Source organism: Sphingomonas sp. Marseille-Q8236 (assembly GCF_965112005.1).
Map to the genome: position 1 here is coordinate 287,501 of NZ_CBCOPO010000002.1, position 461,373 is coordinate 748,873.

General features: G+C 65.6%; 388 protein-coding genes, 3 tRNA genes, 2 rRNA genes and 11 pseudogenes (2 of these 404 only partly in view). 219 read left to right on the top strand and 185 right to left on the bottom strand.

The genetic code is table 11. From position 1 onward, the window contains the following. The 3 genes from ACWPWT_RS13745 to ACWPWT_RS13755 form a co-directional block, all read left to right on the top strand. Positions 1-1,516: ribosomal RNA gene (locus ACWPWT_RS13745) — 23S ribosomal RNA — on the top strand (it extends 1,275 nt beyond the left edge of the window). A gap of 163 nt (positions 1,517-1,679) precedes the next feature. Then, positions 1,680-1,794 (top strand): 5S ribosomal RNA (gene rrf, locus ACWPWT_RS13750). Positions 1,795-1,851: 57 nt separating this feature from the next. Further along, positions 1,852-1,928: transfer RNA gene (locus tag ACWPWT_RS13755), tRNA-Met, on the top strand. A 116-nt stretch (positions 1,929-2,044) separates the two neighbouring features. Here the strand turns inward: ACWPWT_RS13755 and ACWPWT_RS13760 are convergent. Next, positions 2,045-3,065, bottom strand: a pseudogene (locus ACWPWT_RS13760) (integrase core domain-containing protein). Positions 3,066-3,159: 94 nt separating this feature from the next. Between ACWPWT_RS13760 and ACWPWT_RS13765 the strand changes: the two are divergent. The 10 genes from ACWPWT_RS13765 to ACWPWT_RS13810 all read left to right on the top strand — a co-directional run bounded on the left by ACWPWT_RS13765 (position 3,160) and on the right by ACWPWT_RS13810 (position 15,811). Beyond that, positions 3,160-4,289, top strand: a protein-coding gene (locus ACWPWT_RS13765) for an IS3 family transposase (RefSeq protein ID WP_413243585.1) whose coding sequence is annotated in 2 segments (ribosomal slippage) — positions 3,160-3,415 and positions 3,415-4,289 — 1,131 coding nt in all. Because the reading frame shifts where the segments join, the coding sequence is not laid out codon by codon here. Between the two features lie 174 nt (positions 4,290-4,463). After that, positions 4,464-5,221 (top strand): IS5 family transposase gene (locus ACWPWT_RS13770; protein WP_454280138.1). Its coding sequence is split into 2 segments (ribosomal slippage): positions 4,464-4,797 and positions 4,797-5,221, totalling 759 coding nucleotides; the frame shifts between segments, so codons are not numbered across the junction. Between the two features lie 35 nt (positions 5,222-5,256). Further along, entirely contained in the window at positions 5,257-6,006 is a 750-nt protein-coding gene (locus ACWPWT_RS13775) for an electron transfer flavoprotein subunit beta/FixA family protein (protein ID WP_454280139.1), read from the top strand. A gap of 21 nt (positions 6,007-6,027) precedes the next feature. Then, a complete protein-coding gene (locus ACWPWT_RS13780) occupies positions 6,028-6,960 on the top strand; it encodes an electron transfer flavoprotein subunit alpha/FixB family protein (RefSeq protein ID WP_454280140.1) in 933 nt (310 codons plus the stop codon). A gap of 20 nt (positions 6,961-6,980) precedes the next feature. Then, complete coding sequence (purU, locus tag ACWPWT_RS13785) at positions 6,981-7,838, top strand: formyltetrahydrofolate deformylase (protein WP_454280141.1); 858 nt, start codon at positions 6,981-6,983, stop codon at positions 7,836-7,838. Between the two features lie 59 nt (positions 7,839-7,897). Beyond that, complete coding sequence (locus tag ACWPWT_RS13790) at positions 7,898-10,459, top strand: GcvT family protein (protein ID WP_454280142.1); 2,562 nt, start codon at positions 7,898-7,900, stop codon at positions 10,457-10,459. Between the two features lie 42 nt (positions 10,460-10,501). Continuing rightward, complete coding sequence (gene folB, locus ACWPWT_RS13795) at positions 10,502-10,987, top strand: dihydroneopterin aldolase (RefSeq protein WP_454280143.1); 486 nt, start codon at positions 10,502-10,504, stop codon at positions 10,985-10,987. A gap of 152 nt (positions 10,988-11,139) precedes the next feature. Then, positions 11,140-12,402, top strand: coding sequence for an aromatic ring-hydroxylating oxygenase subunit alpha (locus ACWPWT_RS13800; RefSeq protein ID WP_454280144.1), 1,263 nt, complete (start codon positions 11,140-11,142; stop codon positions 12,400-12,402). 22 nt (positions 12,403-12,424) lie between these two features. Next, positions 12,425-13,519 carry a 2Fe-2S iron-sulfur cluster-binding protein gene (locus ACWPWT_RS13805; RefSeq protein ID WP_454280145.1) on the top strand — a complete coding sequence of 365 codons (1,095 nt, stop codon included), beginning with the start codon at positions 12,425-12,427 and terminating at the stop codon, positions 13,517-13,519. A gap of 18 nt (positions 13,520-13,537) precedes the next feature. After that, entirely contained in the window at positions 13,538-15,811 is a 2,274-nt protein-coding gene (locus tag ACWPWT_RS13810; RefSeq protein WP_454280146.1) for an FdhF/YdeP family oxidoreductase, read from the top strand. A 122-nt stretch (positions 15,812-15,933) separates the two neighbouring features. On the opposite strand, the pseudogene ACWPWT_RS13815 reads toward ACWPWT_RS13810, so the two are convergent. Beyond that, positions 15,934-16,393 (bottom strand): annotated as a pseudogene (locus tag ACWPWT_RS13815) (DDE-type integrase/transposase/recombinase); the annotation flags it as partial. A 271-nt stretch (positions 16,394-16,664) separates the two neighbouring features. Between ACWPWT_RS13815 and ACWPWT_RS13820 the strand changes: the two are divergent. The 3 genes and pseudogenes from ACWPWT_RS13820 to ACWPWT_RS13830 all read left to right on the top strand — a co-directional run. Then, positions 16,665-16,996 (top strand): annotated as a pseudogene (locus tag ACWPWT_RS13820) (transposase); the annotation flags it as partial. 628 nt (positions 16,997-17,624) lie between these two features. Continuing rightward, a complete protein-coding gene (locus ACWPWT_RS13825; RefSeq protein ID WP_454280147.1) occupies positions 17,625-18,704 on the top strand; it encodes a purine nucleoside permease in 1,080 nt (359 codons plus the stop codon). Positions 18,705-18,779: 75 nt separating this feature from the next. Further along, positions 18,780-22,040, top strand: a complete 3,261-nt coding sequence (locus ACWPWT_RS13830; protein WP_454280148.1) for a TonB-dependent receptor — start codon at positions 18,780-18,782, stop codon at positions 22,038-22,040. A gap of 194 nt (positions 22,041-22,234) precedes the next feature. Here ACWPWT_RS13830 and ACWPWT_RS13835 read toward each other — a convergent pair whose 3' ends face one another. Continuing rightward, entirely contained in the window at positions 22,235-22,786 is a 552-nt protein-coding gene (locus tag ACWPWT_RS13835) for a phosphoribosyltransferase (RefSeq protein ID WP_261270526.1), read from the bottom strand. Between the two features lie 131 nt (positions 22,787-22,917). Next, positions 22,918-23,931, bottom strand: coding sequence for an adenosine deaminase (locus tag ACWPWT_RS13840; protein WP_454280149.1), 1,014 nt, complete (start codon positions 23,929-23,931; stop codon positions 22,918-22,920). A 235-nt stretch (positions 23,932-24,166) separates the two neighbouring features. Here ACWPWT_RS13840 and ACWPWT_RS13845 point away from each other — a divergent pair, with 235 nt between their 5' ends. Next, positions 24,167-25,588, top strand: a complete 1,422-nt coding sequence (locus ACWPWT_RS13845) for a nucleobase:cation symporter-2 family protein (protein WP_454280150.1) — start codon at positions 24,167-24,169, stop codon at positions 25,586-25,588. Here ACWPWT_RS13845 and ACWPWT_RS13850 read toward each other — a convergent pair. From ACWPWT_RS13850 to ACWPWT_RS13860, 3 genes are read right to left on the bottom strand one after another with little or no spacing between them, the layout of a single operon-like run. Beyond that, positions 25,585-26,943, bottom strand: a complete 1,359-nt coding sequence (locus tag ACWPWT_RS13850) for an 8-oxoguanine deaminase (RefSeq protein WP_454280151.1) — start codon at positions 26,941-26,943, stop codon at positions 25,585-25,587. The two genes, ACWPWT_RS13845 and ACWPWT_RS13850, sit on opposite strands and share 4 nt — an antisense overlap. Further along, entirely contained in the window at positions 26,940-28,028 is a 1,089-nt protein-coding gene (locus ACWPWT_RS13855; protein WP_454280152.1) for a purine nucleoside permease, read from the bottom strand. Before ACWPWT_RS13855 ends, ACWPWT_RS13850 begins: the two co-directional genes overlap by 4 nt. A gap of 54 nt (positions 28,029-28,082) precedes the next feature. Continuing rightward, positions 28,083-30,479, bottom strand: coding sequence for a TonB-dependent siderophore receptor (locus ACWPWT_RS13860; RefSeq protein ID WP_454280153.1), 2,397 nt, complete (start codon positions 30,477-30,479; stop codon positions 28,083-28,085). Positions 30,480-30,812: 333 nt separating this feature from the next. Between ACWPWT_RS13860 and ACWPWT_RS13865 the strand changes: the two genes are divergently transcribed. After that, the gene (locus ACWPWT_RS13865; RefSeq protein WP_454280154.1) at positions 30,813-31,733 is read left to right on the top strand and encodes a LysR family transcriptional regulator; all 921 of its coding nucleotides are present in this window, start codon (positions 30,813-30,815) and stop codon (positions 31,731-31,733) included. Here ACWPWT_RS13865 and ACWPWT_RS13870 read toward each other — a convergent pair. The 6 genes from ACWPWT_RS13870 to ACWPWT_RS13895 are packed head-to-tail and all read right to left on the bottom strand — an operon-like array spanning position 31,730 to position 40,141. Beyond that, complete coding sequence (locus tag ACWPWT_RS13870; protein WP_454280155.1) at positions 31,730-32,827, bottom strand: nucleoside hydrolase; 1,098 nt, start codon at positions 32,825-32,827, stop codon at positions 31,730-31,732. The genes ACWPWT_RS13865 and ACWPWT_RS13870 overlap by 4 nt on opposite strands. After that, positions 32,827-34,116: a guanine deaminase gene (gene guaD / locus ACWPWT_RS13875; RefSeq protein ID WP_454280156.1), complete on the bottom strand. Its 1,290-nt coding sequence runs from the start codon at positions 34,114-34,116 to the stop codon at positions 32,827-32,829. The genes ACWPWT_RS13870 and guaD overlap by 1 nt, the downstream gene beginning before the upstream one ends. After that, positions 34,113-35,066 (bottom strand): xanthine dehydrogenase accessory protein XdhC, encoded by a 954-nt coding sequence (gene xdhC / locus ACWPWT_RS13880; protein ID WP_454280157.1) that lies wholly within the window; start codon positions 35,064-35,066, stop codon positions 34,113-34,115. Before xdhC ends, guaD begins: the two co-directional genes overlap by 4 nt. Further along, positions 35,063-37,375, bottom strand: a complete 2,313-nt coding sequence (gene xdhB, locus ACWPWT_RS13885) for a xanthine dehydrogenase molybdopterin binding subunit (protein WP_454280158.1) — start codon at positions 37,373-37,375, stop codon at positions 35,063-35,065. Before xdhB ends, xdhC begins: the two co-directional genes overlap by 4 nt. Beyond that, positions 37,375-38,781 carry a xanthine dehydrogenase small subunit gene (gene xdhA, locus ACWPWT_RS13890; RefSeq protein WP_454280159.1) on the bottom strand — a complete coding sequence of 469 codons (1,407 nt, stop codon included), beginning with the start codon at positions 38,779-38,781 and terminating at the stop codon, positions 37,375-37,377. The genes xdhB and xdhA overlap by 1 nt, the downstream gene beginning before the upstream one ends. A gap of 4 nt (positions 38,782-38,785) precedes the next feature. After that, on the bottom strand, positions 38,786-40,141 hold the full coding sequence (locus tag ACWPWT_RS13895) for an NCS2 family permease (protein ID WP_454280160.1): 1,356 nt from the start codon (positions 40,139-40,141) through the stop codon (positions 38,786-38,788). 316 nt (positions 40,142-40,457) lie between these two features. Between ACWPWT_RS13895 and ACWPWT_RS13900 the strand changes: the two genes are divergently transcribed. The 13 genes from ACWPWT_RS13900 to ACWPWT_RS13960 all read left to right on the top strand — a co-directional run bounded on the left by ACWPWT_RS13900 (position 40,458) and on the right by ACWPWT_RS13960 (position 54,616). Continuing rightward, positions 40,458-41,951 (top strand): adenosine deaminase family protein, encoded by a 1,494-nt coding sequence (locus tag ACWPWT_RS13900; protein WP_454280161.1) that lies wholly within the window; start codon positions 40,458-40,460, stop codon positions 41,949-41,951. A 180-nt stretch (positions 41,952-42,131) separates the two neighbouring features. Further along, the gene (locus ACWPWT_RS13905) at positions 42,132-44,471 is read left to right on the top strand and encodes a TonB-dependent receptor (RefSeq protein ID WP_454280162.1); all 2,340 of its coding nucleotides are present in this window, start codon (positions 42,132-42,134) and stop codon (positions 44,469-44,471) included. Between the two features lie 30 nt (positions 44,472-44,501). Further along, positions 44,502-44,666: a hypothetical protein gene (locus ACWPWT_RS13910; protein WP_454280163.1), complete on the top strand. Its 165-nt coding sequence runs from the start codon at positions 44,502-44,504 to the stop codon at positions 44,664-44,666. Next, positions 44,663-46,021 (top strand): AtzE family amidohydrolase, encoded by a 1,359-nt coding sequence (locus tag ACWPWT_RS13915; RefSeq protein ID WP_454280164.1) that lies wholly within the window; start codon positions 44,663-44,665, stop codon positions 46,019-46,021. Before ACWPWT_RS13910 ends, ACWPWT_RS13915 begins: the two co-directional genes overlap by 4 nt. Further along, entirely contained in the window at positions 46,018-47,601 is a 1,584-nt protein-coding gene (locus ACWPWT_RS13920) for a gamma-glutamyltransferase family protein (RefSeq protein WP_454280165.1), read from the top strand. Before ACWPWT_RS13915 ends, ACWPWT_RS13920 begins: the two co-directional genes overlap by 4 nt. Then, the gene (locus ACWPWT_RS13925; RefSeq protein ID WP_454280166.1) at positions 47,595-48,851 is read left to right on the top strand and encodes an allantoate amidohydrolase; all 1,257 of its coding nucleotides are present in this window, start codon (positions 47,595-47,597) and stop codon (positions 48,849-48,851) included. The genes ACWPWT_RS13920 and ACWPWT_RS13925 overlap by 7 nt, the downstream gene beginning before the upstream one ends. Before the next feature lie 37 nt (positions 48,852-48,888). Then, positions 48,889-50,070: a pyridoxal-phosphate-dependent aminotransferase family protein gene (locus ACWPWT_RS13930; RefSeq protein WP_454280974.1), complete on the top strand. Its 1,182-nt coding sequence runs from the start codon at positions 48,889-48,891 to the stop codon at positions 50,068-50,070. After that, a complete protein-coding gene (gene puuE / locus ACWPWT_RS13935) occupies positions 50,067-50,969 on the top strand; it encodes an allantoinase PuuE (RefSeq protein WP_454280167.1) in 903 nt (300 codons plus the stop codon). The genes ACWPWT_RS13930 and puuE overlap by 4 nt, the downstream gene beginning before the upstream one ends. Beyond that, positions 50,966-51,352 carry an oxalurate catabolism protein HpxZ gene (gene hpxZ, locus ACWPWT_RS13940; RefSeq protein WP_454280168.1) on the top strand — a complete coding sequence of 129 codons (387 nt, stop codon included), beginning with the start codon at positions 50,966-50,968 and terminating at the stop codon, positions 51,350-51,352. Before puuE ends, hpxZ begins: the two co-directional genes overlap by 4 nt. After that, a complete protein-coding gene (gene uraD, locus ACWPWT_RS13945) occupies positions 51,342-51,833 on the top strand; it encodes a 2-oxo-4-hydroxy-4-carboxy-5-ureidoimidazoline decarboxylase (RefSeq protein ID WP_454280169.1) in 492 nt (163 codons plus the stop codon). Before hpxZ ends, uraD begins: the two co-directional genes overlap by 11 nt. Beyond that, the gene (locus tag ACWPWT_RS13950) at positions 51,830-53,251 is read left to right on the top strand and encodes an FAD/NAD(P)-binding protein (RefSeq protein ID WP_454280170.1); all 1,422 of its coding nucleotides are present in this window, start codon (positions 51,830-51,832) and stop codon (positions 53,249-53,251) included. The genes uraD and ACWPWT_RS13950 overlap by 4 nt, the downstream gene beginning before the upstream one ends. Continuing rightward, complete coding sequence (gene uraH / locus ACWPWT_RS13955; protein ID WP_454280171.1) at positions 53,248-53,589, top strand: hydroxyisourate hydrolase; 342 nt, start codon at positions 53,248-53,250, stop codon at positions 53,587-53,589. Before ACWPWT_RS13950 ends, uraH begins: the two co-directional genes overlap by 4 nt. A gap of 28 nt (positions 53,590-53,617) precedes the next feature. Then, on the top strand, positions 53,618-54,616 hold the full coding sequence (locus tag ACWPWT_RS13960) for a bile acid:sodium symporter family protein (RefSeq protein WP_454280172.1): 999 nt from the start codon (positions 53,618-53,620) through the stop codon (positions 54,614-54,616). Between the two features lie 4 nt (positions 54,617-54,620). On the opposite strand, the gene ACWPWT_RS13965 is transcribed toward ACWPWT_RS13960, so the two are convergent. Next, positions 54,621-55,529 carry a LysR family transcriptional regulator gene (locus tag ACWPWT_RS13965; RefSeq protein WP_454280173.1) on the bottom strand — a complete coding sequence of 303 codons (909 nt, stop codon included), beginning with the start codon at positions 55,527-55,529 and terminating at the stop codon, positions 54,621-54,623. Between the two features lie 58 nt (positions 55,530-55,587). Continuing rightward, a complete protein-coding gene (locus ACWPWT_RS13970; RefSeq protein WP_454280174.1) occupies positions 55,588-56,241 on the bottom strand; it encodes a nicotinamidase in 654 nt (217 codons plus the stop codon). 408 nt (positions 56,242-56,649) lie between these two features. Here ACWPWT_RS13970 and ACWPWT_RS13975 point away from each other — a divergent pair, with 408 nt between their 5' ends. The 5 genes from ACWPWT_RS13975 (at position 56,650) to ACWPWT_RS13995 (ending at position 64,926) form a co-directional block, all read left to right on the top strand. Then, positions 56,650-58,245 (top strand): flavin monoamine oxidase family protein, encoded by a 1,596-nt coding sequence (locus ACWPWT_RS13975; RefSeq protein WP_454280175.1) that lies wholly within the window; start codon positions 56,650-56,652, stop codon positions 58,243-58,245. A 551-nt stretch (positions 58,246-58,796) separates the two neighbouring features. Beyond that, entirely contained in the window at positions 58,797-61,274 is a 2,478-nt protein-coding gene (locus ACWPWT_RS13980; protein ID WP_454280176.1) for a TonB-dependent receptor plug domain-containing protein, read from the top strand. A gap of 60 nt (positions 61,275-61,334) precedes the next feature. Next, entirely contained in the window at positions 61,335-61,844 is a 510-nt protein-coding gene (locus ACWPWT_RS13985; RefSeq protein ID WP_454280177.1) for a RidA family protein, read from the top strand. A gap of 602 nt (positions 61,845-62,446) precedes the next feature. Then, positions 62,447-63,382 carry a glycoside hydrolase gene (locus tag ACWPWT_RS13990; protein ID WP_454280178.1) on the top strand — a complete coding sequence of 312 codons (936 nt, stop codon included), beginning with the start codon at positions 62,447-62,449 and terminating at the stop codon, positions 63,380-63,382. Next, entirely contained in the window at positions 63,382-64,926 is a 1,545-nt protein-coding gene (locus ACWPWT_RS13995) for a glycoside hydrolase family 27 protein (RefSeq protein ID WP_454280179.1), read from the top strand. The genes ACWPWT_RS13990 and ACWPWT_RS13995 overlap by 1 nt, the downstream gene beginning before the upstream one ends. A gap of 67 nt (positions 64,927-64,993) precedes the next feature. Here the strand turns inward: ACWPWT_RS13995 and ACWPWT_RS14000 are convergent, their stop codons facing one another. Genes ACWPWT_RS14000 through ACWPWT_RS14015 form a run of 4 tightly spaced genes read right to left on the bottom strand, consistent with a single transcriptional unit; the run spans position 64,994 to position 69,507 of the window. Further along, a complete protein-coding gene (locus tag ACWPWT_RS14000; RefSeq protein ID WP_454280180.1) occupies positions 64,994-67,438 on the bottom strand; it encodes an FtsX-like permease family protein in 2,445 nt (814 codons plus the stop codon). A 13-nt stretch (positions 67,439-67,451) separates the two neighbouring features. Further along, positions 67,452-67,574: a hypothetical protein gene (locus tag ACWPWT_RS14005; protein ID WP_454280181.1), complete on the bottom strand. Its 123-nt coding sequence runs from the start codon at positions 67,572-67,574 to the stop codon at positions 67,452-67,454. Further along, positions 67,571-68,251: an ABC transporter ATP-binding protein gene (locus tag ACWPWT_RS14010; RefSeq protein WP_261270493.1), complete on the bottom strand. Its 681-nt coding sequence runs from the start codon at positions 68,249-68,251 to the stop codon at positions 67,571-67,573. Before ACWPWT_RS14010 ends, ACWPWT_RS14005 begins: the two co-directional genes overlap by 4 nt. A gap of 8 nt (positions 68,252-68,259) precedes the next feature. Further along, positions 68,260-69,507 (bottom strand): efflux RND transporter periplasmic adaptor subunit, encoded by a 1,248-nt coding sequence (locus tag ACWPWT_RS14015; RefSeq protein ID WP_454280182.1) that lies wholly within the window; start codon positions 69,505-69,507, stop codon positions 68,260-68,262. Positions 69,508-69,675: 168 nt separating this feature from the next. Between ACWPWT_RS14015 and ACWPWT_RS14020 the strand changes: the two genes are divergently transcribed. From ACWPWT_RS14020 to ACWPWT_RS14030, 3 genes are all read left to right on the top strand, one after another. Then, entirely contained in the window at positions 69,676-70,920 is a 1,245-nt protein-coding gene (locus ACWPWT_RS14020; RefSeq protein WP_454280183.1) for a sigma-54-dependent transcriptional regulator, read from the top strand. Further along, positions 70,910-72,100 (top strand): sensor histidine kinase, encoded by a 1,191-nt coding sequence (locus ACWPWT_RS14025; protein WP_454280184.1) that lies wholly within the window; start codon positions 70,910-70,912, stop codon positions 72,098-72,100. The genes ACWPWT_RS14020 and ACWPWT_RS14025 overlap by 11 nt, the downstream gene beginning before the upstream one ends. Before the next feature lie 83 nt (positions 72,101-72,183). Beyond that, complete coding sequence (locus tag ACWPWT_RS14030) at positions 72,184-74,979, top strand: glycosyl hydrolase 115 family protein (protein WP_454280185.1); 2,796 nt, start codon at positions 72,184-72,186, stop codon at positions 74,977-74,979. Positions 74,980-74,985: 6 nt separating this feature from the next. Here ACWPWT_RS14030 and ACWPWT_RS14035 read toward each other — a convergent pair whose 3' ends face one another. From ACWPWT_RS14035 to ACWPWT_RS14185, 31 genes are all read right to left on the bottom strand, one after another. Continuing rightward, positions 74,986-76,128 carry an acyltransferase family protein gene (locus tag ACWPWT_RS14035; protein WP_454280186.1) on the bottom strand — a complete coding sequence of 381 codons (1,143 nt, stop codon included), beginning with the start codon at positions 76,126-76,128 and terminating at the stop codon, positions 74,986-74,988. Further along, positions 76,125-78,407 carry an alpha-N-acetylglucosaminidase gene (locus ACWPWT_RS14040; RefSeq protein WP_454280187.1) on the bottom strand — a complete coding sequence of 761 codons (2,283 nt, stop codon included), beginning with the start codon at positions 78,405-78,407 and terminating at the stop codon, positions 76,125-76,127. Before ACWPWT_RS14040 ends, ACWPWT_RS14035 begins: the two co-directional genes overlap by 4 nt. A gap of 79 nt (positions 78,408-78,486) precedes the next feature. Further along, on the bottom strand, positions 78,487-81,228 hold the full coding sequence (locus ACWPWT_RS14045; RefSeq protein ID WP_454280188.1) for a TonB-dependent receptor: 2,742 nt from the start codon (positions 81,226-81,228) through the stop codon (positions 78,487-78,489). Between the two features lie 474 nt (positions 81,229-81,702). After that, on the bottom strand, positions 81,703-84,486 hold the full coding sequence (locus tag ACWPWT_RS14050) for a TonB-dependent receptor (RefSeq protein ID WP_454280189.1): 2,784 nt from the start codon (positions 84,484-84,486) through the stop codon (positions 81,703-81,705). 564 nt (positions 84,487-85,050) lie between these two features. After that, positions 85,051-86,055 carry a FecR family protein gene (locus ACWPWT_RS14055; protein WP_454280190.1) on the bottom strand — a complete coding sequence of 335 codons (1,005 nt, stop codon included), beginning with the start codon at positions 86,053-86,055 and terminating at the stop codon, positions 85,051-85,053. Continuing rightward, positions 86,048-86,554: an RNA polymerase sigma factor gene (locus ACWPWT_RS14060; protein WP_454280191.1), complete on the bottom strand. Its 507-nt coding sequence runs from the start codon at positions 86,552-86,554 to the stop codon at positions 86,048-86,050. The genes ACWPWT_RS14055 and ACWPWT_RS14060 overlap by 8 nt, the downstream gene beginning before the upstream one ends. Positions 86,555-86,702: 148 nt before the next feature. Further along, positions 86,703-89,018, bottom strand: a complete 2,316-nt coding sequence (locus ACWPWT_RS14065; RefSeq protein ID WP_454280192.1) for a TonB-dependent receptor — start codon at positions 89,016-89,018, stop codon at positions 86,703-86,705. A 114-nt stretch (positions 89,019-89,132) separates the two neighbouring features. Beyond that, the gene (locus tag ACWPWT_RS14070; protein ID WP_454280193.1) at positions 89,133-89,321 is read right to left on the bottom strand and encodes a hypothetical protein; all 189 of its coding nucleotides are present in this window, start codon (positions 89,319-89,321) and stop codon (positions 89,133-89,135) included. 3 nt (positions 89,322-89,324) lie between these two features. Continuing rightward, the gene (locus tag ACWPWT_RS14075) at positions 89,325-89,708 is read right to left on the bottom strand and encodes a hypothetical protein (RefSeq protein ID WP_454280194.1); all 384 of its coding nucleotides are present in this window, start codon (positions 89,706-89,708) and stop codon (positions 89,325-89,327) included. Beyond that, on the bottom strand, positions 89,705-90,118 hold the full coding sequence (locus ACWPWT_RS14080) for a hypothetical protein (protein WP_454280195.1): 414 nt from the start codon (positions 90,116-90,118) through the stop codon (positions 89,705-89,707). The genes ACWPWT_RS14075 and ACWPWT_RS14080 overlap by 4 nt, the downstream gene beginning before the upstream one ends. Beyond that, entirely contained in the window at positions 90,115-90,696 is a 582-nt protein-coding gene (locus tag ACWPWT_RS14085) for a glycoside hydrolase family 108 protein (protein WP_454280196.1), read from the bottom strand. Before ACWPWT_RS14085 ends, ACWPWT_RS14080 begins: the two co-directional genes overlap by 4 nt. A gap of 50 nt (positions 90,697-90,746) precedes the next feature. Beyond that, positions 90,747-91,475 (bottom strand): hypothetical protein, encoded by a 729-nt coding sequence (locus tag ACWPWT_RS14090; RefSeq protein WP_454280197.1) that lies wholly within the window; start codon positions 91,473-91,475, stop codon positions 90,747-90,749. Next, entirely contained in the window at positions 91,475-91,834 is a 360-nt protein-coding gene (locus tag ACWPWT_RS14095) for a hypothetical protein (protein WP_454280198.1), read from the bottom strand. Before ACWPWT_RS14095 ends, ACWPWT_RS14090 begins: the two co-directional genes overlap by 1 nt. An 11-nt stretch (positions 91,835-91,845) precedes the next feature. Further along, positions 91,846-94,494: a hypothetical protein gene (locus ACWPWT_RS14100; protein ID WP_454280199.1), complete on the bottom strand. Its 2,649-nt coding sequence runs from the start codon at positions 94,492-94,494 to the stop codon at positions 91,846-91,848. Beyond that, positions 94,491-95,072, bottom strand: coding sequence for a hypothetical protein (locus ACWPWT_RS14105; protein ID WP_454280200.1), 582 nt, complete (start codon positions 95,070-95,072; stop codon positions 94,491-94,493). The genes ACWPWT_RS14100 and ACWPWT_RS14105 overlap by 4 nt, the downstream gene beginning before the upstream one ends. After that, the gene (locus ACWPWT_RS14110) at positions 95,072-97,192 is read right to left on the bottom strand and encodes a hypothetical protein (RefSeq protein ID WP_454280201.1); all 2,121 of its coding nucleotides are present in this window, start codon (positions 97,190-97,192) and stop codon (positions 95,072-95,074) included. The genes ACWPWT_RS14105 and ACWPWT_RS14110 overlap by 1 nt, the downstream gene beginning before the upstream one ends. After that, positions 97,189-101,304: a hypothetical protein gene (locus ACWPWT_RS14115; protein ID WP_454280202.1), complete on the bottom strand. Its 4,116-nt coding sequence runs from the start codon at positions 101,302-101,304 to the stop codon at positions 97,189-97,191. The genes ACWPWT_RS14110 and ACWPWT_RS14115 overlap by 4 nt, the downstream gene beginning before the upstream one ends. A 1-nt stretch (position 101,305) precedes the next feature. Beyond that, positions 101,306-101,512, bottom strand: a complete 207-nt coding sequence (locus ACWPWT_RS14120; RefSeq protein ID WP_454280203.1) for a DUF1799 domain-containing protein — start codon at positions 101,510-101,512, stop codon at positions 101,306-101,308. 131 nt (positions 101,513-101,643) lie between these two features. Then, positions 101,644-102,096, bottom strand: coding sequence for a histidine kinase (locus ACWPWT_RS14125; protein WP_454280204.1), 453 nt, complete (start codon positions 102,094-102,096; stop codon positions 101,644-101,646). A gap of 2 nt (positions 102,097-102,098) precedes the next feature. After that, positions 102,099-103,037, bottom strand: a complete 939-nt coding sequence (locus ACWPWT_RS14130; RefSeq protein ID WP_454280205.1) for a phage tail tube protein — start codon at positions 103,035-103,037, stop codon at positions 102,099-102,101. A 3-nt stretch (positions 103,038-103,040) separates the two neighbouring features. Then, positions 103,041-103,277: a hypothetical protein gene (locus ACWPWT_RS14135; RefSeq protein ID WP_454280206.1), complete on the bottom strand. Its 237-nt coding sequence runs from the start codon at positions 103,275-103,277 to the stop codon at positions 103,041-103,043. 95 nt (positions 103,278-103,372) lie between these two features. Further along, positions 103,373-103,780: a phage tail terminator protein gene (locus tag ACWPWT_RS14140; RefSeq protein ID WP_454280207.1), complete on the bottom strand. Its 408-nt coding sequence runs from the start codon at positions 103,778-103,780 to the stop codon at positions 103,373-103,375. Between the two features lie 6 nt (positions 103,781-103,786). Beyond that, positions 103,787-104,269, bottom strand: coding sequence for a phage virion morphogenesis protein (locus ACWPWT_RS14145; RefSeq protein ID WP_454280208.1), 483 nt, complete (start codon positions 104,267-104,269; stop codon positions 103,787-103,789). Then, positions 104,269-104,997, bottom strand: coding sequence for a gp436 family protein (locus tag ACWPWT_RS14150; protein WP_454280209.1), 729 nt, complete (start codon positions 104,995-104,997; stop codon positions 104,269-104,271). Before ACWPWT_RS14150 ends, ACWPWT_RS14145 begins: the two co-directional genes overlap by 1 nt. Continuing rightward, a complete protein-coding gene (locus ACWPWT_RS14155; RefSeq protein WP_454280210.1) occupies positions 104,994-105,632 on the bottom strand; it encodes a hypothetical protein in 639 nt (212 codons plus the stop codon). The genes ACWPWT_RS14150 and ACWPWT_RS14155 overlap by 4 nt, the downstream gene beginning before the upstream one ends. A gap of 67 nt (positions 105,633-105,699) precedes the next feature. After that, the gene (locus ACWPWT_RS14160) at positions 105,700-106,632 is read right to left on the bottom strand and encodes a capsid protein (RefSeq protein WP_454280211.1); all 933 of its coding nucleotides are present in this window, start codon (positions 106,630-106,632) and stop codon (positions 105,700-105,702) included. A gap of 45 nt (positions 106,633-106,677) precedes the next feature. Beyond that, positions 106,678-107,061 (bottom strand): hypothetical protein, encoded by a 384-nt coding sequence (locus ACWPWT_RS14165; protein ID WP_454280212.1) that lies wholly within the window; start codon positions 107,059-107,061, stop codon positions 106,678-106,680. Between the two features lie 45 nt (positions 107,062-107,106). Continuing rightward, positions 107,107-108,045 (bottom strand): hypothetical protein, encoded by a 939-nt coding sequence (locus tag ACWPWT_RS14170; protein WP_454280213.1) that lies wholly within the window; start codon positions 108,043-108,045, stop codon positions 107,107-107,109. Between the two features lie 123 nt (positions 108,046-108,168). Beyond that, on the bottom strand, positions 108,169-108,441 hold the full coding sequence (locus tag ACWPWT_RS14175) for a hypothetical protein (protein WP_454280214.1): 273 nt from the start codon (positions 108,439-108,441) through the stop codon (positions 108,169-108,171). Next, complete coding sequence (locus ACWPWT_RS14180; protein ID WP_454280215.1) at positions 108,438-108,647, bottom strand: hypothetical protein; 210 nt, start codon at positions 108,645-108,647, stop codon at positions 108,438-108,440. Before ACWPWT_RS14180 ends, ACWPWT_RS14175 begins: the two co-directional genes overlap by 4 nt. Before the next feature lie 724 nt (positions 108,648-109,371). Continuing rightward, positions 109,372-110,004 (bottom strand): XRE family transcriptional regulator, encoded by a 633-nt coding sequence (locus ACWPWT_RS14185; RefSeq protein WP_454280216.1) that lies wholly within the window; start codon positions 110,002-110,004, stop codon positions 109,372-109,374. Between the two features lie 93 nt (positions 110,005-110,097). Here ACWPWT_RS14185 and ACWPWT_RS14190 point away from each other — a divergent pair, with 93 nt between their 5' ends. The 29 genes from ACWPWT_RS14190 (at position 110,098) to ACWPWT_RS14330 (ending at position 128,594) form a co-directional block, all read left to right on the top strand. Beyond that, on the top strand, positions 110,098-110,406 hold the full coding sequence (locus tag ACWPWT_RS14190; protein WP_454280217.1) for a helix-turn-helix domain-containing protein: 309 nt from the start codon (positions 110,098-110,100) through the stop codon (positions 110,404-110,406). After that, positions 110,403-112,214 carry a DDE-type integrase/transposase/recombinase gene (locus tag ACWPWT_RS14195; RefSeq protein WP_454280218.1) on the top strand — a complete coding sequence of 604 codons (1,812 nt, stop codon included), beginning with the start codon at positions 110,403-110,405 and terminating at the stop codon, positions 112,212-112,214. Before ACWPWT_RS14190 ends, ACWPWT_RS14195 begins: the two co-directional genes overlap by 4 nt. Then, entirely contained in the window at positions 112,211-112,939 is a 729-nt protein-coding gene (locus tag ACWPWT_RS14200; RefSeq protein WP_454280219.1) for an AAA family ATPase, read from the top strand. The genes ACWPWT_RS14195 and ACWPWT_RS14200 overlap by 4 nt, the downstream gene beginning before the upstream one ends. Continuing rightward, the gene (locus ACWPWT_RS14205; protein ID WP_454280220.1) at positions 112,939-113,577 is read left to right on the top strand and encodes a hypothetical protein; all 639 of its coding nucleotides are present in this window, start codon (positions 112,939-112,941) and stop codon (positions 113,575-113,577) included. The genes ACWPWT_RS14200 and ACWPWT_RS14205 overlap by 1 nt, the downstream gene beginning before the upstream one ends. Before the next feature lie 2 nt (positions 113,578-113,579). Continuing rightward, positions 113,580-113,960 (top strand): hypothetical protein, encoded by a 381-nt coding sequence (locus ACWPWT_RS14210; protein ID WP_454280221.1) that lies wholly within the window; start codon positions 113,580-113,582, stop codon positions 113,958-113,960. Further along, entirely contained in the window at positions 113,961-114,242 is a 282-nt protein-coding gene (locus tag ACWPWT_RS14215; RefSeq protein WP_454280222.1) for a hypothetical protein, read from the top strand. Continuing rightward, on the top strand, positions 114,242-114,517 hold the full coding sequence (locus ACWPWT_RS14220) for a hypothetical protein (protein ID WP_454280223.1): 276 nt from the start codon (positions 114,242-114,244) through the stop codon (positions 114,515-114,517). Before ACWPWT_RS14215 ends, ACWPWT_RS14220 begins: the two co-directional genes overlap by 1 nt. Further along, positions 114,514-114,732 (top strand): hypothetical protein, encoded by a 219-nt coding sequence (locus ACWPWT_RS14225; RefSeq protein WP_454280224.1) that lies wholly within the window; start codon positions 114,514-114,516, stop codon positions 114,730-114,732. Before ACWPWT_RS14220 ends, ACWPWT_RS14225 begins: the two co-directional genes overlap by 4 nt. After that, positions 114,725-115,402: a hypothetical protein gene (locus ACWPWT_RS14230; RefSeq protein WP_454280225.1), complete on the top strand. Its 678-nt coding sequence runs from the start codon at positions 114,725-114,727 to the stop codon at positions 115,400-115,402. The genes ACWPWT_RS14225 and ACWPWT_RS14230 overlap by 8 nt, the downstream gene beginning before the upstream one ends. Continuing rightward, positions 115,402-115,764 (top strand): hypothetical protein, encoded by a 363-nt coding sequence (locus ACWPWT_RS14235; RefSeq protein WP_454280226.1) that lies wholly within the window; start codon positions 115,402-115,404, stop codon positions 115,762-115,764. Before ACWPWT_RS14230 ends, ACWPWT_RS14235 begins: the two co-directional genes overlap by 1 nt. Next, positions 115,761-116,144, top strand: a complete 384-nt coding sequence (locus ACWPWT_RS14240; protein ID WP_454280227.1) for a hypothetical protein — start codon at positions 115,761-115,763, stop codon at positions 116,142-116,144. The genes ACWPWT_RS14235 and ACWPWT_RS14240 overlap by 4 nt, the downstream gene beginning before the upstream one ends. Beyond that, entirely contained in the window at positions 116,137-116,409 is a 273-nt protein-coding gene (locus ACWPWT_RS14245) for a hypothetical protein (RefSeq protein WP_454280228.1), read from the top strand. Before ACWPWT_RS14240 ends, ACWPWT_RS14245 begins: the two co-directional genes overlap by 8 nt. Continuing rightward, complete coding sequence (locus ACWPWT_RS14250) at positions 116,406-116,714, top strand: helix-turn-helix domain-containing protein (protein WP_454280229.1); 309 nt, start codon at positions 116,406-116,408, stop codon at positions 116,712-116,714. The genes ACWPWT_RS14245 and ACWPWT_RS14250 overlap by 4 nt, the downstream gene beginning before the upstream one ends. Continuing rightward, positions 116,707-117,138: a hypothetical protein gene (locus ACWPWT_RS14255; protein WP_454280230.1), complete on the top strand. Its 432-nt coding sequence runs from the start codon at positions 116,707-116,709 to the stop codon at positions 117,136-117,138. The genes ACWPWT_RS14250 and ACWPWT_RS14255 overlap by 8 nt, the downstream gene beginning before the upstream one ends. Further along, positions 117,135-117,758, top strand: coding sequence for a regulatory protein GemA (locus ACWPWT_RS14260; RefSeq protein WP_454280231.1), 624 nt, complete (start codon positions 117,135-117,137; stop codon positions 117,756-117,758). Before ACWPWT_RS14255 ends, ACWPWT_RS14260 begins: the two co-directional genes overlap by 4 nt. Then, the gene (locus ACWPWT_RS14265; protein ID WP_454280232.1) at positions 117,751-118,248 is read left to right on the top strand and encodes a hypothetical protein; all 498 of its coding nucleotides are present in this window, start codon (positions 117,751-117,753) and stop codon (positions 118,246-118,248) included. The genes ACWPWT_RS14260 and ACWPWT_RS14265 overlap by 8 nt, the downstream gene beginning before the upstream one ends. Before the next feature lie 57 nt (positions 118,249-118,305). After that, complete coding sequence (locus tag ACWPWT_RS14270) at positions 118,306-118,665, top strand: hypothetical protein (RefSeq protein ID WP_454280233.1); 360 nt, start codon at positions 118,306-118,308, stop codon at positions 118,663-118,665. Continuing rightward, the gene (locus ACWPWT_RS14275; protein WP_454280234.1) at positions 118,662-118,970 is read left to right on the top strand and encodes a hypothetical protein; all 309 of its coding nucleotides are present in this window, start codon (positions 118,662-118,664) and stop codon (positions 118,968-118,970) included. Before ACWPWT_RS14270 ends, ACWPWT_RS14275 begins: the two co-directional genes overlap by 4 nt. Further along, a complete protein-coding gene (locus ACWPWT_RS14280) occupies positions 118,970-119,542 on the top strand; it encodes a phage protein Gp27 family protein (protein ID WP_454280235.1) in 573 nt (190 codons plus the stop codon). Before ACWPWT_RS14275 ends, ACWPWT_RS14280 begins: the two co-directional genes overlap by 1 nt. Beyond that, the gene (locus ACWPWT_RS14285) at positions 119,539-121,170 is read left to right on the top strand and encodes a hypothetical protein (protein ID WP_454280236.1); all 1,632 of its coding nucleotides are present in this window, start codon (positions 119,539-119,541) and stop codon (positions 121,168-121,170) included. Before ACWPWT_RS14280 ends, ACWPWT_RS14285 begins: the two co-directional genes overlap by 4 nt. Next, positions 121,170-122,738 carry a DUF935 domain-containing protein gene (locus tag ACWPWT_RS14290; protein ID WP_454280237.1) on the top strand — a complete coding sequence of 523 codons (1,569 nt, stop codon included), beginning with the start codon at positions 121,170-121,172 and terminating at the stop codon, positions 122,736-122,738. Before ACWPWT_RS14285 ends, ACWPWT_RS14290 begins: the two co-directional genes overlap by 1 nt. Further along, positions 122,738-122,911: a conjugal transfer protein TraR gene (locus ACWPWT_RS14295; RefSeq protein WP_454280238.1), complete on the top strand. Its 174-nt coding sequence runs from the start codon at positions 122,738-122,740 to the stop codon at positions 122,909-122,911. The genes ACWPWT_RS14290 and ACWPWT_RS14295 overlap by 1 nt, the downstream gene beginning before the upstream one ends. 2 nt (positions 122,912-122,913) lie before the next feature. Continuing rightward, positions 122,914-123,261, top strand: a complete 348-nt coding sequence (locus ACWPWT_RS14300) for a hypothetical protein (protein WP_454280239.1) — start codon at positions 122,914-122,916, stop codon at positions 123,259-123,261. Further along, positions 123,258-123,716 (top strand): hypothetical protein, encoded by a 459-nt coding sequence (locus tag ACWPWT_RS14305; protein WP_454280240.1) that lies wholly within the window; start codon positions 123,258-123,260, stop codon positions 123,714-123,716. The genes ACWPWT_RS14300 and ACWPWT_RS14305 overlap by 4 nt, the downstream gene beginning before the upstream one ends. After that, positions 123,713-123,889 (top strand): hypothetical protein, encoded by a 177-nt coding sequence (locus ACWPWT_RS14310; protein WP_454280241.1) that lies wholly within the window; start codon positions 123,713-123,715, stop codon positions 123,887-123,889. Before ACWPWT_RS14305 ends, ACWPWT_RS14310 begins: the two co-directional genes overlap by 4 nt. After that, positions 123,886-124,560, top strand: a complete 675-nt coding sequence (locus ACWPWT_RS14315) for a DUF2786 domain-containing protein (protein ID WP_454280242.1) — start codon at positions 123,886-123,888, stop codon at positions 124,558-124,560. Before ACWPWT_RS14310 ends, ACWPWT_RS14315 begins: the two co-directional genes overlap by 4 nt. Continuing rightward, positions 124,553-126,346: a phage head morphogenesis protein gene (locus tag ACWPWT_RS14320; protein WP_454280243.1), complete on the top strand. Its 1,794-nt coding sequence runs from the start codon at positions 124,553-124,555 to the stop codon at positions 126,344-126,346. Before ACWPWT_RS14315 ends, ACWPWT_RS14320 begins: the two co-directional genes overlap by 8 nt. A gap of 158 nt (positions 126,347-126,504) precedes the next feature. Then, positions 126,505-127,005 (top strand): hypothetical protein, encoded by a 501-nt coding sequence (locus tag ACWPWT_RS14325; RefSeq protein ID WP_454280244.1) that lies wholly within the window; start codon positions 126,505-126,507, stop codon positions 127,003-127,005. Beyond that, on the top strand, positions 127,005-128,594 hold the full coding sequence (locus ACWPWT_RS14330; protein ID WP_454280245.1) for an SGNH/GDSL hydrolase family protein: 1,590 nt from the start codon (positions 127,005-127,007) through the stop codon (positions 128,592-128,594). Before ACWPWT_RS14325 ends, ACWPWT_RS14330 begins: the two co-directional genes overlap by 1 nt. Before the next feature lie 196 nt (positions 128,595-128,790). Here the strand turns inward: ACWPWT_RS14330 and ACWPWT_RS14335 are convergent, their stop codons facing one another. Beyond that, entirely contained in the window at positions 128,791-129,243 is a 453-nt protein-coding gene (locus ACWPWT_RS14335; protein WP_454280246.1) for a TonB-dependent receptor plug domain-containing protein, read from the bottom strand. Between the two features lie 277 nt (positions 129,244-129,520). Here ACWPWT_RS14335 and ACWPWT_RS14340 point away from each other — a divergent pair, with 277 nt between their 5' ends. Further along, a complete protein-coding gene (locus ACWPWT_RS14340) occupies positions 129,521-130,219 on the top strand; it encodes an acid phosphatase (protein WP_454280247.1) in 699 nt (232 codons plus the stop codon). Here the strand turns inward: ACWPWT_RS14340 and ACWPWT_RS14345 are convergent. The 6 genes from ACWPWT_RS14345 to ACWPWT_RS14370 all read right to left on the bottom strand — a co-directional run bounded on the left by ACWPWT_RS14345 (position 130,197) and on the right by ACWPWT_RS14370 (position 140,276). Next, complete coding sequence (locus tag ACWPWT_RS14345) at positions 130,197-132,890, bottom strand: TonB-dependent receptor (protein ID WP_454280248.1); 2,694 nt, start codon at positions 132,888-132,890, stop codon at positions 130,197-130,199. The two genes, ACWPWT_RS14340 and ACWPWT_RS14345, sit on opposite strands and share 23 nt — an antisense overlap. Before the next feature lie 174 nt (positions 132,891-133,064). After that, positions 133,065-133,820, bottom strand: a complete 756-nt coding sequence (locus ACWPWT_RS14350; protein WP_261270480.1) for a FadR/GntR family transcriptional regulator — start codon at positions 133,818-133,820, stop codon at positions 133,065-133,067. Between the two features lie 195 nt (positions 133,821-134,015). Continuing rightward, positions 134,016-136,349, bottom strand: a complete 2,334-nt coding sequence (locus ACWPWT_RS14355) for a family 43 glycosylhydrolase (protein WP_454280249.1) — start codon at positions 136,347-136,349, stop codon at positions 134,016-134,018. Further along, complete coding sequence (locus tag ACWPWT_RS14360) at positions 136,346-137,677, bottom strand: family 43 glycosylhydrolase (protein ID WP_454280250.1); 1,332 nt, start codon at positions 137,675-137,677, stop codon at positions 136,346-136,348. The genes ACWPWT_RS14355 and ACWPWT_RS14360 overlap by 4 nt, the downstream gene beginning before the upstream one ends. Before the next feature lie 153 nt (positions 137,678-137,830). Next, the gene (locus ACWPWT_RS14365) at positions 137,831-138,967 is read right to left on the bottom strand and encodes a sensor histidine kinase (protein ID WP_454280251.1); all 1,137 of its coding nucleotides are present in this window, start codon (positions 138,965-138,967) and stop codon (positions 137,831-137,833) included. After that, positions 138,957-140,276, bottom strand: a complete 1,320-nt coding sequence (locus tag ACWPWT_RS14370; RefSeq protein WP_454280252.1) for a sigma-54-dependent transcriptional regulator — start codon at positions 140,274-140,276, stop codon at positions 138,957-138,959. The genes ACWPWT_RS14365 and ACWPWT_RS14370 overlap by 11 nt, the downstream gene beginning before the upstream one ends. A 45-nt stretch (positions 140,277-140,321) precedes the next feature. On the opposite strand from ACWPWT_RS14370, the gene ACWPWT_RS14375 reads away from it, so the two are divergent. The 5 genes from ACWPWT_RS14375 to ACWPWT_RS14395 are packed head-to-tail and all read left to right on the top strand — an operon-like array spanning position 140,322 to position 146,811. Continuing rightward, a complete protein-coding gene (locus ACWPWT_RS14375; RefSeq protein WP_454280253.1) occupies positions 140,322-141,623 on the top strand; it encodes an efflux RND transporter periplasmic adaptor subunit in 1,302 nt (433 codons plus the stop codon). Between the two features lie 15 nt (positions 141,624-141,638). Continuing rightward, the gene (locus tag ACWPWT_RS14380) at positions 141,639-142,316 is read left to right on the top strand and encodes an ABC transporter ATP-binding protein (protein ID WP_454280254.1); all 678 of its coding nucleotides are present in this window, start codon (positions 141,639-141,641) and stop codon (positions 142,314-142,316) included. 11 nt (positions 142,317-142,327) lie between these two features. Continuing rightward, the gene (locus ACWPWT_RS14385; RefSeq protein ID WP_454280255.1) at positions 142,328-143,086 is read left to right on the top strand and encodes a GIN domain-containing protein; all 759 of its coding nucleotides are present in this window, start codon (positions 142,328-142,330) and stop codon (positions 143,084-143,086) included. Positions 143,087-143,111: 25 nt separating this feature from the next. After that, on the top strand, positions 143,112-145,538 hold the full coding sequence (locus ACWPWT_RS14390; protein ID WP_454280256.1) for an ABC transporter permease: 2,427 nt from the start codon (positions 143,112-143,114) through the stop codon (positions 145,536-145,538). Further along, positions 145,531-146,811, top strand: coding sequence for a TolC family outer membrane protein (locus ACWPWT_RS14395; protein ID WP_454280257.1), 1,281 nt, complete (start codon positions 145,531-145,533; stop codon positions 146,809-146,811). Before ACWPWT_RS14390 ends, ACWPWT_RS14395 begins: the two co-directional genes overlap by 8 nt. Before the next feature lie 10 nt (positions 146,812-146,821). On the opposite strand, the gene ACWPWT_RS14400 is transcribed toward ACWPWT_RS14395, so the two are convergent. From ACWPWT_RS14400 to ACWPWT_RS14420, 5 genes are all read right to left on the bottom strand, one after another. Then, positions 146,822-147,208 (bottom strand): response regulator, encoded by a 387-nt coding sequence (locus ACWPWT_RS14400; RefSeq protein WP_454280258.1) that lies wholly within the window; start codon positions 147,206-147,208, stop codon positions 146,822-146,824. Then, positions 147,201-150,647: a chemotaxis protein CheB gene (locus ACWPWT_RS14405; RefSeq protein WP_454280259.1), complete on the bottom strand. Its 3,447-nt coding sequence runs from the start codon at positions 150,645-150,647 to the stop codon at positions 147,201-147,203. Before ACWPWT_RS14405 ends, ACWPWT_RS14400 begins: the two co-directional genes overlap by 8 nt. Beyond that, the gene (locus ACWPWT_RS14410) at positions 150,647-151,207 is read right to left on the bottom strand and encodes a PAS domain-containing protein (protein WP_454280260.1); all 561 of its coding nucleotides are present in this window, start codon (positions 151,205-151,207) and stop codon (positions 150,647-150,649) included. Before ACWPWT_RS14410 ends, ACWPWT_RS14405 begins: the two co-directional genes overlap by 1 nt. 144 nt (positions 151,208-151,351) lie before the next feature. Continuing rightward, positions 151,352-153,235, bottom strand: a complete 1,884-nt coding sequence (locus tag ACWPWT_RS14415) for a M61 family metallopeptidase (RefSeq protein WP_454280261.1) — start codon at positions 153,233-153,235, stop codon at positions 151,352-151,354. 186 nt (positions 153,236-153,421) lie between these two features. Continuing rightward, a tRNA-Cys gene (locus ACWPWT_RS14420) sits at positions 153,422-153,495 on the bottom strand. Between the two features lie 266 nt (positions 153,496-153,761). On the opposite strand from ACWPWT_RS14420, the gene ACWPWT_RS14425 reads away from it, so the two are divergent. From ACWPWT_RS14425 to ACWPWT_RS14450, 6 genes are all read left to right on the top strand, one after another. Continuing rightward, a complete protein-coding gene (locus ACWPWT_RS14425) occupies positions 153,762-154,043 on the top strand; it encodes a hypothetical protein (RefSeq protein WP_454280262.1) in 282 nt (93 codons plus the stop codon). A gap of 303 nt (positions 154,044-154,346) precedes the next feature. Next, complete coding sequence (locus ACWPWT_RS14430; protein WP_454280263.1) at positions 154,347-155,018, top strand: protein-L-isoaspartate O-methyltransferase family protein; 672 nt, start codon at positions 154,347-154,349, stop codon at positions 155,016-155,018. 6 nt (positions 155,019-155,024) lie between these two features. Next, positions 155,025-156,545, top strand: coding sequence for a TolC family outer membrane protein (locus ACWPWT_RS14435; protein WP_261270463.1), 1,521 nt, complete (start codon positions 155,025-155,027; stop codon positions 156,543-156,545). Between the two features lie 44 nt (positions 156,546-156,589). After that, positions 156,590-157,165 (top strand): DUF2497 domain-containing protein, encoded by a 576-nt coding sequence (locus ACWPWT_RS14440; RefSeq protein ID WP_454280264.1) that lies wholly within the window; start codon positions 156,590-156,592, stop codon positions 157,163-157,165. 107 nt (positions 157,166-157,272) lie between these two features. Continuing rightward, positions 157,273-158,901 (top strand): histidine kinase famiy protein, encoded by a 1,629-nt coding sequence (locus ACWPWT_RS14445; RefSeq protein WP_454280265.1) that lies wholly within the window; start codon positions 157,273-157,275, stop codon positions 158,899-158,901. A gap of 42 nt (positions 158,902-158,943) precedes the next feature. Beyond that, positions 158,944-161,616, top strand: coding sequence for a valine--tRNA ligase (locus ACWPWT_RS14450; RefSeq protein ID WP_454280266.1), 2,673 nt, complete (start codon positions 158,944-158,946; stop codon positions 161,614-161,616). Between the two features lie 78 nt (positions 161,617-161,694). On the opposite strand, the gene ACWPWT_RS14455 is transcribed toward ACWPWT_RS14450, so the two are convergent. Then, a complete protein-coding gene (locus tag ACWPWT_RS14455) occupies positions 161,695-163,473 on the bottom strand; it encodes a cation:proton antiporter domain-containing protein (RefSeq protein ID WP_454280267.1) in 1,779 nt (592 codons plus the stop codon). Between the two features lie 112 nt (positions 163,474-163,585). Between ACWPWT_RS14455 and ACWPWT_RS14460 the strand changes: the two genes are divergently transcribed. After that, on the top strand, positions 163,586-164,038 hold the full coding sequence (locus ACWPWT_RS14460; protein ID WP_454280268.1) for a c-type cytochrome: 453 nt from the start codon (positions 163,586-163,588) through the stop codon (positions 164,036-164,038). Positions 164,039-164,047: 9 nt separating this feature from the next. Here the strand turns inward: ACWPWT_RS14460 and ACWPWT_RS14465 are convergent, their stop codons facing one another. Both ACWPWT_RS14465 and ACWPWT_RS14470 read right to left on the bottom strand, forming a co-directional pair. Continuing rightward, positions 164,048-164,590: a TIGR02594 family protein gene (locus ACWPWT_RS14465; RefSeq protein ID WP_454280269.1), complete on the bottom strand. Its 543-nt coding sequence runs from the start codon at positions 164,588-164,590 to the stop codon at positions 164,048-164,050. Positions 164,591-164,702: 112 nt separating this feature from the next. Further along, the gene (locus tag ACWPWT_RS14470) at positions 164,703-165,923 is read right to left on the bottom strand and encodes an NADP-dependent isocitrate dehydrogenase (RefSeq protein WP_261270456.1); all 1,221 of its coding nucleotides are present in this window, start codon (positions 165,921-165,923) and stop codon (positions 164,703-164,705) included. Between the two features lie 142 nt (positions 165,924-166,065). Here ACWPWT_RS14470 and ACWPWT_RS14475 point away from each other — a divergent pair, with 142 nt between their 5' ends. Both ACWPWT_RS14475 and pssA read left to right on the top strand, forming a co-directional pair. After that, on the top strand, positions 166,066-166,788 hold the full coding sequence (locus tag ACWPWT_RS14475; protein ID WP_261270455.1) for a phosphatidylserine decarboxylase: 723 nt from the start codon (positions 166,066-166,068) through the stop codon (positions 166,786-166,788). A gap of 12 nt (positions 166,789-166,800) precedes the next feature. Continuing rightward, the gene (gene pssA / locus ACWPWT_RS14480) at positions 166,801-167,628 is read left to right on the top strand and encodes a CDP-diacylglycerol--serine O-phosphatidyltransferase (protein WP_454280270.1); all 828 of its coding nucleotides are present in this window, start codon (positions 166,801-166,803) and stop codon (positions 167,626-167,628) included. Here the strand turns inward: pssA and ACWPWT_RS14485 are convergent. Next, a complete protein-coding gene (locus ACWPWT_RS14485; RefSeq protein ID WP_454280271.1) occupies positions 167,564-168,046 on the bottom strand; it encodes a hypothetical protein in 483 nt (160 codons plus the stop codon). The genes pssA and ACWPWT_RS14485 overlap by 65 nt on opposite strands. A gap of 125 nt (positions 168,047-168,171) precedes the next feature. On the opposite strand from ACWPWT_RS14485, the gene rpsB reads away from it, so the two are divergent. From rpsB to ACWPWT_RS14555, 14 genes are all read left to right on the top strand, one after another. Next, the gene (gene rpsB, locus ACWPWT_RS14490; RefSeq protein ID WP_261270452.1) at positions 168,172-168,981 is read left to right on the top strand and encodes a 30S ribosomal protein S2; all 810 of its coding nucleotides are present in this window, start codon (positions 168,172-168,174) and stop codon (positions 168,979-168,981) included. 158 nt (positions 168,982-169,139) lie between these two features. Further along, positions 169,140-170,075, top strand: a complete 936-nt coding sequence (gene tsf / locus ACWPWT_RS14495; protein ID WP_261270451.1) for a translation elongation factor Ts — start codon at positions 169,140-169,142, stop codon at positions 170,073-170,075. 354 nt (positions 170,076-170,429) lie between these two features. Beyond that, entirely contained in the window at positions 170,430-171,155 is a 726-nt protein-coding gene (pyrH, locus tag ACWPWT_RS14500; RefSeq protein ID WP_454280272.1) for a UMP kinase, read from the top strand. A gap of 2 nt (positions 171,156-171,157) precedes the next feature. Then, positions 171,158-171,715 carry a ribosome recycling factor gene (gene frr / locus ACWPWT_RS14505; protein ID WP_454280273.1) on the top strand — a complete coding sequence of 186 codons (558 nt, stop codon included), beginning with the start codon at positions 171,158-171,160 and terminating at the stop codon, positions 171,713-171,715. Between the two features lie 89 nt (positions 171,716-171,804). Then, positions 171,805-172,473, top strand: coding sequence for a polyprenyl diphosphate synthase (uppS, locus tag ACWPWT_RS14510; RefSeq protein WP_405051381.1), 669 nt, complete (start codon positions 171,805-171,807; stop codon positions 172,471-172,473). Between the two features lie 65 nt (positions 172,474-172,538). After that, positions 172,539-173,306 carry a phosphatidate cytidylyltransferase gene (locus tag ACWPWT_RS14515; RefSeq protein ID WP_454280975.1) on the top strand — a complete coding sequence of 256 codons (768 nt, stop codon included), beginning with the start codon at positions 172,539-172,541 and terminating at the stop codon, positions 173,304-173,306. Beyond that, positions 173,306-174,463 carry a 1-deoxy-D-xylulose-5-phosphate reductoisomerase gene (gene dxr, locus ACWPWT_RS14520; RefSeq protein ID WP_454280274.1) on the top strand — a complete coding sequence of 386 codons (1,158 nt, stop codon included), beginning with the start codon at positions 173,306-173,308 and terminating at the stop codon, positions 174,461-174,463. The genes ACWPWT_RS14515 and dxr overlap by 1 nt, the downstream gene beginning before the upstream one ends. Beyond that, positions 174,460-175,596, top strand: a complete 1,137-nt coding sequence (rseP, locus tag ACWPWT_RS14525) for an RIP metalloprotease RseP (protein ID WP_261270447.1) — start codon at positions 174,460-174,462, stop codon at positions 175,594-175,596. The genes dxr and rseP overlap by 4 nt, the downstream gene beginning before the upstream one ends. 70 nt (positions 175,597-175,666) lie before the next feature. Continuing rightward, positions 175,667-178,405 carry an outer membrane protein assembly factor BamA gene (gene bamA / locus ACWPWT_RS14530; protein WP_405051380.1) on the top strand — a complete coding sequence of 913 codons (2,739 nt, stop codon included), beginning with the start codon at positions 175,667-175,669 and terminating at the stop codon, positions 178,403-178,405. Next, complete coding sequence (locus ACWPWT_RS14535) at positions 178,405-179,076, top strand: OmpH family outer membrane protein (protein WP_454280275.1); 672 nt, start codon at positions 178,405-178,407, stop codon at positions 179,074-179,076. The genes bamA and ACWPWT_RS14535 overlap by 1 nt, the downstream gene beginning before the upstream one ends. Before the next feature lie 43 nt (positions 179,077-179,119). Further along, entirely contained in the window at positions 179,120-179,572 is a 453-nt protein-coding gene (gene fabZ, locus ACWPWT_RS14540; protein ID WP_454280976.1) for a 3-hydroxyacyl-ACP dehydratase FabZ, read from the top strand. A gap of 98 nt (positions 179,573-179,670) precedes the next feature. Beyond that, positions 179,671-179,901: a 50S ribosomal protein L31 gene (gene rpmE, locus ACWPWT_RS14545; RefSeq protein ID WP_007404343.1), complete on the top strand. Its 231-nt coding sequence runs from the start codon at positions 179,671-179,673 to the stop codon at positions 179,899-179,901. 164 nt (positions 179,902-180,065) lie between these two features. Then, positions 180,066-180,188 (top strand): hypothetical protein, encoded by a 123-nt coding sequence (locus tag ACWPWT_RS14550; RefSeq protein ID WP_454280276.1) that lies wholly within the window; start codon positions 180,066-180,068, stop codon positions 180,186-180,188. Between the two features lie 108 nt (positions 180,189-180,296). Continuing rightward, positions 180,297-181,679, top strand: a complete 1,383-nt coding sequence (locus ACWPWT_RS14555) for an L-serine ammonia-lyase (protein WP_454280977.1) — start codon at positions 180,297-180,299, stop codon at positions 181,677-181,679. 22 nt (positions 181,680-181,701) lie between these two features. On the opposite strand, the gene ACWPWT_RS14560 is transcribed toward ACWPWT_RS14555, so the two are convergent. From ACWPWT_RS14560 to ACWPWT_RS14585, 6 genes are all read right to left on the bottom strand, one after another. Then, a complete protein-coding gene (locus ACWPWT_RS14560; RefSeq protein WP_454280277.1) occupies positions 181,702-182,496 on the bottom strand; it encodes a ThuA domain-containing protein in 795 nt (264 codons plus the stop codon). Positions 182,497-182,645: 149 nt separating this feature from the next. Further along, positions 182,646-184,205, bottom strand: a complete 1,560-nt coding sequence (locus ACWPWT_RS14565; RefSeq protein WP_454280278.1) for a DHA2 family efflux MFS transporter permease subunit — start codon at positions 184,203-184,205, stop codon at positions 182,646-182,648. Then, positions 184,205-185,374, bottom strand: a complete 1,170-nt coding sequence (locus ACWPWT_RS14570) for an efflux RND transporter periplasmic adaptor subunit (RefSeq protein WP_454280279.1) — start codon at positions 185,372-185,374, stop codon at positions 184,205-184,207. Before ACWPWT_RS14570 ends, ACWPWT_RS14565 begins: the two co-directional genes overlap by 1 nt. Beyond that, entirely contained in the window at positions 185,371-186,774 is a 1,404-nt protein-coding gene (locus ACWPWT_RS14575; protein ID WP_454280280.1) for an efflux transporter outer membrane subunit, read from the bottom strand. The genes ACWPWT_RS14570 and ACWPWT_RS14575 overlap by 4 nt, the downstream gene beginning before the upstream one ends. Further along, on the bottom strand, positions 186,771-187,223 hold the full coding sequence (locus tag ACWPWT_RS14580) for a MarR family winged helix-turn-helix transcriptional regulator (RefSeq protein ID WP_454280281.1): 453 nt from the start codon (positions 187,221-187,223) through the stop codon (positions 186,771-186,773). The genes ACWPWT_RS14575 and ACWPWT_RS14580 overlap by 4 nt, the downstream gene beginning before the upstream one ends. A gap of 62 nt (positions 187,224-187,285) precedes the next feature. Next, a complete protein-coding gene (locus tag ACWPWT_RS14585) occupies positions 187,286-189,055 on the bottom strand; it encodes a M14 family metallopeptidase (RefSeq protein WP_454280282.1) in 1,770 nt (589 codons plus the stop codon). A 190-nt stretch (positions 189,056-189,245) separates the two neighbouring features. Between ACWPWT_RS14585 and ACWPWT_RS14590 the strand changes: the two genes are divergently transcribed. Further along, positions 189,246-191,384, top strand: a complete 2,139-nt coding sequence (locus tag ACWPWT_RS14590; protein ID WP_454280283.1) for a TonB-dependent siderophore receptor — start codon at positions 189,246-189,248, stop codon at positions 191,382-191,384. Positions 191,385-191,426: 42 nt separating this feature from the next. Here ACWPWT_RS14590 and ACWPWT_RS14595 read toward each other — a convergent pair whose 3' ends face one another. Both ACWPWT_RS14595 and ACWPWT_RS14600 read right to left on the bottom strand, forming a co-directional pair. Next, positions 191,427-193,916, bottom strand: coding sequence for a glycoside hydrolase family 9 protein (locus ACWPWT_RS14595; protein ID WP_454280284.1), 2,490 nt, complete (start codon positions 193,914-193,916; stop codon positions 191,427-191,429). A gap of 278 nt (positions 193,917-194,194) precedes the next feature. Continuing rightward, complete coding sequence (locus tag ACWPWT_RS14600) at positions 194,195-195,556, bottom strand: cation:proton antiporter (RefSeq protein WP_454280285.1); 1,362 nt, start codon at positions 195,554-195,556, stop codon at positions 194,195-194,197. A gap of 197 nt (positions 195,557-195,753) precedes the next feature. Here ACWPWT_RS14600 and ACWPWT_RS14605 point away from each other — a divergent pair, with 197 nt between their 5' ends. Genes ACWPWT_RS14605 through ACWPWT_RS14615 form a run of 3 tightly spaced genes read left to right on the top strand, consistent with a single transcriptional unit; the run spans position 195,754 to position 198,013 of the window. Further along, positions 195,754-195,990, top strand: a complete 237-nt coding sequence (locus ACWPWT_RS14605) for a type II toxin-antitoxin system Phd/YefM family antitoxin (RefSeq protein WP_454280286.1) — start codon at positions 195,754-195,756, stop codon at positions 195,988-195,990. Further along, positions 195,990-196,466: a VapC toxin family PIN domain ribonuclease gene (locus tag ACWPWT_RS14610; RefSeq protein WP_454280287.1), complete on the top strand. Its 477-nt coding sequence runs from the start codon at positions 195,990-195,992 to the stop codon at positions 196,464-196,466. Before ACWPWT_RS14605 ends, ACWPWT_RS14610 begins: the two co-directional genes overlap by 1 nt. Positions 196,467-196,471: 5 nt before the next feature. Further along, the gene (locus tag ACWPWT_RS14615) at positions 196,472-198,013 is read left to right on the top strand and encodes a tryptophan halogenase family protein (RefSeq protein ID WP_454280978.1); all 1,542 of its coding nucleotides are present in this window, start codon (positions 196,472-196,474) and stop codon (positions 198,011-198,013) included. A 9-nt stretch (positions 198,014-198,022) separates the two neighbouring features. Here ACWPWT_RS14615 and paoC read toward each other — a convergent pair whose 3' ends face one another. The 3 genes from paoC to paoA are packed head-to-tail and all read right to left on the bottom strand — an operon-like array spanning position 198,023 to position 201,800. Next, entirely contained in the window at positions 198,023-200,242 is a 2,220-nt protein-coding gene (gene paoC / locus ACWPWT_RS14620) for an aldehyde oxidoreductase molybdenum-binding subunit PaoC (RefSeq protein ID WP_454280288.1), read from the bottom strand. Continuing rightward, entirely contained in the window at positions 200,239-201,189 is a 951-nt protein-coding gene (locus ACWPWT_RS14625) for an FAD binding domain-containing protein (protein WP_454280289.1), read from the bottom strand. The genes paoC and ACWPWT_RS14625 overlap by 4 nt, the downstream gene beginning before the upstream one ends. Further along, positions 201,186-201,800, bottom strand: coding sequence for an aldehyde dehydrogenase iron-sulfur subunit PaoA (gene paoA, locus ACWPWT_RS14630; protein WP_454280290.1), 615 nt, complete (start codon positions 201,798-201,800; stop codon positions 201,186-201,188). The genes ACWPWT_RS14625 and paoA overlap by 4 nt, the downstream gene beginning before the upstream one ends. On the opposite strand from paoA, the gene ACWPWT_RS14635 reads away from it, so the two are divergent. From ACWPWT_RS14635 to ACWPWT_RS14660, 6 genes are all read left to right on the top strand, one after another. After that, positions 201,757-201,936, top strand: a complete 180-nt coding sequence (locus tag ACWPWT_RS14635) for a hypothetical protein (RefSeq protein WP_454281010.1) — start codon at positions 201,757-201,759, stop codon at positions 201,934-201,936. The genes paoA and ACWPWT_RS14635 overlap by 44 nt on opposite strands. A 387-nt stretch (positions 201,937-202,323) precedes the next feature. Beyond that, positions 202,324-202,641 (top strand): hypothetical protein, encoded by a 318-nt coding sequence (locus ACWPWT_RS14640; RefSeq protein ID WP_454280291.1) that lies wholly within the window; start codon positions 202,324-202,326, stop codon positions 202,639-202,641. Between the two features lie 135 nt (positions 202,642-202,776). Next, positions 202,777-202,989, top strand: a complete 213-nt coding sequence (locus ACWPWT_RS14645; RefSeq protein WP_261270427.1) for a cold-shock protein — start codon at positions 202,777-202,779, stop codon at positions 202,987-202,989. Positions 202,990-203,074: 85 nt separating this feature from the next. Further along, positions 203,075-203,269, top strand: coding sequence for a hypothetical protein (locus ACWPWT_RS14650; protein ID WP_261270426.1), 195 nt, complete (start codon positions 203,075-203,077; stop codon positions 203,267-203,269). A 73-nt stretch (positions 203,270-203,342) separates the two neighbouring features. Continuing rightward, a complete protein-coding gene (locus ACWPWT_RS14655; RefSeq protein ID WP_454280292.1) occupies positions 203,343-204,335 on the top strand; it encodes a methyltransferase in 993 nt (330 codons plus the stop codon). Between the two features lie 96 nt (positions 204,336-204,431). Continuing rightward, positions 204,432-206,048 (top strand): DUF5597 domain-containing protein, encoded by a 1,617-nt coding sequence (locus ACWPWT_RS14660; protein ID WP_454280293.1) that lies wholly within the window; start codon positions 204,432-204,434, stop codon positions 206,046-206,048. On the opposite strand, the gene ACWPWT_RS14665 is transcribed toward ACWPWT_RS14660, so the two are convergent. From ACWPWT_RS14665 to ACWPWT_RS14675, 3 genes are read right to left on the bottom strand one after another with little or no spacing between them, the layout of a single operon-like run. After that, positions 206,045-207,628 (bottom strand): HAMP domain-containing sensor histidine kinase, encoded by a 1,584-nt coding sequence (locus ACWPWT_RS14665; RefSeq protein ID WP_454280294.1) that lies wholly within the window; start codon positions 207,626-207,628, stop codon positions 206,045-206,047. The genes ACWPWT_RS14660 and ACWPWT_RS14665 overlap by 4 nt on opposite strands. Continuing rightward, positions 207,625-208,332: a response regulator transcription factor gene (locus ACWPWT_RS14670; protein WP_454280295.1), complete on the bottom strand. Its 708-nt coding sequence runs from the start codon at positions 208,330-208,332 to the stop codon at positions 207,625-207,627. Before ACWPWT_RS14670 ends, ACWPWT_RS14665 begins: the two co-directional genes overlap by 4 nt. Before the next feature lie 11 nt (positions 208,333-208,343). Then, complete coding sequence (locus ACWPWT_RS14675) at positions 208,344-209,864, bottom strand: DUF4153 domain-containing protein (RefSeq protein WP_454280296.1); 1,521 nt, start codon at positions 209,862-209,864, stop codon at positions 208,344-208,346. Between the two features lie 205 nt (positions 209,865-210,069). Between ACWPWT_RS14675 and ACWPWT_RS14680 the strand changes: the two genes are divergently transcribed. The 7 genes from ACWPWT_RS14680 to ACWPWT_RS14710 all read left to right on the top strand — a co-directional run bounded on the left by ACWPWT_RS14680 (position 210,070) and on the right by ACWPWT_RS14710 (position 218,217). Beyond that, complete coding sequence (locus ACWPWT_RS14680) at positions 210,070-211,875, top strand: DUF885 domain-containing protein (RefSeq protein WP_454280297.1); 1,806 nt, start codon at positions 210,070-210,072, stop codon at positions 211,873-211,875. 53 nt (positions 211,876-211,928) lie between these two features. Then, positions 211,929-212,513, top strand: a complete 585-nt coding sequence (locus ACWPWT_RS14685) for a hypothetical protein (RefSeq protein ID WP_454280298.1) — start codon at positions 211,929-211,931, stop codon at positions 212,511-212,513. Between the two features lie 168 nt (positions 212,514-212,681). Continuing rightward, complete coding sequence (locus tag ACWPWT_RS14690; protein WP_454280299.1) at positions 212,682-212,993, top strand: hypothetical protein; 312 nt, start codon at positions 212,682-212,684, stop codon at positions 212,991-212,993. Between the two features lie 96 nt (positions 212,994-213,089). After that, the gene (locus ACWPWT_RS14695; protein WP_454280979.1) at positions 213,090-213,818 is read left to right on the top strand and encodes a hypothetical protein; all 729 of its coding nucleotides are present in this window, start codon (positions 213,090-213,092) and stop codon (positions 213,816-213,818) included. A 179-nt stretch (positions 213,819-213,997) separates the two neighbouring features. Then, positions 213,998-215,896 carry a PAS domain-containing protein gene (locus tag ACWPWT_RS14700; protein WP_454280300.1) on the top strand — a complete coding sequence of 633 codons (1,899 nt, stop codon included), beginning with the start codon at positions 213,998-214,000 and terminating at the stop codon, positions 215,894-215,896. Positions 215,897-216,121: 225 nt separating this feature from the next. After that, positions 216,122-218,047: a 1-deoxy-D-xylulose-5-phosphate synthase gene (gene dxs / locus ACWPWT_RS14705; RefSeq protein ID WP_454280301.1), complete on the top strand. Its 1,926-nt coding sequence runs from the start codon at positions 216,122-216,124 to the stop codon at positions 218,045-218,047. Next, positions 218,044-218,217 carry a hypothetical protein gene (locus ACWPWT_RS14710; protein WP_454280302.1) on the top strand — a complete coding sequence of 58 codons (174 nt, stop codon included), beginning with the start codon at positions 218,044-218,046 and terminating at the stop codon, positions 218,215-218,217. The genes dxs and ACWPWT_RS14710 overlap by 4 nt, the downstream gene beginning before the upstream one ends. A gap of 260 nt (positions 218,218-218,477) precedes the next feature. On the opposite strand, the gene ACWPWT_RS14715 is transcribed toward ACWPWT_RS14710, so the two are convergent. After that, complete coding sequence (locus ACWPWT_RS14715; RefSeq protein WP_454280303.1) at positions 218,478-219,158, bottom strand: RBBP9/YdeN family alpha/beta hydrolase; 681 nt, start codon at positions 219,156-219,158, stop codon at positions 218,478-218,480. Between the two features lie 161 nt (positions 219,159-219,319). Between ACWPWT_RS14715 and ACWPWT_RS14720 the strand changes: the two genes are divergently transcribed. From ACWPWT_RS14720 to ACWPWT_RS14740, 5 genes are all read left to right on the top strand, one after another. After that, positions 219,320-220,054 carry a TlyA family RNA methyltransferase gene (locus tag ACWPWT_RS14720; protein ID WP_454280304.1) on the top strand — a complete coding sequence of 245 codons (735 nt, stop codon included), beginning with the start codon at positions 219,320-219,322 and terminating at the stop codon, positions 220,052-220,054. Between the two features lie 123 nt (positions 220,055-220,177). Further along, on the top strand, positions 220,178-220,696 hold the full coding sequence (locus ACWPWT_RS14725) for a TspO/MBR family protein (RefSeq protein ID WP_454280305.1): 519 nt from the start codon (positions 220,178-220,180) through the stop codon (positions 220,694-220,696). Positions 220,697-220,718: 22 nt separating this feature from the next. Beyond that, the gene (locus ACWPWT_RS14730) at positions 220,719-220,991 is read left to right on the top strand and encodes an accessory factor UbiK family protein (protein ID WP_454280306.1); all 273 of its coding nucleotides are present in this window, start codon (positions 220,719-220,721) and stop codon (positions 220,989-220,991) included. 138 nt (positions 220,992-221,129) lie between these two features. Beyond that, entirely contained in the window at positions 221,130-221,633 is a 504-nt protein-coding gene (locus tag ACWPWT_RS14735) for a type III secretion system chaperone family protein (protein WP_261270409.1), read from the top strand. Positions 221,634-221,673: 40 nt separating this feature from the next. Continuing rightward, positions 221,674-222,444 (top strand): pyrroline-5-carboxylate reductase family protein, encoded by a 771-nt coding sequence (locus ACWPWT_RS14740; protein ID WP_454280980.1) that lies wholly within the window; start codon positions 221,674-221,676, stop codon positions 222,442-222,444. Positions 222,445-222,608: 164 nt separating this feature from the next. On the opposite strand, the gene ACWPWT_RS14745 is transcribed toward ACWPWT_RS14740, so the two are convergent. Then, positions 222,609-223,106 (bottom strand): MarR family transcriptional regulator, encoded by a 498-nt coding sequence (locus ACWPWT_RS14745; RefSeq protein ID WP_454280307.1) that lies wholly within the window; start codon positions 223,104-223,106, stop codon positions 222,609-222,611. Positions 223,107-223,163: 57 nt separating this feature from the next. Here ACWPWT_RS14745 and ACWPWT_RS14750 point away from each other — a divergent pair, with 57 nt between their 5' ends. The 3 genes from ACWPWT_RS14750 (at position 223,164) to ACWPWT_RS14760 (ending at position 226,602) form a co-directional block, all read left to right on the top strand. Next, positions 223,164-224,261 carry a branched-chain amino acid aminotransferase gene (locus ACWPWT_RS14750; RefSeq protein WP_454280308.1) on the top strand — a complete coding sequence of 366 codons (1,098 nt, stop codon included), beginning with the start codon at positions 223,164-223,166 and terminating at the stop codon, positions 224,259-224,261. A 63-nt stretch (positions 224,262-224,324) separates the two neighbouring features. After that, positions 224,325-224,399: transfer RNA gene (locus tag ACWPWT_RS14755), tRNA-Gln, on the top strand. A gap of 112 nt (positions 224,400-224,511) precedes the next feature. Beyond that, positions 224,512-226,602, top strand: a complete 2,091-nt coding sequence (locus tag ACWPWT_RS14760; protein ID WP_454280309.1) for an integrase — start codon at positions 224,512-224,514, stop codon at positions 226,600-226,602. On the opposite strand, the gene ACWPWT_RS14765 is transcribed toward ACWPWT_RS14760, so the two are convergent. The 3 genes from ACWPWT_RS14765 to ACWPWT_RS14775 form a co-directional block, all read right to left on the bottom strand. Next, complete coding sequence (locus ACWPWT_RS14765; protein ID WP_454280310.1) at positions 226,541-227,311, bottom strand: hypothetical protein; 771 nt, start codon at positions 227,309-227,311, stop codon at positions 226,541-226,543. The genes ACWPWT_RS14760 and ACWPWT_RS14765 overlap by 62 nt on opposite strands. A 304-nt stretch (positions 227,312-227,615) precedes the next feature. Then, the gene (locus tag ACWPWT_RS14770; RefSeq protein WP_454280311.1) at positions 227,616-231,344 is read right to left on the bottom strand and encodes a hypothetical protein; all 3,729 of its coding nucleotides are present in this window, start codon (positions 231,342-231,344) and stop codon (positions 227,616-227,618) included. Positions 231,345-231,462: 118 nt separating this feature from the next. Beyond that, on the bottom strand, positions 231,463-232,221 hold the full coding sequence (locus ACWPWT_RS14775; protein ID WP_454280312.1) for a hypothetical protein: 759 nt from the start codon (positions 232,219-232,221) through the stop codon (positions 231,463-231,465). 169 nt (positions 232,222-232,390) lie between these two features. Here ACWPWT_RS14775 and ACWPWT_RS14780 point away from each other — a divergent pair, with 169 nt between their 5' ends. The 3 genes from ACWPWT_RS14780 to ACWPWT_RS14790 all read left to right on the top strand — a co-directional run bounded on the left by ACWPWT_RS14780 (position 232,391) and on the right by ACWPWT_RS14790 (position 239,243). Beyond that, positions 232,391-235,231 carry a hypothetical protein gene (locus tag ACWPWT_RS14780; RefSeq protein WP_454280313.1) on the top strand — a complete coding sequence of 947 codons (2,841 nt, stop codon included), beginning with the start codon at positions 232,391-232,393 and terminating at the stop codon, positions 235,229-235,231. Positions 235,232-235,318: 87 nt separating this feature from the next. Then, on the top strand, positions 235,319-238,603 hold the full coding sequence (locus tag ACWPWT_RS14785) for a hypothetical protein (RefSeq protein ID WP_454280314.1): 3,285 nt from the start codon (positions 235,319-235,321) through the stop codon (positions 238,601-238,603). Between the two features lie 16 nt (positions 238,604-238,619). Beyond that, positions 238,620-239,243, top strand: a complete 624-nt coding sequence (locus ACWPWT_RS14790; protein WP_454280315.1) for a hypothetical protein — start codon at positions 238,620-238,622, stop codon at positions 239,241-239,243. Positions 239,244-239,761: 518 nt separating this feature from the next. Here the strand turns inward: ACWPWT_RS14790 and ACWPWT_RS14795 are convergent. The 8 genes from ACWPWT_RS14795 to ACWPWT_RS14830 form a co-directional block, all read right to left on the bottom strand. After that, positions 239,762-243,895, bottom strand: coding sequence for a hypothetical protein (locus ACWPWT_RS14795; RefSeq protein ID WP_454280316.1), 4,134 nt, complete (start codon positions 243,893-243,895; stop codon positions 239,762-239,764). Positions 243,896-244,183: 288 nt separating this feature from the next. Further along, positions 244,184-247,903: a hypothetical protein gene (locus tag ACWPWT_RS14800; RefSeq protein WP_454280317.1), complete on the bottom strand. Its 3,720-nt coding sequence runs from the start codon at positions 247,901-247,903 to the stop codon at positions 244,184-244,186. A gap of 544 nt (positions 247,904-248,447) precedes the next feature. Further along, a complete protein-coding gene (locus ACWPWT_RS14805) occupies positions 248,448-248,987 on the bottom strand; it encodes a hypothetical protein (RefSeq protein WP_454280318.1) in 540 nt (179 codons plus the stop codon). Positions 248,988-249,039: 52 nt separating this feature from the next. Next, on the bottom strand, positions 249,040-249,903 hold the full coding sequence (locus tag ACWPWT_RS14810; protein WP_454280319.1) for a hypothetical protein: 864 nt from the start codon (positions 249,901-249,903) through the stop codon (positions 249,040-249,042). Between the two features lie 50 nt (positions 249,904-249,953). Continuing rightward, the gene (locus ACWPWT_RS14815; protein WP_454280320.1) at positions 249,954-250,607 is read right to left on the bottom strand and encodes a hypothetical protein; all 654 of its coding nucleotides are present in this window, start codon (positions 250,605-250,607) and stop codon (positions 249,954-249,956) included. Between the two features lie 42 nt (positions 250,608-250,649). Next, a complete protein-coding gene (locus ACWPWT_RS14820; protein ID WP_454280321.1) occupies positions 250,650-251,504 on the bottom strand; it encodes a hypothetical protein in 855 nt (284 codons plus the stop codon). A gap of 537 nt (positions 251,505-252,041) precedes the next feature. Next, positions 252,042-253,205 carry an IS110 family RNA-guided transposase gene (locus ACWPWT_RS14825; protein WP_175928838.1) on the bottom strand — a complete coding sequence of 388 codons (1,164 nt, stop codon included), beginning with the start codon at positions 253,203-253,205 and terminating at the stop codon, positions 252,042-252,044. A 276-nt stretch (positions 253,206-253,481) separates the two neighbouring features. After that, on the bottom strand, positions 253,482-253,697 hold the full coding sequence (locus tag ACWPWT_RS14830) for a hypothetical protein (RefSeq protein ID WP_454280322.1): 216 nt from the start codon (positions 253,695-253,697) through the stop codon (positions 253,482-253,484). A 17-nt stretch (positions 253,698-253,714) separates the two neighbouring features. Here ACWPWT_RS14830 and ACWPWT_RS14835 point away from each other — a divergent pair, with 17 nt between their 5' ends. The 3 genes from ACWPWT_RS14835 to ACWPWT_RS14845 are packed head-to-tail and all read left to right on the top strand — an operon-like array spanning position 253,715 to position 256,941. Further along, positions 253,715-255,784 (top strand): S8 family serine peptidase, encoded by a 2,070-nt coding sequence (locus tag ACWPWT_RS14835; RefSeq protein WP_454280323.1) that lies wholly within the window; start codon positions 253,715-253,717, stop codon positions 255,782-255,784. Between the two features lie 24 nt (positions 255,785-255,808). Continuing rightward, positions 255,809-256,552 (top strand): hypothetical protein, encoded by a 744-nt coding sequence (locus tag ACWPWT_RS14840; RefSeq protein WP_454280324.1) that lies wholly within the window; start codon positions 255,809-255,811, stop codon positions 256,550-256,552. Beyond that, complete coding sequence (locus ACWPWT_RS14845; RefSeq protein ID WP_454280325.1) at positions 256,552-256,941, top strand: DUF4878 domain-containing protein; 390 nt, start codon at positions 256,552-256,554, stop codon at positions 256,939-256,941. Before ACWPWT_RS14840 ends, ACWPWT_RS14845 begins: the two co-directional genes overlap by 1 nt. Positions 256,942-257,054: 113 nt before the next feature. Here ACWPWT_RS14845 and ACWPWT_RS14850 read toward each other — a convergent pair whose 3' ends face one another. Genes ACWPWT_RS14850 through ACWPWT_RS14865 form a run of 4 tightly spaced genes read right to left on the bottom strand, consistent with a single transcriptional unit; the run spans position 257,055 to position 263,063 of the window. Then, positions 257,055-257,312 (bottom strand): hypothetical protein, encoded by a 258-nt coding sequence (locus tag ACWPWT_RS14850; protein ID WP_309703219.1) that lies wholly within the window; start codon positions 257,310-257,312, stop codon positions 257,055-257,057. A 6-nt stretch (positions 257,313-257,318) separates the two neighbouring features. Next, positions 257,319-260,594: an error-prone DNA polymerase gene (locus ACWPWT_RS14855; protein WP_454280326.1), complete on the bottom strand. Its 3,276-nt coding sequence runs from the start codon at positions 260,592-260,594 to the stop codon at positions 257,319-257,321. After that, positions 260,594-262,381: a Y-family DNA polymerase gene (locus ACWPWT_RS14860; protein ID WP_454280327.1), complete on the bottom strand. Its 1,788-nt coding sequence runs from the start codon at positions 262,379-262,381 to the stop codon at positions 260,594-260,596. The genes ACWPWT_RS14855 and ACWPWT_RS14860 overlap by 1 nt, the downstream gene beginning before the upstream one ends. Beyond that, the gene (locus tag ACWPWT_RS14865; RefSeq protein ID WP_454280328.1) at positions 262,299-263,063 is read right to left on the bottom strand and encodes an ImuA family protein; all 765 of its coding nucleotides are present in this window, start codon (positions 263,061-263,063) and stop codon (positions 262,299-262,301) included. The genes ACWPWT_RS14860 and ACWPWT_RS14865 overlap by 83 nt, the downstream gene beginning before the upstream one ends. A gap of 476 nt (positions 263,064-263,539) precedes the next feature. On the opposite strand from ACWPWT_RS14865, the gene ACWPWT_RS14870 reads away from it, so the two are divergent. Further along, positions 263,540-264,166, top strand: a complete 627-nt coding sequence (locus tag ACWPWT_RS14870) for an SOS response-associated peptidase family protein (RefSeq protein ID WP_454280329.1) — start codon at positions 263,540-263,542, stop codon at positions 264,164-264,166. A 2-nt stretch (positions 264,167-264,168) separates the two neighbouring features. After that, positions 264,169-265,149, top strand: a complete 981-nt coding sequence (locus ACWPWT_RS14875) for an MBL fold metallo-hydrolase (RefSeq protein ID WP_454280330.1) — start codon at positions 264,169-264,171, stop codon at positions 265,147-265,149. Here the strand turns inward: ACWPWT_RS14875 and ACWPWT_RS14880 are convergent. After that, complete coding sequence (locus tag ACWPWT_RS14880) at positions 265,146-265,976, bottom strand: aldo/keto reductase (RefSeq protein WP_454280331.1); 831 nt, start codon at positions 265,974-265,976, stop codon at positions 265,146-265,148. The two genes, ACWPWT_RS14875 and ACWPWT_RS14880, sit on opposite strands and share 4 nt — an antisense overlap. Positions 265,977-266,092: 116 nt before the next feature. On the opposite strand from ACWPWT_RS14880, the gene dinB reads away from it, so the two are divergent. The 6 genes and pseudogenes from dinB to ACWPWT_RS14910 all read left to right on the top strand — a co-directional run. Beyond that, positions 266,093-267,175 (top strand): DNA polymerase IV, encoded by a 1,083-nt coding sequence (gene dinB, locus ACWPWT_RS14885; protein ID WP_454280332.1) that lies wholly within the window; start codon positions 266,093-266,095, stop codon positions 267,173-267,175. After that, on the top strand, positions 267,175-267,735 hold the full coding sequence (locus ACWPWT_RS14890; protein ID WP_454280333.1) for an alpha-ketoglutarate-dependent dioxygenase AlkB: 561 nt from the start codon (positions 267,175-267,177) through the stop codon (positions 267,733-267,735). The genes dinB and ACWPWT_RS14890 overlap by 1 nt, the downstream gene beginning before the upstream one ends. Before the next feature lie 497 nt (positions 267,736-268,232). Continuing rightward, positions 268,233-268,685, top strand: coding sequence for a hypothetical protein (locus ACWPWT_RS14895; RefSeq protein ID WP_454280334.1), 453 nt, complete (start codon positions 268,233-268,235; stop codon positions 268,683-268,685). A gap of 24 nt (positions 268,686-268,709) precedes the next feature. Then, a protein-coding gene (locus ACWPWT_RS14900) for an IS5 family transposase (RefSeq protein ID WP_454280335.1) occupies positions 268,710-269,467 on the top strand; the annotation gives its coding sequence in 2 pieces (ribosomal slippage) (positions 268,710-269,043 and positions 269,043-269,467; 759 coding nt in all). Between the two features lie 28 nt (positions 269,468-269,495). After that, on the top strand, positions 269,496-269,645 hold the full coding sequence (locus ACWPWT_RS14905) for a DUF2269 family protein (protein WP_454280981.1): 150 nt from the start codon (positions 269,496-269,498) through the stop codon (positions 269,643-269,645). Positions 269,646-269,986: 341 nt separating this feature from the next. Then, positions 269,987-270,163: pseudogene (locus ACWPWT_RS14910) on the top strand (DUF4166 domain-containing protein); the annotation flags it as partial. Positions 270,164-270,232: 69 nt separating this feature from the next. On the opposite strand, the pseudogene ACWPWT_RS14915 reads toward ACWPWT_RS14910, so the two are convergent. Together ACWPWT_RS14915 and ACWPWT_RS14920 are read right to left on the bottom strand one after the other, a co-directional pair. Continuing rightward, positions 270,233-270,631 (bottom strand): annotated as a pseudogene (locus ACWPWT_RS14915) (aldo/keto reductase); the annotation flags it as partial. 81 nt (positions 270,632-270,712) lie between these two features. Then, positions 270,713-270,994, bottom strand: a complete 282-nt coding sequence (locus ACWPWT_RS14920) for a DUF427 domain-containing protein (protein WP_454280336.1) — start codon at positions 270,992-270,994, stop codon at positions 270,713-270,715. A 130-nt stretch (positions 270,995-271,124) separates the two neighbouring features. On the opposite strand from ACWPWT_RS14920, the gene ACWPWT_RS14925 reads away from it, so the two are divergent. Next, positions 271,125-271,307, top strand: coding sequence for a hypothetical protein (locus tag ACWPWT_RS14925; RefSeq protein ID WP_028966278.1), 183 nt, complete (start codon positions 271,125-271,127; stop codon positions 271,305-271,307). Between the two features lie 5 nt (positions 271,308-271,312). Further along, a complete protein-coding gene (locus ACWPWT_RS14930) occupies positions 271,313-271,963 on the top strand; it encodes a UPF0149 family protein (protein WP_454280337.1) in 651 nt (216 codons plus the stop codon). A 228-nt stretch (positions 271,964-272,191) separates the two neighbouring features. On the opposite strand, the gene ACWPWT_RS14935 is transcribed toward ACWPWT_RS14930, so the two are convergent. The 3 genes from ACWPWT_RS14935 to ACWPWT_RS14945 form a co-directional block, all read right to left on the bottom strand. Continuing rightward, on the bottom strand, positions 272,192-272,851 hold the full coding sequence (locus ACWPWT_RS14935) for a TonB-dependent receptor domain-containing protein (RefSeq protein WP_454280982.1): 660 nt from the start codon (positions 272,849-272,851) through the stop codon (positions 272,192-272,194). Next, complete coding sequence (locus ACWPWT_RS14940) at positions 272,852-273,037, bottom strand: hypothetical protein (protein WP_454280338.1); 186 nt, start codon at positions 273,035-273,037, stop codon at positions 272,852-272,854. 115 nt (positions 273,038-273,152) lie between these two features. Then, positions 273,153-274,324, bottom strand: a protein-coding gene (locus ACWPWT_RS14945; RefSeq protein WP_454280339.1) for an IS3 family transposase whose coding sequence is annotated in 2 segments (ribosomal slippage) — positions 273,153-274,060 and positions 274,060-274,324 — 1,173 coding nt in all. Because the reading frame shifts where the segments join, the coding sequence is not laid out codon by codon here. A gap of 78 nt (positions 274,325-274,402) precedes the next feature. On the opposite strand from ACWPWT_RS14945, the gene ACWPWT_RS14950 reads away from it, so the two are divergent. Continuing rightward, positions 274,403-274,915 (top strand): dioxygenase family protein, encoded by a 513-nt coding sequence (locus tag ACWPWT_RS14950; RefSeq protein ID WP_454280340.1) that lies wholly within the window; start codon positions 274,403-274,405, stop codon positions 274,913-274,915. A gap of 196 nt (positions 274,916-275,111) precedes the next feature. On the opposite strand, the gene ACWPWT_RS14955 is transcribed toward ACWPWT_RS14950, so the two are convergent. From ACWPWT_RS14955 to ACWPWT_RS14970, 4 genes are read right to left on the bottom strand one after another with little or no spacing between them, the layout of a single operon-like run. Continuing rightward, positions 275,112-276,905 carry an ABC transporter ATP-binding protein gene (locus ACWPWT_RS14955; RefSeq protein WP_454280341.1) on the bottom strand — a complete coding sequence of 598 codons (1,794 nt, stop codon included), beginning with the start codon at positions 276,903-276,905 and terminating at the stop codon, positions 275,112-275,114. Next, a complete protein-coding gene (locus ACWPWT_RS14960; protein WP_454280342.1) occupies positions 276,902-277,705 on the bottom strand; it encodes an ABC transporter permease in 804 nt (267 codons plus the stop codon). Before ACWPWT_RS14960 ends, ACWPWT_RS14955 begins: the two co-directional genes overlap by 4 nt. Further along, on the bottom strand, positions 277,702-278,664 hold the full coding sequence (locus ACWPWT_RS14965) for an ABC transporter permease (protein ID WP_454280343.1): 963 nt from the start codon (positions 278,662-278,664) through the stop codon (positions 277,702-277,704). The genes ACWPWT_RS14960 and ACWPWT_RS14965 overlap by 4 nt, the downstream gene beginning before the upstream one ends. Further along, positions 278,661-280,223, bottom strand: coding sequence for an ABC transporter substrate-binding protein (locus ACWPWT_RS14970; protein ID WP_454280344.1), 1,563 nt, complete (start codon positions 280,221-280,223; stop codon positions 278,661-278,663). The genes ACWPWT_RS14965 and ACWPWT_RS14970 overlap by 4 nt, the downstream gene beginning before the upstream one ends. Before the next feature lie 514 nt (positions 280,224-280,737). Here ACWPWT_RS14970 and ACWPWT_RS14975 point away from each other — a divergent pair. From ACWPWT_RS14975 to ACWPWT_RS15015, 9 genes are all read left to right on the top strand, one after another. Beyond that, positions 280,738-282,117, top strand: a complete 1,380-nt coding sequence (locus tag ACWPWT_RS14975; RefSeq protein WP_454280345.1) for an aminotransferase class III-fold pyridoxal phosphate-dependent enzyme — start codon at positions 280,738-280,740, stop codon at positions 282,115-282,117. Positions 282,118-282,147: 30 nt separating this feature from the next. Beyond that, positions 282,148-282,642 (top strand): Lrp/AsnC family transcriptional regulator, encoded by a 495-nt coding sequence (locus ACWPWT_RS14980; RefSeq protein ID WP_454280346.1) that lies wholly within the window; start codon positions 282,148-282,150, stop codon positions 282,640-282,642. After that, the gene (locus tag ACWPWT_RS14985) at positions 282,639-283,820 is read left to right on the top strand and encodes a M20 aminoacylase family protein (RefSeq protein ID WP_454280347.1); all 1,182 of its coding nucleotides are present in this window, start codon (positions 282,639-282,641) and stop codon (positions 283,818-283,820) included. The genes ACWPWT_RS14980 and ACWPWT_RS14985 overlap by 4 nt, the downstream gene beginning before the upstream one ends. Before the next feature lie 285 nt (positions 283,821-284,105). Then, on the top strand, positions 284,106-285,035 hold the full coding sequence (locus ACWPWT_RS14990) for a 2-hydroxyacid dehydrogenase (RefSeq protein WP_454280348.1): 930 nt from the start codon (positions 284,106-284,108) through the stop codon (positions 285,033-285,035). Between the two features lie 238 nt (positions 285,036-285,273). After that, on the top strand, positions 285,274-286,476 hold the full coding sequence (locus tag ACWPWT_RS14995) for a DUF1624 domain-containing protein (protein ID WP_454280349.1): 1,203 nt from the start codon (positions 285,274-285,276) through the stop codon (positions 286,474-286,476). A gap of 326 nt (positions 286,477-286,802) precedes the next feature. Further along, positions 286,803-287,087, top strand: a complete 285-nt coding sequence (locus ACWPWT_RS15000; RefSeq protein ID WP_454280350.1) for a hypothetical protein — start codon at positions 286,803-286,805, stop codon at positions 287,085-287,087. Between the two features lie 53 nt (positions 287,088-287,140). Beyond that, on the top strand, positions 287,141-288,400 hold the full coding sequence (locus tag ACWPWT_RS15005; protein WP_454280351.1) for a TolC family protein: 1,260 nt from the start codon (positions 287,141-287,143) through the stop codon (positions 288,398-288,400). After that, the gene (locus tag ACWPWT_RS15010; RefSeq protein ID WP_454280352.1) at positions 288,397-289,557 is read left to right on the top strand and encodes an efflux RND transporter periplasmic adaptor subunit; all 1,161 of its coding nucleotides are present in this window, start codon (positions 288,397-288,399) and stop codon (positions 289,555-289,557) included. Before ACWPWT_RS15005 ends, ACWPWT_RS15010 begins: the two co-directional genes overlap by 4 nt. Next, positions 289,554-292,763, top strand: a complete 3,210-nt coding sequence (locus ACWPWT_RS15015) for an efflux RND transporter permease subunit (RefSeq protein WP_454280353.1) — start codon at positions 289,554-289,556, stop codon at positions 292,761-292,763. Before ACWPWT_RS15010 ends, ACWPWT_RS15015 begins: the two co-directional genes overlap by 4 nt. A gap of 43 nt (positions 292,764-292,806) precedes the next feature. Here the strand turns inward: ACWPWT_RS15015 and copD are convergent, their stop codons facing one another. Continuing rightward, the gene (gene copD, locus ACWPWT_RS15020) at positions 292,807-293,727 is read right to left on the bottom strand and encodes a copper homeostasis membrane protein CopD (protein WP_454280354.1); all 921 of its coding nucleotides are present in this window, start codon (positions 293,725-293,727) and stop codon (positions 292,807-292,809) included. A gap of 1 nt (position 293,728) precedes the next feature. Continuing rightward, positions 293,729-294,097, bottom strand: coding sequence for a copper homeostasis periplasmic binding protein CopC (copC, locus tag ACWPWT_RS15025; RefSeq protein WP_454280355.1), 369 nt, complete (start codon positions 294,095-294,097; stop codon positions 293,729-293,731). Positions 294,098-294,477: 380 nt separating this feature from the next. Between copC and ACWPWT_RS15030 the strand changes: the two genes are divergently transcribed. From ACWPWT_RS15030 to ACWPWT_RS15065, 8 genes are all read left to right on the top strand, one after another. Then, the gene (locus ACWPWT_RS15030) at positions 294,478-295,905 is read left to right on the top strand and encodes an aldehyde dehydrogenase family protein (RefSeq protein ID WP_454280356.1); all 1,428 of its coding nucleotides are present in this window, start codon (positions 294,478-294,480) and stop codon (positions 295,903-295,905) included. 58 nt (positions 295,906-295,963) lie between these two features. Continuing rightward, positions 295,964-297,289, top strand: coding sequence for an NAD(P)/FAD-dependent oxidoreductase (locus ACWPWT_RS15035; protein WP_454280357.1), 1,326 nt, complete (start codon positions 295,964-295,966; stop codon positions 297,287-297,289). Between the two features lie 163 nt (positions 297,290-297,452). Continuing rightward, the gene (locus ACWPWT_RS15040; protein WP_454280358.1) at positions 297,453-298,187 is read left to right on the top strand and encodes a DUF4198 domain-containing protein; all 735 of its coding nucleotides are present in this window, start codon (positions 297,453-297,455) and stop codon (positions 298,185-298,187) included. Between the two features lie 23 nt (positions 298,188-298,210). Further along, entirely contained in the window at positions 298,211-298,585 is a 375-nt protein-coding gene (locus ACWPWT_RS15045; protein WP_454280359.1) for a hypothetical protein, read from the top strand. Further along, complete coding sequence (locus tag ACWPWT_RS15050; RefSeq protein ID WP_454280360.1) at positions 298,582-299,289, top strand: HupE/UreJ family protein; 708 nt, start codon at positions 298,582-298,584, stop codon at positions 299,287-299,289. Before ACWPWT_RS15045 ends, ACWPWT_RS15050 begins: the two co-directional genes overlap by 4 nt. Continuing rightward, entirely contained in the window at positions 299,286-299,882 is a 597-nt protein-coding gene (locus ACWPWT_RS15055; protein ID WP_454280361.1) for a hypothetical protein, read from the top strand. Before ACWPWT_RS15050 ends, ACWPWT_RS15055 begins: the two co-directional genes overlap by 4 nt. A gap of 14 nt (positions 299,883-299,896) precedes the next feature. After that, the gene (locus ACWPWT_RS15060) at positions 299,897-300,562 is read left to right on the top strand and encodes a haloacid dehalogenase type II (protein WP_454280362.1); all 666 of its coding nucleotides are present in this window, start codon (positions 299,897-299,899) and stop codon (positions 300,560-300,562) included. A gap of 8 nt (positions 300,563-300,570) precedes the next feature. Then, complete coding sequence (locus ACWPWT_RS15065) at positions 300,571-301,254, top strand: cupin domain-containing protein (RefSeq protein ID WP_454280363.1); 684 nt, start codon at positions 300,571-300,573, stop codon at positions 301,252-301,254. Positions 301,255-301,401: 147 nt separating this feature from the next. Here the strand turns inward: ACWPWT_RS15065 and ACWPWT_RS15070 are convergent, their stop codons facing one another. Further along, positions 301,402-302,682 (bottom strand): NAD(P)/FAD-dependent oxidoreductase, encoded by a 1,281-nt coding sequence (locus ACWPWT_RS15070; protein WP_454280364.1) that lies wholly within the window; start codon positions 302,680-302,682, stop codon positions 301,402-301,404. Between the two features lie 323 nt (positions 302,683-303,005). On the opposite strand from ACWPWT_RS15070, the gene ACWPWT_RS15075 reads away from it, so the two are divergent. The 4 genes from ACWPWT_RS15075 to ACWPWT_RS15090 all read left to right on the top strand — a co-directional run bounded on the left by ACWPWT_RS15075 (position 303,006) and on the right by ACWPWT_RS15090 (position 309,032). Beyond that, a complete protein-coding gene (locus ACWPWT_RS15075; protein ID WP_454280365.1) occupies positions 303,006-303,863 on the top strand; it encodes a GNAT family N-acetyltransferase in 858 nt (285 codons plus the stop codon). Continuing rightward, complete coding sequence (locus tag ACWPWT_RS15080; protein ID WP_454280366.1) at positions 303,863-305,332, top strand: NAD-dependent succinate-semialdehyde dehydrogenase; 1,470 nt, start codon at positions 303,863-303,865, stop codon at positions 305,330-305,332. The genes ACWPWT_RS15075 and ACWPWT_RS15080 overlap by 1 nt, the downstream gene beginning before the upstream one ends. Then, entirely contained in the window at positions 305,329-306,402 is a 1,074-nt protein-coding gene (locus tag ACWPWT_RS15085; RefSeq protein WP_454280367.1) for a tartrate dehydrogenase, read from the top strand. The genes ACWPWT_RS15080 and ACWPWT_RS15085 overlap by 4 nt, the downstream gene beginning before the upstream one ends. Before the next feature lie 500 nt (positions 306,403-306,902). After that, positions 306,903-309,032: a TonB-dependent siderophore receptor gene (locus ACWPWT_RS15090; protein WP_454280368.1), complete on the top strand. Its 2,130-nt coding sequence runs from the start codon at positions 306,903-306,905 to the stop codon at positions 309,030-309,032. 290 nt (positions 309,033-309,322) lie between these two features. On the opposite strand, the pseudogene ACWPWT_RS15095 reads toward ACWPWT_RS15090, so the two are convergent. Further along, positions 309,323-310,081, bottom strand: a pseudogene (locus ACWPWT_RS15095) (IS3 family transposase); the annotation flags it as partial. 107 nt (positions 310,082-310,188) lie between these two features. Between ACWPWT_RS15095 and istA the strand changes: the two are divergent. Both istA and istB read left to right on the top strand, forming a co-directional pair. Continuing rightward, entirely contained in the window at positions 310,189-311,700 is a 1,512-nt protein-coding gene (gene istA, locus ACWPWT_RS15100; protein ID WP_454278192.1) for an IS21 family transposase, read from the top strand. Then, on the top strand, positions 311,687-312,415 hold the full coding sequence (gene istB / locus ACWPWT_RS15105; protein WP_062127353.1) for an IS21-like element helper ATPase IstB: 729 nt from the start codon (positions 311,687-311,689) through the stop codon (positions 312,413-312,415). Before istA ends, istB begins: the two co-directional genes overlap by 14 nt. Positions 312,416-312,596: 181 nt before the next feature. Here the strand turns inward: istB and ACWPWT_RS15110 are convergent. Then, positions 312,597-312,976: pseudogene (locus tag ACWPWT_RS15110) on the bottom strand (transposase); the annotation flags it as partial. 47 nt (positions 312,977-313,023) lie between these two features. Further along, positions 313,024-313,368: pseudogene (locus ACWPWT_RS15115) on the bottom strand (integrase core domain-containing protein); the annotation flags it as partial. A 56-nt stretch (positions 313,369-313,424) separates the two neighbouring features. On the opposite strand from ACWPWT_RS15115, the pseudogene ACWPWT_RS15120 reads away from it, so the two are divergent. Next, a pseudogene (locus ACWPWT_RS15120) lies at positions 313,425-314,384 on the top strand (IS481 family transposase). Positions 314,385-314,467: 83 nt separating this feature from the next. Here the strand turns inward: ACWPWT_RS15120 and ACWPWT_RS15125 are convergent. From ACWPWT_RS15125 to ACWPWT_RS15145, 5 genes are all read right to left on the bottom strand, one after another. Continuing rightward, the gene (locus ACWPWT_RS15125; protein WP_454280369.1) at positions 314,468-315,580 is read right to left on the bottom strand and encodes an S-(hydroxymethyl)glutathione dehydrogenase/class III alcohol dehydrogenase; all 1,113 of its coding nucleotides are present in this window, start codon (positions 315,578-315,580) and stop codon (positions 314,468-314,470) included. Between the two features lie 74 nt (positions 315,581-315,654). Further along, positions 315,655-318,237, bottom strand: coding sequence for a TonB-dependent receptor (locus tag ACWPWT_RS15130; RefSeq protein ID WP_454280370.1), 2,583 nt, complete (start codon positions 318,235-318,237; stop codon positions 315,655-315,657). 190 nt (positions 318,238-318,427) lie between these two features. Then, positions 318,428-320,086, bottom strand: coding sequence for an AMP-binding protein (locus ACWPWT_RS15135; RefSeq protein ID WP_454280371.1), 1,659 nt, complete (start codon positions 320,084-320,086; stop codon positions 318,428-318,430). A 204-nt stretch (positions 320,087-320,290) separates the two neighbouring features. Continuing rightward, positions 320,291-321,157 (bottom strand): cupin domain-containing protein, encoded by an 867-nt coding sequence (locus ACWPWT_RS15140; protein ID WP_454280372.1) that lies wholly within the window; start codon positions 321,155-321,157, stop codon positions 320,291-320,293. Positions 321,158-321,331: 174 nt separating this feature from the next. Then, positions 321,332-321,838, bottom strand: coding sequence for an antibiotic biosynthesis monooxygenase family protein (locus tag ACWPWT_RS15145; RefSeq protein WP_261270708.1), 507 nt, complete (start codon positions 321,836-321,838; stop codon positions 321,332-321,334). 179 nt (positions 321,839-322,017) lie between these two features. Here ACWPWT_RS15145 and pdxR point away from each other — a divergent pair, with 179 nt between their 5' ends. The 6 genes from pdxR to ACWPWT_RS15175 all read left to right on the top strand — a co-directional run bounded on the left by pdxR (position 322,018) and on the right by ACWPWT_RS15175 (position 328,938). Continuing rightward, the gene (gene pdxR, locus ACWPWT_RS15150; protein ID WP_454280373.1) at positions 322,018-323,511 is read left to right on the top strand and encodes a MocR-like pyridoxine biosynthesis transcription factor PdxR; all 1,494 of its coding nucleotides are present in this window, start codon (positions 322,018-322,020) and stop codon (positions 323,509-323,511) included. A gap of 138 nt (positions 323,512-323,649) precedes the next feature. Further along, positions 323,650-325,056 (top strand): aldehyde dehydrogenase family protein, encoded by a 1,407-nt coding sequence (locus ACWPWT_RS15155; RefSeq protein WP_454280374.1) that lies wholly within the window; start codon positions 323,650-323,652, stop codon positions 325,054-325,056. Positions 325,057-325,332: 276 nt separating this feature from the next. Further along, positions 325,333-325,911 carry a pseudouridine synthase gene (locus ACWPWT_RS15160; protein ID WP_454280983.1) on the top strand — a complete coding sequence of 193 codons (579 nt, stop codon included), beginning with the start codon at positions 325,333-325,335 and terminating at the stop codon, positions 325,909-325,911. 191 nt (positions 325,912-326,102) lie between these two features. Continuing rightward, positions 326,103-326,933, top strand: a complete 831-nt coding sequence (locus ACWPWT_RS15165; RefSeq protein ID WP_454280375.1) for a 23S rRNA (adenine(2030)-N(6))-methyltransferase RlmJ — start codon at positions 326,103-326,105, stop codon at positions 326,931-326,933. A 338-nt stretch (positions 326,934-327,271) separates the two neighbouring features. Beyond that, positions 327,272-328,072, top strand: a complete 801-nt coding sequence (locus ACWPWT_RS15170) for a histidine phosphatase family protein (protein ID WP_454280376.1) — start codon at positions 327,272-327,274, stop codon at positions 328,070-328,072. Further along, the gene (locus ACWPWT_RS15175; protein ID WP_454280377.1) at positions 328,069-328,938 is read left to right on the top strand and encodes an NAD(P)H-hydrate dehydratase; all 870 of its coding nucleotides are present in this window, start codon (positions 328,069-328,071) and stop codon (positions 328,936-328,938) included. Before ACWPWT_RS15170 ends, ACWPWT_RS15175 begins: the two co-directional genes overlap by 4 nt. A 270-nt stretch (positions 328,939-329,208) precedes the next feature. Here the strand turns inward: ACWPWT_RS15175 and ACWPWT_RS15180 are convergent, their stop codons facing one another. The 8 genes and pseudogenes from ACWPWT_RS15180 to ACWPWT_RS15215 form a co-directional block, all read right to left on the bottom strand. After that, entirely contained in the window at positions 329,209-330,201 is a 993-nt protein-coding gene (locus tag ACWPWT_RS15180) for a lactonase family protein (RefSeq protein WP_454280378.1), read from the bottom strand. A 158-nt stretch (positions 330,202-330,359) separates the two neighbouring features. Then, on the bottom strand, positions 330,360-330,719 hold the full coding sequence (locus ACWPWT_RS15185; protein ID WP_454280379.1) for a response regulator: 360 nt from the start codon (positions 330,717-330,719) through the stop codon (positions 330,360-330,362). After that, positions 330,685-331,386 (bottom strand): sensor histidine kinase, encoded by a 702-nt coding sequence (locus ACWPWT_RS15190; protein ID WP_454280380.1) that lies wholly within the window; start codon positions 331,384-331,386, stop codon positions 330,685-330,687. The genes ACWPWT_RS15185 and ACWPWT_RS15190 overlap by 35 nt, the downstream gene beginning before the upstream one ends. A 15-nt stretch (positions 331,387-331,401) precedes the next feature. After that, positions 331,402-331,572: pseudogene (locus tag ACWPWT_RS15195) on the bottom strand (PAS domain-containing protein); the annotation flags it as partial. Between the two features lie 12 nt (positions 331,573-331,584). Beyond that, positions 331,585-332,616, bottom strand: a complete 1,032-nt coding sequence (locus ACWPWT_RS15200; RefSeq protein WP_454280381.1) for a PAS domain S-box protein — start codon at positions 332,614-332,616, stop codon at positions 331,585-331,587. A gap of 288 nt (positions 332,617-332,904) precedes the next feature. After that, positions 332,905-333,225: pseudogene (locus tag ACWPWT_RS15205) on the bottom strand (hypothetical protein); the annotation flags it as partial. Between the two features lie 55 nt (positions 333,226-333,280). Beyond that, the gene (locus tag ACWPWT_RS15210; RefSeq protein WP_454281011.1) at positions 333,281-333,655 is read right to left on the bottom strand and encodes a hypothetical protein; all 375 of its coding nucleotides are present in this window, start codon (positions 333,653-333,655) and stop codon (positions 333,281-333,283) included. Further along, positions 333,564-334,190, bottom strand: coding sequence for an RNA polymerase sigma factor (locus ACWPWT_RS15215; protein WP_454280382.1), 627 nt, complete (start codon positions 334,188-334,190; stop codon positions 333,564-333,566). The genes ACWPWT_RS15210 and ACWPWT_RS15215 overlap by 92 nt, the downstream gene beginning before the upstream one ends. A 71-nt stretch (positions 334,191-334,261) precedes the next feature. On the opposite strand from ACWPWT_RS15215, the gene ACWPWT_RS15220 reads away from it, so the two are divergent. The 3 genes from ACWPWT_RS15220 (at position 334,262) to ACWPWT_RS15230 (ending at position 338,375) form a co-directional block, all read left to right on the top strand. Then, entirely contained in the window at positions 334,262-334,546 is a 285-nt protein-coding gene (locus tag ACWPWT_RS15220; RefSeq protein WP_454280383.1) for a hypothetical protein, read from the top strand. 44 nt (positions 334,547-334,590) lie between these two features. After that, positions 334,591-335,781 (top strand): dipeptidase, encoded by a 1,191-nt coding sequence (locus ACWPWT_RS15225; protein WP_454280384.1) that lies wholly within the window; start codon positions 334,591-334,593, stop codon positions 335,779-335,781. A 242-nt stretch (positions 335,782-336,023) separates the two neighbouring features. After that, positions 336,024-338,375 (top strand): TonB-dependent receptor, encoded by a 2,352-nt coding sequence (locus tag ACWPWT_RS15230; protein ID WP_454280984.1) that lies wholly within the window; start codon positions 336,024-336,026, stop codon positions 338,373-338,375. Between the two features lie 62 nt (positions 338,376-338,437). On the opposite strand, the gene ACWPWT_RS15235 is transcribed toward ACWPWT_RS15230, so the two are convergent. The 3 genes from ACWPWT_RS15235 to ACWPWT_RS15245 form a co-directional block, all read right to left on the bottom strand. Further along, entirely contained in the window at positions 338,438-339,634 is a 1,197-nt protein-coding gene (locus ACWPWT_RS15235) for a pyridoxal phosphate-dependent aminotransferase (RefSeq protein ID WP_454280385.1), read from the bottom strand. Positions 339,635-340,149: 515 nt separating this feature from the next. After that, positions 340,150-340,506, bottom strand: coding sequence for a hypothetical protein (locus tag ACWPWT_RS15240; RefSeq protein ID WP_454280386.1), 357 nt, complete (start codon positions 340,504-340,506; stop codon positions 340,150-340,152). A gap of 110 nt (positions 340,507-340,616) precedes the next feature. Next, positions 340,617-341,345: a TetR/AcrR family transcriptional regulator gene (locus ACWPWT_RS15245; protein WP_454280387.1), complete on the bottom strand. Its 729-nt coding sequence runs from the start codon at positions 341,343-341,345 to the stop codon at positions 340,617-340,619. On the opposite strand from ACWPWT_RS15245, the gene ACWPWT_RS15250 reads away from it, so the two are divergent. The 4 genes from ACWPWT_RS15250 to ACWPWT_RS15265 all read left to right on the top strand — a co-directional run bounded on the left by ACWPWT_RS15250 (position 341,309) and on the right by ACWPWT_RS15265 (position 347,912). Continuing rightward, the gene (locus ACWPWT_RS15250) at positions 341,309-342,505 is read left to right on the top strand and encodes an efflux RND transporter periplasmic adaptor subunit (protein ID WP_261270725.1); all 1,197 of its coding nucleotides are present in this window, start codon (positions 341,309-341,311) and stop codon (positions 342,503-342,505) included. The two genes, ACWPWT_RS15245 and ACWPWT_RS15250, sit on opposite strands and share 37 nt — an antisense overlap. Before the next feature lie 6 nt (positions 342,506-342,511). Beyond that, positions 342,512-345,715, top strand: coding sequence for an efflux RND transporter permease subunit (locus ACWPWT_RS15255; protein ID WP_454280388.1), 3,204 nt, complete (start codon positions 342,512-342,514; stop codon positions 345,713-345,715). A gap of 3 nt (positions 345,716-345,718) precedes the next feature. After that, positions 345,719-347,215 carry an efflux transporter outer membrane subunit gene (locus ACWPWT_RS15260; protein WP_454280389.1) on the top strand — a complete coding sequence of 499 codons (1,497 nt, stop codon included), beginning with the start codon at positions 345,719-345,721 and terminating at the stop codon, positions 347,213-347,215. 103 nt (positions 347,216-347,318) lie between these two features. Continuing rightward, complete coding sequence (locus ACWPWT_RS15265) at positions 347,319-347,912, top strand: TetR/AcrR family transcriptional regulator (protein ID WP_454280390.1); 594 nt, start codon at positions 347,319-347,321, stop codon at positions 347,910-347,912. On the opposite strand, the gene ACWPWT_RS15270 is transcribed toward ACWPWT_RS15265, so the two are convergent. The 9 genes from ACWPWT_RS15270 to ACWPWT_RS15310 all read right to left on the bottom strand — a co-directional run bounded on the left by ACWPWT_RS15270 (position 347,904) and on the right by ACWPWT_RS15310 (position 362,091). Then, complete coding sequence (locus tag ACWPWT_RS15270) at positions 347,904-349,763, bottom strand: FUSC family protein (RefSeq protein ID WP_454280391.1); 1,860 nt, start codon at positions 349,761-349,763, stop codon at positions 347,904-347,906. The two genes, ACWPWT_RS15265 and ACWPWT_RS15270, sit on opposite strands and share 9 nt — an antisense overlap. A 193-nt stretch (positions 349,764-349,956) precedes the next feature. Further along, complete coding sequence (locus ACWPWT_RS15275; RefSeq protein WP_454280392.1) at positions 349,957-351,390, bottom strand: efflux transporter outer membrane subunit; 1,434 nt, start codon at positions 351,388-351,390, stop codon at positions 349,957-349,959. Beyond that, positions 351,383-352,558 (bottom strand): efflux RND transporter periplasmic adaptor subunit, encoded by a 1,176-nt coding sequence (locus tag ACWPWT_RS15280; RefSeq protein WP_454280393.1) that lies wholly within the window; start codon positions 352,556-352,558, stop codon positions 351,383-351,385. Before ACWPWT_RS15280 ends, ACWPWT_RS15275 begins: the two co-directional genes overlap by 8 nt. Further along, positions 352,551-355,772 (bottom strand): efflux RND transporter permease subunit, encoded by a 3,222-nt coding sequence (locus ACWPWT_RS15285; RefSeq protein WP_454280394.1) that lies wholly within the window; start codon positions 355,770-355,772, stop codon positions 352,551-352,553. Before ACWPWT_RS15285 ends, ACWPWT_RS15280 begins: the two co-directional genes overlap by 8 nt. 129 nt (positions 355,773-355,901) lie before the next feature. Further along, positions 355,902-357,218 (bottom strand): sensor histidine kinase, encoded by a 1,317-nt coding sequence (locus ACWPWT_RS15290; protein ID WP_454280395.1) that lies wholly within the window; start codon positions 357,216-357,218, stop codon positions 355,902-355,904. 22 nt (positions 357,219-357,240) lie between these two features. Further along, entirely contained in the window at positions 357,241-357,915 is a 675-nt protein-coding gene (locus ACWPWT_RS15295) for a response regulator transcription factor (protein WP_454280396.1), read from the bottom strand. Positions 357,916-358,389: 474 nt separating this feature from the next. Next, complete coding sequence (locus tag ACWPWT_RS15300) at positions 358,390-359,262, bottom strand: BadF/BadG/BcrA/BcrD ATPase family protein (protein ID WP_454280397.1); 873 nt, start codon at positions 359,260-359,262, stop codon at positions 358,390-358,392. Further along, a complete protein-coding gene (gene dld / locus ACWPWT_RS15305; protein ID WP_454280398.1) occupies positions 359,259-360,971 on the bottom strand; it encodes a D-lactate dehydrogenase in 1,713 nt (570 codons plus the stop codon). Before dld ends, ACWPWT_RS15300 begins: the two co-directional genes overlap by 4 nt. Before the next feature lie 16 nt (positions 360,972-360,987). Beyond that, positions 360,988-362,091, bottom strand: a complete 1,104-nt coding sequence (locus ACWPWT_RS15310; protein ID WP_454280399.1) for a beta-N-acetylglucosaminidase domain-containing protein — start codon at positions 362,089-362,091, stop codon at positions 360,988-360,990. Positions 362,092-362,206: 115 nt separating this feature from the next. Between ACWPWT_RS15310 and ACWPWT_RS15315 the strand changes: the two genes are divergently transcribed. From ACWPWT_RS15315 to ACWPWT_RS15345, 7 genes are all read left to right on the top strand, one after another. Next, on the top strand, positions 362,207-363,064 hold the full coding sequence (locus ACWPWT_RS15315; RefSeq protein ID WP_454280400.1) for a protein phosphatase 2C domain-containing protein: 858 nt from the start codon (positions 362,207-362,209) through the stop codon (positions 363,062-363,064). Continuing rightward, the gene (locus ACWPWT_RS15320) at positions 363,064-364,161 is read left to right on the top strand and encodes an anhydro-N-acetylmuramic acid kinase (protein WP_454280401.1); all 1,098 of its coding nucleotides are present in this window, start codon (positions 363,064-363,066) and stop codon (positions 364,159-364,161) included. The genes ACWPWT_RS15315 and ACWPWT_RS15320 overlap by 1 nt, the downstream gene beginning before the upstream one ends. A 171-nt stretch (positions 364,162-364,332) precedes the next feature. After that, positions 364,333-367,014, top strand: coding sequence for a TonB-dependent receptor plug domain-containing protein (locus tag ACWPWT_RS15325; RefSeq protein ID WP_454280402.1), 2,682 nt, complete (start codon positions 364,333-364,335; stop codon positions 367,012-367,014). Between the two features lie 113 nt (positions 367,015-367,127). Beyond that, positions 367,128-368,684: a sodium:solute symporter gene (locus ACWPWT_RS15330; protein WP_454280403.1), complete on the top strand. Its 1,557-nt coding sequence runs from the start codon at positions 367,128-367,130 to the stop codon at positions 368,682-368,684. 4 nt (positions 368,685-368,688) lie between these two features. After that, on the top strand, positions 368,689-369,582 hold the full coding sequence (locus tag ACWPWT_RS15335) for an N-acetylmuramic acid 6-phosphate etherase (protein WP_261270805.1): 894 nt from the start codon (positions 368,689-368,691) through the stop codon (positions 369,580-369,582). Between the two features lie 2 nt (positions 369,583-369,584). Then, positions 369,585-370,313 (top strand): GntR family transcriptional regulator, encoded by a 729-nt coding sequence (locus ACWPWT_RS15340; RefSeq protein ID WP_454280404.1) that lies wholly within the window; start codon positions 369,585-369,587, stop codon positions 370,311-370,313. A gap of 116 nt (positions 370,314-370,429) precedes the next feature. Further along, positions 370,430-370,675 (top strand): glutaredoxin domain-containing protein, encoded by a 246-nt coding sequence (locus tag ACWPWT_RS15345; protein ID WP_454280405.1) that lies wholly within the window; start codon positions 370,430-370,432, stop codon positions 370,673-370,675. A gap of 14 nt (positions 370,676-370,689) precedes the next feature. Here the strand turns inward: ACWPWT_RS15345 and ACWPWT_RS15350 are convergent, their stop codons facing one another. Beyond that, positions 370,690-373,167 (bottom strand): amino acid adenylation domain-containing protein, encoded by a 2,478-nt coding sequence (locus tag ACWPWT_RS15350; RefSeq protein WP_454280406.1) that lies wholly within the window; start codon positions 373,165-373,167, stop codon positions 370,690-370,692. Between the two features lie 123 nt (positions 373,168-373,290). Here ACWPWT_RS15350 and ACWPWT_RS15355 point away from each other — a divergent pair, with 123 nt between their 5' ends. Beyond that, entirely contained in the window at positions 373,291-374,430 is a 1,140-nt protein-coding gene (locus ACWPWT_RS15355) for a glycosyltransferase family 4 protein (RefSeq protein WP_454280407.1), read from the top strand. On the opposite strand, the gene ACWPWT_RS15360 is transcribed toward ACWPWT_RS15355, so the two are convergent. Both ACWPWT_RS15360 and ACWPWT_RS15365 read right to left on the bottom strand, forming a co-directional pair. Then, positions 374,390-375,652 (bottom strand): glycosyltransferase family 4 protein, encoded by a 1,263-nt coding sequence (locus tag ACWPWT_RS15360; RefSeq protein ID WP_454280408.1) that lies wholly within the window; start codon positions 375,650-375,652, stop codon positions 374,390-374,392. The two genes, ACWPWT_RS15355 and ACWPWT_RS15360, sit on opposite strands and share 41 nt — an antisense overlap. Next, complete coding sequence (locus ACWPWT_RS15365; protein WP_454280409.1) at positions 375,645-376,769, bottom strand: glycosyltransferase; 1,125 nt, start codon at positions 376,767-376,769, stop codon at positions 375,645-375,647. Before ACWPWT_RS15365 ends, ACWPWT_RS15360 begins: the two co-directional genes overlap by 8 nt. A gap of 106 nt (positions 376,770-376,875) precedes the next feature. On the opposite strand from ACWPWT_RS15365, the gene ACWPWT_RS15370 reads away from it, so the two are divergent. Together ACWPWT_RS15370 and ACWPWT_RS15375 are read left to right on the top strand one after the other, a co-directional pair. Further along, entirely contained in the window at positions 376,876-378,060 is a 1,185-nt protein-coding gene (locus tag ACWPWT_RS15370; RefSeq protein WP_454280410.1) for an acyltransferase family protein, read from the top strand. Positions 378,061-378,062: 2 nt separating this feature from the next. Then, positions 378,063-378,758 carry a hypothetical protein gene (locus tag ACWPWT_RS15375; RefSeq protein WP_454280411.1) on the top strand — a complete coding sequence of 232 codons (696 nt, stop codon included), beginning with the start codon at positions 378,063-378,065 and terminating at the stop codon, positions 378,756-378,758. Here the strand turns inward: ACWPWT_RS15375 and ACWPWT_RS15380 are convergent. Beyond that, the gene (locus ACWPWT_RS15380; RefSeq protein WP_454280412.1) at positions 378,745-380,187 is read right to left on the bottom strand and encodes an oligosaccharide flippase family protein; all 1,443 of its coding nucleotides are present in this window, start codon (positions 380,185-380,187) and stop codon (positions 378,745-378,747) included. The genes ACWPWT_RS15375 and ACWPWT_RS15380 overlap by 14 nt on opposite strands. 99 nt (positions 380,188-380,286) lie before the next feature. On the opposite strand from ACWPWT_RS15380, the gene ACWPWT_RS15385 reads away from it, so the two are divergent. Genes ACWPWT_RS15385 through ACWPWT_RS15400 form a run of 4 tightly spaced genes read left to right on the top strand, consistent with a single transcriptional unit; the run spans position 380,287 to position 385,156 of the window. After that, a complete protein-coding gene (locus ACWPWT_RS15385; protein WP_454280413.1) occupies positions 380,287-381,789 on the top strand; it encodes a DUF6418 domain-containing protein in 1,503 nt (500 codons plus the stop codon). Beyond that, positions 381,786-382,784, top strand: a complete 999-nt coding sequence (locus ACWPWT_RS15390; RefSeq protein ID WP_454280414.1) for a hypothetical protein — start codon at positions 381,786-381,788, stop codon at positions 382,782-382,784. Before ACWPWT_RS15385 ends, ACWPWT_RS15390 begins: the two co-directional genes overlap by 4 nt. Before the next feature lie 3 nt (positions 382,785-382,787). Further along, positions 382,788-383,972 carry a glycosyltransferase family 4 protein gene (locus ACWPWT_RS15395; RefSeq protein ID WP_454280415.1) on the top strand — a complete coding sequence of 395 codons (1,185 nt, stop codon included), beginning with the start codon at positions 382,788-382,790 and terminating at the stop codon, positions 383,970-383,972. Continuing rightward, the gene (locus ACWPWT_RS15400; RefSeq protein WP_454280416.1) at positions 383,969-385,156 is read left to right on the top strand and encodes a glycosyltransferase family 4 protein; all 1,188 of its coding nucleotides are present in this window, start codon (positions 383,969-383,971) and stop codon (positions 385,154-385,156) included. Before ACWPWT_RS15395 ends, ACWPWT_RS15400 begins: the two co-directional genes overlap by 4 nt. On the opposite strand, the gene ACWPWT_RS15405 is transcribed toward ACWPWT_RS15400, so the two are convergent. Then, positions 385,150-385,797, bottom strand: coding sequence for a sugar transferase (locus ACWPWT_RS15405; protein ID WP_454280417.1), 648 nt, complete (start codon positions 385,795-385,797; stop codon positions 385,150-385,152). The two genes, ACWPWT_RS15400 and ACWPWT_RS15405, sit on opposite strands and share 7 nt — an antisense overlap. Positions 385,798-386,175: 378 nt before the next feature. Between ACWPWT_RS15405 and ACWPWT_RS15410 the strand changes: the two genes are divergently transcribed. From ACWPWT_RS15410 to ACWPWT_RS15430, 5 genes are all read left to right on the top strand, one after another. Next, positions 386,176-386,727 carry a polysaccharide biosynthesis/export family protein gene (locus ACWPWT_RS15410; RefSeq protein ID WP_454280418.1) on the top strand — a complete coding sequence of 184 codons (552 nt, stop codon included), beginning with the start codon at positions 386,176-386,178 and terminating at the stop codon, positions 386,725-386,727. Continuing rightward, complete coding sequence (locus ACWPWT_RS15415; RefSeq protein ID WP_454280419.1) at positions 386,724-388,052, top strand: outer membrane beta-barrel protein; 1,329 nt, start codon at positions 386,724-386,726, stop codon at positions 388,050-388,052. The genes ACWPWT_RS15410 and ACWPWT_RS15415 overlap by 4 nt, the downstream gene beginning before the upstream one ends. A gap of 18 nt (positions 388,053-388,070) precedes the next feature. Continuing rightward, entirely contained in the window at positions 388,071-390,293 is a 2,223-nt protein-coding gene (locus ACWPWT_RS15420; RefSeq protein ID WP_454280420.1) for a GumC family protein, read from the top strand. Positions 390,294-390,295: 2 nt separating this feature from the next. After that, positions 390,296-390,958: a Crp/Fnr family transcriptional regulator gene (locus tag ACWPWT_RS15425; protein WP_454280421.1), complete on the top strand. Its 663-nt coding sequence runs from the start codon at positions 390,296-390,298 to the stop codon at positions 390,956-390,958. A gap of 98 nt (positions 390,959-391,056) precedes the next feature. Beyond that, positions 391,057-391,671: a 4'-phosphopantetheinyl transferase superfamily protein gene (locus ACWPWT_RS15430; RefSeq protein WP_454280422.1), complete on the top strand. Its 615-nt coding sequence runs from the start codon at positions 391,057-391,059 to the stop codon at positions 391,669-391,671. Here ACWPWT_RS15430 and ACWPWT_RS15435 read toward each other — a convergent pair. Beyond that, the gene (locus ACWPWT_RS15435; RefSeq protein ID WP_454280423.1) at positions 391,589-392,491 is read right to left on the bottom strand and encodes a ferritin-like domain-containing protein; all 903 of its coding nucleotides are present in this window, start codon (positions 392,489-392,491) and stop codon (positions 391,589-391,591) included. The genes ACWPWT_RS15430 and ACWPWT_RS15435 overlap by 83 nt on opposite strands. Positions 392,492-392,635: 144 nt before the next feature. Here ACWPWT_RS15435 and ACWPWT_RS15440 point away from each other — a divergent pair, with 144 nt between their 5' ends. Together ACWPWT_RS15440 and ACWPWT_RS15445 are read left to right on the top strand one after the other, a co-directional pair. After that, positions 392,636-393,763 (top strand): hypothetical protein, encoded by a 1,128-nt coding sequence (locus ACWPWT_RS15440; protein WP_454280424.1) that lies wholly within the window; start codon positions 392,636-392,638, stop codon positions 393,761-393,763. Positions 393,764-393,901: 138 nt separating this feature from the next. Then, positions 393,902-395,803 carry a S9 family peptidase gene (locus ACWPWT_RS15445; protein WP_454280425.1) on the top strand — a complete coding sequence of 634 codons (1,902 nt, stop codon included), beginning with the start codon at positions 393,902-393,904 and terminating at the stop codon, positions 395,801-395,803. A 49-nt stretch (positions 395,804-395,852) separates the two neighbouring features. Here the strand turns inward: ACWPWT_RS15445 and ACWPWT_RS15450 are convergent, their stop codons facing one another. The 6 genes from ACWPWT_RS15450 to ACWPWT_RS15475 form a co-directional block, all read right to left on the bottom strand. Continuing rightward, the gene (locus ACWPWT_RS15450) at positions 395,853-396,404 is read right to left on the bottom strand and encodes a hypothetical protein (protein ID WP_454280426.1); all 552 of its coding nucleotides are present in this window, start codon (positions 396,402-396,404) and stop codon (positions 395,853-395,855) included. Between the two features lie 26 nt (positions 396,405-396,430). Continuing rightward, positions 396,431-396,631 (bottom strand): hypothetical protein, encoded by a 201-nt coding sequence (locus ACWPWT_RS15455; protein ID WP_454280427.1) that lies wholly within the window; start codon positions 396,629-396,631, stop codon positions 396,431-396,433. A gap of 9 nt (positions 396,632-396,640) precedes the next feature. Next, the gene (locus ACWPWT_RS15460) at positions 396,641-396,865 is read right to left on the bottom strand and encodes a hypothetical protein (RefSeq protein ID WP_454280428.1); all 225 of its coding nucleotides are present in this window, start codon (positions 396,863-396,865) and stop codon (positions 396,641-396,643) included. Positions 396,866-396,881: 16 nt separating this feature from the next. Continuing rightward, positions 396,882-397,886 (bottom strand): SDR family oxidoreductase, encoded by a 1,005-nt coding sequence (locus ACWPWT_RS15465; RefSeq protein WP_454280429.1) that lies wholly within the window; start codon positions 397,884-397,886, stop codon positions 396,882-396,884. 108 nt (positions 397,887-397,994) lie between these two features. Then, positions 397,995-398,354: a response regulator gene (locus ACWPWT_RS15470; protein ID WP_261270766.1), complete on the bottom strand. Its 360-nt coding sequence runs from the start codon at positions 398,352-398,354 to the stop codon at positions 397,995-397,997. 140 nt (positions 398,355-398,494) lie between these two features. Next, positions 398,495-398,884, bottom strand: a complete 390-nt coding sequence (locus ACWPWT_RS15475) for a DUF4267 domain-containing protein (RefSeq protein WP_454280430.1) — start codon at positions 398,882-398,884, stop codon at positions 398,495-398,497. A gap of 82 nt (positions 398,885-398,966) precedes the next feature. Here ACWPWT_RS15475 and ACWPWT_RS15480 point away from each other — a divergent pair, with 82 nt between their 5' ends. Further along, complete coding sequence (locus tag ACWPWT_RS15480) at positions 398,967-399,803, top strand: DUF4336 domain-containing protein (RefSeq protein WP_454280431.1); 837 nt, start codon at positions 398,967-398,969, stop codon at positions 399,801-399,803. 581 nt (positions 399,804-400,384) lie between these two features. Here ACWPWT_RS15480 and ACWPWT_RS15485 read toward each other — a convergent pair. From ACWPWT_RS15485 to ACWPWT_RS15495, 3 genes are all read right to left on the bottom strand, one after another. After that, positions 400,385-401,122, bottom strand: a complete 738-nt coding sequence (locus ACWPWT_RS15485; RefSeq protein ID WP_454280432.1) for an SDR family oxidoreductase — start codon at positions 401,120-401,122, stop codon at positions 400,385-400,387. A gap of 2 nt (positions 401,123-401,124) precedes the next feature. Continuing rightward, positions 401,125-403,347 carry a hypothetical protein gene (locus tag ACWPWT_RS15490; protein WP_454280433.1) on the bottom strand — a complete coding sequence of 741 codons (2,223 nt, stop codon included), beginning with the start codon at positions 403,345-403,347 and terminating at the stop codon, positions 401,125-401,127. Between the two features lie 108 nt (positions 403,348-403,455). Then, positions 403,456-404,955, bottom strand: coding sequence for an MFS transporter (locus ACWPWT_RS15495; RefSeq protein ID WP_454280434.1), 1,500 nt, complete (start codon positions 404,953-404,955; stop codon positions 403,456-403,458). Between the two features lie 176 nt (positions 404,956-405,131). On the opposite strand from ACWPWT_RS15495, the gene ACWPWT_RS15500 reads away from it, so the two are divergent. Together ACWPWT_RS15500 and ACWPWT_RS15505 are read left to right on the top strand one after the other, a co-directional pair. Next, the gene (locus ACWPWT_RS15500; protein ID WP_454280435.1) at positions 405,132-406,148 is read left to right on the top strand and encodes a patatin-like phospholipase family protein; all 1,017 of its coding nucleotides are present in this window, start codon (positions 405,132-405,134) and stop codon (positions 406,146-406,148) included. Continuing rightward, entirely contained in the window at positions 406,145-407,197 is a 1,053-nt protein-coding gene (locus ACWPWT_RS15505) for a zinc-dependent alcohol dehydrogenase (RefSeq protein WP_454280436.1), read from the top strand. The genes ACWPWT_RS15500 and ACWPWT_RS15505 overlap by 4 nt, the downstream gene beginning before the upstream one ends. 26 nt (positions 407,198-407,223) lie before the next feature. On the opposite strand, the gene ACWPWT_RS15510 is transcribed toward ACWPWT_RS15505, so the two are convergent. After that, positions 407,224-409,845 carry a PAS domain-containing protein gene (locus ACWPWT_RS15510; RefSeq protein WP_454280437.1) on the bottom strand — a complete coding sequence of 874 codons (2,622 nt, stop codon included), beginning with the start codon at positions 409,843-409,845 and terminating at the stop codon, positions 407,224-407,226. Positions 409,846-410,004: 159 nt separating this feature from the next. Here ACWPWT_RS15510 and ACWPWT_RS15515 point away from each other — a divergent pair, with 159 nt between their 5' ends. The 5 genes from ACWPWT_RS15515 to ACWPWT_RS15535 are packed head-to-tail and all read left to right on the top strand — an operon-like array spanning position 410,005 to position 414,940. Beyond that, positions 410,005-410,451 (top strand): MarR family winged helix-turn-helix transcriptional regulator, encoded by a 447-nt coding sequence (locus ACWPWT_RS15515; RefSeq protein WP_454280438.1) that lies wholly within the window; start codon positions 410,005-410,007, stop codon positions 410,449-410,451. After that, the gene (locus ACWPWT_RS15520) at positions 410,448-412,394 is read left to right on the top strand and encodes an FUSC family protein (RefSeq protein ID WP_454280439.1); all 1,947 of its coding nucleotides are present in this window, start codon (positions 410,448-410,450) and stop codon (positions 412,392-412,394) included. The genes ACWPWT_RS15515 and ACWPWT_RS15520 overlap by 4 nt, the downstream gene beginning before the upstream one ends. Then, positions 412,391-412,618, top strand: coding sequence for a DUF1656 domain-containing protein (locus tag ACWPWT_RS15525; RefSeq protein ID WP_454280440.1), 228 nt, complete (start codon positions 412,391-412,393; stop codon positions 412,616-412,618). The genes ACWPWT_RS15520 and ACWPWT_RS15525 overlap by 4 nt, the downstream gene beginning before the upstream one ends. Before the next feature lie 7 nt (positions 412,619-412,625). Beyond that, entirely contained in the window at positions 412,626-413,516 is an 891-nt protein-coding gene (locus ACWPWT_RS15530; RefSeq protein ID WP_454280441.1) for an efflux RND transporter periplasmic adaptor subunit, read from the top strand. Then, a complete protein-coding gene (locus ACWPWT_RS15535) occupies positions 413,513-414,940 on the top strand; it encodes an efflux transporter outer membrane subunit (RefSeq protein ID WP_454280442.1) in 1,428 nt (475 codons plus the stop codon). Before ACWPWT_RS15530 ends, ACWPWT_RS15535 begins: the two co-directional genes overlap by 4 nt. Here the strand turns inward: ACWPWT_RS15535 and ACWPWT_RS15540 are convergent. From ACWPWT_RS15540 to ACWPWT_RS15550, 3 genes are all read right to left on the bottom strand, one after another. Next, positions 414,937-416,145, bottom strand: a complete 1,209-nt coding sequence (locus ACWPWT_RS15540) for a spinster family MFS transporter (protein ID WP_454280985.1) — start codon at positions 416,143-416,145, stop codon at positions 414,937-414,939. The two genes, ACWPWT_RS15535 and ACWPWT_RS15540, sit on opposite strands and share 4 nt — an antisense overlap. A gap of 148 nt (positions 416,146-416,293) precedes the next feature. Continuing rightward, complete coding sequence (locus ACWPWT_RS15545) at positions 416,294-417,445, bottom strand: sensor histidine kinase (protein WP_454280443.1); 1,152 nt, start codon at positions 417,443-417,445, stop codon at positions 416,294-416,296. Further along, positions 417,435-418,685, bottom strand: coding sequence for a sigma-54-dependent transcriptional regulator (locus tag ACWPWT_RS15550; RefSeq protein WP_454280444.1), 1,251 nt, complete (start codon positions 418,683-418,685; stop codon positions 417,435-417,437). Before ACWPWT_RS15550 ends, ACWPWT_RS15545 begins: the two co-directional genes overlap by 11 nt. 201 nt (positions 418,686-418,886) lie before the next feature. Here ACWPWT_RS15550 and ACWPWT_RS15555 point away from each other — a divergent pair, with 201 nt between their 5' ends. Further along, positions 418,887-421,307 (top strand): ABC transporter permease, encoded by a 2,421-nt coding sequence (locus tag ACWPWT_RS15555; RefSeq protein ID WP_454280445.1) that lies wholly within the window; start codon positions 418,887-418,889, stop codon positions 421,305-421,307. A 9-nt stretch (positions 421,308-421,316) separates the two neighbouring features. Here the strand turns inward: ACWPWT_RS15555 and ACWPWT_RS15560 are convergent, their stop codons facing one another. Beyond that, positions 421,317-424,868: a hydantoinase B/oxoprolinase family protein gene (locus ACWPWT_RS15560; RefSeq protein WP_454280446.1), complete on the bottom strand. Its 3,552-nt coding sequence runs from the start codon at positions 424,866-424,868 to the stop codon at positions 421,317-421,319. A 98-nt stretch (positions 424,869-424,966) separates the two neighbouring features. On the opposite strand from ACWPWT_RS15560, the gene ACWPWT_RS15565 reads away from it, so the two are divergent. From ACWPWT_RS15565 to ACWPWT_RS15580, 4 genes are read left to right on the top strand one after another with little or no spacing between them, the layout of a single operon-like run. Continuing rightward, positions 424,967-425,476, top strand: a complete 510-nt coding sequence (locus ACWPWT_RS15565; protein WP_454280447.1) for a winged helix DNA-binding protein — start codon at positions 424,967-424,969, stop codon at positions 425,474-425,476. Between the two features lie 11 nt (positions 425,477-425,487). Then, positions 425,488-426,153, top strand: a complete 666-nt coding sequence (locus ACWPWT_RS15570; RefSeq protein ID WP_454280448.1) for a DUF969 domain-containing protein — start codon at positions 425,488-425,490, stop codon at positions 426,151-426,153. Then, positions 426,150-427,100 (top strand): DUF979 domain-containing protein, encoded by a 951-nt coding sequence (locus ACWPWT_RS15575; protein WP_454280449.1) that lies wholly within the window; start codon positions 426,150-426,152, stop codon positions 427,098-427,100. Before ACWPWT_RS15570 ends, ACWPWT_RS15575 begins: the two co-directional genes overlap by 4 nt. Beyond that, entirely contained in the window at positions 427,097-428,083 is a 987-nt protein-coding gene (locus tag ACWPWT_RS15580; protein ID WP_454280450.1) for a DUF2891 domain-containing protein, read from the top strand. Before ACWPWT_RS15575 ends, ACWPWT_RS15580 begins: the two co-directional genes overlap by 4 nt. Before the next feature lie 26 nt (positions 428,084-428,109). On the opposite strand, the gene ACWPWT_RS15585 is transcribed toward ACWPWT_RS15580, so the two are convergent. Together ACWPWT_RS15585 and ACWPWT_RS15590 are read right to left on the bottom strand one after the other, a co-directional pair. Continuing rightward, on the bottom strand, positions 428,110-429,111 hold the full coding sequence (locus ACWPWT_RS15585; RefSeq protein ID WP_454280451.1) for an SDR family oxidoreductase: 1,002 nt from the start codon (positions 429,109-429,111) through the stop codon (positions 428,110-428,112). 28 nt (positions 429,112-429,139) lie between these two features. Next, on the bottom strand, positions 429,140-429,574 hold the full coding sequence (locus ACWPWT_RS15590; RefSeq protein WP_454280452.1) for a pyridoxamine 5'-phosphate oxidase family protein: 435 nt from the start codon (positions 429,572-429,574) through the stop codon (positions 429,140-429,142). A gap of 143 nt (positions 429,575-429,717) precedes the next feature. Between ACWPWT_RS15590 and ACWPWT_RS15595 the strand changes: the two genes are divergently transcribed. Beyond that, on the top strand, positions 429,718-430,311 hold the full coding sequence (locus ACWPWT_RS15595; protein WP_454280453.1) for an exopolysaccharide biosynthesis protein: 594 nt from the start codon (positions 429,718-429,720) through the stop codon (positions 430,309-430,311). 108 nt (positions 430,312-430,419) lie between these two features. Next, the gene (locus tag ACWPWT_RS15600; protein ID WP_454280454.1) at positions 430,420-432,213 is read left to right on the top strand and encodes a thiamine pyrophosphate-requiring protein; all 1,794 of its coding nucleotides are present in this window, start codon (positions 430,420-430,422) and stop codon (positions 432,211-432,213) included. Positions 432,214-432,251: 38 nt separating this feature from the next. Here the strand turns inward: ACWPWT_RS15600 and ACWPWT_RS15605 are convergent, their stop codons facing one another. Together ACWPWT_RS15605 and ACWPWT_RS15610 are read right to left on the bottom strand one after the other, a co-directional pair. Further along, positions 432,252-434,675: a S9 family peptidase gene (locus ACWPWT_RS15605; protein WP_454280455.1), complete on the bottom strand. Its 2,424-nt coding sequence runs from the start codon at positions 434,673-434,675 to the stop codon at positions 432,252-432,254. Between the two features lie 48 nt (positions 434,676-434,723). Further along, positions 434,724-434,969 (bottom strand): hypothetical protein, encoded by a 246-nt coding sequence (locus tag ACWPWT_RS15610; RefSeq protein WP_454280456.1) that lies wholly within the window; start codon positions 434,967-434,969, stop codon positions 434,724-434,726. Positions 434,970-435,179: 210 nt separating this feature from the next. Here ACWPWT_RS15610 and katG point away from each other — a divergent pair, with 210 nt between their 5' ends. Beyond that, the gene (gene katG, locus ACWPWT_RS15615; protein WP_454280457.1) at positions 435,180-437,411 is read left to right on the top strand and encodes a catalase/peroxidase HPI; all 2,232 of its coding nucleotides are present in this window, start codon (positions 435,180-435,182) and stop codon (positions 437,409-437,411) included. Positions 437,412-437,649: 238 nt separating this feature from the next. Continuing rightward, complete coding sequence (locus tag ACWPWT_RS15620; RefSeq protein ID WP_261270794.1) at positions 437,650-440,097, top strand: TonB-dependent receptor plug domain-containing protein; 2,448 nt, start codon at positions 437,650-437,652, stop codon at positions 440,095-440,097. Between the two features lie 115 nt (positions 440,098-440,212). Here ACWPWT_RS15620 and ACWPWT_RS15625 read toward each other — a convergent pair whose 3' ends face one another. Both ACWPWT_RS15625 and ACWPWT_RS15630 read right to left on the bottom strand, forming a co-directional pair. After that, complete coding sequence (locus ACWPWT_RS15625; RefSeq protein WP_454280458.1) at positions 440,213-441,247, bottom strand: DUF1206 domain-containing protein; 1,035 nt, start codon at positions 441,245-441,247, stop codon at positions 440,213-440,215. A gap of 79 nt (positions 441,248-441,326) precedes the next feature. Further along, the gene (locus tag ACWPWT_RS15630) at positions 441,327-441,875 is read right to left on the bottom strand and encodes a DUF882 domain-containing protein (RefSeq protein ID WP_454280459.1); all 549 of its coding nucleotides are present in this window, start codon (positions 441,873-441,875) and stop codon (positions 441,327-441,329) included. A 189-nt stretch (positions 441,876-442,064) separates the two neighbouring features. Between ACWPWT_RS15630 and ACWPWT_RS15635 the strand changes: the two genes are divergently transcribed. Continuing rightward, complete coding sequence (locus ACWPWT_RS15635) at positions 442,065-443,489, top strand: L,D-transpeptidase family protein (RefSeq protein WP_454280460.1); 1,425 nt, start codon at positions 442,065-442,067, stop codon at positions 443,487-443,489. A 792-nt stretch (positions 443,490-444,281) separates the two neighbouring features. Further along, positions 444,282-444,467: a hypothetical protein gene (locus ACWPWT_RS15640; RefSeq protein WP_454280461.1), complete on the top strand. Its 186-nt coding sequence runs from the start codon at positions 444,282-444,284 to the stop codon at positions 444,465-444,467. Positions 444,468-444,474: 7 nt separating this feature from the next. Here the strand turns inward: ACWPWT_RS15640 and ACWPWT_RS15645 are convergent, their stop codons facing one another. The 9 genes from ACWPWT_RS15645 to ACWPWT_RS15685 form a co-directional block, all read right to left on the bottom strand. Further along, positions 444,475-444,750, bottom strand: a complete 276-nt coding sequence (locus ACWPWT_RS15645; protein ID WP_454280462.1) for a hypothetical protein — start codon at positions 444,748-444,750, stop codon at positions 444,475-444,477. Positions 444,751-444,806: 56 nt separating this feature from the next. Continuing rightward, positions 444,807-446,651, bottom strand: a complete 1,845-nt coding sequence (locus ACWPWT_RS15650) for an SGNH/GDSL hydrolase family protein (RefSeq protein WP_454280463.1) — start codon at positions 446,649-446,651, stop codon at positions 444,807-444,809. Further along, entirely contained in the window at positions 446,651-446,926 is a 276-nt protein-coding gene (locus ACWPWT_RS15655; RefSeq protein ID WP_454280464.1) for a spike base protein, RCAP_Rcc01079 family, read from the bottom strand. The genes ACWPWT_RS15650 and ACWPWT_RS15655 overlap by 1 nt, the downstream gene beginning before the upstream one ends. A gap of 129 nt (positions 446,927-447,055) precedes the next feature. Next, a complete protein-coding gene (locus tag ACWPWT_RS15660; protein ID WP_454280465.1) occupies positions 447,056-447,493 on the bottom strand; it encodes a hypothetical protein in 438 nt (145 codons plus the stop codon). Next, positions 447,490-447,993 carry a TIGR02594 family protein gene (locus ACWPWT_RS15665; protein ID WP_454280466.1) on the bottom strand — a complete coding sequence of 168 codons (504 nt, stop codon included), beginning with the start codon at positions 447,991-447,993 and terminating at the stop codon, positions 447,490-447,492. Before ACWPWT_RS15665 ends, ACWPWT_RS15660 begins: the two co-directional genes overlap by 4 nt. Positions 447,994-448,020: 27 nt before the next feature. Then, the gene (locus ACWPWT_RS15670; protein ID WP_454280467.1) at positions 448,021-448,341 is read right to left on the bottom strand and encodes a hypothetical protein; all 321 of its coding nucleotides are present in this window, start codon (positions 448,339-448,341) and stop codon (positions 448,021-448,023) included. Next, entirely contained in the window at positions 448,338-448,826 is a 489-nt protein-coding gene (locus ACWPWT_RS15675) for a hypothetical protein (protein ID WP_454280468.1), read from the bottom strand. The genes ACWPWT_RS15670 and ACWPWT_RS15675 overlap by 4 nt, the downstream gene beginning before the upstream one ends. 55 nt (positions 448,827-448,881) lie before the next feature. Then, positions 448,882-450,852, bottom strand: a complete 1,971-nt coding sequence (locus ACWPWT_RS15680) for an SGNH/GDSL hydrolase family protein (protein ID WP_454280469.1) — start codon at positions 450,850-450,852, stop codon at positions 448,882-448,884. Between the two features lie 25 nt (positions 450,853-450,877). After that, positions 450,878-452,608, bottom strand: coding sequence for a phage tail protein (locus tag ACWPWT_RS15685; protein WP_454280470.1), 1,731 nt, complete (start codon positions 452,606-452,608; stop codon positions 450,878-450,880). 179 nt (positions 452,609-452,787) lie between these two features. Between ACWPWT_RS15685 and ACWPWT_RS15690 the strand changes: the two genes are divergently transcribed. After that, positions 452,788-453,036: a hypothetical protein gene (locus ACWPWT_RS15690; RefSeq protein ID WP_454280471.1), complete on the top strand. Its 249-nt coding sequence runs from the start codon at positions 452,788-452,790 to the stop codon at positions 453,034-453,036. Between the two features lie 137 nt (positions 453,037-453,173). Here the strand turns inward: ACWPWT_RS15690 and ACWPWT_RS15695 are convergent, their stop codons facing one another. Both ACWPWT_RS15695 and ACWPWT_RS15700 read right to left on the bottom strand, forming a co-directional pair. Next, a complete protein-coding gene (locus ACWPWT_RS15695; RefSeq protein ID WP_454280472.1) occupies positions 453,174-454,022 on the bottom strand; it encodes an antA/AntB antirepressor family protein in 849 nt (282 codons plus the stop codon). A gap of 266 nt (positions 454,023-454,288) precedes the next feature. Next, positions 454,289-454,918 (bottom strand): hypothetical protein, encoded by a 630-nt coding sequence (locus tag ACWPWT_RS15700; protein ID WP_454280473.1) that lies wholly within the window; start codon positions 454,916-454,918, stop codon positions 454,289-454,291. A 121-nt stretch (positions 454,919-455,039) separates the two neighbouring features. On the opposite strand from ACWPWT_RS15700, the gene ACWPWT_RS15705 reads away from it, so the two are divergent. Continuing rightward, a complete protein-coding gene (locus tag ACWPWT_RS15705; protein WP_454280474.1) occupies positions 455,040-455,186 on the top strand; it encodes a hypothetical protein in 147 nt (48 codons plus the stop codon). Between the two features lie 241 nt (positions 455,187-455,427). Beyond that, complete coding sequence (locus tag ACWPWT_RS15710) at positions 455,428-455,649, top strand: type II toxin-antitoxin system HicB family antitoxin (protein WP_454280475.1); 222 nt, start codon at positions 455,428-455,430, stop codon at positions 455,647-455,649. Between the two features lie 4 nt (positions 455,650-455,653). On the opposite strand, the gene ACWPWT_RS15715 is transcribed toward ACWPWT_RS15710, so the two are convergent. The 10 genes from ACWPWT_RS15715 to ACWPWT_RS15760 all read right to left on the bottom strand — a co-directional run. After that, positions 455,654-456,076, bottom strand: coding sequence for a DUF6950 family protein (locus ACWPWT_RS15715; protein WP_454280476.1), 423 nt, complete (start codon positions 456,074-456,076; stop codon positions 455,654-455,656). Continuing rightward, entirely contained in the window at positions 456,069-456,638 is a 570-nt protein-coding gene (locus ACWPWT_RS15720) for a hypothetical protein (RefSeq protein ID WP_454280477.1), read from the bottom strand. Before ACWPWT_RS15720 ends, ACWPWT_RS15715 begins: the two co-directional genes overlap by 8 nt. Next, positions 456,638-457,234, bottom strand: coding sequence for a hypothetical protein (locus tag ACWPWT_RS15725; protein WP_454280478.1), 597 nt, complete (start codon positions 457,232-457,234; stop codon positions 456,638-456,640). The genes ACWPWT_RS15720 and ACWPWT_RS15725 overlap by 1 nt, the downstream gene beginning before the upstream one ends. Continuing rightward, positions 457,234-459,339, bottom strand: coding sequence for a hypothetical protein (locus ACWPWT_RS15730; protein WP_454280479.1), 2,106 nt, complete (start codon positions 459,337-459,339; stop codon positions 457,234-457,236). The genes ACWPWT_RS15725 and ACWPWT_RS15730 overlap by 1 nt, the downstream gene beginning before the upstream one ends. Before the next feature lie 10 nt (positions 459,340-459,349). Then, positions 459,350-459,667 (bottom strand): HK97-gp10 family putative phage morphogenesis protein, encoded by a 318-nt coding sequence (locus ACWPWT_RS15735; RefSeq protein ID WP_454280480.1) that lies wholly within the window; start codon positions 459,665-459,667, stop codon positions 459,350-459,352. A 111-nt stretch (positions 459,668-459,778) separates the two neighbouring features. After that, a complete protein-coding gene (locus tag ACWPWT_RS15740; RefSeq protein WP_454280481.1) occupies positions 459,779-460,018 on the bottom strand; it encodes a hypothetical protein in 240 nt (79 codons plus the stop codon). An 80-nt stretch (positions 460,019-460,098) separates the two neighbouring features. Then, a complete protein-coding gene (locus tag ACWPWT_RS15745; RefSeq protein WP_454280482.1) occupies positions 460,099-460,425 on the bottom strand; it encodes a hypothetical protein in 327 nt (108 codons plus the stop codon). Further along, positions 460,425-460,904 (bottom strand): hypothetical protein, encoded by a 480-nt coding sequence (locus ACWPWT_RS15750; RefSeq protein WP_454280483.1) that lies wholly within the window; start codon positions 460,902-460,904, stop codon positions 460,425-460,427. The genes ACWPWT_RS15745 and ACWPWT_RS15750 overlap by 1 nt, the downstream gene beginning before the upstream one ends. An 11-nt stretch (positions 460,905-460,915) precedes the next feature. Further along, entirely contained in the window at positions 460,916-461,311 is a 396-nt protein-coding gene (gene gp17, locus ACWPWT_RS15755) for a tail completion protein gp17 (protein WP_454280484.1), read from the bottom strand. Continuing rightward, positions 461,304-461,373, bottom strand: partial view of a phage head closure protein gene (locus ACWPWT_RS15760; RefSeq protein WP_454280485.1) — the final stretch only. It continues 275 nt past the right edge of the window; 70 of the gene's 345 nt are visible here — the last part of the coding sequence; its start codon lies off the right edge, out of view; its stop codon occupies positions 461,304-461,306. Before ACWPWT_RS15760 ends, gp17 begins: the two co-directional genes overlap by 8 nt.

The window sequence follows — 461,373 nt, forward strand, 5'->3', positions numbered from 1 at the left end:
GAAGTGCGAATGCAGACATGAGTAGCGATAAAGAGGGTGAGATGCCCTCTCGCCGAAAGACCAAGGGTTCCTGCGCAAGGCTAATCCGCGCAGGGTGAGCCGGCCCCTAAGACGAGCCCGAAGGGGGTAGTCGATGGGAACCACGTTAATATTCGTGGGCCTGGTGGTGTGTGACGGATCTCGTGTGTTGTACGTCCTTATCGGATTGGACGTGCCTCGAAGAGGTCCCGGGAAATAGCCCCACCGTATAGACCGTACCCGAAACCGACACAGGTGGTCAGGTAGAGTATACCAAGGCGCTTGAGAGAAGTGTCCTGAAGGAACTCGGCAAATTGCCTCCGTACCTTCGGAAGAAGGAGGCCCCATGTAAGCGCAAGCTCTCATGGGGGGCACAGGCCAGGGGGTAGCGACTGTTTAGCAAAAACACAGGGCTCTGCTAAGTCGGCTTCAAGACGACGTATAGGGCCTGACGCCTGCCCGGTGCCTGAAGGTTAAGTGGAGGAGTGCAAGCTCTGAAATGAAGCCCAGGTAAACGGCGGCCGTAACTATAACGGTCCTAAGGTAGCGAAATTCCTTGTCGGGTAAGTTCCGACCTGCACGAATGGCGTAACGACTTCCCCACTGTCTCCAGGACATGCTCAGCGAAATTGAATTCTCCGTGAAGATGCGGAGTACCCGCGGTTAGACGGAAAGACCCCGTGCACCTTTACTGCAGCTTCAGAGTGGCATTGGACAAGAACTGTGTAGCATAGGTGGGAGGCTTTGAAGCATTGGCGCCAGCCGATGTGGAGCCATAGGTGAAATACCACCCTGTTGTTGTTTAATGTCTAACCTCGTACCGTGAAACCGGTACAGGGACCCTCTGTGGCGGGTAGTTTGACTGGGGCGGTCGCCTCCTAAAGAGTAACGGAGGCGCGCGAAGGTTGGCTCAGGCCGGTTGGAAACCGGCTGTTAGAGTGCAATGGCATAAGCCAGCCTGACTGCGAGACTGACAAGTCGAGCAGAGACGAAAGTCGGTCATAGTGATCCGGTGGTCCCTCGTGGAAGGGCCATCGCTCAACGGATAAAAGGTACGCCGGGGATAACAGGCTGATAACCCCCAAGAGCTCATATCGACGGGGTTGTTTGGCACCTCGATGTCGGCTCATCACATCCTGGGGCTGGAGCAGGTCCCAAGGGTTTGGCTGTTCGCCAATTAAAGTGGTACGTGAGCTGGGTTCAGAACGTCGCGAGACAGTTTGGTCCCTATCTGCCGTGGGCGTCGAAATTTGAGAGGAGTTGACCCTAGTACGAGAGGACCGGGTTGAACGTACCTCTGGTGTACCTGTCGTCGTGCCAACGGCGCAGCAGGGTAGCTATGTACGGACGGGATAACCGCTGAAAGCATCTAAGCGGGAAGCCTCCCTCAAGATAAGATTTCTCAGGACGGTCGAAGACCACGACCTTGATAGATCGGATGTGGAAGTGCGGTAACGCATGGAGCTAACCGATACTAATTGTCCTATTCGCGCTTGAGAGCTCCACACCCCCACCATCAGCCCTGGGCTAGATGGCAGGGTGCGGTCATTACCAAGCCAGGTGCATCGATTTTATACCCAATCCCCCGAAGCGAGGTCTCCTCCCCTCGGGGCCCCCATCAAGTACCACTTGATGGGGATTGTTATTCGCGGACTCTATTGCCTGGTGGCCATAGCGTCGGTGTCCCACCCGATCCCATCCCGAACTCGGCCGTGAAACCCGACTGCGCCAATGGTACTACTGCTCAAGCAGTGGAAGAGTAGGGCGTCGCCAGGCATTACAGCCCGCGAATACAAAAACCCATTCACTCGTCCTTGCCCCTATACCCAGTGTCGCGGGGTGGAGCAGCCCGGTAGCTCGTCAGGCTCATAACCTGAAGGCCGCAGGTTCAAATCCTGCCCCCGCAACCACCGCCATAGAACTCGATACGCCGCCCTCACGGGCGGCGTTGTCGTTTAGGGCATACGCGCTGGCGACGCCGCGCTGGCCACCACCTCCGCTGCGGGACTGACGTGACCCCGGTCTTTCATCCAGCGGCAACCAGAGACCGACCTGTGTTGTCGCGCCTGAGCGCAGGTGAAGCAACGGGCGGGGTTAATCCCGCCCGTTGCTGTTCGAGCCCGGCAGCGAAGGCTGCCGGAGTGGCGTAGCCGAGCGACTAGTGCGGTCGCTCGGTGTTGTAGTCGTCGATCCAGCGGGCAAGGATCGAGCGGGCCTGACCGATGGTGAAGAACAGCGTCTCGTTGAGCAGCTCGTCGCGCATGCGACCGTTGAAGCTCTCGACGAACCCATTCTGCGTGGGCTTGCCCGGCGCGATGTAATGCCATTCGACGCCTGCATCGCCCGACCAGGCGAGCACCGCGTTCGACGTCAGTTCGGTCCCGTTGTCGCTGACGATCATCTTCGGCTTGCCACGCTCGGTGATCAGATCGGTCAATCCGCGCACGACCCGCCGGCCCGAGATCGACGTATCGACCACCGCCCGGAGGCATTCGCGCGTGACGTTGTCGACGATGTTGAGCACGCGGAACCGTCGGCCACCGACCAGCCCGCCGCATGCAGCAGCGCGGTCACCCGACGGTAACCGTAGCGCCCGTACTGCTTTGCCACCGCGACGACGTCGTCGGTGAGCGCCTGCTCATCATCTGCCCCGCACGGCACTTTGCGCTGCGTTGACCGGTGCTGGCCAACCACGCGGCACACGCGCCGCTTGGACACGGCCAGCACCTCCCGGACCTGGTCGATGCAGCGCCGGCGCCGTGCGGGGCTTAGAAGTTTCCCTTTGCCGCCTCCTGCAGGATGAGCTCGTCCAGCATCAAATCCGAAATCGCACGCCGCAGCCGGGCGTTCTCCTTCTCCAGATCCTTCATCCGACGCGCCTGGTCCGTCTTCAGGCCACCATATTCCTTGCGCCAGTGATAGTAGGTCTGTTCGCTGACCGCGATCCGCCGGCACGCCTCGGCGGTCGTGCCGCCTTGGCCCAGCACGATCTCCACCTCACACAGCTTGCCGATAATCTCCTCGGGCTTGTGCTTCTTCGAAGGCATTCGTTGTCCCTTCCTTGACGTCCTCCCTATTTTTTCATCCAAGCTGAGTGAGAGTTTTCCGGCCCTTTGAAGCCTGCGGGCAAGGAGCTGGGACATGAAGAAGTCGAGATACACGGAAGAGCAGATTGCGTTTGCGCTGAAGCAGGCGGAGACGGGCACGCCGGTGGCGGAGGTCATCCGCCGTATGGGCGTATCGGAGCAGACCTTTTATCGCTGGAAGAAGGTGTATGGCGGGCTGGGCGTCGGCGAGCTGCGGCGGGTCAAGCAACTCGAGGACGAGAACCGCAAGCTGAAGCAGCTCGTCGCGGATCTGAGCCTGGACAAGCATATCCTGCAGGATGTCCTAGCAAAAAAGCTCTGACGCCTGGGCGACGGCGCGAGATCGTCGCGTACGTCCAGGCGTCCCACGGCGTCAGCGAGCGGCGCAGTTGCCTCGCGCTCGGCGTCGACCGCTCATCGGTGCGCTACGTGTCGCACAAGCCGGACCAGGCGCCGCTGCGGCTGCGCATCCACGATCTGGCGGCAGCACGGGTGCGCTATGGCTATTTTCGGATCTACATCCTGCTGCGCAGGGAGGGCTGGCTGGTGAATCACAAGCGGGTTTACCGGCTATATCGGGAGGATGGATTGAGCCTTCGGCTCAAGCGTCCCCGTCGCAACGTCAGCGCGGCGAACCGCGAACGCCAGCCTGCGGCCTCGGCGCCCAACGAGATGTGGTCGATGGACTTTGTCTCGGATGCCTTGTTCGATGGCCGGCGGCTGCGGGCACTGACGGTGGTCGATGCGTTCACCCGCGAGGCGCTGGCGATCGACGTCGATCAGGGCATCAAGGGCGAGCAGGTTGTCGCGGCGGTGACGCGGATCGCGTCAGTACGTGGTGCACCGAAGACCATTCGGGTGGACAATGGCCCGGAGTTCATCTCGAAGGCGCTCGACCGATGGGCGTATGAGAACGGCGTCACGCTCGATTTCTCGCGGCCGGGCAAACCGACCGACAACGCCTTCGTCGAGAGCTTCAACGGCCGGCTTCGCGACGAGTGCCTGAACAGCCACTGGTTCCTGTCGCTGGCGGACGCTCGTGCCAAGATCGAGGCCTGGCGGCGGGACTATAACGAGAGCCGTCCTCACACGGCGCTTGGCTGGCTCACGCCAGCCGAATATGCTGCATCCGTCGGGGTTAACCCCGACGGATGCAAACCGGAAACTCGCATCATGCCCGGATGAGAAACCGGGGGACCGTCATCCTTGGTCCAGACTGTCATAGTCGATGGACCACTCAGAAGGGGGCAGCTCATTCATCGTCAACCCGATCCACCAGATGCCGGGACTGAACAGCTAGGGTCAGGACCCATTGATGTCAGCGTCGCGATCTGATTCAGGCCCCGCAAGGAGACCGGAATGAGCGACCTGTTTTGGCTGACGGATGAGCAGATCGAGCGGCTGCGGCCGTTCTTTCCAAAGAGCCATGGGAAGCCACGGGTGGACGATCGGCGGGTGCTGAGCGGCATCGTGTTCGTCAACAAGAACGGGCTGCGCTGGCGTGATGCGCCGAGCGCCTACGGCCCGCACAAGACGCTATACAATCGGTGGAAGCGTTGGGGCGAGGCCGGTGTGTTCACACGCATGATGGAGGGGTTGGCGACTGCAAGCGCGCAGCCAGGAACGGTCATGATCGACGCGACCTACTTGAAGGCGCACCGCACGGCATCGAGCCTGCGGGTTAAAAAGGGGATCTTGGCCGCCTGATCGGCCGCACCAAAGGCGGCATGAACACCAAGCTCCATGCCGTCGCCGATGCGAACGGACGCCCGCTGAGCTTCTTCATGACCGCAGGCCAGGTCAGCGACTACACCGGCGCGGCAGCGCTGCTCGATGACCTGCCCAAGGCACAATGGCTGCTTGGCGACCGCGGCTATGACGCGGACTGGTTCAGGGACGCTCTCCAGGCCAAAGGCATCCAGCCCTGCATCCCGGGCCGCAATTCGCGCAACGAGCCTGTCCGGTACGACAAGCGCCGCTATCGGCGCCGCAGCCGCATCGAGATCATGTTCGGCCGTCTGAAGGACTGGCGTCGCGTCGCTACGCGCTACGACCGCTGCCCCACCGCCTTCTTCTCGGCCATCGCCCTCGCAGCCACCGTCATCTTCTGGCTGTAATCAACGAGTCCTGACCCTAGTGGGGGAGCGGCGATATGAAAATCTTGGTGCCCGTCAAACGCGTGGTCGATCACAATGTGAAGATTCGCGTCAAGAATGACGGATCGGGTGTCGATCTGGCCAATGTGAAGATGGCGATAAACCCGTTCGACGAGATCGCGGTCGAGGAAGCGGTCCGGCTGAAGGAAGCCGGTATCGCAACCGAGATCGTCGTGGTGTCGATCGGCCCGGCCCAGGCGCAGGATGTGCTGCGCAGCGCGCTGGCGATCGGTGCGGACCGTGCCATACTGATCCGTACCGAGGTGCCCACGGAGCCGCTGGCGGTGGCGAAACTGCTGAAACGGATCGCCGAGCGTGAGGGGCCGGAGTTGATCCTGCTCGGCAAGCAGGCGATCGACGACGATGCCAACCAGACCGGACAGATGCTGTCGGCGCTACTGGGTTGGTCGCAGGCGACCTTCGCATCGCATATCGCGGTTGCGGATGGCACAGCCGTGGTGACGCGTGAGGTCGATGGGGGACTTCAGGTCATCCAGGCCCGCTTGCCCGCCGTCATATCGGTCGACCTGCGCCTCAACGAACCGCGCTACGCCTCTCTGCCCAACATCATGAAGGCCAAGAAGAAGCCGCTGGAGGATCTGGCCGCGGAGAGCCTGGGCATCGACGTCGCGCCGCGTCTGACGGTGGTGGCGACCGAGGAACCGAAGGTCCGCGAAGCGGGCGTGCGGGTCGGATCGGCGGCCGAACTGGCCGGCAAGCTCAAGGAAGCGGCCGGCGTCCTTTGATCGCGAGTGGGAGCAAGAGCGATGACCATCCTTCTGTTGGCCGAACACGATAATACGCATCTTTCCGAACTGACCGCTCGCGCACTGACCGCCGCATTGGCGATGGGCAGCGAGGTGGATGTGCTGGTGGCGGGTCTGTCCGCGGACGGTGCGGCGCAGGCTGCCGCCCGACTGGCCGGGGTGCGCCGGGTATTGCTGGCCGAGGCGGTGGCACTCGAACACCGGCTGGCGGAACCGAGCGCCGCGCTGATCCTGTCGCTGGCCAGCGGCTATGACGCGATCGTCGCGCCCGCCACCAGCAACGGCAAGAGCATCCTGCCGCGTGTCGCCGCGCTGCTGGACGTCATGCAGGTATCGGAGATCGTCGCGGTCGTCGCGCCCGACACCTTCAAGCGGCCGATCTATGCGGGCAATGCGGTGCAGACCGTGCAATCGGCCGATCCGATCAAGGTGGTGACAGTCCGCACGGCTGCCTTCGCGGCAGCAGGTTCGCGGGATGACGCGGCCGAGATCGTCCCTGTCGACGTGTCCGACACGCCCGGCCTCTCGACCTTCGTCGAGAACCGCTTCGCCGAAAGCGAGCGGCCCGATCTCGCCTCCGCCCGGATCGTTGTATCGGGCGGCCGTGCCCTGGGTTCGGAGGAGAAGTTCCGCGAGACGATCCTGCCGCTGGCGGACAGGCTCGGCGCGGCGGTCGGCGCATCCCGCGCGGCGGTCGATGCGGGCTATGCGCCGAATGACTGGCAGGTCGGGCAGACCGGCAAGGTCGTCGCGCCCGATCTCTATGTCGCCTGCGGCATCTCCGGTGCGATCCAGCATCTGGCGGGGATGAAGGACGCCAAGGTGATCGTCGCGATCAACAAGGACGAGGATGCGCCGATCTTCCAGGTCGCCGATTACGGCCTGGTCGGCGATCTGTTCGAGGTCCTGCCCGAACTCGAACGCCAGCTCTGATCTCTATCGAAAGCCTTTGCATGACCGAGAAATCCTACGTCATACGGCTGGGTTGCAAGGATCAGCCCGGCATCGTCGCCGCCGTCACCACCGCGCTGGCCGGACTGGGCGCCAATATCCTGGAATCCAAGCAGTTCTGGGACCGGCAGGCCGACCATTTCTTCCTGCGGATCGCGGTGACCTTGTCGGCCGACGTGACGCGTGACGCGATCGTGGACGTGTTGCGACCGGCGGTCGAGCGGTTCGACCTGGACCTTTCGGTCGTCGACATGGCTCAGCGTCCGAAGATCATTATCATGGTTTCGAAATTCGACCATGCCATGCATCACCTGCTGTACCAGATCAAAGTGCGCTGGCTGAATGCGGAGGTGGTGGCGATCGTGTCCAATCACGATGCCGCCAGCGCCGCCGCCGCGATCGAGGGCGTTCCCTTTCATCACTGGCCGGTCTCCAAGGAGAATAAGGCCGAGCAGGAAGCGAAGCTGCTCGACCTGGTCAAGCGGACCGGCGCCGAACTGGTCGTGCTCGCTCGCTATATGCAGGTGTTGTCGAACGAACTGTCCGAGCGGCTCTATGGCCGGGTCATCAACATCCACCACTCCTTCCTGCCGAGCTTCAAGGGCGCCAAGCCCTATCACCAGGCGCACGAGCGCGGGGTGAAGCTGATCGGCGCGACCGCGCATTACGTCACGCCCGACCTGGACGAGGGGCCGATCATCGAACAGGAGACCGAACGCGTCAGCCACATGATGACCAGCGAGGATTTCGTTGCCGCCGGTCGCGACATCGAATCCCGCGTCCTGGCGCGCGCCGTCAAATATCATCTCGAAGGGCGGGTGATGCTGAACAGCCACCGCACCGTGGTCTTCGCGCCATGAGCGCTCACCCGATGACCGACACGACCCCTGCGACGACCCTTTACCGAGAGGAATAGAAAATGGCGGCCCTTCCCGAAAAAGCCCGTGTGGTGATCGTCGGCGTCGGCGGCATCGTCGGCGCATCGATCGTCCATCATCTTGTAGAGCGAGGATGGGACGATATTGTCGGCATCGACAAGTCGGGGGTTCCGACCGATATCGGCTCGACCGCGCACGCCTCCGACTTCTGCTACGCGACCAGCCACGATTACTTGTCGACATGGACGACGCTCTACTCGATGGATTTCTTCGAGAAGATGGGCCATTATTCGCGGATCGGCGGGCTGGAGGTCGCGCGGGTCGGCGACGACCAGCGGATGGACGAAATTCGCCGCAAGGTTGCTTCGGGCAAGGCGTTCGGCACCCGCGCGGAGCTGGTCGATCCGGCGACGATCAAGGCGAAATTCCCGCTGATCGAGGAAAGCCTGGTGCAGGGTGGCCTGTGGGACCCCGATGCCGGTCTGGTCGTGCCCCGGTCGCAGACGGTGGCGGGCAAGCTGGTCGACCAGGCGGTCGATGCGGGCAAGCTGTCGGTCTTCGCCAACACCTCGGCGGTATCGCTGCTCATCGAGGAGGGCCGGATCAAGGGCGTGGAGACGACGCGCGGCACGATCATGGCCGATTACGTTGTGGTCTGTACCGGCCTGTGGGGCCGCCTGATCGCCGAGATGGCTGGCGAGGATCTGCCGGTCTTCCCGGTCGACCATCCGCTGACCTTCTTCGGACCGTACAAGGAATTCGAGGGAACGGGGAAGGACATCGGCTATCCGCTGCTGCGCGACCAGGGCAACTCCGCCTATATGCGCGACACGGGCGATCCCAGGACGACCGAGGGCGGGCAGATCGAATGGGGCTATTATGAGGAACATGCGCCCCGCCTGGTCCATCCGCGCGATCTGCTGGAGAAGGAACAGGCGCGCCTGTCGCCGTCGCAACGCAATCTGGAAATGGAGCAGGTGCTCGAACCGCTGGAGCGCGCGATCGAGCTGACCCCGATCCTGGGCGAGCTGGGCTATAACGAAAGCCATTCGTTCAACGGCCTGCTCCAGACCACCACCGATGGCGGCCCGTCGATGGGTGAGAGCCAGAAGGTGCGCGGCCTGTGGTATGCGGTCGGCATTTGGGTGAAGGATGGCCCCGGCATGGGCAAGCTGATTGCCGACTGGATGACCGACGGCCGCACCGCGATCGACCATGCCAGCATCGATTATGCGCGGTTCAATCCTTTCCAGCTGGAAGCGAAGTTCATCGAGGAGCGTTGCCTCGAAACCGCCGCCAAGATCTACAATCCGCCGGTCCATCCGCGCGAGCCCTTCGCTGGCGGTCGCGGCATCCGTAGGTCGCCCTTCTGGGAGCGGGAGAAGGAGCTGGGCGGCTATTTCATGGAACTCGGCGGCTGGGAGCGTGCGCATGGCTATGCCGCGAACGAGCATTTGCTGGAGAAATATGCCGATCAGGTGCCGGTGCGCGAGAATGAGTGGGACAATCGCCACTTCTGGCGCGTGTCGAACGCGGAACAGCTCGAACTCAGCGCCGATTGCGGGCTGATCAACCTGTCGCACTTCCATATCACGGACATTGAAGGCCCCGATCATGTCGCGCTGATGGAATGGCTGTGCGCGGCCAAGGTCGGCGGCGATGCGACGATCGGGAAGGGGGTCTCCACCCATTTCCTGGACGACGAAGGCAATGTCCGCGCCGACTTCACCGTCTTCCGCCTCGCCGACCGCTGCCGCCTGGTGAATGGCGCCGATGCCGGGCCGCGCGACGTCCATTACATGCGCCGGGTGGCACAGGATCGCGGGCTGGACGTGACCGTGACCGACGTGACGGAAAAATATGTCACGGTCGGCATCTGGGGCCCTAACGCGCGAGTGAACCTGCAAAAGGTGGTCGAGGACCCCGAGGCACTGTCGCTGGAGAATTTCCCCTTCGCCGCGATCCGTCCTGTCCGTATCGCCGGCAAGGACGTCATGGCCTTCCGCATCTCCTATGTCGGTGAGCAGGGCTGGGAACTGCACATGGCCTATGAGGACGGGCTGGCGGTATGGGACGCGCTGCGCTCGACCGGGGTGATCGCGGTGGGGATCGAAACCTATGCGAATTCGCGGCGGCTGGAGAAGAGCCTGCGCCTCCAGAATGCGGACCTGTTAACGCATTACAATCTACTCGAAGCCGATCTGGCGCGGCCCAAGGCAAAGGAAGCGGACTTTCGCGGCAAGGCCAGGCATCTGGAACATCGTGCGCGCGAGCATCAACCTGCCAAGCTGTGTACGCTGGTGATGACCGACAATGTCGATGCGAAGGGCGTGAAGCGCTATCCGGTCGGCATCCTGCCCGTCCTCGACCCCGAAACAGGGGAGACGCTGGTCGATGAATTGGGGCGTCGCTCCTATACCAGCTCGATCGCCTTTGGACCATCGATCGGCAAGAACATCGCACTGGCCTATCTGCCCTGGTCGCATTGCCAGGAAGGCCGCAAGCTGGAGGTTGAGTATTTCGGTGAACGCTATCCGGTGGAGGTGGCTTCGGTCGGCTACAAGCCGCTCTATGATCCGGAAAACCGCAAACCGAAGAGCTGATCCGGCTCATGCCCTTCCGGGCGGCACGCACCGGCGCCGCCCATGACCTTCCCCGGCGACAAGCGAATGGCCATGTATGTCATCCGGCTTAAAAACTGTTGTTTCTTCGCCCATCACGGCGTGTTCGATGAAGAGGAAAGGCTTGGCCAGCGTTTCCAGGTGGATGCCGAGTTGCATGTCGATGCGCTCGCTGCCCTGGAGGCGGACGAAATCGGCGAGACGGTCGACTATGGCCTGGTATTTGCCGAGATCGAGCGCGTCCTGTCGGGGCCGCGGCGATTTCTGATCGAGGCGCTGGCGCTCGATGTCGCACGTGCGCTGTGCGATCGCTTCGCGCAGGTCGTTCATGCGCGGATCGTCCTGCGCAAGCCCAATGCTCCGGTTCGGGGCGTGCTCGACCATGTCGAGGTCGAGGTGGTCTGGCCGCCGAGTGTGCCTGGCGTGCAGGAGGGAGATAACCGGGCGTGTCGCGAAAATCGGGGTTTGGTGGCGCAATCATCCTATTGGCTGGCGAGAGCCCGGGGATAGCCTTCATCGTTTCGAAGCCCGGCGGATCGCGACGCACGGGTGGGCAAAATCATAAAGCGACAGGAGGAGCAGAGAACATTCTCGCTCCATTTCGATTTGCTTCAACATGGCAGCGGTGATTGTTCCGGCTCAGCAACGGAAAGGATGACGAGGTGGACGCACGCACTGAAATGCTGAACCTGATCCGGTCGCGCAAGGAGGGATATTCCCTGCCGCAGCCCTTTTATGTCGATCAGGAATTCTTCGATCTGGATCTGGAGTTGATCTGGTACCGGGATTGGCTGTTCGCCGGGCATGATTGCGAATTGCTCAAGGCCGGCTGCTATTTCACGCTTCAGGTCGGGTCCTATCCGGTCGTCGTCCTGCGCGATCGCGACGGACATATCCGCGCTTTTCACAATAGCTGTCGGCATCGCGGCAGCCGGGTGTGTACCTCGGTCCGGGGGACGACCGCCAAGCTGGTCTGCCCCTATCACCAATGGACCTACAATCTCGACGGCTCGCTCGCCTTTGCGCGGCAGATGGGCGAGGGGTTCGATCCCAGCCAGCATTCGTTGAAGCCCGTCGCGTGCGAAAGCGTCGCCGGCTATATCTTCATCTGCCTGGCGAACGAACCGGCCGATTTCGCGCCGTTCCGCGAACTGATGCAGCCTTATTTCGCGCCGCATAACCTGAAGGACGCCAAGATCGCCTTTGAATCGACGATCGTCGAGAAGGGCAACTGGAAGCTGGTCTGGGAAAACAACCGCGAATGCTATCATTGCGCTGGCAGCCATCCGGAATTGTGCAAGACCTATTCGGAATCGCCCAACGTCACCGGCGTAAGCGGTGGTGGCGAGGATCCGGAGATGGCGGATCACTGGGCGCGCTGCGAGGCGGCCGGGCTCCCCGCCCGGTTCCAGATCCATGACAGCGGCCAGTTCCGTGCGATCCGCGCGCCGCTGCTGCGCGAGGCGGAAAGCTATACCATGTCGGGCAAGCGCGCGGTTACGCGCCCGCTGTCGGACGCGGTGCAGGCCGAACGCATCGGCGCGTTGATGCTGTTCAACTATCCGACGACCTGGAACCATGTGCTGGTGGACCATGCCGTGACCTTCCGCGTCATGCCGATCGGCCCCAACGAGACGGCGGTCACCACGAAATGGCTGGTGCACAAGGACGCGGTCGAGGGTGTCGACTATAAACTCGACGAACTGACCCATGTCTGGACCCAGACCAATGATCAGGACCGCCGCATCGTCGAGGAAAATGCCTTCGGCATTCGCTCGCCCGCCTATGAGCCCGGCCCTTATTCGCAATTGCATGAGGGTGGGGTGATCCAGTTCGTCGACTGGTATGCGCGCTTCGTCGAGACGCGCCTGGGTGGAGCGGGGCTGGGCGGCTCGGGCCAGTCCTATGTCCGGCGCGTTGCGTGACCGGTTCGGTGCGTTGTCTGCCATGACCCTGTCTTCGCATCGGCATCTGGATGAGCTGACCCCATGGACCGATCGCCTCCATGCGCTGGAGGTGGTCAGCGTGGTGGACGAGGCGCCGGCGGTGAAGACCTTCACCTTCCGGTCTGATGGTGACTGCTGGTTCCGGTACGAGCCGGGCCAGTTCGTCACGCTCGAACTCCCGGTCGGCGACGGCGAGCCGCTGTTTCGCACCTATACTCTGTCATCCACGCCCTCGCGGCCTTATTCGGTCGCGGTGACGGTGAAGGCGCAGGAGGGGAGCATCGGCACCCGCTGGATGTTCGACCATTTGCGCCCCGGCATGCGGATCAGGGCCTATGGTCCGAACGGGCATTTCACCCATATCGTGCATCCAGCGGCGCGCTATCTGTTCCTGTCGGCGGGGTCGGGCATCACGCCGATGATGTCGATGCTCCGCTGGATGGCCGATGTCGCACCGCAAAGCGACGTCGCCTTCGTCACCTGTGCCCGCAGCCCGAGCGACATCATCTTCCGCCGCGAGCTGGAGCTGCTCGACCGGCAGATGCCGAACCTGTCGCTGAGCGTGATGGTGAAGGCCAATTCGCTGGGCGAAAGCTGGTTCGGGCATCGCGGGCGGATCAACCATTCGATGTTGGCGATGTTCGTCCCGGACCTGAGGGAGCGGGAAATCTTCTGCTGCGGGCCGGAGCCGTTCATGGCGGCGGTCCAGGATTTCCTGCGCGATGCCGGTTTCGATCTGGCGCACTACCATCAGGAAAGCTTTGGCGATGCAGTTCCCGATGCCTCCGCCGAACAGGTGGCGGTCGTCACCGATGCGGGCGATGCCGGCGATGCGACCGTGCCGGTGGTCTTCATGGACTCAGGGGTGACGGGCATCTGCCAGCCGGGCCAGACGGTGCTGGAGGCCGCGCGGGCGGCAGGTGTGCGCATCCCGGCGGCATGTGAATCCGGCATCTGCGGCACCTGCAAGACGATGAAGGTTTCCGGCGAGGTCGTGATGACCCACAATGGCGGTATTCTGGACGAGGAGGTGGAGGAGGGATACATCCTCGCTTGCTGTTCCAGGCCGCTCGGTCCCTTGGAGGTCGAAGCCTGACGAGGTGGGGGATCCAATGTGACGGACGAACGGATCGACGGGGTCAAGGATTATGGCGGCCCGGCGGGCGGCTGGGGGGCGCTGCGCGCCGTCGCGGCGGCGGTGCGCACGCAGATGGCGGACGCCCGCGCGCTGCTGTCGGTCAACCAGCCCGACGGATTTGACTGTCCGGGCTGCGCGTGGCCCGACCCGCGCGAAGGCTCGTCCTTCGAATTTTGCGAGAATGGCGCCAAGGCGGTGACCTGGGAAGCGACGGCCAAGCGTGTCGATCCCGAATTCTTTGCCCGCCATTCGGCCAGCGAACTGTGGACGTGGAGCGACTATGACCTGGAGGATGCGGGACGGCTGACCGATCCGCTGCGCTACAATCCGGCGACCGATCATTATGAAGTGATCGGCTATGATGAGGCGTTTCGGCTGGCGGGTGAGGCGCTCCACCGACTCGACCATCCTGATCAGGCGGAATTCTATGCCTCGGGCCGGACCTCGAACGAGGCGGCGTTTCTGTGGCAGCTTTATGTGCGGGCGTTCGGGACCAACAATTTCCCTGACTGCTCGAACATGTGCCATGAGGCGACCAGCACCGGGCTGCCCCAGTCGATCGGCATCGGCAAGGGCACGGTGACGCTCGAGGATTTCGAGCATGCCGACGCGATTTTCTGCATCGGACATAATCCCGGCACCAACCATCCGCGCATGCTGTCGTCCTTGCGCGATGCGGCGAAGCGCGGCGCGGCGATTATCGTCGCCAATCCGATGAAGGAACGCGGGCTGGAGCGGTTCCAGTCACCCCAGCATGTCGGCGACATGGTGCGACCCGGTGGCGTGTTGCTCGCCTCCGCCTATCATCAGGTGCGGGTCGGCGGTGATATGGCGATGCTGAAAGGCATGATGAAGGCGTTGTTCGCACTCGACGCTACCGATCTGGCGGCGGGCGGGGCGGGGGTGCTCGACCGCGCATTCATCGCCGAGCACACCACCGGCTTCGACGCGCTGGCCGCCGATATCGCCGCGACCGACTGGGCCGAGATCGAACGCCGCTCCGGCCTGCCGCGCGCCGAGATCGAGAGCATGGCGGACACCTATGCGCGGGCCGAGCGGGTGATCATCTGCTATGGCATGGGCATTACCCAGCATCGGCATGGCACGCGCAACGTGCAGCAGATCGCCAACCTTCTACTCCTGCGCGGCCAATTTGGGCGACCGGGCGCAGGCATCTGCCCTTTACGCGGGCATAGCAACGTTCAGGGCGACCGTACCGTCGGCATCACCGAACTGCCGACCGAGGCGTTCCTCGCTCGGCTGGACAAGGCCTTCGGCATCCGCAGCCCGCGCCATCACGGCCATAATGCGGTCGAGGCACTGAAGGCGATGCGCGACGGGCACTCGCGCGCGATCCTGTCGCTGGGCGGCAATCTGGCGGTGGCCATGCCCGATCCCGAGGCGTGTTTCGCGGCGTTCCGCAAGATGGACCTGTCCGTCACGATCGTCACCAAGTTCAATCGCACCTGCCTGCTCCAGGCGCGCGAAACCCTGGTCATCCCCTGTCTGGGGCGCACCGAGCAGGACATGCAGGCGAGCGGTGCGCAATTCGTGACGGTCGAGGACTCCATGTCGATGGTCCATGCCTCACGCGGGCGATTGAAGCCTGCGGCGGATGGTCTGCTGTCCGAACCCGCGATCGTCGCGGGACTGGCCAAGGCAACATTGGGAGAGTCCCCGGTCGACTGGGACGCGATGGTCGCGGATTACGATCGCATCCGCGACAAGATCGCGGCGGTGTTTCCCGACTTCGCCGGCTTCAACGTCAGGGTCCGGCAGAAGCACGGCTTCCGCCTGACCGTGGGGCCCTTGAACCGTGTCTGGAATACGTCGGATGGGAAGGCGCATTTTATCGTCCATCCCGATGCCGACGGTGCGGGCGGCAATGCCGATGCTCCTCTCGTTCTGACGACGATCCGAAGCCATGATCAGTATAACACGACCATTTATGGCCAGAATGACCGCTATCGCGGCATAACGGGGAGGCGAGACGTGATCTTCGCCAATGCCGATGACCTTGCCGAGGCCGGACTCCAGCATGGCGACTTGGTCGATGTCGTGGCCGGGCCGGATCGAATCCTCGCCAGTCAGGTCGCGGTCGCGCATAGCATCGCACGCGGATCGGTCGCGGCTTACTATCCGGAGGCCAATCACCTGATCGCGTTGGACGATCACGACCGCGAGAGCGGAACGCCAGCCTATAAGTCGGTCCCGGTCACGTTACGCCGGGCGGCATCTGCCAATCCATGATCGGCCTTGAAGGTCGAGATTGCGCTCGGCCGGCTTATAGATCAGCCACGGTGCCAGCGGCCATCCTCCTCTGTTCCGGTTCATTCGCTCGACCCAAGCTTATGCCGGGTAGGCTCTTCGGCGAACTGGATGCCATTGTCGCTGACAATCAGGAGCGGCTTGCCGCGCTCACCGAGCAGCGCCGTCCGCTCGCGTGCGACACGGGCGCCGGACAGTGACGTGTCCGCCACCAAGGCTATTCACTCCCGGCTGAAGTCATCGACCACCGCCAGGATGCGGAAGCGCCGGCCGCAGACAAAGGCATCCGACACGAAGTCGAGGCTCCAGCGCTGGTTCGGCTCCTGCGGCACCGTCATCGGTGCGCGCATGCCGAGCGCCCGCTTGCCGCCCCCCGCCGGCGGACCTTCAGGCCCTCCTCGCGACAAATCCGCAGCAGCTTCTTGTAATTGGGCACCAGCCCCTCCCGGGCAAGGTGGTAGCCCAGTCGCCGATAGCCGAACCGACGGCGCTCCCCGGCCAGTTCCCGCAAGCGCTGGCGTAGGGGGGGGCGTCGTCGGGTCGCACCGCTTCATACCGGAAGACCCGCCGCGCAACGCCGACGATGCCGCAGTGATCTACTCGTCCGAAAACCTGCTCCGCTTCCTATGTCCGTCTCCTATCGAGGCGGGCATCTACTTTGCCTGGGCGACAACTGCGATGATGTGAACGGTATCCTACCCGGCTGGGTCATTCAAAGCGAAACCCTATCGCTTCTATAAATGTTCGGGGCGCTCTTCGGGTCCAAACCCAATCAGTATCTTGAGGCGTGATGGTTTTTCTGACTCACTGGCGTGTGGATCAGGAGGAGTGAGGCATGGCGCTGTTCTGGTTGTCGCATGAAGCGCCGGCAGCGATCGAGCCGCATCTGCCGAAGAACCAGCCCGGGGCGCGGCGGGTAGACGACCGGCGGGTAATCTCCGGGATCGTGCATGTTCTGAAGGTCGGCTGTCGCTGGTGCGACTGCCCAGCCGATTACGGGACATTCACGACGATCTACAACCGGTTCAACCGCTGGTCGCGCCGTGCTTCTGGCTCAAGTTGCTCGACGCGCTGGTGGATGCCGGCGTGGTCACGGATAGTAAGGCGATCGACAGCACCTACATCAAGGCGCAACGCGCGGCGTTCGGCGGAAAAGGGGGCGCCAGATTCAGGCGATCGGCCGCCCCTAAGGTTGTCGTTGAACTTCTAAGCGATAATACGCGTGGGTTGCGGCTCGGAGCGACGTCAATCTCGATCCTGCCATCCGTCACCGCCAGGATGGTGTCTTGGACGGGTATGCGCTGGCCCCCTTTACCATGGTCTTCCGGATGATCGGAGCGGGCCAATCGCCAGGCGATTGCAATGACTTGGTGCGTTGGACGTCATGATGCGCATCTTCTTGATCCAGCTTTTCTCGCCCCCCGGTTGTCTGATCGCACCGCCAACGCGCAGGGGCATCGACAGCCTCGAACGTTGACCCCGGCGATAGGATGTGAAGCCATCAGTGATGCGGCGTTGCGTCTGCGGGCCGCCGCCTGAGCCAAACTCCCCTCAGCCTCAATGTTGCCATTTCCTTCTCACTCTCGCGAAAGGCGTTTCCGAGCCGAAGGTTGATGATGGCACCGCCGCTTCGGGGCTGCTCTGATTTATGCAACGCGGCGTCGGAATCATTGCATTTGATCGTAAGCTTTGGACTTTGTAGGGCATTAATGCCGCTGCAAATGCGGTGGCGAGCCGTGCAAGTGGTTCGACCTGACATGCGACGGGACGAGAGGATCGATCGGGGGATCATCACGTGCTTCGTCTGCTTTCCACTGCCCTGTTGTTCGCCGCCGCGCTTATGGCGACGGGCTCCGCGCGCGCTGCGGACTGTGTGCCGGGCGGCCCCTGTTCCACGCCTTTGCCCGTCCGCGTGGTCATCGTCACCATGTTCGAGATCGGCCAGGATAGCGGCGACGCCCCCGGCGAGTTCCAGTTGTGGAAGGAGCGGCGCAAGCTCGACATGCGCATCCCGTTTCCGCAGGGATTCCACGACCTCTATTACAATCCCGACAGTCGCATCCTGTCGATCGTCACCGGCGTGGGCAATATCAAGTCGGCAGCGGCGACGATGGCGGTCGGGCTCGACCCGCGGCTGGACCTGACCCATGCCTATTGGTTGGTGGCGGGTATCGCCGGGATCGATCCGCATGATGCGTCGATCGGTTCGGCGGCCTGGGCGCGTTACCTGGTGGACGGCGACCTGGCGCATGAGATTGACGCGCGCGAGATCCCGGCGGACTGGAAGACCGGTTACTTCCCCCGCCGCCGCAAAGGCCCCAATGATCCAGCGCCGCGGCCCGAGCCGTCGGGCGAGCTGTTCGAACTGAACGGGGCTTTGCGCGACTGGGCCTATGCGCTGACGAAGGACATGACCTTGCCCGACGATCCGGGCATCGCGGCCGAACGTCGGCGCTATACCGGCTTCCCCAATGCGCAGCGTCCGCCCTTCGTGCTGAAGGGGGATCAGCTTGCCGCGATGACGTTCTGGCACGGCGCGCGGCTGAATGATTGGGCCAATGGCTGGACGCGTTACTGGACCAGGGGCGAGGGCGAATATGTCACCTCCGCGATGGAGGAGACGGGTACGATGCAGGCGATCGAATATCTCGACCGCGCCGGCAAGGTCGACCGCGACCGCGTGATGGTACTGCGCGCGGGCAGCAATTACGACATGCCGCCACCGGGTGTCAGCGCTGCCGAAAATCTCCTGCGCGAGAACGAAGGCTATACCGGCATGACCGCCGCGCTGGAAAGCCTCTATGCGGTCGGGTCCCGCGTGGTCGACGAATTGCTCGTTCATTGGGACCGCTACGAACAGGCGCCACCGAAATAATTCAGGGCTGGGCCTGCCGCCATGTGCGGCACGGGCCGCGGCACAACCGAACCGATACGAACCTTGGGGGGATATATGCGTACTCTACTTTATACCGGCACCGCCGCGATCGCGATCATTGCCACGGCACTGCCCGCCGCGGCACAGGACGTCACATCGACCATCCGGGGGCAGGTGGTATCGGGCGGCGTCCCGGTGCGCGATGCGGAGATATTGGTGACGCACGTGCCGTCCGGCACGACGGCCACGACCCGCAGCAACACGGACGGGAATTTCAGCGCGGCCGGTCTGCGTGTCGGCGGTCCTTTCACCGTCCGCATCACCGCGCCGGGCTATGCGACCACGGTCATCACCGACGTCAATCTGACCGCTGGCCAACCGCTCAGCCTGCCGGTCGAGCTCGCGCCCGAGGGGGCCGAAGTCGTCGTGACCGCGCGGTCAGTGGGGGCGGTCGATACCGCAGGCGGTCCCGCGACCGTGCTCAACCGCCAGGCGATCGAGGGCGTTGCGTCGGTTCAGCGCGACATTCGCGACATCGTGCGCCGCGATCCCTTCGCCACGATCGACGCGGGCCGGACCTCGCGTGGCGTGTTGATCGCCGGGCAGAATGCGCGACTGAACAAGTTCTCGGTCGATGGCGTGCGCTTCTCGGACAATTTCGGTCTGAACGACGGCGGCTTGCCCACCGCACGCGGGCCGGTGCCGATCGACGCGATCGAGCAATTGTCGGTGAAGGTCGCCCCCTATGACATCCGCGAAGGCGATTTCCAGGGCGGCGCGATCAACGTCGTCCTGCGTTCGGGCACCAACGATCTGACCGGTTCGGCCTTCTATACCTATAGTTCGGATGGTCTGACGGGCAGCCGTACCCGCGTGGGCCCCGGCACGCCGAGCGGCCGGATCGCGCTGGACTTCGAGAGCCGCAACTATGGTGCGTTTCTGTCCGGGCCGATCATCAAGGACAAGTTGTTCTTCGCGCTGGCCTATGAATATCTCAAGGAGGATACGCCGATCCAGATCGGCACCGCCGGCTTCCCGACGGTCGTGCCCAACCTGACCGACGCACAGATCGCCGGGGTCACCAGCACCGCGAAGAGCGTCTATAATTACGATACGCTGGGCGTGCAGTCGACGCTGCTCGAAACCGACAAGAAATATACCGCCAAGCTCGACTGGAACGTCACGGATGGCCAGCGGCTGTCGGCGACCTATATCCGGAACGACAGCGCGCAGACCTCGACCGCGGGCTTTTCCAGCGCCGTCGCGGCCAGCCCGGCGCTGGGCCTGGGGTCGAACAACTATCGGCGGCCCGAAAAGGTCGATTCGATCGTCGTCCAGCTCAATTCAGACTGGAGCTCGCGCTTCCACACCGAATTGCGCGGCAATTTCCGCGCCTATGACCTGACGCCGGTGCCCTTCGGCGCCACTCCCTTTGCGCAGATGCAGGTCTGTCTCGATTCCGTGTCGGCGGGCAGCCTCGTCGCCTGTACCCAGGGTTCGACGGCGGCACCGGGTACCGCGAGGCTCTATTTCGGGCCGGACCAGTTCCGCCACTTCAACTATGTCCGCACGAAGCAATATGGCGGCGAAGCGGTCGCGCGTTTGGAGGCGGGCAACTTCACGATAAAGCTGGACGCCGGGTACCAGCATCTCGATGTCGCCAATGCCTTCACCCAGAATGCTTATGGCAATTTCTATTTCGACTCGCTGGCGGATTTCCAGAACCGGCGCGCCAGCCAGTTGACGCTGGGCGGATCGGTGACGGGCAACCTGATCGATACGCTGGCCAGCTTCGAATATGACCAATATACCTTTGGCGGACAGGCGTCTTGGGACCCGATGGCGAACCTGAACGTCACGGCGGGCGGTCGCATCGACCTGTATGGCGGGACCACGCCGCCGCCGCTGAACACGTTCTTCCTCTCGCGCTACAACTTCACCAATACCGCCACGACGAACGGTGGGTCGGTGTTCCAGCCGCGCCTGTCCTTCCGCTATGCACCGACCGACACGCTGCAGGTGCGCGGCGGCATCGGCCTGTTCGCGGGTGGTGCGCCGAACGTCTTCCTGGGCAACAGTTATTCGGTGTCGGGCGTCTTCGCCAATTCGGTGACGTTCGAACGCCTGGCGAGCGGTGGTTGCCGCGCGCCCGTCCCGGCAGACGTCTGCGCCGCGGCGCTCGACAATGTGAACGGCAGCAGTTTCAGTTCGCTGGTCACCGACTTCCTGCGGACCAACACGACCTCCCTGTCGCTCGCCAACGTCAATGCGCTCGATCGCAACTATAAGCTGGATTCGACGTGGAAGAGCAGCCTGTCGCTCGACTGGTCACCGACGTTCGAGGGCTTCCTGGGCAGCGGATGGACGCTGGGCGGCGACGTCTATTATGGCTGGGTCAACAACGCCTCGATCTATCGCGATCTCCGCCTCGCCGCGGCGGGAACGATGCCGGACGGCCGGACCCGCTATGTCTCGCTGACCGCGGGATCGAATACCGATCTGCTGCTGACCAATACAAAGCAGGGCTATAGCTTCGTCGCCGTCGCCCGGATCGACAAGGACTTCGATTCCGGCCTTTCGCTCGGCGCGGCCTATACGTGGCAGGACGTGAAGGATGTTTCCTCGATGAACGGCACGACCGCATCGGGGACCTATGGCCAGAATGCCATGGTCGATCCGAACATCGCGGCCTATGGCACCTCGATCTACCAGGTGCGCAACAGCATCAAGTTCCATATCGATTACGACCATGCCTTTTTCGGCGATTACAAGACGCGGATCAGCCTGTTCGGCGAGCATCGTTCGGGCCTTCCCTACAGCCTGACGATGAACGATCCGGCGCTTGTCAACGGCCACTCGATCTTCGGCACGGCGAGCAGTTCCAATCGCTATCTGCTCTATGTGCCCAACGTCTCCGCGATCGGGGCGGACTCGCGCGTCACCTATGACAGCCAGGCGACCTTCGACGCCTTCTCGGCCTTTGTTCGCGAGAATGGGCTGAAGCAGGGCGCGATCATGTCCAAGAACAGCCAGCGCGCGCCGACCTGGACGAAGATCGACCTTCACGCCGATCAGGAAGTGCCGCTGCCCCTGGGCGCGCGGTTCAAGATCTTCGCCGACATGGAAAACGTCCTGAACCTCATCAACCGCGATTGGGGCTCGTTGCGTCAGGTCGCCTTCCCCTATCTTGCGCCGGTCGTGAACGTCGCCTGTGCGGCCACCACCTCGGCGGGCTGCGCGCAGTATCGCTATTCGAACTTCTCAAACCCTGCGATCAACAATGTCGGCCGCGTGTCGCTGTGGAGCCTGCGGATCGGCGCGAAGGTCGAATTCTGAACGGCGCGGCGAACATCCGTTCGCCGAATGCCCTTGCCCCTCGAAGAGCCGACAGGACCCCGCGGGTTGGGATCACCCATCCGCGGGGCTATCTCTCACCCGGCGACTCTCCCGAGCGAGCTTAACTATTGGGGGAGGGGCCCGGCCGTTTCCGGATCGGCCATGTGCGCGGGAAAAACCGGGCCTAATTCGTCTCAGCGCAGGATGATGTCGGCACCATGTTTGTGCTCGCGGATTTCCGCCTCGGTCAGTCCGTCGATCTCGTGCGGGAAGATGAGCCAGTCATTGGTCTGATAGACGAAGAAATCGGGCTTCAGATCGGTCACGTTGCGTGACGGCTTGTAATAGACGGTCGCGACCTTCACCTCGTCCGGGATATTGTTCCGGCAACGATCCTTCAATTCCTTGAGCACCGCGCGGATGGATCGCCCCGAATCGAACACATCGTCGATCAGGAGCAGGCGGTCCTCCGGGTTGAGGACGTCGACCAGATAGCCGAGGCCATAGATCCGCACCTGCGGGTCCTGCTGGTCGATGCCGGTGTAGGAGGTGGTGCGGATCGCGATATGGTCGCTCTGCACCCCACGATATTCGAGCAGTTCCTGAACGGCGATCCCCACCGGCGCGCCGCCGCGCCAGATGCCGACGATATGGGTGGGGCGAAATCCCGAATCGAAGACCAGATTGGCGAGGCGGAAGGAGTCTTCGAGCAGACGGTCGGCGGACAGATAGAGTTTGGTAACCACGGAATTTCCATCATCATTGTTGTACGGATGGGCAGAGATACCCATGCTCGCGTCCCGCGATCATGTTGTACTCCTCCCGCCGGGAGAGCAATGGGCGCGTCGCATGTCGGCGCGACGACAGCCCTGGCAGGTCATGGGGCATTGTGTGCGAACGCCTCAAGCCGGGCGAGATGCGTCGCGATCGCGCCATCGTCCAGAAACGATCCCAGGAAGCTGTTGCGCGCCAGTGTCACCAGGTCCGCGCGCGACAGGTTTCGGGCCTTGGCGACGGCCCGGTAATTGTCGCCGACATAGCCGCCGAAATAGGCCGGGTCATCCGAGTTGATCGTCGCGCGCAGACCGAGCGCCAGCATCCGGTCGATGGGATGATCCGCCATATCCCCGACCACGCACAATTTATGGTTGGACAGCGGGCAGACGGTCAGTGTCATCGCTTCGCGCGCGAGGCGTGCGGTCAGAAGCGGATCTTCCAGCGCGCGATTGCCATGGTCGAGGCGGTCGATCCGCAACAGGTCGAGCGCCTCATGAACATAGGCCGGCGGACCTTCCTCCCCGGCATGGGCCACGCGCTTGAGCCCCGCATCCCCGGCGGCCGCGAAGACGCGGGCGAATTTCGAAGGAGGATGGCCGACCTCCGAGGAATCGAGGCCCACGCCATCGATCCGATCGAGCCATTTTTCCGCCTGGCCGAAGGTGGCGAAGGCGGCCTCTTCATCTAGGTGGCGCAGGAAGCACAGGATCAGCTTCGACGTCAGGCCATGCCGCTCCCGCGCGGCGGTCATCCCGGCCAGCAGTCCGTCCATCACCACGTCGAAGGGGATACCGCGATCGGTATGGGTCTGCGGATCGAAGAAGATCTCGGCGTGCACGACGCCATCCGCCGCCGCCCGATCGAAATAGGCGACCGATAGATCGTGGAAATCCTGTGCCGTCCGCAAGACGTCCGCACCCGCATAATAGATGTCGAGGAAATCCTGCAGTTTGGAAAAGGCATAGGCGGCCCGTACCTCTTCCACCGATCGGAACGGGATGTCGACCTTGTTCCGGCGCGCCAGTTCGAACATCAATTCGGGTTCGAGACTGCCTTCGATATGGAGATGCAATTCCGCTTTGGGCAAGGCGGTGATGAAGTCGTCGTCGGTCATGCGGGCAGGCTCCATCCGAAACAATCGGTAGCGTGATCGTCCCATCATGCGCAATCGATGACGCCTGCGATAGCCTCGGCGTGCGAATTCCGGCGTGGTTCGGGGGAAGGGGACACCACGGCGACAAGCGATGCCTTTTCTCGATCGCTCCGTTCCAGATTCGGCGCTGGTGGCGGCAGGGGCGATGTCGATACCATGGCGATCATCATCCAGCGGACATACGGAGACCCAAGCCATGCAATCGGCGACATCGGAGTTGCCCCTGGCAGGACAGGGTCTGGCGGAGGAGGGCGCGTCCCATCCGTCCGTCGCAACGGCAGGGGGCCGGGCCGATGACGGCGTTGATGCGATCCTGCCCGCACGACGGCTGGTGCCGCTGGCGTTCCAGCATGTGCTGGTCATGTATGCCGGGGCGGTAGCGGTGCCGCTCGTGGTCGGGCGTGCGCTCGGCCTGGCGCCCGCGCAATTGGGCATGTTGATCAGCGCCGACCTGGTTGCCTGCGGTTTCGCCACGTTGATCCAGACGCTCGGGCTGCCGTTGGTCGGTATCCGCCTGCCGATCGTGATGGGCGTGACTTTCGCCTCGATCAGCCCGATGCTGGCGATGATCGCCACTGGCCATGCCGATGGCACGCCGCCCGAGACGGTCTTGCGGGGCATATATGGCGCGGTCATCGTCGCGGGGCTGTTCGGCTTCCTGATCGCGCCGTTCGTCGGGCGGGTGTCGCGGCTTTTCCCGCCTGCCGTGACCGGGACGGTGATCCTGTCCATCGGGTTGAGCCTGATGCGGGTCGGTATCAACTGGACCGCGGGCGGACAGCCGACCGATCCGGGATATGGCGCGCCGGCCCATCTGTTGCTGGCGCTGCTGACCCTGTGCGTCGTGTTGTGCCTGATGCGGTTCGGCCATGGTCTTGTGCGCAGCGGCGCGGTGCTGATCGGCACGGTCGCGGGGACCGTCATTGCCGGGATCATGGGGCAGGTGGACCTGACGCCGGTGCACGAGGCGCCATGGTTCGCGCTGGTGCGGCCGTTCCAGTTCGGCCTGCCGACCTTCGACCTGCCCGCCTCGATCGCGATGTGCCTGGTCATGATGACGGTGATGATCGAATCGTTCGGCATGTTCATGGCGGCGGGGCAGATGGTCGGCCGGCCGGTCGACCGTGCACAGATGGTGCGTGGGCTGCGCGGCGATGCGGCCGGAACGCTGCTGGGCGGCGTATTCAATACCTTTCCCTATACTTCTTTCGCGCAGAATATCGGGTTGTTGAGCATCACCGGCGTCCGTTCGCGCTTCGTATGCGCAGGGGCGGGCGTGATCCTGCTGACGCTCGGCGTCTGTCCGAAGCTGGCGGCGCTCGTCGCGGCAGTGCCCCTCCCGGTATTGGGCGGCGCGGCCCTGGTCATGTTTGGGATGATCGCGGCGACCGGCATCCGCATCCTGGGTTCGGTCGAGCTGACCTTCGAGCGGTTGGTGACGATCGCGGTGTCGATCGCCGTCGGACTGATCCCGGTGCTGTCCGACCGGTTCTTCCAGGCGATGCCGACGGCGCTCGCCCCGTTGCTGCATTCGGGCATCGTGCTGGCGTCGGTCAGTGCGGTCGGGCTGAACGCGTTCTTCAGCGCGCGGACCAGCACCGACGACCCGATGGCCTAACCCGCGCGAAGCCGCTCGATCGAACGGCGGGCGTCGGCCAGGATGGTGGCCTGGCACGTGCTGACCAGCGCGCCGCCGCTGACGATGGCCCGCCCCTCGACGAACAGGTCGCGCACACCGGCGGGCGGGCAGAGTATCAGTCCTGCCACCGGGTCCCAGGCGCCGGTATTGGCGCTCCCGGCCACGTCCCATACCGCCAGATCGGCGCGGCGGCCGACCATCAGGGCTCCGCAATCATGCCGTCCCAGCATCTCCGCGCCGCCTCGCGTCGCCAGCCGGAGAGCAGCGCGCGGCGACAAGGCTCCCGCGCCGCCGGTGACGCGTTGCAGGAGCAAGGCCTGTCGTGCTTCGTTCAACAGGTGGCCACTGTCGTTCGACGCCGAGCCGTCCACCCCGAGCCCGAGCGGCACACCGGCCGCCAGCATCCGGACGACCGGCGCGATACCGGAGCCCAGGCGGCAGTTGGAGCAGGCGCAATGCGCGACCCCGGTGCCGGTCGCGGCGAACAGCGCGATCTCGTCGGCGTCCAGCTTGACCGCATGCGCCATCCACACGTCCGGCCCCGTCCAGCCGAGCCGTTCGGCATAGACACCGGGCCGACAGCCGAAGCGTGCGAGCGAGAAGGCGACATCGTCTTCGTCCTCGGCCAGATGCGTGTGGAGCATCACCCCCTTGTCGCGGGCGAGCAGCGCCGCGTCGCGCATCAGGCCTTCGCTGACCGAAAAGGGCGAGCAGGGAGCGACGCCGACGCGAACCATCGCGCCGGGGGCGGAATCGTGGAACCGGTCTATCACCCGGATGGTGTCGGCCAGGATCGCGGGTTCGCGCTCGACCAGTGTATCGGGGGGCAGGCCGCCCGCGCTTTCGCCCACGCTCATGCTGCCGCGCGTCGGGTGGAAGCGCAGGCCGATCTCCGCGGCGGCCGCGATCGTGTCGTCCAGTGTGACGCCGTTCGGATAGAGGTACAAATGGTCGGTGCTGAGCGTGCAGCCGGAGAGCGCCAGTTCGGCCAGGCCCAGCCGCGTGGCGGCATGGACGTCGTCGGGCCGATAGCGGGCCCAGATCGGATAAAGCCGCTTCAGCCAATTGAATAGCGAGGCATCGATCGCCCCCGGCACCGCGCGCGTCAGCGACTGGTACAGATGATGGTGGGTGTTGACCAAGCCCGGGGTGACGACGCAATCGCGCGCGTCGATGGTCCGGTCGGCCGCTCGCCGCAGTGGGGCGAGCGCATCGGTCGTGCCGATCTCGGTGATAACGCCGTCGCGCCACGCGATCGCGCCGTCGGCGATCTCCCGCTCGTCATCGTCCATCGTGACGAGCATGGCGGCCGAGTGCAGGACGGTCAGCGTCATTGGGGCGGCGTCTGGCCGTAGCGATCCCAATGGGCGAGTAGTTCCGTCACCACCCGGTCGCCGACGCGGTACAGGCTTTCGACCGACGCGGTCAGACCGGCATAGCCCTCATTCTCGCGCAGCAGATAGTCGGCCGCGCTGACGCCGGGGGGCGGCATGGTATAGTTGCTGCCCGAACGCAGGACGAGAACGCGATCCTTGTCGACGCGGCCGATCTTCGACAGATAGTCGATCGCCTGGAGCGTCCCGCTTTCTTCCATCGCGCTGGTGACGAACTGTCCCTGCCCCCGCGTGAAATAACGGGTGTGATCGTTGGCCCAGCGGTTGAGCAGTGCCCCATGCCAGAAGGTCATGGCCGAGAATTGGTCGCCGATCAGGACGAAGGGCGGCTTTTGCGCATTGGGATGATCGGTGTAGCGCGCACGTTCGCGGGCGATGCCCGGATCGTCGGACAGTGGCACGTCGCGGGTCAGGCGGTACGCCCATTCCGTCAGCCGGGGATTGAGCGTGAACACCTCGCCGCCGTCCTGGCGGGGCGGGGCGGGATCGTTCGGCCCCTTGCGGTCGAGCGGGAAATAGCCGCTCTTCCAGTCGGCGGGGATTTCGCGCGCATCGATCTCATGCGCCAGATCGCCGTCGACGACATAGCGGGCCCAGGCCGCCGAGCCGATCGAGGCATCCTCGGGATCGATCCCGGCGATGCCCGCGACCAGCCAATAGGCGCGCGACAGGTCGAGCCGGGTGTCTAGGCCGATTGCAGTGATTGCAGAGGCGGCCCGTATCGATCCGACGCCGGTGACGACCCCAAGGATCTGCGTTTCCGGGTTGTAATAAAGGTCGTGATAGCCGTGCGGGAAGGGGATGCGCTGGTAGAGGTTGCGCCGTGTCTTCCATAGCTGGAACTCGCCGGCGGTATCGCCCTCGTCCTTGCCGATCTCGAACATGGTGACGACGACCATTCGCACCGGCAACGGGCGGGCGCAGGGCGCGGCGATCGCGCAAAGGGCGGGCGGCGTGGCCGGGGCGGGGGCGGCGGTGACGGACGCGGCGGCTGCGAGCAGCAGGCCGGGGAGAAAAGCGGGCATGATCGATACTCCGGCCGGGCGGGGAGGCGGCCGTCCGCTCCCCCGCCCAGACCATTAGAATTTGTAGACGGCAGAGGCGAGGAAGCTGCGCGGACGTTCGGGCAGGACGATGGTGCTGCCGAACAATTCCGTGAAGTTCGCGCGGAAGTAGCGAGCGTTGGTCGCGTTCTTGACGACCACGCGGAACAGCCACGGGCCGGTCTGATACGAACTCGACAGATCGACCAGCGTATAGCCGGGCAGCCGCACCGCTTGCGACTGGCCCGAAAAGACCGAGTCCACCTTCACCACGCTGCCGCTGACCGACAGGCCGTTGTCGAAGCCATAGGTGGCGGTGGCGGAATAGAGATTGGCGGGGATGCCTGCGCGGCGGGCCTGGTCGCGGTTGTTGATCGGCACCAGGCCGATCGGCTGCCCGCCCAGATACAGCGTCGGGTTGGAGACGTTGACCAGATCCTCGATGCCGAAGAAGCTGAACAGCGAGCCGGCTTGCAGGCCGGTCAGGTTGACGACTTCCGTATGGGTATAGGCGCCGGTCACGAGTAGATGACGGTCGACCGCCCAGCGGACTTCGGCCTCCACCCCCTTTGTCTCGACCGCCTGGTTGACGGTGATCGACTGGATGTTGAAGTCGGTGCGATTCTGCTTGTAGACCGAAAGCGCGGCATAGAGCTTCTCGTTCAGCCAGCTTCCCTTAACGCCGCCCTCATACAGGCGGGAGGTCGACATGAAGCCGGACGCCACCGCTTCGGGCAGGACCTCGGCGCCCTGGCCGACGACGATCGTCGATTGCTGCGACGCGGTGGCATAGGGGATGAGGCCGAAGGGCAGCTTGTACGACGCGCTGGCGGTCCACGACCAGCCATCGTCGCTGCCTTTTGCAGCATTCCGGGTCGGCACCCGGTCCATCACACTTGCATCATAGCGCGACGATGCATCGACCTTGTCATAGCGGCCGCCCAGCAACAGATCGAGCCCGAAGCTGAAGTCGAGATCGACCAGCGCCGCAATGCCATAGTCCGTGGTGTGGCCGAAGACGCGATCGGTGTAACCGCAATTGCACTCGGTCGCGAGCAGCCGGTTCGACGCGGGGGTATAGCCTTGGGTCAGGTCGACCCGGTGGAAATATTCATAGTCGAAATCGTCGCCATAGTCGAAATTGACGTAGCGGAGCGACGGCGAGAGCTGTCCCGAAAATTTGCCGATGCTCGTTTCGATCGCCTTTGCGACGACGATCTTGTCCTCGATCACATAGGATTTGACGCGCTGCGAGAATCCGTAATCATTGTTGTTGATGTTCTGCGTATGATCGAAGAACAATTGGTTCTTGACGGTCAGGTCGCTGGGGCCATCGAAGGTGATGTCGTAATAGAGCGTCGTCTGTTTGTTGTGCAGCTTGTCGTTGACGCCGGTCAGCACGTCGCGGCGGCTGAGCGTGGTGGTACCGGTGTTGACGAGGTTGAGCTGCGGATAGGTCTGGGTGAAGCAGGCGTCGGTAAAACCGCTCGCGAACGGGCTGGCCGAGCTGTTGGGGCAGGCGAAATTGCCGAAGATTGAAAGGCCGCCGGGGATCGATGCGTTGACCTCGCCCTGCGAGATCTGGCCATCGCCATTGGTGTCGAGCGGCTTGGCGGTGCCGGTGATGTAGGTGCCGTTATCGACCAGCTTCTGCGTCAGGCGGTTCCAGCCACCATTCTGCTGGCCTTTGAAATTCTGGTACTGGCCGCCGAATTCGATGCGGATGCGGTCGGTCAACTGGTGGTCGAACGCGCCTTGCAGGATCGTCTGCTTCGTCGACATGTTGCGGTAATAGCTGCCCGAATCCTCGATTTCGGCATAAAGGCTGTAGCCGAGATCGGCGCCCGGCAGGTGCAGCGGCCCGCGCACTTCGGCGCGCAGGTTGTTGCGGTCCCAACTGCCCCCGGTATAGCTCACCTCGCCGGTCGGACGGCTCAGCAGCGCGCCGCCCGCGACCCGCGCCGATTTGGGAACGAAGTTCAGATAGCCGCCGGTCTTGGACGGGCCATAGATGGGCGAGGCTGGGCCGCGGACGATGTCGATGCGATCGGCCGCGGCGATGGGCGTCGGATAATTGCCCGCATTGTCGAGCCGACGGACACCGCGAAAATAGGTCTCGCCCGGCGTACCGCGAATGTCGAGTGCGCCGCCGACACCGAAGAAGGAGTTGGTGAAGGTGCCGGGCGACTGGGCGACCAGATCGTAGATGTCGGTGATACCGAAGCGCTCGATCTGCTCGTCGCTGATCGTCGAGGCGGAGCGCGGGGTTTCGACCAAGGTCTTGTCGAACCCGAAGACGGAGCCGACGTCCTTGACCGGTAGCGCGTCAAGAGAGCCGGTGACCACGATCTCCGCGCCGTCCTGCGCCGGAGCCTGATTGGAGGCGACAGGTGCCGCCGCCCCGGCCTGCTGCGCAAGCGCGGGCGTGGTCATCGCCGTCCCGCTAAGCAGTGAAATGAGAACTGCGAGGCCAGTGCGGCGCACCGGCTTCGGCTTGTGCGAAATGGTCGATCGCGAGCAAGTATGCGTCATCATTGTCAGCCCCCCGTGCGGCGCCCGATCCGTTCCCCCGGACCGGTCCGCCGCCTTGATCCCCGACCTCTCCCCCGTGACCGCGTCGGTGCATGCCCGCCGCCGTCACGCAGGCCGTTCTGCGCGGCTATCGCTGGTAGCCACGTTACAATTCCGGCTTGGCGATTGACGTACGGAGCCCGATCGTTGCATTCAAACGCAATGATGACGACGATCCGTTGCAAAAATTAGAACATGCCTGCTCTCTCGCGCTTCATTCGATATTTCATGGCGGTAGGGCGGCTCGGGTCGATCCGGCGGGCCGCCGATGAACTGGCGGTGTCGGCATCGGCGATCGACCGGCAGATCCTGAATGCCGAGGCGCGGCTGGGCGTTCAGCTCTTCGAGCGGCTGCCGACCGGGCTGCGCCTGACGGCGGCGGGCGAAGTGATGATGGCGGCGGGCGGACGCTGGCAGAAGCAGCTTGGCGACACCCTGTCCCAGATCGAGGATCTGCGCGGGCTGAAACGCGGCCATGTCGACATCGCCGTGATCGACGCGCTCGCGAAGGGCTATATGCCCGCGGCGATCCATGCGATCCAGCAAAGCCATCCCGGCATCACCATCGGCGTGCACGTGCTGGGCAACGAGCAGGTCCGGCGGGCGATCGCCGCCAACGACGTCGATTTCGGTATCCTGTTCGAACCGCAATCCTATCAGGATTTGACGGTCCGGGCCTTTGTCGACGTGGTGCTGGGCATCGTTTCGCCACCCGATCATCGGCTGTCGGGCAGGCCGGATATTCGCTTCTCCGATTGCGACGGGGAGTCGGTCATCCTTCCGGCCGCGCCGCTGGCGGTGCACCAGCAGGTCTCGGTGCTGGAGGCGACCTCGGGTGTCACGCTCAACCGGCGCGTGACGTCGGATAATATCCAGATGATCGCCTCGCTGATTCAGGAGGGGGATAGTGTCGGCATTTTGACGTCGCTCGACGTGGCGACTGAGGTTCGCGCCGGCACGCTCGCCTTCACCCGCATCTCCGACAAGGTGCTGCGGCCTATGACGCTGGCCTTGTGTACCGCGACCGCCCGCACGCCCTCCTATGCCGCGGCCATGGTGATGCGCGAAATCGAAGCGGGCTTTACCCAGTTCGCCTATATCCCGCCCCGGGCCTAGCGGCGGGCGGGGCGGGCCAGCAGGCGCAGCATCAGCGCCTCCAGTTTCGTGGGGTCGATCGTGCGGATCACCTCTGCGCTCTGTTCGCCGATCCCCGGCTGATAGCCCGGGCTCCACGACAGCATGTCGCCATAATTGGGTCCGAACTGCGTGTCGTAATCGACAAAGGCGGTAACGCGCTCGGTGACGATCGTCGGATCGAGCCACACCCCCGCGGCGATCTCGTCCCACATCGGAAAGCCGGGTTCCAGCGAGCCGATCCATGCGGCAACGGCGGGGGGCGACACCGCCCGCAGCCGCGCGATCAGTGCGGGCGTCAATTCGGTCGAGGTCGAGGGATCGGCCGGGATGACCGTGATGCGCCGCCACGGGCTGCGGGACACGATGCTCGCCGCCTCGGGATCGAACCGCGCATTGAACTCGCGGCGGGGGGAGTGGACGAATTCGCGGGCGAACTGCGCGGCCGACACGCCATCCCGCATCTGCCGGGGATTGAGGCTGCCGCCCATATAGACCAGTTCCTTGGCGAGGCCGGCGAAAGCGGGATCGAGCCGCTGCGCCAGCGCAAGGTTGGTCAGCGGCCCCATGGCGATGATCGTCACCTGTCCCGGATGTTCGTGCACCATGCGCAACAGGAAATTGGCGGCGATTTCGGGTGACGGGCGGGTGGTGGGATTGCCGCCGGGCAGATCGACGGGATCGTCCGCGCGATGATAGGGCGGGGTGCTCTGCTGGGTCGGTTCGACCCATTGCCGCATCCACGCGCCCTTCCAGATCAGCTTGCCGTACAGGGCTTCCCAGCGTTCGGTCAGCACCTCCGAATTGACCAGCGGATAGGTCGCGCCCTGGACGACGGGTACGGTCCGGCCTATCCGCTCGACGCCCTTGAGCGCCATGGCGGTGGCCCGGTTGACCCAGACATTGCCGGTCACCGTGGTGATGCCGAGCACCTCGACATCGGGAGCGTCGAGCAGCATCGCATGGCTGAGCCCGAAGCCCTCGTCGTCGATGACGACCAGCCGGCGCCTATCCTGCGCCTGCGCGGGCATCGCCGCCACCAGCAGGGCGATCAGGCCCCATAACAAAGTCCGCATCAACCTTCCCCCCGATCCCAGGCGCATTCGCCCATCACATAAGTCCGCCGCACGGTGCGGTCGTCGCCCAGCACCTGCATCGCGAACAGCCGCGCCGCCAGATCCGCCCCGGCGGTCCGCCTCGCCAGCAGCGGCGTCGCCGCTTCGTCGAGTAAGACGAAATCGGCTTCCTGTCCGGGCAGTAGCGTACCGACCCGGTCGCCGATATTGAGCAGCGCCGCGCTGCCCGCCGTCGCGAGATAGAGCGCGCGGAACGGATCGAGCCGCAACTCCCGTGCGAGCGCCGCCTGATAGGCGACCCCGGCGGTGTGCAGCATCGAGAAGGACGTGCCCGCGCCGATGTCGCTGCCCAGACCCAGCCGCAGCTTGTGGGCATCGGCCTGCCCGAAATCGAAGAAGCCCGACCCCAGGAAGAGATTGGAGGTCGGGCAGACCGCGATCCCCGCTCCGGTTTCCGCGAGCCGCGCGCAGCTTCGGTCGGTCAGATGAATGCCATGCGCGAACACCGATCGCGGACCGACCAGCCCGAACCGATCATAGACGTCGAGATAGTCGTGCGCGTGCGGGAAACGCTCGGCGACGGCGGCGCATTCGTGGCGGTTCTCGGCCAAGTGCGTATGCAGCAGCACGTCGGGGTTCGCCTCGAGCAAGGCCGCGGCCTGCACGAGCTGTTCGTCGGACGAGGTCAGCGCGAAACGCGGCGTCACCGCATAGCCCAGCCGTCCGCGCCCACGCCATCGGCGGATCAGCGTCTCGCTGTCCGCGCGGGCGCTCTCGGGCGTGTCCCGCAGGCCTTCGGGACCGAGGTCCATCAGCACCTTCCCCGACAGGATCCGCATCCGCCGGTCGAGCGCCGAGTGGAACAGCGCGTCAACCGATCCGGGGTGGACGGTCGGGAAGACCAGGGCGCTGGTCGTGCCGTGGCGGAGCAGCTCGGTCAGGAAGGCATCGGCGACGGCGGCGGCATGGGCCGGATCGGCAAAGGCTTTCTCGGCCGGGAAGATATGGCGTTCGAGCCAGTCGAGCAGCTGTTCGCCATGCGAGGCGATGCGGTCCATCTGCGGATAATGGACATGCGCATCGACGAAGCCGGGGACGACGAGGCCGGAGAGCTGTTCGATAGGCAGACCGGGAAAGCGCGGAGCGAGCTCTGCATGATCGCCCCGTGCGACGATTATGCCATCCTCGACCGCGAGCAGCCCGTCGGGTTCATGCCGGATCGCGCCGGGATCGTCGCGAGGGTCGGAGGACACCGAAAGGAGTTCGGCGCGAAAGAGTCGTAGGGTCATGGACATTCTATCTTGGCAGGGGCTTCGGCGTCGTTGCCGAGCGCGAGAAGCTGGGCGAGGACCGACAGCGCGATCACCTCCGGTTCCTTGCCGGGGATCGCCGCCAACCCGATGGGGCAGGTGAGGCGCGTGCGCGCCTCGCTCGATACGCCGTCGCGCGTCAGGCGGGCGAGGAAGCGGGCGCGTTTCGTTGCCGAGCCGATCAGCCCGACAAAGGCGAGCGGTGATCGAGTCAGCGCCGCCTGGGTAAGCCGATAGTCGAGACCATGGTCATGCGTCAGGATCAGGATCGCGGCGTCGGCTGGCGCATCGGCAAGACAGGCGGGCAGGCGATCGTCATCGACGATCGTCACCCCTTCGACGTCGGCCATCACCGGGCGGCTGTCGAACCATGCGAGCCGCAGCGGCAGTCCAGTGGTCCGGCGGGCGATCGCCTGCCCGACATGGCCGGCACCGAACAAATAGACCGGTCGTTGCCATTGACCGAGCCGTTCGGCCCATTGCGCGCCCATGCCGGGACGTTCGCCGCGCGCCGATAGCGGGACGATCTTCGCCTCCTGCGACCATTCACGCACGATGCCGGTCGGATGGAGCGTGGTGGTCAGCGTCGCGCCGGTCGTCGCCGAGCCGATCCAGCCAAGTGCGGCAGGATCGATCCGCTCGATCAGCAGGCGTACCCGGCCGCCGCAGCATTGGCCGAGCAGCGGCCCGAGCGGGTAATCCTGGATCCGCCAGGTGCCGGGCGGATGGGCCAGGATCGCACGCGCCTGTTCGATTGCCCGATGTTCCAGGGCACCGCCGCCGATCGTGTCGAAGCATGCGTCTTCGGCGACCACCATCCGCGTGCCTGGCCCACGCGGCGCCGATCCTTCGGTGGCGAGGACCGTGATCAATGCGACCGGCTCTTCGGGCCCGACGGCGCGCAACCGCTCCATCCATGCACTATTCATGCGCGATGCGCGGCGATCGCGCGCAGGATCGCCTCCGGCGTGGCGGGGGCGTCGAGCGGAGGGAAGGCGCGCCGTTCGGCATGGGTGGCGGCGATCGCCTCGCCCAGCGCCGACAGGACGCACTGGGCCAGCATGAACGGCGGCTCGCCGACCGCTTTCGAACGGTTGATGGTCGGCTCAACATTCTCGCCGTTCCACAGCGCGATCGACAGGCGCGGCGGGCGATCGGCGGCAGTCGGGATCTTGTAGGTGGCGGGCGAATGGGTCAGCAGTCGGCCGTCCTCGGCGAAGACCAGTTCCTCGGTGGTCAGCCAGCCTTGGCCTTGCAAAAACCCGCCCTCGATCTGGCCCAGGTCGATCCCTGGGTTGAGCGAGCGGCCGACGTCATGCAGGATGTCGACGGCGAGGACGCGGTGTTCGCCGGTCAGCGTGTCGATCACCACCTCGGCACACGCCGCGCCATAGGCAAAATAATAGAAGGGGCGGCCGCGATGCGCCGCGCGGTCATAGGCGATGCCGGGCGTCGCGTAGAAGCCGGTCGAGGACAGCGACACGCGCGCCAGATGCGCCTTGCGGCACAGGGTGGCGAAGGGGATGGTCTCCTCGCCGGCTACGACCCCGGTAGGCGTGAAGCGCACTGCATCCGCCGCGCACCCGCCGATCGACGCGGCCACGCCCGCCAGTCGCTCGCGGATCGCGCGCGCCGCTTCGAACGCCGCCATGCCGTTCAGGTCGGCGCCGGAGGAGGCCGCGGTGGCGGAGGTGTTGGGCACCTTGTCGGTGCGCGTCGCGGTGATGCGCACCTGCGTCACCGGTATGGCGAAGACGTCCGCCACGACCTGCGCGACCTTGATAAAGAGGCCCTGGCCCATCTCGGTGCCGCCATGGTTCACCTGGATACTGCCATCGGCATAGACGTTCACCAGCGCACCCGCCTGGTTGAGATGGGTGGTGGTGAAGCTAATCCCGAACTTCACCGGGGTCAGCGCAATGCCCTTTTTCAACACGGCGTGGCGGGCGTTGAAGTCGCGGATGGCGGCGCGCCGGGTGTCATAGTCGCTGTCGCTGCGCAACCGGGCGATCAGCGCGGGCGCGATATTGTCGGCGACCGTCATGCCATAGGGCGTCACGTCGCGCCCCGGCCCGTAGAGATTGGCGATGCGCACATCGAGCGGGTCGCGGCCGAGCGCGGCGGCGACCACGTCGATCACCCGCTCGATCGCCAGCATCCCCTGCGGCCCGCCAAAGCCGCGAAAGGCGGTGGCGGAGACGGTGTGGGTCTTCAACCGTTCGGAGACGATCTCGACGGCGGGCAGCCAATAGCAATTGTCCGCATGGAACATCGCGCGGTCGTTGATGGCGGGCGACAGGTCGACTGTCGCCCCGCACCGCGACGCCAGCTTAAGTGATAGCCCGACGATCCGACCCTCGTCGTCGAAGCCGACGTCGTAGGCGACCTCGAAATCGTGGCGCTTGCCGGTCAGCACCATGTCGTCGTCGCGATCGCAGCGGAACTTGGCAGGCCGGCCCGTCTTGGCCGCGACCAGAGCGGCGGCGGCGGCGAAGGGGGCCGCCTGCGTCTCCTTGCCGCCGAACGCGCCGCCCATGCGACGGACCTCGACCGTGACATCGGCGGATGCGATGCCCAGCAGGTCGGCGACCAGATGCTGCACCTCGCTGGGGTGCTGGGTGGAACTGGCGATATGAACCTGGCCATCCTCGCCGGGATGGGCGAGCGCGACTTGCCCCTCCAGATAGAAATGATCCTGGCCGCCCATCGCAAACCCGCCGGACCGACGATGCGGCGCGGTGTCGAGCGCGGCGGCGGCATCGCCGCGCGCCATGCGCTGGGTCGGCTCGATCAGCGAGGCGGCGGTGCGGGCGTCGGTGATCGACAGCAGCGCGGGGCGGGGGGCATAGTCGATCCGTCCCAGCCGCGCCGCCCGCCGCGCCGCGTCCCGGCTGGTCGCGGCGACGAGGAAGACCGGCTGACCGCGATACAGGACCTCGCCATCGGCGAGCAGCCGGTCGTCATGCGCGACCGGGCTGACGTCGTTATGCCCCGGAATATCGGCGGCGGTGAACACCGCCACGACCCCCGGTGCGGCGCGCACCGCCGACAGGTCGATGGCGACGATTTCGGCATGGGTCTCGCTCGCCTGACCGAAGGCGAGGTGAAGCAGGTCGGCGGTCTCGGGTTCGTCGTCGATATAGCGTGCCGCGCCGGTAACGTGCAGAAGCGCGCTGTCATGCGGCAGCGAGGGTTTCACGATCGGCTGGGCGGCGGTGGTCGCAACGGGATCTGCCATTAGACCGCCTCCCGGACTGAAACCGGTTCGCCCTGTTCGCGGTGCCACAGCCGCCACAGCAGATTGCCCGCCGCCTCGTGCCGATAGGCCGTGCTGCCGCGCACGTCGGTCAGCGGCGCGAAGTCGTCTTGCAGCGCGGCGACGGCGTGGGTGATCGTCGCTGGTGAGAATGGCGCGCCGGTTAGCGCCGCTTCGCAGGCCGGGGCACGGCGCGGCGTCGCCGCCATGCCGCCGAACGCGACCCGTGCCTTATCGATGATGCCGTCCCGCAGCGTCAGGTGGAACGCGCCGCACACGGCGGAGATGTCGCTGTCGAACCGGCGTGACAGCTTGGCGATGTGGACGATGGCGTCGGGGGCGGGGCGGGGGATATGGATGCTCTCGACGAACTCGCTTGGCGCGCGATTCTGTTTGCCATAGTCGAGGAAATAATCCTCAAGGGCCAGCGTGCGGCGGTCATCGCCGCGGCGCAGGGTCAGCGAGGCGCCCAGCGCGATCAGCGCGGGCGGCCCGTCGCCGATCGGCGATCCGTTGGCGATGTTGCCGCCGATGGTGCCCGCATTGCGAACCTGCAGCCCGCCGATACGCCGCACCAGCTCGCCCAGATCAGGGTGCAGCCGCATGAGCGCATCATGCGCCTCGGCATAGCGGACCGCTGCGCCCAGCGTGACCCCGAAGGCCTCCTCTACGATCCCGCGCAGTTCGGGAACGTCCCCGATAAAGATCGGCGTGTCGATCGCGCGAAGCCCCTTCGTCACCCACAGCCCGACATCGGTGGCCCCGGCGATCAGCCGTGCATCGGGACGTTCGAGCAGCAGCGCGGCCAGTTCGTCGGCCGATCGCGGCGCGAACCATGTTTGACGCTCGTCAGCAGCGCCGCGCGGAGTTAGGTCGCGCAGCGTAGCAGCCAGCCGCCGGTCGTCGCGCTCGATCCCCGGCACCGCCTCCGCGGCGGCGAGGATCGGGCCATAGCCGGTGCACCGGCACAGATTGCCCGCGATCACATCGGCCACCGGCAGGGCATGTCCCGCCGCCCCCACCGCGCGGCCATAGAGCGACATGACGAAGCCCGGCGTGCAGAAACCGCATTGCGAACTGCCGTTGCGCGCCATGCACGACTGGAGCGCCGTCGGCGCTTCGCCGCACGACAGGCTTTCCACGGTCAGCACCGCCTTGCCGTCGATCATCGGCAGGAACAGGATGCAGGCATTGACCGCGCGCCAGGCGATACCCTCTCCGGCGGGCTCGCCGACGAGCACGGTGCAGGCGCCGCAATCCCCCTCCGCGCAGCCTTCCTTGGTGCCGGTGCGGCGCAGGCGATAGCGGAGATGGTCGAGCAGCGTCGCCGTCGGTTCGGCATCGGCGATCTCCACGATCGCGTCGTCCAGGAGGAAGCGGATCGTCATCGCCTTACGCCGTGCCCATCCAGGCAAAGCGGGCGACGAACAGCGCTGCCAGAAGGAACAGGAACCAGTCGGCGCGGGTCGCCTGTCCGCGCATCGCCTTCAATATGGCATGGGCGGTGATGCCGAACGCCAGTCCGTTGGCGATCGAGAAGGTCAGCGGGATCATCGCCACCGTCAGGAACGCCGGGATCGCCGCCAGCGGATCGTCCCACTTCACCTCGACCAGCGGCAGCAGCATCAGCCCGCCGACGACGATCAGCGCCGGCGCGGTGGCGGCCAGCGGCACCAGTTGCGCATAGGGGGCGGCGAACATCATCAGCAGGAACAACAGGCCGGTGACGACGGCGGTCAGACCGGTGCGCCCGCCCGCCTGCACCCCCGCCGCGCTTTCGACATAGCTGGTGACGGTGCTGGTGCCTGCCACCGCCCCGACCATCGTCGCCACCGCATCGGTCAGCAGGATACGGTTCAACCGGGGAATGCGGCCCGCCGCGTCGATCAGCCCCGCGCGCTTCGTCACGGCGACCAGTGTCCCGATATTGTCGAACAGATCGACGAACAGGAAGACGAACAGGATCTCGCACAGGCCCAGCCCATGCCGCCCGCCCGCCCCGAACACGCCGGGCAGGTCGACGCGGAACGCGGTCTCGGTCAACATGGTCAGGCTATAGGGCACGGGCTTCACCGTGACCTGCCCGGTCATCCATGCGACGAGGGTGGTGGCGACGATGCCGATCAGCATCGCGCCGCGCACATTCCAGATGCTCAGCACCGCGATCAGCAACAGGCCGAGCAGCGCCAGCGCCGCGCCGGGCTGCGTCAACGGGCCGAGCGCGACCAGCGTCGCGGGGCTGGCGACGACGATCCCGGCGTTCCTCAAGCCGATGAAACCGATGAACAGGCCGATCCCGCCCGCCACCGCCGCGAACAGATGCGACGGGATGACCGAGACGATCAGTTGCCGTACGCCCGTCAGGGTCAGGATCAGGAAACAGAAGCCGGAGATCAGCACGCAGCCCAGCGCGACCGGCCAGGGAATGCCCATCTGCTGGACGACGGTGAAACTGAAATAGGCGTTCAGGCCCATGCCGGGCGCGAGCGCCAGCGGCACGTTGGCGACCATACCCATCAGGATCGAGGCGAAGGCGGCGGCGAAACAGGTGGCGGCGGCAACGGCCGCGACCGGCATCCCGGCCTGTCCCAGGATCGCCGGGTTGACCAGCACGATATAGGCCATGGTCAGGAAGGTGGTGGTGCCAGCCAGTATCTCGGTCCGCACCGACGTGCCGCGTTCGGCCAATTGGAAACGGCGCTCCAGCGCGGTCGTTGCCGGTTGTTCCTGTATTGCCGTATCTATCATTCCGCCCTCCGGACACCGCCCTGTGGCCCTCATGCCAGCGGGGAGCCGCTCGATCTACATCATTCAATCGCATTCATCGTTGCAAAAATGAGCGCACCCCTTTGCGGGGTGCGGCAGGGCGATCGGCCATATGGGCGCACTTTTTCCGGCAACGCGACGTGCCGGATATTGCGATGGGCGAGCCGCAGCATGGCCGATAGACAGGCCGGCAGGGGGCCTGCGCCATGTTTCGCGGGCATCATAAGGGGAAAAGCGGATGACGACCCGTTGCAAGAACGGTAGCAGACGCGCGCGCTCCGGCGCGGTGAAAACGACGATGTTGGTGTTCGTGGCGGCGATGCTCGGTGGCGCAACCGCCCCGCGCGGGACGATGACGCCCGAGGCGCGGACGGCGGCATATCTTGACAGCATCGCCGACAGTCCGCCGCAGCTTCGCATCTTTCTGCAAACCATGCCCAAGGGCGGTGACCTGCATAATCATGCCGGTGGCGCGATCTATGCGGAGGACATGCTGGCATGGGCGGCGGCGGACGGGCTGTGTCTGTCGACGGATACGGCGCGGTTGGCGCCACCGCCCTGCGATGCGCCCGGCCGGGTTGCGGCGGCGGATCTGGTTCGCGACTATCCTCGCTATGCCGCCTTTATCGACGGCTTCTCCACGCGGGGTTTCGAAGCCGGGATCGGCGATCCGCGCGTGTCGGGCTATGACCGTTTCTTCTCGACCTTCGATGCGTTCTGGCCGATTGCCGCGCGCCATGGGGGCAAGGTGATCGCGCTTGCCCGTCAACAGGCCGCGGCCGATGGCGTATCCTATGCCGAACTGAGTGGCGGTTCGGCGGCGACGCAGCCCTTGCTGGCGAAGGTCGGCGATGGCGACGTAGGGGACCTGGCTGCACTCTACGCCAGGGTCGCCCCCGAACTGCCCGGCGCGGTCCAGGCGACGCGGACGCAATATGACGCCTACGAAGCCGAGATGGCGCGGATCGACGGGTGCGGCACACCCAGTCCGAAGCCCGCCTGCGCGACCGAGATCCGGTATCAATATGCCGCCATTCGCACCCGGCCGCCGGCACAGGTGTTCGCCGAACTCGCTTTGGGGTTCGCGCTGGTTCAGGCCGATCCGCGCTTCGTGGCGGTCAATATCGTCGCGCCCGAACATAATCCGATCGCGCTGCGGGATTATGCCCTGCATATGAGGATGCTGCGCTTTCTGAAGGAGCGCTATCCCACGGTCCCCCTTTCCCTGCACGCGGGCGAATTGACGCTGGGGCTGGTGCCGCCGCGCGAACTGGCCTTTCATATCCACGACGCGGTGACGGTCGCGGGGGCGCGGCGGATCGGCCATGGTATCGACATTCCCTATGAAACCGATGCCCGCGCGCTGCTCGCCCGCATGGCGCGCGACCGGGTGGCGGTGGAGATCAACCTGACCAGCAACGCCGTGATCCTGGGCGTCAAGGGACGCGACCACCCCTTGTCCCTCTATCGTCAGGCGGGCGTGCCGGTGGTCCTGTCGACCGACGACGAGGGTGTCTCGCGCAGCGACATGACCAACGAATATCTGCGCGGGGTGACCGAGCAGAAGCTGCGCTACCTCGATCTCAAGCAGATGGCGCGCGATTCGCTGCACTATTCCTTCCTGCCGGGCGAGAGCCTTTGGCAGGACCGCGCTGGGGGGCCACGCGTCCCGGCCTGTCGTGTCCTTGACGCGGAGGCGTGCCGTACCTTCACCGCGAACCATGTGAAGGCGCGCATGGAGGCGCGCCTCGAACGCGATTTCGACCATTTCGAACGTCAGGCAATCCACTGATCCCCATATGCCCAAAGCGAGCGAAAAATGTGGGCGCTGAAAGCGCAATATTGTGCTTCTGCTATCCAATTCGTCGCCGCTAACACGGCTCTCGAAGGCGGGCGGCGCGGCGCGACATTATCCGGCGGACGATCGGAGGTCGGCGCCCCGGCCAAGGGAATCACTTCCGGGGGGCAATTGATGAACTGGACGAAATGGTCGCTGATGTCGTGTGCGACGCTGCTGACCCAGCCATGCTTGGCGCAGGTCGCGGCTCCCGCCTCGGCGTCGAACGCGTCGGCGGATGCGGGGCAGGAGGCTTACCTGCCCGACATCGTCGTCACCGCCGAAAAGCGCGAGGCGGGGTTGCAGCAGGTGCCGCAGGCGATCACCGCGCTGACCGGCGATGCGCTGGTCGCGAACAACATCAACAGCTTCCAGGACCTGAGCGCGCTGGCCCCCGGCCTGACCGTCGGCAATGCCGAGGGGGAGCGGACCACGCTCTCCATTCGCGGCGTCGGGCAGGAGGCGAACCAGAATGACGTCGCCGCGCCGTCCGTCTCCTATCACCAGGACGGCGTCTATATCGTGTCGCCCTTCGCGCTGGGCGGCAACTTCCTGGATGTGGGGCGGGTCGAGGTGCTGCGCGGGCCGCAGGGGACGCTGTTCGGCCAGAACTCGACCGGCGGCGCGATCAATCTGGTCACGGTCGCGCCCGCGCTCGACCGGACCGAGGGCTATGTCGATGCGGCCTATGGATCGTTCGACTATCGCAACCTGCGGTCGGCGGTGAACCTGCCCATCGGATCGACGATGGCGGTGCGGGCGACGGGGAGCTGGCTGAAGCAGGACGGCACCACGACGAACATCCGGCTGGGGCAGAAGCTGGACCAGCGCAACGACGCGGCCTGGCGGTTCCAGCTGCTGTGGAAACCCGCCGACAATTTCCAGATCGACCTGACCGCACAGCAGTTCCGCAGCGACACCAACGGACCCGCGCGCTTTGGCCTGCTCGATCCGACCCCGCGCCGCGACGCGGACGGCCACCGGCAACTGTCGCAGGACTCGCCGTCGCACCTGTTCCTGCGCTCGCAACTGTACAGCTTGGTCGCGACCTGGGACCTGCCGGGCTTCACGGTCAAATATCTGGGCAGCCACCAGCGCGAGGATGTCCGCAAATATCGCGACAACGACTTTTCCGACGTGGCGCTGGTGGGGCCGCTGGCCGTCGACCGCAGCTTTTATGAGCGGCAGGACCAGGCGCATCGCTCCTATACCTCCGAGCTGAACCTCGTGTCGCGCACGCCCCTGTTCGGCAGCGTCGACTGGGTGCTCGGCGCCTTCTGGTTCCAGCAGAAGATCGAGGCGCATTCGTTCGAGCGGGTGGATCGCAACCGCAACGGCGTGCTCGATCCGTTCAACGCGGTCGCCAATAACGGCCTGCCGCCCGCCGGGGACATCGGTTTCCAGAGCGATTTCTTTCCCGAGCGCCGCTCCTTCTCCTTTTACGGACAGGCGACATGGCATGCGACCGACCGGCTGCGGATGACGGGCGGGCTGCGCTATACCGATGACCGGGCGACCAACCGCAACTATAATTTCTTCACCCTGTCGACCGGCCGACCGACCGCGCTGATCACGTCGCAGGGGACGGCGGTGACGGGGCGTGCGGCGGTGGAGTTCGACCTGGGCCGCAATCGCATGGCCTATGCCTCCTATACGCGCGGGTTCAAGCCGGGCGGCAACAACCTGACCTATGGCATTGCCGACGTGGCCGAGGATCTGGTGTTCCGCACCTTCCGCCCGGAACGCATCGACGCCTATGAGCTGGGGTTGAAGGCGGACTTCCTCGACGGGCGGCTGCGCACCAATCTGGCCGGGTTCGGCTATGACTATGTCGACCTGCAATATATGACCAGCGACCCGCGCAACCGGTCGAGCGGCGTCGCCAATATCCCGCGCAGCCGCATCCTGGGCGCGGAGGCGGAAGTGACCTTCGCGCCCAGCCGCGACCTGCGGTTCAGCACCGGCCTGACCCTGCTCGACAGCAAGGTCAGCGGCCATGCCCGCGCGCTGGACAGCGTGAATGCGACGGCGGCGGAGCGCAACCTGGTCGTCAACCAGCGGCTCAGCATCTTCGCGCCCGCCGTGACGCTGGCCCGCGCGGCGGTCATCGGCGACCTGTACGGCAACCAACTCGCCAAGACGCCCGCGTTCAGCGCCACGGCGGGCGTGAACTGGGACCATCAGTTCGGCAACGGGCTGCGCGGCTATGCCTCCGGCTTGTTCATCCGGCGCGGGGCGATGCAGGCGCGCGTGTTCAACAATCCCGCGATCGACCGCATCCCCGGTTACAACCAGGTCAACCTGACCGCCGGCGTCCGGTTCGGCGGCGGCTGGGATGTCAGCCTGAGCGCGCAGAACCTGTTCGACACCGACGGCATCAGCACGCGCTTCACCGACGTGTTCGGCGTCAACGCCACCTTCGACCAGCTGATCCCGCCGCGCACCGTCATCGGTCGCGTGCGGTACAGCTTCTGACCGCGCGCCGAGCGATAGGGAGACGATAGCATGACGCAGCCGACGGAAGCCGAACGCAACGCCGCCATCCTTCAGGCCGAACGCCTGGGGCTGGTCCTTCCGGCAGCGGCGCTGGACGGCGTCGTCGCCAACCAGCAATTGCTGGCGCGGCATCATGCCGTCGTGCGCGAAGCTCTGGCGGAGGATGCAAAATGAGCGTGGTGCCCGAAACCGCCTGCGCCATCGCCGCCCAGGTTCGCGAGGGGCGGCTGTCGGCCCGGCAGGTCGCGATCGACACGCTCGACCGCATCGCGCGGCGCGATGGCCTGAACGCGGCCACCCGGTTGCTGCGGGAGCGGGCGCTGGCCGATGCGGTGCGGGTCGACGCGGCGGTCGCCGCCGGGCGCGATCCCGGTCCGCTCGCGGGCGTGCCCTTTGCGGTCAAGGATTTGTTCGACGTCGCCGGGGAGACGACGACGGCGGGTGCCCGGCAACGCGCTCAGGCCCCGGCGGCGGTCCGCGATGCCGAGGTCGTCGTGCGGCTCTGCGCGGCGGGGGCGGTGCTGGTCGCGACGGCCAATATGGACGAGTTCGCCTATGGCTTCTCCACCGAGAATGCCCATCATGGCACCACCCGCAACCCGCACGATCCCGATCGGCTGGCGGGGGGCTCGTCGGGCGGATCGGCGGCGCTGGTCGGGGCGGGGCTGGTGCCGCTGGCGCTGGGATCGGATCCCAACGGATCGATCCGCGTGCCCGCCAGCCTGTGCGGGATATTCGGATTGCGGCCGACCTTCGGCGCGCTGTCGGTCGAGGGCGTCTATCCCTTTGTCGAGCGGCTCGACACGGTCGGGTGCTTTGCCCGCTCGCCCGAGGATATGGCGCTGGCCCATGCGGTGATGCTCGGCGAGGCGTTGCCGCCGTTCGCGGGCGGGCGTCCTCGCGTCGCGGCTCTGGGCGGATGGTTCACCGGGCGTGCCGATGCCGCCGTCCTTGCCGGGATCGATCGGATCGCCGCGCATCTGGAGGCGGGGCCGCCGGTCGTGCTGCGCTCCGCCGCCGCCGCGAGGTCGGCCGGTTTCCTGCTGACCGGGGCCGAGGGTGGCCATCGCCATCTGTCCGCGCTGAGCCGCGACGCGATAGCGTTCGATCCGGCGACGCGCGACCGGCTGATCGCCGGGGCGCTCCAGCCGGTCGCCGCCGTCCGCGATGCCGAGGCGGTCGCGGCGCGTTTCATGGCCGAGGTCGCCGACGCGCTGGGCGGGCATGACCTGCTGCTGGCCCCCGCGACGCCGATGCCCGCGCCCCGCATCGATGCGACGACGATCGTCATCGATGGCCAGACGCTGTCGGCGCGCGCCGATCTGGGCCTGCACACCCAGCCGCTGAGCCTGGCGGGGGTGCCGATCCTCTCGGTGCCGCTGGCCCAGGCCGAGGGGGTGCTGCCGATCGGCGTGCAGCTGATCGCCGCGCCGGGGCGTGAGGCGTTGTTATTCAAGACGGCGGCGGCGCTGGTCGCGGCGGGACTGGTGGCCTGTCCGCTCGCTCCTCTTCTGGCGGAGGCGGCATGATGCGCGCGACCCCCCGTTCCCTGCGCGGCATGGTCAGCGCCCCGCACCATCTGGCGGCTCAGGCCGGACGCGACGTGCTGGCCGAGGGCGGCAGCGCGGTCGAGGCGGCGGTGGCGACCGCCGCTTGCCTGGCCGTGGTCTATCCGCACATGACCGGGATCGGCGGCGACGGCTTCTGGCTGGTGGCCGAGCCGGACGGCCGGACCTGGGCGATCGACGGCTGCGGCGCGGCGGCGCTGGCGGCGGACCGCGCGCTGTACCGCGACCATGCGACCATTCCGTGGCGCGGACCCTTGGCGGCGAACACGGTGGCGGGAACCGTCGCGGGGTGGCAGGCGGCCTTGGCGCGCAGCGGCGCGACCCTGCCGCTCGACCGATTGCTGCGCGATGCCATCCATCACGCGCGGAGCGGCGTGGTCATCACGGCGGGCGGAGCGCAGGTCGCCGCCGCCGCGTCGCCCGCACTACGCGACCTGCCCGGCGCCTATGCGTCCGTCTTCGAGCCCGAAGGCCGTCCGCTGGTCAAGGGGGACCTACTCCGCCAGCCCGCGCTGGCGGCGACGCTGGAGCGATTGGCGGGGGAGGGGCTGGACGGCTTCTATCGCGGCGCGCTGGCACAGGCGATCGCCGACGACCTTGCCCAGCTCGGCAGTCCGCTTGCGGCGGCCGACCTCGCCGCCTTCGACGCGCGGGCCGTCGCGCCGCTAAAGGTGGCGATCAGCGGGGCGCGCCTGTTCAACCTGCCGCCGCCGACGCAGGGGGTGGCGTCGCTGCTGATCCTGGCGCTGTTCGACCGGCTGCGCGCGGCCGAGGCCGATGGGTTCGACCATGTCCACCGGCTGGTCGAGGCGACGAAGCAGGCGTTCCGCTGGCGCGACGCGCATGTCGGCGACCCGGCGACGATGACGCAGGATGCGCAGGCCTTGCTGGGCGACGGCGCCGCGCTGGACCGCATGGCCGGGGCGATCGACCCCGACCACGCCGCGCCCTGGCCGCATCCCCCGGCGCTGGGCGATACCACCTGGTTCGGCGCGGCCGACGCGCGCGGGCAGGTCGTCAGCTGTATCCAGAGCACTTATTTCGAGTTCGGATCGGGCATCGTCCTGCCACGCACAGGCATCGCGTGGCAGAATCGGGGATGCTCCTTCGCGCTCGACGGTGACGGCCCCAACCGGCTGCGACCCGGAGCGCGGCCCTTCCACACGCTGAACCCGGCGCTGGCGCGGTTCGACGATGGCCGGGTCATGGCGTATGGCACGATGGGCGGCGAGGGACAGCCGCAGACCCAGGCGGCGATCTTTACCCGTCATGCGCTGTTCGGTCAGCCCCTGCAGGCGGCGGTGGACGCTCCGCGCTGGCTGCTCGGGCGGACCTGGGGCGATCAGAGCACGACGCTGAAAATCGAGGCGGGGTTCGACCCGGCGCTGTACGACCAACTGGCGGCGGCGGGCCATGCGGTCGAACGCGTGCCCGGCTGGTCGTCGATGATGGGCCATGCCGGGGCGATCCTGCGGCATCCCGGCGGGATGATCGAGGGCGCGGCCGATCCGCGCAGCGACGGGATGGTGGCGACATGGTGACGACGACCGCATCCGGCGCGCGCGCGGTGGCGCGCTGCCTCGAGCTGTCGCGGGCGCCCTATAGCGACCGGGCGGACCGGCTGTTTCGCGGCTGGCTGACGCCTGCCTATCGCGCGACGATCGAACGCGTCGGGGCGTGGATGGAGGCGGCAGGCATGACGGTCCGCCATGATGCCGCCGTCAATCTGATCGGCCGCTATGAGGGCACGCGCCCGGACGCGCCCGCGCTGGTGATCGGCAGCCATCTCGACAGTGTGCGCGACGCCGGGGCTTATGACGGGCCGCTGGGCGTGATGCTGGGCATCGAATGCGTCGCCGCGCTTCATGCCGAGGGACGTCGCATGCCCTTCGCGATCGAGGTGATCGGCTTCGGCGACGAAGAGGGATCGCGCTTTCCCGCCGCGATGCTGGGCAGCCGCGCGGTGGCGGGCGCGCTGACGCCCGGCGCGGCCGACATGGCCGATGCGGCGGGGATCAGCGTCGATGCCGCGTTGCGTGAGTTCGGCAGCCAGGCCGCCGCGCTCGCCACCGCACGTCGCGCGCCGGGCTCGATGATCGCCTATCTCGAGGCGCATATCGAACAGGGGCCGGTGCTGGAGGCGGAGGGGCTGGCACTGGGCGTCGTGACTGGCATTGCCGCGCAACTCCGCCTTGAGGTGACGGTGAACGGTGTCGCGGGCCATGCCGGGACCGTCACCATGCCGCTGCGCCGCGACGCGCTGGCCGCCGCCGCGCGCATGGTGTCGGCGGTCGAGGACATCGCGGTCGCCGCCGCGTCCGATCTGGTCGCGACGGTCGGTCGGATCGAGGTCGCGCCGGGGGCGGCGAACGTGATTGCGGGCGAGGTGCGCTTCACCGTCGACATTCGCGCAGGCGCGACTGACCGCCGCGACCGCGCCGCCGCCGCGATCGGCGCGGCCATGGAGGCCATCGCGCGCGATCGGGGCGTGACCCTCACCGTCGCGACGGTCCACGACCTGCCGCCTTGTCCGTGCGATCCTCGCCTCATGGATCTGCTCGACGCGGCGGTCGTCGCCACCGGGCAGGCTTCGCGTCGGCTGATGTCGGGCGCGGGGCATGACGCGATGGCGATGGTCGCGCTGGGGCCCGTCGCGATGCTGTTCCTGCGCTGTGCCGGGGGGATCAGCCACAACCCGGCCGAACATGTCGACCCGGCCGATGCCGATGCCGCCTTTGCCGCGATGCGCGGCTTTATCGATCGATTGGGAGAAGATTATCGTGACGCCTGACCTTTTTGGCGAGATCGATCCGCCGCAGCGGCTGCTGATGGGGCCGGGGCCGGTCAACGCCCATCCGCGCGTCCTGCGCGCGATGAGTGCGGACCTGCTCGGCCAGTTCGATCCGGAAATGACCGGCTATATGAACCAGGTCATGGCGCTGTACCGGCCGGTGTTCGGGACCGAGAACCACTGGACCTTCCTGATCGACGGCACCGCGCGCGCGGCGATCGAGGCGTCTTTGGTGTCGCTGCTCGCGCCGGGGGACCGGCTGCTGGTCGTCGATTTCGGCCGCTTCGGGCTGTTGTTGCAAGAGATTGGCGAGCGGATCGGCGCGCAGGTCGAACGGCTGTCGGTCCCCTGGGGTGAAACCGTGCCGCTCGACGCCATCGCGGACGCGATCGAGCGGACCGCGCCGATGGTGGTCGCCTGCGTCCATGGCGACACCTCGACCACCATGGCGCAGCCGCTCGACGGGGTGGGGGCGCTGTGCAAGGCGGCGGGCGCGTATCTCTATGTCGATGCGACCGCGACGATCGGCGGGATGGAGATCGCCACCGACCGCTGGGGCGCGGACATCGTCACCGGCGGCTTGCAGAAATGCCTGGGCGGTCCGTCGGGATCGGCCCCGATCACCATCTCGCCCCGCGCCGCCGAGCGCATCCTGGGGCGTCGCCATGTCGAAAAGGGCATTCGCCGCGACGATATTGTCGATGCGGGCGGGGTGCGGATCGGCACCAACTATTTCGACCTCGCCATGATCATGGACTATTGGTCGGAGAAGCGGCTGAACCACCATACCGAAGCGACGACGATGCTCTACGGCGCGCGCGAATGTGCCCGCGTGGCGCTGGGCGAGGGGCTGGAGGCACGGTTCGCGCGCCATGCGGCGGCGGGCCGGGCGGTGGTGGCCGGGGCTCGCGCGCTGGGGCTGGAGGTGTTCGGCGACGATCGGTTCCGCATGACCAACGTGACCGGCATCCTGATCCCGCCCGGCATCGACGGCGAGCGGGTGCGCGCCTGGATGCGCGAGGATTTCGAGATCGAGATCGGCACCGCCTTCGGCCCGCTCCAGGGCAAGGTCTGGCGGATCGGCGCAATGGGCTACAATGCCATGAAGCATAAGGTGCTGCTGACGCTCGCCGCGCTGGAGGCGGTGTTGCGGGCAGAGGGGATGACGCTGCCCTCCGGCGCCGGGGTCGATGCCGCGCTCGAAAGCTATGCCGCATGACCGCGCCGCGCGATCTGGTCGGCTATGGCGCGTCGCCGCCCGATCCCCGCTGGCCCGGCGGCGCGCGCGTCGCGGTGCAGTTCGTCGTCAATGTCGAGGAAGGCGCGGAGAACAGCGTCCTGAACGGCGATGCCGGGTCGGAGGCGTTCCTGTCGGAGATGGTCGGCGCGGCCAGCCATCCCGCCCGCGCCATGGCGATGGAAAGCCTGTACGAATATGGCGCGCGCGCCGGTTTCTGGCGGCTGCACCGGCTGTTCGCCGAGCGGCAGGTGCCGGTCACGGCCTTCGCGGTAGCCACCGCCATGGCCGCCAATCCGGCGGCGGTCGACGCGATGCTGGCCGCCGATTGGGAGATCGCCAGCCACGGCTATCGCTGGATCGACTATCAATATGTCCCGCCCGAGGTGGAGCGCGCGCACATTGCCGAGGCGATCGCGCTGCACACCCGCCTGACCGGCGCGCGCCCGCTGGGCTGGTATCAGGGGCGGACCTCGCCCGCGACCGCCGCGCTGGTCGCCGCCGAGGGCGGGTTCGTCTATGACGCCGACAGCTATGCCGACGACCTGCCTTATTGGGATCGTCGCCATGCCGGGGCGAATGGCGGGCGGGCGCAGCTGATCGTGCCCTATACGCTCGACGCCAATGACATGAAGTTCGTCGCCTATAACGGCTTTGCCGATGGCGAGCCCTTTTTCCGCTATCTGCGCGACACGTTCGAACAGTTGCGGGCTGAGGGCGGGCGGATGATGTCGGTGGGCTTGCACGGGCGCATCGTCGGACGGCCGGCCCGCGCGGCGGCGCTGGCCCGCTTCGTCGACCATGTGATCGCCAGCGGCGACGCGTGGATCGCGCGCCGCATCGATATCGCGCGACACTGGCAACAGGTGCACCCGGCATGACGATCGACGATCCGCAAGTGGTGGCCGAGGTAATGGCCGCCTTCACCGCTTATGAAGCCGCGCTGATGGCCGATGACGTGCCCGCGATGGACCGGCTGTTCCACGATCATCCGACCACGATCCGCTATGGCGTCGGCGAGGTGCTGTATGGCGCGGAGGCCATTCGCGCCTTTCGCAAGGGGCGGGGCGGATCGCCGCAGCGTCGGCTCGGAACGGTCGCGATCCACAGCTTCGGCCGCGACCATGCGACCGCCAACGCCGAATTCTTCCGCGAAGGCGATGCCCGGCGCGGGCGGCAGAGCCAGACCTGGGTGCGCTTTCCCGATGGTTGGAAAGTCGTCGCCGCGCATGTCTCGATCGAGGGGCGGGATCATGACCGATAGCGATTTCAATGCGATGTCGAGCGAGGCTTTCGTCGCGCGCTATGCGAGCGTGGTCGAGCATTCGCCCTGGGTGGTGGAGCGCGCGGCGGCGCGGCGGCCCTTTGCCGATCTGGCGGAGGGGATCGTGGCGGTGCTTGCCGACGCTACGCCCGAAGAGCGGCTGTCGGTGATCCGCGCCCATCCCGAACTGGCGGGGCGCGCGGCGATCGCGGGCACGCTGACCGAGGAGTCGCGCAGCGAACAGGCCTCGGCCGGACTGGACCGCATGACCCGGCAAGAGTTTGAGCGCTTCCATGCGCTCAACGCCGCCTATGGCGAGCGGTTCGGCTTTCCTTTCATCATCTGCGTCCGGCGGACCGACCGCGCGGGCATATTGCGCGCCATGGCCGAGCGGCTGTCCAACGACCGCGAGGCCGAGGTCGAAACCGCGCTGACCGAGATCGGCCATATCGTCCGCCTGCGACTGGAGACCCTGGCATGACCCAACCCATCGGCCTGGCCGCCCTGGCCCAGCAGGTCGCGACCGATCTCGAACGCCTGGCGCATGGCGGCCCTGCCTGGACGGTGCCGCAGCCCATGGCGGAGGGCCATGTCCATGACGTCATCATCGTCGGCGGCGGGCAGAGCGGTTTGGGCGCGGCGTTCGGGCTGCTGCGCGAGCGTGTGTCGAACATCCTCGTCCTCGACGAAAACCCGGCGGGCTATGAGGGGCCGTGGGACACCTATGCGCGGATGATGACGCTGCGCACGCCCAAGCACCTGACCGCGATTGATATGGGGATTCCCTCGCTGACCTTCCGCGCTTTCTGGGAGGCGCAGCATGGCGCGGAAGGATGGGAGGCGCTGGACAAGATTCCGCGCCGCGACTGGATGGCCTATTTGCGCTGGTATCGCGCCGTCCTGAACCTGCCCGTGCGCAACGAGGCGCGGGTCACGCTGATCGAGCCGCTGGGCGGGCGATTCCGCGTCCACCTCGCGGACGGTGTGCCGCTGCTCGCGCGCAAGGTCGTGCTGGCGACCGGCATCCAGGGGGGCGGCAACTGGCACGTGCCCGAACTGGTGCGCGATCGGCTGCCCGCGACCCGCTATGCCCATACGTCCGCTTCGATCGATTATGCGGGGCTGGCCGGAAAGCGCATCGCGTTGCTGGGGGCGGGGGCCTCGGCGTTCGACAATGCCCATGCCGCGCTGTCCGCCGGGGTGGCCGAGGCGCATGTTTTCGTCCGCCGCCCGGAACTGCCGCGCGTCAATCCGATCCGGCATATGGAGCGCAGCGGGATCATCGGCCGCTTCCCCGCGCTGGACGATGCCGCCAAATACCGGATGATGGTCGCCTTTTTCGACCGCAGCCAGCCGCCGACCAACGACACGTTCGACCGCGCGTCGGCGCTGCCCGGCTTTCACCTGCATCTCGGCACGCCTTGGCTGGACGTGGCCGACACCGGCGATGCGGTCGCGGTCACCACCCCGCGCGGGACCGAGACGTTCGACTTTCTCGTCCTGTCGACCGGGCTGGTCACCGACCCGGCGCTGCGCCCCGAACTGGCGCTGGTCGCCGACGGCATCGCGCGCTGGTCCGACCGCTATCGCCCGGGGGAGGCGTCGCATTCGCTGATCGATGCGCATCCCTATCTGGGGCCGCAATTCCAGCTATTGCCGCGCACGCCCGACGATGCGGCGGCGCTGCACGGGTTGTTCGCGTTCAACTATTCGGGGCTCATCAGCCTCGGCCTGTCGGCCTCCGCGCTGTCGGGACTGCGCCACGCCTTGCCCCGGCTGGTGGCGGGGGTGGCCGACCAGCTGTTCCTCGACGATCGCGATGCGATGATCGCCGCCTATCTCGACTATGACGAGCCCGAATTCATCGGGGCATGGCCGCGCACGGGGGCGGTGGCATGAGCGCGACCCTGTCCACCCATGTCCTCGACACCGCGCATGGCCGGCCGGCGGCGGGCATCGCCGTCACGCTGCTCGACGGCGACGGGGTGCGGTTGTTTGATGGCGTGACCAATGCCGATGGGCGCTGTCCCGCGCTGGCCGCCGTGCCGGTCTTGCCGGGACACCATGCATTGTCCTTTGCGGTCGCCAACTATTTCCGCGCCGCCGGGGTCGACCTGCCCGACCCGCCCTTTCTCGATCGGGTGACGATCGATTTCGGCATCGCGCCGGACGGGGGCCATTACCACGTGCCGCTGCTCGTCTCGCCCTACAGCTATTCCACCTATCGGGGCAGTTGATCCCGTTCCTTCCCGCCGGAGTGCCCCGATGATCCGTCGCCTGCTCGCCACGATCGAGCCCTATATCCTGATGCTGTTGGCGACCGTGCTGATCGCCACGCTGCTGCCGCCGCGTGGGATCGGCGCTCCGATTTTCGACATTGCCGCCGATACCGCCATCGTCGCGCTGTTCTTCGTCCATGGCGCGAAACTGTCGCGCAGCGCGCTGGTCGCAGGCGCGCGGCACTGGCGGTTGCACCTTGCGATCCTTGCGGTAAGCTTCGTGCTGTTCCCGCTGCTCGGTCTCGCCATCACCGGCAGCGGCCTGCCGGCACCGGATCTGGCGACCGGAATCCTGTTCCTGACGCTGCTGCCTTCGACGGTGCAGTCCTCGATCGCCTTCACCGCCATCGCGCGCGGGAACGTGGCGGCGGCGGTGTGCAGCGCGTCGCTGTCCAACCTGCTCGGCATCGCCATCACGCCCGCGCTGGCGGCGTTGCTGCTGCCCGGTACCGGCGGGGTCGACCTGTCGTTCGACAGCGTGCGGACGATCGTGCTGCAACTGCTCCTGCCTTTCGCGGCCGGGCATATGCTGCGCCCGTGGATCGGCGACTGGATCGCGGCGCGCAAACGGCTGGTGACCACGCTCGATCGCGGATCGATCCTGCTGGTGGTCTATACCGCCTTCGGCGCGGCGGTGAGCGAGGGGCTGTGGTCGCAGGTCGGGGCGCTGGAACTGGCCGAACTGGTCGGATGGTGCGCGGCACTGCTCACGGTGGTGCTGGTCCTGACCGGGTTCATCGCGCGGGCGATGAAGCTGGACCCTGCCGATGCGGCGGTGATGCGGTTCTGCGGGTCGAAGAAGAGCCTGGCGACGGGCGTGCCGATGGCGGGCGTGCTGTTCCCGCCTGCCCAGGTCGGCGTCGTGCTGTTGCCGGTCATGGTGTTCCATCAGTTGCAGTTGATCGCCTGCGCCTTTCTCGCCCGGCGGCTGGCGAACGAGGCGGATGCGGCGGCGGTGGTGGGACCTGCGACCGTGCCGGGTTGAACCGCTACTCCTCCAACCGTGCGAATTCTTCCTTCAGTATGTCGACGAAACTGCTGAGATAGATGGGCAATACCCGCCCGCGTTGCAGCAGCATCGACACGCTGGCCGGGCGGACGATCCCCTCGACCAGCGGAATCCAGCGGAGTTCACCCGCCGCCAGCTCACGCTCAAGCCCGATGCGCGACAGAAAGGCGATGCCGATCCCCGCGCGGACCAGATTCTTGAGGGTATCGATCCGCTCGACCGTGGCGACCCGCTTGAGCGGCACGTCGCTCATATCGAACAGGTCGTACAAGACGCTCTGTTTGAGCCAGTCGTCATGCGGCGTCACGATCGCGTGGGGAATGCAGTCGGACAACGTCACCTGGTCGAGGCCGGAGAGGGCATGGTCCGGCGGCACGATGACGCCGATCGGCATCTGGACATGTGCGACGGTCGCGGTTCGCGCGGTCCCCGTCAGGTCGAAGGCACAGATGACGTCCGCCTCCTTGGACAGCAATTCCGCCTTCACCCGGTGATTGTCCCCCGCCAGCAGCGAGAATTCGATCAGGGGAAAGCGTTCCTTGTAGCGGGCGATCGCGCGCGGAACGAGATCGTCGGCCAGGCTCTCGGCGGCGGCGATCCGGATCAGGCCGCGCTCCCCGCCGCGTAGCCGCAGCATCTCGTGACGCAAGGTGACGCTTTCGCGCTTCCAGCGGCGGATATAGGCCAGCAACGCCTCGCCCGCCGCGGTCGGGCGTATGCCGCGCGGCATGCGGACGAACAGTTGCACGTCCAGTTCTTCCTCGAGCTGCAACAATTGCCGGTTGACCGCAGAGGAAGCGATATTCAGCGTTTCCGCGGCCTTACGGATCGAACCGTGGCGGATCGCCTGATCGAAATAGATCAACCCCGTCTTGATAAGGACCATCATTGCCTCGCGATTATTCCATCCGGCCGATGCACGGTGGCTGCCATCCGTGCCTGACGGCCTATCGGAGCCGGACCCCGGCCACGCGGAATTCGGCTTCCGCCGCGTCGACCGTGGTGCCGCCACCGATCGGCATGGCGATCGCGCGCGTATAGTCCTTCAGGATTGAGGCTTCGAACCCCTCCCGCCTGGCATCGAGCGCCGACCAGGCGACACAGAAATCATAGGCCAGCCCAACGAACACGCACCGCCGCACGTGCTTGTCACGCAGATACCCCGCCAGACCGGTCTTCGTCGTCTTGTCGTTCTCGAAAAAGGCGGAATAGGAATCGACCGACGGATTAGAGCCTTTCCGGATGATGAGCTGGGCATGGCCGATGGCGCTTGCCGCATCGGGATGGAAATCGGCACCCGGTGTGTTCTGGATGCAGTGATCGGGCCACAGCACCTGCTCGCCATAAGGCATTTTCACCGTATCGAACGGGTGCCGATCCGGATGGCTGCTCGCAAAAGACAAATGTCCGGCCGGATGCCAGTCTTGGGTCACGACGACATGCCGGAAACGCGGGGCGAGCGCGTCGATCCCGGCCATGATCTCGTTTCCTCCCGCCACGGCCAGGCGGCCGCCCGGACAGAAATCCATCTGCGGGTCGATGATGATGAGGGCATCCGTCTCCGCGATCGCCTCGTCGCCCGTGAACCGTCCGTTGTCCATCGCCGTCTCCACTTCGCTGACGGACCGGATGACAGGCCGCCTTTGGCAACAATGCTTATTGTCGGATCACGGCAAATGATACCGTCTAGCGGTTCGGGATCATGCCTATGAACGGCGGGCGCCGACAAACGGGCACGGGGGATTGCGTGGCTTCGTCCGGGGCAAGCCTGGCGAATTCCAGCGGTTCGAAGACCCTGCTTTCTAATAAACAAGTTGCACTACCATGAAGAATAGTTTTCATTTCGAATCGCTCACCGATGGAGTGAGTGGCCGAAAGTTGCGCGGCAACCCTTTTTGGTTGCGCCTCGCGACCTGTGATCCTGACGCGGAAGAGGATGCCGATTGGCGTGGTGACGGCGTTTCGCCGTCATCCTGTTCGGCATTCGAGCCAAGGGGGACGGGGCGGTAATGGCTACACGGCGTGCGGTATTGGGTAAGCTGGGGATGTTGGCGGGACTCGGTCCCATGTTGGGGGCGATGCAGGCGCTTGGTGTGGCGGGTATCGCCCATGCCGAGGAATGGGCGCCGCTGCCGACAGAGGTTGGTCGTGGTCGCCATGTCGTGGTCCTGGGTGCCGGCATTGCGGGGCTGACCGCCGCCTATGAACTGGAGCAGGCGGGCTTTCTGGTCACCCTCTTGGAGGCACGCGACCGGGTCGGTGGCCGCGCCTGGACGGTGCGTGACGGCGACAAGATCGAAATGAATGGCGAGACGACGCAGACCGCTCGCTTCTCCGACGGGATTTATTTCAATGCCGGACCGGCCCGCATTCCAAGCTTCCATCAGGGGGTCCTCGGCTATGCCAAGCGGTTCGGTGTGCCCATGGAGGTCGAGGTCAATTCCAGTCGCTCGGCCTATATCATGGGCGATGACGGAACGAAGATCCGGATGCGCACCGCGATCAACGACATGCGCGGGCGCATCGCGGAACTGCTGGCCAAGGCGATCAACCAGGGCTCGCTCGATCGCGAACTGACCGCGGTCGATCGCGAGCGGCTGATGCCGTTCCTCAAGGCTTATGGCGATCTGGACGCGAGCAACAGCTTCAAGGGGACGGAGCGGTCCGGCTTCGGCACCGCGCCGGGGGCGGGCGTCACCTTCGCTTCGCCCTCGACGGCGCTGCCGCTGGAGCAATTGCTGGCCAATCAGCGGTTGCCGATGACGCTGTTCGAAGACAATCTCTATATGCAGGCGACGATGTTCGAACCGGTCGGCGGTATGGATCGCATCCATGCCGGGTTCGATCGGAACCTGCGCCGTCCCGCCCTGTTGGGGGCGGAGGTCACCCAGATCCGCCAGCTACCGGCGAGCGTGGAGGTCGTCTATCGCGACCGCCGCAGCGGCGTGGTGAGCCGGGTCGCCGCCGATTACCTGATCTGCACCATTCCCTTCCCGGTGCTCGCCAAGATCGACAGCAATTTCTCGCCTCGCCTGAAGCAGATGGTGGAGAGCGTGAAATATGATTATTCGAACAAGGTGGCGTTCGAAAGCCCGCGCTTCTGGGAGCGCGAGCAAATCTATGGCGGCCTATCCTTTGTCGGCGGCCCGACCACCCTGGTCTGGTACCCATCGGCAGGTCTGCATAGCGAGCGTGGCATGATCCTGGGCTGTTACAGTTCCGGCCCCGTGGCTGCCGAGTTCGAGAAGCGGCCGATCGAGGAGCAGATCGCCTTTTCGCGGGGTGTGATCGACCGTTTGCATCCGGGGCACGGCGGGGACTGTGTCAACGGTCTGGCGGTCAACTGGCACAAGATCCCGTTCAGCCTCGGGCCATGGCCGGATTGGAATGCGGGCAGCGCCAATGGGCGGCAGGAAGGGCATATCGATACGCCGGCGTTCCGCTTTCTGCAGGAGCCCGAAGGTCGCATCTATTTCGCTGGTGCCGCACTCAGTCAGACGCCCGGTTGGCAGGAAGGCGGTATCCAGTCGGCCCGCCGTCAGGTCACGGAACTCGGGCGGCGGGTTGCCAGCGAGGGCACGCCGCGATCACGACGGGCAGCCTGATGGCGGTCGGCACGGCCAGCGCCGGGGAATATTGGGGAGCGCCGGATCGGCGGACTGGCCCGCCGCCTGAGCCTGGAGGCTTCTCACAAGGTCTGTGACCCGCCGGGGCCGAACGGCGTGCAGGGAAAGATGCCGCCCGTTGGGTCCCGCAGGTAATAGGAACGCGATATTTAATGGTTCGAAGGCGCCCGATTTGCGCAATGGTCTTCTGCGCAAAAGTCAAAACGAATGTTGTATAAATACGACATGCAACCCGATTCATGAAATTTGTGTAAATAGGGCCTTGTCACGTCGGGCGTTTCGTAAAATCATGAATGCCTTAATATCGATGCCTGCAAAAAGAAGAGTTACGGAGAATATTACATTAAAAAATAAAATAACGCCTTTCGGGTGAGGATCCTGTTTGTTTGCATATAACAAGGGGGATTATTATGATTCGACGTGATGGCGTGTCTTACATGGCATTGACCGCGTGCTATCTTTTGTCTCTATCTAATCCCGCATATGCGCAACAGGCAGCGCCATCATTGCTGCCAGTATCGGCCACTATAGTGACAGAGCCGACTCTACCCGAACCGACTTCGGCGCCGGCGCCCCAGGAGGGCGGCGATATCATCGTCACCGGCACGCGTGCGACCGGAATGACCGCAGCGGAAAGCGCCGCTCCGATCAAGGTGCTGGTCGAGGAAACTCTAAGCCATGTGGGTCAGCCGAACCTCAACCAGGTGCTGACGCAACTCGTCCCGTCCTTCACGGCGCAGGCCTTTGGCGGCGACACCGCAAACCTGACCCTGTCCGCCCGGTTGCGCGGCCTCAGCCCGAACCATGCGCTGGTGCTGATAAACGGGAAGCGACGCCACGGCACCTCCAATCTGGCTGTCCTCGGTGGGCCTTTCCAGGGTGCGGCGACCGCCGATCTCGACCTGATCAGCCCGTCGTCGATCAAGCGGATCGAAGTGCTGGAGGACGGTGCTGCCGCGCAATATGGCTCCGACGCGATCGCCGGCGTCATCAATATCATCCTCAAGGACGATGCCGAGGGCGGCGACGGCTATGTGACGGCGGGCCGCAACTATAGCGTCGGCGGCGACACGCTGGCGGGCACGCTCCACCTGGCAACGAAGTTGGGAGAAAGCGGCTTTATCAACGTCACCGGCTTCCACCGCTTTCATGATTTCACGCGGGTCGGCGGGCTGGATCGCCGTGTGACGGACATCAACGGCAAGCTGCTGACCGCGACGTCGAGCCCCTCGCTGAATGCGATCCAACGGCAACTCTATCCGTCGATGGCCGGATTTCCCTATGTGAACTGGATCAACGGCGATGCCCAATCGTCGCTGACCAATTTGCAATATAACAGCGCCTATGACTTCGGCCATGTCGAGGTCTATAGCTTCGGCACCTATTCCAAACGTATCGCAAGCGCTTACCAGAATGTCCGCGTGCCGACGCGCGTGTCGCGGACGGTCAACGGCGTCACGACCTATTTCGATCCCGATGGCGACAACCCGCCCAACGGTTTCAACCCGCGCCAGAAGATTCGCGAGGACGATATGGCTTTCACCGGCGGCGTGCGCGGTGACGCCGGCGGTTTCCATTATGACCTGTCGACGACGTTCGGGCAGGACAAGGCCTTGGTCTACACCATCGATTCCGCCAATGCCTCGCTCTATGCCGATACCGGCTTCACCCCGACCAGCTTCTATAACGGCCTGTTCAAATCAACCGAGTTCACCGTCAACGCCGACTTCCGGCGCGAGATCGAGGCGGGGCTTGCCTCACCGATCACGCTGGCCTTCGGTGGGGAATATCGCCGCAACGTCTATGAGATCGGATCGGGCGATCCCGGCTCGATCTACAAGGAGGGTGGCCAGTCCTATCCGGGCTTCCGCCCCTCCGACGCGGGCGTACACGCGCGGACCGGCAAGTCGCTTTACGTCGATGTCGCGGCCAACCCGGTCGAGCAACTGAAGGTCGATGTCGCGGGCCGGTACGAACATTATTCCGACTTTGGCAGCCGCTTCATCTACAAGGGGACGGCGCGCTATGATTTCTCGGACGCCTTTGCGCTTCGCGGCACCCTCTCGACCGGTTTCCGCGCACCGACGCTGGCGGAATCCTATTATTCGGCGACCAACGTCTCGCCGACCGCGGCCTTCGTCCAGCTCCCCGCCAACTCGGCGGCGGCCAAGCTGATCGGCTTCCAGAATTTGAAGCCGGAAAAGTCCACCAACTATTCGCTCGGTACGGTCATCCGTCCGACGAGCGCCTTCACCATCACGCTCGATGCCTATCAGGTCCGTATCCGCGATCGCATCCTCGGCACCGGTTCGATCTTTGGCAGTGGCGGCGCGGTCAATTTCCCCGTCGTGACCCGCGCGATCGTCGCCAACGGCAATGTGCTCGACCCCACGGTCAGCCAGACCGGCATCAACATCTTCACCAACGGCGCGGATACGCGCACGCGCGGCGTGGACCTGGTGCTGACCTATGTGTCCGACTTTGGGGATTATGGCCGGGCGAACTGGACCATCTCGGGCAATTACAACGAAACCAAGCTTACCCGCCTGATCGCCGCGCCCTCTACCCTGACCAACCCCGCCACGGGCCAGGTCATACCCTTGTTCAACCTCGGCGCGCAGTCGAATATCGAGACCGCCTCGCCGCGCGTGAAGGTCATCAGCTCGGTCCTCTACACCATCGGCAAATTCTCCACGACGCTCCGCGGCACCGTCTATGGCAAGAGCTCGGCGCAGCTCAGCCCGGATGGCGGCACCTTCTATGAGCAGAAGATCGGCACGACGTTCATCGGCGATGTCGAGTTCAACTATGACATCACGCCCAATCTGGGGATCGCGCTGGGCGCCAACAACGTCTTCAACAAGCGCCCGCCGACCGTGCCGCTGGTGCCCGGCACCACCAACCAGACACTGGTCAATGGCGGCAATGTCCTGGACGCCCCGCTGACCTTCAGCCCCTATGGCATTAATGGCGGCTATTATTACGCACGTTTGAACATCAATTTCTGATAGTCATCGGCGGGCGTCCCAAAGGCGCCCGCCGGTCACGACCTCCCGAAAGGATCCGCCATGTCGCTTCGTCTGTTCGCCGCCGCCGCCGCCCTTGCATTGGCCACGGCATCCGCCGCTTCGGCGCAAACCGGGTCCGTCATCCGCCATCCCAACACGCCGCCCGGCCTGATCCTGCAGGGCGTGACGGTAAAGCCCGGCGCGACGATGCTCTATCTGTCGGGCCAACTGGCCTCACCGCTCGACCCCGCCAGCAAGAAACCGTCTGCGCAGCTGACCATCGAGGACTTCGGGGATACCAAGACCCAGACCGTCAGTGTCCTCCACAAGATCAAGACGATCCTCGCCGCGCGAGGCTTTGCGATGACCGACGTCATCAAGATGACCGTGTTCGTCGCGGGTGATCCCAAGCTGGGCGGGAAGATGGATTTCGCGGGCATGAACGATGGTTTCAAGCAGTTCTTCGGCACGGCGGACAATCCCAACACCGTCGCCCGCTCGACGGTCCAGGTCGCCGCGCTGGCCGGTCCGGCCTTTCTGGTGGAGATCGAGGTGACGGCCGCCAAATAGGCGGCATCCTGGCCTCGCTTTTCGAGCGCGGATGACGGGGTACGAACCTTGGCCGCTATCGGCAGGCGTGGGCAGCGCTAGTTGGCAAAGGGGGCGGGCGTCGACATCTCGGCGCTTGCCCGCCAAATGATCTGGTCGGCGGATCTGTCGGCGACCGGCTGGCCCCCATTTGGCCGCCGCTGCCGAAGGCGGACAGCCATACTCCCTGGGTAAGGCCCGATTGACATCCCGGCTAATCCTCCTGTCGCAAAAAAGGTCCGCAGTCCTGCCGGAGGGCTGTTCCTAGCCATGCATCGTCCCGGCGACGCGGCCTGTCGCGGCACGATCGGAAGAACCTATCCTCGCTTAGGGGATTACGGTGTTCGTCCAGATAGGCTGGCGGGTTCCGTCAGCGCCCTATTGCAAGAGTGCGAATGGCGTCGAGGCGCGGGACTTGGCGCTTGGCGCTTGGCGCGTGAGGCTTGGGCCAGTTATTATGGAACCCCGACGGTTTACTCCCTCCAAATTTTGGTATACGAAATACTTAAGCGGATTGTACCGACTTTCTCGTGCCGCGTACAATCGCCAAGCCGTTGATCGTGGCATCAAGCGGAGGGGGGATCATGTCACGTCTTTATCCGTCGATCTTGGCAGTGCAGTCTCGGGGCTTTTTCGCCACGATGCGCCGGTCCACCCGCCGCGTCGCGACCGGGGCGATGCTAATTTGCGGGACCATGGGGTGCACGCATCCCATATCCAAGCCACCGGCGACTTTGCAGCTGTCACCCTTCTATACCCAATATATCAGTGCGGCCGGCATCCCGATCACCGGCTCCGCCAAAGTATCGCCCGCCGCCTTGCGGCGCGCGCGGAGCATCGCGGTTCAGATGCTGTCCCATCGCCCGGACATTCGCGCCGCGCTGGTGACCAGCGGTGCGCGGGTCGCCATCATGGCCGAATCCGAAGGGACGATGGACCTTCCCGAACAGGCCGATTGGAAGAAGCCGGGGCCCGACAGCCCGGTTCTCACCTATTGCGAGCGCAAGCATTATGACGAGCGTATCGGGCGGCTGAGCGACCGTGCCTATTGGAATGGTCGTGCGCGGGGGATGGGCGGACTGTTGACCAGCGGGGCCGAGGAAAATCTGCTTGCGCGGCCAGGGACGCGCTACTTCGGAGAAAATATCTTCGTTCACGAATTTTCGCATGAGATCATGGCGGGGATCGGCCAGGCCGATCCGGACCTCTTCGCCCGCATCAACGCCCGCTATGCGGAAGCGAAGGCCAAGGGGATGTGGAAGGGCGAATATGCCGAGACGACCGCCGACGAATATTGGGCGGAAGGGACGCAATTCTGGTTCAATTCCAACCGTCTCGCGGTGATCGACGGGCGGCGTATCCTGTCGCACCAGGATCTCGGATCCTATGACCCGGCGCTCTATGCTTTGCTCGCCGAAGTCTATGGCGATCGGCATCATCTCGATGCGGATGGCTTTTACAATCACCCTGCGCGCGTGCCGTCCGGTCCGCTGCCGCGATCGACCGCGGAGATATGCTGATGCGAGCTACCCATAGGCGCGGAATTCTCGCCTGCCTGTTTGGCATGCTGGCGGTTTTCGCCCCGATCGCGGCCACGGCGGAGGTCCGGCCGACCGGGGCCTGGGTATTCGACCGAGTGGCGGACTATCCGGGCGTCACCATGATGCGGGTGGATCGCACCGGCCATGGGCTGAAAGGAAGACTGACCAGCCGCTGGTATGGCGACATCGCTATGCGCAACGTCGCCATCCATGGACGCACGCTCCATTTCGACACGCGCAACATCAATGATCGCGATCGCCCGACCCGGCATTGGACCGCGACCTTCGATCCGGCAGGTGGCGTGCTGCTGAAGGGCGGCATCTGGCATGGCGACATCGCCCAACATGGCCGGCGCGGCACCCCCCGCGACGTGCGGACGCTGACCTTCCGTCCCGCCGCACCGCTGCCGCCCCTCGCGACCCTGCCGCCCGATGACCTGGCGGCAACCCCGCCGATGGGCTGGTCGAGTTGGAACCGCTTCGCCGACAAGATCGACGACAGCACGATCAAGGCGATGGCCGATGCTCTGGTCGACAGCGGCCTGCGCGATGCGGGTTATCTCTATGTGAACATCGACGATGGCTGGCAGGGAGTGCGCGGGCCGGACGGCGTATTGCGGCCCAATGAGCGCTTTCCCGACATGAAGGCGCTGGCCGATTACGTCCATGCGAAGGGATTGAAGCTCGGCCTCTACACCTCGCCTGGCCCGCGCACCTGCGCCGGTTACGAAGGCAGTTACGGCCATGTCGCACAGGACGCCCGCACCTTTGCGGATTGGGGCGTCGACTATGTCAAATATGACCTTTGCTCGGGGGAATGGTTCTACGACACGGCGGAGGGGGTGAAGCAGGCCTATCTTGCCATGGGTCAGGCGCTGCGCGCGACGGGCCGGCCCATCCTCTACTCGCTTTGCGAATATGGCCGGTTCGACGTCGCCAATTGGGGGCGGTCGGTCGGCGGCCATGTCTGGCGGACGACCGGGGACATCACCGACGACTATAAGACGATGTCGGACATCGGGTTCGAGCGAAATCCACGCTTCCCCCATGCGGGGCGGGGCGGCTGGAACGATCCCGACATGCTGGAGGTCGGCAATGGCGGGATGAGCCGCGACGAATATCGCACCCATATGACGCTCTGGGCGATGCAGGCGGCGCCGCTGATCATGGGTCATGACCTCCGCCGCATGACTGACGAGACGCGCGACCTGTTGGCGATGCGTACGCTGATTGCGATCGATCAGGATCGCCTGGGCGAGCAGGGGCGACGGGTCCGTCGCGCCGATGGGGTGGAGATTTGGCGCAAGCGGCTGGCGGATGGCGCTGTCGCCGTCGCGATGTTCAACCGCAGGACGGACCCGCAGAACGCCGTGTCGATGCCGGACGATAGTGGGTTGGTCGGCCCGGTGCGGGTGCGCGACCTGTTCGCGAACCGCAATCTGGACCAAGGCGGTGGCGCCCTGACGATCGCCCCGCATGGGGTGGTCCTGTTGCGGGTCGAACCGGTCATGGCCAGCCGGTAAGCGGCGGTTCCGCGAAAAAGGGTAGGGAGGACGATCAAGATTTCATCTCCCCTACCAAATCCTCCCGTCATTCGTATCGCAGCGCGCGTGCAGGCTCGGCGCGGGCGACCCGCCAGGCCTGAGCGGAAACCGTAGCGGTCGCGATCACCACGGCCGCGACGCCGGACAGGATGAAGAAGGCGGGCGACAGCGCGATCCGGTCGGCAAAGGCGGACAGCCATTGGCGCATCGCGAAATAGGCGATCGGCCAGGCGAGCAAGGTGGCGAGCATCACTGGGCGCAGGAACCGCCCGATCAGCAGCCGCAGAACATCGCCGGTCGACGCTCCCAGGGTCTTGCGAATGCCGATCTCGCGAAACCGCCGCGCCGTGTCGAACGAGGCCAGGCCATAAAGGCCGATACAGGCGATGACGGCGGCCAGCACCGCGCCGATGGTGAACAGCCGCATCCGTTGTTCATCCTCGCGGAAAAAGGTGTCGTATCGCGCCTGTTCGACCGTCTTGGCATCGAAGGGGACGTTCGGGGCCAGCTCGTGCCATACCCGTTCCATCGCGGCGCTGGTGGCGGTCGCACTGCCGGTGAAGCGGACAAAGGCGGTGCTGTCTGCCTGGGGTTCGGGGCGGAACAGATACATCATCGCGTCATCGGTCACTTTCGGCCCGTTGAAGCGCAGATCGGCGATCACGCCGACGAGCTGGATCCGCTTGCCGCCCTGGTTGGACAGGGTCTTACCGGCCGCCTTGTCGGGGGGGCCCAGCCCGAACTTCCGTACGGCGGCCTCGTTCATGATGACATTGCCGAAATGGGTCGAGCGCGGCTGTCCCTTCACGGTCGAGTCGTCGCCGGCGAAGCGCCGGTCGAAATCACGCCCGGCGACGAAGCGCGCGCCCATCAAGGACAGGAATCCTTCATCGATCGTGCTGAAGCTCAATTGCTTTTCGGGGCCGGCCATCCCCTCGACCTTCAGCGCTCGCAGCATGTAGGTGCCACCGGCCGGGGTGAAGCCGGCATAGGACACTGCCGTCACGCCGGGCAGGCGTGAAAAGGCGTCGAGGATGCGCCGCCTGCGACCGGGATCGAGCGCATCGTCACCCAATGCGGGGACCAGCATCAGGCCCTTCTGGTCGAAGCCCAGATCCGCATTGCGCACATGCCGGGTCTGCGCGACCAGAACGGCCGTGCCGCTTCCCAAGGCGATCGCGATCGCGAACTGCAGCACGACGAGCGCTTGCCGGACCCGCGTACCCCCGCGTCCGCCCCCCGGCGACCGGGCCGAGGCGAGGACGGCGGCGGCCTGGAACCGTGACAGGACCAGCGCCGGATAGACGCCCGCGATCAGCCCCGCACCGATCACCAGCAGAAGGAAGGGCGGCAGGATCGACTGCGCGCCGCCATAATGGATGGCGAGTGAGGTCCCACCGGTCGCGTTGACCAAAGGCAATGCCAGCTCCGCCAGCGCCAGGCCCAGCAGACCGGCCAGCGCCGTCGCCGCGATCGACTCGGTCAGGAACTGGACGATCAGATTGTCCCGCGTAGCGCCCAGTACCTTGCGCATCGCCACTTCCCGCGCGCGCAGGCCCGCCCGCGCCGTCGCGAGGTTGATGTAATTGACCAGGGCGATCAGCAACGTGACCAGCCCGATCGCTCCCAGGGTGCCGACCACCGTCACCGCCGACTTCTCTGCCATGTGAAGATCGTGGAGCGGCACCAGTTTGAGAGAAATCTTGGTGTTCGGCATGACCTCGTGCAGGGGATGGCGACGGACGAAGGCTGGGAATTGTGCCTGCATCGCCTGGGCAGCAGCGGCGTTGGCGAAGCGCAGCACGAAGACGCTGTCGCCAAACGACCAGCTGTCATTGGCCTTGGGGTCCAATGGCGCGATCGGTACGAAGATTGCCGCACGGAAGTCCGTATCGGCGGGCAGATCACGCAGTACGGCCGTAACCGTATAGTTTGCCGTCTTTCCTTCGATCGTCACGGTCAGGATGCGCCCGATCGCAGTCGCGGCATCGCCGAAATAGCGACTGGCCAGCTCTTGGGTGACGACCGCTGAATGAGGCTGGGCCAGGGCTTGCCCCGGATCGCCTGCCACGGCGGGATAGCGCAGAATTCGGAAGAAATTGGGATCGGCCTGGATGACCTTGGCGGCGGCCGCTCCGACGCCTTGGCGGACGCTGGCGTCGACCGGGGAGAAGCGGGTGCCGATGACTTCGGGATAATCACCGCGCAGCATCGACAGCAGCGGGGCGGCGGTCGCGTTGTTGTGAAAGGGTTCGAAGCCGGGAATGTTGACGTCGGACTTGATCGTCCACAGCGTGTCGCTGCCCGGAACCCAGCGGCCATATTGCGTCTCGAACCGCACGAACAGGAAGAGCACCAGGAAGGTCGCGATACCCAGCGCCAGCCCGCAGATGTTGAGGATCGCGAACAGCCGTTGACGCGTCAGCGAACGATGGAAGCTGGTCGCGGCGGAGGACAAAGCCGAAGTGAGGGCGAAGGCCGAAAGAGACATGAGGCGAAATCCTTCAGGCGGCGGAACGGAATGACAAGGGGCGGGCCGCATGGCGGAGCATCAGCAGCAGGACGAGGAGCAGCAGCAACAGGACCAGTCCGTCGCCTCGCGCGCGCGATGGCGGCGCGTCCGTCATGCCGCCAACCGGGCCGAGGCCAGGATATGCCCGTCGAGCATATGGATGGTCCGCCTTGCGATGTCGGCATGGGCCGGGCTGTGCGTCACCATGACGATCGTCGCGCCCTCCGCATTGAGTTGCCGGAGGATTTCCATGACCTGCGCACCGTTCGCGGTGTCGAGATTGCCGGTCGGCTCGTCCGCCAGGATCAGGCGCGGCTCGCCAACGATGGCACGGGCGATGGCGGCACGCTGCTGCTGGCCGCCCGAGAGCTGGTTGGGGTGATGGCGCTGACGATGGGCGATGCCGACCCGGTCCATTGCCGCCGCGATCCGTTCGCGCTTTTCGCGTGCGGACATGGCGCGATAGGCGAGGCCGAGTGCGACATTCTCCGCGATGGTCAACTCGTCGATCAGGTTGAAGCTCTGGAACACGAAGCCCAGCCGATCGCGCCGCAATCGCGCCAACTCGGCTTCGGGCGCGCGGGCTATATCCCGACCCTCGAACAGATATTGCCCGCCGCTGGGGCGGTCGATCGTGCCGAGGATGTTGAGCAACGTCGACTTGCCGCAGCCCGATGGTCCCATGATCGCGACGAACTCACCCGGTTCGACATGAAGGTCGATGCCGCCGAGCGCGGTCGTCTCGACCTCGTCCGAGGCATAGGTGCGGCTGACGTGCTGAAGCTGGATCATGGCGGGTCCTATCGAACGATGAGGGTCTGGTAGGGGGCGTAGGCGGCGAGCGGCGAGGTCAGGATGCGCTCGCCGGGAGACAGTCCGGCGGTGACCTCGACTTGATCGGGGTTGCGGCGGCCGGTCTGGATGGCGCGCCGCACCGCGCGGCCCTGGCCGTCCATGACGAAGGCGGTGCTCCCGCCCGCATCCAGCCAGCCCCCGGTGGGGGCGACGGTGGCGGAGCGATCGGCCCCGAGGATCAGCCGCAGGTCCAGTGTCTGGCCGCGGTTCAGCCCGGCGGGGACCGTGCGATCGAAACCGAATTCGACCCGGAAGCGGCCTTCGCTGACCTGCGGCAGCACCTTGATGACGTGCAGCGGATAGCTGGCGCCATCGAGATCGGCGCGCGCCGCGAGCCCGTTGCGGACGCGGCCGAGATAGAATTGGTCGACATCGGCGACCAGCTTCCATTCGCCCTCGGAGTCGATCTGGCCGACCGGGTCGCCCGTCTTCAGCATCTGTCCGGGCTGGATGGTAAAGGCGGTCAGCCGACCGCCGACCGGCGCACGCACGGTTAGCGCGTCGAGGCTGGCACGGACCATGGCCAGGCTGTCGCGCAATTCGCGCGTAGTGGCGGCGATCCCGGCGGACTGGTCCGCCAGCGTCGCTTCCGCCTGCGCCTGTCCGCCCAGCAGCGCATTCAGCCGGTTCTGCTGATAGGCGACCTCCTCTTGCAACGGGTCGATCGCGGCCTTGGTGACAAACCCCTTGTCGTAAAGCGCGGCCTTTTGCCGCAGTGCCGTCTGCGCCTTGGACAGCGCGTTGCGCGCCTCGGCAATGTCGCGCGCGCTGTCCTGGCGGCTGCGCTGCACCGACAGGCGCGCACCGCTATTCGTGCTCAACTGGCCGATGATCCCCGCCGAGCGGCTGGCGACGTCGAGTTCGAGCGACGGGTTGGACAGCCGCGCCAGCGGTGCCCCGGCGGCCACGATACCGCCATCGGCCGCCAGCAATGCCGCCACCGATCCGCCCGATATGGCGGTGACGAAGACGGTGCGAAACGGGGTGACCTCGGCGCGCAGCGGTACGAAATCGCGGAAGGAAGCACGCTGGACGGTGCCGGTCCGAATGCTCTGGGCATCGACGGTCAGGCTGTTCGCGGCGGGCATGAACCACCAGATCGACAGGCCGGCGACAACGATGCCGCCCGCCGTCGCGGCGCGCGCGATGCGCTTGCGGAACCGGCGGCCGGGGCGCTCGACAGGCCGGTCCATCGCCGAGCCTTGAATGGGGAAAGAGGAGGCTTCGACCATGCGGACAGTGTAGGCCGGACAGTCGCGATCGACCTAAGTGCCGACCAAAGCATGGATTTCCGATGCCCTCTGGTCAAGGCCTCGGCATCGGCTCTAGCAAGTGTTCGAAAACGAACAGTGCAGGTCGCGATGTCAACCGAATCACCCCATATCCTCGTGATCGACGACGACGCCGATATCGGGCGTGCGGCGCAGTTGATGCTCGACCGGCACGGCATGACGGTGGCGACCGCGCTCGATCCCGATGCCGCGTGGGTCCGACTGGCCGAGCGGCCTGCCGATGTGATCCTGCTCGATCTGAATTTCGCGCGCGGGCGGACCAGCGGGGAAGAGGGGCTCGCGCTGCTCGACCGGCTGATCGCCGCCGATCGTCATGCGGTCGTGATCGTGGTGACGGGGCATAGCGGCATCCAGGTCGCGGTGCAGGCGATGCGGGGCGGTGCGGCGGATTTCGTCATCAAGCCATGGAGCAATGCCCGCCTGCTCGCCACGGTGGAACGCGGGGTCGCGCTGCGCCGCGCCAAGCTGGAGGCGATGCCCGCGCCGCAGGGGGGCGAGGTGCCGCTGCTGCTGGGCGAAAGCGCCGTCATCGCCGCCGCGCGGGACCTGATCGGGCGAATCGGGCCCACCGACGCGGCGTTGCTGCTGCGCGGCGCGGCGGGAACCGGCAAGACGCTGGCGGCGACCCTGGCGCATGGCGGGTCGGGGCGCGCCGACCGGGCCCTGGTGACGCTGGACGCGGGCGCGGCGGATGGCGCGATGCTGTCCGCGCGCCTGGCGGAAGCGGCGGAGGCGACGCTGATCGTCGACCAGATCGACCGACTCGCCCCGGCGCTTCAACCCCTGTTGGCGCGCGAAAGCGGTGGCATCCGCCTGATCGCGACCAGTCGGCTCGATCGCGGTGGACTGCGCGCGGCGTTGCACGAGGATCTGCTCTATCGGATCAACACGATCGAACTCGATCTGCCGCCGTTGACGGCACGGCCGGGGGATGCGGTATTGCTCGCGCGGCATTTCCTGGCGGTGTTCGCGGCGCGCTATGCCAGGCCGCTCCGCCTTCTGACCGCAGAAGCGGAGCGCGCCATTGCCGCCGATAGCTGGCCCGACAATGTGCGCGGCCTTCGTCAGGCGGCGGAGCGTGCGGTCTTGTTGGGGCAGGGCGAGGTGCATGACGTGGCCGACTTCGCCCTGAGCCTGCCGCCCGATGACCTGATCCCGCGCGCGATCGCCGACGATCTGAACCTGTCGCGAAGCGAGGAGGCCTTGGTGTCCGCCGCCCTGAAGCGGCACGGCTTCAACGTCAGCCGGGCCGCCGCCGAGCTGGGGCTGACCCGCGCCGCGCTCTATCGCCGGATGGCCCGCTATGGCCTCTGACCGTCTGGCGGCGGCGCTGCGGACGCTGGTCGTCGCGGGGGCGGGTGCGGCGGCGTCGTGGAGTGCGCATGACGGGCTCTATGCCAATACGGCGCTGGCGTTGCTGGTCGTAGCCTGGACCGGGGGAGTCGAATTCTTCGCCACGCGCCCCGCCATCCTGCCGCCGCCTCCGCCGCCGCCCGTCGCGGATCAGGACGAGAGACGGCGGCTGCTCGCCTATCTCGACCTGTCGCCGGCCCCCTTGATCGTCCGCGAGGGAGGGGCGCTGACCGCCGTGAACCGCGCGGCGCGGCGGCTATTCCTGACCGACGCGGTGGTCGCACAGCCGCCGCCCGCCTTGCTGGACGCCCTGACCCAGACGCCGCCGGGGCGGACGGCGACGGTGACGCTGGACGATGCAGGGAGCCCGCGCACCTTCGCGCTCGCCGCCGGAGAGTTGCTGTCGGGTGGCGGCGTGGCGCAGGTGGGGGCGCTGATCGACATCGGAGCGGAGATCAAGGCGGCGGAGGCCGCCGCGCTGCGCGAATTGGTGCAGGTGCTGAGCCATGAGATCGTCAACGCGCTGACACCCATCGCCTCGCTGGCGGAGACGGCGGCGGCGCTGCTGGAGGATGCGCCGCTTGACGTCGCCGCGGTTCGCGAGGCGGTGACGACGGTCGCACGCCGGGCGAGCGGGTTGCAGCGGTTCGGCGATGCCTATCGCAGCCTGGCGCGACTGCCCGCGCCCGATCGGCGGCGGATCGTGACGCGCGATGTGATGGACGATCTGGCGCGGCTGTTCCGGGTGCGCTGGCCGGACATTCGCTTTGTCCTGAATGATGCTTCCGCACCGCCCGTACTGATGGCGGATGCCGATCAACTGACGGCGGCGCTCTGGGCATTGTTGCAGAATGCGGCGGAGGCGAGCGAGGCACGGACGGACGCGACGGTTGCGGTGACCCTGACGGCGAATATGGACGCAATGACCGTCACGATCCACAATCGTGGGGCGATCATCGCGCCGGACCTGGTGGAGGCGATCTTCCACCCCTTCATGACCACCAAGGCTTCGGGCAGCGGCGTGGGGCTGGCCCTGGCGCGCCAGATCTTTCGCGGCCATGGCGGCGATGTGCGTCTGATGGGGTCGGACACGAACGGGACCAGCTTCGCCGCCGTCCTGCCGATGATTCATGTCTCATAAGGCCTTAGATTGGTCAGGCATATGTCCTTTACAGATTAGGGGCGCCGGTTAATCTCCAGTCCGACATCGTAAGGGGGCGGGACATGGCGGGTGGAACAGGCAAGCGGCTCGCGGCGATGCTGGCGGGATCATGCGCTGCCCTCGCGCTTGCCAGCGGCTCTGCCTATGCCGCCGAGCTGGACCTTGGCCGGGCTGGCCTGCTGGCGGTCGAGGATGGTGAGGGGACCACCCGCCTGGCGGCCGAACTCCTGTCGCGCGACCTGTCCAGCCTGGGTGGGCGACCGGCGGCCATCGTTGCCGAGGAGAAGGCGTGCGCGCAGACCTGTATCGTCATCGGGTCCGCCGCTTCGCCGCTGGTCCAGGCACTCGCCCGGCAGGGCGGGATCGATCTGTCCGCGATGAAGGGGGGCTGGGAACGCTATGTTCGCGCCGGCTTCACGCTGGCGGGGCGGCGGTATCTGCTCATTGCCGGATCGGATGCGCGTGGGACGGCATATGGCGTCACCGACCTGTCGCGGGCGCTGGGCGTTTCGCCATGGGAATGGTGGGCCGACGTGACGCCACGCCATCGCGACAGGATCGCCGTCGACGATACGGTCATCGTCTCGCGAGAGCCGTCCGTCCGTTATCGCGGCATCTTCCTGAACGACGAGGATTGGGGCCTGCAACCCTGGGCTGCCAAGACCTTTGACCCCGTGAAGGGCAATATCGGCCCCAAGACCTATGCCCGCGTGTTCGAGCTGATGTGGCGGTTGAAGGCCAATACGATCTGGCCCGCCATGCATTCGGTCTCGACGCCCTTTTTCGGCGATCCGGGCAATGCGCCGCTCGCCCGCCGTTATGCCATCGTGGTGGGCAGCTCACATGCCGAGCCGATGCTCCGCAACAATCTGCGCGAATGGGACGAGGGGAAGCGGGGCGGCTTCGACTTCACCCGGCGACCCCAGGCGATCCTCGATTACTGGCGCGAGCGGGTGGGGGAGACCAAGGGGCAGGAGGCATTCTATACGGTCGGCCTGCGCGGCCTGCATGACGGCCCGATGCAGGGCGTGACGACGACGGCGGCACGGCGCAGCATCCTGGAGGATGTGGTCGGTCGGCAACGCGGATTGCTGGCGCAGACGCTGGGGAAACCGGCGGCAGAGGTGCCGCAACTCTATGTCGCCTATCACGAGTTGCAGGAGGCCTATGACGCCGGGCTGACCCTGCCCGGCGATGTCACCGTGATGTGGACCGACGACAATTACGGTTATCTGCGGCGGCTGAGCACGCCGGAGGAGCAGAAAAGGCCGGGCGGGGCGGGGGTTTACTATCACCTGTCCTATTGGGGGCGGCCGCACGACTATCTGTGGCTGGGCACCACCCATCCCGCACTGATCCGCGAGGAGATGGGCCGCGCCTGGGCGACCGACGCGCGGCGCATCTGGGTGGTCAATGTCGGCGACATCAAGCCGATCGAATATCTGTCGCAATATTTCCTCGACCTCGCCTTCGACGCACGGCTGCTCGATCGGTCGCCGCGCGAGCATCTGCGCGGCTTCATGGCCGAGCAGTTCGGGGAGGCCGAAGCCGGTGCGATCGCCGATGTGATGATGCGCTTTTACGATCTTGCATGGCCGCGAAAGCCCGAATTCATGGGTTTTGGCGAAACCGAATGGGTCACGCCCAATCGCCCCGGCGCCTATGTCCAGTCGGATGGCGAAGAGGCGCAGGCGAGGCTTGCGGCCTATCGTCAGTTGATGACGCAGGCGGCGGCGATCGGCGCGCGGCTGCCCAAGGATCGACAGGACGCCTACTTCGAGCTGGTGCGATATCCGGTCGATGGCGCGGCCGCGCTCAACGATCGTATCCTGTCGCTCGATCTGGCCGGGCTGTACGCGCGGGATCAGCGGGCGAGCGCCAATGCCTATGTCGATCGGGCCCGCGCGGCGCAGAAGCGGATCGATGCCGAAACCGATGGCTATAACGGGTTGGCCGGGGGCAAGTGGCGGGGGATGATGGACCAGGCCCCACGTCGCCTGCCGGTCTTTGCCGAACCGATGTGGCCGAAATGGCAGTCCTCGACGCAGCAGGGCTGCGACGCCGGCCTGTGGGGCGCGTGGATCGCCGATGAGAATGTCCTGACCTTTACCCATGGGGTCGCGGCGACCCGGCCGATGACGCTCTACACCCATCAACCCGTCACGACCGCGTGGAGCGTGAAGGACGTCCCCGCCGGGCTGACCCTGTCGCAAAGCGGCGGGACGCTGGACGAAAAGGGGGGCCATGAGCAGCGGTTGACGCTGCGCTATGACGGGAAGGGGCCGGTTGGCCCCTTGACCCTGCGCTGTGGCGATGGGGTGGTGACGGTGCACGCCGCCGTCCTGACCCCGCCGACCGTCCAACCCGGCGTGATCGTCGAAGACGAACGGCGCGTGATCCTGCCTGCCCTTGCCGCGGAGAAGGGTGCGGATTGGGAGGTGGTTCCCGATCTGGGCAGTCAGCACGGTGCGCTACGAGCCCGCTTGGATCTGCCGCATCGCGGATCGGCGCGGGAGGGGACGCCGGCGACCTGGCGCTTCGCGACCATGACCGAGGCGGGGGCAGTTCTGCGTATCGTCGGTCTGCCCGGCCATCCGCGCGATCCGGCCCATGGCTTGCGGGCGGCGGTGCGAATCGACGATGGCGAATGGCAGGTGGTCGATTTCGCCACCACCGGGCGCAGCGACCAGTGGCGGCACAATGTGCTGACCAACACCGCGCTTGCTGAATGGCCGCTCAAGACCTTTGCGGCCGGGCAGCATCGGGTGGCGATCGTGCCGCTCGATCCGGGTGTGATGCTGGACCGGGTGGAACTGGTGCTGGACGGCGCGCGACCGCTTTACGCGACGCTTCCGTAAGGGGGATCAGACCTTCAGAATGATCCCCCGCCGGTCCAGCTCCCGCCCGAAGGCGCAGCAGATCAGCGTATAGGCTAGCGCGCAGAGCAGCGAGCCCATGGGGCCGGGCGCGACCGCCTGGAACAGATGTTCGCCTATCCAGCTATAGAGCCCCGTGTCCGGCTGGACGTGGATCAGCTCGAGCGCGACGACGAGCATCTCGGAGAACAGATAGATGGCCAGCGGATTGCGCCCCAGCATCTGAAGGAAGGACCGCCCGAAGCGGACGCCGCGAACCTCGACCAGCCACAATACCGCGCCGAGCAGGATCAGGTCGATCCCGACCGTCAATGCGACGAACGATCCGGTCCATAGCTTCTTGCCGATCGGCAGGACGGGCGAGAGCAACAGTGCGACCAGCACCAGGCCCGCCCCGATCGCGGCCAGCCGCCCCACGGTCGCGGTGTGTTTCCCCCACCGCTGAATGGCCAGGCCGGTCAGATAGCCCGCCATCACATTGGCGGTCGCGGGCAGCGTGCCGAGCAGTCCTTCGGGATCGAAGCCGTGATCCTTACGGTAGAGATGATCGGGGCCGATCAGCCACAGGTCGAACAGCGTCCCCGCATTCCTGTACCGTCCGAACGCTTCGCCCACCGGGCTGAGCCCCACCAATATCGCCCAATGCGCGACGCACAGCCCGATCGCCACCAGCAGCAAATGGCTCGGCCGCAGATAGCGCGCGCACAGCGCCCCCAGCAGATAGCAGAGCGCGATGCGTTGCAGCACGCCGGTCAGCCGCGTGTCGGCAAAGGGCTTGGCGACCCAGCTTCCGTCCGCCTGATGGGTGACGAAGGGAAACCAGTACATCAGCACGCCGAGCAGGAAGATCAGCGACGCCCGCTTGAAGACCCGGCGCAGAAAGACGCTTTCGGCCATCGGGCGGGTCAGCGCGAAGCTCATCGCATTGCCGACCGCGAACAGGAAACTGGGATAGATCAGGTCGGCCAGAGTGAAGCCGATCCATGGCGCGTGCTGCAACTGGGTAAAGGCACCGCCCGCCCCCGCCGTGTTGACCACGATCATCAGGAAGATGGTCGCGCCGCGGAACATGTCGAGCGAGGCGAAGCGCTCGGGCTTGGCGTTCACGTTGCTCGCGCCGATGGCAGTCATTGGGCGGTCTCCCTCATCAGCGCCTGGGCCTCGGCCACCGGATCGGCGGGCGGGCTCGCCCTATAGGCGCGGGGGTCGGCGACCCAGGCCTTTTCCCAATCGAGCAGCCTGGCAGTAAAGGCTGCATCGTCCACCGGACGCTTCGCCAGCGCCGCCGCGCGAGCCTCAGCCAGATAGCGGGTCCAGCGCGGCAGATAATAATCGGCATACATGCCTGCCCAGGCCTTGGACGCATAATCGCCCAGATGGCCCCGGCCACCCCAGATCGTCACCTGCGCCTTGGCATTTTGTTCATAGGCGGTCTTTTCGGCTGGCGTGTCGCCATAGGCCCGCGCATCCGCGATCCAACTGGCGAGGCTCTCCTGCTGCCCGCCGATCAGATGGTCGATGGCGAGCGCCAGCGCCTTGACCCGCCCGGTTTCCCGGTCCCCGGCGACGACATCGCCCTTTTGATACGCGGCGACGGCGCCCTTGACGGCGTCGTCCAGCGAGAGGCTGGCGGCATGGCGGGTCAGGTCGACCAGATCGTAGCGATAGAGCGGGCTTGCCCCGTACGCGGGCGCGAGCTTCAGCATCGCCGCGATCCCGGCGCGGAGTTTCGCGCGGTCGCCCGGCGCGGCCGGGTAGGTCGGCGCGTCGGCGGCGGGGCGCTTGAAGAACAGATACGCACCCGCCCGCTCGTTCCACCAGCGCGGCGTCCAGTAGCGAACGTCATAGGCCCCGGCGACCACGTCCTGCCACGCCGCCGTCATCGCCGGATCACTCCGCCCGTAGCGTGCGGTAGTGTAGCGGCTCAGCCACGGCGCGAGCGCCATGTCGCTACCCGGCCAGGCCACGTCATAGGCATAGTCATAGACCAGGCTGTTATTGTGCAGCCCTTCCGGAAACATGCCGAACCCGCGGACATGCCCGCGCGACGGGTCCGCGAACAGCGCCGCCACGTCGCGGCGGTAAAAGTCCGGCGCGCCATAGACGGGGTTGCTACCGCCATAATTATGGACATAGCCATAGACCCAGTTCTTGCCGTCGAAGCCGTTCGTCGTCTTCCAGATGCCGGGATAGCGATCATTGCCGATGTCGAGGATCAGCATCTTGCTGTCCGGCACGTCGCGCAGGAAAGCGGCGATGGCGTCGGGCGACCAGAATTTCTTGTCCGCGCCGAACAGCCAGCCCTGCATCACCCAGGTCGCATCGGGCCGAGCCGACGCGATCGAGGCATAGAGCCGCTGGCCATAGGCCGCCAGCCGCGCGTCGCGGACTTCGCGGGGCAGTGCGGCCGCCTTGGTCGCGGCGTCGAGCGCGGGGGTGTTGGCGGTCGCGTCGCCATAAGAGGCATGGGCGGTGTCGCTGCCATCCTCGGCGATGGGCGGCACCATCTCGTTAAAGGCATCGGCCAGATAATATTGCCCCGCCCCATATTCGGCGGTGTAGAGGTCGAGGAACCGCTTGGCGAGCGGCGCGAACAGCGGGTCGGATGGATCGAGCCAATAGGTCCCCTCGAACCCCTCCCAGGATCGCATCTTGTAGATGCGCGCCTTGGGGTGCGCCTCGGCAAAGGCCTTGGGGACGTAACCGGCAAAGGCGGGCAGGATCGGTGTCATGCCCAGATCGCGCATCCGGGCCAGGATGCGCTTTTGCAGGTCGTGCTTCTTGTCGATCCACCCCTGCGGCAGCGGCGCGCGATAGCCCTCGATATTGCCCATGCGCTGCCACGGCAGGAAGGCGGGGCCGGAGAAGTGCTGCGCCAGTTGCGCCTCGCTCAGGCCCTGTTCGCGCCACAGCTTGCGCCAGACATAATCCTGCCCTTCCATGGCCAGCGGCATGTCGACGCCGTGCACCGCCATGTCGTCAATCTCGCGTTCCCAGCGGGCCCAATTCCACCAGGGCGTGGTGTAGCCATAGGTGCAGGTGTTGAGATAGGCTCGGAAGCCGAAGGGGGAGGGGACCCAGCCGCTGTCCTGTGCCGCCAGCCGGGTCATCGGGCCGACGCGCCGCCCCTCCCAACTGACCGACAGCCGTCCCTGCGCCTGCAAGCTGGCGGCGGCACCGCGTACCGCGGCGACGGGCGAGGATGCCACGACGTTCAGGCGGTCGTGATCGACGCGGACCCGATAGCGCGATTGGGCGGACGGCTGGATCGTCACCGTCACCTGCCTCTCGGGCACGCCCAGCCGTTGAAGCGCGGCGCGCGCGGCCTGCCCCTGATCGCTCTGGGCATGGGCGACGGGCGCGGCCAGGAACAGAGTGCCGATCAGGCCGAACGCTTTGGGAGAGGTCATCACGGCATTGTCCTTGGCAAATCCCCAAAAAGGAAGGGCGAACCGACCCGCACGGCGATCTGCCCTTCGACCGGAACGATCAGAACCGGGTCGACACCGACAGGTAGAAGGAGCGACCATAGAAGCTCGTCTCCTGCCAGATCGCCGGATTGTTGTTGTAATAGGCCTGTTCGCGGCTGTTGTTCAGGTTGATGATTCCCGCCGCGAAGCTCAGCGTCTCATTGGGGGTATAGCCCGCGCTCAGATCGAATTGGGTCCGGCCGCGTACCGTATGCCCTTCGGTCGCGAAGAAGCTGTCCGCCCCGTTCTGGACATAGGAACTGCGATAATTGGCCGACAACCGCAGGCTGAAGTGGCGGTTTTCCCAATAGGGCGTGACGTTGACCGTGTTCTTCGAAAGGTTGCGCACCGTGAAACCGGTACCGATCGCCACCTGGGTCGGAATCACACGGGTATAGTTGGCCATGAAGCCGAACCCATCGACCGGCAGGATGCGGTCCAGCGACTGGTTCCAGCTGAATTCGACGCCGCGGATGCGAATGATGCGCGGGTCGTTCGACGTCTGGGTGACGTTGTAGATATTGCCCGAGGCATCGACGCAGTCGCCGCTCGACGCGCGGCTCAGCGCGGTCCCCCGGAACGACGCCGGACAGACCAGCGAGGAGAAGGTGCCGTTCTTCACCCATTTGTAGAAGCCGTTGACCGAAATCGCGCTGGCGGTGCCGTAATACCACTCGGCACCCAGATCGATCTGATCGGCGGTCAGCGGCTTCAGCCCCGCCTGGCCCAGATCGACGGTGACGGTGTTGGTCCCGGCGGGGAAGGTGTTCGCCACCGAGGAGGTCGTCTGTGCCATCGAGGTATTGGCGTCCAGGATCGGGCGGACCAGCACCTTGGCGGCGGCGAAGCGCAGTTGCAGCTTGGACGTGGGCTCCAGCACCAGGTTCAGGCTGGGCAGGACGTTCTGGTAATCCTGGCGCGCGGTGTAATCGCCGATCTTGTTGGTGACGTTGGTATAGGACCCGCTGCGCGGTGCGGTGATATTGCCCTTCACCACCTGCTTGGTGTGTTCGTAGCGAACGCCGAAATTGCCGCGCAACGGCGCGTTGAACAGCGTCGTTTCAATATTCGCCATCGCATAGACCGCCGGGATATAGCGATCGACGCTGTAGCTCGACTCCGGTGCGGGCAGGTCGGGGACGCTGATCCCGGCCGCAGCCAGGGCCTGTTTGTACGCGCCAATGTCGGGCGCGATCCAGGCGGTCGGGATGCCGCCCATGCCGTCGAGGAAGCCGCCGACCCCGTAGCCGCTGCTCGATAGCGCGGGGAAGACGGTCGCAGTCGCACCGGGCCGGTTGGCGAGCGAGGCCAGATCGTGGCGACCGACATTGCGCACGAAACTTTCATGCCGGTATTTCGCGCCCACCGCGAATTGCGAGATGGGGCCCAGCGCTACGTCCTTCGTCACATCGCCCTGACCGGAGACTTCCTTGCCGGTCGTGTTCCGCGTCGCGCCCACCGGAAACTCGTTCCGCACCAGCGTCGAGCGATTGTAGAGCGACGGATCGCTCAGATTCGCCGCGACACTATATTTGACGTTGAACGGATCGGTGATGTCGAGCGTCGCCGATGGAATGGTGACGCCCAGGATGGCGGCGTCCTCGCGCGAATAGGCATGACCCCGCGTGAAATTGCCGACGGCGCGCGCGGTCCAGCCATCCTCGCCCTTCCACTTGGCGCTCAGCGTATAGCCCTGGCTCGACAGTTTGCGGCTTTCCTCCTGGCGGTTATTTTCCAGGGTGAAGTTGGTCGCTGTGGTGACCATCGACGCGCCATTGGCGATGCTGGCGGCGGTCAACCGCGCGGTGTTGAACAAAAACACCTGTTGGTTGACGTCATAACGCGTATCGTCGCGCGCATAGATGGCGTTGGCGTCCACCTCCCACTGATCGTTGGGACGCCACTGTACCCCGCCGCTACCCATGATCTGGTCGATCGAACGGTCGATGCGGCGATAGCGGGGACGGCGCGGTACGGCGATCGTCGCACCGTTGATGCTCTGCGTCGCCCAGCGATCCTGGAACAGATAGTCGGCGCGGTCCTTCAGCTTCTGGTAGCCGACGTTCAGATAGACGCCGAGCGTCCCGCCCGCGAACTGGTCGACATAGCTGGCACCGAACTTCGGAGTGATCGTGCGCCCCGCATATTCCGAATTCTGTGCCTTGGCCGACAGCACCACTTTGCGCGTCGCATAGTCGAGTGGCTTGAGCGTGTTGATGTTGACCGTGCCGGACAGGCCGCCGCTGTCCATGTCAGCGGTCGGCGACTTGATGACCTGAACCGCATTGGCGAGTTCGGTCTGGATGATGTCGTAGCGGAAGCCGTCGGTGAAATCGGCGCTCTTGAACGTCTGGCCGTTGATCGTGGTCAGGGCATATTGCGGGCCCAGGCCCCGGATGCTGATCGTCGCGCCGCGCCCGTTGATATTCTGCATCTGCACGCCGGAGATGCGCTGGATGGATTCGGTGATGTTCTGGGCGGGAAACTTGCCGATGTCCTCGGCGGAAATGCCGTCGCTGACCCGTATATCCTTGCGCTTCGCGGCAAGGGCGGAGGCCAGGCTTTGACGGAAACCGGTGACGGTGATTTCACCCTGGCTCGCATCGGCTGCCGCGTCGGGTGCCGCCTGTGCCGCATCGGCGGCGGGTGCGGTTTGCGCCAAGGCCGGGGTGGCCCCTGCCACCGCTGCCATCCAGGCCACCGTATGAAGCAAGGCCGTGCGCGTCAGGCGTCGTTCGTCGTTTCGCTGCGAAATAGTCATGATCTTCCCCCCAATTCGCCCGGCGCCGACATAAGGCGCCGGGCGATGCCCCGGTCGAGCGACGCGCATCCGATGCAGGCCAGCGACCATCGTCGGCCGGGACGGCCAAGCCGTGCCCAAGCCCACCGAACCGGACTCTATGCTGCGTCGAACCGCGTCACTTTTCTCCGATCATCGACACGGCCAGCGCTCCTTTTCAGAGTCGTCCCGGCGCCGCCGATGGATCGAAAACGTCTTCCTGCATCGCGATTATGTTATGTTATGGTCTTATTGGTGACATGAAGTGGTCTGACCTGTCAACGGCTGCGAAGCGGCAATTGGTCAAAAATGTCGGCGGGGAATCGCACGCTGGAAAGGCCATGAAAATCATCTGGTTAGCGGACGGGTCGATACGAAAACGCCGCCTTCCGGCGGCTTTCGATAGGAAAAGGTGGGCGGATCGACACATGGCGATCCGCCCTTGCGTGGGGGAGGTCAGAAGCGTGTCGAGGCCGACAAATAGAAGGTGCGACCCGTCCGGCTCGCGAGCTGGAAGGTATCGGCGTTGGTCTGGTAGGCGTCTTCATGGGTGTTGTTCAGGTTGATGATGCCGCCCGTGAAGCTGAGATAGCTGGCCGGGGTGAAACCGAGCGCCAGATCCATCTGGGTGCGCGGGCGCACCACATGGGTCAGGCCGCCATTGACGAAGAAGCTCGACGCCGCATCCTGGACATAGGAACTGCGGTGATTGACCGACAGGCGGACGCTGAACATCTCGTTTTCCCAGTACGGCGTCAGGTTCCAGGTCAGCTTGGACAGATCGCGCAGGTTGAAGCCGGTGCCGATCGCGCTCGCATCGGTGTCGACCACCGTCACGTTGCCGACCGCGCCGAACCCCTTCACGGGCAGGATCATGTCGAAATTCTCCGAGGCGGAGAATTCCAGGCCCTTGATATGGATGACGCGGTCGTCGTTCAGCACCCGGCTGAAGCTGTAATCGGTCTTCAAATCCGCCGACTGGCAGTCGCTGACCACGCCGTTCAGCGCCACGCCGTCATAGGAGGACGGGCAGTAGAATTGCGTGAAGGTGCCGTTCTTCACCGCCTTGTAGAAGCCCGCGACGCTGATCGAGTTGCCCTTGCCGTGGTAGAATTCGAGGCTGAGGTCCAACTGGTTGGCGGTCAGCGGCTTCAACCGGCTTTCCCCTTGCGCCACCGAGACGCTGGGTCGCAGGCTGGTGGTGACGCGGGTGATGGTGTCGGCCATCTGCGTCTGGCTGTTGAGCAGCGGGCGGACCAGCACCTTGGCCGCGGCGATGCGTGCGACCAGGCGCGGCGTCAGGTCCAGCGCGAAGCTGGCGCTGGGCAGGACATTGCCATAATCCTGCACCACATGCTGTTGGCCGAGCAGCGTCGCGTCGCTGCCGGTGCCGTTGGTCAGGCTGCTGGTGACGTTCTGGTGCGTATGTTCGTATCGCACGCCGACATTGCCGCGCACCGGCAGGTCGAACAGCGTGCCGTCGATATTGGCCATCGCATAGACCGCCGGGATATAGCGATCGACCTTGTAGGTATTGGGCCAGTCGGGCGTGTCGGGCACGCTGATCCCCTTGTCGCGCAGGATCTGCTGCCACAGCGGCGCATTGACCGACAGGAAGCTGTGCGGGATCGACATCGACCCGTTCAGGAAGTTGTTCACCAGCACGCCCGTCTTCGACAGGTCCGGAATCCACGCATATTCGGGGTAGGTGACGGGATCGCTGACATCGGCGTCGCGGTCGTGGCGATACGCCTTGGTGTCGAAGCTTTCGTGATGATATTTCGCGCCGAACACCAGCGCCTTGATCCCGTGCCAGTCGAGATCCTGGGTCAGATCGGTCTGGATCGCGCGGTCGCGGGCCGACTGGATATGCGTCGCGCCGTCGACGAAGGCATACCAGGTGCGGTTCGCCATAGTGTAGATCGAGCCGTCGGTCAGGCTGGCGGTGTTCCACTTGACGTTGAACGGATCGGAAATGTCGAGCGTGCCGCCATTCGCGAAGCGCACCTCGTCGATGGTCGCCCATTCGTACAGCTTGGCATCGCCCTGGGTATAATGGCCGATCGCGCGGATATGGGTGGTGTCGGTCGGGCTCCAGTTGACCGTGCCGGTATAGGCCTGGGTCTGGAGCTTGCGCAGTTCGGGCTGGTCGTTGTTGTCGACGTTGAAATTGCTGATCGAGATGTTGTTCGCGACGCCGTTGGCCGAGCTGTTGACCTTCACCGCCGAGGCGGCCCAGCGGCCGAAGACCATCTGGCGGGTGTCGTAACGGGTATGGTCACGCGAATATTCGCCCTGGAGCAGCACCTCGAAATTGTCCTGCGGCTTCCATTGGATCGCGCCGCTGCCCATTAGCTGTTCGGTGTCGCGGTCGATCCGGCGATAGCGCAGATTGCCCGGCACCTGCACGTCTGACGCGCCCGCCACGGCGCCCGGCTGATACCAGTTCTTGATGAACAGATAGTCGCCGCGATCCTTCAGCTTCTGATAGCCGACGTCCAGCATGACGCCGATCGTGTCGTTCGCGAACCGCTTGATATAGGCGGCGTTGACCTTGGGCGTGACGTCGCCGCGAAAGTCGGAATAATAGCCCTTCACCCCCGCGACGAAGCTAGGGCCCTTATAGGCGAGCGGCTTGACCGTATCGATGTTGACCGTGCCCGCCAGTCCGCCCGTATCCATGTCGGCAGTGGGCGACTTGATGACCTGGATCGCGCTGGCCAGATCGGTTTGGATGATGTCGTAGCGGAAGCCGTCCTTGAAGTCGGCGCTGGCGAAGGTCTGGCCGTTGATCGTGGTGCGCGCATATTGCGGGCCCAGGCCACGGATGCTGATCGTCGAGCCGCGTCCGTTGATGTTCGACATCTGGACGCCCGCGATACGCTGGATCGCCTCGGTTACGTTCTGGGCGGGGAATTTGCCGATATCCTCCGACGAGATGCCGTCGGTGATGCGGATGTCGTTGCGCTTGGCGGCGAGGGCGGAGGCGATGCTCTGGCGATAGCCGGTGACGGTGATCTCGTTCTGGCTGGCATCCCCGGCGGTATCGGCTTGTGGCGTCGCCTGCCCGGTATCGACTGCGACGGCGACGCTTGCCCCTGCCGTGCCGGTGGTGGCCGTCTGTGCCCAGCCCGGTGCGGCGATCATGGCCGAAGTCATCCAGGCTGCGCTGAACGCTGTGGTCTGAAGCAGCCGCTTGCGACCCAGACGCGACACGTCCTTGCGCGGTGACATAGTCATGCTCATTCCCTCCCTCTGATCCTGGCGCGGGCTCATCGCGCCGGGCTTCCCCGAGACTGTGCCGGAAGGGGCATGGCGACCGTCAGGAGGACAGAGGGCGTCATCGGCCGGAACGAGGTGTCGTTCACGGACCGGTCTCGACCGTCCCATCTCTTGCGTCGGAGCGCAGACCCTTCCGAAGTCCATCGTCGCGCCCGCCGCCCGACCTATGAGTCATGTGCGACGGATCACCCGAAAGGACCGAAAATTTCTTCCTGCATCACGGTGTTGTAATCTTATGGTCTTATCGGTGGCATGGAATGGTCATGCCTGTCAACGGGAAGGCAATCCGTTTCGCGCGAAAACTGGTCAGGACGAAACGAATTCGAAAATAACCTCTTTGAAACAATTAGTTATCATCGTGAAATTATTGTCATGGTGGTGCGAAGGCGTTTGATGAGCTTGTTTTTATGCTTGTCTCGGGCGCACGCACTGCACTTGGGTGGTCAATGGAGCGGCTGAGTCTCGATTGGTATCACTCGGATTGGTTGGGCCAATTGACCTGTTCGACGTTGGGCAGTTGCGTCAGTGCCGAGACGACATCCCCGTCAGGTGAAGGGCTTTGCCGTCATCCTTCACTGAGAGATCGAACAACGCGCCGATCAGCGTCAGGCTCTCGACCGTTCTGTCCAGCCGGAAGCGTCCGTTGAACGTCTGATCCGCGAGTGCCGGGTCGGACAGGATGATGGGGCGCGCGCTGTACCGGCTTAGCCGGGTGACGGCATCGCCCAGCCTGATCCGGTCGCCGGTCAGCCAGCGATCCTGCCATCCCTGATAGCGGGCGGTGTCGAAAGCGTGGACGACGATCCGCCCAGCGCCCGCCTCCGCCCAGTGGCCGCCGGTCACGACGACCGCCGGCTGGCCCGCTACCGTCAGGCGGACCCGGCCCCGGAACACGCGCAATTCGCTATGCTCCGCGCCGCGATCGACGCTGAAATTGGTGCCGAGCGCGACCATCTGGCCCTCGGGCGTCGAGACCGAGAAGGGGCGGGCGGCATCATGGCGAACCTCGAACCGTGCCGCACCCTGCTCCAGCGTCAGGTCGCGTTTCCCATCCGAAAAGGCGATGGCGATGCGCGAGGATGCATCCAGCGTCATGTCCGACCCATCGGGAAGCGTCACCTGCCTCTGCTGTCCGGTGGCGGAGGCATAGATGCGCTCGACCGGGGCGTCGTCGGAAGCTGCGACATGCCAGATCAGCGGTGCGGCGATCACGGCCGCCAGCGCGGCGGCAATAGCGACGGCCCGCCGCCGGGCCCCGGGGCGCTCAAGGACGCCCCAACGCCGTGGCCGATGGCGCGGATGGACATGGGGCGGAGCAGGGGAAGGCACCGTCTGTCGAGTCCAGTGCTCGACCGTGTCGAACAGCGCCGGATCGCCCAGCAGCCGGACCATTCGCGCCAGGGCCGCGCGATGGTCTGGCGAGCGGTTCAGCCATGCGTGAAGTTCGCCTCGGGCCTCGGGCGACAGGGCATCCAGATGGTCGGCCCAGTCGGCGGCCTGCTCCAGCATCGCGTCGCGATCAGTCATGCAGACGGCCTCCGCGTATCGGCAGATCGTCGATGCAGCCGTCCAGATCGATCATCGCGCGGACCAGATGCTTCTTCACCGCCTCGATGCTGATGTTCATGTCGTCGGCGATCTGCTGGCGCGACTTGCCCTCCAGATGGCGTTCGACAAAGACCGCGCGGCGTTGCGCGGGCAGGCGCGACAGGGCGGTACGGAACCGCTCGAAACGCTGGCGATAGTCGAGCACTTCGTCCGCCAGCGGCAGGGCGCAGGCCAGTTCCGGATCGACCGGCGCATGATCCGCTGCGCCGCGTCGCCCGCGATTGTAGATTACCGAATCGGCGACGCGAAAGGCATAGGCGAGCGGCTGTTCGATCACCTGTTTCCGCTCCTGCTCGATCACGCGCATGATCGATTCCTGCACCACATCCTCCGCCTGCTCGGGCTCGCGAATGCGCCTGCGGACATAGGTCAACAGGCGGTCGCGCCCCTCCACCGCCCAGGCGAGGGGGCTGTTCATTCGGCCTTATCCAGGAAGAGCCGGTGGCGCCGCATCCGGGGACAATCCTTGTCGAAAAAGAACCGCGCCGCCCCCGTGACGGAGCGGCGCGGGTGATCGGCTGATACCCCGAACATGCCGGGTATCAAGGCCGAAGGTCATGGCATGGTCAGAAGGTCAGCCGGATGCCGCCCAGCACCGTCGCGCCCGAACGGGTGACGACATAGAGACGCTTGGTGCTGTTCGAATATTGCCGCTCACGCTGGTTGGTCAGGTTGATGCCGTTCAGCGTCAGCTGGACGTGATCGCTGACCGTATAGTGCGCCGACATATCGACATAGACGGTCCCCTCGAATCCGGTCACGTCCTGGTCGGGGCCGAGCGACGTGAGTACCGGCGAGGCGCTGAGAATCCAGCCGCTGCGGTAATTGGCGGAAATGCGCGCGTCGAACGCCTTGTCCTGATAATAAAGGGTGGCGTTGGCGTTATACTTGCTCAACCCCTCCAGCGTCGTTGCGATGCTGCCCGTATAGATTTTGGAGTAATCGAGCCGCGAGTCGACATAGGTGAAGTTCACCGCCGTCCCCAGCCGGTCGAAGGGGGCGGGCAGGAATTTGAAGTCGGTCTGCCCCGACAGTTCGATCCCGAACAAATTGGTCTTGAGCAGATTCACGGGGCGGGAATAGCTGTCGACCAAAGTCGCGCCCGTCACGCCGGGATATAGATTGTCGGGCAGGCCCGTCTGCGAATAGGGCACGTTGTTGACCGTCTGGGTCGAGATATAGCCGTCCAACGTCTTGTAGAACATGGCGGCGGCGACATAGCCGACCGAGCCGAAATAATATTCGGACGAAATGTCGAAATCGGTCGACTTGTAGGGGCGCAGATTCGGGTTGCCGATCGACACGGTGATATTGCCATTGTCGTTGCTGACCGAACCGTTGACCGCCAGCGCACCGAGCGCGGGCCGGTTGATGTTCTTCGATGCGGCGAAGCGCAGCATCAGGCCGGGATCGAGCTCGAAGATCAGGTTCGCGGCGGGAAGCACGCCCTGATATTCGCCGCGCACGGTGATCGGGCCGACACTGGCCACGCCGTCCGAAGTGACGGTCGTCCGGTAATAGCGCGCGCCGATATTGCCGCGGAACGGAATGCCGCCCAGGATATGGTTCCAGTCATATTGCGCGAACGCCGCGCCGGTGCGCTCCTCGACCGCGAACACGCCGAGCCGCTTGGTCAGATATTGCGACCGGTCGATACCCAGCGTCTGGAGCATCTTGGGGAAGTCGACGATCGTCCAGTCCTGCCCGCTATAGCCGGTATAGGTCTGCGCATAGGCAGTGGGGTTGGCATTGACCTTGCCCGAGACGAAGCCGCTGGTCAGGATATTGTCCTGTTCGGCATAATAGCCGCTATTGCCGAAACGCCGCCATTCGCCGCCGACGCTGATCGTGTCGTCGGGGGTGACCTTGTACTCGAAGCGGCCCTTCACATTGTCGAACGCCGAATCCTGGAAGGTGTTGTTCACATAGAGCCGCTTGGCGTGCCAGAAATTGGCGTCGGCCGGATTGAACTTGTACGTGTTGACCAGCGAATAGGTGCCGCCGCGATAGTCGGAGATGACATCGCCGAACCCTTCGAGCGTGAACTTGTCATTGACCGGCATATCGTAGCGCGACCGTTCGACGCCGCCCAGCCAGTGGAAGGTCAGCCCGTCGACCAGCTCCGCGTCGCCCGACAGGACCAATTGCTTGAAGACGTTCTTGGTGTTCTGGATCCGTGTTTCGGTCGATGCCTTGCCGCCCGACACGTCGAGATAGGTCACCTCGTTCCGGTCGTTCCACTGGATCGCGTTGACCCGCGAATTGGGATAGACAGTGCCCGCAAAGGTCTCGCCGCCGCCCAGCCAGGTCGAGCTGCCGCCGCCGCGCGAGGCGAGGTGGGTCTCGAACCGGTCGCCCTTGAACCGGCCGTACAGGCCGTCCAGCGTCACATGGACCTTATCGGTCGGCGCCCATTGGATCGAGGAGGTGAGGCCGATCCGCTCCTGCTTGCTGTCCCATACCGACAGGCGGTTGCCGCGTGCGAACAGGAGGTCGCCCGAGTTGATTTTGGCCTGCTCGGCGGCGGTCAGGCGGGAAATGTCGCTTCCATTGGCCTTGTTGCGGCGCCAGCGATAGGTGTCGAAGCCCTCTTCGCGCGTGTTGCGGCGGCTATAGGCGCCCGAGACCAGAATGCCGAAATTGCCCCAGTTTTTGGAGATCAGGCCGGTCAGGCGCGGCTGGAAATCGCGGGTCAGCGAATTGGTGCCGCCCTGCGCCGACAAGGCGATCTTGCTGCCCTTATAGTCGAAGGGACGCGCGGTGAAGAGGCCGACCGTGCCCGCCAGGCCGCCCTCGGTCTGCTGTGCCTGGTAGGACTTCTCGACATCGACATGGTTGAACAGTTCGGCGGCGAACAGGTTGAAGTCGATGTAGCCGAGCAAAAATTTCGAGCATTAATTAGCGAAAACGAGCATTAATTCCCCGGAGCGCCGCTTTCCGCCGCCTGTAAGCGGTCATTAAATCCGGCCATTAATTCCGTCGCGACGGCCAATAATTCACCGTGTCGCGGCCTGGACCTGATCGTGGAGCCGGTCGCTCTGGGCGATGGCCTGGCCCAATATGGCCTGCAACTCGGCCCGATCGGCGTCGCTGACAAGCACCTTGAAACCCTCGTACAACCGGATTGCAGCGGGCGTTGCCGCGCCGACGATCTCGATGGCCCTGATGATGGTGGCGAGGTCCATGGGTCAGCATCCTTCCCGTTCGAGCAGCATCGTCACGGCCTTGCGCGCCAGCGCCACGTCGTCGGCGACGGCGCTGTCCCGCCGGTCATAAGCCGACCTCGCCACCCTGACGGCGGTATAGGCGCGGTCATCGAGCTTCCCGATGCAGCGGCGTTGCTCCACGTCATACCGGTCCGTCTGCAACGCGGCCAGCGTCCCGATCGCCGCCGCCTGATAGGCGAGTTCGACCGATAGCGCGGCCTGCTCGGCCAGTCGCTGATCGCTGCGCATCGTCGTGCAGCCGGGCAGGATGAGCGCGACCGCCAGTACGATCGCGAGCAGCGCCAGCGGCACCGTCGCCAGCGCTATCGGCCTCGTCGCGAGTGCCATTCCCATCTCGGTCTTCACTTGGCCCGGACCTTTTCGATGGACTTGGCAAGGCCGTATCCGGACGCCAGCGTCCCGATCAACAGGACGATATCGGTCGGGATGCCAGCGAGGAACGCGGTCGAGGCGGCGACCATGGCGGCGGCGGCGCGGGGCGACACCATCGCGACCAGCCCGACCGACGCGGCACCGGCGGTGGGGATTGCCATCAACGCACCGACGCAAAGCGGACGGATCGAGCGGGCGAGGGCGGTCATCCAGGCGGGAGCATCGGGCCCGAGGTCGAGCGCATCGATGGACGTGGTGCCCGCCAGGCGAAGGCCTTCCGCCGTGGCCTGGTCGAACGGGATCGGCGGGGGCAGGCCCGCCGGGTCATGGGTTCCGGCCTCGATCGGTGAGGGGGAACCATTGTCACGAAGCGACGGGGTCATGCGGCCTTCCTGATAGTCGTGGGCAGGGTGAAGACGACGCGCTGGACCCAGCCCAGCATGAAGTCTTCGTTGGCGGCGCGCGCTTCCGCCAGTTCGACGTAGCGCGCGCCCTGGAGCGCGTTGAGATAGATGAGGACAGCGTTCCGCCCGACGATACCACGGCGCGCGATCAGCGCACGCAGCGCCGAAGCGGTGGCGGGTCCGGCGCTGCCGTCCACCTTCAGGTCGGCATAGTCGCGGCCCTGGCGATTCAAGGCGTTCAATACGCGCTGGAGGAAGGTGACCGCGACGCCGACGCCCATGTTGACGGCGGTATCGAACAGCTCGGCGGCGGTGTCGCGGTCCACGGCGGCGATCCAGTCGAGGCCGATCCGATCCCAGTACAGGCGGCGGTAGATCGACAGCGCGCGCGCCTTGGGCAGATCGGCCATCGCCCCGGTATAGCCATCGGCGCGGGCGACGGCCTCGGTGATGCCCCACTGGGTCTTGCCGCCCCGGTCGGACGGGTGATCGCTATAGCCGCCCTCGATGCCGAGGGTGTGCGAGGCGGCCTCTTCGAAGGGGGATAGCATGACCATGCCCCACCGATAGGCGGTTTGCCAGCGCCCGGTTGGGGGGCGCTGGCGCATCAGGCCCAGTCGCCGATCGCCATGGGCAGCTTGGAGGTGCCGTCCGACTGGCGTTCGAAGGTTTCGAGCTTGGGGAAGCGCCCCCAATGGATACGCTCATTCAAGCCGGGCGTCGCGTCCTCATCCTCGATCACCAGGAAGTCGCCGGTGATACCGAGGTCGAGCTGCATCGCATAGAGACGATCGCGCAGCGTGTCGGCCAGATCGACCATCGTCCAGGCATAGCCCCCGGCGACCGCGCCGGGCTCGCCGCCGAAGCCACCCGACCAAAGCCGATCGGACCGCCCGGTATCGACCAGCGGCCGACCGGAACCATATTCATAGGCCGAGCGCATCGCCTGGCCGACGATCGCGACACCGGCGCTGATCGGCGCGGCGGCGGCGACGCGCAACTGGACATAGCGGGTGACGACGGGGGCGGGCAGCACGCAAAGCCCGTGGCGAAGGACAGGTGCACGGCGATAGCTATGCGCGAAGGTGCCGGGCACCGCCGCCCCGTCGAGCCCCGGCACGACGGAAAAGCCGTCCGTCTCGGCGGCGGTGGTGAAGCCCAGCACGACACGATCGATCGTCTTGGCCTGCCCCAGATCGAGGACGATCGTGGCGGCGGCGGCATTGGCGGCGAAGGCTTCGCGCGGCGACGGCGTCGCCAGATTGGCAAGGCCGGTGCCCGCCGACGAACGGCCCTGGTCGAGGGTGAAGGCAAGAGGTTGAACGATCGACAGCATCAGGCCACCATGCGCTTCAGGACGGTCAACTGGGTCGTGTCGTTGTCCAGCTCCTGCGCCTCGATCACGAAAACGAGGTCGCCGGGGCGGTAGTCGAGCCGGGTGCAATCAGCAGCGATGCAACGCCCTTGCAGATCAGCCCGCGCGCCGCGCACCACCGCGACATCCTCGACCAGCGGATAGCCGAAGAACGCCGCCAGCCGATCGCCCTCGGCACGCGCCCCGGCTTCGGTGGCGAAGGGAGACGCGGACGTGATCGTGCGCCCCTTGGGAAAGCGCGCCGCCCCGGCCGTCGCGACCGGAAGCTCACGCTGGGCGGATTTGAGCTGGGCGGCATAACCCGCCTCGACGACAGCCATATATTACCCTCTCAAGTCGCGGCGCTGACAAAGGCCAGCGTCGTGCGCAGTTCGGTTTGCCCTGGCGGCAGCGCGTCGGTCCGGCGATCGAGCAGCGTCTTCACGTTCTGCGCGGTGTTGAACTGGATGCGCCCGCCGGTCGGCCGATCGATGAAAACGCCCGCATCGGCATTGCGGATGTCGTTTGACCAGACGGCGATGCCGGATCGGTATTGCAGGCGCGGGATGCGCCCGCCCAGGGTCATGGTCGAACCGCCATTGCCCGAGAAGGACACGCCCCGCCGACAGCCGACGATGGTGTTGCCGTAAATCTCCTGGTTGACGACATCATTGTCTTCGCCCGGCCCGATCCCCCAGGAATAATTGTAGAGGTCGGCGTTCTCGCAGTAATTCCAGCGGATGATCCCGCTCGCCATGACCGCGATGCAGAAATTATGCCCCCGGACCCGGTTGCCTTCGACCAGGCAGGTTTCCGACCGCACCACGATCGCGCCCTTGCCGCCCCCGGTGAAAGCCGCGACCCGGTTGCCCCGCACGATCGCATGGGCGGGGCTGGAGACGTAGAGCGCGCTGTTCCGGCCGATCTGGATACAGTCGGCCTGGACGCCCTCGGGCGGCGGAATGTCGCAGCCGATGACGGCGACCAGGCCGCCGATGCCCTCGATGTAGACGGCATCGCCCGCCGCCTTGCCGATATTGTCGTGGACGTAGCAGCGCTCGATCCACACGTCTTCGGCCACGGCGGTCGTGGGCAGCGCGATCTCGCTGAACGGCTTGTTGCGGATTTCCACCACGTCGCCGACCGACGCCGTGCCGGTCAGGGTGAAGGACACGCCACCGCCCGAGAATGCGACCCCGCCGCTGGCCGTGCCCGTGACCAGGGACCCATCGGGTCGCCGCACCCGCCACCGGGTCGCCGATCCGCTGCCGCCTGTCGTGCATTCCACGCGGAAGATGCCGGTCAGCCCCGTCTCGGTGGTCGCATAGGCCTGCACGGTGACGGATGACGGGACCGCGCCCAGCGCCGCCTCGGCCTTGCGGGTGTTGCCGCGTATCGCGATCCCGATCGAATTGTCATCGGTACGCGACCCGTTGCCCGACACCTCGCAGTCCACCAGCATGATGCCGTAGCCGCCATAGCTGTTGACGCCGCGTTGCCGAGCGCCGGTCAGGTGCAGCCCCATGACGCGGAAGTCGCTGGCGCTGTTCTCATCGAGCGCGAAGAGCTGGCCCATGCCGACCCTGGGCGCGGCTCCGGAGCCGTATGCGCGGTACGTGCAGCGGTTGCCGGGCAGGAGCGTCTCGTTCCAGGAGCCGCCGCGTTCGAGAAAGAAATGCGTACCCGGCCAGAACTGCGTGCCGTCCGCCGCCTTGGCGAGCGTCTTCCACGCGGTCGCCGGGGTCCGCCCGTCCTTGCTGTCATCGCCGGTCGGGCTGACATAACGCCGCGTCTCGGCCAGGAAGGCGTCGTTCCGGTCGGCGGTCAGCGCCTCAAGGTCATCGTCGCCGACCTCTTCGACGATCTCGATCGAGCGTACCCATCCCGACATCGGCAAGGTGCCGTCCAGCCGCGCGCCGACCGCCAGCCGGTCCAGCCCGGCGGGCGGCTCCAGGAACGGCGCATGGGCGCATAGCCCGGCTGCCGCGATCGTCTGGCCGCGCGTACTGACCCGGTGGGCCATGCGGACCTTGCCGGGCCCGTACAGCCGGGGAAGGCACGGGCGCTTATGGCTGTTCCACTGCGTGCCGGTCAGTGCATGGTCGGTGGTGCGCGCCACCGTCATGACCTCGCCGTTCGGATTGCCCAGCTGCATAAACGTGCGCTCGATATTGTTCTGCTGCTGGATCTCCGCCTCGATGACGATCGTATGCGGTCGATCGAACAGATTGCGCCCGCGCACCTCCAATATGTCGCCACCGCGCGCGACCGGCTGGCCGACCGTGACGATCGGGCTGGTGATCACCTCCATCTCGACTTGCGCCAGGATGACGCGGACCCGGCCGCCCGGCCGCACCACAAGGCGGCCCTGCCCGCCGTTGGTGGTCGCGGTGTGCACGCGTCCGATCCGCGCCCATTGCCCGCCGAAATAGTCGGCCGTCGATCCGCCGCCGCCCGTGACGGTCAGATAGCAGGCCCCGGTGATGGACTTGGCATAGACGCTCGACGCCACCCGCGCGCCCGCCCCGGCGCTGAAGAACGGAATGGCAAAGTCGGTCGTCGTGCTCGGATTGTAGAACTCGACCACCTTGCCGTTCATGACGCCGGCATCCAGCAGAGCCGAGAAGATGTACTCGCTGCCGTCCGGCGTGCGGGCAAATCGCAGGCTGTCGGTATCATCGACAAGGGCGGCCGACGCGCCGCTGGGTCGGCTGTTGAGCAGCGTCCACCCCTCGATCGACACCGGCGCGGCGTTGCGCATGAACAGCAGGTTCTTGGCCGCAGGCTCGCGCAGGAAACCGAGGCCGGGGACGATCCGGGGTTGTCCGGCCGGGGCGATATACAGTGCGCCGGACGATGCCGCCGACACCCCGCCCGGCCCCGCGATCTCGATCTCCTTCATCGCCATGGCGGACGCGAACGCGGCGTTGTTCGCCTGATAGTCGCCGGTCAGGAAGTCCGCCCGCAGGATGACGCGCGGCTTTCGGCTCTGGAGGATCATTCGTAATACCCCTTCAGATAGACTTTCAGGCCGCGCGCGCCCGAGCCCTCCGCCTCGACATCGATGCTGACCAGCGCGTCGTCGGGGATGCGCGGGGTCGCGATGACCGGTTGCGGCGTGCCGTCCGCCTTGCTCGATAGCTGGCCGGGCAGGATGCGCAGCGGTGCGGACAGGATCGAGGTGCCCGCCACCCGGACGTTCATCCTGATCCCGTAGGACTGCAATGGCGACATGTCGGCCACGTCCACGAACGCCCGGATGTCCGACAGGATCAGGACACGCGGCGCGCGAAGCCCCGACAGTCCGGTGGCGACCCGGACCATCTCGCGAGCGCCGTAGCAGTCGAACAGCCAGTCGAAGGGCTGGCCGGTCGGAACGAGCGTCGCCAGCTTGGCCGGGCACATGACCAGCGCCGTCTCGTTGCTCCGGTTCGTCAGCGGGTAACGACCGTCCCCGTTCGGCCCGCCGGTCGCGGTGCCCATCATCCATGCATTGAACTGGTCTACCGAGTTGCTCCAGCCCTGCCACACCGCGATGAAGTCCGCGACGTTCTGGGGGGTGAGTGTCTGGTCAGCCATCAGAGAAGCGGCCTTTTCTGTTCGAGGACTTCCATGGCCGACCCCATCTTGACGATCAGCGCGATGTTATCGACCTCCTGATTCACGACCTTGAACACGAAGGTGTGATCGCCCGCCGGAAGGTCGGAGATGTAGACGAACGGGGTGAGGGTCGACTCGGCCTTGCTCTGCGTGCTGTCGAACACGTTGTTGATGCGGCCAGCCGGATAGGAGGTGGTCCCGTCCACCTCGACCGTGCACGTCATCTGGATATCGTCGTCGGACTGGAACATGCCGAAGAACGTCACCTTCATGACGCTGTCCGGCTCCTGCTTGGTCATCGATACGCTCGCGACGTTGGCGCTGGCGTTGCGGGCGATCGAGATGTTGCCGCTGACCGGGGCGACGCGGGTCTGGCTGATCGAAGACGTGACCAGGTGCTTGGTGATGACGGTGTCCGCCTTGATCTCGGTCACCTCGACCTTGCGCAAGCGCCACACATCGTCTTCGTCATAGACCAGCGCGTTGATCGCGTTGCCGCCGTTCGGGTCCACGAACTGATACCTACCGGCGACAAAGCTAAGGCCGCTGATCTTGCCGCCCGCGACGCCCTGGATGCCGACGACATCCCCGTTGGCATTCGCCGCGAACATGAACCGGGCCGTGCCGGTGCTGGCATTGACCTCCTGCAATTGCGTGACGAACAGCGAGAGGCCTTCCTGGGTCACGGCGACCTGCTCGATCACCTGCCGGATGGGCTTGCCGTCCACGAACAGGATTTTGTCGGTTTCCGCACGCCAGGTGCCGTTGACGATCATCTCGGCCGCGACGTTGAGGATGGTCTGCGCAAGGTCGGCGACGACATCGGCCGCTGGCCTGCCCGTCCACTGGACGAATGCCTCGGGATGGTCGGCGGTCTTGTCCGCGCCGGGCTGGGCAGGCTGCAAGTCGGCGAGCGACTGGCCGTCGGGGAAGGTGACATCGCCCGCCAGAACGGCGGCGCTGATCTCGCTATCGCTGTGGATGCGGTGGTTCTTCTGCCAGCCGATCTTGAGGTTGGCGACCGGCGCATAGGTCGCCCGCCGCTCGACATCCTCGAACACCACCGTCTCCACCGGGTCGGCAAAGGCGATGGGGCGAAGCGCGATGCGCCGATCGGCGGTGACGGCCCAGGTCAGCGAGGCGCGCAGGGTCAACCGGTCGAGCATCTGCGCCGGGGTTTCGTTCGCCTCGTCGGCATGAAGCCCCGCCGGGTCGGGGCGGATCGCCACGATCGCGGCCAGCGCATCGACCGGCGGGCCATCGGCGGCGATCGATATCGCCGCTGCGATCCCAGGCACGGTATCGACATAACCCGCCCCCTGCTCACCGCGAAGGTCGGCGGTCAGGGTGGACGGCTGGGTCCAGAATTTTACGCACGCGATGGAGGGTGCGACGGCGCATCCCCCGTCCGGGGCCTTGGCGGATTTCAGCGCCTCCAGCGTCGCCGCGATCGAGCCCGCCCACAGGACCATGACGATGGCGACCGGTCGCCCCTTGTCCTTGACCGCGTCGAAGCCGTCGAGCGGGCGGGCCGGATCGCCGAACTCATAGATATTCCAGGCGGCGAGAAGGACGCGGCCCTCCACGTTCCAGCACCGGCCCCAGCTCCGCCGCTTGACCCGGCCCTTGGCCGCCGCATCGCCCTCGATGCCGCCGGTCCCCGCAAAGGTGCCGGTGACCAGCGGCTCGCCGAGGCGGCCCGCCATGTCGGACAGGGTGAAGGTGAAGCGCCCGGCGCTGGCCGAATATCCCGCCACCGTGCCCACCAGGCGAACGGCAAAGCCGGGGTCGGCGGCGCGATCGTCGCTGACCGATACCGTGATCGGGGCATCGTTCCAGATCAGCCCGGCGATAAGCGCGCGGGTCGAGGCCATGGCGGGCGAGAAGCCGATCGCGCTGACCTGCGCTACCGCACCCCCGGTGAAACCATCCTTGCCGAAGCCGAGCGACGCCTGGACGCGCGGCAGGCTGACGATGCCCGCGCGCCAGTCGGACAGCCCCTTGAACAGATAGTGTGACCGCCCGCCACCGGCCAGCCGGATATCGACAGCCGCCCCGTTCGCGTCGCTCGGCCGCGCCTCGACGATGATCGTCTTCATTGCGGCTCCCGTGCGGCCAGGCCGACATTGGGGGTGACGGGCGACGCGTTGGTGCGCAGGCCCTGATCCACCAGTTCCTGGAGAAGTGCTGTCTGCGCCTCGGCGGCCTTCACCATCTGCGCGGACAGGGCATTGCCCGCCTCGATCGCGCTGACCTGGGCGGCCTGGACACCGGCGGCGGAATTGACGCGGTTCGTCTCCAGATCGACGATCGCCTTCGCGGCCTCGGCGGCCGACTTGCGGTCGCTGGCATATTCGTCGCCGCCGGTGCCGAACGCCTCCTTGCTGGTGGACAACAACTGACGGTATAGTTCCGCCATCTTGTCGGCCGCGCCGTCCTTGCCCGCCTCGGCATCGGCGCGGGCGGCGGCGATATCCTTTAGCAGATTATTGCGCCGATCGACCGCCGAGCCCTCGAACAGGTCTCCGCTCGTCATGCTGGTGAGCAGGTCCTTCAGGCTGCCGACCCGCGACTTCAGCGTATCTTCGAGCAGCTTGCCGCGTTCCTCGGCATTGAGCTTTTCGACCTGGAGCAGGTCCAGCCCATAGGTCTTGGCGAGCCGCACCCGCTCGGCGGCGGTCTGGTCGAAGCTGTCGAAGATGCTCTTGAGCTGGCCGGTCAGCCCGCCCAGGCTCTTTTCGAGGTTCTGGACCTTCAATGCCTCGGCCAACGCCTTGTCGATCGAGGTCGAGGATTGCAGCGCCTTTGCAACGGCGGGGGACAGGCCCTTCACCGCGCCGTCCGCGATCGCGTCGCGGATCGCGATCTCGATCGCGACCGCCTCATCCTTGCCGTCATAGAGCAGGCCGGAGCCCGGATGCTTGGCATCCACCCGGTTGCTGCCCGATCCATCGACGCGGAAATAATCCTCGCGCTTGCCGATCGAGACGTTGAACGCGCCGGTCTGCGCGCCGAGCTGGTCGGCGATCTTCTGGATACCGTCCTGGACGGACTTGGCGGTGCCCGACAGCTTTTCGGTGACCGACGACGCCCCGCGCGTCGTCGCTGCACTATCCACCGACGTGATGGTGGCGCTGCCCGATTTGGGTTTGGAAAACAGGTTGCCCACCAGCCCGCCGATCAGGCCGAGTGCTGCACCAGCGCCGGGAATGCCGGTCAGGCCGCCGATCGCCCCGCCGATCGCCGAGCCCGTGCCGTTGGTCTTGATGCCGACGAGGCTGGCGAGCGAGGACGCGGCCTGCCCCTCGAATGCCCCCGCGAGCCCCTTGCCCGCATATTTGCCCAGGCCCTGGCCGATCCGCGACGCCGTCTCGGGATTGGTGAAAAGGCCGATGGTCTTGGTCGCGATGCCGCCGATCGCGCTGGAAAACAGGTCCTGCGGGCTACGCGTGCCACGGCGGTGCGCGGTGACGGTGAAATCACCGCTGGTCCCGGCTTCCGGCTGCGCTGGCGGCGACGCGTCCGGCTGCCCCCCTTGCGGCCCGTTCCGCACGGCACCGGCGGCACCGCTGGCGGCGCGCGCCAGGCTGTCGAGCGCGGCGCTGGCCTGCCCGGTGCGCGCGGTGACGATGTCCACCGCCTGCGCCATGCGGGTCGAGGCATCCTCGACGACGCTGGTCCCGGTGACCTGATCCTCCAGTTGCTGGAACAGATCGCCGAACAGGTCATCGACCAGCTTTTCCGACGACACGCGCGCAAAGCTCTGCATGATCCGCTCGGGCAGCTTGTCGATGCCCGACTCGCCCGAGATGGTCGCGGTCAACAGGCTGCGGATATCGGCGATGCCTGCCAGATACACGCGCTGGCGCTGGGTCATGCGCTCCAGCTGGCGTTCCTGCGCGGTCAGCGCCTGGTTGGCGGCGAGGATCGCCTCCTTCTGCTCGACGGTCAGGGGCCCGCGCTGGCGCTCCAGTTGCTGGATGGTGCGCAGCGCCTCGGCCTGGTCGCGGTGGCCGGTGAGCATCTCCTGACCCACAGCGAACGCGTCGCGCTGGCTTTCGACGAAATCGGTGATGGGGCGGTTCAACCCTTCGCGCACGACGCCCTTGGCCTCCTGCGCCTGGGCGATGAGCGCCTTGAACTCGGGCGGCTTCTTGCGCGCCAGATCGTCCATGATGTCGTCGAGCTGGCGGATGGCGGCATTGGCCTGCCGCACGGCGGGTGGCGTCCGGTCGAACTGATCGGTGATGCCCGCGATCCGCGCGGCGGCATCGCGTCCGAATTCATCGCGGGCTTCGGTGGACTTGGGCTTTTTGGGGTTCCTGGTCCTGGCGTCCCGGCGCAGTTCCTTCGCCAGGACACCATCATCCAGCGATTGGTCCGTTAGATCAGCAATACGCTCTTTAGCTTCCGAAGCTACGCGATCCCTGATCGCTTCAATGAACTGCGTCTTACTGATCTTCAGGCCGGTGAAATCAAACTTCTCTGCGGCGCGCATAACGTCTACGTTCGTCGTCTTGCCAGCTTGCAGATCGGCAACGACAGCGCTCAAATTCCGGGCATTCTGCGAACCGCGCTCGGACCCGTTGAGTGCACCTCTGATCGCGGCAAGGGGGTCGGTGGCACTGGAGAGCAAGCCCGTACCATAGCCGCGCACCCGATCCTGCACGGAGATTTCCCCCGCCTGCTCGAACGTCTTGCGCGAGCTTTCGCGCGCGGCCAGCGCCTCGGCGCGGTGATTGATCGCGGTCAGGCGCGCGTTGAGGATCAGGAGCTCGTTCTGCTTCTTCAGCTTGCCGGTGGTCAGGTCGAACATCTGGCCGAGCGCGCTTTGCGCCTCGGCGAGGCCATCAGCGCCGAGCTTGACGGCTTCCTGCGCTTCCTCGGCTTTCCACAGGTTTTCGATGAACGGCAGGATGACGGCGGCACCGACCGTCAGCGCGATGCCCCAGGGGCCGGTCAGGAATGCGCCGACCTTGCCCGCCCGGCCGGACATTTCCGACATGGCATAGCCCATCTGGCCCATCTGCTGGGTAAAGGACCGCACCACGTCGCCGGTCGTGATCGCCTGCAAACCGAAGTCGCCGAACTGCTGGCCCATGTTGCGGACGGCGAACGCATTGCGGCGCGACTCCGCCTCCGCCTCCGCCGTGCGGCGCGCCGCTTCCCGTTGCGCCTGTGCGAGCTTGATCGCGGCGATCGCGGCGGCGGCTTCCTCACGCTCGGTCTCGTTCGTGGCGTTCGCCAGCCGCGCCTCGGCCGCCGCCAGCTCGGCCGCCTCACGCGCGGCGGCACCGCGCGCCTGGCTCTGGGTGTTGGTCGCGCGGGTCGAGCCCTCGGCGGCCTCGGTCGCCTGATCGGTCGCCGTCGCCTGCTGACGGGCCGCGTCCGACGCCGTGCCGGACGCGTCGGCCAGCGCCTGGGCAGCCTGCGCGGTGGAGCCCGAGGCACTGTTGGTGGCCTCCAGCGCCTGGGCCAGCTGGCCGGTGTCGGTGGCACTGGCCTGGGACTGCGTCGTCAGCGCCGACACGGCGGCGGTGGCCGATGCGGATGCCGTCGTGCTGTCGCGCAGGGATTGAGAATAGGCATCTTCGGCGGCCTGGGCGCGCTGTCGCGCCTGGGCCAGATCGGCGGTCGCCGCTGCGATCGCCTGGGCATCGCCCGCCGCGCGCGCGCTGCCGCCGCCCGGCGACAGGGTGATGGTGGGGTTGTCCGGGGTCAGTTCGACCCGACCTTTCGCACTGGCGAGCCGCGCTTCCGCCGCCGTCACCGCGTCGCGCGCGGCATCGCGTTCCGCCTTCGCCAGATCGGACGCGGCGCGCGCCGCCTCGGCGGCTTTGGCGGTGGTGGCGGCATGGGCTCGCCCGACGCGACCGGCGGCGGCGACCAGTTCGTCAGCGCCACCCGCCGCCTTCTTCGACTGGTCGGTCAGCGACGCCATGGCGGTGGCGGCCTGTTTTGCCGAGCCCCCCGCCGTGACCGAGGCGCGCGCGGTGGACTCCAGCGCGGCGGTCGCTTCGCGGCCCGCCGTGCCGACACCGGCGGCGCGCGAGGCCTCGCCGATCGCGGCGACAAGGGCTCGGGCCTGCACCACCGCACCCCCGGCCGCCGTGCCGATGCCGGTGATGGCAGCGGCGCTTTCCCTGGCGGCCCCGACCAGGCCGGTGCCATCGGCCTTGAGACGAACGGATACGATCAGGTCACGGGTCATGTCATGCCAGCGCGACCAGGGCCGCGCGCTCCATCATTTGCAGGTCGAGGAAAAGGTCCGTCGTCACGACGATCGCCAGCATGTCGGCGGTGGGGCGGACGGCGGCGTATTCCAGGCCGAGCCGCCCGCCCATCGCGTGGAACCGCCATTGACTGGTCAGCGCCATGAACAGCGTGACCACGTCGGCGTCGTCGGGCCCGATCTCCACCGTGTCGTCGCGGCGTCCGGCCGCGCGCCGCGCCTCGATCGCGGCGATCGCGGCGGCGGCGCTGTCGGTGGCCGCATCCTCCGCCGGTTTTCCGCCGCCGCGACCCTTGGCCCACAGGCTCGCGACGGCCTTCAGTTTCCCGCGCGGGTCTTCGGCTGGCCCGCGAGGCAGGCGCGGAAGGCGTCGAAGATATGGATGAACATCGACCCTTCGTTCATCAGCGAGCGCAGGTTCGGCGCGACCAGGGCTTTACGCTTGCCGTCCTCGCCCAGGTCGGTCAGCCAGTTCTCCGGCACGTCGAAGCGCAGCGGATCGCCGTTCTCGGCATGGACGCCGCGCCAGTCGGTCGCGATCTGGGCGACCAGCTCGGTATAGAGTTGCGCCTGATCGACCCCGCCCTGGCTTTCCAGTTCCTGGACGCGAACCACCTCGGAGATGAAGGCACCGGCGGCGTCCACCTTCAACAGTCGGAAGCGCATCTCGATGACGAAGGTCTGGACGCTGCCGTCTTCCATGACGACGGGGAAGGTGACGGGCGTCCAGGCTCGCGGCTGGGCGACGATACGATAGATGGGCTGGGTCATGGTCACTTCGCCGTGATGATGAGATCGTCGGGCGTCGTGCCGACGTTCATGCGCCCGGTGATCGAGATCATGAGCACGTCGTTTTCCTCCGACAGTTCGATATCGGTGATCTGGAGATGGTCCGACTTGAACTGGATGATGTTGCCAGCGACGATACCGTGATCGAGTTGCACGGGGATTTCATCGCCCTTGCGAAGCGTGCTGAAGTAATCCTTCGCCCCGATCGCCGGGCATTCGCCCAGGACACGGCAGGTCAGGCCGTGATTGCCGCGACCGATATAGTTGATGCCGACGAGGTTGCGCGGCGTGATCTCGGCATTGGCCTCGCCGGTGAAGCTGCGCAGGTTGAGCGCATAGCCGCCAAGCAGGAAGTCGGTGTTGGTCGTGTTTACCTCGACCGGGTCCTTCCACTGGTCGAACGCCACCGCACCGGGGGCCGCATCGCCGATGGCACCGGCGGCGGGCAGCAGCGCGGTCATGTCGATCTTGATGAACGGATAGGCCCCTGCGGTGAAATCCCAGCCGAAGGTGCCCCGGCCGCCCAGGCCGATGCGCTTCTGGTTGCCGTGCCAGTGATAGGCGGTCGCCGACGACAGCGCGACGCCGAGTGCGGCGAAGCGCTGCACGGCCGAGGTGTTGGCGGTCAGCGCGGGCGCGGCCATGCCGCACGCCTCCAGATGCTCCATCCACGCGGGCGCGGTCCCAGCCGCGCCCGATCCCGCCAGTTCCAGCTCGTAGCTGTAGGTCTGGCGCTCGTTGGACGGCGCATCCTTCGAGCTACCACGCACCGGACGGTCGAGGTTGCGCTGGATGCGATCGACGACGACCGGCTTGGCGGTGAAGTTGCGAGTCAGCGCGGCATTGACGGCACCGGTCGGCGCAGCGTCGGTGGCGTATACGGCCTCTTTCTTGAAAAAGAGGACCTTGACGGCGTCTACCATGAATCAGTCCTTGTCGCTGGCGCGGGGCGTGGTGGCGGGAACGGGCGCTTCGGCCTCGGCCTCCAGCGCCGGGTCGGGCTTGCCGCCGAGCGCGGCAAGACGCGCCGGGCCCGACAGGGGAAGGCCCCAATGGTCGAGCGTGCGCCCGGTCTCATCGACCGGGCGGGGCTGGGTGGCGTCAGCCTGGGCCGTATCGGCCTGGGCGGCGTCGGCCTTGGTGGTTTTGGGGCCAGAGGCCATCGGTCAGCAGTCCTTTTGCCGGAAGTGTACCGACAGTCAGACCCGATCCCGCGCGCGCGCGCGTCCTGCGCCAGCGCACCCCACGCCAAAATATTCTACTTGCGGTAGTGATAGCGGCACGACAGCCGCACTTCCCACGTCACCGACGCGGGGCTGACATTCGCCAGTCGCCCGCCGACAAGGTCTACCTCGCCCGACGCCTGGGGGTGGGTCCAGCCGACGACGGCATCCTTGACCGCCTGGACCTGCTTCTGGAGCTCGTCCGACACCGCGCCGCGCGCCAGCCGGGTGCCCACGGTTACGAAGACGGAGAAATTGAAGGTGACACGCTGGTCGCGCCGCCCCGCCATCTGGCTGGCTTCCGCCGACTCGACGGCGGGCACGACGTGGAGCGCGGGCAAGGCATTCGGCAAGTCCGCCTGGGTCGGCGCTTCCAGCACCCCTTCGACGGACTTGAAACCGCCTTGCTGGAGATGATCGACGATGGGCTTGATGGTCAGCATCGGACGTTACCCTGCAAAGCCGAGATGGCGGGCGAGCGCGCCCAGTGCATAGTCGGCGTTCACATCCGTGAAGCCGAGATAGGGACGCGCCGGGATGACGACCTTCGACACGATCATCCCACCGAACGACAGCGCCTTTTTCTCACGCGGACGGATTTCACCGCCCGTCTGGTGGATGAGCGCATAGACGCCAGCGCCGCCCGACTGCTCGGGCCCGGCGGCGGCATAATCCTTGCCCCAATCCTCGGTGATCGAGTTGCCAAGATCACCCGACAGCGTCAGCGTCTTGCCGCCATGCTCGATGACGCGGCGCGACGGTATCCACTTCGCGCCGGTCGGGTCCGTCTCGGTCTCGAACCGCTCGCGCGTGGTGTCGGCGAGGTGCCCGGCAATATCCTTCATGGCCGGTGTCATGTCTTCGCCGTCCGCCGCCATGCGGTTCATGGCGGCGGTCACGTCCTCCCGGATGGTGATGGCGATATCGACCATCAATAGTCCTTCAGCCAGTCAGGGTACGCCCGCCTGCCCGGTGCGATGACGACCGGCGCATCGCTTTGTGTCTCGGCCGGGGTCGCGGCGGCGGGCAGGCCCAGTGTCGCGTCACCCTTCTGGATGCGGACGAGAAGCGCCATCGCCGCCTTGGCCTGGTCGGCGATCCCCTCCGGCGCGCCGCGCGGGTACAATCGGGCGCGCGCCAGATCGCCGACCGCCATTTCCAGGATGCGCGGGACGGTGGTCAGCGGCAATGCATAGCGGCTGGCGATATGCGCCTCGGCGATCGCCTGGGCATCGACAAGCGCGCCGATCAGCAGGTCCCGGTCGATCCGGCCGGAGCCGTCCGGATCGGTCATGCGCACCACTTCGTCCAGGGTGAAGCGCTTGACCAGGGCGGCGATCGACAGCCAGCCCGCGCCACCATCGGGCGTCGCCCAGGTCGACTCGATCAGGACGACTTCGGTTTCGCTCTCCAGCGTCTGGCCGCGCGCGTCGTCGGCCCGCACCGTGACCGCGTAGCGTTCGCCGTCGCTGCCACCGGATAGCGCGAGCGTGACGATACCATTGGCAAGCGTAGCGCTGGCGGCGAGCGCTGCGGCCCCCGCCACCAGGCCGCGCGCGGTGACGGTCACGTCGCGGATCGCGGCAATCGGGCCAGAAGAGGAAAATGGGACAGCCGGGCGAAGAGTCTCGCCCGGCTGCTTGATAAGTGTGGCGATCATGCCGCCGCACGCTTCGCCTCGATGGCGGCGATGATCTCCTGGACGCTCGCACCGTCCGCGATCTCGACCTGCTCGCGTGCGGCCTGGGCGATCAGCTCGGACTTCTTCATCCGACCTAGCGGCACCGGCTCGGTCGCCGGAGCAGGCGACGGGGGCGGCGTGAGCGGGACCGGGGTCAGCGGCGTCACCGGATCGGCAAGCGGGGCGACCGGATCGGTCGGCGCCGGGGGCGTGGCGATGCGAGTGTCGGGCATATCGCCGCTGAACGTCATGGTGTCCGGATCGAACGACAACACGGTCCGCGCCTCGCCGGGCTGCTCGGGCGCAGGGGCAGACGGGGTGCCGGGTGCGAGGTCGCTGATCCCGGTGACGTTGCCGCCCGCCGTATCGAAGACATAGCGCGGATCGCCGGAGCCGATGCGGGTCGCGGCATCGCTTTGCGCGGCGGCGATCTGTTCGCGCAGCAGGATGTTGTCGGCGAACACCGGATCGTCCTCGATCGCAAGTCGGGCGAGCAAGTCGCGGCGGGCCATGTCGTGATCGGCATCGCCCATATCGAACCGGATCGGCGCGCCGGGCTCATATTCCCGGCCGTTGAACAGCACGGTGCGATTGACCTTGTAGGGATAACTCATGGAAAGCTCTCATCCACCTTGAGGGAAACAGGCGGGCGGCCGGATCGCCGCCCGCCATGGGGCGGCGTCAGTTCGCCGAGAAGGCGTTCTCGAAGAAATACCCCGCCTGGGCCGCGATCACGCGTTCCTTCACGCTCTCGCCGACCAGCACCGCCGTGCCGCCGCGCAGGCCCATCTCGCCCGGCTTGAGCTCGCGCTGCGATCCGACGCGCTCGCCCCAGGTGAAGGTGCCCGCAAAGGTCGGCGTCTCGCGCGACATGACCGGAGCCTTGTAGGTCAGCGCCAGATGGTTGCCCCACAGTCGCGACATCGATGCCGCCTGACCCTTGCGCGCCTGGTTGCCGAACGCCTGGCCCACGACGACCTCGTTCACCTCGAACAGCGCGGCCACCTCTTCCTTGCTGACCAGGCCGCCGCCATTGGTGCCGCGAATGGCCTTGATGACCCCTGCATTGCGGCGGAACTTGGTCCATCCGCGCTGGCCGAACGTCATCTGGTTGGGACGCATCAGCGGCTTGTCGAGCGCGTCCGAGATCAGCGACACGGCATCGGTGTTGGGATTGTCCAGCACGTCGGTCGTCGCCAGCGTCGTGCGCAGGGCGGGATCGTAGGTGGCCGGATTGAAGATGATCGCGGCCGCCCGGATTTCCCGGCGGATTTCGATCAGCTCGGAGGTCAGCGCCGCCGCGTTGCCCAGCGGATCGTAGCGCTCATCGGCGTTATCGACATCGGCCTGGGGCACCGGCGCTTCCAGACCATGGTCCTCGGTCGCGTCGGTGATCTCGACGCCTTCCATCGTGACCTGGTTCGCCTGGCTGCGGCGGCCGATCAGGGTGTCGGGCGTATTGAAGAAGGTGTCCATGCCATACTGCATGAACGTGAAGGCCTGCTTGCCGACCTCGATGCGCGGCAGGACGATGTCGGCGATATAGCTCTGGTTCTTGTAGGCGATGGCGATCGCGGTGAGGTGCGGATCGATGGGATAAGGCGATTGTGCCATGGAAAGCGTCCTGAAAGGGTTATGAAAGGGGCTTGAGGGACGGGGTCAGCCGGTGATGAAACCGGGCGCGGGGCGGTAGGCGAGGACATCGCCCAGGACGCCGGTCGCCAGCGAAAAGCCGATGATGCGCACGCGCACCCCCGCCGCTGGCGCAGCCTCGACCGCGCGGCCCTGCGCGTCCGAGGTGATGGGCTTGCCGCGACCGATGGGGCCGCCGTAGCGAACCTCGGGCAGGCCACCGATGGCAGCGTCGAACCGCTCGCCCGCATTCGCGGCCAGCTCGACGTTCGTCGCGATCAGCTCGTCGGTGGGACCGGCAGCGGGGACCAGCGTCAGGTCGTCGGCCCCGAATTTGAGGATCAGATAGGGGGCGATCGCCACCCCGGCGCGAAAGTTCTTGGTCAGTCCGTCAGTCCGGCCACCGGCCATGGTAAAAGCTCCTGTTGTACGAGTCGGGGGATCGTCGCCGCCGGATCAGGCGTCGGGATTGTCGGTGACGTAGCGGACCGCCGCCTGCGTCGTGATCGGCTTGCCCGCTGCGCGCTGCTTGTCGGCATAGGCCTGGGCACGCCGCGCGATGTCGCCGGGCTTGGGGGCGTCGGCGGGTTTCTTGTCGCGGGGGGCGGACTCGCCCAGGGCGATCACCGGCTGCGCGCCGTCGAACAGCGACTTGAAGGCGGCGAGCGGCGTCATGCTGTTGGCATCGCCCTCGCCGAACGCGACCGGCTGGCTGGCATCGAGCAGATCGAGCAGGCCGACGACCTTGTCCTTGCCCGCCGGAGCCAGCTTCACGTCCGCAATCAGGCCCTCGGCAAAGGCGACATGCTCGGCATGGCGGGCGTCCTTCGCGCGCTTGGCCTCGTCCGCCTCGCGGGTCTTCAGCGCATTCTCACGCTCGGCAAGTGCTGCTTCGCGCTCCGCGAACGCGACCGCGTCCGGGCTGGTGGTGTCTTCGGTGCTCATGGAGTCCTCTTCGATGGAAAGCGTCACGACACCGACGACGGCATCGGAGAAGGTGACCGTCCCCAGGCCCTTGATCGCCGGAGCCGCACCCCCCAGGAAGCCGACATGCTGGAGATACCAGCTACCCGGCTTGGGGTTGTTAGGGCTCGACGGCGGATAGAGCTGGGGGGAAATCTTGCGGTAATGCCCGGCTTCCACCGCCTCGGCGAAGGCGGGCGCGACCTCGGACGGGTGCGCGACCAGGACGCCGTTCTCCATCGCCAGCGAACCGATCCAGCCGAAAGCAGGCGCATCGATCTTGGGATGGCCCACGACGATCGGCGCGGGGTCGCTTTCCCGGTCATAGGACGCGATGACCTGATCGAGGTCGGCCTGGGTGAAGGTGACCTTGGTCCCGTGAATGTCGGTGAACGTGCCGGGGCGCAGGATTTTGATCGGGGGCGGTGCCATGACCGCCGGGATACCGGGGCAGGCGGATCAAGTCGGCCTGCGCCAGTGCATCCGCCTATATGGCAATGCGGGGCCGCGCCGTGCCTGATAGGGGCAGGCACCGACGCGGCGCAAGAGGCTTGGCTATGAGCGCTGCCGGATCATGCGCATCCGCCACTGGTCGTAGCGATGGGGCGGATCGCGTTGAATGCTGGCGGCTGCGTCCAGATAGATGAACCGATCATCTGGGCACCGGCGGGCGTTCTGGCTCGACACCGCATCGCGGAGCGCTTCCTTGAAACTAGCCCGCCACGGCCAGCATTTTTCGAAAACCCTCAATCGCCAACGAGGGTGGCGATCGGTCGGCTGATTCAATGGGTCAGGCTCGACCGACTGACAGGCCAATTGCCCCATCATGCACGCCCCCATTCCAGCTCGGCGGTATCCAGCATGTCGAGCGCGTCGGGACCGGCTCCCTTGCGCGTCATGTATGCACGGACATCGTCCGGGTCGCCGCCGGTCGGGAATGCCCGGTCCCGCCTGGCCTGGAATGCAAGCAGCCCCACCCAGTCGTCTCGATTGTGCTGCGCAACCAGCCATGACCCGAATTCCTGTTTCATCATTCCGACTCCCATGAGAACGAAACAGGAACATGGCGCAATCGTCGGCGGATTGTCCAGATGCGACATGCGTCCCAGGACCGAACATGCCGTGTGCACTCTGCACACGCCCGCTGAATGGGGTCGAGGCGATTTTGCGGGGGACGATGCCAAAACGCCTAGGAAACGCGCTGTGGCGGCTTCCTGGGCGTCGCACGTCTATCGGCGCGGACTTTGTCGGATCGATGCCCCTACAGGCAGCACGCATATTTGGGCCTCGGCACCCTCCGGCGACCCCGTAGGATTGCCAAGGTATCGAGTTTCTTGAGGTGGTCGTCCTCTGCATTAGACAACAACGTATCTACGCTTTGCAACTCCCCATCTATCAATCGGAAAGCGCATATCTGAGTAATAGGAGCGCCATTCCAAACGGAGTATGTCATAGCCATTAATCGCAACTGCAACGTCCCGCTTCGAGCATATATGCCATCAGCGATGTCTTGAAGGTGCTCTACTTCCTTCATTCCAATGGCAGACGCCGACCGCCCAGCTTGCCGCTTGAATTGTGCAGCCGACAGTGACGCGGTATCGCTTTTAGTCACTGCCAATCGCCGATATCCGTCAATGTCAGACAACTGCGTACGGATATGTGTTTCACATGCCAGTATATCCGGTCCTTCAACCCGCGAACAAAGCCACCAAATCACCGCACCAACGGCGATTGCTGCCAATGTCGCAAATAGCCACTTCATAACATCTTACTCGCCCATACGGCGCGACCAACAACCTCAAAGCGATGATCAATGTCGGGCTCATTCAGGTCTATGATTACCGGATCATAAATCGGATTTCGGCTCATGAGTTTGACTTGACCGCCATCCATTTGAATACGCTTAAGCACCAACATGTCATCGAGTCTGACAACGTGCATCCCCTCCCTTAATCTCGGTCGATCGATCTCCACTGCAACCAAATCCCCATTACTTAACTCTGGTTCTTGGCTATCTCCTGACACATACACTAGTATCAGTCGGCCAATTCCGACAAAATTTGCCTCATACCATTGGCGATCAAAAGTCCACCTACCTATAGGATCGCTTAATCGATCGCTGATTTTACCTGCCCCGGCGGCAACTTGAACATCGTGGATCGGCACCGCCACTACGCCCGACTCGACGGCAGTTCCTAATAGGTCGTCAACTGTCTTCCCAAGCGCTGTCGCCAAGAGCTCTAGGCGTTCCTCGCCTGGATCGGTGCCGGCGAAATAACGATTCAACGTCGTTCTGCTGATGCCCACATAATCGCAGATACCCTGTTGATTCCCTTTCGCGCGGACGAGGGCGCGCAACCGCTCGCCCGCCGCCTCGGACCAACTACTCACAAAAATTTCCCAATGGCACATTTGTACCATTGACGGTTCGCACGGTGCATATGTACGGTACATTTGTAACTATTAATCGGAACATATGCACCAATGCGCGACATGGACCCGGAGGATATCAAAGCGGCGGTTAGGAAGCGCGGCGTAACGCTGACCGAGCTTGCGCGTCGCAATGGGCTCCAGAGTGCAGCCCTTCGTCTGGCACTGACGCTCCCGCGCGCGCAGGCCGAAAGCGTCATCGCCTCATTTCTTGACGTACATCCCATGGAAATATGGCCTTCGCGCTATTCTCGGAATGGGCAACGGCTTCGCCCTCAACCTGTCGATAACTACGCCCCCAAGAGCCGCTTCGGCAAGCCGGTACAAATGTATCATCATGAGGCAAATGGTGACCGCGCATGACTTTGCTCGGTCGCGAATACCTGTCGGCATTGGAGATCGCATCCCTCGAACTGGAGGGGCTGCCCACCAACCGAACTGCAATCGCCAATCGGGCGAGCCGTGGCGAATGGCGGTGGATCGAGCGCGCGGGCCACGGCGGCGGGCGGCTGTTCGCCGTTGCCGACCTGCCCGAGGCGGCACGGCGCGACTATGCCGATCGAACGGCAGCGACGCCGGTCGCGGCGGGACGCGGCCGTCCCAAGGGCACGGACTATTTCACCGTCAACCGCGACGCCGCCGACGCGGTGGAAGCCTGGCTCGCCGAACGCGACCTGTCAGCTGTCGGCATTCTGGAGTTGCTGGAGGTGCGGTTCCCGTCCGTGCCGTCCATCCACACGGTCCGGCGCTATATCGCCAAGCTGGAGGCCACCAAGCCCGCGCTGCTCGCCAGCTTCCGCGACCCCGACCTCTTCAAGTCCAAGTACCGGGTGGCGCTGGGCCGCGCCGACGCGGGCGTGTCCTATGCGCATCAGATCTGGGAGATCGACACCACCAAGGCGGACGTGATGACCAAGGAGGGGCGCAAGTCGATCCTCGGCATCGTCGATGTCTGGTCGCGCCGGACGTTCTATCTGGTGGTGGACAGCGAGTCGGCCCAGTCGGTGCGGCGGACGTTGGTCGCCTGTATGCTCGCCTGGGGCGTCATGCCCGAGGTGCTGCGCACCGACCAGGGCTCGGGCTACATCAACCAGACGATCCGCACCGCCTGCGAGCTGCTCGGCATCGCCCATGACCCGGTTCCGCCCGCCAGCGGCGACAAGAAACCGTTCGTGGAGCGCATGTTCGGCACCTTCACCCGCGAGCGTGCCGAGCTGCTCGACGGCTTCATCGGCCACAACGTAGCCGAAGCCCAGGTTCTGCGCGCCCGCGCCCGCAAGGAAACCACGCGGCCCGTCATCGTGCCCAAGCTCACGGCCGACGAATTGCAGGCGATCATCAACAACTGGCTCGACGGGGTCTATCACGTCCGGGAGCATTCCAGCCTGGGCGCGTCGCCGATGGCGCGGTGGACCAACTCCCCGCGTCCGGCACGCGGCGCGCCGGACGAGGGCGTGTTGAAGCTGCTGCTGTCCGCGCTGGTCGGTCCCGCGCAGGTCACCAAGCGCGGCATCACCTGGAAAAAGGGCCGCTACTGGACCGCCCCGCTCGCCGCGCATGTCGGCTGCACGGTCATCCTGCGCCGCGACGAGGACGATCTGGGCGCGCTCTTCGTGTTCGACGAGGACCAGCGCTATATCGGCACGGCGGTCAATGCCGAGCGCTCCGGCCTGTCCGACCGTGACTTCGCGGTGGAGGCGCGTCGCGCCCAGGCCAGGCTCATGGCCGAGCAGCGGGCCGAGCTGCGCGCCAAGCAACGCAAATTCTCGTTCGAGGATGCCCGCGATGCCCGGTTGCGCCGCGATGCCGAGGAAGCGGGCAAGCTGGTCACGCTGCCCGTGCGCACCACCTCGCACGAGACGGCCAGCATGGCGAGCATCGCCGACGCACCCGCCACGCTGCCCAGCGCCGCCGAGATCGAGACGGCGCAGGCCCGCTACCCGGCACCGTCCGCCAGCGCACCCCAGTCATTCCAGGATCGCATGGCCGAAACCGATCGCATCATGGCCGACCACGCGGCGGGCAAGCCCGTCGATCCGGCTGCCCTGTCCCGCGCCCGCGTCTTCTCCGGCTCCTACGAATACCGGGCCGAGAAGATGCTGACCGCCGATTTCACCGCGCGACGCAACGCGTCCGCCACACCCCCTTCGCTCAAGGAGAATTCGCTTTGACCAACATCCTCGAACCCGCACAGCTCACGAACATGCGCCTGGGTCTGGCGACCATGTTGCGCTGTGTAGAGGCCCCGCTGGGTAGCCCGCGCCTGGGCCTGCTCTTTGGTCCATCCGGCTATGGCAAGTCGGTCGCCGCCGCCACGGTCGCGGCGCGCTTCAACGCGGCTTACGTCGTCGCCCGCTCGACCTGGACGCAAAAGTCCATGATCCGCGCGATCGCCACCGACCTGGGCATTACCCGGATCAAGCGCACGGCCGACGACATCCTGGAACAGGTCATCGAGCATCTACAGGCCGCGCCCCAGCCGATCATCATCGACGAGACGGACCACGTCGTGCACCGCAAGAATGTCGAGGTCATCCGCGACATCCTCGACCATGCGGGCGTCCCCGTGATGCTGATCGGCGAGGAAGCGATGCCCGCCAAGCTCAAGGACTGGGAGCGGTTCGACAACCGCATCCTCGTCGCCACCCCGGCCCAGCCATCGAGCATCGCCGACGCCCGTCTCTTGCGCGACTATTATTGCCCGCGCGTGGCGGTCGCCGACGATCTGGTGGACGCGATCGTCAAGGCGACGCGCGGCGTGACCCGGCGTATCGTCACCAACCTGCAAGAGGTGCAGGCGCGCGCGATCGGCGACGGCGTCGAGGCGATCGACCGTGCCGCCTGGGGAACGCGACCGTTCTCGACTGGCGATATCCCCATCCGGAAGGCCGCATGATGGCTAACGCGGACCCTCAAACCGGCCGGGTCAAGGCGGTCGTTGGCGTGCCGCTCTGGCAGGCGCTGCGATCCGCCCAGGCCCCGCGTACCATCGCCGAGCTACAGGCGGTTTGCCCGGTCAGCTACGACGCGGCCCGCGATGCCTTGACCCGCTGGCAGCGGCGTGGGGCGGTGGTGCGTCATCCCGGACGGCCGCTGCGCTTCGGCCTGGCCCCCACCATCCGCACCGACACGCCCCCCGATGGGCGCAGCAAAGAGGCACGAACGAGAATGCGGCAGCGCTCTGCACGTCAGCGCATCTGGACCGCCATGCGCGTCCTCAAGACCTTCGACGCGCCTACGCTCCGGATGGCGGCGAACGCCTCCGAGAGTGGGGTGGCGACCTATCTCAACCAGTTGCAGCGCGGTGGTTACATCCGAGTCGTGGAACGTGGTTCGTCCAACACCGGACGGCTGTCGATCTACCGGCTGCATCGCAACACCGGACCCAATTGTCCCACCACGCGGCGTCCGCGCGGCGCGACGACGATCATCCTCGCCGACAACAACAACGGCAGGACCGTCGACATCTCGCCTGCGGCCACCTCGTTAAGGAAATCGTCTTCGCAAGCCTTGGCGGACGGGGGGGTAAGTTAACCATGTTTGTTAACCAACCTAACCGCGAGAAGGCCATTGCCGCCTGGGGCGCTGACGCAGCCCCATGGGTCCTGGTCCTGGCCGATGCGTGCGACACGACCAGCCAGCGCGCCGTCGCCGATCAGCTCGGCAAGTCGTCGGGCTATGTCAGCCGCCTCATCAACAAGAGTTACGCCGGGTCCTATCCCGAGGCCGAGCAACTGGTGCGCGCCACGCTCTCGGCCGAGGAAGTCGTCTGCCCGGCCTACGGCCAGATGCCGCTCAAGACCTGCATCCGCAATCGTCGGCGCGAGAAGCCGGTGAACTGGCTCCACGTCCAGTTCGCCCGCGTGTGCCCGACCTGCCCCAACAACACCGACCGCCCCCACGAACAGGAGGATTGAATGACGCTTGCAACCGATCTGCAAAATCTGATCGCGGACGTGTCCGCCGCGATCGCCGCCAACAAGCCGATGGGCCGCGCCGACCTGGAAATCATGCGCCGCAACCTGTCGGCGATCGCCGACGACGCACGTCGCCACGACACCGCCCAGACCGTCGCCGGGCTGGTCCTGCGCGACCTGTTCGACGGGATCGAGAACAAGGCTGCCGACCTTTCGCGCCTGGCTGCCCACCAGCGCCACCGCCTGACCGGCGATGTCGCCCGCATGGTGGAGGCGCACTAATGCCCGTCACCAGGCACACCATCCACCATGAGCTGGACGGGAACGTCATCGTCGCCTCGGTCGCGCGGTCGCAGAACAAGCAGACGAAAACCGGGGTGAGCGTCTCCGTTCAGGACATGCCAATCGTAGGACAGGTGATCGCAATCACTATCGTGTGCCCGGAGGGCGCGATGATGGTCGCCCTCAACGAGGATCAGGCCAACGCCTTCGCGATCGAGCTGACCGCCGCCCAGCTGCCCCATGCCCAGGCGAGCGATCGGAGCGTCGTGCAATGAGCCACCTCGACGACAGCACGTTCCGGTCAATGTTCTGGGACCGCGATCATGTCCGCGTGGACAGCTTCCGCACCCTGACCGGCAAGGCCAAGGCGACGACCGTCGTCGTGCACCTGTCGGCCAGGGACGGCTACGCGCTGTCCGACCTCCTGCGCCAGCTCCACGATCTGCGCGCCGAGCCCGCCCGCAAGTCCGGGGAGAAAACCCATGACTAATCCCTATCGCCAAGCTCTCATCTTGGCTGATCTCAAAATCAGGTCGTTCCCCGGTGCCGATCAGTCCGACGTGGAATTCATCCGCGCTGTTCTCGATGGTCCAGCGGGCGATATGCCACCCGCTACGGTGCCGGCGGGATGGAAGCTCGTCCCGATGTCGCCGACACAGGCGATGGTGGACGCATGGGCGGACGCCTGTGCACCACGCGACATCATTCGGGCCGCACCGGATGATGAAGCCAACCGGCTGATGGCTACCAGCGACTGGTCCGCCATGCTCGCGTCGGCTCCCACGCCGCCTGCCACCGCCGCCGATAGCGGCGACGCGGCGAAGGGGGCGTGGCGCTGCTATCATTGCGACGAGGTGTTCACGGACACCCGGTGCGCCAGCCTGCACTTCGGCAGGGACGAGACATTCGCCCCGGCCTGCCAGATCAAGGCAGGGGCGGAACAGGGGTTGCTCGGCGCACTACGTGACGCCGAGTACGCCGCTGCCGACGCCCTACAGGCCCTTGCCGACGAAAGCACTGACGCGGCCAAGGCCTATTACGCGCAAGCGTGGCGCCATGCCGCTGCGCTCCGCAGTGCCGAAGAAGCCGGATACGAACGGGGGCTCGCCGATGGTCGGGCCCTTGGCACCCCCGTTCACGAGGTGAGGGGAGCCGAGTGATGGGCAGTCCCATTCCATGCCTTGGCTATGACAGCCGGTCGCAGGCGGTCGCCGCTCTGCGCGCGCAGGGCCAGTCCACGCGCGAAATCGCCCGGCGCATCGGCATCGAGCCGAAAACCGTCTCGGCGCTGGAGGCGAGCCAGAACCGGAAGGATTTGTCGCGGACCCAGTCATGCGACCTGCCCAACTGGAACACGGTGGCGATCGACGCAGACACGCTGCGCGCCCTGCGCCCCCATGCCGCACGGCGCGGCATCAGCGTCGTCGCCCTCGCACGCAATCTTCTGATCGTCCTCGCCGATGACGGCCTGGTCGATGCCCTGCTCGATGACGAAGCAGCTCGCAAAGGTGACGCAGTATGACCAAGCGACACACGCAGGACGCGGTCGATCGAGCGATCACCTTCGTCCGCTTACACGCACGCCGGGACCCGCTTTACGCCAAGGGGCCGGATAAGGCGCGGATCGTCGAAGCCCGCGAGATCGCCGCCGCACTCGATGCCGCCACTCCAGCGCCAGCCGATGACACCGTCAAGCCGGACGATGTCCAGTCCAAGCTCGATCAGTATCGGACGGCTTGGGAAGCGCTGTTCGGGCCGCTGTCATGGTTGCAGTATTCGGACCAGCTCACGGCCTATGCGGGCTGGGGCCTCTCCGAAATCGCCAATGACCTGATCGACCGCGCCTATCCCGGCCTGCGCGCGGATGCCCTCGCTGCAAAGGAGGCACGGGCCCATGGATAACACCATCCGCATGGTGCCGATGCGCGGCTTCACTGCCGCCATCGCGCAGGACCGGGTCGCGGCCCATGCCGGGCAGGTCGGCGGGATCGCGGTCGGTTTCGACGGGGTCGGCGATGACGCGATCGTGTCGCTGTCGCTGCGCCATAGCGACGGGACGATGCTGGTCGCCTCGCTGTCGATGGCGGGCCTCGACCGGCTGCTGGGCATGGTCGCCGACATGATGACCAGCGGTGACGCCAGCGCAGTCCGGGGAACGGTCCAATGACCGCCGCCCTGGACCGCCAGCTCGGTGAAATCCTTGCCGCCGCCGCGATCGCCACCGGCACCACCGTCGAGGCGCTGCAACGCCCGTGTCGGGAAAAGCCGCTGGTCATCGCACGGCAGGCCGCGATCTGGGCGATGCGGGCGGCGACCGCTGCATCGCTGCCCGCGATCGGCCGCGCGATGCGGCGCGGTCACCCCGCCGTCCACACCGCCCTACGCGCCGCCGATGCACGGCGCGAACTCCACCCCGACTTCCGCGCGCTGACCGACCGGTTGCGCGCCTTTGGAGGCAAGACCGATGACTGACCCCCTGGGCCGCGTCACGCTGGCCGACTGCCCGCCGGGCCCGTTCCTCTTCGACGGGGAACTGTGTTTCAAGACCGAATATCGCGCGATGGTTCAAGCTCCCTCGAACTGTCGCACCGGTCCCGAGGTGCGCTTCATGACCAGCCGGTGGCCGGATGCGTATTGCATGGCGTCGGGCGAGACGTTCTGGGGCGGCACGACCAAGCATGGTGACCGCGCCAAGCTGCTGGTCATGCCGGTCAACCTGCCGATCGTCGCGGCGCAGTCGGCGCGCGGGCCGCTCTTCCTCTACACCGGTCCCATGACCGCCTGTCCGGGATGCGGGGCGACCGCCTGGATGGTCGGGCGGCAGTCGGCGGAATGCGGCCGGTGCGGCACCGCGCTCGATCTGGCGACGCCCCAGGCCTCGCAGGTGCACGCATGACCGCCGATCCCCGCACCGCCCGCCGCCGGGCGATCTTCGCCGCCGCCCGCGATGCAGGCCTGGACGAAGAGGACCGCCGCGCGGTGCAGCTGCGCGTCACCGGCAAGCCGTCGCTGACCGACATGTCGCTGACCGACATGGATCGGGTGCTGGCCGATATTCGCGGCAAGGGCACCGGGCGCAGCGCCCGGCCCGTGGGCTCGACCCACGCGCATGTCGGCAAGATATGGGCGCTGTGGTGGTCGCTCTACTGGCTCCGCGGCATCGATCGGCCCGATGAGGGCGCGCTCAATACATGGGTCAAGCGCCAGACGGGCGTCGATGCGGTCCGCTTCCTCGACCACAAGACGGCGGTGAACGTGATCGAGGCGCTGAAAGCCTGGATCGCGCGTGAGGGGGTGGAATGGAGCGTGCCGCCCTGTCCCCAGGCGGACCGCCGCGCCGTCCTCGACGCGATCTGGGCCAAGCTCCTGGTCGGTAACCGCGTGCAGGGCCGCACCGCCGACACGTTCCTGCGCGAGGCGTTGAACCTGCCCGCCACCCGCTGGACCGATCGCCAGACCGATGAGGGGATCAAGCTGCTGGGGCGGATGCTGCGCGAGGTGGTGGGCCATGGTTGATGACCTGCCGCGCCTGTCCGACCTGCCCATCCCGAACGATGTCCGGCCGGGGCGGGGCTGGACACCGTTCATGCTGGAGATGGCGGCGCATGTCGCTCCCAAGCATGTTCTGACGCTGGTCGATCGGTTCGGCGGGCAGGTGGTCTATGTCCCGATAGCGGTCGAGAAAAGCCCGTTCCTGGACGTGCTGCCGATGGACACCGTGGCGACCATCGCCCGCGTCTATGGCCGGGAAAAGCTCGATATCCCCACCGCCCGCGAAGCGCTGGCGCGGGCACGCCGGGCCCCGGTGATCGCCGCCGTTCGCGCCGGGCGCTTGACCAGGAATGAAGCGGCGCGGATGATCGGGTCATCGCGAAGATATGTTGCATATCTTGCCAATCAGACCAATGAAGCCGATGACGCTCCCGTCTTCGTGCCCCGGCGCGTCGTGGACAGCCGTCAGATAGAGATGTTCCCCGAGCCGCCTGCGCCAGTGCATCCCGAATAAATCCGCCGCCCGTGCCACTCCGTTCCCGCTTCAACGGGGACCCGGCACGTGCTTTGGATGGATTATGTTCGGGTCATCTGGCCCATCGCGTCGACTCTGACGCCAATATTGATCGGCCTGGCCGTTCTATGGTTGCGCAACCAGTTCGCGCTCAAGACCGAACTCGCCGCGCTGGCGACCGAGGTCGCCCGGCAGAATGCCGTCCAGGACAGGGAATTGGCGGGGCATGAAACCCGCATCACCATCCTGGAAAAGGAAAGCGCCGCGCCGCCGACGCGCGATACGCTCAATAACAAGCTGTCGCAGGTGTCCGAACGCCTGTCCTCGGTCGAACGCGGCGTGGATAGTGTCGGCAACCAGCTCGACACCCAGAACGAGTATCTGCGCGCGCTCCTGACCGAGGGAGCCAAGCGGTGAGCGCCGACGCCCTGAATTCCGTCATCCGCCGCGCCATCCTCGACTTCATGTGCGAGATCGGCGGCGAGCAGTCCGACGACACGCTGACCCTGCTGCTGAAACAGCGCGGGCATCCCGTCGCGCGCCGGACCGTTGTCGAGCAACTGCGCTGGCTGGCCGCCGCCGGGCTGGTGTCGGTCGAAGAGGTCGAGCCCTTCCTGCTCGCCCAGATCCTGCCCGATGGCGAGGACGTGGCGAACGGTCATTTCTTCTACGACGGCGTCCACCGCCACGCGGTGCGGCGCAAGGTCGGCACGGCACGCTGATGGCCGGGCGTTCCTCCTTGAAGAGCCTGCCGCCCCAGGTCCTGGACGCGGTCCACGACGCGATCGGGCGCGGCGAGACGATCGACGACATTTGCGGCCTGCTGCGCGACCTGGGCACCGAGCGATCGCGCTCGGCGGTCGGGCGGTATGCGCAAGGCTTCAACGAGCTGGCAAAGCAGCAACGCCGCATCCAGAGCATCGCGAAGGCCTTCGGCAGCGAATTCGGCACGTCCGGCGACAACCAGGTCCGGATGATGAACCAGCTCATGACCAGCGTAGTGACGCGCGCCATCATCCCGATCGCCAGCGCCGACGACGATGCGGCGGGCGAGGACGACGAGGAAGGCGGCGGCATCGACACGCTGGCGCTGTCGCGCCTCGCCAAGGCGGTCAAGGATGTGACCAGCTCGTCCAAGATCGACATCGAGCGCGAAGCCAAAATCCGCGAGGAAGAGGCGCGGAAGGCGCGGGAGCGCGCCGTCCAGGATGCAACCCAAGCGGGACGATCGGCTGGAGCCAGCGAAGAGACCCTGGCAGCGATCCGCGCCGGTATCCTGGGCATTCGCCTGTGAAGATCGAAGCGCCTTCGGTTGAGGTCGCCCGCGAAATCCCCTCAGTCTTGCTCCGCTACCAAGCGGAAGCGGTCGCGCTGTCGCATGAGCATGACCTGTTCGTCGGTGAAAAATCGCGGCGTGTCGGCTTCACTTACGGCTTTGCATCGGATGGCGTTCTGATCGCTGCCCCCGCCCAACGGGCGATGGATGTCATGTACATCGGCACCAGCTTGGACATGGCGCGCGAATTCATCACGTCATGCGGCGACTTCACCAAAGCGTTCCACCTCGCGTCGCCGGGCGGCGACGAATTCTTGTACGACGACGGGTCGGAAAAGGGCATCAAGGCCCTGCGCATCGATCTGCCGTCGGGCTATTCGGTTGTCGCGCTGTCGTCCCGCCCCCGTTCAATCCGTGGACGACAGGGCCTCATCATCATCGACGAAGCCGCGTTCCATGACGACCTGGACGAGTTGCTGAAAGCAGCCCTCGCCATGCTTATGTGGGGCGGGCGCGTTGTTGTCATCTCGACCCACAATGGCGAAGACAATCCGTTCAACACGCTCATTCAGGACATTCGGGCGGGCAAGCGCGAGGGCTATGTCTATCGCCTGACGCTCAAGGATGCGTTGGCGCAGGGGCTCTACCAGCGGATTTGCCTTGTGAACGGCAGAGACTGGTCCCCCGAGGCCGAGGCTGCTTGGGAAGCCAAGTTACGCAAGACCTATGGCGATGCGGCCGAGGAAGAGTTGGACGTGATCCCTTCCAAGGGGACCGGTGTTTACCTGCCCGCCGCCACCATCGACGCCTGTATGTCGCCCGATCATCATGTCGTGCGGCTGACCCTGGGCAGGGAATGGGACACGGCGGGCGGGATGCTGGTCGCACCCGACAGCGCAGGCACGCCGATCGGCGACAACCTGCGAGAAGAGGTCCGGGCCTGGCGCGAGGCATGGCTGGCCGACTGGATCGAGCGCGAGCTGGTTCCCGTCGTCGCGCTGTTCGATCACCACCGCCCGACCTTCTTCGGTCAGGACTTCGCGCGCAGCAACGACTTGTCGGTGATCGCGGCCGGGCAGGAAGATGCGGCTTGCGTCCTCCACAATCGGCTCGGCCTCGAGATGCGCAACGTGCCCTTCTGGGCGCAGTATAAAATCCTGTGCTGGCTCTGCGACAGCTTGCCGCTCTGGGCGGCGGGCAAGATGGACGGTCGCGGCAACGGGCAACAGCTCGCCGAGGATATGCAGGAGCGGTACGGCGCGGACCGTATCGAGTCCGTCATGGCGACCGAGGCGACCTATCTCGCCCGGATGCCGCGCATGAAGAGCCGGTTCGAGGACCGGACCATGCTCATCCCGCGTGACGAAGGCGTCAAGGACGACCTGCGGCAGGTCAAGATGGTGCGCGGCGTGCCCCGCATCGTCGATCGGGTCGCCAGCAAGGCCGATGGCGAAAAGGGCAAGCGTCACGGCGACTATTCGATCGCGCTCATGAACCTCGTCGGCGCGGCCGACGAGGATGTCCAGCCGGTCGAGACGCATACCGCCGATCAGCCGCGATCGATGGGCGGTGACTACGAACATACGGATACCGGCTTCGGCACGGTCCGGCGGCGCGATGACTTCGGCCGCGCGGGGGATTGGTGATGGCGAAGAAGAACAAGCGGAATGGCGGCAAGGCTGTCGCTCTTCCCCCCGACCTGTTGAACGAGGTCGCGTCCACCGGTGACGGCCGCGATATCACGCGGCCCTATGTCCTGGAGCTGCAACAGCCCCGCGACCCCAAGCTGTGGGGCGTGGTGGACTGGGGGGTGTACGAGCGCATCCGCAAGGACGATCAGGTCAAGTCCTGCATGGAACAGCGTATCCGCGCGGTCGTCAGCCGCGAATGGGACGTGCTGCCCGGCGACGAGGACGATCCCCGCTCGGTCGAGGCGGCCGACGCGATGACCGAGACGCTGGAGCGGATCGGCTGGGACCTGGTCACCGAGAAGATGCTGTGGGCCAGCTTCTACGGCATTTCCGCGGCCGAATTGAACTGGGGCGCGCGCGACGGGCTGCTGGACTGGGTGCCGGGTGAGAAGGTCCGGGCCATCCATGTCCGTCACGCCCGGCGCTTCCGCTTCGACAAGGACGACAGGCTGCGGCTGCTGACCCGGACCGCGCCGCAGGGCGAGATACTGCCGCCCCGCAAGTTCTGGGTCGTGCGGGCGGGCGGCACCGACGACGACAGCGTCTACGGCGAGGGGCTGGCGGAATGGCTCTACTGGCCGACGCTGTTCAAGCGGAATGGCGTCCGGTTCTGGAATATCTTCCTCGATAAATTCTCGGTGCCGACCGCCAAGGGCACCTATCCGCGCGGGTCCACCCAGAAGGATATCGACAAGCTCCTGACCGCGATCCAGGCGATCGCCAACGACTCTGGCTTTGCCATCCCGGCGGGGATGGATGTCGAGCTGCTGACGCTCGCCCAGTCGGGGGCCGATTTCGCCGCCGTGTGCCGGTATATGGACGGCTGCATCGCCAAGGTCATCCTGTCCCAGACCATGACGACCGACAATGGCTCCAGCCGCGCCCAGGGCGAGGTCCACGCCGACGTCAAGCTGGAGGTCGTGAAGGCCGACGCCGATCTGCTCGCCGACACCTTCAATTCGGGCCCGTCGCGCTGGTGGACCGACCTCAACTACGGCCCCGATGTCGCGTGCCCGATGGTGGTGCGCATCGTCGAGGCGGAAGACGACCTCAAGACGGCCGCCGAGACGGACAAGGCGCTGGCCGAACTGGGCTGGGTCCGGAGCGAAGAGAGCTTCAAGGATCGCTATGGCGACGGCTATGAGCGCAAGGCCCCCGCGACCCCCGCTGCTCCCGCCGCGACCGTGCCCGCCAACCCGGCCGCCAATGACGACGCACCCGTGATCGAGGATGCGCCCGCCGATCCGGCGATCGCGCTTGCCGAACAGGCCGCCCGTTTGGATCGCGACGATATCGACGGCGCGGTGGACGCGATGATGGCCGACGAAGGGTGGACCACATCCGCCGCCGCGATGATCGCGCCGCTGGTCGATCGCCTGCGCAACGCCGGATCGGTCGAGGACGCGATCGCCATGCTGGAGGCCGCCGCCGCCGATGATGCCGCCGAACGGCTGGCCGAGCGCATGGCGCGCGCGACCTTTGCAGCGCAGGTCCAGGCGCTGACCGGCTCGGAGGCTCATTGATGGCCGATGAGATGGACCTCGCCGTCGCGGTCGGGATGCAGGAACTCGACCGGCTGATCGCCAGGGCACGCCAGCCCGTGGCGGTCGGCGTGAAAGGCGAATGCCGGGAATGCGGGCGCGACTGGCCGCGCCTGGTCGGCGGGCGTTGCGCGCCGTGCCGGGACGGGCGCTGACCATGGCAGCCCCTCGCTGGGACCGGGACACGCTCCCCCATATTCCGCCCAAGGATCGCTGCCCGTGCGAGGCGTGCGACGCCAAGCGCCGCGCGCGCTGGGCCTCGCTGTCCCCCGCCCAGCGTCGCGCCATGCTGGCGGTACATCCGACCTCGCCGCGCCACGTCCCCGACGTGCTGCGCACCGGGGTGCGCTGGCGCAGCATTGCACCGCTGTTGCAACCGGCACGCGATCGGCCAGCGCTGATCGAGCAACTGGGGCTGAAGACGTGGTCGCTCAACGCCGAGTCGATGCCCTTCCTGCGGCTGTCCCAAGCCGGGCGCGACATGCTCGACACGGTGCGGCCGTGAAGCGTCGTGCGTCGCCACGTCGCCAGCGCCAGCCCGACGACGGCGAAATCGCCGCCGCCTGGATCAGGCGCGGCATCAACGACCTAGACGACAGCTATCCATCCGAGGTCCGGCGGCCCATCGGCTGGATCGCGCCCAGCCGTGACCGGCCGCCGAGCGACTGCCCGCGCAACCTGATCCGGTATTGGCTGATCGGCTGGGACCGTCGCGCCGCCGTCCGCCAGCGCTGGGATGACCAGGCCGCGCAGATGGAAGCCCAACTCGACAAGGCGCGGCGCTTCCTCGACCGCCATTCCGAACCGGGTAAGCTGACACGCTCCAGCGGGATCGCGCTCCATTTCTACGTGCTGGCGACGGGCGATCCCGGCCCGGATTACGCCTGGCGCTGGTTCCAGGCCCGCATGGCCGACGCGCGCGACGAGTATCGCGACGCCCATGCCGAGGGTCGCTTGTGAAGCGCAACCCCGGCTTTTGCCCGTCCGAGGCGAGGGACAAGCGCGTGATCGCCACGCTGCGCAACGGGGACCGCATCGGTCCACCCGGCTGGCCCGCCGATGGTCGCACCGGATGCCGCTGGTCGCTGACCGGCCAGCCCCACGATATCGAGTTTTACGAGGTCTTGCCGTGAACGACGCGCTTCTCCGTCGCATCCGCAAATGTCTGGCGTTGTCGGCCAGCTCGAATGAGCATGAGGCTGCCAATGCCCTGGCAATGGCGCGCGCCCTCATGGAAGAGCATGGCGTGACCGAGGCCGATATCGCGGCGTCCGAAATCGGAGAGTCGTCAGCGCGGGGATCGCGGCGGCAACGTCCCCCCATGTGGGAATGCACCCTTTCCACCGCGATCGAGGACGCGCTGGGCGTGTCGGTCATTATCAACGCCGACCTCGACTTCACTTATATCGGTCGCGGGGCGGCTCCTGACATCGCCGCCTATGCATTCGTAGCGCTGCACCGCCGCCTGAAGCAGGCGCGGGCGGCCTACATCAAGAGCAGGCTGCGCCGCTGCAAAGTCGCACGCAAGCGTGCCCGCGCGGATGCCTTTTGCGAGGGTTGGGCCAATGCCGTCCGCCGGGCTGTCGCCAAGCTGGCACCTCTTCCCACGGATGATGCAGCCATTCGGCTCTATGTCGAGAAACACTATCCGACCCTGACGACGATCGAGGGGCGCGACGCTTCGGCCGGTCGTCGCACCCTGGACGATTATCTGCGCGGGCATGTCGCCGGTCGCGACGAGCAATTGCATCACGGCGTCCCTGGCACTGCCCCTACTGCCCGGATTGGGACCGCCCATGCCTGACCCGACGCTGCGCGCCACCATCAACCTGCCCGCGACGGACACCGTCGCGGCGTTCGAAGCGCGCGACAAGCTCCGTCCGACCGTCCACTGGACCGAAATGTGGCAGGCCGATCACGCCCGCGCCTTCACCGTCGCCAAGGTCGCGAACCTCGACCTGCTGACCACCATCCGCCAGTCGCTGGATACGGTCATGCGCGACGGCGGCACGCTGGAGCAGTGGAAGGCGGGCCTCATCCCCGAGCTGAAGAAAGCCGGGTGGTGGGGCATGGTCGAGAATGAGGCGCTGACCGGCACCGCCGATCCCGTCTATGTCGGCGGGCGTCGCCTGCGCACCATCTACGACACCAATCTGCGGATCAGCCGGGCGGCCGGGCGGTGGAAGCGCATCCAGGAGATGAAGGACGTTCGACCGTACCTCATGTACGTGTCGATCGGCGACAACCGCACCCGACCGCTGCACCGTCGCTGGGGCGGCAACGACCCGGCCTTTCCGTTCCGCATCATCCTGCCCGTCGATCATCCCGCCTGGGCTGTGTTCTATCCCCCCAATGACTGGGGTTGCCGCTGCTCGGTCCGCCAGTTGTCGCAGGCCGACATGGATCGGCTGGGCTACCGCGTCACCACCGACGACGAGCTGGTCCGCATCGGGTGGATGACGGCGGACGGCCAGGTCGGCGGGCGGCTGCGCACCTTCTGGCGCAAAGGGGCCGACAAGCCGGAGGCGGTGCCGGTCGGCATCGGGCCGGGCTTCGCCTACAACCCCGGCGCGTTCGGAATGCAGGCGGTGGCCGAGAAGGCGACCCGGTCGCTGGAGGAAATGGCACCGCTCGACATCAAGGCGGCGCGCGCCACGCTGACCGATCTGGTCAAGTCGGACGCCTTCCTGGAGACGCTGGCCGAGCCGAACGGCGTCTTTCCGATCATGGTCCTGGGCGATGAGGCGCGCGCGGCGCTGGGGGCGAAAAACCATGTCGTCGTGCTATCGAGTGACAGCTACGCCAAGCAGCGCGGGCTTACGGACCGCAGCAAGGGCCATCCCGACCTGACGGTGGCCGACTACCGCGAATTGCCGGGGATCGGCGCGGCCCCCGATCACATCGTGAGCGACCGCGACCAGCATATCGTCCTGTGGAAGATCGATGACCGCTACTTGCGCGCCGTGGTGAAGGTCACCGGCTCGGGCGATGCCATGTATCTCCAGAGCTATCGCATCGGCGCGGCCAGCGACTTGGACCGCGAGATCGCGGCGGGCAAGCGCATCGGCGGGGCCGCGACCGTCACCGCGCCAGCCCCTGCGCAACCCACCGACATGGCATCCGCCGCTCTGGACCGGCTCGGCCCCGACGCCACGCGCAAGACGGGCCGCGTCGCCATCGAGGCGCTGGAGCGGGCGGCGAAGGCCGATCCCGCCGCGACCCAGGCCGCGCTCGATGCCTTCATCGCCAGCGACCGGTTCAAGGCGGTGGTCGAGCGCCTGGGCGAAGCGCCCGCGCTGGCGCTGGCCGACGATATCCGCAAGCTCATCCACGCGCGGGGCCATATCGCCCGCGTGACCAGCGAGACGCTGCCCGCCGTGATCGAGGATATCGGGCAGCTCGGGGCGTTTGCGGACCAGCCGGACCATATCCTGCGCGACGGCGATCAGGCGGTCATGATCCGCATCGTGGATGGGCGTCCGATCATGCTCCGGATGCGCCCAGGCCCGAGCCTGTTGCAGATCATCGCCCTGCGCGTGTTGCAGGCCGAGGAACTGTCTTCGCTGTTGGAAAGCCTCATCGCGTGGTGAGGGTTATGCGTCGCGCGACGAGGACTGCCAGTCCCTCGCAAGCGATCCCGGATTGCTCCGGTCCTACGGCCGCCAGATTCACCGTGTCACGCGCGACGCAATCCCAATTTAGGTGCGTCAACGCATCCCGACAAGCGGGCAATTCCATGGGACGGGTGATGCAAGGTCCCATTCTGGAGATTGGTGTGTCCTCAATGTATCGTTTCCACCGGGCCGCGCTGGGCATCGCCCTGCTCATCGCTCCCACGCTTGCCGCCGCCCAATCGACCAAGCCGGTCGCCGCACCGGGGGCATTCACCCCGCAAACAGCCATGTCGTTCGGTGCGATCGGCGAGAAGGCGACGCCGGTCACTCCCGCGACGCCGCTTCCGACCGGCGGCGTGCGTGAAGCCTATCAGCTCATCACCGCCAACACGCCCGGCGCGTCGGTCAAACTGTATGGCGGCGACTATATTCTGTCGCAGCTTTGCAGCTCCTATGGCTCGCTTCGCTTGGAGGTGCTGGGCGCGGACGGGCTGACCTGGTTGCCGCTGGTGACCAAGACCGCATCCGACAGCGGTTCGGGCACGGGTGTCGCGCTGGGCTCCTACGCCGCCGTTCGCGTGACGGTCAGTGGTACGGCGGGTTGCTATGCCAGCCTGTCGCGGGTGCCCGCATAATGGTGCGCTTCCTCGATCGCATCGGCTTGGGCGGTGGACAGGTGCCGGGGTTCGTGCCGCCGTCATGGGTGCCGACGCCCGTCACCGATGCCGCCCGCTATATGTTCTGGGCGACACGGTCGCGGTTTCCATCCGGCACCCTGGTGACGGCAGCGACGGGCACGAACTATGTCATGACCCGGATCGTGCTGGCTTCGACTGTCCACACCGTCACCAATCCGCGTTTCCACTTTTCCGGCTTCGCCTCGACCGAGGGCGGCAGCAGTCCGCAGGAAACCGTGCTGCCCGGCAACGCCACGGTGATCGACGGGGTGTGGATCAGCGTCAACGGCGCGGCCCCGGTGCCGCTGACCTTCGGCGGGCAGTCGGGCGTCTCGATCGCCAGCGGCAATATCGGGGCCTGGACCGACGAACCGACGATCACGATCCCGCCCGAGGCCAGCGTGGCGATTTATACGCTCTACCATACCGCGTCCGGCGAGAAGCAAATCCCGGTCTATCGCATCCAGACCGCGCGCGGCGAACGGGTCTGGGGCGCGGCGGATGCCGCGACGCTGACGCCGATGCTGAATGCACCCGCGACGGCATCGACCGCGTCGCTCGATACCGGCTTCGGCCAGTCCATGCCCGCCTATTACGGCCCGGACATGACGGTCGCACGCGGCTGGGACGGTCGCCCGGTGGCGCTGGGCATCGTGGACAGCATCGGCGAGGCGCGGCAGGAATATGCCGCGGAGGCCGATGCGCGGGGCAATCTGGGCTGGCTTCGCCGCTGGCTCGACAAGGACGATCAGACGTACCGGCGGGTACCCTTCATGATGATGGGTATGCCGGGGGCCGGGTCGGCGCGTGAACTGGGCACCAATGCCACGCTCCGCTGGCAGGTGCTCGACCAGGCGGCGGCCTTCAACAGCGGTTCGGCGCTGCCCTTCACCATCGCGCTCAACCAGCTCGGCCAGAACGACGCCAACTCGACCTACTCGACCATGCAGGGCAACTGGACCGGCTTTGTTGATCGGTTCAAGCAGCGCTACGCGAGCATCAAGATGGTGGCGACCGGCGTTCTGCCTCGCACCACCTCGACCAACGGGTGGACCAGCCGCGACGGACAGACCGCATCCCAGTATAACGAGTGGGCATCGACCACGAACGGCTGGGGCAACGGCTTCAAGTGGCAACTGGAAGCGTTCAAGGAAGCGGGCGGCGGTGGTCGCCTCGCTGGCTACATCGATACCAAGCCCTATTGGTATGATGCATCGGCGCAGGGGACGTGGCCCGTCGTGGCGGATACCTACACGCTGACCGCCCAGGCGGGGACGGACGGTACCGCCACCTATACGACGATCCAGACGGCGACCGCACCGCGTATCGGGGACGTACTTGTAGGGGGCGGTGCATCGCTGACGGTGCAGGCGGTCACGGGTGACGGCCCCTACACGGTGACGACATCGGCCCGCGCCACGGTCATCCCGATCGGAACCGCCATGCGCCCCCAGGCCAGTGCCGAGGGCGTCCATCCCCTGCCGTCAGCGGTGCAGGCGATCGTCGCCGCCATCCCGCAGGCACAAAAGGCGTTGCTGGCCGCCTGAAAGTGGGGTGCAGGAACTGTCACATCGAGCCGTTCATAAGGGTGGAACAGGCGTTTCAATGTCGTTTAAGGCCCTCAAACTGTCACATGTGTGACACTTCGCGTGTCACCGCCTCGAAAGCCCGGATTTCAGCCATTCTCATCCCAGTTTGGCCCAGGATGGCCCGCCCGATCCCACCATCCCAAGATGTGACAGTTCATGATCCCCTACAGTCGAAGGCGCGGTCGCGCGTCGTCTGCCCCCGGCTGTCCTGCGGCGAGTCGACATTGCCCAGCACTTCCATGCCGTTCAACTGGACGCAGGTGAAGTCGGGGCCGAGGCCGCGCAAGGAGATCCGGCGACCTTCGCCCGCCTCGCGGTTGATCGCGACGCCGGGCAGGCGCTGCAGCGCTTCGGCGAGGTTCAGGTCGGGAAAGGCGGCGATGTCGCTGGCCGCGATCGAATCCTTGATGATCGTCGCATCCCGCTTGGCATTGCGCGCCTGTGCCAGGCTGGTGCGGTAACCGGTCACGACGACCTCCCCGGCATCGCTGGTCGGGCTGCCCTGATCCGACGGCATTTCCTGTGCCGTCACCGGCTGCGCCACGAAAAATGCGCTCGACGCCAGCAGCAGCGTCCGCTTGTTAACCACCACGATGTAAACCCCCACGAGAAATCCGCTCGCCCGGCCATGCGGACGATCGCGGGGGTAGACGGGGGCGGGCTGCAAACGGGGACAAGGAATTTTGTAAAGGTTTTAAGACAATTGTGTAGTTTTTGTGACAATGGCCGAGGCCATGGCTTTTGTGGAATAGGCCCAGCTAAGGCTGTCCCCGCTCTGCGGTGGTTCAGCTCTTCGGATGTGACGGGCCAATATTGCGAGTGGGGGTAAGGAAATGGGGCGGACGACAGGGCGATCGGCCATTTTATTGGCGATGAGCGCGGCTATGCTTGTGTCGGTCACGGTGCCGGTGCAGGCTCGGGAGGTGACGGGCTATCTGGCGGCGGGGGAGGGTGTGAACCTGACAGCCGTCCTCCCGGGGCCGCCGACGCCCGGCTCGCCCCGCGCGCTGGCCGATGCGAAGGCCTTTCGCGATAGCCGTGCGCTGCGGGGCATGGCGCGGTGGCAACAGGCCACGGCCGATGTATCCAGCGACCTCGGCGTACGCTTTGCCGACGCTCTCGGTTTTAAGCCCGACTGGACCAAGCTGCCGGTGACGCAAGCCTTGCTCGCGCGTTTCGGGGCGGATCGATCGGCGGCGATCCGCGTGGCCAAGGCGCGGTGGCAGTCGCCGCGTCCGTTTATCGGCACCGATTTGTCTATCTGCGAACCGCGCACCGCGTCGCTGATCGCCAATGGCGATTATCCCTCGGGCCATACCGCCCATGGCTGGAGCTTTGCACTGCTGATGGCGGAACTGATGCCGGACCGCGCGACCGCGATCCTGGCGCGTGGGCGCGATTATGGCGACAGCCGCTGGATTTGCGGATCGCATTCGCAAAGCGCTGTCGAGGGCGGCTATCTGGCGGCGAGCGCCCTGGTGGCGCGCCAGCATGGCAATGCCGATTTCCGGCGCGACATGGCGGCGGCGGCCGAGGAACTAGCGCGCTATCGCCGGGGACTTACAGCCGCCAAGCCACGCTGAGCGCCGCCACGCGACCCTGCTGCGCGCGAACGGTGGCGACCCCGTCACCGTCACCCGCCCGGATTTCGCCGCCCAGGGCGTCGCCCTGCATGATCGCGACCTGATCGAAAAGATTGGTCACGCGCAAACCCAGGGTCAGAGCGCGCGTCGCCGTCCAGCTTGCGCCCAGTCCGACCAGGGCAAAGCCCGGCAGGGCGAGACTATTGGCATCGTCGGCAAAGCGTCGTCCCATGGCCGACACGTCGCCGTCTAGGGTGATGCCGGTCCGGGGCAGTGTGGCGCTGGCGGACAGGCTGGCCATCGCTCGCGGAACCCGCCTTGGCATACGGCCGCTCAGATCGGTGGTCACCGGCACGCCGTCGATCAGGCTGGTGACGCGATAGGACTGCAGCCGGGGGTCCTGCCATGTCACGGTGCCGCGTATCGACAGGCCGGGCAGGGGGCTGGTCCTTGCACCGATCTCCAGCCCCAGCGTGCGCGCCGAGGCGGCATGTTCGCCGACCCGGACGGCGCCTGTCACGGGGTCGAGCGACAGGTCGGGCAGGGCAATGTCGGGGAAACGACTGGCAAAGGCCGTCGCCTCCAATCCCAGGCCCGCCCGTCGCCAGATCAGCCCGAACTCGCCCTGCTCGATGGTCAGCGCGCGGGCGGGATCGCCGCTGCCGATGCGGAACACGCCCGGATCTGGTAGTCGCATCGCGCGGGTCGCACGGGTGAACAGCCCCAGTGCGGGGCTGGCGCGCCAATGCAGCGCGAGGGTCGCCGCCGTCTGCGCGAGATGCCGTTGTCGTTTATCCCATTGCCTCGATCCGATTGCGATCCGGTCGTCCGCGAGCGTCATCGGATCGCCGCCAGCGACAGTCACTGGACGTTCGACCCAGGCCGAAGGCGCGGCCCGCTCGTGCCGCAATCCCCAGTCGAGCCGCCAGCGTTCCGCCACCTGCCACTCGTCGGCGGCGTAGAGCGCGATCATCCGCTGACGGCCACGAAGCGCTTCATAGGTCGAACCGGTGCTGAGCAACCCGTCATCGGTCGCACGGCCCAGGAGGCGGCCGTCGGCATCCAACGCAACCATATCGAGCCGCCGCCCCTGTTCCCGCGCCTCCAACAGCACGCGCGTCACCGCGCGTCGAAAATCCCAGCGATAACCGACGGCATACAACCCCAGCGTCAGGTCATGATGCCCGCCCGCCTCCAGGCCATGCGTATAGGACAGGTCCACCATCGCCTCGCGCAGACGCGTGTCGGCGGCGACGGGGTTCAGCGCGATGGCCCGATCGTTTCCAGCGATCGGGGCGAAGGCGCTGCCGTCGCTGGCCTGGACGAGCGCGACCCTGGCGGTGGTCGGGAAAGCGGCAGACAGACGGGACAGGGCATCGGCCAGAAGCCGTTCGGCCGGGATAGCCGCGCCCGAAGACGACAAGGCATAGCGTTCGGTCCGCGACCAGCGATAATGGGCGCGGACGGTCAACACGCCGCCCGCCACATCGCGCATGAGTGACAGCGACGGCGTCACCAGGCGATTGCGATTGTTGCGCCCCAGCGGTCGTTCGCCCAAAGCCGCGAAGCGCAACCGGGTCAGCTCGGGTCCGAAGAAGCTGCCGCGCCGGGGATCGAAGCCGGGCAGTATCGCGAACCGCCCCGCCCGATACCGCATCGGAAAGGACGAGATGTTGAGCGTATCATCGTCCATCACATGCAGCGCCAGGGTCAGCCGTCCGCCGCCGCGCAAGTCATGATCGGCGCGTGCGCGAATTTGTCCGCCGCCCAGCGTCTCGGCGATCCGGCGTACGGTGGGATCGCGGGTGAGGGTGCCACCGACGATCGCTCGCCAGCCGGGTGCGATGGGGCCAGTGGCATAGCCTTCCCACCGAACCAGCCCGTAGTCGGTCAATGTCGTACGTACCTCTCCGCCAGGATGGTCGCCGGCGGCACGCGTGCGCAGGTTGAGCACGCCGCCGGGCGCGTTGCTGGCGAAGATTGCGGAGGGACCACCCCGCACATAATCGGCGCTCGCGATCATCAGGTCGGGGCGGACGAACTGGTCAATATCGGTCCAGGGCAGCGTGTCGTGCTGGACCGGCAAGCCATCTTCCTGCACCGCAATCGCCTGATAGCCGTCGAGTGGAATGCCGCGCACCCGGATGCTGTTGGCCGCCACCCCGGCCGAATTGTCAACCCATAGGCCGGGCTGGCCGGTCAGCAGCTCCGCCAGACTTTGCGAGCTGCGACGGCCGAGCTCGGTGCTGTCGATGTGCGAAGCGGAATAGCTGCGCTCCAACTCCCCCTGGATCACGGTTCCGCGCCGCCCGGTGACGATGACGTCCGGGCCGACCACGGGTTCGATGGGGACGGATCGCGGGCGGGGCCTGACGACGGGGCGGGGCATTGGTTCGGCTGCCCGCACGACGATACCCCCGGCGAGCAGGTGGCAGCGCAATCCCGCGGGGCGGCACCACCGGTCGAGCGCCTCGGACAGGCGCAGCCTCCCCCGCAGGTGCGGAGCGCGCCGCCCCGCCAGATCGCCGGGCCTGCCGACTAGTGCCAGACCCGCTTCTCGCGACAATCGGTCCAGTCCGGTGACGACCGATCCGGCGGGAAGATCGACCGCGAGGACGGGATCGGTCTGTGCTGCGGCCTGGGCCAGCGCCAGCGCGACGAGGACCGTCATGCGCGCCTGCCCGGCGAACCCGATTGCCTATGCCCTTCGCCCGTCATCCCATGCCCCGACACCCGCACGCCGTCGGCGGACAGGCGCCGATAGGGGAGAAATATGTAGCGCGCGTGTCAGTAGGGCAGGGAGCATATGTCGTGCGGCAGGGTCGGACCTGTCGCGAATTCCCCGTCAGATTTTCAGATGGGCAGTCCGGTCTCGTTTCGCCGCCAGGGCCTGCCGCACTTCCTCCACGGCGCGCGCCTCGCTGGCGATCAGCAGGCCTTCCAGCGCCGCGGTCAGATGGCGTTGCATTGCGGCGCGCGCGGCGAGCGAGTCCCGGGCCCGCAGCGCCTCCAATATGGCGGCGTGATGCTCGACGATCGGACGCACGTCGATAGCGCGGACCTTGGCATCCAGCAGCGCGCTTTCCGCCGATCGCTCGCGCTGTTCCCACAGCCGGTCGATCGTCTCCAGGATGGCGCTGTTCCGGGTGACGCGCGCGATCAGCGTGTGAAAGGCGCGGTCGGCGCGGAAGGCCCCGCCGACTTCCCTATTCTCTTCTTCGATCGCATCGACCAGTGCGGCCAGTTCGTCCAATTCGGCATCGGTGATCTGGGTCGCGGCCAGTGCGGCGGATTCCGGTTCGAACAACAGGCGCGCCTCGGCCACCTCCATCGCGGACACGCCGAAATCCGGGGTCTCGCCCTGGCCGGGAAGGGCGACGACATGCGCGCCCGAACCGATCCGAACCTCGATGAAGCCCTGGACTTCCAAGGCGATCAGCGCTTCCCGGATGACAGGGCGGCTGACGTCGAAGCGCGTCGCCAATTCGCGTTCGGCGGGCATCCGGGTGCCGACCGGGTAACGGCCTTCGACCAGTTCGGCGATCAGGGTGCGGGCCAGTTCCCGGTAGAGCCGGTCCTGCGTCGTGGGTGCGTTGTCCATCACGACCATTATTGGGGGCGCAAAAGCGTTTTGGTCAAGCATTTGCATCGGACCATGCCAGCACAACCTCTATACCGCGGCCCGGTGGCTGGTCAGCCGCCCGGCTGTTCTTTGCCGATGGTGGGATGGCGAGCGAGGATTGGCTGTGCCCCCTACCGGCCAACATGATCGCCACGCCGGTAGGGGCCCTCGCCATTACCGGACCGTGACCCGCATCCGTACCTCGCGATGGTCGGGGTCGACCTCTTCGTCGCTCGTCATGTCCAGTACGGGATGCCCGTCCGCCGCCCAGTGGACGCGCCGCAGCCGCGTATCGCGTCCATTGCCGCCCACTCCGTCGCCCCAGCTATGATAGACATAGAGGAGATTGCCATCCTCATCGGTGGTGAAGGCACCATGCCCGACCCCTTGCTCGTATCGGCGATAATCGGTCACCCCGGGGGGCATCGGCTCGCTGTGCTGGAGCGGTGCGGTCCATTTGTGCCAATTGTCGATGTTTGTCAGGTCGCTGCCTTCGCGGGCCCAGGCGCCGCCGACGACATAGGTCGGGCTGACGCCGGAACTGGAATAGATCAGGTGGATGCGCCCGCCATGATGCACGGCGAAGGCGCCTTCGGACAAATTCTCCTCGAACGCACGGGTTGGCGCGATGGCGGGGCGCGGCGGCCCGGCGAGGCGCGTCGGGTGCGACGGATCGACCCGCGCTATCCAGGTCAGCGGATCGCCCAACGGGCCTTTCGCGGGGAGATAGCGCTGCGACCAAGTGTAATAGGCCTGCCCGCCCGATTCGAAATAGGACATGTCCAGGCTGATATTGCGTGGAAAGTCCGACCGACCCAGCGGCGTGCCGTCGGCCTTCAGGATGGCGGCGGGTTTGGACCAGTGGGCGGGGTTGGCTGGATCGCCACCGGGCTGCAACTGCATGATGTGCGATTGGACGCGGTGCCACGCGCCGTCGCGGTTGGACTGGTCGTCGTCCGGGTTGAAGCATGGCGCGAACAGGATCGACAGCCGTCCGCCAATCTCATGAATTTCGGGTGCCCAGTAACAGCCCGCGATGACCCGTCCTTCGGCGGTGCGGTCCTTTCGCGTCCGCCGGTTGAGTAGATCGACTTCGCGTTGGCGACCGCCATGATCGTCGGCGAGCGCGGCGATGCTGTCTGCGACGCGGATCGGCAGATGGGGCGACCCGACATTGTCGTTGTTGGTGTCGTCGGTGGCGATGAACAGATAGCGTGTCCGCCCAGCCTGATGATAGCGGAAGAGCACCGGGTCGGCGCGGTTATATGCAAAGATCGCCGGATAGACGGGCTGGCGTATCCGCCCCCGCAGCCAATAGCGTCCCGGTCCCGATGCCCGGATATGGGCGAGGTCGGCCGTGTCCCAGTCGACCGCGCGGGTGGCGGACGATCCATCCGAATAGGTGAGATGCGCACGGGTCGCGGTCAGCGCGGCGATGTCGGCGCGCCGTACGGTCCGTGCCGCGACCGAGGTTCGGACATTGCGTATCCGGCCATAGCGGTTCGCCAGCGCCTGCGCCATACGGGGATCGATCGCGATTTCCTCTACCCCGTCGGCTCCGGTTACGGAGGGCAGGAGGCCCGCGGTTGGCATGGGGATGGCGCCGCTCTCCGCGACACCGACATTACCCGCCGATATGATGCGCGTGCGTGTACCGTTCCGCTCGGGGAAGAAAGCGGTCGGCACCCGTTCGGTCCGCGCCAGATCGACGACGCTGGTGCGGTGGGAAGCGCCCCCATCGTCGCGCCATGTGACCAGATAGCGTTTGGCGGCCCCGTCCCATACGGCCTTTGGCGCGACGACGCCCGTGCGGGTGCCCAGATCGATCAACCCCAGTTCGATGAAGTCGGCGGGGCTGGCGGGATCGCTCTGGAAGACGATGGCGCTGCTCGCCTGCGAGGCATCGGCTTTGCCCGCCAGATCGACCCGCGTGGCGATCACGCCCAGACTGCCATCGGCGAAGTGGAATAGCGAGGGGTGGGCCAGCCCGCGATGCTCGACCCGGTCGACCCCGACATACTCGCCGATGGGAAAGACGATGCCGTAATTGGCGTTGAGCGGCCGCGCGTCGTTGGCTTGCCCGATGGCGAGGTGGAGCGAACGCGCGATGATCGGCTGGTTGGCGTCATGCGCGTCGGTCGGCACGCGGGTATAGGCGAGCAGGCGGGGGGCGTCGCGGCCCAGCAGCGTCACCGTCCAATGCTTGGTCACCACCCGGCCCACGGCATCGGTCCATCGCCCCGTCAGCGTCACGCGAATTGGCGCGCGGCCGTCCTGAACCACGACATCGCCGCGCAATATAGGACGATCGGCGGACCAACTGACCTGCCCGCCAGTCGGCGAGGGAAGGCGCGTGCCCGACGCCAGAACCGGCGGCACCGCCCAGAAGGCTGCGGACGTGTCGCGAGCGCCCTGGGTCGCGGCGCTGGGGCCCTGGCCTGTGACCGAGGCGGACAGCGCACACCCCACCAACAACAGCGCGGCGCCGCGAATCCGAAATGCCGTCATCGGGTGCTGCTCGCGGAGATGGTCGCGATCGCCGGGGTCGCGGAGGAATTGGCCAGGCGTCCGGTGACCGTGACCGAGCCACCCTTGCGCCGAAGTCTTGCCCAATCGACCTTATCCCAGGTGACGCCGACCGCCTCCTGATGCCCATCGGCGAACCGCACGGTGACCGTCCGGGGGAGGGCGGGGGCGTTCGCAGTCATCGCGACCCGAACGGGCTCTACGGCCGTGACGAGCAGCGCCCGGTTCCACTTGGCGACCAGCGCGTCACGCTCGCTGGCGGTGATCGACAGCACCGATCCGTGGCGCGGCGAGGCGGGCAGGCGGAAGGACGCGGGGTAGGACCAGCGTATCTTGCCCTTCAGCGTGTTGGTCGCGAGCGGGATATATCCGACGCCGCCATAATTATCGACCCACAGGAAATAGCGGAAGCCGCTGACATCGCCGGGATTGGCGGCAAAGGCGCTTGGCCCTTCCACCTCCGGCGTGCCCGCCCTGCGGCCGATACAGCGATCGATCACCGTCCACGCACCCGACGCCATGCTGGCCCGCAGCGAGCGGGACTTTTGTCCCATGATGTCGGCGGAGGGGCAGCCTGATTGCTCGGTCACCTTGGTGAAGCGGTAATAGTCCTTGCCGTCTTTCAGGATGGTGGTGTCGATCATGCCCTTGTCCTTCGCCAGAAAGGGCAGGTCGGCCGCCTTGAACCAGGGCTGCGGTGTCGTGAAATGGCGAAAGTCGCGCGTGGTCGACATCAGGATTTGCGGACCATGGCCGTCGCCCTGTTTGTGCGCGGCATCCCGGAACAGGGTCGAGGTCCAATAGACGATATAGGCCTGGATGCTGGGATCATAGCTCGCCTCGGGAGCCCAGGTCATGCCCGCCATCGGCGTATTGACCTTTACATGACGCTGTTCGCCCCAATGGACCAGATCGGTGGATTCCCAGATCTCCAGATATTGGCTGCCGTCGTCTGTGGCATGGCCCCAGCCGGTCCGGCCCACCGACAGGTCGGTGGCGAGCAGGAAGAAACGATCTCCCTCTGCCGAGCGCAGGATGAACGGATCGCGCAGGCCGCGTGTGCCCATCGTCGATTCCAGGACAGGCTGAGCGTCGTTCAAATCCCGCCATTGCAGGGCGTTGTTGCCGTCCGACACGGCAAAGCGCAGCTTCTCGCCCTCTATGCTGTCGCCGGTGAAGTAGACGAACAGATAGGCGACCATGTCCGCTGCCGAAGATGCCGCCGGTTTATGAGCAGGATCAGCAGGTGCGGTGCTCGACTGGCCTCGGGTAATTGTCGGACTGTTCGACCAGGCGGCGGATGCGGTCATGGCGGAAGCCGCGCATAGGGTTGCAGCGAAAACGGATTTGGCGGACCAACGTGAGCCCAGCATTCGCAAAATCATCACCGCTTATGCCCCCCCCAATCTTTCGCAGAGCATCCTTTATCTTGTCCTACAAGTAAAGGGGTGATGGCGTGGCGGCTATGGGCCGGGTATCGTCATTTCGAAGGTCGTCACGCCGATCGCGAGCAGGTTCAGGTCGCCGCCATGCGCCCGCGCGATCCGGCGGGCGAGGGTCAGGCCGATCCCCGATCCTTCGGCTTTGGTGGTGTGGAACGGGCGGAAGATGCGCGTGCGCTCCGGCATGGCGATGCCGCTGCCGGTATCCCCCACGGTGATCCGCAAGCCCGTCTCGTCCCGGTGAAAGACCAGGGTCACGGTGGGGGTGACCGAGCCGGCCAGCGCTGCCTCCGCCGCATTCTGAAGCAGCGCCCAGATCGCCTGGGTCATCTGATCGCGGTCGCATGCCCCCATCATTTCTGCCGGCGCATCGACCGACAGCGTGACCATCCCCGCGAAACGTTCGGCAAACAGGCGGCCCAGATCGTCGGCCAGATCGGCGGGGACGAAAGGCGTGCGGACCGGCTCCGGCAGGCGTGCCAGTGTGCGATAGGCGCGGGTGAAGCGTTCCAGCCCCTCGACCCGCCGCGCCAGCGTCGCCAATATGCCCGGCAGCCGGGCATCGCTCCGCTCGGCCGCGACCAGCGCACTATCCGCCAGCGAGACGATCGGCGACAGCCCGTTGAGCAGTTCATGGCCGAGGATATCGATCATCTCGTTATCCGCATGCGCCTCTGCCGCGCGCCGCTCGGCCTCGACATCGATCAGGATGAGCATCGATCGGTCGCTTGCCGCAATGCGCTCGATCCGCCAGCTTCGCCCTTCGTGCCGCAACTGGCTCTGCTGCGGGTCGAGCAGTGCGGCCGGGGTCGGCGTCAGGCGATCGTCGGTGGCGAACAGGCTGCGGCTCGCCCGGTTGATGGCCCGCGCCCGTCCCCGATCGATGCGCAGCAACGGCAGCGGTATCTGGTCGAACAAGGCTTCCAGCGGCGGCCCATCGGCGGCGGGGCGCGGAGCCACCGAGGGAGACGGTGCGGACCGCCGCGCCACCGCCCAGCACACCGTCAGGATCAGCCAGCCCGCACTGAGCGCCAGTCCCAGAATCGAGGCGAACATGCCGTTCTGCCAGGCCAGCACCAGCAATCCCCCGCTGCCGGTCAGCGCCAATGCGCTCCCACCGATCGCGACGATGCGGGCATAGGGCCATTCAAAGCCCATGACGCGCCATCCGCCGATACAGCGCACCCCGGCTCAGCCCCAGCGCCTGCGCTGCCTGGGTGACATTGTGATGATGCTCGATCAACGCGGCCTCGATCATGCTGCGTTCGGTTTCGTCGAGGTCGAAGCTGGGGCGGGCCGGACTGGCGACCATGGTGGGCGCGGCGGGGGCGAGCAATGCCGCCTCGATCACGCCGTCATCGCCAAGCAGCAGTGCGCGTTCGACCGCGCCCGCCAGCCCGCGCGCTTCGTCGGGCCAGTTGGCGGTCGCGAACAGCGCTTCGGCGGCGGGGGTGAAGCGGGGCTGGGGGCGGCCATGCCGTTCCGCCGCGATCCGCGCGAAGTGGCGGGCCAGGACGGGTATGTCCGCGCGCCGTTCGGCCAGCGAGGGGGCGGCGATCTCGACCGTGGCGATCCGTCGGGCCAGCGCAGGCGTGATGGCGCGGGCATCGTCGGCAATGGCGATGTAGCGATCTTGCGCCGCGAGACGGTCGAGCAGCCGCGCCTGTCCGATCGCGTCGAGTTGGTCGGGATGACGCAGCAGCCATGTCATGCCGCTGCCGCCCTCGCTCAGTCGGTCCCACGTCAGCGGATCACGCAGATCGATCCGCTGCATGGGCCGGTCCGCGCCCGCCGATGCCGCATGGATCGCGGCGGCGATCAGGCTCCGTCCTGCGCCCGACGGGCCGGTCACGACCACCCCGGCCATGGTGGGGCCGATCCGGCGAACCATATTGCGGACATGGTCGATCGCGGGGCTGTCGCCCAATAGCCCGACGGGTTCGGCGGCATGCGATGCGGCGTCGTCGGCGGCTGACGCGGCGCGGTCCGCCAAGGTCGGTCGCCGCTGGACCGCGACCTCGATCTTGGCGAGTAGATCGGCATTGCGCCATGGCTTCATCACGAAGTCGCGTGCGCCCGCCTGCATCGCGGTGACGGCCAGCCGGATGCCGCTATGCGCGGTGATGACGATGATGCAGGCACCGGGATCGTCCGCCAGCAACCGGGCCAGCATGGTCAGCCCTTCGCCGCCATCGGTCCGTCCGGCGGCATAATTCAGGTCGAGCAGGATCGCGTCGTAACGCTGCGCCGCCAGCCTGGAAAATCCTTCCTCCGGCCCGTTCGCCACGTCCAGCCGGTGCCCCGCCAGTTCGATCGCGATGGCGAGCGATTCGGCGATGCGCGGATTGTCGTCGATGACCAGGATCGAAAGCGGGCTTGACCCCTCTTGCGACCGTCCATTTGTGGACGGTGCGTTCGGTCCCGAACGGTCGGAATTGGCAGAGCGTAAGGAAAGTGGAGGTTTCATAGGGCTTTAGGTTTTTTGGCCGTCCTGGGTGACATTGACGCCATGATGACCGAACATAGCACAGGCGCAAACACTTCCGCTGTCGGCAATGGCGGGGCGGCTCCGGGGGCGGCGATGGACCGGCGTATTGCGCGAAAGGCCACACCGTGGTGGCGTCGCCGACCGGTGGTGATCGCGATCCTGGTGGTCGCGGCGGCGATCCTGATTTGGCGCTTCCTGCCCGCCGCGGGTTCGACCGACATCGCATCGGCCAATATCGAAACGGGTGAGGTCAGCCGTGCCGCGTTCGACGATTACCTGCCGGTCCGCGCCACCGTGACGCCGCGTGTCACGACCCTGGTCGGCGTGTTGTCGGGCGGGCAGGTCGAGAAGCTGCTGGCCCAGGACGGCCAGATGGTGACCGAGGGACAGCCGCTTGCCACCCTGGCCAATCCGCAACTCAAGCTGGATGTGCTGACCCGCGAGGCGCAGATCGCCAGCCAGCTCGGCGGCGTAGCGAGCGAAGGGCTTGGCATCGAGCGGAACAAGCTCGATCGCGCGGGCCAGGTGGCACAGGCCGAATATGACCTCATCAAGGCGCGTCGCGATCTGGGCATCCGCCGCCAGCTCCACGATCAGGGCTTTCTGTCGGACGCGGGCGTCAAGAGCTTCGAGGAAGAGGCGGCCTATCAGGAGAAGCGGCTCGCCCAGTTGAAGTCGGGCCGCGCGACCGAGGCGCGGATCACCGCGACCCAGTCGGCGCGCCTGTCCGACACGCAGAGCCGGCTGTCGGGCAATATGGCGGCGGTGCGTGCGGGGCTGGAGAGGCTGACCATCCGGGCCCCATCGGGCGGGCGGCTGACCAATTTCATCATCCAGCCCGGCCAGACGCTGAAGCCCGGCGACCCGGCGGGTCAGGTCGACAGTGAAGGTTCGTGGAAGCTGGTCGCGCAGGTCGACGAATTTTATCTCGGCCGCGTCGCGGTGGGGCAGAAGGCGACGACCTCGGACGGGGCCGCGCTGACGGTATCGAAGGTGCTGCCCGCCGTGAAGGACGGGCGCTTCCAGGTCGAGCTGACCTTCGACAAGGCACCCGCCGGGCTCAATCGCGGACAGACAATCGACATCCGCATCACGCTGGGCGCGGCGAGCCGCGCGGTGGTGGCCCCGGTGGGCGGCTGGCTGGAGGCGGGGGGCAGTTCGGCCTTCGTCCTCGACCCCGATGGCGCCCATGCCCGCCGCCGGACGATCCGCGTCGGTCGCCGCAATCCCGAACAGGTCGAAATCCTGTCCGGCCTCAATCCCGGCGAACGCATCGTCATCAGCAACACCTCGTCCGTAAAGGGCGACATACTGAACATCCGATAAAAGGGGACTGACATCATGATCCGACTGGAAAATATTCAGCGTCGCTACGTCTCCGACGAGGTAGAGACCACCGCGCTCCACGACATCGACCTGCACGTCGCGCAAGGCGAGTTCCTGGCCATCATGGGCCCGTCGGGCTGTGGCAAGTCGACGCTGCTCAACACGCTGGGCACGGTCGATCGGCCGACGGGCGGGCGTTACATGTTTGGCGACCGCGATCTGGCGGCGATGGACGAAAAGGAACTGGCCAAGTTCCGCGCGGAGACGCTCGGCTTCGTGTTCCAGAGCTTCAACCTGATCGACGAGCTGACCATTGAGGAGAATGTCGCGCTGAGCCTGGCCTATCGCAACGACGTCGGTGACCGGCGCGGCCGGGTGGCGGCGGCGATGGACAAGGTCGGCATCGCCCACCGCGCGCGTCATTTCCCGCACCAATTGTCGGGCGGTCAGCAGCAGCGCGCCGCCATCGCCCGCGCGATCGTGGGCGACCCGAAGCTGATCCTGGCGGACGAACCGACCGGCAATCTCGACACCGCCAATGGCGAGCAGGTGATGAACATCCTGACCGGCCTGAACGAAGCGGGCGCGACCATCGTGATGGTCACCCACTCGCCCAGCCATGCCGACATCGCCAAGCGCCGCATCGACATGCTCGACGGCCGCATCGTCGCCAGCGCCGCGCGCGCGATCTGAAAGGATTTGTGATGAAAACCATGATCTCCGCCATCGCCCTGTTGTCGCTCGCCGCCGTCGCCGCTCCGGCGCAGGAAAACGCTCAGACTTCGCGCAGCTTCGATATGCGCGGGTTCGACCGGATCGAACTGAGCGGGTGCGATATCGTCACCGTGGCGCTGGGATCGGCCTATGCCGTGACGGCGCGGGGGCGCGGGGCGAATATCGACAATCTGCGCATCGATACCAACGGATCGACCCTACGTATCCGTCGCCGGAACGACAGTTGCAACGGCCATGACCGGCGCGTCGCGATCGCCGTCACCCTGCCGGTGCTGAAAGCCGTCGATGTCAGCGGCGCGGCGGAAATGAACCTACCCGCGCTCGACACCCCCGCCTTCGCGGTCGAGACCAGCGGCGCTGCCGTGCTTCGCCTGCCGGCCCTGCGTAGCGGGACGGCGAAGTTCGACCTGTCGGGGGCGAGCCAGGTTACGGTTCAGAATTTGCGTGCCGAGCGTGCAAGCCTCGACACGTCGGGGGCCAGCGTTCTGCGGGCGGAGGGCCAAGTGCACCAACTGGCCATCGACGGCAGCGGGGCCAGCAACGTGAATGCGCGTGCCCTGTCTGCGCCCAGCGTCACGATCGGGGCCAGTGGCACGGCCAATGTCCGCGTCGGGGCGGCGGAACAGGCGACGGTGGGCGCCAGCGGCATGGCGAACGTCACGGTCGCGGGTCGACCGAGCTGCGCCGTCTCCAAGAGCGGGCTTGCCCGCATCGCCTGCGGCCAATGACCGCGTCGTCCGGGGGAATGCAACCATGAACCGCTTCGCGCTTCTGTCGCTCTATCGCTCGCTTGTGCGTCACAAGCTTTACGCCGCGCTCAACATCGGCGGGCTGGCGGTCGGCATCGCCGTCTTCCTGGTGTTGGGCCTCTATGTCCGGTTCGAGACCAGCTATGAGAAGTGGCTGCCGGATCATGACAAAATCTATGTCGCCCAGTCGGTCTGGACCATCCCGGAAAGCCCTTTCAACGGGGCGAGCAATTGGACGATGGGCGGGCTGCTGGAGCAGTTGCGCGAGGATTTTCCGGATACGGTCGGCACGCGTATCCGCGGGTCGGGTGCCAGCGTTATTCAGGGGCGGGTCGCGACCAGTGAGGAGCTCGTTCAGGTCGATCCCAGCTTCTTTCAGCTTTTCGACCTGCCCATGGTCAGCGGCAGTGGCGATGCGCTGCGAACGCCGACGAACGTCCTGATCAACGAAACGGTCGCCCGCAAATATTTCGGTTCAGCCAACCCAGTCGGGCGGCCGATCAAATTGGCGATCGACGACATCCGGAATTACCGCGTCGCGGGGGTCTTCAAGGACCTGCCGGAAAACAGCGAATTGAACTTTTCGATGGTGCTGCCACTAACCAAGACGCTGCCGGAAAATAGCAAGCAATGGTGGTATCATTGGGGCAGTTCGTCGCTTCAGACCTTCCTGAAGTTCGACACGCCCCAGGCGGCGCGCGCCTTTACCAACAAGATGCCTTCCTTCGTCGATCGCCGTGCCCTGACGGACATGGGCAAGGACGCCTCCAAGTCCCTCAACATCACCGTGATGCCGATCACCAAGATGCATCTGGAGCCGCAGGGCAAGGCAAGCGCCAGTCGCAAGCTGACCATGGTGACGCTGGGCCTGGTCGGGATCCTGACGCTGATCATCGCCATTGTGAACTACGTCAATCTGGCGACCGCCCGGTCGGGCTTGCGGGCGCGCGAAGTGGCGATGCGCAAGGTGCTGGGGGCCAGCCGATCGGCCTTGATCTCACAATTTCTGGGCGAGGCTATCCTGACCGTCGCGATCGCGGCGCTGGGTGGCTTGATCCTGGCGGAGATCGGCCTGCCGCTGGTCAATGCGGCGGGCGGACTGAGCCTGTCCATTCCCTATGCCGTGGTGGTTCCCGCGCTCGCCTTGCTGACTGTGGTCGTCGGGATGCTGGCGGGTGCCTATCCGGCGATCCTCCTGTCGCGGTTTCCGGCGGCAAGCGTGCTGGCATCCTCGCGCGCTCCGGGTGGCGGGCGTGCCGGCACCCGCATCCGTGAGGCATTGGTCGTGTTTCAGTTCGGTCTTGCCATCGCGTTCATGATCGGGACGCTGATCCTGGTCGCGCAGACGCGGCACCTTCGAGCGACCGATCTGGGCTTTCGCCGCGACGGGTTGCTGACCAGTTCGTCGATCAGCGACACCCTCATCGATGCACCACGGCGCCGCGCCGTAGTGGAGGCCATCCGACGGCTTCCCAATGTGTCGGCGGTCGCCATCGCCGATAGCGCAGTGGGCGGCGGCGGCAGTAACAATGCCGACAATGTCCCGCTGCCCGGCGTGCCGGGGGATGGCCCATCGCTTCGCCGGATCGAGGTCGGGCCTGACTTCTTCAAGGTCTATGGTACGCGATTGTTGGCGGGGCGCTTCTTCGACGATGCACATCGCGGCGATGACTCCCAGTCGGTCGAAAAGGGGCAGCCAAGGATGATCATCCTGAACCGGCGCGCTCTGTCCACACTGCGTTTCGCCACGCCGCAGGATGCCATCGGCAAGACGGTGGGCGGGGACCGGCCGCGCACGATCATCGGGGTGATCGAGGACATGCGCTTCTTCTCGCCGCGGCTGCCCAATGATGCGACCTACTATGTGTACGATGCCAAGCCAGAAAATGTGATCGGCGGCGCGGTGGCTTCGGTCCGTTTCCAGGGCGACCCGCGTACCATGACGGCGGCGGTGCGCAACCTGTGGCAGCAGATGGTGCCCAACGTGCCCTTCAACGCCAAGAGCGCCGACGCCAAGCTGGAGGAGTTCTACGAAGCCGACGATCGGGCGACCCGCTTGTTCGGCATCGGTGCCGGGCTTGCCGTCCTGATTGGTTGCGTTGGGCTATGGGGCCTCGCCTCGTTCAATACGCAGCGGCGGGTGAAGGAGATCGGCATCCGCAAGACGCTGGGGGCCTCCGCCACCGACATCGTCAAGTTGCTGGTCGGGCAGTTCCTGCGGCCGGTCGTCCTCGCCAATCTCGTCGCCTGGCCGCTGGCCTTCGTCGCGATGCGGACCTGGCTGGCGGGGTTCGAGGATCGGATCAGCCTGTCGCCGCTCTTCTTCCTCGCGGCGACGGCGCTGGCGCTGAGCATCGCGGTGCTGACCGTGCTGGGCCAGTCGCTGCGCGCCAGCCGTGCGGCTCCGGCCTGGGCGCTCCGTCATGACTAAGCGGGCGGCGTGGCTGGTGATGGGGGCGGCGTTGATCGCGGCTGCTCCCGCCTCGGGCGAGACGTTGAAGGAGGCGATCGCGGCGGCGTGGGAGGGCAATCCCGAACTCGCCGCCGCCCGGGCACGGCAGGATGCGCTGGCCGAAACCCCCAATCAGGCGCGTGCCGCCGGTCGACTGACCGCGGGAGCGACGGGCAGCGGGGGCTATGACCGGTTGGGTTATGACTCGGCGGGGGTGCGGACCGGTGCGACCTCGGCGCTGGGCAGTGTCACGGCGACCCTGCCCATTTGGACGGGGGGCCGCGTCTCCTCGGCGGTGCGCGCCGCCAATGGCGATGTCGCGGCGGGTGGCGAGGCGCTGCGCGATGTCGAGGCCGATGTGCTGGAGCGCGTCGTCGGGGCCTATGCCGACCTGCTCTATACGCAGCAGGCGGTCGAGGTGGCGCGGGTCGGGATCGAACGTCTCGACAGCCAGGTGGCCGAAGCCCGGTCGCGCTATGGGCTGGGGCAGGCGACCAAGACCGACGTCGCACAGCTTGAGGCGCAGCGGGCGAGCGTCGTATCCAATCTGGTGGATGCCGAGGGGGCGGTGGCCGCGGCGGAGGCGGCGTATCGCGCGATCGTCGGCCGCGATGCCGGGACGTTGGACGCCACCATCGCGCCACCCTCCGCCCTGCCGCGCACGCTGACGGACGCGCGCGAGGCGGCGGAAACCGGCAATCCGCTGTTGCTGGCCCAGCAGCGGCGGGTCGATGCCGCCGCCGCGCGCATCGATCAGGCACGGGCGGAGCGGGCACCCGCGCTCGATCTGTCGGGCGGCTATGGCCGGGGCGTGCAATGGTCGGGCGGACAGGCGACCGGGTTCGACAGCGCCGCCAATGCGGGCCTGGGGCTGCGCATACCCCTGCTGACCGGTGGCCTCGTCGCTTCGCGCGTGCGGCAGGCGGAAGCGGCGCGCCGGGCCGAGCGGTTCGATGCCGATGCCGCATCACGCGCGGTGGTGCGGGCCGCCGATACCGCCTGGGCCTCGCTGACCGCTGCCGAGGGACGGCTCAAGGCCAGTGCCGAGGGGTTGAAGGCCGCCGACCTCGCCTTGAAGGGCGTGCGGGCGGAATATGGTTTCGGGCTACGCTCGACCATCGACATTCTGGTCGCGGACCAGAGCTATCGCTCGGCCCAACTGGCGGTGGCGCGGGCGCAGGTCGATGTGCTGACCGCACAGGCGGCATTGCTTCGGGCGACGGGCCGAATGGGGCGGGGCGCGTTCGACTAAGGCTTCGCGATCAACCGGCTTCGCGATCACTTTCGCTTGGGCCGGACACCGCCATCGACAGGGTGCGGCGGAGCAGGGAGGGGGAACAGGGCTTTCCGCACACCGCCGCACCCGGATAGCGTGATTGCAGCGTCTGTTCGTCAGCATGACCCGAATGGAAGATCAACGGCACGCCCGCCTGGCTCAATCGCTCGGCCGCAGGAAATACTTCTCCATCGCGCAGCCGCACGTCGAGAATGGCGCAGGCCAGTTCCGGACGATCCCCGTCCAGATGCGCCAGCACGTCCTCGACGCTGACATAAGGTCCATCGACCTCATAGCCGCCATCCTCGATGATCGACTGAAGATCCAGCGCGACGAAGAATTCGTCTTCGACCAGCAAAACCGTCTTAGTCATGTGCGAGTATCGTCTCCGGCAGGATGAGGGTCAGCAGGAAACGACCATCGGAGCTATTACGCTCCAACTGCGCGCCCAGTTGCCGCGAGGATGTCTGGACGAGCAGCGTGCCGAAGCCCTTGGAGCCGATATCGAACGCGCCTTTGCCGCCCGTCTCGGTCCAGGTCAGCGTCAACTTGCCGTCCGCCAGCGTCCAGCCGATCGCCAGTTCGCCCTCGCGATGCGCCAGGGCCCCGTATTTGACCGAGTTGGTCGCCCATTCGTGCAGGATCAGCGCCAATGGCGAGAGGCAGCGTCGGTCAATCAGCAGGCGGGGGCCGTCGATCATGATCTTCGACTGACCTTGGTAGGGGGCGATCGTCGCCTCCACCAGCGAACCCAGGTCGATGGCCTGCTGCTCCCCGGCCGGAGACGCCAGCGAATGGGCGCGGCCCAGAGTCGCGATCCGCTCGCGCACATCCTCGGCCATCTCGGTCACATCGCCGTGCGAGCGCGCGGCGGCGGAAACGATGCCCGAGATGATGGCGAAGAGGTTCTTCACCCGATGGTTCATCTCGCGCAGCATCAGTTCGCGCGTCTCGGCGAATACATATTCGGCGGTCACATCGATCGAGACGCCGACCATGCGGTGCGGCGCGCTGGCGGTAACGACCCGGCCAAAGCCCTTGATCCACCGATCCTTGCCCGCCGCATCCAGCCGGAAGGTCATTTCGAAATCGCCGCGGTTCGCCATCGCCTCGGCCAGCGCAAGCTGGACCGCCGGGCGATCCTCCGCCACGATGCGTTCGAGTACATGATCGACGCGCTCGGCGGACTCGTTTTCGCCAAAGCCGAACAGGCTGCGCCCGGTGCCGTCGAGGAAGATCTCGCCGGTCCCGTCCCGATATTCCCAGACGCCGATACCGCCCGCCTTCACGGCCAGATCGAGCCGTTCGCGCTCCGCCGCCAGCTCGCGCTCCATGCTGAGCGCGTCGGTAATGTCCGTCAGCACCAGCGTAGCGCCATCGACGCCGTCTCCCTGCGTGCGATAGGGCAGGATGCGCAACGACAGGGTCCGCTCGCCGCCGCGCGTCGTCACCCGCCGCTGCGACGGAGCGCCGCCCGCCGCCACCGCCGCCGCCCCGTCGAGATAGCCGGTATCCGACAGCCGCGTCGACACATCGGCCAGCAGCCGGCCCCGATCCCCCGGTTGGAGCGGAAAGATCGAGCGGGCGGCCTCGGTATAGCTGCGGACCCGCAAATGCCGGTCGAGCACCACCACCGCCAGATCGGTCGATTCGAAGAAATTGCGCAGGTCGGAATTCGCGACGGTCAGCTGATCGACCTTGGTCTTCAACTCGTCATTGACGGTCGACAGTTCCTCATTGGTCGATTGAAGCTCCTCGTTCATCGACATCATTTCTTCGTTGGAGCTTTTCAGCTCCTCATTCGCCGTTTCCAACTCCTCGACGGTCGAGCGCAGCCGGTGGCGGGTCAGGCGCAGTTCGTCTTCCAGCGCCTCGATATGATCGTTGCCGGGCTCCAGATCGGCCAGGTCGCTGACCTCGACCGGGCTGAACGGCTCGGTATCGCGGAACAGGAAGAGCAGGGATCCATCGGTCAGCGGATCGCAGATCACCTCGATCTTCTGGATGCCATATTCGGTCGTGACCGACACGTCGCGCGCGGCGATGCGCTTGCGGGCGTCGCGGGCCTGGCGCAGCATCGGGCCCATCACCTCGCGCAGACCCGGCCGCGCCAGCGTGGTCGCGCTCGATCCGCCCGCCCGGGTGACGGGGAAGGTGAAATAGCGGCTGAGCTTGCCAAACGCGGCCAGGATGCCGCCATCCTGATCGACCACCATGCTCGGCGGTGCATAACGATCCACGATGCGGCGAAGCGCGACGCCTTCGTCGCTGGTGACGCTGCCTCCCTCGCGCTCACCCCGTTCGCCGCGCCGCCGTGGGCTTCGGCTCATGCCGCCGGGCAGGTCGATGGGGTAGGAGGGGGAGGCGGCGGATCGTTCGAACAGCCGGGCATGGCTGTCGATCGCCGGGAAGAGATGATCGAACCGCCCTACGCTCTCCGATGGCCCCAGGAACAGGTAGCCGCCCGGACGCAGCGCGTAATGGAGCAGCGGCAGCACCGATTGCTGCAGGCGATCGTCGAAATAGATCAGCAGGTTGCGGCACGATACCAAGTCGATCCGCGAAAAGGGCGGGTCCTTGACCAAGCTGTGGTTCGAAAAGCGGATCATGTCGCGGATCGACCCGGCGATGCTGAACCGCTCGGCATGGGGCAGGGTGTAGCGCTCGCGCAGGGGCGCCGGAATGTCCGCCAGCGCCGCGGCCGGGTAGCTGCCCTCGCGCGCAATCTGGAGCATCTGTTCGTCAATGTCGGTCGCGAATATCTGGACCGCCAATGGCTGCCCCGCCTCGCGCGCGGCCTCGGCGAACATCATGGCGATGCTATAGGCTTCCTCGCCACTGGAGCAGCCGGGGATCCAGACGCGAATGTCCTCGTCCGGATCGCGTGCACGGAGCAGCGGCAGGATCGCCTTGGTCCGGAGTGTCTCGAACAATTCCGTATCGCGGAAGAACCGCGTGACGTTGATCAGCAGATCGCGGAACAGCGCCTCGCACTCGTCCGCATCGCTCTTGACGCGCGCCAGATAGGCCGAGCCCGTTCCGATGCCCAGGACATGCATCCGCCGTTCCACCCGGCGGACCAGCGTCGTGCGCTTATAGCCCGAAAAATCATGGCCGATGGCGTTGCGCAATACCCGGCACAGATCGTCGACATGGTCGGCGACGACCTCCGCCTCATGCTCCTTGGGATCGCCGGAGCGCCGCGCGAAGAAGGCCTGCAGACACTCGACGATCTCGCCCGCCGGCTTGACGAAATCGACCAGGCCGGTGCCCACCGCCGATAGCGGCATGCCGTCATAACGGGCGCTTTCGGGTTTCTGGACGACGCCGACGCCGCCATTCTCCTTGATCGCGCGCAGGCCCGTCGTCCCGTCGGCCCCTGTCCCGGACAGGATGACGCAGGCGGCATTGGCCTGTTGATCGCTCGCCAGCGACAGGAAGAAATCGTCGATCGGACGGCGCAGCCCCTGCGGCTGGACGAAATCGGTCAGTTCCAGCACGCCGCCGCGAATGGCCAGTCCCCGTCCGGGCGGGATGATATAGACATGGTCGGCCTCGATCCGTTCCGATCCCTCGCACTGGCGCACCGCCAAATTGGTGTGCCGGTCGAGCAGTTGCGCCAACATGCTTTCGTGATTGGGATCCAGATGCTGGACCACCACGAACGCCATGCCGGTCGGGGCATGGGCGGGCGTCAGCATCTCGCGCAGCGCCTCCAGTCCGCCGGCGGAAGCGCCGATGCCCACCACCGGCACGGTCGCGCCGCCCCGTTCGGCCGACAATGTGTCCCCGCTGCGGGGCGTGTCGCTCATCACGGAAAGGCTGCTCGATCGAGGTCCGACAGGGTCAGCTTGGCCTGGGCGATGGTGGCGGCGGTGTTGGCGATCGCGGTCAGCGATCCCTCCAGCACGATACCGCTTTCGGCGAGGATCGGGCTCAGGCGACCCAGCGTCTTGCCCAGTTCGGCGTCATAGGCGGCCAGACGATCGGGATGCGATCGGCTGACATCGAATTGCGAGGCGAAGATATAGGGCATCTTGCCGCCCAGTTGTCGCAGCTTGGACATGTATAGCAGGTTGATGAAGGGCGAGCCGTCCTTGCGGAAATTGACCAGCATGGTGCGGACGTTCAGTTGCCGATCATTGGCCAGGAATTCGCGGATCCGTTCCCGCGCTTCGACATTGTCGGCGTCGCGTTGAAGCATGCGGCAATTTTGGCCGATCACATCCTCGCTGGTATAGCCGGTCAATTCCCGGAAACCGTGATTGATGAAGATCAGCGGATTGTCGTCGAGCGCATCGGCCAGAGCCAAGGCGATCGGCGACTGGTCCAAATAGCTGGCCAGATGGGCCGGAATATCAATTTCTTGCACGAACCTGGCTCCCTGACGCGCATTCGCATGGCGTCTATCCCTCCGCAAGGGCCCAGACGGACGATAGCCCCCGAAAAATTCACTTGGGTAAACCCGGGCCGGGCCGCTGTCGTTCCCGAAACCACGCCGGTGTGGGCACCCTGGTCAGGGCGCGGCCGTCACCGGACCGATGCTTCCGACCAAGGGGCGTGGCCCTAGCCAGGCTTGGCGAAACCGCATCTGTCGGGGCGTCGGGCTTTGGCCCAGGCTCTCGTCAAGCAGGATTTCCTGGTTCGGATCGGCGACGAGGATCATCGTCGCCCGCCGCTCGCCGCCCCGCTGGCGATAGACGATGGACAGGCGGTCGCCCGGCTTGTGCGCGGCCAGCAAGGCGGTCCAGGCGGCGGCGTCCGCCACCGGGCGACCGTCGATGCTGACGATCACATCGCCCTTGTCCAGCCCGGCGTCATAGAGCGGCGTGCCCGGCGCGGTCGGGGCGACGATCGTCATGCCGTCATCCCCCTTGGCCGGGGTTCCGCCCGCCCAGGCGGCATCGGGGTGAACGGGGCGCAATGTCAGCCCGGCCTGCGCCAGCAGCGGCGCGAAATCGGGTAGAGCGCTGCCGATTACATATTGGGTGAAGAAGCGGTCGGCAAAGCCCTGATCCCCGGTAAGCTGCGCCAGGGCGATGCGCAGATCATCGGGGCGATAGCTGCGCTCGGTCTTGCCATGGTTGCGCCAGAGCTGGCGCATATAATCGTCGAGCGTCAGCTTCGGAAAGGCCTGCCGCAGTTGCAGATCGAGCGCCAGGGCAAGGACCGCGCCATAGGGATAATAGGATTTGAAGATGTTGGGATTGGTCGGATCGATCGACTGGGCGGCATCGACGAAGGGCGCGCGCAGGCTCATTTCCTGCGGTCCGCCGTAACGACGCGCCGGGGTGATCAGCAGCGCGTTCAGCGTCGCCGACAGTTGCGCGATATAGTCGGCCAGCGGCATCTGCTCGGCGCGGACGACCGCCAGGGGCCCGTAATATTGAGTGAAGCCCTCGGCCAGCCAAAGCGAGGGCGTCGCATTGGCGCGGGTAAAGTCGAACGGTTCCAACTCGGCAGGACGGATGCGCTCGACATTCCAGGCATGGAAGAATTCGTGGCTCAGCGTCTGGATCTGCGCGAACTTCGCGGCCGCCAGCGACTGCGGCATGCTGATCACCGTCGAGTTGCGATGCTCCATCCCGTCGCCGCTGATCTGCGGCATATAGTCGGCGAGGAAGGTATAGGTGCCATAGTCATAGGGCGGTGCCTCGCCGAAGACCGCGATCTGCTGCGCCACGACCTTTTGCGCCATGGCGGCGAACCGGTCGAGATCGGCGGGGCTGCCGTCATGATGGGCCGTCAGGCGGATAGTGTAGCGCTGGGCGCCATCACCCACCGTCCAGCTCCTTATGTCCCAGGCGGACATCTCGACGGGGCTGTCCATGAAATATTGCAGGTCGCGCGCGGTGAAGACGGCGGGATCGTCAGTGGGCGCTAGCTGGGTCGCGATCTTCCATCCGGCGGCGGGGTGGAAACGGACGCGGATCGGCCGGTCGTCCTGCCCGGCGGCCCACATGAAGGTGGCGGGGATGTTCAGACGTGCATGGGTCGGGTCGATCTGCGCATAGGTGCCGTCGCCCCGATCGCCGAACAGCGTGTAGCGGACGGTGACGGTGCCGTCATGGGCGGGCACCGTCCAGCCATAGGGATCGGTGCGCGAGATGGTCAGCGGACGTCCGGCCCCGTCGATGGCGGACACCGAATAGACGTTCTTGGCGAACTCGTGCAGCGCGTAGCGACCCGGCGAGGAGCGCGCCATCTGGAAGCGGATGGGGGTGCGGCCCAACCCGCGATAGGTGACGCTGATCTGCGCCTCATGATGTTCCGGGCGGGGAAAGGCGATGTCATATTCGACCGCCGTCTTGGCGGACGCCTTGGGGGCCGGTTCCCGCGCCATCACCGGGGATAGCGCTGTGCTCGCCAGCGCTCCCGCCAGCAGCCATGCCGCCGTCATCGCCCCTATGCGCATCCGCGAACCCTTCCTTGTCGATTGGAACGGGGACTTAAGCGAGGAGCGGCGACGCGGTCCACCGCTTTGTGACGTGCGGCGAGCCCATGGCGACACATCGGCGAATCACCGGGGCCGTTGCGCCGATGAGCGGCGTACGGACTATCAGGTGATTGATATGCCAAGAAAATCTGGAGGCGCGACCGGGAATCGAACCCGGGTGCAAGGATTTGCAGTCCTCTGCGTCACCACTCCGCCATCGCGCCTCGATGCGTGGGAGGCGGGCATGTGTGCGGTTTTTTGTGCCGCGTCAACAGGCAGTGCGCAGTCGTTTTAAAAAAGTACGCATTGTTCCCGTTTTGCCCTGCTGGCGTCGACCTGCCAAACAGGGGGGCTTTGCCGATCAGAACGGACGAATTTCAATTTGCCGTTCAATCAGATATCAAGCGATAGCTGTCAGACAGCAGGTGCTGTTTCCGCGTGTTGGACTGCAGGCTTTGGGGCAATGCCATTGCCTCGGTATCGGGAGATTATGATGGAAGCCATGGTAACCAGCCTCACGCGTCACGCTCCCGTCATACTATACTTGGTGAGCGCTCTATTGCTGATTGGCAATGTCGCCGGATCAGTCATCGTGGCAAATTTGACGGCTAACCAAGCCCATGGTGTCATGGCGCCTGGCATGGTTTCGGCATTTGCGGGCGTTGCAAAAAGCCAAATCGTTACTGGCATCATCGGTTCCTTTCAAAGCGCGGCTTGGCCATTTGCCGCCGCGGCCCTGATCCAGAGCATTCGGGAAAAATCCTCAATCTAAGGAATGGTGATCCTGCACTGAGGCCCTCTGTCGTCAGATCGGTGTGAGGAATTCAATTTGCGGGAGGGGGGGGCGGAGAGCGAGGCGGACCGGGATCGTGTCACACCGGCACTCACCGCTCTCGATCATGGCTTGGCAAAGGACCGCCTCGATGCTCCCCGCCGCCTTGCGCGCCTCAATCTCGCCAAAAGCCTGTGCTGGGGTTACCAGTCCGCTTGGCGGGGGCGGAGCTGCGCGATAGAAGCGGCGGGAACCAATTTAGTGTATTGCACAACTAAAACGGCTGTGCGACAGGGATGGGCCATGATCATGACGACCAGCAATGACTCCTCGAATTTCGACGCGATGCGCCATTCCATGGTGGTGAGCCAGCTGCGCACCACCGCGGTCAGCGACCAGCGGGTCGTCGCCGCGATGGCGCGGGTGCCGCGTGAACTCTTCACGCCCGAGGCGCTGCGCCCCGTGGCATATCGCGACGGCACGCTGGACCTCGGCAATGGCCGCGCGATCAACCTGCCAATGGCGACGGGTCGTCTGCTGACCGAGGCTTATCTGGAGGCAGGCGACCGCGTTCTGCTGATCGGGGCGGCTACCGGCTATACCGCGACGCTGCTGGCGGACATCGTGGCCGAGGTCGGCGCGGTCGAGGAGCAGGCCGAACTCGCTGCCACCGCCCGTGCCGTTCTAGGGGGTGCGGGCAAGGTGACGCTGGTCGAGGGGCCGCTCAACGCCGGTCATGCCGCCGGCGCGCCCTATGACGTGCTCATCATCGACGGCGCGGTCGAGGACCTGCCCGCTGCCCTGGTCGAGCAGGTCAAGGTCGGTGGCCGTATCGTCACCGGTCTGGTCGAACATGGTGTCACCCGGCTGGCGAGTGGTCGCCGGACCGAGGGCGGCCACGGCGTCCGTGCCTTTGCCGATGCCGAATGCACCGTCTTGCCGGGCTTTGCCCGTCCTCGCGCCTTCCAATTCTGAGGGACCATGCGCCTGCACCCGACTTCCTGCCTCACCTCCGGTATTCTGATCGGCTCGGCCCTGTTGCTTGCCGGTTCGGCTTCTGCGGAGACGTTGCGCGAGGCGATGGTGCGGGCGTACCAGACCAACCCAACGATCACCGGTCAGCGCGCCGCCCAGCGCGCGACCGATGAGAATGTGCCGATCGCGCGGGCCAGCGGGCTGCCGTCGCTCCAGTCGACCGGACAGTTCACCGACAATATCGTCGTCGCCAACAACAACTTCCTGAACCCCGAACGGACGGCGACGGGCGCGCTGCAATTGTCGGTGCCGCTCTATCAGGGCGGGGCGGTCAAGAATGCCGTGCGCGCCGCCGAGACGCGGGTCGATGCGGGGCGCGCTCAGCTTCGCGGTGTGGAGGCGAACCTCTTCACCAATGTCGTCGCCGCCTATATGAACGTCATCCGTGACGAGGCGATCGTCAATCTCAACACCCGCAACGTCAATGTGCTGGAGACGAACCTCCGCGCCTCGCGCGATCGGTTCCAGGTGGGTGACCTGACCCGTACCGATGTGGCGCAGTCGGAGGCGCGGCTGGCACAGGCGCGGGCGCAGCTTCAATCGGCGCAGGCCAATCTGATCTCCAGCCGCGAGAATTACGTCAACATCGTCGGCGTGGCCCCGGTGGGACTGGAGCAGCCGCCCGCTCTGCCCAGCTTGCCCGCCTCGCCCAACGCGGCGGTCGGCGTCGCGCTGGATCAGAATCCGCAGTTGATCGCCGCCCGCCGCGCGGCGGACGCCACCCGCTATGACATCAACGTCGCCCGCGCCAACCGGCTGCCGCGCGTGTCGGCGGTGTCGAGCGGCAACTACTTCAACTATCTGGGGTCGTTGAACGTCGCCGGTGTCCCCGCCTCCGGCGTCAATGCGACGGTCGGCGCCCAGTTGACCATGCCGCTGTTCCAGGGCGGTCGCCCGGCGGCGCAGGTCCGTCAGGCCGAGGCCTTGCGCGGACAGGCGCTGGAGAATGCCACCGCAACCGAGCGGCAGGTGGTGGCGCAGGTCCGCTCCGCCTATGCCGTCTGGCAATCCTCTCAGGAGGTGATCCAATCGGCCGAATCGGCGGTGCGCGCCAACTCGCTGTCGCTGGAGGGCGTGCGGGCCGAAAACAGCGTCGGCACGCGTACCGTGCTCGATATTCTGAATGCCGAGCAGGAATTGCTGAACAGCCAGGTGACGCTGGTGACGGCGCGGCGCGACGCCTATGTCGCGGGCTTCGCGCTGATCGCCGCCATGGGCAATGCCGAGGCGCGCGACCTGGGGCTGGACGGCGGTTCGCTCTATGATCCGGTCGCCAACTACAACCGCGTTCGCAACAAGATCAACGATTGGGGTGGCGATGGCGAACCCGCGCCGGTCGCCAGCAGCACCGCCGCGACCCCGGCCCAGACGGCGGCGATCACGCGTCCGCTCGACGCCGACGTCAACGCCCCTGTTGACAGAAGCCCTGCATTAACCACAGGTGCGTCGTCACCGAACCGGCAATGATGCCGGGCAGGGGGCCTTGGGGGGCTTCAATGGGGATTGCGGTCATGGGTGAAGTCAGCGCCGAGCCGTCGATGGAGGAAATCCTGTCCTCGATCAAAAGGATCATTGCCGAAGAGGGAGAGGTGCCCGCGCGTCAGCGTCGCCAGCCGCGCCCCGTGCCTTCGCCGGTCGATGAAGATGATTCGCCCGAGGTTCTGGAGCTTAGCGACCCGATGCCGCTGCGCATGAAGGTCGAGGCCGCGGCCGCCCGCGCCGCCGAATCGGCGCTGCGTCCGGCGGTCGAGGCGGCGATGGCTCCTGCGCCCGAACCGGTCGCGCAGGCACCGGCTCCGGTGCCCGCCCCGGCGGCTCCGCCGGCGCCGCGGGGCGAGGCGCCGTCCGTCGACGAAAGCGAAGAGGCGATCGTTTCGCCTCGTGCGGCTCAGGCCAGCCGTGGTTCCCTGGAGGCGCTCAGCCGCATGATGGTCAAGCCTGAACCGAGCAGCGACGGCACCCTGGAAGGGCTGGTCCGCGACATGCTGCGTCCGATGCTGCGCGATTGGCTGGATGCGAACCTGCCCGAGATGGTCGAGGCGATGGTCGCCAAGGAAATCGCCCGGATCACCCGCGAGGGGCGCTGAGTCTTTTTCGGGGGATGCGCCTCGACGCGTCCCCTGCAATGCGCGGAATTTGGTAACGTGATCGACATGTTGGCGGAACCGCGTGCGCTCCGCTTGGTTCGGTGGTCATGACCGCCACGCCAGAGACGCCCGATGCCGACAAGTCGACGCGCTCTTACGTGTCGTCCCCGCCAATCTCCGATTCGCGCCAGCCGCATTCGGGACAGTCGGACATCTTCTTCGCGGCGGTGAAGACCACGCGGATGCCGATGATCGTCACCGATCCGCGTCAGCCTGACAATCCGATCGTCTTCTGCAACGAAGCCTTCAGCTTCATGACCGGCTATTCCGAGGATGAAATCCTCGGCACCAACTGCCGGTTTCTGCAAGGACCAGAGACCGACCGCGACGTGGTGGCACAAGTCCGTGCCGCGATCGAGCGGCGGGATGAGATCGCGGTCGAACTGCTCAACTATCGCAAGAACGGGTCGACCTTCTGGAACGCGTTGTTTGTGTCGCCCGTCTATGACGATGCGGGGCAGCTCGTGTATTTCTTCAGCAGCCAGCTCGACATTTCGCGCCGCCGTGAGGCGGAAGATGCGCTGCACGAAGCACAGAAGATGGAGGCGGTCGGCAAGCTGACCGGCGGCATCGCGCATGATTTCAACAATCTGTTGCAAGTCATCATCGGCTATTCGGACATATTGGAGGCGCGGGTCGACCAGGGCGACCGGAGTGGGCGTCGCGCGGTCGAGGCGATCGCCGCGGCTGCCGCGCGTGGCGCGACGCTGACCCAGCAATTGCTCGCCTTCGCCCGTAAGCAGGAGTTGCGCGACCGGCTGCTCAACTTCAACCAGTTGATCGAGGATTTCCGCCCGATCCTGAAGCGGACGGCGGGTGACGGCGTCACGGTAAACCACCGACTGGAAGAGAATCTCTGGAACTGCCGGATCGACCCGGTCCAGGCCGAAATGGCGTTGCTCAACATCCTGACCAACGCGCGCGAGGCGATCCAGCGTGGCGGCGGACAGGGGCGGATCGATATATCCACCCGCAACGTCATCCGCACCGACGACGAAACCGATGGCCCCGTCAATCTCGATCCCGGCGAATATGTGCAGGTGCGCATCGCCGACGATGGTCCGGGAATCGATCCGGCGATCGTCGACAAGATCTTCGACCCCTTCTTCACTACGAAGGAGATGGGGAAGGGAGCGGGGCTGGGACTTGCCATGGTCTATGGCTTCATGCGCCAATCGGGTGGCCTGGCGACGGCCGAGCCGATCGGGGGAGGTCAGGGGAGCGCGGTATCGCTTTACTTCCCTCGCGCCGCCGGGGTGACCGAACGACGGGCTTTGCCGGTCGGACCGGCGCGTAGCGGCGGTGCCGAACGCGTCCTGATGGTCGAGGATCAGGAGGATGTCGGCGATCTGGGCAAGGCGATGCTGGAGCAGCTCGGCTATGATGTCGTCCTGACCCGCAGCGCGCGCGAGGCATTGGATCATCTGGCGAAGGACGGCGACTTTTCGCTGTTGTTCACCGACATATTGATGCCCGGCGGCATGAACGGCGTTGCTCTGGCGCAGACGGTTCGGCGCGACTATCCGCGGCTGAGCGTCCTGCTGACCACGGGCTACGCCGACGAAGCGATCGATGAGGGCGCGCGATCGTATGAATTGATCCGCAAACCCTATCGCCGGGCGGAATTGAACGAGCGGATACGCGCGGTGCTCGACCGGCCGGGTGCGCGTACCTGATAGCATCTGGCGCAAGCGGGCGCGGCTGATTAAGGCAGCGGCATGACTGAGCTGCCCAAGACGTTCGACCCCGCCGCAATCGAAGCCCGCTGGTATGGCCATTGGGAGGAAAAGGGCCTGTTCCGCCCCGACCGCCCGAATGCCGAGCCCTGGACGATCGTCAACCCGCCGCCTAACGTCACCGGCAACCTCCATATCGGCCATGCGCTCGACAACACGCTGCAGGATATCCTCGTCCGCCATGCCCGGTTGAAGGGCAAGGATGCGCTGTGGGTGGTCGGCACCGACCATGCGGGCATCGCGACCCAGATGGTGGTCGAGCGCCAGATGAACGCGAAGGGGCAGAAGCGCACCGACTTCACCCGCGAACAGTTCCTCGAAAAGGTCTGGACGTGGAAGGCGGAAAGCGGCGGCCAGATCACCGGCCAGCTTCGTCGCCTGGGCTGCTCGATGGACTGGGCCAATGAGCGGTTCACCATGGACGAGGGCTTCAGCAAGGCGGTGCTAAAGGTCTTCGTCGACCTGTACGCCCAAGGTCTGCTCTACCGCGACAAGCGGCTGGTCAACTGGGACGCCGGTCTCGGCACCGCGATCAGCGATCTGGAGGTTGAGACGCGCGAAGTGAAGGGCAGCTTCTGGCGCCTGCGCTATCCGCTCGCCGATGGATCGGGCTTTATCGAGGTCGCGACGACGCGGCCGGAGACGATGCTCGCCGACATGGCGGTCGCGGTGCACCCGGACGATGCGCGCTACACCGCGCTGATCGGCAAGCAGGTCCGCCTGCCGATCACCGGCCGCCTGATCCCGATCGTCGCCGACGAACATGCCGACCCCGAACTGGGATCGGGCGCGGTCAAGATCACGCCCGGCCATGACTTCAACGATTTCGAGGTCGGCCGCCGCGCCGGTATCGAAGCGCGCGACATGCTCAACATGCTCGATGCCAAGGCGTGCATTGTCCAAACGGCGGACGGCCTGATCCCCGACGCGTTCCTCGGGCTGTCGACCGCCGAAGCGCGCAAGGCCGTGGTCGCGCAGCTGAAGGACGAGGGCGTCCTGATCCCGCATATCGACAAGGACGGCGAGGAGCATGACGCCGAGCCGCGCACGATCCAGACCCCGTTCGGCGACCGCTCCGGCGTGGTGATCGAGCCGTGGCTGACCGACCAATGGTATGTCGATGCCAAGACGCTGGCCCAGCCCGCGATCCAGGCGGTGCGCGGCGGCGATATCAAGATCGTGCCGCAGGCATGGGAGAAGACCTTCTTCAACTGGATGGAAAACATCCAGCCTTGGTGCGTCAGCCGCCAGCTCTGGTGGGGCCACCAGATCCCGGCCTGGTTCGCCGAGGACGGCCGCGTATTCGTCGCCGAGAGCGAGGAAGAGGCGCAGGCGGAAGCGGGTGAGGGCGTGACCCTGACCCGCGATCCGGACGTGCTCGACACCTGGTTCTCCTCCGCGCTTTGGCCCTTCGCGACGCTCGGCTGGCCGGACAATGGCGACAAGACGCTGGCGGGGCGCTACCCGAACGACGTCCTGATCTCCGGCTTCGACATCCTGTTCTTCTGGGACGCGCGGATGATGATGCAGGGCATGCACTTCATGGAAGATGTGCCCTTCAAGACCCTGTATCTGCACGGTCTTGTTCGCGCCGCCGACGGCTCGAAAATGTCGAAGTCGAAGGGTAATACGGTCGATCCGCTGGGCCTGATCGACCAGTACGGTGCCGACGCGCTGCGCTTCTTCATGGCGGCGATGGAGAGCCAGGGCCGCGACATCAAGATGGATGAACGCCGCGTCGAGGGCTATCGCAACTTCGCGACCAAGCTGTGGAATGCGGCGCGTTTTGCCCAGGCCAACGGCATCGGCGCGTCGGCGACGCTGGAGGCCCCGAACGCCACGCTGGCGGTCAACAAGTGGATCATCGCTGAGACGGTGAAGACCGTGCAGGCCGTCGACCTCGCACTGGCCGATTACCGTTTCGACGGGGCGGCCAATGCGATCTATCAGTTCGTTTGGAGCCGTTTCTGCGACTGGTATCTCGAACTCATCAAGCCGGTGCTTCAGGGCGGTGAAGCAGGTGGCGAGGAAACGCGTGCGGTCGCGGGCTGGGTGCTCGACCAGATATTGGTGATGCTCCACCCGTTCATGCCCTTCATCACCGAGGAATTGTGGCATGCCATGGGTGCGCGCGATCACGACCTGATCGTGGCGCATTGGCCGATGGCGGACGCCCGCGCACTCGACCCAGAGGCGGAGCGCGAGATCGACTGGCTGATCCGTCTGGTCAGCGAAATCCGTGCGGCGCGCACCGAACTCAACGTACCGCCGGGCGCGCGTCTGCCGATGCATGTCCGCGACGCCCATGCCGATACCAAGGAGCGACTGGTGCGACAGGCGGGGGCGCTGGCGCGTCTCGCCCGCGTCGAGGCGGCCGAGGGCGAAGCGACCGGTGGCGCGGCGCAGGTGGTGGTGGACGAGGCGACCTTCGTCCTGCCGCTGGAAGGCGTGATCGATCTCGACGCGGAACGCCAGCGTCTGAGCAAGGCGATTGCGGCGGTCGAGAAGGAACGCGATGCGCTGGGCGGGCGGCTAAGCAATGCCAGCTTTGTCGAGCGCGCCAAGCCCGAAGCGGTGGAAAAGGCGCGTGCGGATCACGCCGACAAGATGGCCGAGGCTGCGCGCCTGCACGCCGCGCTGGGCCGGTTGGGCTGACCCTCTGACCCTCCCTGTGCGAAGCGCGGGGAGGGGATGGTGATCTCTCTCCCCAGGTGTGGCCTGGGGGGAGCGTCCTTACGCCTGCTCCCCCAAGCGCCGTAGCCGCCGGATACGCGGCTCGCGCTGGAGTTGCGCCTCGCGCCGGATGACCTGGCGGAGTTCGTCACGCTTTTCGTGGATCGACGCGATCACCGGCCCCATTGCAACGCCCAGATCGACCAGCACCGCCTCCGACAATTGCAGTGAGCTTTCCAGCGTTTCGGGCACGGCCTCGCTGACCCCAGCGCGATAAAGTTCGGTGGCATGCGCCATGTCGCGCGCACGGGCGATGATCGGCAGGTCGGGCGCCGCCTCGCGGATGCGACGCGCCAGCCGTACGGTCAGCACCGGATCGTCCATCGTCAGGATCAGCGCGCGGGCGGCGGGCAGGTTCAGCCGATCGACCAACTCGGCCCGCGCGACGTCGCCGAACAGCACCGGATAGCCTGCACGCCGGGCATCGCCGACCGAGTCGATGTCGGCCTCGACCGCGACATAGGATTGGCCATGGACCGTCAGCATGTCGGCGATCATCTTGCCGACGCGGCCAAAGCCGATGATGACGGTCCGCCCGGCATCATCCTCCAACTCGGGCGTGCCAGGCCCATCGGCGCTGCGCGCCTCGATCCGGCGGGAGATGACGCGGCCCGCCTTGGCGAGCAAAGGCGTGATGGTCAGGCCGATTGCGGTGACGGTCTGCCAGAAAGCCGCGGTCGAGGGCAGGATCAACTGTGCCTGCGCGGCAGTGCCCAGGACGATCAGCGTGGTCTCCGAGGGGCTGCCCATCAGCAGTCCCGTCTCCGCTGCCACCCCGCGCCGGGCATGGGCGACACGCAGCAGCAGATAGGTGACGATCGCCTTCACCGCGACCACGCCGACCACAGCAAGCAGCAGCATGTCCCAATTCTTCGCGATCAGCCGCAGGTCCAGGCTCATGCCCACGGTGATCAGGAATACGCCCAGGGCCAGCCCCTTGAACGGGGCGGTCATCACTTCGACCTCGGAATGATATTCGGTTTCGGCGATCAACAGCCCGGCGAGCAGCGCGCCGACGATTGGCGACAGGCCCGCCGCCGTGGTCGCGACGCTGGCGACGATCACCACCAGCAACGAGGCCGCAAGGAACAGTTCCGGGCTCTTGGTTCGTGCCGCCTGGGCGAACAGGCGGGGCAGGACGAATTTGCCGCCCAGATACATCGCCACCACGGTCAAGCCGCCGCGCAGGGCGACGCCGGCAATGCCGACCCAGCCTTCGTCGGTCGCGGTCGGAGCCATCGCGCCCAGCGCGAAGATGATCGGGACGAGCGCAAGATCCTCGAACAACAGCATCGCGAACGCGCCGCGTCCCACCGGACTGGTCGTTCCGACCAGCGGCAGCACCAGCGCCGTCGATGACAGGGTCAGCGCCAGCCCCAGCCCGATCGCACCCGCCCAGCCTTGCCCCATCAGGTGGAGCGCGGAGCCGATCAGCACGGCCGAGCCCAGCAGTTCCGCCGCGCCGGTTCCGAACACCAGCCTCCGCATCGCCCATAGTCGTCGAAAAGACAGCTCCAAGCCGATGGAAAACAGCAATAATATGATGCCGAATTCGGCAAAGGGCTCGATCGACTCCGGGTTGGAGATGGTCAGATAATAGAGCCAGGGCGCATGGGGCACGAGCGAACCGAGCCCCGCAGGGCCGACAAGCAACCCCACCAGAATGAACCCGATGACCGGACTGACCCGAAACCGGGCGAAGGCCGGGATGACGATGCCCGCCGAACCGAGGATGACGAGCGCGTCGGAGAAACCCTGATTGTCGAGCCGTAATGCCATGAGGACAGACTAACCCGGCTTTGACGCGCTTGTCAGGTCGATAATCGGGCGAAGGGGCGATGGGACGATCGGTCCACTGACGGCGTGGGCTCGGCGTCGGTAAGGGGCGGCGATGATGGATCGTCGTTTTTCCGTTGCATGGCCCTTGTTGTCCTTATTGGCGCTGGCGGGGTGCGGCGATGATGGTCGGGCGGAGCGGTTGAAGAAGGCCGGGCCAAACCCGTCTCTGAGCGCGCTGATGCGGGTCGCGGATGCGGACGCGGGGGCGCGGACCTTTGGCCAGTGCCTGGCCTGTCATACGATCGGCAAGGGCGAACTCGATCGCGCCGGGCCCAATCTCCATGGCATCATGGGGAAGCCGGTGGCGGGCGGCAGCGAACGCTTCGGCTATACCGCCGCGCTGATGCGGGTCGGCGGCCATTGGGACCGGGCGACGATGGACCGATGGCTCGCCTCGCCGCAACGTTTCGCACCGGGAACAAGGATGACCTTCGCGGGCCTGCCCGATCCCCTCGCCCGGGCGGACGTGATCGCCTATCTGGAGCGCGAGGGCGGCTCCAGATAGGCGTGACGGTCAGCCCTTGGGGAACTCGCCGCCTATCAGATTTCCGTACTTGTCCAATTTTACCGGGATCGCCACCGCAGGGGCGGTCATATAGGGAGGTTTGCGGGCTTCCCGGAATTGCTCGATGGGATAACGGCTGATGCGTACCGCGTCGCTCTGATTGCCTCCAAGCACATGATAATAATCTTCGTCTTCGCCGACATAGAGTCCGACATGGCCGCCACCCTTGCGAACGAAGACGACGATATCCCCCAGATCAGGCTGGCCACTGGGCTGGCCAAAGTTGCGCCAATTCAGTGCCCATAACGGTTTCGAGGGCGGCGTCTTGCCTGCCCGGCGTGCCACGAGCGCCATGGTAAGGCCGCACCAATGGGTGGAATCGGCCTTGTAGAATTTGCCGACATCGCCTCCGACTTCCTGGGCCCATTTAAGAATTTCGGGATTGTTTTCGTCGCCCGGTGCTTCCTTCGTGCCATAGATTTTCAGCGTCTCCGACACCATGCGTGGCAGCGTTCCGATGGTTGTCAGCCAGCCATATTTCCCCAGATCCATTCGATGTCTCCCGATCGAGCGATACGCAAAAAGACCCGGGAGGCATGCCCCCCGGGTCCAGATTGCGCGCGCTGCGGTCGGTCGCCTATCGGTGACCGGACCGAAACGGACCTTACTGCCAGTTGCCCATTTCGGTTTCGAGGTTGACGCGGATCGCCTCGAAGAACTGTTCGGTGGTCATCCAGGGCTGGTCCGGACCGATCAGGATGGCGAGATCCTTGGTCATCTGACCGTTCTCGACGGTCTTGACGCAGACCTTTTCCAGCGTCTCGGCGAAGCGCACGACATCGGGGGTGTTGTCGAACTTGCCGCGATACTTCAGGCCGCCGGTCCAGGCGAAAATAGAGGCGATCGGGTTGGTCGAGGTCGCCTTGCCCTGCTGGTGCTGGCGATAGTGACGGGTCACGGTGCCGTGCGCGGCTTCCGCTTCGATCGTCTTGCCGTCCGGGGTCATCAGGACGGAGGTCATCAGGCCCAGCGAGCCGAAGCCCTGTGCGACGGTGTCCGACTGCACGTCGCCGTCATAGTTCTTGCAGGCCCAGACGAACTCACCATGCCACTTCAGCGCCGAGGCGACCATGTCGTCGATCAGGCGGTGCTGATATTCGATCCCCGCCGCCTTGAACTGCTCGGCGAACTCGGTGTCGAACACCTCCTGGAAGATGTCCTTGAAGCGGCCGTCATAGGCCTTCAGGATCGTGTTCTTGGTCGACAGATAGACCGGCCAGCCGCGACCCAGGCCATAGTTCATCGAGGCGCGGGCGAAATCGCGGATCGAATCGTCGAGATTGTACATGCCCATGGCGACGCCAGCGCTGGGGAAGTTGAACACCTCCTCCTCGATCGTCTCGCCATTCTCGCCTTCCCACTTCATGGTCAGCTTGCCCTTGCCGGGCACCTTGAAGTCGGTGGCCTTATACTGGTCGCCGAATGCGTGACGGCCGACGACGATCGGGTGGGTCCAGCCGGGAACCAGGCGCGGGACGTTCTTGATGACGATCGGCTCGCGGAACACCACGCCGCCCAGGATGTTGCGGATCGTGCCGTTGGGCGACTTCCACATCTTCTTCAGGCCGAATTCCTCGACGCGCTGTTCGTCGGGGGTGATGGTCGCGCACTTGATGGCGACGCCGTACTTCTGGGTCGCATGGGCGCTGTCGATCGTCACCTGGTCGCTGGTGGCGTCGCGATTCTGAACCGACAGGTCGAAATAAGCGAGATCGATGTCGAGATACGGCTTGATCAGGCGTTCGCGAATCCATTCCCAGATGATCCGGGTCATTTCGTCGCCATCGATCTCCACGATGGGCGTGTTCACCTTGATCTTCGCCATATGCGCATCCTTCAGATTGGGCAGGTTTGAGATGCGTCTAGGGGAGGGGGCGCGGCGGATCAACCACCCCTGGCAAGAGACGAAAGGGCCGAGGCGAACCGAAAAGATTGTGCGATGGCCGGTGGACAGGTAGACAGGCCTAATGCCTTCGCTTGAAAAGCCTCCCATCGCGACCACCACCGTCAAGTGGCGCTTTCCCGCCGTCCATCCCGAAGGGCGCAAATATGTGCTGATCGGGGCGGGCCTGACCATCATCGCCACGCTGATCACGAAGGTGCTGTTCTGGCCGTTCGTCGGCCTGTGCATCTGGATCGCGGCCTTTTTCCGCGACCCTATCCGGACGACGCCGCAGGGCGACGACCTGATCGTCGCGCCCGCCGATGGTCTGGTGACGATGATCCAGCGCGTTCCGATCCCGCGCGAACTGGTCGGCGAACTGGGCGAGGCGCCGCTGGTCCGCGTATCGATCTTCATGTCGGTGTTCGACGTGCACATCAATCGTACGCCGGTCGCAGGGGTCATCCGCCAGGTCGTCTATATCTCGGGCAAGTTCCTGAACGCCGATCTGGACAAGGCGTCGGACGAGAATGAACGCCAACATTTCGTGGTCGAGGGGCGCGATGGCCGCAAGATCGGTTTTACCCAGATTGCAGGTCTTGTCGCGCGTCGTATCGTCGGTTTCGTGAAACCGGGGGACATGGTTGCCGCAGGACAGCGTGTGGGTCTGATCCGCTTCGGCAGTCGTGTCGATGTCTATCTGCCCGATGATGTTACCCCGCAAGTGTGCCTGGGCCAACGTTCGGTCGCGGGGGAAACCGTACTGGGCCGCGTTGGCGGCAAGCCGATGAGCGGCATCGCGCAGTAAGTCGACAAGGATATGGCCATTTCCCCCCGCTTTGCGCGTCGTGCTTCGGCCGGCGGCCTGCCGCCCCGTGGCCTTCCGCTGCGTGCCATCATCCCCAATGCGGTGACCGCGCTCGCGCTGGTATCGGGGTTGACCGGCGTGAAGTTCGCCATTGCCGGATCATGGGAAGCGGCGGTGACAATGATCATGGTCGCTGCGCTGCTCGATGGGCTGGATGGCCGGATCGCGCGCCTGTTACGGGGCGAAAGCCGGTTCGGAGCCGAACTCGATTCGCTCTCCGACGCGATCTCTTTCGGAGTCGCACCCGCGTTGATCCTGTACCTCTGGTCGCTGGAGCATCTGCCGCGAATCGGTTGGATCTGCGCGGTGCTTCAGGCGGTGTTCTGCGCCCTGCGACTGGCCCGGTTCAATTCGCAACTCGACGTCATCGATCAACCGCGAAAGACGGCGGGCTTCTTTACCGGCGTTCCTGCACCCGCCGGGGCCGGGTTGGCGATGCTGCCTCTTTATCTCTGGTTCTGGACGGGGGAGCCTGTCTTCGCCTCACCCTATTTGGTCGCGCCGTGGGTCGCCTTCGTGGCGTTGCTCATGGTCTCGAGCCTGGCCACACTATCTTGGACTTCGTTCCGCCTGCGCCGTCACGTCCGGTTCGAGGCGTTGGCGATCATCGTGCTGGTCGGCGTCGCGCTGATCTCGGCGCCTTGGCATGCTCTGACGGCACTATGCCTAGCTTACTTGATCAGCATACCCTTTACGATGCTCGCTTATGCCCGCCTCAAGCGGCAACGCGGCGTCGCGCCAGCGGCGAAGGCACCGGCGAACTCGCCGCCCAGCGCCTGACGGCGATCCGGCGCTCGGCCACCACTAGCGTGGCCAGCGGTGTGAAGGCCGGTTCGACATGGCCGGTCGCCAGATGAAGGATGCGCCGCCATTGCGGCGCGATCATCATGGCGATGGTAGCGACAGCGGCGACCAGCGCGCCCATGAAAACCAGAACACTCACCACGATCATCATGATGCCCGCCTCCTGCCGTTCGCTGCGGTTCGGCCAATTAACCAAACCGTAACCATTGAAAAATTTGATCAGTTCCGTCGCTGCCCTCGTGACAGCAGGTTGAGCCGTGCCAAATCCAGGACGTTTCGCACGTGATTCGTCTCGATCAAGCCGTGTTCTGCCTTGCGAACCCTTTATGTTCCGCTGTTGTTCCGTTGTCAATCGGCTTTGGAACAGATGTGAACGGCATGTGCCGCTTGCCACGGGGATTCGCATAGGCTAAGGGCGCGCGCCTCAACACCGCATGGGAAGCATCATATTTCGGTGCGCATGGGCTTTGCCCGCCGCGTCATCCGCTTCCCAGAGGACTAACCGGAAGGAATTATCTTATGGCGGCACCTGTCGTCACCATGCAGCAGCTGGTCGAGACCGGCGCGCACTTCGGCCACCAGACCCATCGCTGGAACCCGAAGATGAAGCCTTACATCTTTGGCGACCGCAACGGCGTCCACATCCTCGACTTGTCGCAGACCGTGCCGCTTTTCGCGCGCGCTCTGGAGTTCATCAGCTCGACCGTCGCTGGTGGTGGCAAGGTTCTGTTCGTCGGCACCAAGCGCCAGGCGCAGGAGCCGGTCGCCGAGGCCGCTCGCCGCGCTGGCCAGCACTTCGTCAACCATCGCTGGCTGGGCGGCATGCTCACCAACTGGAAGACGATCTCGAACTCGATCAAGCGCCTCAAGACGCTCGAAGAGCAGCTTTCGGGCGACACGCACGGCCTGACCAAGAAGGAAGTGCTGAACCTGACCCGCGAGCGCGACAAGCTCGAGCTGTCGCTGGGCGGCATCCGCGACATGGGCGGCGTTCCCGACGTGATGTTCGTGATCGACGCCAACAAGGAAGAGCTGGCGATCAAGGAAGCCAACACGCTGGGTATCCCTGTCGTTGCGATCCTTGATTCGAACGTCTCGCCCGACGGCATCGCGTTCCCGGTTCCGGCGAATGACGACGCCAGCCGTGCGATCCGTCTGTATTGCGAAGCCGTTGCCATCGCCGCCACCCGTGGCGGTCACGAGCAGCAGCGCCGCAGCGGCACCGACTTCGGTGCGATGGCCGAGCCGCCCGTCGAGGAAGCGCTGACCGTCGCCCCGACCGAGACGGCCGAGCAGGCTGTCGAGGCCGAGCGCCAGATCGACGCGTAATATTCGCGTCCGTCCCGCCATGCGGGCGGGATGATCGTCGACCGGATGGGCGAACTCTCCGGTCGATGACATCGGCTTGACACGCAAGCCGTGCTAAGGGCCGCCTCCGATGGGGCGGCCCTACCCGCATCCCCCTTTTCAGACAGAGGATTGAGACAATGGCCGATATCACCGCAGCGATGGTCAAGGACCTGCGCGAAAAGAGCGGCGCGGGCATGATGGACTGTAAGAAGGCGCTGGCCGAGGCGAATGGCGATATGGACGCCGCGCTGGACTGGCTGCGCACCAAGGGCCTAGCGGCCGCGCAGAAGAAGTCGAGCCGTACTGCGGCCGAGGGCCTCGTCGGCGTCGCCACCAACGGCACCGTCGGCGCCGCCGTCGAAGTGAACTCGGAAACCGATTTCGTCGCGAAGAACGACCAGTTCCAGGCTTTTGTCCGCGACGTGACCGCGATCGCGCTGAAGTCGGGCGACGACATCGAAGCGCTGAAGACCGAAGCGATGCCGCAGGGCGGCACCGTCGCCGAAGTGCTGACCAACAACGTCGCGACCATTGGTGAGAACCAGTCGCTGCGTCGCGCCAAGCGCCTCGAAGTGTCGAAGGGCGCGGTCGTGTCCTACGTCCACAACCAGCAGGCGCCCGGCATGGGCAAGATCGGCGTGCTGGTCGCGCTGGAGTCGGAAGCCGCCGACGAGACGCTGCAGGCGCTCGGCCGTCAGCTCGCGATGCACATCGCCGCTGCCTTCCCCAAGGCGCTGAACGAGGAAGACCTGGACGAGAGCGAGATCGAGCGTGAGCGCGCGATTGCGACCGAAAAGGCCGCCGAATCGGGTAAGCCTGCCGACATCATCGCCAAGATGGTCGAAGGCTCGATCGCGAAGTATCGTAAGGAGCACGCGCTGGTCAGCCAGCTGTTCGTGATCGACGGCAAGACCAAGATCAGCGACGTCGTCGCCAAGGCTGGCAAGGATGCCGGTGCCGAGATCAAGCTGGTGGACTATGTCCGCTTCCAGCTGGGCGAAGGCATCGAAAAGGAAGCGTCGGACTTTGCGGCCGAAGTGGCTGCGGCTTCGGGCGTTCCGCAGAAGGCGTAAATCCTGCGTCGTCCCGTGATGGGACGATGAGGCTAGGGGAGCGGCTGCCGCGAGGTGGCCGCTCTCTTTGCATGTGGGGTCGGCTGCGATCTTCCCCTGCTGGGTTCGAGCGGAGCGCGCGCTCCCATCCTCCGTTCGCCCTGAGCGAAGTCGAAGGGCATGGGATGAGCGGAGTCCCATGGGCTTCGACTCCGCTCAGCCTGAACGGGGGGCAGGGGAGTTTGAAATGCCAAGTCGCTTTTGTGAGACACTGCGCCCCCACGAAATTCCCCGCAACCCGCCGCTCTACGGTTGCCCGCCGCCCGGACGCCGCCTAAGGTCCGCGCCACTTTCATGACCAAGATCCGAGAAACGATGACCACCCCGCCCTTCAAACGTATCCTCCTCAAATTGTCGGGCGAGGTCCTGATGGGCGAGGGGGGCTTGGCCATTTCGCCGGAGATCACCGCGCGCGTCGCGCAGGAGATCGCGGACGTCCGGGCGAAGGGCTATGAGCTGTGCGTCGTCGTCGGTGGCGGCAACATCTTCCGTGGTCTGTCGGCGGCGGCCAAGGGCATCGAGCGGGCGACCGCCGATTATATGGGCATGCTGGCGACGGTGATGAATGCGCTGGCCGTCCAGAACGCGCTGGAGCAGATCGGCGTCGACACCCGCGTCCAGTCGGCCATCCCGATGTCCAGCGTGTGCGAGCCCTTTATCCGTCGTCGCGCTGAGCGGCATCTGGAAAAGGGGCGGGTGGTGATCTTCGCGGCGGGCGTGGGCTCGCCCTTCTTCACCACCGATAGCGGCGCGGCCCTGCGCGCGGCGGAGATGAAGTGCGACGCGCTGTTCAAGGGCACCAGCGTCGACGGCGTCTATGACGCCGATCCGAAGAAGGTGCCGACCGCGACCCGGTACGAAACCGTCACCTTTTCCAAGGTTCTGTCCGACGACCTGAAGGTCATGGACGCCTCGGCCATCGCGCTGTGCCGCGACAACAATATCCCGATCGTCGTCTTCAACATCCGCGAACATGGCAATTTCGGTGCCGTGCTGGCGGGGCAGGGTGTGTCGACGATCGTTCAGAATCAAGGAGCTTAATCATGGCAGCGTATGACAAGTCCGATCTCGAGCGCCGTATGCAGGGCGCCGTCGAATCGCTGAAGCACGATCTGAACGGCTTGCGCACCGGCCGTGCCTCGACCGCCTTGCTCGATCCGGTAACCGTCGAAGTCTATGGCAGCCATATGCCGCTGAACCAGGTCGCGACGGTCTCCGCGCCCGAGCCACGCATGTTGTCGGTGCAGGTGTGGGACAAGTCCAACGTCTCGCCGGTCGAAAAGGCGATCCGCTCGGCGGGCCTCGGCCTTAACCCGATCAACGACGGCCAGACGCTGCGCCTGCCGATCCCCGACCTGACCGAGGAACGCCGCAAGGAACTGGCCAAGCTGGCCAACAAATATGCCGAGAGCGCGCGCATCGCGGTACGTAACGTGCGTCGCGACGGCATGGACAGCCTGAAGACCGACGAGAAGAAGGGACTGTTCGGCGAGGATGAGCGCAAGCGCCACGAGACCGGGGTGCAGAAGCTGACCGATGCGACGATTGCCGATCTGGACGCGGCGGCAGCGGCCAAGGAAAAGGAAATCCTGGGCAAGTGAGTCCTCCGGCCGCCTCGGCCCAGACGGCTCTGGGGTCGCTGGTGGCCGTGCCCGATACGGGTGCGGTCCCGCGTCACGTCGCGATCATCATGGACGGCAATGGTCGCTGGGCCAAACGTCGTCTGCTGCCCCGATTCGCCGGCCACAAGGCCGGGGTCGAGGCGGTGCGCCGCATCTCGCGCGCGGCCCGCTCGCTGGGTATCGAGGCGCTGACGCTCTATGCCTTCTCCTCCGAGAATTGGCGGCGACCCGAGGCCGAGATCAGCGACCTGATGGGGCTGCTGCGCATTTTTCTGCGCAAGGATCTGGCGGAGCTGGTGTCGGACAATGTCCGTTTGCGGGTGATCGGTGACTATCGCCGCTTCGCCCCCGATCTGGTCGCGATGATCGACGATGCGATCGAGCGGACATCGGCCAATACCGGCCCGATCCTGGCGATCGCGCTCAATTACGGGGCGCAGGCCGAACTGGTCGAGGCGACCAAGCGACTGGCGGCCAAGGTCGCAGCGGGCGAAATGACCGCTGACGCGATCACGCCCCAGGCGATCGAGGGTGAGTTGCAGACGAACGGCCTGCCGCCGCTTGATCTGGTCATCCGCACCTCGGGAGAGCAGCGTCTGTCCAACTTCCTGTTGTGGCAGGCGGCCTATGCCGAATTGCTGTTCGTCGAAACGCTATGGCCCGATTTCGACGAAGCGGCGCTGGCCGATGCGGTGGCGGAGTTCGGCCGACGACACAGGCGTTTCGGCGGCCTGTGACCGATCCTGAAATCCCATCGGTCGGAGCGCCCGATGCGGCCCCGGCCACCCCGCCCGTCGGAGCCATGTCCAACCTGACCAAAAGGGTGCTCGCCAGTATCGTCATGATCGCGGTGGCGAGCGTCTGTCTGGCGCTGGGCGGACTGGCCTTCTGGTTGCTGGCGGTCGTCGTCGCGCTGTTCATGATGGCTGAGTGGTCCGATCTTCTGAAGATCGAGCGCCCGCGCAAGCGGCTGGCGCAGTTCGCCTTGTCGGTGCCGCTGGCGATCATGGCACCGGGGCTGGCGGCTGGGCCGGGCTTCTTCGCACTGGGGCTGATCGCCGGGGTCTTCTTCTTCCTGACCATCATTTCGCGTCGGCCGGATTATGGCGCGGGCGCGCTCTATGTCGGGTTGCCGGTCTTTTCGCTGCTGGCGATCCGGCTGCATGACGATGGTCTGGCCCTGTCGCTCTGGGCGATGGCGCTGGTCTGGGCCTGCGACAGCGGCGCATTCTTCGTGGGGCGGCAATTTGGCGGGCCGAAGCTTGCTCCGGCGATCAGCCCGGCCAAGACCTGGTCGGGCCTGATCGGCGGCATCGCGGCGGCCACGTTGCTGGCGGTGGTGATGCATGTCTATCATGGCCTGCCCATGTTTCTCGTCATCGCCACGCCGCTGCTCGCGGTGCTGGCGCAGATGGGCGACCTGTTCGAAAGCTGGCTCAAGCGGCGCGCCGGTGTGAAGGACAGCGGCAACGTCCTGCCCGGCCATGGCGGCGTGATGGACCGGCTGGACGGCATCGTGCCGGTCGCGCCGGTGGCGGCTTTCCTGATCTTCCTGCCGGACCTGTTCTGATGCGTAGCGTTACGATTCTGGGCGCGACCGGTTCGGTCGGTACCTCGACCCTGGATTTGATCGAGCGTGAGCCTGACCGCTATCGGGTTCGCGCGCTGACCGCCAATTGCGATGTCGCCAAGCTCGCGGCGGCGGCGAAGCGGACTGGCGCCGAACTGGCGGTGGTTGCGGACGAGCGCTGCCTGCCCGATCTGCGCGATGCGCTGGCGGGCACAGAGACGCGTGTTGCGGGCGGCCGTGCGGCGGTGATCGAGGCGGCGGCGAGCGGCGCGGACTGGACCATGGGCGCGATCGTCGGCTGCGCCGGGCTGGAGCCCGCCATGGCGGCGATCGCCCATGGCGGGACGGTGGTGCTCGCCAACAAGGAGCCGCTGGTTTCCGCAGGCGAGGTGGTGTTGGCGGCGGCGGCCAGGGCAGGGGCGACGCTCCTGCCGGCGGACAGCGAGCATAACGCCATCTATCAATGCTTCGACTTCGCCCGACCCGAGCGGGTGCGGCGGATCGTGCTGACCGCCAGCGGCGGACCGTTCCGCGAATCGAGCACCGAGGAAATGCGCCGTGTCACCCCCGAACAGGCGGTGGCACATCCCAACTGGTCGATGGGCGCCAAAATCTCGGTCGACTCGGCGACGATGATGAACAAGGGGCTGGAACTGATCGAGGCGGCCCGGCTGTTCCCCGTCCCGGCCGACCGGATCGAGATCGTGCTTCATCCGCAATCGATCATCCATTCGGCGGTCGATTATGTCGATGGCTCGATGTTGGCGCAGCTCGGCCCCTCCGACATGCGGGTGCCGATCGCCCATTGCCTGGCCTGGCCCGACCGGATGCCGACTCCGATGGCGCCACTCGATCTGGTGGCGCTGGGGAGGATGGACTTTGCCGCGCCCGACCCGCTTCGTTTTCCCGCGCTGCGGCTGGCGCGTGCGGCGCTGGAGGCGGGGGGCGCTGCCCCAGCCATCTTGAATGCGGCGAATGAGGTCGCGGTCGCAGCTTTTCTCGCGCGGCGTATCGGCTTCCTCGAAATTGCCGCAATCGTCGAACATGTTCTCCACTGCTACGACCCGGCCCCGCCGGAAACGCTCGATGCGGTGATCGCGATCGATGCGGAGACGCGGGTGTTGGCGGCCGAGCGCGTTGAGGATTGCGTCGTTTGATCGAAACCCCCGGCCTGTTGCTGACCGTTCTGGCCTTCATTCTCGCTCTCGGTCCGCTCGTGTTCGTGCACGAGATGGGTCATTACCTTGCCGGCCGCTGGTTCGGGGTGAAGGCGGAGACATTCTCGATCGGCTTCGGTCGGGAGATTTTCGGCTTTACCGACAAACGCGATACGCGGTGGAAGATCGGCTGGCTGCCGCTGGGCGGTTACGTCAAGTTCGCGGGCGACATGAACCCCGCCGGCCAGCCCGATGCGGCCTGGCTCTCTTTGCCCCCTGAAGAGCGCGCCCGGACCTTTCAGGCCAAGCCGGTCTGGCAGCGCGCGATCATCGTCGCGGCGGGCCCGGCGATCAACTTCGTCGCCGCCATCCTGATCCTGGCTGGTTTCGCCTATGCTTATGGCGAGGTGGTGATCCCGCCGGTGGTCGGTCAGGTGATGCCGGGCAGCGCGGCGGCCTCGACGACGCTTCGCGCCGGCGACCGGGTGACCGCGATCGGGGATCGCACCGTCACCGACTTCGCCGACATCGCCCGCTATGTGCAGATTCGCGCGGGCGAGCGGGTGACCATCACCGCCGAGCGGGACGGGCGCAGCTTCACGACCGAGACGACGGTCGGCACCGAGCAGCAGCGCGACCGATTCGGCAACAGCTATCGCATCGGTCGCCTGGGGCTTCGCGGCTCTGGCCAGGTTGATCTCCGCCCGGTCGGGCTGCTCCGCGCGCCCGTCGTCGCGGTCCAACGGACCGGTGAGATCGTCCGCATGATGGTCGAAACGCTCGGGCAGGTGATCTCCGGCCGTCGCTCGGTGAAAGAACTCGGCGGGCCGGTGTCGATCGCCAAGGTGTCGGGCGAACAGATGTCGCTGGGCCTGGACGCCTTTGTTTTCTTCGTGGCGCTGGTGTCCATCAATCTGGGGTTCATCAACCTGTTGCCAGTGCCGATGCTGGATGGCGGTCATCTTCTTTTCTACGCGATCGAAGCGGTGCGGCGGCGTCCCCTGGAGCCGGCAGCCCAGGAATGGGCATTTCGCGGCGGTTTGATCGCAATTCTGGCCCTGATGCTGTTCGTTACGTTCAACGATCTGGGCAATTTGGGCCTATGGCGGAATATCGCCGGCTTGATCGGTTGACGACGATGGGGCAGGGCGCGGTTACGACAGGGGTCGGTTCGACTTTTCTGGGGTGGGTTTGGTGACAGCAATGACGGGTATGAAGACTGTGCGCGCGGGCGCCATATTGCTGGCGGGCACGATGCTGTCCGGCGTTCCCGTCTGGGCGCAGACCGCACCGACCGCCCCCGGCGGTGCCGCCGCCCCGACATCGGTCGTCGCGCCCGCGCCGGTGCGGACGATCAAGACCCTCCGCGTCGAGGGTGCACAGCGTATCGAACCTGAGACGGTGCTGTCCTATACCAAGCTGCGGGTCGGCATTCCCTATACGCCCGAAACGCTCGACCAGGCGCTGAAGGATCTTCAGGCGTCGGAGCTGTTCGCCGACTTCTCCATCTCGGGCGTCGAGTCCGGTGACATCGTGCTGCGCGTGCGGGAGAATCCGATCATCAACCGGGTCATTCTGGAGGGCAACAAGCGCCTGAAGGAAGACAAGATCAAGAAGGAGATCAAGCTGTCTCCTCGCCAGATCTTCACCCGTACCGCCGTGCGACAGGACGTGGCGCGCATCGTCGAACTCTATCGCCGCCAGGGTCGTTTCGGCGCAGTGGTCGAGCCGAAGATGGTCAATCTGGACCAGAACCGCGTCGACGTGGTGTTCGAGATCAGCGAGGGGCCCAAGTCCAAGGTCCGCCAGATCAACATCATCGGTAACGAGAAATTCTCCGACGACGAACTGCGTGGTGCGATGTACACCAAGCAGTCGCGCTGGTTCCGTTTCCTGTCCTCGGCCACCAGCTACGATCAGGATCGCCTGGCGGCCGACCAGCAGAAGCTGCGCGCCTTCTATCTGTCCAACGGCTATGCCGACTTCCGCGTGACCAGCGCGGTGGCCGAGCTGACCCCGGACAAGAAGGACTTCATCATCACTTATGTGGTGGAGGAAGGTCCGCGCTACAAGTTCGGCGACGTCAAGGTCGACAGCCAGATCCGCGACTTCGACAATGACAAGCTCGCCCAGTCGCTGCCGATGAAGAAGGGCGACTGGTACAACGCCAAGCTGATCGAGGATTCGATCGACAGCCTCAGCCAGACGGCGGGCCTGTTCGGCTATGCCTTCACCGACGTGGAACCGAATTTCCAGCGCGACAAGGAAGCGCTGACCATGTCGATCACCTTCAACATCGCCGAAGCCAAGCGGACCTATGTCGAGCGGATCGACATCAACGGCAACACCCAGACGCAGGATAAGGTCGTCCGCCGCGAAATCCGCGTGGCCGAGGGGGATGCCTTCAACAGCTTCCAGGTCCGCCGCAGCCAGGACCGCATCAACTCGCTTGGCTATTTCCAGGAAAAGCTGGAGATCAAGCAGAACCCCGGCTCGACGCCGGACCGGATCGTTCTGGAAACCAATGTCGAGGAACAGTCGACCGGCTCGTTGCAGCTGTCAGCCGGTTATTCGTCGCTGGAACGCTTCATCATCCAGGCGAACATCACCCAGCGCAATTTCCGCGGCAAGGGCCAGGAATTGCGCGCGGGCGTCAACTACTCGGCCTATTCCAAGTCGATCGAGCTGGGCTTCACCGAGCCTTATGTGTTCGACAAGAATATTGCGCTCGGCGTCGATGTGTTCCGCCGCGACTTCAACTCGTTCAACTATCTGGGCACCACGCGCCAGACGACCTACAGCCAGGTCTCGACCGGCTTCCAGGTCCGTGCGGGCGTGCCGCTGACCGAATATTGGTCGCTGTCGGGTCGCTATGGCCTGACCTATGACCAGGTTGGCCTGGACTCGTCGTTCTTCAATGCGGACGGCAGCTGTAACTTCCAGCAGGCGGGCCGCTATCTCTGCGACTCGATCGGCAATCGCTGGACCTCGTCCATCGGCTATTCGTTGATCTATGACAGCCTGAACAGCCGCCTGCGTCCGACGGCGGGTCATCGCTTCTCGTTCAGCCAAGACTTTGCCGGTCTTGGCGGCGACGTGAAGTATATCCGCACCCGCGCGGAAGGCGCCAAGTTCAAGGGGCTGGGCAAAGGCTTCGTCTTCTCGATCTTGGGCGAGGGCGGTTATATCCACTCGCTCGAAGGCAGCCGTGGTCCCGGTATCGATCCGGTCCGCATCGTCGACCGCTTCTATTTGGGTGAGCCGCAGTTCCGCGGCTTCGACATTCGTGGCGTCGGCCCGCGCGTGCTGCGCGTGCCCTATGTCATCGGCAACGACGGCAGCCAGTCGCTCAGCAAGGACCGGCAGCAGTTCGTCGACGACGCACTGGGCGGCCGCGCTTACTATCTGGCGCGTGCGGAGCTGGAAATCCCATTGGGTTCGGGCGCGCGTGAGATGGGTCTGCGCCCCAGCGTCTATGTCCAGGCGGGCAGCCTGTGGGGCGTCACCCGCCCGCTGGCCTCGCTCAACTTCCCGCAGGCGAAGGACGCCAACGGCAATCCCTTGTTCAATAAGGACGGCTCGCCGACGCTGGCGCCGGTCGCCCAGACGGACACACAGGGACGCCCGCTTTTTCAGGTGCCTACCAACGACAGCACCACGGCGGACAAGACGGCGGGCCTCACCACCACCTGCCAGACCGGCTACTCTGCGACGCTGGGTGGCGCTTGCTCCGGTTCGACGGCCAATATCGCGCTTCAGAACACCAACTATGCCCAGGAGCAATTCTACCTCGGCACCTGGAAGCCGCGCGTGTCGATCGGCATCGGTGTGAACTGGAATTCACCATTTGGACCGCTGCGCATCGATCTGGCCAAGGCATTGGTCACGCAGCCGGGCGACGACCCCAAGCTTATCACTTTCAACGTAGGGACGCAGTTCTGATGAAGACGATTTCCAAGCTCCTTCTCGCGGCGGCTCTCGTCGCGCCGGCCGCCACGGTGGCCACGAGCGCCAGCGCCCAGGTCAACGGCGTCGCCGTTGCCGATCCGCAGGGCGCGATTGCCGGTTCGCGTGCCTGGACGACCGCGCGGCAGCAGATCGAGACGACCTACAAGACGCAGCTCGACCAGGCCGAAGCCCGTCGTGCCGCGATCGGCCGCGAGCTGGAGCCGCTGGTCCAGGCGTTCCAGACCGCCCGTTCGGCCCCCAACGCCAACGAAGCCGCGCTGCGCACCCAGGCTCAGTCGATCCAGGCGAAGCAGCAGGCCGGTGAGCAGGAACTCGCCCGCCTGACCCAGCCCGCCGCCCGTGCACAGGGCTATGCGGTCGAGCAGATCCAGGCGCGTCTGGGCGAAGCGGTGCAGAACGCCGTGCGCGCCAAGAATGTCAGCCTGCTGGTCAGCCCGCAGGCGGTGCTGTTCATGCAGCCGACCGCCGACATCACCTCGGCGGTGACGGCCGAGCTCGACAAGCTGGTCCCGACCGTCAGCATCACCCCGCCCGCCAACTGGCAGCCGGGTCAGCAGGGTCAGCAGCAGGGTGCTGCGCCCGCTGCCGCTCCGGCCGCGACCCCCGCTACGGCGCCCGCGCGTCGTCAGAACAGCGGCCGGTAATTCGTCCGTGAGCGACGTCGTGAATGACGCGGTGAAGACCGTCATGGGCCCGCTGGACGTTACCCGGGTCATGGCGGCGATCCCCCACCGATATCCGATGCTGCTGGTCGATCGTGTCGAGGAACTGGTCCTCGACACGTCGATCCGCGCGGTGAAGGCGGTGACGATCAACGAGGGCTTTTTCCAGGGCCATTATCCCGGCCGTCCGATCATGCCGGGCGTGCTGATCGTGGAGGCGCTGGCGCAAGCCGCCGGTGTCCTGGGTGTGGAGAGCCTGGGCCTCGCCAATTCGGGCAAGCTCGTCTACTTCATGTCGATCGATGGCGTGAAGTTCCGCAAGCCTGTCGAACCCGGCGTGCTTCTGCATCTGGAGGTCGAGTTCGTGTCGAAGCGGACTCGGGTCTGTAAGTTTGCGGGTGTCGCCAAGATCGACGGCGCCGTCGTGGCGGAGGCCAATTTCACCGCGATGATCGCCGACCCGCCCGCCGAGGCGTGACGGCACCACGTCGCTTTTGACTATCGGGGCGCAGTCCGCTATGGGCCGCGCCTTGAGCTTTTAGGCTGGTCGGAACCAGCCATTTCCGGAGCAATATCATGAAGACCGATACCCATCCCGACTATCACATGATCAAGGTGCAGATGACCGACGGCACCGTGTTCGAAACCCGCTCCACCTGGGGCAAGGAAGGCGACACGATGCAGCTCGACATCGATCCGCTGGCGCACCCGGCCTGGACCGGTGGCCGTGGCCAGATGCTGGACACCGGCGGTCAGGTCGCGCGCTTCAACAAGCGCTTCGGTGGCGGTCTCACGCTCCGCAAGTAACCACTTCGCTCGTTCGAGCGGATGTCGACCGGGCCCGGTACTTCCTAGGGGAGTGCCGGGCTTTGTTGCGTAAGGGGCGTGATGGATGGGACTTGCCATGAGTCGGTTCGCGCCTCGTCGAGCGGAATGCATGGTCTCTGCGCGATATGGGTCTGCAGCGGCATATGATCGACGCCGCCAAAGGTGATGGCATCAGGATCAGGGTGCGGATCGTCCGATCGATGAACGTCATCGCCGACTGCCATGTCGACCAAGTCATGCCGGTCGAGACGGGAGAGGCGCCGTAGCGAGACTTGGGAAAGGCCGTTTTCGCGGCTGGCCCGTGACGGGCGATTGGGCTAGTCATCGGCAAACCGGTAACAACTGGAACGATCGTGACCCTTCCTGCCAGCCCAATGACCACCTTGCCACGCAGTGAAGACAGCATCGCCGCCGTCAGCGTCACGGAATTGTTCACGATCGGGATCGGTCCATCGAGTTCGCACACCGTCGGCCCGATGCGCGCGGCCAAGGCGTTCGCGGCGGAAATGCTCGACACCGGCTTGGTCCCGGAACGGGTGCAGGCCGAGCTGTTTGGATCGTTATCGCTGACCGGCCGTGGCCATCATAGCGATCGTGCGGTCCTGCTAGGGCTGGCCGGGGAAACGCCCGAGACGGTCGATCCCGACGCGATCGAGGGGCTGCTCGCGAATATCGCCCGAACGGGTGAGATCCGCCTCGACGGACGGCATGATCTGCCCTTCGACTATGAGGCCGACTTGCTGTTCCGACCGGGCTTTCTGCCCGCGCATCCCAATGGCATGGTCTTCACCGCCTTTTTGGCGGACGGCAGCGCGGTGGTGCGGCGCTTCTATTCGATCGGTGGTGGCGCGATCCGCATGGAGGGGGCCGAGCCGATGCGGACCAACCGTCGCTTGGCACATCCCTTTGCCTCGGGCGCGGAACTGCTGGAACGGGCGGCCGAGACCGGTCTGTCGATCGCGCAGATCGTGCGAGCCAATGAAGCGGCATGGCGCGAGGATGGCGAGACCGACGCGTTTCTGGACCGGGTTCGCGATGCGATGTGCGGTGCGATCGAACGGGGCTGTGCCGCATCAGGCATCCTGCCGGGGGGATTGAAGGTCCAGCGTCGCGCACAGGCGATCCGGCAGAAGCTGCTCGATCGCGGGCCGCGCACCGATCCGAGCCTGGTGTTCGAATGGGTCAGCCTGTGGGCGCTGGCGGTCAACGAGGAAAATGCGGCCGGGGGCAGGGTCGTCACCGCCCCCACGAACGGCGCGGCGGGCGTCATCCCGGCGGTGCTGCGCTATTATGAGACCTTCGTCCACGGTGCGACGCGTGACGGAATGCGGACCCTGTTGCTGACGGCGGCGGCGGTGGGGATGCTCTACAAGAAGCGCGCCTCGATTTCGGCGGCGGAGATGGGCTGTCAGGGCGAGGTCGGCGTCGCCTGTTCGATGGCGGCGGCGGGGCTGGCGGCGGCGCTGGGCGGCAGCCCTTCGCAGGTGGAGAATGCCGCCGAGATCGGCATGGAGCATAATCTGGGCCTGACGTGCGATCCGATCGGCGGCCTTGTCCAGATCCCCTGTATCGAGCGCAATACCATGGGGGCGATCAAGGCGATCAACGCCGCCTATCTCGCGCTCCATGGCGATGGGCGGCATATCGTCAGCCTGGATCAGGTCATCGAGACGATGCGCCAGACCGGCGAAGATATGAAGTCGCAGTATAAGGAAACCAGCCTGGGGGGCCTGGCCGTGAATGTGGTCGAGTGCTGACGCGCGGCTGCGCAATGACGGGCTAAGACCGCGCGGCCCAGCGGATTGCGTTGGTCAGGATGCGGCGATAGGCGGGGTCGTCGTAAAGCTGCGGCTCATGGCCCAGCGCCGAGTAGAAGACCCGGCCCATGGTGCGGGGATTGATCCACATGACCGGATGGGTACCCATGCGCAGCTTCTCGCCCGGACGATAGCTCGCCTCGTCCACCCGAGCGAGGACGGTCATGCCACGCGCGGCGGGATTGCCGTCGAAGCTGTACCATTCGTCGCGCGCGACCCAGGGCATGCGGACCCCGGCCAGGATGGGATGACGCGGCTGGGCGGCGATGGCGCGGGCGGACTGGATATGATCCTCGCCATTGGGGTGCCCGATAAAGGTCGTGCCGATGATCGTATTGGCATACCAGGGCTCCTTATGGCTGTCGTCGCCCGCCGCGTGGAGCGCGACCACGCCGCCACCTCTTGCCACGAACCGGGCGAAGGCCGCCTGCTGCTCGGGCGTCAGGAAATCGCCGCTCGCACTGTTCAGTACGACGACCGAGAAATGGGATAGCTGCTCGTCATTAAAGACGGCGGCATTTTCGGTCGTGAAGCTGGGGCGATCGAGCCGCTTGGCGATATCGGCGAGAACGATGTTGGAATGGGGGATGTGCTCGATATGTCGCCAGCCATTGGTCTTGGAGACGATCAGCACGCCGCGATCGATTCCGACGGGTAGGACAGGGGCCACGCTGTCGATAATACGCCCCGGCAGATGCGGATCGGACGGGGCCTGCGCCACTGCGAGCAGTGCCATGATCGTAAGTGTTTTCAGCATCATCCGTCTCCCTTTTTGGGGAGCGTAGCAGATCCTCCCATGGACGGGGAGGGGGTGGCCAGGCGCAATGAGGAGTGTCACCGCTGGTGGTGATACTCCTCATTCGGTTCTTCGCGCTGCCGGCTCCCCTGCCAAGGCAGGGATTAGCGTCAATCCGCCGCGATCGGTCCGTCATGCGGCTTGGGTCGCCGGGTGAACCAGGTCAGCGCCGCCAGCACGATGCACAGCCAGGCCGAGACATAGAAGATGTCGGTCGATGCCAGCAGATAGGCTTGCCCCACCATCTGCCGCGTGACGGCGGCGGCGGCCTGCGTATCGGTCAGGCCCAGATGGTTGAGCCCGGTCCGTGTCATCTGCCACACCGGGTTCTGGCCGATCGCCTCCGACAGATGCGCCTGGTGCATCGCCTCGCGCCGGTCCCACATGGTGGTGGTCAGCGACGCGGCGAAGCTGCCCGCGGTGATGCGCGCGAAGTTGGAAATGCCGGTGGCCGAGGGAATACGCGCTTGCGGCACCCCGTCCAGTGCAATGGTCAGCATGGCGAGGAAGAAGGTGCTCATCGCGATGCCCTGCACCATCAGGGGCAGCACGAAGTCGCTGAAGCTCGCCTGGGTGTTGAGCCCCGATCGCATCCAATAGGACAGGCCGAAGGCGGCAAAGGCGATGGTGGCCATGATCCGCGCATCGACCTTGCCCGAAAGACGCGCGACAAACGGGGTCAGGACCACCGCCACCGCCCCGCTGGGCGCGGCGACGAGACCGGCCCAGGTCGCGGTATAGCCGAGTTGCGTCTGGAGCCAGAGCGGCAGCAGCAGCGTATTGGCGAAGAACACCGCATAGCCCAGGCAGAAGGCCAGCGTCCCGAGGCTGAAATTCCGCCCCTTGAACAGCGACAGGTCGACCGCCGGATTGGCGTCGGTCAGTTCCCAGATCAGCCAGGCGACGAAGCCGACGACCGCGATCACCGTCATCACGACGATCCGGGTCGAATGGAACCAGTCGTCATTCTTGCCCAGGTCGAGCATCATCTGAAGCGCGCCGACCCAGACGACCAGCATGATCAGTCCGACCTTGTCGATCGGCAGGTTGCGGGTCGGGGTTTCGCGGCTCGACAGCCCGCGCCAGCACACGCCCGCGCAGAACAGGCCGACCGGCACGTTGATGAGGAAGATCCAACTCCAGTGATAATTGTCGGAGATATATCCGCCCAGGATCGGCCCCATGATCGGCGCGACCAATGTGGTCATCGACCATATGCCGAGCGCGGTCGACCGCTTCTGCGGCGGGAAGATCGAAATGAGCAGCGCCTGACTGCCCGGGATCATCGGCCCCGATACCGCTCCCTGGAGTACGCGAAAGCCGATCAGCGAGGACAGGTCCCATGCGATGCCGCACAGGAAGGACGCGATGGTAAACAGCAGCACCGACACGCAGAAGGTGCGTACCACGCCGAACTTTCCCATCAGCCAGCCGGTCAGCGGCACCGCCACGCCATTGGCGACGGCGAAGGCGGTGACGACCCAGGTCGAATTGTCCGAACTGACGCCCAAATTGCCCGCGATGGTGGGCAGCGAGACGTTGGCGATGGTCGAATCGAGCACCTGCATGAAGGTGCCCAGCGCCAGCGCGAAGGCGACCAGCGCCAGCGCCGGACCTTTCAGCGGCGCGGGACCTTCCCCCGCGCCGCCCTGTGCGGGGGCGCCGGCCATCAGCGATTGGCCGCGATGATCTGCGCGATCCGCGCTTCCACCGCCGGGTCGTTCGCATCGGTGGCGCGGGTCTGATAGGCTTGGGCGGCGGCGGTGCCGATCCGCGGGCCATTCTGGTCGGCCGTATCCACCGTGACCGTCGCGGACAGGCCGACGCGCAGCGGGTTCTGGCGCAATTCGTTGGCGTTCAGCCCGATGCGGACCGGCACGCGCTGCACGATCTTGATCCAGTTGCCGCTGGCATTCTGCGGCGGCAGCAGCGCGAAGGCATTGCCGCTGCCCGCGCCCAGGCCGATGACCTTGCCATGATAGACGATCTTGCCGCCATACATGTCGGCGACGATCGTCGCGGGCTGGCCGATGCGGACGTCCTTCAACTGGGTCTCGCGGAAATTGGCATCGACCCATAGCCGGTCGAGCGGAACCACCGCCATCAACGGCGTCCCCGCTGCGACCTGCTGCCCGACCTGAACGGTGCGCTGGGCGACGACACCGTCGATCGGCGCGACGATATGCATATGGTTGCGGGTGATCGCGGCGCGGCGATAGGCGGCGATGGCGGCCATCACGGCGGGGTTGGTCCCCACATTGGTGCCCTGCACGGCGGTCCGTGCCTGGGCCGCCTGCGCGCGGGCGAGGTTGAGATTCGCCGTCGCGACCTTCACCGCGTCGGCCGCGTGGGACAGTTCCTCGCCCGACACCGCGCCCTCGGCGGCGGCGCCGCGACGGCGGGCATAGTCGTCGCGCGCGCGGGCCAGTTCGGCCTGCGCCTGGACGATCCCGGCGCCGCTCTGGTTGACCTTGGTGAAGTCGGCGCGGGTCGCGCGAACCGCACGCGCCAGTTCTGCGGCGGCGGAGGCCAACCCGACATCGGCCGTCGCCGGATCGAGGTCGAGCAGCGGCGCACCCGCCTTCACCGTCTGCGTATTGTCGGCATGGATGGCGAGCACCGTGCCCGGATCGCGCGCGGTGATCGACACCACGTCGCCCGCCACATAAGCGTCGTCGGTCTCTTCCTCCGGCTTGGCGAGCAGGAAGTGGAACACCGCCCATATGACCGCCGCGACCACCACGACGACGAGAAGGATGGTCAGCCCGGTCCTGCGTGCCCTGGGCTTGCCGGACGGGGCGGTTGCCGGGGAGGGGGCGGCGGCTTCGGTGTCGCTCATTGCGTGATACCTTGCGAAGAAGAGGAGAAACCACCGCCCAGGGCGACGGCCAGCGCAATGCGCGCCTGGACCGCATCGGCGGCGAGATTGGCGTCGGCCTGGTCGGCCTCCAGCTGGCGAATGTCGGGGTCGATCAGGCCAAGCTGCGATTGCAGCCCGCTCGACACCCGGATGGCGTTGAGGCGGCGGGTCTCGGACAGGCCGCGCACCACCTCGGTCTGGCGGGCGCGCTCGGTTGCGAGCGTCCTGCTTCGAGTCACCGCGTCGGCGGCCTCGCGGACCGCGCCGACGACGCGGTTGTTATAGTCGGCAGTGGCAAGGTCGAGCGCGGCGGTCGCCCCCGCCAGCCCGGCGCGCAGCCGCCCGCTGTCGAAGATCGGCAGATGGATGGCGGGGCCCGCGCCGGCCGTGCCCGCATCGGCCGTGAACAGATTGCCGAGCCCGACCGCCTGGAACCCGGCCAGCGCCATCAGATTGACGTTGGGCAGAAACGCCTTGCGCGCCACCTCCTGCCCGGCGGACGCCGCATCGATCCGGGCGAGCGACGCCGCGATGTCGGGGCGTCGCGCCAGAAGGTCGGCGGGCACCATCGCGGGGATGGGTAGCGCGGCGTCGAAGGCGATCCGGGTCGGTGTGATCGTCGCGGAATAATCCAGGCCGCGTCCGGCCAGTGCGGCCAGGGCGTTGCGTGACAGGGCAGCCTGTGCCTCTGCCCGTGCCAGTGCCACCTGCGCCTGGGCCAGCAGCGTCTGCGCGCTGGAGGCGTCGAGCTGACTGGCAAGCTGATGGCGGATGCGCGACTGGACCAGCGAGAGCGAACGGGTGCGCGTTGCAATGGTCTGGCGGGCGATGGCTGCCTGCCGCTCGGCCCGCGCCAGTTCGACATAGGTCTGCGCGACCGATCCGGCGAGCGCCAGTCGGGCGGCCGTCACATCGAGCGCCGCCGCACGGGTGGAGGCGCGCGCCGCCTCGATCGCGGCGGCCTGTCGCCCGAACAGGTCGATCGTCCAGTTCAGATTGGCCTGCGCCTGTCCCAGCCACTGGGTCGTGCCCGCATAGGGCGGCGGGATCGTGTAGCGGCCGGAAATCCGGCTATATTGCTCCTGCGCGTCGAGCGAGACGGCGGGACCGTCATCGGCACGGCGGCTGGCCAGCACCGACTCCGCCTGCCGCAACCGCGCCAGCGCCACGGTAAGGGACGGGTTGCCGGTCAGCGCATCGTCGACGATCCGGTCGAGCTGCGGATCGCCCAGCCCGCGCCACCAGTCGGTCGCGACGAGCGGGGCCTGCGCATCGCCCAGCCCCAGCGTCTCGGGCGCGGTCGGGGTGACGGCGGGATGCGCCTGGGGAACGGAACAACCCGCAAGAAGCAGGGCGATGAGGGGGATAGTCCGCTTCATGCTTCATTCTCCAGGCGATCGCGGAGGCGCTGCAGATAGCCGATCAGGCGATCGATATCCTCATCCGCCCAGTCGGACAGCCAGCCGCTCCACATCGCCGTGGCCTTGTCCTTGCACCGCATCGCGATCTCGCGCCCCTGCTCGGTCAGGCTCAGGCGCACGACCCGGCGATCCTCGGTGCAGCGGCAGCGTTGGATCAGGCCCCGCTCTTCCAGCGTGTCGACGATGCGGGTGGTCGCGCCGGTGTCGTGGCACAGATGGCGCGACAGCTCGGCGGCGGTGCCGCCCACGCCATATTGGACCGCCATCAGGGCGCTCCATTGAACGTGCGTCACCTCTTCGTCGGCGAAGATCGGCTCCATGCCGATCCTACCAAGCTGGAAGACCCGCTTGGTCAGGTAACCGACCGAACGTTCAGGATCAAAGGGTTGGGACTCGGAGCATGTCATATCGCTGCCATGGCAATGATTGCCATGGCAGTCAATTTGCCCGGTCGCTCATGACATATTTGTCATCGGGGCTCACGCAGGATCGGATAGGAGCGGACGAAACGATCGCGATAGGGCGAATGGTCGAACAGCCAGTTCAATCGCGCCTCGCCATCGGCGGCAAAACCCGGATCTGCGTCCAGCTTGGCCTGGAATGCGGCCTTCAGCCGGGCGTCCTGTTCGAGCATCCGGTCAGCCATGGGCGCGAAGACAAAAGCCTCGGTGCGGACGGGCGCGGTCAGCATCTGTGGATAAAAGCCCCAGGCCATCAGCGAATCCTGGCTTTCCGGCTCCAGCAGTGCGGCGGCAAGCAGGCCTAGCGGTTGATCGGCCGAAACGCGGACACTGCCGGTCGGAAGGGTTCGCTCTGCCGTTTCGTGCCGCACGCGCGCGTCGACGGGATAGCGACCGTCGGACGGTGGCAGCGGTCTTGCCTCGGTCACGGTGATCTGATCCAGCGGCAGCGTGCGCGGCGCGTCGATCGTGTCGAAGGCGATGCCGTGCCATTTCAGCCGCTCGATCGTCTCGACCTGTTCGGGCGGAATCCACCAGGCCTTGGGCAGGGTGACGATTTCGGTCGGGCTTTGGCCGATGATCGGTATGCGAAGGGTGCGTGGCTGCCCGTTCCAGCGTTGCTCCTGTCGTCCCGAGGCGGGGGAGAGATAGAGGTCATGGCCGATGCCCTTGAAGTCGATCCATCCGATCGGCTGGGCGGCTTGTGTCCACCGGGTCAGCAATGTTGCGGGGCGCGAGGCACGGTCGGCGGCCTTGGCGGCGGCGATCCGGTCCGCATCCTGCCCCGCCAGGCGCAATGCGGCCTCAAGGAGCACATAGGTGCCGAGAACCCGCTGACGAAACGGCTTGAGCATATGGTTTTCGACCAGCACGGTCGGGATGCCGATAAAATCGCCGTAGCCAGTCGAGTAACGCGGCCCTTCAGGGCTGTATCGGATGCCCTTGGACGGATCGCGGACGTCGATGGGGCTGGGATAGATGACCGAGATATGCCCCGCTTGCGTCAGCGCGGTCATGGCCCGATCGGTGAAGCGCTGCTCCAGCCAGTCGGCGGTCGCGCGGTGACGGGCATAGCGACCCCAGCCCGCATAGGTGAAGCTGATGTCATATTGCTGGTCGAACCCGTCGCTGTCGTGCAGGTCGACGTACAGAATGGGATCGAATTGGCGCAGCAGCGCGACGACGGCTCGCGTTTCGGGCGCATCCAGCTTGGCATAGTCACGGTTCAGGTTGATATTGCGGGCATTGGCCCGCTCGCCCTTTTCGGCCGGACCGCGCTGGTGCGGACGGTTGAAGGCGGTCATCCGCTCATGCCCGTCGACGTTCAGGACGGGCACGAAGACCAGATCGACCTTGTCGAGAATATCCGCCTTGCCGCGAAACGCGATGTCGCGGAGCAGCATCAACCCGGCATCCTTGCCGTCGATCTCGCCCGAATGGATGCCGGCCTGCACCATGACGACGGGCTTGGGCGCGCCGCCCTTGCTGGCGCGGACATAGAGAAGCTCGCGACCCTCGGTCGTATGCCCGAACCCATGGACGCTTATCAACGGCGAGGCCGCGGCGAGCCGGTCGAGATATTGCCGGACCTCGGCAAAGGCTGGGCTCGTGGTGAAACCGGATGCCTCGGCGGGCGTGATCCATCGGTCGTCACGCCCGACGATCAGCTTTTCGCTGGCCCCGGACCATGCGGGTGCCGGGGGCAGAAGGGGAGAGACCGGCTGTTGGCCTAAGGCGGCGGAGGGTGATGCGAAACAGGCCAGGACGTAGCAGGCCATGGCGGTGCAGGTCAGGGCGATCGGGCGGCGACGCGGGATAATGACGAACCTCCTTTCAAAATTCAGCGTGCCGATATGATATTACATTGCGCTAAGCCATTCAAATATTATGCGATTGATTATCATTATTGTTCGCACTAGGGCCGTCTCCAATAGGCTCGATGGGGCATATTGTGTTAGCGGAGGAAGTATGAAGCGCAGCCTGATGGCGGCCATGTCGGTCGGTGTCGCGTCACTGGTTTGGGGCGGGCCGGCCTTTGCCGCCGAGACAGCGGCTTCTGCCGATCCCCAGCGATCGGACGACATCATCGTCAATGGCGCGCGCGTCGCGCAGGCGGGGGATCAGGAAAGCGCGTCCCCGACCGGCCTGGCGCTGTCGCTGCGCGAGACGCCGCAGTCGGTGACGGTGATCGACCGGCAGCGGATCGACGACTTCGCATTGACCAACGTCCAGGACCTGCTGACCCAGACGGTCGGCATCAATGTCGAGCGGACCGAGACCGACCGTACCGAATTCAATTCGCGCGGGTTCGATATCACCAATTTCCAGTTCGACGGCATCGGCCTGCCGATGTTCTACAACATCCAGACCGGCGATCTCGACACCATCCTGTTCGACCGGGTCGAGGCGGTGCGCGGCGCGAACGCGATCATGACCGGCGTCGGCAATCCGTCCGCAACGATCAACTTCCTGCGCAAGCGCCCGACCAAGAGCTTCCAGGCCAATGGCTCGGCCTATCTGGGCTCGTTCGATATGTGGCGGTTGGAAGGCGACATGTCCGGCCCGCTGACCGGGGACGGGTCCCTGCGGATGCGGGCGATCGGCGCGCATGAGGAGCGGGACAGCTATCTCGACTATAATCATGTCAACCGCGACGTGGTGGCGGGGCTGCTTGCCTGGGACGTGACGCCTGCGCTGACCGCGACCTTGGGCTATTCGCGGCAGGACAATCGCTCGCGCGGCGTGCTGTGGGGGGCGTTGCCGCTGACCTATAGCGACGGCACACGGATCGATTATGCCCGCTCGGCCTCGACCTCGGCGGACTGGACCTATTGGAATGTCCTCGACCAGACCGCGTTCGGTGAACTGGCCTGGCGGCCGTTCGGCGACTGGGCGGTGCGCGGTGTCGTCACCTATCGGCGGTTCGAGGAGAGCGCGCGGCTGCTCTACGCCTATAACCTGCCGAACCGGGCAACGGGGCTGGGCGTTGCCGGACTGACCGGGCGCTACGACTCGAATTACGACCAGCTCCTGTTCGACGGCTATGCCTCGGGCAGCGTGTCGCTGTTCGGGCGCGACCATCAACTGGCCTTTGGTGTCTCGACCGGCCGGTCGAATGGCGAGCAATATGAGGGTCAGGCGCTCGGGGCCATCGACTATGGCGATATTCGCAATCTCGCCAACTTCCGCGCCCCGCAGGTCGGCTATGCGCCGATGGTGCTGCAGGCGGATACGCAGGATCGCCTGACCCGCGCTTATGGCGCGATGCACCTGAACCTGACCGATCGGCTAAAGGGCGTGGTGGGCGCGACGGCGATCTGGCTGCGGAGCTCGGGCGAATCCTACGACGTCGACCAGACCCGCCGGAACAGCCGCGTCACCCCCTATCTGGGCGCGCTGTACGACCTGACCAGTCATGTCACCGCCTATGCCAGCTATACCGGCATCTTCAATCCGCAGAGCGAGGTGGACATCACCAACACCCGCCTCGCGCCCGCACGCGGCTCCAGCATCGAGGCGGGGTTGAAGGGCGAATGGCTGGATGGCCGCCTCTATGGCTCGGCGGCGGTCTTTCGTGCCGAGCAGAAGGGGCTGGCGCTCTATGCGGGTTCCTTCAACGGCGCCAATGGCCCGGTCGGCGTGAACTATTATACCGGGCAGGACACCGTCTCGAAGGGGTTCGAGATCGAGCTGGCGGGGCGCATGACCGACCGCTGGCTGCTGTCGGGGGGCTTTACCCATCTTCAGGTCGAGGATGGCGACGGCACCCGGTCGCGTCCCTTCATCCCGCGCGACACGTTCAAGCTGGCGGCGACCTATAGCATCGAGCAGCTGAACGACCTGAGACTGGGCGGCCAGTTCCGCTATCAGAGCCGGATCAGCAACGACAGCGGCGCTGTGACGGCCGCCGGGCAGGCGATCCCGGTGGTGCAGGATGCCTATGCCACGCTCGATCTGCTGGGCAGCATCCGCCTGATCGACCATGTCCGCGCCAGCGTGAACCTGCGCAACGTCACCAACGCCAAATATCTGGGTACGCTGAAATATGGGCAGGCCTTTTATGCCGCGCCCCGCAGCATCCTGGCGACGCTGCGCTTCGATTACTGACGGTAAGCGGGGCGAGACGATTCTGTCTCGCCCCGTCCGGGATCAGCGACTTTCCTTCGTCGCCTCGATCGCGGCATTGGCGGCGAGGATATAAGCGGAGGTGGTCGCGACCGTATATTCGTTCTCGAACCACAGGAACGGCCAGTCGGTCTTCAATTCGGGGAAGTCCGGCTTGACGATCAGTACGCCGGGCACCAGCCCGCCCGGAATGAAGCCATAATCGGCCCGGTTATGGCCATAGCCGATCAGCTTGGACGCGGTGCCCACCGTGGAGACCAGCGACAGGTTGTTGGCCGGATGTCGGCCCAGCACGTAATCGATCGCGTTGAGCGTGTAGCCGGTGCCGATGATCTCTGGAAACGCCTTGTGCATCAGGTACATGGTCGATCCGAACTCGACCACCTGATGCGATCCGGCCCAGCTTCCCTCCGCAATGGGAACGCCGAAGGGGTTCTTGCTCACCTCCGCGTCCATCTTCGCCTTGGCCTGGCGGACCAGCGGCACCAGCGCGGCGCGGTAGCGTGCATCCATGAACGGGATGGCCCGCACCGCCGACGCACCGACCCAGGCAAAGCTCTTGGATATGACGGGCATCAGCGTGCGCAGGCGATCGGCATAGACGCGGTCGCCCTTGCTGGTGATCAGCATCTCGACCGTCGCACCGACATTGGCCCCGTCCGCCGACCAGGGTGAGCCGGAATCGTCGCGGCCATCGCCCGCCTTGATCTTGCCCTTCTGCTGGCGGCTCCACAGTATCTTGGCCGCATCCCACGCCTCCGCCGCCATGGCCGGATCGCTATCGGCCAGCGAGCGTGAGGCCGCGGCCAGCGCCCCCGCGACCGCCAGATTGTTGGCGGGCAGATCGGTGGTGAAGGCCCAGCGATCGTCCTGCGCGCCCGACGCGCCGCCCTTGCGCTCGCTGCCACCCAGCGCCGCGTCATAGGTCAGATTGTCGGTCTGCGATCCCGCATCGCCCAGATGGGCATATTGCCGCTGGGCCGGATCGATGATGCCGACGATCGCATGGCCGAAGACCTTATATTGGGCGAGCAGTTGCAGGACGCCGTGGCGAATCTGCTGGACGGCGTCCTGCTTGCCGTCGGGCTTGCGGATTTCGACGGCGCGCGCCGCCTCGTCCACGCTCGTCTCGTCCCAGTCGAGGCCATAGAGTTCGCGACCCCAGACCAGATCGCGCACCACGGCGGCGTTTTGCGGCGTCTGGATGTCGTAATCGCCCGCATCCTGAAAGCCGCCGACGTTCAGGCCGGGAATGTGCTCACCGGGCTTGAAGGGGGAATCGAGGTTCGGCCCCATTTTGTAGCCGTCGAAATGGACATGGTTGGGCGGGGCCTGCCGCGCGTCGTCGAGGTGCGAGGGCGCGGACCAGACGCGATATTGCTCGCGAATGCCGACATGATCCATCTGTTCGGCGATGAAGGTGTCGAGCGAGGTCTGCCAGATGCGGTCATAGGCATCGGCGGCGATGCGGAAGGGGTTCGTGGTCCGCCCGCCATAGGAAATGGCGTAGATGCCCGGATCGCGCACGCTGGAAAAGTCGAACGCGGCATAGTTATACCGCATCCAGCGACCACGTGGGCTGACGGCGGCGCGCAGCACCGACTGGCGCGTGCCATCGGCGGCGAGGCGGACCAGCTCCGCCTCGGCAGGGGCCGTCCCGTGCGGATCGGTTTCGATCAGCGCGATCTTCGGCCGACCCGGCGTATAGCCCGCCTGGTTGAACGACACGACCGGCGCGCGGACCCAGTCCTTCACGACATTGGGACGGACATGCCAGACGACCGCATTCTCCTTCGCCCCAGGCGCGATCAGCGAGCGGACGACGAACCAGCCATTCTGCGCCCGATTGCGCGCGTCATACAGCTCCAGCGGCCCCGCGTCCGAGGTGATGGTGAAGCGCGTCAACGGGTCTTCGGGTGACAGGGTGATCGACTTGCCGCCGGACGCCAGGGGCATCGGATCGCCCGATCCGTTCTTCGCCATCGGTCCGGTGGCATGGCGCGGGAACAGCCCGGGGGCCGCGTCCATCAGATAGGTCTTGCCGAAATAGCTGGTCGGCAGGAAGTCCAGATTGAACCCTGCCTTGCCTGCCAGGGCCGCGGGCAGCGGCTGATCCAGGTCGACCGCGATCCGAAAGCCATCGCCCTCCGCCGTCACCTTGACGCGGTAGCTCAGCCCCTGCTCCTTATAGGTGGAGCGGACGATCACCTGATTGGGTTCGGACCCGCGTGTCCGGCTGACAAAGGCGGGAACGGGGTCCCATTGCTCGGGTGTGGGGTTCAGCCGCACCGCGCAATCGGTGGCGATGCGTTCGCCGTGCAGGACGATCTGGATGCCGGCATTCTTCTCGTCGAAGAAGATCGGGCTGAAGTGATTCTGGTCGACCATTACGGTCAGCCCCTGGGTCTCCAGCGTTTCGGCCGGCGTGACCGTCAGCGATTGGGCATGGGCGGCACAGGCCCCGGCCACCAGACTCGCCGAGGTCAACAAAGCGATCCCTATCCGTTTCAGCATAACCCCTCCTATAGTAGCGCTATCATTTTTGGATGGAGGAGCCGACGTCACACCATTCCGGCGTGGGGCGTCTCCTGCCACACGAACGGGACGGTGTCCGCCTCCGCTGTTCGCGCAATCTGGGCTAGTATCCCGTATTAGACAATGAAAAAATGACGGGATTGCTTTGGGTTACTCTGCCGGGGGACGAGGGCCGTGCCGCCCTTGTCTGCCGGGCAGGGCATTTGGATGTAACGCTCACATAAGGGGGCCGGATGCGATCGGCCCAGACCGCCGCGTCAGGTGGAGGCGGTCTTGAGCGCCTCCATCTCGTCCATCAGCCGCGCCTTGCGGCCATAGACATATTCGAACAGGGGGCTCGCCATCATCGTCGTGACGATCGCCATCAGCACCAGCATCGAGAACAGGGTCGGGCCGATGATACCCTTTTGCAGCCCAATATTGATGATGATCAGCTCCATCAGGCCGCGCGAATTCATCAGCGCGCCGATGCCCATGGCGGTGCGGTTGTCTTCGCCGCAGGCGCGCGCCGCCAGATAGCAGGCGCCGAACTTGGCCGCGATCGAGGCGGCCAGAATGCCCAGCGCGATCAACAGCAGCGTGCCCGAATTGACCATGTCCATCCGCGTGTTGAGCCCCGAATAGGTGAAGAACATCGGCAGCAGCAGGACGACCGCCAGCGGTTCGACCTTCTTCTTCAACTCGGTGACGAACAGGCCCCGCGGCATGAAGACGCCCAGGATGAAACCGCCGAAAATGCCATGCACGCCGATCGCGTCCATGATGAAGGCGGAAGTGCAAAAGGCCATCAGTGTGATCGCCAGCACGTTCATGCTCATCTCGCCCCGCGCCTCGACCGCACGGCCCAGCGGCGCCAGAAGGCGGCGGCCGAACAGGACGAGAAAGCCCACATAGAGAAACGCACCGCCGATCGCCAGGATCGCCACCCCGCTGCCCCCGCCGAACGTCGCCAGCACTATGGCCAGCACGCACCAGGATGCCGCATCGTCGAACGCCCCCGCCGCCAGGGACAGGGTGCCGAGCGGACTGTTGGCCAGCCCCCGCTCGTTGATGATCCGCGCCAGCATCGGAAAGGCGGTCAGCGCGATACAGGCGCCCATGAACAGCGTCGCATTGGCCTGGCTGATCCCCGGCGCGAACAGGCCCGGTACGGTCAGCAGCAGGGGCGTGATCGCCACCGCGATCAGGAACGGCGCGATGACCCCTGATGCCGATACCGCCATCGCGCTGCGTGCCTTGGACTCGAAATGGTCAAGCCGCAGGGTCAGGCCGACCAGGAACATGTAGAGCGCGACCCCCAGTTGCGCGCCCGCATAAAGGACATTGCGCGTTTCCTTGGGAAAGATCGCGCCCTGCAGATCGGGGAAGGCCAGGCCGAGCAGCGACGGCCCCAGGATCACGCCCGCAATCATCTCCCCCACCACCGGCGGTTGCGCGAGGAAGCGCTGGCCGAACCAGCCGACGATCCCACAGGCGAGCAGGATGACCGCCAATTGCAGGAAGAAATGAATGCTATAGTCGCCGGGCGCATAGGTCGCCGCCGCTCCCGCAGTCGCGGGTCCATGGGGCGACAAAATGCCGCCAGCGGTGTGCCAGAAACTGTCGATGGCGTCGTTCATGCGATGCTGATCCCCCCGTCTCGCCCTTATCGGTGGGCGTGACCGGCGGATAGCGAGGCAAGTCACACCAAGTTGCAACGGGATTTTGCGGGGCGATGTGGGATTTCGAACGGCACATGGCAAATTGTGTTTTGGATGCTACAATGTAGGTACGTACCTACATATCAATGGGCCGTTCCGGACGGTCGGAGGCGCGGGTGAAGACGCTGACCAGTCGCGAGTTCAATCAGGATGTCAGCCGCGCCAAGCGGCTCGCGCGAATCGAACCGGTATTCATCACCGATCGCGGAAAGCCGACCCATGTCCTGCTGGGCATCGGTGCCTTTCGCCAATTGGCGGGGCAGACGGAGACGATCGTCGATCTGCTCGCCGATCCCGATGCGCGCCCCGTCGAACACGCGGTGGCGGGACGCGACTGGAACCGGCCGCGCTGATGTATCTGCTGGATGCGATGGTCGTGGCCGAACTGCGCGCCGCACGGGGCGGCGGGGCGGATCCCGGTCTGGTCGAGTGGGCGGCGGGGGTTCCGCGCCAGGAATTGTTCCTGTCGGCGATCACGCTGCTCGACCTGCAGGACGTGGCGCCGCCATCGCGGAAGGGCGCGACGGGCGGCGACTGGATTGCCGATCGCGTTTTGCCTGCGTTCGACGGGCGCATCCTGCCGGTCGATGTCGCGGTGGTCCGGCGTTCGGCGGGGCTGGGCTATCCAGTGATGCGCGATGCGCTGCTGGTGGCGACGGCGCTGGTCCACGGCCTGACCCTCGTCACGCGTAACGTGTCGGCCTATAAGGCGGGGCGGCCCAAGCTTTTCTCCCCATGGGGATTCGTGCCCGATGATAGCGGAGAGGATTGGCGGCAGGCGACGCGGGGCGGATCGCCCTGGTTCCGCAACCTGTTCGTAAGGATGTGACCGGGATGGACGGGCATAGCGGGGATGGGGGCCATCGTTCGATCCTGATCGTGGGTGGCGGCACGGCGGGGTGGCTGACCGCCGCCTATCTGGCGCGCTATCTGGGCGGGCGGCCCGACATTAAGATCACGCTGCTCGAAGCGCCGGACATCGGGGCGATCGGCGTCGGGGAGGGGGCCTTTCCGACGATGCGCAACACGCTGCGCTTCCTGGGGATCGACGAGGGGCATTTCATTCGCGCTGCGGGCGCGACCTTCAAACAGGGGATCCGCTTCGACGACTGGCGCCATGCCCCGACACCGGAGCGGCGGCACCGTTACTGGCATCCGTTCGAGCCGCCCTTTCAGGCGGACGGCGTCGATCTGGTGGCGCATTGGCTGTCCCAGGAGCCGTCCGGCCGCGTGCCCTTTGCCGAGGCGGTGACGATCCAGCACCGCGTCGCCGCCGCCGGGCGCGGCCCCAAACAGGCGGGGGAGGGGGCGTATGACGGCCCGTTAAGCTATGCCTATCATTTCGATGCGCATCGTCTCGTCGCGCTGTTGGCGGACCATGCGGTGGCTATGGGCGTTCGCCATCTGCACGGACGGTTGATCGGCGCGGCACGTGACGGGGCGGGGGCGATCGACCATATCCTCACCGACCATCACGGCTCGCTTGCCGCTGACCTTTACGTCGATTGCACGGGACAGCGGGCCGAACTGATCGGCGGGGCGCTCGGCGAGGAACTGGTGTCGGTCCGGGATCAGCTTTTCACCAATCGCGCGCTCGCCTGTCGCCTGCCGTATGACGAGGCGGCGGCAGGGGGCGGCCTGCCGACCATGACGGTCGCCACCGCGCATCGGGCAGGCTGGAGCTGGGACATCGGCCTGGCGCAGGGGCGGGGGATCGGCACGGTCTATTCCGACGCGCATATGGACGACGATACCGCATTGCGGACTCTGGCGGCCTATCTGGGGCGCGATCCGGCCATGGTCGAGCCACGCCTCCTGACCTTCGAGCCCGGCTATCGGCGGCGTCCGTGGATCGGCAATTGCGTGGCGATCGGGCTGGCTGGCGGGTTTCTGGAACCGCTGGAATCGACCGGCATCGTGCTGATCGAGGCGGCGGTGGCGATGCTGGCCGAGTTATTCCCCCATCGTGGTCCGATCGATGCGCCCGCCGCGCGGTTCAACGCGCTGATGACGGCGCGCTATCGGACCATCACCGATTTCCTGAAGCTCCATTACTGTCTCAGCCGCCGGGACGAGCCCTTTTGGCGGGACAATGTCCATCCGGGCTCGATCTCCGACCGGCTGCTCGATCTGCTGGCGCAATGGCGCTATCGACCGCCGGGGCGCTTCGACTTCACGCTCGATGTCGAGAGCTTCGCCTATTTCAACTACCAATATATCCTCTACGGCATGGGTTTCGCCGACGAGGCAGGGGGCGAGCCGTCGACGCGAGACGACGCGGCGGAGCGGCTGTTCCGCAAGCTGCGCGTCTTTGGTGACCGGGCGGTCGCCGACCTGCCCAGTCACCATGATCTGGTCGCCGCCATGCGGGCCTAAGCGCCACCCTCAGGCGATGGCGGGCAGGCGATCCAGATGCTTCTCCAGGGTCAGCGGATAATCGCGGATGCGCACCCCGGTCGCGTTATAGACCGCGTTGGCGACTGCCGCACCGACACCGCACAGCCCGAGTTCGCCCACGCCCTTGGCCTTCATCGGATTGGCCTTGTCGTCGGCTTCCTCCAAGAAGATCACCTCTTGATGCGGAATATCGGCGTGAACCGGCACCTCATATCCGGCAAGGTCATGATTGACGAAGAAGCCGAAGCGCGTGTCGACGGCCAGCTCCTCCATCAGCGCCGAGCCGACCCCCATGGTCATCGCGCCGATCACCTGACTGCGCGCGGCCTTGGGGTTGAGGATACGACCCGCCGCACACACTGCGAGCATCCGGCGCAGGCGTGTCACGCCGGTATAGGCGTCCACCCCGACCTCGACGAAATGCGCGCCGAAGGTCGATAGCTGATAGCTCTTGTCGAGATCGCCGAACTCGATGCCGTCCTCCGCCGACAGGGCACCCGCTGCGGCGGCCTCGCGCAATGACACCGAGCGATTGCCGCCCGTCACCTGGCCGTCCGCAAAGGTCAGGTCGGCCGAGTTGAAGCCCAGCCGCTGGGCGACCGCCTCGCGCAGCTTGACGCACGCGGCATAGACGCCTGCCGTCGCATTGGCCGCACCGAACTGGCCGCCCGAGCCTGCCGAGACCGGATAGGCGCTGTCGCCCAGCCGAACGTCGACCGCGGCCATCGGCACGCCCATCATCTCGGCGGCGGTCTGCGCGATGATCGTGTAGCTGCCGGTGCCGATGTCGGTCATGTCGGTTTCGACCACGACCCGGCCATCCTTGCCCAGTGTGACCCGTGCCGCCGACTTCATGTTCATATGGTTGCGGAAGGCCGAGGCGACGCCCATGCCGACCAGCCACCGCCCGTCACGGACCTGGGCTGGCTGGGGATTGCGCCGCGACCAGCCGAAGCGCTGTGCACCTTCCTCCAGACAGCGGACGAGCTGGCGCTGCGAGAAGCGACGCTCGGGCTTTTCGGGATCGACCTGGGTGTCGTTCTTCACGCGGAAGGCAACCGGGTCCATGGCCAGTTTCTCGGCCATCTCGTCCATGGCGATTTCCAGCGCCATCATGCCCGGTGCTTCGCCCGGCGCGCGCATCGCATTGCCCTCGGGCAGGTTCAGGACCGCAAGGCGCATCGACGTCAGGCGGTTCGGCCCGGCATAGAGCAGCTTCGTCTGGTTCACCGCCGTCTCGGGACCGCCGCCCGGCTGGTCGCCCGAACCGCTTTCATGCGCGATTGCCTGGATCGTGCCGTCCTTGGCGGCACCGATGCGAATACGCTGCGTCGTCGCGGGGCGATGGGTGGAATTGTTCGCCATCAGCGGCCGCTGCATCGCCACCTTGACCGGCCGTCCGACCGCCTTGGCGCCCAGCGCCGCCATCACCGCATCGGCGCGCAGGAACAGCTTTCCACCAAATCCGCCGCCGACATAAGGAGAGATTAGCCGCACCTTTTCCTTGGGCAGCCCCAGCGTCTTGGCCAGGTCGCCACGCCCCCAGGCGATCATCTGGTTCGAAGTCCATACCGTCACGCGATCCCCGTCCCATGCCGCGATCGAGGCGAAGGGCTCCATCATCGCATGGCTGTGATCGGGGGTGGTATAGGTCGCGTCGAGCGTCACCGGTGCCGACGCGAAGGCGCTTTCGAACTTGCCCGTCCGATCGGCGGCGGGGGACTTGCTCCCCTCGTCGCTGTCACCGCCGGTCAGCGGTGCCGTCTTCAGCGCTTCGGCCAGATCATATTGGCCCTTGGCACGCTCATAATCGATCCGAACCAGCCCGGCGGCGGCGCGCGCTTGCTCGAAGGTCTCGGCGACGACGATGGCGACCGCCTGGTGGTAATGGTCGATGTCCGGCCCGCCCAGCAGCTTGACCGTGTTGAAATTGCCCTTGCCCAGCTTGCCCGCATCGGCAGCGGTGACGATCCCCAGCACGCCGGGCGCACCGCGCGCATCGTCCAAGTTCATCGAGCGGATGCGGCCCTTGGCGATCGCCGACCCGATGATCCAGCCATAGGCGGCATTGGGTGCCTCGGCATGATGCTCATAGGCATAGGGGGCGGTCCCGCTGGTCTTGCGCGGGCCGTCGATGCGGTCCGTCGCACGGCCGACCACGGTCATGCGGTCGATAGGATTGGTGCCCGCAGGCTCGGTGAACTTCATGCGGTCCTCGCCTGGCTGATGACGGCCGCCAACGTCCGTTCGACGAGCGGCACCTTATAGGCATTGTCCCGGGTGGGGCGGGCATCGGCGAGCAGCGTAGCCGTCACCGCCTTGGCCCCTTGCGGCATCGCCGCTTCCGCCGCCTCAATCCGCCACGGCTTGTGCGCGACGCCACCGACGGCCACGCGGCCCGAGCCGTCCTTCTGGACGACGGCGGCCACCGATACGAGCGCGAAGGCATAGGATGCCCGGTCGCGGACCTTCTCATAGACATGGGTGCCGCCGATCGGGCGGGGCAGGGTGACGGCGGTGATCAGCTCGCCCGGCTGCAATGCCGTTTCGATATGCGGGGTGTTGCCCGGCAGGCGGTGGAAGTCGGTGATCGGGATCGCGCGCGTCTGTCCTTGCGGGTTCACCGTCTCGACCACCGCGTCCAGCACGCGCATCGCGACATTCATGTCGCTGGGGTTGGTCGCGATACAGTCGGTGCTTGACCCCACCACCGCCAGCTGACGCGAATAGCCGCCGATCGCGCTGCATCCGGTGCCCGGCTTGCGCTTGTTGCAGGCCATGTTGGTGTCGTAGAAATAGGGACAGCGAGTACGCTGGAGCAGATTACCCGCGGTCGTCGCCTTATTGCGCAACTGACCGCTTGCTCCCGCGACGATCGCACGCGACAGGACCCCATAGTCGCGCCGAACACGCTCGTCGGCGGCGAGCGCGGTGTTCGTGACGAAGGCACCGATGCGCAGCCCTCCCTCGCTGGTCTTCTCGATCCGGTCGAGACCCAGATCCTGCACGTCGATCAGATGGGTCGGCGTTTCCACCTCGATCTTCATCAGGTCGAGCAGATTGGTCCCGCCCGCCAGGAACTTGGCACCGGGACGGGTGGCTGCGCGGGCAGCCGTCACCGGGTCCTTGGCGCGTTCATAGGTGAAAGCCTTCATGCCTTGCCTCCCGCGACGTCCGCCATGGCGTCGGCGATGTTGGAATAGGCGCCGCAGCGGCAGATATTGCCGCTCATCCGTTCGCGCATCTCGATCCCCGTAGCCTGCGGACGCGCGGTCAGGTCGGCCTGGACATGGCTGGGCACGCCGCGCTTGATCTCGTCGAGCACCCCGACCGCCGAGCAGATCTGCCCCGGCGTGCAATAGCCGCACTGATAGCCGTCATGGCGGACAAAGGCGGCCTGCATCGGGTGGAGCTTTTCGGGCGTTCCCAACCCCTCGATCGTGGTGATGCTGTCGCCCTCATGCTGGAGCGCCAGGCTGAGGCAGCTATTGATCCTCTCTCCGTTGACGATCACCGTGCAGGCCCCGCACTGGCCATGGTCGCACCCCTTTTTCGTACCGGTCAGGTGCAGATGTTCGCGCAACGTGTCGAGCAAGGTCGTCCGCGGATCGACGGACAGGCTGCGCGGCTTGCCGTTCACCTTCATCATGACCTTCATGGCGGCGGGATCGGGCGGCATGGTGGTCCTACTCTGCTGAGCGTCCAGGGGCGCGGAGGCCGCCATGGCCGTGGCCGCGCTGCCCACGATCACGCCGCGCCGCGACATCGAAACCTCTTCGTTATCCGCCAATGTCCCGGTTCCTCTCAACCCAAATCCGCAAAAATCTTATCATGCCGACGCACGACACAGCGCCGGCAAGGGGCGCGCGTCGGTGAAATTCAGAAAGATTTCGGCAGGATAACGCACGCTAGGCGATTTGGTGTCGCGAAAAAATATCATGGGATAAGGATTGTCGGCAGGTCTCCGGAAGTTAGGCCTTAACCCCCTGCAGAAACCACGCGACGGGCGGCGTGCGACATGGTAGCCATGGCCATCGCCGGTTTGACACTCGCAAGCGCTGGCGGCTGAGAGACCTCGTGCTCCCGCTTGTCGCGTCGGAGCCTTGTGATGACCAGCCTGTCCCAACCCGGGGATCGCGGAGATCGTGCCACCCCGCAAAGCCTACCCGCATGATCGCGCGCCTGATCACCCGTTGGCTGCGCCGTCGATACTGGCGTCGGGCGGGCCGTCGTTGAGCCGGTTCGCCATCCCCGGCGACGCGGATCGGGCTCGGGCATATAGCGCATTGATGAACGGGATTCGCGTGGTCGAGGAACGCATCGCGCCGCTCTGGGCCACCGGCTTTGCCGACGTGACGGAGAAGGGGCGGACGGTGCGCGCGCGCGTCACCGCCAACGGCTTTCGCGAACTCGACGTTCTGCTCGCCCATTGGATCGGCATCGTCGCGATGCGGCCGGTACGAATGGCCGAGATCGGTGACTGGCGAGAGGCCAAGGCCGAGGACCCGGGCAACTTCACCATGAAGGACATTATGGGCCTGGCCGCCGAATATCGAAGGATCGCGCCCCCGCTTCACGAGACGGGTGGTTGCGAAATGGCTGCCTGATCCCCATGTTAAAGCCGCTTTAGTCGCATATCGACGGTTTTCGGCGCTTTGCGGCCCTTTTTCCTTCTTTCCCTGCTGTCGAGGCCCCCTCGGGCCCGCCGCTTTTCGGCAGACCCGTCAAACGAAGGAAATATCATGAGCCAGAACGGAACCGTCAAATTCTTCAACGCCGACAAGGGCTATGGCTTCATCACGCCAGACAATGGCGGCACCGACGCCTTCGTCCATGTCTCCGCCGTGGAGCGGGCAGGGATGATCACGCTGCAGCAGAACCAGCGCATCGGCTATGAACTCGAACAGGATCGTCGCGGCAAGATGGCGGCGGTCAATCTCCAACCCGTCGACTGATCGCGGTTCGGGCGGGGTCGACAGGTCGATCCCGCCTCAGCGATCGCCCTGCCAACCCGTTTTTCTCCGTCGGAAAGGCCCCGTCATGCGTGACTCCGAAATGTATCTGCAGCGTGCCGCCGATTGCCGCCATCAGGCCGAGGCCTCCGACTTGGCCAATGTCCGCGATCGATGCTTGCGCGCCGAGGCTGCATGGTCTGTGATGGCGCAACGATCGCTGCGGACCGAGGCGGCGCGCGATGCCCGGGCCGTGTCACCCGTCCCGGCGGAAACCCACTAAACCACGTCAAATCCCGGAACCGGGGACGCTGTCATTCCCTATGTCATTTTGAAGAAAATGGCATGGGATCGGTATGTTGAGTCAAATCAATATCATGGGTGGGCCGGGTCTGGCGGAGGCTGAGCCTTGGTATGACCAGGCCCGCCGTCCGGCTTTGCTTGCACTGCTTCGCTTGCTGGCGCGGCGTGATTACGCCTTCACCACCGCCACCCCGGCAACCCATGCGCGGGTGCTGAAGCGGCCCACCCGTCGCGTCGCCACCGCATTGCGCGATGTGCTGGGATGGAATCTGCCATTCGACCGGGCCCTGCTCGACGTCGAGATGGTCGAGGCGCTGGAAGCGGCCGGAGCGGTTCGCGCATTGCCCGACGGCCACCTCGCGTCGACGCTGCGCGTGTCGAATGTCGGCGAGCAGCTTTATTTGCATTCCGCCTATCCCACGACCGCGCAGGATGCGGTGTTCCTGGGCCCCGACAGCCACCGCTTCGCACGATGGATCACCGAGAACCGATATTCGGGCGCGCGGCGCGTGCTGGACTATGGTGCGGGGGCGGGTGTCGGGGGCATATCGGCAGCGTCGGCGATAGCGGATGCGCATCTTACGCTCGCCGACATCAATCCCAAGGCGCTGTTCCTGTCGAGCATCAATGCCGAACATGCGGCTATCGCCTATGATGCGGTGCAGGTGCGCGAGCCCCAGAAATTGACGGGTCTGTTCGACCTGATCGTCACCCATCCGCCCTTCATGATCGATGCCGATCGCCGCGCCTATCGCGACGGCGGTGAGCTTTACGGCGCGCAACTCTCGCTGGATTGGGTGATGCAGGGGGTGAAGCTGCTGGCACCGGGGGGACGGTTGATCCTGCATACCGGCGTGTCGATCGTCGATGGCCGCGATGTCCTGCTCGATGGACTCCGGTCGCGCTGGTCCGGGGACGTGCTGACCCTGCATTATGCCGAGCTCGATCCGGACATCTTCAGCGAGGATCTGGACCAGCCGGGCTATGAGGAGGTCGAGCGGATCGCCGCGGTCGGACTGGTGGTGTCGCGATCCGGCGCGGCGTGATCATGGCGCGTTGACGTCACCCGGTTGATGCGGGGCGCGCCACCGTGCACAAAAGGGGCATGGGGCGGCGAACCGCCAACCGGGAGGGGAATGTCCATGCGCCTTGCAATGTCCTGGGCCGCGCTGGCGCTCGGGCTGGCGATGCCAGCCGCCGCGCAGAGCGATACCGTGCCGCATATCGTGACCAGAAATGGGCGACATGCCCTGATGGTCGATGGTCGGCCCTTTCTGATGCTGGGGGCGCAGGTCAACAATTCCAGCAACTATTCCGCCGCCTTGCCGCAGGTCTGGCCGGTGCTCGACCGTATCCATGCCAATACGATCGAAATTCCCGTCGCCTGGCAACAGATCGAGCCCGAGGAGGGGCGGTTCGACTTCGCCTTCGTCCAGACCTTGCTCGATCAGGCGCGCGCACATGACAAGCGGATCGTCCTGCTATGGTTCGGAACATGGAAGAATACCTCGCCTGGCTACACGCCCGACTGGGTGAAGCTCGACAATCGCCGCTTCCCCCGCATGAAGACCCGCGACGGCAAGGATCATTACGCGCTGACCCCGATGGCGCGCACCACGCTCGAGGCGGACAAGCGCGCCTTCGTCCGGCTGATGACCTATCTGAAGGATCATGATCCCCAGAATACGGTCATCATGATCCAGCCGGAGAACGAAGTGGGCAGCTATCGCAATCCGCGCGATTTCTCGGCGGGGGCGCAGGCGCTGTTCGACAGGCCGGTACCGGATGCGCTGGTCCGCAAGCTCGGCAAGCGTCCGGGCAATTGGCAGGCGGTGTTCGCGGCGCAGGCGGACCGCGCCTTCAACAGCTGGTACACCGCGCGCTACATCGAAGAGATTGCGGCGGCGGGCAAGGCGGTCAAGCCGCTGCCCATGTATGTCAACGCCGCGCTGGCCGGGCCCTCCAACGTGCCCGATCCCGATGGCGTGGCGAGCGGTGGACCGCAGCAGGACGTGCTCGACATATGGAAGGCCGCCGCGCCTTCGCTCGATGCCGAGGCACCCGACATTTACGACCGGGCGAGCGGGAATGTCGCCCTGTATCTCGACGCCTATGCACGGGCGGACAATCCGTTGCTGGTGCCCGAAATCGGCAACGCCCGCGAGTTCGCCCGCTATTTCTACGAAGCGCTGGGGCGCGGGGCGATCGGCTTTGCGCCGTTCGGCATGGATGACACGGGCTTCTTCAACTATCCGCTGGGCGCGCGTGCGCTCGACGCGGCGACGCTCGACGCCTTTGCGGGGCCCTATGGCGCGTTGGCCGGGGTGATGCGCGACTGGGCGCAGGCGGCGTTCGAACACCCGACCTGGGGGGCGGCCAGACCGGACGACGGCAGCGACCGGGAGACGGTGATGGGCGACTGGCGCGTCCGCGCCGAATTCGGCCAGTGGCAATTCGGGGAAAAGAGCTGGACCTGGCTCAAGTCCGAGCCCGCGCCTTGGAAGGCGGAACCGGTCGGCGGCGTTGCCGTGATCCACCTGTCGCGTGACGAATTCCTGGTGACCGGCGATCATGTCCGCATTCGCCTGGACCCCGCACAGCCCGACCCGAGGGCGATGATGGTCCGGGTCGAGGAGGGGCATTTTGCCGATGGCCGATGGGTCATGGACCGGGTGTGGAATGGCGACCAGACCGATTATGGCATCAACATCGTCGATCGGCCTGTCGTGCTGAAGGTCACCATGGGGCGCTATCGTTAAGCCTCCGCCGAAGTGGCTGCGATGGGCAGGATGAGCCGCATGGTCGTGCCCGGCATGGTCTCGACCAGCTCCAGCGTGCCGCCCGCCCCGACCAGCAATGCCCGCGCGATGGGCAGACCCAGGCCGGTGCCGCCGCTTGCCCGGCGGGAGGTGAAGAAGGGTTCGAAGATGCGATCCCGGTCGCCCGGCGGAATGCCCACACCGTCATCGGTCACGGAGATGCGGACCACCTCGTCGCGCTCGATCTGGATGGTCACGGCAGTCGCCCCCGCCTGAATGCTGTTCTCGATCAGCGTGGTCAGCACCGCTTCCACCGTCCGTTCGGCAATGGCTACGGGGATGGTGGGGGCGGGACTCGTTACCGCGATCGACAGGCTCGCGCGCCGATAGGCATCGGCCAGGGTTCGCACGATCGCCACCACGTCGCTCGCTGCGTTCGCATCCGCACCGCCCATATCCGCCCGCGCCAGATCGAGCAGGCGCGAGACGAGCAGCGTCAACCGCTGCGCATCGCCATCCGCATTGGCCAGGAAACGTGCGCGCTCCGCCGCCGACATCTCTCCGCCATGATCCTGGAGCAACTCGATCGCGCCGCGAATGCCGCTCAGCGGGGTCTTGAACTCGTGGCTGACCGCATAGGCGAAGTTGCGAAGATAATGGGACCGCGCCTCGATCGCCTGCGCCATGGCGGCGAAGTCGCGATAGAGGTCCTGAATTTCGATCGCGGCGGTGGCGGGAATGGCGGGCACCGTGCCGCGCCCGGCCGCCACGTCGCGACTGGCGTCCTGCAACTCCTCGATTGGACGGGCGATCGCGCGGGACAGCACGCCCGACAACAGGATCAGCGTGCCGAGGATCGCCAGCACCCCGATGACGATCTTGCCCCAATCCTGATACAGCCCGACGAATAGCGACCGGGCCGACCGCGACAGGAGCAGCACCCCGACGACCCGGCCACCGACCCGGATCGGCCGGGCATAATGGACGCGGGTCGCCGCTGCGCGGGATAGCCAGTCGAAGCGGTATATCGCCTTGTAGCGCCCGTCGCGGCGCAGGACGGTGCGCGGAATTCCCTTCAGCGCGGCGGCGACCTCGGGCAGGTCGCGATAGCTGCCGACCCGAGGCGTGCCGGTGACGATCCGTCCCTCGCGGTCGAGCAGGACAATCGAGGCGAGCGTGGCGGCGCGCGTCTCCGCCAGCACCGGCGCGAGCAGGGCGACCGCCGAGCGGGCGTCCGGGGAGGGGGTGCCGGCGGGGCGCGGGGCAGGCCGCTCGGGCAGGATCGGCGTCGCGCTGAGATCGACCGAGGTGTTATATGCCGAGCGTACCGGATAGGCCGGACGGATGCTGCGCCCCGGCATGCCTATGGGCCAGAGCGCCCCAGCACTGGCGGCGAGTGCGGCCCCTTGCGCGACCAGTTCCGCCTCGGTCTGGCGGACCAGGGTATTCTCATAGACGCGGAGTGCCACCGCCCCGACGCCGGGCAGCGCGGCGACGAGGAAAAAGCTGGCGAACAAATAGGTCCGCAGCGCCAGCCTGGGCCAATGCCGCTTACCCCAGGCTTTCAGCCCGCCGATCACGCGCTCGCGCCGGTACAGGCCCCCAGCCGATAGCCGATGCCCGCCCGCGTTTCGATCAGGTCGCTTCCGCCCCGCTCGGCGAACTTGGCGCGCAGGTTGCGGATATGGCTGTCGACGGTCCGGTCGGTCACGGCGAAGCCCGGTCCGTGCAGCCGATCGATGATCGCGTCGCGCCCGAAGACCTTGCCCGGCATCACCGCCAGCGTCCGAAGGATCGAAAATTCGGTGACGGTCAGGGGCACGTCCGCCCCCGCCCAGCGCGCCTGCCACGCTTCGATGTCCAGGGTCAGGCAGCCATGCCGGATCACCGACCCGGCATGATCGACGCTGGGCGGATGGGCATGGGTGCGGCGCAGGATCGCCATGACCCGCGCGACCACCTCGCGCGGGGAGAAGGGCTTGACCACATAATCGTCCGCGCCGAGTTCGATCCCCAGCACGCGGTCGATCTCGTCATCGCGCGACGAGAGGAACAGGATCGGCGTTTCCCCTTCCGCGCGCAGCCGCCGGCACACCTCCAGCCCGTCCATGCGCGGCATGTTGATGTCCAGCACGACCAGATCGGGTCGACGCGCAGCCACTTCGGCCAGCGCGGCTTCGCCATCCGCCGCCTCGATCGCGTCCAACCCCGCCTTGCCGAGCGCGAAGACGAGCAATTGGCGGATATTGGGGTCGTCGTCGGCGACCAGGATCGTACGCGGCATGGGGCACAGGATCATGACCGGGCGGCCTTCGTCAACGGGGTCTCGTCGGGCTCGGTGTTTAGCGGCTCGCCGCAGACGGTTGGCGTCCGGGCGGGACGGCGCGTCCCGACCAGCGCATGGGCGGCCGACAGGCGGCGGGCGTCGCGCCAGGTCCAGCTATGCCAGTCGGACTGTCGCCGCTCCGTCCGCTGCATGGTATCGCCGATGATATTGGCGGTCCGCGCGCGCAGGACCGGGCCCGCCCGGCGTTCGAGCGCGATCAGTGGCAGCAGGGCGGAGGGCCCCAGATCCTCCAGATAGCAGAGGTCGATGTCGGCGGCGCTTCGGGCATGGGCGACGTTCCACTGCGCCGCGATACTTCCTAGGTCGCTGGCGCATCCGGCGGTCAGGACGGCGCCCGCCGCCAAGGCATTGGCGTTGATCAGCCAGCGTGCCGAACGCCCGCGTTGCATTCGCCAGACGATCAGGACCAGCCCGACCGCGACCAGCCCCATCCAGGCGAGCGCCGCGATCCGCCACCCCGTCATCGAATAGGCGGCGATATAGTCGACCGTGCGCAACATGCTCGACGCCACCAGCAGGATGTTCTGCGCCACCCACAGGATGATCAGCCGCCGCAGCGACCGGCTTTCCCGCACGGCGCCATCCGGTCGCGAGGCGAGCAGCACGAATCCCCCGGCCAGCAGGGCGGTGACGATCAGCGGATAGGCCCCCCGATGCGCATAATCGGCCAGCGTCACGCCCTTGGGCAGCGGTGCACCGCTCCACAGAAACGCGATGTCGAGCGCATTCTGGATCGCGAAGATGACGTTGAACGCGGCGAGCGACAGGATCAGCGTGCCGCGCGCCAGATGCGGCATGGGCGCATCTTCGTCCCGCCGCATGATCCCGGCGCGCAGCAAGGTGCGTCGCGGCCGCAGGCTGGACCAGATGAGGATCAGGAAGGGCAGGGAGAAGAGCAGCCGCAGCAACAGGGTCGACAGGTCGGGAAAGCGGATCGCGGCGAAGGCGTTGGCGATCAGCGGATTGGCCTGGGCGAACAGGGTCAGGAACACCGCACTGCCGATCATCGGAACGACCAGCACCGCCGCGACCGCCATGACCACCCGCCGGCTACCCCGTCGCCCTTCGACCCGCATCAGCCGACCGATGTCGCGCAGCGGTGCGATCAGGCTCAGCGCGCCGTGGACAAACAGCCGCCCCGCCCATTGGATCGCATCGTCGAACCCCCGCAGCGGCAACAGCGTGGCCGATCCGATCGCGAACAGGAACAATAGCGATTTGAGGGGGCCAGGATCGTCGACCAGCATCAGCCCGAACAGCGTCGCCATGGCGAGCGCGACCCGCGCCGGGCGGCTCGCGCGGACATCGGCACGGGTCAGCGTCAGGACCGCGCTCCACGCCAGCGCGAAGCCGCCCAGCGTCCAGCCGGGCTCCTCGCCATAGAAGAGCAGGTGCGCCAGCCCGACCAGCGCCGCCGCGCCGGTCAGCTTGACGAGGAAGCTATGATGTCTGGACGTATGCATGGTCATGCCGATCTCTCCGTGATGGGGGCGATATGCACGCGGCCGGTCGAGGCGGGACGGTCCAGGCGACGGTCATTCCGTTCGCATCCGGTGCAGATTCGATGCAGATTGCCCCTCGGTACGGTGGCGGGACGCCCGCCGACAATTCGCTTTGCATAGCTGCTACAACATCTTAGCGTCCGTGCCTCATTTCACCGACACGGGAGTATCCATGCAGCGTCGCCAGTTCCTCGCCTCCGCCAGCCTCGTGACCGTCGCCACTGTCCTGCCGGGTGCGGCGCGCGCGGCGGAGGGGGCGCGCGATGCGGACTTGCGGGCGATGCTGGACCGCTTCTTCTATGCGCGTCTGGAGGATAATCCGGAGCAGGCGACCTCGCTGGGCCTCGATACCGGGCCGCGGGCCTCCTTGAAGAGCAGGCTGGGCGATGCCTCGCGCGCCGGTGAGGCGCGGCAGTTCGCACGGGCCAGGCAGGAGAGGGCAGCGTTGCGCACCATTCCCCGTGCCTCGCTGGGCCAGGCGGCGCGGCTGGATCATGACATCGTCGCCTATGGGCTCGACCGGGTGATCGCCGGCGAGCGCTTCGCCTATGGTTCCAGCGCGGGGCGCTATGCCCCTTATGTCCTCAGTCAATTGTCGGGCGCCTATCGCGACGTGCCCGATTTCCTGTCGAGCCAGCACCAGGTGACCGACGCCGCCGATGCGGACGCCTATGTCACGCGGGTGGAAGCGTTCGCGCATGCGGTCGATGCCGAGACGGAGCGCCAGCGCGAGGATGCGGGCAAGTCTGTCTTCGCGCCCAACTATATCCTCGACACCACGCTGAAGCAGTTGGCGGCGGTGCGCGACAAGGCGCCCGAGGAAACCGGTCCAGCGGTCGATTTGGCCGCCAAGTTGAAGGCCGCCCAGCTGTCGCCCGAGCGCGCCGCCACCGTCGCCCGGCTGATGCGCGAGCGGGTCTTTCCGGCGCTCGATCGCCAGCGCGCGCTGGTCACCGAATTGCGTGGGCGGGCGGTGCATGATGCGGGCGTCTGGCGGCTGCCCGACGGCGCCGCCTATTATACCGCCGCCGCGAGTGCGGCGACGACGACCGACATGGCCGGCGATGAGATCCATCGGCTCGGACTGGCGCAGGTGGCGGAGATCGGCGCGCGGATCGATACCATCCTGAAGTCGCAGGGCATGTCCCAAGGGAGCGTCGGCGATCGTCTGGTCGCGCTCAATAAGCGCCCCGACCAGCTTTATCCCAATACCGATCCGGGTCGCGAGGCGTTGCTCGAACAACTCCGCGCGCAGGTCGCGGCAATGACCCGGCGCTTGCCCGAGCAATTCGCGACGCTGCCCAAGGCGCCGGTCGAAATCCGGCGTGTGCCCGAAGCGATCCAGGCGGGCGCGCCGGGCGGCTATTACCAATCCGCCTCGCTCGACGGGTCGCGGCCCGCCATCAATTTCATCAACCTGCGCGACACGTTCGACCGCCCCAAATTCGGGCTGGCGACGCTGACCTATCATGAGGCGGTGCCGGGCCATCACCTTCAGGTCATGTCGGCGCTGGAGAGCCAGGATATTCCGCTGATCCGCCGCCGCGGCTTCTATTCCGGCTATTCGGAAGGCTGGGCGCTCTATTCGGAGCAGCTGGCGGATGAAATGGGCATGTATGAGGGCAATCCGCTCGAGCAGATCGGTTATCTGCAATCGCTGCTCTTCCGCGCGACCCGGCTGGTCGTGGACTCGGGCATGCATGCCAAGCGGTGGAGCCGGGAGAAGGCGACCGACTATCTGATTGCGACCACCGGCATCGCACGCGGGCGCAGCCAGGGGGAGATCGACCGCTATACCGTCTGGCCGGGCCAGGCCTGCAGCTACAAGATCGGGCACACCGTCTGGACCCGTCTGCGGGACGAGGCCCGGTCCAGGGCGGGGGCGGCGTGGGACCCCAAGCGGTTCCACGAGGTGCTGACGCTGGGGGCGATGCCGCTCGACGTGCTGGAGCGGGTCGTGCGCGAACGGATGGCCTAGGCTTGGCCAAAGGCACGCGTCGCTTATAGGATCGCGGCGGAGGACCCAAGATCATGACCATGCCCACCCATCGTCTCGCGTCATTGATGCTGTTCGCCATGCTGGTCGTCGGCGGCGGAGCGGCGAGTGCCGCCGATGGCCCGCCGCGCGACCTGGGCGACTGGACGCTGGCGCCGAGCGAGGACGGGGAGGGGTGTTTCCTGACGCGCGTCTATCCGCGCCCCGGCGACACCACGCTGCTCCTCGGGCTTGACCGGGACGGGTCGAACCATCTGACCGTGCTGAACGCCAACTGGTCGATCAAGCCGAAGGAGCGGCTGGCCCTCGATTTCCGGCTGACCAATGGCGGCTACCCCAAGCATTTCGCGGTCGGGCTCACCTCGGACGGGAAGCGGGGCTTCGTCACCAGTTTCGAAAAGGCCTTTCCGACCTATCTCGCCAAGTCGCTTCGGCTCGACATCGCGCGGGGCGATGTGCCGGTCGAGCGGCTGGCGCTGGACGGCAGCGGGGCGGCGGTTGCGGCCTTGCGCGATTGCGTCGCCGCGCGCAGGGCCGCGCCGACCAAGCCGGCGCGTGACGATACGGGCCGCGACGGCATCCCGCGCGATCCGTTCGCCAAGCATTCAGGTCGACGGTGATATGTTCTGAACCGGAACTTAACAAAGTAAGATGTTTTAAAGTTGATCGCGATCAATAGTCAGTAATCGCTTGGTCGAAAAACCGGCACGGTCGAACAGAATCGGGATTGTCGAACTTTTCATGCTCAGCTTCGTTGTTGCGGTTGGTTAACGACTGAGAGAACTGCTATGTCTGCTTTTGCATCCAAATCCCTGCTCGCGGTGGTGACGCTCGCCGGCGCCGTCGGCCTTAGCGGTTGCGCCACCAAATCCTTCGTTCGGGAACAGATCGCCCCGGTCAGCCAGCGCGTGGACTCGCTGGAATCGCGGCTCCAGCAAACCGATGGCACCGCCAAGGCGGCGCTTGCCGAGGCACAGGCGGCTTCGGGTCAGGCCCAGAATAACGGCCAGCGGCTCGACCAACTCGGCGCTCGCGTCGATGGCGTCGAACAGCGGCTGACCATCCAGGAGCAGAAGCCCGCGCGTCGCCCGCGCCATTGATCGGATCGGTTTCGACCCGATAAGCTACAGTCCCCTTTCCTGCGCCGGTCTTCCCATCGGAGAGGACCGGCCCTTTTTGTCGAGTTGCCATTGCCGATCATTCATGTGCTGGCGCCGCTGCTCGGTCTCGCCCTGACCGCTCCGGCCGTGACGGATGCGCGTCCCAAGGCGGTCCGAGCCACCGCCGCCAGGCCCGCGCGTAAGGTCCAGCCGCGCAAGGTCGTCCAGCCCAAAGCGGAAGCCGCACCCGCGATCGCGCCATCGCCGGGTGTCGAGCAAGTCATCGCCTGGGTGAACGGATCGGGCGACAATCGCGGTCTGCCTTGGGCGGTCGTCGACAAGACCAATGCCGCATTGTTCTTGTTTGCGCCTGACGGCAAGCCAATGGCCGCCGTGCCGGTCCTGATCGGGATCGCCCCGGGCGACGAGGCCAGTCCCGGTGTGGGCACCAAGACGCTGGCCTCGCTGGGCCCCGCCGAGAAGACCACGCCGGCTGGGCGCTATTTCGCCAAGTTCGGGCTGCCGGTGGCGGGGGAGCGGGTTTTGTGGGTCGATTACGCCACGTCAGTGGCGCTTCATCCGATCCCCAAGGATGCCAGCAGCAAGGAAAGGCGCCGCGAACGGATGCTGTCGCCGACGCCCGACGACAATCGGATCACCTTTGGCTGTATCAACGTGCCACAAGCCTTTTATTCCAAGCAGTTACGTCCGACATTTCGACGGAAGGGCGGCTATGTATATATCCTGCCCGACACCAAGTCGTTGCAGGAAGTCTTCCCACGGCTGCGTGTTCAGGTGATCGCGTCGCAAGGCGTGAGCCAATAAAGGCGCGCTGTCGGCGTCTGCGACACCATGGGTCATGGCCGCCTGACATTTGCCCAATATAAGGACGATCCGCGCGGGGTGAGGCCCGCTGACGACCTATTTCGATCTGGAACTCGTGCAACTCCTCTCCTAGACTGGGGGGGAGTGACGTCCTGACGTTGCGTACGGGGGACTGATGAATGAAGCGCGATGCCGCGTTGGGGGAATATGAAGCCGATGGTGTCGACGAAGTTTCGACCCTGACCTTCGGTGATCTTTACTGGCGGCACGGCATTGCCCGCGCGGCGGGAGAGGCGGAGGCGTCTTCGTCCGACACGGGTATTTGCTATCGCGAACTGATCGACAATCTGCCGACCCTGAGCTGGGTCGCCGACGTGGACGGCCAGGTTCTGTGGTGTAACCGCCGCTGGCATGACTATTGCGGATCCACGCCCGACGACACGGACCATGACGGTTGGCAATCCTTCTGCGAACCGGCCGCCCTGCCCCAGGTGACGGAACGATGGGCGAGTGCCCGGGCGACGGGTGAACCGTTCGAAACGGTCTGTTCCTTGCGCGGCGCGGACGGGGTCTATCGCCCGTTCCTGACCCGCGTCGTTCCCTTGCGCGACGCGGGCGGTCGGGTGTGCCGCTGGATCGGCAACAATGTCGATGTCAGCCGGCAAAGCGCGGTCGAGCAGGAGTTGCGCCGATCGCGCGAGGAACTGGAGCGGGTGAACCGCACATTGGCCGAGCGCGAGGCGTTTCTCCTCAGCGTGCTTTCGAGTTCGACCGACTGCATCAAGGTGATCGATCTCGACGCGCGGCTGACCTTCATGAGCGAAGGCGGCATGCGGGTGATGGAGATCAGCGACTTCAATGCCGTCGCCGGATGCCCCTGGCCGCAATTCTGGCAGGGGGAGGGTCATGCTGCCGCCCATGCCGCCGTCGAGGCGGCGCGGCGGGGGGAGGCAACCAGCTTCATCGGCAAGGCGGATACCTATCTGGGTACGCCCAAATGGTGGCATGTGGCGGTCAGTCCGATCTCGGGGCCGGACGGCGCGCCCGACCGCATCCTATCGGTATCGCGCGACATCACCGCGCTGCGCGACAGCGAGGAGGAGCGTGACCATTTCGTCCGGCTGGTTGAAAACAGCAATGATTTCGTCAGCATGGCGCGGACCGATGGTGCCGTCTTCTATCTGAACGACGCGGCGCGGCAGTTGGTCGGGTTGGAGGATGCGAATGTCGATGGGCTCACCATCGGCGACTTCTTCCCGCCCGATCAGGTCGCCACCGTGCTCGAGGAGGTGCTGCCCACCGTCACGCGAGAGGGGCAGTGGATGGGCGAACTCAATTTCCGCCACTTCGTGACGGGTGAATTGATCCCGGTCCTCTATTCGGCCTTTCCGATCACCGACAGCGAGGGGCAGTTGATCGGTTATGGCATCGTCACCCGCGACGATCGCCAGCGCAAGGCGGCGGAAGAGGCGATGCGGCTCCTCAACGGCGAACTGGCGCATCGGCTAAAGAATGTGCTGGCGGTAGTGCAGGCGGTCGCGCAGCAGACGTTGCGCAACACGACCGACATCGCCACCGCGTCGCAGGTGCTGGCTGCGCGACTATCCGCGCTGGGCAATGCGACCGATGTGCTCACCAACCGCTCCTGGCGGTCGGCCGATTTGCGCTATCTCGCTGAAAGCGCTTTGTCGCCGCATGGTGTGCTGGGCGAGCGTATCCATGTCGAGGGGCCTTCGGTCACGCTTGGCCCTGAGGTGACGGTAGCCCTGGCATTGGCGCTGCACGAACTTGCGACCAACGCGGCAAAATATGGTGCGCTCTCGAACGATCAGGGGACCGTTACGCTGTCCTGGACCCTGGCGGGCAAGGGCAAGGCGGCCCGGCTGGCGCTGATCTGGCGGGAACGGGGCGGCCCGCGCGTCGCGCCGCCGCAGCGAAAGGGGTTCGGTTCGACCCTGATCGAACGCTCGCTGCGCTTGTCCTTCGGTGGCATGGCGGAGACGCTCTATTGCCCCGACGGATTGGTGTTCCGGCTGGATGCGCCCTTGGCGGACGCCGTGATCCCGGACGCGGTCTAGATCGGCTGCTCCAGGCGGCGAGCGAGACATTCCCGCCTTGCCTCGGCGGCCCGCATAGGCCGATTCGATCGGCAGTCGCCCAACGGCCCGCCCGTCGTGGCGCGGTCATTCCTGGCCGACCAAAGCAACATGACACATTTTCCGATGAAAAATTGCCGCACGTCAATGACGTCCGGGTGAACAGTTGCAATCGACACCAGTGATTAGCTGGGATAAGCCGGTGGGATGGCAGACAATCCTCAGACCCCGCTGCTCGACACGGTTCGCACCCCCGACGATCTGCGTCGGCTGGCTCCCGAGCAATTGCGGCAACTCGCCGACGAATTGCGGACCGAGACGATCTCGGCGGTCGGCACCACCGGCGGCCATCTCGGCTCGGGGTTGGGCGTGGTCGAACTGACCGTCGCGATCCATTATGTCTTCAATACGCCTGACGACCGGTTGATCTGGGACGTCGGGCACCAATGCTATCCGCACAAGATCCTGACCGGGCGACGCGACCGCATCCGCACCATTCGCCAGGGTGGTGGCCTGTCGGGCTTCACCAAGCGGACCGAGAGCGAGTACGACCCCTTCGGCGCGGCGCACAGTTCGACCTCCATCTCGGCGGCGCTGGGCTTCGCGATCGCCAACAAGCTGGCCGGCACGCCGGGCAAGGGCATCGCGGTGATCGGCGACGGCGCGATGTCGGCGGGCATGGCCTATGAGGCGATGAACAATGCCGAGCAGGCGGGCAATCGCCTGATCGTCATCCTGAACGACAACGACATGTCGATCGCCCCGCCGGTGGGCGGCCTGTCGGCGTATCTGTCGCGCATGGTATCGAGCCGCGAGTTCCTGGGCGTGCGCGACGTGCTCAGGAAGCTCGCCAAGCGCTTCCCGCGCCCCATCCAGAAGGCGGCGCAAAAGACCGACGAGTTCGCGCGCGGCATGACCATGGGCGGCACGCTGTTCGAGGAACTGGGCTTTTATTATGTCGGCCCGATCGACGGTCATAATCTGGACCATCTGATCCCGGTTCTGGAGAATGTCCGCGACGCCGAGGAAGGCCCGATCCTGATCCATGTCGTCACCAAGAAGGGCAAGGGCTATGCCCCGGCCGAGGCGGCGGCGGACAAATATCATGGCGTCCAGAAGTTCGACGTCATCACCGGCGCGCAAGCCAAGGCGCCGCCGGGACCTCCCGCCTATCAGAATGTCTTCGGCGAGGCGCTGGCCCGCGAGGCGGCTACCGACCCGACCATCTGCGCGATCACCGCAGCCATGCCGTCGGGCACCGGGCTGGACAAGTTCGCCGTTACCTATCCCGATCGCTTCTTCGACGTCGGCATCGCCGAACAGCATGCCGTGACCTTCGCGGCCGGATTGGCGGCGCAGGGGATGCGGCCTTTCTGCGCCATCTATTCGACCTTCCTCCAGCGCGCCTATGACCAGGTGGTCCATGACGTCGCGATCCAGAACCTGCCGGTCCGCTTCGCGATCGACCGCGCCGGGCTGGTCGGGGCGGACGGCGCGACCCATGCGGGCTCGTTCGACGTCACCTATCTGGCCAGCCTGCCCAACATGGTGGTGATGGCCGCCGCCGACGAGGCGGAACTGGTCCATATGGTCCATACCTGTGTTCACCATGACTTGGGGCCGATCGCCGTCCGCTATCCGCGCGGCAACGGTGTGGGCGTGGCGCTGCCCGAGACGCCGCAACTGCTGGAGATCGGCAAGGGTCGGGTGGTGCGCGAGGGCAAGAAGGTCGCGATCCTGTCGCTGGGTACCCGCCTGGCCGAAGCTCTGCGCGCCGCCGACACGTTGGAGGCGAAGGGGCTGTCGACCTCGGTCGCCGATCTGCGCTTCGCCAAGCCGCTCGACGAGGCGCTGATCCGCCGCATGCTGACCACGCATGAGGTGGCGGTGACGATCGAGGAGAATGCGATCGGCGGCTTCGGCGCCCATGTCCTGACCATGGCGTCGGACGAAGGGCTGATCGACGGCGGGTTGAAGCTGCGCACCATGCGTCTGCCCGACATCTTCCAGGACCAGGATAAGCCGGAGGTCCAATATGCCCAGGCCGGACTGGACGCCGATGCGATCGTCGATACGGTGCTGAAGGCGCTGCGCCACAATATCAGCCACGTAACCGAAGGCGTGCGGGCGTGATCCGCGGCTGGACCGCCGTCATCGTCTTTACGACGCTGGCGGTGGTCATGATGGTCGGCGTGAATGTCCGTATGTGGCGGCGGATGAAGGCCGCCACGGCAGCGGCCAAGGCCGAGGCGGAGCGGGAAGAGCGCGAAAACGACGGCAGTTCCGACCTCCGTTCAGCCTGAGCGAATTCGAGGGCGAGGGGAAACCCTTAAGACCAGCTGTTCCCCCGGCGAAGGCCGGGGCCCAGTTTCCACGCTATGGCGATGGCGCGGCAAATTGGCGTGGGAGGCTATAGCCACCGATCGACTTTGCCTCCCACTCGCCGCTTCTATTTCCCCTCGGCCTCACCGAAACTGGGCCCCGGCCTTCGCCGGGGAACGCCGAGTGGTGAGGGTTTCCCTTGGCCCTCGACTTCGCTCAGGCTGAACGGACTGAGGGAGGCTCACCGCCCCAGATAGTGCGCCTGCGCCGCATCGGTCGCGTTCACCGCCAGCACGGCGCGCGCCTCGCTGGGCGGTAACGGGCCGGACGGCGTCGGCCGGTCCATCCCGCTGGCCGCGATCACCCGGCCGAGCAGTTCCTGACCCTCCTGCCACCAGCCGAGACCGCTGGCGGCATTGATATGCCCCTGATGCCCGGCATCGACGAAATGGCTGCCCCAATCGACCGCCAGGCTGTGTGCGCGTTCGATCGAGATCCACGGATCGTCCTGGCTGGCGACCAGGATCGAGGGGAAGGGCAGCGGCGTGCGCGGTGAGGGCGCAAAGCCCTTCAGGCTATCCGGCGCGTCCGGCCGGTCGACATCGGCGGGGGCAACCAGCAGGGCGCCGGCCACCGGCCAGCCATAGGGTTGCGGCGACAGTTCTGCCCACCACGCCACCGCCAGACAGCCCAGCGAGTGCGCCGCCAGGATGACCGGCGCCTGCGCCGCGCGGATCGCCTGATCGAGCCGCGTGACCCAGGCATTGCGATGCGGGGTCGACCACATGCCGAGTTCAACCCGGATCGTGTCGGGTCGCGCCTCTTCCCACAAACTCTGCCAGTGCGAGCGGCCCGAGCCGCCCAGGCCAGGTACGGTGAGGACCGTCGGTTTGCGGGCCTCATAGGATGCGATCGAACCCATATGGCTTCTCCTTGGCTCCGGCTCGGACGAACGAGGCTGCGAAATGCCGACGACTCCCGATTCCGACTATCGAATTTATTCCTACCAAATAGATAGGCAATAGTCTTTACGCCCAGTGGATCGCGGCTTGCGACAGACCGATGCGGGGGGTAGGGCGGGCCATGGCCAAACAGCGTGTCGATCAGATGCTCGTGGATCGCGGACTCGTGGAATCCCGATCCCGCGCACAGGCGCTGGTGATGGCGGGGCTGGTGTTTTCGGGCGATACAAAGATCGCCAAGCCGGGACAGCAAATCGCGCAAGACGCTACGCTCGACGTGCGGGGGCGCGATCATCCCTGGGTGTCGCGGGGCGGGATCAAGCTGGCCCATGGGCTCGAACATTTCGGCTGGGACGTGACCGGCGCGGTCGCGATCGACGTCGGCAGTTCGACGGGCGGCTTCACCGACGTCTTGCTGCAAAAGGGTGCCGCGCGCGTCTATGCGGTTGATAGCGGCACCAACCAGCTTGCCTGGTCGCTCCGGCAGGACCCGCGCGTGATCGTTCATGAGCAGACCAGCGCCCGCATCCTGACCGAAGCCCATATCCCCGAGCCGATCGACATGGTCGTCTGCGACGCCAGTTTCATCGGCCTTGCCAAGGTGCTGGAACGCCCCCTGAGCTTTGCCGGTCCCGAAGCGCGGCTGCTCGCGCTCATCAAGCCGCAGTTCGAGGCGGGGCGCGAGGAGGTCGGCAAGGGCGGGGTGGTCCGCGACCCGGCCGTGCATGCCCGCGTCTGCGACCAGGTCGTAGCCTGGCTGACCGAAGCGGGGTGGGCGGTTGCGGGCGTCACCCAAAGCCCGATTACCGGGCCGGAGGGAAATATCGAGTTTTTGGTCGCCGCATCCCGAAATTGAACGGCACGGCGCATTTAACGTTCACCTTACCCGTTTACTGTCCGGTGCCGGTACGGCACACCCGGCAGCATCATGGCGAAAGAGGGTCAATTGGGTACGATTGCGTCCAAGGGTCAGTTGCGGATGTCTTTCCTGCGCTGGGCGATCGTCATCGTGCCCCTCATCCTGTTGCTGGGTTTCGCATCCGGGCGCTCCGTGCCGGCGGGCAGCGAGAATGGCTGGTATATGGCGCTGACCAAGCCTGAACTGACGCCGCCCGGCTGGGTGTTTCCCGTCGCCTGGACCGCGCTCTATGTCTTGATCGGCCTGGCCCTGGCGATAATCGCCCATGCGCGCGGCGCCACGGGGCGGGGTGTCGCCATCGGCCTGTTCGTCGCGCAGTTCGCGCTGAACCTGGCCTGGACGCCCTTGTTCTTTGGGGCGCACAGGGTCGGGCTGGCGCTTTTCGTGCTGATCGCCATCCTGCTCCTGTCCATCGCCACCACCGTCGCATTTTCGCGTATCCGGCGCGGGGCGGCATGGCTGATGGTGCCGTATCTTGTCTGGCTGTCGTTCGCCGGGGTGCTCAACTGGCGGATCGGCCAGCTTAATCCCGACGCGGAAAGGCTTGTGCCGAGCGCCCAGACCTCCCAAATGCTGTGAAACGATTTTTGGGAATTTAATCATGCAGGCCGACAACAAGCTGTTCGACGATTTCGCCAAGGTGATGAACGGCCTGGCCGGCACCGTGGCGGGCATGGGGCGTGAAGCCGAAGCCAGCGCCCGGTCGCGTGCGCGGGAGTGGATCGGCGGTCTGGATTTCGTCAGCCGCGAGGAATTCGAAGTCGTCAAGGCAATGGCCGTCGCCGCGCGTGACGAGGCCGACGCGCTGAAGGCCCGTCTGGATGCGCTGGAAGCGCGGCACACCGTGGCGACGACGAGCGGGGTTGAATCCTGACCCGGCTAATCCATTCCGATCGCTGGTCCGGCGTGCGTCGCCGGACAGCTATCCACAGATTTCGGCGTCGCGCTGCTTGCAGCTTGGCCATACGCGGTGCAACCTGCGGCGGTCTGGGTTTGTTCGCAGGGGCCTGTGATGCTTGAATCGACCGATCATGAAGCCGATGACTCGGCCCCCATCGATATGCTGGAAGCGTATTTCGCTGCCCATGGGTGGGAGCATGAACGTCATGATGAGGAAATCGTCGCGACGGTAAAGGGCAGCTGGGCAAGCTATGAGCTGCGCGCGTTGTGGCGTGACGACGATAGCGTCCTGCAATTCCTGGCTTTTCCTGATATAAAGGTTACCGAGGATCGCCGTGCCAGCATCTATGAAGCGCTGGCCCTGGTCAACGAGCAGCTCTGGATCGGCCATTTCGAACTTTGGTCGAACAGCGGCATCCTGCTCTACCGCCACGCCGCGATGGTTGATGGCGGCGAAGACGGCACGATTTCGCTCTCGGCAACCGAATTGCTGGTCGAATCGGCGATCGAGGAGTGCGAGCGCTTCTACCCCGTGTTCCAGTTCGTCCTGTGGGGCGGCAAGACCCCGCGTGAGGCGCTGGCCGCCGCGTTGATCGAGACGCAGGGCGAAGCTTGAGGAGCGTCGCGTGAGCTTCCCGGCCGGGCCGATCTGGCTGATGGGATGCGGCAACATGGCTGGAGCTATGCTGCGACGCTGGCTCGATGCCGGATTGGACCCCCGCCAAGTTACCGTCATCACACGCAGCGGACGCGGCGCGCCGGAAGGTGTTCGCTCGCTGACCGCTCTGCCTGTTGATGAGACGGCGACGACCTTGATGCTGGGGTTCAAGCCTCAGCAGCTTGACGATATTGCGCCCACACTTGCCCATCTTCGTCCCGCCCTGCTGCTATCGATCCTGGCGGGCGTCGAAGAGCAGGCGCTGGCATCGCGGATCGCGGCGCAGGCGATCGTGCGGATGATGCCGAACCTGCCGGTCGCGATTGGACAGGGCGTGACGGCGCTCTATACCCGCTCCACCGATCCGTCCGTCCGGGCGGCGGCGGAGGCATTGGCGACACCGTTGGGGATCGCGCCTTGGATCGAGGATGAGACGCGGTTCGATGCCGTCACCGCGCTGGCGGGCTGTGGCCCGGCCTTCGTGTTCCGCTTCATCGATGCTCTGGCGCAGGCCGGGGTTGGCCTGGGACTGTCACCGGAACTGGCGCAGCGGCTGGCGTTGGCGACCGTCGACGGGGCAGGGGCCATGGCGATGATCGCCGATGCCCCACCCGCCGTGCTGGCGGATCGGGTGGCAAGCCCTGGCGGATCGACTCGCGAGGGCCTGAACATCTTGGACGCGGGCGACGCGCTGTCGAAGCTGATGGCCGAGACCCTGACCGCATCGGAGCGGCGAAATCGCGAAATGGCGGCGGCCGCTCGACGGTAGGTCGGTCTTCGCCGGCCTGGGTTGTTCAAGCTCCGCCACAGCTTCTCTGACGAAGGCGCAGACGGATTGCCCCGTTCCCGGGACCGATCGGGATTCGCGCCATTCCTCCTCTGCTCGGGGAAGAAGGGCACGAGAACCGCTCAAACCTTCGCTATCGGTGAAAATCACCCGTCATTGATGCGCAAATCCTCGATCCGGGCACGTTCCTGCTCGGGGATGAACCCTTCCAGCACGGTCCAGAACCCCGTCACCGCCTGCTGCCCCGCACGGGCATAGGCCTTGGACAGCTTTTCGCGCAGCGCGTCGAAGAGCTCGGCTTCCATCTTTGCGCCCGCCGGGGTCAGGCGCAACAGTCGCTGCCGCCGGTCGCGGTCGCCCGGCCGGGTCTCGACCAAATCGCGGGTCGCCAGCTCGTTGAGTACGCGGCCAAGCGACTGTTTGGTGATCGCCAGGAGCGATAGCAACTCGCTGACCGTCATGTCGGGCTTGCGGGCCATGAAGTAGAGCGCACGGTGATGGGCGCGGCCCAACCCTTGCGCGGCGAGACCGCGATCGATCGATCGCACGAGGTGACTATTGCCGAAATACAGCAATTCCATCCCCCTGCGCAGTTCAGGTTCGCGGAGAAATTGTGCCGATGCGGACTGGTTCGAGGCAGCCATGTTGACCCGTCTAGACACAGGGCCTAGGCCACGGCAACCCAAAACAGAGAGTTGACCATGGAAGCGCCACAATCCCTTACGTTTCGGTTCGATCCTTGTGCGACCCCGGTCGCGGCGAGCGAGCGGACGGCGCGTCTGGTCGATCCGGGCTTCGGACGGGTCTTCACCGATCACATGGCGCTGATCCGCTATAGCGAGGAGAAGGGCTGGCACGATGCGCAAATTACCGCACGCGCGCCGCTCAGCGTCGATCCGGCGGCCTCGGTCCTGCACTATGCGCAGGAGATATTTGAGGGGATGAAGGCCTATCGGCTGGCCGATGGCGGCACCGCCCTGTTTCGGCCCGAGGCGAACGCCCGGCGTTTCCAGGATTCGGCGCGGCGTATGGCCATGCCCGAGCTGCCGGAAGAGCTGTTCCTCGAATCGGTCGAACGCCTGGTCAAGACGGAGCGGGACTGGATCCCGGAGCAGGATGGCGGTGCGCTCTACCTGCGCCCCTTCATGTTCGCGAGCGAGGTCTTCCTAGGCGTGAAGCCCTCGTCCGAATATCTCTACATGGTCATCGCCTCGTCCGTCGGCGCCTATTTCAAGGGCGGCGCGCCCGCCGTGTCGATCTGGGTCAGCCAGGGCTATACGCGTGCGGCTCCCGGCGGCACGGGTGCGGCCAAGTGCGGCGGCAATTATGCCGCCAGCCTGCTCGCTCAGAAGGAAGCGATCGCCAACGGGTGTGACCAGGTGGTCTTCCTCGACGCGGTCGAGCGCCGCTGGGTCGAGGAGCTCGGCGGCATGAACGTCTTCTTCGTCTTCGACGACGGCAGCCTCGTGACCCCACCGCTGACCGGCACGATCCTGCCGGGCATCACCCGCGATTCGATCCTGACCATCGCCCGTGCGCAAGGCCTGACCGTGCGCGAGGAGCCCTATGCGATCGACCAGTGGCGTGCCGACGCCGCCAGCGGTCGCCTGGTCGAGGCCTTTGCCTGCGGAACCGCGGCGGTCGTCACCCCGATCGGTAGCGTCGCCGAGCCTGCAGGCCGTTTCACCATCGGCAGCGGCGGCCCCGGCCAGCTGACGACGAGGCTGCGCGAGCAACTGGTCTCGATCCAGCGCGGCCAAGCCCCCGATCCGCACGGCTGGATGCGCCGCCTGGGCTGACGATTTTGTCGCAATAAAGGCTTTTCAAGAGCGGCGCGCCGGGTATAAGGCGCGCCTCTCCACTGGGGCGTCGCCAAGCGGTAAGGCAACGGTTTTTGGTACCGTCATACGCAGGTTCGAATCCTGCCGCCCCAGCCAAGCACTGATTGCCCCAGCTAAGGGGACGGAAAACTGCGGTTTTCGGTAACTTGGCAGGGATTCAACCATCGCAGTGGCGTCAACTGACGCCAGTCGATGGAGCCAGTCCCTGATGCCAGCGATCGAGAACGTCACCCGCCGCAGTGCGGTCTATTGGTGGCGGCGAAGACTGCGTTTGGCGCCAGCGAGCGCAAAACCTATAACCGTAGTGATGATGGTCAGCCTTCTGACGAAGGACCAGCCGGTCGCGCGTCGACGCGCGGTCGCGATGACCGGGCAGAGCGAGACGGTGCGGATGAGCCTGTACGAAAAGATTGAGCGAGACGGCCTTACCGCCGACCAAGCCAGTGCCATATTTCAGGAGGAGATGATCCGCTACCGGAATATGCTGGCCTATCAGCACCAGTCGATCCAGCAGGACGGCGAAGGCCATGTCGCGGAACGCTTCGCGCAGATGCGGGCCATCTATGGCGCGGTGAACCGCGATTTTGCCGACAATGGCTTCACTGATTTTCTGGGAATCGATTATGTTGGCGGCTTCGACAGCCGCTTTGCCGACTTGGACGACGACGCACGCGGGCATCTCTATGCGATGCTCGGCCGAACCCCCGAATTGCCCGAGCATCTGCTGAAGGAAGCGCGAGACTTATTGCGCCGCGTGGGTATCGACGAATCCGGCGACCGGAGTGAGGCCGCCCGTCAGATCATGTGTCAGGCGCGAGCGGCGGCCGCGGCGTCGTACGCCGATCCGGCGTTGCAGGACATGGCCAATCGAATGGCCGTCGCGGCGACCATTATGCGACCCCTCGGCGCGGCGGCTCCTTCGCCCGCACAAAGCGTAGCCCCGACGCCAGCCCCCATGTCCGCGCAGACGGCGGCGAATGTCTCGGCCAATCCCGAGCAATGGGATGAGGAGGATGGGGAGGACGAGAAAGCGGAAAGGCAGCGCTACGCGCGCATGACCCCGTTGGAGGTAGTTGAGGCGTATATGAGCCTCAAGCCAAAGGCCCGAGGGCGCGCCACCGTGACCAAAGCGGCCGCTAACAAGCCTAAGTCACAGGCGAAGACTTGGGCCGACAGTCAGCGGCGTCAGTTTAAGGCGGCGGCCTTCTTGTTCGGCAAGTCGAATGGCGGCAAGCCCTTGGCGCAAACAAGGCAGGAGGATCTCAACCGGTTCTACGACCAGCTCAACCGCATGCCTTCCACGCATCACAAGTCGGTGCGGCACGAGCCGATGAAGATCGAAGACATCTGCCTCGAGGCTGCCGACCGGGTGGAGGAGGCGGAGAAGCACGCAGAAGCCATTAATTTCACGATCGGATTGGATGTCGGTACGATCAACAGGCACTTCGCCAACCTGAAAAAGCTGTCCACATGGCTTGCCAGCAAGACAAAAATGCGGGTGCTTGATTTCTCCGACTACATTCTCGTGGAAGAGGAGCGCGACGAACGGACGGAGCGTGGTCCCTACACCATCCAGCAGGGGCAAGAGCTGTTCGCACTCGGAATCTGGACCGGCAGCCCAACGCTGGACGGCCGGTTCACGAAGGGAAGTGACGGCCGGATTTGGCATGATGCGGCTTATTGGATCATGCCGATTGTCTGGTACTCGGGTATGCGGCGTGAGGAAGCATGCAAGCTGCTCGTCGAGGACATCGGCGAGGAAGATGGCGTCCCGTATTTCGATATCCGCAACACCCGCGCCGGACGGGTCAAAACGGCCAAGAGCACTCGAAAGGTTCCCATCTGCGCGGAACTTCGCCGGCTCGGCCTGCTGGACTACGTTGCCGCGATGCGGGCGGCGGGCGAAGAATATCTCTTTCCGGAAATCGTGCCCGGCAAGGGCGGCCGACCGTTGGGCGATGTGTTCTTCAACACCATCTGGCTGAAGATCAAGCCGCTGCTGTCGCTCATCAAGCCGGGCCAGGCGGTGCATAGCGGCCGACACATGGTCAGCACCGAGCTAAAGGCGTTGCAGACCTTCGAAGAGACGCGGGCCGACCTCCTCGGGCAGCAGATTGGCGGCGAAAATGCCGTTCGCTATGCGGGAGCGACGCGGTTGGAGATCCTGGCGGATGTCGTGGACCGCCTGCCCATCGTCACCGGCCATCTGCCGTCGCCCGAAACCATTAATCTTCTTCCTAAGCATCTGCGCTGTGCGCGCCCGACACGTCAGTCGGCGGGCCGGAGGACGCGAGGCTGACCGGCGCGGTTACAGCACGGAGATCAGCGCAGCCCCATCCGGTCCATCTTCTTGAGCAGGCCGACGCGCGACAGACCCAGTTCGCGCGTCGTATGGGTGTGGTTGTGCCCGGTCCGCTGAAGGCCTCGACGATGCGGCGGCGTTCCAGAGCGGCGATTTCCTCTTCAAGACTTTGGGGGGCGATGGTGGCGACGCTCCCTACCGGTAACGGAGCGTCGCCGACCGCGAAGGCGAGGTCGGCGGCCGTGACGATGGTGCCCGCCGCGCCCAGGATCGCCAGCGCTGGGGCGCATTCGACGGCGGCGCGCAGTTCGCGGACGTTGCCGGGCCTTCCCCGGCCCGCCAACCAATTCAGCGCGTCCGGCAAGAAGTTGGCCCGACCTTCGGCCGCCCGCCGCAGGAACAATCTGGCGAGCAGCGGTACATCGGTCGCCCGTTCGGCCAGCGACGGCGTGCGTAACACGACGCCCTTCTGCCGATAGAACAGGTCGGTTACGACGCGCTGGGTGCCGTGCGGCTGAACGAAGGACAGCTTTTGGGATCGCCCCGGGCGGGCCTGAACGACGGCTGTTAGGGCGCAGAGCCGACCGGCTGGTTTGCGAGACATGGATGGCGAGTTTCGGCAAGAGCCGCCGCTCGCAACAAGGTCGCCGAATTTTGCAGTCTGGTCGGTCGCCGACAACTCAGAATTCGACAGCTCTTGGGACATTTCTGCCGTTCGCAGACGATATGTCGGACGGCAGCTCCTGCCGGGAACGGCCATCCAGCGTTTATCCGACCGGCGTTGCAGAACGACGCGAACTAGGTCGAATTCTGCCAGTCCGCTTACAGCAGCCACGCTCAAGAACCGGACGATCGAAGCTGGCTCAGCTTCTTCGTCTGCAAAAGTCAACTTGCGCGAAGGGGCGGCGCCGAGCCGCATCGCCGCGATAGGCGCGTTGCACGAGCAATTGCAGTTCGTGGAGATCGCCGCCGCCCGCCCGACGCCTCCGAAGATCACCCATCATCAGCCGTCAATCACGCGACGCGAAATGACCGGCGATGCCGTCGAAATCCGACACAATGTCGAAATAGGCATCCGCCTCGCGCTGGAACTGCATCGGAACGAGTGCAGACGTCACGAGGCAGCACTTCAGTCCGATCGACCCTTCGGCAATCCCGGTGGCTTTCGATACTTGCGAGAGATTCGCCTTCAGGAACTTAAAACGATCGAGGTGTCTTCTCGTCGGCCCCCTTCTGCCGCCGCGCTCAACATGGTCGGGACCGAATTCGACCAGGCGTTCGGCGATCTCGCCGACCGTCTTGTCGGCGAGCAGGCGCTTGCACTCGATGACATAGACGGCACCGGTCGATCCGTTCCAGGCCAACACGTCCACGTCTCCGCTCTCCTTGGTTGCACCCAACCGGGTCATCAGGTAGTCGGCTTCGGTCTCGAGCCCAAGCTCATTGAGCCGCGCCGCGACGCGGCGATTGAACTGGTGACCCAGACGGTCGACGGCGCCGCCGACCCAGCGCTTCATCTCCTCGGTCCGGAAGTAGGATTCCGGGAGACGCGCGTTGTAGGCCCGCAGCGCGTACTCCGAGCCGTGCTCCGCGATCACGGGCGACACGATGCAAGTCGGATCCTCGTCGTCATCCAGCTGGACGATTGGCCTAGAGAGCAGGCTAAGTCGTCGGGTGAAGCGCCACGGAAACCAATCCTTCGCGCTTGCGCCGGCTGGCTTCATGTCATTCCATTTCGCGCGTGGAACAAGGGTCCAAGATTCCAGCAGCCTGTCGGCCGCCGCGTCATCCACGCCGTCCATCGCGACGAGATCGGCCTTCAGTTCTGAGCGGCGGACGGTCACCCGCCCGTTGCCCGACGCGACGGCGCGATCACCGAGACGGGAGACGAAGTCGACCATGCGGATCGGCGTCACGCCGTACTCGACCGCGAACGCCGCATCGAATTCCTCGTTGGTCTCGCGTTCGTATTCCTCGTCATCGATCTGCTCGGGCATCTCGTAGAACGTGTCGTACCCCTCCGCCGCCGCATCGAATTGGTCCCGCGACAAGGCGACCATGAATGGCCGGTGGATCCGCTCCGCGAACTCGTCCTCGAACCGGAGGACGCCGCTCGGCTTGATCTCGATGCGCTCGGCAAACCCATGATGGATCTCGTCACTGCGCGACGCGACCCCACAGAGGAGCGAAACGTGCGCCAGGAGGAAATCGAGGTCGTCCAGAGAACAGGTGCGTCCCCCGGTTTCCGGGGAGGTGCAAACCGCCATCTCGATGACGACGCGGCAGCTCAGTCCCACCTCAGAACGCGCGCTCTCGCGCTCGACCGCGGCGCGCATCACCTCCTCGCGTGGATGGAGGTGGAGGACGGCGGCGGCGGTGTGGCGCCAGGTGGCACGGTCCCGGTCGATCGCATTGTGGTTGTCGATGCACGCTTCGATGACCGACGTCCGATCGATCAGCTCGAGCCGCGCGCGTATCTCCTCCCAAAGGACCTCGACGGATTTCTGCAGCAGCTTGCCGGCTTCGGCCGTGTCCTCGACTACCCGGGCGTCCCCCTGCGCCACGCCGCTTCGCTGCGCGAGCCCGATGTCCGCCCAGGCCCTCACCTCGGGCTGCATCATTCGGGCGCTCGGCAGCTCGGCCGTGGCGAGAATGAAGTCCCCGGCCGTCTTGGGCGTCAGCACATGGAGATGCCGTGATGACCTGTCCTTGACGATCGAGGAAGCGATCTGCTCGGCCAGACCGCTGTCGGCCGATCCGACGAGGTCGAGCGCGCCCTGTACGACCGTCTCGACCATCCAGCGGTCGCCAACATTGTCGGGACGGCCGAAGGCTCTGAGGTAATCCACCGGGCAATCGATGCGGATGTCCTCGCCGACGATGTTGAGAACTGGCCTTGCGGGATCCGCGTCATCCGCGACCGTCGCCGCGTCGAGATCGGTCCCTTCGGGGAAAGTCAGCTCGATGCTGATGAACTGGGGCAACGGATCGGCAACCCCGGCCAGCGCCGGCGCGATCATGACCACCCAATTCCTGAGCATGTCCCAGACACGGTAGGACAGCGACCTCGACGGCGTCGGGGCAATCCCCGCGATCGTGATCCACCAGTTGCGTCCAGCCACCTCGATGGCCGCAGCGGGCCGTCCAGCCATCGCGTCGGCGACGCTTACGTAGCTGGGTTCCGTCTGGAGATCGGCGAAGTACATCTCGGTCGAGGGTCTGCGGACCTCGACGAACGCATTGCGTGGCTCGACCCGCACCGCGTGCTTGTCGAGCGCGCGACGGATCCGCACCCGGACCGACGTGAGGTAGTCGGTACCGAGCTGGATCAGCGTGCGGCCGCGCTCGGCGTCCTCGGGAAGGATCTCGAAATCGTTGCCCTCCACGAAGCCGTAGAGATTGAGGAAACCGTTCGGATTCACGAGCTGGCTCCGCGTCAGGCGAAGCTGCCGTTCCTGATCGAGGATCCGGTAAATCTGCAGCGCTGACGTGTTCGAGTCGTCGGCGAAGAGCTCCAGATCCTCGGCGCCGAGTCCTACGAAGGGCCATTCGGGCGGTACGCGTCCGGGGTCGGCCATGAAGCCCCTGCCCAGACCGCCGAATGCGAGGATCGTCATCCCAATCCGGAAATCCGGCATCGCTTTGATCTTGGCGATACCAGCGTCGACGAGGCGTCGCACATCGGCGGACACGTCCTTGACCGAGCGGAAACCTTCCTCCGCGACCTCCTCGACGTCATCCTGGACGAAGATGACGTGCGCGTAGGCGCCGACGTCGAACGTGCAGATCATCTCGACTGCGCCGGACCGCGCGTCTCCGTCGGGCCTCGTTACCCGATCCAAGCCGAGGCCGATGCAGGCGCTCATGACGCTATTGCCGAACTGATAGTCCGTCAGCTTTTCCTGAAAACGTTCGCCTTCTTCGTTGTTCAACGCCATCTCGACGGCGCGCCGCCTGATCGCGGCGCCAATCGCCGTCGGCAGGGTGACGACAAACTCGTCGCCGTCCATCAGGATCGGCCGAGCTTCGAGCGAGGTCCAGCTGATCGTCTCGCTGCGCAGCACTGCGCTGTGGCCCGGGTCGAAGACGAACGGGCGCAGGTCGAATGGCTCGATTTCGAGTTCCGCGAGTTCCGCTAGCGTGAACCGGACACGCGCCGACAGCTCGTCGATCCGCCTCGTCGGGAATTGGACACGGGCAAGCCGTCGTCCTCCGCCGGTGACGTTGCGGGAAAGTCCACTGCGTTCCGCAATGGCGGTGCTCAGGTTGAGGAGCGCCGACGCCTGCCGCAGGCAGTGCGGAGCCCATGTACTTCCGTCGCGCCCGCACGCGGTGACAGCGTAGAGCACGGCCTGCACATAGGCCGCGTTGGCCTCCCAGATGCCCTCGAACAGCAGCGAGTTGCCCGCTCCCGACACCACGTTGGCCACGAACACGTCCTCGGGAGGATCCTCCTGGTGCCCGACCCGGTCCTCGCCGAGAATCTCGTTCAGCCATTCGCGGAGCTGGGCCGCGGTCGGTCGCACCGTTCCGTTGGCACGGAGCGCAACCAAGTGGATCAGCACCTCGAACCTGACGGCATTCGCGTGCAGATCGGGATCCGTCAGCAGACCGCCGAGCATCGCCAACGTCGCGGCCTTGTCGAACTTGTCCAGCCGCGCCGCGAGCTTATCGAGGCGTTCCTCGATCGGCCCGATCGCCATCGCGTCGGTTGCCGCCATCATCGCGTCGAGCATCATTCCTTCACCTGTCACCATTCGACCCTCCTAGGCTGAGGGTGCCCATTGGTGACAACGCCCGCGCGGTGAGATGAATCCGAAATGGTGGTTGGTTCCGTTCGAAGCAAGTGCGCCTCCGTCAAACAGTTCCGGGAGTTGCGCGAGCGCCCGGTAAGGGGGACCAGTCTCGTGCGCGGCGCTTGCCTTCAAGTATCAACTCGCCGATCGGATCCTCGATTCCCGACGCGAAGATCGCCGCAGGCCCTGCAAGGAAGAAGTCGTCCATCATCCAGTCGACGAGCGCGATGGCTCGATCGAGCGGCAAACGATCGAATGGCTCGAGGTCTGCAATCTGCAACGCGACGACGTAATTCTTCTCCCAGCGTCGGCGCGGATAGGCGAAATCATGCTTCGTCGATGCCTCAGGCTGAAACTGTCCCAAACTGTCGGCGCGTCCGCGCGACACCGCGACCCAGGCCAACGCCTGCGCCGCGTCGCTGACGCGAAACCAGCCTAACTCGCGGTTAGCCTCGTCATTCCCCATCCGATGGCCGGGCTGGTGGAATGCGATCGACGGCTCAAAGTCCATCCCCATGCACTGGCAGTAGGCAATCAGGTTCGCCGCCAGCTGCGAAGGCGAAGCGAGCGGATACCGCGCCCGCCCCTTCGCGATCGCCGCGATGCGCGAGATGAGGTTGCGATCTGGAATGATGACCGTCTTCTCGCCCATCAGCTTCGAATACTGGACCGACATCAGGTCGAAGGCGCCGCTACCGCAAGGGATGTATCCGGGGACGATCCCACCATCCCGCGTCAGCTCATCGGCGATCTCCATGACATCCTGCAGGGGGAAGTCGGGCGGGAACCGGACAATGAACTCGTCAATGCCGTCGTCCACGCGAAACTCTCCAGGATGTCTGGCCATCTAGCGAAAGATCATCGGCATCGACTAGAACCGCGGCATGGCGGGTGAGGATTCTGTAAGACCAAGTCGGGACGGCGACCAGTTCCATTACTACTGGACGGCGAGACGCTGCCTGCGCCTGCTTCCACCCAACACGGACCTCGTGGCTGTCTCGATCGAAGGTCCGGCGATCCCCGACGGAAGCGCCGTCCGCGATGGGTCGAAGTCCATCGACGTCGCCGAATACTACGGTTCGACGGATCCCGCGACGGCGACACTAACTAACTACGTCCAGTTGAAGCATTCCACTTTGCGCGAGGAGGAGGAGTGGATCGCCAGCACGATGACGGAAACCCTTCAGGATTTCGCGAAGCGCTACGTCGCGCTGGTGGCCAAGTTCGGGGTCGCCGACGTCGCGAAGCGATTCCGCTTCGAGTTCGTGACAAACCGGCCGTTCGCCCCGTCACTCGAAACAGGCATCGAACAACTCCGAAATGGCCAGATCGGCGCCAAAGGCAAGGCGGCCGCCCATGCCATGAGGATAGACTTCTCGATCGCATCCGGGCTCGCGAAGATCCTGAAGCTCACGGGCCGTACCCAAGCCTATCTCGAACAGCGTTGCCAGCTGCATGACGACCTGTCGGGATTCCTGCCCGAGCCAGACCGCGACGCCTCGCTCCAGATGAAGAACCTCGTCGAGCAGCGGGCGACGACCGAGTTCTCGGACCGACCAGAGATCACCAGGATCGACATCCTGAAGGCGCTCGGGACGGACTCCCGCGACCTCTATCCCGCCCCCTCGCTCATCGAACTCCCCGCGAACATCGTCCCGCGAGCGCAACTGTCGAAACTCGCGCAGCGGATCGTCTCCGGCGGCAGTCTCTGCGTGATCAGCGCCGACGCCGGCGCGGGCAAATCGGTGCTGTCCACCCAGATCGGAGCACAGCTTCCCATGGGCAGCGCGACCTTCGTCTACGACTGCTTCGGAAACGGCGCCTACCGGAGCGCGAGCGGCTACCGACACCGTTGCCGGGACGGTCTCGTCCAGCTCGCGAACGAGTTCGCCGGGCGATCGCTCAGTGGACCACTCATCCCGACGAGCAAGGCCGACCCCGCCGCCTATGTCCGTGCCTTCCTCGCCCGGGTCGAGGTCGCCGCGGCGGCAGTCCGGAACGGAAACACGGATGCGATGCTGTGCGTCGTCATCGATGCGGCAGATAACGCCCAGATCGCCGCCGACGAGATTCACGACGGCTCCAGCTTCCCACGGCTGTTGCTCCGCGAGAAGTGGCCGGACAACGTCCGCATCGTGATGACCGCGCGCCCGCATCGCGTGAAGATGCTCGCCCCCCCGGCCGACGTACCCCTGCTGGAGCTCGAACCGTTCAGCGAGGCCGAGACGGGCCAACACCTGCGCTCCTTCTATCCGGTCGCGTCTGATCAGGAGGTCCAGGAGTTACATCGACAGACGTCCAGAAATCCTCGCGTGCAGGCAACGGCACTCGCCCAGAAAGGACCGTTGAGCACCGTACTGCTCGGGCTGGCCGGCGACCCGCGCACGGTAGAAGACCTCATCGGAGAACTGCTCGAGCGCGCGGTCCGGAAGGTGTTGGACGACGCACCCGCTACCGAACGGAGCCAGGTCGATGCGGTCTGCGTCGCCCTGGCGACCCTGCGGCCGTTCGTACCACTCGACATCGTCGCACGTGTCGCGCACGTGTCAGTCGCCATGGTGACGAGCATGGCGCACGACCTCCAGCGTCCGCTGATCGTGCGCGAGGATGCCATCCAGTTCAGGGACGAGCCAACGGAGACCTGGTTCAGGCAGAGGTTCCGGCCGACCGGGCCGCAGCTCGACGCGTTCATCGAGCGCCTGCTGCCGATTGCCGCAGGCAGCGCCTACGTAGCGGCGGGGTTGCCGCAACTGCTTCTCGAGGCCGGGCGCTTTGACGACCTCGTCCGGCTCGCATTGACCGACGACGCGCTTCCGACTGAGCCGGCGATGGCCCGTCGCGACGTCGCGCTCCAACGACTCCAGTTCGCTCTCAAGGCGGCCATCCGCGACAAGCGTTATCCCGAGGCGGCGAAGCTGGCGTTGAAGGCGGGCGGCGAGACTGCAGCCGACGCCCGGCAACAGAAGCTGATTTCGGCGAACACCGACCTCGCACCGTACTTCCTCGAGACCGACCAGATGCTCGAACAGGTCACGAGACGCCTCATCGCGGGCGGTGACTGGGCGGGCTCCGCACATGCCTACGAGGCCGCGTTCCTCTCTGGCCGGAAAGACCTGGCCGGAGATGCATCGAGCAGGCTACGATTGGCATACGACTGGCTCCAAAACTGGGCGACGCGGCCGCCCGGAAAGAGCGGGCAATCCGGCAGCGTGTCGGACACGGACGTCGCCGAGATCGCGATGGCCGAATTGAACATGGGCGGCGCCGGTCCCTGCGCCAAGTGGTTGCGGCGATGGCGTCGGCGCGAACGGTCGTTCGGCGCTGGCCGGAAGCTGTGCGTGAGACTGATCGACGCGGGCCGCTACAACGATGTCGCTGACCTCGCCATCTCCGCCGGCAACGACCTGGGCCTCCTTCTCGCGATCACCCTCGAGCTAGCAACGGTCGGCCGTCTGCCCCCCAAGGAAGCCGTCAAGCGAGCGACCCGCATGGTGACGAGCCGTCACGTCCAGATACGCGAACCCTCCAGCTTCGGCGGAGAGGTACTCGTCCTCTGGGCGGTGACGGATCTCGTTGTCGCGGCGGCGAGATACCGGGCGGCTCCGCGCGCCCTGCTGGCCAAGACGCTGTCCCGCTACCTAACGACCAACCCGAGATTGCTTTCCGGACATTCGGCCAACTACCAGAACCGACGCACCGTGCATCTCCGCGCCGTCAGCATCAGGGCGGTTTTACGTGGACAGGCGGTCACGGTGGAGGGACTGAAGCCTGACGAGATGAAGCCACTTCCCCGCTCCTCGCGGGGCAGACGGCGGAAGGACAAGAGGTGATACACCGCCGACCCTGGCGAAGTAGTCCGTTTTGAGGAGCAGATCGGATCGCTCCTTCCCTGGCATCGGCTCTCGGCAGAGGTTCGGTTGCGAAAAGTCTCCGCGGGCGCGCTCGATGTCCGTATCGAGGAAGCGCGATCCGCGTCGTCGTCAGCGCGGGCGAGATCCTACGACGAGGATCGCTCGACCGCCGACGAGATCGCCGATCTCTGGAGTGACGTGGCCTTCGGTGCCGCCGACCGCGGAACTGCACTCGATGGCCTGGATGAGTGGCGGAAATCACTAAGGCGACCGTTGTTCATCCCGACGCTGCTGTCGATAGCGCGGCGCGCGGGACGGACCGACGGCTGTGCAAAGGCATGCATGACGTTCGCGCGTTCCGCATTCGAGACGATGCACGAGGAGCGCGAGGAGGCGCAGAGCATTGCGGAGGTATTCGTCGAGGTCAGCCGCGCCGTACTCCTGACCAGCCTTTCGGAAGCACGCGAATACTTCGAGCAGGCGATTGAGGTCTCGGGCAAGATCGGAGAGGAAAACGTCGACCGATGGCGCGCGCTCTCCGATCTCGCCGTCGCCGCGGGGGCTGATGGTGCCGACCGACCTGAACTCGCGTACCGCTACTCCCGGGTTGCCGAGCTGGTATACGCATATACCGAGCACTTCGACTGGTCCTATTCCATCGAAGCGTTGTCACTCCTGTCTCCTCGGTCGTCACCGACGATCCTCAGTCGGTGGATGGATCGTCGCTTCGGACATGAGGCGACGACGCTGCCTGAGCTGATAAATGCACTCTTGGCGAAGGGCGATGTCGATCCGCGTGACGCGATCTGCCTCCTTCCCATCGAAGGAAGATGGCAGCGTCGCGAGTTGCTCAGCCGCGCCCTCGGCGCGACTACCGATGTTGCAGAGCGAAAACGGATCACCGCCCATTTCATCCGGTATGCGCGGCGAATGCACTTCGACGGTAAGGCTTGGCGCGCCGTCGCGCTTATCCTCGCGAAGCACGGGATCGACGGAAGCGAAGCCATCCAACTTGCGCGTGCGAGCGATAGCGCAGCCAAGGAGAGGGAACGCGCGCGGCCCGCCGTCAAGCGGACAGACAGATTCTCGCGAAGCAGCAGGCGGAGAAACTGGGACAGGATATTTGCGAATGTGGTCCTGACCGATCCTGTTGGCCTCGTCGATGCACACACACGGTTTAAGAAGACCAAGCCACCATGGAGTTCGGAGCTCTTCTACGAGGCCGCGATCGCCAAGGCTGCGCCGGGACAGGAGGCCGACTTGATCGCCGCGCTCGATCTCGCGACGATCGGTGGGGTGTTCGACGCGAAAGGGCTACTCGCTGCCATACCCGATAGCTGGATTGCGAGTCCTGCCGTGCGTCGAGCCGTCACACGGTACGTCAAAGGCTTGGCGCGACGGGAACGCGAGTCGATCACGACCATCCGGACCTATCAGCCTCTGAATTGGCGGCGCCTCGAGCAGTTCGGGATCACCCAGTCCGAGGTGTTCCGAGAAGCGGTCACCGCGACCGCTGAAACCGCGCTGCCCGTGGAGCATGGCCAACTCTTCTCGCTCGCGGGACTGCTCTCGACGCTCATCGGTCCGGACGATGCGGCGGCGGCGCTCGACTACGGGCTCGGGCTCATGGATCCCATGCTGCTCGACACGGACGATGGCGCCTGGAGAACGGAGCTTGAACCACCGCGGACCGTTGAGGAATCGATGGCCGGTTACCTGTGGGCGGCCCTTGCCTCACCCTGGGCCGAGCGGCGATGGGAAGCCGCTCATGCGGTCGGCGCGCTCTGCGCGGTTGGGCGAAGCGAGGTCCTCGAACCGTTGGCGACGATCGCGCAACGTGGCGATGGCGGTCCGTTCTCGTCGCCGCGGCTGACCTTCTACGCCCTCCATGCCCAACTGTGGCTCTTCATCGCCCTCGCGAGAGCGGCGGAGGACCACCCTGAAACGGTCAAGGTTTTCGCGCCGCTTCTCCAGGTGGCGGCACAGAGAACGAACCCGCACGTCCTGAGCCGTGAATTCGCCGCTCGGGCGGTCGAGGCGCTGGTCGCCGCCAGCGCCGTAGCCGGGACGCCGGGACAGAGCACCGCGCTATCCTCGATCAACGCTTCGACGCTACCTCCGGGAAGTAGACGCCCTGGTGGACGCGGTGGCGGTCGGACCACCCCGAAAAGCGGGTTCCTGTTCGGCCACGACTTCGTGCAGAACTGGCTCTCCCCTCTCTCGAACTGCTTCGACGCCAAGCCTGGCGAAGTCGAGGCGGAAGTCGCCTCGACCATGCGACAACTATGGGGAGCCAGCGCGACTGGAAGTTACCGCGACGACGCGCGAGCACTTCGACAGCAATTCAGGGACAACGACATCTATCGTCTCCAGAGCTACTGGCCGAAATCCGACGATCTCTCGTTCTACCAGTCCTCGCACGGGCTGATGATTTCCGCTGGCAAGATGCTCGACCGCGTATCCCTGGCCGTCACCAGCTACGAATCCGATCCCTTCGGCGAATGGCTGGACCGGCACCGTCTCAGCCTCGGGGCCGGCGTGTGGCTCGCCGATCGTCGCGACGACAAACCGTCCGGCCTTTGGCTCGACCTGCCCAGCGAGGGCGCCGCGAAGCTCATCGACGACGCTTTCATCATCCGGCTGCTGCAAGGTCCAAATAACACGATGCACGCTTCGGCGGATTGGGAGGTCCATTACGGCACGATCCGCCAACGCGTCGATATCAACTGCGTGCTCGTGACGCCCGAAAAGTCGGATGATCTGGCCAGGGCGCTGCAGACCGCGCACAATCACAACGACTACCGGCTGCCGACGACCGAGGACGACCACGACGCGATCGACGTGCCCGGCTGGTCGGTGAGCGGTTGGATCCGGGCCGATGAGCGGAGCCGCGCCCTCGACAGGTTCGACCCTTGGGCCGGAGGCCTGTACCCGCGGACTCCAGTACCAGGCGAAAAGGCGATGGCCGCAGTAGGCGTGGCCGGCGATCGAGCGGCAAGGGAATGGCGCGATGCGCGCGGCGGACTCAAACTGAGAGCCGAGATCTGGAGCGATGGCGACGGAGACGATCAGGACGGCGCTCACGACAGCGGTCGACGCCTCCTCGCTTCCCGCAGTGCGCTCGACGCCCTGATGCGGCGCGAGGGCCGCGATCTCCTCTTCGAGGTGCGTCTGAGAGCCGAGCGGATCGAGACGCGACACACCCGCTACATGGACAAGGAACCCTTCGATGAGCTCAGGATCACGCGATACGTCGTCCTCCGCCCCGGCCAGCCAGCCAAAGCAACTGCGCGAAGTCATCGAACTCGGAGAGGCCCTCGTCGCCGAGCTAGGCCTCGACCAGTCGAATGATGTCCTTGGCCGTTGGATGGCGCACCATCTCGCGAGACTGATCGAAGCGGCGAATTCGGCGACCGGCGATGCGCGCGTTGCGGCCGAGGATCGATGCGTCACCGCGATCCTAGAGGTCTGGCGGCATCGGAACTGCCTTCCGCATGGGGCACGCCCGTTCGAACCTGCGGAGCGAGTGCTGGATGTGATCACCGCACTCGATCCCGATGCGAAGCAACCTTTCTACAACCGCTTCGCCTTCAACTGGGACTACCTGGACGAGGACGACCAGCCGAAGCCTGCGGAACGCAAGGTTCTCGACGTCGTCGTCCTTTTCGATCAGGTGGCGCGCCAAGTGCTCCGTCACCTGTTGTCCCGTGCCATCGAGGAGATTCCGGACCGGACCCACGCCTGGGTGAAGCGCGCTTCCGGGATGGGGCTCGCCGGCCGCGACATCGCCACCTTGCGTCAGATTGTCTACGTAACCGGCGACACCGAGAAGGACGAACAACGCAGGCTCGTCGACGAGGTGAACAGCGTGCGGTCGCAGATCGAACGTCTCGAGCGCTTCGCCAATACGGCGAAACTCGTTCAGGACGAGCTCGAGACCCGCCTCGCGTCATTGGAGGCGGAACTTCCCGACGAGGATGCGGAAAACTGACGGCAGATCTACGCGCTGACTCAGCAGCGCTAATGGGCGAGCAACGAAATCAAGCTCGAAGATTGAATTCAGCCAATTTGAAGGATGTCCGCTTTTGGGAATCGACGTCCAAGTGCTAAACGATCGTGATTGGGGCGCCTTGCGGACCGTTCGCTCAGATATGCCCCTTGGCAGGTTCTGCCAGAAGCGGACATCCAAGGTGGCTGATTTGAACGACCGACTTTGGTCGACACCTGCCGGCGGATCGTGGGACATTTCTACCGTTCCATAACAAAGGGTCGAACGGCAGCTCCGGTCAGGTGCTGACATTCAGCGGTTGCCTGATCGACATCGCAGAATGACAGACAGTGGGCCGGTTGCGGACTGGCAGGTTTCGGGCGCCGCCATTCAAAAGCTGCCGTAGCCATTCGGTGCTGATGCACGGCAGCCACCGACCAAGAATCGGTCTTCCACTGCTTCTCCGTTGAACCCCCGGTCCTGCCAAGGCGGGCCATTCGCGGGCTGACAGCTGCCCACAGTTAACCGTCGCCATCCGAGGTGATGTCCATCTCCTCGTCCTCGTCTTCGTCGGCGTAGCGCTCTTGTTCCTCGGCGAGCTTGGTAAGCCTCTTGCCGTTCCAGGACCAGGCTTGATGCAGGTCGTTGGAAGCCACCAAATCGGATGTGACCGAAGCGTGCCTGTTCTCGAACACGAGCCACACGATCCGGGATTTCGTCGCGGTGAGATAGGCGAGCAATTTCGCCTTGTCGAAGATCAAGGCGACATCGTCGCCGTGGCCGATCTGTGCGGCGATCACCTCGCCGGATGCATTGATCCAGCTACGCGCGCCGTCCCATTTTGCCATATTATGGATGACGAGGTTCGAAGCTGGTACCCAGAGCGAATGCGTCGGAGTTTCGGGATCGTCGAAATGACTGACGATCACCGATGCAGGAATGCCGAACTCGGGATCGAGCGACCAGTGGCTGGAATGGGCGCGCAGGGCGGCGCCTCCCGGTAGTTCGCCCTGATACAGATCGCGCAGTTCGGGAATGTCCGAGCGGGGGATGGACGAGGCGAAGGACTTCTTCAGCGCGTTCATCTCGCTGTCGGGAACCAGCATCGCCGCCACGCGCCGGGGGGCGAGCAGATAGCGCCCGCTCGCCTCGTCGTCATATCGCCAGCTCTGATATCCGGCCAGCAGCAGCCACTTCTCGCCAACCAGTTCGATGTCCCGGCAGGTGAACAGTTCGGCAGCCCAAGCCTTCGGCTCGCGTGCCTCGGGGCGGGTGGATGGGGCGGTGAAGAAATCCCGGACGCTTACGCCGGGGATCGGCTCCGCCAGGTCATCCGACAAGTCCGTCGGATCGAGCGTGCGAAGCGCGACAGCCTGCAAGTCAGTTGGGTTTCGAGGCGATCCCCAAGAGGGCGGTTCATGGGGAACGTGATCGTGGAGGCGACCCAGCAGCCGCGCCAGGAATATCCACTGATGCTTCTTGCTGACGCGCCGATGGCGGTTGGGCACGCCGCGTTCCTGGCCATGCTCCTCGCTGAGCTTCCAGTCATAGGCGAGCGCGAATTTGCTCGGACCATCATAGCCAAGCGCCAGGATTTGCTCGACAATCCACTGGTTGACGCGCGCCAGCGTCAATCCGGCGGCGACAAGGCCGAAATTTCTGGCGGCCGGCTCGACGACGTAGCGCGCGAAGTCGGGTTGCCACTGTTTCCCTAGTTCCAGGTTCTTCGGCAGGTCGGGATGCGCGGCTTCCAACGCCGCCCAATCCGGAAACATGAAGTGAAGCGGCCACGCGCTCGCATAGGGTGGCTGCACCGCTGCTGGAGCCGGTGTGCTTGCCATGGTGCCTGCCGCAACGCCCTCTTCGACGATGAGCCGCCCCAGATCTCGGAGTAGCACATTCTCGGGCGGCGTCCCCGAAGCGAAGAAACTGTCGAAGACCATGTCGGCGATCTTGCCCCAATAGGCCGGATCCCGCTTCAACAGACCCGTGCCATACGCCGAATTCAGCACGCGCTCGCGAATGAAATCATCGTCGCATCGGATGAAGCTGTCGAGCAGCTCGCCCGATATCGGCTGTGCGACCAGGAGGCGCGTCAGCGCCTGGGACGCCTCATCGCGAATGAGCAGGTCGGCGCTGCCGGTGAACCAGGCCAGGGCAATGCCGAGAAGAGCGGCCGATTCCGTCGACAGGTGAGAAAGGTCCTGATCCCGCGCGATACTGACGAGTTGGTGGCCCGAACCCCCTTGCTCCCAGGCCTGCTTCAGCGCCGAGGCCCAGAGAGCGTCCCGGTCGAGTTGCTGATAGCTCCGGAGCCGCGAGTCCAGCCACTCTGCATTCAGCGGATGCCTGGGCACCGCCGCCACCGCGAGAACCTTGTCGAGAACGTCGATGAGATCGACGAACCTCCCGTGGTGCAGCACCCAGGCCGTGCTGGTGAAACTGGCGAGATCCCGCCAGGCCAGAACGCCGAGTGCGAGCATCGTGACTTCCAGGTCGGTCGCAGTTCCCCTCAGCAGGTCGGCGATCTCGATGCCGTGCAGTTCGGGCAGGAGGATCGAATAGGCCTGGATGAGGCCGGCGTTCTCGGACACGGCGTCCGTCGTCGCCACAAGCGCCGCCAGGTCTCCCGAAAGGAACCGTGCGATGACGGTCGCCTTGTCCTGGTCGGCGATGCTCGCTTGCGCGATCAGCACATCGCCCAGGCGCTCGAAGGCGAACCGGAGGAAAGGGCTGCCACTGTCGGACGCGACCGAGACCAGGTCGGCCTCTTCCATCGCTCTGAGCAAGGATTTCGATGCGCCCTGCGCTGGCCGAACGCCAGCCAGGATCGTCTGGGCATCGGCCAGCGGTAACAGGCGCACGCCTTTCTGTCCCATCGCTTTGGCTAGGGCCAGAGCGCCGTCTTGCACCGGATTCTCGATGCGGACGTCGAAGTCGAGCAGTTCGGCTGCCTTCCTGTTCGCGCCGTCGAGGATCGCCGAGATCAGCTTGGTAAGGCTGATCTGGCCGCCTGGAATGCGATCCCACTTCATGTTGACCGCCGCCCGGCAGACCAGATGCAGGAACAGCGGATTGGCGAATTCGGGTTGCGCGACCACTTCGGCGGGCGGGCCAACCTTGTAGAATGCCGCAAAGGCGTATGCGGCGTCATATTCGCGGCCGGCAAAGCCCGCATGCGTGAAGCTGGGCAAGTCGTCGGCTGCGGCCCCGAGTGCGTCCTCGATGAAGATGTCCCGGCAGGTGAGGAGCAGCTTGATCGGCTGCCCAGCGACATCGGCCTTGAGCTGGGGAAGCCAGGATCGCCATTGCTGGCGATCAGGGGTCTCATTGATCGCATCGACACAGATCAGGAACGGCGCATCGGTGCCTTCTGCGAACGCGGCCAACGCGCCGAGAATCTCGGACTTGCTCGCCGTCGGGCCGATGCCCAGTTTGCTCGCCACCACGCTCCACAGGTTCTGGCCGTGCGTAATTTCCTGCCCGAGTAGGGCCAAAGCGCCGCGCCCTGCAGCAACCCGTTCCTTGGTGGCATCGATCGTGGTGTGGGTCTTGCCGATGCCGGCGGGCCCCCGCATGAGCAGGGTGTCCGCTCCGGCTGCGATCGCAGCCGGGCTCTCGGCAAATGCGAGGATGTCGTGAAGGAGCGTGCATGCCTCGCGGGCGTGATCGAGATCCGCGGCGGGGAACGCAGCCTGATAGGCGGACTGATATTGCCGCCAGCGGATGTTGTCGTTCTGAGCGCCGTGCGTGTTATCGAATGCGCTTTTGACCGCGGCTTCAAGGGACTGGGCTATGGGAAGCGTCTGACTGGCGAGCCTTTGCAGCGCTGCGCGATCGACTTCCGTGAAGGAAAGATCCTCGACCGCGGCAAAGCGAAGGTTCGCATCGCTCAGGGCTGCCAATATCTGCGCGGACGGACCCGGATGCGCTTTGGGCGGCATGCGGCTCCAGACACGAATAGCCCTTCGCAACCGCGCACCCCAGCCTTGATGGGCCGCTGGCCAATCCGGATCGAGGCAAAAAGCCTTGATCGTATTACCAGCATCGTTTCCGACCCGGAGACGGGGCGAGTATCGAGGCCCGGCAACGCCTTCGGCGACAGTCACGGCGCTTTCGAGCGTCGCCATGCTCAGGTTCGGCGAGCCGAACCAGTACAATATGCGCCCATCGGAATTGTCCATTCCGAGGAGCCGAGACTTCAATTCGCTCTCATGCCACCACTCGACCTTGATCGTGGCGCCGCGCTTGGCGGCACGACCGATCAGGCTCTTCCGCCAGGTCTCGAGCTTCTCCGCCTGGCCTTCGCCGGCACGCGCCTTGACCGTCGGTGTCGGGTCAAATGGCAGGGTGACGACATAGGTTTCGAGATCGGGATGATTGTCGAGTGCGGTGTCGAGCGACTTCTCGAGTTGCGCGAGATGCGCGGCCTTCAAAGGCAGGAAGTATTTCGACTGGAGGCCGATGACTTTGCCGCTGGGGAGGCGCCAGATCGCTTCGACGCCGCCATCGCCACCGGCGCCGCGATAGCGCTCGTAGCTCGAACCCGCAGCCACGCTCTCACGATGGAATATCTGAGCGGAGAACTCTTCAAAACCCTCTCTCTGATCGCCGCGCTCGGCACGAATTTTTGTGAAATCGATATCAGGGATCATTCGGCAGCCAGAATAGCAGGTTTCAATTGCTGTCCGTTTAAGCGGAAAGGAGCCTCGCGTCATCCAGTCGATGAGCACTCACAGCTCGATTTGTTCGACATTGAAGTGCTGCCCTCCTTCCCATATGTTTGGCCCGACGTCTGGTATTGATACACCTGTAACGTTTCTCGCATGACGGCCGGTGGCCGACAATTGCCACCTCATCCATTGCTTTCTTAGGGACGGCAGGTGATCAAAACGGGCTCTTCTGACGCAGTGGCGCAAATGTTTGCTCACGACTCTGTTTTGTTATCGGCGCCGTTTGCGAGACGCACTCCAATCAACTGAGCCGACGTCCTTCAGCCTGACGAAGGTCGCGTCGGGAGAGGGATTGGTTTCGACGAACGCCATCGGTTGCGGCGAGTCCACCACGACGAGACCGTGGACGACCGGCACGTTAGGTAGCCTGTAGCGACGCGTCAGCGCCTCGACGTGTTCCCGGACGTGGGCTGCTCGCTTCAGATGGCGCATCAGGTTGTCGGGCTTATTGTCGTGCCTGGGCAAACCGCGGTACTCCGACAGCCGCCTAGCCGTCTCCGCAAGGGTCCGGCAGAGCTTGATGTCCTTCGCCTCGATGACCCAGACGTGCCGCCGGTCCTGACTGAAGGCGAGCACATCTATGTCGCCGAGGAGCTTCATATCGGGCGTCGCCTTCTGATTCAGCGCTGCCCAGGGCGCGACGCCTGGCGCGGCGTCCAGCCCCAGCGCAGCGAGCGTTTCAGCGACGCGGACATTGAAGGCGTTTCCGGCGGCGTTTGAGGCACGACCGACATGACTGCGCATGACTTTGCTCGACCAGAACCGGTCCTGGAGGCTGCCGTCATAGGCGCCGGAGAGATTATGGATGGCGGCGCGCTCAACGACGGCCGGTGCCACGGCGATCATCGGATCCCCATCCGCGTCGATCGCGAGGAGGGGACGGCCGATGATCGACTGTGGCCGGTCGAACCGGCCCAGGTCATAGTCGTTCGGGAAAGCATCCGTCGGGACATCCCTCCATCCGTCTCTCGATCGCAGCGTCAAACGCTCGATCATCGGCTCGATCGCCTCGCCCTCGCCAAGACCCATCGCAACGAGTCGCCGGACGAGCTCCGATCTTCTGAGAGTCACCACGTCGCGGCGATCGGCGATCGCGAGCTCGCAGGTGCTGGCGCTCAGGTCGCCGAAGGTTCGCAAGGAGCAGTGGAACTCCGCCTCGAGCGCCTGGACAAGTTCGGGCTCGAGCGATCCCTGGTCCTCGCGCGGGTTGGCCATCCTCTCGTCATAGCGCTCGATGTCGCGCTCGCGCGATTCCGCGTGCATGATGGTCGAACTGGGCGCCAGCGTGTTCTCGCCGAAACTGTGATCGTAGAGGAGGTCGCCGGTCGGGCTGATGACAAGGCGCGGCGTGAGCCTGTCGCCCATCAGCGCCGGCAGCAACTCGCAATATCCAAAGTGCTGGAGCGCGACGGCGCGCAGCTCGTCGAGGTCCATGGCGCCGACCGGGCTCCCGCCTTCCGCCGGCGCATGGGACGCCGCCACTTCGGCGAGCATTGCGCACGCGCGCAGGTTGGCGTTCGTGGCGTTGCGGTGCTCGAGACTGACCTTGCGGTCGGCGTCGGCGCCGTGGATCGCGCGAAGCGCCCGCGCCGTGACGGCCCAGTGCTGCTCATCCGCGATGCTGGCTTGGAGCAGCGACAGCGACGCAGTGACCAGCTCCAGGCGGTCGTAGTGCGCGACAGAGACGAGAAGGCGCTCGAGCGTGCGTGCATGCAGGGACTTCAGAAGCGCCGCGCACCTCTCCCGCCCCTCGATGACTTCTCCGGGACCGTGGCCTAGCCCGAAGGCATGGCCCTGCTTGACGATGGACACCGCGGATCGCGGGACTGGGCTGAACTTGCGCCCGATGATCTGGTGCAGCCGGAGCTGGTCGGCGACGCGTTCCGGGTAGTACGCGTGCCGCCAGCGGACGTCGGCCGACGGGACCTTGGACCTCACCCGGCCGACCGCGGTCGCCCGGTCGATCTCGTTGCCGATGGCCTGCTGGATTGCCTCCAGAAGCGCCGCAGCGAGTGCAATCTCGGCGCGGTTGTCCACGCGTCGGGCGCCCGCCTGCCAGAGGGCGGACGCGCTAACGATGCCGGTGCGCTCGACGGGATCGGCTGCGACCGCAACGGCGTCATCAAGCTCCTGATCGGTCGGAAGGGTGGCCGCCAGATCGTCGATGGGTTCGAGGCGCAAGTCGATCATCACGGGCGTGATCGCCGCGTCGTCGCCGTGGTCCACCAGGTCGGCGATCAGCGAAATCCAGTGGAGCGCAGCCTTCCAGTTCTGGTAGCCATCGTCGAAGCGGTCGGGCGCACCGGGCGAACGTAGGCGAAGCCAGAGGGGGGATGGTCCGACGAGAACGGTTCCGAGAAGAGTGCCTTGCCGAATTTCGCTGAACGACGCGTAGATCGGCTCGAGGACGCCGAAATCGGCGATCGGGTCCAGTCGTCCCACGGTCCGCCAGCTGCCATCTGGCAGTTGGACGCTCCGCCGGTCGAACGCGTCAGCGGCGCGCTGGCGGGCCTCGAACAGGCTGTCGGTTGGGATTGCGATGTTGACCGGAGGGACCAGGTCGCGTCGCCCCTGGGGTACGAGCGTATGGCCTGTCTGGAGCCACCATTCGTGGAGGTTGAGTGGACCGCTCAGGTTCTGAAGCTCGATCCCTTCGGACTGCACCATGTCCTCGAGGACATCCAGCCTCCAGAAATCCGTGAGCGTACCGTCCTTCGCGCCTCCGAGCGCTATCGCGTCGGCGACCTCGATCCCCGCGAAACGCCAGGCGCGGAGGTCGTCGGGATGCCGGAAATCGATGACTTCGCCCGGTCCCCATCCTCCCATGAGGTAGACGGTCACACCTGCCATGAAGCCGGGTCGAGCCTCGCAAGCCTCGTTTGCGGACCGCATCGATGTGATTATCCTGGCCTGCCGCTCGCGGTTGGCAGGCGCCATGTCGCCGAACCCGGCCTCGCGCCAACCAGACAATCTTCCGGCGATCAGCTCGAGGTGGACATAGCGTCCGGGCGCCTCTTCGCGGACCAGGGAGCGCGTAGCCTCCCCGAGGCTCCATCGGGTCGGCACGCCTTCCAGGTTGGCGAAACCGATCTCGGCGAGGCGCTCGGCCTGGACCGCGAGAAGTGCGTTGCCGATATCCTGCTCGCGCCCGGTCTCGAGCATATGGTCGACGATTGCCGCGCGCACGGCCAGGCTGACCGCGGACGGGATAGCAAGCAGGATGCCGGTCGGCGTGCGGAGCAGCGGACGCGTGTCGAGCGCAGCGCGGCCAGCCGCTGAATCAATCGACGGTGGTAGGTCGCCGTCTTCGACTATGAAGCGCTCAATCAGTGCAGGCTCGAGCTTGGCCGAGGCGAGCGCGCTCGCCGACCAGTTCGGCTGGGCGGTCAAGGCGAACAGCCTTGTGTCCGGCGGCACGGGGACGTCGCCCCATTGTCGACCACTTCCCGGCACCCGGAGCCCAAGCCCGGCGCGCTCGGCGGTCAGGTCGGAAAGCAGCAGCAGGGCGTGGACGGAGGAAAGTACCTCCAGGTCGCGTTCGTCGGCGATCCGTTCCGCCGCTTCCAACAGGGTTTCGGTGTAGAATGTCGGGTGTGCCCAGGTACCGCAGATCAAACGCCTGTCGCCGCGCCGAGTCGAGACGGTCTGCAGGAACAGATCCTCCGACGGGCCCTCGAAACGCGAGATGTCGGATTTGCCGAAGTCGGCGTTGAGAAGGCGCTGGAGGTCGCTGCGACCCGGCCGAGTTCCGCCCTTCGCTAGGCCGGCGACCAGACGACTCGCCCAGTAAAGCCGGACCGAATGGACGTGCAGGCGCGGATCGAGCTGCAGCGCGGCGAGGGTGGACAGTGCCGAGTTGCGATCCCAACGCGCAATCCTACGGCCCATCTGCGGGCTGCGCGCAATCGCCTCCGCGGGGGTGCTGGGCAAAGGCCGCATCATCCTCGGGCTGAACAAGGCTAGCGGCGCCAGAACTTTCGGCTCGTCTTTCTCTGACGCTGAGTTCGTGAACGGTATCCTTCCCATGAACGCATGATGTTACGGTCAACGGCAGGCGTCTAGGGTAATATCCGCGCTGTGCGACCAGCACGGCCCGCGATCGGCGAGAATTGCGGGCGGGGTGCCGACTGTTATCAGAATCCGCCGTTCGGAAGGGTTGGGTGTAACGACCGCTTTGTCCCCAGACCCGACCATTCGCCTGCTATTTGAACGAACAGCAGCTTTTAGGATCGACATCAATCGTGGGAATGCCGACATTGAGGCGCACTGCTGCCGGTCTGCTCATCGAAGCGGGAATGGCGGATTTCGGCAAGAGCGGCCGTTCGGCGCAAGTCTTGGAACGGCTTGAGTTGGTCGAAAGTGGACGGGCTGGCGGTCGATTGAACGCTGTCGTCGAATCGACCGCCAGCGACGTAACAGTTCGATCAGCGTTGATGGTACGCAAACCTTATGCGCCAACGAGGCTGACAACGTCTCATGCCGCCGCCTTCACCACCTCCATCGGTATCGCATCGGAGTAGCTGCCCCCGGCGGGGATCAAAACCGACCCGGGAAGTTCGAGACCGCGCATCTGATCCGCGGCTTCCCGCCAGCGCAGGTGCGCGCGTTCGATGCCGCGCTTGATGCGGCTGCGGGGCGGCAGCGGCGACGCGGTCAGGATGGAGCGCGGCCCGACCGACCAGCGATGCGAGTCACTGAGCAGTTCGATGATCCCGTCGTCGCTGGCGAGGTAGGGCTGCACGTCCGCGTGCCACTCGACAAGGACGTTGCCGCGTGTGGCAAGCGAGATGCCGACTGGCCCGTCAGCGATGGGCAGGTCGAATTGCACCAGGACGAAGTCTCGGTTCGTCTGTTCGACGATAGCGGCGATCTCCAGCGCCTCGGCGAAGTTCTTGCGCCCGCCCGAGGCATAGGCGATCGGATTGCCGATGGGCGCATATTGTGGATAGCCCATCGCCAAGCGCAGGCCGATGGTCCAGGCCTGCATCGTATCCATTGATTCGATGACGCTCATATCATTGATCCTTCTATCTTTTTCGCCCCTTCAAAGAGGCCATCATCATGGCTCAATTGCAGGCCGGAGCTCCCAAGGTTTCCAGTTTGCGGGCTTCTGCCGCGAAGGATGCGGTGAGCAGGTCGTCGGCGTATCGCTGCCAATCGGCGGCGTAGGGTCGGTGGGCGCAGTGCTCGGCGACGAAGCCCGTCAACCGCCGCGTTGCCTCCAGGATCGAGACGGTGCCACCGGACAGGTGGCGCCAGCGCATCAACAGTGCCGCAGTGCTCAGCACATCGCCCTCGCAGACCGAGCGGACCGCGGACCATTTGCCCTGCTGCATCAATTGCGAGACGAGGTCCGGCCGGCAGGTCAGTTTGGCCGGGATGCCCAGCCGGGCAGCGACCTCAGCCAGGTGCGCGGGTGCCGCCCCGCCACACATTTCGCTGCAGAGGTCGAGATGGCCCGATGCGTCGCGCCGCCATGGCGACAACAACCCAGTCAGGCACGTTGGCAACCGCAGGCCAGCGTCGATCGCCCCGATCAGGATCTGCGGCAGGTCGGCGTGGAAGCCACCCCAGGTCACGAGCTGAACATGGCCAAGCTGCTCCATGTCGGCGAAGAAGACCTTCAGGACAGCAGCTTCATTCTGCTCCGGCAGGCCGCGCGTTTCCAGCCTGACCGGGCGCAGGCCGTCCTCGGCCTCGGTCATCACCAGCCAGCTCAGTGTCGTGATCCGGTGGCAGGGCCAGCGCGGCGTCACGCGCGGGTCCGTGTGCAATTCGCGCGAAGACAGGTTAGCCGCATCGGCGGGCAGGAAGCGTTCGCTTGCCTGGTATCGGCCATGTGCTTCATGGTCATAGGCGAGTTCGGCATCGAGGACGACGACGAAGCGGGGCGTGTTGCTCTTCCAGAGCGAGGACAGGTTGTGGTGCATGGTGGTTCTCCGGCGCGCGGTCGCGCGCCCGCATGTCAGTTGGGGGAAGGTCAGCGGATGGCGGGCCGATCGCCGCGCCAGCGGTCCAGCGCCCGGAGCGCGGCTTGTGCGGGATGGTCGGCGTCGTCGAAATCGCCGAAGCCTTGAGCCCAGCATCGCCAGCCAGAGATCGCCTCGCCGATCAGTTCGACCGCAGTCGTCGCGGGGGCCGGCAACAGGAAGGTCGGCATTGACCCCTCGCATTCGTCGACCGGCGTCTGCAGCGGGCACATGCAGGGCATGAGATGCGCGCGTGCCTGGCGAAGGTGCCATGTGTGGCCGCGCGGCAGGGCCCGCCATCGCCCCGCGGTGTCGGCTGCAGCCATGATGATCCCTGGGTGGCGCACCGGATCGGCCAGCGCGAGCAGACGATATGGGACGGCGCCGAAATTGTCCCAGCTGATCACGGCACCGGGTAAGGCCATGTGCGGCTCCAGCCAGTCGAGCAGATCAAGGACGGTATCCCCTTCGCCGAGGCAGCGAGCCTCGGTCGAGAAGCGGTAGCCGTCATGATCCGGAGTGACAGTGAGCATGCCGATCCCGCAGAGGATGCGGGCATCCGGTCTGTTACGCGCGGCGGGGCAGGCCCCGATGGTGCGGATGGCGAGTGCGATCGATGAGGGCGCGAAACCTCGCTCCTCGACCGACAGGTCGATGAGAGACATGGGCATTTCCTTGGGCATTGGCCGTATGGCGGCCGTGTGGGATCAGTCGGCGGCGGACAGCAGGTCCGCGACATGCGCTTGCGCTGCGGCATGATCACTTTCGCCGAGCCAGGTGGAGAGATGGTCGCTGAGGACGGCGGCGATGCTGTGTCCGACCGGGTTCAGTGCAGCGAAGCGCCGTATGACGAGCCGGAAGGTGGCGATCGCATCGACTTGCACTTGCCCCTCGATCTCGCTGGTGTCCGACCGCAGCCAGCTAGCGAAGCGGCGCCCCCGATCGACTTGGGCATGGAGAATGTTCATGTTTGTGCAGGCCTGCGCGAAGGTCAGCCGTTTGTCGTCCTGGCTGGCGGTCAGGTTCAGAGCATATTGCTGACCGCATCCCGCGAGCGCGCGGATGCAGGGCGACCATTCGGCTCCCGGCAAATGGTCGAGAAGTGCCGCGTCATCGTCCAGGCCATATCCGGCAATGGTTGCCCCATCGCGGAGCAGCTGTTCGTCGAGCCATGTCAGGAGCCACTCTGCGGGATCGGAGGGCTGGAGGACGCAGCTGCCGAGGGTGAAGTGAATGAGCTGGCCGCGCAGTTCAGCGGTCAGGATGGCAGCACCGATGGGGATCTGGCGGTCGACGCCCATGCGATGACCGACGTCGAGCCGGGCGACGCTCAGCGCCGTGATGATAGGTGAGGGAAGCATAGGCAATGCACTCCAGGCACGCGCCTTTGCCCCCACGCCGCGTGAGGCGACGGGGGGTAAAGACGCGCGGATGGTGGGGGATGACCGGCAGAACCGGCTGACGATGAAAATGCTGACCGAGGGCCGAGCCGGCGGATGTCGACCCTGTTTTTCCCTTCTTTCAGAACCTTCGCATCGTCCGTCCGTACGGATCAGCGCCACCAGCGCCCCTTTTCCATGCCAGCGGCATGGATGTGCCCTTCGGACTGTCGCAATTTGTTAAGGTTTGACTTATAGCCTGAGGCGGTTCGCGGATTTTGTCCGTGAACCGGGGCGTCGAAACCCCGCACTGAAAGCCGGTCGCAAGACCAAACACGGTCGCAGAGCTCTTTGTGACCGGGTGGCGGACGCGTATGTCCAGGCCACCCGGCTAAAGTCTCTAGCTGCTGCCCCTCGGTGTGAGGGATATCCCGACTTCTTTAAGCTACCTCATGATCTGCTCCTTTGCGGATCTTTGCAAGATCACCCGTCATCACTCCCGGAGTGCAACAGTCTCTTCGCGGTCGGGCGCTTTGCGATGGCCGTTGGGCCTGTCGCCTGCCGCAGTATGGGCATTCACGTGCAAAGGGTGGAGCTTCAACAAGCGTCACGAGGTTGTCGCCACCTCACCTTTAGGCCCGAAGTCTCCTGTCCCTCCGCCTCCCGGGAGGACGGTTTCGCCGCTCTTGTGCGGACGAACCTGGTGTGAACCTGGAATTTCTATGCGGTCGCGCGCGCCTGCTTCAGGTCGCGGTGCGGCCCCACATCGGCGGCTTTGGCCATGAAGTGGGTGCCATCGCGCCACAGGCTGAACATCACGATCGCCAGTTTGCGAGCGAGCGCGACCTTGGCCTTGTTGAAGCCGACCCGCTTGCTGAGCTTCATTCCCCAGTCCTTCAGCGTGCTGAACGACTTGGTGTTCGCCAGCATGACGGTCGCGGCGCCGACCAGATGCGTGCGGGTCAGCTGGTTACCCATCTTGCTGATCCCGCCATGTGTCAGGCTCTCGCCCGACTGGTAGACGCGCGGGGTCAGGCCCAGATAGGCCGCGACATCGTCGACATGCCGGAACCGCGTCGGGTCCTCGATCGCGCTGTAGAAGGACAGCGCCGTGATCGTGCCGATGCCGGGGATCTCCATGAACCGCTTGCACACCGGATTGGACGCGGCGAGCAGGTCCAACTCGCGCTCGATCCGCCCGGCCTCGATGTAGAAGCGCTCGCACAGGTCGAGGAGCGGGATGATCCGCGGCCGCAGGTCGACGGCTTCGGTGTCGGCGATGAGGCACAGCTGGTCTATGGCCCGTTCGCGGAACGTCGCCGGGCTGTCGCTGCCGGGTTCGATCCGTCCGCCATAGACCCGGACCAGCCCGCGGATCATCGCCTCGGTCTCGCGCCGCTGTTTGACCAGGCGGTCGCGCATGATCAGCGACGCCCGTACCTCGAAGCACAGGTTCGACTTGACATAGACCTCGGTCAGATAGTCACGACCGCTGCGCGTGATCTCGGCGATGCCGCGCGCGTCGTTGGTGTCGGTCTTGTTGCGCTTCACCGACAATACCCGATGGACCTGTAGCGCATCGAGTACCGCCACCTGGAAGCCCTGCTCACGCAGTTTGCCCGCCAGGTGCGGCGACAGGCCACCCGTCTCCATGCCGATCAGCGTCACGTGCGACTTGAAGTTGCGGCGCAGGTAGCGGCCAATCTCGGTCGCATGGCTCTTCATCGACACCTGGTGGACCACCACACCGTCGACATCCACGACGCATACCGCCGTGCTCTTGAACCCGACGTCCAGCCCCACCCAGAACCGCGCTGACGCCGGATCCGCCTCCGCCCGCGCCATCGCCGCGACATAGGCCGGCGCCACGATCTTCTTCGACATGACCTGCTCCTTTCCCGTCACCGTTGACCGAAAAAGGATACGCCTCCCGCCGTCGCCTGGGCAGCAGCTAACCCACAAGCGCCCGCGCCAGTTTCAGTGCTGGTTTCGAACATCCGGTCTCCAGAGGGCCGGCACCCCGCCATTTCACGGGGTGCCGCCGGCTGGCCGGTGCGCATCCCCATCGGGGGATGATGATGGTTGGAATACGGGGGATCAGAGCGGCGTCGGCCAGCATGCTGGCGTTGACGATCGCCGCCTGCGGGGGCGGCGGCGCGATTAGCAGTTCGGGCAGCGTAGCGCCGCCACCGCCGACTGGCGGCTCGACGCCGACGCCCAGTCCATCGCCGACACCGTCGCCCGCGCCGACGCCATCGCCAAGTCCGACACCGTCGCCAACGCCGTCGCCGAGCCCAACGCCTGCGCCGTCTCCGACGCCTTCACCCACACCCACGCCGACACCGGCTCCCACACCAACACCAACACCAACGCCACCGGTCTATTCGGCGCTGGTGCCGCCACCGCCGGGCTATGTCATCACGCCATCGGACCGCCAGCCGATCCGCTCGGTCAACGACACGCCCGAGTTCCGCCGCAACTACGGTGCGAACGAGTTCATGAATGCGCTCTACGCGCTCGACAGCGGGCACACCGGTCAGGGAGTCACCGTCGCCGTGGTCGACGATGGCGTGATGAACGTGAACGGCGAGCTCGACGGCCGCATCGACCAGACGCTGTCTAGGGACTTCGGCTATATCGTGGCCGCCGACGGCACCCGGACCAAGCGAAACGAGCTGGGCAGCGCAGCGTCGGACCACGGCACGGCGGTCGCCAACATCATCGCCGCCAGAGCCAACGGCACCGCCACCATCGGCTATGCCCCGTCCGCGACGATCGTCGCGTTGCGGGTCGCCGACTGGGACGAGAAGACGCAAGGCGAGATACTGTGGCACACCGACGAGGCCATCCGCTATGCGGCGGACAAGGGTATCAAGATCGTCAGCTCATCGCTGGTCGGTGGCAGCGCGAGCTGGACTGCGGCAACCGAAAGGCTGGCAGCAACCGGCGGGCTGCTGGTCAACTCGACCGGCAATTACGGCGCTGCCGATCCCCACAATAGCCAGTGGATCACCGCCGGCAATCGCGAGGGGGTGTTGTTCGTCGGCGCGCTCAGCCCGGCGCTGAACGCCTACGAAATCGAGGCCTATTCCAACCGGGCGGGGTCGATGAAGGACCGCACCGTCGTCGCGGTCGGCGCCAATGTGACGACGCTGGTCGACGGCACGGTTGGCGTCTTCTCCGGCACCAGTTCGGCGGCGCCGGTGGTGGCTGCCCTCGCCGCCGACATCCTGTCCAAATGGCCGCAGCTGAGCGGCCAGCAGGCAGGTGACGTCATCCTGAAGACCGCCAAGGACATCGGTGCACCGGGACCGGACGAGGTGTTCGGCATGGGGCTGGTCGACTTCAAAGCGGCGCTGTCGCCGGTCAATCCAACGCTGTCGAACGGATCGACCCAGACCAGCGTCGCGAAATCGGTGATGATGGTGCCGGGGGCGGTCGGCACCGCTGCGATCCAGACGGCGCTGTCGCATGTCACAGTGCTCGACGTCTATGGCCGCGACTTCGCCGGTTCGGTCGCCGCGCTCGTCGTCCAACCGCAGGTCATGGCCGATCGCCGGATCGAGCGGCGGGTAGAGCATATGGGACGACAGGCGAGCCTGTCACTCGGCGGGTTCAGCGGGACGATGGGCTTTACCAGCACCCGCTTCGGCCCGGGACAGGATCAGGTCCGTGCCGAAGCGACTGCGGGCACCGTCGGTTACACTGACGGGACGACCGGGGTGCATGCGGCGTGGAACGGTGCCGACATGCTCCAGGCCGATGTCATGGGTCTGGCGCCCTTCGCCGATGGCGTGCTCGCCTATGCCCCGCAGGCCGCAACCAGCCTCGGCGTCGACCGGGCGGTCGGTGGCGGACGGCTCGGGCTGACCATGGCGGCGGGGCGAGCCAGCGGGAGTGCCGCGCAGGCGATGACGCTGGGCTGGAGCCGGGGTGGCCTCGATCTGCGCGCCTCGTACATCGACGAGGATGGCACGCTGATGGGCATGCCGACCGGCAGCGGCGCTCTGCGGCTGGGACGCGGTGCCCGCACCGTCATGGTCGAGGTTCACCACCGCCTCGGCGTGACCGACGGCTGGGCGCTGGAGGGCTATGGCTCACTGGGCATTACCCGGCTCAAGATCGATGCCGCTTCACTCGTAACCGGCGCCACCCCAATCCTCGGCAGCCGGATCGGCGTGCAGGCAACCGGCGCAGTGCCCGGCGGTCTGCTGACGCTCGGGATCGCGCAGCCGCTCGCCATTGAGGCGGGCGCGGCGGAGCTGACCCTGGGCACCGGCTACGACCTTGCCAGCCGTTCGGTCCTGTACGGCGTCACCCGCGCCAGCCTTGCAGGGCAACGCCGTGTCCAGATTACCGCTGGTTACGTCACCCACACCGCGATGCCGCTCCGCCTCGGCGTCATGCACGACGTCACCGACGGCTCCGTCGCCGCGCTCGTCGGCTGGCACACCGGCTTCTGATCGACTAATTCAAGGGAGACACACATGCGTTTGACCATTGCACTCGTCATCGGGCTGGCCGCCGTGCCCGCCGCCGCCCAGCGGGCACCGATCACCAAGTTGCTCGACAAGATCCCATCCGTCTTCGGCAATGGGCCGAAGCAGCCTGCCATCACCATGCCGACCACGCCGGTGATCGTCGGCCTGACCCGCGCTGCCGATCGCAGCGTTGCCGATGATCCTGTTACCTTCGACCTCGGCGGCTTTCGCCTCGGCATGAGCGAGGAGGAGGTTTCCGTCGTCATCGCGACGCGAAAGCTGACCAGCAGGGGCGTGACCCGCTTCGTCGATTTCGAAAGTCAGGTTCGCAGCGCCATCAACATTCGTGGAGGCGTTGGTGGCGTGGAAACGCGGCGCAGCGTGCTCGGCGAGGCGACGCTTCAGGACGATGCGGGCGGACGATATACGCTCCGAATGCTCGTCTGGCCGGATGGGGCGCATTTGTCCGGGATCACCTATATCGCGCCACAAGGTACGGCGGCCGACGAATGGCGGCAGATGCTCGTCACCAAATGGGGCACGCCCCATCAGGAGAGCAGCCGCGACACCTTCTCCGCGCGTTGGGGGAAAGCCGGGCTGGATGGCTACCACGCCGACGCCGATGTCGGACCTCGTGGTGGTACGGTCGGCATCGGTTTACCCGATGGATCATCCCAACGGCCAGCCGCTCTGGTGGCACAAGCCGCTGACGCCTTCTTTGCCGCTCGTGCCACGAAGCCGGTGCTGTGATGGCCGCGATCCTGAAGGGGACGATGCACATTCGTCCGCTGTTCGCAGCCGCCGCACTTCTCGCGCTGACCGCCTGCGGCCAGGGACCGGGTAACGCTGCCCGTGCCGCGATGGAGGCGGCCGGGCGCGGTCAGACCGCCGAGGCGCTCGAACGCATTGATCCGGAGATCAAGGCGACCGCCGGGATCTTCATCACGCCGATGCTGCAAGGCAAGGCCGCGAACGCGCAGAAGCGGGGTGGAGTGACGTCGGTTGAGGTCGAGAAGGTCGACCAGACCGACGCGGATCACGCCGTGGTGACCACCGTCACCCGCTTTGGCGATGGGTCGACGCAGACCGACACCGGCAAGGTACGAAAAGTCGACGGCAAGTGGTACATCACGATGTGAGGTTACACACGCCGGTTCCGAGCCGATAATCGCGACGTTCCATTCTCGGCCTATGCGAGAATGGCTGGCTGGGGGCAGTCCAGCGTGCTGGCTTCGGCGCGCTGGACAAGCGCCTAGCGAGGATCGCCGCCGATCTGCCGGATAATGCCGTTCAGCGCAGCGGTGCATCCCTGCGCGCGGCCGATATCGTGATCGGTGCCGGCCGAGTTCCAGAACATGTCGAGCGGCCAGCGCTCTGGGCAATGTGCGATCAGGCAGCGCAGCGCGAGGCGCACCTCTATGGTGTCGACCTTGCCCTTGCCCGACCGGGCGGCGGCCCCGCGCAGGATGTGGAGCGACAAGTCTATGATGATCCGCTGATGGCGCGACATGGCCAATCAATGAAAGTCGCGCGACTTGATCCGCACCACCTGCTCGGGATCCTGGCCATTGGCGTGCGGCGGCCAATAGCTGTCGCGCGGGCCCGGTCGCCAGCCGGCATCGCCACGGTCGGGCGACCCGGCATGGCGCGCACCGTCTCCCCGGCCGGTCGCATGAGGGAAGTCCATCTGTCCGACTTGGGCGAGCAGCCCGCCATAGTCGATGATCCGGTCGCAGATGACATGGATGACAAGCCCCTCGCGCTGGACCCGGCCCTTCATTCCGATCATCGCCGCCGACATGACGGTGCGGCGCTGTGCCTCGAACCGATCGGGCCAGAGGATGCAGTTGGCGATGCCGGTCTCGTCCTCGATGGTGATGAATAGCACGCCCTTGGCGCTGCCGGGCTTCTGGCGGACAAGGATGATCCCGGCGACTTCGACGTGGCGGCCGTCCTTGATGTGGGCGAGGTCGGCGCAGCGGACGATGCCGCGGCGGGTCAGGTCCTGGCGGAGGAAGGCGAGCGGATGCGCGCGCAGCGACAATTGCAGCGCGCGATAATCCTCCACCACTTCGCGGCCCTCGGTTAGCGGGCGGAGCGACACGGCGGGCTCCAGTCCCTCCGTGTTGAACGACGCGTGCCGCGCATCGGCGGCGGCGAACAGGGGCAGGGGGGCCTCGCCCAGGCCCTTCACCTTCCATAACCCCTGACGGCGATCCTCGCCCAGCGCATGGAAGGCATCCGCTTCAGCCAGTCGCTCGATCGCGGCCCTCGGGACGCCGGCCCGCCGCCACACTTCCTCCACCGACTGGAAAGGCGATTCCCCCCGTGCCGCGACGATCGCCGCACCATGCGCGTTGGCGAGGCCGCGCACCTGGCGCAGTCCGAGCCGCACGGCGAGGTAGCGGCCGGCGGTCGGCTCCAGCGTACAGTCCCAGCGGCTGGCGTTGATGCAGGCGGGCCGCACCTCGACGCCGTGCTCGCGCGAGTCGCGGACGACTTGGGCGGGGGCATAAAAGCCCATCGGCTGAGCGTTGAGCAGCGCCGCGCAAAAGACGTCGGGATGATGATGCTTCATCCAGCAACTGGCATAGGCGATCTTGGCGAAAGAGGCGGCGTGGCTCTCGGGGAAACCGTAGGAGCCGAAACCCTCGATCTGCTTGAAGGTCCGTTCGGCGAAGTCGCGGGGGTAGCCGCGCGACACCATCCCCTCGACCAGCTTGTCGTAAAAATGGCTGACCCCGCCGGTGAACTTGAACGTCGCCATGGCGCGGCGGAGCTGGTCGGCCTCGACCGCGGTGAAGCCTGCACCGACGATGGCGACCTTCATCGCCTGTTCCTGGAACAGCGGCACGCCCAATGTCTTCTCCAAGACCGCGCGCAATTCCGGACGGGGATAGTCGGGCTTCTCGCGCCCCTCGCGGCGGCGGAGGTACGGGTGGACCATGTCGCCCTGGATCGGCCCCGGTCGCACGATCGCGACCTCGATGACGAGGTCGTAGAAGCGCGCCGGCTTCATGCGCGGCAGCATGCTCATCTGCGCTCTGGACTCAATCTGGAAGGTGCCGAGCGTGTCGGCCTTCTGGATCATCGCATAGACGTCCGGGTCGTCGTCCTGCAGATCGGCCATGCCGACCGCCACGCCCTTGGCCTCCTCGAGCAGGTTGAAGGCGCGGTTCATGCAGCCGAGCATGCCGAGGCCGAGCACGTCGACCTTCATGAACTTCAAGGCATCGATATCGTCCTTGTCCCATTCGATCACCTGCCGGTCGACCATCGCGGCGGGCTCGATGGGGACGAGATCGTCAAGCCGATCGTGGGTCAGCACGAAGCCGCCGGGATGCTGCGATAGATGGCGGGGCACGCCGATCAGCTGGCGGGAAAGTTCGAGCGCGAGGCGCAGGCGCCGGTCGTCCATATTGAGATTGAGCTGCGCGACCTGCTTCTCGCCGACCCCCTCCTGGCTCCAGCCCCAGACGAGGCCGGCGAGTGCCTTGGTCAGATCCTCGGGCAGGCCCAGGGCCTTGCCGACCTCGCGCACCGCGCCGCGCGCGCGATAGCGGGTGACGACCGCGGTCAGCGCGGCATGGTTGCGGCCATAGGTGTCATAGATCCACTGGATGATCTCCTCGCGCCGCTCATGCTCGAAATCGACGTCGATATCGGGCGGCTCGCGGCGTTCTCCGGAGACGAAGCGCTCGAAGAGAAGTTCATGCTTGATGGGATCGATGCTGGTGATGCCGAGCACGAAGCAGACGCAGCTGTTCGCCGCCGAGCCGCGCCCCTGACACAGGATGCCGCGGCGCCGGCTCTCGGCGACGATGCTGTTTACGGTGAGAAAATAGGGGGCGTAGCCGAGTTCGCCGATCAGCCGCAGCTCGTGTGCGATCTGGTCGCGATAAGCTGGCGGCAGGCCGTCGGGGAACATTCGCGCGGCGGCGGTTTCGGTCAGCTGTTCAAGCGCGCCCTGCGCGGTCAGCCCCTCGACCACCCGCTCGTGCGGATATTGGTAGCTGAGTTCGCCGAGGTCAAAGGTGCAGGCACGCGCGATCGCGGCGGTGGCGGCGATCGTATCGGGGAAGGCGGCGAAACGACGCTCCATCTCGGCGGGGGACTTGAGGTGCCGGTCGGCATGGCGTTCGCGCCGGTAGCCGAGTGTATCGACGGTGCACTTCTCGCGGATCGCGGTGACGACGTCCTGCAACAACCGAGCCTGCGGGGCATGGTAAAGGACGTCGCCGAGCGCCACCGCGCGGACGCCCGCCTCGCCAGCGAGCGCGGCGAGATCGTGCAGCCGCAGTGCATCGTCGGGCCGGCGGCGGAAGGCGAGGCCGCAATAGCCGCGCGCGCCGAATGTGGTGCGCAGTTCGGCGAGCTGCGTCGCAGTCACTGCATCCGCCTCGCCCGGCAGCAGGATCGCGACCAGCCCCTCATTCCGGGCAACCACATCCGCCCAACCGAGCGTGCAGCCGCCCTTGCCCGCGCGCGACTTGCCCAGCGTCAGTAGCCGGCTGAGCCGCGACCAGGCGTTCTTGTCGGTTGGATAGAGCAGCAGCGCGCGCCCGTCGTCGAGATCGACGCGCGCACCCGCGATCATCCGCACGGCAGTGGCCTTCTGCGCCTCCCACCCGCGCACCAGTCCGGCGACACTGCCCCGGTCGACGATTCCGAGCGCGGTGTGGCCTTGCAGCGCGGCTGCAGCGAAGAGTTCGTCGGGGCTGGAGGCGCCGCGTAGGAACGAGAAATGGCTCGTCACCTGAAGCTCGACATAGGTCGTGGTGGGGGCCGCCATCAGCCGAATAGCCCGTGGAGGTACCAGCTGAGATCACCGGTTGCGGCATCGACCCCGTCGCCGCGGCGAAACAACCAGAAGCGCGCGCCCGTGTCGTCCTCGACCCGGAAATAGTCGCGCACCGCCCAAACCTCGCCGTCGCGTCGCCACCATTCTCCGTGAATGCGCTCGGGGCCATCGCCCGCGACCACGGCATGGACCTTGCCCCGCCAGGTGAATCGTCGCGGCGGTGCGTCGGGCACGAGCGCAAGCACCCCGACCAGTGGTTCCGGGCGCGACAGCAGGCGGACGGGCCGCTTCCACGATGGCCAGCCGGTGGGGGCGGCGAGCGGCGACCATCGGCGCACGGCACGCTCGGGCACGTCGCTTTCCACCGGTGCAGTCGTAAACAGGGCTTCCTCACCGACCCGCCCTGCGATCTGGTCGACCAAAACCGCGACGTCGGGTGGGGCATCGTCGCCGGCCAAACTGGTGGCCAGCGCGATCGCGCCCAGCGGATCGGTGTGGGGGGCAGCCAGCCGCATCGCCTCGATTCCGTCGCCCGGATCAACCCGGTCGATGCGTAGGTGGAAAAGCCGGGCGAGATGGCCTGTATCACGGGTCGCGCGCGCGGTGCCGATCGACAGATGCTGTTCGCTGCCATCGATCCGCTCCAGCGTCAGGATCAACGCCCGGACGCCGCGGCCACGCTCCACCAATTGCCGGATAAGGTCGGTGAGCAGGTCGCCGATCACCTGCTCGATCGCCTCGGCCGTGCCGATGGGTTCGAGCAGGCGGAGACGGGCAATAGGCGTCTCTTGCGGAACCACCGGGACGATCGGTTCGGGGACACGCCCCAGTGCCTCGTCGAGGCGGCGGACACTCGCCATGCCTAGCCGCCGGGCGAGCGGCCCGCGCGGCAGCGGCAGGAGATCGGCGATCCGGTCGAGCCCAAACCGGCCCGCCGCCGCCGTCGCTTCCGGCGTAAGGCGGAGCGCGGCGGGCGGTAAGGGGGCGATCGCCTGGGCCTCTTGTCCGCCGGGAACCAGCAGGATCGCATCGCGACCGAAACGGGCGAGCGCATGAGCTGCGCCCGGCGTGGAGGCGACCGTCACACGCGCGGTCAGGCCGAAACGTCGGCAGAACCGGACCAGTCGCTGGCAGAAGCGCGCTTCGCCACCGTGCAGATGCGCGACGCCGCTCAGGTCCAGCCACAGCCCGTCCGATCCGCTGACCGCGGCGGTCGGTGTCCAATGGCGCACGGCATGGAGCGCCAGATCCGCCAGCAACGCTATATCTGCCGCCCGGTCGGCGGGGCGGATGTCGAGATCCGGGATCAGCGCCCGCGCTTGCGTCACCGCCATGCCCGGGGTCAGTCCGAGCGTCATCGCCGCCGGGCAAGCGGCGGCGATGACCTGCCGCTGTCCGATCTGCTCGGCCAATACCATCGGCACGAGGTTCAACGCGGGTGCTGGCCCTGATACTGCCTTGTGCTGGCCCAGTGCGCTGGAGTGTTTGAACGGATGGTCCGCCGTCTCGGACCGGCGGCCCAACTCGCGCATCGGTGGGCGCTGGTGCAGCGGCAGTGCTGCTACCTGCTCCTCCACCGCCCCACGCGCCGCGCCTTGCTGCGCCCAGCGCGCACCGGGACGCCAGCCGCCGCCCCGCGGCACCGAGCAGGCACCGGGGTCGTCGTCAATGGGAAGCATAGGCGCGGGCCTCGGTTCAGGCAGCGCGCGCGGCCGCTCCAACCGTCGCAGTCGCTCGATCGCGAGATGCGGCAGGTAGAGCGAGGCGACCCGTGTCATCGCATGCCTCCAATTCCATCGTGAAGCCCGGGCCGCCGCGCTGGCGCGCCAGCTCGACCATCCATCGTGCGCGGCCGACCCCTGGGGCGGGGAGCGGCGTGGAGGGCGCGCAGGCGATCCGCCACCGTGTCCTCGCCGCCGACAGTTCGGTCAGTGGGCAGGTGCCCTGTCGGCGCCAGCGGCGCGAAAGCAGGGCAGGGGTATTTCCCGTCATCGCCGCCAGCTGCAGTCGCCGGGTCGCAACCATGTCGGCGCGCTTTACCTCGCCGACGACCGCTGCAAGCCCGCCATGGCGCAGGCCATCCTCCATGACGGCAAGAACGTCCTTGTCCTCACGTACCTCGGCGAAGAACAGCGTGGCAGGGCTGAGTCCGGCCTGTTCGAGACCCGGCGCATAGAGATCGAACCGGGTGAGCGCCCAGAGCACCCGGCGACCGCTTTGCGCCGCCGCGCGCGCGGCAATTCCCACCGCAAACAGCGTGGCAGCCGCGTCATCTGTAAGGGTCGGTGTCGCCGAAGACGTCTCATGCAAACCGCCGAGCGCCAGGCCGCCGCCCGTCAATCGCGTGTCTACCGCCTCTATGCCGAAAGGCAGGACCGCACCCTCACTGCCGCGCACAGCGCCTATAGCGCCCCGCAGGCGGGCCAGTGTTTCGAGGGGTGGGGCGGTGGAAGACATCATTGCTGCGACTCATATGTTCGCTATATGTTCCGTTGATTCCGTAAGCAGGTCAAGGCGTTGCGGAAGCGGATCGATAATCGGAACGGGACAGGGTCGTGGCAGAAGAGGGCCGCAAAAGGGGTAGCCAGGAAGGCGGGGCAGGGGCCGATCACGATCATATCGGGCGGCGTCTGCGTACGTTGGAGGAGTGTGCCCTGCACAAGCGCACGCTGCGCCTCAGCTGTCCGAAATGCGGTCACGTCCGCGTCTTCGATGCGGTTGCGCTCTGGTGGATGTTTCACCGGCGAGGTTGGGACGGGACGCTGGGTGTGGTTGCTCGACGGCTATGTTGCTCGGCATGCCAGGCGGAAGGACGCATCCAGCGTCCCCATGTGTTGATCGGGCGTGACCAGCCCACCGGCGCTTCTCTGCCCTATCCGGACGCCGCGACGTGGAAGAAGCTTGTCTCGCGCTGCCGGTCGTGATCGAACAGGCGAATGTGTAATCTTTACAATATCCAGGTCGATCCTCGCAGCTATTTCGACGCGCTTGCCGCGGTCGACGACGCGAGCAACACGCTGGAGATCGAGAAGGATTACGCAGCGCCGGGAAAGCCCGGCTATGTCGTTCGTGTCGAGGAGGGCCGACGGGTGCTCAGCACCATGCGCTGGGGCTTCCCGACCCGCAAACCGCGCAAGCGGCCAGCGCACGAGGGGGAACTGCCCTTTCTCTACGACTGGTGGACGAACGCCCGGAACATGCAGAGCAACATGTGGAAGCCGTGGCTGCTAAAGGCCGAGCATCGTTGTCTTGTGCCCTTTACCCGCTTCTCCGAACCCAAGGCCGCCGCCGATCGGCAGGCACCCGGCGACACCAACTGGTGGTTTACCGTCGAGGATCAGGCGGTGCCGTGCTTCGCCGGGCTATGGAAGGTCGATCAGGATCATGACCGGGTCTATGCCTTCTGCACGACCGAGCCCAATCCGCTGGTGGCGCCCAAGCACCCCAAGGCGATGCCGGTGATCCTGCTGGCCGAAGATCAGGAACGCTGGCTGACCGCCCCGGTCGAGGACGCGCTCAGCTTGCTGACGGCCTATCCCTCGCAGCTGATGAGCGTCGCCTGACCATGGCCCGCAACCGCTATTATGACGGTCCGCCGAGTGATCACTACGACGGCACGCGCTTCTTCAACCCGGGGCAGGCCAGCACCGACCGGGGCCTGCGCGCGGTGCTCCGCTGGAAGCTGGCGGGCGGTGCCGCCAAGTGGCCGAAGTCAGTGCCGGTCACGCCCGCACGACCCGAGCCGCGCGTGGATGGCCTGTGCGTGACGATGGTCGGCCATGCGTCGCTGTTGATCCAGGTGGCGGGGGTCAACATCCTCACCGACCCGGTCTGGTCGAAGCGCGCCAGCCCGTTCCGCCGCGTCGGACCGAAGCGGGTGACCGCGCCGGGGATCGCGTTCGAGGATCTGCCGCCGATCGATGTCGTGCTGCTGAGCCATGCCCATTACGACCATCTCGACCTCGACACGTTGCGGCGCCTCCACGCCGCGCACAATCCCCTAATGGCGATGCCGCTCGGCAATGATGCGGTCGTCCGGGCAGCGGTACCGGCCGCGCGATGCGTGACCGGCGACTGGTGGGACCGGCTCGACCTCGGCGGCGGCCTCGCGACAACGCTGACCCCGGCCAACCACTGGTCGAACCGCTGGCCGAGCGACACGCGCATGACGCTGTGGAGTGGGCATTATCTCGACACGCCTTCCGGGACGATCTGGTTCGTCGGCGACACCGGCTATGGCGATGGACGCATCTTTAGCGAAGTTCGCGAGCGGCTCGGCGCACCCGACGTCGTGCTGATCCCGATTGGCGCCTATGCCCCGCGATGGTTCATGGCCGCACAGCATGTCGATCCAGCCGAGGCGGTGCGGATCTTCAAGGACGTCGGGGCAGGGCGCGCGCTCGGCATCCATTGGGGGACCTTCCAGCTGACCGACGAGGCCCGCGAAGCACCGGTCGAGGAACTGGCGATAGCGCTGGACGAGGCGCACATCGCCCCGGACCGCTTCGTCGCGGCGGACGCGGGTGGGGTCTACCGCTTCGGCTAAAGCATCTCCAAGGGCACGCGTCCCTTGGGGGCCGGGAATAGTTCATCGAGGCGAGCGAGGGCATCCGCATCGAGCGTCAGGTCGGCCGCCGCTCGGTTCTCCCGCACATGCGCGCTGCGCCCGGCCTTGGGGATGGCGATGACATCACCCTGCGCCAGCAGCCAGGCCAGTGCCACCTGGGCCGGCGAAGCACTGAGTTCGTCGGCGAGCGTGCGCAATCCTGGATGCGCGACGAGGCGCCCCTGCTCGACCGGGCTGTAGGCCATGGTCGCCATGCCGCGTTCCGCGAGCCAGGGCAGGAGGTCGTGCTCGGGGCCGCGCCGCGTCAGATTGTAGAGGATCTGGTCGGTCGCGCACGCTGCGCCGCCGCTGGCGACCAGCTCCTCCATATCGTGGGTATCGAGATTGCTGACGCCCCAGCGCAGGATCTTGCCCTCTTCGACCAGCCGCTCCATCGCCTCCACAGTCTCTGCCAGCGGCACGCTGCCGCGCCAATGCAGCAGGTAGAGATCGAGCCGATCGGTACCGAGCCGCGCCAGACTGGCCTCACACGCGCGGGGCAGGCGATCACGCGACGCATTCTGCGGATAGGCCTTGCTGACCAGGAAGATGTCGTCGCGCCGACCCTCAATTGCCTCGCCGACCAACCGTTCGGACTCGCCATCGGCATACATTTCCGCGGTATCGATCAGCGTCAGGCCGAGGTCGACGCCCTCCCGCAAGGCGGCAATCTCCTCCGCGCGTCGGCGGCGATCCTCCGCCATCATCCAGGTGCCTTGGCCAAGCGCGGGGACGGCGGTGCCGTCGGGCAAGCGGATCGTCTTCATGCCGAACCCAACGTCTCATGGTAATTTCCGAGCCACGGCAAACTCGTAGGCAGTCCTCCGCGTGGATGCGCAGGCGCATGTTCCCAATTCGTTCCGAGTCGGGTAAGCTCGGGTCCATGGTCACGCGTAAGATCATCCATGTCGATATGGACGCATTCTTTGCGTCGGTAGAGCAACGTGACGATTCGACGCTTCGCGGCAAGCCGGTCGCGGTCGGCTCCGCCGCGGCGCGCGGCGTGGTCGCAGCGGCGAGCTATAAGGCGCGCTCGTTCGGCGTGCGGTCGGCCCTGCCGTCGGTCACGGCGCTGCGTCGCTGTCCCGACCTGATCTTCGTGCGGCCGCGGTTCGAGGTCTATCGCGATGTCTCCCGCCAGATCCACGCGATCTTTGCGCGCTACACCGACCTGATCCAGCCGCTCTCGCTCGACGAGGCCTATCTCGACGTGACTGCCGACAAGCAGGGGGTGGGGACCGCGTGGCGCACCGCCAAGGCGATCCGCGCCGACATCCTTGCCGAGACGGGGCTGACGGCGTCGGCCGGCATTTCCTATAACAAGTTCCTCGCCAAGCTCGCCTCCGACCACCGCAAGCCCAATGGCCAGTTCGCGGTCACGCCCGAGATGGGCGGGGCCTGGGTCGAGACGCTGCCGGTCTGCCGCTTCCATGGCGTCGGACCGGTCACGGCCGCGAAGATGAAGCGGCTTGGCATCGAGACGGGGGCCGACCTCAAGGCCAAGTCGATGGCCTTCCTCCAGCAGCATTTCGGCAGCTCGGCGGAATGGTACCACGCCATCGCGCGCGGACAGGATGACCGACCCGTCAACCCCAACCGGGTCCGCAAGTCGTCCGGCTCGGAGACCACTTTCGACCGCGACCTGATCGAAGCAGCGGAGATCGAGGTCGGAGTGCTCAAGATGGCGGATGATGTCTGGGCGTGGTGCGAAGGCCGTCAGGCGTTCGGCCGCACGGTCACGGTGAAGGTCAAATATGGCGACTTCCACCAGATCACACGCCGACGCAGCCAGCCGATGGTCGTCGCGACGCGAGAGGCGCTGCACCGGGCCGCGCTCGACCTGATCCGATCAGTCCTGCCGAACCAGAGGGGCATTCGGCTGGTCGGCGTGACGGTATCCAACTTTGCCGAGGCGCATACCGAGGCGGTCGACGAACTGCCGATCTTCGTGGAGGCGGCGGCCTGATGCTCGACCTGTTTGATGCGCCCGCTTTGCCCGGCCTCACCACTCGCCATGATCTGATCAGCCTCACGGAAGAGCGGATGCTGATCGATCGCATCGATGCGACCGATCTGGCTCCCTTCCGGTTCCAGGGCTGGACCGGCAAGCGGCTGACCATGTCGTTCGGCTGGAGCTATGATTTCGAAATTGGGCGGCCCAAGGACGCTCCACCGATCCCGGACTGGCTGCGGCCGTTTCGTGACCGGGCGGCCAGCTTTGCGGGGCTCGACGCCGACGCTCTGATCCAGGCGCTGTTGATCCGCTACGATCCCGGCGCCGGGATCGGCTGGCACCGCGACCGACCGATCTATGGGCATGTCCTCGGCATTTCGCTTGGCGAGCCGGCCGTCATGCGTTTTCGGAAGCGGCGTGCCGACGGGTTCGATCGCGTTTCTGTGCCGCTCGATCCGCGCGGCGGCTATCACATGACCGGCCCCGCTCGGCACGACTGGGAGCACAGCATCGCTCCGCTGACGCGACCGCGCTGGTCGATCACGTTCCGGAGCCTGGCGGATCGGTCATGATCTGCACCAATGCTACTGGGGCATCGTATTCCGTCGCCCAAGCGCAGCGGTCATGATGTTCCCGACTTGAGTGAAAGGCTCATGATCTTCAGGATTTCGCGTAGCGACACGGGGCGCCCACGCCCCGCCCGAGGCGGCGAAGCCGCGACCCCCGCGTTAGCGCTGGCAACGCGAGAGCGGTGCCACCTCGGCGCGTCAGCGCCGATCCAAGCGGCGCCAAAGGCGCCGCCGCACACAATTTTGTCGCGCCGTTAGGTGCGTCAAATTGTAGGTATTGCGCCTGTCTTGAGTGGGCGAAGGAGCTGTGGCGACACTCCTTCGCCGAGTGGTTTGGAAGACGACCGCTTTGACGAAGGGTATTCGCGATAGGTCTTCGCCGACGTTGCACCTTATCTGCGCCGCTATGGTCGGCGCTTTTCCATGCTGCTCAGAAAATTTTTGCGCGATTTCGCTTCGAATCCTACAAAGTGGTTTGTTTGCCTTTTTCAGGTGAGGCCATGTCGATTTGGAGGATTATCGAAGACGACGCACTCAGCGGTGTCCTTGCGGGGATCGCGGAAGCGGTACGGCAGCGGGAGGAGCTTACCAGAGTCATCGCGGATGCCTCGGCGGATCGGCTTGCTAATCTGACGCCCCAAGAGAAGATGGAGGCTAAGCGGAAGGCCAAGGCCGCCAAGCAGACCCTGCAAAATCCACGGGGGCGCAAGGCGTCGCTTGCGCAGGAAGAAGCGGACCTGACCAAGGCGCTGAATAAGCTCCTTATCGAACACCGGCCGGACTTGGGCAATATGGTAAAGGTCGTCGTTGAGGCGCTGATCCTCGGCACCCAGATCGATGAGATCCGAAAAGAGCGCGCCGAGGTCAAGGCGAAGCCGACGCTGACCCGAAAGGACAGCGCGGCTCTGAAGGCGCTAGGGTCAGGACCCATTGATGTCAGCGTCGCGATCTGATTCAGGCTCCGCAAGGAGACCGGAATGAGCGACCTGTTTTGGCTGACGGATGAGCAGATCGGGCGGCTGCGGCCGTTCTTTCCAAAGAGCCATGGGAAGCCACGGGTGGACGATCGGCGGGTGCTGAGCGGCATCGTGTTCGTCAACAAGAACGGGCTGCGCTGGCGTGATGCGCCGAGCGCCTACGGCCCGCACAAGACGCTATACAATCGGTGGAAGCGTTGGGGCGAGGCCGGTGTGTTCACACGCATGATGGAGGGGTTGGCGACTGCAAGCGCGCAGCCAGGAACGGTCATGATCGACGCGACCTACTTGAAGGCGCACCGCACGGCATCGAGCCTGCGGGTTAAAAAGGGGATCTTGGCCGCCTGATCGGCCGCACCAAAGGCGGCATGAACACCAAGCTCCATGCCGTCGCCGATGCGAACGGACGCCCGCTGAGCTTCTTCATGACCGCAGGCCAGGTCAGCGACTACACCGGCGCGGCAGCGCTGCTCGATGACCTGCCCAAGGCACAATGGCTGCTTGGCGACCGCGGCTATGACGCGGACTGGTTCAGGGACGCTCTCCAGGCCAAAGGCATCCAGCCCTGCATCCCGGGCCGCAATTCGCGCAACGAGCCTGTCCGGTACGACAAGCGCCGCTATCGGCGCCGCAGCCGCATCGAGATCATGTTCGGCCGTCTGAAGGACTGGCGTCGCGTCGCTACGCGCTACGACCGCTGCCCCACCGCCTTCTTCTCGGCCATCGCCCTCGCAGCCACCGTCATCTTCTGGCTGTAATCAACGAGTCCTGACCCTAGCGACGTCGATCGCGCTCTATCTGATGGTCGGAGCCTGCTGGTTGCCGGTGGTCGGCATCCAGATCCAGATGCGCCGCATAGCTGACGCCACCCCGTCCGACATGCCGCTACCGGCGCGCTATTTCCAGCTGTCGCGGATGTGGTTCCTGCTCGGCTGACCGGCGTTTATCGGGGTGATCGTCATCTTCTGGCTGATGGTGACCAAACCGGAGTTCGTGTGGTGACCCAGCCCCTGTTCCGTCGTCTCCTCGGCAGCACGATCAATGACCTATCACCCGTGCTGCGCGATGCGCATGATAGTCGGATCGACCAGCGCTGGCGCGGCGTGGCGCAGGTCGAGACGCACCCGAACCCGCTAGCCCGGCTGCTCTGCCGGATAATGCGCCTGCCCGCCGCCGGGATGGCCATCCCGGTCAAGGTCCGGTTTTAGCGGCGCGGCACCGCCGAACACTGGCACCGCGATTTCGCCGGACGTCGCTACCACAGCACTCTCGTCGAGCTTGACGGATTGACGATCGAACGGATGGGCATGGCGACCAACATCTTCCGCGTGTCGGTGGAAGACGGCGCACTCCGGTTGGACCTGATCGGCTTTAGGTTCCTCGGCGTTCCGCTGCCTTCCGCCCTGGGCCCGCATTGTCACGCCCGCGAACATGGAAACGACGGGCGCTATGTATTCGACGTGCCCGTCGACCTCTGGCCCTTCAGCCAGATCATCCGCTACACTGGCCGGATGGTGCGGATCGATGCCCGCCGCAACCAGCCGCTCCATCGCCTCAACCGTCTCGGCCAGCGGCACGCGTCCACGCCAATGCAGCAGGTACAGGTCGAGCCGGTCGGTCCCGAGCCGTTCGAGGCTCGCCTCGCACGCCTGGGGCAGCCGGTCGCGTAAGGCATTCTGCGGATAGGCCTTGCTGACGAGGAACACCTCATTGCGCACGCTCGCGATCGCCTCACCAACGAGGCGCTCGGACTCGCCATCGGCATACATCTCGGCGGTGTCGATCAGGGTCAGGCCGAGTGACAGCCCCTCGCGCAGCGCGGCGATCTCGTCCGATCGGCGGGCGGGGTCCTCCGCCATCATCCAAGTGCCTTGGCCAAGCGCGGGGACGGTCATGCCGTCGGGAAAGCGGATCGTCTTCATGCGACGATCAACGTTCGACCCAGCGCATCGGCCCAAGTTCCGGTTCGTGACGCCGCGCGCAGCCGTTGCGGCGCAGCCAGGTCAGCCGACCGTGACCCCTTTCCAAAAGGCGATGCGTCCGCGAATGTTTTCCGCTTCGGGCTTGGGGTCGGGGTAATACCAGGCGGCGTCGGGATTGTCGGCGCCCGCGACGTGCAGGCTGTAATAATGCGCCGTTCCCTTCCACGGGCAGACCGTCGTCGTGCCGCTCGGTCGCAAGAGTGCGGTGTCTACGCTCTGCTCGGGGAAATAGTGGTTGCCCTCAACGATGACCGTATCGTCGCTATCGGCGATCCGTACGCCGTTCCATCGTGCTTCCACCATCATGCGTCTCCTGACGCCGATGGACGTCGGTACTCGATCTATGTCTGTCAAGATCATGCCTGGGGACATTCAACGGGGCGGTGTCAAAGCCGACCGATCCTGTTACCGGACCGCTATGTTGAGAACCCGCATGAAGCGCATCGCCGCCAGGACGGAACACGAGCTTCAACGCCTCGCTGCCATCGAGGCGGCGGTGGCGGCGTTGGGCGATGAGGATCTGCTGGACTTCGCCGACATTTTCGCCGCGGGCGATCAGACGCCGCTGCGTGTCATGGCGGAGGATCAGATGCGTCGGCGCGGCCTCAGCCTGTGAGGAAAATGCCATCCCGCTTCCGGCGTCTCGATGGTGCCCTGGCGGACCTCCCGGTCGAAGAGCCGATGCTGCTCACCGAGCTTGACGGTTTCCTGACCGGACTTATCGCCTGTCCCGAGCCGATCCCGGTCGACGAGTGGATGACGGTCATATGGGGCGTCGAGGTCGATGGCGTTCCGCCCTTCGACGATCCTCTCGACGTGCAATGGTTCGTCAAAGCGGTTGCGGCGCGCCGCGACGAGATCGCGCGCGACCTGTCCTGCGGAAAGTTGCAGCCGATCCTCGACGTCGACGAGCGGGATGGCGAGGTCCTGTGGGAATATTGGATCGACGGCTTTTCTGACGCGGTCGCATTGCGCCCGGACGCGTGGGACGCGGCGGCGGCCGATGCCGGATGGGCCGATCCATGGCACCGCCTGCTGGCGCTGATCGCGATCGCGCGGGGCGAAAGCGAGCTCGACAGCGTCGAGATCAACGCCTTCCAGGACCGTGCGGTGTCCGAGCTGACAGACACGGTCCAGCGCCTCTACGCGGCCCGGGCAGGCGGCGGCGAGGCGAAGCCGATTGCCGTGGATGCGATTGTGGGGGCAAAGATCGGCCGCAACGATCCGTGTCCTTGCGGATCGGGTAAGAAGTACAAGCATTGCTGCGCTTGACCGGAGCCATTGCGCGCTGATCGCCAGCGACCGCGCGGTGGGGCTCTTGCCGGCATAGCCGCCTGAAGGACCGCCGAACCTGAAACCGCACTTCGGTCCGCCTGGCTCGCTGTTGAGGCCAAGGATAACGTACCGGTCTGTCCCTGCGACCCCGATCGTCGTGCCGATCACCGATCGCGATCTCGGAAGGGCGGGGGACGGCTTCTGCAAGCCGTCCGCCGATGCCGATCACATGCGTAAGCGGATCGTCCCGCCGATGGTGCGCGGATCGCTGGGGGTGCCGACAATGAGGCCCGAATTGCCCGCCTGGATCGTCAGGTTCTGGATATAGTCGGCGTCGAGCAGGTTGCGCGCCCAGACGATCAGTTCCAGCCCGTCCGCGAAGCGATAGCCGATATTGGCGTTGGTCAGGTTGTAGCCGCGGATATAGGTGAAGCGGGACAGGCTGGGGTCGCCGTTGAAGCCGCTGCGCGAGGCGGTGTCGATATGGACGAAGACCTGCCCGTCGCCCACCGGCCGCTGGTAATCCAGCCCGGCGGTGATCGCGAAGCGCGGCAGCGAGGCGAGGCGACGACCTGTCAGGCTGCACCGCGTCGTGGCGGCGGTCTGGACCTCCAGCGGGCATGGACCGGCGGGGTAGTCGGTATATTCCCCGTCCGAATAGGCGACGCTGGTTCGCGCGCTGAGGCCCGGCAGGATCAGCGCGGTCACGTCCGCCTCGATCCCCTTCACCGTCACCTGTGGAATGTTCGACAGGTAGCCGCGCAGCTGCACGGTCTGGGTCAGCGAGTTCTCGACGACGGTCGCTTGGAAGTCACGGACCTTGGTGTAGAAGCCGTCGATGTTGAAGATCAGCCGGTTGTCGAACAGCGTGTTCTTGACACCGATCTAATAGGTTTCGTTGCGCTCCCGCCGCACGACGGCGGTCGCCAGTACCGGCCGGTTGTTGCTGTCGAGCGGCAGGCCCGACATGTTGATCCCGCCCGATTTGAAGCCGCGCGCATAGCTCGCATAGGCCATCGTCGTGTCGGTTATCCAATTGGGAGCGATGGCGGATTGACCCTTCACCTCCATCGCGAACGCCCGCGTCCGTCAGAATCCCATCGTCAACCTGCACGCCACCTTCATATTCCTCGATGCGGAAGCGGCCGCCGCTGAGCAGCCCCCACCGGGTGGTCCGGCTTGTTAGTTAGTGCATTGTCGTCTCCGCCGCCATTGCCGGGCGTAGGTGGAGCGAAGCGGAACCGGAGGCCGGTAATGGCGGTGTCACCGCTTCCGGGGCCGGCGGGCGGTAGCCCAGGCTGCTGTGCGGCCGGACGGTGTTGTAGTGACGGCGCCACGCCTCGATCAGCACCCTGGCCTCCGCGAGGCTGTAGAAAATCTCGCCATTGAGCAGTTCGTCGCGAAGCGACCCGTTGAAGCTCTCGTTATAGCCGTTCTCCCATGGCGAGCCCGGGGCGATGTAGAGCGTCTTCACGCCGATCTGGCCGAGCCAGGTCTGGACGGCGGTGGCGATGAACTCGCTGCCGTTGTCCGACCTGATGTGCGCTGGCGGACCGCGTTCGATGAACAGGTCGGCCAACGCGGCCAGCACGTCTTCGTGGCGCAGCTGACGTGACACGACCAGTGCCAGGCACTCGCGACTGGCCTCGTCGATGATGGTCAGGATGCGGAACTTGCGCCCATCGTGGGTACGCTCCTCGACGAAATCATAGGCCCAGACATGCCCCGGATACTCTGGTCGAAGCCGGATGCAGGAGCCGTCATTGAGCCAGAGCCGACCGCGTTTCGGTTGGCGCTGCGGCACTTTCAGCCCCTCGCGCCGCCAGATCCGCTCGACCCGCTTGTGGTTCACCGACCAGCCCGCCGCATGCAGCAGTGCGGTTACCCGACGGTAACCGTAGCGCCCATACTGCTTTGCCAGCGCGACGACGTCGTCGGTGAGCGCCTGCTCATCATCTGCCCCGCACGGCACTTTGCGCTGCGTTGACCGGTGCTGGCCAAGCACGCGGCACACGCGCCGCTCGGACACGGCCACCACCTCCCGGACCTGGTCGATGCAGCGCCGGCGCCGTGCGGGGCTCAGAAGTTTCCCTTCGCCGCCTCCTGCAGGATGAGCTTGTCCAGCGTTAGATCCGAAATCGCACGCCGCAGCCGGGCGTTCTCCTTCTCCAGATCCTTCATCCGACGCGCCTGATCCGTCTTCAGGCCACCATATTCCTTGCGCCAGCGATAGTAGGTCTGCTCGCTGACCGCGATCCGCCGGCATGCCTCCGCGGTCGTGCCGCCCTGGCCCAGCACGATCTCCACCTCACGCAGCTTGCCGATGATCTCCTCCGGCTTGTGCTTCTTCGCAGGCATTCGTTGTCCCTTCCTTGGTCCAGACTGTCATAGTCGATGGACCACTCAGAAGGGGGCAGCTCAATCTCGACCAGTACGGTGGCAACGGGCGTCCTGCTGAAAATCACGCTGACGCTGGCCGACGTCAACGCCAGCTGTGCACCGCTGGCCGGCTATGCGGTCTATCTGTGGCATTGCGATCGGCAGGGGCTCTATTCGCTCTATACCGCCCCGGCGGAGAGCTATTTGCGCGGCGTCCAGGTGACCGATGCCAATGGCCAGGTCAGCTTCACCACCATCTTCCCAGGATGTTATGACGGCCGCTGGCCCCATATGCATTTCGAGGTGTTCTCCAGCCTGTCGAACGCGCTGGGCGGTCGTTACGCGGTCCTGACTTCGCAGCTCGCCATGCCGAGTGCCGCCTGTTCGACCGTCTATGCCGATGCCACGACCTACCCATCGAGTGCCACGAAGTTCGCGCGCATCTCCTTGTCGAGCGACGGCATCTTCGGTGACAATAGTGCGGCACAGGTCGCCCAGCAGACACCGACGTTCACGGGCAGCCCAACGGCGGGCTACAATGCGACTGCGCTGATCGGCATCGCGCGCTGACGATCAGAGCCCTTTTATGAAGACAGGAAGCTGATCGTCACTAGCGGAGAGGTATCGCTCAAGGTGAAGGCTGTGAACGCAAGAACGGCATCGCATTCACGCGCCCGCCGGGCACTGCCACAGCCATCCCGCTCGCATTCTAGCTCTATATTCCGTTTCAGTCCCTGAGAACCGATGGCCCGCTGATCCCGGATATCTATAGTTCGGCCAGTTGACGGTGGCAGGCGATCAGCCGATCGTCTGCCACGCGCATGGGTGCGCGCGTCCGGTCGCAAGTGCCGGGAATCGCCAGCGCGCAGCGGCTGAGGAAGCGACAGCCATCGGGGGTGGCTTCGGCTTGGCCGGGCACCACCGCGAAGGGATCTGCCGTCGCCTCCAGCCAACCGGCCTTCAGATGTGGCACCGACGCCATCAGCAGTCGGGCATAGGGATGGTGTGGCCCCGACTCCAGCGCCCGTGCGCCGGCCAGCTCCATCTCACACCCTCCGTACAATACCATCACGTCATCGGCGATGGCGCGCACCCGCTCGATATCGTGGGTGATGAACATATAGGCGACGCCCAGTTCGCGCCTGAGGTCGATCAGCAAATCAAGCACCGCCTCGGCGACGACCGGATCGAGGGCGGAGGTCACTTCGTCGCACAGCAGCAAATCCGGTCGCGCGGCGAGGGCACGGGCCAGGTTGACGCGCTGCTTCTGGCCGCCGGACAGTTCGCCGGGCAGCCGATCGGCGATCGCGGCGGGCAGCCTCACCAGATCGAGCAGCCGCGCCACCTCGGCCGCGCGCGTGCGACCGCGCAGCCCGTGGAAGAAGGCGAGCGGACGCCCGATAGCCTGCCCGACGCGCATCGCCGGATTGAGCGCGGTGTCGGCATTCTGGAAGACGAGCTGCACACGGCGCAGGTCCTCGCGGCTGCGTTGCGCGATGCGCGGAGCGAGCGGGACGCCGTCCAGATTGACATGGCCGAGCACGGCCGGGTGCAGTCCGGCAACGACGCGTGCGAGCGTGCTCTTGCCGCTGCCCGATTCACCGATCACCCCCAGCGCACGCCCGCGCCGGATCTTGAGACTGACCTTATCGAGGATACAGGCCTTGGGCCGTCCCGCGGCGTCGACTCCGCCATAGCCGGCAACCACATCGCGCAGTTCGAGCAGCGGCGCTTCCCCGGGGCCGGGTGGGGGTAGGGCGATGGGTTCCGCCGGGACGCGCGGCGCGGCCGCCCCGACCAGCGCGCGGCTATATTCATGCGTGGGCGCGTGCAGGATCTGGTCGGCCGGGCCCTGTTCCTGCACGGTCCCGCCGCGCAGCACGCAGATGCGGTCGGCGATCTGCGCGACGACGGCGAGGTCGTGGCTGACATAGACGGCGGTGGTGCCAAGCTCGCGCACGACGGCCTTGAACGCCTTCAGCACTTCAATCTGCGTGGTGACGTCGAGCGCGGTGGTCGGTTCGTCGAAGATCACCAACGCCGGATCGGTGATCAGCGCCATCGCCGCCATCAGGCGCTGGAGCTGCCCACCCGAGACCTGATGCGGATAGCGGTCGCCCACCGTGTCCGGGTTGGGCAGGGCGAGCGCACGGAACAGCCCCCTTGCCTTTGCCTCCGCGGCGGGGCGGTCCATCAGGCCGTGCACCAGCGCGGGCTCGATCACCTGGCGCATGATCGTCAGCATCGGGTTGAAGGCTGCGGCTGCGCTTTGCGCGACATAGGCGACGACGCGTCCCCGCAACGCGCGCAATTGGGCCTCGTCCATGCGATCGATGCGGTGGCCCGCAACCTCGATCTCGCCTCCGGTGATCCGGCAACCGGACCGGGCATAGCCGAGCAACGCCAAGGCGATCGTCGTCTTGCCGGACCCCGACTCGCCGATCAGCGCGAGGACTTCACCGGGTGCCACGCACAGGTCTATGTTGCGGACGATGGGTGTTTCGCCGCCGTCCTTGCAGGCGGCGATCTCCAGGCCGGCCAGGCGCACCAACGCGGTCATCGTGTCCCCTTTCGTCCGCCGGTCAGCGTATCGATCGTCAGGTTCAATCCCACGGTCAGCGCCGCCAGCGCGAAGGCCGGAAACAGCACCGCCGGCGCGCCGAAGCCCAGTCCTGCGATATTCTCGCGCACCAGCGCGCCGAGATCGGCATAGGGCGGCTGCACGCCAAGCCCGAGGAAGCTCAGCCCGCTGAGCAATAGCGCGACGAACACGAAGCGCAGCCCGAAATCGGCGGCGAGCGGCCCGATCAGGTTCGGCAGGATCTCGCGCAGGATGATATGGCTCAGCCCTTCGCCGCGCGACCGCGCGACGGTGACGAAATCCAGCGCGGCGACGTTGAGTGCCAGCGCGCGCGCGGTTCGGAATGCTCCCGGTGTATACACCACCGCCAGCGTGCCGATCAGCACGGGGATCGACGCGCCGAGCGAGGTGATGACGACCAGCCCGAACATCAGGCTGGGGATCGCGATGACGATGTCGAACAGGCGGCTCAGTACCGTGTCGATCCAGCCGCCGCTTGCCGCCATCAATCCGAAGAAGATGCCGATCGATGCCGCGATCACGGTCGCGGCGAGGGAGATGAAAACGGTGTAGCGCGTCGCCGCCAGCACGCGGCTGAGCACGTCGCGACCGAGATAATCGGTACCGAGCGGAAAGGCGGCGCTGCTCGGGCTGAACACGTCCAGATCGACCACGGCGCCGATCGGGTGCGGCGCCAGCACCGGGCCGACCAGTGCTGCCGCCAGCGCGACGCCGACGAGGGTCGCACCGACCGCGAGCGCGATGCCGGGCCGCCTCATTGGTGACGCAGCCGCGGGTTGGCGAGGATCGCCACGATATCGGCGGCGGTCACGAGGAACAGATAGGAAGCGCTGAAGATCATGGCGACGGTCTGCACCAGGGGCATGTCCCGCGTCGCGACCGCATCCACCATGAGGCGGGCGACACCGGGATAGTTGAAGATCACCTCGATCACGATCACCCCGCCGAGCAGCGATGACAGGCTGAGCGCGACGGCATTGGCGATCGGGCCGATCGCATTGGGCAGTGCATGCCCGAGCACGAGGCGCCGGGCCGGGACGCCTTTCAGCCGCGCGGCCTCGACATAGCTGCTGTTGAGCGCGTCGCAAACGGCGGCGCGGGTCATGCGGATCATCTGCGCGACCGTCACGCAAGCGAGGCTCATCACCGGCAGCGCGAAGACGCGTAGCATCCCGTCGATCGAATCCACGTCGCGCAGCGAGGACAGGGCCGGCAGCCAGTGGAGCGTCACCGCGAAAATCAGTACGGCGATGGTCGCGATCAGGAATTCGGGGATAGAGACGATGCCGATCGTTGTGATCCCGACGATCCGGTCAAACGAGGTCCCGCGTTTCACCGCCGCGACGATCCCGAGCGCCAGTGCGACCGGCACCGACACCAGCGCCGTCAACCCGGCGAGCAGCAGCGAATTGGCCAGCCGCGGCGCGATCATCCCGCCGATCGATTGCCCGGTGACGAGCGACGTGCCGGGATCGCCTTGCGACAGGCCGATCAGCCAGCGCAGATAGCGATAGGCGGCCGGTTGATCGAGGTGCATGCTGGCACGCAGGCCGGCGAGCGCCTCCGGCGTCGCGCTCTGGCCCAGGAGCGCTTCGGCCGCATCCCCGCCCATCAGCAGCGACACGGCAAAGACGGCCAGTGAGACGAGGAACAGGGTGAACACCGCCGAGGCGACGCGGCCCGCAATCAGGCGCAGGACCCAGAGCGTCGCGGTCATGCGCCGTCCAGCCAGACATGCGAGGCGAAGCGATAGCCCATCAGCCCCCCCGTCGGCATCGGCCGTAATCCGCGTACCCTGGGACCAAAAGCGTCGAGCGAACTGATGAACAGCGGAATGCCGATCCCCGAATGATCATGAACCAATTGCTGCATTTCGCCGTACATCGCGCGGCGACGGCTCTCGTCGGTGTCGCCCCGCGCGAGCATCAGCAGGCGATCGAACCGTGCGTTCTCCCACCCGGATTCGTTCCAGGGCGAGTTCGACGAAAAGAATTGCGTGAAGATGATATCGGCGGTCGGCCGAGGGTTAACGTTGCCGAAGCCGATCGGCACCTTCATCCAGCTCGATGTCCAATAGCCATCGGCGGGGACCCGACGGACATCGAAGGCTATCCCGGCGCGGCGGGCCGCATCCTGCATCACCACTGCGATATCGTCCGACTTGTTGGCGGCGGTCGAGGTGACAATCGGAATCGTTGCCCCTGCCAGACCCGCCTTGCGGAACAGGAAGCCCGCGCGTTCGGGATCGAACGGACGATGCGGCACGGCGGGGTTGAAGTACGGGTCGAAGGGAGGAATCGGCTGATCGTTCGCGATCTGGGCATAGCCGCGGAAGATCGCGTCGCGCATGGTTCGGCGGTCCATCAGCAGCTTCATCGCGGTGACGAAGTCCGGGTCGCGGCCAACGCCCCGATCGACGCGGATCACGAGATCGGTGTATCCGCCCGAGGGGCTTTCCAATACGCCGAAGCCGGCGCGCTTCAATTGCTTGATGATGCGCGGATTGATCTCGTTGATCAGATCGATGTCTCCCGACATCAGCGCGTTCACGCGTGCACTGTCGTCGGCGATCGAAAAGACCTCGACCTCGCCAAGATGCGGGGACGCCCCCCAATAGTCGTCGTTGCGGACGCCGACCGAGCGAACGCCGGGATCGAATTCGCGGCAGCGGAACGGCCCGGTGCCGTTGGCGAGGCGGAAGTCGGTAGTGCCGTCCCGGATGATGAGAAAGTGGGGAATGCCGAGCATGATCGGCAGGTCGGCATTCGGCCCGTTCAGCGTGACCCGCACCTGGTCCTCGCCGATCGCGCGGACCTCGGCCATCTGTTCGGCGAACACGCGTGCCTTCGAACCGATGGCCGGGTCGCGATGCCGTTTGAGCGAATATACGACATCGCGCGCGGTGAGCAGAGTGCCGTCGTGGAAGCGCACGCCGCGACGAAGCTTTATCGTCCATTCGCGCGCGTCACGCGTCTCGATCGCCTCGGCGAGCGCCATTTGCGGTCGCGAATGCGCGTCGATGACGGTCAGGCCATCATAAAACATTGCGTTGCGGCAATAATCGATAGCGACGCTCTGCTTTGCGGGATCGAGCGTGTCAGCGGTCGAACTCGTCGCCGTCGCCACACGCAGCCGTCCGCCCTTGACCGGCGCGCGCGCGACCGGGAGATTGCATCCGGCCAGACCGGCGGTCATCATGCCGGCACCCGCCGCACGCAACAAGCCTCGTCGACTGATGCCGTGGGCGATCCCGTCCGGTGCGACCATGTCGATCATGCGCGTTTGCGTCCCATGTCGTGACAATGGCAGGATGGAACGAAATTTTCTTGCCTATCGATGTGGCCGGGCGGCGGATGCTGCGGATTCGTCGAGCCGACGCCGCATACCGTGCCAGTGCGGGATAGGGGTGGGCTGGCCGGTCCGGCGGCGCGCGCAGACCACCGGATCATGCGATGCGGCAGGATATTGCGGGCCGCATGACGATCCCCAAGGATCGCAATTGGTCGTCCATCGCACGCGGGGGCGACTACGCTACTTGGGAGATAGAGAATACAGCATGGGGTGATCCCCGATCGCTGTGGCTTCGGGAGGGCGATCAAGGGCCGAACGCGCCCCCTTCCGCAACCTCTTCATACCATCATTGAATCGGACAGGGGCGGGCGGGGGCTTGCGGCAGAATATGCCGTGTGCCCGACAAGTTTGGCAGGGCGACCCGCTGCTCATCGGGAAATCGGCGTCTCCGATGCGCGCGCCGGCCTTAGGCTGACAGGCCTGAACCAAAGAGGCTTCCATGCAATCCAATTCGCTTATCGAGGCCGATCGCCGTCACCTAATCCACCCGGTCGCAGCCTATCGCGCGCATGAGCAGCGCGGCGCGACCGTGTTGAGGAGCGGCAAGGGCATGTATCTGACCGACGCCGCCGGGAACGAATTGCTCGACGCCTTCGCCGGATTATGGTGCGTCAATATCGGCTATGGCCAAGAGAGCGTGGTCGCCGCCGCGACCGAGCAGATGCGCCGTCTGCCCTATGCCACCGGCTATTTCTCCTTTGCGAGCGAGCCTACGATCCGGCTTGCCGAACGGTTGGCGGAGCTGTCCCCGCCGGGGCTGGAGCGCGTCTATTTCACCTTGGGTGGATCAGATGCGGTGGACTCCGCGATCCGCTTCATCACGCTTTATTACAATGTCACCGGCCGACCGTCGAAGAAGCAGATGATCGCGCTCGACAAGGGCTATCACGGCTCGTCCAGCAACGGTGCGGGGCTGACCGGCCTGCCGGTGTTCCACCGGGCATTCGATCTGCCGCGCGATTGGCAGCATCATATCCCGGCACCCTATCCGTATCGCAGCCCGGTGGGCGACGATCCGCAGGCGATCATCGATCATTCGGTGGCCCAGTTGCGGGCCAAGGTCGCGGAACTCGGCGCGGAGAATGTGGCGGCCTTCTTTGCCGAGCCGGTGCAGGGTTCGGCAGGGGTCATCGTGCCGCCGCGCGGCTGGCTGCGCGCGATCCGCGATACCTGCCGCGAACTCGACATCCTGTTCGTCGCGGACGAGGTCATCACGGGCTTCGGTCGTACCGGGCCGCTATTCGCCTGCGAGGCGGAACAGGTTTCGCCCGATCTGATGACGATCGCAAAGGGATTGACCGCGGGCTATGCGCCGATGGGGGCCGTTCTGATGAGCGAAGCGGTTTATGCCGCCATCGCCGATGGCGCCGATCCGAGCACGCCGATCGGCCACGGCTTTACCTATTCGGGGCATCCCGTCAGCGCGGCGGTCGGCCTGGAAGTGCTGAGCCTGTATCTGCAGGGCGGTATTCTGGCCAATGGCCAAGCCCGCGCGCCCCAGCTTGCCGCCGGCTTGGATATGTTGCGCGATCATCCGCTGGTCGGGGATATTCGTCAGGCGGGCATGCTCGCTGGACTCGAACTGGTCAGCGACAAGGTCGCGCGGACACGTTTCGCCGCAGAGCTGGGTATCGCCGACCGGCTGAGTCAGGCCGCTTATCGACGCAATCTGATCTTCCGCGCGTTCGGCGACGGGACGATCGGCCTTGCACCCGCCCTGAGTTGTGGTGCCGATGACATGAGCATCCTGCTCGATCGCCTGCGTGCTACGCTGGACGATGTGCTCGATCAGCGCGAGGTGCGAGACGCGCTGGTTTGAGAAAAGGGAGCCGAAAGGATATGGTATCGCATGAACGCCGCCCCCAAGCTTGATCGACTGGATCTCCGCATCCTCGCGCACCTCCAACGTAACGGCCGCATCACCAATGTCGATCTGGCCGATGCTGTGGGGCTGTCTCCGAGCCCGTGCCTGTCGCGGGTGAAGCGGCTCGAAAAGGCGGGTTATATCACGGGCTACGGCGCCCATATCGCGCTGGCCAAACTGGGTTCGACCCTGACCGTGTTCACGCAGATCACGCTCAAGGATCACCGCATGAACGATTTCTCGAAGTTCGAACAGCGCGCGCGCAACGTGCGGGAAATCGTCGAGGCGCATCTCGTCAGCGGCGGCTATGATTATCTGGTCAAGTTCGTGACGCGTGACGTCGCCCATTACCAGCAGGTGATCGAAGAGATTCTGGAAGCGGATTTCGGCATCGAGAAATATTTCAGCTTCATCGTCATCAAGTCGCCGATCGTGAAACGCTATGATCCGATCGAGGCGCTGTTCGAGGAGGATGCATGACGGCGCAGCATGATGGCAGGTTCGAGGCGCTCGTGCCCGAACTCACCGCGCTCCGCCGCGATATTCACCGGCATCCCGAACTGGGCTTTCAGGAACATCGCACCGCGGCCCTGGTGGCCGAAACACTCGCCGCGTTGGGGCTTGAGGTTTCGACCGGCATCGGCGGCACCGGCGTGGTCGGTGTGCTGCGGCGGGGTCATTCCAAACGCGCGATCGGGCTTCGCGCGGACATGGATGCGCTGCCCATCGTCGAAGAGACCGGACTGCCCTATGCCAGCGTCAATCCCGGTCGGTTCCACGGTTGCGGGCATGACGGACACACGACGATGCTGCTCGGCGCGGCGCGTCACCTCGCCGAACATCGTGGGTTCGACGGTACGGTGGTGTTCATCTTCCAGCCCGCCGAGGAAGGGCAGGGCGGCGCGTGGGAGATGATCCGCGACGGATTGTTCGAGCGTTTTCCATGCGACCGGGTGTTCGCCATACACAACTGGCCGGATCTCCCAGCTGGCAGCATCCGCACGCGGCCAGGCCCGATCATGGCCTCGGCCGACAAATTCCTTATCACCGTGGAAGGGCGCGGCGGCCACGCCGCGCTGCCCCACCAGACACCGGATGCGATCCTCGCGGCGTCGGAACTGGTGCAGCAGCTCAACACGATCGTCTCGCGCCGCGTGGCCGCGACCGAGTCGGCGGTGCTGTCGGTGACGCGCATCGCGGGCGGACACGCCCACAATGTCTTGCCCGCCAAGGTCGAGATCATGGGTACGGTGCGGACCTTCAACCCCGATGTGCAGGACCGGATCGAGGCTTCGATCCGCGCGATGGCCGAAGGCGTCGCCCGGTCGAGCGAGACCCAGGTACGCGTCGACTATGATCGCTATTATCCCGCGACGATCAACGACGCCGATGCCGCACGCGCCGCGCTGGCCGCCGCCGCGACGGTGTCGGCCGACGTGGCCGCCGCACCCGCGCCTGCCTTCACGTCCGAAGACTTCGCCTTCATGTTGCAGGCCCGGCCCGGAGCCTATCTATGGCTCGGCCAGGCCTCGCCCGAGCATGGAGCGCCACTCCACCATCCCAGCTACGACTTCAATGACGGCGTGATCGCGACCGGCATCGCTCTGTTCGCGGCGCTGGTATCACAGGAAATGCCGATCTCCGACACGGGAGATTGACCCGTATGGCCGTGGTCTGGACGGCAGTTCACACGGGCTGCGCGGACCATGGTGCGTCACATCCCATAAGCTGCAAGCCTCGACGTGCATACCCGTCCTTCAACACGCCGATCCGTGGAGAGACTTCTTCTCGCCGATCGGACGGATCACGGTCTCCGGCGACGTGACGAACTGGGCGACGTTCACCGTTTCCGGGTTCGTTCTCGCCTTTGTGTCGCTTCCGGGGACGAGATGCGAGTTCGCGGCAGCTTGAGCCATGCCCTCTGACCATCTGGAGCCATATCGATGCCCACCCTCCTGCACTGTGGCGACCCTGCGCGGGGAGAGCTTTGGCGGGACTTGCTGCCCGAGATGGTTCCCGGACTGACGGTGCGTCAATGGCCCGATCTCGGCGATCCGTCCGATATTCGTTACGTCGCGGCATGGACGCTGCCGCCGAACTTGGCGGCGGGCTTGCCCAATCTTCGCCTAATCGCGTCGATCGGCGCGGGAGTGGATCAGCTCGATCTCGATACCGTCCCGCCGCGCGTCGAGGTGATCCGGTTGATCGAGCCTGGCCTCGTGCGCGGGATGGTCGAATATGCGGTCATGGCGACCCTAATGCTCCACCGGGACATGCTCGGCTATCGTGACGACCAGCAGGCCCGGCGCTGGTCGCCGCGTCGGCGTGTCGCGGCGACGGACAGACGGGTCGGTGTGATGGGGCTCGGCGCGGTCGGGGCGGCCGTGCTGGAAGGCCTCTCGCCGTTCGGCTTCGCGGTCTCGGGCTGGAGCCGAACCGCCAGGACGATCGATGGCGTCGCCACCTGGCATGGCGGAGACCAACTCGCGGCGTTCGCGCGGGATGTGGATATCCTGATTTGCGCGCTGCCCTTGACCGAAGAGACTCGCGGCATTCTCGCCAAGCCGCTGTTCGATGCCTTGGCGAAGGGAGCGGCCATCATCAATGTCGGACGAGGCGGGCATCTGGTGCAGGATGATCTGCTCGCCGCGTTGGACAGCGGGCGGATCGGCGGCGCGATCCTTGATGTGACAACGCCCGAGCCGCTGCCCGACGACAATACGCTGTGGCATCATCCCGCGGTACTGTTGACGCCCCATGTGGCGAGCAGCACGGTTCCCGCCGCCGCCGCGCGCGCCATGGCCGATGCCGTCCTTGCCATCGAGCGTGGGGACGTGCCAGCGGGTAGGATCGATCGCACCGCCGGTTACTGACGACGCCGGGCCGCGCGGGCACTCCGATAGTCGAAACCGAGTCTGTCAGGGGCCGTGCGTCGATCGCGTCCATGGGCGATCGATGGCTCCGGCAGGCTCGCGGCAGCAAATATCGCCTTTGAATGGTTCCGCCGCATCGCATCGCCATCGGGCGACGACATTCGGGAGATGTTGCCAGTGAAGACTGGCTTAATAGCCGAGATCTGGCGAGCTTCGCCGACCAGCAAGGACGAACGCGATGGGTGGGGCGGTGACGATGGGGGCGGGATATCTGAGCGGGCAGGGGGCCGCGAGGACGGCGCCCGCCGCGCGTGCGCGGTTGCAGAATATCGATGCGCTGCGTGGCTTTGTGATGGTGCTGATGCTGCTCGACCATGTCCGTGAGACGTGGTTCGTCCATTACCCCGTTACAGATCCAGTCGATGCTCGCACGATCATGCCGGCGGTGTTCATCGCCCGCCTCATCGTCAGCCTGTGCGCGCCGGTGTTCGTCGCGCTGACCGGAGTCGGCGTGTTCCTGTATAGCAGCAACCATAGCATCGCCGAGACAACCGAATATCTGTGGAAGCGCGGCCTGCTGTTGATGGCGATCGAGGTTCTGTACCTTTCGGAACTCTATTGGGGCATTACCCAGCCGACGCTGTGGTTGCAGGTGATCTGGTGCATCGGGCTGTGCATGATCGTGCTGTCGGGGTTGATGCGGCTGCCGCGTACGGTGCTGGTGGTACTTGGGCTGGTGCTGGTCTGCGGCCACAATCTGCTCGATCCGATCCGGCTGCAACCGGGCGATCCCCTGTTCCCGTTATGGGCGATGCTCCACCAACGTGACACGTTCGCACTGCCGTTCGGGCTGATCGCCAAGACGACCTATCCGGTACTGCCCTGGATCGGCGTGATCTCGCTCGGCTTTGGCATCGGGCCGTGGTTCCTGTCCGATGTCGGACCTGCCGAGCGTCGACGCCGGTTGCTGACGCTGGGGATCGCTATGCTCGCTGCGTTCCTGGTATTGCGTGGCCTCAATGTGTATGGCGACAAGCCGTGGTTCGTTGTGGAGGGAAGCCCGCTGCGCACCCTGATGAGCTTCTTCGCATTGACCAAATATCCGGCATCCCTGTTGTTCCTGCTGCTGACGCTCGGCATGGGTACATTGCTGCTGGTCGCGTTCGATGCGATCGGGGATAGTCGTCTGGTGCGTGCCCTTTCGGTGTTCGGTGGCGCACCGATGTTCTTTTATATTCTTCACCTCACGGTACTGCGCATCCTGTACCACGGCGCGCTTGCGATCTGGGGGCCGAACCACGGGACGACGTTCGGCTTTGACAATTACGGCTGGGTAGTTGCTTGGTATCTCTGCCTGATTGTGCCGCTCTACATCCCCACCGCATGGTATTCGCGGCTGAAGCGGCGTCGCCGCGACATAACCTGGCTCAAATATTTCTGACCGACCGCAGAAGGACGAGGCCGGGGGTGGTTGGTCATCGCAGAAGCATCGCTCCGCCGTCGGCTCCCATCGGCTTGGGATTGCGCGGGTACGACATCGCAGGAAGGAGCGCCGGGGCGGTCTTGGAAATCGGCTATCCGTCGAGCGTCACCCTTTCCGGCAGCCTGCTGCGTCGCTCGACGAACGCCGAGGATCGATCGCTGCCTTCCAACGAGATTTTGCGCGTGAAAAGCTTGTCGCGGGCATTCGGGCCGCCTACCCTTCAACGAATGTCACGGGGGCAAACTCGATCCGCGCTGCTCGGCGCCGTATTGGCGTTCATCGCCATGATCGGTCTCGTTGCGTTGTCGAGCTGGCATAGCGCGGTCGTCCATGACGACAATCCCGTGCATGTCGCATCGGTCGAACATGTTCACGGCTCGTCCAACCAAGTCGATCCCGACGGACCGATCCATGTCCTGGCGCACGCGACGGGACAGTGGCTCGCGTTGGCCGACATCTTCGCCACTCCCGCTCAGTTTGCTCCGGTGACCCAGGTCTGGCCGATCGAGGTCTACGATCTGCAGGCGGGCATCGATCCCTCCGAACCGTTGCGCCCCCCACGCGGCTGAGCGGTACGCGGCGCACGGCGCCGCCAGGCTCATCCCGCGAAGGAAACAGGATCATGAACGGCAACTTCTGCCGGCAGCGCATGGTGGCGCTGACCGGCCTGCTCGCAGGGCTGTGCCCGGTCGGCCAGGCGTGCGCGCAAAGCGCCCCCCCATTCGCGCAACTCCTCGATCAAGCGCGCACCTCGCCCCGCATGGCCGCGCTCGACGCGGATATGAAGCGTGCGTCCGGTCTCGCAGAACAGGCACGGGCGAGACCGAACCCCATCGTCAACGTCTATGCCGAAAACTTCAACGGCGACCTGATCCGCAACGCTCGCGATCAACAGCAGATCACCGCCCAAATCGATGTACCGATCGAGTTGGGCGGGAAGCGATCCGCTCGGATCGCGGCTGGCGAGGCTGGTGTCGTCGCGGCACAGGCCCGCGACCGTGACGGACGTCTTGCGTACGCGACCGAATTGGCGCGCGCCTATGCGGCGGCTGAGATCGCCGATCGCCGTATCGAACTTGCCGAGGACGAGGTCGAAGAAGCCACTGCCGACCTGAAGGCGGCACGCGCCCTGGTCGACGCGGGCAAGGAGGCCCGCCTGCGCCAGCTTCAGGCGGAAACGGCATTGAGCACGGTCGAGGCCGACTTGGAGACGGCAAAGGCGCAGAAGGTTGCAGCTCTCGCGCGCCTGTCAGCGTTAGCGGGTTCGTCGGTGCCCTACACAGGCGTTTCGGAGTCTTTGCTCGACCGGCTGAACGCCAGACCGGCAGCTGGACCGATCGACCCTATGCAGGCGACCACCGTGAAGGTCGCGGAGGCAGAGCGTGAGGCGGCGGCCAGGGCGGTCGAGTCCCAACAGCGTCTCGCCATCCCCAACGTGACCGCGATCGTCGGGGTGCGACAGCTCCGCGTCGCGAGCGGCCCGGCAATTGTCGCCGGGGTCGGCATCCCACTGCCCCTGTTCGACCGAAATCGTGGCAATATCGCCGCAGCCAAAGCCGAGCTGCAAGGCGCGGAGGCGCGCGCGGCGATCGCCCGGATGGACGCCGAGGCGGGGAGCCGGGCGGCGCTGGCGCTGGTGGAGGCGGCCGACCGCAAGGCCGAAGCCGCCCGTCGCACGATGGCGACTGCCGAGGAAGGCTATCGCCTGGCGCGTATCGCCTATCAGGCGGGCAAGTCGCCGCTGATCGAGCTTTTGGCGGTACGCCATAATCTCGGGGTCGCACGCAGCGTCATTCTCGATGCCGACGCCGCCCGCCTCGACGCCCGCGCCAATCTCGCCCGCCTGCAGGGCGTCACCATCACCGGAGAACCGGTTCTATGACCGACAAGACTCGCCTTTATGCCGGGGCCGCTATCGGCCTCGTCGCCGCAGCCGGGATCGGCTATGGTGCGGGCCGCCTTACCCAGGCGCCCGCGCCAGCGCAGGCACCGATTGAAACCGCTGCTTCCCAGGCGCCGTCCGATGCGCTCGCGATCAGCCCGCAGGGTATCGCCATGTCGCAGATCACCGTGGCGCCGGTCGCGTCCGGTGAGTTGGATTCGGTCATCCTCGCCTCCGCGACCGTCGAGGCGACACCCGATGCCGAGGCCGTCCTGACGGCGCGGGCGCCGGGCACCGTCAGCCGGATCATGGTGCGGATCGGCGATCCCGTTCGTGCCGGTCAGACGCTTGCGCTGGTCGAAAGCCGCGACGCCTCGCAGATCGCGGCGGACCGTGCCGCCGCTTCCGCCAGGGTGTCGCTCGCCGCGAGGCAACTCGCACGCGAACGCGGCCTCTTCGCGCAAGGGGTGAGCCCGCGCGCCGATTTCGAGTCCGCTCAGGCCAACCTTGCGGTCGCCCAAGCCGATGCCCGCCGCGCCAGCGCCGCGGCCGGGGCCGCCCGCGTCACCGGCGATGGGCGTTCCGTCGCGATCGTCAGCCCCATTTCGGGGCGCGTCACCAGCGAGACCGCCAATCTCGGTCAGTTCGTCGCGGCGGAAACCGAATTGTTCCGTGTCGCCGATCCCCGTCGGATCCAGATCACAGCCAACGTGCCGCCGGCCGACGCCGGGCGGGTTCGCCCAGGCGACAAGGTGGAACTGACGACCAGCGATGGTCGCCCGATCGCGGGCCGCGTCCGTTCTGCGACGGGCGTCGTCGATCCACAGTCGCGGACGGCGACCATCGTCATCACGCCTGACGCGGGCAGGAGCATGCTCGCGCCCGGCCAGCTCGTGCAGGCCCGCATCTCGGCCAGTGGCGGTGCCAGCCGTACAGGCATCATGGTCCCGCAGGATGCAGTGCAGACTCTCGGCGATCGTAGCGTCGTGTTCGTCCGCACCGCGCAAGGGTTCAAGGCCCGCACGATCCGCGTCGCCAGCCGGTCGGGCGGCATGGTGGCGGTCGCCGATGGTCTGGCCGCCGGCACTCGGATCGCCACCACCAATGCGTTTCTCATCAAGGCCGAACTCGAGAAGAACGAAGGGGGCGACGAATGATCGGCCGAATCCTTCAGGCGTCGGTCCGCTTCCGCTGGCTGGTGGCGTTCCTCACCCTCGTCGTCATCGGCTTTGGGGCATGGCAGATCACCAAGCTGCCGATCGATGCGGTGCCCGATGTCACCAATCGCCAGGTGCAGATCAGTACCTTCGTACCCACGCTCGGCCCCGTCGATGTCGAGAAGCAGGTCACCTTCCCCGTCGAGACGGCTCTGGCCGGTATCCCAGGCCTGGAGATGACGCGATCGCTGTCGCGCAACGGCTTCAGCCAGGTGACGGCGGTCTTCACCGACGCCACCGACATTTATTTCGCGCGCCAGCAGGTGACGGAGCGATTGGCGCAGGCCCGGGACAGCCTGCCCGCCGGTGTCCAACCCAGTCTCGGCCCGCTCAGCACCGGGTTGGGCGAGATTTTCTTCTACTCGATCGCCTATCGACATCCCGACGGTAGGGGCGGCACCGAGCATGTCGACGGCAAGCCGGGCTGGCAGACCGATGGAAGCTATCTCACCCCCGAAGGCGAACGGCTGACCACCGAACTGGCCAAGGCGGCCTATCTTCGCACGGTCCAGGACTGGATCATCCGGCCGCAGATGCGCAACGTGAAGGGCGTCGCAGGCGTCGATTCCAATGGCGGCTACGTCAAACAATATCTGATCGAACCGAACCTCAATGCGCTGGCCTCCTATGGTCTGTCGATCACCGATCTGGCCGACGCGATGCAGCGTGCGAACCTGTCGGCGGGCTCCAACTATATCCGGCGGGCAGGGGAGAGCTTTCTGGTCCGGGCGGATGCGCGGTTGAAGTCGATCGAGGATATTCGCGAGGCGGTCGTCGCCACCCGCGCGGGCGTGCCGGTGCGCGTCCGGGATGTCGGCGACGTCGTCATCGGCGGCGCGGTGCGTACCGGATCGGGGAGTCGCATGGGATCGGAGGCGGTCATCTCGACCGTCCTGATGCAGGTCGGCGACAACAGCCGCGTGGTGTCCACCGCGGTCGCCGACAAGCTGGTGCAGATCAACAAGAGCCTGCCGCCCGACGTCTTCGCCGAGCCGGTCTATAACCGCTCCAAGCTGGTCAACGCCACGATCGCCACGGTCGAGAAGAACCTGACCGAAGGCGCGCTGCTGGTCATCGTTGTGTTGTTTCTGCTGCTCGGCAACGTCCGGGCCGCGCTCATTTCCGCGATGGTCATTCCAATCACCATGCTGATGACCGCGGCGGGGATGAACGGGCTGCGCGTATCGGGCAATCTGATGAGCCTCGGCGCACTCGACTTCGGCCTGATCGTCGACGGAGCCGTCATCATCGTCGAGAATGCGCTGCGCCACCTGGCCGAACGCCAGCAGGAGGAAGGCCGGCTGCTGACGCGTGCCGAACGTCTGGAAACCACCATCGCGTCCGCGCGGGAGATGATCCGCCCGACCGTCTATGGCCAGCTCATCATCTTCCTCGTCTTCGTGCCACTGCTCACCTTTGAGGGTGTCGAGGGCAAGACCTTCGCACCGATGGCGATCACGCTGATGATCGCGCTTGCCTGTGCCTTCGTCCTGTCGCTGACCTTCGTGCCAGCGATGATCGCAATCCTCATCACGGGCCGGGTCAGCGAGACGGAGGTTCGCCCGATCCGCTGGTTCAAGGCGCGCTATGCGCCGGTGCTGGCGAAGGCGATCGCGCGACCGCTGCCCTTCATCCTCGGCGGTGCGGGCGTGTTCGCCACGGCGGTGTTCTGCTTCGGCCTTCTCGGCGAGGAGTTCATGCCGCAGCTCGACGAGAAGGACATCACCGTCACCAACTTCCGCGTCCCCTCGGCATCGATCGACCAATCGACGCAGATGCAGATGCACATCGAGAATGCGCTGAAGACCCTGCCCGAGGTGGCGCTGGTCTTCTCCAAGAACGGCAATGCCGATCTCGGCACCGATCCGATGCCGCCTAACGCCTCGGACACCTATGTCATCCCCAAGCCGGAGAGCGAATGGCCCGCCGACGTCAGGAGCAAGGCGGATATCATCCGGCGGATCGAGGAGAAGATGAAGCCCATCATCGGCAACCGCACGGAAATTCAGCAGCCGATCCAGATGCGCTTCAACGAACTGATCGCGGGCGTCCGCGCCGATGTCGCGATCAAGCTCTATGGCGATGATCTGGAGGCGATGAACGTCCAGGCCCGCAGGCTCGCCGATGCGGTGCGCACCATTCCCGGTGCCGCTGACGTCAGCGTCGAGCAGACATCGGGCGCGCCGACCTTCGACGTGCAGATCGATCGGCAGGCGGCGGCACGCTACGGCCTGTCGGTGCAGCAAGTGGCGGACACCGTCTCGGCGGCGCTGAGCGGTCGCGCGGCCGGGCTGGTGTTCGAGGGGGATCGACGGTTCGACATCGTGGTGCGCCTGCCCGACGTGCAGCGCGACGATCTCGACATGCTGGGCGCGATCCCGGTCATGCTCCCGGCGGAGGGACAGGCGGCGCGTGCCATTCCGCTGCGCGAGGTCGCGCGGTTCCGCTATACGGAGGGGCTGAACCAGATCAGCCGCGAGAATGGTAAGCGGATGGTGACGGTGCAGGTCAATGTGCGCGGGCGCGACCTAGGCGGTTTCGTCGCCGATGCGCAGGCCCGGATCGCGGCGATGCCGCTGCCGACCGGCATGTACACCGATTGGGGCGGCACCTTTCAGAGCCTGCGGTCCGCCCGGCTGCGCCTCGCCGTCGTGGTGCCGGTCTGCTTCGTCGCAATTTATGCGCTGCTCTATCTGGCGCTGGGTGGGTTCGTGCGGGCGCTGATCGTCTTCTCGGCGGTGCCGATGGCGCTGGCGGGGGGTGTCTTCGCGCTCGTCCTGCGCGGTATCCCTTTCTCGATCACTGCCGCGGTGGGGTTCATCGCGCTCTCCGGTGTCGCGGTGCTCAACGGACTGGTGATGATGAGCGCCATCGCCAAGCATCGAAGCGGGGGAGCGCCAGAGGACCGAGCGATCGCCGATGGCGCGATGGAGCGCGTACGGCCGGTGCTGATGACCGCACTGGTGGCGTCGCTCGGCTTCGTACCGATGGCGCTTGCGACCGGCACGGGGGCGGAGGTGCAGCGTCCGCTCGCCACCGTCGTCATCGGCGGCCTCGTCACCTCGACGGTGCTGACCCTGCTGGTGTTGCCTGCGATCACCGCATGGGTGGCGCGTTTGCGGGGGAACGAGCGCTTACCGGTCTGATGATCCTTCGCCATGCCGGACCGGCTCCGGCATGGCGATCGGGCTACACGCCGCCCGTCGGCGGCTCCAGCGTGCCCAGCCATGCGACCAGCGCCAGGATCGTAATCGCGCAGGCGGTTTCGACGGCAAGGCTGCGGCGCAGCGCACGAAGCGCGATGCGAGGATCGGTCGCAAGCGCCAAGGCGGGCGTCAGCCGGAAACGATTGAGCGCCGCCAGACCCAGCATCGCGCCGAACAGCACCAGCTTGGCGAGCAGAAGCTGGCCGTAGGTTGTCGTCGGCACGGCGCTCAGGCCGCCCATACCGATCAGCATTCCGCTATTGATGATGCTGGTCGCGATGATCGTGCCGACCAGCGCGGTCCCCAAGGATGCGAAGCCATGCAACGCGCGATGGGTCAGCGCGACATGCCTCGCATCGACCCGGTCCGTCGATCGGATGACGAGCAGGCCGAGGCCGATGAGCGCGCCGATCCAGCCGCCGGCGGCAAGCAAATGCAGGATGTCGGCACCCAGGTGCATCCATCCTCGACCGCCTTCGTCCATCGCGCCATGCCCCGTCCAGGCCAATGTTGATAGCGCTGCACCGGCACCGAGCATCACCAAGAGCAATGCGGCCCGGTGCCGGGGCACCCACAGTGCGGCGAGCGACGCAAGCATCAGTGCGGCCATCCGCACCTGCCACGCATTACCCGTCGCCGATCCCGACAGCAGCATCGCAATCGCTTCTCGGTCGATCGGCCATGCGGGCGCGCCGGTCATCGCGGCTGCGAGGAGCGCCAGCGCGACACATGACAACAGTGCCGCGCCGACCCCAGCGCCGATCAGCCAGGGTCGCAACGGAAGAACGGTTCGGCATTCCGTGTCGTTCAGCGAAACCAGTGCGAAGGCCGAAAGGCCGAACAGCCCGCTCAACATACCGTATAGCGAGAAGCGGACCGCGATCAGCGGCCAGTCGGGCGTCACCTTATCGGACCATGAATGCAAAGCTGCCGGTGATCCGATGCGTGTCGCTCGACACGACATGCCAGGTGACGGTGTAGTTCCCAGGCATCATGGCCGATTTGGGCGTCAGGACCAGCGTGCGCCCATCGGCGGCGACCGAGGGCGTGACCGGGACCGCCATCGACCCGTGCGCCATGCCCGGATGGACCATGACCAGTTCCGCCCCGGAGAATTTGGCCATCAGCGCCTCGCTGAAACGCAGCGTGATCTGACCCGGCGCGGCGACCGTTGCATTCGGAGCAGGCGTGACGGACAGCAGCTTCGGGTGTGCCTGAACCGGGGCGGCCAGCGCGGACAGGGCGATGGTGGCAGCTATGAGCATGGAACGCATATCGTCGACTCCTTGGCAATGATGCCTCTTTTACGCGTCCTTCTCCGCCATCCCTCATCGGCGGGGAGCGCCAGGAGAATATTAGACGGGGTGAGGGGCATGTGATCGCGCGGCGCAAGAATGGGGAGAAGGGGGGATGGTGGCCCCGTCCCAAGAAGTCTGCATGTCGCGTGTGATGGATCGTTGTCAGTTGCTATGCTGCGCCGATGTGGCGGCATCCGAACCTGGTTCTGTCGGCGCGTGTCGATCCGGCATCCTGTACGCCTTTGCCGGCGTCGAACGGCAGGATCGGCGTGTCGCCCCAGGCATTTCGGAGGCCTGTTGCGGCCATTGGTCGATAGGGTGGCTTGGAATTGGTGCGACCGATGGAAGGGGGCTAGATGAGCGGACAGGGCGCAGGCGGCTTTTATATCGATGGCGCTTGGGTGAATCCCCCGGACCGCCCGACGATCGCGGTCATCCAGCCATCGACCGAGACCATGATCGGCACCATCACTGCGGGAACGAGCGCGGACGTCGATCGCGCCGTGGCGTCGGCCCGGCGTGCCTTCCCGGCTTTCGCCGCCTTGCCGGTCGCGGCGCGTCGGGCGATCCTGATACGGATCGCCGAATTGATCGAGGAGGGTGCCGAGGATTTCGCGCAGGCACTGTCGCGCGAAATGGGGGCTGCGATCGGCTTCGCTCGCGCGTCGCATGTCCCCTTTGCGGTCGCGCATGTCCGCGCGCAGGTGGACGTACTCGACGACTATCGCTTCGTGCGGGAGGAGACCGGGTTCGCGGTGCTCAAGGAGCCGATCGGTGTCTGTGCGCTCATCACGCCGTGGAACTGGCCCCTCTATCAGATCACCGCGAAGGTCGCCCCCGCGATCGCGGCGGGCTGCACGATGGTTCTCAAGCCCAGCGAATTGTCGCCGTTCAGCGCGTTGCTGTTCGCGCAGGTGATGCATGACGCGGGCGTGCCGCCGGGCGTTTTCAATCTGGTGAACGGCACCGGCGAGGTGGTCGGCGCGGCGCTTTCGGCGCATCCTGCGGTCGACATGATTTCGATCACCGGATCGACCCGCGCAGGGGTGCTGGTGGCGCAGGCCGCCGCCGTGACCGTCAAGCGCGTCGTGCAGGAACTGGGCGGCAAGTCGCCCAACCTGTTCCTCGATGACGCCGATTTCGCCACCGCCGTGCCCCGGGGCGTCCTATCGGGGATGCGCAATGTCGGGCAGTCGTGCAGTGCGCCGACCCGGATGCTGGTTCCTGCCGACCGACTGGCCGAGGTCGAGGCGCTGGCCGTCGAGGCAGCGCGATCGTGGCGGGTTGGCGATCCGCTGGACGAGGCGACGACGATGGGGCCGATCGCCAATGCGGCCCAGTTCGCGCGGGTGCAGGCGATGATCGAGGCAGGTATCGCGGACGGCGCCAGATTGCTGTGCGGCGGCGTGGGGCGTCCCGATGGTCTCGATACGGGCTATTTTGCGCGGCCGACGATCTTCTCCGGCGTCACCGCCGCCATGCGGATCGCGCGCGAGGAGATTTTCGGACCCGTACTGTGCATCATGCCCTATCGCGACGAGGAAGAGGGCATCGCGCTGGCCAATGACACGGTCTATGGCCTGGGTGCGCATGTCCAGTCTGGCGACATCGCCCGTGCCCGGTGGGCGGCGGCACGTATCCGGGCCGGACAGGTGCTGATCAACGGTCCGACCTGGACCGCGCACGCACCGTTCGGCGGCTACAAGCAATCGGGCAATGGCCGCGAATACGGCGTCCATGGGTTCGAGGAATATCTCGAAACCAAATCGGTGCTGGGATACTGACCGCGATGCTCCCTGCGCGCCCTTTCTATCCTGCCCTTTTTCGACGGAGCTGACTGACATGCCTGCCCCCCTGGCCGCCGTAACGGCGTCGACGGACGTTCCGGCCGAAGCCGATGTCGTGGTGATCGGCGCCGGGATCATCGGCGCCTTCACCGCTTATTATCTCGCCAAGCGCGGTCTAAAGGTCGCGCTGATCGAAAAGGGGCGGGTCGGTGCCGAGCAGTCGAGCCGCAACTGGGGCTGGTGCCGCCAGCAGAACCGGGACGCGCGCGAATTGCCGATGGCAACCAAGTCGCTCGATCTGTGGGAATCCTTCACGGCGGAGACGGGCGAGGTAACGGGGTTCCGGCGCTGCGGCCTCCTATATCTCAGCAACGACGAACAGGAACTGGCGGGCTGGGCGCGCTGGGGAGAGTTCGCGCGGGGCGTCGGGGTCGAGACGCATATGCTGACCTCGACGCAGGCCGCCGAGCACGGCCGTGCGACCAACTGTAGCTGGAAGGGCGGGGTCTTTTCGCCCACCGACGGCACCGCCGATCCCGCACGTGCCGCGCCCGCCGTGGCCCGCGCTTTCGTGCGCTTGGGCGGCGTGTTGTTGCAGGATTGCGCGGTGCGGGGCCTGGAGACGCAGGGCGGTCGTCTCTCCTCGGTGGTGACAGAGCGTGGCACGATCCGTACCCGCACCGCCGTGTTGGCAGCGGGAGCCTGGGCGTCGTCCTTCTGCCGGCAATATGATCTGCGCTTTCCGCAGGCGACGGTGAGGCAGACCGCTTTGGCGACCGCGCCCGGCGCGGCCGATGTGCCGCCGGCGCTGCATACCGCCGATATTTCGATGACCCGGCGGGGTGACCGGGGTTACACCTTGTCGATCAGCGGGTACGGGCGGGTCGATCCTACGGCGCAGTTCCTGCGTTTTTCCCCGCAATTCCTTCCGATGTTCCTCCGCCGCTGGCGCAAGCTGGCGCCCGGCGGGGTCGAGGGTATCCGGTCGGGACATGAGACGCTGGCACGGTGGCGGCTGGACCGGCCGACGCCGATGGAGCGGATGCGCATCCTCGACCCCTCGGCTGATCGCCGCGTCGTCGCGCTGACCCATCGCCGCGCGACCGACCTCGTTCCTGCCCTGCGCGGATTGCCGATCACCGCCGCCTGGGCCGGGTATGTGGACAGCACCCCGGACGGCGTGCCGGGGATCGGCGAGTTCGAGGCGTTGCCCGGTCTGGTGCTGGCGGCGGGCTTCAGCGGGCATGGCTTCGGCATCGGGCCGGGCGCAGGGCATATGATCGCGGACATCGTCAGCGGGGACGCGCCGATCGTCGACCCGCGTCCCTATCACCCCAGCCGTTTCCAGTCGTCGGCATGGGGCAAGGTCGCCGAATTCTGATCGTGGCGCGGCCATCCCGCGCCGCTTTCTGGGCAACGAAATTTAATGCCGCCGACCGCGCACCCTTTGTTCCGGGATAGCGGCCCGGGTGCGAAAAAAAGCCATTAAGTTCGCGACCGCCCCCTAGGCTCGGTCCCATAGGAACAGACGTGGAGCGAGTGATATGCGGCATATCAAATCCCTGTTCGTCGGCGCGGCGATCCTCGCGCTCGGGACCAGTGCTGTCGATGCGCACGGCATCTGGTTCGCCCAGCGCGCGCGGCAGACCGCGATGATCTATGGCATCGGCGCCGATGATCTCGACATGGTCAAGCGCCTGCCGCTGGTCGAGAGTGTCAGTGCTTTCGACGCGAGCTACAAGCCGGTTCCGGTGAAACTGCGCACCGCCGGTCCGATCATACTCGTGGATGCCGACGAACAGCCGACCTTGCTTGCCGCCGTCCTGCAGAACGGCATCTGGTCGCGGCGCGGCAATGACGAGTTCGAGAAGAAGGGGCGGGACGAGATGCCCGATGCGACCCTGTCGGAAAAGACGGTGAAATATGCCGTCTCGATCCAGGGACCGCTCGACAAGCCGATCCCGGCGTTGCCGACCCAGATCCTGCAGATCGTGCCCGACGGTCCGCTGCCCACGGTACTGGGCCAGCCGCTACGCTATCGTGTCCTGTTCCATGGCAAGCCGGTTGCCGGGGTCCGCATGATCAAAGACATGGTCAACGATCCCGATGCGAAGGAAGTGCTGACGGGCGCGGACGGAACGGTGACAATGCCGGTCCGCAACCAGGGCCTGAACGTGATCCGCGCGGTCTATAACGGCCCGACCGACGATCCCAAAAGATACGATCATATCGAGCATACCGCGACCCTTGCCTACACGCTGGCGCACGCGCCGGAATGATCCGCACTGCAACGGAGATTCCCATGAAGACGATCCTTCTGATCCCCGCCCTTGCCGCCTTGATGGCAAGCGCGCCCGCTCTGGCCCATGGCAATATGAAGCCGCAACATGGTGGCGTCGTGCAGATGGCTGGGGAAACCTTGTTCGAGCTGGTCCGCTCGTCCGCTGGCGTGTCGATCTACGTCACCGACGATGACGAGCCGCTGGCGTCGAGCGCAGCGAGCGGCAAGCTGTCGGTAACGGCCGGCGGCAAGACCCAGGACGTCGTGCTGCGTCCCGGACCCGCCAACCGCTTCGACGCGCCCGGCATGAAATTGGCGCCCGGCGCGCGGCTGGCGGTACAGGTCGTCGAAACGGCGACGCAGGCGCGGCTCGGCACCACCTTCCTCATCAAATGATCGGGACGGGCGGTCATCTCAGGCGCGCCGCCTTGGTGGTGGCCGCTTGCGCGCTGCTCGCCGATCCGGCGCTGGCGCATGGCGTGGCGGAAAGCGACAAGGCCTATATCCAGTCGCATCCCGGCATCCACGTCATCCCGTTCATCTATCTCGGGGCCAAGCACATGGTCACGGGATATGACCATCTGCTGTTCCTGTTCGGTGTCATATTCTTCCTGTACCGGCTAAAGGACATCTGGACCTATGTGACGCTGTTCGCGCTGGGCCATTCGACCACATTGCTGCTGGGCGTGATGGCGAACATCCATGCCAACCCCTTCATCGTCGATGCGATCATCGGCCTGTCGGTGGTGTATAAGGCGATGGACAATCTCGGCGCCTTCCGCACCTGGCTCGGGTGGGAGCCTAATCCGAAGGCGGCGGTGTTGATCTTCGGCTTCTTCCACGGTTTCGGCCTGGCGACCAAGTTGCAGGATCTGGTCGTGTCGCGCGACGGTCTGTTCGCCAATCTGGTCAGCTTCAATATCGGGGTCGAGACGGGGCAGTTCCTGGCGCTGTGCGTCATCCTGATCGGCATGACCCTGTGGCGGCGCACCGCCGGCTTCGGGCGCAGCGTCGTCGTCGCCAACATGCTGCTCGCGACCGCCGGGATCGTGCTGATCGGCTATCAACTCACCGGCTATGCGATGGAGCGTGTTGCATGATGGCCACCACCGTTCCTTATCAGGCGTCGCCCCGGACGCTGGCGCGCGCGTCGCTCGCGGCGCTAACCGGAGGCGCCGCGATCCTGGTCCTGTTCGTCCTGCCCGCCGAATATGGCCTCGATCCCACCGGGGTCGGCCATGCCATCGGCCTTACCGCGCTGACCGCGCCCGTAGAGGAAGAGGAGGCCCCCGCCGCTCCGTTCCCCAAGGGGGCTGCACCGGTGGCCGTTGCTCCGCAGACCCAGGCGTCGATCGACAAGACCACGCCGTGGCGCAGCGATGAGCGCACGGTCACGATCGCCCCGCATCAGGGCGTCGAGCTGAAGGCCGAGATGAAGGCCGGAGACGCGTTGCAGTTTCGCTGGACCGCGACCGGTCCGGTCAAGATGGACATGCACGGCGAGACATCGATGACCGCCGACAGCTTCACGACCTATTGGAAGCAGAGGGGAATGCGGAGCGCGCAAGGCAGTTTCACCGCTCCCTTCTCGGGCATCCATGGCTGGTACTGGCGCAATCAGGGCGAAACGCCGGTGACGCTGACCCTGAAGACCGACGGATTCTACGCCAAGCTGTTTCAACCGAAATCCTGACGGAGACGCGACCTATGGCTCTGAGGCCCAAATATATAACCTTCGATTGTTACGGCACGCTGATCTATTTCGAAATGGCGCCCGTCGCCCGTAAGCTCTACGCCGATCGCGTCGCGGGGAGCGACATGGATCGCTTCGTCGCGGACTTTTCCGCCTATCGGCTGGACGAGGTGCTGGGCGCGTGGAAGCCTTATCGTGACGTGGTCGAGGGATCGCTGCGGCGGCTGTGCGCCAAATGGGGCATCGAATATCGCGATAGCGACACCGCCAGCGTCTATGCCGCCGTGCCGACCTGGGGGCCGCACCCGGACGTGGTGGAGCCGCTGAAGCGGGTCGCGAAGGAATTTCCGCTCGTCATCCTATCCAACTCGATGGTCGACCTGATTCCGGCCAGCGTCGAGAGGCTGGAGGCGCCGTTCCACGCCGTCTACACGGCCGAAGAGGCGCAGGCTTACAAGCCCCGGATGCAGGCGTTCGAATATATGTTCGACCAACTGGGTTGCGGGCCCGAAGACGTGCTGCACTGTTCGTCCAGCTTTCGATACGACCTGATGACCGCCTATGACATGGGCATCACCATGAAGGCGTTCGTCAATCGCGGGCACGAACCGCTGAACACCTATTATCAGGTCCACGATATCCCCGATATCGGCGGGTTGCCGGGCCTGCTCGGTCTGTGAGCGGCGCGGTGACGGTGGCGTCCTTCGTCGATCTGCGGGCCTTTGCCGATGGTGTGACGGTCCCGCCGGGAGATTATCTCGGCGCGCGGGTGGCGCTTCCGCTGCCCGCCGGTCCGGTGTCGGTCGAGGCGATCCGGTTGGAGGCGGGAAGTGGAAGTGCTTCATCGGTCGCCGATGAATTCGTGATCGTACTGACCGGAAGCCTGACGCTGAACGGCCTGACATTGTCGTCGGGATGCAGCGCAGTGGTGCCGGGGAATGTCGTCACCCACTGGCAGGCGGGGCCGGGCACCACCGCGCTGGCGATGCGCTGTACGAGCGGCCCGCCGGGGGCGGACATGGTCGTGGCCATTGACGAGGGTGCCGAACTGGCTCCCTCGGGCGCGCCGCTCGCGGCCTTGCTGGTCGGCGAGACGCCGTCATGCCGCAACCATACGGACTATCGTTCGGCGAATGGCGAGTTCGTGTGCGGAACCTGGGATTCGACGCCCTATCACCGCTTGCCGATGCGCTATCGCCATTATGAGCTGATGCATCTGCTGGAGGGAGAGGTCTCGTTCCGTGACGAGGCCGGCCGCACGGGCACGTTCGCGCGGGGCGATGTGTTTCTGGTCGAGCAGGGGGCGCAATGCTCCTGGCTGAGCACGACACAGGTCAAGAAAGTCTATGCCATCTTCAGACCCGCCGAATAGCGGGAGGGGATGCGGATCGAACAACATTCGCCCTGCCGCGTCGGACCGCCGTAGGATATTCTATCCCGACATTGGCCCTGTGTCGGCCGGCGGTCTGGCAGGGCCGAATGCGCCGGAGGATGGACTGACGACTACAGCGACGCCGCATCAATGCCGCCAGTCTTGGTATCGATAATAGGCGCCGACGAAGGGGAGGAACCAGGGCGGCCCCCAGTGGCCGGGGATCGCGGGCCAGTCGATGCCGTGGAAAGGGTTTTCATCCGCCTCGCGCGCGCCCGTGATGATCCTTGCCATGCGCTGCCCCATCAGGACCGACATCTGCGTGCCGTGCCCACTGAAGCCGGCCGCGTAATGGATGCCGTTGCGGACTCCCGCGCGTGGCAGGCGATCGGCGGTCATGTCGACGACTCCGCCCCAGGTGTAATCGATCGGAACCGTCGCCAGCGCAGGGAAGACGCGGCGCATCGCGTCCTGCAGGATCGCGCCGCTCTTGGCATCGCTGCGCGGGTTCGACAGCGCAAAGCGCGCGCGTCCGCCGAAGATCAGGCGATCGTCGGCGGTCAGGCGGAAGTAATTGCCGATATTGCGGGTGGTGGTGCAATTGCGCCGCCCCGGCATCACCTGGCGCGCCAGGTCGCCGAGCGGTGCGGTGGCGATGATGAAGCTGCCGATCGGCACGATCCGCCGCCGGAGCCAGCTGAAGGGGCCGGTCATCGAGGCCCCAGTCGCCAGCAGTACCTCCCGTGCCTCGATCGTCCCGCCTGGCGTGACCAGCCGATGCCGCCCGCCGGAGCCGCGCTCAATCCGTATCAGCGGCATATGTTCGTACAGTCGGGCGCCGTGCCTGACGGCGGCCGATGCCAGACCGGTCGCGAACCGACCCATGTGGAGCGAGGCGCTTCGCGGGAATATTGCGCCGCCGTGAAAGGCCGGGGAGGCGATCTCCGAGGCCAGCTCGCCCGGCGCAAGCAGTCGGATATCGGGTTCGACATGACGCGCCAGAATGTCCGCCGCGCGGGCGATCTTGTCATAATGGGCGGGCTTGTCGGCGAGCTTGAGCTTGCCGTTGCGTACAAAATCGCACGCGATCGCTTCTTCGGCGATGATCGTCTCGACCAGGTCGACGCCGGCGTCGAACGCGCGGTAGATGGCGGTGGCCCGGTCAAGGCCGAAGCGAGCGGCCAGCGCGCCGAAATCGCCCGCGATGCCATTGTTGCACTGGCCGCCATTGCGGCCCGAAGCCTCGCCAGCGACCTGCCCCGCCTCGATGACGACGACCTGCGCGCCCGACCGCGCCAGGCTGCGCGCCGCCGACAGGCCGGTGAAGCCGCCGCCGACGACGACGACGTCCGCCGTGTCCGGCATGGGGACACGTGCGGCGTCGGCGAACTGCGAACTGGTATCCGTCCAGTATGATTCCAGCTTCATAACCCGCCGAAAGCTCCACCGGGCGTCATTGCCCCCTGCGCTATATCGTGCGTCGCGCAGCCGACAATGTCGCACTGGATTGTCGGCCGATGGCGGCGGATCATGCCGATCACGGTGGCGTGTACCGCACGCCATATCGTGCCTGGCCTGCGAACCGCGACCCCCGTGGCGGTCCGATCGGACGGGTGGCGGGTGACAACGGCAGGAACTACTGGAAGAATCGCGTTTTCCCCATAGCGACCGCCGGAACGCGGACATCGCGGCATCTGATGCTGCGTCGTGGCGTTACGATAAGGGACGCCTTTTCAATGGAGACTGCGGGCATGGCTATAATGCTCGATAATCGACTGACCCTGCGCAAGATGGAGCCCACCGACGTGGCGGCCGTCCACCGATTGTCGAAAGCCGAACAATGGCCCCATCGCGAAGAGGATCTCGCCGATATGCTGGCGGTGGGGCAGGGCATCGTCATGGAGATGTCCGGCGAGATCGTCGGCAGCACGATGTGGTGGCGCGCCGGGGAAGCGGTGACGACACTGGGGATGGTGATCGTCTCGCGCCAGCATCGCGGCGCGGGATTCGGCCGGATCGCCATGGAGGCCGCGCTCGACGCGATCGGCGACGGCAGCGTGATGCTCAATGCCACTGAGGAAGGGCTGCCGCTCTATCGCAAGCTGGGGTTCAACGGCATCGCCGAGATTCGCCAGCATCAGGGCACTGCATTTCATGCGCCCCTCGTACCACTGGATGGTAACGAGCGTATTCGCCCGCTGGGAGGCGCCGATGCCGGAATCGTCGAAGGGCTAGTCGAGGCGGCGACCGGCCTGACGCGCCCCGCGATCATGGAGTTGCTGCTCGAGAAGGCGCACAGCATCGTCCTCGACCGCGACGGCACCGTCACCGGCTGCGCCCTGTTCCGCCGGTTCGGGCGCGGTTATGTGGTGGGGCCGGTCGTCGCGCCCGACGTGCTGCGGGCCAAGGCGCTGATCGCTCAGTGGCTGGGTTCGCGCAGCGGTGAGTTCATCCGTCTCGACATTCCGGGCGAATGTCATCTGAGTGGCTGGCTGGAGGAACTAGGGTTGGTGCAGGTCGGCCGGGTCGTCACGATGGTCCGCGGGCCGGTGCCGCCGGTCGCCGCGCCCGGCCAGTCCTTCGCGATCATCAGCCAGGCGCTCTGCTGATGGCCGCGCTTGATCTTCGGGAACCCGGCCTGTTCGTCGAACGCGCGCTGATCGACGGCGAATGGATCACCGCCCGCTCGGGCGCGACCCTGGACGTCACTGATCCGGCGACCGGAGCGACGATCGGCACCGTGCCGGCATGCGATGCGGACGATACCGAACGCGCGATCGCCGCCGCCGCCGCCGCCTTGCCCGGCTGGCGTCGGCGTACCGCCGACGATCGGGCCTCGCTGCTGGAGTCCTGGCACGCGCTGATCCTGGCGCATGCCGAGGACCTGGCGCGGATCATGACAGCCGAACAGGGCAAGCCCCTGGCGGAGGCGCGCGGCGAGGTCGCCTATGCCGCCAGCTTCGTCAAATGGTTCGCCGGGGAAGGGCGGCGGATCGAGGGGCATATGATCCCCGCGCCCACCGCCGGTCGGCGCATCCTGGCGCTGCGCGAGCCGGTCGGGGTGTGTGCCGCGATCACACCGTGGAATTTCCCGGCGGCGATGATCACCCGCAAGATCGCTCCGGCGCTGGGGGCGGGTTGTACCGCGGTCGTCAAGCCGTCCGAACTCACGCCTTACACGGCGCTTGCTCTGGGCGTACTGGCCGAGCGGGCGGGGCTGCCCGCCGGGGTGCTCAACATCGTCACCGGCCTGCCCGACGGGATCGGGGCAGCGATCACGGCCTCGGCCATCGTGCGCAAGCTGTCCTTCACCGGATCGACCCGCGTCGGCGCGCTGCTGATGCGCCAGTCGTCCGACACGCTGAAGCGGCTGAGCCTGGAACTGGGCGGCAACGCGCCGTTCATCGTGTTCGACGATGCCGATATTGATCTGGCGGTGGCGGGCGCGATGGCGAGCAAATTCCGCAATGCCGGGCAGACTTGCGTCTGCGCCAACCGCATCCTGGTGCAGGAGGGCATCCATGACCGCTTCGTCGCCGCACTGGGCGAAGCGGTCGCCGCGCTGAAGGTCGGGGACGGACGCGTCGAGGGCGTCACCATCGGCCCGCTCATCAACGCCGCCGCCACCGCCAAGGTCGCGGCGCATGTCGCCGACGCGCTGGCCCGGGGCGGGCGGATCGCCGCCGCACCCGACGGCGCGCGCGAGGACGAGCGCTTCGCGCGGCCCGTGCTGTTGACCGGTGCGACGCCCGACATGCGGCTGGCGAGCGAGGAGACGTTCGGCCCGGTCGCCCCGATCTTCCGCTTCGGCCGCGAGGAGGAGGCGGTCGCGCTCGCCAATGCGACGCCATTCGGCCTGGCCAGCTATTTCTATACCGACGACCTGCACCGCGCATGGCGCGTCGCGGAAACGCTGGAGTTCGGCATGGTCGGCCTCAACACCGGCGGCCTTGCCATGGAGATGGCGCCGTTCGGTGGCATCAAGGCGTCGGGGCTGGGCCGCGAGGGGGGCCGCGAAGGCATCGACGAATATCTGGAAACCAAGGCATTCCACTGGGGCGGGCTGAAAGGACTATGAGCGGCAGGCAGTATCGGATCGCGGTCATTCCTGGCGACGGTATCGGCAGGGAGGTGGTGCCCGAGGGCATCCGCGCACTGGAGGCAGCCGCGGCCGCGCATGGCTTTACCATCGAACAGCAATGGCATGATTTCGCCTGCTGCGACTATTATGCGCGGCACGGCATGATGATGCCGGAGGACTGGAAGGCGCGGATCGGCGATGTCGATGCGATCTTCTTCGGTGCAGTCGGCTGGCCGGATACGGTGCCCGATCACGTCTCGCTCTGGGGCTCGCTGATCCAGTTTCGCCGCGAATATGACCAATATGTCAATCTGCGTCCCGCCCGGCTGATGCCCGGTGTCCCATGCCCGCTGGCCGGACGGCAGCCGGGCGACATCGACATGATGATCGTGCGCGAGAATACCGAAGGGGAATATAGCGCGATCGGCGGCACGGCCTTTCCCGGCACCCCGCGCGAGGTGGTGTTGCAGGAAACGGTGATGACCCGCTTCGGTACCGACCGCATCCTCCGCTACGCCTTCGACCTGGCGCAGACGCGGCCCGCCCGGCATCTGACCAGCGCGACCAAGTCGAACGGCATCGCCATCACCATGCCGTGGTGGGACGGCCGCGTCGAGGAAATGGCGGCGCATTACCCCGAGGTGCGCACCGACAAATATCATATCGACATTCTCGCCGCGCAATTCGTGATGAACCCCGATCGGTTCGACGTGGTGGTCGCGTCCAATCTGTTCGGCGATATCCTGTCCGATCTGGGCCCCGCCTGCACCGGTACGATCGGCATCGCGCCGTGCGGCAACATCAACCCCGACCGCTCGGTGCCGTCGCTGTTCGAGCCGGTCCATGGCTCCGCCCCCGACATCGCCGGGCAGGGCGTCGCCAATCCGGTCGGCCAGATCTGGTGCGGCGCGATGATGCTGGACCATCTGGGCGAGACCGCCGCCGCCGCGTCGATGGTGCGCGCGATCGAGGACGTACTGGCCAGCGAGAACGGGCGCACCCGCGACCTGAAGGGACGGGCGGATACGGTCGCGTGCGGCAAGGCCATCGCCGCCACCATCGATTGATCGAGGCAGATCAAGTCCTCGCGATCGGGAGCTTGGCGGCACGGATCCCTGCTCCCGGTCGTATCGATACGGTCCCCTAGGGACTTCTTCGCTCATGCTCCCCGCTCGCCGATAGACGTCGCTCCTCCTGCCCGGTCGTCTACGCCATGACGTCGATGGCGCGGCCCGCCGGTTGGGAACCGACCGGCTCATGGCACTGGTAGGGGGGCTCCTTCCATCCTCTATGCACACGGCATTTCCTGCGTGCTGGGGAACTTTTTTGCGTTGTAAACGTGTCGCGCTGCCAGCAATTCGCAACAAAATGCCTAAGGGGGGCGACCATTATCAGGTGGTCAAAGAACCTGTTCGTGACACGCCGCGCCAGAGCCCTGTTATAAGAACAAAAACAGAAGCAGCGGGACGACAGGTCAGGAGGACGGTCAGCACCGACATTTCTTTAAAAGGGGGGCATCATGACGTTTCGCACTTTTCTTTTGTTAGGCGCGATAGGCTATCAATTCATGGCGGCTAACGCCGTGGCGCAGGATGCTCCAAAAGCTGAGGTGCAAGAAAGCGAGGCGTCGAGCGCAGAGCGCGTCAACGGTGATATCGTCATCACTGGTCAGCGTCAGCAATATGTCTCCGACATTCCGGCCATCGAAGTTCCACAAAGTGTTCAGGTGCTCACCGCTCAGACACTGCGGGACGCGGGTATTACCCGTCTCGACAATGCTCTCGACTTCGCAAGCGGTATCGCTCGCCAGAACAATTTCGGTGGCATCTTCGACAGCTTTGCCTGCCGCGGCTTTGCGGGCGACGAGAACACGGCCAGCAACTATCTGGTCAACGGCTTCAATGCCGCGCGTGGCTATGGCGGTGCGCGCGACACGTCGAACGTCGAGCGGATCGACATTCTGAAAGGACCCAATTCGGCGCTGTTCGGTCGCGGCGAGCCGGGCTGCACGGTGAACATCGTCACCAAGAAGCCCCATTTCGAACTCGGGGGCAGCGGCACCCTGTCCTATGGCAGCTTCAACACGTTGCGTAGCGAAGGCGATATCAATGTGCCGCTTTCCGGCTCGCTGGCGCTACGGGTGACCGGGGCGGCGGAAAAGGCGGACAGCTTCCGCGACACCATCCATACGCGGAAATGGACGGTCACGCCCTCTTTCCTGTGGAAGATGGCGCCGGACACCAGCCTGTCCTACGAACTCGAATATATCCATCAGGAGGTTCCGTTCGATCGCGGTATCGTCGCGGTGAACGGCAAGCTCGATACCCTACCGATTTCCCGTTTTCTGGGCGAACCAGGCGACGGGCCGATCAAGGTGGAGGCGCTGGGCCATCAGGTCCAGCTCCAGCACGACTTCAGCCAGGACTGGTCGGTGATCCTGGGGGCGGGCTATCGCGAGACTTCGCTGCTGGGCTATTCGACCGAGGCGGAACTGGCGGCGGGGCGGCAGAAGCTCTACACCGACGGCCGGACCCTTTCGCGCATCCGCCGCTATCGCGACTACAGCACGACGGACCTGACCTTCCGCGGCGAAGTCAGCGGCAAGTTCGACACCTTCGGTCTTGGTCACCACCTGCTCGTCGGGGCGGACTGGGACGATTATGAAATGACCATCATCCAGGGGCGCTATCGCCCGCCAGCGGTCGCGTCACAGCGGACCGCGGCGATCGGCAACAGCGTCGATATCTTCGCGCCGGCCTATGGCAAGCTGCCGGCGACGCCGATCTTCCAGAATTATATCGAGCGCCAGTTTTCCTATGGCGTCTATTTTCAGGATCAGATTGACGTCAGCAGCCGCCTGAAGGTCCGCGTCGGCGGTCGTTACGACAATTTCGAGCAGGACATCCTCAACCGGTTCGCCCGTACGCGCACAGGGCAAGCCAGATCGACCTTCAATCCGCAGGCCGGTGTGTCCTTCCTGCTGTCCGACGCCGTGTCGCTCTATGCCAATTACGGCCGGGGCTTCCGGCCGAACACCGGCACGACGTTCGACAACCAGCCTTTCGTGCCGGAACGTACCCGATCCTATGAAGGGGGCGCCAAAATCTCGCTGTTCAACGAACGCGTCACCGGAACGCTCGCCTATTTCAATACCAGGAAGACGAACGTGCTGACGGCCGATCCGGTCAATTCGGGCTTTTCGCTGGCGGTCGGCGAGGCGCAGAGTCAGGGCGCGGAATTCGAACTGTCGGGCAAGCTTCCCGCCGGGTTCCGGCTTCAGCTGAACTATTCCTATATCGATGCCCAGGTGGCGAAGGATGCGCTCGACCCGAACTTCGGTTTCGCGCTGCGCAAGGGCGATCCGTTGATCGGTATTCCGAAGAACAGCGGCAGTGCTCTCGTCTTCAAGGATTTCGATATCGGCGAGTCGGCCCTGACCTTGGGAGCCGGGGTGAATTACGTCGGTAAACGGCTGGGCGAGACGGGTTTCCGCTTCTCTGACGGATCGTTCTTCTACCTGCCCGGCTATACGTTGACGCGCGCGCTCGTGACGTTCTCGCCCAGCAAGTCGATCCGGATTTCGGGCGAAGTCACCAACTTGTTCGACACTAGCTATTACGCAAGCTCCTACTCGCGCCTGTGGGTGACGCCGGGAACGCCGCGACAGTTCATGGGCCGGATCGGATTCTCCTTTTAAATCAGGGGCCGGCTGCAACGATCGGCCGAACGAGGGGGTAGCGAGACGGAAATAGAGGCGATCATGGTCGCGCTGCCCCGGCGCTGCTCCCTGGCAAACTACTGAATAGCGGGAACGCCGATGACGGGTTGAAGGCCGCGCAAATATTCGCGCGGCCTTCATCTTCCCGTGAGCTGCCCCCTTTTTAGTGGTCCATCGGCTATGACAGTCTGGACCAAGGACGACGGTCCCCCAGTTTCTCATCCGGGTGCGATGCGAGCTTCCGGACTGCATGACGGTCCCCCGGTTTCTCATCCGGGCATGATGCGAGTTTCCGGTTTGCATCCGTCGGGGTTAACCCCGACGGATGCAGCATATTCGGCTGGCGTGAGCCAGCCAAGCGCCGTGTGAGGACGGCTCTCGTTATAGTCCCGCCGCCAGGCCTCGATCTTGGCACGAGCGTCCGCCAGCGACAGGAACCAGTGGCTGTTCAGGCACTCGTCGCGAAGCCGGCCGTTGAAGCTCTCGACGAAGGCGTTGTCGGTCGGTTTGCCCGGCCGCGAGAAATCGAGCGTGACGCCGTTCTCATACGCCCATCGGTCGAGCGCCTTCGAGATGAACTCCGGGCCATTGTCCACCCGAATGGTCTTCGGTGCACCACGTACTGACGCGATCCGCGTCACCGCCGCGACAACCTGCTCGCCCTTGATGCCCTGATCGACGTCGATCGCCAGCGCCTCGCGGGTGAACGCATCGACCACCGTCAGTGCCCGCAGCCGCCGGCCATCGAACAAGGCATCCGAGACAAAGTCCATCGACCACATCTCGTTGGGCGCCGAGGCCGCAGGCTGGCGTTCGCGGTTCGCCGCGCTGACGTTGCGACGGGGACGCTTGAGCCGAAGGCTCAATCCATCCTCCCGATATAGCCGGTAAACCCGCTTGTGATTCACCAGCCAGCCCTCCCTGCGCAGCAGGATGTAGATCCGAAAATAGCCATAGCGCACCCGTGCTGCCGCCAGATCGTGGATGCGCAGCCGCAGCGGCGCCTGGTCCGGCTTGTGTGTGGATCGGCGTGGAAAAGGGACCCCGGTAGCGGGGTGATCGGCGTCGAAAAGGGACCCCTCATCCCGTTGGTCTAGGCTGTTCGCTTGGCGGTGTGTCAGGCGGCGAGATCGGGATGCTGGTATTGGAGACGGTGTTGAGGATCCGGCGCGAGCACGCGTCGGGGAAGGCCATCAAGGCGATAGCGCGGGACCTGCACCTGTCGCGCAAGGTGGTGCGCAAGGCGATCCGGGCGCCGGAAGCGGACATGGGGTATCGGCGGGAGGTACAGCCGCTGCCGAAGCTGGGGCCATTTCAGGCGCGACTGGATGCGTTGCTGGAGGAAGATGAGGCACGGCCGCGGCGCGAGAAGCTGCGCCTCACGCGCATCCACGACCTGCTGCTGCGCGAGGGGTTCGACGGCTCGTACGACGCGGTGCGGCGTTATGCGGCCCGCTGGCGCCGGGCGCGACGTCGCGATGTGATGAATGCGCCGGCGTTCATCCCGCTGCTGTTCCGGCCGGGCGAGGCTTACCAGTTCGACTGGAGCCACGAGGACGTGGAGATTTCGGGCAAGCCGATGCGGGTAAAGGTCGCGCATGTCCGGCTATGCGCGTCGCGGGCAATGTATGTGCGAGCCTATCCCCGCGAGACACAGGAGATGCTGTTCGACGCGCATGCGCGGGCGTTTGCCTTCTTCGGAGGTGTGCCGACGCGCGGCATCTACGACAACATGAAGACGGCGGTCACGAGCGTGTTCACGGGCAAGGAGCGTGTCTTCAACCGGCGCTTCCTGGTCATGGCCAACCATTACATGGTCGAGCCGACCGCCTGCTCGCCGGCGTCGGGCTGGGAGAAAGGTCAGGTCGAGAACCAGGTGCAAACCGCACGCGGCCGCTTCTTCCAGCCACGCCTGCGATTTACCAGCCTCGAGGAGCTGAACGGTTGGCTGGAGGCCGAGTGTCGGCGCTGGGCAGAGTTGCACCAGCATCCCGAGCAGAAGGAACTGACGGTTGCTCAGGCCTGGGCTGCCGAGCGCAGCGTGCTCCAGCCTGTTGTCGCACCCTTCGACGGCTTTCATGAGAGCGAGCATGCGGTAAGCGGCACATGCCTCATCAGCTTCGACCGCAATCGCTACTCCGTTTCTGCCAGGGTGGTGCGACGTGCCGTTCAGGTCCGCGCCTATGCCGACCGCATCGTCGTGCGCTGCGACGGTGAAGTCGTCGCCGACCATCCCCGGTTCTTCGGCCGCGACCGGACCATCTACGACCCGTGGCACTATCTGCCGGTGCTGGTGACCAAGCCGGGTGCCCTGCGCAACGGCGCACCGTTCCAGGGCTGGGAGTTGCCGCCTGCGCTGGCACGACTGCGGCGCAAGCTTGGCACCGGCGACGATGCCGACCGGCGGTTCGTGCGGGTGCTGGCAGCGGTGCTCGACGACGGGCTGGAGGCGGTAGAAGTGGCCGTGCGCGAAGCATTGCTGGCCGGCGTCGCCAGCGACGACGTCATCGTCAACATCCTGGCCCGCCGGCGCGAACCGCCGCGACCGCTGACTATTGTCACGCCAGAAGATCTGGCGCTGCGCCATCCGCCCCGTGCCGACTGCAACCGCTATGACAGCCTGCGAGGTCTCCATGCAGCGGCATGAGATGATGACGGCCATGGCCGAGTTGGGGCTGAAGGGCATGGCTGGCGCCTTCGACGAGGCGGTCACTACCGGTCTCCAGCGCAAGCGCACGACCATGGAGGTCCTGACCGACCTGCTGCGTGCCGAGGCGACGCACCGCCATGCAGCCTCGGTCCGTTACCGGATGTCGGCCGCCAGGTTACCCGCGGTGAAGGACCTCGACGCCTTCGTCTTCGGCGACACTCCCATCAACGAGGGACTGGTGCGCTCGCTGTACAGCGGCTCGTTTCTTCCGGGCCAACGCAACGTCGTGCTGGTCGGTGGAACGGGTACCGGCAAGACGCATCTCGCCACCGCCATCACTGCCAATGTGGTACGAGCCGGCGCCCGCGGACGCTACTTCAACACAGTGGACCTGGTGAACCGGCTCGAGGAGGAAACGCGCCTCGGCAAGGCCGGCACGCTGGCGGCCCAGCTTTCGCGCCTCGATCTCGTGGTGCTCGACGAGCTTGGCTACCTGCCGTTTGCACGCTCGGGCGGTCAACTGCTCTTCCACCTCGTCAGCAAGCTCTACGAGAAGACCTCGGTCATCGTCACCACCAACCTGGCCTTTGGTGAGTGGCCGACCGTCTTTGGCGACCCCAAGATGACCACCGCGCTGCTCGACCGCATTACCCACCATTGCGACATCGTCGAAACCGGCAACGACAGCTGGCGCTTCAAACATCGAAGCTGAAGCCTGGGGCACCGGCAGAGAACGCTTCGTGCTGGTTGCGCCTCCGGTCGGGCTACGCCCGCCCTACGCCGCAACCAGCACGAACAGTGCGCCCGTCATACCCGTTACGCTGCTCGACGAAGGGGGTCCCTTTTGGACGCCGATAGGGGGTCCTTTTTGGACGCCGATTGACAGGCTTGTGCGACACGTAGCGCACCGATGAGCGGTCGACGCCGAGCGCGAGGCAACTGCGCCGCTCGCTGACGCCGTGGGACGCCTGGACGTACGCGACGATCTCGCGCCGTCGCCCAGGCGTCAGAGCTTTTTTGCTAGGACATCCTGCAGGATATGCTTGTCCAGGCTCAGATCCGCGACGAGCTGCTTCAGCTTGCGGTTCTCGTCCTCGAGTTGCTTGACCCGCCGCAGCTCGCCGACGCCCAGCCCGCCATACACCTTCTTCCAGCGATAAAAGGTCTGCTCCGATACGCCCATACGGCGGATGACCTCCGCCACCGGCGTGCCCGTCTCCGCCTGCTTCAGCGCAAACGCAATCTGCTCTTCCGTGTATCTCGACTTCTTCATGTCCCAGCTCCTTGCCCGCAGGCTTCAAAGGGCCGGAAAACTCTCACTCAGCTTGGATGAAAAAATAGGGAGGACGTCATGCATCCGCCGGGGTTAACCCCGGCGGATGCAGCATATTCGGCCGGCGTCAGCCAGCCAAGTGCCGTGTGAGGACGGCTCTCGTTATAATCTCGACGCCAGGCCTAGATCTTGGTTCTTGCGTCCGCCAGTGACAGGAACCAGTGGGTGTTCAGGCACTCGTCGCGCAGGCGGCCGTTGAACGACTCCACGAAGGCGTTGTCCGTTGGTTTGCCTGGCCGGTTGAAGTCCAGCGTGACGCCATTCTCATAGGCCCAGCGGTCAAGCACTTTCGAGATGAACTCCAGGCCATTGTCCACTCGGTTGGTCCTAGGTGTTTGATCCCACGATTTGATGGTGTGATCCTTTCGCTGGAATGGAAGGAAGCCGCATGGGACAAGTTCGTCATGGGTGCGCCACGATCACGCACGCCGTCCGAGCCGCAATACAGCGCGCCAAGCTTCGCTCGCGACGCTAAGCCGTGAGTTGGGGATCAACCCGAAGACGGTCGCGAAGTGGCGTAAGCGGGCGACCGTCGAGGACCTGAAGACCGGGCCGAAGGCCCCTCATTCGACAACCTTGTCCGAGGCCGAAGAGGCGATGGTTGTGGCGTTTCGACGTCACAACCTGCTGCCGCTCGACGATTGCCTCTAACGCTCTGCAACCATCGATCCCGCACATGACGCGCTCAGCGCTGCACCGATGCCTCCAGCGGCATGGTATCCCCCGCCTGCCGGACGTCGAAGGGGACAAGCCGAAGCGCCAGTGCTTCAAGCGTTATCCCATCGGCTTCTTCCACATCGATATCGCCGAGGTGCAGACCGCCGAAGGCAAGCTGTACCTGTTCGTTGGCATAGATCGCACGAGCAAATTCGCGGTCACCCAGTTGGTCGACAAGGCTGACAGGCGCACAGCGTGGGAGTTCCTCGAACACCTGCTGAAGGCCGTGCCTTATCGCATCCACACGATCCTAACCGACAATGGCATCCAGTTCGCCGAGCAGCCGCGCAATCGCAATACCGCCTGGTCGCGTCAGATGCGCTTCGACATGATCTGCGAGGCAAACGATATCGAGCACCGGCTCACCAAACCGAACCATCCCTGGACCAACGGCCAGGTCGAACGGATGAACCGCACCATCAACGAGGCCACCGTCAAGCGCTTCCACTACGATACCCACGAACAGCTTCGGACGCACCTCGCCGACTTCATGGCCGCCTACGACTTCGCCCGTCGGCTTAAGACGCTCAACGGGCTCACACCCTACGAATACATCGCCAAGATCTGGACGTCAGAGCCAGACCGGTTCAGCGTCAACCCGATCCGCCAGATGCCGGGACTGAATACCTAAGTACTGGAACGTCGGCGGTATGATCGGGTTCAGCGGTGGAATGTGCCATTTGGGGGTGCCAAACTTCACCGACCGCTTCTTCGTCAGAAGATCACCACGCCGCGGATGCTTTCGCCCGCATGCATCAGGTCGAAGCCCTTGTTGATCTCCTCCAGCGTCAGCCGGTGGGTGATCATCGGATCGATCTCGATCTTGCCGTTCATATACCAGTCGACGATCTTGGGCGTGTCGGTCCGCCCGCGCGCGCCGCCGAACGCGGTGCCGCGCCAGTTGCGGCCCGTCACCAGCTGGAACGGCCGGGTGCTGATCTCCTTGCCCGCCTCGGCCACGCCGATGATGATCGACGTGCCCCAGCCGCGATGGCACGCCTCCAGCGCGGTACGCATCACCTCGGTATTGCCGGTTGCGTCGAAGCTATAGTCCGCGCCGCCATCGGTCAGCTCGAGGATCTTCGCGATCGTTTCCTCGCGCGACAGACCCTTGGAATTGAGGAAGTGGGTCATGCCGAAGCGGCGGCCCCATTCCTCACGGTCGGGGTTGAGGTCGACGCCGATGATCCGGCCCGCACCCGCCAGCTTGGCGCCCTGGATGACGTTCAGGCCGATGCCGCCCAGGCCGAAGACGACGATATTCTCGCCCGGCTGGACCTTGGCGGTGTTGACCACCGCGCCCACGCCCGTCGTCACGCCACACCCGATATAGCAGCTGGTGTCGAACGGCGCGTCCTCGCGGATCTTGGCGACCGCGATTTCGGGCAGGACGGTGAAGTTCGAGAAGGTCGAGCAGCCCATATAATGGAAGATCGGCTGGCCCTTATAGCTGAAGCGGGTCGTGCCGTCGGGCATCAGGCCCTTGCCTTGCGTCGCGCGGATCGCGGTGCACAGGTTGGTCTTGCCCGACAGGCACGACTTACACTGGCGGCATTCGGGCGTGTAGAGCGGGATGACATGGTCGCCCGGCACGACGCTGGTCACGCCCGCACCCACCTCACGCACGATGCCGCAGCCTTCATGGCCGAGCACGCTGGGGAAGATGCCTTCGCTGTCCAGGCCGTCCAGCGTATAGGCGTCGGTATGGCAGATGCCGGTCGCCATGATCTCGACCAGGACCTCTCCGGCCTTGGGTCCTTCCAGATCGAGTTCGACGATTTCGAGCGGCTTCTTCGCTTCGAAGGCGACGGCGGCGCGGGTCTTCACGGTAACGGATACTCCAGTGGTAAAAAAAGCAAGGGAAGTAGGGAAGGGATCGCGGTGCGATCCCTTCCCGGTCGTCAGAAGCGAACAGTGCCCTCCACGCCGAAGGTTCTGGGCAGGGCCCGGACCAGATAGCCCGCGCCGGTGATCCCTTCATTGGGATAGCCGCCCGGAAAATAGAGCTTGTTGGATAGGTTCTTGCCCCACACCGAAAGGGTGTAGCGATCCGTCACATAGCTGATACGGCTGTTGAAGACCCAGTAATCGCCCTCACCATTCGTGTATGGGCCGGTGGCGAGGTTCTTCAGGACGCCACGACTGTAATCCTTGAAGGAGTCGTAGTAGAAGCGCCCCGAATAGGCGGTGTCGCCATGGACCTTGATCGTGCCGCCCCCGACTTCCGCCGCATTCCAGTCGAAGGCGAGATTGATCGAGGATGTCGGTGCGTAGGGGAAGGGGTTGCCGCCCACACTGACGCTGCCCGCGCCAGACTGGACGCAGGAACCCTGTTGCGCCGGATATAGCCCGCTGAGGTTCAGGGCCGCGCAGGTCGCCTGATCGAAGTCCTTATATTTGCTGTCGAGCAGGCCGAGCGATGCACTCAGCGTCAGGCGGTCGGTCGCGGCGAATTCGACATCCAGTTCGAGGCCCTTCATCGTGCCGTCGAGCGTGATGATGTTCGCGGGCACGCTCTGGTCGACGACCTGGCTCTGCTGGTTCTTGTAGTCATAATAGAAGAAGCTGCCGTTGACCTGTAGCCGATTGTCGAGGAAGCGGGTCTTGAACCCGGCCTCATAGGCGTTCACCTCCTCCGGCTTGACGAAATAGACCTGTGGCGAACTGATATAGGCCAGGCCGTTGAACGTCCCGGCGCGATAGCCGCGACTATAGCTGGCATAGAGCATGACGCCGTCCACCGGCTTCCAGTCCAGGATGGCGCGCCCCGAGATCCGGCTGGTCTTGCCGTCCTTGTTGACGCCGCCGGGCACGGTTCCTCCGGTGGCCGGGATCACCACGGCCCGGGCCTCATTATAGACCGGCGACAGGAAATAGGGCGCGCCATAGGCCGACACGGCGAGCATCCGTGCATTGCCCGCATCGTCGTAATAGGTGGTGATACCATCGCGATATCGGGTGGTGTCGGTGGTGTAGCGCAGGCCTGCGGTGAACTTCACTGCCGGGGTGATTTCATAGCTGCCTTCGCCATAGACCGCCCAGCTTTCACGTTCCTGCCGGAAATGCTGCTTACCGAGAATGCCGGTCGGCACCGAACCGCCCGATAGCACCGATCCATTGAAGCCCCCCGCCGGGTTGAACCATGTCGCGGGGAGGCCAACGGCCGCACGCACGTCGCTCAGCAGGTTGAAGATGTCGATGGCGTTGTTCGACGTGACCGAATCCCAGCCATAATAGGCGCCCGCGATCATCTTGAGCGGGCCGTTGCTGTAATCGAGCCGCAGATCCTGGTTGAAGGCCTTGAAATTGGAACGATAGCCATTCGAACACAGGCGCAGCGGGCTGCTGTCGCAATCGGTCTGTGTCTGGAGATAGAGACCGGAGTCATAGCCGGTGATCGAGGTGAGGTTGAGCCTGCTGGTGAGGTCGGCCTTCACCGTCAACACGGCGCCTTCGGTGCGGGTGACGGCGCGGCCGATCGTATCCTGTTCTATCTCGGTATCCGACAGGCCCGCCCGGCTATAGCTGCTCGGCAGAAGACCGGCACCCGCGGAGCCAAGCGCGCTAAATAGCGGCGAGAGAATGAAATTGGGATTTTCATAGTCGAACAAGCCCGGGTTGGACTTGTACGGACCAGCGCCGATCGAGGCCGCCGCGCCCCCGGTCGATTTGGACGCATAGCCCTTCAGCGTGATGTCGAGGGCGTCGACCGGCTTGAACCGCATTGTGCCCCGAAACGCATAGCTCTCATCGCCGCCCGGATCGCGGCCCGTCGCGAAATTGCGACCGGACGCGCCTCCCGCCGCCGTCGTGTTCAGACCGGCGGGCATCAGATTATGGATATAGGGATCCATTTTGACATAGGTGCCCGCGATACGGATACCGAACCGGTCCTCGACGGGTGTCAATTCGATCGCGCCTTCAAAATTCCTGCGGTTGTAATTGGCGTAGCCGGCCGTCAGATAACCGTTGTCGCCCTTCAGGGCGGGCTTGCGGGTGATGAAGTTGATCGCGCCGCCCGTCGTGTTGCGGCCATAGAGCGTGCCCTGGGGTCCGCGCACCACTTCGACCTGGTTCAGGTCGTAGAGCTGCTGGCCCTGGCTCGCGCGGAAGGTCTGATAGACCTCGTCGACATAGACGCCGACAGGCGATGCCGCGCTTGCGCTGAGTTCGGTGCCGACGCCGATACCCCGCAGGGTGAAATTGGGCTGCTGCGGACCATAAGCCGACGACACCTGAAGATTGGGCATCGAGCCGTTCAGGTCCGACGTGTCGAACACGCCCTGGTTGGCGAGTTCCGACGATGAAATGGCCGATACGGCAACGGGAACGTTTTGAAGGTTCTCCGCCCGCTTGGTGGCGGTCACGACGATCTCTTCCAGCCCCCCGGCCTGCGTCTGTGTCTTGCTCGCATCCTGCGCGAATGCCGGCATCGCGATGCATGTCGCGATGGCGAGAATGCTGATGCCCCCGACCCTTTTCATGTGAAGCTCCCTGATGAGGTCATTGCATCTGAGTGCATTGGTGACCCGTTGCGCCTGGGCATCAGCAGTTAGGGGTAACGGGGTGCGTGGATCCTGTTGCAAAAGCCCCGAACGCTGGTGCCAGGGATCAAGGTGCCCGACATCTGCCCCTCTTCTTAGGACCTGTTTGCCGCTTTTTGATGGAGCCAGTTTAGCTCGGGGGCTGGTCCATGGCGCGTAACATGAAGCGTTGTACCTTGCCGCTGGGGGTTTTCGGCAGTTGCGGCAGGAACGCGATCAGCCGGGGATAGGCGTGGGCGGACAGTCGGGTTTTGACATGCGCTTTCAGGGCATCGGCCAGCGCTGGCGTTGGCGCAAATCCCGCGTTGAGGACGATGAACGCCTTGACCAGTTCGGTGCGTCCCGGGTCGGGCACGCCGATGACGGCTGCCTCCATCACGGCAGGATGTTCGATCAATGCACTTTCCACATCGAAGGGGCCGATGCGATAGCCCGATGAGGTGATCACATCGTCGGCGCGTGCGATGAAGCTGACGCTGCCGTCCGGCCCCAGTTCCACCATATCCCCCGTCCGGTAATAGCCGTCACGAATGGCGGGGGTGGGTTGGTGCCAATATCCGCCGAACCAGAAGAGCGGCGATCGGGTGATGTCGATGGCCAGTTCGCCCGGCTCGTTGACGCCCCGTTCGCGGCCGTCCTCCCCCAGCACGGCGACCCGGTAGCCGGGCATCGCGACACCGGCCGAACCGATGCGGACGGCGTGCGATAGGCCATGATGGTTGTTCACCACCATGCCCATCTCCGTCTGGCCGTAATGATCGTGCACCGGCACGGCGAGCTGGGCGTCGAACCACCGGATGACCTCGGGGTTCAGCGGTTCGCCTGCACTACTTACGGCGCGCAGCATGCCCCTTGCCTTCGCGGCCGCGGCGCCGCCTTCCGCCATCAGCAGACGATACGCGGTAGGCGAGCCGGCAAGGTTGGTGACGCCGAGCCGGGCGATGAGATCGAAGGCGGTCTCGGCGGAAAAGACGCCATCATATAGGATCGTCGCCCGCCCAAGCAGCAGCGGCCCGGTGATCCCGTAATAGAGTCCATAGGCCCAGCCTGGGTCCGCGATATTCCAGAAATTATCCTCCGCTCGCAGGTCTATCGCCCAGCGCATATAGGCGCCGATCGCGATCAACGCCTTCAGCGGCACGCCCACGCCTTTGGGAAGGCCAGTGGACCCCGATGTCGACATCATGAGGAAGAGGTTCTCGCCCGTTCGCAAGACCGGCACGAAATTGGTCGACATCCCTGCCACCTCGGCCCGGAAGTCGATGTCGCCGACCATGAGCGGTTCTTCCCGCGTTCGGACGAGCGCGATCGGTGGACATTGTGCGATGTCGGTCAGCTTGGCGCGATTGGCACTGTCCGTCACGACCAGCACGGCTTGGCTGAGACCCAGCCGATGGGCGATCGCCTTGGGGCCGAAGGCGGTGAACAGGGGCTGATAGGTCGCCCCGATCCGCCAGACGCCCAGGATCGTCGCGACCAATTCGATCCTTCGCGGCAACAGGCCTGCTACGACGTCGCCGGGCTGGACGCCGTGCGCCGCCAGCATATGCGCCACCTGCGCCGACAGGTCGCGCAACGCGGCGAAGCCATGGTCATGGCGTGTGCCGTCCGCCGCGATCGTGACCAGCGCCACATCGTCGCTATCGGCATAGCGGTCGCAACATTCGACGCAGGCGTTGACACTGCCCGAAAGGCATCCCGAAAGCCGCGCTCGCTCGCGTTCGATGCAAAAATCCTCGACCGCCTTCCCGTAATCAGGGACGGCGGCCGATGCCGCTATGCCGGTCATGCGTTCGATCCTCTCCACGATCACGCCGCATTGATGCGGTCTATCGTACGGCCCACCTTTATCGTTGGGTCTCCGCTGCGCCCGGCGGGTGGAGGCGGCGGCTTGGATCAATGATGATGATGCGTTCGCGCCTGCGGACGGATCAAATTGGACCGGAATGGCGGCCCTTAGAGGATACCGCCACCCGTCACTGCGAACCCGGCGTTATTCGGGCAGCACGTCCCCCGTGATGACCCACAGCTTCTTCGAGAAGGGGCCCTTGGACGTCCATGTGATGTGCATGCCGGCAGACAGGCCGATCGTATCGCCAGCCTTGAAATTATGCACCTTGCCGGTGTCGGTCTCCACCACCTCGACCTCGCCTTCGAGAAGCAGGATCGTCTCGTCACCCAGCACGCCGGTATAGGGCGTTTTGAGCGCGCCCTTTTCGTCGACATCGCTTCCGGCGATGCCCTTGCCCGAACGCCACACGCCGCTCATCATCGTGCCCGTCGAACCGCCGGAGCGCAGGAAATAGAGTTCGCCTGCGACCAGCGGGCCTTCGGCGGGTTCGACGAAATGATATTCCAGCCAGTCTGCGGGATTGTCGCTGGTATGCGCGATCAGCAGATCCTGCGGCGGGTTGCTCGTCGGTTCGCTGCCGTTCCAGATGCACCACCATTTCTTGAACGACGGCCCCTCGATCTCCCACTGCACCTCCAGCCCCTTGGGCGAGTTGATGATGGATCCGGGGCCGACCTTATAGCGCTTGCCGGTGGAAAGGACGGTGAGCACGGCGGTGCCGTCGATCACGCAAGCCACCTCGTCGCCCAGGGGCGAGGAATACACGATGGTATGCGACCCGTCGGCCGTCGCGCCCGGCGCGGTGGGGCCGGTGCGCCAGAAGCCGGCCGAGAGCGATCCCGACATACCCTCGGGCCGAGTCACCACATATTCGCCGTGCATCTGTGCGCCGAAACGGGGCTCGACCCATTCGAACGGCAGCCATTTGTCATTGGGTTCGTTCTGCACGCCGCCATGAACCGCGTAACGCGGCAATTCCTGCACCTGCGGCGCCAACTGCGTTGCCATGCCAAATCTCCCTTGAACGAGATTGAACCGTAACCGGCCGATCGCGAAACCGCTCGGTCCCCCCGAATGTCGGCCAGGCTTCACTATCAGAGCATCACGACCAACGGCCTAGCGCCATCCCTGGTCTTTTCGATGAGTCCAGATGACGGGCGCTTCGCCGTCTTCTCCACCCGTTCATGCCTCCACGGACGGGGCCGACAGCGGGATGGTTTCCGTCAGTAGCGGCACGTCCTTGAATACCGCAAAGCTGCTGGGCGTGTTCGGCATGACGGGGAAGTTGAAATCGCACTGAGGACAGGGTTCGGCGAGGACCTTCTGCTCTTCCTGCAGCTCGAACGCCTTGTCCTCGACCAGACCGCAATTGGGGCATACGCGGAGAAGCCGCGTGTTGGTCAGTTCGAAATTGGTGATGATGTCTTCCATGATCGCACCGCGCGCCGCCCATGCCTTGGCGTGCTTGTGGTAGGTCGCTTGGTGCCAGTCCTTGAGCGCCGCGCGGTTCACCCAGAAGCTGACTTCGTTGAACCAGGTCGGGTCTTCCGGATGGACCCACCACGTCAGATGGAGAAAGCCGGGCAGCTTCATCAGGTGATTGCGCGTATCGGCAAAAATAACCTTGAACTTCTCGTAACCGTCCGGGCTGGAAAAGCGCACGCGCTGCATACTGAGATAAATGGACATGGGATTCTCCGCTCGATGAGTCCAGCCCGATAAGCTGTGCGCTCAGGATGAAGAGCGACGTGGTCAGCCGGTAGGGCCAGTATAGCGGAAGATGATGGTGCCAGACGTCGATGCCTCTATCATTGGCGTGACCAGGCGATAGGATCGGTCCAGATGGGGTAGCGAAGGCATGCCTGACGATGACGATGAACCTGATCATTCGTATCGACCGAGAAGACGAACGATCGCTGCAGGTGCAGATATACGAGGCGGTGCGCAATCAGATCCTGCAGGGCACATTGGTCGCCGGCAAGCGGCTACCCTCGACGCGCAGCATGTCGGATCAACTCGGCATCGCCCGCAACACGGTGACGCTGGCCTATGAACGCCTCGCCGCGGAGGACTATATCACCTCGCGGGCCAAGGCGGGTATCTTCGTCAACGACCGGCTGCCCGACGCGACGGTCCTGCTGCGCAATGGCCATTCCTCGGTGCAGCCCAGCCGCAAGCGCCTCCGGTTGGGCAAGAATCCCAGCTTTTCCGGGCGGGCGCCCCGCTTGTGGCATGAAAGGCGATCGCGGCCGCAGTTCGATTTCTTCGTCGGACGCCCGCGCCCCGACAGCTTCCCGACCAGTTTCTGGCAACGCACGATCGCGCGGCATCTCGCTTATGCCCATGGCATCCAGACCGAATATAGCGATCCGCGTGGACTGGCCGCGCTGCGCGAGGCGATCGCGGCGCATCTGGGCGAAACGCGCGGGATAGAAGCCAGCGCCGATCAGATCATGGTCACCTCCGGTATCCAGGGGGCGCTCAACCTGCTCGCCCGCATCTTCATCACCGATCGTACGAAGGCGAGCGTGGCGGTCGAGAATCCCTGTTACCAGGGTGCGGCCTTTCTCTTCGGCAGCTATGGTGCCAGTATCCGGCCGATCGACGTCGACGAACAAGGTATCGTCGTGCCGCAACTCGAAAGCTTCATGGGCAATCTCGTCTATGTGACGCCGTCCCACCAGTTTCCGACCGGCTGCACGCTCAGCCTCGATCGCCGGCTGCACCTTCTCGACTGGGCTTATCAGACGGGCAGCTATGTCATTGAGGATGATTATGACAGCGACTTCCGCTATGACGGCCCGCCGCTGACCGCGCTCGCCGGATTGGATCGCCGGGGTCACGTCATCTATCTTGGCACCTTCTCCAAATCGATCGGCGCGGGGCTGAGAGTGGGTTATGCGGTCATGCCGCGTCATCTTCTCGATCAGGCGCGATTGGTGAAGTCGTTGACCGACCATGGCGCACCATGGCTGGAACAGGCGGTGATCGCGGATTTCCTGAAGGAAGGCGCGTTTCTGCGCCACCTGCGCCGCATCCGCCGGTCCTATATGGGCGCGCGCGACGAGGTGATCCGGTCGATCGAAGAGCATTTTCCCGGCGGCGTGCTGATGGGGCGCGAATGCGGCATGCATATGATGTGGACGCTACCGCCCGATCTGCCGTCCGCGAACGACATGCAGCGCATCGCGCTCAACTGCGGCGTCGGCCTGTATCCATTCGCGGGCGCGGCGACGCAGGAATATGGCAATCCCGGCCGTTTTCGCGAACGCTCGCTGGTGCTCGGTTATACCGGGCTGACGGAGGAGGCGATCCGCGAAGCCTTTAGCCGGGTCGCCACCGTGGTCGGTCAGCGCCGTTAGACCACCCGAACTGGCACCAACTTTAAGGCCCGATTTGGCTCTAGGGGATGGGCCGAAAGCTTCTTAGCCTTCCTGAAAATCATCGACGTTCCTTTCGCCAGGTTGGCTGACGTCGACGACAATGCAGGAGGATGAGATATGCCTTGTTACCGGCTTCTGATCGACGGTCGATTGGTCGATGGCGCGGATAGGATGGAGGTCATCAACCCCGCGACCGAGGAGGTACTGGCCTTATGCCCGCGCGCCTCGGCAGGGCAGTTGGACGAAGCGGTCGGGGCGGCGAAGCGGGCCTTTCCGGTGTGGGCGAAGACGCCGATCGCGGAGCGACGTGCGCTGATCCTCGCTCTTGCCGATTGCATGGATGTTCACGCGGAGAGCCTTGCGCGTCTGCTGACCCAGGAACAGGGCAAGCCATTGAGCGAAGCGACGGCCGAGATCGCCTATAGCATCGCCTTCATCCGCCAGCTCGCGACCCATGACCTGCCAGTCGGGGTGCTGGAGGACAATGACAGCCGCCGGGTCGAACGGCATCGTCGCCCGCTGGGGGTGGTCGGCGCGATCATTCCCTGGAACTTCCCGGTTCTGATCGTCGCCTTCAAGCTGCCATTGGCGCTGCTGGCGGGCAATACGCTGGTCATCAAACCGGCACCGACCACGCCCTTGTCGACGCTGCGCCTGGGCGAGATGATGGCCGGGATCTTCCCGCCGGGCGTGGTCAACGTCATCACCGACCAGAATGACCTGGGCACTCGTCTGACGACGCATCCCGATATCGCGAAGATCAGCTTCACCGGATCGACCGCAACCGGTCGCAAGGTGATGGAGAGCGCGGCCGCGTCGATCAAGCGCCTGACGCTGGAACTCGGCGGCAACGATGCGGCGATCGTCCTGCCCGATGCCGACCCGGTGAAGGCGGCGACGGGCATCTTCGGCGGCGCGTTCCTGAACGCCGGACAGGTCTGCATCGCGATCAAGCGCGTCTATGCCCATGCCGACATTTATGATGCGCTCTGCGCGGAACTGGCCAGACTCGCGGAAGAAGCCGTTGTCGATGACGGGCTGAAGCAGGGCGCACAGATCGGGCCGCTCCAGAACCGCGCGCAATATGATAAGGTGAAGGCGATCATCGAAGCGGCGCGATCGGACGGCACGATCATTGCCGGTGGCGAAGTGCTGGACCGGCCCGGCTATTTCATCCGGCCGACCATCGTGCGCGACATCAACGACGGAGCGCGGCTGGTGGACGAGGAACAGTTCGGCCCTGTGCTTCCCGTCATCCGCTATGACGATCCCGAAGAGGCGCTGGCACGCGCCAACGCGTCCGAGATGGGGCTGGGCGGCTCGATCTGGTCGTCGGACCGCGATGCGGCACATGATCTCGCCATGCGCATGGAGGCGGGCACGGTCTGGATCAACAAACATCTCGATTTCGGCCCGACCGTTCCGTTCGGCGGCGCGAAACAATCGGGTCTAGGCGTCGAATTCGCGGAAGAGGGATTCCACGAGTTCACCCAGGTCCATGTCATCAACGAAGCGAAGGCCTGATTGGCACCAAAGCCGACGTCCGAACGAAACATGTCGTAAGCCAGAATGTGGGACCGGTCGCGAACAGGGTCGCGGCCGGCAGCCGCAACCATAATCCCGACAAGCGGACGTCTTTCGAATGGCACGATCCACACTCCGTAAGCAGGTGAGGGGGGGCGCGGTCATCCGTACAGGAGAGTGCGGCTGACTGCCTCTGAAAGGGTGGGGCAGGAGTACCCTGTCCGGCAGCGATATGCGCTGGAAGACAGAGCCGCAGCCGAACGCTATGAGCGCAGCATGGCCCGGCTGCTCCTGTTCAACAAACCCTTTGGGGTCTTATCGCAATTCACGGACCGGGGATCGCCGACGGTTCGGTCGACATTGTCCGACTTCATTACGGTAAAGGGCGTCTATCCCGCCGGAAGGCTAGACCGCGATAGCGAGGGCCTGCTGCTATTATGCGATGATGGGCGGCTGCAGGCGCGCATTGCCGATCCCCGCTTCAAGATGCCCAAGACCTATCTCGTACAGGTCGAAGGCGATCCACAGGAGCAGGAACTGGACCGCTTGCGGCGGGGGGTCTTGCTCAAGGATGGCATGACTTTGCCGGCCGATGTCGCGCGTATCGACGCGCCCGACCTGTGGCTGCGCGATCCGCCGATACGCCAGCGCAAATTCATTCCCGACAACTGGCTGAAAATCACCATATGCGAAGGCCGCAACCGGCAAGTGCGCCGCATGACGGCCGAGGTCGGCTTGCCCACGCTGAGGCTGGTCCGCTGGTCGATCGGCGACTGGTCCGTCGCCGGAATCCCGCCGGGTCAGTTCGAGGCCTCGCGTCCGGGCGAGCTTGCCAAAAGCAGGCAGAACCGATGACGCTGTTTGCCGGAGGAAAGGGAACCGGTTGCCGTCGACTGCGAAAGCTGATTTGAGGCTGTGCTCAGAGGAGCTTTGACGTCTCCCGCCCGGTTCATGCGCGCTTGCGATCAGTGGCGTCAGCCTCCTCGCGATCGGCTTGCTCGCCGGGTACTTCGTGTAAAGGCCAATCGGCAGGGTTTTGAATTTTAATGAATTATCGCCACTCCTTCCATGCCGGCAATAGTGCCGATGTCGTCAAGCACAGCCTGTTGATCGCGCTTGTCCGGGCCTTGCAGCAGAAACAGGGGGCGTTGACCCTGATCGACACCCATGCCGGCTGCGGACTCTACGACCTTGGCGGCGAGCAGGCGCAACGCACCGGCGAGGCCGCACAGGGGGTTTTGCGGGCCTTTGCCGACCCGAACCCCTTGCTGGACGACTATCGTGCCGCCGTACGAGCGGTGAATGTCGGGGCGGAGCCGCACCTCTACCCCGGCTCGCCGCGCTTCCTGACGCAGCTCTTGCGTCCGCAGGACGTGCTGATCCTCAATGAAAAACACCCCGAGGACGCGCAAGTCTTGCGTGGTGCCATGCGCGGTACGCCTGCTGCGGTGCATGAGCGCGACGCCTATGAGCTTTGGCTGGCGATGCTTCCAACCCGCACCGGTCGCGGCGTGGTGGTGGTCGATCCACCCTATGAGCAGACGGACGAACGCGCCCGCATCACAGCCACCCTCGCGGCCGCGCACCGCAAATGGGCGCATGGCGTGACGGTAATCTGGTATCCGCTGAAAGATCGCACGACGCATCAGCAATGGAAGGGCAAGTTACGTCAGCTCGGCATCCCGAAATTCCTGTCGGTCGAGCATTGGTTGTACGATGCCGATCAGCCGGGCGTCTATAACGGCGCGGGCCTTTTCATCGTCAATCCTCCCTATGCCTTCACGCAGGCGCTGCCGCCTCTTCTGGAGGCCCTCCGCGCCGCACTGGCGCCGGAAGGGCATCGGGGTGAAATCACAGCGGATTGGGTGAACGTTTGAGGATCGGCCTGGTCCGGGATCTCGTCAACGAAGCCCATCGGCAACGTCGCTCTGCCTTCCGGCGGCCGTCGGGACGGCGGCGATGTCGACGACGGCACGAGAAAGACCGCTGCCGATGACGGCCTGTGGCATGGTAGGGCTCCTGTCCATGCCGTGCGGGCTCCGCAGTGCCAAGCAACTTTTGGAGCGCAGGAGGGCCCCGTGCTCTCTATCGGGCTCCAGCCCCTGGAGAGGATGGTCGATCGTCTCAACAGGCACGACGCATTTTTTTTGAGGCGTTGTGAATGAGATAGCGTGGCGGACGAGCAACCGGGGCGGGGGAAAGCCGTTGTTTCGGAATGATCGAAACCGCTCGCCAACCCGTCATCGATGATCGCCGTGACCCGCCAGCTTGGCCGGAGCGGCTATGGATCGTGCGGCACGGCGAGAGTGCGGGCAATGTCGCGCGAGCGCGGGCGCTGTCGGCGGGGGCCGGGCGGATTATCGTGGATGGCCGCGACATGGACGTTCCCCTTTCGCCGCTGGGTATCGAGCAGGCCCGCGCGCTGGGACACTGGTTCGCTCGGTCCGGCATGGCCCTTCCACAGACCATCCTGGCCTCGCCCTATGCACGGGCCCGCGAAACGGCGACGCTGTTTCGCGAGGCATCGGGATGCGGCCGCGACCTGCCCATCTGTTTCGATGAGCGGCTGCGTGAAAAGGAGTTCGGCATTCTAGACGGGCTGACCGCCGCTGGGATCGCTGAGGAGGAGCCGCAACAGGCGCGGCTGCGCGCGGAACTCGGCAAATTCTATCATCGCCCGCCGGGCGGTGAGAGCTGGTGCGATGTGATCCTGCGGCTGCGTTCACTGATGGACACGGTGGCGCTCCATCATGGCGGTCGCCGGGTGATGATCGTCGCGCATCAGGTCGTCGTGCTGTGCCTGCGCTATATTCTGGAAGGTCTGAACGAAGAGGAGATCCTCGCCATCGATCGCGAGGCTCCGATCGTTAATTGCGGTGTGACGGAATATGCGTTCGACCCCGGTGCCGGACCGGGCGGTGGCCTGCGCCTGTCGTCTTTCAACGGCACGGCGCCGCTGATCGAGGAGCGTGCCGCCGTCACTGCCGAACCGCGTTCTCAGGTGGCAAATCCATGATTGAGATCGACGCGCGCTGGCGGGCCGAACACCCGCTGCCCCTGCCGGAAGGAGAGGTCGACAAGAAAAGCCGTGGTCGGGTGCTCGTGATCGGCGGCTCCGCTCGCGCACCCGGCGTCGTGCGGCTGACGGCGGAGGCCGCGATGCGGGCGGGGGCTGGCCGGGTACGCGTCGCCACGCGAGCGCGCGCGGCGATGCAGGTCGCCATGCTGATGCCCGAACTGGGCGTGGTCGAGATGCCCGAGGCCGATGGCGAGATCGCCGTCACGGACCAAGCGGCGCTGGCAGAGCAAGCGGCCATGCACGAGGCGGTGGTGATAGGGCCGGGAATGGCCGCCGAGCAGCCGGCCGCGAAGGTGGTGGCGGCCCTCGACCCCAGCGGGTCGCCCGAAACCGCCCTGGTCCTCGACGCCGCTGCCGTGACCTGTCTGCGCCATGACCCGGATCACGTGCACTCTTGGCGAGGCAGGCTGATCCTGACGCCACATCACGGCGAGATGGCCAAGCTGCTCGACCGAAGCGCCGATGCGGTGCGCGACGATCAGCCGGGCGCGGCGCGCGAGACGGCGCGGCGTACGCAATCGGTGGTCGTCCTCAAGGGCACGCAGACCTTCATCGCCCAGCCATCGGGGACGCTGCTACACTATCCCGGCGGCGGCCCCGGGCTGGCGACCGGCGGGTCCGGCGATGTGCTGTCGGGCGTGATCGCCGGGCTGCTTTCGCGCGGGGTGGCCCCCGTAGAGGCGGCGGCATGGGGCGTCTGGCTGCACGGGGAAGCCGGACGGCGGCTGGCGGTTTCGACCGGGCCGATCGGTTTTCTGGCGGGAGAGTTGTTGGCGGTCCTGCCGGGCTTGCTGCCCCGCTAAGCTATGCTCGGTCGACTATGTCGGACCCATCCACGCATTCACGGCATCATGACGGAGGAACAGCGCTGGCCCCCCGCGACCGAAGGATTACGCGGCGAGCGACCGCCGACTGGGAATAGTCCCGAACAGCGCCGGGATGTCTCGGTCGAAACGGGGATAGATCGCCGTTCAGGACGCATCGGGTATCGGCTTCGGACAAAGCGGCGCCATGGGCGGATGACGGCACCGGGTGATGATGCCACCCCGGTGTGAAGATCGTCGCGGCCGTCTTCAGCCCGGCGGATCGATCATCACAAAGGCGGCACCCGCTATGTCGTGTGTGGCAGGACCGGGCAGGGGCACGCCGTCATCGCCGAGATCGAATATGCTGACGCCGCCTCCTTCCTCATGCGCGACCACCAGCCTTTTTTCCAGCGGGAGTAGAAAGCGCGGCGAGCGTCCACCGCTCGGGATATGACCCAAAAGCCGCAACTTACCTCTATCGTCCAGCGCGAAGGTGGCGATGCTGTCATGCCCGCGATTGGTGACATACAGACGGTCGCCGGCAAGGGCGATGGCGCCGCCCAGATTGTCCGCGTCGGCATCGGGCGGGGCGGTCGGCAGGATCGCGGCCGCAGCCAGGCCCGCTCTCTCCGGTCGAAGCACCGTCAACGTCGCGGCGAGTTCGCTGACGAGATAGCCGATCTGTAATTGCGGGTGGAAAACAAGATGGCGCGGCCCCGACCCCGCCGGTGCCGCGTATAGCGGCTGGGGATCATCCCGGTGGGCGACGTTGCGGATGAGAATGCGATCGGCCCCCAGGTCGACACACAGAAGCGCGCCGGACTCCGTGAACCCGACCCAGTGCGCGTGCGGCCCCTGCTGCCGCTCGGGATCGGGGCCTTTGCCTTGATTGGCGAGAATGGTGCGCTCAGCAGGAAGGCCATCGTCGTCGAGATCGAACAGGGCGATCGTACCGCTTTTATAATGGGCGACCGCCAGCCGCGTCTCGTCGGGCGACAGCGCTAGGTGACAGGGCCCGCCGCCGCCGGTTGCCACTTGGCAGATTCGCGCCCAGCCGCCTGCAACGCTGTAGACCCCCAACGTCCCGGCCTGCTCGTCGACGAGGTAGCGATGCCCCCATCGTGGAGAAGCAATTCCGAACGAGGCATTACGGATCGCCTGATGAGGTTCACCGACCGTCCAACGTCCCGCGTCCTCCATAACGGTCGCCAATCCGTCACCGCCCTTCGCGGCATAGGTTCCGACGACGAGGCGGGTCATCGCCATGGCTTCCGCAGAATATGTTGATCATCATATGCGCATGGTTCCGATACGCGCGGCATGCCGATCATGGCCGCCGCATGGCCTCGCGCGCTGAACATGAGCCGATCCACGAAAACCTCCACATTGTGATGTAAGCGGCAATGCCAGACCGGAGGTCAGTGCAGGATATGTTCGAGCGAATGCAGAAGTTGTCGCGAGACGAACGGCTTGGCGCAGTTGACGACGTTCGGGTAACGGCTCTTGACCACGTCATCTTCATATCCGCTGGCGAAGATGAAGGGGATATGCTGCGCGCTCAGCGCGTCGGCCACGGGAAAGGCCAATTGTCCACCGAGATTGACGTCCAGCACTACGGCGTCGATCCGGTCCTCTTGTTCGATGCGGGCCAAGGCGCATGCGACCGAGGCTTCGGGGCCTATGACGATGGCGCCGGCGTCCTCCAGTTCCAACTGAAGGTCGTGGGCGAGCATATATTCGTCCTCAACGATCAGAATCCGGCGATTGGTGAGGGGCATCACGCGACTCCGCTTGGCTCCGGTTCGATACCGGAAGGGCAATAGAGCAGTGAATCCCATCTGCTGCCATAACGTAGGTCGCCTTCGCTTGTAATTGATAAGGCAAGGCTTTTTCGATCAGCATCCGGCCCTGGCCGGTCCCGGTCGGCGCCTGGCCATCGGGTGGCATCGTCACGCCGCTTTCTCGCCAGTCGACGTGCAGCCAGGGTTGCCCACCCGAGCTTTCCTCAACCCACCATCGCACATGGAGCCGTGCGTCCGGCTGGCCGAGCGCGCCATATTTGACCGCGTTCGTGGTCAATTCGTGCAAGGCCATCGCGAAGGTCTGCACCGTGCTGGACCGCAAGGGTACGTCGTGCGGACCTTGCAGCGTGACCTGTCGAGGCGCGGCGTCGAGCGCGCCTATCGCATCGAACTCCGCCTGGATCAGGTCGCCGAAGGTCACCCGTTCGTCGTCCCGCAATTGGGACAATAGGCGTTGCACTCTGGCCAGTGCGTCGATCCGATTGCGAAACTTGACGCGGAAATCCTCCAGATCGACGCTGGATCGGATCGTCGCATCGGCCGTCGAGCGCACCATGCCCATCAGATTGAAGGTGCGATGCTGCAACTCCTTGACCAGGATCTGCTGGCGCTCTTCCCATTCGCGACGGTCGGTGGTCTCCACGATCGCGCCGACCATGCGAACGGGGCGGCCGGCGTCGTCGTAATAGAATCTGCCCCGGCCGGACAGCCAATGGATCGAGCGATCCGGGTGGACCACGCGGAACTCGTGTGCGAACTCCTCATGCCGTTCCATCGCTTGGTGAAGCACCGCCTCTGTTCGCGACCGATCGTCAGGATGGATGCGGGACGCCCAGGTCTCCTAGCTGGGCGTCACCTCTCCGACATCATATCCCTCCATGCGGAAATGCTCGTCCGACCAATGGATTTCGCCGGTGACGACGTTCCAGTCCCATAGTCCCAGCTGCCCGACTTCGACCGCGCTGCGCAGTCGTTCCTCGCTCTCGCGCAAGGCCGTCTCGGCACGCTGGCGCTGCGTCACGTCCTGCCCGACCTTGACGAAACCCCGTGCCGTACCGCTCTCGTCGAGCAGCGCCCATACCGCCCCTTCGATGAAGATCCGCCGTCCATCCTTGCGCAGATGCCAGCGTATGTTGGCGGCATAGCCGTCGCGCCGTGCCGTTTCGATCTCCCGTCGGTCTTGGCCCGCTGCGCGATCCTCAGGCGTGAAGGTGATGCTCGCATGCTGCCCGATCGCTTCATCCGCGGTCCAGCCGAATACGGCTTGCGCGCCGGGAAACCAGTTGTCGATGCGATCTTCGGCATCCGTCGTGAAGATGGCATAGTCCCGTACGGTCTCGACGATACGGCGAAAGCGTTCCTCGCTGGTGCGCAGTCGGTGCATCTTGCGAAGCCGGTCGATCACCGGTCCGAGGATCGACGCATAGGTTCGCAGGAATTGAATCTCGTCATCGCCGAATGTCCGCGGCCGGGACGCGTCGACTTGCAGGACGCCATAAGGGTGGCCGCCAGGAACAAGGATCGGGACATTGACCAGCGCGGTGACGCCTGCATCCTTCATGAACGCCGGAATATGGAACCTGTTTTCCTTGTTGATATCCTGCGAAACCACGGGTTCCCGGGCTTCGATCGAATAGGTTTCGGACGACGGCTCCTTCATCGACAGGCGCACGCGTCCGACGACATCGTCGGCCCAACCGACGCCGGCCCGAACGAGCAGTTCCTGCCGTTCATCCTGGATCTCGAGGACTTTCGCGCGATCCGTCCCCAGCGCCTTGGCGACCAGACGGCAGGCCTCGGTCAGCACCGCGTCGAGATGTTCCGAGCGGATGGCGAATTCGCCGAAATCCGCAAGCACCTGCTGTCTTTTCATCATCTCGTTGATTTGAGGCATGAAAATCTCCGGCATGTGGATCGCGGCTTCGGCTCTAGAAGAACCGGGAGGGGGCATCGTTCCATCCGGATGATCCGTGTCACGGCGTTGCCGCTGCGGCGGCCCTTTCCCCGCACTGCCTGGCGGCCGATACGAGCAGCAGCGATCCGTCGCCCCCCTCGATCGCGCGGATGCCGAAACTCTGTTCCAGCGAGCGGGCCACATCGACCGATCAGTCCGAACGGAGGGTGCCGTCGATCCGGACGTCAGCTAGGGCGGGATCGCCGATCACGATGGGCACGGCGCGGTAGCGATTAACTTCGCGACCGCCTGTTCCAACGTGTCGCCGTCGAAGCTCACCCGCCCCTCGCGCCATGCCACGCGGCGACGAACACCCCTTGGTCCAGCGCGATGCCTTCGCTGACGGTCACTTCGGTCCAGGTCGGGACCCAGGCGGACCGTGAAGGTAGCGCCCACCGCCCGAACCCGCGCCTCGCTCGTCGCGACCACGAAGGGGCGGGCGTTGTCGTATGTCACCTCAAAACCAGCCTTGCGTCGAAAGAGCTGTATCGAGCGGCGGTCTAGCGCCAGATCATCGACGAAGGACGTATCGGTATTGAGGCAACCAAGCTGCCATCGGCGAGCATGACCGCGCGGCGTTCGACTATGCCGGTCGTTTGGGGATCGCCCGCTTCACCAACCCCCAGGCTACAAGTCCAATCAACCCGGCCGCAATTCCGGTCAATGCCAGGGAGCGAGGGGCGATGGTCCCGGCATCTCGCCGCACAGCGACCAAGGATAACGGGACGACCCCATTCTGCTCCAGCCGTTCGGGGGCGACATCACCCAGCCGGGCGGCAAGCTCCCAGCCCGCCTCGACCTTGGCAAAGGCGCAACCATGTGCGGGGTCCTGTTCGATCCAGCGATAGGCGGCGTCCCAGTCGGCCTCAGCGTCGCTGGCGCGCGCCGCCAGAAACAGCCGCGTGGCCTCCGCCTCGATCGCCTGTCGTCTGGCTGCGTTTGTGCAGGGACCATCCAAAGCCAGAACCCTCGTACTCGCCGATCGCTTGCATGATCTTCAGCGCGGCACGTGCAAGATGCTTGTCCACCGTAAAAACGGACAGGCCCATCTCTTCTGCTATCGCACGTGTCGACCAATCGTGCACCCGACGCAGCACAAACGCGCGTCGGCATTGCGGGGGCAGCGTATCGAGGATCGCCTGGAGGTGGCGCAATTCGTCTCGCGCCTCCAACCGGGCTAGTGCGCTGTCGTCGACGCCGATCAGGTTCAGATCGGTGATCACCTCGAACGACACGATCTTGCTGCGCCGCGCGGCATCGATCATCAGGTTGCGGGCGATCTGGAACAGATAGGCGCGGCCGGATTGCACACGCTCCGTATCCCCGGTCGCATAGGCCCGGGCCATCGCCTCCGCCACGACGTCGTCGACATCGGCGCCATCGGGCAGCACCCGCCGCAGCCGCGCCCGCAGAGCCCCCTCATGCGGCAAAATGGCCATTTTGTACCATTCCAGCCTGGCCCTGACCGATATGGTGTCCTTGACTGAATTCACCGGAACCCCCCCGAGCGTAACGAAGGCGATCCTCTCCTACAGACTGATGCTTGGCCCGATACGAACAGCCTTTGTTCCGGCTGTCCAGCCATGATGAAATAAAAATGACGGGGGTGTTAGCAGATTATGTCCCGCCGACCGTCTTGCTTCATCAGAAAGGACCATCGGCGGGGCGGACGATGACGGCATCCAGATTGCTATTGGCGCTGCTCGCCGGGACCGCGGCGATGATCGCGGCGCCCGGCGTCGCGGCTGGCGGTACATCCACCGTCATCGCGACGCCGAAGACGCTTCGCACGCTCTGGATCGAACGCGCCGGGGTGGAGCGTCACATCGAAGAAAGGACGAATTTTTGATACGCAGGACCAAGCTTGCCCCGTTGGTGGCGTTTGCCGTTGCCATGCCCGCAACCCCGGCACCCGCCCAGACCGCGCGGCAGGTGCATGAAGCAGCGATCGTCCTCGACACCCATTTCGACACGCCCGCCAATCTCGGCCGCCCCGGCTGGAGCATCATGGACCGCCATAGCCGTGCGGACAGCGGCGATCAGGTCGACTATCCGCGTATGGTCGAGGGCGGAATCGACGGCGGCTTCTTCGCCATCTTCACCGCTCAGGGGCCGCGAACGCCGCAGGCCGATCAGGATGCGCGCGACGCCGCACTGATTCGCGCGGTGCAGATCCGCGAGATGGTGGCGCGCCACCCCGATGTCTTCGCCTTCGTGACCACCGCTGCCGAGGCCCGTGCCGCAGTCGCCGCCAAGAAGCGGTTCGTGTTCATGAGTATGGAGAATGGCTATCCGTTCGAGGGCGATCTGTCGCTGATCCGCACGTTCCAGCGACTGGGCGTGACGATGATGAGCCCGGTCCATTTCAAGGACAATGACCTGGCCGACAGCGCCACCGACAAACCCGAATGGAATGGCCTGAGCCCCAAGGGCAAGGCATTCGTGGCGGAGGCCAACCGTCTGGGCATCCTGATCGATTGCAGCCACGCCTCCGACGATGTTTTGCGCCAGACGATCGCACTGTCGAAAGCGCCGATCATCCTGTCCCATTCGGGTGCGCGCGCGATCTTCGACCATCCCCGCAACGTCACCGACGCCGATCTTCGCGCGCTCGCGGCGAAGGGCGGCGTGGTGCAGATCAATGCCTTTGATGGCTATATGATCGCACAGCCGAAAATCCCCGAGCGCGAGGCGGCGATCGCGGCGCTGATGGCGAAGCTTCCACCGCGCGCGGCGATGACCGAAGCCGACCGCAAGGCGTTCCTGGCGCAGCGCAAGGCGATCGATGCACGCTGGCCGGTGCCGCGCGCGACCTTCGACGATGTGATGAAGCATCTGCTTCACGCGATTTCGGTCGCGGGCATCGACCATGTCGGGATCAGTGGCGACTTCGACGGCGGCGGCGGGGTGGAGGGGTTCGACGACATCACCGCCTTCCCCAAGATCAGCGCGGCGCTGCTCGCTCGCGGGTTCAGCGCGACAGATGTCGCGAAGGTGTGGGGCGGCAACGCGTTGCGCGTGCTCGACGCGGCGCAGGCTGCCGCCGAGCCGGGGGTGCGCCCGGCCATTCCCGTCACATCATGATCGCGACGCGGATCGGGCCGTTGCGGGGAGGGCGTTCCGCCTCGCCACGAGCCTGATCACCATGTCGCATCGTCAGTTACCGGCGGACCGGGAAGAGCCGGCCGCCCCATCGTCCCGGGGGGGATGATCTGGAAGCCCAAGACCGTCGGTGCGCCGACCAGATCAGGAGAATGCGCGTGTTTCGTTTCCATGCCCAGCCCCCCGCCGCTACTGCGCTGGGCCTCGTCCTCGCCGCTGCCCTTCTGCTGACCGGCCAGGCCGCCGCCGCGCAGGCGACATCCGCCGAAAACGCCGACACCGGAACACAGGCGAGCGAGGCGCGCGCCACCGACGGCCAGGATATCGTCGTCAGCGGCCGCCGCATCAGCCAGGCGAGCGAGGCGGTGGGCGAGGATCGGATCACCAGCACGGTTGCGGTGACGCGTGACGCGCTGCTGTCCGCACCATCGGGCATTTCCGGCCTCAAGATGCTGGAGTCCCTGCCGGGGTTCAACGTCCAGACCGACGGTGCGCTGGGCCTGTACGAATTCGGCAACAGCGTACAGGCACGCGCCTTCAACCTCGACCAGATCGGCTTCGTCGTCGACGGCGTGCCAATGGGCCGCAGCGATGCCTTTGGCGGCAGCCCGGTCTTTCGCTACGTCGACAATGAAAATCTTGGTGTCGTCGAGGCGTCTCCCGGTGCGGGTGGCGTGACGATGCCGACCTATTCGTCGCTCGGCCCGGTGGTGTCCTATCGCTCGATCGAGCCGCAGGACCAGCTCGGAACCTTCGTTTCGCAAAGCTTCGGCGACTTCAACATGAAGCGTACCTTCGTCCGGGTCAGCACCGGCAAGATCGGACCGCTCAAGGCCTTTGTCAGCCGCACCAAGCTCAACACCGATCTGTGGCGCGGCGCGGGGTCGGTCGATCGCGAACATTGGGAGGCGATGGCGCATATCGACATCAGCGACAGCAGCTGGGCGCGGTTCAAGTTCGTGTCGAACGACTTTTTCGATTATGACTCGCCGACGCTGACCCGGGCGCAATATCAGAGCAGCGAACCCGATCTCGCCGGTCATGTCGGTCGCTATCGCGGCTATTACGGCGATCCGCTGCCCACCTATGCGCCCACGGTGGCAGGGGTGCCCTATTCCAATTCGAACTACACTTATTATTACGGACAGGCGATCAACGTCCGAAAGGACAAGCTCTATGCCGGCACCGTCCATGTCGGGATCGCCGATGGCGTCCATGCCGAAACCACCATCTATTATGAGGACAAGGATGGCTGGGGCAGCTCGCCGGACAGCTATGCCAACACGCTGACCTACTATAATCGCCAGCGTCTGGTATCCGGGCTGACCCTGACCGCGCCGCGCGGCACGCAGTTCGGCGTATCGAGCCTGGGCGGTTATCGCCAGGGCATTCTGCAAAGCGTGCATGCCCAGCTCGGCATCCACGCGATCGATATCGGCATCTGGGCGGAGGACGATCGCTATCGCCGCTACCAGCGTCGCCAGAATACAGTCGATGGCTCGCCCGCCAGCGCGCCCAATTATGGCGAACTCGTCTATGGCCGCCGCGATTACCGCTCGAAGCGCGCGACGGTGCAGCTGTTCGCGCGCGATCGCATCGACCTGACACCGGCGTTCAGCGTCGATCTGGGCGTCAAGGCCCTCGATCTGGATTATCAGCAGCGCGGCTATCGCGACTATGCCGATTATGCGCGCACGGTGAACGGCGTGAACGTCGCAGGCTGGGGCCCGCAATATAATCGCGCGCATTACCGCGACTATTTCCTGCCGACCGTGGGTGTCCTCTATCGCTTCGCCGATCCCCGGACGCAGTTCTTCGCCTCCTATGCGGAGAATATGGCGCTGCCCAAGGGGATGGATGACATCTACTCGGTGGCCTATAACAGCTCGCCCGCCGTCGTGGCCGCGCCGGCACCCGAGCGCTCGCAGAATTTCGAGGTGGGTCTGCGCACCACCCGGCCAGAGTTCTTCGCATCGCTGACCGGCTATTACACGAAGTTCGACAATCGCATCCAGTCTATCGCCTCGATTCTGCCCGGGACCACCAACGTCACCGAAACCTTCTACCAGAATGTCGGCGGGGTGAAGGCTTATGGCGCGGAGCTGCTTGCCAATTACAAGCCCGCATTCCTGCAGGGGGCGGCCTATTTCAACGCCAACGTCACCTATAACCACGCGCAGTTCCAGGATGATATCATCGCGGCGGCACGGACCTATCTGATCGCGGGCAAATATCTGCCCGACAGTGCGAAATGGATCGTGTCGGGGGGCGTCACGGTCGAGCCGGCGCCATGGCTCGTCGCCAACATCACCGGCAAATATACCAGCCGCCGGCAGTCGACGTTCGAAAACACCCCGGGGTCGTCGCTGCCCGGCTTCACCGTGTTCTCCGCCTATGCGGATATCGGAGACGGCTTCTCGATCGGGCCGGTGCGTAACGCGCGTATCCGCGTCAATGTCGACAATCTGTTCGACAAGGACGTGCTGTCGTACATCTCGTCGGCGCTGACCGGTGACGGGCTGTTCCGTCCGCTCAGCCCGCGCACGGTGCAGTTGACGCTCTCCGTCGATATCTAAGCGGACGGTTCCGGTCCGACAGGCGGCCCCTCCTTTGCCGGGAGGGGCCGCCATCCATGCCATTACGCCAGAAGGATTTTGTCGAGCGCCAGGCAGAAGTTGCGCATGTCGGTCATCGAGCCGACCGTGATGCGGCTGACCGTAGGCCAGATCGGCCAGGACCGTCCGATCTCGACCGACTGCGCGCGAAAGGCGGTCTGCATGTCCTTGGCGGGCTTCGTCTTCCAGTCGATCATGAACATGTTGCTGTCGGTGCGCTTGAACGTCACGCCGCGCTTGGTGAGATGGGCGAGCGTCATCGCGCGAGCCTCTTCCATCGTCTTGCGACGCGCGACGATCAGATCGGTCGCCTTCAGGCTGGCCGTTCCGCAGGCGACGGTGCTGACGGTGATCGCACCCGACTGCATGCCGCCGTCATAGCGCATCATCTTGGCGATGTTGGCCGGGTTGGTCATGATGAAGCCCAGCCGCAGCCCGGCCATCCCAAACAGCTTCGAAAAGGTCCGCAGGACGATCACGTCGGGATATTTCGTCGCCATGTACGACGCGACCGGCACACCCGCAAAATGAATATAGGCCTCGTCGACCAGCACCATCGTGTCGGCGGGCTTGTTGGCGATCAGCCATTCAATGTCCGCCAGCGGCGTCACGGTGCCGGTGGGATTGTTGGGCGAGCAGATATAGATCAGGCCGGGATTGGGATCGGCGGCCAGCATCGCCTTCACGTCATGCGTCAGATCGGGCTTGAGAGGCACTGCCTTGACCGGCGCCCCCAGCCAGGCGGCGGTGCGCCCCGCCAGCTCGAAGGTGGGATCGGCCGTCACCAGCGCGCGCGTCGGGGAGCAGAAGGTGACGACGGCGCGCGACAAGGGGTCGCTGGACCCGGGCCAGGGTGCGACATGGTCCTCCGGCACATTTTCGACCGCCGCGATGGTGCGGACGAAGCTGGGGCGGATCACATTGGGTTCGTACCGATTGCCCAGCGCGATCGTGGCGGCGGCAGCCTTCTGGCCCGGCGGCAGAGGACCGGTCCAGCATTCGTTCGCGCCGATACGCGTCTTGGCGGTGGACGCGGGATCGGGCACCCCGCCCGAGGCCCAGGCCGGGCGCCCCAGCGTCGCCGACGCCATCGCTCCGACGCCGAATATCGTACCGATCCGCGCCAGATCGCGACGGCCATAGCCACGCGTCAGCAGATCGTCGCGCGCATCGTCATTCAACATAGCACGAACGGGGATTTCGGTCGAAAGGTCGGTCATGGCATTCTCCAGTCTGACAGGCGGTTCGGCGCGGCGAGGCGCCCAGCCAATTCAGGCCTATGGTCCGGCGATCGCTGGCTCTATCCAGCCCGACGATCCTGACGGCCATTCACCCCCTCCCAAACCGTGGGTCGGCATCATCACCGGCATCCTGCCGGTCCGACGCGATCCCGAAAATGTCGGCGATCAGCTGGGGCAGGGGCCCTCATTCGGAGCGACGTGCCGGGATGGGACCATCGGGGATGCAGCCATAGGGTCGCGCGCGTCCTTTCGTTCGTACATGCGGCCATTTGCCCATGCAGCCGAGATACGGCCAAGGCCGTTTATCCCGTATACGAAGCGCGACAGGAAATCTGCCATGGGGAAGGCGGCAATATTCGGTGTTCGAGGACATGCCTCGCATCGGCCCGGCGGGATCGGTATTCGACCTGTCCGACTGGGTCGATTGCCGATCGGCAATATGCGGTGTCGTCGGGCGGAGTGGGGCGGCAGGCGAGCCGCCGCCCCGACATTGCCTATTTCTTGCTGCGCGCGCGCTTGGGGGCGGCGGCGGCTTCGACGTCTTCTTCTTCGTCCGCCTGTTCCTCGCCCGCTTCGGTCAGCGCCTGACCCAAGGCCCTCAGCTTGTCCTGCGACTTGTCCGCCTTATCGGCGATCCTGGTCGTGGCAGCGCCGAGGCGGTGCAGCAGGTCGTGGATGCGGTCGGCGTCCGGCTCGTCCTTTTCGAGCTGCTTGCGCAGGGAGGCGAGGTCGCGGAGAATGCCTTTGGCGCCCGGCGTATCGATTTCGGCCAGGGCGGCCTCCCAATCCTCCACCATGGTCGCGCCCTTGCTGCCCTTGGTGCTTTCGAGGCCACGGTTGATCGCGTTCATCGTTCCGGCGAATTTCACAGCCATCACAGGATCCTTTCCAACCCGCCCATGCCGGCGCTCGTCAACGACGCATTCCGGAAAAAGACCCCGCCGGGTTCGCCGATATTTGGCTATTTCGCCCCTTCGATCAGACAGTTGATCAGCATATCGCTGGCCGGTTTCACCGTTTCCTGGTGGAGCGTTCTGGCGCAGACCGAGCCCAGCGAGATGACCATGAAGGCCTGAGCCAGGGTGCGATGCTTGTCTTCCACCGATTCGCTGCCCATCAGGCCCGCAAAGGCACGGCTGATATTCTCGACCGCCTGGTGACGAACGTCCAGGAAGATGGCCCTGATCCGGTCGTTGCGGGCCGCTTCCGCCGCAATTTCCAGGAACAGCCGGTCTCCGGATTCATCCTTGCGGGACGGCGTTCCGGCCAGCCAGGCGATGATCCCGGCACGATCCTTGTTGGCCAATGCCGTATTGAGGGTATTCTGGTCCGCGATACGTTCGCAGTCTGCGGCCACGATCGCGGCGATGATGTCCTCTTTCGAGGGGAAGTCGCGATAGAGCTGCTGAACGGCCACGCCGGATTCCTTGGCGATCGCCGCGATTCCCGTGGCGTGAAAGCCATTCTCCACGAACAGGCGCCGAGCCACCTCCTTGATATTATGTCGGCGCATCTCCGCGCGCGTGGGGGGCGGGCACTTGATATTCAACAAGTTCGGACCTCTCTTAAGGATGTTGACGCACTCGAAAGGCGGGTCTAACGACGTCGTTTGTGAGTGATCGCTCTCATACAATTTTTCAAGCGGGAAATGATATGTCCTCCAATCGGCTGATGGGTCGTGTGTTGGCATCTGGCGCCTTGCTCGCACTGGCCGCTTGCGGTGCCGGTGGCAAGCAGGAGCAGCAGCAGGCGGCGCAGGGGCCGGCACCGGTGGGTTATGTGGTGGCAAGCGAGCAGCCTGTCACCCTCACCACCGAATTGCCCGGCAGAACAACCGCGTTCGAAACCTCCGACGTCCGCCCGCAGGTCAATGGCCTGATCACCCAGAGGCTGTTCGTCGAGGGTGACATGGTCCGTCAGGGGCAGCCGCTATACCGTATCGACCCGGCCCCCTATCAGGCCCAGGCGGCCAGCGCCCGTGCGGCGCTGACCCGTGCGCGGGCGAGCATCGCGTCGAGCGCCGCTCTGGCGCGCCGCTATGGCGAACTGGTCAAGATCAACGCGATCGCCCGGCAGGAGTTCGAGAATGCGCAGACCAGCGCGGCCCAGGCCCGGGCCGATGTCGCCGCGCAGCAAGCCGCGCTGCGCACGGCGGAAATTGATCTGGCACGCACCACGATCCGGGCACCGATCACCGGGCGGATCGGCCGGTCGGTGTTCACGACCGGCGCGCTGGTGTCCGCGTCGCAGACCGACGCGCTCGCCACCATCCAGCGGCTCGACCCCATCTATGTCGACATTCAGGAGCCCAGTGCGGAACTGCTGAAGCTGCGGCGGCAGATCATGAGCGGCCAGTTGACGCGTGACGGCAATGCCCGCGTCAAGCTGACGCTGGAGGATGGCAGCGAATATGGCCCGCAGGGCACGTTGCGCTTCGCCGACGTCACCGTCGACCCGACGACCGGATCGCAGGTGATCCGCGCACTGTTCCCCAATCCCAACGGCCTGTTGTTGCCCGGCATGTTCGTGCGCGCCTCGCTGGTCGAGGGCACACAGTCCAAGGCCTTCCTGGTTCCGCAGCGTGCCGTCAGCCGCGATGAAAAGGGGCAGGCGACCGTGATGGTGATCGGCGCGGGCAACAAGGTCGAGGTGCGTACACTCCAGACCGGCCGTTCGATCGGCGACAACTGGCTGGTCAACAGCGGGCTGAAGGCCGGGGACAAGATCATCGTCGAAGGCGGCATGTTGCTGCGACCGGGCATGCCCGTCCAGGGCAAGCCATGGAACCCCAATGCCAAGCCCGCCGGCGCGCCGCCGCAAGCAGGCCAGGCACAGGAACAGGCGAAGTAAACGGCCATGGCACGCTATTTCATCGATCGCCCGATCTTCGCCTATGTGCTGGCGGTGATGGTCGTCATCGCCGGCCTGCTGTCGCTGCGCACGCTGCCCATCTCCCAGTTCCCGGCGATCGCGCCGCCTGCGGTGTCGATCACGGCCAATTATCCGGGTGCCGACGCCCAGACGCTGGAGAACACGACCACCCAGATCATCGAGCAGCAGATGAAGGGGATCGACCACCTTCGCTACTTCTCGTCCTCGTCGTCCTCGGCGGGCAGCGTGACGATCACGCTGACCTTCGAGCAGGGGACCGATCCCGATATCGCGCAGGTGCAAGTCCAGAACAAGCTGCAGGCGGCGACCCCGCTTCTGCCGCAAGAGGTCCAGCGGCAAGGCATCATCGTCGCCAAGGCGACGCAGAACTTCCTGCTGTTCGTCAGCCTCTATTCGGAAAACGGCAAGCATAGCGCGGACGACCTGTCCGATATCGTCGCCTCGCGGATCGCCGATCCGCTGTCGCGCGTCACAGGTGTCGGCGATACGCTGATCCTGGGATCGCAATATGCGATGCGCATCTGGGTCGATCCGATCAAGCTCAGCAATTATGCGCTGACCATGGCGGACGTGACCAACGCGGTCACGGCGCAGAACGCGCAGGTGTCGGCGGGCCAGATCGGCGCGCAGCCCGCGCCCAAGGAACAGATGCTCAACGCGACCGTGTCGGTCTCGTCGCGACTGACCACCCCTGAGCAGTTCGCGCAGATCCGCCTGAAGAGCAATACCGACGGTTCCATCGTCCGGTTGGGCGACGTCGCGCGTGTCGAGATCGGCGCGGAAAACTACGCCTTTTCGTCGCAGTGGAACGGCAAGCCCGCCTCCGGCATCGGCATCAAGCTGGCGCCTGGTGCCAATGCGCTCGACACCGTCGCCGCGGTCAAGACGCGGGTGAACGAACTGGCCAAGCAGTTCCCGCCGGACGTCAAGGTCATCTACCCCTATGACACGTCGCCCTTCGTGCGGCTGTCGATCGAGCAGGTGATCGAGACCCTGGTCGAGGCGGTCGTGCTCGTCTTCCTCGTCATGTTCCTCTTCCTTCAGAATTTCCGGGCGACGTTGATCCCGACGATCGCGGTGCCGGTGGTGCTGACGGGGACGTTCGCGGTCCTCGCGGCGTTCGGCTATTCGATCAACACGCTGACTTTGTTCGGTATGGTGCTGGCGATCGGCTTGCTGGTCGATGACGCGATCGTCGTCGTCGAGAATGTCGAGCGCCTGATCACCACCGAGCATCTGTCGCCCAAGGAGGCGGCGCGAAAGTCGATGGACGAGATCACCGGCGCGCTGATCGGCATTGCGGCGGTGTTGTCCGCCGTGTTCCTGCCGATGGCGTTCTTCGGCGGATCGACGGGCGTGATCTATCGCCAGTTCTCTATCACGATCGTGTCGGCGATGGTCCTGTCGGTCGCGGTCGCGCTGATCCTGACGCCCGCGCTCTGCGCCACCATCCTGAAGCCGCACGACCCCAATAAGGGCGAGGGCAACGGACCGCTTGCGCGCTTTTTCCGCTGGTTCAACGACCGGTTCGATCGTGGTCGCGACCGGTATGAAAAGGGTGCCCGCTCGACCGCGCGGCGCTGGGGGCGTTCGCTGATCGCCTATGCGCTGATTGTCGCAGGCATGACTTTCCTGTTCATGCGGTTGCCGAGCGGCTTCCTCCCCGACGAGGACCAAGGCGTGATGATCGCGCTGGTCCAGGGACCTCCGGGGGCGACCAGCGCGCGGACCCAGAAGGGCCTCGACCTCGTCCGCGACCATTTCCTGAGCGATGCGGGCAGCGCCATTCGTGGCGTCTACACGATCAACGGGTTCAGCTTTGCCGGACAGGGCCAGAATAGCGGCATCGCCTTCATCCCGATGAAGGAATGGAAGGACCGCCCCGGCGCCGAGAACAAGGCGCAGGCCATCATCGGCCGTGCGATGGGGGCCTTCTCGCGCTATAGCGACGGCCTGATCTTCGCGGTCATCCCGCCCGCGGTCCAGGAACTGGGCAATGCCACCGGCTTCGACATGCAATTGGTGGATGAAGGCGGCATCGGGCACGAAAGGCTGCTGGCGGCGCGCAACCAGTTGCTGGGCATGGCGTCGCAGAACAAGTCGCTGGTCGGCGTGCGGCCCAACGCGCTCGACGATGCGCCGCAGCTCAAGGTCAATGTCGACCAGGACAAGGCGCGGGCGCTGGGTCTCGACCTGTCGACCGTCAACAGCACGATCGCGACCGCTTGGGGTGGTTCCTATGTGAACGACTTCATCGATCGCGGCCGCGTCAAGCGCGTCTACATCCAGGCCGATGCCGCCTATCGCATGGCGCCCGAGGATATTGGCGACCTGTATGTGCGGGGTGCCACGGGCACGATGGCGCCGTTCACGGCCTTCTCCACCCTTGCGTGGCATCAGGGGCCGATGCAGCTCACCCGCTATAATGGTCAGCCCTCGATGGAAATCCTGGGCCAGGCCGCGCCGGGTGTGTCCTCGGGTGCCGCGATCAAGGCGATGGAGGAGATGCAGGCCAAGCTGCCGCCGGGCACCCGGCTCGACTGGACGGGCCTCAGCTATGAGGAACAGCTGTCCGGTGGTCAGGCCCCGGCGCTCTACGGACTGTCGCTGCTGATCGTCTTCCTGTGTCTTGCCGCCCTCTATGAAAGCTGGTCGGTGCCGATCTCGGTCATGCTGGTCGTGCCGCTCGGTGTGGTCGGTGCGCTGCTGGCCGCGATGCTCACCGGCCTGAACAACGACATCTATCTGCAGGTCGGCCTGATCACCACGATCGGCGTGTCGGCGAAGAACGCGATCCTGATCGTGGAGTTCGCCGAGGAGAAGATGCGGGAAGGGCTGAACGCGTTCGACGCGGCGATCGAAGCCGCCAAGCTGCGCCTGCGTCCGATCCTGATGACCAGCCTGGCCTTCGTCTTCGGCGTGTTCCCGCTGGCGATCGCCAATGGGGCAGGGGCGGGTGGTCAGAACGCCATCGGCCGCGCCGTGGTGGGCGGGATGCTGTCCGCGACGATCCTCGCCATCTTCTTCGTGCCGATGTTCTTCGTCGTCGTGATGCGGCTGTTCGATCGCAACAAGGGCGAAAAGCCGCAGGGTGACGCACGACACGACGACGCTGGCCAGCCCAGTGATGGCGGGCAGGGTTCGCCCTCCGCGCCGCAGGGAGTTTGATCCATGATCCGTTCCAAGTTTGCGATCGTCCTGCTGGCGGCCACGACGCTGGCCGGGTGCAATCTCGCCCCCAAATATGTCCGGCCCGTGGGGGCCGTCCCGGCCACGCTGCCGCAGGACGGCATCTATCCTGCGGCGGCGTCCGACGCACCCGATGTCACCAAGATCGGATGGCAGGAATTCTTCACCGACGATCGCCTGCGCCGCACCATCGCGCTGGGGCTGGAGAATAATCGCGACCTGCGGATCGCGGCGGCCAATGTGTTGCAGGCGAGGGCGCAGTATCGCATCCAGCGCGCCGATCTGGTTCCCTCGACGACCCTTTCGGGATCGGGCACCTATACCAACAACATCCAGGGTGCCACGGGTGCACTTGGCGGGGCGGCCGGCGGTGGCGCCGGGACGGGGTCGGGAACCGGTGCAGGTGCCGGTGGCACCGGGCTCGGGGTCGGGGTTGGATCCTCTTCGCGCAATCTCGAATTCTACTCGGTCAATGCCGGTTTCTCGGCCTTCGAGCTCGATCTGTTCGGCCGGGTGCGCAATCTGAACCGAGCCGCGCTGGAGCAGTATTTTGCGACTGAGGAAGCCCAGCGTTCGACACGCATCAGCCTGATTGCCGAGATCGCGACGGCCTGGCTGACCTATGCGTCGGATCAGGACCAGTTGCGGATCTCGCAGGAGTCGCTGAAGTCGTTCGAGCAGTCCCTGGAACTGACGCGCGCGCAATTTCGCATCGGCGTCGCCTCGGAACTGGAGGCGCGACAGGCCGAGACGACCTATCAGGGCGCGCGCAACGACATCGCTGTGCTGAAGACACGGGTGGCGCAGGACAAGAACGCGCTCGACCTGCTGGTCGGCGCACCCGTGGTCAACGACCTGCTGCCGCAGGGGCTGGGCGATGCGAACGCGGCGTTGCAGGTGCTGCCGACCGGCCTGTCATCCGACATATTGCTGCGTCGCCCCGACGTGTTGCAGGCCGAGCATCAGCTAATTGCGCAGAACGCCAATATCGGCGCGGCGCGGGCGGCGATGTTCCCGCGCATCTCGTTGACCGCGACGCTGGGGACGATCAGCACCGCGCTCAGCGGTCTCTTTGCGGGGGGCAGCTTCACCTATACCGGCGCGCCCTCGGTGTCGCTGCCGCTGTTCGATGGGGGGCGGCTTCGCGGCAATCTGGACGTCGCGCGAGCGCAGCAACAGGCCGCCGTCTCGACCTATGAGCGCACCGTCCAGACGGCGTTCCGCGAGGTGGCGGATGCCCTGGCGCAGCGTGGCACGATCGACGAGCAGATCGCCGCGCAAACCGCTCGCGTCGAGGCGGCCAACGTCGCGCTGAAAATCTCGGATGCGCGCTACAGGACGGGTGTCGAGTCCTTCCTGACGACGCTCGATTCCCAACGGACCGCCTATTCCGCGCAGCAGTTGCTGGTCACGACGCGCCTGAACCGCGCGAGCAACATGGTGGAGCTGTATCGTTCGCTGGGTGGTGGGCTGAACTGATCGCGTTGGGCGTTGGACACGATCGCGGTCGTCTCCAACGCCCATTCGGCCCCCGATCATCGTCGCCGCTTCGCGACGAGCAATTTACATTCGGAACACGACGATGACCCACTCGCGCGGTCGCCCCAGTCTTGAGCGTGCAGCGGAGATCGGCCATCTGGTCGTTGGAGCGGCGATACTGGCCTTTGTCGAACAAGGGCTGGACATTTCTATCGACCAGATCGCGCAGTCCGTCGGGGTGAGCAAGCAGGCGGTCTACCGCCGCTGGCCGAGCAAGATCGCTCTGCTGATGGACGTGATGGACCGGGTGATGGCGCAGGTCTATGCGAACCTCGGCGCCGATCTGCCCGAAGGCGCGCTGGCGGCGCTGAAGGAAGTTTCCTGGCGCATGTGCAGGCCCGATGGCGGCGTGCGCGAGCGGAGCATCATGATCCTGATGGCGGAGGCGTTGAACGACGCGCCGATGCCCCAATGGCTGGGGACGTGGCGCCGGAAGAATTTCGACTTCCACCTGCGATATGTTTCCGCCGTCCGCAAAGCCGATCAAGACGAAAATAGGGTGAGGATCATCGCAAGGGTTATCCTCGACATGGTCGAGGGGGTGAGCAGGGAAACCTATTGGGATGGCCTGTCCGACGCCGAATGCGCGTCGCTGTTCGACCGGAAATGGGATGAAGTGTCCAAACTGCTAGGGTGAGGGGCGACGATCGAAATTTGCGGCGCGAAACCGGTCATCAGCGTGCATTGGACCGTCGTCGGTCCGCCGGTCGAGCTGCCGCTCCCGTGCCGTTGCCAGTGCCCGGTGCCGCAGGATCGCGGCCTCGCCCGCCGTACGGCGCAGCGCGGCGATCGCCGCGCGATCCTGTGGCGAGGCGTGGCGACGATGGAAGACCGCCTTGGGATCATGCAGCGCGATCTCGGCGGCGACGCTGGCGAGGCCAGCGGACCGGCGCGCCTGCTCCACCTCCACGGGCGGGCGGTCGTCACGCACCGCCTGCGCATAGCGCTGGTTCGCGTCGATCCCTGCCCGGATCAATGCGCCCAGGCTCGGGCCACGTTCGGGCCATAGCCATAGCGCGGCGAGCAGTGCCGCGATGCTGCCGACGACATTGTCCAGCATCCGTGCAGAAGCGCTCCCCGCGCCGGGGTGCAGCGTGTCGGTAACGATCACGAACAACATGGTCAGGAAGACGACGAAGACCGTATAGTTGACTGCGCGCAGCGGAATGGCGACCGCCGCCAGCCCTATGGCGATCGCGATCAGCAGCGGCGGTGCGGCTACGAACTGGAGAAGCAGGACCGAAATCCCCCCGCCCAGCAGGCTGCCCACGATCCGCTCCACGGCGCGCGTCCATGTGATCCGCGCCTCGCCGCGCAGCACCACGACGACGGCCATCGCCGCCCAATAGGGATAGCCGAGATGGAAGCTGATCGTCGCGCAATAGACCATGATCAGACCCACCGCCTGCCGCCCCGCCTGACGGATCACGCCCGCCCATTCCTGACGGGCCGGGGCAGGGGCGGGCGGCTCGTTCGATTCGCTGGAGGGCGCCCCCGCCCGCAACATCGCGGTCAAGCATCCGATCGCGACGGGATCGCACAGCCGATCGCGGGCGCGTTCCAGCCGCGCCTCCAGCCTTTCGGACAAGGGCTCGCCGGTCCCGCCACGCAGGATGTCGGCCCGCCATGCCAGCAGGATCGCACGTGCGCCGCGCGCGACGATCGCCAACTCGCCCTCGGGTAACGTCCGGTCGATCGCCGCCTGGTCCAGCGCGATCAGCGCACCGAACATCGCCTCCGCCCGGTCGAGATCGCTCCGCCGCCTCGTGGTTCGCGACGATACCGGCTCAGCCGACTCCTCGGCATAGCGGGCCATCAGGCCGCGCAGTCTCTCGATGCCGATCCTCACCGACCGGCGATGCGCGCCATGCCGGCCCGGATCGCCGTCACCCAGCCCATCGATCATGTCGACCAGCCGGAGGATCACCGCGCCCGTCAAGCGCCGTACCGGGTGCGCCGGATCGAACCGCCAGACGAGATTGATAAGCAGATAGGTCCAGCCCGCCCCGGCAAGGAAGGCCGCCGCCTGAAGCATGGCGTGATCGATCGGCTTGGGATAGCCGACCGCGACCACCGCCACCACGGCGAGCAGCGTGCCGACCCCATCGCCCCAGGCGATCCGCGATCCGCCGAGCGTCGCCAGGAATACCATGGCGGGGCCGACCAGCATGGCTGCGCCCGGATTGGGGCCGAAATCGAGCATCGCATAAAGATGCGTGACCCATGACCCGGCCAGCGCCATCGCGCCGCCGCAGATCACGAACAGCCCCAACAGCCGCCGCCGAAGCCGGTCGGGGCCGGGTATGTCGCACAGGCAGGTCCAGAAGGCCGCGAATACCGCCCAGCCCCATTCGGGGCGACCGATCGCAACCGCCACCAACAAGGGCAGGCCGACCGCCAGCGCGGCACGCAGCCCTTCGGACAGGTCGTAATATTCCGGCGCGAGGTCGATCGACCGTAGCTCCAGTCGGCGCGCGGCCGATCGCACGAACCGCCATCCTCGTTGAGCCCTTCGCGGCTGCCCGGCAGCGGGAGAGCGCTTTGTTACCACGTCCCTCAAGCCGATCATGTCACCACGCCCCGCGTCCCCCGCAAGTCCGGCGTCTCCGGATGAAATCGATACGGGCTCTAACAGGACATTCGGGCAAATCCCATGCGGGGATGGCGCACTTGACGTTATGCTATCGGCCCGCTGGCACGCTTCCTCCCCCCAGGGCACGCGCCAGGGCGACGCTGGCCGTCAGCCTTTGTGTCTCCAGCGACAGGGCGCTTTGCTGATCGCGGAGCAGGCTTTCCTGCGCGGTCGCGACATCCAGATAGGTGGCTGCACCTTTGACATAGCGGTCGAGCGCGATCCGGCTGGTGCTGCTCGCGGAGGTTATGGCCTCAGCCTGCGCGGCCTGCGCCTCGTCCAGATGACGGAGCGTCGCGAGCGCGTCCTCCACCTCCTGAAACGCCCCCAGCGCATGGCTGCGATAATCGGCGATGGCCATGTTCCAGTCGGCTCGCGCGGCGGCGACATCGGCGCGGCGCTTGCCTCCATCGAACAGGTTCAGGATGGCCCCCGGCCCGAGCGCCCAGAAGACGTTCGGCGCGGCGATCAGCCCGGCCAGCGCCGTACTCTGGAATCCGCCGGTGCCGCCCAGCGTAATCCGGGGGAAGAAAGCCGCCTTCGCCACGCCGATCCGCGCATTGGCCGCCGCCATTCGCCGCTCCGCCGCCGCTACATCGGGGCGTCGGGCAAGGAGCGTCGACGGCAAACCGACCGGTATCATGGGCATGGCCAGCGGCGCGTCGCGGCGCGGGATCGCGAAGGTGGATGCGGGCTGTCCGACCAGGCTGGCGATCGCATGCTCGGTGATCGCGCGCGCGGCTTCCACCTGGGCATATTGGGCGCGTGCCTCACCCAGCAGCGCGCCCGCTCGGCCGACATCCATGCCGGTCGCGATGCCGCCGCGAAACCGGTTGCGGGTCAGCGCATCGGCCCTGGCAAAGGCGTCGATCGTCTGGGCGAGCAGGGCGAGTTGCCGATCCTGCCCTCGCAACTGCACGAAGTCCGCCGCGAGTTGCCCCTGAAGTGCCAGCTTGACCGCGGCCAGATCGTCGCGGCTCGCCTCGGCAAGCGCGCGGCCCGATGCCACCGAATTGCGCACGCGACCCCATAGGTCCGCCTCATAGGACAGGTCGCCACCCAGCGTCGCGGCGGTATAATAGTCCGGCTGCGAGCCGCCACGGAGGGGCCGTTCGTCCGACTGCCGGTTGCGGAGCAGGCTGGGGGTCAGTTCGGCATGGGGAAACAGGTCCGACCTCGCCCCAGCCAGGGTCGCGCGGGCGAGGTCGTAGCGGGCCAAAGCCCCCGCGAGCGTAGGATTTTCGCGGTCGATCCGCGCCTCGAGCCGGTCGAGCGACGGATCGCCGAAACCCGCCCACCAATTCGCTGAGGCGGCCGGGGGCAAGGCATCGACCGGTTTCCAGAGCGGGTCGTCCGCCCCCGGCATTTCATTGAACGCGGCAGGCGCGGGCAGGACTGGCGGGCGATAGGCGGGGGCCATCGAACATCCGCCGAGGATCGCCAGCGACGCCCCCGCCATCCAGCGTAGCAGCCGCTTAGCCATGATGGTTCGCCGCCACGCGCACCAGTTCGCCCTGCGCCAGCGAGTCCGGCGGATTGTCGACGATCCGCGCGCCCGGGGCGACCCCTGACAGGATCTGGACCGTGGGACCGTCGTCCTGCCCGATCTGGACCTTCCGCATCGCGATGCGGCCGTGTGAATCGACGGTGGCGATCCGGGCGCCGCCAGCACCGAACAGGATCGCGCTCGACGGTACCTGCGCCGCGCCGGCCCGTCCGGGCATATCGAAACGCGCCTGCGCATAGCCGCCGGGTTTCAGCGCGCCGTCGGGATTGTCGCACAGCAACTGGACACGGAAGGCGCCGGACGCCGGATCGATCGCGCTCGACAGGCCTGCGACCGTCGCGGTGAATGTCCGCCCTGGAAAGGCGGGGACGGTCAACGTGGCGGTCATGCCCGGTTTGATCGCGGCCGACAGCGACTGGGGTACGCTGACATAGACCCGGATGCGATGGGTATCGGCGACGGCAAACATCGGCGCCTGCGCGACCGCGCCGGGACCGACCAGGTCGCCCACCTCGGCGTTGCGGGCGGTCACTACTCCGGCAAAGGGCGCGCGGATGACGGCATAGCGCTTCATCGCCTCCAGTCGCGACAACGCGGCCCGTGCTTCGGCGACTTGCGCGGTCTTGACCGCCAGGTCGCCATTCTTCTCATCGACCTCCTGCTTGGATACCGAGGAACTCGTGAGCAGGTCGCTCCAGCGCGCCGCCGTGCTTCGCGCCAGCTTCTCATGGGCGAGTGCGCTGGCGAGCGTGGCGTGAGCCTGGCCGATCTGCTCGTCCAGTTCGGGCGTATCGATCACCCCCAGCGCCTGGCCCGCCGCGACCCGCGCGCCGATATCCTGCGACCAGCTGCGGACATAGCCGCTGATCCGTGGGAACAGCCGGGCGGCCTCCCAAGCCTCCAGCGTGGCGGGCAGGTCGAGCATGTTGCTCTCCGCGCTGCCCCTGACGTCGATCAGGTGGACGGTCGGGATGGCATTGGTCTTGGACCAGCTAGCGGCCGACGCGACGTCATGGCTTCTTGCGATCGTTCCCACCCCCACGACGCCGATCGCAACGACAGCGGCGACGATTCCGGCGAGCTTCAGGCCCTTGGGCGCGGGGGTGTCGGCCGACACAGCGGGGGCCGGGGCGGCTTCATGCATGGATGGCTTCTCCGATGGGCATAACGGGGGAGGGAGTGGTCGCCTTCTGACGGCGGTGCGCGATGGCGAAGACGACGGGGACGAAGACGAGCGTGGCGAGCGTCGCGCAGAGCAGTCCGCCGATGACGGCGCGGCCCAGCGGTGCATTCTGCTCGCCGCCTTCGCCCAGGCCCAGCGCCATCGGCGCCATGCCGATCATCATCGACAGCGCGGTCATCAGCACCGGGCGGAACCGGGTGGCGCCTGCCTCCATCGCCGCCTGGATGGCATTGCCGCAAGCCGCCAGCCGTTCGCGCGCGAAGCTGACCACCAGCACGCTGTTGGCGGTGGCGACCCCCATGCACATGATCGCGCCGGTAAGTGCGGGAACGCTGAGCGGCGTATGCGTGGCGAACAGCATCCACACGATCCCCGCCAGTGCGGCCGGGAGTGCCGAAACGATCACCAGCGGATCGACCCAGCTCTGGAAGTTCACGACGATCAGCAGGTAGATCAGGATGATCGCGCCGGCGAGGCCCAGGATGAGACCGGAAAAGGCGGCGTTCATCGTTTCGACCTGTCCACGCATCGTCACCGTCGCACCCTTGGGCAACTGGCCCTTGGTCTCGGCCAGAACCTTGTCGATGGCGGCGGCGACGGCACCCAGGTCTCGGCCCTGCGGGGTGGCATAGACGTCGAACACCGGCTGCACGGCATAGTGGGAGACGAGCGCCGGACTGGGCTCGCGGTGGAGCGTGCCGAGCGCACGCAACGTCTGCAGGCTGCCGGGCGTGCTGCCCGAGATGGGAAGATTGTCGAGTTGTTCGATGGTGCCGGCGCGATATTGCGGGGTCTGGACGACGATGGGGTAGGACACGCCGTTCTTGGGGTTCAGCCAGAAGGTCGGCGCGATCTGCGAACTGCCCGCCAGGTTGACGGTCAGGCTGCGCGTCACGTCATTCTCGGTGACCCCCAGGCGGTTGGCCTGTGCGCGGTCCACATCGACCGCATATTCCGGATAGTTGGACGCCTGTTGCAGGCGGACATCGGCCAGCCCGGGAATATGCGACAGCTTTGCTACCAGCATCCGCGCATAGGCCTCCCCACCCTTCGTATCCGGTCCGGCGACCTGGACGTCGATCGGCGCGGGCGAACCGAAGTTCAGGATCTGGCTGACGATGTCGGCGGGCAGGAAGGAGAAGGTCGAACCCGGAAAATCGCGCGGAAGCTGCTCGCGCAACGCCTTTACGAACCCGGCCGTGGGACCGTGGCCTTCCTTCAGCGTGACCAAGATGTCGCCGTCCTGCGGACCGACGCCACCGGTGTTCGAATAGGCGCGATTGATGCCGCTGACCGGCAGGCCGATATTGTCCACGATCGTATCGAGCTGATCGGCGGGGATGACCTGGCGGATGCGGTTCTCGATATGGTCGAACAGCGCCGCGGTTTCCTCGATCCGGGTGCCGACCGGCGCGCGGACGTGAAGGCTGACCTGCCCTGCATCGACCGCCGGGAAGAAATTGCACCCCAGCATCGGCACCAACGCGAAGGACGTCACCACGACGACCAGGAAGACGACGACGAAAGGCCGCCGCCGGGCGAGGGCGAAGGCGAGCATCCGGATATAATAATCGCGTACCGCTTCGAACCGGCGCTCAAAGCCATGCTGAAACCGGCGCAGCGGATTGCGGCCTCCCGGTCGTCCCGCCTGCGCGTCATGCGCGACCATCACCTCGGCGGTGTGCGGCCCGGCATGGTCGCGCAGCAGGTAGTTGCCAATGGTCGGCACCAGCGTGCGCGACAGGATGAACGAGGCGATCATCGCGAACACCACCGCCATTGCCATCGGCGCGAACAGGAAACCCGCGATGCCCGGCAGGAAGAACATCGGCACGAACGCGATGCAGATGCAGAGCAGCGAGACAAAGGCGGGACCGACGATCTGCTTCGCCCCGTCCAGGATCGCGACGCGAACCGTCTTGCCCTGTTCCAGATGCCAGTTGATATTCTCGATGGTGACGGTCGCGTCGTCGACCAGGATGCCGACCGCCAGCGCCAGGCCGCCCAGCGTCATGATGTTGAGCGTCTGCCCGGCCAGTGCCAGCCCCGCGATCGCGGCCAGGATCGCCAGCGGGATGGACGCCGCGATGATGACCGTGGAGCGCCAGGATCCCAGGAAAAGGAGGATCATCAGGCTGGTCAGCGCGGCGGCGATCACGCCCTCGCGCATCACGCCCGACACCGCCGCCTTGACGAACACCGACTGGTCGGACAGCAGCTTGACGTCCAGCCCCGCGGGCAGGGTCGCCTCCAGTTGTGGCATCAATGCCTTGACCTGATCGACGATGGCGATGGTGGAGGCCGATCCGCTCTTCAGGACGGTCATCAGAACCGACCGCGCGCCATCGACGCGTACCTCGTTGCGCTGCGGCGGCGAACCGTCGCGGACATGCGCCACGTCGCGCATCAGCACGGTGGTGCCGTCGATCGTCCTGATCGGCAGGGCATTGAGATCGTCGATGACGCTGGGGCTGTTGTTCAGCCGGATGTTATACTCATAGGCACCGATTTTGGCCGTGCCCGAGGGGATGATCTGGTTCTGCTGCGCCAGTGCATTGGCCACGTCGGTGGCCGACAGGCGATGGGCCTGAAGCGCGGCGGGATCGAGGTCGATCTGCACCTGCCGCTCCTTGCCGCCATAGGGCGAGGGGATCGCCGCCCCCTGGACGGAGGCCAAAGCCGGTCGGATCATGTTCTGGCCGAGGTCGTAGATTTTCTGTTCGGAAAGCCCCTTTCCCGACAGCGCGAGTTGCAGGATCGGCACCGTCGAGGCGTTGTAGTTCAGGATCAGCGGCGGAGTTATGCCTGGCGGCATCTGCTTGAGCACCGTCTGCGACGCGGCAGTCACCTGCGCGGTGGCCGTGCGAATGTCGACGCCGGGGCGGAAGAATATCTTCACGATGCCGACGCCCTGAAGCGACTGGCTCTCGATATGGTCGATGTCGCTGACCGTCGCCGACAGCGAACGCTCGTAATAATAGACGACGCGGCCCGACATGTCGTTCGCGGGCAGGCCCTTATAGGTCCATACCGCCGCGATCACGGGAATGCGGATGTCGGGGAAGATGTCGGTCGGCGTCTCGACCGCCGCGATCCCGCCGCCCAGCACGATCAGGATCGCGAGCACGACGAAGGTATAGGGTTTGCTGAGGGCGAGCTTGACGAGCTGGAGCATGGGCATCCCGGTGTCGGACACAAACAGGGTGTCGGCGACGGCGCGGGGATCGGGGGGTGGGGAACCGCGGCCGCGTCGCCGACGGGGCCTCTTCGCGCCGATCGGCGGCGCAGGCGACTTAAATGAATTTCACGCCGCTGCCGGGATCAGGATTTGCGCGCACAGGCCCGGCCCGGCATCCGACAGGTGGAGGCGAAAGCCGTGGAGGTGCAGGATTGCGACGACGACGCTGAGGCCAAGGCCGCTGCCCGGTGTGTCCTGCGCTTGGGCACCCCGATGGAATCGGCGCAGCACCGCACCGCGCTCCTCGGGCGGGATGCCGGGGCCGTCGTCGCGGACTTCGATACCGTTTCCGGCTTCGCCCGCGAGTATCGCGATGCTCACCCGTCCGCCCGGCCTGCCGAATTTGATGGCATTGTCGATCAGATTGCTGAGCGCCTCGAACAGCAGCTTGTCATCGCCTTCGACCGACAATGGTCTGGTCGCGACCGACAGTTGGACGTCGCGGTCCTCGGCCAGCGGTTCGTACAACTCGGCAACCCGCGCGACGAGCTCGGCGAGGTCGAGCTTACGGAACCCGGCTCGCCGTCGCCCGGCTTCCAGCTCGGAAATACGCAACAGCGCCGTGAACCGCTCCAGCACCAGGTCGAGATCGGCCGTGGCCTGCCGGATCCCCATCGTCACTTTCGTAGTGTCGTCCGGCGTATGGCCCAATGCGTTCAGCGTCGCGCGGACGCGGGTGAGGGGGGTGCGCAGGTCATGCGCGACGGCATCGGTCACCCCCTTCACCTGCGCGACGACACGGCCGACCTCTTCGACGGTCGTGTTCACCGTCGCGGCGAACTGGTCCAGTTCGTCATGTCGGCCCGCGATCGGCATCCGGATCGAAAGGTCACCCGCCGCAATTTCCCGACTGGCCCGTTGCAGCGCGCGGACGCGGCGGAGCGGCGCCCGGCTGAACCCGATCGCCGCCGCCGCGACGCACAACAGGGTCAACAGGCCGCTGACCAGCAGCGTGTCCAGAACGGTCCGGCGCAGGTCGCGGAGGAGGCTGATGTCGCGCCCGACCAGCAGCGTCTCGCCCTCGCGGGTCCGCAGCGCGACGAGGCGAAAAGGCCCTCGTGCTCCGCCTTCCACATCGATCGGGTGGCCGGGAAGCAGGGGACGTAAGAGGCGGACATTGCCGACGACCGGCGTACCGTCGCTCGCGATCAACGCCAGATAGTTGAACCCTGCGCGATTGCGCTGCAACTCGGAACGAATGCGGTCGGGCAATTGCTCGGCGGGAACCTGCGACAGGGGCTCGGCGACCGCATGCAGGATGCGGTCGCTTCGCTCGGTGAGGTCGCGCGCGGTCGCCATATAGACCACGCCCAGCATCACGATCAGACCGATGACGAACACCGCCCCCAGCATCGCCGAAAGGCGGAACGTGCTGATCCGCACGATCTCCCGCCAGTGCAGCGGTTCATCCCCCGTCGAAGAGATAACCCTCTCCCTTGACCGTCTGGATGGCGCTGGGGCGGCCCGGCCGGTCGATCTTCTTGCGAAGCCGGGCGATATGGACGCTGATCAGATTGGCCCCCGGATCGAAATAATAGCCCCAGACCCGCTCGAAGATGATGCGCCGGGTCATCACCTCTCCCCGATTGCGCATCAGGAATTCGAGCAGGCGGAATTCCATGTGGAGCAAACGGGTCGGTAGGCCGTCCACCCTTACCGTGCGGCGGACCAGATCGCATTCGATCCCGCCGCCACGCAGCACCACCGCCTCCGCCTGCTCGCGCCGCCGAAGCAGTACCTCGACGCGCATCGCCATCTCGGCAAAGTCGAACGGCTTGGTCAGATAATCGTCGCCGCCCGCACGCAGGCCCGCGATCCGCTCATCGACGTCGCTCAACGCGCTCAGCATCAGGACGGGGAGCGCGATATGCCGCTCCCGCAGCCGGGCGACGAGCGCCAGCCCGTCTAGTCCAGGCAGCATCCGGTCGAGCGTGATCGCATCGAACGCTTCGCGGGTGGCCAGGTTCAGGCCGGTGTCGCCATCGGCGGCACGGCTTACGGCGTGTCCGTGGCGTTCCAGTTCGGCGATGATCGCCGTGGCGGTGGCGTCGTCGTCTTCGATGACCAGGATGGCAGCCATGTCGTCGGCATAGCCGGACGTGCGGTACGACGCCAAGGCTCGCGACCTCAGGTGAAAATCATTTAAGTCGGCGGGATCGTCCTTTCGAGCGAAACAGTGCGAAGCTCAATCCCATGCTGAAAGGAGTTGCCATGCGTGGCCTATGCGGGTGGCTGATTGCGATCTCGACCGGTCTGGGCGCGGCTCCGGCTTTCGCATCGCAGAATGAGGGCGACATGTCCGACGATTGTTTTGCGGTCGCGGCGCCGATGGCCGATGCGACGCCGTGCTTTCAGACGGGATCCCGCAAATCGCATCGTCACGTTCGCCACAATCCAAATGAGAGCGGGACAAGCGCCGGCACGACGATCGTGCACGCCGGTAGCGCCATCCGCGAGGCAAAGGCTCATTCATCCGACCGATCCTGACGGGCTGGCCGGGCAATGCGTGGCGGCGCCGCGCCTTTCGTGCCTTGGATCGGATCGCGCGGCGCGTCTAGGCGATCGCTTCGGGCGTGAACCCGGCCAACCGGAGCGCGCCGTCGAGCGCATCGCCGAAAGGAGCGCTGAGCCGCTCGACCGTGCGGGCGCGAAGCCATGGGCTGATGCGTGGTGCCAATCCGCCGACCAGTACGCATCGCGTCACGCCGCGCTCGAAGATCGTTTCGACGAAGCGCTCGATATGGCTAGCCGCTTCCTCGACGATCAACCGGGCGATCGGGTCGTTGGCCTCGGCATAGTCCATGACGAGCGGCGCGAAGCTGCCATAATCGCGCGGGGTCGCCCGATCCATCCAGGCGATCGCCTTGGCGGTGTCATGGTCAAAGCGTTCGGTGACCGCCGCGCTGAGCGGCGTTTTGTGGGTACGACCGTCGAGCGCGCGCAAGGCATGGCGCATCGCACTCAACCCCAGCGCCGCGGCACTTCCTTCGTCCGAGATCGGGAAGCCGTAGCCGCCGATGGTGAAATCCTGCCCGTCGATGCGCAGCTTGGCCGCGCTGCCCGTGCCGATGATCAGGATCGCGCCGTCCTGCCCCGCATGGGCACCCAGATTGGCGATCTGCGCATCGGTCGCGAACGCGACGGACGCAAAGCCGAAGTCCAGTTCGGCCAGCGCCTCGCGGATGCCGAGCCGGCTGATCCCGGCAATGCCCATACCCGCGCGGATGGTGCGGCGCTGCGTATCGGACAATCCGGCTTCGGACACCGCCTGGTCCGCCGTCTCCGTCAGCGTGCGGTAGAGCGGTTCGATCCCGATGCGGGCATTGGCAGGTCCTGAAAGACCATGCCCGATCACCGAACCCCGTTCGTCCACCAGCCGGGCCCGGCAGTGACTGCCGCCCGCATCGATCCCAAGATAATAGGTCATTGATGGTCTCCCTGGTCGGTGGTGCCCCAGTTTCGGGCGCGAGGGGTCTGGCCGATGCCCGGATTGAGCTGATTTCGCGGATCGATGCGGCGATAGAAATCCGCCAGTTGGGGCGGCGCGACATAGAGGTGGCCGACATTATGCTCGGCCGGATATTGGGCACCGCGCGCGTCGAGCAGGGCCCAGAGCGCGTGTTCGAACGCGATGGGATCGCTGCCCTTTCGGATGATATAATCCTGATGGAAGACGTGGCAAAAGAAATGGCCGTAATAGAGCGTGTGGATCACCTGGTTGCCGAGCGCCGACGGCAACGCCTCGACCCAGGTTTCCGCATTGCGGGGCAGGGCGATGTCGAGCGCGACGATGTCGGCAACCGCCTCTGTATGGACCGCCCGGTATCGCACCGCCGCGCCCGCCACCAAGAAGCGATGGAGAAAGGCCTTGGCGCCGTCTTCCTTGCCGCACGCCAGATGGTCGCCCTCATCATCGCCCGGAAACAGCCGAGCCAGCAAGGCGCGGGTCTCCGCGATCTGATCGCCCGAGACCTTCAGGACCAGGTGATGCGCGAAGCGGTCGCGGTAGCGCCGCATCCAGCCGGGCAGGTGATCGGGCATGAACCGCCCCGACCATTGCATCAAACGATCGCTCAAGCCCCGCGATATGCGATCGGCGAACGCGTCGAACCGGGCCTTGGCGGCGAAGAGCGCCGGGAGCCGATCGGTGCCGAGCCGCTCAATCGCGAAGAACATGTCGCGCCCATAGCGATCCGCGATGTCGAAGGCGGTACGGTGAATATATTCGGCCGCGATCGGCAACCGGTCGAAATCGCGCAATATCGTTCTACGTAACTCGGCGAGCCGGTCGGGCGCATTGGTGCCGATATAGAAGGTGGCGCTATCCTCCTCCCGCACGAAGGTGTCGAGGCGTACCGCAAAGACGATCAGCTTTCCGGCGCTTCTCGACGCCTCGAACAGGCAGCGGGGATCGGCGTTGAAGCGGGCGGGTATGTCGCTGTCGATCGCCCGGACATGCTCGGCATAGCTGTGGTCATGGGCCGGGCGATCGGCGGCGGGGTCTATGTCCGCCTCGGCGAAGTCCCCGGTATCGAGACGCGACAGGATCGTCTCGGGATCGTCGCCAAGCGCGATGCCCAGGTGATTGACCAGGGTCAGGCCGCCATCTGGTCCGACGGCGGCGAACAGCGCGAGTTGGGTATAGGCGGGGCCGCGCCGGATCAGAGATCCGCCCGAATTGTTGCACACGCCGCCCACGACCGACGCGCCGAAACAGGACGATCCGATCACCGAATGCGGTTCGCGCCCATAGGGGCGCAGAGCCTTTTCAAGCTCGTACAAGGTCGCGCCCGGCAGGCACACCACCTGCTCGCCATTTCGGATCACCCGCAGGTGCGACAGGCGGGTGGTACTGATGATGACGACGCCGCCGGGATAATCTTCGCCATCGGGTGTCGAGCCGCCGGTGAGCCCGGTGTTCGATGCCTGCATGATGATCGAGACATTGGCGGCGACACAGGCCCTGACGACATGCCACAGTTCGACCAGACTGCCCGGCTGCACCACCGCGATCGCCGGTCCGTTGCCGGTGCGATACCCCTTGCGGAACCGCGCCGTCGCGCGCGGCGTGGTAAGAAGGTGACGGCTGCCCACCGTGGCGCGGAGTTTGGCCAGCAGCATGGTGCTATCGGTCATGGCCTTGGGGCCGGGGTCATTGGGTCTGAACCTCCTCGTCGGTCATCAGGCCCTTGCCGTCCAGCCAGTCGATGATCTCGCGCGCCGCAGGGTGATCGATGGCGCCGTAGCGGGCACAGAGCCGATCCCCTCGCGGGCCGAGCCGATCATGGCCGACATCCTGCAACGCGGCCACATCCTGGCGCAGCATCCGGGCGAAGTCCTCGCCGAGCAGGCTTTCCGCCGCCTCGGCGAAAGCTGCGCCATAGCTATAGTCGTCGCCCCGGTCATATAGCATGGGCAGCGTCAGGGCGGGGATGCAGGTCAGATGCGCCTGGATCGCGGGATTGATGGCATGGCCGGTTACTCGCCCGGCGAGCCGCGCCGATCGTCCGGTAAGCCCGCGCAGATGCAGGAAGCGCGACATGCGCGCGCCGTCATTGACCGGATAATTGTCCCACAGGCAGACCGGCCGCCCCAGTTCCGCAGCCACCCGGTCGAGATGGGCGCCGCCGATCTCGGGCGAGCAAACCTCTTCGCCGGTCCAATAGACCTGCACCGACCGGTCGAGCCCACGCCCCAGATCGGCGAGATAATCGCACGGGCGTTCGCCGAAGACGAGGTCGAGCACCGGATCGTCTGAATAATAGGTCGGGCAGGTAAAGACGCGCGACGCACGGGTCAGGCCGGCGCAGAAATTGACCACCTCCGCCTGGCTCCGCGCGAGGTCCGGCATGTCGCCGCGCAGGTCGTCGAACAGCACGGCGAGGTCGTCGATCCCGATCGCATCCAGATCGGCCAGCCTCCGCCTGAGATCGGCGCGGGCCTGATCGTCGAACGGGTGGGTCGATCCGACCGGCGTGATCGCGATTCCGAAACGCAGGCCCGCCGCGCGGCATTCGTCGGACAGGCGGGCCAGCATCCCGGTCTGTTCCCGGTCATGGCCGGTGCGCCAGTCGCGCCGCAGCGCCCGATCTGCCTTGGGCCCATAATGATAGAAGGCGTAACCGGCCTGCCCGAGCATCCTGACGACATGATGGCGTTCGTCCGGCGTCCAGATGCGACCGAACCGCCCCTCGATCAGGCCCAGATCGGGGCATGGCGGGGCTGCTGCCGGAGACATGTCGATATGCGAAGTCATGACGTAGTTTAGATACCAGTTCGCCACTCTTCGCAAGTGGCATCCTATTGGTTTGCATGAGCAGAGCAAAGTTGATAGCCTCCCATCGCATTCGAAATCGGATGGGGAGCATTTCATGCTGAGGATCGACGTCGCGCTGTCCGATGGGCCGGGGCATGTGAATGAGGATGCGATCGGCCATTATGGCAATGCCGCCTGGGTGATCGATGGCGCAACCGGCATTGGGCCGTCCGTGCTCGACGCGCCGAGCGATGCGGCATGGCTCGCGCAGACAGCGAACCGGCTGATCGCGGATGCCCTGGCCGAAGACCCGGCACGTCCCACCGTCGAAATCCTTCGCACGGTCATGACGCGTTGTGCCGAGGCGTTGGGGCCGGTGCGATTGCGGACCGGGATCGAGGCATGCGATCTCCCCTCGGCGGCCTTTGCCATGCTCCGCATCATCGGCGACATGGTCGAGATCACGTGCCTCGCCGACTGTCGTGTCGCGGCAGTCGATGACGCGGGTGCCGCCCGATTATTCGGGGCGTCGGATCTGGATGCCATCGAGGCGCGGACGTTGGCTGCGGTCAAGGCGATCCATGACGAGAATCCGACGATCGACCCCGATGTCCTGAAGGCGCGACTGATACCGGGATTGCGTGCCAATCGCCGCCTCAAGAATCGCGAGGGCGGCTATTGGGTGCTCGGCACCGAGCCTGCCGCTGCGGATCATGTGTGGCAGGCAACGCTTCCCCTGCAGCCCGGCCAGCGCTTCGCGATCGCAAGCGACGGGTTCCTGCGGCTTGTCGAATTGTTCGGCACTGCGACGCCCGCCGATCTTCTGGCGATCGCGATGCCGGAAGAGGGGCGCGAGTGGCTGGCGCGATTGCGTGACATCGAGCGCGAGCCGGATTCGCTCCATCGTTACACCCGCGTGAAGCGGCACGACGATGCCAGCCTGATCGTCTGCGCCTGGGACTCGTCGAACTGATGCTGGTCATGGGCTATATGAGCGGAACGTCGCTCGACGGGGTCGATGTCGCGCTTATCGAGACCGATGGCGAGCGGATCGGGGGATTCGGCCCCGCCGCGATGATCCCGTTTGCGACCGCCGATCGCGCCGTGGTAGAGCGTGCGACGCAGGATGCGCTGGCGTGGAACGGCCATGGGGTCGCACCACCTTCGTTCGAAGACGCGGCTGCCGTGATCCATCGGTCGCATGTCGCGGCGGGTGAGCGGGTTATCAAAGAGGCCGGTCGCCGCCCCGACCTGATCGGCTTTCACGGCCAGACGGTGCTTCATCGCCCTGAGCGACGGCTTTCGGTCCAGATCGGCGATCCGCAGCGGCTGGCCGATGCCCTGGATGTGCCGGTCGTCGCGCAGATGCGGCAAGACGATCTACATGCTGGTGGGCAGGGGGCTCCGCTGGTGCCGGCCTATCATGCCGCGCTCGCCGAGCATCTTGGGCTGGCGAGGCCTGTCGCATTCCTCAATATCGGCGGCGTCGCGAACCTGACCTGGATCGGTTCGGACGGAACGTTGATCGCGTTCGATACGGGTCCCGGCAATGGGTTGATCGACCAGGTCGTCCAGGCGCACGGAGCGGGTCGCTATGACGATGGTGGTCGGTTCGCCGCTGCGGGCGCCGTCGATACGCGTGTGCTGGCCGAGCTGCTGGCCCATGACTATTTTCGTGAGACGGGGGCGAAGTCGCTCGATCGCTACGATTTCCCGTTGGACTGGGCGGATGCCTGCTCGCTTGAGGACGCCTCGGCGACACTGACCGCTTTCACGGCAGAGGCCGTGGCGCTGGCAGCGCGCAGTTTGCCGGCATCGCCCGAGCTTTGGGTCATATGCGGCGGTGGCGGACATAATCCTGTTTTGATGGCGGCATTGCGCGATCGGTTGGGGCCGTGCCGGACGGCGGATGAAATCGGCCTGCGTAGCGACTTCGTCGAGGCCGAGGCGATGGCATTCCTGGCGGCGCGGAGCGCGCTTGGCCTGCCGCTGACCTTCCCCGGCACGACGGGAGTTGCCGAACCACTGACGGGCGGCCGGACATGGCAACCGACGACAATCAAACACTAATACCAATATATAATACCACATCTTTACAAGTTGAAGACAGGTATGCATAGTTCGGCTCGTTCCCGTGTCCCGTCGAGTCCCGAGCTGGCCTGTCGACGGGACCGGGTTCGGGCTTATGGGAGGGACTCCATCATGGTGACGTCGTACCGACATACCGCAGCCGCAGCAGCCTTGGCCGTTGCCCTTGTGCAGATGCCGAGCCTCGCGCTCGCTCAGACCGGCCCGGTGGCGGAGGCGCAGGGGGAACCCGCCGCGGGCGGCGACATCGTGGTGACCGGCACGCGCATCCCGATTCCCGGCCTTACCTCCAGCAGTCCGGTCGCCTCGACCAGCGAAGAGCAGATCAAGCTGCAGTCCGCACTGACCATCGAGGATTTCTCGACCAAGATCCCGCAACTGTCGGGCGGCGTCCGCCAGGGCTCGCAGGGCAGCGACGCGTTCGGCGCGCAGGTTCTGGAGCTGCGCAACTTCGGCCAGAGCCGGTCGCTGGTTCTGATCGACGGCACCCGCGCGGCGCCGTTCAGCTTCCGCAACTCGGTCGATGTCAATGCGATCCCCGCCTCGCTTATCAAGCGCGTCGATGTGCTGACCGGCGGCGCGGCCGCCGTTTACGGTGCGGACGCGGTCGCGGGCGTCGTGAACTTCATCCTCAATGACGAATATAAGGGCATTCGCGGCACCGCGACCAGCCGGCTGTCGGTCAGGGGTGGCGCGCAATATGGCGGTTCGCTGATGCTGGGCACCGGCATCGGTGATCGTGGCAACCTGGTGATCGCGGCGGACTATACCCAGCGTGACGGCGTTCGGGCGGGACAGCGCGACTGGGCCGCAACCCCCAATCAGACCATTCCCAGCATCGGCGGCGTCTTCACCGATGTCGCCAGCGGTCGGCGCTTCGGCTTTACCGACGACGGCGCCTTTACGACCACGCCCTCGGCCACCTCGAACCTCTCGGCCAGCTATCCGCTGATCTCTCCGCTCAAGAGGATCAACGTGGCGGTGCTCTACAAATATGAAATTACGCCGCAGGTCGAAATCTATGGCCGCGCGATGTACACCAACGCCCGGACCGAGGAGACCGGCACGCCGGGCGCGGCCCCGGCGTCGGTCAACCGCACGGTGGCGATCAGCGCGACCAATCCGTTCCTGACCGACGCGATCCGCAACCAGCTGACATTCGTGAACGGCTCGGCACAGGTGAATGTGTCGCGCTCGCTCGCCGAGCTGGGGTTGATCACCTATGCGACCGAGCGGAACACGTTGCAGTTCCAGTCCGGCCTGCGAGGCCCGTTGACCGATGCGGTGCGGTGGAACGTCTATGCGCAATATGGCCGCTCGACCGAATCCTCTTTGATCTCGGGCGATGGCGTGGTCAACAACGTAGCGGGCGCGAACAATTTCGCGTCTATCGTCAACACCGTGAATATCTTCGGCCCACGGCAACCGGGGCTTGCCTCCGCGTTGGGCAGCACGATCGACGGCTTCAATCGCAAGCGTGACCAGTTCGTAACCGCCGCAACGATCAGCGGCAGCCTGGCCGACCTGTTCTCCCTGCCGGCGGGCCCGATCGGCTTTGCGGCGGGCGTCGAATATCGCCGGGAGACTGCGAGCATCAACCAGGACAGCGCGCTGCTGACCGGCAACACCTACCGCCAGGGCGTGCAGGGCGCATATAAGGGGGCGTTCGACGTCGCCGAGCTTTATGGCGAAGTGCTCGTTCCGCTGATCCACGACACGCCGTTGATCCGCAAGCTGGACATTGGCGGTGCGTATCGACTGTCGGACTATAACTTGTTCGGCACGCACGGCACCTGGAAGGTCGAGGGCAATTGGGAGGTCGATCGCAACCTGCGGCTGCGCGGTACCTATCAGCGTGTACTGCGGACCCCCAATTTCGGCGAGTTCGCCGCCTCCACCTCATCCCTGCCGCTCAGCAATCTCGTCACCGTCGATCGGCTGAAGCCTCGCTATGGGGGCGATCCGTGCGTGCTGGGCACCGGCAACGCGGCGCAGTGTGCGCGCCTGGGCGCACCGGCCGTCGGCTCGGCCAATTCCAACGCCGCGAGCTACCTGACCGGCAATTATTATTATGGCGGCAATCCCGACATCAAGCCGGAGACAGGCTATACGACGACGGCGGGCGCGGTGTTCACCCCGACCTTCCTGCCCGGCCTGAACGTGACGTTCGACTATTATAATCTCGACCTGCGCGGGGCCGTCGGCGTGATCCAGCCGATCGCGGCGATCACGAGCTGCTACATCACCAATCCGACGGCGGGCAATCCGCTGTGCGCACTCGTCACCCGCAACGCGAATGGCAGCTTCGCCGACGCGTTCGTCAACAACCAGAATCTGGGCCGCCTGCTGCAGCGCGGCTTCGACATTTCGGCGGCCTATACGCTGCGCGCGGACTGGTTGCCGGGCAGGGGCATGCGCGCCAGCTATCAGGGCAATATCGTCACCTCCTATCTGATCCAGGCGAACCCGACCGTGTCCGCGGTGCAGTGCAAGGGCACGTTCGGCGCGACCTGCTCCAGCGACGGCACGACGCTGGTACAGCCCGCCTATCGGCATACCGCCGGGATCGGCTGGCTGCTCGACAAGGGGGTGATCCAGTTCGACTGGCAGCGCATCGGCAAGGTCCGATCGAGCACGGTCGGATCGACGGAGACGATCAAGGCACAGGACACCTTCGACCTCTCGGCATCCTATGATTTCACCGACACCGTCACGATGAGCGCGGGCGTCTACAATTTGCTCGACCGCAACCCGCCGCGCGTATCGACGGGGGCGTGTTCAACACCTTCCCCGACACCTATGACATCCTGGGACGGACGATCGGCTTTTCCCTGACCGCGCATCTCTGATCGCTCAACTTAGCCATAGCGCCCGGCCCGATCCGAGGGGCGGGCGCGATCGTTTTTCGCCCGTGGACGTCCGGTCCGAAGCAATCGGAGCATGTTTCGATGATGTTGCCCTTCTCTCTGGCCGACTGGCTCGTCATCGCGGCCTATCTGCTGCTGCTGGTCGCGGGCGGATGGATATTCACGCCCCGCAAGACCGAGTCGGCGCGGGAGTATTTTCTGGCGGGGGGCAATGTTCCCGCCTGGCTCGCCGCGCTTTCGGTCCTGTCCGCAACCCAGTCGGCGGCGACCTTCCTTGGCGGGCCGGACTATGGCTATCGTGGCGACCTGACCTATCTCAGCGGCAATATCGGCGGGCTGATCGGTGCGGTATTCGTCGCCCATGTCCTGATCCCGCGCTTCTATGCGATCCGTGCCACCACCGCCTACGAGTTGCTGACGCTGCGTTTCAGTGAGCGGGCCACGCGCTGGGCGGGGGGCATGTTTCTGGTGGGACGCGTCTTTGCCGGTGGTGCGCGGGTCTATCTCGCCGCGATCGCGCTTGCGATGGTCGTGACGGGCAGCGTCGGTGCGCAGGGCATCATGATCGCGGCTGCGGCACTGGTCGTCGCGAGCGTGGCGTTCACTTTTGTGGGCGGCCTGAAATCGGTTCTGTGGAACGACCTGATTCAGTTCATCGTCTATATCGGGTCGGCGGTGGCGGTGCTGGTGTTCCTGCGCCTGTCGATCCCGGCCTCCAACGCCCAGATCCTGGACGCGCTGGCCCATACGCCGGAGGGTGTCGACAAGCTGCGGCTGTTCGACTTCTCGCTCGATCTGTCGCGACCCTTTTCGATGCTGGCGATCGTGACAGGCCTCGCGCTGCTTTACATCGCGAATGCGGGCATGGATCAGGATACCACGCAGCGCCTGTTGTCGTGCAAGGACGCGAAGACGGGCGCGCGTAGCCTTTACCTCTCCGTCCTGGCGACGGTGCCGACGGTGGGCATGTTCATCGTGATCGGTCTGCTGCTCTACATTTTCTACGACCGCCCAGATCTGATGGGCGGGTCCGGAGCCGTCGCGGCCAGCCAGTTCGGCGGCGAGAAGATCAGCATTTTCATGCATTATATCCTCACCCAATTGCCGGGCGGCCTGCGAGGTCTGGTGACGATCGGCATTTGCGCGGCGGCGGTGGCGACGACCAATTCGGCCCTCAACGCGATGTCGTCCGTCCTGGTGCAGGATTTCTACCGTCCCTGGCGTGATCGGCGTGGGCCGGTCGACGAGCATCATTTCGTCCAGGCGGGGCGCGCGGGCATGGGCGTCATCGGCTTTGCGATGTTCCTGATGGCCGTCGCGTCCTTCTATTGGCAGCGTTACAGCTCGATGGGCCTGCTGGAGTTCGCGCTTCAGGTCATGGTGTTCAGCTATGCCGGCCTGCTGGGTGTCTATTTCACTGCGCTGTTCACCACACGAGGGACGACCGGATCGGCGATCGCCGCGCTGCTGATCGGCTTTGTCACGATCGTGTTGCTGCAACCTGCCATTGCCAGGGCGATCGGTCTGCCCCTGGCCCTTAACGGGCTGTCCTTCCCGTTTCAGCTTTGTCTGGGCACGGCCGTCGCGTTTCTGGTCTGCGCCGCACCCGCTGGCACCGCTCCGCACCGAGGTCGTTGATATGATGAACACCGAAGCGCTCGATCCCCGTTTCCTCGATCTCGACCTCTGGCCGACCCAGTTCGCCGTCGAGGCGATGCTGGAGGGGCAGATGGCGGCCATCGCGGCCCTTCAGTCCCAGGTCGCCGCCATCGCGCACGCTGCCGAAGCCGCCGCCGCGCGGTTGGGGCAGGACGGGCGGCTGGTCTTCGTGGGCGCAGGCACATCGGGGCGCCTCGCGGTCCAGGACGGGACCGAGCTTCACCCCACCTTCGGCTGGCCGATGGAGCGCATGATCTTTCTGATGGCGGGCGGCATGGGCGCACTGACCGAAGCGCGCGAAGGGGCGGAGGACGACGTCGACGCCGCGCGCAGGGACATCGACGCCTGCGGCATCACGCCGTCCGATGTCGTGATCGGCGTCGCCGCCAGCGGGCGGACGCCCTACACGGTCGCGGTGATCGAGCGAGCACGTGCGGTCGGTGCGCTGACGATCGGCATCACCAACAATCCGGGAATGCCGCTGACCGAGCGCGCCGAGCATGTCGTGGTCGCCGATACCGGCAGCGAGGTTCTGGCGGGCTCGACCCGGATGAAGGCCGGAACGGCGCAAAAGGCGGTGCTGAACCTGTTGTCGACTGCGGTGATGCTCCGGCTCGGTCTCGTCTATCGCGGGCGGATGGTGGCCATGCGCGTCTCCAATGCGAAGCTCTTGCAACGCGGTCGGCGTATGGTTCAGGATATTGCCGGAGTGGATGCCGAGGTGGCGACGCGCGCGCTCGAACGGGCGGACAACGACATTCGACTGGGCATCATCGTCGCCAAGGGTCTTCCGGTCGAGGAGGCCGCCGCGCTGCTCGACCGCCATCGCGGCAGCCTGCGCGGTGTCATGCGGGCGCTCGGCGAACGGGAGGCGTAACGGTGCGCGATATAGCCTGGACGCGAAGCGACGAAGCGACGCCGCTATACATGCAACTGGCCCAAAGCCTGCGCGAGCACATCAATGGCGGCGGCATCGATCCCGGCAGCGCTCTGCCCTCGGAACGCGAACTCAGCGAAATGGCGGGCCTGTCGCGGGTGACGGTCCGCAAGGGCCTCAAGCAGTTGATCGACGAAGGGGTGCTCATCAGCAAACATGGCTCGGGCACCTTCGTCGCGCGGCGGATCGAAACGGCGGGGGCGAAGCTCACCAGTTTCAGCGACGACACCCGGTCGCGCGGACAGGACCCGGGCGTCGTTTGGATATACAAATCCTATGCGTTGCCGACCGAGGAGGAAGCCGCCGCGCTGGAAGTGGCGCCCGATGTCCGCGTCGCGCGGCTTGGGCGTGTCCGTCTGGCGGGCAACGAGCCGCTGGCGATAGAACATGCGGTGATCCCGGCCATTTTCATGCCCGATCTCGATGCGCTGGGCGACTCGCTCTATCAGGCGCTGGACGTGCATGGTTTCCGACCGACATCGGGGACACAGCGTATCCGCGCCTCGCTCGCGACCGAGACGGAAGCCGGAATCCTGAGCGTGCGACAGAATTCCGAAGTGTTGCGGATCGAACGTTGCACGCGGATCCCCGACGGCCGCGTCGTCGAATTCACCCGTTCGGTCTATCGCGGCGATCGCTATGAGTTCGTGACGGATCTGAACGTCGTGTGATCCCGCGCTTGCGCTAATCCGTTGGACGGCCCGGCGAGCGGGGCCATCATGGAACGGTTTGCGCGCCGCAACGCTTTTGTGTCGCGGCGCTGATGCCGCGCATGGGACGGCTTGGCATGGCGGACGACAAGGTTGCGACCCTCTACCGGATGGTGCTTCCCGAGCATACATGCCCTTTCGGCGTCCGGGCGAAGGCGATGCTGGAGGCAGCGGGCTTTGAGGTGGAGGATCATATTCTCTCGACCCGTAAAGAGGTGGAGGCTTTCAAGGACGAGCAGGGCGTCGCCACCACGCCGCAGGTCTTCATCGCGGGCGAACGCATCGGCGGGAGCGACGCGTTGGAGGCCTATCTGGCCGGATGATCCCGGCGGCGCGATCACGCTGGCTGTGCTGCCAGGACGGACGCCTGCAAATGGTCCCGGCCTGCGGCAAGTGGCGGCTGAACGGACAATAGCGCGGCATCCAGGGCGGCGGCGAGCGCCAGCGCGGCGTTGCCCCGCACCATGGTTTCATGGTCTCCGGCGATTTCCCGAACCGTGATCCGCCCTTTCAAAACCGCGTTCCAGCCCGAGTCGCCATGCCGTGTCGTCGGCTGCATCAGCAGGACGTTTCCGCAATAGGGGGCGGCAACATAGGAGCGCGTCGCCTGCTCGACCCGCTGGCTGAAGCTGGCATCATCGGGCCGGATGCCGACCCGCCGTCGCAGCAGTTCGGCCATCCGCCGTCTCATCCCGCCCGCCCCAGGCCGATCCGCATCCAGCAGGGCGAGCAGGCCGACCTCGTGGCCCGCTTCCGTCAATTGCCGTGCCAGTTCATAGGCGACGATTCCCCAGCGGCACCATCCGCCCAGATAATAAGGGCCATTGGGTTGTGCTGCCAGCAGATGACGCCGCAGCCGGGCCGCCACCGCTAAGATCGATAGCGGTCCGCCGCCCAAGGCATCTTCGTCAACGGGATCGGTGTTGAGCGCGAAGACGGGCTGATCGGCGGACAGGCCCCGCAGCATCGTCCGCATCAATGGTCCGGTGTCGAGCCAGAAGAGTGGCGGTCGATGGCCGTCAGGGTTGAGCAGCATCGCAGCCCCGTCCATCGGCTGGTTCCCCGCTGCGATGCGTGCCGCCATCGCCGACAGGGTCGAATGGCGCATCAACTCGATCAGCGGCAAGCGCACGCCAAAGACCGTCTCGATCCGGCGGCTGAGCCGCACCGTCATCAGCGAATAGCCGCCCAGATCGAAGAAATCATCGTCATCGGCGACGCGCGCCAGGCCCAGCAGGTCGCACCAGATCGCGCTTAATCGTCGATCGATGGCGTCGACGGCCTCGACCGGCACCGATGCCGGTGCATCGGTGGAAGGATCGGGCAGGGCGGCGCGATCGATCTTTCCATTGGGGGTTAGTGGCATCATGGCCAGGAAGACGATCCGATCCGGGATCATATAGCCCGGCAGATGGCTCGCGAGGAAGGACTTGATCTCGCGGGCATGAAGCCCTTGTCGGCGCGGCACGACATAGCCGACCAGAAGCGGCTCGCCCGAGGCGTCGGTCCATAATCGCACCGCCCCCCATGCCGCGTCGGGATGGAGGGCCAGTGCCGCCTCGACATCGCCCAATTCGATCCGGAAGCCGCGCACCTTTACCTGATCGTCGATCCGCCCCAGGCAATAGAGTGCGCCGCGCTCGTCGAAGCGCCCCAGATCGCCGGTGCGATAGACCCGCGTTCCGTCCGCCATCTGGACGAAACGCTCGGCGGTCAGGTCGGGGCGGTTGCGATAGCCGCGTGCGACGCCGGTCCCGCCGATCACGATCTCGCCCACCGTGCCGGTGGGGACCGGGTTCAACGCCGCATCGGTGACCTGCACGGCGATGCCCGCCATCGGCCAGCCGATGGGTATGGCGTCATGGCTGGGCGTTACGTGGCATGCGGTCGACCAGACGGTCGTCTCGGTCGGTCCATAGATGTTCCAGAGTTCGTCGCATCGGTGCAGCAGCCGGTCGGCCATGGGCCGCGTCAGCACCTCGCCACCCGCCAATATCCGCAATCCCGGCTGGCCGCTCCAGCCATGTTCCAGCAGGGATCGCCAGGTAGACGGAGTCGCCTGGACCAGATCGGGGCGATAGGCATCGAAAGCCGCCGCGAGCCGCGCGGGGTCGGCTGCTTCCTCCAACTCGATCAGCGCCAGAGACCCGCCGACGAAGAAGGGCAGGAACAGGTCCGGCACTGAAAGATCGAAGCTGAGCCGGGTGATACCCATGATCCGCTCGCCGACGCGAAACCCCGGAATGGCCGCCATCGTCTTCAGAAGGGCGGCCAGCGAGCCATGCTCGATCTCCACGCCTTTGGGGCGGCCGGTCGAACCGGAGGTGAAGATGACATAGGCCAGTGTGTCAGGCGTGACCGGCGGCGTAGGGAGGTGGAGCACGGGATCGCTGTCATCCTCGGCGATCATCATCGGCACGCCCAGATCGCCCAGCATCGCGGCATAGCGTTGATTGGCGACGATCAGCGCCGGGCGGGCATCCTCGACGATATGGGCGAGCCGGGTCGGGGGTGTCGTGGCGTCGATCGGAAGATAGGCCGCCCCGACCTTGAGCACGGCAAGCAGCCAGGCGGGCAGATCGACGTCGCGCGACAGACAAAGGCCGATCAGGGGATGGTCCTCGGTCAGGGCATGAGCCAGCCGGGCTGCCAGTCGCTCGACCCGTTCCGCGAGTTCGCGATAGCTATATCGTCTTCCTTGCGCCTCGACAGCGGTTGCATCGGGTTGGCACCGGGCATGATGCTGGAATGTTTCGGGAAGCGAGCGCCATGCCCGCGACGCGACATGCGTGACCGTCTCTTGCTGACGCAGCACCTTCATCCCCTTCCTGTTCCCTCGATCCGGTTCTGACCGGTGAGTATTTCATCGAAGGAAGCGCCGGTCCGCGATATGTCGAATGATGCATTGCAGAGGGAACATGGCGGCTAGGCGGGAACCATGGTGTTTCCCTCCCTTTCCCGCGATGCGCTACCCCGCGAAGAGGCAGGGGCTGGGCGGCCGAAGCTCTTCCTCAACGGCAAATTCTATTCCGGCGGGACGAACGGGGTTCACCGGGTGGCGGACCGGCTGCTGCGCGAGCTCGATGCGCTGGCGATCGCGGGGGCGGCTCCGGCGGGATGGGACATGCGGCTGCTTCTGCCGCAGGGGGCCAATTGGGCCCCGCGCTTCGCCGCGATCACCCCGATGCCCCAGCGGCGCGGCCATAGCCAATATTGGGAGCAGGCGATCCTGCCTTTCGCGGCGCGTGGCGGTGTGCTGGCCAGCTTCGCCAACCTCGCGCCGGGATGGCACTCGCGCAAAGTGACGATGGTGCATGACGCGCAATTTTTGCTGTCGCCCGAAAGCTATGCGCCGAGATTGCGTTGGGGATACCGGCTGCTCGTGCCACGGGGTGCGCGGTCGAGCCGGGTCGTGCTGACCGTATCCGACTATGCGCGTGACAGCTTGGCGACGTTCGGCATCGCCCCTGCCGCGCGCACCCAGGTGGTCCATAACGGGGCGGACCATATTCTGGACGTTCCGGCCGATCGGTCGGTGCTGGTCGAACATGATCTGGTGCCCGGCGCCTATGCCGTGATGTTCGGATCTGCCTCTGCCTATAAGAATGTACGCATCGTCTTTGCCGCCTTTGACGATCCGCGACTGGCCGCGATGCCGCTGGTTGTGGTCGGTCCTTCACGCCGGACGCTGGAGGCCGCCGGGTTGCGGCCGCCAGCGGGCGCGGTGTTCGTCGGCGGGGTCGACGATGCCGGTCTGCGCGGCCTGTACGAAGGCGCGCATTGCCTGCTCTACCCCTCCCGCACCGAAGGCTTCGGTCTGCCCCCGGTCGAGGCGATGCTGTGTGGCTGTCCGGTCGTCGCGGCCCCGGCGGGGGCCATTCCCGAGGTGTGTCGCAACGCCGTGATCTATGCCGGAATGGACGATGTCGGCGAATGGGTCGGCGCCGTCCTGGCCCTGCGGGAGCCGGACCGGCGTGCTGCCAGGATTGCCGCCGGCCGGGAACGTGGCGGGCAGTTCACCTGGGCGGCGGCGGGCATCAGGCTGGCGGAGATATTGAACAGGGTATTGACGCCCTGACGCGACGATCGGCCCCGCGCAGGTCGAGACCGAAATGGCTCTCCGCCAGCTGGAAGAGGCGCGCCGCATGACGTTCGGGCGACAGGAACTGGCGCAGTTCCTCCCGCCGCCGCGTCGGGGCGGGGGGCGAGCCCAGCATATGGTCCAGGCGCGCGGCGAACAGGTCGGGCTGCCCCGGATCGAATAGCTGTCCGCCGCCGAACCGGCGGACCAACTCACCCGCGCCCGCGCGGGCCGAAACCAGCACCGGCACGCCGGCCGCCATCGCCTCGGGGACGATCAGCCCCCAGGTCTCGTTCCACAGCGAGGGCAGGACGACGACGGCGCAGGATCGCATCGCCGCCGCCATTTCCTCGCGCGGCTGCCATGACCGATGGGTGATCCCCTGTGTGGTACCGAGCAGCGGCTCCAGCGATCCCTGGCCGACGAACAAGCCCGTCCGGCTCGTCGCCCTGAGCGTCTCGACGAGCAGCGCGACGCCCTTGTCCGGTTCCAGCCGCCCGAAATAGCCGACATCATAGGCCGGTTTCGGCGCGGTGGCGGGCCCGGCGTCGGGGAATTGTAGGGGATTGTAGAGCACGGCATGGCGCTGATCGGGCAGCAGCGGCATGGCGGTTCGCTGCGCATGTTCGGACAGGTGCAGGAAGAGGCGACGGTCGCGCGCAACCGGGATCGACATCTGCCGGACGGCGTGCCGCGCGAGGCGGCCGAGCTTCTGCACCCGACCCTGTCGGTCGCAGTTGGTCGTCAGGCAATGTCCGCTCATCGGCCGCCGGGCGCAGGGCTGTCCCTGGCGAAAGTCGTAATAGATGCCGTTCGGACACGCCCAGAAATAGTCGTGCATATAGACCATGGTCGGAAAGCGGCTGGCGATGCGCACTCCGGCGGGGGACAGATAGCGCGTCCATTGATGGAGGATGACCAGCGTCGTGTCGCGATCCATCCCCGCCAATTCGCTCGCCAGCGCGGCGTTGGCGCGCGAGTTGTAGATAGTGCGCAGCATCGATCCGGCGCCGCCGCCACGCAGGTCGCCGCCGCGCAGGTCGCTGAACCGACCGGGCTCGATCCCCGCATTGCCGCCGAAGCCCGCAACGGCATGGACGTCCGCGCCCGCCGCTCGCAGCGCACGATAACTGTCCAGCGCAGCATGACCGGCTCCGCCGCTGCCCGGCCCCTCACCGCCGATATAATCGGACAGCAGGACGACCCGCCCTTTACGCATGCGCCACCCGCCCCAGCCCGCTCGGCCCGCCTCGGGGTATCAGCGACAATTCGGCATAAAGGGCCGCCAGTTCAGCGTTCATCCGCCCTGCGGTGAACATTGCTTCGTAACGGGCGCGCCCCGCCGCACCCATGGCGCGCCAGGTCGGACGATCGTGGCGGGCGAGCGTCCGCATCAGCCGCGCCGGATTGTCGGGCGGCACGAGATAGCCGGTCTCTCCATCGACCACGATCTCCCGCAATCCCCCGACGTCCGAGGCGACGACCGCGCAGCGCCCGCACATCGCCTCCAGCGCGACGAGGCCGAAACCCTCCCAGCGCGAGGGGACGACGACGACATCGGCGGCGGCGATCTCGGTCGCGACCTCGGACAGGGAACGCCAGCCCAGATATTCGATCTGCGGGCTGCGTTTGCGCGGGGCGGTGGCGGGACCGGCCACGGCCTTGCCGATGACCCGTACCGCGACGCGGTCCTGGATCGGCTCGACCGCATCGAGCAATGTGTCGAAACCCTTTTGCGCATCGAGTCGCCCGACGAACAGCACGCGAACCCGCTCATCCTGCCAACGCGCTGGGCGTTCGCTATGCAGGTCGGTGATACCGTTCAGGACCAATGTCAGCGAGGAAGGGGCGATACCGATCCGCGTTCCCTCGCGCCGTTCATGGTCGGAGATCAGCACGATCCGGTCGGCGGCGGGGGCGAGCAGGCGTTCGATCCCCTCGACCAGACGCCGTTTCCACGCCGATGATCGTCGATCGAACGCCCAGCCATGCGGGCAATAGACGATGCGGAAGGGCGCGCGTCCCCAGGCCCCGTACATCAGCCGCAGCACCGCGCCCGCGAAGGTGGAATGCGCATGGACGATGGTCGGTTCGAACCGCTGGATCGCATGCCGGATCGCGGCGGCCAGCGACATCATGCCGAAGATCGAACGATGGCGCCGCCGCCAGGGCATCAGCATTCGCCGGTCGACCCCGCTCAGATGCGCGGCATGCTGTGCGGGGACCAGCGCGCGGACATGTTCCGCGCCATAGCGCCGCGCCTGATCGTACAGGATTTCCGTCAGATAGGTCCCAACCCCGCCCTGCGCGGACTCGGCAATGTGAAGAATCCTCATCATGCCCTCCGAAAAGCCGGTGATGACCCAGGGCCTAACCATGGCCCGCGGCGGCAACCCCATCATTTGACGTGACCGTGCGAGGCCCGGCGTGATCGGATGGCGCATGACGCATTATGATGTCGGAGGAGGAATGGAGGGGGCGGTTCATCCGGTCGGGGTGGTGCCGACGCGGCGGACCTTGTGGACCGTCCAGGCGATGCGCGGGATCGCGGCGCTGATGGTCGTGATCGGCCATAGCCAAAGCGCGGCCGGACGGCTCATGGCCGCATCGGGCGAGCGCTTCGCCCGGTCGACCGTCATGCCATGGGGGGCGGGGGTCGATCTGTCCTTCGTCCTGTCGGGCTTCATCATGGTCCACGCCTCGACTCGCCTGTTCGGGCGGCAGGGGGCTCGCGGCGAATTTCTGCGGCGGCGATTGGTGCGGATCGTGCCGCTCTATTGGCTGGTGACTACGCTGTTCCTGATACTGCTGGCGGCGGCGGCGCTGAAGGGCGGCGATCCTTTCCCCGGCATGGGGGCGATCCTCGCCTCCTATGCGTTTTTTCCGGCGGACACCTATAGCGACGGGCGGTTCTTTCCGGTCTTCGATCTCGGCTGGACGCTCAATTACGAGATGTTCTTCTATGCGCTGTTCGCGCTTGTCGTGCCGCTGGCCCGTCGGCGAGCGCTGGCGGCGGTCGGGGGCCTGTTGTCGGTCGCCGTCGTCATCGGCATGATCGCGCCGGGGCCGTCGCCGCTCTGGTTCTGGACGCGACCGATCATTCTCGACTTCGGGCTGGGGTTGATCGTCGGTGCGCTGGCGGGGCGGGAGGTGAGGCTTTCGAGCGGCGTTCGTCTGGTCCTGGCGCTGGTCGGCGTCGGCCTTCTGGTGGCCGATCCGTTCCGGATCTTCAACGGGCCCATCGGCGTGACCGTGGGCAATGGCTGGCCGCGGGTGCTGTGCGCCGGGCTGCCGATCGCGGCGATATTGGCGGCTGCGGTGCTGGGCCCGGAACCGGCGATGCTGCGCCTCCTAAGGCCTGTTTCGCACCTGGGAGATGCCTCTTATTCCTTGTATCTCTTCCACCCGTTCGCGCTGATCGTGACCGAAAAGCTGGTGCAGAAACTGGCTTTCGCGCGCGGTGTCGAGGGGTGGCAATTGGTGCTGTTCATGGTTGCCGTGGCGCTTGGCATCGCGCTGTGCGTCCATCGCTGGATCGAGCGGCCCATGACCGCCGAACTCGCGCGTCGCTTATCGCGCGCGGTCCCGCCCTTGCCGCGAACCGTCGCGGCGCATTCAGGAGAGTGACGATGCAGAGCCTGCGCCATCGATTGCGCAATTGGACCGGACGAGCCGACGCTTTCGCACCGGAGCCGGGGCTGGAGGCGATCTATCGCGATCTGTTCCTGCGCGAGCTGGCAATGCTGGGGGAGCGGGACCGGTTCTTCCCCACCGGTGGGGCGGCCAATTACAGTCTTCTTTATCTGATCCTGCGGATCGGGTTGGAGTTCCGGCCCACGTCCGTCCTCGATGTCGGGGCGGGGCAGAGCAGCCTGCTCTGGGCGATGCTGCAGAGACGCGGGCTGGTCGGCGAGGTGCTGACGCTGGAGAATGACGTCGCCTGGGGTGAGCGCATCGCCGCACAGGTGACTCATGAGGTGTTGGTGACGCCGCTGACCACGCGTCAGGTCGGCGGACGTGCAATGGCGACCTATGACTGGGCCGCGGCGAAGGTCGGGCGGCGGTTCGAGGTGATCGTGTGCGACGGTCCGCGTGGTACGCCCAGCTATTCCCGTGCCGGTGTCATGGCGATGCTGGAGGATCTGCCGCCCGACTTCGCGCTGATCCTCGACGATGCCGAACGCGACGGCGAGCAGGACACGGTGTCGGCGATCCATGCCCGGCTTCAGGCGGATCGGATTGCCTATGGTGTCGGTGTGGTGCGAGCCGCCAAAACGCAGGTCGTCTTCGCGGGCGGACGATTCCTGCCGGCTACCTTCCTGTAACCGCCGTCTCCGGCGCCGTGCCGCGTGCCAGCAGCGCGGAGAGCGTGCGCCGGACATGCAGGTGAAGCGCGGCATAGCTGGCGAGCACCGTCGCGCCATATATCGCGGTCGCCCCGATCCAACCCGTCCAACTGCCCGGATGCGTGCCGCTGGTGACCGCGACCGCCAACACACCCGCGCCGGTCGCCAGAAGGGCAGGGGCCAGCGCCTTTGCGAGCCTGTCCGGGGTCAACCCGGTCAGGGTCACGGTCATCGCCAGGAAAACGAGGCTGAGCAGCGAGATGGCGGCGGTATAGGCCTGGACCATCGCCATCAGGCCATGCGGCAGGGCGAGGACGAAGGTCGCGATCAGGATCGCGGTGTTGGCGACGCTCAACAGGAATTGCGCGCGCACTCGCCCCGCGATCATCAGCAGGGCCCCGTTATACGACGCGATCGCCTGCAACGCCCCCGCCGGGGCCAGCCAGGCGACGATTGCGGGCACCGCCGCCCAATGGCCGGACAGGAGGCTATGCACCGGAAAGGCCAGACCGAAGGTCAGATAGATCATCGCGGGCGTGACGATCAGCGCCGTCGCGGACAATACGCCCTCCACCGTTGCCTGGGTTCGGGGCCCATGCGGGTCTTCGCCGCGCAGGGTGGAGAGGAGGATACCGCTGGTCGGCCAGGTGATCGCCATCAGCGGTGCCAGCATGAATTGATAGGCCAGCCCATAAACGCCAACCGCCGCCGACCCCAGCCATGCGCCGATCAGCAGATTGTCGCTGTTCCGCGCCAGGAAGTTGAGGATGTTGTTCGCCAGCACCCAGGTGCCGAACGACAACAGCCCGCTCAGTTGCCCGAAGCGCAAATTCGGCCGTAACTCCCGGCGCGTCGACCAGCAGAACGCCGCGACCCGCATCGCCTGTACCAACAGATTGTAGAGGACGAGCGACCAGACGCCCGCTCCCTGCCACGCCGCGGCCAGTCCGGCGGCGGCGGCGATGGCGATGGCGGCGGCCTCGATCTGCGCGATCCGGGCGTAACGAAGCTCCCGCTCCATCAGCGCGCGCGGGGTCGCGGCGGGGATGGAAAGGACGACCACGCCCGCCATCCCCGCCATGACCGGGGCCAGCCCCGCCATGCCGATCGCCTGTTGCAGCGGCCAAGCCCCTGCGACCAGCAACCCGGCGCAGCCCACGCCCCCGGCGATCATCGCCCCCATCGCCGCCCCCGCCTCGTCACGCGAAAGGGTCGGGGCGCGAGTGATGGCGCTGGTCATCCCCAGATCGGTCAGCATCGCGATCAGCACAAGGAAGGGCGTGGTGAAGACGATCAGTCCGTAATCGCCGGGAAGGACGAAGGCGGCGATGACGATGTTCATCCCGAACTGAACGGCGTTGCGATACAGGCTGAGCCCCGACATCGAGAGCATGTTCTTGGCAAGCATGGCGATCTCCCCGCTTGCCCATGCCCTGACCATGGCGCGGCCCCAGGCCATGCCTCATTTGAGGCAATGGGGGACAGGCGGTGGCGTAAGCTCGGCGACATGGGCATCTCGACAAAGGGCGGCGTCGCCACGCCGATGGAGCGCGATGGTCCGGGGCCGCGTCCGCTGCCGCTGGGCGCGATGGTGGCGCTGGCCGCCGCGCTGGCCCTCAACTGGGCGCTGGCGGCGGCGCTGCCCAGCACGCTGTTCTCGGGTCTGTCGCTGCTGCTTTTCGTGGCGTTGCTGCTGGTGGTGGGGCGGATCAGCGCGGCGGGATTGATCCTACTTCTCCCGCTGGTCATCACGCGCGGCGCGACCCTGGTATCGTTGTTCGTGATCGAAGCGGGGGCCTACATGCCCGAGGTCAACCGGGCAGGGGAGGCGGGGGACGCCAGTGCATCCTTCGTCGCCTTCACCGCCTTGTTCTTCCTGATCTTCGCGCTGGTCTTTGCCCGGATGGAGCGGTGGTTCCTCGCCTATGCGCGCTCGCCGCTCCTGGATCGGTTGGTGGGCTGGCTCGGCTGGCCGGTGGTCGGGCTATGCATGGCATTGGGCGGACTGGCTTTCCTGCACGGGCTGCAAGGCGGTTTCCCATTGCTCGCCGGGGTGGACCGGTTTCTTTATCGCCGCGAATATAGCAGCGGGCTGGTCCTGATCCTGCTCGACAACAAGTTCCTGTTCGCCGCGATGCTGGGGGCGGTTGCCTTTGCGCCGCGATACCAGCCGCTGCTCAAGACGGCGGCGATCCTGACCTTTCTGGGGCTGACCGGGCTTTATTTCCTGTTCGGCGACAAGTTCTTCACCATCCTGGCCGAGGTCGCCTTCTTCGCCATGCCGTTGCTGCTCGCGCGGCAGGGACGTCTGGCCGGCACGATGATGAGGCTGGCCGTGCCGGTGGTGGCGCTGCTGTGCGCAGCGCTGGGCGCAACACTGTTTATTTATTCGGGCTATGGCCGTTTGCCGCTCGACCGCACCGTCACGCTGGTCGGCGAGCGAATCGCGGGACAGGGCGAACTCTGGTTCGTCGCGACCCGTGACGCACGCCGGATGACGCAGTGGGATGCGCATCTGGTTGACCGGAACCTCGATGCGCTGGGCGACAAGTCGCCGCCCGCCTCGGCCTTCGCCAATGGTGTCGAGACTTATTATTTCATCCAGCGTTATGCACCCGCCAAGCTGGCCGCCAGTTTCCGCAAGAATGGCGGCTGGGTTCAGTTGACCATGGGCACAGAAGCGATGGCGCTGGTCATGTTCGGCTATGCCGGTGTTGCGGCGGTCATGGCGTTTCTGGGCTTGCTGGTGGCGTTCGCCGCTTTGTATCTCCGCCGGGCCTTTGCGTCCGGCTTTCCGCTCAGCCTGTTCTTCGCGGTCTGGACCTTCCTCCAGGTCTATTTCTCGGCGCAACAGGCCTCGCTCTGGACCATCGCCGCGCCGGGGCAGATCAACCGCTTGCTGCTGTTCGTAACGATCGAGATCGTCCTGCTCGCGGTCAATCGGGCGCAGATCCTGTCCTATTGGGACCGGACCAGAGCGGCGATGTTCGCGGCGAGGGGAACGGCATGAGGGTCACGCGGCGGCTGATCCTCGGGGGCGGGCTGGCGCTCTCGGCGACGCCGGGACTGGCGGCGGCGCGGCGCTATCCGCGACAGGTGCTGGCCTTCTATTATCCCTGGTATGGCAACCCGAAAACGAGCGGGCGATGGGTCCATTGGCAGGGCCCGCATGGCGAGGCGCCGCGGCAGAGCCCGACGCTGAACCATCCCATTCTGGGCTTCTACGACAGCCACGACCCAAAGGTCATTCACACCCATATCGCACAGGCCAGGGCCGCTAGGATCACGGCGCTGATCGTCAGCTGGTGGGGCAAGGATTCGTTCGAGGACAAGGCGATGCCGATGATCCTTGCCGCCGCGCAGGCCGCCGGCCTGCATGTCACCGTCTATCTCGAGCAACAGAAAGAGTGCGCAAGCGGCGCGGCGCGCGACATCGCCTATCTGACCCGAAGCTATGGCGGCCATCCCGCCTGGTTGCGGGTGCAGGATCGGCCCGTGCTGTTCCTCTATCTGCAAGCGCTGCGCGACCTGCCCGCGCGGGACTGGCGAAAGGCGGCGGGGCGGGCCTTTCTGATCGGTGACGTGTCGCCGCGCGAGACCCAGGACTTCGCGGCTTGGGCCCCCTTCATGGATGGCATCCATGTCTATGTCCTTGCTCCCTATCTGAAGGGCATGACGCCGCCGCAGATAACGGCCTGGGCCAACCGGACCTATCCGGAATGGCGGGGCAAGACGGGGGGGAGGCTGTTCTGCGCGACGGTCATTCCCGGCTTCGATGATACGCATGTACCCGGCCGTCCCGCACCGCGCCCGACGGTCGACCGTCATGACGGCGCGACCTATCGCCTCCTTTGGGATGCCGCGATCCGCCACGAGGCCGACTGGGTGCTCGTGACCAGTTTCAACGAATGGCATGAGGGTTCGGAGATCGAACCCTCCACTGAATATGGCGACCGCTATCTGTCGCTCACCGCGCGTTTCGCGCACCGGTTCATGGAAGGCTGAGCGATGCGCATTCTTCATATCAGTTCGGTCTATCCCCCGCATGTCGTCGGCGGCGCGGAAAAGGTCGTCGCGATGCTCGCCGAGGCGCAGGTCGCGCGCGGACATCAGGTAGGCGCGGCCTATCTCTCGCGGGACGCCCAGGCCCCCGGCGAGCGTCACGGCGTGACCGTCCTGCCACAGCGAAGCCGCAACCTCGTCTGGATGGAGGAGGTCTTCGCCGCACCCCGTCCGATGCGGACCGCGAACAAGCTGGGTCAGATGGTCAATTATCGCTGCACCGCCGATGTGGCGCGGGCGATCGGCAGCTTCAGGCCCGACATCGTCCACACCCATTCGATGGTCGAACTGCCGCCGATGATCTGGTCCGCGATCGCGGGCAGCGGCGCGCGGAGTGTCCACACGCTGCATGACTACGACCTGATCTGTTCGCGCGCGACCATGTTCCGCAACGGTCGCTCTTGCGACGGGCAACATGCCGCTTGTCGGATCACCGGCGCCTGGAAGGCGCGGTTCGCGCGCCGGATCGACGCGGTCGCGGCAGTCTCGCAACCGGTGCTGGACGAGCATCGGCGCTTCGGCCTCTTCGCGGATATGGACGGGACACGGGCACGGGTGATCTGGAACGGCGTCGAGACCTCCCCCAATCATCGGCATACACCCAGGACCGGCGATTTCGTTTTCGGCTTTCTGGGCCGACTGGTCCCCGAAAAGGGGATCGAGACCCTGCTTGCGGCGTGCCACCTGTTGCCTGGGTCCGGGTGGCAGTTGCGGGTCGCGGGTCGCGCACAGGAGGGCGATGCCGCCTATCGGAAGCTGGCCGAAGGGATGCCGGTCACATTTCTGGGCTTTACCGATCCGGCCGCTTTCTTGCGCGGCATTGACCTGTTGGTGGTGCCGTCCATCTGGCGCGAGCCGTTCGGGCTGACGGTGGTCGAGGCGTTCGCCCAGTCGGTGCCGGTCATCGGATCGAAACTCGGCGCGCTCGTCGATCTGGTCGGCGCGGTGGGCGAGGAATGGCTCGTCCCGCCGGGCGATCTCGCTGCCCTGGCCGAGCGGATGATGGCGGTGATGCGAGCCGGTCGGGCGGCCTTGCCGCCGCCAAGCGCGTTCGAGGGTGTGTTGTCGGTCGTGACCCCCGATCGGATGCTGGACGCGTACGACTCGCTCTACGCGGATGTCATGGCGTGAAGCCTCGCATCCTGCATCTGTCGAGCCTTTATCCACCCCATATCGTCGGCGGCGCAGAGCGGTCGGTCAGCATGCTGGCCGAGGCGCAGGCAGCGGATGGCTGGGACGTGGCGGCCGCCTGCCTCACGCCTGGCGAGGCGGTGGAGGAGGAACGACACGGCGTCACCGTCTTTCGCATGCCGCACGGCAACGACTTCTGGCTGGAGGATTGGCTGGCCTATAGCCCGCGCCAGCGGGAATGGGCCAAGTTCAAGCAACAGGCCAATTTCGCGATCGAGCGCCGCTTCGGCGAGGTGCTGGACCGCTTTCGGCCCACGATCGTGCATACCCATTCGATGGTCGATATTTCGACCCGCGTCTGGCACGCGGCACGCGCACGGGGCATTCCGATCGTGCATACGTTGCGCGATTTCGACCTGCTTTGCGCGGCCAGCTCGATGTATCGCGAGACTGGGCCATGCGCCGGACGGCATCTGAAATGCCGTGTCCTTACCTTTGCCAAGCAGTTCGACCAGCGGCTGGTCTCGGCGGTGACGGCGGTGGGGGAGGAGGTGCTGTCACGCCATCTCCGCTACGGCTTTTTTCGGCAAGTGCCCGTGTCGCGGCGGCGGGTGATCTGGAACACCGCGCGGGTTGAGGGAGTGGGGCCACACTATATCAAGCCGCCGCTTCGGGGGCCGGTGACCTTTGGCTATCTTGGTCGGATCAGCCCGGAAAAGGGCGTCGATACGTTGTTGCAGGCGGTTCGGCATTTGCCGCCGACCGGCTGGCGCCTGTTGATCGCGGGCAAGGCATTGGGGCCGATCGAGCCCTATCGGGCCTTGGCCGAGAATCTGCCGGTGGAATTCATCGGGTTCCAAACGCCCAAGGCCCTGTTCGACCGGATCGATTGCCTCGTCGCGCCGTCCCTATGGGCAGAGCCGTTGGGGCGCACCGTGCTGGAAGCCTATCAGGCGCATGTGCCCGTCATCGGCGCGCGGAGCGGCGGGATTGCCGAGATCATCGCCGATGACGCATGGCTGGTGCCGCCGGGTGATGTTCGGGCGCTGGCGGACCGCATGCGTGCGGTGCTGGAGGGCGGACGCCCCGGACCGCCCGAGGGGCGCGAGCGGGTGGTCGCCCGCACGACCCCCGAAGCGGTCGCGCGGGCCTTCGCCCAGGTCTATGCCGACCTGCTTCAGTAAGCGCCCTGACCGGTAACGACGCTGCGCGCGGTGCCGAGCAGCACGCGGGCGTAAAGGCGCGGCGACATGTGGCGGGCCATCAGACAGTCCATCGCGACCCGCCGGCGATAGCCGGTGTCATTACGTCCGCTGATCTGCCAGATGCCGGTGATGCCGGGCCTGACCGAGCAATAGGCCACGAAATGGCGGCCATAACGCCGCACTTCGGCCGCGACGATGGGGCGCGGGCCGACCAGGCTCATCTCGCCGCGAAGGATGTTGAAGAGCTGGGGCAGTTCATCGATGCTGGTCTTGCGGATGAAGCGACCGATCCGCGTCACGCGCGGATCGTGGCGCAGCTTGTGGTCGCGCTGCCACTCGATGCGCGCGTCGGGATCGCTGGCGAGAAGGCGGGCGAGCCGGGCATCCGCATCCAGCGCCATCGAGCGGAATTTGTAGCACAGGAAGGTGCGACCATCTTTGCCGTAGCGGCGGTGGCCGTAAAGCGCCGTGCCACCGCTTTCCAGCCGGATCAGCAACGCGACGGCCAGCATGAGCGGCGATACCAGGACCAGGACGAAGAAGGCGAGGCCGATGTCGATCACCTGTAAAAATAGGGCGCGACGTCGGAGAATGGAGGCGTGATGGCTGTCGAGTCGCATGGTAACTCCCCTTTTGAGGATGCGAGCACGCAACGCGCCGGAGCCCCCCTTTCGCCAATCATTTGATGTGCCCGATCGCCGAAATCGCGGCGACCATTCTCAATGCATCAAAAGACAAAAATCCTCCCGACAATCGAAGAGAACCGTATAGCAGGTTAGTGTTTGTAAATCGCCGATGACTAATATGATTAACAGATCGTTAAAAAGGCGTATTCAGCGGATTACATGCCGATCTGAGCTACGGAAGCTTGCAAACATAGCTTAACTTTGTCGGCAGCGTGCCGCCGCATGACGCAATCGATAATTCTAAAACGGTGAGACATCGTCAAAGGAGGACGTATGCGCAACGGCGTATCGCGTAGGGGTGCGGCATGTCTGATGACGGTCCTGATGGCCATCTGCCCCGTATCGGTGGTCGGTGGGCAAAACACCCGGTCGTCCAAGACCAGTACCGCCACGAACCTTCCCATCTATAATTATGTCCTGTCGGGTGGGGACCGGGTGCGGGTGGTCGTGTTCGGCGACCCCGCGCTGGGCGGTGAGTTCACCATTGCGGGCTCCGGGCTGATCGCCCTGCCATTGATCGGCGAGGTGGACGTACGGGGACTGACCTCGACCCAGTTGCAGGATCGGATCGTCGCGCGGCTGGCCGACGGCTACCTCAAAGATCCGCGCGTCGCCGTCGAGATTCTGACTACCCGGCCCTTCTATATCCTGGGTGAGGTCAACAAGCCGGGCCAATATCCCTTCGCCAACGGCCTGACCGTGCTGGGCGCGGTGGCGCAGGCGGGGGGCTATACCTATCGCGCCAAGACCAAGCAGGTGTTCATCAAACATGTCGGCCAGGATGCCGAGGTCGCAGAAACGGTGACCGCGACCACGCTGGTCGCGCCGGGCGATACGATACGGATTAAGGAACGCTGGTTTTGATCGGTGCGATCGCGGTACGACGGGGGCCGCGGCTGGCACTCCTGATCGCTGCGGGGGCGAGTACGGCCCCCGGCGGTGCACAGCTTTTGCAGGATGCACGCACGGTCGTCGTCCCGCCTGAGCCGGTGCCGACGAACGGACGATCGGCCTTTGCCCGCGATCGCGATATGGGCGTCGCCGACCGCGCGCTGCCGGCCTTTACGGCGCAGGGGATCACGGTCGGGGCGTTCGATGTGTTTCCGGCGGTATCGGTCGGCGGGCTCTTCACGTCCAATGTGTTCGCCAACAACGACAACAGGCGCAGCGATTTCGCGCTGGTCGTGCGGCCGGAAGTGACCGTGCGGACCAGTGTCGGCCCCTATCAGGTGACGGCCTATGGCCGCAGCGACCTGCGGCGCTATGTCCGGCATAGCAGCGAGAATAGCGAGGAGGGACTGGCCGGGCTGGAGGGCAGCGTCGCCATCGGTGCGCTCAGCAGCCTGACGGCGGGGGCAAGCTATGGCTCCTTCATCAATCCCCGCTTTGCCGCGGACTCGCCGATCGACGCCGCCAAGCCGCTCGAATATAACGCGTTCAATGCCTATGGCGGCGCGACGATCGAGGAGGCGAACACCCGCGTCGTCCTCCGTGCCGATGTCGCCGACCTGCGCTTTCGCGATGCGCCCGCCATCGGCGGCGGCACGCTGTTCACGCGCGACCGGGATCGTACCCGGTATCAGGCGCTGATCCGGATCGAGAGGGCGATCAGCCCTGCCTTCTCGATCTATGGGGCGGCCAGCATCAACAAGATCGACTTCCGCCTCGCCCCCAACGGGTCCCGCGATTCCACGGGCTATGGCCTGTATGTCGGGTCGAGCTTCGAGGTGACCGATCTGATCCGCGGCGATGTGCGGGTCGGCTATATCCGGCAGGATTTCGATCTGGCCGCGATACGCCCCATATCCGGGCTGGGGGCGCTGGCCCGTGTCGCTTATGCCCCGACCCGGCTCTGGACGCTGACCGCCATTGCCGAGAGCAGCGTGCAGGATAGCGGCGTGCCCGGCACCGGCGGCTTCCTGCACCGCGGCGGATCGCTCCGATCCGACCATGAGCTTCGCCGCTATCTGATCGCGTCGGTTGAGGGCGGCTATTACCGCGACACCTATCGCGGACTGCCCCGGCGGGACTCGCTTCCCTTTGTCGATGCCAGCCTGACCTATTTGTCGCGCAGCCATTGGAATGCGCGCCTCGGCTATCGCTACCTTTCGCGCAATTGCACCTGCTGGGCCGGGGTGACCAATTTCGACGATCATCGCGTCTCGGCGACGCTGACCCTTCAACGATGAGAAACGGGAGAACGAGCGATGGCTAGCCTGCCGATCCGTTACGAAAACGCCGCGCTGGACGGCGCGCGTTCGATGCCCGCCTATCTCGACCGAATGCCCAAGCCGCAGACAGGGCTGATGGACCTGATCAAGGCCTATCGCCGTCACCTGACCCTGTTCCTGGCCGTAGCGGGCGGGATCATGCTCCTCGTATCCGCCTACACATGGCTGCAAACGCCGCGCTACACCGCGACCGCGACGCTGGTCATCGCACCGCACCCCGCCGAGATCGGATCGGAGCGGACAAGCGCGCTGAGTGACCCGGCCGCCGATTCCAGCGTCGATACGCAGGTGGAGTTGTTGAAGAGCCGGACGCTGGCCGCACTGGTCGTCGATCGGCTGGGGCTGGCGGAGGAGACACGCTTCGCCGCGCTGGTCCACAATCCCTCACCCCTCCACCGCATTCCCGGGCTGGCTCGCACCGTGCCATCCTTGCCCGCCTCCGCCCGGCGCGATGCGGCGATCGACCGGCTGGCAAGCGGGATCCAGGTTCACCGCAATGCGCAGACCTTCATGCTCAGCCTGTCCTTCGAGCATCCCGACCGGCAACTCGCCACCGCGATCGTCAACACCTATGCGCAAAGCTTCGTCACCCAATCGGGGGCGGTGAAGCGCGAAGGGTCGGACGCCGCCGCCAGCCTGTTGCGCAGCCAGCTCGACGATGCGCGTCGCGAAGTCGAGGAGGCCGATGGCGCGCTTGGCCGGTACAAGGTGGCGCACAATCTGATGAGCGTGCAGGGCGGCACCATCGCGGAGCAGCAGCTCTCCTCGCTCGATGGCCAGGTGGCCCTTGCCCGCGCGGGAGAGGCGGAGGCCAGCGCCCGCCTGCAAACCGCCCGTCAGCAACTGGCACGCGGCTCGGCCGGCGACGATTTGGGCGAGGCGCTCGGGTCGCCGGTAATCCAGCAATTGCGCAGCCAGCGCGCGCTGGTCAGCGCGCAGGTCGCCGATTTGGGCGGGAAATACGGGCCCAAATATCCGCCGCTCGCCGCGGCACAGCGTCAGGTCGCGGACATCGACTCGCAAATCCAGGGGGAAATCAAGCGTACCATCTCCAATCTGGAGGCGCAGCGTGACGTGGCCGCCCGGCGTACCGCCTCGCTGGCGGGCAGTGCCGCCGGGGCCCGGTCGCAGGTCGTGACCAACAATGTCGCTTCGATCGCGCTTGGCGGGCTTCAACTTCGCTCGGACACAGCACATCAAAGCTATGCCCAGCTTCTGACCCGGCTGAACGAAATCGGGGTGCAGGGTGCCTCCAGCCAGTCGGATGCGCGCATCGCCAGCCTGGCGGCCGTACCGGTCCATCCCAGTTCGCCCAATCGACCGATCAACATGCTGGTCGGCGCGCTGCTGGCGGTGGCGACGGGCCTGGGCGTCGTCTTCATGCGGCAGGGCACGGATCGCGGCATCCGTACGCTGGAGGATGTCGAGGGGCGGTTGCAGCTTCCCTATCTGGCGGGGCTACCGACGCTTCATTCGGCGGTCCGCCATATCGGCGGCAGCGACCCGATCAGCGCACTGGTCGATCACGGGGGCTCCGCCTATGCCGAGGGGTATCGCAACCTCGCCGCATCCGTGCTGCAATCTGCGGCGGCGGGGACGGTGCGGACGATCGCGCTGACTTCCGCGCTGCCCAACGAAGGCAAGACTACGGCGGCGATCGGCCTGGCCCGCATCGTGGCGATGAGCGGGGTCAGCACCGTGCTGGTCGACGCGGACATGCGGCACCCCAGCATCGCCAATGCCCTAGGCCTGCGTCCCGCCGTCGGGCTACAACAGGTGCTGGAGGGCGAGGCGCCGCTGGCCGAGGCGTTGATCCGCGATCTGGACTCGCCGCTCACCATCCTGCCGATGCTGCGCGCGGGGCTGGGCGGATCGGCGGCGCTGGGCAATGGCAGCTTCGACGCCCTGATCGAGGATCTGAAGGCGCAGTTCGATGTGGTGATCTTCGACGCGTCGCCCGTCCTGCCCGTGGTCGACGGGCGCCTGGTCGCAAAGAAAGCGGACTCGACCGTCTTGCTGGTCCGTTGGCGCAAGACGCCCGATGCGGCGGTCGAGATGGCGGTGCATCTGCTTCAGACATTGGGGGTGAAGATGACCGGCGTGGCACTCAGCCGGATCGATCTCCATGCGCTGGCACGCTCGGGCTATGGCGACCCGGCGCAGTTCATGGGGGCCTATCACAACTATTATGCGAATTGATCATGGCCAGCCTCGCGTTGCGCCATCAGCCCGTGCCCACCCGCGCGATCACCAGCGAATTGCTGCTTCACCGCCTGCGCGTGTTTTCGCCGCTCGCGCCGCATGAAGTGGAACTGGTGCTTTCGCTGGCGGAGCAGCCCAAGAACCATGCCGCCGGCACCAGCATCTGTCCGCACGACGATGGCAGCCCCCATGCCAGGCTGATCGTCGGCGGCTGGGCCTGTCGCCCGCGCATTTTGCCAGATGGCCGCCGCCAGATGCTGGGGCTGCTGCTGCCCGGCGACATGATGGGCGACCGGGGGGAGCGGCGTCCGCTGGCGCTCAATCCGGTCGTGGCACTGACCCCGGTCCGCACCATCGGCATTGGCCGATTGATCCATGCGGTCCGCCACCAGCCTCAGGATCATCCCGGCATCGTCCGGGCGCTGGCCGCGATCGATCGATGCGAGGAGACGGCCCTGCTCGATCATGTCGTTCGTCTGGGGTGTCAAAGCGCATTGCAGCGCACGGCGCATCTGCTGCTCGAACTCCATCATCGCCTGTCGGTGATCGGGTTCGTCCATAACGGCACCTATCCCATGCCGCTGACCCAGGACACGCTCGGCGAATTGCTGGGCCTGAGCCTGGTGCACATCAACCCGCATCGTCTCGCAGCTCCGGCGTGAGAAGCTGGCCGCGATACGCGGCGGGGTGGTGACGATCGAGGATTTCGCGCGGCTCGCCCTGCTGGCGGATCGGGTGGATCCGACCAGTCAGGTCGGGGATGGTTGAACGGCTCGGCCCGCTGCTGCCCTGCCTGACCACCCTGGCGGTGAACGACGGCAGCAGGGCCGATCTGGGGCGGGGACTGGCGATGGTTTTCGCTGCGTCGGCCCAGGGCCGGGATATGGTGACCGCCCGCTTGGCCAGCGGATCGGTGGCCATAAGCCGAAGCAAGGCCTCGGAGTACCATGCCGCGGCATGGGCGCGGCGTGGGCGGATCGGTCTGGACATCGAATCCGTCGCCCGCGTCGCGCTGAACGCCAGCCCGGATGACCCGTGGCTGGCGGATGGCGCACGTCGGATGGTTATCGCCTCGTCCGACCCGATGGCCGAACTCGCCTGCCACTGGGTGCTGCGCGAAGCCTATGGCAAGGCGCTGGGCGTCGGGCTCGCCTTGCCGCTCGACCGGCTGGTGTTTCACGGCCGGGCGGGGCGGATTCGGCTCGACCTGCCCGGATGCGATGCCGGATGGGACTTCCGGCTTTATCGCCGGGACGATCTGATATGCGCCGTCGCCTATCATGCCGGGCCGGTCATGCCCCCTGCGGCAGGAATCCCCCTGGGCCACTGTCCGACAGATAGAGCGCGGTCAGCACCTGTCGATCGGCGCGGGTGAAGGGGATGGGGCGGCCTCCGGCGTCGAGCAGGTTGGAACTCGTCATGTCGCCACCGGGCAAGACCTGGTCGCCGCTTTTCGTGCCGTCCAGGGTTGCCAGCATCACGCCGATCTTGTCGAGCATCGCATCGATGGCGGGATCGGCGGTGGCCCGGTCATCGAGCAGCGCGCGGATCACGCCGCCATGATAGATGGAGTCGCCCAGATGCGCGGCGACGGTCGCGGCAATGGACGCCTCCGGCTTGGCCAGCAGCAACCGACGATAGGTGGCCGCCACCGCATTCTCCACCAAGAGCGCGCCGATCAGGAAATGGCTGTCGTCCGCATAGGGATCGAAGCTCTCGCCCCCGGCGATGATCCCGGCGCGGCGGGCGGCGAGCGAAAAGGCACCCGTGGGAGACGCCGACAAATCGATTGCGGGCTGACTCGCCGCCGCCGTGCCGATCTGCGCGCGAAGGGCGGTGATATGCGCGGCCTTGTCATCCACCAGATCCGCCGCCAGTCGGCCGACTATCGGGTCGGCAAAGGCCAATGACCGGCCGCCGGACACTGCCCCTCCCTGGCCGGTCAGCACCTGGGGCAGTCCGGCACCGCGCGACGCATAGGAGAAATACTGCCCCCCCAGATAGGCGAGGGTCAGGGGCACGCTCAAAGGATGCGCTGGAGTGGCGGGTGGCGGGACGGCCGCAACAGGCGGTGCGGCAACGATCGGATCATCGCCGCCACCCCCGCCGCATCCAGCAAGCAGGGCACCGGCGGAAAGCGAGGTCAGAAGTTGCAGGACATGGCGGCGATCACGGGAAAGGTCGAGGCTTTTCATGGCCGCGTGCCCTTTGGCCGAACTCCTTGACGCAAGATTAACAAGCGCAAGAATGCCGCCTAACTACATCAAATGATGTAGTAAATCTGGATTTTCTTCTATCCCTTCTGGAACTTCTCCACCGACGCGCTCTAGGGGGCGCCGATGACCGTTCCCATGAGCCTTGCCGATATGACCGGCACCCTTCAGACCGCGCTCGACGCCGCTTCCGCCTCCCGCAGTGCCTATACGATTCCGCCGGGCGGACACCGGCTGCTATCCACCGGGCTGGGCTATGCCAGCAATGCCCGCATCCTGGTGGCGGGCGATCTATATAACGATCACGGTCCCGCCGTGGGCACGCATTACTGCCTGACCAACCGCTCGGGCCGGCGCATGTCGAACGTCACCATCATCGGTTCGGGCGGCGCCTTTATGGGCAGCGACTCCGATCCGGCGGGTGCCACGCGCAAGGGGTTGGGAATTGTCGGCACCGATGGCTTCACCGTCATCGGCGTCCAGACCGCCGGACCGCTCACCGGTTTCGGGATGGAGGTCAAGAATTCGACCGGCGGGCACCTCAACGGCCTGAAGCTGTTCTCGGGCGTCAATCGTCCGGGGGCGGACGGCCTGCATTTCTTCGGCGCGTGCAGCCGGGTCAGCGGGTCGAACATCGTCGTGCGCAGCGGCGATGATGCCTTGTCCTTCACCTCCGAAAACCACGAGTCCATCGATGCGGTGATGGAGCGGATTACGCTGACCGGCATGACCCTCGACAGCGCGGCCTTTTCCTGCATCAAGTTCTTCACCAGCACGACCACGGGCAAGGCGACGATCCGCAACATCACGCTCAGCGGTATCAAGGGACGGATCACGCAAGGGCCTACCGGATGCCCGCTGATGATGCAGAATAACGGCGTTGCGCAAGGCTGCGAAATTGCCGACATCACCATCGCCAATGCCGATCTGGATTTCGGTGCCGCGACGCAGGAGGGCCCCACGGCCTATCTGACCGACTGCCGCAACGTGACCCTGCGGAACGTCACCCTGCGCGGGCGCCGCAACGGGCAGTTCCTACGGGCTATCCGCTGCACCGGCCTCCGCGTCACGGGGGAGGTCTGGGACACCATCCCCGGCAATCCGATGAACGGCCTGGTCCAGTTGGAATATTGCAGCGATTACGACATCAACCTGGTGGTCCGCTCGGCCAGCGGCGCCCGGCTGGGGTCGCTTCGAGTCCGGAACAGCGGGGGCGACAGTATGATACGCTATATCGGCATGACGGGGGCCTGATCGCGTCCGGGCCACTTTTCGTGCGTCGGCATGTCGATTAAGCCATCGCCCATAGCGTCCCGGCGGTCTGCCGATCGGCGCTAAACGATGCCCATCTCAAGCCGCTCCGATGCGAGGGCTGCCATGCAAGGACTTCCGATGCGTCTTCCTCTTGCCCTTCTCCTCGCTTCGGCCATGGCGCTTCCGGCGCAGGCGGCGGTTCATCGCTATGCCGGGTTGACGATGGCGCCGTCGGGACGCGAAATCGCCACGGTCGAGCTTGGCGAGGGCGGGCGTCCGGGCATCGTGGTTCGCACCGCGCGCGACGGTCGGGTGGAGCGACGGCTCGATCCTTGCGCGACCTGTAGCTATTCCGGCTTGACCTTCGCGCCGCAGGGCGAAGGCTTGGCGTTTCTGGCGAGCGATCGCAGCCGGGGCGTCGTGACCCTGATGATCGCGCGCGGCGACGCGGTGCGTTCTGTCGCGACGGTCGAGGGATTGGCCTCCACGCCCCGTTTCTCCCCCGACGGCAAGCGGGTGGCGATGCTGATTACGTTGGGCGCGACCAAGGAAGTCGGCGCGACGCAGGCGGGTGCACGGCAGGTCGGTGAGATCGGCGTCGCCAATGACGAACAGCGTCTGGCCGTCGTCTCCGTCGGGGAAGCGGCGACCGCCAAGGTCACGCCGCTGTCGCCGCAGGGACGCTATATCTACGAATATGACTGGACGCCCGATGGATCGGCGCTGGTCGTGACGTCGGCACTGGGGAATGGCGATGCGAACTGGTGGGTTGCGACGCTCGACCGGGTGGACGCCACCACCGGCGCGGTCACACCGATCGCCAAGCCCGAGACCCAGATCAACATGCCGCGTGTCTCACCCGATGGGAAGAGCGTCGCCTATATCGGTGGATTGATGAGTGATTTCGGTTCGATCGGCGGTGATGTCTGGACGGTGCCGCTGGCCGGGGGCATGCCGACCAACCAGACCAAGGGGCAGCCGATCACCTTCACCTCGCTGAGTTGGACCAAGGGAGGGCTCCGCGCGGCCACGCTTCAGAACGACAAGATGGGTGCGGTCGCGATCGAGCCCGGCCGGGCTCTCCGCCCCTTGTTCGCGAGGCCGGTCGGCCTGTCCGCCGGAGACGGGCGGATCGCCTGGAATGCGACGGGCGACATGGCGGCCAGCGTCGTCGAGGACTTCACCCATGCGCCTGCCGTCTATGCCGGACGCCCGGCGGCGTGGCGGCAGATCACCCATGACAATGATGCGGCCCAGCCCGCCGTCCAGGCGCGCAGCGTGTCGTGGACGAATGAGGGCTTTACCGTTCAGGGATGGCTGTTGTCGCCGCTGAACGCCACGCCCGATGCGAAGGCGCCGATGATCGTACAGGTCCATGGCGGACCCGCAGCGGCGAGCACGCCGCGCTTCATCGAGAAGGGACTGGCGAGCGCGTTCGAGGACGCGGGCTATTACCGTTTCCTGCCCAATCCGCGCGGGTCCTATGGCCAGGGCGAGGCGTTCACGGCGGCCAACAAGCGCGACTTTGGCGGTGGCGACCTGCGCGACATCCTGGCTGGGATCGATGCGGTCGAAAAGCTGGCTCCCGTCGACGAAGCACGGCTGGGGCTGACCGGTTGTTCCTATGGCGGGTTCATGGCGATGTGGGCCAATACCCAGACGAACCGCTTCAAGGCCATCGTGGCCGGGGCAGGGCTGTCCGACTGGGTCAGCTATTATGGCACCAACGGCATCAATACGTGGATGATCCCGTTCTTCGGCAAGTCCGTCTATGACGATTATCAGGCCTATGAGGACGTCTCGGCGGTCTATCATGTCAAGACCGCCCGGACCCCGACCTTCATCTATGTCGGCGAGCGCGACATAGAAGTGCCGCCCACCCAGTCGGTCGAATGGTGGAATGCCCTGAAGAGCCAGAACGTGCCGACCAGCCTCGTCATCTATCCCGATGCGGGGCATTGCGTACCGACCCAGGCTGCCGATGTGATGAAGCGGCAGCTTGCCTGGTTCGGCCAATTTCTGCGCGAGCCCGTCCGGTAACCGCAAGGAGGATGTCCTCTGCGATCACCCGGTTCTGCCGTCGCTATGGTCAGGTCTGGAGACGGCCTGAGCTGTCCTGAAGCAACCAGAACCGGGTATGGCGCTGAAGGCGCGGCAGGATCAGCCATTGCAGGATCGCGGTCAGCAACAAAGAGGACGGCAAGAGCTGGAGCGGCAAGGGGGCGTCCCTCAAGACCGTCCGAACCGCGAGGCTGATCGCCAGCAAGACCGGAAACACCGCCAGCCATGTCGTCACGAAGCGTTTCCACTTGGATGCGCTTGCGTCGCTCGGCAGGTCGAACGCGACGCTGGTGCCGGTTTCAGTCTGACGAAGCGCGGTCGAAAAGCGGTCGGCCACCGCGACATGCGCGACGACCGGCTTGTCATTATGCCAGGCGTCTGCGGCCTCGCGATCGTCGAAGCGGAAAAGCAGATGCTGAAAACCCGCTGTCTGTCCCAGACGGATCGCCGCACGGAAACCCGGTGCGGCACGGGCGAGACGGTCCAGCTCCGTCACCCAGCGTTCGAACTCCACTTCGTGGCCAGCGCGTATGGCCCGGCTGGTGATGACGGTGGTGGTCTGTTCGGGATCGGCTGGCATGGACAGCGCAACGCGTCAAATGGCATTCACGTTTCGCGAATATCCGGGAAGCCGTAGGGGGACGGCGCGTCTTCCGCCGTTCCCCTCGCAAACACCGCCATATCGCCCGGTACTACCTCCAGCCGGGCCCAGCTGTCCCAGCCGATATGGATGAAGTCCGGTTCGCCGAACAGCCGCACGGCCCGGCCATATTCGTCGCCGCGAAAGCCCACGAAGTGCAGCGCCATCCGCGCGGCTCAACCGCCTTCGCGGCGGGCACCGACGATCATGCGGCGGGCAATTTCGCGAACCGCCCCGTCATCCTTGTCCGTGCCATGTGCTGGATCGCCCAGATGGTCCAGACTGGCCTCGAGGAAGTCGAGCAGACCGGGATGCTGCGCCTCGACATATTCCATCGTCTTGAACAGCAGATGCTCGGTCGCGATCTCGCGGCGGCGGGTCTGTGCGCTCGTGTCGTTCATTATCGCCTCCGGTCGATCAGCGGTTCGGGCGGGCAAGAAGGCGGGACACGCCCAGGCTGGCCAGCGCGCCGGCCCCTGCGAGGCCACCCGCAATCCCCAGCTTGAGCAGGTCACGCTGCCGCGAGGTGAAGAATTCGCGCCGGTTGTCGATGGCGCGATCGGTCGAGTCGCCGTCGATACGGGCGGGCCCCTTTACCGGTTCATCGAGATTGCCGGTCTTTGCGCCGACGTGATCGCCCAACTGATCCTCGGCAAAGCTGCTCGCCTGCCGATCGGCGAAGCCCGGCGCCAATGCCTGGGCGACCGCCATCTGAAAGGTCGATCGCCCGACCCAGATTTCGCGCTGGGGCTTTTCGATGGCGGAGACGATCGCCTCCGCGCAGACGCGGGGATCGAACAGGGGGTCGGGCAGTATCTGCTCGCGCCCGGTGTGGTTGCGCGCCCATCCGGGTTGCGGGGTGTTCACGGCCGGCAGATAGACGACGCTGAGCGTCACCGGCACCTTGTCGCCGATCAGCTCGGACCGCAGCGAGTCGGTGAAGCCCGATACCGCGAACTTGGCCGCGCAATAGGCCGCCTGAAGTGGAACCGCGCGAATGCCCAGACCCGACGACACCTGGATGATGGCGCCGCGCCGGCGCGGCTTCATATGCCGCAACGCGGCGAGCGTCCCATAGACTTGGCTGAGATAGGTGGTCGCGGTCACCCGCTCATATTCGCTGGCGGTGATCCGGTCGGCGGGCGCGACCACCGTCGACATGGCGTTGTTGACCCAGGCGTGGATCGGGCCGATTTCGCGTTCGATCCGGTCGGCGGCGGCGTCGATGGCGGCTGCGTCAGCGACGTCGGCACTGATCGCCAGAACCTTCCCGCCATGTTGCTCCAGCATGGCACGGGCTTCTTCCAGCCGGGCCGTATCCCGCGCAATGATCGCGACGTTCCATCCGGCCTTGGCCAGGCGCTCGGCCGTCGCTAGGCCGATGCCCGCGCTGCCGCCCGTTACTACTGCCGTGCTCGCCATCATCCATCCTTTTCCCGTTGAAGGGATGGGACGCGTATGATCCAAATTGGTTGCCAAAGAAAAACATTGGCCGTCCGTGCGATCTTCGTCCGCTCCGAACGGCAAAGATCAATGCAATATGCTTTTGAGTGAACGCAACAATTGTCGACTGACGAAGGGCTTGGCGCAGTTGACCACGCCGGGATAGCGGTTCTTGATGACATCGTCGCCATATCCGCTGGCGAAGAGGAAGGGGATTTGCCGGGCGCTCAATTCATCCGCCACGGGAAAGGCCATCTCGCCGCCGAGATTGACGTCCAGTACCACGGCGTCGATCCGGTCCTCCCGCGCGATGCAGGTCAGCGCGCACGCGACCGAAGGCTCGGGGCCGATCACGACGGCACCGGCATCTTCCAGTTCGGACCGAAGGCCCTGGGCGAGCATATACTCGTCCTCGACGACCAGGATCCGGTAGTTGGTGAGTGGCATGACCTATCTCCACTGGGCGCCGATTCGACACCGGCGAGTCATTGGAGCAGCGAATGGCATTCCCTGCCATAACGTAGGTCGGCTTTGCTTTTTGATGGATCCGAAACGGTTTTCCGATCCGCAATTTGCCGGAACGCGGCCTAGGCCGATGAGCGGGCGAGCCGATGCCCCCATAAGGCCAGGGCGGCAAAGCAGAACAGACTGGCGCCGTGCAGAAAATAATGGATCCCTCGGCCCGATCCCGAGAGGATCAGGAGCGCCATGTCTCCGATCGGGATGACGATCGTGGCCGCAAGTATGATGATCAAAGCCCGAAGCCGCCCCAACGCCATCAGCCCCATCAGATAGGCCGATACCGCCAGATCGCGAAAGCCGATGGCGCGGACATAGAGCAGGGCGGCGGGATCGCGGCTTGGGATTCCATAGAATGCAGACGCCGGCTCCGGCAGGCAGATGAAGGCTGCTCCCAGGGCCACGAAAACGGCCGAGAAAAGTCCGGTCAGGATCAGGAAAGCGGATCTGCGGCACATGGATGGGCATCCGGAAAAGACCTTACGTCATAAGAAACAAGGGCTTGGTGGAACTTATGTTCCATGGCTTCGCTGGTCTGCCATGACACAGAACAGACAGGCATGGTCGGGACGCGGCAAGCTGCTGCTCGGCGCGGCGATCGGGACTGGGACGGCGGGCATATGGTGGCTGACGCGGGGCGCGGCCTCGGATGCATCGGCCATTGCCTATCCCCCGGTCGACATGCCCAAGCGGCTGGTGGATAATGTCTGGATCGTCGACGGCGGCCCGATCAGCGCGATGGGGATGAAATTGCCTATCCGCATGACCATCCTCCGTCTCGACGATGGCGGCCTCCTGCTTCATTCCCCCACGCCATATAGCCCCGCGCTGGGGCAGGCAGTCGAGGCACTGGGGCCAATCAAGCACCTCGTCGCGCCGACCGTGGCGCATTGGATGTTCCTGAAGGCCTGGCAAGACGCCTATCCCGAGGCGACGAACTGGGCCGTGCCCGTGCTTCGTCATCGGCCTGCCGTTCGGAAGGCGGGGGTGCGGATCGATGCGGATCTGGGCGACGAAGCCCCGCAGGCGTGGGGCGACACGATCCGGCAGGGCGTGGTGCGCGGTGGCGGTGGCTTCGAAGAGGCGTGGTTTCTCCACTCGGAGAGCCGGACGCTGGTTCTGGCCGACCTGGTCGAAAATCTGGAGCCGTCCAAGTTGCCCCCGGTGACGGCGGCGGTGATGCGGGCGACCTTGGCCACCAACGGAACCACCGGGCTTCATGTACGCGCGGCTATTCGCCTCGGCGGTCGTCAAGCCAAAGAAGCGGTCACGGCGTTGCTCGCCACCGATCCGGCACGCGTCGTCTTCGCGCATGGTGCCATCTTCGCGGCCCATGGCGCCGCACGGCTTCGTCGCGCTTTCGCCTGGCTGGTCTGACTTACGGTCGCTCTGTCGGATCGGGCCATAGGAATTACCGAACCATAGACGTCAGGCGATCCCCATTGACATGAGCGAGGCCCCGACGCGTGGCATCGTCGAGCGCCAGGCCCTGCAAGAAATGACGGGGACCGCCGCCGGGCTTGTATTGCTAGGGAAAGTCTGTCGAGAAGAGCAATCGTTCTGGTGCGACGATCTACAGACAGCGCCGAGGATAGGCCTCGCTCCACATGCCGCTGCCCGGGACGGAAGAGTGTGCCGCACTTAGTCGATCAAGGCACGTTGTACCATAAGGGCGCGGTCGAATACGGTGGAAGTCCGCTCAAGATGGAGAAGCACCACTTCGCGCCAATGCTTTAGAATAATGGACTTTGCGGCCGGCGTCTTGCTGTCGATGCATCAGACTGGAATATCATAGGCGACGACAATCATCCCCAACCGATCCGGCGGCGGGCAGAAGTGAAGCGCCGCTCGACCGGGCGGAGGTGCGGCTGGGCGTCCGGCCATCGACTCTCGGGCAGAGTAACCGCGTTGCTCGGTGCGGCGCTTTTCGGGGCCCTTCGCAGGCCCCGATAGCCGCCTCAGGCGGTCTTCTGGATCAGCGGCTCGACCCGCAGATTGACGATGTCGCAGGTGGCGGGACGGGTGAGGATGAACAGGATCGTCTCCGCGACATCCTCGGCCGGAAGCATCCGGCCCTCGGCCACGGCGGCCATTTTTTCCTCGTCGCTGCATTCCTGCATCTCGGTATCGATCGAGCCGGGCTGGATCACGCTGACCCGAATGCCTTTCTCAGCCACCTCTTTGCGCAGCGTTTCCGCAAAGGCCTGAATGCCCGCCTTGGTCGCGGCATAGACGCTCTCGCCCGCCGCCTTGATCTCCGCGCTGATCGATCCAACGAACAGCAGATGGCCGCCGCCCTGGCCTTCCATGCGCAGGATGGCACCGCGAGCGCAGGCCAGATAGCCGGTCAGATTGGCATCGATGACATAGCGCCACTCCTCGTCCGCCATCTCGTGGATCGGATGGGCCCCCAGGGCGGCGCAGGCCACGAGCATGTCGATGCCGCCCAGATGTTCGTCGACGGCGTCGAAGACGCGCTCGATCCCCTGCGCCGTCGCGGCATCCTCCGCGATCCCGGTCACGTCGCCATCAATGTCTGATAGCGCCGCGTCCAGCGCGTTCTGATGTCGCCCGAAGGTCAGGACGCGCGCGCCTTCCGCCGCCAGCATCGATAAGGTGGCGCGGCCGATGCCGGTGGTTCCGCCGGTCAGGAGGATGCGTTTGCCCGATAGGCTGGTATGGCGGCTGTCGGTCATGGTCATTCCCAGGTTAGGATCAGGCGTCCCTGTGCGGGGACGCGGTAATCGATGCGGTCGGGGTCGGTCGCATCGGGCGCGATGATGTCGCCGCTGGCGGTGCTGAGCTTGCTGTCGGTCAGCTTGCGACGCTTCAGCCGGACGAGACGGAGATTGGCGATGCGTGTTTCCCCGCCGTCGAGCATGATGGACAGGGTTCGATCCCCGATCCGCTCCACGGTGCCGACCAGCATGTCGCAGTACAGGTGAAACGGCGCGCCCTCGACATGGTGGAACGCCCGCGATGCGAAGATGAAGGCGGCGCCCGCGCCATAGACCTCTTGCCCCACCTGTCCGGCGGGTTGCCCGTCGGGATAGAGGTCCTCGACGGGAAAGGAGAGGGCGCGATCGATATGCCCGTTCGCCTCGCGCTGTTCCTCGGCGATGGCCTCGGCGGGCAGCGCGTCGGGATAGTAGAACCAGGCCCGCGACAGCGCATAGCGGCAATATTCGTCGACCAGCATCCGCGCCCCGGGCTCCAGGTCGGGGCCGCCGTCATTGAGATATTGCTCGAACGCCAGGACGCTGTCGAAACACTCGTACAACGCCATATAGGGCGCATCCTGGAGACAGGTGACCGCCATGAACGTCTCGTAGGACGCGGCATGGCCGATGTGGCTGTCCCAAATCACCGCATTGTGCAGGAAGCTGGCGAGATAGACGTAACTCTGCTCGCGATAGACGTCGCGATTGGTGATCCGCCACAGCCGCATACAGGCGGCCGCGCCCCAGGCGGTCAGATTGGCCTGGTAATTGATGTTGAACCGCAGGCCGATGGTGGCGTCGATCGCCGCGCGTGCCTCGTCCAGATAGGTCTTTTCGTCGGTGACCTCGAACGCCAGCAGCATGACCCAGGCATAGACGCCACCCACATCGGTCTGTCCGCGTCCGTCGACCGGCGCAGCCTCGGTAATGACGGAGAAGTCGGTCACGTCATATTGGATCGGCCAGCGATATTCGAGATGGCGCGCGGCCTTCACGCCATAGTCGAGCGATTTCAGGAACAGCTCGCGTGCCTTGTCGTCGCCGAGCAATGCCAGTCCGCCGAGATTGAGCAGCGGGTGATAGAGATACCAGCTATCGACCGCATCGGCATCCTTGTCCTCCCCGACATTGGGCAGGTAACGCCGCAAGGTCCCCAGCTTGTCGTCGTAGAAGCGCGACAGACCCGCCTTCAGTTCGGCCTCGAGAGGCACTGCTTCTCCCCGCCAGCGCCCCCATTGGTGCAGCGAGGCGATTACCGTCATCTGGACCATGATGTCGGGATATTCGGCACCGGTATAGGGGTGGATGTAACGGTGACCATAATGGCGGATCGTCGCCTCGGGAGCATTCTCCAGATCGCGTAGCGTGCGCTCGGCGCGGTCGATCCAGTCGCGATACGCGACCGGCGGCGGATCGAGTAGGTCATAGGCATTGTCCAGCATCTGGATGAACTGGCGTGCGGACTCCCGCTCGTGCGGCGGGGCCTCGTGACGGAAGACCAGGATCACGTCCGACAGGGTGATGGTCTTCCCCGGTTCCAGCGCCACCTCGGCCGGGTCGGACTTGGGATCGGGGACGGGCAGCGCATAGCCGAGTTCGGGCCACGCCCCTGCCACCACTTCGCGCGGCACGGTGCCGGTCGCGCGGAAATAGTCGTTCGAGGCGGTCAGGTTCTGGATATAGAGGACATTGCCGAACGCCGGTTCCTCGATCCGGAAATAGAGCAACCCGGTGTTCAGCCCACGCTGAGAGGCCTCGACCTGTCCGACAGCATTCAGGGGATCGTCGCCGCTGCCCAGCGGATAGAGGTCGCGCGGGGCGAAGGGCAGGATAGTGGGCTGGGCAGGGGTGAAGCGGGTGATAATCCGAACCCGCTCGACCGCGTTGGGGTCCGCCACACAGGTCACGATGTGCTCGCCCATCGCGCTGGTCAGACGAAATCGGGCCGCTTCGCCCGGTCCGGCCTCTTCCGCATGGCATTCGAAAGAAGTCGGCAGAAAGGCGGTGCGTACCGCCAGGCCGCCGCGCCCTTCGCGCCGGATGATCGCGAACATGGAGTCCGCGGTCCGCTGCATCTCGACCGTCAACTCGCCGACGGCGAACTGACCGAGCGGCTTGGGGGCGTCGCGAAGCATTTCGCGCAACTCGAGCAGATGGGGGCTGATCGGCGGCGGCGTCTCGGCGGTTGCCGTTCGGGGCATGGGACCACTCCGACAAGGGAAAAGGGTGGTCGAGAAACCGGCCGAAAAGCGCTGGAGTTCCAGCAATGTCGTTACAAAACAGAAGGTTGGTAACCTGAGTCAGTGCATTCACATCCCTCGCGCCTGCTGCGCCCGTTTGAGCCGGATACGCAGCCGCGCGTCGCGCAAAAGAGCGCCGAGCAGGTCGGTCGCCGCACGCATTCCGGCGACGGAGGAAATGTTGCGGATCGTCCGGCGCGTCTCGTTGAACAATTGTCCGACCATCGCCCGGCGGTCGATCTCCCCCACCTCGCGGACCAATGACAGGCGATGAATGGCATAGGTGCCGATCAGTCCGGCGATCAGAAAGTAGAAATCCCAGGCGGTCAGCGTGACGGGCAGGGTGAAGACGCCATTGGGGCTGCGCCAGCGCGCGAGCAGCTCGAACTGGCGGGCGGCGAAGAACTGCGCGAGCAAGCCACCCAGGATCGGCGCGATCCCCGCGGCCAGCGCGGTGGTGATCGCATGGGTCGCCACATAAGCGGTCGCAGACCCCTTGGGCGACAGTTTGAGCGCGATATTGGTGCTCGACAGGGTCACGCCGGCAATGGTCGCCCCCATGATCAGGTGCAACGCGATCAGCCAAAGCGCGACGATGGTGCGATCGTCCAGTTGCGACGCGCCGACCATCGCGACGATCGCCACGATATAGGCGGGCGCGCAGACCGCCAGCACCGACTTGTTCGCGAAACGGTCGCTCAGCCGTCCCCAGAGCCGCAGGGCCAGGATATTGGCGATCTGGCTTGCGACGCTGAGCAGCAGCACGAAGCTGACCGCAAAGTGCAACTGGCGGACGATGAATACGGTGAAGAAGGGCGTCGCCAGATTGATCGCGAACTGCCAGCTTGCGACGAACACCAGCAGACGGCGGAAATTGGGATCGCTGAGCGGTTGGCTCAACAGGGCGCGAAGGTCCACCGTCCCCTGGGCGGGCGGCATCAGCGGCTCGGGCATCTTGGCAACGATCCGCGCGCTGATGAGGCCGGTCACGCATCCGGCAGCGAACATCGCGCCGAACACCATATCGCGCGCCGTCGATCCCGCCTGCGTCCGATCCAGCGCCAAGGCGGCGGCAAGGCCCAGCGCCAGGCTGATGACCGTCAGCCAGATCGTGCGCTTGGCGAAGACCTCGCCCAATCGCTCCTGCGGCGCCAGGTCGCGCATCCAGGCATTCCAGGCGCAACTGCCCACTGCGCCCAGTCCGCAGAGCAGCATCTGTGCCGCCAGAAAGACCAGGAGTGCGATGGTACCACTGGAAAAGGCCAGCACCGCCATCACCGCCAGCATCGTCCGCCCGATCAGGCTGGTGACGACCGCGATCTGCTTGCGCCGCCGCCATCGCTCGACCAGCTGGATGGCGGGGAGCTGCAGCAGTTGGGCCAGAAACGGCATGGCGGCGAGGAGGCCGACCATCACGTTCGACGCGCCGAGATGCAGAGCGAAGGCGGTCAGGATCACTCCGCTGGTGAGCGCTGCCGTGCCGCCGGAAAAACACGCCTCTACGATCAACAGCCGCAGTCCACGCTGCTGATCGGCGGCGGTCAACTCGGGTTGGGGCAAGAGCGACATCGGGACACCACAACGTGCCATGCGCGACGCGGGTTGCGCCCCCGGCCAGCAACCGCTGATCTATATCATTGAGAATGCTGGATATGATGGGGCCGTCAATGCCACCTTTCGCGTGCTGATCGGTTTGCACCTTCAATGCCCATGACCCGCCCAACCCCGCCGAAAGTCCCTGTCATATGACGACGTTGCCGGATTGCCGGGTCGCCCTGGTACTGGCCGGGGGCAATGCCCTTGGCGGCTATCAGGCGGGCGTCTACGAGGCTTTGGAGGAAGGCAGCGTTTCGCCCGACTGGATCATCGGGACGTCTGCCGGTGCCACCAATGGCGCGATCCTGGCGGGCAATCGGCTTGCCGATCGGCTCGACCGGCTGCGGGCGCTCTGGCGACCGGATCGGGTCCCATCGCTTGGCTATGGAGAGACCTTCGAAACCTGGCGGCGAAGCGGAGAAGCGATGGCGACGATGCTCGCCGGGCGGAGCGGTATGTTCGCGCCGCTCGGCAGCGCGCTGGCCGTTCGTGGTGAACCGGCGCTCTATGACACCGCCCCACTGGGGAGGACGCTGCAAAGCCTGGTCGATTTCGATGAGGTGAATCGCGGCGAGGTCCGCTTCACGGTCCAGGCCGTGACGGTCGACACCGGCCGGGAGGTGGTGTTCGACACGCGGCGCGACGTGATCGGACCGGACCATATTCGCGCGAGCGCCGCCATGCCGCCCGCCTTTCCACCGGTGGCGATCGAAGGGGTGACCTATGTCGATGGCGGGCTATCGGCCAATCTGCCGCTCGACCCGGTGCTTGCCGAGCCTGGCGATAAGCCGCTGCTGTGCATCGCGCTCGACCTGATGCCGCTATCGGGTTCGCGGGACAGGACGCTTGGACACATGATCGCACGGGCGCAGGACCTGGCATTTGCCGCCCAGTCGCAGCGGACGATCGCGCGCTGGCAGGATCGTTATGACCGTGATCCGACACTCGGCCAGCATGGGGTGACGCTCGCCCATCTGACCTATGCCGATCAACAGCGGGAGGTCGCGGGCAAGGCGATGGATTTTTCGGGCCTGTCGGTGCGGCAGCGCTGGGATGCCGGGCGTCGCGACGGGGCCGAACTGCTCGACCGCCTCCGCAAGGGCACGATCCCGCTCGGTCGAGCGGGGCTTCACGTCATTCCGATTGCCGAAGGAGTATCGTCATGAAAGCCGCGCGCAAGACCGCCGATGGGCGTTTCGAGATAGCCGAGGTGGAGGAACCGAGTCTGCCCGCCGACGACTGGGTGAAGGCCCGGGTGCGTATGGCGGGGATTTGCGGCACCGACCTGCGCCATTGGGAGAAGGCGGAGGAGGAACTCCATTGCTGCATCATGGGCCATGAGCTGGCGGGGGATGTGGTCGAAATAGGGGCTGCTGTCGACCGGGTGGCAGTGGGCGATCGGGTGCTGATCGAGTCCGTGCTGGGCTGCGGGCAATGCGAATGGTGCCGCGTCCAGCAATATAATCGCTGCCCGGACCTTTATCCTACCCGCCGGGCCAGCGTCTCGCGCGCCTATGCCGAGTATGTCGTCGGACCGCAGCACAAGTTCCACAAGCTGCCCGACAGCGTCGGTTACGACGACGCCTCGCTGCTCGACACCTATGCCGTGGGGCTTCACGCCCAGCATCTGTCGGGGCTGACGATCGGAGCGCGGGTGGCGATCATCGGGGCAGGGCCGATCGGTCTGGGCCAATTGATGCTCGCCAAGGCGAGCGGTGCGAAGGTCATGATCATCGACACGCTGCCCCATGCGTTGGCGCTGGCCGACCGGCTGGGCGCCGACCGGATCGTCCATTCGGAAGAAGAGGATCCCGAAGCCGCGATCCGGGCGATGAGCGACGGACGCGGAGCGGACATCGTGTTCGAATGCGCGGGCGGCACGTCGATGCCCGAAACGCTGCCGCTCGCCACGCGGCTGGTCCGGCGCGGCGGAAGGATCGTCATCGTCGGCGGCTTCGACGAGGGAGAGATCGCGATCCCGCTGGAATGGCAGCGCATCCAGATGTCGGAGATCACCCTGATCCCCAGCGCCAGCTTTGCCTTTCACGACATCCATGCGGAACAGCTTGAAGTTCTCGACCTGCTGACCCGCGGTCTGCTCAAGACGCAGGAACTGATCACCCATCGCTTCCCGCTGGACCGGATCAACGAGGCGTTCGAAACCGCACAGGATCGCCGCCGGACCGAGGCGATCTTCGTCGGGCTTACCGTTTGAGGGGATTGCAGCCGGGGACCGTGGCCCTAGGCTGCGGTGGGAGGTGACATCCGCGTTTCGAGCGCGGAGAGGCTGGCCGCCAGTTCCTCATTGCGGAAGGGCTTATTGAGCCGCGCCATGCTGGGGTCGATCCCATGGGTCTCGGCATAGCCCGACACGATCAGTGCCTTGAGCAACGGCACCTGGGCCGTCAATTCGCGGACGAGTTGTGCGCCGCTGACACCCGGCATCAAATGATCGGTGACCAAGAAATTCGGCCGCAACCCGCCCCGAACGAGATCGAGCGCTTCCTGCGCGGAACTGGCCTCGACGACCTCATATCCCAGATCCGCGAGCATGTCGGCGGTGCTGAGACGAACCAGCTCCTCATCGTCCACCAACAGGACGATACCGCCATTGCGGACCCTGAGTGCCTCGCGATCCTCGGCCGGTCGCTTCTCTTCCACCTTCAGATCGCTGAGCGGTAGCCACAGGACGATATGCGTGCCGATGCCCGCCGCGCTCTCGATCGTCAGGCCGCCACCGAGTTGGGCGGCAAGACCGTGCACCATCGATAGGCCAAGGCCGGTGCCCTTGCCAACGCCCTTGGTCGAGAAAAAGGGCTCGATCGCATGTTGGCGGGTCGCCTCGTCCATGCCGATGCCGGTGTCCCGTACGCCCAGACAGACATAAGAACCGGCGGACATATCCCTGGCGTCATGCGCCTCCACCACGCATTTCTGAGCCGTGACGATCAACTCGCCGCCGTCCGGCATCGCGTCGCGTGCATTCACCGACAGGTTGAGTAGCGCCATCTCCAGCTGATTGGCGTCGGCCAGGGCAGGGGGCAAGTCGGGGTCGATATCGATCTTCACCGTGATCGTAGGACCAACGGTCGACTCGATCAGGTCGGCCATGCCATGGATAAGCAGGGCCATGTCGACCGCAATGGCCTGAAGCGGTTGGCGTCGGGCGAAGGCGAGCAGCCGCTGGACCAGCGTCTTGGCGCGTTCCGCCGATTGCAAGGCGCCATCGATCAGCCGCCGTTCCCGCGCGTTGCCGACACCTTTGCGCATCAGCATGTCGAGCGAGCCGATAATGGGCGTCAGCAGATTGTTGAAATCGTGCGCGACCCCGCCGGTCAGGCTGCCCATCGCCTCGACCTTCTGGCTCTGCCGCAGGGCCTCCTGCGCGATTTCGAGTTCGGCCCGGGCCGCCAGCGCGGCGGAAACGTCGTTCGCCTGATGGAACGCGCCGATCACCCGTCCCGTATCGTCGCGCAGCGGGGTGTAGGAAATCTCCCAGGCGGGTGTCCCGAACTCGGGACGCCCGAACGCTTCGGTCACGGTGAAGCTCTCGCCGGTCAACGCACGCTGCATCAACGCGCGCATCGTGGCGCCCTGATCGGCTTGGAACTGGTCGGGAAAGACATCGCCAATCCGTGTTTCGAACCCGTTGACGCGCCGGAATTCGCTTTGGTGCGCACGGTTGAAGGCGATCAGGCGGTAGTCGGTGTCGAAGGCGCAGATGGGCGAAGAGGTCGCCTCGACGATATTATGATAGCGTCGCAGGTCGGCCGTCCGCTCGATCACCTGCTGTTCCAGCGTGCCCTTGAGTTCGCGCAGGGCGGACTCCGCGCGGCAACGTTCGATGGCGACCTTGACGCGTTCGCCGACCTCCTGGACCAGGTCCTCCTCGGCCGAACTCCATATACGGGCGGTGGCATTCTGCACGGCGAGCAGGCCGACCCACTCGCTTTCCTGGAACAGCACCACGTCGATGAAGGCGCCCACCTCGCGCGCCTGAAGCCCGGCGCGAGCCCCGTCGCTTAGCCGTTCGTCCCCCGCCACGTCGCGGACCACGACCGGGGCGCCGTCACGATAGGCGGCCAAAAGGTCCGGGCCAAAACTTTCCAGCGAATGCCGCCCGACGATCGAGGACACGCCGCGCGCATAGTCGCGCTCGACGGTCATCCACCCCTGCGTCGTGATCTCGGCATAGAAGACGCGGCTCGCACCCATCAGCCCGCCGACCCGTTCCGCCGCCAGCTCCATGATCGCGGTCGGGTCTTCCAGCGCGCGCAGGTCGTCGGCCAGCTTGAGCAGGAAGGACGAACGCCGCCCGGCAATGACGCTCCCGGTCGTCTCGGTGACGATGCAGATCACCCCGGCCGGCGTTCCCGCGTCATCGATGACCGGCGAATAGTCGAGATGAAACCAGGCGGGTTCCGGGCGACCATTGCGGTTCAGCACGACTTCCCGGTCCCGATATTGCGCGGTCTCCCCCGCCATGCATGCCGCCATGGCGCGATCGTCGAACGCGATCCCGTCCGGCGAGCCATCCCCCATCCGGGATCCGAGCAGTTGCGGATGCCGATCGCCCAGAATGTCGGCATAGGCGTCGTTGTACAGCATGACGCCGTCGTCGCCCCACGTCATCGTCATGGGTACCGGCGAGCGGAGCACCATCGCCAGCACCGTCCGAAGACAGCCGGACCATGCGTCGATCGGCCCGAGCGTCGTGCTGGCCCAATCGTACCGTCCGATGCGATCCGCACAGTCTCCGCCGCCCTGCAGGAACAGGGGAAGCCGCGATCCCGAAACCGCGGCCGGGCAGGGCCCGGCAGGCCCGCTCGACAAGGCGGCTTCGGAAGGACTGCGTGAGGACATACCAATCGATACCCTATCGCGGGCGAGGCCGTAACCCACTTTCCGTCGACCGGGTGAGGTACCGGGCTATTCGATCATGTGCCGCCGTCTTTGGGCGTCAGGAAGACGGGTATGGATGAACGGTTGCAAATAAATAGATAGGCATCTATCTAAAATGCCGTGTTAGATTCCACCAGCCTTCGTCGCAACTTCTCCGCTCGGCTCGTTCCGATGGCGCGCGCGTATCGTCGTCACCTGGACAAGGGGCTGGCGGGCCTTTCCCTGTCTCATACGGCGGCGCTGGCCGTAATGCTCGTAGGGCGGACGGAAGATGGGATGCGGCAGGGTGTGCTCGCGGACCAGTTGGGGGTCGAAGCGCCGTCGGTGGTGCCGTTGCTCGATCAGCTGGAGCGGGCGGGGCTGGTCGAACGGCGAGTCGACCTGACCGACAAGCGCGCGCGGTTGTTGCACGTGACTGCGGAAGGTCGCGCGGTGGCCGCCGAAGTGGAAGAGCGCACCGCGACGATCCGGGCGGAACTGTTCGCCGGGGTGGACGACGCCGATCTGGTCGCGGCGACCCGCGTCTTCGATCATCTTTATGCCGTTTTTGGTGACGAGCGGGAATGATCGCCATGCCCCGCATCGGCCTTAGAGAGACGGTGTTTTCGGCCAATTGCTTCGCGGCGGCGATGCTCGCGCTGTTCGTGTCCTTTTCGCTGGGACTGGAACGGCCATTCTGGGCGATGGCCACCGTCTATATCACCAGCCAGCCCCTGAGCGGCGCGGTGCGATCCAAGGCGGTGTTCCGGCTTATCGGCACGATGATCGGCGGCCTTGTCACCGTGCTGCTGGTCCCGGCCCTGGTCAACGCGCCGGTTCTATTGAGCCTGGCGCTCGCTTTGTGGGTGGCGGGGTGTCAGTTCGTCTCGCTGCTCGACCGGACGCCGCGATCTTATGTGTTCATGCTGGCTGGCTATACCGCCGCGCTGATCGGCTTTCCCTCGGTCCTTCATCCGGATGGGATTTTCGAGACGGCGGTGCTTCGCGTGCAGGAAATCGGGATCGGGGTGTCGTGCGCGGCGATCATCCATTCGGTGGTCTGGCCGCGCAGCGTCGCGGGCGTCTATGGCGCGCGCGCCAAAGCCGTCCTGGCCAATGCCGAAAGCTGGATTGCCGACATACTCGCCGTCGAGGAGACGGCGCGGACCACGCCCGAACGGCGTCGGCTCGCGGCGGATGTCACCGACCTGCACGTCACCGCGACGCATATTCCCTTCGATACCGCGCGCATCCGGCCGACGCGCGGCCTGCTGACGGGTTTGCAGGATGTACTGGTCCAGCTGATCCCGCTCGTGTCCGCATTGGAGGACCGGCTTCGCAGCCTCTCGGCAGAGGGGGCGGTGCCAACCGATGTGTCGGTTTCGGTCGCGGAAGTGCGTGCATGGGTGCTCGATCCCACCTTGGATGTGCCCCGCATCCCGACACCGCCGATGGCGGCGGATTGGCGAGGCTTGCTGGTGCTCAACCTCATCATCCGCCTTAACGAGCTGGTCGACGCGCTGGGTGCGACGCGGGCGCTGGTCGCGGCAGTGGCGGATCCCGAGGCTCCGCGTCCGGTTGTCGCCCATGTCGGCGGGCGGCCATTGCATCGCGATTATGGGCTGGGCCTGCTGTCGGCAGCCGCGACGTTCCTGACCACCATGGGCTGCTGCTGGGTCTGGATCGCGACCGGCTGGCCCGAAGGGGCGGTGGCGGCGATGATCGCGGCGGTGGTCTGCTGCTTCTTCGCGACGCTCGATGATCCGGTGCCGGCGCAACGGGGGTTCCTGATCTGGACGGTGGTTTCGGTGCCGCTCGCCGCGGTTTATCTGTTCGCCATCCTGCCGGCGATCAATGGGTTCGCCATGCTTTGCCTCGCTCTCGCTCCGCCATTGCTGCTGATGGGCGCGATGATGGCGGTTCCGTCCTGGTATGGGCGGATGATGCCGATGCAGATCAGCTTTGCGAGCGGCCTGGCATTGACCAACCTATACACGGTCGATGCGGCGAGCTTCTTTAACAGCAACGTCGCGCAGCTGATCGGGATCGTCGCCGCGATGACGATGACCCGGCTGGTCCGCAGCATGGGGGCCGGCACCGCGATCCGTCGTCTGCGTCGCGCCGGGTGGCGCGATCTGGCGGCGCTGGTCGAGCGTCCGTCGCAACTGCCGGTCTGGCGGAGCCGTATGCTCGACCGGGTAGGCTTGCTGGCGGGGCGTGTCGGGGAAGCGGAAGACGAGGATGCCGCGACGGCGGCCCTTCGCGAATTGCGGATCGGGCTTAGCCTGGCCCGGATCGCACCGGGGGAGCAACAACAGGCTCTGCGGGCTTCGCTGGCATATTGGTTCCGGCAATTGATGGACGGACGTGACCCTTCGCCGCCAGCCGATCTGCTAGATGCGATTGACGGGGCGATCGAGGAAAGCCGCAGTGAAGGGGGCGACCCCGAACGTCTGGCGGCGCTGGTCGGCCTGCGCCGCAATGTCTTTCCTGCCGCGCCGGGCTGGTCGAACATGAGGCTGGCGGCATGACGGGGGATCTCGACCTGCTCGGCGTGTTCGTCCATCCGCTGCTCATCGCGGCCTTCCTGGCCTTTGTCGGGGCCGAACTGATCGGCTGGGCGCTGGCCAAGGCGCGTCTCTACCGCTTCGTCTGGCATCGCGGCCTGTTCGACGTCGCGCTCACCGTCATCCTCTGGGCCGGGATCGCCGGCCTCCTCACCGGCGGCAATTCCGCTTCGGCATTTTTCGGTTGAAACCCCTATGACTCTGCAACCCTCCCTGCGCGTCGCGGCGCGCATCATCGTGACGCTGATCGTGGTGGCGCTGGCGCTGTTCGCCGCGCGCCACCTATGGGCGCATTACGAGACGGAGCCCTGGACCCGCGATGGCCGGGTCCGCGCCGACATCGTCCAGGTCGCGCCCGACGTATCGGGTCTCGTCACCGATGTTCTGGTGCACGACAATCAGCAGGTGAGCGTCGGCACCCCGTTGTTCCGCGTCGATACGCCCCGTTACCGCCTGGCGGTGTCACAGGCCGAAGCCGCCGTCGCATCCGAGATCGCGCAGCTGGCCCAGGCGCGGCGAGAGGCGCAGCGCAATCGCGCGCTGGGCGATCTGGTGGCCGGAGAAGTCCGCGAGCAGGGCAATGCCAAGGTCGAGCAGCTTGCCGCCGCGCTCGAACAGGCTCGCGTCGCACTTGCCACCGCACGGCTCAATCTGGCCCGGACCGAGGTCCGTGCGAGCGTCGCCGGCACGGTCAGCAATCTCGACCTGCGGCCAGGCGACTATGCCAGCGCCGGCCACCCGGAATTCGCGATCATCGATCGCGGTTCGCTTCATATCATCGGCTATTTCGAGGAAACCAAGCTCCCCCGCGTCCATGTCGGCGATCCCGTGCGCGTCCGCCTGATGGGCGAGGATCGCGACATCACCGGCCATGTCCAGAGCATCGCCGGCGGCATCGAGGATCGCGACCGGAGCGCGGGTGCCAATCTGCTCGCCAACGTCAACCCGACCTTCAGCTGGGTTCGTCTGGCGCAGCGTATCCCGGTCCGCGTGGCGATCGATCGCCTTCCCGCCGGAGAGACGCTGGTGGTCGGTCGTACCGCGACCGTCGAAATCCTGCCGCGACAGGCGGGAGCGCACGCATGACGCTGCGTCGTTCCGCCGCGCTGCTGGCCAGCGGCCTGCTCGCCGCCTGTTCGACCGTGGGGCCGAACTATCATCGCCCATCGACCGCGGTGATCGACAGGCCGAGCGCGACCGCGCCCTTTGTCGGCGGGGGGGAGGCGGCGTTCGCGGCGCTTCAGCCCGTGCCCGATCATTGGTGGCAACTCTATCGCGACCCCATGCTCGACCGGTTGGTGGAACAGGCGCTGGCGGCGAATACCGATCTGCGTGTCGCCGCCGCCAATATCGCGCGGGCACACGCCTCGGCCGATCTGGTCGAGCAGGATCGTCGACCACAAGCCAGTCTCCAAGCCGCGCCCGGCTATGCCCAGCGTTCGGCGGAGGAGGAATTGCTCCCCGGCGCGCCGTTGCCCAGCAACTTCGTCTATTCGGCCACCGCCGGAATTTCTTATCAGGTCGATCTGGTCGGTCAGGTCCGCCGTGCGGTCGAGGCGGCGAATGCCGATCTGGCCGCGACCCATGCCGCCTATGACGCGGTGCGCGTCACGGTGGTCGCGGATACGACGCAAGCCTATCTCGATGCCTGTTCGGCGGGGCGCGAAATCGGGGTGGCGGAGCGTGCGCTGGCGTTGCAGTCGCGCACCACTGCCCTGACCCGGCGGCTGGTGCGTGGCGGCCGGGGTATCTCGCTCGACGCCACCCGATCCGCGGCGCAGGAGGCGCAGGTACGGGCCACCATGCCGGGGTTGCAGGCGGCGCGGCGGCTGGCGCTCTATCGCCTGGCGACGTTGACGGGACGACCGCCCGCCGAGTTCGACCGCACGGTGGCCGCCTGCGCCGCCGAGCCGCGCCTGACACAGCCCATACCGATCGGTGACGGGGCCGCGCTGCTCCGGCGTCGGCCCGATGTGCGGCGCGCCGAATGGGAATTGCGCGCCGCCACCGCGCGGATCGGCGTGGCGACGGCGGCGCTCTATCCGCAAATATCGCTCGGCGCATCGATCGGTTCGGTCGGCCTGGCCGAACGGGCCTTGTCCAGCGACACCTATAAATTCTCGCTCGGGCCGCTTATCAGTTGGCAATTCCCCAATCGCGGGCGGGTCCGTGCCCGTATCGCGGCGGCTCAGGCGGAGAGCGACGAGGCCTATGCGCGTTTCGACGGTACGGTCCTGGGCGCGTTGCGTGAAACCGAGAGCGCGCTGACCGTCTATGCCCGCGATCTGGACCGCACCGCCGCGCTTCGCGATGCCAATGCCCAGGCAAGCAAGGCGGCCAAGGATGCCGAAACGCTGTTCCGGGCCGGGCGAACCGGCTTTCTGTCGGTCCTGGATGCGCAACGTACGGCGATCAGCGCCGAACAGACGCTGGCCGCCGCCGAGTCCCGGCTGTCGACCGACCAGGTCCGGCTGTTCCTGGCGCTGGGCGGGGGATGGCAGGAGGCTTAGCGGACCCAATCCCGGCGCAGACGTGGTCCCGCAAGGCCGACCAGCAGCGCGGCGATGCCATAAAGGGCGAGTGCGTACAGCATGGAATGTCGCAGCGCGTCGTTGCCATAAACGGGCGTCAGCGCGTCGGACAGCGCGCCCAGTGCATAGATGCCGCCGCCCAGTCCGATCAGATTGTTGATGAGCAGGAACAGCGCGGCTGCGGTCGCGCGGGCATCGGGTGCCACCAGATGCTGTACCGCCGATACGACCGGACCTAGCCATAGCAGGGACAGCGCCTGGGGCAGCAGGAACAGGACGAAGGCGACCCGCACATCGCCGCCGTGGATGCCGCCCGCATAGAAGGGGATGCTGAGGCTATAGGCGATGGCGGGAAGATAGCCGAACCATGCCCGGTCTCGCGCGCCCAGCCGGTCGGCCAGAAGACCCCCCGCCACGATTCCGGTGATACCTCCAATCAGCAGGATCGCGGCCAGGAAGTGTGACGTGCCGACCAGGTCCAGGCCGAAGCTTCGACGCAACAGGCTGGGCAGCCAGAAGGCGAGTCCATATCCGACCATCGAGCCGCTGGCCGCTCCGAAGGATAGCAGCCAGAAGGACGGCTTGGCGGCCAGCGCCCGTGCGACGTCGGCAAAGCGCGGGGCGTCGGCTGAGGGCTCAGGCGGCGCGGCATAGGGTCGGTCGCGGACGATGTGGCGGACCAGCGGGGCGATCAGAATGCCCGCCAGCCCGACCGCGATGAACGCGGTGCGCCAATCCACCCGCGCGGCGATATAGCCTCCGGCCAGCACCCCCGCCGCCGATCCCAGTGGAATGCCCAGCGAATAGATGGCCAGCGCCAGCGCGCGGCGATGGGGCGGGAAATGGTCGCTGATGACCGCGTAGGAGGGAGCCACACCGCCCGCTTCCCCGATCCCGACGCCCAGACGGGCGACGAAGATCTGCCAGAAGCCGCCCGCCAGTCCGCATAGCGCGGTGAACCCGCTCCAAATAATCAGCGATCCCGTGATGACCCAGCTTCGGCTGGTCCGATCGGCCAGCCAGGCGAGGGGTACCCCTAGGGTCGAATAGAGAAGCGCGAAGGCGATGCCGCCTAGCAACCCCATCTGCCCGTCGCTCAGGCGCAGCTCCTGCTGGATCGGTGCGGCCAGGATCGCCAGTATCTGCCTGTCGACGAAGTTGAAGATGTAGACGAGCAACAGCATCGCCAACACCAAGGGAGCGCGACGGTCGATGGGACCATGCGGGCCGATGATGGCGGCCGACGGGCGAGGGGAACCGTTCATCGCCCGCCCATATGGCAAGATGGTGGTCGCGAACACCTGTCGTCGCAAGGGGTAGGACGTTGCCGGATCAATCCGCCGGATAGATGCTCCCGCCCGGCAGGCGCAGGCGAAAGGTCGCGGGCACCGTTGCCAGCAGATCGAGCGTGCCGCCATGCCCCTGTGCGATTTGCCGGGCGAGGGTCAGCCCGATGCCGGTTCCGGTCGACTTGGTGGTCGCAAAGGGGCGGAAGATCACGCTGGCCTGTTCCGGCGCTATGCCCGGGCCGTTATCGCTGACGTCGATGGTCAGTGCGCCTTCGCGACAGTCGCCCGCGATCGTCATATGGGGCTTTGCGATGCCTGCCGCGTCGGTCGCCTCGACCGCGTTCTGCAACAGCGCCCAGATCGCCTGGTTGAGCTGGTCGCGATCGACGGCGGCATGCAGGCCCGGCGGCAGCGCGATCGCGAGGACGGCGTCGGGCCAGCGGCTGGCGAACAACCGCGCCAGGTCGTCGATCAACTCGTTGATGCATATCGGCTGTTTCAGCGGCGGGGGCAGGCGGGCGAGCGATCGATAGGCCTGGGTGAAGCGTTGCAAACCCTCCGCCCGGCGAGCGAGGGTCGTCAGGATTTCGGGTAACAGCGTCGGGTCGCTGTCCATCGTCTCCACCGCAGCGATCCCGCACTCCGCCAGCGAGACGATGGGGACAAGGCCGTTGAGCATCTCATGGCCCAGCACCTGGATCATCTCCGCGCTGGCCCTTGCCTCGGCGGTCTGCTCCTCGCTCTCCACGTCGATCAGCGCGACGACCGATTGCGTGCCGACATCGACACGGTCGGCGCGCCACGCACGACCGGCGTGACGAAGGTGCGAGGCTTGCCCGTCCAGAAGCGCGCCGGGGGGCGGGAGAACCCGGTCATCCGTATCGAACAGGCGTCGGGCGGCTCGGTTGAGGGCCCGCACCGCCGCGCCGTCGATCGACAGGAGCGGCGTGGGGGAAGCATCGAGCAGCATCCGGTGAACCGCCCCCTCTCGCTCGTCCACGATCATGGGGGCGGGGGGCACGACCATGGGACGTCGCACCCTCGACAGGTTCAACAGCAGCAACCAGCCCAGGGTCAGCGCCCCGCCGGTCATCGCCAGCCACAGGCCATGGGCCCAGGCCAGTGCGATGACGGCTCCGGCGATCGCGAGCAACAGGCCGATCCCGACCGAAGACCGCTCGGCCCTAGAGCCCATGTTGCGCCATACGCCGGTACAGGGTGCCCCGACTGATCCCCAATGCGGCGGCGGCGCGCGAGACATTGTGACGATGCTCCTTCAGCGCGGCGACGATCATCAGCTTTTCCGCATCGTCCAGACGGAAGGGCGCGGCGCCCCCCGGTTCGGCGGTGGCCGAGGCGGTCATCGCGGGTCGGATCGCCGCGGCGTCCACCATCCCGTCATCGGACAGCAACACCGCCCGTTCGATCGCCGCGGCCAGACCGCGCACCTCGTCGGGCCAGTCGGTCGCGGTGACGATCGCCTCGGCGGCGGGCGTCAACCGGGCGGCGGCACGACCATAGCTTTCCCCAGCGATTTGCGCGAAGTGCCGGGCGAGGATCACCGCATCCTCGCGTCGTGCGGATAGCGGTGGCACCGCGATCTCCAGGGTGCACAGGCGCCGGCGCAGTGCGGGCGACAGCGATGCTACGTCGTCCGCCACGCTGATACAGCGCAACCCCGGCAACAGCCGATCGAGCAGGCGCGCCTGCGCCACCATATCGAGCCGATCGGGATGCCGCAGAAACACGGTGCCGTGCGCATCGTCGAGCAACCGCCACTGCTCCCCGTCGCGCAGATCGATGCGAACCGGCGGCATCGCGGCATCACCCGATGCAGCATGGACCGCCATCGCCGCCAGCGTCCGGCCCGATCCCGACCGTCCGGTGACGCAGATATTGGCGACGGTCGGGCCGACCCGGTGGATCATCGCCCGTACCGCGTTGATCGCGGGCGAGTCGCCCAACAGGATATTGCCGCCGCCACTGCCACCGGCGCGGGGTGGAGACATCCTTCCCCCGGCCGAGCGCTGGCCGATGACGGCAGCGCATTTGGCGAGGAGATCGTCCTTACGCCACGGCTTCATCAGGAAGTCGCGCGCACCCGCCTGCATCGCTGCGACGGCGATGCGGATGCCGCTATGTGCGGTGATGACGATGATACGGGCCCCCGGATCGTCCGCCATGATCCGCGCGATACAGGCCAGTCCTTCCTCGCCGTTGGAACGGCCGGCGGTGAAGTTCATATCGAGCAGGATCGCGTCATAGCGCCGCCGCGCGAGCCGCGAATAAGCCTCATCAGGGCCGCTTGCAATGTCGATCTGGTGTCCGGCCAGCCGAAACAGGATATCCGTGGTCCTCGCGACGACCGGATCGTCCTCGATCAACAGGATATTCCACGCGCTTGACACGTCCGCCAACTGTCCATCGGCGGACATATTGTTCGAACCTGCTCCGCCGTCCGGACGGTCCGTTGAATATAAGTCTTTAATCATAACGCGTTGGTATTTCCACCGCTGGACAGGGACAGTCGGACCATGATGACTGAACAGGCGATCCGCGCAAGTGCCGCCTAACCGATATGGGTCTCCGCATATTGGCAGCACTCAGCGCGCGACCGAAGAAGGAAGACGCCCCGCATGAACAGCTTTGCGCTTCTGTCGCTCTATCGTTCGCTGACCCGCCACAAACTCTATGCTGCGCTCAACATCGGCGGTCTCGCGCTGGGGATCGCGGTGTTCCTGGTGCTGGGCCTCTATGTTCGGTTCGAGACGAGTTTTGAGCGATGGGTGCCGCATCATGACCAAATCTACCTGATCCAGACCGAAATCCATTTGCCGGGCAGCCCGTTCAACGGTGCCTATCCCGGTACCATGGCGGGGATGCTCGAACAGATGCGGGGCGATTTTCCCTCGCTGGTCGGCACGCGCATACGTGGTGGAAAGCGGGGGGGCAGCATCGTACGGCAGGGCGAGGCGATCTCTGCCGATGTGGCGCAGGTTGATCCGTCCTTTTTCGACGTCTTCGACCTTCCTATGGTGCGGGGCGAGGGTCGGCGAGCACTAGCCGATCCATCCGGTGCGCTGCTGAGCCGCAGCGAGGCACAAAGACTGTTCGGCGATGCCGATCCGATCGGACAGACGTTGACCATTGCCGTCGATGCCCCCGAAACCTATCGCGTTGCTGGCATTTTCGAGGATTTGCCCGCAAATAGTGATCTACATATCTCCATCCTGATCCCGGTCCCGCGCAGGCCGCCGCCGGCGCAATGGGCCTGGTACAAATGGGGCATGGTCGATGTGGCAACCTTCCTGCGCTTTCCCGACGACCAAAGCGCCAAGGCCTTTGCGGCAGAAATTCCCGCATTCATCCGCCGTCATGCCGGGCAGGATCTGGGTCCCGAGCCCGCAAAGGTGCTTTCCCTGCCGCTGCTTCCCATCAGGCAGGTGCATTTGCAGCCGCCGGGCGGGGCGGAGGTCGGCGCGCGCGCCCTTACGGTGGTGACATTGGGACTTGTGGGTATCCTGACTCTGCTGATCGCGATCATCAATTACGTGAACCTTGCGACCGCACAGGCGGGGCGGCGTGCGCGCGAGGTAGCGATGCGCAAAGTGCTGGGTGCGCATCGGGCCATGCTGTTCCGCCAGTTCATGGGTGAGGCGGTGTCGATGGTGGCGGTAGCCGCGCTGATTGGCATGATCCTGACGGAAGTCAGCCTGCCGATGATCAATGCAGCGGGCGGATTGTCGCTGACTTTTCCCTACGCGCTTGCACTGCCGATTTTGGTGGCGCTGGTGGTGATCGTTGGAGGATTGGCGGGCTTTTATCCGGCCATTCTGCTGTCCCGCTTTCCCGCCGCCGCCGTTCTGGCATCGGCACGGGCTCCGGGAGGGGGGCGGGCAGGCACCCGCAGTCGAGAGATTCTGGTAGTGATCCAGTTCGGGGTGGCGATCGCTTTCATGATCGCCACGACCGTGCTGATTGCGCAGACGATCCATGTCCGGCGATCCGATCTGGGTTTCCGGCGCGAGGGGCTGATGATCCTGCCGTCTATGGCGGACAAGCGTATGTTCCCCGATCAGACGCGCCCCATCCTGGCAGCACTTCGTCGCCTGCCGGGGGTCGTCTCGGTCGGCTCTGGCTCTGCGGGGCCGGGGGATGGCGACAGCAATCTGGATGTGATCGACCTGCCGGGCCGACCCGGCCTGACGGTCAGCAACATGATCGTCGGGCCGGATTTCTTTCGCAGCTATGCGCCGAAGTTGCTGGCCGGGCGGGTCTTCGACGAAGCGCATGGCGGTGACGACGCCAGCGACTGGACGAAGTGGAAGGATGGTCGCAATGTTGTCATCAATCGTCCGGCAATCTCCGCGCTCGGCTTTCGCAGCCCGGCCGAGGCCGTCGGCAAGACAGTCGGCCGAACCAATCCGCGCACGATCATCGGCGTGATCGATCGGCTGCGTTTCTCTTCACCGCGCACGCCCGATGCCGTGACGCTGTATCAGTATAATCGCGATGTTCCGCCTTCGGCGATCGGCGTGATCCGCTATACGGGCAGCCCCTTGGACATACGGAATGCGGTGCATGCGACATGGCTCCGCATGGCTCCGCAGATTCCATTCGTCGCGCTGACCGCCGATCAGCGGCTGGCTCAATATTACGAGGCTGATGACCAGGCTGCCCGTTTGTTCGGCATCGGCGCGGCCATGGCGCTGCTGATTGCCTGTTTTGGGTTGTGGGGTCTCGCTTCCTTCAACACAGCGCGGCGGGTCAAGGAGATCGGGATTCGCAAGACGCTTGGCGCATCGTCTGCGGACATCGTGCGCCTGTTGGTCCACCAATTCCTGCGCCCGATCCTGATAGCCAATCTGCTCGCCTGGCCGCTGGCCTATGGGGCGATGCGAACATGGCTGGCCGGGTTCGGGGATGCCGTCACCTTGTCACCGCTCTATTTCATCGGGGCGAGTGGAGTGGCGATCTTCATCGCGGTCCTGACCATACTGAGCCAGGCCCTGCGCGCCAGCCGAGCCACCCCGGCCTGGGCGCTGCGTCACGACTAGCGGGATCGATCACCCCCGGGCCGGGCCATAGCCGCCGCCCCCCGGGGTCTCGATCACGATCCGGTCACCCGGTTTAAGTTCGACCTGATCGGTCCCCGTCATCGGCTCGCGGCGGCCATCGGCGCGTTCGACATGCTGGGTGCCAGCCGCGCCGTCTCCGCCGCCCTCAAGGCCGAAGGGCGCGATGGTGCGGCGCGAGGCGACGAGCGTGGCGGTCATCGGCTCCAGTGCGGTGATCGCCCGGATCGCGCCGTCGCCACCACGATGTCGCCCGTCGCCCCCCGATCCGCGCCGGATGGCGAAGCGGTCGAGCCGGACGGGATAGCGGAGTTCCAATATCTCGGGATCGGTGATCCGCGTGTTGGTCATATGCGTATGCACGGCACAGGCACCGTCGAAATCGGGCCCGGCGCCGGCGCCGCCGCAAATGGTCTCGTAATATTGGTGGCGGGCATTGCCGAACAGGAAGTTGTTCATCGTCCCTTGCGCAGCGGCGGACGCGCCCAGAGCCCCCAATAATGCGTTGCAGGCTGCCTGGCTGACCTCTGTATTGCCCGCGACGACCGCACTGCCGGGCGGTGGCGACAGGAACGACCCGTCGGGAATGACGATCGTCAGCGGTGCGAGGCAGCCTTCGTTGAGCGGCAGATCCGTCCCTACCAGACAACGAAAGGCATAGAGCACCACCGCGCGCGTGACGGCGGGCGGCGCGTTGAAATTGCCCGTGCTGGCGGGACCGGTGCCGGTGAAGTCGATCGTGGCGGCCCGCGCGGAGTGGTCGATACGGACCTTCACCTTCAACGGCGTGCCGTCGTCCATCGCATAGTCGAACGCCCCGTCCCGCAGACGGCTCAACACTTGGCGAATGCTCTCCTCGGCGTGCGCCATGACATGGCCCATATAGGCGTGGACAATGGGCCAGCCCTGCGTCGCGACCATGGCGTTCAACTCCGCAATGCCGGTGGCGTTGGCGGCGAGCTGTGCCTTGATGTCGGCGACATTGGTATCCGGGCTGCGTGCCGGATAGCGGGCCTGGTCGAGCAGGTCGCGGAACGCCTGCTCCCGCAATTCGCCGCCATCGACCAGCAGGAAGTCGTCGATGACCACCCCCTCGTCCTCCAGCGTCCGGGAATGGGGCGGGGTCGATCCCGGCGTCAACCCGCCGATATCGGCGTGATGGCCGCGATTGGCCACGAAGAAGCGAATGGTGCCGTCTTCGCCGAAGACCGGCGATATGACGGTGACGTCGGGAAGATGGGTGCCGCCGTTGAACGGATTGTTGAGCGCCACCGCATCGCCGGGCTTGAGCGTCGCACCGCGACTGGCGAGCACCGCGCGCACGCTCTCGCCCATCGCGCCTAGATGGACGGGCACATGTGGGGCATTGGCGATCAGCCGGCCCGAGGCGTCGAACAGCGCACAGGAAAAGTCCAGCCGCTCCTTCATATTGACGCTGACCGAGGTGTTGCGGAGGACGACCCCCATCCGCTCGGCAATGCCCATGAACTGTGTGTTGAACAGCTCCAGCCGAACCGGATCGACGATCGCCGGATCGGACGCGGTCCGGGCGGTTGCGCGGTCATGGGTCAGCAACAATTCCCCGCCCGAGCCGACTTCGAGCGTCCAGTCCGGCTCCACCATGGTCGTCGCGATCGCCTCGCGGATCAGCGCGGGGCCGGTGATGCGGTCGCCGGACCGCAGCTGCGTGCGATCATGGATCGGGGTTTCGTGCTCGGCCCCGCCGGTCCAGACCTTCGCCACGGCAAGCGGGGCAGTCATCGGCCCCTCGCGAGGCGGCAGCGGCGGCGGCGAGACGGGCTCGCCGGGCAGGATCGCCTCGACCACCAGCGTTTCGATCATGATGGCGCGATCGGGACTGATGAAGCCGAATCGCGCGCGGTGCGCCGCCTCGAAGGCGGTGCGCATCGTCGCTGGATCGGCCAGGTCGACGCCCAACGCGGTATCGGTGCCCGCATAGCGCAGATTGGCGGTGGCGACCCGCCGTGCGTCCGCGCCGACCTCCGCGGCGGCTGCGTCTCCCAGTTCAGCGGCGACCGCGTCCAGGGGTTCTCCCAAGGGTCGCTCGACCGACCGCTGTCGGATCGCGACCCGGTCGGCCAAGCCCATCCCATAAGCCGAGAGTACGCCCGCCAATGGATGGATCAGCACCCGGCTCATCCCCAGCAGTTCGGCGACGCGACAGGCATGCTGGCCGCCCGCCCCCCCGAAACATTGCAAGGCGAAGCTGGCGACGTCCTCACCCCGCTCCAGCGCGACGCGTTTGATTGCCGCCGCCATATGCGCGACGGCCACCTCCAAAAAGCCCTCGGCCACCCGGCGCGGATCGTCCATGCCGGTCGCGACGGCCAACTCGCTGAAGCCGCGTGCCGATGCCTCGGGATCGAGGCGCTGATCGCCGTTTGGCCCGAACACGGCGGGGAAGTGATCGGGCTGGATCTTGCCGACCAGAACATTGGCATCGGTGACGGTCAGGGGGCCACCGCGCCGGTAACAGGCAGGGCCGGGATTGGCGCCGGCGCTGTCGGGGCCTACCCGAAAGCGGGCGCCGTCATAATGGAGGATCGACCCGCCCCCCGCCGCGACCGTCTCGATCGCCATCATCGGCACGCGCATCTCCACCCCGGCGATTTCGGCATCCAGCACCCGCTCGAACCGTCCGGCATAGAGCGCGACATCGGTCGAGGTGCCGCCCATGTCGAACCCGATCACCCGCTCGATCCCGGCGGCTTCCGCCGTTCGCGCCGCTGCCACCACGCCCCCCGCCGGGCCGGACAGGATCGCGTCCTTGCCCTGAAACACCGATGCCTCGGCCAGTCCGCCGTTCGACTGCATGAAGTGCAGCGGCACGCCGTCCAGCGCGTTCGCGACCCGGTCGACATAGCGGCGCAGGACGGGCGACAAATAGGCATCGACCACGCTCGTCCGCCCGCGTGCCACCAGACCGATCAGCGGACTGACCGCATGGCTGGCCGAAACCTGCGCAAAGCCGGCGGCACGGGCGAGGGCGGCCACGCGTTGCTCGGTGGCAGGGTGGGCCCAGGCATGGGTGAGGGCGATGGCGACCGCATCATAGCCTTCATCATGCCTGGCGGCGAGCAGCGCGGCGACCTCCGCTTCGTCCAACGGCGTCACCGTCCGGCCGTCCCGGTCGATCCGGCCGCCAATTTCGATCACGCCATCATAAAGCGGCCGGGGCAGGCGGATGGCCAGATCGAACAGACGCGGGCGCGCCTGGTTGCCGATGGCGAGCAGGTCGGCAAAGCCCCGATCGACCACGAGCAGCGTGCGCGTCCCCTTGCGTTCCAGCAGGGCGTTGGTCGCGACGGTGGTGCCCATCTTGACCTCCGCGACGGAATGGGCGGGCAAGGGGGCGTCATCGGATAGGCCGAGGAGTTGGCGGATGCCCGCCACGGCGGCGTCGGCATAGCGTTCCGGGTTTTCGCTGAGCAGCTTGGCGGTGGTCAGCGTCCCGTCCGGCGCACGCGCGACGATGTCGGTGAAGGTCCCCCCACGATCGACCCAGAACGACCAGCGCGCCATCCGCCAACACCTTGTGTCTAAATTATCGATGAATCGTATGTATCATATTGACAGTGGGATGCGCTACCGCGATCCTCCCCAGCATCAAGGAGGGCCGTATGACGACTGGCAGGCGCGCGATCGTTTCCTCGGCGCATCTCGCCGACGGCTCGGCACCGGCGCTGTCGGAACTGGAGTTCAGCCTGACCCTGGCGGCGGCGGCCTATCAGCGCTGGATGACGCGCTGTGCCGCCGCGACCGGATTGTCGCTGACCCCGATCGAGGTCCTGATCCTCCACACCGTCCGCCATCGCGACCGGCCCAAACGGATCGCGGACATCGCCCTGGTCCTCGACATAGAGGACACGCATCTCGTCACCTATGCCGTGCGCAAGCTGGAAAAGGCAGGGCTGATCGCGACGCGGCGGGAGGGCAAGGAAAAGCTGCTCGTCGCGACCGAGGCGGGGCGAGAATTCTGCGCGGGCTATCGCGACATTCGCGAGCGTATCTTGTCCAAGGCGGTCGAGGCCGATGGCCCCGATGCGGCCGCCCTGTCGGAGGCCGCCGATCTGCTGCGGCGCCTGTCGGGCCAGTATAACCAGGCGGCCCGCGCCGCCGCGACGCTGTAGGACGCGCCGCCATGCTGGTCCTGTCGGGTATCGCGATCATCATCATCGGTTTTGCGCTGGGCGTGAACCCCTTGCTGGTCGTCACCGTCGCGGCTTTTGCCAGCGCGGCGGCGGCGGGTTTCGGTCCGGTCGAGGTAATCGCGATGATCGGCAAGGCGTTCGTGTCGAGCCGCTTCATGGCGGTCGCCTGGCTCGCGCTGCCGACGATCGGGCTGCTTGAGCGCGCAGGGCTGCGGGAGCGGGCTCGCGACATCGTGCGAAGGCTGCGCGGGGCGACGACCGGGCGCGTGCTGATCGGCTATTTCATGCTGCGCCAGATCACCGCCGCGCTGGGCCTGACCTCGCTGGGCGGACATGTGCAGATGGTGCGGCCGATCATCGCGCCGATGGCGGAAGGGGCGGAGGAACGCGATGGAACTTTGCTCGACCCCGATACCCGCGACCATATCCGTGCCCATGCCGCCGCGGTCGACAATATCGGCGTGTTCTTCGGCGAGGATGTGTTCATCGCGATCGGATCCATCCTGCTAATCCGCGCCATCCTGGAGCAGGAGGGGATCGTCGTCGCGCCGCTACACGTCGCGCTATGGGCGATCCCGAGCGCGATCGCGGCGCTGCTGATCCATGGTGTCCGCCTGTTGTTGCTCGACCGGCGTCTGAAGGCGCGGCGCGGATGATAGGGCTCGACGCGTTGGGCATTGCGGCGGCGACGCTGCCTGCGACGGTGGCGATCCATCATATGATGGATCGGGGCGAGGCGACCCGGTGGCGCAATGCCGGTTTCTGGGGGCTGTTCGCGATCCTGCTGGGGGCGGGGCCCTGGCTGCCCGACCTGTTGAACGGGTGCTTCGTGCTGGTCATGGTCGGTCTCGCGACCTGGGGGCTGCGTCCATCCCCCGTGGCCGCGAAAGGAGCGGCGGCGCCGGTTCGTTCGGGCCTGTGGCTGTTCGCGCCCGCCCTGGCCTTGCCGTTCGTGACCCTGGCGGGGACGCTGTCGATCCCGGATGGTCGGATTGCTGGGTTCGCACTGATCGATCCGAAACAAGTATCTCTGGTGGCTCTGGCGGTCGGTGCACTGGTCGCACTGATCCTTGCCATCCGGCTGACCAGGCCAACTGCCTCTGCGCCGGCGACAGAGGCGCGGAGGCTGTCGGATGCGGTCGGCTGGGCCATGGTCCTGCCGCAGATGCTGGCGGCGCTGGGCGGCGTGTTCGCCGTGGCCGGGGTCGGCAAGGTCGTGGCCGACGGCGTGACCAGCGTGGTCGCGCTCGACACGCCGATGGCCGCGACCCTCGCCTATTGCGTAGGCATGGCGCTGTTCACCATGGTGATGGGCAACGCCTTTGCCGCCTTCCCGATCATGACCGCCGGGATCGGGTTGCCGATCGTCATCCAGCGATTCGGGGGCGATCCCGCCGCCGTTGCGGCTTTGGGCATGTTGTCGGGATTTTGCGGGACGTTGATGACGCCGATGGCGGCGAACTTCAACATCGTGCCCGCCGCGATCCTAGAACTGCGTGATCGGTTCGGAGTGATCCGGGTGCAATGGCCGACCGCGCTCCTGCTGCTGGTCTTCAATATCGCGGTGCTGGCCGCCTGCGGCTTTGCTGGAAGGATGACATGACCCCCGAACTCGCCGCCCGCTTCGCACGCATCGCGCTAGGCCATGTGACGCGCGATTATCCGCACAAGGCGGATCACGTCTATGTCGGCGATGACGACCGCTATATCCCGCGTCTCGTCCATCCCATCTTCTATGGCAGCTTCGACTGGCATAGCTGCGTCCATGGATATTGGCTGCTGGCGCGTATCCGCCGCCTGTATCCCGCCATCGCCGAAATCGCAGCGATCGACGCGTTGTTCGCCGAGGCCTTCACCGCCGAGAAGGTGGGCGCCGAGCGCGCCTATCTCGACCGACCGGATGCGCGTGGGTTCGAGCGGCCTTATGGCTGGGCGTGGTTGCTGATGCTGGCGAGCGAACTGACGGTCTCGGACAGTCCCTATGCTCCGACGCTTCGCCCGCTGGCCGAAGCCTTTGCCGCCCGCTGGCGCGACTATCTGCCGATGCTCACCTATCCGGTACGCGTCGGGACCCATGCCAATACCGCCTTTGCGCTGGTCCTGATCGACCGTTATGCGCGGGTCACGGGGGACGAGGCACTTCGCAGTCTGATGACCGAGCGCGCCAGGGCGTGGTTCGGCCGGGATCGTGCCGCCCAGGCCTGGGAGCCCAGCGGTCAGGACTTCCTGTCGCCCGTGCTGATCGAGGCGTTCGCGATGCGCGCCCTGCTGCCTCGACAGGAATTCGCCTCATGGTTCGCCGCCTTTCTACCCGATCTGGGTGAAGGGCAGCCCGAGGCGCTGTTCACCCCGGCGCGGGTCAGCGATCGCAGCGATGGGCAGATCGCGCATCTCGACGGCCTGAACCTCAGCCGGGCCTGGACGATGCGTGGCCTTGCGCCGGAGTTGCCCGAGCCCGCGGCCGGACTGCTCAAGGACAGCGCCGCCCGCCATATCGATGCCGCGCTTCATGCGGTGGCAGGCGACTATATGGGTGAGCACTGGCTGGCCAGCTTCGCCACGCTAGCCATGACGGGGCTCGACTAGGGCCTTTAGCGACGCGGGCGCGGCCCTTACGGAAAACCGCCCCCGCCATGCGCACCGACGGCGGTGCCGGTCGAATAGGTGGTTTCGCCTGACGCCAGCGCGACATATAGCGCCGCCAGTTCGGCGGGCTGCCCGGCACGCCCCAGTGGCGTATCCTGACCGAATTCGTGCATCTTGCCGGGAAGCTGTCCCCCCGCGACCTGCAGCGGGGTCCAGATCGGACCGGGCGAAACCGCGTTGACCCTGATGCCCTTCTTGGCGAGCTGCTTGGCCATGCCGCGCGTCAAATTCTGGATCGCCGCCTTGGTCGAGGCATAGTCGATCAGATCTTCGCCGGGGTCATAGGAGTTTTGCGAGATCGTGTTGATGATCACCGACCCAGGCGGCATCGCGGGGATCGCCGCCTTGGAAAAACGGAATACGTGGAACACGTTGGTTTCGTAGGTGCGGACGAATTGTTCGTCGCTGATCTCGGAAATATCGGCCTTGGACTGCTGATAGGCCGCGTTGTTGACCAGCAGGTCGAGGCCGCCAAGCTGCGCGATCGCCTTGCGTACCGTATCCTCGCACGCCTTTTGGCTGCGAATGTCGGCGGGCAGCAGCACCGCCTTTCGTCCGGCCTGACGGATCAGGTCGGCGACTTCACGGGCGTCGGGCTCCTCGCTGGGGTGATAGTTGATCGCGACGTCGGCCCCTTCGCGCGCGAAGGCAATGGCGGCGGCGCGGCCGATCCCGCTGTCGCCGCCGGTCAGCAACGCCTTGCGCCCGACCAGCTTGTTCGACCCGCGATAGCTCGTTTCGCCATGATCGGGCCGTGGCGTCATCTTGCTGGCAAGCGCGGGCCAGGGCTGACGCTGTTCGGGGAAGGGGGTGCGCGTATAGACGTTGCGCGGATCGCGCAGGCTGGGTGCAGGCGTTTGTGCCCCGGTGGACCCTTGCGCCAGGGCCACGCCCGGACCGGTGGCCGCCGCAAGACCCAGAGCCGCACCGCCCAACAGGCCGCGGCGGGAGGTTTCCATGTCGCTCATATCATGACCCCTGTTCACAGCGTTGTCGTCAGGCGGCGACTTCGCCCTCTTCGCCGCCATCCCAATAGCGAATGCGCTCGGCATGAACCTGGATCATCACCACGTCGGGCGTGTCGATTCCGTCGGGAAAGTAACGGTCCAGATCCTTGGTCCAATGTTCCTCGAACCGGGCGCGATCCTGGATCAGCGTCGCCCGGCCCTCGATCGCGATGAACAGCGGCGGGCCACCGAGCATTCCGGCCGCGCCGGTATAGCTCAACGACACCTCCGGCTGGGCACGGATTTCGGCGACTTTTCGCGAACTGCCATAAGCGAAGAAATAGCTGTCGCCGTCATAGCCGACATCGCCGTTGTTGCTCATCGGACGCGCCGTCATCGTCCCGGTGGAAGAGGTTGTCCCGAGCATTGCGAAGTCGAGCTTCGCCATCTTCTTCGACAGGTCCGAAAGCGTCCACTGCGCCATATGCTTGCTCTCCCGGTGGGGCGGCAGGACTGGCACTGTGCCAAATCGCTGATTTCCCGATAAAAGTGCAACGGGCGGGATCGGCTATGGTTCATTTGCCATGTGGCGGAGGAACCGGCGCCGCGGCCTGCCGTTTGCGCGTCATGGCAGACGGCCCGAGCAGCATCGGAGACATTCTCTCCACCTTGGACGACCTGGCGGACCAGCATGACCGCGTGTCGCTGGGCGACGTGATCGAGGCGTTCGGCAATCGCTCCTTCGGGCCGTTCCTGCTGCTCCCCGCGCTGATCGACATATCGCCCGTGGGGTCGATCCCCGGACTGCCGACCGTTCTCGCGGTGGTCATCATCCTCGTCGCGGTGCAATTGGCACTTGGGCGCAAACACCTGTGGCTTCCGGATTTTCTCATGCGCCGCTCGGTTGGCAGCGATAAGGTTCGCAAGGCGGTGAAGAAGGCTGAGAAACCGGCTGCCTGGGCGGACCGGTGGTTCCACGGCCGCCTGCCCGCGCTGACCCATGGCGCCTTTCCGCGCATCGCCGCCATCGCCTGCATCATATTAGCGTTCACCGTGCCGCCACTGGAGCTACTGCCGCTGGCCACCACCGCTCCGATGGCGGCGATCGCGACCTTCGGCCTTGCCCTGATGGTGCGCGACGGACTGGTGATGATCGTCGCCCTGGCACTTGCCGTGGGCGCAGTGGCGGTGGGGATAGGGCTCGCGATCAGCAAATTATAGCGGCGTGTTTCGAGTAACCGGGTGGGAGCCGCGCCGAACCGGGACAAAGCGGGGAACGGGCCGGCGCGCCCTTCGTCCTCTTCCCGAACGGACTGAGGAACGACCGACATGACCACGCAAAGCAGCGACTTTTTTGTCGAACGGCTCAAGGCATGGGGCGTGACGCGCATCTATGGCTATTCGGGCGACGGCATCAACGGCGTGTTGGGCGCGCTTCAACGGGCCGAGCGGGCCGGGGAGGGGATCGATTTCATTCAGGTTCGCCATGAAGAAATGGCGGCCTTCATGGCAGTCGCCCATGCCAAATTCACGGGCGAGATGGGCGTCTGCCTGTCCACCGGCGGACCAGGGGCGACGCATCTCATCACCGGGCTTTACGATGCCAAGCTGGACCATATGCCCGTGCTCGCGATCGTGGGACAGGCCGAAGCGACGGTGCGGGGCGCCAGCTATCAGCAGGAGCTGAACCTCGACCGGATGTTCGCAGACGTGTCGGACTTCGTTCAGGAGGCGGCGGCCCCGGCACAGATCCGCCATCTGGTCGATCGCGGCGTCCGCATTGCCAAGGCGCGCAACGGCGTGACGACGTTGATCCTGCCGAAGGACGTTCAGGACGAACCATGGGAGGAACCCGCCCGTGCGCATGGTTTCACTCGCTCCGGCCCCGGCTATTCCCGTCCGCGCGTCATTCCGCACGAACGGGATCTGGCCGCTGCGGCGAGCATATTGAACGAAGGCAAGAAGGTCGCGATCCTGATCGGCGCGGGCGCACGGGACGCGGCGGACGAGGTCGTCGCCATCGCCGATCTGCTGGGCGGTGGTGTGGCGAAGGCGTTGCTGGGGAAGGACGTCTTGCCCGACGACCTGCCATTCGTGACCGGTGCCATCGGCCTGCTGGGCACCAAGCCATCATCGGACATGATGGACGATTGCGACACGCTGCTGATGATCGGCACCGGCTTTCCCTGGGCCGAGTATCTGCCGAAGGACGGACAGGCCCGGGCGGTTCAGATCGACATCGATCCGGCCATGCTGGGCCTACGCTACCCGGTCGAGGTCAACCTGCACGGCGATGCGGCGGAAACGCTGCGCGCGCTGATCCCGCTCGTCACCCGGAAGTCCGAGCGCGACTGGCAGGATCAGATCATGGTCGGGGTACGCGACTGGTATGATACGATCGATGCGCGGGCACAGGCCACCGCCAATCCCGTCAATCCGCAGCGGGTCGTGTGGGAGATGTCGCCACGCCTGCCCGATAACGCCATCGTCACCTCGGACTCCGGTTCCTGCGCCAACTGGTATGCGCGCGATTACCGGGTGAAGAAGGGGCAGCGATCGTCGCTATCGGGCGGGCTGGCCTCGATGGGGGCGGCGGTTCCCTATGCGATCGCCGCGAAGTTCGCGCATCCCGATCGCCCGGTGGTCGCATTGGTCGGTGATGGTGCGATGCAGATGAACAATCTGGCGGAAATGATCACCGTTCAAAAATATTGGCAACGCTGGTCCGATCCCCGGCTCATCGTCTGCGTCTTCAACAATCGCGACCTCAACGAGGTGACGTGGGAGCAGCGGATCATGGAGGGCAATCCGCGTTTCGAGGCGACGCAGGACCTGCCCGATGTGCCCTATGCCAAGTTCGCCGAACTGATCGGCCTGACCGGCATCTTCGTGGACGATCCCGAACAGCTTGGGGCGGCATGGGACAGGGCGCTTGCGGCGGATCGGCCGGTGATCCTGGAGGTCAGGACCGATCCGGACGTCGCCCCCTTGCCCCCGCATATCACGCTGGAGCAGGCCAAGGCGTTCATGTCCTTTGCGGCAAAGGGCGATCCCGGCACGGGCGGCGTGATCGCGGACACCGCCCGGCAGCTGGTGCGGGAAATCCTTCCCACGCGAAGCTGAAGCCCCACCCCCCATTATCCAGAAGGTGGGGCGGGCACTCACTGGGCGGGTGCCGGCTGTTTCGGCTTGACGTAGCGGTCGAGCCAGTCGGTCATTTGCCACAATGTCTCTTCGGTCGACTCCAGTGCACGATAGCCATGGGGCTCGTTGGGCAGGACGACATAGCGGACCGTCGCGCCATTGCCCTTCAGCGCCGCGTACATGCGCTCGGACTGGATCGGGAAGGTGCCGCTATTGTCGTCGGCCCCGCCATGGATCAGCAGGATCGGCGCCTTGATCCGGTCGGCATAGGTGAAGGGGCTCATTTTCGTATAGGTGTCGGTCGCCTGCCAATAGGTGCGCTGCTCCGCCTGGAAGCCGAAGGGGGTCAGCGTGCGGTTATAGGCCCCGGAGCGCGCGATCCCGGCGCGGAACAGGTCGGTATGCGCCAGCAGATTGGCAGTCATGAACGCGCCATAGCTATGGCCGCCCACCGCCATGCGCGACCGGTCGGCCACGCCCAGCTTGACCACGGCGTCGACGGCGGCCTGCGCATCGTCCTGAAGCTGTTTGACATAGCTATCGTTGGCCTCCGCCCCGCCTTCGCCGATGATCGGCATGGCGGGGTCGTCCAGCACGGCATAGCCCTGGGTCAGCAGGAACAAATGGCTGATCCCACGCGGCCTGACGAAGCGATTGCCCTGGTCCACCGTCTGCCCGGCCACCTTCGCATCGGTATATTCCGCCGGATAGGCCCAGAGCAGCGTCGGCAGCGGTCCGTCACGCTTCGCGTCATAGCCTGCGGGCAGATAGAGCGAGCCCGACAGCGGCAGGCCATCGGCACGGTTATAGGTGATGGTCCGCTGCGTCACGCCCGCGAAGACGGGGGCGGGGTCGGCGAAGCTGGTGATCGGCTTTGCCGAGCGGCCCTTTATGCCGCGGATTAGGTAATTGGGAGGCTGCTTGGCGCTCTCCCGGCGCGTCAGGATACGGCCGGACTTCTCGTCGAGCAGTGCGACGACGCTTTCGTAATAGGGCGCCTTGGCACTCCACAGCCGCTTCTGCTCGCCGCCATCGACGGGCATGCGGGCGAGGAAGGGGAAGGCGCCCGCCTTGGTGGCGCCTTCGCCGGTGACATAGACGCCGTCATGCCCGGGGGTAAAGCGCATCACCGGCTTGCCGGCGGCATTCTCCTCCAGCATCGGGCGGCCGGGATCGCCATATTGATCCTGATAATTGCGGGTCAGAACGGTCCGTGCTTCGCCCGGCCGTCCCGGCGTGACCGCCAGGCGATGTTCGGTACGCGAGCGCCATTCGCGGTCCACGACCAGCGCGAAGCCGTCATCACCCCACCAGGTCGTCGCATAGCGGGCAGGGGTCTTGGCCAGTTCGACCGGTTCGGCGGCGAAGGGCGCGGCCTGCATCATCAGCCTGTCGTGATAGGCGATCTTCACGCGCGGATTGCCGCCGTCCAGCGCTTCGGCCCAGACCAGGGTCGCGGGGGCGTCGGCACGCCATTCGGCCTCGCGCGGGCCCTTGACGGTCGCATCGAAATCGACCGGCAGGTCGTCGGCTAGCGGCCGGTCGACCAGCGTCTTCACCGGCTGGCCGTCAATCGTCGAGACCGCGATCTCGGTAGGGAAGAAGCGGGCGGGCAGCAGATAGGAATAAGGCCGCTTCAATCGTTCGGTCAGCAGGTAGCGGCCATCGGGCGACACGCTGAAATCCGTGATAAGACCCGGCCTGCCGATGGGGTTGGCGGTGCCGTTCAGGTCGATACGGACAAGTTGACCGGTGAAATAATAATCGAACAGCGCCTCGTCATGCGCATCGCACAGCAAATCCTCATAGGTCCGCGCGGCGGAACGGCGACCGCTGCTTTCCTGAACGATGGGGCCGGTCGGGGTCGCGTCGGCGACGGGGGCAGCGCCCCGGTTGGCGACCACGGTGTAGGCGATCAGCGCCTGGCTGTCCGGCGTCCAGACAAAGGGGGTGCCGAATGTCCCGTTCAGCCCGCGCGCGATGGCACGGGCGCTTCCGTCCCGCTCGGCGACCCAGAGGGACAGGCCATCGCTATCCTGTGCATAGAAGGCAAGGCGGCGTCCGTCCGGCGACCAGTCGGGTGCGGCGAAGCGCATAGCCGCTGGCAGCTCGACCGTGACCGTCCGTCCGCTGCCCACTTCCTTGAAGCTCAGCGCGTTCAGCCACTGGACGCGAACCTCGGCCTGGCCGTTGGTCGCGGGGTCGATGCGATAGCCGGCAAGCCGCAGGATGGGCTTGGAGAGATTGGCGATGGAAGGAAGGCTCTCGCGCCCCAGGATCGCGAGCGTCCGATGGTCGGGGCTGACCGCAACGGCGGGGGTGGGCGGCGTTTCCAATGCCTTGGCGATCGCGTCCGGCGCGCGGTGATAGCCCGTGCCCGGCGTCTGGGCATGGGCGGTGGTCGCCAGCAGGGCGGCGACCAGACAGACTCCAACGCGCATTCAATACCCCTTATTCTCAATCTGCGCAGGGGTTTGGCACGTCCGACCTTATCGCCGCAAGGCCGCCGCCAGCGAGATACCGGCCGCGAGCTGGATCAGCCCATAGGCGCGGCGACGTATGGGGTGATCGGCAAAGGGCCGGACCAGCAGGTCCACCGTCCGGACTTCCGAGCGCCACAGATCGACATGGCGTTTCGGCTGAAGCACGCCGAGCACCCCGTCGCCGATCATGAAGACGGCGGCCATTTCCGCTGCACGGCGGACGCCGATCCGCATCGAGTTCATGTCGCTCATGTCGATCCTCCGAAAATAGTCCAACGCGCTCGCCTGATGATTGTCACATGTCGGTAACGCGTTGCGGGCACGGTTCGTCTGTTCGCTTTGGTCAATAAGTCTGACCAAGATAGTCGGCTTTACAGTGCAAACCTTATCCGGCCTTATGCGTAGGTGCCGGGTGGCCGACGGAACGCGTCGTTGCCCGACGGAAATTCAAGGAGTGGACGAATGGCTACCGAAATCGAAGAACGGCAGGGCCCGAACGCCGGAGAATGTCCCGTCGCGCATGGCGGCGGCGGTAACGGTGGCGGCGGAAAGCGCGGTGGTCGCGGTGGCCACGGCAACAAGGATTGGTGGCCCGAGCGGCTGCGCCTGGAAGGGCTGAACCAGCACAATCCCCGCTCCAACCCGCTGGGTCAGACGTTCAACTATGCCGAGGAGTTCGCGAAGCTCGATCTCGACGCGCTGATCGCCGACCTCCATGCGCTGATGACCGACAGCCAGGATTGGTGGCCCGCCGACTTCGGCCATTATGGCGGCCTGTTCATCCGTATGGCGTGGCACTCCGCCGGGACCTATCGCACCACCGACGGTCGCGGCGGCGCGGGCGGCGGGCAGCAGCGCTTCGCCCCGCTCAACAGCTGGCCGGACAATGCCAATCTCGACAAGGCACGCCGCCTGTTGTGGCCGATCAAGCAGAAATATGGCGCCAAGATCAGCTGGGCCGATCTCTACGTCCTGACCGGCAATGTCGCGCTGGAGTCCATGGGTTTGAAGACCTTCGGGTTCGCGGGCGGTCGTGCCGACACCTGGGAGCCGGAAGAGCTTTACTGGGGTCCCGAGGGCAGCTGGCTGGGTGACGAGCGGTATTCGGGCGAGCGTCAGCTTCACCCGGCGCTGGGCGCGGTCCAGATGGGCCTCATCTACGTCAACCCGGAAGGTCCGAACAGCAACCCCGACCCCGTCGCCTCGGCGCGGGACATCCGCGCGACCTTCGCCCGGATGGCGATGAACGATGAAGAGACGGTCGCGCTCAACGCCGGCGGTCACACCTTCGGCAAGACGCACGGCGCGGGCGACCCGTCCTTCGTCGGTCCCGAGCCGGAAGGCGCGGTGATCGAGGACCAGGGGCTTGGTTGGCGTTCGAAGCATGCCAGCGGCCTGGCCGGCGACGCGATCACCTCCGGCCTGGAAGTGACGTGGAGCCAGACGCCGACGCGTTGGTCGAACAACTATTTCCGGAACCTGTTCGAATATGAGGACCAGTTCGAGCTGACCAAGAGCCCGGCGGGCGCCTGGCAGTGGGAGGCCAAGTCCGCCCCCGCCGACGTCCCGCACGCGCATGACCCGTCGAAGAAGCAGCATCCGCGTATGCTCACCTCCGACCTCGCGATGATCAAGGACCCGGAATATCGCAAGATTTCCGAGCGCTTCTACAAGGACCCGGCCTATTTCGCCGAGACCTTCGCGCGCGCCTGGTTCAAGCTGACTCACCGCGACATGGGGCCGGTCGAGGGCTATCTGGGGCCGCTCGTGCCGCAGGAGCCGTTGATCTGGCAGGATCGCGTCGATCCGCTCGACCACCCGGTGGTGGACGAGGCCGACATTGCCGCGCTGAAGGCGAAGATTCTCGACTCCGGCCTGTCGGTCCCGGCGCTGGTCGGTGCGGCCTGGGCCTCGGCCTCGACCTATCGCCGGTCGGACAAGCGCGGTGGTTCCAATGGCGCCCGCGTTCGTCTGGCCCCGCAAAAGGACTGGGAGGTGAACAATCCGGCCCAGCTCGCGGAGGTTCTCGCCAAGCTGGAGGCGATCCAGGGCGAGTTCAACGCCTCGGCCACCGGCGGCAAGAAGGTGTCGATGGCCGACCTGATCGTGCTGGGCGGTTGCGCGGCGGTCGAGAAGGCGGCCAAGGATGGTGGGGTCGAAGTGACCGTGCCCTTCACGCCGGGTCGTATGGATGCCCGCGAAGACCAGACGGATGTCGAATCGTTCGAGGTGCTCGAGCCGATGGCGGACGGCTTCCGCAACTATCGCCAGGGGCCGCAATTCATGGTGCCGGAGGAAGCGCTGGTCGATCGTGCCCAGCTTCTCGACCTCAGCGGACCGGAAATGACGGTGCTGGTCGGTGGTCTGCGCGTGCTGGGCGCGAATGCGCTGGGCGTGACCGAAGGTGTGTTCACCGATCGCGTCGGCACTCTGACGAATGACTTCTTCGTCAATGTGCTCGACATGAGCACCGAGTGGGAGCCGACCGACAACGACAATCTGTTCAACGGTCGCGACCGCCGCACCAAGGAGCATACGAAGACCGCAACCCGTGTCGACCTGATCTTCGGGTCGCATTCGGAACTGCGCGCCTTGGCAGAAGCCTATGCCTGTTCAGACTCTTACGAGCCGTTCGTGCGCGACTTTGTGAAGGCCTGGGACAAGGTGATGAACGCCGGTCGTATGGATATCTGACCGGCCCATATCAAATGACGGAATGGGGGTTGTACCGCGGGGTACAACCCCTTTTTCGTGTCACCTGTGCACAGATATGCTAGACAAGTCCTTGTTCCGATTTTGTTTAAATGAAATCCCTATCAATCGGATAGAAATTGTTGGTCCGAAGGCGACCGATCGCGGGTTAGAGGTCGCGGATCAGACGGGGCAAACCCGCCCATCGGCAACAGCCGGGCCAGTACAAGGATTTCAGGGAATGACTCAGGGTCGCACCATCGCCCTTCTCGGGGTTTCGCTACTGACGCTCGCGGCGCAGACCGCTTATGCGCAGACGGCGACGTCCTCTTCGCCGCAGAGCCAGGCCGAGGATCAGGCCGCACAGACCGCGCCGGCCGCAGGTGCCGCGACGACGGCGGACGAGGGTAACGACATCATCGTTACCGGCACGCGCACCGAGGGCCGTACCCGGCTGGACAGCGTGTCGCCGGTCGACGTGCTGAGCGGCGCCAGTCTTCAGCGGCAGGGGACCACCGAACTGGCCTCGGCGCTGGCGGCGGTGGCTCCCTCGATCGACTTCCCGCGTCCCTCGGCCAATGATGCGACCGACGCGATCCGCCCGGCGACGCTGCGCGGCCTGTCCCCGGATCAGACCCTGGTCCTGATCAACGGCATTCGCGGCCACACCTCCGCCAATCTCAACACCAACGGCACGGTCGGACGCGGATCGGCGGCAGTCGATTTGAATACCATCCCGACCGTGGCGCTCGACCGGATCGAGGTGCTGCGCGACGGTGCGTCGGCCCAATATGGATCGGACGCGATCGCGGGCGTCGTCAATCTGCGTCTGCGCGAGGCTCGTTCGGGTGGCGGCGCGTCGGTGACCTATGGCTTCTACAACACCCAGGTCGATACCGCCGCCAACAGCCGCCATGTCAATGGCGAACCGGTCGTCACCGCCTCCGCCTGGCAGGGCATCGGCTTTGGCAGCGACGGCTTCATCACCGTCTCGGGCGAATATACCAAGCGCCAGCCGACCAACCGCGCCGATATCGATCGCCGCGTTACCCCCAACCGCATCACCGGCCGTTATGGCGACCCCGAGGTCGAGCAGTTCACCGGGTTCGTGAATGCGGGCACCTCGCTGACCGACAATGTCAGCCTCTATGCCTTTGGCGGTTATCAGGACCGCGACACGCGCGGTGCGGCCTTCCCGCGCAACGCCAATGCATCGACGACGCTGGCGGGCTATCCCAACGGCTTCCTGCCGATCATCAACACCAAGACGAAGGACATCAATTCGGCGGTGGGCCTGCGCGGCGATTTCGGCGGCTATAATGTCGATCTGTCGCTCAGCTATGGTCGCAACACGGTTGATTTCCGGACGCTCAATTCGGCCAACTATGCCTATGGCGCGGCGACGCCGAAGAATTTCTATGACGGTCAGGTCGCCTATGACCAATATGTCGCCGGGCTGGACGTAACCCGCAAGTTTGACGTGTTCCAGTCGCTGAACGTCGCCTTTGGCATCGAGGGGCGTCGCGAAGGTTACAAGATCACGCCGGGCGAGCAGGCTTCCTACGGGTATCCGACCACCGGCGCGGTAGCGGGCGCGTCGCCGGGGGCGCAGGGCTTTGGCGGATTCAGTCCGGCCAACGCCACCAAGCGGAACCGGCACAGCGGCAGCATCTATCTGGACGTCGAGGCGCAGGTAACCGACAAGCTGTTGATCGGTCTGGCTGGGCGCGGCGAAGATTATTCCGACTTCGGCTCGACCGCCACGGGCAAGGTCTCGGCGCGCTATGACGTGGCGGACTGGTTCGCGCTTCGCGGCACCGCCTCGACCGGCTTCCGCGCGCCGTCGCTGCAACAGCAATATTTCACGCAGATCGCCTCGGTCGTGACCAATGGCGTGCCGATCCTCACCGGCACCTTCCCTTCGGTAAGCGAGGTGGGGACAGCGCTGGGTGGTCTGCCGCTGGAGCCCGAGAAGTCGACCAACCTGTCGGTCGGCACGGTGATCCGGGCTGGCGGCTTCGACCTGACGATCGATGCCTATCGCATCCATATCCGCAATCAGATCGGCCTGTCGGAGAATATCCAGGCCGCGGCCAGCCCGCAGGTCGCGGCGCTGCTGTCGCCCTATAACGTCTCGGCGGCGCGCTTCTTCATCAACGGGCTGGCGAGCACGACCAAGGGCATCGACGCGGTGGCGCATTATCGCCTCCGCACCGACAATGCGGGCAGCTTCGATTTCACGCTGGCGGGCAACGTCAACACGATCGAGGTGACCCGCGTGCCCACCTCGACCGCGACGCTGAACCCCGCGCCGACCCTGTTTGCACGCAGCCGTATCCTGACGCTGGAGGAGGGGACGCCGGGTGAGAAGGTGACGGGCACGATCGACTGGTCGCTCGACCAGTTGGGCGCGTTGGCGCGCGTGACCTATTATGGAAACGTCAACCAGCCGGGCACGACGCCCAGTGCCGACGTCCTGACCGGCAATCGCGCGATCACCGATCTCGAACTTCGCTACACCGCTCGCAAGGGGGCACAGATCGGGCTCGGCGTGAGCAATCTGTTCGACGTCTACCCCCGCGCGACGCCGATCGCGAACAACTCGACCGGCGTTCTGGGCTTCCCCTATTTCTCGCCCTTCGGGTTCAATGGACGCTATGTCTATGCACGGGCCGGTTTGAACTGGTGAACCTGGCCAGTCCGGCTTGACGATGGGAGGACGACTGATCCGTCAGTCGTCCTCTTCCATTTCCCGGTCGATCGTATCCATGAAGTCGCGCGCGGCTTCGCGGTCCGTTTCGTCCTCAAAGGCATCCTTGAGATCGGGCGCCGCGCCCAGCATATAGGCCAGGCACCACAGCGCGAAGCGGCGACCGCCGTCGCGCTCCAGCCCGAATTGCAGTCGCAGACGCTCGATACCGGCGGCGAGCTGTTCCGGGGCGAGGTCGGCAATCTCTTCGGTGCCGAAGAAGCGGACGAGCAACTGATCGAAATCCATGGCGCCTAATAGACGATCCAGCGCGCGCTCCCAAGGGGCGACCGTGCTGAACGTTAGCGGAAACTGGTCGCCCGTCGCACCATATCGTCGACCGGCACGTCATGCAGGACCTGTAGCGAGCCTCGACCAGACTGAACAGTCCGAACCCCAGCAATCCGGCCCCGACGATCAGGTCGAACGGGTTCGTCAGCCATGACAGGACATGCGCCATGCCCCCGGCGTCGCGCGCCTGCTCCTCCATACCGGCCTTCACCAGCAGATAGCCGCTGATCAGGAAGACCAGCCCGCGCGCCGCATAGCCCGCGCGGCCGCTCCACATCACCCAAGCGCGGCGCGCCACATGGGGTTCCAGATAGCGCAGGAACGATCCCTTCGCCGCCTTCACCAACTGTATGGCGCCCAGCAGCAACAGGACGGCCGCCCCGACGAGCAGAAGCGCCCAGCCGCCCGGCCATTTAAGCGCGGTTTCGGCACCTTCGCGCGTGCCGTCACCGGACAGGGCGGCACCGCGCATCAATTGGATCGCCTGCCACGCCAGGAACAGGTGCACGATCCCGCTGACCCCGGCGCCTGTGCGTTCGGCCAGCCCCTTCCGGTCGGAGCCATGCCGTTCGATGTCGAGCGTGGCATCCGCGATCCGCCAGATACCATAGGCGACCAGAGCGGCCGCCATGATGCCCAGGAGGAACTGCCCGCCGCCCCGGCCCAGATACTCCAATGCGCCGCTGGGGTCCTCGGCGCGGCCGGTGCGCAGGATGAGCGTGGCGATGACGATGTAGAGCAGTCCGCGCGTCGCGAAGCCGATCCGCGTCAAATTGGTCAGGCGCGCGTTGGCGTTCATGTCATCTCCTTGATTTGGAGGACACAACCGCGAGGTGGCCGGTCCGTTCCGCGTCTGGAACGGACCGGCGACTATCTGCTTAGCTCCAGTGGCGGATGGGTCCGGTATCGACATGGACGAAGCCGTCATGTGGATAATATCCGACGCCACCCCCGCGCAGCGACAGGGCCGCATCGCGCAGGCGATTGAGCGGGACGCCGGGGATGGCGATGTCGGTCGCCTTGCCCAGCATATGCTGGCTCTTGCTGGCGACTCCGTGCGACCGCGCGTGCATCGCTCCATTGGTCTTGGGACTGCGATAGCCGGAGACGAGCCGCAGGGGCTTGTTGGGAGCGACGTCCAGACGGTCGCGCAGATGGACGAGCAGATCGAGCAGCCTGGGATCCATCGTCCGTGTCGCCCCGGTCCGCCAGTCGCGCATCGCGTGGTTCAACTCGGCGAGCCCATCGGCGCGGTACCGTCCATCGGCGAAGAAGCACACGTCGCAGCGTTCGCGGGTATTAGCATTGATCAGCGAAAGCCGCCGTTCGGGCGTCCGGGCGGAAACCCGTTCCGACAGTGCGGCCATCACCAAAGCGGCCGTCCCGCCGCCCATCAGATCACGGCGCGAATACAGGGAATGAGACAAATGCATGGTCCGGTCGAGAAGAGGAAATCGCAGCTTTACAGTAAGATGGTTGCCACTTCCTGACTTGGATCCATGCTTCGTCGCGTGAAGACAACGACTTACCGGATCGCGAACGGCGATCGGCCGGGACCTGACTTCGCTTCGATGCGTTATTGATCAAAGATGAGGGAGTGACCTGTGCAGATGCGGATGGGGACATCGTTGGTGCTGGCCATGATGCTGGCAGGGTGTAGCGGACAGAGCGCGTCGGACCAGAACGCGACAGCCACCGCACAGGAACAAGCGGGTCCCGCCCAGTGGAGCGACAAGACCAAGGGGCAATTGCGTCAGGCCATCGATGACCGTGCGGCGCATGGGCTTGACCACATGCCGTTCGACATTGGCGCTGGAGACGAGGCCACGCTGACCGAACAGGCGCTGCGTTTCGCTGCGGCACTGGCGCGGGGCGCGACCGATCTAACCAAGCTCTATGAAGTCTATACGGTGCCGAGGCCCTCGCCGGACCTGAAGGCCGGGCTGGCTGGCGCGCTCAAGTCCGGCGACCTCAGCGGATGGCTCAACGGCCTCGCACCGCAGGACGCCAACTATAAGAAGCTTTCGGCCGCCTATCTCAAGATTGCGCGCGAGCCCCGGCCACAGAATTCGCCAGCTCCGATTGCTGATAGCGGTGAGGCGATCAAGCCGGGCGCGACCGACCCCAGGCTGCCCGCGATCACGCGCGAGTTGGTGATCCTCGATTATCTGCCGCGCAACGCCGCGCTTGGGAATAGCTACGCGCCGCCTATCGTCGCGGCGGTCCGCCAGATGCAGGCGGATTACGGGATGAAGCCGGACGGCATTATCGGTGCCGAGGCGCTGGCCATCCTCAACATGTCGGACGCAGACCGCGGGCGCGCGATCGCGGTCGCGATGGAGCGGCTGCGTTGGCTGGAACGCACGCCGCCCGAGACCCGGATCGACGTCAATATCGCGGCGGCCCGGCTGACCTATTGGCGCGATGGAAAGATCGTCGACAGCCGCAAGGTGATCGTGGGCGAACCGGATACCGAGACGCCGCAGCTCGGCTCCCCCATCTTCAGACTGGTCGCCAACCCGACCTGGACCGTTCCCCGCTCGATCCAGGAAAAGGACATCGCCAAGAAGGGTCCCGGTTACCTGAAGGCGAACAACATGGTCTGGAAGGACGGTTGGATCGTGCAGCAGCCGGGGCCGAAAAACTCGCTGGGTCTGGTCAAGTTCGACATGCAGAACGACCACGCCATCTATCTTCACGACACGCCCGCCAAGACGTTGTTTGGGCTTGTCCAGCGGCAGCGTAGCCATGGTTGCGTCCGCGTCGACGATGCGCTGGGCTTTGCCGAGATGCTGGCCAAGGATGAAGGCGTGGTCGACGAATGGCACCGCGCTCGCGAAACGGGCAAGGAGACCTTCGTCAAGCTGCCCCGCCAGATCCCGGTGCGACTGCTCTATCAGACGGTTCTGTTCGAAGATGACGGAGAACCGATCGTTCGCAACGATCCCTACGGCTGGGATGACCGTATTGGATCCGCCTTGGGCTTCCAGGCGGGCAAGGCCCTGCGCGCCAAGACCGGCGCCGCGGACGTCGGGCCGTAACGTGATGTGCAGGTCGTAGTTTACCGGGCCGGGTGATCGCGACGTCGGTGGCGTCGCGGTCCCTTGATGGCGGAAGAGGTGACCGCCTCAACATGCGGCAAGAATGGCTAAAAAGCGCGCCTTTTTACCGTCCGGTTCGTGGCAATACCCCGACTTATACCCCTATGCTGTTTTAGCCGCTACGGTTGCGCCACCAGTATAGATGATCGACGGACCAAAGGCGATTCGTCCGCCACACCTCCACGGTGCTGGCGGGACGGGCCAAGCGCTGATAGCGTCGAGTGCTCGCCCCTCGCCGAGGTCGCCCAATGCGCCGTGATCGCCGATCTGACCCGCTTCCTATGCACCCGCGTGACGAGTCGCCGCCCAGCCGATGGGAGCGGGTAGGGGTGTGGCTGGAGCTCGGGGGCTTCGCCGTTCTGACCGTCTCCGGCCTGATTGCCTGTGGCTGGGGCGCGTTACGCTATGTCGCAGGGTGGTCCTGATCGCGCCATACCCCTGAGCGGCGCAGCTGGCGCACGATCCCGTTGAACGCCGCCGTCACGCCCTGAGCGCGCCCGATCTCATTCGCTTGCCCGGCGGATTCCCAAAAGGTCGTCAACGGCCAGCGCTCAGGGCAGTGGGGCAGAAGGCAGCGAAGGGCGAGGCGGACCGGGATCGTATCGCACCGACGCTCGCCGCTATCGATCATCGCCTGCCGCAGGACCTGGACAGATAGCTCGACGACGATTCGATGATGACGGCGCATCATGCTATGGAACGTAACAGGAACAACTTGGCAAGAGATTCGCGATGGCCCGCTGCCGCCTGTGCACAAGCAATGACGATCAGGCGCTGATCGAATATCTCGCCGAGAAGCTATGGGACAGTCGTATGGGCGAGTTCGAGATCGCAACGCCGTGGAGCGAGGCGAGCCCATTCTGGCAAGCCAAGTTCCGGGAAATGGCAGTGTCGGCGCGACTGGCCTTATTGGCGTGACCGGACGTTAAACGCCCTGCGCCAGTTCCAGCACATAGCCCCAGCCGCGCTCGGTGGTGATCGTCACCTCGCCGCCCAGAGTGCGCAGCCAGCGCCGCAGTCGGCATATCCGCACCTTGGCCACGTCCGTTTCGGCATCCTCTCCTACCGTCAGCATGGCTAGGCTGAGATGCGAGGCCCGACCGCGCCGAACGAGGTGGTATAGCGTTTCCACCTCGCCGGGCGGCCGGTGATGGCGGACACCCTTCCAATAGACCGCCCCTGGATCACGCTGCACGGCCAAGCCGAACCGCTCCACACGGTCCGGCCGATCTATACCACAGCAGGGGCAAGGCTCGCTCATGCGGCCAGCAGCGACTTTTGCGATTGCGGGATGGCCGCAACGATCGCCTGGACAGACGATGGCAGGGGGTGGACCCCGTCAGGGCTGCCCTGTGGTCGCATCGCGGTCCCGCTAGGGACGACGGTCGCAGTAGACGGCACCGTGACGGTAAACGGCCCGCTGCCGGTTACCGCCTGCACCTGCAACGATACGCCACCGCCATACAGAAGGTCTCCGATCCTCGGCGCTGTTGCCGTCTGGATCGTCGTGTAGGTCGCCGTGCCGTCCGTTCCCGCTTGGGCCGCCAGCGTGTAGGTGTCGGCTGCCGCAGGCCAGGTGCCGGGATAGGCAGCATCGTACCAGAATGGCTTGGTGCTGATGTAGCCCGCCAGACGGCTGCCGCCGCCAGCCTCCTTGTACGCCTCCAACTGCCATTTGAAGCCGTTGCCCCATCCGTTCGTGGTCGAGGACCATTCGTTGTATTGGGATGCCGCCTGACCATCGCGTGCGGTCCAGCCGTTGGTCGAGGTGGTGCGGGGCAGCACGCCCGTCGCGACGACCTTGATGCCGGAATAGCGCTGCTTGAACCGATCCACGAAGCCAGACCAGTTGTTCTGCATCGTGGCATAGGTCGAATTTACGTCGTTCTGTCCGAGCTGGTCGACGGCGATCGTGAACGGCAGGGCGGAACTCGTATTGAAAGCCGCCGCCTGGTCGAGAATCTGCCAGCGAAGCGTGGCATTAATGTTGAGCTCGCGAGCCGACCCGGCCCCCGGCATACCCATCATCATGAAGGGCACCCGGCGATAGGTCTGATCGTCCTTGTCGAGCCAGCGGCGGAGCCAGCCAAGATTTCCGCGCGTGTCGGCCTCCGCGGCAAACTCCTGTCGCGACTCACCGATGCTGTCCACGACACCCAGCACGACCGGGCGGCCATCCCAGCCCCGAGCGACCGTCATGTCCGGCCCATAATAGGCGGGCATGGATTGACCAAAGCCGGTATCGAGCGATGCCGTCGATGCCGTCGCGGGCGCGTTCAACATCGGGGTAAGCGTCGCCGCGTCGGTCGCGCCCCATACCCGTTCGCCACGCGCGGTCTGGATGCGATAGACCGGGATTTGCTTCTCGCCTGCCGCCGTATGGTAGAGCGTGTAAATCGCCACGCTGGCTTCGCGCGGGATGGTGATCGTCGGCTCATCAGTCCATGCGCCGATATTCCCGCTCGCGATCGATACGCCTGCCGCGCCGCCAAATGTCAGCGCCACCGGGGCCGCCCCATTCACGCTGATCCACGCGCCATCGATCACCATGGCATTGCCGGGCAATACGGTTTCCTGCGGACTGGCGCTCCCCTCGGTCGAGGCGAAGCCCGAAAAGTGGAACCGGGGGTTGGTGACGGTGTGAACGGTCGAGGCGAGGACGATCCGCGTCATGACGTAATTGGTCGCCGAAGCAGCCGTCACCAGCGAACCGGACGGGAACCGCGCCCGCGTTGCCCAGAACATATAGCGCTGCGCATCTGTTACAGGCGTTTCCAGCGGATCGGCGATAGCGGTGAAGGTCAACGGCTCTTCGACGGCTCGCTGCCCCTTGGTCGCTCGAATGACGATTGTGTATGCCTGCCCTACGGCCTGCGCCCCCATTCCCGCGACAATGCGACCACCCGACGCCAGCGCAAGCTGCGCAGGCGCGCTACCAACAACGGCATAAGTCGCCCCCGTCCCGAATGGATCGGTCAGGGACGCAATCAACGCGCCCTGCGATATCGTGTTGTAATAGGTGGTCTTGCTGGCTGCCAACCCCGGGCCGCCGCCGCCGCTACCGCCCAGACCAAGGCTCAGGCCTATGCCGAGGCCCGGCATCAGTAGAGCCCCAGCATGTTCGAAGCGGTGGTGCCGTTCGCGAGGATGCGACGCGGACGGAAAGGAATAAGCGAGCCTGCCGGCACGTTCTTCCAGGTTATTCCGGTGGCGGAGGCGGGGGCGCCAACGCCGATCATCGTGATATCGCCGCCCGTCCCGACATAGACACCCTTCGGGATGTCAGGCAGATCTGCGGTGTCGCTTGGGGTGATCGCGGCGGCGCGCGTGGCGGGGCTGGATACCGTGTCCGCCGAGGAAGAAAATACGTCAGCCATGGTCAGTCCTTTCGAGGGATCGGGGAATTGGTGGGCCATGCGTCCCAGAGAAGCCGGCGCTTGGCCTCGCAGTCGGCCAGGTCGAACCGTCCGTCGCGGATGGTCGCGTCGTCGTCGGCCGCCGTGGCGCTACCGTCCGGCTGGCGATGCTGTGCCGTCGGTCGGCACGGCTCCCCCGCTGCGGCTGGCGGTGGCGGGATCTCGGGCGAGTGCGGCATCGAGCGCGTCGATGTCGCGCACCCGGTCAGCGTCGCGGCACAGAGCGCGACCAGCATCAGTTTGCGCATAGCGGGTCACCGTGTCTTTCGAATGGATGATGAGGGGCTGGCGGGCGGCGAGGGAGGCCGCATAGGTCTGGGCCGCCGCCGCCTGTTGCTGGGCAAACCGGGCTTCATCGGCAAGGCGCGCGTTGTCCGTCTCCGCGATCGCCGCAGACCAGGCTGCCCGTTCGTTGGTCAGCGTCTGGCGATAGTCGGCGCGGAGTCGATCGAGCCGCGCGACCCACAGGCCCATGGCCAGCACGATCAGCGCGGGCCAGAACCGGCGGAGCAAGGCAAGCGTGGTCACGCCTCGTTGACCGATAGAGGCTGCCCCGATGCGGACAGGCGCACCGGCTTGCCGATCACGGGCAGGCCAGCGGGCCAGCGCCAGGCGACGCAACGGGCCTTCGCAATGCGGGTGGTGGTCACGGCATCGCTCTGATTGCCGCCCAGCACCCGATACGCCGTGTCATCCTCGCCGACATAGAAGCCGACGTGCCCGCCGCCCTCGCGCTCGAAGACCAGCACCGCGCCCGGCGCCAGCGCGTCGGCCGCGATCGGCTTGCCCCAGGTCGCCCAAGACTTCGCCCGGATCGCGATCGGGGGCGGCGTCAGGCCCGCCTCGGCGACACACTTCGCGGCGAAAAGTCCGCACCAAGGGGTCGCATCACCGTTGAAGGCGATGCCAAGCACCTTGACCGGGATGGCCTTGGCCCAGCCCATGATGGTCGGATTGTTCGCGGGACCGGGCGTTTCGCGCACGCCAAGCTTCGCCCGCGCGGCGGTGAGCCACGTTGGTTCGGTCATCATCGATTTCCTTTTGTTGGGGAGGCGTCAGGCCTCCGGCTTATCCTTGGCGGTCGCCATGCCCGCGACCGTCCCGATGATCGTCCGCGCCGCCCCCAGCACGAATTTCATTGCGCCGAAGCCCAGCCATCCCGACGAAACCGAGACGGTCAGATAGGCCCATAGCGGCCATCCGAAGTGTTGCGCCGCCGCGCCGCCGATCGCGCCGAAGGCGGGCAGCAGCGAGATGAGAACGGCAATGTCGCGCCAGCTTACCGGCTGCTTGGCCTCTATCTTCTGACCGATGCGCAGCCACTGCCCCGCTGCAACGGCGAAGACGCCGATGCCATAGTGCTGCCAGCCCTTCACAGCGTCACCACCCCTATTCCAAGCCCCGTGAATACAAGCCCGATCGACACCATGAGGCTGACGGTGCGATGCGAGGCGGTGACGGCCTGGACGAAAGCCATGCCGGTTACGGCCATCGCTGCCGCGATGCAGTCGGTGACCACGTCGAAGGTCTGCCAGGTCTCGGGCGAACGAGAGACGAGCTTCGCCATGTCGCCCGCACACCCGAAGGTGAACCCGAAGCCGATCAACGCGGAACCGACGAACAACAGCGAGGCGGACCATGGCGCGGTCATCGCGTCGCGCAGGTCGACGTGAAGCCGCTCGATCGTCGCGCGGAACTCGGCGCGGCATTGCTCCCGGCCGGGCTCGCGGCAGCGAAGCAACTGCCAGAGCGCCCGGCGCGCGGGCCCCAGCCATTGGACGGACGCGACACCGAAGCGCGCTCCCGTCAGCATCAGCCACCATATGGTCGCCGTGCTGACGATATGGCCGAGCGCGGTCATTTCGCGACCGCACCGGCCGCGAAGCTTGCATTATCCATCGATGTCACTCCTGGGGTTAAGCGAGGTCCGGCCGAAAGTCGGCCACCGCCGCGATCACGAAATCGGCGATCGCCTGCTGCATCGCATCGGTGGGATGCGTGCCGTCCTTCAGCGAGGACGGATTATTCGGGATCGCGCCCTTGGCGTTGACGAACCGCACGCTCGCCCCGCCATTGGCGTCCGCGACCCCCGCCTGGATCGCCGCGCGATATTGGTCCCCGCTGATCGGAAGGCCGCCGCTGTCGAGCGCCGTCTGATAGAGAAAGCCGAGCACCAGGATGCTCGCATTGGGCTGAACGGCCAGGAAATTCTGGACCAGCCCGCGCGCTTCATCACGTGTGCTCTGAAGGGTGAATTGGCTGGTCGCGTTGTTGACGCCTGCTAGCAGGATATGCAGGTCGGCGGCCTGCTGTGCATACTGGCGGCCGCGCTGGGCGAGGATGAAATCGCCGCCATATCCATTGTGCGCGACCTTCGAGTTGAAGCGGTCTGCGACCTTGTACCACCAGGTGCGGCTCGGCCTCTCCGAATAGAACGGCATCGACGTGCTATCGCCACAGAATTGGATGGTGCGCGTGGGCCTCGTGGGGGTGCCGCCTATGATGGAGGCGGCAGGATAGCGGCGCTCGATCACCTCCATAGCCCAGCCATAAGGCCACATGAGGGTGAGCAAGTGATTGGTCGATGGGGCAAGGTCGACTCCGACCGTCACATAGCCCACCTCGTCATGCTCGACTGGCGAGGCGATCGTAATACGCGAGACGCCGTTGACCATCACCTCGACCAGCATGGGTTCGACGCCCCCCGACGGCGATAGGCCGGGGAACCGCAACCTCCACTCGAAGCGCCCACCGTTCGGCCCCGGATTGATGCCGACCGATTCTCGCAGACCGGGGCACGAGAACCGATGTGCGGCCGTTTCCGCGTTCAGGGTCGAGGCGATCGGCCGGACCACACGGCGCGCGGTCGGCGTGTTGATCAGCGTGCTTGCCGTCGGATAGTCGGTCAGCTTAAAGCGCGCGTCATCGGCGCCAGCCGTCTGGACAGCCATGTCGCGGGTCAGCCGCTCCTTAAGCTCGATGATCTCCAGCGTTTCCCGGCTGGTCCGGTCGAAGATGAAGACATTCCCGGCCGCATAATAGTGGATATAGACCCGCCAGGGCTGCTGGATCTGGGCAGCGGCATCCACGGCGGGTCCGTGCGTGAAATACAGGCCGCGATTGGCCCCGCCGATCAGAATGCGGATTCCGTCGTTCGCCCCAGTCGCTACCGCGTCCGGTGTGGAAGGGGCATCAAATTGCAGGGCGATCCCATCGTACAGCGCAATGCCGGCCGGCAGCGTTAGAACCCAGTCGTTCACCGTGGCGCCCTGGGCGGACGGGACGAGCAGTGCATAGCCAGCGGCTGCACTGCTCACCAGATCCGCCGCATCCTGCACCCCGGCTGCGATCCGGCCGACCAAATCCGCGCCATCAATCGACACGCGGACATCGTCATTCGAAAAAATCGCCCTCGCGTTCGACCAAGCACCACCCGCCGATGCCGCCCCACTACCGCCCGGCGGGCGGCTCGCCGGCGCGGCGTCCATCCCGTAGACGGTCGGCAACGCCGACAGAGTGCCATAGACCAGCCGTCGTTTGTCCTGACCGAAGGTGCCGATCAGGTCGTAATAGAGCACCGACGACGACCCCAGCTCCCCCGCATAAGGGACCTTCGACGCATCCTTCATCGTGGTCTCGTTGATGCGCAGCACGACCTGACTGGTCGGGACGCCCCCCGCAACCGTGACGTCGACCAGCCGAAAGCCTTCCGCGTTGGCGGTGGCACCCATGCCCAGCGCGATCGGCGCGGGGCCCGGCGTCTCGGGGTTGAGCCGTGCCTCCAACGCCAGCGTCACCCCGGTGAGGTCGAGCCCTTCGAAAAAGATGGTGCGGACGCACGCGCCCGCCCGGTCCGCCACGATCGGCAGACAGGCCGCAGTTGCCATTCGATGTTCTCCGGATGATTGAGGGTTAGGGCTCTTGTGTGCCGTCTTCGAGTCGCCTCACGCGCTCGGTCACGCTGGTCAGCGCTGTCTGTTGCTGCTGAATCAGCTCGGCTTGCTGGTCGATCAGAGCTTGCTGCTGTTCCACCGTCCCTGCGACGACATCAACGGCCGGGTCATTCGGCATAGCGACCGCGTCCAGGTCGGCCGTCTGTCGCAGCGCGGGGATAGGCGGCGCGACGGCGGTCTGGCCCAACGCGAAAGCGTGCTTGCCCGGCGTCTCGCCCATCAGCGTGAATTTCCACGCCATTCGGTCGGGCATCGGCTGCCGCTTCAGGATCACGCACGGCTGCTGCGCCAACCCGTCGTCGGGCAGGTCGATGATCAGCATGTCGCCCGGGCCGTATCGGCGCAGCCGCGGCTTCACGACGATCTCGATCTCGCCCAATTCCCGTCGGTCGAGCAGCTCATACGCCGCCAGTTCGGCTGCCTGATCCTTGTCCTGCACCAGATTATACTGGCGCTCCGCGCGCTTTACCTCGCCGTCCACCTCGACCAGAGCGGCGACCGTCACCGGCTCGGTGGAGGCAATGAATTCCCATTTGTGATCGCGCGATTTCCACTTCGGAACGATGGTGTTGATCCGCTCCTCCCAGCCTGAGCCGGAGGAGACGACGATTTCGTCATCGGCCAGGTCGGCGACCGTAATCATGTCCAGCGCCACGCGCGGCGCGCTGATCTTCAGCCCAAGCCGCCCGCCGCGCCAGCACGGCTGCGCGCCGCCCGCCGCCAGCATGTCGCATAGATTCTGCCAACGGGTGGACTGACCGCCATAGGCCGGTTCGAACACGACCCCGCCACAGCGCCATCCGTTGGCCTGGCAGACATTGTGGAGGTGAACGAAGTCCTCGACGATGATCCCATCGATCGGCAGACCGACCCCCGCGACCTTCTGATAGGTTGAGCCCGACACGCGCGGGTCGCGGTGATAGACCCCCAGCGCATATTTCAGCGCGACCAAGCCGGGGCTGTCGGTATAGGTCCAGCTGCCCCGCGCCGTATCGTGCGCCGCCGTGTCGCGCGGGTCGGCCCAGCGCTGCGGCCCGATGCCGCCGGGGTAGGAGGAATCGAGCGTCGGGTCCCAGCATTTCTGCCCGCGCCAGATCGCCCCCAGCTGTGGCACGCCGCTGGCGAAAACCTTGCCCTTGCGGTCGAAGAGCAGCGACCACGCGATGGCCGCATAACCCGACAGGCGATAGCCCGCGCCCCAGCCCGGCGCGCCCGCCCAGTGCGGCTGAAGCGCCGAGCCCTCGGGCATCGCGCCATTCTGAACCGACGCCCACAGGAACCCCGCGGCATAGCCTGACGCCGCACCGCCCATCGCCGCAATGCCCAGCGACACGAAGTCCGCTTGGGCATCGACCAGTCCCTCCACCGGACCCGCGCCCGAATAGACGTCGACAATCAGGGCATAGGGGTTCGGGACCTTGTCGATCGTGGGACCGTAACCGATCTGCTGGACCCGGCTGCCGCCATAATAGGTCTCGCCGATCAAGAAGGGCATCGGTTGGTTCGAGCCGACCGTGATGCCGGTAACCGAGCCCTTTGCGGGGGGCGACGACCCGGTCAATGACGCGCCGACGTTTGCAACCGCTGCAACTGCGCCTGCGACGAGCGCCACCGGCGCGAGTCCGACCAGACCCGACACAGCCGCAACAACGCCAGCTGCTTTGCCGACAGTAGACAGAACTCCGCTCATGCATATGCTCCATCCACCAACAGGGGAGAGTCGAATTGTTTCTATCAATTGTCGCAGTGCTGGCCGCTCAGAACATTGCGCCAGGACCCGCAGCACCGCCGCCTCCGGTGACGTACGCTGAAATCAAGAGCGCTCGCGTCCCGGTAACGACCGCAGACATTACTGATCGGCCATATCGAGTGTTGGCTCATGTCCAGCGGAACGTACGAAAGGCGACGCTATTCTCGAAAGGGGCCAGCCAGGAGAAGCTAGAGAATGAATTGTGGGAGCGCGGTCAAAAGATCGGCGCTGATGCAATCGTCAATGCTCGCTTCGGCGGAGAGCGCGTGGTGGCGATGAGTTGGGGGGCGAACAAGGTCGAAGGCGACGCAATCAAGTTTCTCACCGATGACGAGATCACAGCACGGGCTGCGACCGGAGCGAGGTGAGGGAAGGGCGGCGGTTATCTGCCGCCCTCCAATTTCCTCAAATTGAGGGATTTGGCTTTACCACCGGTGGTGGGGAAGGGCTTTCCCTCAAATTTGAGGAAAAGCCCTCATGTTTGGGACTATCCAGATTTGGATTGTCAGCTTGGGGTCAGGTAATCAGCAACAGAACCAGCCCACCGAAGCTGGCGGATCGGGGTTCCGTTTCCATGGTGCTTGCCGGTGTCTTGCATCACCGCCCCGGCACGAATGCCCGCATCAGTCGGTTCGTAATAAGGCTTCCCGCGCGCATCCCGGAACGCCATCTGCAATCCGATTTGGCATAGCCGGTCATTAACCTTTTGCGCCGAACTGATGCCAGCCCTGCGCGCGAGATCCGATGGAGAGAGCAGCGCTTCGTTCTGCGGCGCGTCCATATGGGTAACGCCGAGCAGGCCAAGCGTATCAATGCCCGTCATCGCGACGGTAGCACGATTGGCGGAGAGAGCGGCTTGGTTGCCGTTGAGGCCGATCATTTTGGCAAGCCGCAGGTTCTGGCCAAAGGTCAGCCGGGTTTCTCGGGCTACGTCCATCTTCGAGTGGGAAGCGGGGGAAGGCCGAAACGTGCTCGTTGCGGCCTTAGCGCGGCGCTCGCATTCGATAAAATAGCGCCGGGCCTGCTTACCGCGATCGTTGCGCTCGACCATTGATAGCTCTTTGGCCATGTCGAGGCTGACCGCATATTCCCGAGCCGGACGACCGCGTCCCGAATTTTCCCCGAAACTGGGGAAAATACAAAAGTCGACGTCCTGGATGAAATCATACTGCTCGATGCGATCACGCATCCAAGTCGAGAAGTCTTTCCCGACGAGAAGGAAGGCGTGCAGTTGCCGGGCGTCGACAGTTTCGACGAGCGCGCCGCCAATGTCGCGTTTCTCCAAGGCGAAGGCCGTGGCCAGATGACCCGATAGACCGATCCGGGTGGCGGTGGTATCTGTTGATTCGGGCATGATTGAGATGCCTTTCTCGGTGGGTTTTTCGGGAAATTCCGAAAAACGACGCGGGCGGCAGTCACAGCCTCCGCCCTCCGCTGGGGAGAGCGACCGGAAGGGTAAGCTTCCTAGGGCCATAGCCCTTCCGGTCGTCCACGAGGCTGGAGATCCCTGCCTCGATTACCAGCGACCATTGATCGCGGCGGAATAGAAGAAGAACACTCATAGACGGGCAGCGCTTCTGTCAAGGCTTTGGCCCCCTCACTGCCAGCCAGTCGTCGCGACTAGGCCCGCGCAATGCGTGTAACATCGGCGGTGATGATATCCTGCACCTCCACAGAGTCCCAAAGTTCGTTGTCCCTGATGATTGCGATCTTCGCTGACAGCTCGGCGGCAGAGCGGACCGGATGATGAACCACAGCATCACGGGCCGCACATCGCACGTCGCATAGTCGATCGCTTTCAGCGCCTGCGGCATCAAGCCCGCTTTCCTTCGACGCACGAAGCAGCAGCACGCGCCGAGCGGCAACGGCTGCTGTCAGTTCGACACAAGCAGCGTGATAGTTCGCCTGCGACGGGTCAATCGGACGGCTGTGCTTCGGGTCGAGGAAGTATTTCGCTTCCCTGACCCGGCAGTTGTCCGCCGTCGACCAGATCTTGGATTTGGCATTTGGACCACCGCTCCATTCGACAGATTGATGTGGAATAGCCGCCTCCATGTGGTCGAAGCGTTCGCTTGCCTCCTTATAGGTGGTGGCGTCGAAATTGCGTTCGGCACGCTCAGCGGCGCGGTAGGCCGCGAGCTTCGAGCCGAAGTCGGAGTTAATCTGCGCCGAGACAGGGGCGGCAACGACAACCGGTGCGATCATCATTGCGCCGACAATGCCGCGGCGGGTAATAGCGAGGTCAGCCATAGCGCGATCTCCTTCGCGTGTTTGGTCAGGGCCGGTTGGAGGCTCCACCCTCCTTCCGGTCTGTACTCATGTAATTACATTCACTATTGCATGGCGTCAAGCGTGTAATTACACGGCTTACATGGCCGACGATAAAACCAAGCCGTTCCAGATGCGCGTTTCGCCCGAGTGGTTGGCCACTATCGACGAATGGCGGCGTCAGCAGCCAGACCTCCCATCACGGGCCGAAGCCATCCGTCGATTGGTCGAGAAAGGCCTGTCTCAGTGAGCCAAATCAAAAAGCGATACGACGCGATGGTCCGTAACCCGCGGGGCGATTACACCATCGAGGAGGTTGTGGCCGTTGCCCAGCATTGGGGAATCTCTTGTTTCAAGCCCAAGGGAGGCTCACATTGGAACCTCAAACACCGGCGAATCGATGGTATCCTGACAGTGCCTCGCCGGCTTCCTGTTAAAACGGTATACATCGTATTGCTGCTAGAAATGATTTCCGAAATCCGGAGTCTGCCATGAACATCCTGGGTTATAACGCCATAGTCGAACCCCTGAAGCCCGAGCTTGGCGGCGGGTATGTGGGGTATATTCCAGCGCTCAAGGGCTGCATCACGGACGGCGAGACGGAGAACCAAGCGATTGGGAATCTCCATGATGCAGCGGCCAGCTGGTTGGAAGCGGCAGTCGAATTTGGCCAGCCAATTCCGGCAAAGGAGTATAATCGGCTGACCGCATAAACGGTCAGAGCCGCCAAGCGCCTACAAACGCCGCTGTCGCCTCTAGCTCGATATTGACCAGCCCCTCGGCGAGGTGATCCTGATGGTACCCGATCACCTTTCCTCCCGCGGCGATGACGATCGCGTCGAGCCCATCGCCCCCGGCCATCAGCGCTAAGTCCCCGACCCACATCGCTGCCGGGGGAATGCGAACGAACAGGCTGTCGAGCAGAGCCTCTAGCGTCTCATGCCCGGTCGAGCGCAGCGCGGCGCGCGCGGACTTCGGCGAGCGGAAATCTGGGATCGGGGGAGGGCGGTGGCCCAGCGCGCGGGCCTGCGCGCGGGCGAGGTGGATGCAGGTCCGCCGCTTCTTCCAGTCGAACGGACGTCCACGGAATCGGGCAACGACGATTTCGGTCAGCGCTGCGCGCCGGGCCAGGTCAAGCATTGGTGTTGCTCGCGACGGTTCCGCGCGGCGGGGCGGCGACGCCCCAGGCGAAGGACGCCTCCAGCCCGGTCGCATTGTCGAAGCCCTGCTCGCCGGGGAAGATGCTGGAATGGAAGGCGCTGGACAGCGTGTTGCCCTCCACCTTGGCCAGCAGCCGCTGCGACTGGCTGACGCAATCTATCGCGACCCGCCGGTCGCCGCGCTTCGACCGCAGGGTGGTGCGGTCCAGTTGCCAGTCGGCTTGCAGGTCCGGCTGTCCGATGATCTGGCCGGTCACCTCGTCGATCTCCGCCACCCACATGCGAATGCGCGATCCCTGATAGGCGGGCTGCGAAATCTCGATCGCCGAGGCGGCGCTATTCGGCAGCATCGTGATCGTGGCGGACGGGATGACCTCGCCGACGCCTTCCTCCGGTGCCTCGAATGCCGCGATCGTGCCGAATTTCTCGTCCACCGATAGATAGGTCTCGGCACCCCATGGCACGAAGCCGCCGTCGCACAGCAGGACCGTGCGGCCGGGCAACTCCATCTTCATCAGACCGGCGAGCAGGATGCGATCCATCAGGCAGCCTCCTCGATCGTGAATTCGATATCGACCATCTGGTCGACCGACTGCGCCCACGCCTGCTCGTTGCCGTCGACCAGCCCCTCAATCATCGGCCGCACCAGCTTGACCCGGTCGCCATCGGCGAAGGGAAAGCGCAGCATTTCGGAGAGTGGCAGGGCGGCGCGGCCTGTGCCATCGGCGATGACCTCGCCTGCGACATTGTGCAGGAAGTGCTGGCCATCAGCGCGGACGAGGCTGAGCCAGAAACCCTCTCGTACCGCCCGGCGCGGCGTCAGGCCCCGGATCGCGATGCTCGTCCCCGCCTGGTTTGCACCGTCCACCGCAGCATCCTCGATCTGCTGCGGTGCCAGCAGCGGCCATTCGACCCGCAGGCCCATCCGCTTGGCGCGGATCAGGCGGGAGACGATCACTCGGCCTTGCGCGGGGTCATCAAAGGGGGGAAAGGACAGCGCCGCACGGTAGCGGGAGCCCAGCCGATCAATGCGGATAAGGCCCGCCCCGGTGGAAGGGCGGAGGACGCCACCAAAGTCCATGAAGGCAGGGGCCGCCGCATTGGGCACCGCCCAAGCGGGAAGCTCGATCACGGCCATCAGCGAACGGTCTGACGATTGCGCATAGCGCCCGCGCGCCCCGCGCTTGTGACGGTCTCCACCGACACGCCGCCCGAAATGCTCTGCACCCGTGGTTCGAACATCTGCCCCTCTCCGACCACCAGCTGCACGACCGCGCCAGCCCCGATCTGATTGTTCGGCACGATCGTGCCGCTGCGCCCGCCCATGCGCAGGATTTCGGGCCCGCGCTCGCCGACGAGATAATCGCGACCGGGCATGACGGGGCCGCCCAAAGCTCGGGCGCCGCCCCACGTGTTCGTCGAGAAGACGCGGCCAGCCGGTTCGCCGGTCCCGCGCAGGATGCCGGCGACTTGGCCGATCACGTCCAGGACATTTTGCAAAGCGCCCAGCCAGTCGCCCGACTTGATGCTGTTCACCAGATTGCCCAGTGATCCGGCGACGTCGCGCGCCATCCCGGCGAAGCTTTCGACGGTGAGCTTGTTGGACTGCTGCACCCGTTCCCATGCATGCTCGACGTCCTTCGACGCTTCCTCGGCCATCTCGCCGACGTCGAAGGGGTCCTTCGTCGGAATGTCGACCTTGTTGATGTCAGGGTTGATGACGCCCGCCTCGCGGCGCAGGCGATCAACAGCCTCGCTGGTCTGCTCCGGCGACCACCCCGCCTTCTTGGCATAATCGACGAGGTCGGCCAGATCGCGGCGAAACTGGTTCATCTTCGCCTGATCCGGAAACAGGCGGTCGAGGATGGGGCCGACGCGCTGCTGCAACGCCTGGAACGCTTCTGCCGCCGACCGGGTCGCGGCGCGCGCGGGGGCGACCAGCGTATCCTGCAGCCGGGCCATATGCTGGCCGATCTCGTCGACCATGTCCGGGACATAGCTATGCCCGACCACAGCGTCGTACAGCCCAAAGAACCATTGCTTGGCCGCCGTGATTTTCTCCTGCAACGCCCCCCAGACTGCCGCAAGCCGATCGACGATATAGGTTTTTACGCCGAGATAGAGGTCGCGCATATAGGCCACGACACGGGCCGCTACAGCCTTGATCTCATCCCAGTGGTTCACCGCGGCGACGACGAGCGCGATCGCGCCGACTGTGGCCGCGATCGGCGCGGCAAGCACGGCTACCGCGCCGCCCAAAGCATAGGTCGCGGTCGCGGCAGTTCCCTCGGCTACCGCCAGCCCGAGCAGACCAGAGGTGAAGGGGATCAGGACTGGCAGTGCCGCGCCGAAAAGCGTCACCATCGTCCCGACACCGGCAACCACCGGCCCCAGCGCTGCCGCGGCGCCAGCGGCCAGAACTCCCCATTTCAACAGTTCCGGATTCGCCTTTCCGAACTCGCCTACGACACCGGCCAGCGTCTTGACGAGGTCGCTTACCGTTTCGAGCAACCCACTCGACACGACCGCGATCGTGACCTGCTTCCACGCTTCGCCCATCTGGCGCTGGGCTTCGTTGTAGCGCTGGAGGTCAGCCGCCGCCTCCGGCGTGATGACGGCGGCCTTGCTACCCATCTCCGTCATCGCCGCGCCGTTGTTCTGCAGCAGTGGGATCAGCGCGCTCGCCTCATCCGCCATGGCCTCCATGTAGAAGACCATCTGTTGCTGATTGGCTCCGGCCTTCTGAAGCGAATTGTAATAGAGCTGCAGTGCCTGCGGTCCCGACAGATTGCGGAACATTTCGGCGGTGACCCCGACTTTCGGCGCGATGTTCTGGAAGAAATCCTTCATCTCGCCACCGCCGGTCGAGAGAAATTCGCCGACGCGGTCGTTTACGTCCTTATAGACGTCAGCCAGCTTGTCGCTTTCGAAGCCGACCGACTTTGCCGCGAAGGCTAGGCGCTGAAACTCAACCGCCGTGACGTTCGACAGTTGCGCCGCCTTCTGCATCTCGGCCAAGCCTTCGGCCATTTCGCGCGCCGACCCGACCATGGCCGCACCGATACCCGCAATTGGAGCGGTGATGCCGATGGAAAGGCCCGCGCCGATCTTCTGAAGCTGACCGCCCACCTGGGAGAAGGAGCGCTGCGTCGCGCGCAGTTTCTTCGTCGCGTCGTCCAGCCCAGTCTGGAAGGTCGAGCTATTCAGACCCAAGGTCGTGATCAGGGAGGCGATGACGGTCATGTATCTCTCCCTATGCGGCCCGCGCGCGGCGTCGGGCTTCGCGCTTGGCTTCCTGCTCGATGCCGGTCTTCAGCACCTGAATTTGCATGGTCACGATGCGGCTTGTGTTTCGATCGACGGCCGGTCGCATCCATGGCTGCGCAGCAATGTTGACGGTGCCAAATTCAAGAAAATTGCCCCAGAACGCGTTGCCGGTAGTGACCCGGTACAGAAGAAGGCCAGGCGTCTTGGCCCGGACTGACACCACTTTCAGGTTGTCGCGGAGGTGCCCGTACTGGCCGCTACGGCCGGGCCGAGCGCCCTCCAGATAGGGGGCGACCAGCGTCATTTCGCTTGGAGGAATCGAGTGGGGTCGCGGACGGCCTTGCGACCGATACGTGTTGCAACCTTCTTCCCCAGCGCGACCATTGCGCGCTCCAATTCCGGGCCGCCTTCCAGATCAAGGCTCAGCGCCGACCGGGGCATCGCTCATATCCTCGATAAGGCCGCCCGTCCGCCGCGCGATCGCGCGGACCTGGTCGAGCAGTTTGGGTCGCGGGCCGGTCTGACGGCGGGGATTAACCGGCAGGTACCGGGCCAGAGGCTCCAGCTTCTTGGCGCGGGTGAACTGCGCGGTGGCATAGGCAAGTCCAATATCCCGCTCTGCATCGAGGCGCCGCCGCTCGCCCGCCCCGCGCATCGCACTTTCAAAGGTGCGCGGCGACTGAACCCAAAAGCCGTCCGGGGCGAACCCCGCCGCGCACCAATCCTCGAATAGGGTCAGGACTTCGACTGACCCGCCTTCCGAGGGCGCGCGGGACCGTCACCCTTCGCGCCGCCCCGCGCGATCACCTGAGCGAGCGCCGCGCCGACGGCGGGCCCATGCTCCAGACAGAGCATCGCCGCTTGGTCGAGCGTCAGGTCAGGATGCGCGGGTTGAGCAAAAGCCCAGACCAGCACCGCCATACCTGACAGCGTTCCGCCGCCACCCGCGATCGCGTCCGGCCGTTCTGTTTCGGCAAGGGCGATCGTGCGAAAATTCATGAGCAGTTCGATCTTTTCGTCGCCGGCGACCAGCGTCGCGCGGCTGTCCAGCGGAGCGACCATTACGACACCTCCGCGTTGGTGATCGTCATCGCCGTCATCCATTTTGCGGTAATAGTGAATTTCCGCGTCTCTTCCATCGGATTTGACCGCCGAAGCGAGTAGAACAAAGCCCGACCGGTCGCATAGAAGGTCTTTTCGGCTTCCCGCAGGACGATCAGGTACGGGACGGCAGCGACCGAGGCCTCGGCTTGCTCCAGATTGGCTAGCCCGTCGGCGAGGGAGTAATTCCCCTGGATCTCCGTTTCCGTGCCCTCGATGCGCTTATTCTTCTTGAATTCCTTGAACTTCCCGGACTTCATGTGCGTCGACTCATAGGTCGATTGCTCGCCGCCGGGCAGGTCGGGCAAATCGGTGATTTCACCTGCACTGACCCAAGAATTCCCAAAATTGAGATAGAGTTCGGTCTCGTCGCCGCTGGTGGCGTTCGACAACGCGGTGGCCGGTGGCACGGCCACATCGGCAATGGGCTTCAAGGCCATGATATGTCTCCTTATCCGTCGTTCCAAAGCACCGCATCGATCGTGTCGCGGTGAACAAAGCCTTCGTCTCGCTGTTCGCCGAGATCGCGGATCGTGATTTCCTGGGCGCGACCGAATCGCACGCCATCAAAGGTGCCGCTGGCCAAAAGCAGCGCGACCGCGGCTTCCCGCATCTGTACGACGTCGCCGATCGTTAGCGCCATGCAGTCCACTTGAATGCGGACAGGCCGATAGACATTGACGCCCGTCATGTGCCGCTGCCGTTGATCGGACACGGTCTGTAGACGAATAGCGGGAAAACCGGCCCCCTGCCGCAGCACTGACCAATCGACACGCTCAGCCGCAACGGAGGCAATCGTCTGATCGGCGAGGAATCTCGCTCGAAGGGCGACGCGATAGTCACCCATTGCCGCCGCTCCCATCATCGGACGCGATGCACATCAATTCGATGCCCTCACGCCGTCCAATC

Excerpts from the sequence above, each read along its gene's own strand:
- ACWPWT_RS14110 (WP_454280201.1), bottom strand. The coding sequence starts at position 97,192 with ATGAAGACGATCATCGTCGAGGCGCGGCCGAGCGACGCGAACGGGGCG.
- ACWPWT_RS14770 (WP_454280311.1), bottom strand. The coding sequence starts at position 231,344 with ATGATGCTCGACGCGATGATGGCGGCAACCGACGCGATGGCGATCGGG.
- ACWPWT_RS14990 (WP_454280348.1), top strand. The coding sequence starts at position 284,106 with ATGCCCACCCTCCTGCACTGTGGCGACCCTGCGCGGGGAGAGCTTTGG.
- ACWPWT_RS15460 (WP_454280428.1), bottom strand. The coding sequence starts at position 396,865 with ATGAACGACACGAGCGCACAGACCCGCCGCCGCGAGATCGCGACCGAG.
- ACWPWT_RS15165 (WP_454280375.1), top strand. The coding sequence starts at position 326,103 with ATGAATTATCGCCACTCCTTCCATGCCGGCAATAGTGCCGATGTCGTC.
- ACWPWT_RS14125 (WP_454280204.1), bottom strand. The coding sequence starts at position 102,096 with ATGACCCAGCCCATCTATCGTATCGTCGCCCAGCCGCGAGCCTGGACG.
- ACWPWT_RS14595 (WP_454280284.1), bottom strand. The coding sequence starts at position 193,916 with ATGCTGAAACGGATAGGGATCGCTTTGTTGACCTCGGCGAGTCTGGTG.
- ACWPWT_RS14460 (WP_454280268.1), top strand. The coding sequence starts at position 163,586 with ATGATGGATCGTCGTTTTTCCGTTGCATGGCCCTTGTTGTCCTTATTG.
- ACWPWT_RS14330 (WP_454280245.1), top strand. The coding sequence starts at position 127,005 with ATGGTGCGCTTCCTCGATCGCATCGGCTTGGGCGGTGGACAGGTGCCG.
- ACWPWT_RS15385 (WP_454280413.1), top strand. The coding sequence starts at position 380,287 with ATGGGCATCTCGACAAAGGGCGGCGTCGCCACGCCGATGGAGCGCGAT.
- dxr (WP_454280274.1), top strand. The coding sequence starts at position 173,306 with ATGCGTAGCGTTACGATTCTGGGCGCGACCGGTTCGGTCGGTACCTCG.
- dinB (WP_454280332.1), top strand. The coding sequence starts at position 266,093 with ATGGTCACGCGTAAGATCATCCATGTCGATATGGACGCATTCTTTGCG.
- ACWPWT_RS13860 (WP_454280153.1), bottom strand. The coding sequence starts at position 30,479 with ATGACCACGCCCGCGCTTGCGCAGCAGGCCGGGGCGGCGGCACCTGTC.
- ACWPWT_RS14300 (WP_454280239.1), top strand. The coding sequence starts at position 122,914 with ATGGCAGCCCCTCGCTGGGACCGGGACACGCTCCCCCATATTCCGCCC.
- ACWPWT_RS14010 (WP_261270493.1), bottom strand. The coding sequence starts at position 68,251 with ATGATCCAGCTTCAGCACGTCAGCCGCACCTATGCCTCGGACGAGGTC.
- ACWPWT_RS15285 (WP_454280394.1), bottom strand. The coding sequence starts at position 355,772 with ATGCTCCAGCTCGTCAAGCTCGCCCTCAGCAAACCCTATACCTTCGTC.
- ACWPWT_RS14440 (WP_454280264.1), top strand. The coding sequence starts at position 156,590 with ATGGGTGAAGTCAGCGCCGAGCCGTCGATGGAGGAAATCCTGTCCTCG.
- ACWPWT_RS14135 (WP_454280206.1), bottom strand. The coding sequence starts at position 103,277 with ATGGCCTCTGGCCCCAAAACCACCAAGGCCGACGCCGCCCAGGCCGAT.
- ACWPWT_RS14385 (WP_454280255.1), top strand. The coding sequence starts at position 142,328 with ATGAAAACCATGATCTCCGCCATCGCCCTGTTGTCGCTCGCCGCCGTC.
- ACWPWT_RS14090 (WP_454280197.1), bottom strand. The coding sequence starts at position 91,475 with ATGCTGTCGATCGTTCAACCTCTTGCCTTCACCCTCGACCAGGGCCGT.
- ACWPWT_RS15610 (WP_454280456.1), bottom strand. The coding sequence starts at position 434,969 with ATGAGCGACATGAACTCGATGCGGATCGGCGTCCGCCGTGCAGCGGAA.
- ACWPWT_RS14740 (WP_454280980.1), top strand. The coding sequence starts at position 221,674 with ATGGGATGCGGCAACATGGCTGGAGCTATGCTGCGACGCTGGCTCGAT.
- paoA (WP_454280290.1), bottom strand. The coding sequence starts at position 201,800 with ATGTCGCGGCGCGGCGTGATCGTGGGCAGCGCGGCCACGGCCATGGCG.
- ACWPWT_RS14095 (WP_454280198.1), bottom strand. The coding sequence starts at position 91,834 with ATGGCTGTCGTCGAGGCGGGTTATGCCGCCCAGCTCAAATCCGCCCAG.
- ACWPWT_RS14280 (WP_454280235.1), top strand. The coding sequence starts at position 118,970 with ATGGCCGGGCGTTCCTCCTTGAAGAGCCTGCCGCCCCAGGTCCTGGAC.
- ACWPWT_RS15365 (WP_454280409.1), bottom strand. The coding sequence starts at position 376,769 with ATGAGGATTCTTCACATTGCCGAGTCCGCGCAGGGCGGGGTTGGGACC.
- ACWPWT_RS14560 (WP_454280277.1), bottom strand. The coding sequence starts at position 182,496 with ATGCTGAAAACACTTACGATCATGGCACTGCTCGCAGTGGCGCAGGCC.
- tsf (WP_261270451.1), top strand. The coding sequence starts at position 169,140 with ATGGCCGATATCACCGCAGCGATGGTCAAGGACCTGCGCGAAAAGAGC.
- ACWPWT_RS14815 (WP_454280320.1), bottom strand. The coding sequence starts at position 250,607 with ATGTCTCTCATCGACCTGTCGGTCGAGGAGCGAGGTTTCGCGCCCTCA.
- ACWPWT_RS14050 (WP_454280189.1), bottom strand. The coding sequence starts at position 84,486 with ATGACTATGTCACCGCGCAAGGACGTGTCGCGTCTGGGTCGCAAGCGG.
- pyrH (WP_454280272.1), top strand. The coding sequence starts at position 170,430 with ATGACCACCCCGCCCTTCAAACGTATCCTCCTCAAATTGTCGGGCGAG.
- ACWPWT_RS14015 (WP_454280182.1), bottom strand. The coding sequence starts at position 69,507 with ATGGACCGGCCTGTCGAGCGCCCCGGCCGCCGGTTCCGCAAGCGCATC.
- ACWPWT_RS14055 (WP_454280190.1), bottom strand. The coding sequence starts at position 86,055 with ATGACTGATCGCGACGCGATGCTGGAGCAGGCCGCCGACTGGGCCGAC.
- ACWPWT_RS14795 (WP_454280316.1), bottom strand. The coding sequence starts at position 243,895 with ATGATCCCTGATATCGATTTCACAAAAATTCGTGCCGAGCGCGGCGAT.
- ACWPWT_RS15480 (WP_454280431.1), top strand. The coding sequence starts at position 398,967 with ATGACACAGAACAGACAGGCATGGTCGGGACGCGGCAAGCTGCTGCTC.
- ACWPWT_RS14855 (WP_454280326.1), bottom strand. The coding sequence starts at position 260,594 with ATGGCGGCCCCCACCACGACCTATGTCGAGCTTCAGGTGACGAGCCAT.
- ACWPWT_RS15720 (WP_454280477.1), bottom strand. The coding sequence starts at position 456,638 with ATGGATCGCATCCTGCTCGCCGGTCTGATGAAGATGGAGTTGCCCGGC.
- ACWPWT_RS14215 (WP_454280222.1), top strand. The coding sequence starts at position 113,961 with ATGACGCTTGCAACCGATCTGCAAAATCTGATCGCGGACGTGTCCGCC.
- ACWPWT_RS14115 (WP_454280202.1), bottom strand. The coding sequence starts at position 101,304 with ATGACCCGTGACCTGATCGTATCCGTTCGTCTCAAGGCCGATGGCACC.
- guaD (WP_454280156.1), bottom strand. The coding sequence starts at position 34,116 with ATGACCCTACGACTCTTTCGCGCCGAACTCCTTTCGGTGTCCTCCGAC.
- ACWPWT_RS14980 (WP_454280346.1), top strand. The coding sequence starts at position 282,148 with ATGAACGCCGCCCCCAAGCTTGATCGACTGGATCTCCGCATCCTCGCG.
- ACWPWT_RS14970 (WP_454280344.1), bottom strand. The coding sequence starts at position 280,223 with ATGATCGACATGGTCGCACCGGACGGGATCGCCCACGGCATCAGTCGA.
- ACWPWT_RS15565 (WP_454280447.1), top strand. The coding sequence starts at position 424,967 with ATGACGACTGGCAGGCGCGCGATCGTTTCCTCGGCGCATCTCGCCGAC.
- ACWPWT_RS15315 (WP_454280400.1), top strand. The coding sequence starts at position 362,207 with ATGCTGAGGATCGACGTCGCGCTGTCCGATGGGCCGGGGCATGTGAAT.
- ACWPWT_RS15445 (WP_454280425.1), top strand. The coding sequence starts at position 393,902 with ATGCGTCTTCCTCTTGCCCTTCTCCTCGCTTCGGCCATGGCGCTTCCG.
- ACWPWT_RS15420 (WP_454280420.1), top strand. The coding sequence starts at position 388,071 with ATGGCTAGCCTGCCGATCCGTTACGAAAACGCCGCGCTGGACGGCGCG.
- ACWPWT_RS14365 (WP_454280251.1), bottom strand. The coding sequence starts at position 138,967 with ATGGGCTTTGAATGGCCCTATGCCCGCATCGTCGCGATCGGTGGGAGC.
- ACWPWT_RS14060 (WP_454280191.1), bottom strand. The coding sequence starts at position 86,554 with ATGAACAGCCCCCTCGCCTGGGCGGTGGAGGGGCGCGACCGCCTGTTG.
- ACWPWT_RS14850 (WP_309703219.1), bottom strand. The coding sequence starts at position 257,312 with ATGTCGCGCCATCAGCGGATCATCATAGACTTGTCGCTCCACATCCTG.
- puuE (WP_454280167.1), top strand. The coding sequence starts at position 50,067 with ATGACCGCGCCGCGCGATCTGGTCGGCTATGGCGCGTCGCCGCCCGAT.
- ACWPWT_RS14045 (WP_454280188.1), bottom strand. The coding sequence starts at position 81,228 with ATGACTATTTCGCAGCGAAACGACGAACGACGCCTGACGCGCACGGCC.
- ACWPWT_RS15085 (WP_454280367.1), top strand. The coding sequence starts at position 305,329 with ATGAGCGGCAGGCAGTATCGGATCGCGGTCATTCCTGGCGACGGTATC.
- ACWPWT_RS14155 (WP_454280210.1), bottom strand. The coding sequence starts at position 105,632 with ATGAGTTATCCCTACAAGGTCAATCGCACCGTGCTGTTCAACGGCCGG.
- ACWPWT_RS13775 (WP_454280139.1), top strand. The coding sequence starts at position 5,257 with ATGAAAATCTTGGTGCCCGTCAAACGCGTGGTCGATCACAATGTGAAG.
- ACWPWT_RS15590 (WP_454280452.1), bottom strand. The coding sequence starts at position 429,574 with ATGGCGCAGTGGACGCTTTCGGACCTGTCGAAGAAGATGGCGAAGCTC.
- ACWPWT_RS14610 (WP_454280287.1), top strand. The coding sequence starts at position 195,990 with ATGTATCTGCTGGATGCGATGGTCGTGGCCGAACTGCGCGCCGCACGG.
- ACWPWT_RS14470 (WP_261270456.1), bottom strand. The coding sequence starts at position 165,923 with ATGGCGAAGATCAAGGTGAACACGCCCATCGTGGAGATCGATGGCGAC.
- ACWPWT_RS15745 (WP_454280482.1), bottom strand. The coding sequence starts at position 460,425 with ATGGTCGCTCCGCTGGACAGCCGCGCGACGCTGGTCGCCGGCGACGAA.
- ACWPWT_RS15655 (WP_454280464.1), bottom strand. The coding sequence starts at position 446,926 with ATGGCTGACGTATTTTCTTCCTCGGCGGACACGGTATCCAGCCCCGCC.
- ACWPWT_RS15650 (WP_454280463.1), bottom strand. The coding sequence starts at position 446,651 with ATGCCGGGCCTCGGCATAGGCCTGAGCCTTGGTCTGGGCGGTAGCGGC.
- ACWPWT_RS14270 (WP_454280233.1), top strand. The coding sequence starts at position 118,306 with ATGGATTATGTTCGGGTCATCTGGCCCATCGCGTCGACTCTGACGCCA.
- ACWPWT_RS14645 (WP_261270427.1), top strand. The coding sequence starts at position 202,777 with ATGAGCCAGAACGGAACCGTCAAATTCTTCAACGCCGACAAGGGCTAT.
- ACWPWT_RS13895 (WP_454280160.1), bottom strand. The coding sequence starts at position 40,141 with ATGATAGATACGGCAATACAGGAACAACCGGCAACGACCGCGCTGGAG.
- ACWPWT_RS13850 (WP_454280151.1), bottom strand. The coding sequence starts at position 26,943 with ATGACGCTGACCGTCCTGCACTCGGCCGCCATGCTCGTCACGATGGAC.
- ACWPWT_RS15710 (WP_454280475.1), top strand. The coding sequence starts at position 455,428 with ATGAACATCCTGGGTTATAACGCCATAGTCGAACCCCTGAAGCCCGAG.
- ACWPWT_RS15360 (WP_454280408.1), bottom strand. The coding sequence starts at position 375,652 with ATGCGTAAAGGGCGGGTCGTCCTGCTGTCCGATTATATCGGCGGTGAG.
- ACWPWT_RS14030 (WP_454280185.1), top strand. The coding sequence starts at position 72,184 with ATGGCGGGTGGAACAGGCAAGCGGCTCGCGGCGATGCTGGCGGGATCA.
- ACWPWT_RS14245 (WP_454280228.1), top strand. The coding sequence starts at position 116,137 with ATGGATAACACCATCCGCATGGTGCCGATGCGCGGCTTCACTGCCGCC.
- ACWPWT_RS15685 (WP_454280470.1), bottom strand. The coding sequence starts at position 452,608 with ATGAGCGGAGTTCTGTCTACTGTCGGCAAAGCAGCTGGCGTTGTTGCG.
- dxs (WP_454280301.1), top strand. The coding sequence starts at position 216,122 with ATGGCAGACAATCCTCAGACCCCGCTGCTCGACACGGTTCGCACCCCC.
- ACWPWT_RS15185 (WP_454280379.1), bottom strand. The coding sequence starts at position 330,719 with ATGCCCCTCACCAATCGCCGGATTCTGATCGTTGAGGACGAATATATG.
- ACWPWT_RS14810 (WP_454280319.1), bottom strand. The coding sequence starts at position 249,903 with ATGCACCACAACCTGTCCTCGCTCTGGAAGAGCAACACGCCCCGCTTC.
- ACWPWT_RS14960 (WP_454280342.1), bottom strand. The coding sequence starts at position 277,705 with ATGAGGCGGCCCGGCATCGCGCTCGCGGTCGGTGCGACCCTCGTCGGC.
- ACWPWT_RS14000 (WP_454280180.1), bottom strand. The coding sequence starts at position 67,438 with ATGTCTCTTTCGGCCTTCGCCCTCACTTCGGCTTTGTCCTCCGCCGCG.
- ACWPWT_RS14615 (WP_454280978.1), top strand. The coding sequence starts at position 196,472 with ATGGACGGGCATAGCGGGGATGGGGGCCATCGTTCGATCCTGATCGTG.
- ACWPWT_RS13830 (WP_454280148.1), top strand. The coding sequence starts at position 18,780 with ATGCGTACTCTACTTTATACCGGCACCGCCGCGATCGCGATCATTGCC.
- ACWPWT_RS14700 (WP_454280300.1), top strand. The coding sequence starts at position 213,998 with ATGAAGCGCGATGCCGCGTTGGGGGAATATGAAGCCGATGGTGTCGAC.
- ACWPWT_RS14025 (WP_454280184.1), top strand. The coding sequence starts at position 70,910 with ATGGCCTCTGACCGTCTGGCGGCGGCGCTGCGGACGCTGGTCGTCGCG.
- gp17 (WP_454280484.1), bottom strand. The coding sequence starts at position 461,311 with ATGGGTGACTATCGCGTCGCCCTTCGAGCGAGATTCCTCGCCGATCAG.
- ACWPWT_RS14760 (WP_454280309.1), top strand. The coding sequence starts at position 224,512 with ATGCCAGCGATCGAGAACGTCACCCGCCGCAGTGCGGTCTATTGGTGG.
- ACWPWT_RS14250 (WP_454280229.1), top strand. The coding sequence starts at position 116,406 with ATGACCGCCGCCCTGGACCGCCAGCTCGGTGAAATCCTTGCCGCCGCC.
- ACWPWT_RS14105 (WP_454280200.1), bottom strand. The coding sequence starts at position 95,072 with ATGGCTGACCAGACACTCACCCCCCAGAACGTCGCGGACTTCATCGCG.
- bamA (WP_405051380.1), top strand. The coding sequence starts at position 175,667 with ATGACGGGTATGAAGACTGTGCGCGCGGGCGCCATATTGCTGGCGGGC.
- ACWPWT_RS15635 (WP_454280460.1), top strand. The coding sequence starts at position 442,065 with ATGGGGACATCGTTGGTGCTGGCCATGATGCTGGCAGGGTGTAGCGGA.
- ACWPWT_RS13925 (WP_454280166.1), top strand. The coding sequence starts at position 47,595 with ATGGTGACGACGACCGCATCCGGCGCGCGCGCGGTGGCGCGCTGCCTC.
- ACWPWT_RS13970 (WP_454280174.1), bottom strand. The coding sequence starts at position 56,241 with ATGGACAACGGACGGTTCACGGGCGACGAGGCGATCGCGGAGACGGAT.
- ACWPWT_RS15570 (WP_454280448.1), top strand. The coding sequence starts at position 425,488 with ATGCTGGTCCTGTCGGGTATCGCGATCATCATCATCGGTTTTGCGCTG.
- ACWPWT_RS15300 (WP_454280397.1), bottom strand. The coding sequence starts at position 359,262 with ATGACCTATTATCTTGGGATCGATGCGGGCGGCAGTCACTGCCGGGCC.
- ACWPWT_RS15145 (WP_261270708.1), bottom strand. The coding sequence starts at position 321,838 with ATGTCCATTTATCTCAGTATGCAGCGCGTGCGCTTTTCCAGCCCGGAC.
- ACWPWT_RS14240 (WP_454280227.1), top strand. The coding sequence starts at position 115,761 with ATGACCAAGCGACACACGCAGGACGCGGTCGATCGAGCGATCACCTTC.
- ACWPWT_RS14255 (WP_454280230.1), top strand. The coding sequence starts at position 116,707 with ATGACTGACCCCCTGGGCCGCGTCACGCTGGCCGACTGCCCGCCGGGC.
- ACWPWT_RS14550 (WP_454280276.1), top strand. The coding sequence starts at position 180,066 with ATGATCGACGCCGCCAAAGGTGATGGCATCAGGATCAGGGTGCGGATC.
- ACWPWT_RS13865 (WP_454280154.1), top strand. The coding sequence starts at position 30,813 with ATGCCTGCTCTCTCGCGCTTCATTCGATATTTCATGGCGGTAGGGCGG.
- ACWPWT_RS14180 (WP_454280215.1), bottom strand. The coding sequence starts at position 108,647 with ATGATGAAACAGGAATTCGGGTCATGGCTGGTTGCGCAGCACAATCGA.
- ACWPWT_RS15280 (WP_454280393.1), bottom strand. The coding sequence starts at position 352,558 with ATGCATGAAGCCGCCCCGGCCCCCGCTGTGTCGGCCGACACCCCCGCG.
- ACWPWT_RS15295 (WP_454280396.1), bottom strand. The coding sequence starts at position 357,915 with ATGGCTGCCATCCTGGTCATCGAAGACGACGACGCCACCGCCACGGCG.
- ACWPWT_RS13985 (WP_454280177.1), top strand. The coding sequence starts at position 61,335 with ATGTCGCTTCGTCTGTTCGCCGCCGCCGCCGCCCTTGCATTGGCCACG.
- ACWPWT_RS15060 (WP_454280362.1), top strand. The coding sequence starts at position 299,897 with ATGGCTCTGAGGCCCAAATATATAACCTTCGATTGTTACGGCACGCTG.
- ACWPWT_RS13930 (WP_454280974.1), top strand. The coding sequence starts at position 48,889 with ATGGGGCCGGGGCCGGTCAACGCCCATCCGCGCGTCCTGCGCGCGATG.
- ACWPWT_RS14225 (WP_454280224.1), top strand. The coding sequence starts at position 114,514 with ATGAGCCACCTCGACGACAGCACGTTCCGGTCAATGTTCTGGGACCGC.
- ACWPWT_RS14175 (WP_454280214.1), bottom strand. The coding sequence starts at position 108,441 with ATGATGGGGCAATTGGCCTGTCAGTCGGTCGAGCCTGACCCATTGAAT.
- ACWPWT_RS14290 (WP_454280237.1), top strand. The coding sequence starts at position 121,170 with ATGGCGAAGAAGAACAAGCGGAATGGCGGCAAGGCTGTCGCTCTTCCC.
- ACWPWT_RS14865 (WP_454280328.1), bottom strand. The coding sequence starts at position 263,063 with ATGATGTCTTCCACCGCCCCACCCCTCGAAACACTGGCCCGCCTGCGG.
- ACWPWT_RS15375 (WP_454280411.1), top strand. The coding sequence starts at position 378,063 with ATGCAGAGCCTGCGCCATCGATTGCGCAATTGGACCGGACGAGCCGAC.
- ACWPWT_RS14415 (WP_454280261.1), bottom strand. The coding sequence starts at position 153,235 with ATGACGGCGGCATGGCTGCTGGCGGGAGCGCTGGCGAGCACAGCGCTA.
- ACWPWT_RS14880 (WP_454280331.1), bottom strand. The coding sequence starts at position 265,976 with ATGAAGACGATCCGCTTGCCCGACGGCACCGCCGTCCCCGCGCTTGGC.
- ACWPWT_RS14750 (WP_454280308.1), top strand. The coding sequence starts at position 223,164 with ATGGAAGCGCCACAATCCCTTACGTTTCGGTTCGATCCTTGTGCGACC.
- ACWPWT_RS13910 (WP_454280163.1), top strand. The coding sequence starts at position 44,502 with ATGACGCAGCCGACGGAAGCCGAACGCAACGCCGCCATCCTTCAGGCC.
- ACWPWT_RS14765 (WP_454280310.1), bottom strand. The coding sequence starts at position 227,311 with ATGTCCCAAGAGCTGTCGAATTCTGAGTTGTCGGCGACCGACCAGACT.
- ACWPWT_RS15455 (WP_454280427.1), bottom strand. The coding sequence starts at position 396,631 with ATGGCGCTGCACTTCGTGGGCTTTCGCGGCGACGAATATGGCCGGGCC.
- ACWPWT_RS14805 (WP_454280318.1), bottom strand. The coding sequence starts at position 248,987 with ATGAGCGTCATCGAATCAATGGATACGATGCAGGCCTGGACCATCGGC.
- ACWPWT_RS15495 (WP_454280434.1), bottom strand. The coding sequence starts at position 404,955 with ATGTCGCTCTTGCCCCAACCCGAGTTGACCGCCGCCGATCAGCAGCGT.
- ACWPWT_RS15330 (WP_454280403.1), top strand. The coding sequence starts at position 367,128 with ATGATGTTGCCCTTCTCTCTGGCCGACTGGCTCGTCATCGCGGCCTAT.
- ACWPWT_RS15595 (WP_454280453.1), top strand. The coding sequence starts at position 429,718 with ATGGCAGACGGCCCGAGCAGCATCGGAGACATTCTCTCCACCTTGGAC.
- ACWPWT_RS14235 (WP_454280226.1), top strand. The coding sequence starts at position 115,402 with ATGGGCAGTCCCATTCCATGCCTTGGCTATGACAGCCGGTCGCAGGCG.
- ACWPWT_RS15695 (WP_454280472.1), bottom strand. The coding sequence starts at position 454,022 with ATGCCCGAATCAACAGATACCACCGCCACCCGGATCGGTCTATCGGGT.
- ACWPWT_RS14895 (WP_454280334.1), top strand. The coding sequence starts at position 268,233 with ATGTCGATTTGGAGGATTATCGAAGACGACGCACTCAGCGGTGTCCTT.
- ACWPWT_RS15465 (WP_454280429.1), bottom strand. The coding sequence starts at position 397,886 with ATGGCGAGCACGGCAGTAGTAACGGGCGGCAGCGCGGGCATCGGCCTA.
- ACWPWT_RS15255 (WP_454280388.1), top strand. The coding sequence starts at position 342,512 with ATGGCACGCTATTTCATCGATCGCCCGATCTTCGCCTATGTGCTGGCG.
- ACWPWT_RS15530 (WP_454280441.1), top strand. The coding sequence starts at position 412,626 with ATGACTCTGCAACCCTCCCTGCGCGTCGCGGCGCGCATCATCGTGACG.
- uraH (WP_454280171.1), top strand. The coding sequence starts at position 53,248 with ATGAGCGCGACCCTGTCCACCCATGTCCTCGACACCGCGCATGGCCGG.
- ACWPWT_RS14725 (WP_454280305.1), top strand. The coding sequence starts at position 220,178 with ATGTCTTTCCTGCGCTGGGCGATCGTCATCGTGCCCCTCATCCTGTTG.
- ACWPWT_RS13905 (WP_454280162.1), top strand. The coding sequence starts at position 42,132 with ATGAACTGGACGAAATGGTCGCTGATGTCGTGTGCGACGCTGCTGACC.
- katG (WP_454280457.1), top strand. The coding sequence starts at position 435,180 with ATGGCTACCGAAATCGAAGAACGGCAGGGCCCGAACGCCGGAGAATGT.
- pssA (WP_454280270.1), top strand. The coding sequence starts at position 166,801 with ATGGCCATTTCCCCCCGCTTTGCGCGTCGTGCTTCGGCCGGCGGCCTG.
- ACWPWT_RS14340 (WP_454280247.1), top strand. The coding sequence starts at position 129,521 with ATGCTTGTGTCGGTCACGGTGCCGGTGCAGGCTCGGGAGGTGACGGGC.
- ACWPWT_RS14535 (WP_454280275.1), top strand. The coding sequence starts at position 178,405 with ATGAAGACGATTTCCAAGCTCCTTCTCGCGGCGGCTCTCGTCGCGCCG.
- ACWPWT_RS14160 (WP_454280211.1), bottom strand. The coding sequence starts at position 106,632 with ATGGCACAATCGCCTTATCCCATCGATCCGCACCTCACCGCGATCGCC.
- ACWPWT_RS13780 (WP_454280140.1), top strand. The coding sequence starts at position 6,028 with ATGACCATCCTTCTGTTGGCCGAACACGATAATACGCATCTTTCCGAA.
- ACWPWT_RS13950 (WP_454280170.1), top strand. The coding sequence starts at position 51,830 with ATGACCCAACCCATCGGCCTGGCCGCCCTGGCCCAGCAGGTCGCGACC.
- ACWPWT_RS14425 (WP_454280262.1), top strand. The coding sequence starts at position 153,762 with ATGATGGAAGCCATGGTAACCAGCCTCACGCGTCACGCTCCCGTCATA.
- ACWPWT_RS15175 (WP_454280377.1), top strand. The coding sequence starts at position 328,069 with ATGATTGAGATCGACGCGCGCTGGCGGGCCGAACACCCGCTGCCCCTG.
- ACWPWT_RS14570 (WP_454280279.1), bottom strand. The coding sequence starts at position 185,374 with ATGAGCGACACCGAAGCCGCCGCCCCCTCCCCGGCAACCGCCCCGTCC.
- ACWPWT_RS14085 (WP_454280196.1), bottom strand. The coding sequence starts at position 90,696 with ATGGTCATGCTATCCCCCTTCGAAGAGGCCGCCTCGCACACCCTCGGC.
- ACWPWT_RS15540 (WP_454280985.1), bottom strand. The coding sequence starts at position 416,145 with ATGCTGTTGCTCGTCTACATCTTCAACTTCGTCGACAGGCAGATACTG.
- ACWPWT_RS14825 (WP_175928838.1), bottom strand. The coding sequence starts at position 253,205 with ATGTCGAAGAAGATCGTGGCGCCGGCCTATGTCGCGGCGATGGCGCGG.
- rpmE (WP_007404343.1), top strand. The coding sequence starts at position 179,671 with ATGAAGACCGATACCCATCCCGACTATCACATGATCAAGGTGCAGATG.
- ACWPWT_RS14150 (WP_454280209.1), bottom strand. The coding sequence starts at position 104,997 with ATGATCGCCACACTTATCAAGCAGCCGGGCGAGACTCTTCGCCCGGCT.
- ACWPWT_RS15450 (WP_454280426.1), bottom strand. The coding sequence starts at position 396,404 with ATGCCAGCCGATCCCGAACAGACCACCACCGTCATCACCAGCCGGGCC.
- ACWPWT_RS14435 (WP_261270463.1), top strand. The coding sequence starts at position 155,025 with ATGCGCCTGCACCCGACTTCCTGCCTCACCTCCGGTATTCTGATCGGC.
- ACWPWT_RS15675 (WP_454280468.1), bottom strand. The coding sequence starts at position 448,826 with ATGACCGCGCTCGGCCATATCGTCAGCACGGCGACCATATGGTGGCTG.
- ACWPWT_RS15600 (WP_454280454.1), top strand. The coding sequence starts at position 430,420 with ATGACCACGCAAAGCAGCGACTTTTTTGTCGAACGGCTCAAGGCATGG.
- ACWPWT_RS15470 (WP_261270766.1), bottom strand. The coding sequence starts at position 398,354 with ATGCCACTCACCAACTACCGGATCCTGGTCGTCGAGGACGAGTATATG.
- ACWPWT_RS15605 (WP_454280455.1), bottom strand. The coding sequence starts at position 434,675 with ATGCGCGTTGGAGTCTGTCTGGTCGCCGCCCTGCTGGCGACCACCGCC.
- ACWPWT_RS15030 (WP_454280356.1), top strand. The coding sequence starts at position 294,478 with ATGAGCGGACAGGGCGCAGGCGGCTTTTATATCGATGGCGCTTGGGTG.
- ACWPWT_RS15090 (WP_454280368.1), top strand. The coding sequence starts at position 306,903 with ATGGCGGCTAACGCCGTGGCGCAGGATGCTCCAAAAGCTGAGGTGCAA.
- ACWPWT_RS14715 (WP_454280303.1), bottom strand. The coding sequence starts at position 219,158 with ATGGGTTCGATCGCATCCTATGAGGCCCGCAAACCGACGGTCCTCACC.
- ACWPWT_RS13840 (WP_454280149.1), bottom strand. The coding sequence starts at position 23,931 with ATGACCGACGACGACTTCATCACCGCCTTGCCCAAAGCGGAATTGCAT.
- ACWPWT_RS15640 (WP_454280461.1), top strand. The coding sequence starts at position 444,282 with ATGGCCCGCTGCCGCCTGTGCACAAGCAATGACGATCAGGCGCTGATC.
- ACWPWT_RS15490 (WP_454280433.1), bottom strand. The coding sequence starts at position 403,347 with ATGCCCCGAACGGCAACCGCCGAGACGCCGCCGCCGATCAGCCCCCAT.
- ACWPWT_RS14445 (WP_454280265.1), top strand. The coding sequence starts at position 157,273 with ATGACCGCCACGCCAGAGACGCCCGATGCCGACAAGTCGACGCGCTCT.
- ACWPWT_RS14265 (WP_454280232.1), top strand. The coding sequence starts at position 117,751 with ATGGTTGATGACCTGCCGCGCCTGTCCGACCTGCCCATCCCGAACGAT.
- ACWPWT_RS15425 (WP_454280421.1), top strand. The coding sequence starts at position 390,296 with ATGGCCAGCCTCGCGTTGCGCCATCAGCCCGTGCCCACCCGCGCGATC.
- istA (WP_454278192.1), top strand. The coding sequence starts at position 310,189 with ATGCTGGTATTGGAGACGGTGTTGAGGATCCGGCGCGAGCACGCGTCG.
- istB (WP_062127353.1), top strand. The coding sequence starts at position 311,687 with ATGCAGCGGCATGAGATGATGACGGCCATGGCCGAGTTGGGGCTGAAG.
- ACWPWT_RS13855 (WP_454280152.1), bottom strand. The coding sequence starts at position 28,028 with ATGCCCGCTTTTCTCCCCGGCCTGCTGCTCGCAGCCGCCGCGTCCGTC.
- ACWPWT_RS15585 (WP_454280451.1), bottom strand. The coding sequence starts at position 429,111 with ATGAGCGACATGGAAACCTCCCGCCGCGGCCTGTTGGGCGGTGCGGCT.
- ACWPWT_RS14170 (WP_454280213.1), bottom strand. The coding sequence starts at position 108,045 with ATGGCACCGCCCCCGATCAAAATCCTGCGCCCCGGCACGTTCACCGAC.
- ACWPWT_RS13805 (WP_454280145.1), top strand. The coding sequence starts at position 12,425 with ATGACCCTGTCTTCGCATCGGCATCTGGATGAGCTGACCCCATGGACC.
- ACWPWT_RS15575 (WP_454280449.1), top strand. The coding sequence starts at position 426,150 with ATGATAGGGCTCGACGCGTTGGGCATTGCGGCGGCGACGCTGCCTGCG.
- ACWPWT_RS15265 (WP_454280390.1), top strand. The coding sequence starts at position 347,319 with ATGACCCACTCGCGCGGTCGCCCCAGTCTTGAGCGTGCAGCGGAGATC.
- ACWPWT_RS13845 (WP_454280150.1), top strand. The coding sequence starts at position 24,167 with ATGCAATCGGCGACATCGGAGTTGCCCCTGGCAGGACAGGGTCTGGCG.
- ACWPWT_RS15250 (WP_261270725.1), top strand. The coding sequence starts at position 341,309 with ATGTCCTCCAATCGGCTGATGGGTCGTGTGTTGGCATCTGGCGCCTTG.
- ACWPWT_RS14555 (WP_454280977.1), top strand. The coding sequence starts at position 180,297 with ATGACCACCTTGCCACGCAGTGAAGACAGCATCGCCGCCGTCAGCGTC.
- ACWPWT_RS14400 (WP_454280258.1), bottom strand. The coding sequence starts at position 147,208 with ATGACTAAGACGGTTTTGCTGGTCGAAGACGAATTCTTCGTCGCGCTG.
- ACWPWT_RS13920 (WP_454280165.1), top strand. The coding sequence starts at position 46,018 with ATGATGCGCGCGACCCCCCGTTCCCTGCGCGGCATGGTCAGCGCCCCG.
- ACWPWT_RS14625 (WP_454280289.1), bottom strand. The coding sequence starts at position 201,189 with ATGAAGGCTTTCACCTATGAACGCGCCAAGGACCCGGTGACGGCTGCC.
- ACWPWT_RS14395 (WP_454280257.1), top strand. The coding sequence starts at position 145,531 with ATGACTAAGCGGGCGGCGTGGCTGGTGATGGGGGCGGCGTTGATCGCG.
- ACWPWT_RS14260 (WP_454280231.1), top strand. The coding sequence starts at position 117,135 with ATGACCGCCGATCCCCGCACCGCCCGCCGCCGGGCGATCTTCGCCGCC.
- ACWPWT_RS15430 (WP_454280422.1), top strand. The coding sequence starts at position 391,057 with ATGGTTGAACGGCTCGGCCCGCTGCTGCCCTGCCTGACCACCCTGGCG.
- ACWPWT_RS15475 (WP_454280430.1), bottom strand. The coding sequence starts at position 398,884 with ATGTGCCGCAGATCCGCTTTCCTGATCCTGACCGGACTTTTCTCGGCC.
- ACWPWT_RS14020 (WP_454280183.1), top strand. The coding sequence starts at position 69,676 with ATGTCAACCGAATCACCCCATATCCTCGTGATCGACGACGACGCCGAT.
- ACWPWT_RS14590 (WP_454280283.1), top strand. The coding sequence starts at position 189,246 with ATGAAGCGCAGCCTGATGGCGGCCATGTCGGTCGGTGTCGCGTCACTG.
- ACWPWT_RS15045 (WP_454280359.1), top strand. The coding sequence starts at position 298,211 with ATGAAGACGATCCTTCTGATCCCCGCCCTTGCCGCCTTGATGGCAAGC.
- ACWPWT_RS14870 (WP_454280329.1), top strand. The coding sequence starts at position 263,540 with ATGTGTAATCTTTACAATATCCAGGTCGATCCTCGCAGCTATTTCGAC.
- fabZ (WP_454280976.1), top strand. The coding sequence starts at position 179,120 with ATGGGCCCGCTGGACGTTACCCGGGTCATGGCGGCGATCCCCCACCGA.
- ACWPWT_RS14405 (WP_454280259.1), bottom strand. The coding sequence starts at position 150,647 with ATGAGCGACACGCCCCGCAGCGGGGACACATTGTCGGCCGAACGGGGC.
- ACWPWT_RS14640 (WP_454280291.1), top strand. The coding sequence starts at position 202,324 with ATGAACGGGATTCGCGTGGTCGAGGAACGCATCGCGCCGCTCTGGGCC.
- ACWPWT_RS15335 (WP_261270805.1), top strand. The coding sequence starts at position 368,689 with ATGAACACCGAAGCGCTCGATCCCCGTTTCCTCGATCTCGACCTCTGG.
- ACWPWT_RS14670 (WP_454280295.1), bottom strand. The coding sequence starts at position 208,332 with ATGCCGCGTACGATCCTGGTCGCCGACGACGACCCCAATATCCGCCAA.
- ACWPWT_RS14965 (WP_454280343.1), bottom strand. The coding sequence starts at position 278,664 with ATGACCGCGACGCTCTGGGTCCTGCGCCTGATTGCGGGCCGCGTCGCC.
- ACWPWT_RS15005 (WP_454280351.1), top strand. The coding sequence starts at position 287,141 with ATGAACGGCAACTTCTGCCGGCAGCGCATGGTGGCGCTGACCGGCCTG.
- ACWPWT_RS14565 (WP_454280278.1), bottom strand. The coding sequence starts at position 184,205 with ATGGCCGGCGCCCCCGCACAGGGCGGCGCGGGGGAAGGTCCCGCGCCG.
- ACWPWT_RS15700 (WP_454280473.1), bottom strand. The coding sequence starts at position 454,918 with ATGGCTGACCTCGCTATTACCCGCCGCGGCATTGTCGGCGCAATGATG.
- copC (WP_454280355.1), bottom strand. The coding sequence starts at position 294,097 with ATGCGTTCCATGCTCATAGCTGCCACCATCGCCCTGTCCGCGCTGGCC.
- ACWPWT_RS14205 (WP_454280220.1), top strand. The coding sequence starts at position 112,939 with ATGGCTAACGCGGACCCTCAAACCGGCCGGGTCAAGGCGGTCGTTGGC.
- ACWPWT_RS14515 (WP_454280975.1), top strand. The coding sequence starts at position 172,539 with ATGTCCAACCTGACCAAAAGGGTGCTCGCCAGTATCGTCATGATCGCG.
- ACWPWT_RS14325 (WP_454280244.1), top strand. The coding sequence starts at position 126,505 with ATGCAAGGTCCCATTCTGGAGATTGGTGTGTCCTCAATGTATCGTTTC.
- ACWPWT_RS14455 (WP_454280267.1), bottom strand. The coding sequence starts at position 163,473 with ATGGCATTACGGCTCGACAATCAGGGTTTCTCCGACGCGCTCGTCATC.
- ACWPWT_RS15140 (WP_454280372.1), bottom strand. The coding sequence starts at position 321,157 with ATGGCAACGCAGTTGGCGCCGCAGGTGCAGGAATTGCCGCGTTACGCG.
- ACWPWT_RS14350 (WP_261270480.1), bottom strand. The coding sequence starts at position 133,820 with ATGGACAACGCACCCACGACGCAGGACCGGCTCTACCGGGAACTGGCC.
- ACWPWT_RS15235 (WP_454280385.1), bottom strand. The coding sequence starts at position 339,634 with ATGACCGACCTTTCGACCGAAATCCCCGTTCGTGCTATGTTGAATGAC.
- ACWPWT_RS15380 (WP_454280412.1), bottom strand. The coding sequence starts at position 380,187 with ATGCTTGCCAAGAACATGCTCTCGATGTCGGGGCTCAGCCTGTATCGC.
- ACWPWT_RS13915 (WP_454280164.1), top strand. The coding sequence starts at position 44,663 with ATGAGCGTGGTGCCCGAAACCGCCTGCGCCATCGCCGCCCAGGTTCGC.
- ACWPWT_RS15075 (WP_454280365.1), top strand. The coding sequence starts at position 303,006 with ATGGCTATAATGCTCGATAATCGACTGACCCTGCGCAAGATGGAGCCC.
- uppS (WP_405051381.1), top strand. The coding sequence starts at position 171,805 with ATGGACGGCAATGGTCGCTGGGCCAAACGTCGTCTGCTGCCCCGATTC.
- ACWPWT_RS14675 (WP_454280296.1), bottom strand. The coding sequence starts at position 209,864 with ATGACCATGCATACGTCCAGACATCATAGCTTCCTCGTCAAGCTGACC.
- ACWPWT_RS15620 (WP_261270794.1), top strand. The coding sequence starts at position 437,650 with ATGACTCAGGGTCGCACCATCGCCCTTCTCGGGGTTTCGCTACTGACG.
- ACWPWT_RS13900 (WP_454280161.1), top strand. The coding sequence starts at position 40,458 with ATGTTGGTGTTCGTGGCGGCGATGCTCGGTGGCGCAACCGCCCCGCGC.
- ACWPWT_RS15730 (WP_454280479.1), bottom strand. The coding sequence starts at position 459,339 with ATGACCGTCATCGCCTCCCTGATCACGACCTTGGGTCTGAATAGCTCG.
- ACWPWT_RS15435 (WP_454280423.1), bottom strand. The coding sequence starts at position 392,491 with ATGAAAAGCCTCGACCTTTCCCGTGATCGCCGCCATGTCCTGCAACTT.
- ACWPWT_RS15390 (WP_454280414.1), top strand. The coding sequence starts at position 381,786 with ATGAGGGTCACGCGGCGGCTGATCCTCGGGGGCGGGCTGGCGCTCTCG.
- ACWPWT_RS15395 (WP_454280415.1), top strand. The coding sequence starts at position 382,788 with ATGCGCATTCTTCATATCAGTTCGGTCTATCCCCCGCATGTCGTCGGC.
- ACWPWT_RS15055 (WP_454280361.1), top strand. The coding sequence starts at position 299,286 with ATGATGGCCACCACCGTTCCTTATCAGGCGTCGCCCCGGACGCTGGCG.
- ACWPWT_RS14660 (WP_454280293.1), top strand. The coding sequence starts at position 204,432 with ATGCGCCTTGCAATGTCCTGGGCCGCGCTGGCGCTCGGGCTGGCGATG.
- ACWPWT_RS15485 (WP_454280432.1), bottom strand. The coding sequence starts at position 401,122 with ATGACCGACAGCCGCCATACCAGCCTATCGGGCAAACGCATCCTCCTG.
- ACWPWT_RS15070 (WP_454280364.1), bottom strand. The coding sequence starts at position 302,682 with ATGAAGCTGGAATCATACTGGACGGATACCAGTTCGCAGTTCGCCGAC.
- ACWPWT_RS14600 (WP_454280285.1), bottom strand. The coding sequence starts at position 195,556 with ATGAACGACGCCATCGACAGTTTCTGGCACACCGCTGGCGGCATTTTG.
- ACWPWT_RS14375 (WP_454280253.1), top strand. The coding sequence starts at position 140,322 with ATGACCGAACATAGCACAGGCGCAAACACTTCCGCTGTCGGCAATGGC.
- ACWPWT_RS14995 (WP_454280349.1), top strand. The coding sequence starts at position 285,274 with ATGGGTGGGGCGGTGACGATGGGGGCGGGATATCTGAGCGGGCAGGGG.
- xdhC (WP_454280157.1), bottom strand. The coding sequence starts at position 35,066 with ATGAATAGTGCATGGATGGAGCGGTTGCGCGCCGTCGGGCCCGAAGAG.
- ACWPWT_RS14930 (WP_454280337.1), top strand. The coding sequence starts at position 271,313 with ATGCCATCCCGCTTCCGGCGTCTCGATGGTGCCCTGGCGGACCTCCCG.
- ACWPWT_RS15725 (WP_454280478.1), bottom strand. The coding sequence starts at position 457,234 with ATGGCCGTGATCGAGCTTCCCGCTTGGGCGGTGCCCAATGCGGCGGCC.
- ACWPWT_RS14370 (WP_454280252.1), bottom strand. The coding sequence starts at position 140,276 with ATGAAACCTCCACTTTCCTTACGCTCTGCCAATTCCGACCGTTCGGGA.
- ACWPWT_RS14575 (WP_454280280.1), bottom strand. The coding sequence starts at position 186,774 with ATGAAGCGGACTATCCCCCTCATCGCCCTGCTTCTTGCGGGTTGTTCC.
- ACWPWT_RS15500 (WP_454280435.1), top strand. The coding sequence starts at position 405,132 with ATGACGACGTTGCCGGATTGCCGGGTCGCCCTGGTACTGGCCGGGGGC.
- ACWPWT_RS15440 (WP_454280424.1), top strand. The coding sequence starts at position 392,636 with ATGACCGTTCCCATGAGCCTTGCCGATATGACCGGCACCCTTCAGACC.
- ACWPWT_RS14925 (WP_028966278.1), top strand. The coding sequence starts at position 271,125 with ATGAAGCGCATCGCCGCCAGGACGGAACACGAGCTTCAACGCCTCGCT.
- frr (WP_454280273.1), top strand. The coding sequence starts at position 171,158 with ATGGCAGCGTATGACAAGTCCGATCTCGAGCGCCGTATGCAGGGCGCC.
- ACWPWT_RS15130 (WP_454280370.1), bottom strand. The coding sequence starts at position 318,237 with ATGAAAAGGGTCGGGGGCATCAGCATTCTCGCCATCGCGACATGCATC.
- ACWPWT_RS15580 (WP_454280450.1), top strand. The coding sequence starts at position 427,097 with ATGACCCCCGAACTCGCCGCCCGCTTCGCACGCATCGCGCTAGGCCAT.
- ACWPWT_RS14735 (WP_261270409.1), top strand. The coding sequence starts at position 221,130 with ATGCTTGAATCGACCGATCATGAAGCCGATGACTCGGCCCCCATCGAT.
- ACWPWT_RS13790 (WP_454280142.1), top strand. The coding sequence starts at position 7,898 with ATGGCGGCCCTTCCCGAAAAAGCCCGTGTGGTGATCGTCGGCGTCGGC.
- folB (WP_454280143.1), top strand. The coding sequence starts at position 10,502 with ATGACCTTCCCCGGCGACAAGCGAATGGCCATGTATGTCATCCGGCTT.
- ACWPWT_RS14845 (WP_454280325.1), top strand. The coding sequence starts at position 256,552 with ATGGCCGCGATCCTGAAGGGGACGATGCACATTCGTCCGCTGTTCGCA.
- ACWPWT_RS15550 (WP_454280444.1), bottom strand. The coding sequence starts at position 418,685 with ATGTCCGCCGATGGACAGTTGGCGGACGTGTCAAGCGCGTGGAATATC.
- ACWPWT_RS14390 (WP_454280256.1), top strand. The coding sequence starts at position 143,112 with ATGAACCGCTTCGCGCTTCTGTCGCTCTATCGCTCGCTTGTGCGTCAC.
- ACWPWT_RS13870 (WP_454280155.1), bottom strand. The coding sequence starts at position 32,827 with ATGCGGACTTTGTTATGGGGCCTGATCGCCCTGCTGGTGGCGGCGATG.
- ACWPWT_RS14940 (WP_454280338.1), bottom strand. The coding sequence starts at position 273,037 with ATGGAGGTGAAGGGTCAATCCGCCATCGCTCCCAATTGGATAACCGAC.
- ACWPWT_RS14320 (WP_454280243.1), top strand. The coding sequence starts at position 124,553 with ATGCCTGACCCGACGCTGCGCGCCACCATCAACCTGCCCGCGACGGAC.
- ACWPWT_RS15535 (WP_454280442.1), top strand. The coding sequence starts at position 413,513 with ATGACGCTGCGTCGTTCCGCCGCGCTGCTGGCCAGCGGCCTGCTCGCC.
- ACWPWT_RS14655 (WP_454280292.1), top strand. The coding sequence starts at position 203,343 with ATGTTGAGTCAAATCAATATCATGGGTGGGCCGGGTCTGGCGGAGGCT.
- ACWPWT_RS14070 (WP_454280193.1), bottom strand. The coding sequence starts at position 89,321 with ATGGACCTCGCCACCATCATCAGGGCCATCGAGATCGTCGGCGCGGCA.
- ACWPWT_RS14975 (WP_454280345.1), top strand. The coding sequence starts at position 280,738 with ATGCAATCCAATTCGCTTATCGAGGCCGATCGCCGTCACCTAATCCAC.
- ACWPWT_RS15735 (WP_454280480.1), bottom strand. The coding sequence starts at position 459,667 with ATGACGCTGGTCGCCCCCTATCTGGAGGGCGCTCGGCCCGGCCGTAGC.
- ACWPWT_RS13965 (WP_454280173.1), bottom strand. The coding sequence starts at position 55,529 with ATGATGGTCCTTATCAAGACGGGGTTGATCTATTTCGATCAGGCGATC.
- ACWPWT_RS15405 (WP_454280417.1), bottom strand. The coding sequence starts at position 385,797 with ATGCGACTCGACAGCCATCACGCCTCCATTCTCCGACGTCGCGCCCTA.
- ACWPWT_RS14955 (WP_454280341.1), bottom strand. The coding sequence starts at position 276,905 with ATGACCGCGTTGGTGCGCCTGGCCGGCCTGGAGATCGCCGCCTGCAAG.
- ACWPWT_RS14790 (WP_454280315.1), top strand. The coding sequence starts at position 238,620 with ATGGCGCACCATCTCGCGAGACTGATCGAAGCGGCGAATTCGGCGACC.
- ACWPWT_RS14450 (WP_454280266.1), top strand. The coding sequence starts at position 158,944 with ATGACTGAGCTGCCCAAGACGTTCGACCCCGCCGCAATCGAAGCCCGC.
- ACWPWT_RS13960 (WP_454280172.1), top strand. The coding sequence starts at position 53,618 with ATGATCCGTCGCCTGCTCGCCACGATCGAGCCCTATATCCTGATGCTG.
- ACWPWT_RS14355 (WP_454280249.1), bottom strand. The coding sequence starts at position 136,349 with ATGACGGCATTTCGGATTCGCGGCGCCGCGCTGTTGTTGGTGGGGTGT.
- ACWPWT_RS14475 (WP_261270455.1), top strand. The coding sequence starts at position 166,066 with ATGCCTTCGCTTGAAAAGCCTCCCATCGCGACCACCACCGTCAAGTGG.
- xdhA (WP_454280159.1), bottom strand. The coding sequence starts at position 38,781 with ATGACGATCCGCTTCCTCCTGGACGACGCGATCGTGGAGATCGCCGAT.
- ACWPWT_RS15245 (WP_454280387.1), bottom strand. The coding sequence starts at position 341,345 with ATGCCAACACACGACCCATCAGCCGATTGGAGGACATATCATTTCCCG.
- pdxR (WP_454280373.1), top strand. The coding sequence starts at position 322,018 with ATGACGATGAACCTGATCATTCGTATCGACCGAGAAGACGAACGATCG.
- ACWPWT_RS14720 (WP_454280304.1), top strand. The coding sequence starts at position 219,320 with ATGGCCAAACAGCGTGTCGATCAGATGCTCGTGGATCGCGGACTCGTG.
- ACWPWT_RS13975 (WP_454280175.1), top strand. The coding sequence starts at position 56,650 with ATGGCTACACGGCGTGCGGTATTGGGTAAGCTGGGGATGTTGGCGGGA.
- ACWPWT_RS14840 (WP_454280324.1), top strand. The coding sequence starts at position 255,809 with ATGCGTTTGACCATTGCACTCGTCATCGGGCTGGCCGCCGTGCCCGCC.
- ACWPWT_RS14585 (WP_454280282.1), bottom strand. The coding sequence starts at position 189,055 with ATGGCCTGCTACGTCCTGGCCTGTTTCGCATCACCCTCCGCCGCCTTA.
- ACWPWT_RS15035 (WP_454280357.1), top strand. The coding sequence starts at position 295,964 with ATGCCTGCCCCCCTGGCCGCCGTAACGGCGTCGACGGACGTTCCGGCC.
- uraD (WP_454280169.1), top strand. The coding sequence starts at position 51,342 with ATGACCGATAGCGATTTCAATGCGATGTCGAGCGAGGCTTTCGTCGCG.
- ACWPWT_RS15000 (WP_454280350.1), top strand. The coding sequence starts at position 286,803 with ATGATCGGTCTCGTTGCGTTGTCGAGCTGGCATAGCGCGGTCGTCCAT.
- ACWPWT_RS14890 (WP_454280333.1), top strand. The coding sequence starts at position 267,175 with ATGCTCGACCTGTTTGATGCGCCCGCTTTGCCCGGCCTCACCACTCGC.
- ACWPWT_RS15260 (WP_454280389.1), top strand. The coding sequence starts at position 345,719 with ATGATCCGTTCCAAGTTTGCGATCGTCCTGCTGGCGGCCACGACGCTG.
- ACWPWT_RS15355 (WP_454280407.1), top strand. The coding sequence starts at position 373,291 with ATGGTGTTTCCCTCCCTTTCCCGCGATGCGCTACCCCGCGAAGAGGCA.
- ACWPWT_RS14730 (WP_454280306.1), top strand. The coding sequence starts at position 220,719 with ATGCAGGCCGACAACAAGCTGTTCGACGATTTCGCCAAGGTGATGAAC.
- ACWPWT_RS15705 (WP_454280474.1), top strand. The coding sequence starts at position 455,040 with ATGGCCGACGATAAAACCAAGCCGTTCCAGATGCGCGTTTCGCCCGAG.
- hpxZ (WP_454280168.1), top strand. The coding sequence starts at position 50,966 with ATGACGATCGACGATCCGCAAGTGGTGGCCGAGGTAATGGCCGCCTTC.
- ACWPWT_RS14210 (WP_454280221.1), top strand. The coding sequence starts at position 113,580 with ATGTTTGTTAACCAACCTAACCGCGAGAAGGCCATTGCCGCCTGGGGC.
- ACWPWT_RS14860 (WP_454280327.1), bottom strand. The coding sequence starts at position 262,381 with ATGACACGGGTCGCCTCGCTCTACCTGCCGCATCTCGCGATCGAGCGA.
- ACWPWT_RS14360 (WP_454280250.1), bottom strand. The coding sequence starts at position 137,677 with ATGACCGCATCCGCCGCCTGGTCGAACAGTCCGACAATTACCCGAGGC.
- ACWPWT_RS14100 (WP_454280199.1), bottom strand. The coding sequence starts at position 94,494 with ATGATCCTCCAGAGCCGAAAGCCGCGCGTCATCCTGCGGGCGGACTTC.
- ACWPWT_RS14140 (WP_454280207.1), bottom strand. The coding sequence starts at position 103,780 with ATGCTGACCATCAAGCCCATCGTCGATCATCTCCAGCAAGGCGGTTTC.
- ACWPWT_RS15715 (WP_454280476.1), bottom strand. The coding sequence starts at position 456,076 with ATGCTTGACCTGGCCCGGCGCGCAGCGCTGACCGAAATCGTCGTTGCC.
- ACWPWT_RS15525 (WP_454280440.1), top strand. The coding sequence starts at position 412,391 with ATGACGGGGGATCTCGACCTGCTCGGCGTGTTCGTCCATCCGCTGCTC.
- ACWPWT_RS15545 (WP_454280443.1), bottom strand. The coding sequence starts at position 417,445 with ATGGGCTCTAGGGCCGAGCGGTCTTCGGTCGGGATCGGCCTGTTGCTC.
- ACWPWT_RS15370 (WP_454280410.1), top strand. The coding sequence starts at position 376,876 with ATGACGCATTATGATGTCGGAGGAGGAATGGAGGGGGCGGTTCATCCG.
- ACWPWT_RS14650 (WP_261270426.1), top strand. The coding sequence starts at position 203,075 with ATGCGTGACTCCGAAATGTATCTGCAGCGTGCCGCCGATTGCCGCCAT.
- ACWPWT_RS14680 (WP_454280297.1), top strand. The coding sequence starts at position 210,070 with ATGCAGCGTCGCCAGTTCCTCGCCTCCGCCAGCCTCGTGACCGTCGCC.
- ACWPWT_RS15160 (WP_454280983.1), top strand. The coding sequence starts at position 325,333 with ATGGCCCGGCTGCTCCTGTTCAACAAACCCTTTGGGGTCTTATCGCAA.
- ACWPWT_RS15200 (WP_454280381.1), bottom strand. The coding sequence starts at position 332,616 with ATGAAAAGACAGCAGGTGCTTGCGGATTTCGGCGAATTCGCCATCCGC.
- ACWPWT_RS14165 (WP_454280212.1), bottom strand. The coding sequence starts at position 107,061 with ATGGCCGGTGGCCGGACTGACGGACTGACCAAGAACTTTCGCGCCGGG.
- ACWPWT_RS14190 (WP_454280217.1), top strand. The coding sequence starts at position 110,098 with ATGCGCGACATGGACCCGGAGGATATCAAAGCGGCGGTTAGGAAGCGC.
- ACWPWT_RS14130 (WP_454280205.1), bottom strand. The coding sequence starts at position 103,037 with ATGGTAGACGCCGTCAAGGTCCTCTTTTTCAAGAAAGAGGCCGTATAC.
- ACWPWT_RS15135 (WP_454280371.1), bottom strand. The coding sequence starts at position 320,086 with ATGACCGGCATAGCGGCATCGGCCGCCGTCCCTGATTACGGGAAGGCG.
- ACWPWT_RS15665 (WP_454280466.1), bottom strand. The coding sequence starts at position 447,993 with ATGACCGAACCAACGTGGCTCACCGCCGCGCGGGCGAAGCTTGGCGTG.
- purU (WP_454280141.1), top strand. The coding sequence starts at position 6,981 with ATGACCGAGAAATCCTACGTCATACGGCTGGGTTGCAAGGATCAGCCC.
- ACWPWT_RS15155 (WP_454280374.1), top strand. The coding sequence starts at position 323,650 with ATGCCTTGTTACCGGCTTCTGATCGACGGTCGATTGGTCGATGGCGCG.
- ACWPWT_RS14035 (WP_454280186.1), bottom strand. The coding sequence starts at position 76,128 with ATGACTGCCATCGGCGCGAGCAACGTGAACGCCAAGCCCGAGCGCTTC.
- ACWPWT_RS14230 (WP_454280225.1), top strand. The coding sequence starts at position 114,725 with ATGACTAATCCCTATCGCCAAGCTCTCATCTTGGCTGATCTCAAAATC.
- ACWPWT_RS14345 (WP_454280248.1), bottom strand. The coding sequence starts at position 132,890 with ATGACGGTCCTCGTCGCGCTGGCGCTGGCCCAGGCCGCAGCACAGACC.
- ACWPWT_RS14220 (WP_454280223.1), top strand. The coding sequence starts at position 114,242 with ATGCCCGTCACCAGGCACACCATCCACCATGAGCTGGACGGGAACGTC.
- ACWPWT_RS15560 (WP_454280446.1), bottom strand. The coding sequence starts at position 424,868 with ATGGCGCGCTGGTCGTTCTGGGTCGATCGTGGGGGGACCTTCACCGAC.
- ACWPWT_RS15080 (WP_454280366.1), top strand. The coding sequence starts at position 303,863 with ATGGCCGCGCTTGATCTTCGGGAACCCGGCCTGTTCGTCGAACGCGCG.
- ACWPWT_RS14145 (WP_454280208.1), bottom strand. The coding sequence starts at position 104,269 with ATGGTCGATATCGCCATCACCATCCGGGAGGACGTGACCGCCGCCATG.
- ACWPWT_RS15510 (WP_454280437.1), bottom strand. The coding sequence starts at position 409,845 with ATGTCCTCACGCAGTCCTTCCGAAGCCGCCTTGTCGAGCGGGCCTGCC.
- ACWPWT_RS15225 (WP_454280384.1), top strand. The coding sequence starts at position 334,591 with ATGCCCGCAACCCCGGCACCCGCCCAGACCGCGCGGCAGGTGCATGAA.
- ACWPWT_RS15505 (WP_454280436.1), top strand. The coding sequence starts at position 406,145 with ATGAAAGCCGCGCGCAAGACCGCCGATGGGCGTTTCGAGATAGCCGAG.
- ACWPWT_RS15555 (WP_454280445.1), top strand. The coding sequence starts at position 418,887 with ATGAACAGCTTTGCGCTTCTGTCGCTCTATCGTTCGCTGACCCGCCAC.
- ACWPWT_RS14040 (WP_454280187.1), bottom strand. The coding sequence starts at position 78,407 with ATGACCTCTCCCAAAGCGTTCGGCCTGATCGGCACTCTGTTCCTGGCC.
- ACWPWT_RS13990 (WP_454280178.1), top strand. The coding sequence starts at position 62,447 with ATGTCACGTCTTTATCCGTCGATCTTGGCAGTGCAGTCTCGGGGCTTT.
- ACWPWT_RS15015 (WP_454280353.1), top strand. The coding sequence starts at position 289,554 with ATGATCGGCCGAATCCTTCAGGCGTCGGTCCGCTTCCGCTGGCTGGTG.
- ACWPWT_RS15520 (WP_454280439.1), top strand. The coding sequence starts at position 410,448 with ATGATCGCCATGCCCCGCATCGGCCTTAGAGAGACGGTGTTTTCGGCC.
- ACWPWT_RS15345 (WP_454280405.1), top strand. The coding sequence starts at position 370,430 with ATGGCGGACGACAAGGTTGCGACCCTCTACCGGATGGTGCTTCCCGAG.
- ACWPWT_RS15740 (WP_454280481.1), bottom strand. The coding sequence starts at position 460,018 with ATGCGCGGGGCGGGCGAGCGGCGGCGCCTCGATGCAGAGCGGGATATT.
- ACWPWT_RS14295 (WP_454280238.1), top strand. The coding sequence starts at position 122,738 with ATGGCCGATGAGATGGACCTCGCCGTCGCGGTCGGGATGCAGGAACTC.
- ACWPWT_RS15410 (WP_454280418.1), top strand. The coding sequence starts at position 386,176 with ATGACGGTCCTGATGGCCATCTGCCCCGTATCGGTGGTCGGTGGGCAA.
- ACWPWT_RS14380 (WP_454280254.1), top strand. The coding sequence starts at position 141,639 with ATGATCCGACTGGAAAATATTCAGCGTCGCTACGTCTCCGACGAGGTA.
- ACWPWT_RS15750 (WP_454280483.1), bottom strand. The coding sequence starts at position 460,904 with ATGGCCTTGAAGCCCATTGCCGATGTGGCCGTGCCACCGGCCACCGCG.
- ACWPWT_RS15170 (WP_454280376.1), top strand. The coding sequence starts at position 327,272 with ATGATCGAAACCGCTCGCCAACCCGTCATCGATGATCGCCGTGACCCG.
- ACWPWT_RS15040 (WP_454280358.1), top strand. The coding sequence starts at position 297,453 with ATGCGGCATATCAAATCCCTGTTCGTCGGCGCGGCGATCCTCGCGCTC.
- ACWPWT_RS15240 (WP_454280386.1), bottom strand. The coding sequence starts at position 340,506 with ATGAACGCGATCAACCGTGGCCTCGAAAGCACCAAGGGCAGCAAGGGC.
- ACWPWT_RS15010 (WP_454280352.1), top strand. The coding sequence starts at position 288,397 with ATGACCGACAAGACTCGCCTTTATGCCGGGGCCGCTATCGGCCTCGTC.
- ACWPWT_RS15310 (WP_454280399.1), bottom strand. The coding sequence starts at position 362,091 with ATGACTTCGCATATCGACATGTCTCCGGCAGCAGCCCCGCCATGCCCC.
- ACWPWT_RS14430 (WP_454280263.1), top strand. The coding sequence starts at position 154,347 with ATGATCATGACGACCAGCAATGACTCCTCGAATTTCGACGCGATGCGC.
- ACWPWT_RS14005 (WP_454280181.1), bottom strand. The coding sequence starts at position 67,574 with ATGACGGACGCGCCGCCATCGCGCGCGCGAGGCGACGGACTGGTCCTG.
- ACWPWT_RS14195 (WP_454280218.1), top strand. The coding sequence starts at position 110,403 with ATGACTTTGCTCGGTCGCGAATACCTGTCGGCATTGGAGATCGCATCC.
- ACWPWT_RS15625 (WP_454280458.1), bottom strand. The coding sequence starts at position 441,247 with ATGAACGCCAACGCGCGCCTGACCAATTTGACGCGGATCGGCTTCGCG.
- rpsB (WP_261270452.1), top strand. The coding sequence starts at position 168,172 with ATGGCGGCACCTGTCGTCACCATGCAGCAGCTGGTCGAGACCGGCGCG.
- ACWPWT_RS15275 (WP_454280392.1), bottom strand. The coding sequence starts at position 351,390 with ATGGCTAAGCGGCTGCTACGCTGGATGGCGGGGGCGTCGCTGGCGATC.
- ACWPWT_RS15180 (WP_454280378.1), bottom strand. The coding sequence starts at position 330,201 with ATGACCCGCCTCGTCGTCGGAACCTATGCCGCGAAGGGCGGTGACGGA.
- ACWPWT_RS14985 (WP_454280347.1), top strand. The coding sequence starts at position 282,639 with ATGACGGCGCAGCATGATGGCAGGTTCGAGGCGCTCGTGCCCGAACTC.
- ACWPWT_RS15050 (WP_454280360.1), top strand. The coding sequence starts at position 298,582 with ATGATCGGGACGGGCGGTCATCTCAGGCGCGCCGCCTTGGTGGTGGCC.
- ACWPWT_RS15320 (WP_454280401.1), top strand. The coding sequence starts at position 363,064 with ATGCTGGTCATGGGCTATATGAGCGGAACGTCGCTCGACGGGGTCGAT.
- ACWPWT_RS14580 (WP_454280281.1), bottom strand. The coding sequence starts at position 187,223 with ATGACATGCTCCGAGTCCCAACCCTTTGATCCTGAACGTTCGGTCGGT.
- ACWPWT_RS14685 (WP_454280298.1), top strand. The coding sequence starts at position 211,929 with ATGACCATGCCCACCCATCGTCTCGCGTCATTGATGCTGTTCGCCATG.
- ACWPWT_RS14465 (WP_454280269.1), bottom strand. The coding sequence starts at position 164,590 with ATGGATCTGGGGAAATATGGCTGGCTGACAACCATCGGAACGCTGCCA.
- ACWPWT_RS14635 (WP_454281010.1), top strand. The coding sequence starts at position 201,757 with ATGGCCGTGGCCGCGCTGCCCACGATCACGCCGCGCCGCGACATCGAA.
- paoC (WP_454280288.1), bottom strand. The coding sequence starts at position 200,242 with ATGAAGTTCACCGAGCCTGCGGGCACCAATCCTATCGACCGCATGACC.
- ACWPWT_RS15680 (WP_454280469.1), bottom strand. The coding sequence starts at position 450,852 with ATGGCAACTGCGGCCTGTCTGCCGATCGTGGCGGACCGGGCGGGCGCG.
- xdhB (WP_454280158.1), bottom strand. The coding sequence starts at position 37,375 with ATGGCAGATCCCGTTGCGACCACCGCCGCCCAGCCGATCGTGAAACCC.
- ACWPWT_RS14080 (WP_454280195.1), bottom strand. The coding sequence starts at position 90,118 with ATGACCCCGTCGCTTCGTGACAATGGTTCCCCCTCACCGATCGAGGCC.
- ACWPWT_RS14875 (WP_454280330.1), top strand. The coding sequence starts at position 264,169 with ATGGCCCGCAACCGCTATTATGACGGTCCGCCGAGTGATCACTACGAC.
- ACWPWT_RS14920 (WP_454280336.1), bottom strand. The coding sequence starts at position 270,994 with ATGGTGGAAGCACGATGGAACGGCGTACGGATCGCCGATAGCGACGAT.
- ACWPWT_RS14690 (WP_454280299.1), top strand. The coding sequence starts at position 212,682 with ATGTCTGCTTTTGCATCCAAATCCCTGCTCGCGGTGGTGACGCTCGCC.
- ACWPWT_RS13995 (WP_454280179.1), top strand. The coding sequence starts at position 63,382 with ATGCGAGCTACCCATAGGCGCGGAATTCTCGCCTGCCTGTTTGGCATG.
- dld (WP_454280398.1), bottom strand. The coding sequence starts at position 360,971 with ATGACCGATAGCACCATGCTGCTGGCCAAACTCCGCGCCACGGTGGGC.
- ACWPWT_RS14745 (WP_454280307.1), bottom strand. The coding sequence starts at position 223,106 with ATGGCTGCCTCGAACCAGTCCGCATCGGCACAATTTCTCCGCGAACCT.